The organism is Ktedonobacter sp. SOSP1-52, from assembly GCF_016587395.1.
In genome coordinates, this window is sequence record NZ_BNJH01000001.1 from 974,504 (window position 1) to 1,435,876 (window position 461,373).

A 461,373-nucleotide genomic window follows, 5' to 3' on the forward strand; every position below is an offset into this window, starting at 1 on the left:
AGGCTATGCAGTCCGGCACCTGGACACAGCAGGAGAGACAGCCTCTCCCGCCACCACCAACATCAACACATATAAACCAGGACTACCGAGACCACAGCCAGGAAATGGGGTCATTGCTTACGTCCAGTCCAACCCCGCTTCAGTCTCCCCAACACAATCTCAAGCTCGCCAATCCTTTTGAGGAAGAAGAGGAGACACAGGTTCCCTCATTCACGCCAGAAGCGAGGTCCGAACAGGCTTCCACTACTGGAGAGGCTGAAGAAGAAGCTCCGCTTCCGCCTCCTGGCACGAGTATAATTGAGAATCCCTTTGAAGAAGAGGAAGATACAGCTAAACATCAACGGATTGCCAGGTCCACTCGCAGAAAGCGGGAGCCCCAGCCAGCCAACGAGCAAGAACAAGCAGCAGTCTTACAAGACCTCGGGTTTTTCCAATCCGAAGCAGGCACGGAGAAATCAGGCAGCGAAGACACAACAGAGCAAACAGCAGTGAAGCACGACCTGGCAGAAATCGAAACCATCGCGCCAACACGGGCACAACCAAGCGCGGTCGCCAATCCCTTTGATGTGCAGAGCGATTTAATAGACCTCTTTCAAGAGAGTAGCGCAATAGAAGAACAGGGCGAAAACCCGGCCATAGAGGAGATGTCCGACCCTGAGCAACTCTATGTGTTTGGGAATCCCTTTGAAGGACCACTCCCCGACGTCTTTCACCATGATAAGGATTTACAGCGCGTAGTACGCGAACTCCAATCGCCCGAAGAACAAAAGGGAGGCCAAAAGAAGAAAGAGAACTAATTAACCCATTACCATTGGGAAATGCCCAAAAATTGTGAAGTAGTTCAAAGCGCAAAGAGCAAGCTATCAGGTACTATAGTATCTGTGAACTTGCTCTTTTATTTTTTAGAGATTCTTGCACATATGCAAACCCATATCGATCAGGAAGGAAGCACTCTACACATGACAATCTCTAATCGCTACTTTAATTCAATGGAAACCTATAAGCAAAAAGGGGGACGAGTGAAAGATATGGCATGGGATATAGAAAAGCGGGCGGTAACAATTGGCGATACTACGATTGTGCTGACATCGACTGAGTACCGTTTACTCTTCTCATTACGACATGGCAACCCGGTCACCTACGCCAACCTGGCTTCAATGGCCTATAACTGTAAAATGGATGCCAAGGTCCGTATGATGATGGACAAACACATAGATCGTATTCGAAGCAAGCTCAGAGGTACAGGCATTTATGTGTATTGCGTCAACACCTATGGCTATTTATTACTTCCAGAGGCCTCTTAAATGGCCTGTCTGTAGGGTCCAAGCTAGCTTGGACTCCGAGGTCCGCAGGCCGATTCCCTGACGCAGGAAGGTGCTTCGCTCGGCAGTCCATGCCAGCATGGACCCTACAGGCTCTCTGGCCCCTTACCTGGTATCAGTGCTGCCTGCTTACAAGGTAATGCAGGTATCCATCCCCTTCATCAGTGCTCAGCAGGGAGAAGCCAGCCACGGTAAACCAGTTGCAGACCTGCTCATCGCTGGGGTAATAGTGGTAATAGCCTTCGTGCCCATGCTCGCCGTAGACGAGTGGTAGTTGCAACTTCTTCCCCTCTTCAAAGGCATGACGCAGGTTCTCCTCGCTCTCCAGTTCTACTGTGAAATAGAGAAAGCCATAGGGATGGAGCGCCCGGGCGAAATTAGCCAGAATTCGTGGCCAATCCTCGGGGAAGACATTCTCCATCGCATCCAGGCAGATAATCCCATCAAACTCATCCACGAAATCCAGTTCCTGCATACCTACATGCCTTACCATAACCTCCGGATGCTTCCCTTGTGCCTGCTGTAACATCCCCTGAGACTGGTCAACGCCCACAACGGTAAAGCCACGCTCCAGCAAAACTGGCCAGTATTTTCCCGTGCCACAGGCCGCATCCAGCACACTCCCACCCACCGGAGAGGCATCCAGCAGCCGGTTAAGCATATGCAGGTGTGTCCCGTTGATATAGCCACCCCAGTTCTCATCATAGATAGGAGAAATAACCGTGTCCATCCGCGTTTCATTGCGCTGGCGGCACGCCTTAAGCCACTCCGCTCGCTCCATCAGTACAAACTCCTCTACATTCGCATAAACAAATCTAACAGCCGAACAAATGCCTCTCCTCAATAGTTGCAATTTCTGATTCCCACGAATCTAGTATAAGCGTATTAGCATCAGGAAACAAGCTTTTTATCATATTTTACTACTTTTCGTGGGAATGGGTCGTACGCTACTTACGTACGTGCCTACGCAGTTCATGCATAGTTAACGTCACCCCAACGAACAGCCTGCCTCTCCTTTACCATCTTAAGGCGTGTAGGCGCGTACGTAAGTAGAGCTCTTCCGCCAGGATCGGTTATACTAGTGAAAAAAGAGGAGGCTTGACAATGGAGACAATGCAGCGTTGTCCTGAATGTGGGGCGGAGGTACAGGAGGGGCAGACGTGCCAGGAGAATTTCTACCAGATGTTGGGTTGGGAAAGCGAACAACCAGCCAACTGGGCGGTACACCATCTTACGGTGCTCTGCTATCACCTGCAACACCCGAGCCTCTATTCGCCAGAAGGGCTGCGCGCAGGCTTCACTCTGCTCACCGATTTTTTGGAGCGTGGCACGACCCCCACAGAGGTGCGCAAACAGCGAGGCGCGCAAGTCGACTCAGGCGCGCGCACCTGGAAGATCAAGGGGACACCCGAGTCTCATGGCACCTACGATCCTCCAGTAGTATGGAGCATGACCACCAACCAGGTCATCGCCGCAGGCATCAACAACTACTGCGATAGCGTACGCGCCTGGGCCAGCTCAATGCTCATATCCCTCAAAAACTCTGGCTATATCCCACTCCAGTAGCCATATACGCCAGGGCGTAGCCCCAAGCCGCGTACACCAGTAGCGGGCTATTTGCGCCACGCCTGGATCTCGTGGGTATGTTCTTCAAAGTGACCGTAGGTGCAGACCTGTGTCCAGCCACGCACGAAAGTGTCCCATTGCTCTGGTTGTAAGCGATTAAGCAGGCCGAAGAGGCGATAGTGGGCGGCTTCAAACAGGGTTACGACCTCGGAGAGCGAGAGTGTGCGCAGCTCAGACTCCCAACTATCATTAAAGGCCAGGAATTCCTGACTGTAATTCTCTGTCGGCTCAATTCCCTTCAGATGATTCTGAATCACCTGGTAACAGACCTCTTCCCAGCGCCCAATATGGCCCATAATCTCTTTACACGACCAGGTACCAAAGGCGCTGGTATCCGTCAAGCGCTCCTCGCTCAAGCCATACAAGGCGGAAGTGAGCGCGACGCGCGCCTCGATGATATGTTCAAGAATCTCATGTGGGGCGCGTGTGTCTCTCGCCATGATCTCCTCCTGTCACAGTCGTCTCATTTAGAAGCGTCCGCATAAACGCTTGCTAATATCACAATAGCAGAGTTAGGCGGGAAATACAAGCTGTTTGGAAGGCCCGCTCCTGGCGTACGCGCACCTGGGACCAGCGGCGAGCGCCTGGGTTGGCGATCCATGTTGAAAACACCAGAGAGGCATCTGGGCCGTATGTAGAATGGAGGTAGAGGCATGATGAGAAGTTAGTATGTGGAGGGCTTTACCTATGTCAGATATGGCGAATCAGGAGTATCTACTTAAAGATCAGTATCGCGACGCTACAAACTTCACGCTGCGCGTGGAAACCTTGCAGCGGATGGGCGTTATGCAAGGTTCATGGTATCGCTGGATCTTTGACCATATTCAGATCCCGGAGCAAAGTCATGTGCTGGAACTGGGCTGTGGACCCGGCTTTCTCTGGCGCGAGAATCTGGATCGTGTACCCCAAACGTGGGAGGTGACGCTTTCGGACTTCTCGCCGGGTATGCTAGAGGCGGCCCGCCACAATCTGGAAAAAGGTGGTGAGCACTTCGCATACCAGGTCATCGACGCCCAGGCCATTCCTTATGAAGCAGACCATTTCGATGCCGTGATCGCTAATGCTATGCTCTATCACGTTCCTAACCTGGCCCAGGCGCTCTCCGAGGTGCGGCGCGTGCTGAAGCCTGGTGGAAAATTCTACGCCACAACGATCGGAGATAGGGCCATCGCGGAGTTGGGGACGATCATGCAACAGGTCGGCTATGGCACCTGGCTGGGCAGCCCTTTTGGCTTTAGCATCGAGAATGGGGGCCAGCAACTTGAGAGCTGGTTCACGCACGTCACGCTGGATCGCCTGGAGAAACAGCTACTGATCAATGAACGCGAGTCGCTCCTGGGTCTGGTTCGCTCTGGCATGAGCAAGCAGGAGCAACAGGACGCCGCAAAGCTACGCGCCGCTCAGGAGGCTGTAGAGCGCCTACTACAACAAGACCAGGAGCTCACCATTACCATGGACTTCGGCATCTTTGCGGCTTCAAACTAGGCCCCCTACTGGCGTACGCGGCTACTCTCCATTTTCTACGGCTGTGTTATGCGAGATACGCAGGAGCAGGCCAATGATAATAAAGTTGGCCAGGATCGAGCTACCACCATAGCTCAGGAAGGGCAGGGGAATACCCGTCAGTGGCATGAGCTTGAGATTGCCCGCCATGATGACCAACGTCTGCACCGCCAGGATAGGTGAAAAGCAAATTAAAACTTGCTTTTCACCCTCGTTTTTCCTATTTTTTCTTTGAATTTTTGATGGGACCTTGATATTATGCCATAATCGCGAGCTTCTCAGAGTGAATCTCGTAGAGCAGTGGCTCGCCCGCCAGGAAGCGCAATATCTCGTCAACCATCATCTCGCCCTGCTTCAGGAGCGTCTCGCAGGTCATGGCGGCTATATGCGGCGAGATCAATACGTTGGGCAGAGTACGGAAAGGATGCTCATCGGGGAGCGGCTCCTGTACAAAGACGTCTAGAGCGGCGTTGATGCGGCCCGAGACCAGTTCGCGCACCAGTGCGTCCTCGTCAACCAGTCCAGCCCGCGCCGTATTGACCAGGACACCGTCATCACGCAATAACGCGAGGTGCCTGGATGTAATCATGCCTCGTGTGGTGGGCAAGAGGGGCGCGTGCAAGGAGACAATGTCGGAGGAGGCAAAGAGGTTATCCAGTTCACACAGCTCCACGCCTATTTCCCTTGCTTCTTCTGGCGTGAGATAGGGATCAAACATCAGCAGGCGGCAACCAAAGGGGTGCAGGAGTCCGATAACATCACGCCCAATACGGCTGGCACCTACCAGGCCCACAGTCTGGGTGCTCAATAGATGACCCGGCGTATGCGAGAGCACATGCCACGGCTCGCCAGCGCGCAGTCGCCGCTCAAACTGGTCCAGGCGACGCAGGCTTTGTAGGATCTGTAAGACAGTGAACTCCGCGACCCCTTCGGCCAGGGCGGCAGCGGCATGAGTCACGCGCACGCCGCGCTCAAAGATGGTCTCAGGGACCAGGTGATGAACGCTTCCCGCCGTGTGTGCCACGAGGCGCAGAGAGGGTGCTTGCTCCAAGGTTGCATCTGTCAGCGTGGGCGTCCCCCAGCCCGTCAGGCAGGCTACAGCTCCGTTGAGCAGTTCGAGCAGGCGCTCCTCAGAGAGCGCGACCTCTGTGTCTGGAATCAGGCGTGCGACCGTGGAGAGTTGCTCCAGGCTCGCGGGTGAGAAGATGCGCTGCCGCCATTTCGGGTCTACCAGCATAGCGACAGCTGGACGTGTATCAACAGAAATCACAATCAGGTTCTCCATCTAGGAATATGTAGCTACCCAACGATGCTGCCAAGCGAGAGACCACTCCGCCAGTAGCGCTGGAGGAACACAAAGCTCAGCACGATTGGCAGGGCAGCAAGCAACGAGCCAGTAATCATCAGGTTTGTGAGCGAGTAGGTAGCGTCCGTGCCGACTTGATTCCAAAGGTACAAGCCTACAGACAAGGGATACAAATGTTCATTGCTCAGCATCATCAGCGGCAGGAAGAAGCTGTTCCAGACGCCTACAAAGTGGAACAGAAAGACGGTCGCCAGCGCTGGCGACATCAGACGCAGACCTACGGTAAAAAAGATGCGCAACTCGCCCGCGCCATCCATACGCGCCGCCTCTAATAGCTCCTTGGGAATCGAGGCGTCCGCATAGATATACGAGAACCAGATGCCAAAGGCGCTAAACAGCGATGGCAGCAGGACCGACCAGTAGGTATTTACCAGGTGCACGCTGCTCATAAGCAGGTAGAGCGGGAGCACCAGCACCGTGCCGGGCACCAGGACCGCGCAGACGATCACATTAAAGATCAGCTTCTTGCCGGGAAAGGTGAACTTGGCCAGGGCGTACCCGGCCAGGGCCGAGATCAGAATACTGAGGCTCGCGCTCCCAAAGGCATATAGAAAGGTATTGCCCATCCACTGGAGATAGATACCGTTATCGTAGGTCAGCAATTGTTGGAGATTGGCAACGAGATTGAAGTGCGCAAACCAGAAGGCGGACGATGTGTATAGATCTGAGTTATTCTTGGTCGAGGCCATCAGAAGCCAGATCAGCGGGAAGAGAAAGTAGAGGGTCGCCGCGCCCGCGATGAGATATAGCGCAACGCGCGTGATCTGTAAACCCGAGCGCCGCTGCCGCGTGGTGGCCTGATTAGAGAGGGCATTTGAAGCCATAGTGCTTATACTCCTGCCTTCCGGCGGACGAGCCGCAAAACGCTGAACGAGAAGATACCAGTCACCAGAGCCAGAGCCACTGAAAGGGCCGCAGCATAGTAATAGTTTCCGCCACCCGTCGCTATCTGATACATATACATGTTCGGCGTAAAGTTCGACGTAATGCCATTCAAAACAGTCTGCAGGAGCAGTGGCTCCATCAGCAGTTGCAGGGCACCAATAATGGCGAGCACACCAGTCAGCACCAACGCCGGGAAGATCAGCGGTACCTTAATAAACCAGGCAGTCTGCCATTCAGAGCAGCCATCCAGGCTCGATGCCTCGTACAGGCTGGTAGGAACGGCTTGCAGGCTAGAGAAAATAATCAGCACCTGGTAGCCAGTGCCCGCCCAGACGGCAATATTCCCAATTAACAACAGCACCAGGTTCGGGTTCTGGAAATTGACCACACCCAGGTGCAGAGCCGCCAGGGCCTGTGGCACCGGGCTGAACTGGGGGTTATAGAGGAAGGCCCAGAGCAGCGCGCCAACCACGCCCGGGATGATATGGGGCAGAAAAAACGCGATGCGGAAGAAGGCACGCAGGCGGATAATCGCACTATCCAGCAACAAGGCCAGGAGCAGGGCCAGGCCCAGCATAATCGGCACCTGCAGTACGCCATACAACAGCACACGCCCGAGTCCCTGGTAGACCACCGGGTCGCTCAAGACATGCTGATAATTGCTCAAGCCAGTAAAGACCTGCTTGGGAGCGCCCAGGCCCAGGCCATCACGCTGGAGCCGAAAGAGGCTCTGCCAGACGGCATAGCCCAGGGGGAGCACAAAAAACAAGAGAAAAAGCACGATGGCTGGTGAGAGAAAGAGATAGGGGATGAGAGAGCGCAGTCGCGATGCGCGCCGCACACGCTGCGGGCGGCGCAACGTCGCCGTCGCAGGCGCGACAACGGCGTCAGTGACCTGGGCTTCCATAGCACAACTCCCTTCGTTCTAGGGGTAAAGATGGTGGAAAGAAAGGGAAACAGATCAGGTAGTGCTCTGAAGGACGCACCTACCCTCACTACTCTTTGAAAGACCCTGCCCCGGCAGGAGGGCTAGGTAGTGCTTCTGAACCCCCATTCGGGGGCACAGGGGCACTACCTACCTAGCCCTCCTGCATGGGCGGGGAGCATCCAAGCAAATTAGTGACTACTTCTGGACGCTAAACCCTTGCTGCTGCAAAGAGCTTACCGTTTTTGTCTGCAAGCTATTCAGCAGGGAGGCAAGCGTCTCTTTGCCCGAGATCACATCCTTGGTCATGTCTCCATAGTCAGAGTTCGTCTGGAGCATGGACGGTCCCCAAGTAAAGGAGGTATCAATATGTTCCGACGCGGTCTTGAAAACGTCTACGATATTCTGTTTATAGTAGGTATCCAGCGAATGCAGCGGATTGAGAGCAAGGCCCGCATTGGTTGAGGGGAAGATCTTTTGCGTGTTTACCTGCTCGGTCAGAGCCTGGCTATTCGTGCTGATCCATTTGACGAACTCAGCCGCCTGCTCAGGATACTTGGAACTGGTCGTCACGGCATTGGTCGAGCCACCCATATTGGCGGAAACCTGCTGACCCGCGACCCACTGGGGCAGAGGCGCCAGTCCCCACTTGCCGCTATTCTGGGGCGCACCACTCGCGATATACTTGGTATTCCAGGCAGGCGTCAAAACAGTCGCCAGCTTTCCATTGATCTGGTTCTGGGAGAAAACCGGGCTGGCATCCGAGTCGGTCGCCACTATATGGCTATCGATCAGCTTCTGCCAATAATTCGCAACCTTCAATGTACCAGCGTCATTAATAGAGACCTTCCAGGCATCGCTCGCGGGGCTGAACCAGCGCCCGCCAGCCTGCCAGGCCAGGGCCTCCATCCAGGCTGCGTTATTGCTTGGAAAGTCAGTGATATAGAGGCTAGGATCGGCGGCATGCAGGGTCGCGGCATCCTGCGCAAACTCATCCCAGGTCTTGGGGGCTGAAAGATGATATTTCTGGAAAATATCTGTGCGATAGGCCAGCGCCATGGGGCCAGTATCCATAGGCAGGGCATAGATGGCATTGCCACGCGTCACCTGGTTCCAGGTCCAGGGAACGAATTGATCCTTCAGGCTCCCCACGCCAAACTGGGAGATATCGACCAGGCCACCAGTCGCCTCAATTGTGGGCAGCATCTGGTATTCAACGCGTGTGATATCCGGTGCATTGCCAGCTTTGATAGCTGCCTCTAGCTTGGGATAGAGCTGAGCGGCGGGAATAACATTCATTGTCACGTGGATAAGTGGATGACTTTTATTGAAGGCATCGACCGTTGATTGCTGGAGATTGTTAAAGTTCCAGAAGGTCAAGTTGACTGGTTTGTCCGGGGTAGCCGACGAAGCTGAGGAGTCAGAGCCACCACAACCAGCCAGCATGAGACCAATTAAGAGCAACAATGCAAGGCCCACATGGGACGAGCGCAAACGGCGTAAGGACATCGAAATAACCCTCCTTTGGGTGGGATGTTCACGCAAATATTTTTGCAAGAGCCAATCTATGCTGTCAAGTATACGCAAATCATTGCGCATTTTTCAACGATTTTTTTGCAATATTTTTGCGAAATTTTTACAGCATTTTCCGTAAATTGCCTTTTAGGCCATAAGTAACTGGCTCAACAAAACTAATTGAGCCTGACAAGCTGAATAATTTCGAAAAACACTTGCAATTCAAGCAAACCCAATGTAGAATAAATCGCAAATAATCATTGCAATCGATAGAAATAAAAAAAACTGATTCATGGTGTAGTGGAGGGCGCCGCAGGCGCGAGAAGCAAAGACAAGGAACGAAAATGAAACTACGAACTTTCTCTCAAAGCCTGCCCCTACAGCGCATCAACCAGCGCGATATCGCTGAGCGGGCTGGCGTTTCGATCAGTACAGTCTCCCGTGTACTCAACAATGTACCAGGCATTAGCCCTGAGTTGCGGCACCACGTCATGGGTATCGCCACGGAACTGGGATACTACGATTCCGCGTCCACGGCGAGGTTAGAACACATTGGTCTCTTCACGACTACCTTTAACCCGGGCTCAGACCTGGACACCTTCAACACCGATATCCTCCAGGGCGTGGAGGGAGAGTGCCGCCAACACGACATTCAGCTTAGCTACTCTATTCTTGAGGAGAACGAAGCTGGTACGGCCTTCATGCTCAAGAAAATTCGCGAGCGCCAGGTAGAGGGCGCCCTGCTGATCAGCGTCAATGAGCGCGAAATCGTTGAGCAGTTGCTCAATCTCAACATCCCAACGGCCTTGATCAACGTGGATCAGAGCGACCTTCCGGTCGATACATTTCTACCAGACAACTTTGGCGGAGGTCTCCAGGCCACCCGGCACCTTATCGCTCAAGGACACCGCCATATTCTCCATATCACCAAACCCGCCACAGTCAACCGGCGCACGCTTTACCGCCGCAATGAAGGCTATCGTTCGGCTTTGCAAGAGGCCAATATCCCTTTTGATCCCCGCCTTGTCATCGAATGTCCCCTCGGCGTTGAGCATGTGCAGAACACCTTGCGCGATCTCCTGGCGAGCGGCAAGCTCCTATTTACCGCTATTTTCTGCGCCAACGATGCCAGCGCGATTGGCGCCATGCGCGCTCTGCAAGAGGCGGGGTTGCGCATTCCCGAAGATGTCTCGGTTATTGGCTTCGATGATATTCCCACCGCCTCCCTCCTGACTCCCTCCTTGACAACCATGCGGGTAGACTGTAAAGAGATGGGCCTGCTCGCCACTCGTCGGCTGATTGACCGCTACCATCGACCCGAAGCCACGCCTACACGTGTCGAGATCGCCACCCAGTTGATCAGTCGTCAATCCGTTGGAGCCGCCCCCACAGCCGAGAGGAGCTAACATCGATCAATCCAGGTCGATTTGCGACTTTTTTGCGAATTTGCGAACGCGGTCAGTTACGGCCGATAGCCATAAAGGGTATACTCCACTTCTTGGTAAACAAAATGTCTCTATGTTATACAATTCAATATAGCTATTTGCTTTTAATTTTATAACTATCAGCTATAAATATTGATGAAATTTAGTGGATAACAGTTGTATAAAGAAGCAAGGAGGCATAAAATGCAGAAGCGCTGGTGTACCTCGGGCTCATCAGTTCAGGGAGGCCTGGTATTTTTTTTACTCTGTCTCTATCTGTTGCTGGCAAACCCACAGCCTGTACATGCCGCGACAAGTGATGATCTAACAGGCTGGATTCAGCAGCACGCTGTCCCCTTTTCACGAGCGGAGCCGGGAGGATCGGACGCCGATTTACAGCCCTTGCGGCAGATGATTGGGTCAGCTCAGGTTGTGGGTCTGGGGGAAGAGACACATGGTACACACGAGTTTTTCGCGATGAAGGCCCGCGTCATTGAATATCTAGTGACGCATATGGGCTTTACGGCCTTCGCCATGGAGAACGATTGGGGAACAAGCAAGGAAGTCGATGCCTACATTAATGGTGGATCACGCGATATCTGGAGCATTCTCCATAATGATCTCTTTATTACCTGGCGCACGCAGGAGGTCAAGGATCTGCTTGAATGGTTGCGTAACTACAACGCCAATCCAGCACATGCTCATAAGGTTCACTTCTATGGTATTGATGTTCAGGGCATCGAACGCCCAACGGTTGACGAGGTGTTCAACTATTTGCACCAGGTTGACCCAGCCCAGGTAGAAAAGGCCCACACAATCTACCAGGAGTTTATCGCTGATAATCAGTTTTCTGGCGGTTGGCGACAATACGCGAATTTGGATGAGGCAGGCAAACAGCTCTATAAAGACGATGCGCAAGAAGTCTATAACTTGCTTCTTAGCCACCAGGCAGAGTATATACAGCACTCCTCAGCACAGGCCTTTGCCCAGGCTTTGCAAGATGCCCGTATCGTTGTTCAGTACGCGGTGATCGAGCCTAATCGTGCCTCACCGCCTATTGGCGCATCGGATTTCTGGTATGTGCAACGCGATCCCTATATGGCCGAGAACGCCTACTGGCTTCAGCAGCACGGCGTAGGGCGCATAGTGCTCTGGGCGCATGATTATCACATAGCGAATGATGTCTGGCAATATACACTGTATGACGCCGATATTGAAGGGACAATGGGGGCATATTTGCGGCACTGGCTCGGACCTGCCTACCTCTCTGTTGGCATGACCTTCTCCAGCGGATCCTTTAACGATGGCTTCTTCACCCACCTGAGCACCAACACGATTACGGCTTTTGCTCCGACCAGCCTCAATGGCGTTCTGGGTAGTGTAAATACGCCACGCTACATGCTCGATCTGCGCCAGGCTCCTACGAGCGGCCCCGTTTATGGCTGGCTCACCACAGGGCAAACGTTGCGCTTCATTGGCACGGATGAAGGGGTGGGAGAGGACCGAACATATCGCCCTGGCGAGGCGTTTGATATCCTTATCAATTTCCACAATGTTCATGCCTCACAGATGTTAAACACTCAGGCCTCGGTTGCCACCCATCAGCCCTCTACCATCACCAAAGGGAATAACTACTGGACATATATAATTCTGGGTGTTCTTCTGTTGATCATCTTGCCTGGCGGACTCATCCTTCTTCTAAACAGACGCAGCAGGCCCGGCAAAGCAGAATCTGTATAAGCTCGCTTCTGCCGTTGACAGGCAAGAATGCACATGATATTGTTTCTTCAAGAAACCTGCTTGTGCATGCTTACTTCACGGAATTACGCAGCTTCCCCCTTTATATAGAAAGCGTATAGAAAGCGACTTTAGATGTTACTCGAACTCGCCATCGGCGATGCCTATGGAGCTGGCTTTGAATATGCAGATATAGGGATGATCCGCCAACACAATAACCTGGCCTGCTATGTACAGCATCCCCGCCACAATATTCACCCCGGCGCCTATACCGACGATACCCAGATGACCCTGGCTATCGCCGAAGCAATGGTCTCAAACATCCCCTGGGAGCCACTCGCGCTGGCACAGAAATTCGTCGAGGTCTTCAAGCGCGATCCACGCCCAGGGTATGCCACGGGCTTCTACCACTTCTTACAGCAAGTACGTGATGGCGAGCAGTTTCTTAAGGAGATCAAGCCGGTCAGCGATAAGAGTGGAGCCGCCATGCGTGCCGCGCCCCTTGGCATCTATCCGTCCATTGACCAGGTAATCGAGCGTTGCACTCTTCAGGCCACCATCACGCATAACACACCTGGCGGCATTAACGCGGCAGTGGCAGCCTCGCTTATGACGCATTATTTCCTCTATGACCTCGGCCCCAAACAGAATCTCGGGGCATTCCTGGAAAAACATGTACCCGGCCGCTGGGGAGCGCCCTGGCGAGGTTCTGTAAAGTCCCAGGGATGGATGAGTGTCCAGGCCGCCGTTACGGCCCTTACCCATAGCACATCTATGAGCACCCTACTGCGAACCTGCATTCAGTTCTCTGGCGATGTGGATACGGTGGCAACTATTGCCCTGGCCGCTGGCTCCTGTAGCCACGAGATCGCCCAGGACCTTCCACCTCACCTGCTGGACACTCTAGAGAATGGCCCCTACGGCAGAGACTACCTACGCCAATTGGACGCCAAGTTGCTGGCCCTGAAGGGCGACAAATTCTCATAGGTTGTCTCTTGAACAACATCAGAGGATAATGAGGCAGGATGGGTTGCTAGCAACCCATCCTGCCTCATTATCCTCTTTATTCATAATGCCCAGGTGATTTCTTGAGTGTGCGCCATTGTTCGCCGTCGTGGCCGAAGATGGTGAGCGTGACATGCTCGCGCTCGACGATATCCAGCAGTTTACGTGTGCTGGCGCAAAGCTGCTCCTGATCTTCATCGGTGGGCCAGGCTGTGCGCTCAGGTGTGAAGAGACGTTGCATGACCACGGCGTCTACGGCCAGCAGCACGGGGCCAGTCTGGGGCAGGCGCAGCAGAACCGATTGATGCCCGGTCGTGTGTCCGCTGGTTTCAATGAGCGTGATCCCCGCCAGTAGTTCTGTATCCCCGTCCAGCAGGCGATAGCGCAGGGCGGGATGATCCCAGTGAGAGCGAGCCTGGGCGAAGCGCGGATGCCCGCTCCGTGCCAGTTCGTAGTGAGTGCGCTGCACGATAAACTCGGCCTGGGGAAAGGCATCGTGATAGCCCGCGTGGTCTACGTCGAAATGGGTGGCAATGACAATTGAGATATCCTCCGGACGCAGGCCAAGCGCGTCCAGGTGCTCCAACACGTTCTTTGCGTCCTCGGCTGACGGCATCCCTGAAGACACAGGTGCATCAGCCGGCATACCACTATCAATCAGGATATGGCGCCCGTCGCTTAGCTCCACGAGGTAGCAGCCCGAGACCATGGAGAGCGTTCGTCCCGCCCCTACAGGCACTGTTGAGGTCGATAGCTGGAAGAGATATAGTCGGCGCGGTGTCACACTACCTGTTGTCATGCTGTCAGTACTCCTTATTACCTAACCCAATGTACCAGTTTCTTAACCTGGCTTCTCGCGCCTGCGGCGCTAGCTTGGTCTAGTGGTGTGATGCAGGGTGGCAACCTGCGGTGGCACCCTGCATCACACCACTAGACCAAGTATACCCGAGCGCCACCGGCATAAACTGTAAGCAGCATTACTGACAAAGGACGCGAAGTGTGCTACTGTATGGTCAAAGCACCCGCTTCCTCACTAACCCTATCCCTGCAAATGCTGATTTAAAAAGCTAATGGTGCGCTCCCAGGCCAACTGGGCCGCCTGCTCGTCATACTCAGGGCGATCCTCCTCAAAGAACCAGTGACGCGTTCCCGGGTAGAGATGGAATAATATCTCCTTACCTCTCTCGCGTAGACTCTCTTCGAAGAACTTCATGTATTCGGCAGACTCATACTCATCATGTTCGGCAAAGTGGCCGAGAAAGGCTGCATTGCCTGTGACCTTCTCCGCGTACGAAAGCCCATAAAAGGTCACGATTGCCGTGGCCGGGTCTTCCAGCAAGAGCCCCCAGCCACTCCCCAGGGAGAAGCCGATGACACCAATGTTCTCCCCACGCGTCTTTTCTTGTGCCTGGAGATAGCTAATGGCTCCCAGAATCTCCTGATATGTCTTGCCCTCATCCAGTGAGTCGCGCAGTTGCTCGGCTTCAGCAATAGTCTTTGCCACACGGCCATCTTGATAGAGATCGGGTGCGAAAGCCACAAAGCCAGCCTGCGCTAACCGCTCACAGACCCCCTTAAAGATATCATTGAGTCCCCACCAGGCATGCAACACAAGCACACCTGGGCCAGCCCCCTGCTCGGGCACCGCCAAATACCCCGGCACTTGGCGATCATCCACCTTGAAAGTAACCATCCCTGTCATAAATACAATCTCCTTATTTACCAACTGCTTATAAAGCACCAGCTAGAACATAACTACTACTAATTCTACAAGATAAAGCGGAGAAGATTGTTCCTCATTAGTTGTAGGGTCCATGCTGAGTAAGCTTATGACCCGCGAGGACATGCCAGCACATCCTCCTTTTCGCCAACGCTTGTCTATTACCGCCCGCCGTGCATATAATTTAAAGAACATATTCATGAAAAGAGATCTTTTACATGACGACAAACACGCTACCTATCTTAGACGGACACAATGATACCTTGCTGCATCTCTACTCGCCGGAACGGGGAAGTGGGCGGAGTTTTTTTGAGCAGAGTGAGTTGGGGCATATCGATCTGCCACGAGCGCGGCAAGGAAACTTCGCGGGCGGCTTCTTCGCCATCTTTTGTCCCGCACCAGGGAAGACGCAGACGATGAAAGAGCGCATGATCGTGACGGAAACAGGATATGAGGTGCGTCCCTTCCCGGCGATTGAGCATGCCTACGCTCAACGAATGACTGACGAGGTCATAGAACTCCTCTACCACTTGGAGGCGGAGTCCGCGGGACAGATTCAAGTTGTGTGCACGGTTGATGAGCTACAGGACTGCATGCAGAAAGGCATCCTGGCCATTATTCTACACTTTGAGGGGGCTGAGGCCATCGCGCCTGATCTCGATAATTTAGAGAGCTTCTACCAGAGGGGTCTGCGCTCCCTTGGCCTCGTCTGGAGCCGCCCCAATGACTTCGCGCATGGCGTCCCCTTTGGCTTTCCTCGTTCGCCTGATACGGGTCCAGGACTGACAGCGGCTGGACGTGAGCTCGTACATGCCTGCAATCGCCTGGGTATCCTGGTGGACCTCGCGCATCTCAACGAGCAGGGCTTCTGGGATGTGGCGCAGATCTCTGATGCTCCGCTGGTCGTGACACACACTGCTGTTCATGCCCTCTGTCCCTCCACGCGCAACCTCACTGATCGTCAGCTAGACGCCGTCAAAGCATCAGACGGCATCGTCGGCCTCAATTTTGGTGTTTCCGACATGCGAACAGACACCAATTCCGATCCCAACCTGCCGCTGACAGTCATGGTGCGCCATATCGATTATCTCGTTGAGCATCTTGGCATCGACCGCGTCGGCTTCGGCTCAGACTTTGATGGCACCACGGTTTCGCGAGAAATTGGAGATGTACGTGGACTTCCTAAACTCGTCAGCGCCTTACGCGAACATGGCTATGATGAAGCCGCCCTGCGCAAACTAACCCATGAGAACTGGCTTCGCGTCCTACGCCTGACCTGGCCATAGGCACTATGCCAGTAGCGTTCTATCATAAATGATGATAGTCATTGTAGCGCTCAAGAATCCACTTGGGTGCGCTCGTGGGTTGATACCAGTGGGTAATAGAAGCGTTCTTCGTACCCAGGCCAACCCGCGAGAGCAGTGCGGCACTCAGACCAAAGAAATAACTAAATGCCGTGCCGATAACACCCCCGTGGGTGACCAGCACGAGCGTTTTCCCCTGATGTTCCTTAAGTAGCGCCCTTTGAATCATCCCTTTACGCTGCCAGCGGTCAGGCCGCCGATCAGATATTTCTGAAACACCAGGTACAAGATGACCACGGGCAGCCCGCTCATCAGGGCAGCGCTCATTAACTGACCATAGAGTGGCAGCGCCCCGCCTTCCTGAGCGGCACTAAAAGCCTGCAACTGTACGCCGACCGTCTGCGTCTCTTGCGAGGTTAGTACGCTAGCAAAGAGCACGTCGTTCCAGCCCGTCAAGAAGGAAAAGACCAGGGCGACTACCAGGCCGGGCAGCGCCAGGGGTACAATAATGCGCCAGAGGGTTTGCAGCCGCGTGGCCCCATCGATCATAGCCGCCTCCTCGACATCAAGGGGAATATTGGCGAGATACGTCACCAGCAGCCAGGTTGCGAAAGGCAGTGAGAAGGTCAGGTAGGTAATAATTACCCCGGTATAGCTCCCAACCAGTTTCACTTGCAAGAAGCTTTGCAGGGAGACGAAAAGCACAAAGAGGGGCAGCAGGAGCATGATGCTTGGAATGGCCTGCAAACCAATAAGGGAATACAGGTAGGCGATGCGACCACGAAAATGAAAGCGCGTAATCACATACGCAGCCCCAACGGCCAGAACCACCGCAATCGTGCTCGCGACCAGCGAGATAAGCACACTATTGAAGAGGCCCTGAGCAAGATTGATCGTGGACCACATTTGCACATAGTTTTCAAAGGCCCAGTGGGATGGCAAGAGGTGCTCACCATTCACCTCGATATCCGGTGTCACGGAGAGCAGGAGCATATATCCAACGGGGATCAGGACAAAAATCGCCAGCACCACGATCAGTAGCCAGCGCACCCATGGCGGTAAAACTTCCTGCGCATTGTAATTGTTGCGGTGCCTCATGATGCCTTCACCTCACTCAAGCGCAACGAGCGGATATAGAGGAATCCGGGGATTAATACAAGGATCAGCGTAACCACCGACATGGCGGCGCCACCACCGAAATTAAAGAGCTGGAATGAAGAGACATAGATGTTGAGGGGAAGCACATCAGCCTGGATGGGAGGAGGCGTCCCAAACATGACGAAGGGCAGGGTAAAGTTATTGAAGTGGTTAAGCGTGGAGAGCAACACGGCCAGCGCCAGCGTATGGCGCAAGTGGGGTAGAACAATGTATAGCATCTTCTGCCGGAAATTTGCTCCATCCACCGCGGCTGAGTCGTAGACCTCGGAGGGGAGGGATTGTAATCCAGCCAGGGTCAGCATATAAATAAACGGCCACGAAGCCCAGGTATCAGCGATCACCATCGCCCAGAAGCTATTCGCGCCGAGCAGCCAGTAGGTATTGACGTTAGCAACATGAATAGCCGCCAGAAAACGATCAACCAGGCCCGTCCCATTTAAGAACATCATACGCCAGATCAGCGCCGTGACAAAGGTAGGGATGACATAAGGGATTAGATAGAGGATGCGCACAAAGGCTCGCCCGCGATACGGCGTGTTCACCGTCAGCGCCGCCAGGATGCCAATAGGCACAATGAACAGCGTAGTAAGCAGCGAGAAACCCAGGCTGACGCCTAGCGAGACAAGCAGGGATGCCCCAACCACGTTCCCATTAGTAAAGGCGGCAAGGTAGTTGCTCAAGCCGACCCATGGAGCCCCTAGCCAGCTACGCAGGCTATATTGATCGAGGTTGAGAAAGCTGATATAGAAAGCGATCAGAAAAGGAATGCCAACGATAACCAGCAGCAGCACGAGCCCCGGCCAGAGCAGCCACAAAGGGCGATGGCTGCCAATGCCCTTGCGAAGCAAACGCTTATTTAACGCGCCGGTCGTGCGAATTGGGGGTGGCATCTTTTCTGGTGTAGAACTAATAGACATAGCTACCACCTTTTCGGTCGCGGGATTCGCCTGCACAATACAGGTGAATCCCGCATGGAAGAAGAAATTTCTCTAGTGCAGTGAGCCTTGAATCTGCTGATTCGCCTGGTCGAGCAAGGGCTTGATCGAAGAAGGCGAATATTGATTCGTAGCAACCAGGTTGGCTACTTTGGAACAGACGCCAGCCATGGAAACCTGGATAGAGGCCCAGGAGCCAGAGAAAGGTGTCGGCGTAGCTCCAGCCTCAGCCTGGATAAACGCGGCAGTTAGAGCGTCCTGGCTGGCTAACTGATTGGCAGCTGCGGCATTAGCCGGGAGGTCGCCAAACGTCTTATGCCAGTCTAGCTGGTGCTGATTATCGGTGAGCAAGTTGATAAGTTTCAAGGCCAGATCTTTTTGATTCGAGTACTTAGCGATAGCCAGCATCTGGCCCGAAACAATCGAGGTCGCGGCAATACCGTTGGCGGGCCGCTGCTGCATGCCATACGGGACGGTAGGCATGGGGGCAAAGGCATAGTGACCAGCCAGGCCAGACTTGTTGAGGGTCGGAATGATCGATGTGGAGACCATGAGCTGCATGCCCACTTTGCCACTACCAAAGGCCCTCGTGGCATCTCCCGATTTCCAGGACATGGCATTTGGATCGGTGATCTTGTATTTTGTCGCCCAATCAAACCAGAACTGGAGAGCAGTCTGGGCCTCAGGACTATTTAACTGAGCGGTCTTGAGATCTGGCGAAAGGAAATCCTTACCCAACTGTTTGCTGAGGGTCCAGATAACCTTCCACGTATCGAACGAGTCAGAGGGGTCGATCTCGGTGCCATACACTCCCGCCGACGGCTGGTTTATCTTCTGGGCATCCTGAATAAACTCGGTCCAGGTAGTAGGGGGAGTGGTAATACCCGCCTTCTGGAAGAGGTCCTTATTGTAGACCATCGCAAAGGGCGCCATGATCCAGGGAATTCCAATCGTCTGGTCGGGGGTCTTGCCTGCCATGGTTAGCTGCTGGGGGAAGAATTTGCTCTTCCCGCCGACCTGCTGCCAATCAGCATCGCTCAACGTCACAAAACCGTTGGTAGCTTGCGCGGTTGGGACAAAGGTTGTCCCCAGGCTAAATATATCGGGACCGTTGCCGCTAACAACCGCGGTTTGCAGCTTGGTCTGCTCCTCGCTTGAGCTACTGTAGGTATCCCAGGCAATCGTAGACCCGGTGAGTTTGTGAAATTCCGTCCCAATTTGTTGCATCCATTGTTTCTGCTGGGTGGGATACGTGGTATTGGCGCCCACCAGCACATGGAGCGTCTGGCCAGAGGTATTTCCGGAAGAAGTGCCGCCGCACGCGGTCAGCATGAGTAACAAGACCACGATCAACGATGAATACAGGGGGGTGCGTCGCAAATAAGCTTTCACAACTTTGTCTCCTTTGCTTTTTCCTTGCACATTGCTCACTTAGAAGAGCTTCTTTACTCTTCCTGATAAGTTCTCTGTCTTGCAAGCTCCTTTCCTTTGTTTCTTAAAACATCAAATCTTAGAAAAATAGTTCGGAAGGTTCCGGGTTAGAGCCGCAGGACTCACGTATCCGCATAGCAAAGCTGAGCATCACTTTTTGTGCTGGCAGCAGTTCTTTGACGGCAAATTGCTTCAAGAGAATTTGGGCCGCAATTTGGCCCGCCTCAGCGACTGGATGAGCAAGTGTCGTCAATGCTGGGGTCATATGGGCTGTAAAGGAGGTATCACCAACATTAACCAGGGCGATATCCTGTGGAACACGAACACCAGCATAATGAAGCGCCCTTAAGACGCCGATGGACATCTCCTCATTGGCAACAAAGAGCGCGGTTGGCAACTTACTCTTTGATCCAGCCTGCTTAAGAAGCTGTGTAGCGGCTACATAGCCTCCCTGACAGGTATAGTTACCATCAAATATCCAGTCGGGTGAGACCGTGATTCCCTGCTCCGCCAGGGCCTTCTGCCAACCCTCATGGCGATCAAAGGCACTCTGCCAATGAGGCTCTCCCTGGCGAGGCCCACTGATTGTGGCAATAAATGTATGGCCCAGGTTGAGCAAGTGCCTGGTCGCGAGGTAGCCTGCCTCCCAATCGTTCCACTGAATTTGATTGAAGTCATAGGCCTGTACGCGCGGACGATTGATGACAACAAAGGGTACCTCTTCTTCTTTGAGGCGCTGGAGATGGGCTGAATCCGCCACGGAGGTCATCGAGACAAAAATAAACCCATCGACCTGGCGATCTTGCAAAGCCGCAATCGCCTGGATCTCACTCTCGATATCGGGAGTATCGGCCAGGAAAATAGTGTAGCCCTCCGGTCTCAATACGGCCTGCGCACTCTTAATGGTATGTATAAACAGGTGATCAACCACCGAGGTGAAGATCATTCCCACGGTCCCCGTCCGCTGCTTCACCATGCTCCTGGCAATCGCGTTCGGACGATACTGTAGCTCTTCAGCCGCCTGTAAGACACGCTCACGCTTATCTGCGCTGACATAGCTATGATTCCCATTTAAGACCTGTGAAACAGTACTGACCGAAACCTGGGCACGCTGGGCTACATCGCGTATGGTTACCGTTTTGCGGCGCATCAGGCCGACCTCCATTTTACCAGGCAAAGAACACAAAAACGTTTTTGAAAAACGTTTTTGAAAGTATACCCGGCAATGAAGAGAAAAGTCAAGGCCGATATTTAGCCCTCTAACACTTTAGCACTTCAGCTCCTGTTGAGGGCAAACTAATGCAAAATGTGAACTAGCTCACATTCCTCATCATATGGGTCATATGACCCATATGATGTAGCTTGCTCGTATGGTATCTTTTGTTCAAGTCGGTGAACACAGTGGAGAGGATAAAGCTTCTCTCGTGGCTGCTTCAGCCCATCCATAAGTTTTGGAATGCCTATGTGCCCAATGAAAAACTATGTCAAAAAACCATTTATGAACACAGGAGAAAAAAACTATGCGTTTGAAAAACCTCGCTTTTAGCCTGGGCCTCGCCCTACTACTGGTCGGAATTCTGGCGGCCTGCGGTCCTGCTACTTCAACAACTAGCACCGATTCGCTCGCTACGTCGCTCAAAGGAACTACCACGCAATCGACACTCACAAACGACGCAAAGCACAAATCTTCTTCGCTCGTAGTGTCCGTGGGCCAGGTTCCATCCCATCAAGCGGTGGGGAGCACATTAACCGTTTTGACAACCCTCAAAGGCATAACATTGTATGTCCATGAGTGGCAAGGAGCAAGCGGCTTTAGCTGTGATGGGGAATGCGCCAAGACCTGGAGCCCTCTGCTTTATCAAGGTACCGGTACCCCTACCTCTACTACACCGCTACCCGGAACACTGAACGTGGGTACCGATTATATGGGGCGTCAGGTGGTCTTCTACCAGGGCTATCCCCTCTACACCTACGTTGGTGACAAGAAGCCTGGCGACTTCAATGCGCCCATTGCCGATAACGGCCCCTGGCAACCTGCCACCCCCAGCATCCCTACAGGCCTGTAAACAGCCGTCTACGGCAATAATAAGCAAAGTCCCTGGCGGGATATCCCGCCAGGGGCTTTGTGTATTGGTCTACAAAAGACTTCTCTCTGGCTCTGTAACGCCCGCCTGTTATATATATGGAAAGGTGAGCAGAGAGGGAGATACAAAAGCAGTCATGGAAATATCCTTTTCAGAGAAGGAGAGACAGCGATATACACTCATGGAAGCGATCTTCCGTGAGCACTATGTCGAGGTCCACGCCTTTATCCTTCATAAGGTGCGGCGACCCGAGATAGCGGATGATTTGACCAGCGTGGTCTTTCTTAAGGCGCTGCGCTGGCTCCTTGAAGACAGAGGCATGCGGCAAGTTCGAAGCTGGCTTTATGCCGCCGCTCGTACCACGCTTGCCGATTACTGGCAGGAGCAAGCGCAGGGTGCGGCTCTTCCTCTTGAGGCCCTGGAGGAACACGCCATCGTTCCCCAGGAGTTAGAGCAGGGAGAGGCACAGGTACGCGTCCAGCGCCTGCTCTCGCTGCTCCCCGAACGTGAGCGCCAGGTATTACTCCTGCGCTATATGCAGGGTTATACGGCGGCAGAGGTTGGGCGAGAATTAGGCCTGACCCCTGGACATGTGCGCGTACTACAAATGCGTGCCTTGCGCCAGGCAGCTCTTTTTGAAACGGAAGAAAGGAAGCTTTCACCAATGCATGAAATTGCGCTTCCCTACACTAAGCAGGGACAACATGTGCTTGAGCTGGCCAGAGAAGAGGCATTGGCTTTACAGCACTATTATATCGGACCCGAGCACCTCCTGCTGGGTATCCTGGCCGAGGGGAGTGCCGCGGCCCCCCTGGCCGAACAGGGCATAACGCTTGAGCATGTTCGCTCTGGCTTGCTTTTCCTTGTGGGCAGAGACCAGGGCGGGACCAAAGACGAGACTGCCTTCACGCCGCAGGCGCGCCACATTCTGGCCGGAGCGGAACAACAAGCCCAGGCGGGCGGAGAGAAGGCCATCAGCCCACACTACATCTTGAGCGCCCTACAAAGCGCAGAGAGCGAGTATGGGATCACGTATGGGTTGCTTCAATCCCTGGGGGTTGAGCGCAGAGCAGCAGTAAGACCATCCATTGATGAACAGGCCAACGAGAGCGCCCTGGCCCTGGCGGATTATCTACGCGACCTCACTCCCACGCTCAGCCCGGAGCAAGAGCGGCAACTGGCGCATACAGTGACCCGGTCTGAGAGGGAAAAGAAGCGCGCCGAATACCGTAGCGTACAGCCAGATAGCCAGGTCATTGAGGAGGGCAAGCTCGCCTATTATCAACTCTTCATGGCGTGCCAGGAGCAGGTATTCACCATCATCAAGGAGTACCTGGCTCCCGGCAGAGACGTAGGTAAGCTGCTAGACGCAGCCAACAGGGGTCTCACCTATGCCATCTATAAATTCGGCCTGAAGCAGCAGGTGCCATTCCGCGCCTACGCCTCTCACTGGATCCACCTGGAGATCATGGAACTGGTGCTGGAGTAATAGCACATTCATTTTTCATTTTCACAACTCACGCCTGCGGTGCTCGCTCTGATTGATGGTGTGGTGCTGATTGGCAGCCGCAGATTGCCAACCAGCACCACACCATCAATCAGAAATTTAACTACATGCGCCATATTGCTGAGTATGCAAGTTGCGGCAGACCTATCATGCAGAAGAGGCAGTCAGGAGGGGAGACCGGCTGCATAGAGGATTCCACCCCAGAGGTGGGCGCGGAACAGAGGCTCAGCGAAACTCGCGGACGTGTGACCCATGGCAGTGTACCAGGCACGTCCCCCATCAAAGGTGTGATACCAGGAAATGGGATGATCACCGTTCATCTCGCCACCTTGATAAGAAGTCTCGTCAATGGTAAGCAATACATGCACATGACTGCGAGGATTCGATCTGAAGTTATACCATTCATCGACACGTGTCCAGGATCGGGGGAGCTTCGCAGTCGAGGAATGATGTCTCTCTTCAACCATGAGGCGCGCCTGTTGAAGGTGCGAGGGATGATTTTTGAAATACGCACCAACCAGTTGTCCATACCAGGGCCAATTATACTCAGTATCACTGGCCGAATGGATACCAACATAGCCGCCCCCCGCTCGTATGTAGCCCTCAAAAGCCGCTTTCTGCGCCGCATCAAGGATGTTTCCGCTCGTGCTTAAAAAGATGATAGCTCGATAGCGCATCAGGTTGGCAGGTGTAAATGTCGAGGCATCCTCTGTTGCATCGACAGCCACCTGCTGCGCCGCTGCCATTTGCTTGATACTGGCAATGCCATCGGGAATGGAGGCATGGCGGAAGCCCGTCGTGCGCGAGAAGATGAGGAGGCGGACCTGCGAGCTGGCTGGAGTGCTCTCGCTGGGACGATTCTGTTGCAAGGATGTCCCGCAACTTGTCAATACAATAAGACTCAGCAGAATACAACAGAGACTTCTCATGCACACATACCTCTCGCCTGACTACCAGGACATTGCCTTTCAATCGGAATGGCACCTTTGTTATAACGCACATTGACGCTTGTCGCAAGAGAGAATATTTTATAGGTACAGAAGCATATTTATCCATAGAAAAGGCAGATATGAATGAGCCAATGGACACCAAGAACACTTGAGCTTGACATGCAGACATAGAAAAGATTTCCCTGGGAATACATAAGTATATCTTGCTTGTTCCTTGTATATATTCCACATATATATTCCACCATTTTTACTGACCTCGGCATAGATGACGAAACTCGTACTCCCTAAAACGAGCAGGGAATGGCGAGCAGATCTGCGATTTTTACGCTGAGAGTCGTAGTTGACTTCTTGATGTCAGTGTTAGGGAAATCTTCCTCGCCAGGGATGGGGCCATGGGAAAGGGAGAGTATTGCTATATGTCAAATTCTTGGCAAAACGATCGAGACGTGCTTCCGTCTCATGAAACACTTATCACCATGCTTAGAGCGCTTCCAGGTGCCTTTTTTTTCATTGATGACACTGAGACCATTGTGTATGCAAATGCGAGCGCGCAGGCTATCACTGGAGCCACGCTAGAGGAATTGCGTGGAACTCCCTTCTGGCGTGGAGCGCCACAACTCGTGAGCAGCGTACTCTATCATGCAATGCTTCAGGCCAGGCAGATCCAAACATTGACTGAAGTGGAGTATTGTTCTCCCGTGACCCAGACCTGGCTGCATGTGTATCTCTCTCCGACCGTTGGGGGACTCACGTTGCAGTTTCACGAGGTGAAAGCACCAGCCCAACGCAAGCGCGAAGACGAGTTTCGCACGCTGGTTGACGCCATCCCCCAGTTCGTCTGGATTGCAGGTCCCGATGGATATATGACCTACAACAATCAGCGCTTAATCGATTATCTGGCAATGACCCTCGAACAAGTCGAAGGTGATGGTTGGATGGTGAGGGTGCATCCTGATGACCACCAACGTGTAAGGCAGGCCTGGCAGACAGCCATCCAAACCGGCACGCCCTATGAAGTAGAACATCGCTTGCAAGACGGCACCAGCGGAGCGTATCACTGGTTTCTAGTACGAGGCATGCCGCAGCGAAATGCAGAGGGCATGATCCTGCACTGGGTTGGCACCTGCACTAACATCGATAAGCAGAAACGAACCGAGCAGCAGTTCAAAGAAAGCCGAGAGAACTTTCGCGTGCTGGCCGAAACGGTGCCGCAACTGGTGTGGACCATGTGGCCCAATGGTCGTCTTGACTACACCAATCAGCGTTATCGTGACGTGACGCAGGCCAATCTTCACCTCGAAGGAGATGATCTCTGGCGTCAGTTCATACATCCAGAGGATATTGAGCGGACACTGATGCTCCGACACCAGGTGCTCAAAAACGGTGACATCTACGAGAACAAATATCGTATCAGGGATGGACGGACGGGAGAGTATCGCTGGTATTTAGCCCGTGCGCTCCCAGTCCGCGATGAAGTTGGTCAGATCGCCAAATGGTTTGGCACTGGCACTGATATTGATGACCAGAAGCGCATCGAGGAGGCCTTACGCCAGAGTCAGGAGCAAGCAAGCATCCTGATGAACTCCAGCATTATCGGGATCAATATCATCGAAGGTGAACAAATTGTGGACGCAAACGACACCTTTCTGCGCATGACCGGCTATACTCGTGAAGATCTACATGCCGGGAACATAAATTTGATACGCATGACACCTCCAGAGTATCGGGCGCTTACGCAACAGGTCCATCAGCAACTTACCGTCCAGCACTATATAACGCCCTACGAGAAAGAATATGTGTGTAAAGATGGCAGCCGCCTTCCTGTGCTCGTGGGTGCTGTCCTCTTACAGCATCCCCCACATCAGGCAATCGCCTTTGTGTTGGATAACTCGGCCCGCAAGGAACTCGAACAGCGCAAGGATGCCTTTATCAGTATGGCGAGCCATGAGCTCAAGACACCGCTCACCGCGTTAAAGATGCAGGCTCAACTGGCGAGAAAACGCCTGGAACGGCAGTCTCCTCACGAGGCTGCCACAGCACTTTCCAGGGTCGAGGGATCAATCCAGCAACTGGAACGCCTCATCGGCGAGTTACTGGATGTATCTAAGATCCAGGCAGGCAGATTGGAGTACCTACAAGAGGCGGTCGATCTTGATATGTTGCTTCACGAGGTAGCAGATACCATGCAGCAGATCTCCACCACCCATACCATTGTCGTGCGTGGCGCGACTCTTTGCTCTCTGGAAGGGGATAAAGACCGACTCGGACAGGTCTTCATCAACCTGATCAGTAATGCCATCAAGTATTCTCCTGATGCAAAAACGGTTGAGATTGACCTGAGCGCCTCCCCTGAGATGGCTACTATCAGGATACGCGATCATGGCCAAGGCATTCCCCAGGAACTGCACGACAAAATCTTTGAGCGCTTCTATCGCGTCTCTGGGGCGAACCAGAAGGCCATTCCCGGTCTGGGAATGGGCCTCTACATTGTCGCGGAAATCGTCAGGCATCACGGGGGGAATATAACGGTAGAGAGCGAAGTCGGAAAAGGCTCCACCTTTTCTGTGACGCTTCCTCTGGAAAGATCGCTCAAACCAGGAAGTACTTCAGTACCAGAAACGTTAGGCTAACATGAACGCATTTATGACCGGGAAGACCATCGGACAATAAGCTATATAATGCGGAATTTGGGCCAATTGCTGTCAAATAAGCTGTCATATGGGATATTAGGGAGTGCTCAGAGTGCTCTACGGGCGGTATGTGTTAGACTAATTGTGCAAGAATGCATCTTGCACAATTAGTCCACATGTACATGTATTGCTCCTGGGAGGTGTTTATGATTACGATTGTCCCGTATGATGCGCGTTGGCCGGAAGAGTTTCTTGCGCTGGCGCGTCCGCTACGAGCCGCCCTGAGCGAGCTGGCGCTACGCATTGATCACATTGGCTCGACCTCCGTGCCGGGTCTGGCGGCAAAAGATATCATCGATATCCAGGTTACCGTCAGAGATTTTACTTGTACACCTGAGCTGGTAGAGAAGCTTGGCTCACTCGGCTATACCCTGGCGCCCGAAATTACGCAGGACCATCTGCCACCGCTCTACCAGGGGCCAGAAGCCGATTGGGAGAAGCGCTATTTTAGACCCCCAGCCAGTCTGCGCCCCATGCACCTGCATATCCGCGCCCTGGGACTACCCAATCAGCGCTACCCCATCCTCTTTCGCGATTACCTGCGCGCTCATCCTATGGCCAGCGCGGCCTATGCTCAAATCAAGATGGCCCTCTCTCGGCGCCAGCCCGACGATGTGGAGTTCTATTATGATATCAAAGATCCGCTTTGCGATATCGTCATCGAAGCCGCCGAAGAGTGGGCGCAAGCGACCGATTGGCAGATATAATCTTATCAAGAATTGTTTCTTGCCAAAAGCGCGTCCCCTAAGGTAGGATAACTCTGGCGACCCTTATCGGGAGAGCATACAATAGAACAGATATTGCCTCAAGGTTAAGTTCTAGAAGGCAATCTTATAAAAAAGGAAATAGTAATGCAGAAAATTCGTAAAGCGGTAATCCCTGCGGCAGGGTTTGGAACACGCTTTTTGCCACAAACGAAGGCCATGCCCAAGGAAATGCTTCCCATCGTCGATAAGCCCGTCATCCAGTATGTGGTTGAAGAAGCCGTCGCTGCTGGCATTGAAGACATTGTGATCGTGACCGGCGCGCTCAAGCGTGCCATCGAGGATCACTTCGATGTTCCTAACGCGGAACTTCTTAAAAACCTTGAAGCAGGGGGGAAAACCGATCTCCTTGAGAAAATCCACGCTATATCCGAGTTAGCAAACTTCGTCTATATTCGCCAAAAAGGCTTATATGGGAACGGTACACCTGTGCTCTCAGCTGAACCCGTGATCGAGAACGAAATGTTTGCCGTCATGTGGGGAGATGAGTTCATTTATAGTAATCCCCCCAGGCTCTCCCAAATGATCAAAGTCTACGAGAAATTTGGCGGAGCCGTTATTTCAGCGGTCAGAATCCAGAACAAAGGCGATCTTAAACGCTATGGTATCGCGGATGTAGAGCCAGTTGAGCGCAACGTCTACAAAATCAAAAACATCGTTGAAAAACCTCATCCCGATAAAGCGCCCTCCAACCTGGCAACACATGGAGCCTATATCTTACCACCAGAAATCTTTAATATTCTCCGCCAACAGCAACCCGGCACAGGCGGCGAAATCTACCTACCGGAGGCTATCGCCGAATTAATCAAAACCGGCTATCCCGTCTACGCCTGCGAGATCGAGAACGGAAGATACTACGACACTGGCGACAAACTTGAATATATGAAAACCGTTGTCGAACTGGCCCTGCAACACCCCGACATCAACGGCGACTTCCGGAAATTCCTCAAAGAACTCAATCTAGACTAATTTTTGTAAATGAGCAAGAGGGCTAAGCAGCCGTGCATACACGGCTGCTTAGCCCTCTTGCTCATTTATAATACTCTTCACAACTTGACAAGTTCTGTCCTTGCGCTTTATTATATCCGTAACAGATATATCAATAATAGATGTATGTCCTCGATATGTTAAAAAATGAAAGGGTTATGGATGAAGCTTTCGTTGAGCCACTATATATCCCTCTTGCGTATGTATCTCCGTCCTCAATGGCTTAAGGTTTGCCTGTTAATGCTGCTCCTCTTCGGTAGTATCGGGCTTGATCTGTATAATCCCCAGTTGCTAGAGTACTTCATTGATTCGATTCATGAAGGCCTGGATAGCCTGCTATGGATCGCTCTCCTCTTCATTGGCTTGGTCTGTGTCGACCAGGTTTTGACAACGCTCGCTAGCTACTTGAGCGAGGCCATTGGCTGGCAAGCCACAAATGAGCTGCGCTTCGACCTGGCATTGCACTGCCTCAATCTGGATATGTCTTTCCACAAAGAGCATACGCCAGGCGAGCTGCTGGAGCGCGTGGATGGGGACGTGGCCCAGCTCTCCGATTTCTTCTCGCAGTTCATCTTCTATATGCTTGGTCGGGGCCTGCTGCTAGTAGGCATTCTGGCGGTGACGTTCTGGACGGATTGGCGCATTGGACTCCTGCTACTCGCCTTCACGGCTTTGATGCTGACCGCCATCCGCTCGCTTCAGGGCATCGCGGTCCCTTACTTTCGCGCCTCGCGCCAGGCTAGCGCGGAACTGTCTAGCTTCTTTGAGGAGCGCCTGGTGAGCATTGAGGATATCAGCGGCAATGGCGCCGGGCCCTATGTGCTGGCCCGGCTGAACCAGCTCTCGCGACGCCTGTTGCGCTTCAAGCTCTTGAGTAGTGTTTCAGGGCGCTTCTTCTCCAGTGCCGTCGAGATCAGCGTGGCCCTGACGATGGCGGCAGTGCTGACGCTGGGAGCATACCTGCTACGCAATGGACAGATGAGTCTGGGAGCAGTCTACGCAACCTATGCCTATACCTCCTTGCTCTCAGGAAGCCTAAACATCATCACCTTCCAGATCAATAAGATGCAGGTCGCTACGGCCAGCCTTCAGCGCATCACCGAGCTGCATCACACGCCCAACGCCATCCTTGATGGCCCCGGCGCGGACCTGCCAGAGGGCGCGCTGGCGATCAAGTTCACACTGGTTGGCTTTGGCTATACCCCTGAGCAGGGTGTACTACGAGATATCTCGCTGGAACTGACACCAGGGCGCACACTTGGGCTGCTGGGGCGCACGGGAAGTGGTAAGACAACCCTTACACGCCTGCTCTACCGGGCCTATGACGCCTGCGAGGGTTCGGTCCTGTTGGGCAATATCGATGTGAAGCAATACAAGCTTGCCGAGCTGCGCTCACGCATTGGCGTCGTCACGCAGGATGTACAGCTCTTTCAGGCCAGTATCCGCGATAACCTGACCTTTTTTGATGCGAGCATCTCTGATGAGCGCATTCTTGAGGTGCTGGACCATCTCAGGCTCGCTCCGTGGTATGACTCCCTGCCAGAGGGACTCGACACCATGCTCGCGGCGGGCGGCAAGACGCTCTCATCGGGCGAGGCACAGCTTCTGGCCTTCGCGCGCGTCTTCCTGCAAGATCCCGCGCTCGTTATCCTCGACGAAGCCTCTTCACGCCTCGATCCCGTAACAGAGAAGTTGATTGAGGGAGCCATTCAGCGCTTACTGGAGGGTCGCACGGGAATTATCATCGCGCACCACCTCGAAACCGTGCGCCACGTCGACGACATTCTGATTCTTGACGAGGGCCAGGTACAGGAGTATGGCGCACGCCAGCAGCTCGCGGCCGATCCCACATCTCACTTCGCGCACCTGCTACAAACTGGCCTGGTGGAGGTACTCGCATGAAGACCTATCAAGCTCTTTGGCGGCTCATCCGCTTCACGCCGGGACTATATGCTATTGATCTCTTCTTTCAGCTCTTCCGCAGCCTGATCCTGCTCCTGCCCGGCGTGCTTGTCTATAACATGTTCAATATCATCACAGCCAATCGCCCCATCGGCTGGGACCTCTGGACGCTGGGCGCACTCCTGGTGGGGGCCGCCATCGCACGCGTCGTCTCGATGCTCAGCAGTACGGGCATGGACGCCATCTGTGGCGAGCACGGCAATGCCCTGGTCCGCCGCAATATCTTTGGTCAATTGATCTCTCGCGTTGGAGCGCAGGAGCTGCCCGCCTCGCCTGGCGAGATGGTAAGCCGCTTCGACGCGGATACCGAATCGCTGACCAACACTATCGCTTATACCTTCATGAATATCGGCTCGCTGCTCCAGGCCCTTGGCGCGCTTGTAATCATGCTGGTAATGCAGCCTTTGACCACGCTTGTGGTCTTTATCCCACTTATCGGTTCAAGCCTGCTCATGACCAGGCTCAGCAGGCGCATTCAAGAGTATCATCGCGAGAGCCGTAAGGCCGCAGGCGCGGTCAGCTCCTTTATGGGCGAGATGTTTAGCTCACCCCAGGCCATCCAGCTCGCCAACGCCCAGCCGCGTGTGCTGGCTCACCTACGCGAACTCAATAACACACGACGGCGAACCACGCTGCGCAGCCTCTTCTTTACCAGCGTGGTGCTGAGCAACGTTGCCAGTAATACCGCGAACATGGGTACCGGCCTGCTTCTCCTGATGTCGGCCCAGGCCATCCAGTACGGCACCTTTACCGTGGGTGGGCTGGCGCTCTTCGTCTCCTACCAGGCCTGGGTCACCAGCATTGTCGCGACGCTGATCCAAAACCTGACATTTTACAAGCAGGCAGGAATCTCCCTGCAACGCCTACAAGAGGCCCTGCCGACTGGATATCCAGCTGAAACTGTGGTCACGCACCAGCCCGTGTACCTGCGCGGGACCTATCCAGAAATACGCTTGCCCGAGCGCGAGATGCCAAAGCTGGAGCACCTTGAGGTCAACGGGCTAACTTACCTCTATCCCAGGTCCAGCAATGGAGTAGCGGGTATTAATCTTCAGCTCCGGCGCGGCACCACGACCGTGATTACGGGCCGTATTGGCTCGGGGAAGAGCACGCTGCTACGTACGATCATGGGACTGCTTCCCCGACAGGCAGGCGAGATCCGCTGGAATAGCAAGCCTGTATCACGTCCTGAATATGTCTTTGTGCCACCACAAAGCGCCTATACGCCCCAGGTGCCGCGCCTTGCCAGCGAGACACTCAGGCAGAACATTCTCATGGGCTATCCCGAAGAACCTGTACATCTGGAGGCAGCGATACACGCCGCCGTCATGGAGGCGGATATCACCGCACTTGAACGGGGCCTGGACACCATCGTTGGTCCCAAGGGCACCAAACTCTCGGGAGGACAGATGCAGCGTGTAGCAGCTGCGCGTATGTTTGTTCGCCAGCCCGACCTGCTCATCTTCGACGACCTCTCCAGCGCCCTCGACGTCGAGACGGAGCAGCAGCTCTGGCAACGCCTCTTTACGCGTGGCGACTGCACTTGTCTGCTCGTCTCGCATCGGCGCTATGCCCTCCAGCACGCCGACCAGGTCATCGTGCTCAAAGATGGGCGCATCGAAGCCCAGGGCAAACTCGAAGACCTCCTCGAAAACTGCGTCGAGATGCGCGCCCTCTGGAACGGGGAATAATGAGGTATGTGGTGCTGGCAGAGCTATCCCAGCCACACCCCATACCTTACCTCTTTATTGCGTGGGCGCGGGAACCTGGATACCGCGTTTGCGTATGAGATAGAAGAGCCAGGCGAAGGTTGCCAGCAGGATCAGCACGGCGAGAACCTGGAACTCGATACCCAGGAAGGGCAGCGTCTGCGCGGTAAAGATCAGGCCCAGTGTTCCGGCTATAGGAAGAATACAGCTGGGGCAGCCAAAGGTCGCGACGCCAAGGAAGGCCGTGGCCGCCATCGAGCAGGCCGTGGTCGAGAAGAGGTCGCTACTCATACGGTAGTGGTCGATGCTAAAAGCGATGAGAAGCGCAGTGAGGAAGGCGCTTACCAGACTCAGGCCCAGTGCGCTATAAATGTAGAGCGCGCCAAAGTGCGTGCCCAGGTACTGCGGCGTGACGGTGTGAGTGTTAAGCATATTGTTGCGTGTCCCGCCCTGGCGCAGGTCGAGAAAGGTATAGAGCGAGGCAAAAGCCAGCGTCAATACAAGTGTGAGTAAAAGATAATTCCTCTTTTTGAGCGTCGCCAATAGAAACTGCATGGGTCTCCTCCCCAATAAGTGAGCGATTTACTCCATATACACGACTGAATTAGGTAACCTTTACGAGTCAAATCAACGGGTTTTAATAGCGCTACTTACGTGTCTACGTGAGTGAGCCTGGACGCGTAGGTACGTAAGTAGCGCAACTAGCATATTACTGGCCATTCATGCTATTATTGGGCTATACACGCGGCTAGAACTTATAATTAAATTATTAGACAGTTGTAGCTTAAATTGCACTTATTATTTTTCTTTCCTCCATAAATTACGCGCGCGTAAAAGGAGATTCAACGTGAACGATGACGCACCTACTGAAAAATTACCAAATCTCCCCTCATTGCCTCAAGAAATGGAAATGGGCTTTAATGGAAGCGAGCCTGTTACCCCTACATCACCAACACTACCAGGCCATTGGCCTCTTCCAGGCTCGATCATACGCAACGCGCTGAATACGCAAACGAATAATGTAGAGGTATCTGACGCCCAATTTGAGCATAAAACACCGGTTTCTCCTGACAATTTAGTAGCGACAACTGATATCTTTATTCCGATGCCGCCACCACCACCCATACACGTGCCTGGAGATAAGCGAACGGGTAAAAAGGCCTTATATTCTCTCTTTATCCTGGGCCTGGTAACTGGCCTCCTACTTGGAAGCATAGGCATGGCCTTCTTTATTCAGAGAGTTCAGAACACACCTCCATATGCCAATCAACCAACTTCTGGGCCAACAAAGGGCGTTACGCCAGTGGTAACGAGTACTCCAACGCCAGTAATTCATTACAATTATTCCTTCGAGGATGGGCAAAATGACGGCTGGGAACCACAAGTGAGTCCAGGCTTGAAGATAGAAAATAGCACGAAGATGGCTAAAAATGGGGCTCATTCCCTGCTTATCACCTTTAATAATAAAGCTAAATCGACCTATCCCCATCTCTCGGCAGCTATTAGCACCAACGCGCCACACGCGTACCAGACAGTTTATGCCTATGTATATGTGGCATCCGGAAAGAATGTCCAGGGAAAAATATATATGCTTGATCATAACTTTAAAGGCTATTATCCTGGCATCTACCTATCGTACCTGACGACGGGCACATGGCATCGCTTGAGCTATATTCTCCCCTCTGGCTTTCAGGGTACGGCCACGCGCATTGGCCTTGAGTTTACTGGCACGAATGCAATCGTTTACATCGATGCAATCTATTGGAAATAGGGGACGAGCCGTCATGCGTCGCAGACGCATGACGGCTCGTCCCCTATTTCCTTACTCTTCGGTGCCCAGGAAGACCTGGAGCCAGTAGGGGAAGGCGTCGGCATGCTCTCCTCGCTGTTGGGGCGTGAGATGTCTGAGGATATGTTGCCAGGAGAGAGCGCGGCAGAGCTTAGCCAACCGCAAGGCCAGCACGAGCGCCTCCCGCAAACGCTCCATAGGCTCATACTCTGTCCAGCAAGAGAGGTAGGCGGCTGTGATGCGCTCAAGCGTTTCCTCACCGCACTCAAAGACCGCCTCCGCGTAGCGCAAGACAATCATTAGCGTGAAGAAAGGGTGCGCGACCGCGCTATCAGACCAATCGAAGAAGAGGCAGCGTTTGCCATCGACCAGGATGTTGCCCGCCCCCAGGTCATCATGATGGAGCGTTTCAGGAATGTGATAGGCTGCCAGCGCCTCGCACATCTCTCGCACCTGGGGCGCGAATGCGTGAAGCTGTTCCAGCTCTCCCTCGCGCAGGCCTCCCTCGCCAATCAACAGCAGTGGTGTATTCTCCAGCGCCTCAGTATAGAGCTGTGGTAGCACGTGTAGGCGTCGATCAAAGATGCCTGTTGCCAGCAAGCGCTCTTTCTGAGCAATCATCTGGATTTGCAGACGCGCGAGATGGCGAACCATCTCCTCCCAACGCGTCATGTCTCCATCGGCCCTCGTAACGCTCTTCAACGTTTGGCCGCCATCTCCGAGCAGCAGCCAGTTGCGCTGTGTATCCGCCACAATCACTTCGGGTACAAACGTGGGCGCGATCTCGGCCAGAAGCGCCGTGAGCGGAACCTCATGACTGAGAGAAGCTGTAACGGCCTTAAAGTAGTAATATCCGGTGCTGGTTGGAACCTTCGATACATAAGACCAGATTGTATTTTGAACCTCCTCGATTGGCCCCATCAGGACATTTCCTCTGTGTGTAAGCTCTTTAGTAATCCACTCGTTTGCCTGATCCTTCCAACTAGCTTCAGACCATGGATTATTCTCAATAGAAAGTTCCGCCATAAGTTCATGCTCCTTATTGATTGCGCCCACTAGTGCTCTGTCAATCTTCATCCGAAAGGTTTCACGCCGCCTGCGGCGGCAAGGGGTAGACGCAGAGGGGCTGACGCCCCTCTGCACTCCCCACCTTTCCAATCAACTTTGACAAAGGACTAGATTATGCAGGCAAAATGGACAACAAAAAGGCCGTGGGTGCTGCTCTTCTAAGCACCCACGGCCTGCCGCTACAAGCGAAACGCTTATGCGTTCATCCTAAAAAATGGCATAGTACGGCCCTGGGCGACGGTGCATACTTCACACAGTCGCCGAAATGCCTCATTCTCAGTCTGTCGGGTTACTATGCCAATCATAATATAGCAATCTTTCTCAGCTCTTCTGTAGAAGATTACAGAGTAGCACATGCATATGTATGGCGTCAATCAGCAGTTGTCCCTTCACGCCTGCCACTCAGCCCATCCCTCCTAACCCTGGGAAGCTTGTGAGTCAGAATGGAGGGCAAAATGGTCTCTCTATTTTATAGGTAATTGGATCTTTAAGAGGGGCCATTATTATGCTATACTTACTGCTAACAAGAAGAAACAATATTGACTACAGATAGTATGAAAGGTTGCGAAGTATGAGCGATATCATCTCAAGAGAAGAGTTCCGCATCAATGAGACCGCCTTCCGCTTTCAAGGGGGCGATTACGGTGATGTGCCAACTTCATTCTTCTGGGTATTAACCCCTCCAGGACGTGGCCCTGGCCTGCACGTGCATCCATACCAGGAAGTTTTTATCTTACAGGAGGGACAGGCAACCTTCACCATTGGCGATAAAACACTTGAACTTCATGCAGGCGAGATTACTATCGCGCCTGCCAATACACCGCATAAGTTTGTAAACTCCGGTGTCGCGCCACTTCAAATGGTCTCGATCCATCCCAGTAAACAGGTCATTCAAGAGTTTCTTGAGGATTAAGGCTTCGCAAAAATTTTGCTTCAAGCTGAGCCTTTCGCGCCTGCGGCGCTTAGGAGTACAAAGGGTGGGCGTGGGACACGGGCTTAAAGCCCGTGTCCCACGCCCACCCTTTGTACTCCTCCGGCGAGCTTGCGAGCCGGAATAGAAAGAGCGGCAGGCTCTTGACGTATATCGAAGAGTATGGTATTTTCCTATCATGAATAACGCAGCGGAAATCATCATCCTCATGGAAGACATGGCCGTATAAGCGCGATAACGCCAGGCTTATGCGGCGGAAACATAGGCGTGCCATCATATGTAGACGCGTGCTTTAGCAGCGTCTGGCATGCATTTCCATCTATTGTCTACCTCTTTGTTTTCCTCACGCTTCTCTGGCGGTGTCGCACTATGGACACCGCTCGTCTCATGAACCCTCTTCTACTCCAATAAGCAGAGATATCCCACGCGACAAACGGTGTCCCTTCTTTCAGTTTTTCACCTTCTTTACAGAAACTCTTATTCCGAAATCTCCCCATTCGGGGACACGGCAACGTCACTCTCGTGACTAGCGCTTCCCCATTCGGGGACACGCGCGCTGGTTTTCGGAGAAGTAGTAAATGGAGCACCGTTTGTATGGAAACAATACAACAACACGTTGATAAGCCGGGAACACGCCCCAGGCCGCTCTGGCGCAATATGCATTATCTTTTGCTCGCGGGCGGGCAGGGCATCTCTTCACTTGGCACCTATACCTCTAACTTCGCCATTCCGCTCCTGGCACTAGCGGTCACGGGATCAGCGGCACAGGCGGGTTTGCTCATCGGAATTCGCAGCCTGGTCATGAACCTGCTAAGCCTGCTGGCTGGCGCACTCGCGGACCGCTGGAACCGCAAGCGCCTGATGATCATCTGTGAATGGGGCAACGCCATTGTCACGGGAAGCATTCCCGTGACCTGGTGGCTTGGACACCTGACGCTCATTCATCTCTACATAGCGGCGACGCTTCAGGGCGCGCTCTTTGTCTTCTATCAGATGGCCGAGAGCGCGGCCTTGCGCCGGGTCGTGCCGCGCGAGCAGCTCGCCAGCGCCAGCGGGCAGAACGAGGTCATCAACTCACTGGGGATCATGGTAGGGCCGCTCATCGGTGGCCTGCTCTACAGTCTCAGCCCGATGCTGCCCTTCGTACTCGACACAGCCTCGTTCGTTATCTCAGCCATCTCTCTGCTATGTATCCGCATCAACTTCCATGAAGAGGCTATCGATGTGCCTGCGCAAAATATTGTGCAGGATATTAAAGAGGGCCTGAACTGGCTCTGGCATGAACCGCTGGTCCGCTTCCTGGGCATTCTTACAGCGGGTCTAATGGTTCCCTGCGCTGGCTATTCGCTCCTGATGGTTGTGTTTGCACAAAGCTTACATGCCAACACAGTAGAGACAGGGTATGTCTTCGCCGCTGGCGGTCTGGGAAGCGTCCTCGGCGCGCTGCTGGCCGCTCCCTTACAGAAGTGGCTGGGCTTTAAGCGCCTGATCATCTGGTCGGCGTGGATCTGGGCTGGCTTCTGGCTGATCTACATCATCGCGCCCAACCCATTGATTCTGGCCGCGATGAACTGCGTGGGATACGCCATCGTGCCTATCTATATGGTGGCGCAATATAGCTATCGCGTGGCTAGAGTACCCGACCGGCTCCAGGGGCGTGTCAACAGCGTTTTTCGCCTGGTCGCCTTTGGCGGTCAGCCCCTTGGTATTGCCATGACCGGAGTCTTGCTGCAATATCTGGGACCAATCACGACCATCTGGATTACCTTCGTGCCACAATTCGTCGTGGCGCTGGCCGCGACATTTAATCGCGCCCTAAGCCAGGCGCGCCCCATTGAAAAAGAGTAACACAAAAAGTTCCTCGCCAGGGTGTATTTCTCTGGCGAGGAACCGATGCGTTTGGAGGCACACAACCGTAAGTGACGGGATCTTGCGGCTGTCAGGAATTTTTCTTAGGCGGCCTGCGTCTGCGCGGCAGGCTGACGGCTGGTGGCGAGACCAATGAGGTCGACGACTACCGCCAGGACAACCAGGATCCAGTAGTAGAGCGCGGGCAGCGAGAAGCCAATCAGGGCATCGATGGAGTAGTTACCACCACCAACACTCCCACCAACCAGGGCGACCAGGGCCAGCACCAGGGGATACTCATAGCCGCCATTCTGCGACCAGAGACCAGCCTTCCAGTGTATTTTAATCACCGCCATGAGCATGCTAGCGAAGATGGCAACCGCGCCCAGGGGCGTCAGGAGGCCCAGCACGAAGAGCACTCCACCTCCGAACTCGCTCAGTGAGCCAAGCAGTGTCCAGAACGCGGCAGGCTTGAAGCCCAATGACTTCAGAAAACCTACGGTTCCGGCGAAACCATGACCACCAAACCAGCCAAACAATTTCTGCGAACTATGCCCAATCAAGAGCAAGCCAACAACGATACGAATGATGAGAAGTGCAAGTGAGATTTCCATGTATGTGACCTTCTGTAAAAATTTTGTTTTCAACAAAATGGGAGTTGAAATAAGGGTAATTAAAGTACCCTTATACTTTTCTTTTCGTTAATACTAACTTATTGTTAGTATTTTTTATTCCGAGATGGATAATACCATATTGGCTTCCTATTGTCAAGCTACTATTTTTATGTTAGTTTATAATTGTTAGTAATTCGAGACGCTGGAAATAGAGGAGCGAAGAATTATGTCTGCCTATCACAACGTATGCTCGCGGCAGTATCAGCAGGCCGCCAAACTGATTGGAAAGCGCTGGGTACCTTTGATCCTGAAAGTGCTCTTGTCGGGATCCAAGCATTTTACGCAGATTGAAGAACAGATCGAGGGTCTCAGCTCACGTGTACTTTCAGAACGCCTCAAAGGACTCGAACAGGAACGCATTATTGAGCGCCGGGTCTTCGCCGATATTCCTGTACGCATTGAATATTGCCTCACAGAGAAAGGCTATGCTTTAGAGGAAGTCATCACAGCCATCGAGCATTGGAGCACAAACTGGCTCTCCAATTAATGGGTGTGATGGCGGTCTGGCGGGGCCAGACCGCCATCACACCCATTAACCTATACGATACTCTTCTTCTTTTTTTCGCGCGATTTTATCGCTATAAACGACTTTTAGCAATTCGGATTCTGGAAGAGGCACTTACGTTGTAATGGGCAAAATCACCTTGACACTCACTCTTACCACAACCTATACTCGAAGAGGTTGACCTTAAAGTCACCGACAATATTGGCTTTGTGGGACAAAGAAAACCCTGGTATACGCTTACCTCTTAACGGGCACTTACCAGTAGGGGGGAATACAGAGACATGCCAAGCTCTACCCTTATCTTTGAAGCCATCCTTACTTCCTCTTGCGATAATACCTACCATTATCTCGCCGAGTATATTGAGCGTTGCGTAAAAGTACCCACTTTGCTCGTCCGAGGAGAAGACATCGAGGACTTCTCTACCTCACCAGCGGATATAGGTATTATCGGCGCACCCTACTATTTAGGCTTACTTCGTCAGTCTCCTCGTCCAGTAGAGGCTATCGCAGCCCCGCTAGCGCTAGATGCACAGGAGCTTAACCTTCCCTTTTTTGACATTGTTGTCCGCCAGGACAGTCCCTATCAGCAAGTTGATGATCTCTATCGTTGCATATGGGCCTGCCACAACCAGCCTGTCACACTCTCAGAAGATGAACTTGAGAAATTGGATCTGCCTGAGATCAGCGCACGCCAGGTCAAAGAGGCCCCATCTCAAGCGCAGGCCTTGCGCATGGTAATCAATCGCGAGGCGGATGCGACCTCCATTGATTCATTTCTGCTCAATCTCGTCATTCATAATAGTCCCGACATGACTGCGAAGATCCGCAGCCTTGGCTCCTATAGTCTGTCGACAACACCCATTGTGGTCATAGGGAGACATGTTCCCAGGCACTTGAAGCAGTGCATTCAGGACGCGCTTCTGAGCGCTCACAGGCATCCTTTTCTCGCACCACACCTGCGGGACGCTCAAATCGCGCGCTTCCTTCCTCTCACCCATATTTACAACCGGAGCGAGCACTGCTGGGAGCGCGAGGTCGTCTATGCTCAACCATCACAAGACTACAAACAACCTGAGACCAGGGCGCGCCTTGTACGTTAAAGAGAATGACTCCTCGCCACTGCGTGGCTCGCATGGGTAAGGGCGTGTGGTGGCAGGCTGGCTGAGCCAGCCTGCCACCACACGCCCTTACCCGGAGAAGTACCGAAGGTGCTGAGAATACCTTGCGAAAAGGAGTAACATCGATGTACCAGCATTATTGACGCTGACACATACTCACAGCACTTTATATCTACAGTCAACGCCTGAATGATTTCAGGTGGCAATTCTTGTTGCCTCCGATCCGCGCCCCTCCTTACGTTTCTCCTGCTCGATTGCCAGATCAAAAAATAACCTGTTAAAATGATGTTCATCAGGAGAAACAAGTTAGATGATTACAATTCCACCCGCGTTTCAGCGTTTTATGTTCGAACTTCACAAGGATGAGGGGCAGGCATGGTTAGAGCGACTTCCACGTATCCTTGCCACATGCGCAGAGCTATGGGGTCTTGTCGTTGAGGAACCCTTTAGCAACCTCTCCTTTCACTATGTCACGCGCGCTCGCCGCAGGGCAGATAACACGCCAGTTGTACTCAAAGCGTGCTCGCCCACGGGCGAGTTTCGCATGGAGGCCGCGACTATCGCGCATTACGAGGGGCACGGCATGGTACGCCTGCTTGACACCTTTCCCGAAGGCGAGGTCATGCTGCTCGAATCTCTCACGCCCGGCAAGACCTTGAACACCCTGACGGATGATGAGCAGGCCACGCGCTATGCAGCCCGCGTCATGCGCCAACTCTGGCGGCCCGCCCCTGAGCAGCACAACTTTCCCAGCGTGGCGGACTGGGGGCGCGGCGTCCAGCGCCTGCACCAGCAGTATGACGGGGGATATGGTCCCTTTCCGCCACACCTGCTCGACGAGGCCGAGCACCTCTATGCCGAGCTAACCGCCTCGATGGCAACGCCCATGCTGCTGCACGGCGACCTGCACCACGATAACATCCTCCAGGCCGAACGCGAGCCCTGGCTGGCGATTGACCCCAAGGGCCTGATTGGCGAACCAGCCTACGAGACGGGCGCGCTCCTGCGCAACCCGCTTCCCGATCTCTTACACAGGCCCAATCCTGGGCGCATCCAGAAGCGCCGCGTAGCCATCCTCAGCGAAGAGCTAGGTATTGACCGCGCCCGCATTCGCGACTGGGGCCTCGCCCAATGCGTTCTCTCCGCCTGGTGGACCATAGAGGATACGGGCCAGTATCCAGCGGATACCATCGCCTGCGCCCAGCTTTTGGCTGATATTAAGGTCTGATCACCAACCGGGTATAAGGGTGTGGTTGTGTGCTGGATCCACCAGCACACAACCACACCCTTATACCATCAATGCGCTTCGGCAGGGCGGACGACCAGGAGGGGCATGGTCGAACCCTTGATGATGCGATCCGTGGTGCTGCCAACGGCCCAGTGCTGAATGCCTCCACGGCCATGAGTGGCCAGCGCGAGGACGCCATAGCCGCCGCGCTCTTTATGCTCCAGACCTGTCCCTTGCTGGGCGGCACGGATGAGCGCATCGGCGACATCACGTTCCTGGAGGATCGACCAGGTAATAACAATATCTGGCAGGGCTTTGTTGCGTTCCTGTTGCTGCCCAAGCTTATCTGTAAGCGCGCTGAGGTACTTCTCTGCCGTGGACACACGCTGGTGCTGGGCCTCTTGTTCCTCAGAGCTACCACCCTCATCAATTGGGCGAACGACCTGTACCAGGTGCAAACGCGCGGGACCGCTCAGTGAGAAAGCCTGAGCCAGGGCAATGGCGGGCGCAAGGGACGCTTCGGCAAAGGTCGAGCCATCTAAGCCAACCAGGATCGGAGCCGTATTGGCGACACTTGAGGTCTGGAGCGAGACCAGGCGCGTATGCTCCTCACGCAGCACAAGCACAGGACAGGTACTATGGCGTACAACCTTCATTGCCACGCTTCCCATCGTACCATGGCGAAACTCCCCCGAACCGCGACCACTCATGACCACAAGATCAGCCTGCTGGTCGCGCGCGGCATCGAGGATAGTGGGAGCCTCGGCCCCATTAAGCACGAGATTCTCGACCTGGAGATCCGCAAGATCCTGCATCTGGTGCAGAATATCCAGGTAGTTGCGCGCCTTGTCGGTTTCTTCTCGTAAGACCTCATCGATAAAGATTGGCGACTGCGCGATATAGGACTCAAAGAGATAGAGTCCATACTCGCGTGGCACATTGGCGACGCGTAAGAGTACCAGCGTTGCGTCGCTGGCCCGAGCGATCAGGGCCGCGACCGGTATAGCCTGCTCGGATCGCGTAGACCCGTCCAGGGGAACGAGAATGCGCTGAAACATAGCCAGACTCCTCCCTATTGCTCGCGTGTGGCGGATTGGCGCACTACCCCTATGGGGCGAGGCTCAGATACAATAAAGATGCGATCAAGGTAGTACCAGAGCCGCTCTAGCTCTATTGGACGACATAAAAAGCCAATATAGCCATCGGGTCGCACAAGCACCAGTCCATCCTCGGCGATACCATATGCGGTATACATAGCCTCGCTGGCATCGTAGATGGTTCGCGTTCTACCGCTCTCGCTTGCATCCTGAGAACGCGGCAGCACCAGGTAGGCATCGACCAGGTCGCTAAACTCACGCCTGACCAGGCCATCTATCTCCTCCCAGAGCTTTATGCTGCGCTCTGGATAGTGGCGACGCACGAACACAAAGAGCACATGATGTGTCCCCAGACAGAGTGTATGCACGCGCATAGGCGTAATGCCCAGATGGGTATTCGCATCCGGCGCGCGCTCACCGGCATGGAGTTCACCTGGCAGCAAACGCTGCTCGCTAAGAGCCTCATACAGGCGACCTGGCTGGTGCTCGCAGATCACAGGGCTACGGCGATAAGACACGCCAAGCTGCGAGATCGTCGTGGCCAGGAGATTGCGCACCTGCTTACTGTTGGTAACCAGGTGGGCCGCGCCATCACGCAAGCGCGATGAAAGCGAGTTGTGCAGAAGTGCCAGGCGCGTGATCAGGTCGGTCACACGCAGGAGCTGCCGCCCTACGCGCTCGCGCTCCTCCTCATAACTATCGAGTAACGCTGGATGCGCCTTCTGCTTACTCACCAGCGCGAGCTTCCAGGCCAGGTTAAAGGCATCTTGAATGCCTGTATTCATCCCCTGCCCCCCAACAGGTGAGTGAATATGACAGGCATCCCCCGCCAGAAAGACTGCACCCTGGCGATAGTGTTGCACCTTGCGCTGATTGATTTGGAAGCGGGACGACCAGGACATATCATGTATGCGTGCATCCTTCAGCCCGCACTTCTCAAGCGCCTGCTGCACCTCCTCCAGCGTAACATCCCCCTCTGGGGCCACCTTAGGCCTGTATGCTATTATGATACGATGCAGGCTATCCGGTAAGGGGAAGCAGGCAACGATATCCCCCTCCTGCAAGAAGAAGGCCGCCTGCTGATGAGGCAGATACCAGTCCATAAAGACATCGGCCAGGGCGAAGGACTGCGCGAAGGTCCGACCCTCGAAGTTCATCTTCAGCAGATGGCGCACTGTGCTATGTGGGCCATCGCAGCCAGCCAGCCAGCGCGCACGTACCCGCTCTTGCTGGCCATCAGCGTGCTCAAGCAGGGTCTCAACGCCGCTATCATCCTGGCGCAATGCCACCAGCGCCACCTCATGCTCGATCCCGACCTGTTGCCGCGCCAGGTGATCGCTCAAGATGCGCTCCGTCTGCCATTGAGGAATAGAGAGGATAAAGGGATAGTGACTGGGAATGCTCCTGATATCGAGCTGGGCAATGCGCTGGTGATGGCTATAAACGCTCATCCCTTTGATCTGCACGCCATACTCCAGCATTGCCCTGGCAAGGCCCATCTTCTCAAACAACTCCAGTGTACGCGCCTGAACTCCCAGCGCCTTCGACTCCTGGGAGCCATGCGGCAAGCGGTCAATAATGCGACATCGTACTCCATGCCGCGTCAACTCGCTCGCCAGCACCATACCAGTTGGGCCTGCGCCCACGACCAGCACCTCAGTATCATAGTGGTCTGCTACATTCTGCGCCATATTAACAGACTCTCTTTCTCGCCATGGCTCATTGAGCCACCCGCCAAAGTATAGAGTCCAAGCTAGCCTGGACTCTACAACTCTTTAGATACATAGAAATACTCTCTATACGCCACTATACACACTCGCACATACACATCTCATCCCTCACATGATGACGCCTTTCCTTCAGCAGATCCCGAAAAAATACGCATTTATAACTATTTTTCTACTTGACTTTTATTGATAAGTTCAACTATAATAACATTCGCAAAAGGTAGCATAGGCTATCTTTAAGCTCCTCAAGCATTATTTGGAGGTCTATTATTATGGACTATCAGGCACAGGAGTCAGCCCAGGCGGCCCCAGCGCAACAGTACGCTGGCGTAGGCAGCCGCTTCCTCGCCCTCTTGATTGATGGCATCATTGTTGGTATTGTAATTGGTATTCTTGACGCAGTCTTTGGTTTGGCCATTAAAAACACCGGACCTGCAATTGGTAGTGGGATTGGCGGTATCATTGCCCTGGTCTACTACTTCTACATGGAAGCCACGCAGGGTGGCACCTTTGGCAAGAAGATCCTTGGCCTGCGCATCATAAAGGAAGATGGCTCTCCCATCGGCTGGAGCGAGTCCATCATCCGCAACCTGCTGCGCATCATTGATGGCCTATTCGTCTACCTCATTGGAGCAATCCTGATCTGGACCTCTCCCCGCAAGCAGCGCCTGGGTGACCGCGCCGCGCACACGGTCGTCATCAAGACCCGCTAATCATCCCGCTATTTTCTTTCGCATCTCTAAAGAAGAGCGCCGCTGTAGATATATTACAGCGGCGCTCTTCTTTATCTTTCCTATCATCTCAATGAATAGCACAGAGCAGGTCTTACATTTATTTGACGCATTTGTTTATGGTAGGGACCAGCCTGGGAAGCCATCTCGCGTCAACAGGACGTTTAAGAAGGGAGAAGGCGCTAGCTAGGGGTAAAAAAGGTGCCGACGGCGAGGATGAGGTAGAAGGCGCAGAGGAGCAGACCCTCAAGCCAGGTGGATTCGCCATCGAGGCTGATCAGGGCGTAGAGGAAGGCCACAAGGGCAAAGAGCGAGACTTCCAGCATGGAAAAGTTCAGGTCGAGAGGCGACCCCATCAGCGTACCCGCGAGAACCAGGATGGGAGCCGCCAGCAGCGCGATCTGGATCGAGGAGCCAGCCGTAATCGCCAGGGAGATTTCCATATGATCGTGCATGGCCGAGGTGATGGCGGAAAAGTGCTCGGCGGCATTGCCTACGATAGGGATAATGATCAGGCCGACGAAGAAAGGATTCAAGCCCACCTGGTGCGTCAGTGGCTCAATGGTGCCAACCAGGATCTCGCTTACAAAGGCCGTCACAGCCGTCACGCCCGCCAGCACCAGCAGGGGCAGCCAGAGCGAGTGATACCAGAGAGTATTTATACTGCCGAAGAAGCCACGCCCCTGCGTCCTTTGTGGTACCACTAGATCATCCTCGCCGATAGGCACCTGGGCATAGGCCAGTTCATGCGCCGCTACAGCCATCCCGGCCTTCCCTTTAGCGGTCTCAGTTCCCGCGACGGGCTCCTCGCGCATGGCACGCACGCCGAAGACGGAGTAGGCGATATAGGCCACATAACACACCAGCAGGACAAGCGCGACCCCGATGCTCAATAGATGTAGCTGGCTGCCACGCACAACCGCACTTCCAGGTTGAGTGCTCTCGCCAACTGTAGCCAGTAGGGAGGGAATGCCCATGCCGATAACTGCCAGGGCCAGCATCGAGGCGTATTCGCCCGCCACACGCGCACTAAAGAGTTGGCGGCGATAGCGCCATCCACCCAGGAGCATAGCGGTCCCCAACACGAGCAGGGCGTTACCAATAATGGAACCTGCCAGCGAGGCGCGCACGACCTCGGGCAGGCCAACCCTCAACGCGGCCAGGCCAATAATGATCTCCGCAGCATTGCCAAAGGTCGCGTTGAGCAGGCCACCAATGCCATGCCCCAGGCGTTCAGCCAGGACCTCCGTGGCCAGGCCAATCAAGCCAGCCAGCGGGACTAATCCCAGGGCGGCCAGCACAAAAAGCAGCAAAGCCGAGGCATGCTGCGTCTCGGCGATAAAGACAGCGGGAACCGCCAGTAAGAGCAAATAGAGCCAGCGCGTCATGGTCATTTACCTCCCAATGCAAGCCATTTCTCTTTCCAGTCTGACCGTACGCAAAAAACTGAGGTATAACTAAAAATAAGAGATGCGGTATGAGAGTCTCGGCTCTCATACCGCATCTCTTATTTTTAGTTATACGCTGGCAGAGCCTCGCATCACGCTGGCATCTTTCAGAAAGTCCTGAATTCTGGGCATGACCTGGCGCGCACGTGTGTAGAAGGCCAGATGCTTGCCACCCGGTAAAGCAAGCAGACGTGCGCCGGGAACCTGGCTTGCGACCGCGTGTGCATGCTCAAAGGGTACCTCGTCGTCACTTGTGCCATGGACGACCAGCGTTGGCGCCTGGATCTCGGCGAGAGGATAGGTGGTGATACGCGCGAATTGCTGCATATCATTAGTGCATCCAATTGCACGAATATCAAAGAAGAGGCAGGAGCTTAGCAGGTTGCGCAGTGTGCCCCCATTGGGGATGAGGCGCAGCAATCTGAGCAAACTATAGTACATGGGATCATAGATGACCAGGCGCTCATACAGGCCGCGATACCAGCGCCCAAAGGGACTCATCTCTTGCTTTAACTCGTCTTCGTCATAGTGTTGCGCGACCCCACTCAGCATAATCAGACCCTGGCAACGCTGAGGATGGCGCAAGGCAAACTGGATGGCGCTGGGTCCACCGCCAGATATGCCGATAATGGCAGCCTTCTCCTCACCCAGTTCATCGAGAAGTGCGGCGAAGAGATCGGCCTGCTCCTCCGGCGTGCGTCCACTCTCGATGGGGGTGCGCAAATAGCCGGGCCTGGAGGGCGCGATATATGTATAATTTGCATTGGAGTCATGGTCCATGTTCGCCATGATGCGTGCGCAAGCCAGGGCCTGGTCATACCCGCCAGGTGTGCCATGCGCGATGAGTACGACATTGCCCTTGCCAAAGCGCTGGTACTCAATGGAACCCAGTTTCGTCTGCACTACGTGGCTCTCTGTCAATAGACGTGCGCGCTCCTTCTCCCACCACCTCTTATAGGTGGCCCGCCCCCGCACCGCCATGACTCCCCCAGCCAACAGTGCCAGGGGCCAGAACAGATGCCGTATCCTCATGTCATGCTCCTTAGAAAATGAGACAGAGAACAATATTTAAAATGAATACGTTTTATCTCTTGATAAGTTCAAGAATAGAGCCACTGGCGTGAGACGTCACGCCAAGTAGAACGAATCATCTATATGAAGGGATACGCCAATGCGTCGGGCAGCAACCTGTATACTAAGAATGTGCAATAATAAGCATGTACTATACGTGCTGCTCTACTGAGCACACAAAGCGATCTGGAGGAGATTTTAAAAACATGGCTACTACTGGTACAAGCCGTACGCCCCTCACCCAGCTTTCAAGCTGGAAGGCGCTTGAGGAGCACTACCAGAAGATTAAAGATGTACATCTACGCAACCTCTTTGCCGAAGATCCTAAGCGCGGCGAGCGCTTGAGCACTGAGGCTGCTGGCATTTACCTCGATTACTCAAAGAACCGCATCACATCGGAGACGCTGGACCTCTTGCTGAAACTGGCGGACGAGGTCGGCCTGCGCGAGCGCATCAACGCGATGTTCAGCGGCGAGAAAATCAATGTCACCGAGCAGCGCGCCGTGCTGCACGTGGCTCTGCGCGCCCCCAAAGACCAGGTCATTAAAGTGGATGGTCATAACGTGATCCCTGAGGTTCACGAAGTCCTTGATAAGATGACCGATTTCTCCAACAAGGTCCGCAGCGGCGAATGGAAGGGCTACACGGGCAAGCGCATCCGCAATATCGTCAACATCGGTATCGGCGGCTCGGACCTCGGTCCCGATATGGCCTACCAGGCCCTGCGCCACTACAGCGACCGCGACCTGACCGTGCGCTTCGTCTCCAATGTCGATGGCACACACTTCGCCGAGGCTACCCGCGCCCTCAATCCCGAGGAGACGCTCTTCATCGTCTCCTCAAAGACCTTCACGACCATTGAGACCATGACCAATGCGCGCACCGCTCGCGATTGGGCACTGCGCACTCTCAAGGACGATGCCGCCGTCGCCAAGCACTTTGTGGCCGTCTCCACCAATGCTGAGGAGGTCAAGAAGTTCGGTATCGATACGGCGAATATGTTTGGCTTCTGGGACTGGGTCGGCGGTCGCTACTCCTATGACTCAGCCATTGGTCTCTCGCTCATGATCGCCATCGGACCCGAGAACTTCCGTAAGATGCTCGCGGGCTTCCACGAGATGGACGAGCACTTCCGTACCGCGCCCTTTGAGAAGAACTTGCCAGCCCTGCTGGGCCTGATCGGTATCTGGTACAACAATTTCTTTGGTGCGCAGACCGTCGCGGTCCTCCCCTACGACCAGTACCTGGAGAAGTTGAGCGCATATCTACAGCAGCTCGATATGGAGAGCAATGGCAAGCATGTCACCCAGGAGGGTCAGCCAGTAAACTACCAGACGGGTCCCATCATCTGGGGTCAGCCGGGTACGAACGGGCAGCATGCCTTCTACCAGCTCATCCACCAGGGGACAAAGCTCATTCCCTGCGACTTCCTCGGCTTCTACCAGACGCTCAACCCACTGCCACCACACCACGACCTGCTGATCGCCAATATGATCGCGCAGGCCGAGGCCCTGGCCTTCGGCAAGACCGCCGAAGAGCTCAAGGCCGAGGGCAGCCCCGACTACCAGACGCCTCACCGCGTCTGCGAGGGCAACCGTCCCTCGAACACGCTGTTCCTGGAACGCCTGACCCCCGAGACGCTGGGCAAGATTATCGCCCTCTACGAGCACAAGGTCTTCGTCCAGGGCACGGTCTGGAACATCGACTCCTTCGACCAGTGGGGCGTCGAGCTGGGCAAGGTCCTGGCCAAGCGCATCATTCCCGAACTTGAAGCGGAGAAAGAGCCTGAACTCAAGCACGACAGCTCAACTAACCGCCTCATCGAGCGCTATCGCCAGTTCAAGCGCAAAGCTTAAAATATAGAGGGATAAAAACTGTGGTGCAACCGTTAGTTGCACCACAGTTTTTATCCCTCTATATTGTCTAAAGCGAAGGCGACATTGCTGGTTGGCTGGATGATAAGCTCGCGGTAGATAATGCCCATGCGTTCAGGAGGATAGGGACGACCCTGCTGAAGCCACCATTGAATCAGGGAGATGGACGAGGTGACGATATGGTAGGCAGCAATTTCAAGAGGAACGGGGCTTTCGGGGCGAGCCGTTCTCTGCCGCAATATATTCTGCACGCTCTGTGCAATCGCCTCTTGCACTAGCGAGGAAGAACTCTGGCGTAAAAGCACGCGTATAACCTCCTCGTGCTCCTCCACATAATGAAAGAGAAGTGTGCCCACAATGGCGGCATCGCTGTGCGTGGAGAGATCGGGAAGCCTGGTCATCAATTCGTTTAGCACGACATCCAGCACATCACGCAAGAGCGCATCTTTATCTGGATAATGGCGAAAGAAAGTCGCATAACCAACCTCCGCGCGTTCGGTAATGTCGCGAATAGTAATCTTATCGTATCCGCGTTCCAACGTTAGCGCGATCAGAGCCTTCACTAATAATTGTTGTGTGCGCTTCACACGCCTATCCTGGGTAGTCATGCACACCCCTTACACCTGAGCGCCGCAGGCGTGAAGAATGACGCTTCTCTCATTTCCTTGACCTTTTACCGCTTTATGAGTTATCGTATATATTATGATTCACAGTATATCATAAGTATGGCTGAGACAAGGTAGTTTTTTTCACGCGTATAGAAGGAAAGAAGAGAAGGAGATAGGCACAGAGATGCAGGCACAACAAAATACTGACACGACAGCAGTATGTCCATTTCCGCATCATTTGCTGAACCAGCAGAAGACCGCCAAAGAGCCCGACTACGGTGCGCCCGCTATAGAGCGCGATGCCGAGGGCACATGGCATATCCGTAATTTCGAGGGTATGCGTTCTATTCTGCGCAGCGGTGATACACGCCAGGCAGGCTTCAATGCCGAGCTGATTACACGCATCCCTAATATGACGAATACGCCTATTCTCTACCTGGAGGGGCAGGCGCACCATCAGCAGCGCAGGCAGACAGCCCGCTTCTTCGCGCCCAAGGTCGTCAGCGATAAATATTACCAGGTCATGGAGAAGCTAGTAGACGAGATCATTGCCGAGCTGCAGCAGAAGCGGAGCGCGGACCTCAGCCAGCTCAGCATGAAGCTGGCGGTCCGCGTGGCAGCCGAGGTGGTTGGCCTGACCAATAGTCGCCTGCCAGGGATGGCGAAACGCCTGGAGGCCTTCTTTGGCAGCGAACCGCTCACCTTTAACTGGACACCACGCGTCCTGCTGAGCTTCTTACGCAACCAGACGCGCATGGCGGCCTTCTACTACCTGGATGTTCAACCAGCCATTAAAGCACGCAAACGCAAGGCGCAGGAAGATGTCATCTCACACCTGGTCGCACAGAACTATAGCCAGGTTGAGATCCTGACCGAATGCGTCACCTATGCCGCTGCTGGTATGGCGACCACTCGCGAATTCATCTCGGTTGCAACCTGGCATCTTCTGGAGCAGCCCGCGTTGCGCCAGCGTTATATGGAAGCTTCGGAAAAAGAGCGCCATGCCATTCTAGAGGAGATTCTACGCGTAGAGCCAGTTGTTGGCCATCTCTATCGCCGCGCCACTGCCGAGATCACTCTTGAGCATGAAGGCACCAGCTATACCATCCCCCAGGACGCCCTGATCGACCTGCACATCTATAACGCCAATACCGATGAAGCCATGGTCGGCGATCATCCCCTGGCGATCTGCCCTGTACGCGAGCTGCATGGAGAGCGTCTCTCGCCCGCCATGATGAGCTTCGGCGATGGCGGACACCGCTGCCCCGGCTCCTATATCGCCATCCAGGAGACAGATGTACTGCTCCAGCGCCTATTCTCCCTCGATACCCTACATATCGTGCACGCCCCCAATGTCAGCTGGCACGCTATGATCAAAGGCTATGAGCTTCGCCAATTCACCATCGCCCTCTAAATAGGTAGTATAAAGGGGTGTGGGGGTGATCGGCTAGCCGATCACCCCCACACCCCTTTATACTACCTATTTCACAAATAATGGAAAAGCAAAAGCAGTATCTCAAGCAAAAGACCTTTTTTCTCATTTTAATTGTAGCATAGTTGTCAAGTCAGCGGCAACGGGCTTTTGGCCGATGTTTTTGGGTTAGGCTCCCTGTATACTCAACGTCTCATTTTATTTACCCATAGAAACATACATAAGGGAGGGAGACAGGGCCAATGATGACTGAAAATACAGCGCCGCCAGTAGAGGCAGGACCAAAGGGCTTGTGGCGCGCCTTTGCCTCGCTGAGGCATCGCAATTATCGCCTGTACTGGTCGGGACAGGTGACCTCACTGCTGGGTAGCTCGATGCAGACCATCGGCCTGGCCTGGCTGGTACTGGAGATTACTCATAGCGCCTGGCAACTTGGACTGGTGGGAGCCTTACAGGCCGTACCCATCCTACTCTTCTCGCTCTTCGGAGGCTTAGTAGCTGATCGCTGGCCCAAGCGGCACGTTCTCTTTGTGACCCAGGCTGTGGCTATGCTCCAGGCGCTGCTCCTCTGGGTGCTCACAATCAGCGGAGTCATCCAGGTCTGGCATCTGTATCTGCTGGCGCTCCTGCTGGGATGCATGAACTGTTTGTACAGGCCTGCCAGCAGCGCCTTTGTCGTTGAGTTGGTTGGGCGCGAGGACCTGCCCAACGCTGTGGCCTTAAACTCATCTCTCTCCACGCTGGCTCGCATCGTGGGTCCCGGGTTAGCTGGGATTATTCTTGCTGGAAGCGCTGTCAGCGTGCTCTTTATCATCAATGCTCTTAGCTTCCTCGCGGTGCTTATAGGTCTGGCATTCATCGACAACGATAAGCTGTACGCCCAGGCGCGCCAGGTTGCTGAAGCAGGCGCGCGACAGTCAATGTGGCAGAGCCTGCGCGAAGGTTTCGCCTATATCAGGGAGACGCCTGTAGTATTGCTGTTACTCCTGGTGGTGGGACTGGTATTGCTCTTCGGCTCAAACTTCAATGTTGTGCTTCCCCTCTTCGCTACAGATATTCTGCATATGGGGACAACAGGCTTTGGCTTTCTCTCCGCTGCCTCCAGCATTGGGGCGCTGCTCGCGACGCTCTGGCTTGCCTGGAGTAACCAGAAACCAACCATGCGCCGCATGCTGCTCGGTACGCTGATCTTCGCGATCCTGGAGCTAGCTTTTGCGCTCTCACGACTCTATCCCCTGTCCATAGTACTTATCGCCAGTGTAGGCTTCGCAGAGAGCACATTTGCCGCTCAGGCCATCACCACCCTACAAACAGTGGTCCCGGACCATCTGCGTGGCCGCGTCATGAGCGTACAGGTGCTCATATTCGATGGCAGCCTCCCGCTGGGTTATCTGCTGATGGGCTGGCTCTCCGCACTCTATGGCCCTATAGATGCCCTGCTCACTGGCGCGCTACTCAGCCTGCTAGCCGTGGTTGGAGGGTGGTTATGGCATATGATCATGCTATCGCATACATAAATCGCCTTGCGCTCCATTTGCACGAGAAAGCTTTCCAGGCCGGTAGGGAGTAGTCTAGAAAGCCTTCTCACGTGAATGAGGCCCGCCTCCTCAGGCAGACTTGAAGGCGGGCAGGACGCGTTGCGCAACGCGTTCCAAGTGCGCCATGATCGCGTCGTGAGGTATCCCTGGCGGATGCGACCAGAAACAGAGTTCGGTGAGGGGCGTATGTGTCTGCATCTCACGAATGCGTTTGACTACATTCTCAGGGGTGTCGACCAGAAGGCCCTGGCGCGACAACTTCTTAGGGTCTGTGGCGGGTGGTCGGGGCTGCTCGGCATCGGTGCCATAACGGGCATAGACATCCGCCTGATAGGCTAAAGCGGGCGCGAGCAGGGTCTCCCAATCGCGCTCGGGATCATCGCTCACCCACATATGCATACTGGCCACAACAGGAAAATTATGTATATCGCGACCATGCTGCTCCAGGTGCTTTTGCAATAGCTCACACTGGCTCTTCAACTCGTCAAGGGGATTATAGTTAACCGCCGCAAGGAAGCCATCCGCTAAGCGAGCAACACGCTCCAGGGCTGGCTCAGATGCTCCCCCCATGTATATAGGAAAATGCTCGCCCTGGGCTGGCCGAGGCGTCACGGGCAACGACTGGCCCTGATAGCCATCAGGCACTGGCTCCCCCTTGAAGGCGGCTCGCAGGTAATGCACGCCATCCTCCATGCGGTTGCGACGCTTCCGCCGATCAACGCCAAAGGTTGCAAACTCATGCTGGACATATCCCAGCCCAACGCCAAGCGTAAAACGCCCCTCACTTAAGACATCCAGCACCGCGGCCTCCTCGGCTAGCAGGCGGATAGGCCAGAGAGGTAGCAACACGATATTAGTGCCCAGGCTCATCTTCTGCACATGAGCCGCGAGATACGCCAGAAAGGTAAAGGGCGCTGGCAGGTAGCCATCGTCGAAGCCATGATGTTCAGTATCCCACACGCCAGCGAAGCCCAGGCGCTCGGCCAGGGTAATTTCTTCTATCAGCTCCCGATAGGTTGTCGTCGTCACTGGTTGCCCCCGCGTCGTTCGCCCATCTACCCAGAGCGAAAAGCGCAACGGACTCTGCCTGTTCTGCATCTCCATCTCTCCCTTTTAAATGTCAGCAGCAACATACCATGCATCTCCTTTCACACGCCTCGTCACACCTGGCAGTAACATAAAGAGTAAGGGAGTGTGGTAGTGGGATGGTTCAGCCATCCCACTACCACACTCCCTTCTTGGCGAGTCACTATGTGGCTCGCCAAGAAGTCATTTCTTTTTTTGCTCATGCGGGAGGCGCGCGAGCATCTGGCGGATGGTAACAAAATGATAGCCGCGATCACGGAGGGTTTGAATAATTGTCGGTAGAGCCTCAAGCGTTTGGGAACGGTCACCACCACCATCATGCATAAGAATAATGGATCCATTCTGCACATGGTCGAGCACATTATGCAGAATCGTCTTCACCCCCGGTCGCGACCAATCAAGCGAGTCGACATTCCAGGTTACGGTAACTAGTTTCAGGCTGGTAGCTACCTGAATAGAGGTCTGGTTGTATTCGCCATAGGGGGGACGCATCACAAAGGGGCGCTGATGTGTCACCCGTTGAATGGCGTCATTGGTATTCTGTAACTGCCAGTACTGGCTCTCCATGCTCAGACCAGTCAGGACGGGGTGATTCCAGGTATGATTCTCGATCTCATAACCCGCTTTATAGGCGCGCAGGGTGAGATCGGGAAAGGCTGTGACCTGGCGTCCAACACTGAAGAAGGTGGCTTTGATATGATACTTTTCGAGGACATCCAGCACCTTCGCCGTGAAGTTGGGGAAGGGACCATCATCAAAGGTCAGGGCCACTTCGCGCAGTTTCTCGTTCCCATGCGCAATCAGAGGGATATGCGTATCAGGAATTTCGACGACCTGTCCCGAACCCGCAAGCAGAGGACTCGCCGTGGCGAAAGCCACAGACGAAAAAGGTTGCACCGCTGGAACCGGAGAAATACTCGCATGTACCAATGTTTGCAATGAGTTTTTTTGCACTACAGAAGGTTGAGTAAAATAAAAGACGAATAATCCAGTCAATAAGAGGAAAAGGCTCACCAGCACCCCCAATTTGAGCAACAAGCCTGGGCGTTTGGCACGATATAGTAGTGAAGGGGATCGAATCTCCATATGATCCGCTCTTTTCTTGCATTTCCATGCAACGATCTTGGATGTCACAGTAATCGCTGCAAGCCATTGGATGAGCTTGCATACTCTACTCTAAATAACGCAACCTTCATTGCACAAGTTGCTAGGAGTTTTTTCCCTCAAAACCATTCTTTTCGCCGTTTTTATATCCATACTAATCCTCTCTGCTGTTTGTGGTGTGGAACGTAATCTGTAAGGCACCGCGCTCTAATGCTTCAATCATTTGTTGTACGTCCCGTTCGGTTGTCGACTAGTTGACAAATGCTGCACGTATCGCCGGTTTGCCAGCAAAAAGGGTGGGCGTGAGCACCACCTCACCATCACATTTCAGTGCTTCTAAGAATCGATCACGCTGATCTGCATCTGTTTTACGTAAAGCAAAGCACACAATATTGAGGGATACCGGGGCTAAGAGCTCAAAGTGTGTGGATTGCTCGATGCTTTGTCCCAGTTTCTGGGCGAAAAGACAAGATTGTGCGACCAGCGCTTGATAGCCGGAACGACCATAGGCCATCTCCTGCCTGTCTTGCGCCGCCCAGCGCGATTTGCAGAGCCAGGGTAGCGGTAGAACCGGTACGTGGACTCCCTCCCTGGCCAAGAATAGTGACGGTCATGTGTCCTTCAGAAAGAAGAATGCGGGTAAACTCATCCTGAAGAGAACCGCTGCGCTCTTGACAAGCTCTCTTGCTATCCAATATAAAAGAGAATAGATCGAAAAAATAGATCCAATTCAAATATGATTGGTATGACCTAAGTTTTGGCCAAATAAATGGCGACATGCGCAGGAGCGACGAAGGTTTGGAAAGGGCTGAGTAAGACAGGAGCCAGCGGAGCATCCTGATTGAGTCCGATCTGACGGACGCGCCCCCACGCATCAAGGAGGAGAAAGCCACTGATATGAAAAACATCGCGTACCAAACGCAAAGGTCCGTAGTGCTGCACCGCAGAGGTCGTTACGACCAACCACTCTTGTGCCCAGACGAGCACATTGTGGACCAGGCTGCCCAAGAGCATAACCATCTGTTGCGCTTCAAACCGCTTTTTGCTGCGCTTGCCGAGGGCACCCCCCTGTTTGTCGCCTTTGAACGAGGTTTCGACCCCACCTCCACGCTGATCGTAGAGACGCAGGTGGGCAAGCAGCAGATCCTTGACAGGATCAAGACTGTGGACAAGCAGGCCATCACTCAGTTCTTCAACCTCATCGGGCAGCAGGCTGCAGATCAGGACCGCGATGCCCCACTGTCCATTAGGTTTGCGCTTACGAACTGCGATGCGCCTCACAGGCCGCACATACTCCGGCGCTTCCACTTCGACCCATCCCACTTGCCGCCCCGGCTCATCGGGATCGTCAACCCAACGGGTCACGGAAGCTGCCAGGCGAGTCGCACGTTGGCCGGAGTAATCCTTGCACAGGATCTGGTAGCCTTGGGTGAGCGACCAGTTCACATCGTTCATGCTGCCACCCCCAGCATCCACCCGCAACAGGGTGCGCGCGCGTTTCGCGCCATTAAGGTCCAGGATCTCCTCGGCAGCTTGAACCAGAGGCACAAACGCCTCGGACAGTTTGGTCCGGCCCTCAAAGAGTTGATCGACGACGACTTCCCCGTAGCGGGTCGCCAGGACACGGCCCAATTGCCGTCCACGGCGGTTGCGCGCCCCAGCAAAGTAGCCTTTGGTAGCCAGAGCAGCCTTTTTGCCACACGGCAGACCCGTGAGATCAACATCCAGGATTTGAAATTGCCGATGGTAGTCATGCCGATAGCCTTGGCTGTGTTGGCGATACATCAGCTTCATCGCGTGCTCCATTTGCTTCACCGTCTCGGCGGTACAGGCAGAGAGCGTTTCCTGGACGACCGATTGCTCGGCGCAGCGCGTCCGTCCAAACGCGTGTTGCAGCGCACGATCGCTCCTCAAGCGGCTGTTGATCTCCACCAGCCCTGTGGCTCCCGCCAGGATACTGATGAAGGCATCGGACAGTTTCTCAAAGGGCGTGTCTTTCACGGTCTTCTGCGGGATCTGAACGAGCTTTCGGATCGGTGCCAGCAGATCCAGGGTGCGTAGTTTGATGCCCAGTGCGGCTAGGCTCGCACATCCGGTAAAACGTTGGGTCAGTTTCATCGTAGATTCTGTCATGATGATGAATCTCCTCTTGTTTGGTTGACTTTCTGCAAGAGCTATAGATCATCATCTTTTTCTTTGCAAGCTCTTCTTTTGCCAAGCTTGCTGCCACTATTTTGGCCAAAATTTACGTATGAAAAATGGATAGTCAGCAGTTTGTACATCTTCTTGGTCCCTGGACGACGAGACAGGGGCCATTGTATCGTCGTCTGACCTCCGCTCTCCACATGCTCATTCTGCGCGGGGATATTGCACCAGGAGCACGACTGCCTGCCGAACGTGTACTGGCTGAAGCGCTGGCGGTCAGCCGAAGCACGGTGGTTGCGGCCTATCGACTTCTGGAGCAAGAGCACTGGATTGAGCTCAGGCAGGGGAGCGGCGCCTTTGTCTGTTCACTGCCATTCGGTCGAACCTATGCCTCACCTGTTCCTCCTGCTTCGTTCAAGGCTCCCTGGCATCTTTCCCAAACACAAGAAGAGCAACTCATCGATTTTTCTGTGGGAACTCCTGGCCCTCTCCCAGAAATGCCAGCTTCTCTGTTTCACCTTTCTGGCCCCGACATCGAGCAAATGATGACCCAACGAGGGTACACCCCTCAAGGTTGGCGGCCTTTGCGCCAGGCTCTTGCCTCTTACTATCACCACTGGAATCTACCAACGTCGGCAGAACAGATTCTGGTGACAACTGGAGCCCAACAAGCGATCTCGCTGATTGCCACGCTCTATCTGCAACGAGGAGAGCGCGTCTTGCTCGAAAATCCCACCTACTTTGGGACGATTGATGTGCTACGGGCGCTGAGAGCGCAACTCCTCCCGCTTGCGATGGACGTGACCGGTATCGATCGATTTACGCTCCGCAAGCAGGTGAGAGAAACCTCCCCACGCTTACTGGTCGTCTCTCCTACCTTTCAGAATCCAACTGGCATGTTGATGCCTTTCAGCGTTCGGCAGGACATCGCTCAACTGTCAAAGGAGACGAAATTACCCGTGCTGGAGGATCTGACCTTTGCTGATGTCTTGCTGGAACAAGAAAGCCCTCCTCCCATTGCCGCCTATGAACAGAAGGCAACGATCCTCTCCGTCGGGTCCCTCAACAAGCTCTTTTGGGCGGGATTACGAATTGGATGGGTACGTGGGCCTGAGCCAATCATCGAACGGCTCGCCCATCTCAAAGAGACCAGTGATTTAGGCACTGGTTTGATCTCTCAAGCACTGGCGTTACAGGTTCTCCAGCACCTTGATTCTCTTCGGCGAGCTCGTCAAAATGAATTGCAACAGAAGCTCAAACTCATCACGGAGCTCGTTTCCACATCATTCCCCACATGGACCTGGCGGCCACCTGAAGGAGGATATTTTCTCTGGCTTCGATTGCCAGACGGCAACGCGCTTGAGTTTGCTCAAGTCGCGCTTCGCCATGGAGTCGTGATCAGCCCAGGAACACTGTTCTCAGTCGATAATTCCCACCAAGCATATATCCGTTTGCCCTTTCTTTTCGATGAAGAGACGCTCCGGGAGGGAATGAGAAAGTTGGCTCAGGCATGGGAAACCTATACAATGTTTTAATCCAAAGGAGTGTATGGAGGATTTCTTTATCGGGATTGCAAAATTTGGGACAATGTGGCACAGCAGATTCTGCTTGAGGAAGCAGGAGTTCTCTATACTGATTTTTTTGGCCAGCCCATCGATTACAGACATCCTTTGACGAAAGCGACAGAAATGTTTAGTTTTTGCGCGGCTCCCCCAGCTTTACATGGTCAACTCCAGCAAATTATTTCCACCTGGAAGATGAAGTGCGCTTTTTCATGAGAGGCATGAAGTTTCATGCCTGACACTCCGTCCTCTCGTGTGCCTTTCATCTAGTACGGACCCAACTGGGAGGACCAGCTAGACAGATAGCTGCCATAGGCTGAGGCGGTCTCGCTGGCATTATCCTGGACCATGCCGGTATAGCAGGAGGTCTGACCCGGCGCAACATACTTGTTGCCGCCAGTATCACAGGTAAAGGCCTTGCCATCATTTATGCGCACAATTTTGGCATTCCCATATTTACCTGAGGGGAGAGCCTTATCGAAGACGATCTTGGCCCAGGCAGCATGACATGTGACGCTAAAGCGGAAATAGATTGTAGCGCCCACGCCTCCTAACGTGACATGCCTTGAATGTGAGTTTGAGAGTGTCTGATCACACGTTTGCCCATTAACGGTGTACGTGGTCGGATTCTTGCCATCAACTGCCGCGATTATAGGTTTGGGCGTAGGTGTAGGTGTGGGGGCTGGTGGAGAAGCACTTTTTGTTGTAGAGGTTGGTGTGGGCGAAGGCTGTGTCGTAGAAGTTGAGGTAAGCGAGGGCCGCGGCGTAGAGGTCGAGGTAGGTGTAGTCTGCGAATGATTGTTGGTGTTAGAGTTATTCTTCGAAGCTGGCGTAAGGGAATTGCTGGGCGTGGCTGTGCTATCAGGAGCACCCTGACGATCACTGACAAGAGATGCTCCTCCTGTTGCAAGTTGATTCTGTAATAAACCTATGGGCACAGCGAGAGCCTGTATGCCAACAACAGAACCCGCCACTAGAACGCTGCCCAGCAATATCAGCATCACCAGCCCGATACTGGCAAGCGCGAAGTAGTGCTTCTTACTACTCTTACCAGTGCGCCCCGCAATGGATGTTTCTGGGTATATTGCGAGCTTCAGGGTATTGGAAGCAAGCTCGGTAGGTATAAGTGTTCTGCTCTCCTGGGAGACATCTTCCGTTTGTGTCGGCTCCTGGAGAGAAATGCTCTCATCGGCAGAAGCGTCGTTCTCCTGGTTAGCGGTTACTGACATAGATTCATAGGGATCGATGTCTTTAGTTGTTATGATCGTCGCCCCAGTAGATACAACAGGCTCAAGCGTGTGTTCATCCTGGCTGGCTAATTGTAGCGCGGCGGCGAACTCCTGCACGCTCGCGAAACGCTTTTGCGGGTCACTGGCAAGTGCTCGCTGCACGACCTGCTCTACCTCCACGGAGAGGCGAGGGGCCAGCGCACGCAGAGACGGAGGCACGCCCTCATCTAACGCGCCCTGGAAGGGCGACTTGCCACAAAGCCATTCATAGACCATGACACCGAGCGCGAATTGATCGCTGGCGGGGCCAATCACACCAGTACGCTGTTCGGGGGCTATATACACAGAGTAGGAGATAGTATCCTGTTTGGCATCCAGCACATTAAGATATGTAGCATTATCGATCAAAGTAGCAAGTTTAAAATCACTGAGCAAGACCTTATCATCGGCATCAAGCAGTATGTTTCCTGGTTTGATATTGCCATGTACCATACATTGGTCATGCGCGTACTGTAAAGCCGAGGCAAGAGGTGTGATATAACGCAAAACCTCTTCAAGCGATAGCTGCAAACCTCTGGTGTGCCGATTACGCAAGGTACCATGTGGCGCATACTCCATTACCAGAAACGGCAACGACACAGGATCTCTACCAATACCACAATCTAATAGCGGCATGAGATGGGGATGTTCCAATTTTAGCGCCTGTACCTCGTCGAGAAAAGCCTTCTGATCTTCCTCTTTCGCGAGATTGACATTAAATACTTTCAGCGCGACCTCGGGCTGGTCCTTAACGTGCTGCCCAAGATAGACATCGCTGGTCTGCCCTCCGCCAAGCCAGCGAGACAGGCGGTAATCACCAAGTTGCTGACCAGATAGATCGATATACTTTGTCATTGCAAGCCTTCTCCAACACCTTGACACAAGATGAGACAGATCAAAATAAGTTATCTAAGAGCAATAGATGCGTCTATTGTATAGACAATTAATGCAATGCGTCAAGCAAGTACGACTTCTTTCTAGGAGTGTTCCCTTCTCAGAAGACTCTTCGCGCCTGCGGCGCTCAGCACGAGTCACCGAATCTTTTAGCACAACGTGGAAAATCAATTGCCCTTTAGCACGAAAGCTCAAGGAAAAGTGGCAGCCGTGACTATACGAATTGAGATTTATAGTAAGAAGCAGAGGAAAAACGCTGAAGTGGCTTAAACCGCTTCAGCGTTTTTCCTCTGCTTCTTAGGAGTGCCAGGCCATTAGACCGAATCATACATACATTAGTAAGTAATCTTTACCGTAGTGCCGATTGGTGCCCAGTTGTAGAGCCATGCCGCCGCGGGGACAGGCATATTGACGCAACCATGTGTACCATAATTGGCACTGGAATTACCACTGGAGTCGTGGTGGGGATACTGAGTACCGGGGCCATAGTTATAGCGCCACCAGGAATCGTGCAGGAAGTAGCCGCCATACTGGAACTCCAGGGCGTAGTTGATGTAGGTTGGCGCATAGTAATACGGCGATCCTACAGGGTAAGGCGAGTAGAACGTAGTTGGATGCAACTTTACAAAGATGTGGAAGGTGCCGGTAGGCGTTGGCAGTTCGGGTCGGCCCGTCGTCACCAGCGTCGTGTAGACCTGTCTGCCATTCTCATAAGCATACAGGCGCTCCTGAGAGAGATTGACCACGATAGATTTTCCCTGCCCAGAGGGAGCGCTACTACCAATCGAGATCAAGCCGCCATAAATGTAGCGGGGAGCGCTATTCGTGCTTGAGATGCGATACCAGGTACGAATACCACCCCAGACAATCTGGCCATTGACTGCCTGGTAAATGGTGACCCTGGTATTGGGAGCATACGTGGTAACCACGCTTGTGCCAGTTGACGTGCCGGTACGTACGTTTGCCCAGCCAGTTGTCAAGCCAACCTGTGTACTTTGCACTACTGCATTGTGATGTGTCTGAGCATACGCGGTCAGCGGAGCAGCAGCTAGAAGCCACGTCCCTACCAGGACAAGCGCACTAAGAACAAAAAATTTTTTCATGAGGGTTTGCATAGAATTTCTCCCTTTTAATGCAATACTGGATTCTCCCTCTAAAGATGAGTATATACATATTTCTCTCTAAATGGAAGTGTTTGATGCTCTTTTAAAAAGAACTAGGAAATCAGTGAGCATGCTCTGAGATCTCTATAAGCACGACCATGGGTGCCTATTTTCTATAATGACAGAACGCCAGCAAAAATCGCACAGAAGTGGGGAGAGAGAAAAAATACGCGGGGATCATTATGAATAGGCAGGCCTGGATGGGACTACAGCAGTTGTAGTCCCGCGCCAAGCACCGCCGCCAGCAGGACAACAATCCAGGGCGGGAGTTTCCAGAATGCCAGCAGGCCAAAGGCCAGTAGCCCCAGTGCAAAATCTGTAGGAGCGTGAATAGCGCTTGTCCAGATAGGCTGATAGAGGGCTGCCAGAAGGATAATCACTGCTGCATTAACGCCACGTAAGGCGGCCTGAAAGGGTTCAAAGGCCCGCAGACGATTCCAGAAAGGGAGAATACCAATCACAAACAGGAAGATATCAACTCTCCTCACATCTGTGATCTTAGCGTAGGTAAGGATATGTGGTAGTGAAGTGGCAGAGCCAATCCACTATCACATACCCTTACGGCGAGCCATGCAGTGACAAGAGTAGCTATACAATCTGGCTGATGGTCGAGGAAGACAAGGCAGTGGGAGTAGCCTTCTTCTGGCTTATGTGGCGTAAAAATTGGGTAATCATGGGCATGACAATGCGAGACTGCGTATAAAATGAGGCATGATCTCCACCTTCGATAGCAAAAAGCGTTGCTTGCTTGATTTTACGCGCCAGAAGTTCGGCATCCTCAATGGGAACATCAGGATCATCGGATCCATGAATAATAAGTACTGGAGCCGTGAGATCCTCTAAAGGGCTATCTTTGATGGCGGCAAAGGCGGTGTAGTCGGCATCGTAGCCAACTTTGCGCTGTGGAAAGACCGTGCCAGAACAAAGCATTCCCTCAACGGCATCGCCAAATGGTAGCAAGCGTGCGATAGGTGCAACGAGAAATAAGAATGGCTCAGATACCAGGAGGTATTCAATAAGGCGCGCCTGGGCCTTTGCCCAGAGCGAGGCTTGCGCTAACTTCTCTTGTGGGGCATAGCGACGCACAATGGCGCCAATCATAATCAGTCCCTGACAACGCTCAGGATGGCGCAGTGCAAATTGAAGTGCCGAAGGGCCGCCACCTGAGAAACCTATCACACTGGCCTGTTCAATACCTAATGCATCTAAGAGGGCAGCATAGAGATCAGCCTGGGCCTCGGGCGTAGCCCCGGAAGCCAGGGGGGTACGTAGATAACCCGGGCGTGAAGGGGAGATAAGCGTGCAGGAGTTCTCGCCCAGAAAACGCGCGAAATATAAACCTTGATCATAGCCACCCGGCGTACCGTGAGCGTAGATGACAACGGGACCTGAACCTGTAATCTGGTACTCCACAGGACCCAATGTTGTATTGACCACGAGGCCACCTTCTGACACACGCCTGGCCTCTTTATATTGCCAGGAACGATATGCCTTATGAATGCCCCATACAGAAACAGCGGCCATTGCGCCTAAGCTTAACCACAGGCTACTTCTACTCTTCTTCTGAAGAAACTCACCTTCACGTACCTGCTGAGAGCTTTTCTTTCTCTTAGAAGGATATTTCTGTTTGGAGAGTCCAAGCATAATTCCACATTCCTTCCACGCACTACAGGCTGGTTTACTCTATCCTAACGTCTCTGCGCAAGAGGCAGCCTTTATCTGACCGCTTGTGCACATTACAAATGCTACTCTACCAGACTTATCCCTAGCAGACAATTCACCGGGACTTCATGGCAAAGTAAAAAGGACAATCAAAGGCCTTTACATGAGAAGAGATATTCTGGTATGCTTGAGGAACTTTTTTTACACAAAACGCTAGAAAAAATCTGAGCGGATTTTATTTGTGTTGCGTCACTTTTCAGAATAAAAAGGAAGCCATGCGGTCTTTTAATCCTCCACGGCCATGCCGTGTCATAAAAGCCTATCAATCCACTAACGCCGAACCAATTTCATTTGAGGCTGGCGAAAACGTCTACATTAGCGAGAAGGTTGACAGGTGGAATAATAATCCAGAGTGGATCTGGATCTGGTGTACAGACCAGCGCGAGAAGAGTGGCTGGGTTCCCCAGAATTTCCTTCACAAGCATATTGATACATCTATGGGAGTAACTCTGGAGAAATATATAGCCGTAGAATTGACCGCCAATGAAGGCGAAGAATTGCTCGCAAAACAAGAGATAAATGGCTGGCTTTGGTGCGTCAAACGCCTGGGCGAGGCTGGTTGGATACCACTGGAGAATATCGCCTGGTTGTAATAACAGGCAAGGATTATACTGAAAAGATGACACCTTTCCTCTCTTTGCTTGAGAATATCTGCCTGGCTGGAGGATCACTGCTACTCTATGTGCTCCTCGTGGCCTGGGCATGGCGCTCTTCGCGTCCAGAGGCATGGGCTATGTTCATTGTCTCTACGTGCATTGGCATACTTATCACGCTCGATGCAACACTTGTCGCCAACCCGTCATGGGTGTTCTCATTACCCGTACTCATCCTGACCTTGCTCTTTGGCGGCTCGGTCTTCTCTTTCCCCTCGTCCGCCACTATGACTGGTTTACTACGCATTATGGCTGGCTGGGAAGGCTTGTCTATGCCGTTGTCATTAGCCTGCTTATTCCTGGCATTCTCGACAGCAACAACAATGGTTCATCAACCTATACCATCTTTGGACAGGCAGGAGAGAGCATAGGGAGCGCAATCATCCTTATCGAAGGCGTCTTCTGGCTCCCTATGCTCCTCTATGAAGGGCTACGCTGGTACTCCAACCGGAGAGCGAGTACGCGCGCGGACCTCATCAAAAACAAACTGCTCTGATCACTGCGCTATACGCTTACGCATCAGGGCAGCCACTCCCTTGCTAACATCATCCTGAGTCTCAAGCTGGTCAATAACCTGCCCCTGATCTGTGAGTGAGCGATTCTGATTGAGCTTATACTTCCCCTGCAAACGCGTAATTGACATAGTGAATCCAACCACGCCACGGGCCATTTTACATATAGCTTCGTTCTCCGGTTGGAGGAACCAAGCAGGCTTATCTGTACCCTCAAACACATGTACCTGGTCCCCTAATAGGGCCATAAGATCATCAGGATCTTCAACTAGCCTGGGAACACCATAGGCATGCACGACAGCGTAGTTCCAGGTAGGAACGCTTATTGCCGGCTCACTATACCACGAAGGCGAGATATAGGCATGAGGCCCCTGAAAAATAATCAAAACCTCCTGCGAACCATCAAACGTTTTCCACTGTGAGTTGCCCAGGGCGAAATGTCCAAGGAGTTGACCATATGGGCCTGGCTCTGCCTGAAGAATTACAGGTATATGGCTAGCGACCGGAACGCCCTCCTGGTTTGAAATGGCCAGAGCGAAAGGATTACCGCTCATAAAGGCGTGTAGCTTCACCAAATCTTCTTCGCGAAAATGTTTGGGAACGTACATGCTACCTCCTTTTCTCTTTTACAGGCAATTAAGAATCCCTTGGTGTCGCACTTCATATTACAATCCGTCGAATAAAAAGCCTTTTGCTATAGAGCTTGATTTGATCCCTCAGGAACAAATAGCGGCTGTGCTGCAACCTGTAGACTCTCAATATTTTCTGGTAGAAGATAGGTTTGAGAGGTATACACGCAAAACTCCAGCGCGGGACCCATTGTCATTTGTCGCTGCCAGAAGATATCCTGCTGCTCGATGTTAGCAGCCTGGAGCAGGCTATACAATTGAGCATAACTCATACCAGCAGGCTTACCAAACCAGGTAACGCAGCGAATACCAGCAAAAGTCGCGGGAGTAGTCGCCCCATCTTTCAGGCGATACAGGCCACCTGTTCCATAATCAGCCAGCCGCGCAACCTGATTATGAGGCTCCCGACAAATTCCCGAGACAGCCGCTTCATCCACCAGATCAAGCGCGGCCGAGTTCTCAACGAGATACCAGTCTTCATAGACCTCACTTCCCTCACGCATCCATGACAGTTGGGGTATTTCTAGAACGATTGACCCTTTGAAGCCCTGTATCCGTCGCTCTTGCAATATCTGATGAAAAGCGACGAGGCGCTCCTGATACTCCACCTTCTCTACATTGCTTGCTCGCTGATGCCAGAACACATAAGCTAACATAAAATATCCCCCAAGTACTATAAGAAATGCTAATATTTTAGTAAATACAAACCCAGCATTATCTTACACCTCATTTGGACATAAGAAAATGACCAATTTATGTCAAACAGACATACCACCTCTCGCTTACTGAACAGAAGGACTAAATATATATCTCCTCAACTCATAGCGAAGAAGCAGGCACGCCCTTTCTACGAAAAGAATGTGCCTGCTTCTTCTTTGCTTATGCTGATTTGCCGTGTGGCTTAGAACCAGCGCCGGCGACGGCGAGGAGCACGTGCATAGGTACCACGACGGTAGTAATAAGGACGCACGCGATGATAAGCAAAGCCGCTCCAGATGAAGACCAGAATCGCGGCCACAAGAATCGAGCTAACCAGGGGTACACCCGCCAGAAGTGGTTCACCAGCTATACTGAAGTTTAGGAGACCAACCACAATAAAAATCGCCAGGAAGCCCAACAAAACGGCTCCAATGATGCCATCAGGAGCACGACGGCGCGCGATAAGTTCGCCAACAACGCCCACAAGCAGTGCCACCAGGAACCAGACAAGCAGCTTAGTAAAGGTAATAACGAAAGCGGCTAATATCATAATCCTTTATTCCTCCTGCAACTTAATAAGTCGTAGATGCGATTGTGCTTATATTACGTTAAGCAGGAGTATTTGGGTTCAAACTTGCGTCGCGATGCGCTTGCATAGGATGTTGTGATTACACTATAAGCTGGCAAAACTTTTGCTAGCTCTTATTTTTGAAAAAGGTATAAACCAAAACCTAATGTATCGCGCCCCCAACGCACATACGTATCACGCCAGGCACGAATGCGTTTGAGTAGTTCAGGTACATCTGGATCTTCTGAATGCTTTCTGGCATAGAGCTCTATATTGCGCAAATGTAGCCATTCATAACGATCCCACTCATCGTCATTACAGATACAGGCATAGAGGGGAACCAAACCTTCTGTGGAACCAGCGGTAACATTTTGAGTATGGGTCATACATTCATCGCGACTCCCCCCAAAAGCAGCAAGATATTCGGGCTGCGGTTCCTGCTTCCAATATCCATCGCCTAAGAGGATATACCCGCCAGGCTTCACCCAGCTTTTAACCTGCTGGAGTGTAGGCTGAAAACCACCTAAGATGTGGCATCCACCCAAACAGCTCACCAGATCCAGAGATTCCGGCTCAACCTGAAGTGTTGTAACATCCTGTTCTAGAAAAGTAACTTTCTTATGAGGAATCCTTGTGCTCGCTTGAGCTTGAGCTTCAGCGATGAAAGGAGAAGCAAGATCGACACCCTGCGCCTCAGCGCCATAACGCTCGACCAGGCGAAGCAATAATTCGCCCTTTCCAGAAGCAAGATCTAACACCCGCGCCGTATTTACGAAATCCAACAGATCCAACACAGCCTCAATTTTCGCTGAGCTCAAAGGATTACAATAGCGCATTCCCTCATGAGAGATAACAGTATACTTGAAGTGATCCAAAGGTAATTTTCCTTTCTCTTGTTCTCCAGGATTAAACTATAAGAAAAAAGCAGCATGTATAGGTAAGAAAGTCTGGTGTAAAGATGCAACAAGGCGCTCACGATATACGCTGGGGTCTAGTGTGCTGGCTCTTTATGCTAAGCTTGCTGCCTGGTACAATGCAGGCTCAAGCCATTGCCCTTCAAGCGCATGTTGCTCATAGCAATATAAATTACCCTCGCTTTTTACTTTCTTCACTATTAGCTCCTCAAACTATAGCACGCGGGGATGTTTCTAGCTCAATTGCGTTAACATTCGATGATGGGCCAGATCCAACCTATACTCCCCTCGTGCTCAATGTACTCGCGCATTATGGAGTACATGCCACATTTTTCTGTGTTGGAGAGCAAGTCCAAGCTTACCCAGATTTAGCACTACAGGAGAACCAGCAAGGCAACGCCGTAGAGAATCACTCCTGGAGCCATGTAAACCTCACAGTGCTTCCTCTTGATATTATTCGCAAACAAATACAATCCACCTCTACAGAGATAGAGCAAGCTACAGGAATTACGCCAGAGCTTTTTCGGCCTCCCTACGGCTCGACAAACGAAAATGTCAATAATATTGCGAGAGAGTTTGGCCTTACTCAGATATTCTGGTCTATTGATACACAGGACTGGCAACAACCAGGTGTAGATCAGATTGTAAAAACAGTTCTCACTAAGATAAAAGGGGGCGATATTATCTTGATGCACGATGGAGGAGGGGATCGTGCAGAAACGGTACAAGCACTTGCACTCATCATCAGTGAACTACAACAACGAGGCTTCACCTTTATTGTACTATAATCAGCACATCCTTTACAGGGCGACCCAGCGTTAACAACTTCGGTTTTCGCGACGAAATTCACTTTAATAGCAAAGTCGTGGGCGCCACCCCCTGGCAAATGCAGGCTGAGAAATCACGCTCGAAAATGGTGAAAAGGCACGTTATCGTGCGCTCCTAGTTGTGAACGGACATCACTGGGATCCACATTGGCCAGAGCCACCCTTCCCTATTTTGCCCAAATACATTCTCGGCAAACTGCTCGACCAGCTCACACCTCCAAGCTGGTACCTTTCCCATGGCAGATACAACTGCTACGCTTCGCCATACGCCTGTAAGTTGGCAAACTAACCGAGTATGGATTGCCCCAACCAGATCATAAAGCGTTACACATGCATCCAACTGTAAGCTCGGATTTCACAGCCTCTGATGGTTTCAAGAAACCATCATGAGGTAAGCAATTTCACGGGAGAATTCTCTAAGAAACCCTGTAAAATGGCTTAATGTGTAAGCCCCAAGGAAATGCAGTAGCATTTCCTGCATGCTTTCGCGCTGAGAGGCTTACTACGGCGTTTTTTTCTTTAGTAGGTCGCGTAGAACGGCAAAGCGATTTTGTGACCTTTGTAGCACCTCTGAAGACTCAAAGAGGCTGAGGCAGGTACGCATGTTCTGGCTACGTTCATACCACTCTTGCTGGGAATAGAGAAATGTCTGGCGTACTTTGTTAGAGACAGTGACATCAAGCAAGAGAACATAGCGTGTTTTCTCAACATCCACTGGCAGAATAAACTTCTTACAGAGAACCATACGTGGATCATTACAAAGTTGCTTATAGAGTTCTGTGGCATCCTGCAAAGACATATGAGCCTGATCAGGTTGTAGTTGAATGTATAGTGGTGGCGCTTTTAGCACCTGAAGCGCTGAAGACTTAATCTCCCTTGCCTGATAGTTACCCTGACTATGACCTTCTTTTAAAGATGAGGCTGGCTGTTTGAGTGCCTCAATCAACTGACCGTATGACAGGGATGCATACAGATCTACGAGCTGGTGCACATCAGCTGGAATAGCAACGTGATACTCTTTGCTACGTGCCAGGAAGAAAGCTGGCGGATTGTGTAGCGAGCCATCACGGAACTTACAACTTAAAGTCTTCATCAAGGCTGCTATGATGGCTTCCGGTTGTGAATGCTGTTTGAGGTGAACAACATAAATTCCCCACTTGGAGCGATCCTCGCCCAGAATAGTTCCCAGAAACGCTGCTAAGGTTTGTAGACTTTTAACGTTAACGTTATTTAAGTTATTAGTAATTATTTTATTAACGTTAACGTTATTTAAGTCGTTTAAGTCTACCTGATTTTCGGTAATGGAGGCGACTTTTCGCGAAAAGTCGTCCCTTGTCGGATGAAAGTCGACTCTAACAGGCGACTTTTCGCAGCATGAGTCGCCCTTCTCATCAAGAGGGTTGACTTTTTGTGTGCTATGCAGAGAGGAAAAGTCACCTCTCTCAGCTAAAAAGTCGCCCTCTTTTTCCTGAATATGTGAAAAGTCTACACCAAAAGGGAGGCTTTTTGGCATGACTTCCTCTTGCTCCTCCAAGGAGTCTACCTCTAGTAAAGAAAAGTCTGCTTTCTCAGATACAGGTATGGAGAAAGAGTCTACCCTCTGTTGCTTAGAGTCTACTACATTTTGAGTGGATGAAGGAAAAGAGTCTACCCTCTGTTGCTTGGAGTCGATCATTAGATTCTCTGTTGTAGAGGGCCGACTTTTTTTCTGTGGCAATGCAGGTTTCGCTGAGAGCGGAATCTTATAAGAAGGGTCTACCTTTTCTGACTTAGAGGGTCGATTTTTTAGTGTGCTTGCATTGCTCTTAAGTGACAATCGCTTGGAGGACTGGTCCTCTGCTTGCCTGGACGACAGAATTGAATGTGCTGAGGTCGGAAGACTTTTTTGTGCTGTGTCTACCGTTTCGAATTGTTTACTCGGCAGCACACGTTGAACGACGTGTGCAATTTGTACAAGGAGATTCTGTTGCTTTTTAGAGTCTACCCCTTCATGTTGGAAAAGTTGACGAATTTCTTGCAGCATGGGCTGTAGCTCGCTGGGAACTCCCATCTTATCGAAGAAGGTTTGTGGCGAGCTAAAATACAATAGAAAACGCGTCTTCACTTGCTGGGCACTCTGGCGCACCTTAGGGCGATACTCAGCAATAAGGTTGTCTAGCGCTGCAAGTGATTCTGGTGGAATATAGCTGTCTAGTGGGAAGTAGAGCTCTACCTGGCGTTGTCTTCTTCCCTTTACGAAGAAGCCAAGCGCACAAAAGAGTGCCACATATTTATGTGTTGTATCGTAGCTCCAGCCAATGAGCTTACTCAACACACGAATATTTTTGACGGTAATGACGGCGAAGCTCTGTTCCTGCGCTAAGGAAGGTAAAGTGAGCTGCTTAATTGTTGCATAGCGCAGAACTAATCCAAGGAACTCTATACCATTCATTGGAGATGGAAATAGTTTCTCGATTGCCTCTAATGTCGCAGGTTGAACACATTCTCTTGTGACACCTACATCCTTACTTGTATCTTCTATTGTTGGCATTTCCCGGCTATATCGTTTTCGTCCATTCGACGCTATATACATACATCCCCTCACCTGGCAATTTTTTGCAGCGAATATTCCGAGGGATGAGCCTGATATGCGCTTTCATCGACCTTGCCCTGGTCTCCCTATGAGTCCCGTTCACTTGACAAAGGGCAGGCTGTGGCATATTCTAAGCATGTAACTGATACTTTCGTATTGGTTATATGTTTAGGGTGTTGGCCAGTTTTCCAGTGGTTGGCAAAAGGATCTGGATAACTGGCACTTTTTTTGCCTCGGAAAATTCCTCCAGTTGTACAACATTAAGATCTTCCATCCACTTCGCTTCATAACAAAGTATCCTCCCCTACTCCGCTTTTGTGTGACAACTGTACTCTTAGTATCAATGGTTCTAGAGCAGAATTCAATACACCTTTTTATTGCTGCACCTATATTTTTTTTGGTGAGTTGGCTTCTAGAGCCAACTCATCTCTCTGTATTACGCACAATAACGTAGCGGTTTGCGCATGATAACGTAGCCCCCTCTCTCCAGACCTTTAGCCATTTTGGTTAAAAGCCCCTTCAAGGAACTCAAATAGCGGTTTGCGCCTAATAGCGTAGCTCCAAAACGCTAAAAATATCCCGCTGAATAACGTAGCGGGTAGAAAAACTAACAGTGCATGTGCTTATTTGATAGAAGAAAAGATGCACACATACGAGAGCGCGCCTAATAACGTAGCCTATTCACACAATCTTTTTGCAATAATAAGACCCTTACAAGATAAGTAAGAGTAAATTTTGTATAAATTGATGCTTCATCTCTATAGCGAAGGAATGTAAAATCTCTATTTGCTCTGGTAAACTGCCGATTTGGGCAATAAGTGAAGGTTTTAACGAGTAAAATCGAGCTCTATAGGTATGAGTGGTCTGTGTAATTTGCTAGTTATTGGCTGATTTTGCTGCTCTTCAGCCAAGCGCGTCCGGTATTTTGCCTGTTGATTTTTGCCATCAGGATAGGAGTGGAATTAGCTACGCGCGTGATAACGTAGCGGTATGCGCAAATGTGGATGACGAAGTTTTTGAAATTAAAGATGTGGTGATGAGGATGATGGACTACTTTTGTGTCAGATTATTGTGTTAGTAAGGAAACTTCTTTACTCAAAAGTTTGAGAGTATAGTCGCACTCCCTGACAATAAACCGAATTGTGCAGAGAGTGCGACATCCAGGGGATCAATTTGCCTCAGGCAAATAGTGGTTTTGGAGTGCCGAGGTCGCGGCTATCCTAATACGATATTGTAGCCATGTTGGTAACCACTTGCGTTTAGGCAGAGGAGGATTATCCGATACATAAATCCATTCTGATACTAATAAATCAGCTTGTAAGCGATCCATGGCTTTTTCGAAGCGTTTACGCGTTCGATCTGGATCACGTTGATTTACTGGAAGGCTTAATTCCTCTATAATTTTTCCCACCTCACGTTCAATGATGACTCCTCCCTTGGTCGAATTGATACGCATGTGGAAAGTGAAGTAGCGTGCCAGGCGTTTCTCCCACGTTTCGTGATAAGGATCATAGCTGAGCACCTGTTGTAAAAGCCAGGCAACCTGTCGGTTCGCCCCTTGCAGAAATGGTTCCACCCAGCTACCTACTTGGTAGCGCCAGGCAATCGCTATGCTATTTTGTGGTTGTTCCATGGGAGATTTGCCGTTGATCTGCTGTAATTCATGTTGACGAATAATGTCAGTTACATTAATTAATCGGCTTTCACGGGTATAAAGATATGTTTTTGGCTCTTTCTTTGAACGCGATTTGCGCCCTGAATGCTCGCGATCATCTTCAATCCACTGTTCGACACGTATCCAGGTATTGCTCATACGACTCATGCAAGCTGCAACATCTGCAAGATCCTCCTGACGATGACCTGCACGCCGTAGCTTCCCGTTTTCACGCTTCATAATGGGTGAAATCCCCCGATAATCGAGGATAAGTTTTCCCGTAATCCATACACCGTCTTTTTCATCGTGAGGTGCCGCAATAGCCTGGGCCAACATCGCAATTAGCACATCCCCATCTATGTCAGAGAGCTGGCGCACCTGAGACCAGAGTGACTGAATAGTCGCATTATCGAGTTGCGTACTGGGATCGCTAGGACGGAACTCAACATGTGTAGTTCCATTTTCTTTGTTGTAGACAAATGTAGGGACACTTTTAATAGTATCCCAATCTTCTGCTCCAGCCTGGGCGTTACTATAAGCTGCGAGAACAGCCTGTACTGGCTGAGGAGCAGGAATGATCGTGCCCTTGCCGACCACATATGGGGTCTCCGGCAATGTTCGAATAAGAGATGTAGTTGAAGTGCGAGGTGAGAGGCCTTGATAGCTTTTCCAGTAAAGCTCTGCAAGTTTTTGCGCCAACTGGTGTAATTTCAAATAGCGTTCCTGGCGGACGGCCACCTGATAAGATTTGAGCAGGCGTGTCTTAAAGCGCTTGTGGCTACGACTAGTACGAGCATCTACCTCAAGCTGCGTAATTTCTCGAAGCATTTGCTGCTGAATAGCTAGCCCCTCCTCGCCAAGAAACTGGAGGCGATATGGATGCCAGCCACCAGCGCTTGGATCGGCGACCAGGGCAACCTCTCCAAATTGGACGGAAGCAAGGGTGTCGCCTACCAGTAGCGGCATTGAAGGGGCGTCTGCGATATCTGCCACAGAAGGCGAAATAGAGGAGGAAGCAGTTGCGCCTCGTAGATGCTCAGGCAGATAAAAGGCCAGAACAACCGGGGTAGTACTGGCATAGACCATATCTTCTTGCTGGACCCAGGCTTCAACAGTATCATCTGCATCTTTTTTGAGATAGCGGATTTCGGCTAACTGGCCAAGGAGTGTTAAAAAGAGGGTGTGTTGTTGTTCTGGATCAACAGGAACCCATTTATCAGTGCGTAGTTGTTCAGCATCCTCTTCGACCGGGACGATAGGAGGATGCCAGTACCAGATTTCCTGATGTGTATCGGGATCGGTGCCCCATATCGTCCACATACCTGTTATCACATTAAAGCTCCTTCGCTAGTAGGGAGAATCTTCTATCTATTTGGTCCTTTACCTATCTTACGAGAGATCTAGTTGCCACTCCCCTTAGTGCTCAAAAAATAAAAAGGATCAAGCTCCTTTTTATTCTGCACATGGAAACAGTTATATTTACTCTTAAGATTACCGGATTATTTTCTTTTTCTGGATAATCCTTTAGCTTTTAAATTGGAGTACTATCTAGGCAACGTTAGGGAGAGCTATCAGCAACTGAGATTATACCGTTCTGATATGTAATAGAAACAAGCATAACTTATTTTGATAGTGTTAAGTCGACTCAATCTACTGGTCGCATAGGTTGCGCAAAACAGAAAAATGATGTTATTGTTTTGTCTCTCTATATCATATAATACCATTTTTCCTGAGGAAAATCTTCTCTTTAAGATTGTTTACTATATACGTGAAAAGTATTGACTGACTGACTGAACCACTATTTCTTGGCAGTATGTCAAGTCCTGTGTAAAAAGGCAAGATCTGGCTGAGCTTGCGATGCAGGTGGCATCGTGAGCTTGTGAAAGGTCAGACTGCGAATGACGGCATAGAAAAGCAGGAGACAGCTGCCCTCATTGCGAAAGGCAGCAGCCATCTTGTGCGAACGCCGCTTAACTTCGCCAAAGAGTCGCTCACTCACATTGTTGGTCCGAATGCACTTCCAGTGCTCCCTGGGGAAGGCATAGAAGGTGAGGCAGGACTCCAAATCTCGCTGGAGGCACTCCACAGCCGTTGGATAGGCCTTCTGGTACTTCTCAATGAAAGCTGCTACGGCTTGATCAGCCTGTTGTCGGCCTGGCTGAGAGAACAGGGCTTTGAGTTCAGGTTCTACCTGCTCTCGCTGTTTGCTGGGAACATAGCCCAGCACGTTTTCCATTTTGTGCATGACGCACCTTTGCCTCTGCGAAGTGGCAAAGTGGCTGGTCATCGCCTTGATCATGGCCTGATGGCCATCACTGATCCACAAATCCACCTGCTCGATGCCTCGCTGCTTGAGATCCTCAAAGAGGTCTTCCCAGGCGTGCTGATTCTCCCGATCTCCAATGCGAAACGCGAGCACTTCGCGTTCTCCGCTTGTTCGAATGCCGACTGCCGCTAAGATGGGCATCTTGCAGCCTTGCCCATTGTAGATGACGGTGAAGTAGGTTCCATCGACAAAGCCATAAGCATAGTGCTGGGCTAATGGACGGGCTTTCCACTGCTCATACTCCTCCTCAAGCGTATGGAAGACTCGAGAAACGGTTGAGGCGCTGGGATGCGAACCCGTGAGAGTCTCGATAACCTCTCCCACTTTGGCCATACTCACCCCCTTGATAAACATCTCTTCGATGGCTCCATCCAGTTCGTCTCGACGCCTGTGGTAGAGCTCAAACAACTGCGTGTGATAGCCTCCACGCGTGCGAGGAACCGGTAAATCGGGGATCTCTCCCACGGTCGTGTCCAGATGACGCGTGTACTGCCCATTGCGCTGATCACGACGGCTCTGGCTGCGCTCATAGGGTTTGGCCCCAATGAAGGCCGTCACTTCTTCTTCTAACACCTCGATGAGGGCAATGCGAACCGCGTACTGGAGTCGCTCTTTCACCAGGCGCTCAAAGGCATCTTGACTGCTGATGATTTCTTGGATACTGTTGTCTCGAGTGGTCATGGTTCTCCTCCTGGTTGTGTTTTCGACTTGTTACCAGGTTTAGGATACCAGACCTTCTTTTTTACACACTACTCAGGATACTGCCTATTTCTTGTTCCAATTTGCTTCTTAATTATTAAGATCTTGTAATTTGGCTATGTAGTGAGGAAAATCCTCCTAAAAAGTTGTTACACAATGGTTTCGCGAAACCATTGTGTAACAACTTTTTAGGATTGGCTTTAAAAAAGTGGTTTAAGCATTGCAAGTCAAAATGGCTAATGGTATGATGGGACTGACAAAATTGGAGGTGGTGGAGATGACGAGGAAGAAGAGAAAAAAGGTCGGTAAGGCTTTTGGTTTTGAGATTGGCTTACGCAGTGGGAAGGATGCACGTATGAATGATCAGAGGCAGACGGAAGCAATTGTTTTAGCTGCTGTAAACGAAAAAGGAGGAGTTACTAAGACTACCTCAACGGCAAATCTAGCTGTGATGCTTTCCCGACTTGGTTTTCGTGTTCTGGCAATAGATAGTGATCCTCAGGGACATTTAACGTTTACTTTTGGCTATGAGCGTAACACACTAGAACATACTTTATATGATGTACTTCTAGGTAAGGTTGCGTTAAAAGATATTATTCTCCCTACGTGTATTGATTCGGAGTCACTTGCATTTTTTGATCCCGGGACAAATCAAGCGCGTGGCGAGGTTGTGCATGGCCCAGATTTGATTCCCATCAATATGCGTGCAAGTGCCGCTGATGGAGAACTACGAGGCAAGCTCACCTGGCCAGTACTTCTGCGACGAGCTTTAGCTCCTGTAGCCAATCAATATGACTACATCTTGATTGACACTAATCCTTCGCTTGGAGTTTTGACGGTTAATGCACTGTGTGCGTCACAGGTCCTTTTCATACCCCTGATTCCAGAGGTGTTATCTGTCCAGGGATTGGGAGACTTGCTCCAGGTGGTTCACCAGGTGAAGGATGATTCGCTTAATCCTAACCTGGTTATTGCAGGTGTCGTTTTCACAAAGGTACAAAAATACAAAGGTCACCAGGAAATCATAGATACCCTACGAGGGGACCTTTCAAAGGAATTGGGTATTTCTTGTTTTGATTCATACTTGCGCCAGAGCGCTGTTTTTACTAACGCGGCGAACAGGCGCTCTGTTGTTGTAATCAGTGATCCATATAGTGAACATGCTAAGGATTATTGGCGTCTGCTGGAAGAACTCCTCCGGTCTGTAGGTGGACCAGCTCGCGAACCCGTTGAGCGGGTCGTACAGGCCATTCATGCAGACACATTGTAATTACACTGTTCAATCGAGCTTTCTCTGCTATTAAAACCGTTAAACGCTAGGAGGAACGTGTGCCAGGGAGATCTAAAAAATCAGCCTTAGATGTAGGTTACCTCAGGACAGCAACCGCCAATGGCCTTGCTTCAAGCATTTTTACTTCCAAGGTTCAGGAAGAAGAGCAGCGCTTGCTTCACGAAAAGCAGCCCCAACAAATCGATATCGATTTGTTGTTTGATAATCCTTTTCAGCCGCGCGTAGCCATGGAGGAAGAGAGCCTGCAGCAGCTTTCAGAGACTATTGCTAGCCACGGCTTCCAGGGCGTGTTGGTTGCGCGCCCTCACCCTCAACGTCCTGGCACTTATCAATTAACTGCTGGCCATCGACGGCGCGAAGCCGCTAAGCGAGCGGGCCTCAAGAAACTGCCGGTTATTGTTCATTCATGGTCTGATCAAGATATGGCTACTCTGGCCGCGACAGAGAATATTCAGCGCGAAGATCTCTCACCTTTGGAAGAAGGCAAGCTTTTCTTGATTATGATTGACCAAATGGGACTGACTCAGGTAGAGGTTGCAAGCGCGATTAAGAAAGATCGTGGCTATGTACGCAACCGTCTGCGCTTGGCAAAAGCACCGGCAGATATCCAGGCTTTTGTCGAGATGAAGACAGATAGTATGCGTGCTGTCATCTACCTGCTTGATATTGAAGATGTCACAGAGCGTGCTCAGATTATTGCGCAGCTGCTTAATAGAAAGCTTACGACTGAAGACCTTCCCGGATATATTGAAGAACTCAAGCGTCGAAAACGTGAAGGTCTGCTGGCTGAGGATGAGAGTGCTACAAATGCCAATGTAAATGCTGTACTGGCAAGTGAAATAAGCGTCTCTGCTGAACAGAGTTCAGTATCGGCTTCTGCCAGAGAGCGCCTCACAGAAAGTGATCAGGGTGAGTCTTCTAAGGTTACTAACATGTCTCAAGAGCGTGTGCGTAAGACAAAGCTTAAGACGATTCTGCGCTACCTGAGCGACTACCAGAGGTTAGTGTCCGCCAGAAGTGATGATGAAGAAATCTTTGAAGAAGAGCACGATCTCTTGCTACAAATTCAGGATATGGTGCAGCAAATAGTCAGCTCTGTGAAGTAACTTTTCTTGAAGCAACTTAAAAAGGAGCAGACATAGGCGAAATGCGTATGTCTGCTCCTTTTTAAGCTGCTTTAAGCAAGCATTTCTGATGCTGAGTAGTGGAGAGGAGAGAAGACGTTGGGGACCTCCATATCATGGGTGAAACTAATGCCGCCAGAATGCTCAGTGAAGTCATCTGGAAAATGTATAACGCAATGTGCTAGTTGCTGACAAAAAAAGAGAACTGTAGTACGCTTCCGTTTGAAAAGCAAACACAAACAAGGAGCGTACCCGAATGCGAGACAAAGCGACAGTTCTCACCACACTTTTTACCATAATTGACGACACAATGAAAGGGTCAGAGGTGATCGAGCAAGCCTTAGAGCGACCCGGACCCGCCCCACAGCTTTCCGATAGCGAAGTCGTAACCATTGCCTTGTATCAGGAACTCATTGGGGAACCACGAGAAGATCACTTCTTGCGGTTACACCGTGAGCAGTTACGGCCCTTCTTTCCTGGACTCAATGAACGCAGCCGCTACAATCGCCGAAAACGGGCGTTGTGGGCGGTCATCTTGGCCGTTCGAGCCAGCTTGCATCTGGTGCAAGAGGCCCTGCACGTGGAAGAGACGACTGCCATTGACTCGGCCCCTGTTCCCTGCGTGAGCTACAAACGCAGCAAGAAAGCGAGCGATTTTGCGGGTCATGCGGACTATGGCGTCTGCAGCAGTAAAGCGATGAAGTACTTCGGATGCAAGCTCCATAACCTGGTGAGTCTCTCAGGCATGGTTCTGGGCTTCTTGTTCACTCCAGCCAGTCATTACGACAATCAAGCAGTCGTGGAACTGCTTGACTCGGTTGAGCATCACCTCAAGCACCTGCTTGGGGATGGAGCCTACAATGATCAAGCCCTCCAGGAGTACCTGGAACACGCTCGCTCGTTGCGCTTATTAGCTCCCGTCAAAGCAAACCAGCCTGCCAAACGCTCTCCGGAGGCTCAAAAGGCGCTCAATCGCTTGCGCTTGATCTGTGAAACGGTCAATGCCCAGTTGCAAGAGCAGTTTCACCTCTCCAAGCACTACGCAAGGTATTTATGATGTGATATTCACCCTCATTGACTATCCATAGTGGTTGCCCCTGGTAATCCAGCAGTTGCATACTACCATAGTAGCTATGAATCGCATGGGCTAGTACTAGTTTCCGGTGCAAAACACACAAATTGGCTTGAAAAGCTGCTTAGTAGCAACCTATCGGTTTTTGAAGTGATAGGTTGCTTTTGTGTCTCATTGAGAGATCAGCTCTCCTTGAAGCCGCCTGCTTCTTCGCAGCTTTGGTGGCTTGCGCTTGGGCGATATGGCGCAGGTTACTGGCAATGATTCCGAAGCCAATCCACCATTGCATCCCTTCCTGCCCGTGATAGGCACATTTACGCAATCCATAATCGCGTCGCAAGCTGGCAATTCTGCCCTCGATGCCTGCACGCCATCGATAGGCCCGCTTCCATCGTCACGTCCGTTCTACCGCTTGCCGCAGAGGTGAAACCTTCCCTACTGCTGGGATTGCCACCACCTCGACTCCTGCCGTGAGAGCTTGTATCTCGGTGTTCGCGGAATGAACCCCACGATCTCCAGTGAGCATCCTTGGGGGATGATCAAAGAGACGATGATGATGATCCAACGCCTGGAGCCCTTGTCCATGCTCATGCGGTGACTCCAGGATCTGGAACCGGGTCACGATTCCTCCCTCCACCTCGTCGAGCACGACCTGTCGGCCAAACTCGACAGGTGCAGCGCCTTTGTGGCGCGGAATGAGACGCGTGTGAGGTTCGAACAGGCTGAGCTCTTTGTCGCTAGCCGCCACCTGCTTGCCTTCCAAGACCCTGGTGCGTGCCTGGATGATGACACGTTCGACCAGAGGGAGAAGAGGCTGAACCTCAGCCAGCAGGTGCTCTGCCTGCTTCTCAGCCTGGTGGATCAAGTGCGTTCTCACCTGCTTGGCTTGCCGCACCATCTGCTCCGTTGTGGTGATCAACTGCTGATAGAGGGTTCTCAGTTGGTCAGCTTGCCGTTCCTGCTGCTGTTCCCCCCTCTGCTCTTCGCACGAGTCGATGGGGCTTTTGAGCCACCTGACGCGCACTTCGTACTAGCGAGCGGCAGGCCTCTGCCGTTTTCGCGAGTGAGCCTTCCACCAGGGGTTTAGCTCGCGCGACGAAGCGGGAACGCACCCGGACGCTATCGACCAGGAGGCCGCTATCAGTTGGATGATGGATGGTGGTCTGCACACAGGTGCCATCCAGACGTAGTTTCCTCCCTTTGATCACCTTTGCTTGAGCGGCAAGCTCAGCCACTCGATCGTTGAGCGCATGCATGGTGTCAGGACGGATGAAGTGTGCCCAACGAATCGGACAAACAACCTCAGGATCACTTCCACAGGCGTGGAGTGACGTCCGTGCTGGCTGGTCAACCAATAGCGTCGTGCCAGGTCCGCTCGGACGTGTTCCAGCAGGTCCTCATCGTCGAGCAACGCATCCAATCGTTTGAACAGAACGTCGCTCCTCGTGACCTCCTCAGGTGCCTGAGCGAGCTCCTCATCGAAGGGAGCACGTGTAATGAGCATACCTTTTCCCTCCTCTAGAGCTTGTTTTTCACCTCATTTATGTATTTTACCACCAATTTCACTTCACATTCCTGATCCTGAGTCGTCTCAACAGCCTGTTTTGCACCGGAAACTAGTACTAGTATCCATTGCGAAATGCAGCCTGTAGAGCCGCTTCTTGGGCTAATCAGCCTTCTCGAAACGTGACTGAGCGATGGATAGGCTCCTCTGGCCGGAAAGAGAGGAACCAGCCCGGAAGGAGGGAGAAGCCAGAGTAAGTCACTCATGCCTGCGTTGAAATGGGATATTTCCCTGCTCAGTGGTAGAATTGGAGAGGAGGAAAGAGCCATGAAAAGAAAACTATCCCGAATGGAACGGATATTTGCCAAGATAGCGGCTCAGGCAGTCGAGACCGACCCGGTGCTCAGCGAACTGGATGCGGTTTTGGACGCATATCCGCTTGCTCGCCAGGTGTGCGCAAGATTGGATGGGCTAGGGGAGGATGCTATATCGGGAGAAGTGCTGCTGCGTCTGTTGCTCGTCAAGTATCTGTATACCTGGAGTGAGCAGGAAACAGTCGAGCAAGTGGCAGACAGCTTGGTGCTGCGTTGGTTTTGTCGGCTGGAAATGCGGCCAGCGCCCCTCGAGAGCCTCGTGAGCCGGGCAGCGAGTCAGGTGTCTCCTGCTGTGCTGGAAGAACTCGCAAACCGAGTGGAACGGGCGAGTGAGAGGGCGAAAAGCAGCGAGGGACAACTGCGGCCAGAGTTTCGCCAGCGCCAGAGGTAAACGCTCATGTTAATGGACTGCTACGCGCGAGAAGATGTATTTGCGCAGGTGCCCGAGTTGGCAGCAGAGATCGATCCTGTGCTCTCTCGCCTGAACGTGCTGCTTGATGATGACGAGTTGTATCACCAGGTGCGGGCTGACTTCGGCCAACGGTATCAATCTACGTTGGTTCACGGGCGACACTCGACGCCGGTGGAAGTGCTCTTGCGGATGTTCATCCTCAAGCACCTGTATCAGTGGAGCTATAAAGAACTGGAAGGGCGCGTCAAAGATAGCCTGGTCCTGCGCTGGTTCTGTCGGGTCGCCTTCCATGCCGTTCCCGATGCCAGTACGGTGTGGCGCTGGGAACAGACGCTGCGACCGGAAACGATCCATGCCCTGAACGATCGTGTGGTGGAGCTGGCGGCGCAGGCCAGGGTGACCAAAGGGCGCAAGCTGCGGCTGGATGCGACGTGCGTGCAGACCACCATTCATCACCCCACAGACAGCGGGTTGTTGGTGGACAGTGTGCGCGTGCTCTCTCGAATGGTGCAGCGGGCTAGACCGCTGATCCAAGCGCCAGTCAAGAATATCCAACAACTCTGCCGTTCCCGAATGCGCACCGCCCGAAGCACCGCTCAGACGTTGCATCGGCAACTGCGGCGCAAAGGGGAAGACAAGGAAGCCGAGCAGAAGAAACTGTATCAGAAGCTGGTAGAAACCACTGAGCAGATGGTGCAGCAGGCCAGAAAGGTCGTATGCGTGCTGAGCAAGGAGACCCAGCAATCTGCACAACTGCTGGCACGCCAGGCTAAACAGGTCCTGCCTCTGGTGGAGCGGGTCATCACCCAAACCCGCAAGCGCGTGCTGGAGAACAAAAAGGTGCCCGCGGGCGAGAAGGTGCTGAGCCTGTTTGAGCCGCACACCTGTGCCATTCCGCGGCACAAGGGCGGAGCCCTGGTCGAGTTCGGACGACAGGTCATGCTCGATGAGGTCGAGGGAGGCATCGTGACGCGCTACGAGATCCTGGAACACCCGGAAGAGCATGGACAGGCTATCGACGCTGTGGTCCACCATCGGGAGGTGTTTGCCCGACCCCCCCATCTCGTCACTGGCGACCGTGGGGTCCACTCGGCAGACACAGAGGAACGTCTGCGGGCGGCGGGCGTCAAGCGGATCGCTATTCCGGCAATGGGCAAGGTGTCGGAGGAACGGCAGGCGTTAGAACGCACGCGCGGTTTCCGGCGCGGCTATCGCTTCCGCGCGGGTATCGAGGGGCGGATTGCAAGCCTGAGACGCGACTACGGATGGAGTAAATGCCGCCATCACGGGCAGGACGGGATGGAGCGGTGGCTGGGTCTCGGGGTTCTCGCCAGTAATCTCAGGCATATCGCCCAGAAGCAGAGTGCATAACCCCCTCCCTCAGAGGGAAGATCACTCTACCACATAAAACTCAGCAATACATAATCACTGTTGAATTTTCATCGTCTCTATAGGCCACTGGAGCTATTTCGCAATGGATACTAGTACTAGTTAGCGGTGCAAAACGCAGCCTCTGAAGCGGCTTGAGAGCAGAAAGCGTGCAGAAGAGAGATGGTGGAAGAAGAAAGATGTGCTCAAGTGGAAGAGAAAGGATCGCTGATGCTCATCGATAGGTATCAACCCGAAGATGTGTTCGCACGGGTGCCAGAACTAGCTGCTCAAATCGATCCAGTGCTCCAACAACTGGATGGGTTGCTCGACGACGATGAGATGTTCATGCAGGTGAAAACGGATTTGAGCAGACGACACCGCTGGACACTGGTGCATGGTCGGCATTCGACGCCTGTGGAAGTCATCCTGCGCATGCTCATCTGTAAACACCTGTATCAGTGGAGCTTTCAAGAGACAGAGGAACGAGTGAAAGATAGCCTGGTGCTGCGCTGGTTCTGCCGGGTTTCCTTTGAGCGCGTCCCCGATGATACGACCCTGATCCGTTGGGCAGGGACGATCCACCCACAAACGCTTCATCTGCTCAATGACCGAGTACTGTATCTGGCTTGCCAAGCCAAGGTGATACGTGGGCGGAAGCTACGCGTGGATGCGACGTGTGTCCAAACCACCATTCATCATCCCACAGACAGCGGCTTGCTCATAGAGAGTGTGCGAACCCTTTCGCGATTCGTGCGACAAGCCAAGCCATACGTCGAGGGGGAAATCAAACAGGTCAAGCAAGCGTGCCGCAGTCGACTCCGTTCAGCATGGCGAGTAGCTCAATCGCTCCATCGGCTCTTACGTCGCAAAGGAGAAGAGAAGTTGATACAGCAGAAAGAGCTCTACCATCGCCTCATTACCACGACAGAGCACATGATTTGGCAAGCTGAACACGTCGAGCATGCCTCGCCACGCGGACGCAAAGGGCGAATCGGGAAAAGGTGCAGCGGCTGCTCGCCCACGTGGAACAGGTCGTCCCTCTCATCGGTCAAGTGATTGCGCAAAGCCGGGCGCGAGTGCTTGAGGGAGGAAGGTCGCGTCCCAGGAAAACGTGCCCAGTTTGCATGAGCCTCACACGCGCTTGATTCCCCGCTACAAAGGAGGAGCCCTCGTGGAGTTCGGCCGACAAGTGGTGCTCGATGAGGTGGAAGGAGGGCTCGTCACGCGGTATCAGGTGCTTGCCAACGGAGAATCCGATCGCGGACAGGGAATATGCGCTGTGGCTCACCATCAGCAGCTTTTTGGGCATCATCCTCCCCGCATCCTTGCGGGTGATCGCGATATTCACACCAAAACGACGGTGGAGCAAGCCTGTGCAGCCGGGGGAAAGACGGTTGCGATTCCTTCCTTGGGAACCGCCTCAGCCGATCGGCGAGCCGAAGAGCAGTCACGCCCATGGAAGCGAGCCTATCGCTGGCGTGCGGGTATCGAGGGGCGGATTCATAGCCTTCGCCGTGATTATGGGTTGGACAAATGTGCCTATCACGGGCAGGTAGGGATGGAGCGGTGGGTTGGCTTGGGCGTGCTTGCCAGTAACCTCCGTCGAATTGCCCAGGCAACCGTCGCCTAAAACCCAGCAACAGAAAATAGAATGACTCAACCAGGAAATGATCAACACCAAACCGCTTTCTTGCCTAGTTTTCCAAACCGCACCGCCGTACTCAAGGCCAATCCGTTTCTGTCCCAAATATATTTAGAAGAGACACAGCAATGCAAGCAAAAGCGTAGAGCCAGTCTGTTCGACGATTCATGTCAAGTTGTTCGAAGATTGGTGTTTACCACCAAGTAATAAAGATTCCAGCCGGGTTGTCAATTTTGCCCGCAATGGTTTCACGAAACCATTGCGGGCAAAATTGACAACCCGGCTGGCTTATCTCCGGCGAAAATGTATGTTTAAAGTGTGTTTATCCTGCCTGGCGCTTCATGATGTAGTTGTATTTGAAGTAACCTATGGGAGATAATATAAATATCATCTCCCAGTTATCAGGCTGGCCTATACAGTCGGGGTAACACAAGAGACGTTACTTTTTTCATTTACTTATACGTGAGGAAAAAGTCGAGATGCTATTTTTTCTAGCAGAAAAACATCTCTTGATTGTGTCTTAGTTAAGAAGGAGAATCTATAAATGTGTTATGACGATAATGCGCGTCCACCTATTCCTGATGGCGAACGTGGGGCTGCTCATGGTGATGATGTAGTTTTAAACTCTGCTGATGGCGCCCGTTTTATGGCCTACTTTGCGTGTCCCGAGAAGCCAGGCAAGGGCCAGGTTATCATCTATCCTGATGTGCGAGGCCTGCATCAGTTTTACAAAGAGCTGGCGCTACGTTTCGCGGAGGTTGGCATTTCGGCCATAGCTATCGACTATTTCGGTCGTACTGCTGGCATATCTTCACGCGACGAGTCGTTCGAGTTTATGCCTCATGTGCAGCAGGTAAAATTGAATACCTTTTTCCAGGATGTGCAGGCTGGACTAAACTACCTGCGCGAGAATGTTGATGCGCAGGGCGCAACCTTCCCAGTTGGCTTTTGCATGGGTGGCGCGCTCTCGCTGCAGTCTGCCACTCGTTCAGAATTCGGTTTTAAGGGCGTTATCGCCTTTTACGCAGGCCTTAAAAGAGCCTTTGGCGGTGGTGCTACTGCTTTGGAGCAGGCCGATAAAATCGTGTATCCAGTGCTAGGTCTCTTTGGTGGGGCTGATCAGGGGATTCCCGTTAGCGATGTGCGCGAGCTGGAGGCGAAGCTACAGCAGAAGGGTATCGAGGAGAAGATTCTGGTGTACGAGGGCGCTCCCCATAGCTTCTTTGATCGCCGTGCCAGCGATTACGCCGAGGCTTCATCAGATGCCTGGAGACAGATGTTAAGTTTTATCGCCAGCCATAGCTAAATTGCGTTATAGCTAACCTACAAAGCAAAAGGAGTGTCCAACTCAAATAAGGTGAATTGGACACTCCTTTTGCTTTAGCGTTATGAATAATTAGGCTGCAAGTGAGATACGCACCACAACTGCGGTGATATTATCAGGTCCGCCCTGCTCATTTGCTCGCGCGATCAGACGTTGTGTGCTCTCCTCCGGGCCATACTGTTGCGCAATACTACGCAACTCATCTTCCCCAATAAGAGTGTGTAGTCCGTCGGTACAGAGAATCAGGATATCACCATCCTGGGTGTGCTCGGATGTTGTGTAAACCTCTACATCGGCTTGAGTACCCAGGCAACGCGTAATGACATTGCGCTTATCATGATTTTTTGCCTCTTGGGGCGTTAAATTTCCCAGGAGTACCTGTTCCGCGACCCAGGAATGATCTTGCGCAAGTTGGAGCAATCTATTACCACGAACAATGTAAGCCAGGCTGTCGCCAACGTTAGCAATGTAGATGAAGTTGTCTTTAAGGATCGCCGCCACGCAGGTCGTTCCCATTCCGTTCTTCCGAGCTTCTTGATCTTCATTACCCAACTGCTCATCGTTGTGACGATATATCTCACTATTGGCGACTTCAATTGCATGACACAACGCTACCTGTAGATCCTCACTGGTATCCTGATAATATGCCTCATGTATATACTTCACTGCGAGATTGCTGGCAACCTCTCCCTTCATATGTCCACCCATACCATCGGCGACAACGAAAAGCGCACCTTTCTGAGCCATAGTATTCGGATCTTCTGGCACAATAGAGATCATCGTATCTTCATTTACTGCACGTTTGCGTCCAATATCGGTAAGTGAGCCAACATTGAGGCTGATGGATGCGGATGCTAGCGCGTGGCGTCGTTCCAGACCAAGCAGACGTTTGCAATGCACTATCAGTGAATGCATATGTTCTGATCCAGCACTCGCTATAGTGTCGTAAAAAATGGAACTCCAGAAGCGCGCCAGGCTACCCTTGTAGCGTAGCTCATCCCTATAACAGTCGAGAAAGACCTGGCGCATATGCCGACCATACTCTTGTCTGAACTGGCGTGGATAGAGGTAAAGGAGCACACTGTAGAAGCTCTCTCCGACGCGAGAAGGGTGTCTGGCTGGCGTTATGCTCATAAGATTCCTCCTGCTATACCTGGATTAGGAAGTAGCTGTTTGATGTGTGCCACACGAACAAGCCGCTCAAGTCGATATGCCTCAGCCTGGGCAGCACGACGCCCCATATCCGTTAGCCGATAATAACGTCGACGCTCATCATCCATATCTGGATCGGGCCGCTCTCCCGACTCTGCAATCAGCCCGTCTGCGAGCATGCGCTTGATCGAGCCATAAAGGGTACCAGGACCCATACGCATTTGCCCATCGGTTCGTGTCGCGACCTCTTGCATGATACTATAGCCGTGGCGTTCTTTGTCCGCCAGCGCCAGCAGAATGTGAAAGACGGCTGGCGTGAGAGGTAACATTTCCTCTGGACTTTTTTGCGAGTGTTTCATGAAACCATCCATCCGCTTCTATCTGACCGCTTATAAACCCACTACTAATATGCCTACTTTTACTATATCATCCTTTGATGTATCTGTAATGGATATATAACATGGTTGTATCGGCATTGTCAAGGGGTATTTACTTCTCTACCAGGGTTTCTCAAAAGTCCGGTGAGAGGTGAAAAGGAAGAGTCAATCCAGTAGAATGCAGGGACTCAAAAACCCAAAGCATTCAAGGAGCGACTCATGATGGACTATACAGCATTGTTGAAAGAAAGCCAAACGGAAGGGGTCTTCTCATCGAGGCAAGTCCCATCCTTGTATCTGGTCTGCCAACAGCTCACAGATGGAAGAAAAGCACGAGGGAAGCGCTATGACCTTGCAGGAATACTGCTGGTGCTGGTCTGGGCAAAACTGGCGGGAATGAGCAGTATCCTGGCGGTCAGTGAATGGGCAAAAGATCAGGAGGCAGCGATCTGCAGCAGTGTGGGGCTGGGGTGGAAGCACATGCCCTGTGCTAACACCTACAGCTATGCCCTGGAACGTTTAGACAGTCAACAGGTCAATGCCCATCTGGCCGCCTGGTTTGTACGCCAGATGGCCCAACGACCGGGAGAAGAACGAGACGACCGGCACGCCCACCTGGCCATTGATGGCAAAACACTGAAAAGTACGGGAGAGCAGGCCTATGGAGGAGAGCATCCGCAACAACACCTCTTGCATATTTATGAAGCAGAAACTGGTGTCGTCCTCCAACAAATTCCGATTGGCACCAAGACCAATGAGGTCGGAGCTCTCAAACCGTTTCTGACCGAAGTGTTGTGCAAAGGGCGAGTGATCACTGCTGATGCAGCGCAAAGCTATCATGAATTTCCACGCCTCATCAAGCGGGCTGGTGGCGAGGTCATTCTTATCATCAAGGACAATACGCCCAATGCTTTCGCCGATCTCGAACTGTTTTTTGAAGATCCATACGCAGATCGACGGACGTGGCAATCGTTTAGCCAACTTGAAAAGGGCCACGGTCGTCTCGAACGTCGCTCAATCCTCACTAGCCCTGATCTCAATGGCTTGTTCTTTCCAGATTGGGGGGAGATTGGGCAAGTGTTTCGTTTGCAACGCGAGCGAACGATCAAGGGAAAGCACTGTTGTGAAGTCTGGTATGGATTGACGACGCTTTCTCCGCGCCACTGTCTGCCAGAACGTCTTCTCCGCTACATTCGGGCACACTGGAGAGTGGAAAATCATCTTCACTGGCGGCGGGATGCGCTCTTAGGAGAAGATCGGTGCCGAGTTCGTTGTGTCCCCGTGATGGAAATGCTAGCTGTGCTTAATACGGTGGTTCTGTCCTTCATGCAGCTCCATCGGGTTTCTACGGTTGCCAAGCAATTGCGTCGTTTCTCTTTTCATCCTGAGGAGGCCCTTTCCTGGTTGTTTCAGGACTTTTGAGAAACCCTGACTTCTCTACTGAAGATAATTTTTTAAGCAGCAGAGAAACATCAGTGGGTCACATGCGATTTTACTAGTGCGTTTTCTCAATTACATAACAAAATAACGTGAGTATTCAAACACTCACGTTATCAGCTCGAAAAGGTCCGGCAATATGTATTACATAAGGAGATCGATGGTTCAAACAGGTTTGATGCGATCAGTCTCAAATTCCTCTTCGATCTGAAAGCCGAGTTTCTGGTAAATATGCTGGGCTGCATCATTGCCAACGGTTACAAAGAGCACGAGTTCTTTCTCACTTTGAGTTAATAGCGCGTTGATACTCTTTTTGAGCAGAAAGGTTGCTATCCCTTTCCCTTTGGCATCGGGTTGAGTCATGAGAAAAGATAGTAGCGGCCGTTTCTTTCCTGTCCGGTCATTTGTCCAATCAGCACTGACGCAGCCAGTATATGTTCCTGCTCCTCAATGAGAAAAGAGCATGTTGTCAATACAGGGCCATATTTCCCTGCAAATGTCCCCTCTATTTCTTTCTGGGCTTCGCCCGATGCCTCGCCTTCATCATCGATAGTGTTGCGATAGGCTTCATACAATAACTTCCCAAGAAGTGGAGCATTGTGCTGTGAAATAGGACGAGCGCTCAGATTGAAGCTTCTTGTTGCTCTGTGAGTGCCAGGCGCATCATCTAACGTTTCAGCCTTTGCGACATACTTTCTTTGTTTCTCCGTTTCTCGATAGATACATGAAATTATCAATGGCTCTTAAGTATATCTTGGAATAGGATGTCTTTCCAATGAGATGGAAAATAGGCAGGAGTTGCGATGCGCGTCAAATGGGCGAAAGGATGATAATCTAGGCTATACGGGGCGGACCCTGTTGGATGCGTGTGCGTATCTCTTCAATGTTTGAAGCTGACCAGCGCGATTCTAGCCACCAGGTCGCGCCAGCCTCGGCCCAGGGACGCACAATAGTTGCCGCCTGCTCTATGTCATCTCCAGGTGTCTCTCCTTCCCAGATAATATCAAAAGGGGTTGTCTGCTTTCGCTGACTGGCAATATACTCACGCATAGTACGTATATCTTCTGGCGTTACTGGACCATCTTGCTCCATTTTCGTTGGGAGCAGGCCGTCATAACGCATGGCGCGATTTATTGATTTTGCGCGCGGCCATGCCCCCACAACCCAGATGGGAATGCGCGGCTGCTGAACTGGTCCTGGACGAAAAGCCATCTCTTCGAGGTGATAATGTTCACCTTGGTAGCTGAAAGGCTGAGCACTCCATAGGCCAGTGATAATATCCAGACTTTCGTCAAGCAGTTCTGCGCGCCCCTTGCGATCCGTTACTTCCCCAACCTTGCCGAATCCTTTGTCGTCGATTGCTCCCAAGCCGACTGGTAAAACAAGACGTCCCTGTGAGAGTTGATCAAGGGTAACCGTTTCGCGGGCGACTTTCCAGGGGCGACGACGTGAGAGGGGCGTAATGATGGCTCCCAGGCGCACATGCTTTGTACGCATGGCCATTGCTGCCATCACAATCCAGGGATCATACATCTCGGCCATTGACTCGATACAGATACCATCCCAGTAAAACATGCCGTCCCAACCAGCCTCTTCTCCTAACTGGGCCAGTTCCGCGATGGTTTGCACATCTCCAATAGGAATGATGAAGCCGTAACGCATAATGCTACTCCTTTGCTGGTCTTCTTCTTAATCTGCAAAGAGTATACTGGGCTATTAATGTCATCCTCTGTCATATTCACAAAAGATACTGGCCTTCTGATCCATTTTTACCTTGTTTCCTATAGACGTGCTTTGGGCTATATGCTTGGAGATACGGTGTCTCTAAGGGCCGTAGCTTTGAGCTATTATAGCCCAATATAACGTCTAGATTTTAGACGTGCTTTGCAGGAGAAGAGGCTAATCCCAGTCTGGCGAGAGAACAATCTTGCCGGAGAGCGATTGTGTTTCATATATCCTGTGCGCGGCGGCTGCCTGTGAGAGCGGGAGTTTGAGCGCGGTTCTGCCCTTGAGTACGCCCCTACCTAGCCAATAGTCAATCTGCGAGGCACAGGTGTGCAGCTCATCAATTGTGGCGTCTGTCACGGTAAAACCATAGAGCGTACAGTTTTTCATATAGAACGGACCCACCATAAGGGTGGTCTGATGCAGGGGGCCAGACATAAAGATGATGCGCCCACGCTGCGCAATAGCGTTGAGTGCGCATTCTATATCTGGTTGGGGCGTGGCATCCCAGTATACATTGACGCCTTGAGGCGCGAAACGTTTGAGCGCCAGGTTCACATTTTGCGTCTTGTAGTTGATAACCAGGTCAGCTCCCAACTCTTCGCACCAGCGCGCCTTCTGTTCATTGCCTGATGTGACAATTATCTGCGCTCCCATGGCACGGGCCAGTTGAATAATCGCGGTTCCTACCGAGCCATCCCCTCCATTGACGAAGATGCACTCTTTATCACGTATCTGGGCTTTGTTAAAGAGGCCGATGATGGCGGTAAGTCCTGAGTGTAGTACTGTAACGGATTCATGGAGGTCAACATTAGGTGGTAGGTGATAGAGCAGGCATTCATGGATACTGACGTACTCGGCAAAGGTTCCCTGGCGACCATCATAGCCCTGGTTATTGGCCCAGACGCGCTCGCCAGGATGAAAGAGCGAGACCTCTTCTCCCACTTCCACAACGATGCCTGTCACGTCACGCCCGATAATAAAGGGCTGTGGGAGTGGTGTCTGAAAAACTCCTCCTCGAATATAAATATCAACTGTGTTGACCGTTACGGCTGCGACTTTGACAAGAATGTCGCGCGGCCCTGGTGTAGGGATAGGGAGATCACCATAAATGATCTTATCAGCACCTCCAGGTCGATCAATATATGCCGCTTTCATTGTCTTCTGGCTTGCCATACGTTATTCCTCTCCATTCGCTCTATTAGTTGCTGTACAGATACCCACTCTCTTTTTTTATTGTACCTGGATCGATTTTACTTTATTTCTTGTTGCATCGAACCTGCCTCATCCATATGCTCTTCGGTTGATATGATTTGTGGCCCTTCTATCTCTGTCTGTGAAGAGGCTTCTATCTTGATGATGTCCAATACCTGTGAATCTCCTGGCTGTATCTGTGTGTATGCACCTCGCTTACGGAAGTCTTCCATTTGTTCACTGGTGATGCCTCGCACGTCGATGAACTGCGTTTTCACAAGGATTGCTTCGCTGAGGTTTGCATTCTCCAGATTAGCACCTTTAAGATTGGCGCCTGTGAGGTCTGCGCCTAGAAGGGTGGCCCCTGACATATTGGCCTCTATCAGGTTGGCCCAGCGTAATCTTGCATAGTCAAGGCGCGCCTTGTTGAGCTGTGCGCGCCATAGGTTCGCTCCCGTTAAATCGGCTTCAAGGAGGCTTGCGCGGTAGAGGTTGGCCTCGACGAGATTGACCCAGTGGAGGTTGGCTTCGTCCAGGCGGGCCCGGCTCAGGTCTGCACGCCATAGGTTAGTATCTTCCAGATTAGCCTTGCCCAGGTTTGCCGACCTCATCCAGGCTTTCTCCAGATTGGCTTCAGACAAATCGGCACGCTTAAGGTTGGCCTCGATGAGGTTTACCAGGATCAGCATGACCTGCTTTAAATGTGCCGAAGAGAGATCAGTACCACTGAGGTCGAGACCACGCATATCGCGATTCAATATTCGGCTCACAAGATTTATATCTCCCAGAAAACGTAAGACGCTCGCTCTCCGCGCCGGATCAAGCATGCGTAACACTGTGACTGTACGTGCATGGGCAATGGCCATGGCCTGGGAATTCATTTCTAACTGTTTATCTAGCAATAGCTCTGACATGCGATCAAAGTAGGTCTGTAGCGCCGCTTCACGCTGATTGTCCAATGCGAGTTCGTGCTCCTGAGCCTCTTTCTGGCGCGCCTCCTCACGCTCACTCTGATTGTGTACGTGAGTGTATATTGTCCCGGCCAGCGCGACCACGAAAGGAACAATTAAGATACTAAGCCAGTCCCAGAGCTTCTTATCCGCTACGCCAATCCAATCCCAGCGATAGATATATCCCATGATTATGCAGAGGGTGGTTGTTAGCAATACCAGAATAAACACAGCTCCATACCACGCGCTCTGGTGACTAAACATTGCTTTTATCCGGTTACTAAGTTCTTCAACCCATAAACGCATTATTGGAGTAAGCCCCCGTATTTGTTATTTTGCAAGTCTTATCTTTGCTCTCTATTAGAAAAGACGCTATTTGCATAAAGCTCCTAAAAATGGATATAATTGCCGAGATAATAGTCATGTTAAGCACTCTTGAGGGAAATGGCATGACCGACTTCTCTTCTCGATTCTGGAAGATGAATGGCAGCAGATACAGGTTGTAAAAGAAGATGAGCTATAAGGCTAAATCAATTTGTAGTTACGACATTTTCCAGTGCTCAGAGGAAAATACCGTAATTCTTCCTGTTGTTAGAAGTGACAAATTGAGAAGATAGGAAGAAATCTTATTTTTGCTCCAGCTCTGCTTGTAAGCGTAGCTCATCAGGTACTAGTATCTGGCCGAGAACAGGACTGACAAACTCTGTGGACAGGCATTCCATATAAACTATGTCCCAGAACTTGCCGTTCATGAACTTGGCTTGATGGCGACGGCCGATTTCTTGGAAGCCAGCCTTTTTATAAGCTCCCTGCCCGGCGCGATTATATTCCCAGGTTTCAAGCATAATATTGTGTAGACCCAGGCCAGTGAAAGCGTAATCAAGCATCAAGCGAACGGTCTCAGTACCATAGCCACGCCCGCGATACGCGGCCTCACCAATCTCGACGCCGAAATCGGCAGTGCGGTCGCGATAATTGATGTTACATAAGTCTGTTCTACCGATAGGTTGCAATGTGTCACGGTCATAAATGGTGAAGTAGACGACTTTGCGCTGGCGTTCCGCCGCGACGTCAGCCTCATAGCTGGCCTGAATCTCTTCAAATGTGGAGGGGCGCGGAATGTGCAGCGTGCGCAACACCTCGAAATCGTTGATCCAGCGCTGGTAAAGCGGGATGAGCTCACGACGGATGGGTCCGAGCGCAACTTTTTCTCCGACAATGCTGAAAATTGGCTTCTCCTGCATGTGAGTCTGGTATTCCTTCGTATTTTCCATGCTATTGTTCTTAAAGACCTCACTTTCATAGCTGTATGCAGAGGTGATTAAATAGAGGTGTAACACTACATTAGTAGCACATGTAAGCAAACAGACGCAAATATAAGAGCGCTGAACCTGAGTGTAACAGGTCAAGTACAAGACTAAAGAATAAAAAGTATCAAGGTCCCTTTTATGATGCCGTTGTCTTTCTTATAGTACTGGTAAGTGAATTTTTACCTACAGGCGTGTAATATTATGGCTGAGAGGATGGATAAGGAGAATGTCGCGGACAGCGCGGAGAACTTCTATTTACCTTACGGCTTTATGAAGCGGCCTACAAAGGGCTATGGACCAAGTATGATACGCTACTTCTAGCACGATATCTATTTGCCCGATGGGATGAGAAGCGTTATACTGCTCTAGCGAGATAGAAGCGTGGATAGCAAGTATATGCGTATCCAGGTTGCCTGATCGTATATGGGTTACCTATGAGGAATTATGCCAGTTGTATAGAAGTGGAGATCGTTTGTGGAGCTTACATTTTTAGGTGGTGCCTCGGAGGTTGGCGCGTCCTGCACGCTTCTTCAGGTAGCGGGCCGTACGCTGTTGATTGATGGAGGGATGCGCCCCGCGGCTCGCGAAGGACAATCTCGCCTTCCTGATCTCTCCCTGTTAGATAAGCAGCCGCCTGAAGCGCTTATTATCACACATGCTCACATCGATCACACTGGTGCTCTGCCTCTCATTGCCTCGCTCTTGCCGCATATCCCAATTTATGCCACTGAAAGTACATGTGTCCTGACCGAGGTGCTGCTTCGCGACTCTGTGCGTATTATGGAGCAGGAACATCTACGCCCAGATGGCGAGACCCCGCTCTACAATGCCGAGCAGGTTGATGCCTTTCTGGGGCGTATTCAGGTAATGGGTTTTCGCCAACCTTTCGCGCCTCTTGCAGATTCTCCTGGTATCACAGTACAGTTTATTCCAGCCGGCCATATTCTGGGCGCAGCCATGCTTTTCTTTGAGACCCCTGAGGGCACCCTCTTTCATACCGGTGATATCTCGTTGACCGATCAGCGTACCATCAAGGGCCTGGATATCAATGCGCTGCCCAGGGCCGATGTGATGATTACCGAGGGGACCTATGGTAACCGTTCTCACTCCAGCCGCAAGGAGGAGGAGCAGAAGTTGGCGGCAACTGTGCAGGCTGTGCTGGCGCGAGGAGGCCGCATTCTCTGTCCTGCCTTCGCCGTGGGGCGCGCGCAAGAGATCATTTTGATTCTGAAGGCCTATCGTGCCAGTGGCAAGATCTCGCCTGTTCCCATTTATCTGGATGGCATGGTGCGCTCGGTCTGTGACGTGTACCAGCAGCAGTCTCATGACCTGCAACCAACCCTCCAGCGCCACCTGATCAATGGTCGGCGCCCGCTTTTCGCGGATCCTCAACTGCATGTATTTTCTGTGCGTTCATTTGAGCGCCGGGACCTCGTACAGCATACTAAACCCAAGATGGTTATCAGTAGTTCGGGTATGCTTTCTGGCGGTGCCTCTCCTCTATATGCGCTGGATATTGCCGCGCGCGAGCAAGATTGCCTGCTCTTTACCGGTTACCAGGATGAGGAGAGTCCTGGCTACGCGCTACTCAACGCGAAGCAGGGCGACCGCATCCGTATTGGTGAGCAGTTTGTGACGCTTAATTGCCAGGTCGCGCGCTACAATCTCTCCGGTCACGCGGACGCCAACCAGATTCAGGCTGTCGTCAGTAAAGTACAGCCTGCGCGTCTCATACTAGTCCACGGCGACAGCGAGGCCCTAGAGGCCCTTTCACAGCGTTTCAAGCATCTCTCAGTCGCTATTCCTCATGTTGGCACTACCCTCTCCATCACACCCACTACGAAGGTGCCGACATCTTCTACCATCTCGCAAAAAGCCATGTATGCAGACGCCTTATTACCAGATGCCACACCTCTTCTCGCGGAAGGTGATCCTGTCCAGGACATACCTTCCCCAACGCTACAGGCGCTCTGGGAGAAGGCTCATATTCATGGACCGCTCCGCCCCTGGACCTCTGTAGAACTGGGTCAGCACTATTATGGCCCAGACTATCGCCCAGCGCTCCGCCCTCTCATTGAGCAGGTGTTACGTGATGCCACCACACATTTCAAACTGGGCCGCCTGGGCGCACAGACAACCTATCAACCCCGCGCCTCTGAAGCCATACAGCGCCTCACGCCTCTTGTCGATCTTGTTCCAGGTGAAGTTGTACTTGTCCAGGGACAGAACGCCAGCCCACAAATCGCGCTTGTGTTGAGCGCGCCCCAGGACGGCACGCTCTCGCTCGTGGCGGACCAGTGGAAGCAAGCCCAGAGACCCCTCAACGTTATCCAATTGCTACCAGGCGTAAGGCGCCCAGAATGGCTCACCTTAGCGCCGGGAGAGATAAAGCAGCAGCTTCAGGCCTGGCGTAAGCAGCTCGACACCTGCTGGGTCGATCTGTTCACTTGCTGGGAGCGTGCCCAGGGCCAGCCCTTTACCTATGCTCAGCTCTGTACCCAGGTCGCAGATGAAGACGAGCGGCTAGCCTGGGGACTGGAGCTACTGGCGCATGGTCGCGAACTATTCAACCGTGAAGGAGAGAGCTGGCTTCCTCTGGAGAGCGAACAAATAGAGAAGAATCCCGGCTTTTCTCAGCATCTCGCGCTCATTCGCGCCGGTGTGGGCGCTGCAGTCACGGTCAACGATCAGCCAGCTAGCTTGACTGGCAAAAGCTCATGGCGCCTCTTCGAGATCCAGTGGCAGGCCGGACCCACAGCGGGCCAACACCATAAAGTACGTTCAGCAAATATCCGATTCAAATAATAATTGCATAAATAGAGTAGATGAGTACGTAAAGTAGCGCTTTCTCTAAAGCACCTTTACCATCGTATAGTAATTTGTGCCTGGAGGATAATCCTCTACTAAGCCAACGACTTTGTAGCCATGACGCTCATAGAAGGTGCGGCCCTGGAACTCAAAGGTAGTTAATAAGACTTTGCTCGCCCCATGTTCTTTTCCTATATTCTCAACTTGCGCCAGGATTGAACTGCCGAGGCCCTGGTCGCGAAGCGTATCCGGCAGCCAGAAATCGCTAAGTTCCAGCCAGTTCCAGTAGATTTCGGCTGTAATGCCGCCTTGCCATTGACCATCTTTATCTACAATCATGATGTGCACTGGTTTTACTGCTCCTTCAGCCCTGGCCTGTTTATGCGCCGGCGATTGCTGGTTATTAAATTCTCTGATCTGCTCATGTAGATAGGCTGCAAATGCTGGATTTGGCTCAGACAAGACCTTAATCTGATGGTCCATTGGGTACTTCCCTTCGAAATTGATGCACATCTCTTTGAAAGAGAGGAGAGCTGAGTTGTATTATATTTGCAGCGTCAAGCATTAAGGTGAAGTGGAAATTGTGTATGGTGGAAGGGATTGGAATGTGGGAAGACACACCAGGATGCAGCCGAATGAGCTACTGCTGCGTGAGCGTCAGCGCAGAGGATGGACGCGTGAATATGTGGCCGGCCAGATCGGTATCGCTGATGCCAAGACAATTGGGCGCTGGGAGCGCGGAGTCGCCTTCCCCAGCGCCTTTTTCTTACAAAAGTTATGCGAGCTATATGCCAGACTCCCCCAGGAGCTAGGACTTTTTCGTGACGACCCGCCTTTATATCCGTATCCGGCCTGTACGCATAGCTGCATGCATGCGTTCCCACAGATAATCTATGATCCAGCGCTCCCTATACCGCAGAAGAATGTACTTGAGCGCCGGGCCCTATTACGCTCTCTAAAAACCTGTCTCTGTGACCAGGAGTTGCCCGCCTGCGCGGCACTGTATGGCCTTCCAGGCATAGGCAAGACCTCGCTGGCGGTAACCCTGGCTCGCGACCAGGAGATAACGGCCCACTTCTGTGATGGAACGCTGTGGGCATCTTTAGGACCTTCACCCGATCTCGTGGCCTTGCTACGCCATTGGGGGCGTGTCCTGGGGATCAATGAGATTTTTCTAGAGCGCGCGGAAAGCTCGGAGGCCCTGGCCATGCTGCTGCGCGCCACCATTGGCCCGCGACGCCTCCTCCTTCTCCTTGATGATGCCTGGACGTTAGAAGATGCACAAACGTTACAGGTTGGTGGCCCCCATTGCGCCTACCTGCTCACGACGCGTATACCTGCACTGGCTTATCACTTCGCCAATACTGCTTCCCTCCAGATACCAGAGCTATCCCTGGAGGAGAGCCTGGACCTGTTGGCAAGCTTTATTCCCGATATCCGTGAGGAGCGCTATCAACCGTTGCGCTCGCTTGTCTCTGCGACAGGTGGTTTACCCTTAGCGCTGTGCCTGCTTGGTAGATACCTGCAAGCCCAGGCTAATGGCCGCCAGCCTCGCCGCCTCCAGCATGCTCTGGAATACCTGAGTCATGCCTCTGCGCGCCTGCAATTGCGTATGCCTTCGGCCTTTGGTGAACCAGGCGCGACCTGCTCTTTGCGCGAATGTATTGAGCGGACGACGTCGCGCCTGGATGTTTGTGCATTGCGCACCCTGGCTATGCTTGCCACCCTACCCACGAAGCCATTGAGCTTCTCTGAGGGGGTGGCCCTGGCAGCCTGTGCTGGCGTCGGCGATGGAGCGACTCTCGATCTACTGGTAGATACCGGACTGCTTGAGGTAAATGACCAGGGGCGCTACCTGCTCCATCCGGTGATCGCGGATTATGCCAGAACCTATCACAAATCTTACGGTGGGTGATGTGGTGTGCTGTGGCGGCTGCCACAGCACACCACATCACCCACCCAAAAAACATCAGGCAGATTTGTCGTCCTTCCTGCGTTGCTCTGCCCGGTGCAGGGTGGTGGCGCTATTGATGAGTGCGATATGCGTAAGGGCCTGAGGGTAGTTCCCGAGTGAGAGTTTATTCACAGGGGATACCTCTTCGGAGAAGAGTCCCAGGGGACCCGCACATGCCAGGACGCGTTCGAAGAGTTGGCGGGCTTCTTCGACACGTCCCTGGAGCGCGAGATTCTCAATCAACCAGAAGGTACACATGGTGAAGGTTCCCTCGTCTCCGTTCAGACCGTCTTCGTTGCGATAGCGATAGGCAAAGCCCTGCTGGTCGGTAAGGCGTTCAAGTGTACGCTCGACAGTGCTGACCATGTGTGGATCATCAGGGGCGATAAAGCCTACCAGGGGCATGATCAGGTTTGAGGCATCCAGGGCGGTATCGCTGTAGCGCTGGGTGAAGCTCTGGAGGACCGGGTTATAGCCATGCACCATGATATCTTCGTAGATGCTCTGGCGTATCTTCTTCCAGCGTTCCAGGTCGGATGCCAGGTGGTATCGCTGGGCCATGCGTATGCCCCGGTCAAGCGCGACCCAGCACATCACCTTAGAATGAACGAAGTGCGTGGGTTCGCCACGTACCTCCCAGATGCCATTATCCGTATCTTGCCAGTGCTGGCAGACATGCTCAACCAGGATGCTCAAGAGCTGCCAGAGAGGGCCATTGGGCTGCTCGCTATAACGCTCATAGTTACCCATGCTCCAGTAGAGGTGGATGCAGTCCAGGACCTCGCCAAAGACATCGAGCTGTTTTTGTTTGACCGCCGCATTCCCAACACGTACCGGTTGTGAGCCGCGATAACCACTGAGGTGCGTGAGGAGCTTTTCTGGTAGTTCGCGCTCACCACGAATGCCGTACATGATCTGGAGGTCCTCACCGTCTGTATAGGAGAGATGGAGCAGCCAGCGTGTGAAGGCGCGTGTCTCTTCGGTAAAGCCAAGCATGTTGAGGGCATAGAGCGTGAAAGAGGAGTCGCGTAGCCAGGTGTAGCGGTAATCCCAGTTGCGCACACCGCCTATCTCTTCTGGTAAGGAGGTCGTGGGCGAGGCTACAAGCGCGCCTGTAGGTGCATAGCAGAGCATCTTTAGCGTGAGGGCGCTGCGCTTCACCCATTCGGCATAGGGGCCGTCATACTCGCACGCCGCGATCCATTTGCGCCAGCACGAGAGGGTGTGTGATAGCTCCCAATCGAAGTTGCGCTGGAGAAGATCCCAGGACACGAGACGGTGTACCGCGCGCTGGCTACGCCCTACACCAAGCGCGAAGGTTAGGCGCTCACCTTCATAGAGTGTGAAGTGCGCGATAATGGTCGCATGCCGTGCTTGTGGTCCATGCTCCATATGAATACTAAACGTATGGATGTCATGTATCCCGAGGATGGCCAGGCCGACATGTTGCTCGTGGCTGGTGCAGATGACACCGCTTTTCTCCTCAATGAGCTGGACGGTCGCTGGCGATATAGCATAGTTAGGCGTCACTTTGAAGTGCATTGTGAGCTCCATATGCCCATCCTGGCAGCTAATAATACGTACCAGGGAGTGACAGGAGCCGTTTTCGTGCGACCAGGTATTGTTATTGAGGGTCCGATATGACCAGGCGCTCAGGTCCTCAACAGGCATAAAATCCGTAAGCGTGGCGCGTCCCTGTTCGCCAGTAAAGGTCGTCTGCAAGACATTACTGTTAGGCAGGTAACGCTGTTTTCCTCCTGGCGTCTTGTCCGTAGGTGCAATCTGGAAGTACCCTCCCTGCTCAGCATCAAGCAGGCGACAGAAGACAGCGGGACTATCGAAATCTGGGAAGCAGCCCCAATCAATTGAGCCATCGGGGGCGACCAATGCCGCTGAGTGGCAGTCGCCGATGACGCCATAGGAATTGATCGGGTGATACTGGTGGTCTGGTTGTGTCATATAACCCACATCCCCTCTATGCAATGGCCCTCGTCTGCACAGCCATGATAGCAATGACGCTGCAACTTCGCAGCGCATCTTCATGAGATAAAAAAAGTATGGAATATTGTCAGACAAGACGAAAGGGCTTTTAGGGGGCTAATTGTAGGCTAATGAGCGTTGTAAATAACCTCCTTTCATCGATATCTTGTACATTATCTCGCGCTAAAGCTGGACGAGGATGACTGCAAAACCTCTTCGCTCATCCTAGTTCCCTGACCTGGAACACCTGAAGCGCAAAATTGAGGAATTCGACGTGGATGCCCACATGCCCAAAGTCTAGGGGATTGTAGGTCGCGAGGAAGCGGCTAGCGGGGGACCAGATCAACTGGCTCGGAGCTCTCGGCACCTGGTAAGAGAAAAGCGTTTTTCCGCTTTGAGCATCCCAGAACTGGATGGTCGAGCTTTCTCCCAGAGTTTCGTCTCGAGAAGAGCCGCCAGCAATAATCCCCGATGCCAGATAGCGCCCATCAGGCGACCAGGAGCAGCCTGTCAGCTGTCCCTCGACGTGTTGGCAGGTGAAGAGACGCTGACCCGTGTGAGTATCACAGACCTGCGCAACAGATGTGCCGTTCTCGTAGACCAGCATGGCCAAGCGTGTGCCATCTCTAGACCAGCACAGAGACGAACTCTCCTGAAGAGAGTTCCCAAGCATCGTCATCCCATTCCCATCATCGCGGGAAAAATTTAGCACAGAGGTTTGGAAAATGTGTTTTGTGCCGCCAGGTGTTGCAATACTTCGAGGAAGAAGCCTGGCTCCCGCTCTCTGACGCGTTGACTCAGGCTCTCCACGGTGTCTCCTGACAGGACGGGCACCTTACATTGAGCAAGGATCTCGCCGTGGTCATAGTGCTCGTCTATAAGGTGGATAGTAATACCGGTCTCGCGCTCGCCTGTCGCCAGCACGGCTTGATGAACATGATCTCCATACATGCCCTGACCTCCATATCTGGGCAGGAGGGCGGGATGAATATTGAAGATCCGCTGGTGGTAAGTCGCGAGCGTCTGTGGCCCTAGCTTTTTCATATATCCGCTGAGGACCACAAACTGGACCCCGTGCGCCTGGAGGGTGCGCTTGATCTCCTCATCCAGCAGTTCGGGAGTAGATTCCGTCTGGAGGCTGAGGTGATAAGCTGGCACGCCAGCCGTCCTGGCAAAGGCCAGTGCCGCAGACTTGCTATTATTGCTTATAACAACGCAAGCCTCGGCGTCCAGGTGGCCAGCCCGTATGGCCCGGTAAATGGTTTGAAAGCTACTTCCGCCATGAGATGCGAGAAAACCCAATTTTAGCTTCATGCCTTGATCCCGACCACTTTGTGTACCTCAATCCAGGCATCGTAGGTGGCCTGGCCGCCAGGAATGCCGGCGACCGCATCGTTGGCCTGCAGGGGGATAACTGGCGCGCCGCTGGTAAGCCGGTTCACGCCTGCCCAGCCATCTCGCATCCAGACTACGCCCGGCAGGACATCCTCGGTTATGTGCGCCCTGGCCTGGAAGCTGCCACGCTCATTGTTCATAACAATCAGGCTACCAGTCTCGATCTCTCGCGCCTGAGCATCCTGGGGGTGGATCCATAGCTCTGGTCCTGGATTGACCCTGGCCAGGGTTGGCAAGGCCTGTCCCTCATCGAAGAAGGCGTGGAAGGCGGTCAGCGTGCGGCCCTGGCAGAAGCGCAGGGGATAGGCCTCTCTCTGGGGCATTGTATAAGTTGGCAGTGGCGGAAGGCCCGCTTCCTGTGCGCGCTCGCTCCAGAACTCGACTTTCTTCGATGGCGTATGGTACTGGTGATCCAGGTAGGCGATATGCTCAAGCCCACTTTTCTGCCAGTAACCGCTGCTCGTTCGCAGATCGTCTACTGTGAGCTTCTTGCCAGATGATGTTTGCTGCTTAGCCAGGAGGGCATTGATATACTCTTCTTCGTTGGCCCAGGGAAAGAAGTTTTCTAGCTCTAGCCTGTCTGCGAGCTGGCGCAAGACAGTGATCAGGGAGCGGCACTCACCCTCTGGCTCCAGAGCGCGTTCCATCAGGTACATATGTGTCGCCGTCTGCTTGAGGCCTATATCCTCCAGCCAGGCCGTGCCGGGGAGAATCAGGTCGGCATAGCGCCGTGCCGTCTCGTTCATAAAGAGGTCAAACGAGACGATAAACTTGATCTGCTCTAGCCCACGTGCTAATGCATTATTGTCTGCGAAGGTGGAGAGCATATTGCTGCCAAGTACGAGCAGAACGTCGATCTTGCCATACTGGAACGCCGTGCTAATCGTTGGCATATGACTGGGAATGGGTGCGGGGTTTGGTCTGGCAACGATATCTTGTATGACATTCGCATTGCCATCGCTACGAGGAGAGGCGCCGTGGCGAGGTCCCAAACCGCCGCCCGCGAGACCCAGTTGACCTGTGAGGGCGGGGAGACAGGCAATGGCCCGGCTGGCCTCCCAGCCATGCTGATGCTTGTACATGGAACTGCCACCCAGCACGATCATCGCTGGCGTCGCCGTGGCATAGCGCCGGGCTAACTGGCGAATGCGCTCTGGCTCAATTCCGGTCATCTGCGCCGCCCATTCTGGTGTGTATTGCTGGACGTGCGCGGCGAATTCCGCGAAGCCTAGGGTATGCTGATCGATAAAGGCCTGGTCGCTCAGGCCCTCTTGCAGAATGACATGGGCCATGGCGAGCGCCAGCGCGGCATCACTGCCCGGTTGTAGCAGAATAACTTCATCGGCGTGGCGCGAGATCTCTGTGCGTCGTGTATCGATATGGACGACATACGCGCCGCGCTTGCGTGCCTCGATCAGGTGCGGCGCCGTGCCTGGCTGACTGGAGAGGGTCGAACCCCAGAAGAGAATAGTGCGCGAGTTCGCCGCCATATCCTCTTTTGTATGGGTCTCCAGCGTGCCGGTTAGGCCCAGGCCATAGCCGCCCATGTTCCAGCAGACGATTCCCGTGTTCCAGTTCTGGTAACCAGCAAGGATTCCCAGGCGACTGATCAGTGACGAGGCCACCCCGGTTGTGCCCACGCCATGCCCGCGCCAGAGGCCAACGCGCTCAGGCTGAGTCTGTTGTATGTTCTCAACGACCAGGTTGTATGCCTCGTCCCACGAGCACTCTTCCCACCTGTTCTCGCCTCGTGCTCCCACGCGCCGCAGCGGGCGTAACAGGCGTTTGGGATTGTCAAAAATCTCGCCCGCCGCTCTGCCACGAATGCAGAGGAAGCCCCGGCTATCCGGATTATGGACATCGCCCTTGAGCGACACGAGTTTATTCTCTTCAACCTCGACGGTCATACCGCACTGCGTAGGTAGACAGTTCATTGGGCACATAGTTGTGACCTGGCGCCTGGCTGGCATTGGTTTCCCTCCATCTCGTATAGCTTATTATTACTCTTCCATATTATCAGATGCGTTGACGAATTGCCAGGCTTCTTGCATGTGGGAGGTCGTGCTGCTAACCCCCATTTGGGGGTAGCGCACGCGCTGAAACATCGCCAGGCGCTTACATATCATGAGATGCGGCCTGCTCCGTCCCATGATATGTAGACGCGTGCTTTAGCAGCGTAGTCCCCTTAGTAGATGATAAAGTTGGTGCCGGTTCTGGCCTGTTGATAGACCCAGGCCATTGCGTTTGTTGGCAGATTGACGCAGCCATGGCTGCCTACGCTGGCGTCTTTGTTCTTGCCTGAATCCTGGTGGGGAAACTGTGTTCCCGGACCGTAATCCTTACGCCACCAGGAATCATGGAAGAAATAGCCATCCGCGCGAAACTGGACCGCGTAATTTACCATGATGGGATCATAGTAGTCGGGCGATCCTGGAACTTCGTAGGAGATAAAAGGCACATGCATCAGGTGGTTTCCCGCGCTCCAGAGTCCAGGAGGCGAGGGCCTATCATAGCGCCCGGTGGTTATCAGGAAGGAGCGTATCAATTGCCCATTCTGGTAGACACGCATGGCTTGCTCGGTCATAGAGACCACAAATACCAGGTTGTCCTGCAGATGATAGTACGTCAGCAGGTACTTATCTGTAGCGTGAACCTGATTATAGGGAGTAGAATCAGCGAAGTTTGCCTCCAGCATTGCGAGGTGTAAGAGGGTATCTTTGACTTCTGGATAAGCTGCAGAGCCGACGCTGGCCAATCTTCTATAGAGATATGGCACAGCCCCATAGCCGCGTTCCAGGCTCAGATAGCCGCTATCAAGCTGGTAGTCTTTCTGATCATATGCATCATGCCATTTATGCGCGTCACCCCAGTCCTGGGCCTCTTGTTGGAGAGTTGCCACGAGTGTATAGCTATTTCCTTGGGCGGCCTCACTCTCGATCTCAGTGATATTTGTATTAATCTGGATCAGGACCTGGATATAATCCTGGCTCGAACTGACTCGGTATAGGGCATCCTGTTCTGCCCGGTAATGCTGGAGATAGATGTCTTTCTGCTTGCCTGGGGCTTTGAGTTGATCAATCTTGCTCTTCAGGATGGTAAGCTTTGTCTGCGCTGCCTGTAGCATTGTGGGCGTGATTGGCGAGAGTACTTGTGGCTCGATAGCGTCATGTCTGCTGGCATATTGCTTATGCAGGTTATTTGGCGACCTGGAAGCCGTGCTCTGGCTGCTTGCTGCGCATGCCTGTAATAAGAGTGCAATTATCAACAGCGCCAGCGCGGAGCATGGCAATCTCTTTTTATGAAGAACGTTGCTGCTCACCTCTGGTCGCGTGAGTTTGCGTCTATGCATATCTATTAGCCTATCTAGTAGCGACTGGTGTATCCAAATTCCATGTGCAAGTAGCCTCCCTGCTGCTTGCTGGGTCTTCCATATAGTTCGTCGGAGTAATCGCTATATCGTTACATGTGTATGCTTTTTGTCACAAAAATTCTATGTGGTGCAGTCTTAAACAGTAGCGGAAGGTGGTATAGTCATTGGTAACTGTGGAAGCTATTTGCAAGGAGGGTCTTTATGAAGAAGGTGACTATTGCGTTGATTGGCGCGGGTTCGCGAGGAATGGAGAGCTATGGTAGCTATGCCTTACAGAACCCCTATGAGCTTGAATTTGTCGCCGTGGCCGAGATCAATTCTGGCCGTAGAGCGAAGTTTCAGCAACTGCATAATCTCCCCGCTGAGCGTGTCTTCGCCGATTGGCGTGAGCTGTTGAGCCAGCCAAAGCTTGCCGATGCCGTCTTGATCTGCACGCAGGACCGTATGCACTTTGAGCCAGCCATGGCGGCTCTCCAGGCGGGCTACCATGTCCTGTTGGAGAAACCCATGTCGCCGGACCCGGCGGAGTGCGTGAAGATGGGAGCATACGCGGCTGAGGTCGGACGTGTCTTTTCCATCTGCCATGTGTTGCGCTTCACAAGCTTCTTCAGTACCCTCAAGCGCCTGCTGGATGAAGGAGCGATTGGTCGCTTGATATCGATTGAGCATAGCGAGAATGTTGCCTACTGGCACTATGCCCATAGCTATGTGCGCGGCAACTGGCGCAATACCGCGCTCTCCAGCCCCATGATCCTCGCCAAGTCCTGTCACGACATGGATATCCTGCTCTGGCTCGCGGACGCCAACTGTACGCGGCTCTCCTCCTTCGGCACCCTGACCCACTTTAAGTCGGAGAACGCACCTCCAGGAGCGCCCATGCGCTGTACCGATGGCTGCCCGGCGGCACATACCTGCGCCTATTATGCGCCAAAGTTCTATCTGACAGGCAAGGACGGCTGGCCTGCCTCGGTCGTCAGTGTCGATACCAGCCGCAAGTCCCTGATGAAAGCCCTGGAGGAGGGACCATATGGCCGCTGTGTCTATCACTGTGATAACGATGTCGTAGATCACCAGGTCGTGAACCTCCAATTTGACAACGATGTCACCGCCGCTTTCACCATGTGCGCCTTCACCGATGACGTGACACGCAAGATCAAGCTCATGGGCACAAAGGGCGAGATGTGGGGAACCATGGCGCGCGACACCAACCAGATAGAGGTCAACGAGTTCGGCACGGGCACACATAAGGTCTATACCCTCTCTAATGAGGGAGGTCCGCAGGGGCATGGTGGCGGCGACTTTGGTATCATACGCGACTTCCTGCGCCTGGTTCGTAGCGAGGGGCGAGAGACTGGCCTGACGGCTGCCGCGACCTCCGTCCAGAGCCACTTGCTGGCCTTCGCTGCCGAGGAGGCCCGTCTCAAGCACAGCGTCATCGAGATGGACGAGTACGGCCGCCGTTGGGGCTTCGAGCGCCTGGTAGCAAATGAAATTTAGCGTTCAGTGGCTAGTGGTTCACAAAATGAATGGAGCGTCCTGGAATGCCTGTGGTTTGGGTGCGCTTCCGGGGCGCTGGCGCGTGGTAGGCAGATATAACATGGCTGCTGAAGATGGCGCATAGCAAGCGGGTATTGATACATGCAGGCGTATAATGAAACAAGGTTCTCAGTTGCTTTGTCTTGTTGGCATAAGAAAGGGGAACAGGTTTTATGCGTCTTCCTGCCTTTATCGATGACTTGAGTATCGAGCCTAGAGTCTATCATGAGCAGTTGCGTGAATGGTGCCGCTCGATGCGCGCATCTCACCCGGTCGTGTTTGATGACGAGAGCAAGAGTTGGCTCGTCTTCCGCTATGAGGACGTGGTGCGTGTGCAGAGCGACTATGCTACCTTCTCCTCTGAACGTAGCCTCAATCGCGATCGTAGGTCGGGACCCAGAAGAGACCAGCCCAGCATCATCGAACTGGACCCGCCGCGCCATCGCCAGATGCGTTCCCTACTGACGGCAAGCTTCTCAGCCCGTACCATTGCCGAGATGGCGCCCCAGATCGAGCATATAGTCGATGAACTGCTCGACGAGGCGCTTGCCCGTAAGCGCGTGGACTGGATGGATAGCTTCGCCAATCCGCTCCCCGTGATGGTCATTTCCGATATGCTGGGCATGCCACGCGAGAAGTGGCGCCAGTTTAAGGCCTGGAATGACGCGCTCACCAGCGACGATGAAGAGGCCGAGCAGGCCAACAAGCTCTTCACTGAATACTTTGAGCGCTCGATTGAGGAGCGGAGACGCGAGCCACGCCAGGATATTCTCAGCCTCTTGATCAACTCGGAGGTCGATGGCGAGCGCCTCAGCCATGACGAGTTAATCGGCTTCTGTTTTACTCTCTTTATCGCGGGCAATATTACGACGACGAATATCCTGGGCAATGCCTTTCTCTGTTTCGACGCGCATCCCGAGACTTTCCAGCGTCTGCGCGGACAACCTGAGCTGATTCCCAGTGCCGTAGAAGAGATTCTACGCTATATGCCGCCATTTCGCGCTGGCCCCAATGACCTTGTGCTTGGGCGCGTGGCAAAGCGAGATGTCGAGATCGGCGGTGAGCAGATCCACGCAGGCGAGTATGTGCAGATCAACCGCCTCTCGGCCAACTTCGATGAACAGGTCTTTCCTGATCCCGAGCGCTTCGACATCGAGCGCAACCCCAATCGCCATCAATCCTTCGGCCATGGCATTCACTTCTGTATTGGAGCGCCCCTGGCCCGCCTGGAGACCAAAATCGCTCTTACAAAGCTTGCCCAGCGCATCAAAGCTATCCACATCGCCGAAGACAAACTCCCTGAGCAGGTGCGTAACAGCCTCCTTTTCGGCATGAAGCGCCTGTTCGTGGAGTTGAGTTAGCGCAAATTGCGAGCGCCGGGCAAATCAAGGGAGGTGTACATGATGCTAAATGTTGAGCATGCACTGGTAGACTTTTTTGTCACCTATGCCTACCACATCTACCTCTTACTGATCCTGCTTGGTGCGCTGATCTGGGTGATGCGTAGCTGGCGACACCATGCCTGAATTCAGTAGGTGTAGGGTCCATGCTAGCATGGACTCTCTTGCCCCCTGACCAATCACCTGGCGAGGAACGGTCGCTCCGCTCGCAGTCCATGCCAGCATGGACCCTACACCTACTGAATTCACCAGTCAATATCGTTTCCTCTCATAATTTGATTTCTAAAAATGGAGTGACCCTGTATACATGAAGTAGAGGAGCAAGGCAACAAGCACGACAACCAGGAGAAAAATGAAGCTCCCATCATTAGCTGACCCTACTGATCTTTGAGGCCGCTTCGCAAAGTAAAAACTTTCAATTCCAGTTGATTCTTTATTTGCTTCATCATATCTCATATTTGCTAGTGATTGATAATATTCATCATCGATATGTTTTTTTTCTTCCATATAGAGCTCTTCTTGCTTATGTTGCTCCTCCTCCTGAAGCAGCTCTTCTTGCTTGCGCAGCTCTTCCCAATGTAGTTCCTCCTGCTTTTGCCATGCCTCCTGTCGGCGCCAATATTCCCGTTGTTGCCACTCCTCCTCCTGCCTATAAAAATCATCATCATAACTATACGGACTCATGAGCAATAACCTTTCTGAGAGATCTCTGGCGTCTTTTTCCTCTCTATCTAGTAAGCAAACCGTGAAGCTTGATATCTCTTAATTATGAAGTAAAACGGGCGATAAATAAAGGGCCCATTTGGTGTCTTGCTGGATACCTTCGTCGTGCGTCCCCTGCTGGTTCCAGCCATCGTCTTAGCATCGTGGCCCAATCAGTCTAACTTTGTAGGGTCTGGCCGAATGGGCATACTCCCGGGGGAAGAGGTGCGTATAGGCCTCGCGGTTATAGAGCCAGGAGGAGCCTTGGACCAACCGGGCCTCGGGGTGAAAGCGCTTGATATGCGAGAACATGGACCAGAGATCGGCCAGACGGGCCTCTCTGCGTTGATGCGTCAGGGGACCATAGCCTGAGAAGTCCAGGTTGCTGAAGTGGATATGGTGAAAGCATACCATAAGCATCGTCTGGAGGCGATCCTCTGTGTGTATTTTGAGGCGAACTCAGGTGTTGTGATAGGAGCGTCAAAGTACCGATTTCCACGCCAATGCTATCTAAGCGTCTTCACGGCTGTACCGAACATCTAATACCTGAAGGAGGCATTTTTTAGGAATAAGGATGACTTTTGTGGATCAGGCTTGTCTGGATAGTGAGTGTGGTGCGTGCCAGCACGCACCACACTCACTATCCCCTGGCATTGCGGTGAGGGCAGGAACGTTGTAAGCTGTGAGGTGCGTATTGTCCCGATAGGTTTGACGAAGGAGATTCTGTTGTGAGTGGCGAGGCGCTTTCATTGCCGCCAGTGCAGGCCCCTAAACTCCGTTTGCCGCGTTTGCGTCCGTCGATAGTGTGGCGCGAGGAGCTTATAGCACGCCTGGACACTGCCTCTGAGCACCGGCTGACGGTTGTCTCCGCGCCTGCCGGGTATGGGAAGACGACGCTGGCAAGTGCGTGGGCGGCCAGTCGTAATGAAGGCCAGCCCTCAGCCGTCGTGTCCTGGTTAGCCCTGGATCAAGGCGATAACGATCCCATCCGTTTCTGGCGCTACTTTATTACTGCCTGCCAGGTGTGTCATCCAGGCGTGGGGCGGGACGCCCTGGCGTTTCTCCAGTCGTCGCTACAGCTTCAACCTGAGCGCTTGTTAGATATGATGCTTTCCTCCTTTCTCAATGACCTGGGCGACTCTACCCAGGTTGGGATAGTGGTGCTGGAAGACTATCATTTGATCATGGCACCTCAGATCCATGAAAGACTGGCGACCTTGTTGCAGTTCCCTTCGCCTGGCCTGCGCTTGATCCTTTTGACCAGGAGCGATCCCCCCTTACCTCTGGCACGCCTGCGTGCCCTTGATGATCTCTATGAATTGCGTACCGCGGACCTCCGCTTTACACTTGATGAGACGCGCCTCTTTCTCAGGCGCTCGCCTGGTCTGTCCCTGCCCGAGGAGAGTGTGGCGTACCTCCATGCGCGCACCGAGGGTTGGCCGGTTGGTGTCCAGCTAGCGTCGCTGGCTCTGCGTGGGCAGGGAAGCATGTCTGAAGCCAAACACGCCCTCTCAAATCTCTCTGGTCACCATCGCCACATCCAGGAATACGTGGTTGATGAGATTCTACGTGAACAGTCGGAGCCTCTTCAAGCGTTCTTGCTCCAGACAAGTGGGCTGGATAGCCTTACGGCCTCTCTCTGCGACGCGGTAACTGGCCGGAGCGATAGCGCCGCTATCCTTGAGTATATGGAGCGGGCCAACCTGTTTTTACAGCCCCTCGATGGCGCGCAAATCTGGTATCGTTATCATGCCCTCTTTGCTGAAGCGATGCAGCATGAGGCGCAGAGAAGGTATGGTGAGGAAGAGATGCGCAAGTATTTAAAGCGGGCCAGCGCCTGGTATGCGCGTGAGGATATGTTGCCGGAGGCGATTGAAGTTGCGATCCGTGCCCGTGACTTTTCCTGTGCGGCCAGCCTGATCGTGCGTCTTGTCGAGCCTATGGGGAGTTATTTTGAGCGTCAGACGCTCTGGCGCTGGTTGAAAATGTTGCCAGATGAGGTTTTAGAGGCTCAGCCTGGCCTGGGCTTTCTGTATGCCGCGGCGCTGCTCTTTACCCATGATCGCCACGCGCCATTGACAAAGACGCGTATCGAGATTCCTCTACGCCTGGCGGAGCGCTATTGGCGTGATGAGGGCAATTTGGAGCGCCTGGCTCAAATCCAGGCCTTCCGCGCGCTTGTTGCGCTCTGGCAGGAGGAGTACGCCGAGTCGTTCCGCCTGGCACGCGAATCCCTGGAGCATCTTGCCGAGCACGAAGTACAATGGCGGGGGATGAGCCTGTTGAATGCGAGCCTGGAGGACCTGTGGGCGGGACGCTTCGACAAGGCCTGGAATGCCTGTACCCAGGCTCACCTGTTTCTGGCTTCCTGTGGTTCAAACGCCCCCATGTTTGCCTCAATAGCGGCCCAGGCCGAAATATGCCTATGGCGGGGTGCACTCCATCAAGCGAGCACGCTCTATCAGCAGATCCTGGCTGAGATAGAGCGCCAGGACATTGGAGCGCATTGGCCAGATGATCAAGGGGGGGCGTTGCTAGGGATGGCGCGCCTCTCCTATGAGTGGAATATGTTTGAGCGGGCGCAAGAGCAGGCAGAGGAGGTCCTTGTTCTCGGCCAGCGTGGACACAAGGAAGAGCTGCAAATTCGCGCTCTGTTCCTGCTGGCTCGTGTGACGGGGCAGCCAGAATATGCCCAGAGGGCCGCGACCCTGCTGACAGGTATCCAGAGAACGCGCTTGCGTCGCGAACTTCTGCTGGAGCAGGCTAGCGTAGCGCTTGCACATGGCGACCTCTCGACCGTGCTGCGCTGGTCTACGCATCTCCCTCAGCAAGAGGAGCCCTTCACTACTCTGCTGCATGAACAGGAGATGCTGCTCCTGGCGCGCCTTTTTCTGGTACAGGAACGTGTAGCAGAGGCTATCGCTCTGCTCTCATCCCTGCTCCCCCGGGCGCGCGAGCAAGGTCGTGTGCAGAGCGAATTGGAGGGCCTTACCCTGCTGGCTCTGGCCCATGCCGCTGGACGCGAGGACGAGCGCTCCTTACCTGACGCGCGACGCTTGCTCCTCCTCGTGCTTGAGAAGGCGCATACCGAGGGCTATCAGCGCCTCTTTCTGGATAAAGGTGAGCCAATGTGTCTGCTCTTGCGCGCGACCATGCGCGATATCTCTTCCGATGCTCTCCTCTCCTATACTCGCGAACTCATCCAACATTTCCCGAGTTCCGACAGCAAGCCTGGAGCGGAGTTGCTCAGTCCCCAGGAACTACGCGTCCTGCGCCTGCTCGCGGCTGGACGTTCTCGCCCAGAGATCGCCAATGAGCTTATCGTCTCAGTGAATACTATCAAGACGCAGATCCGGAGTATCTACAACAAACTCAATGTCTCCAGCCGCAAAGACGCCTATGACGCGGCCAAACGTCTGCATTTACTCTGACCTGCCCTGCCCTCTTCTTCAATCACCCCCTCAATCACCCTTGCAGGGTGATAGCAACCTGGTGGCTCCATCCGTAAAATTGATAACGCGGATATGCCGTGTGGCAAAAAGAAAGATTGAAGGAGTACCCTCCATGTTGCGTAAATTTATGATTGTCTCGTCCATATGTTGCTTTGTCTTGTTGAGCGTCCTGGCCTGTGGAGGCAGTCCGGCGAGCGATGGACCCAATACTGTGCATATGAGTAACACCTCCTTTGAGACATCATCGGTCACGATCAAGAAGGGAGAGCGTATTACTCTCGTGGCTGACACTATGACGCCCCACACGATCTCAAATGGTACCTGGGAGAACGGTGTCGCGAAGCCCTCTACCGAAGCGGGCGCGCCTACCGCCAACACAATCTACAGACAAGTGGGAATAGCTCGACCGTTATTGGCCCCTTTACGAGTGCCGGAACCTTTCACCTCTACTGTACCATCCATGCAGGCATGCAACTGGAGGTCATCGTCAAATGATCCAGAATCCTGAGAATGTGTTTGCTAAAGGGAATCTAGCCAGTCAATTTGGAGAGCCGAGCCAGCATGAGTCGACTGAGAGCCACATGGATGAATGCCTCGCTCGTATCGCAGCGACCCTCAAAGTCGCGTGAGAGGCGTCGACAGCGAGAGATCCAGGAGAACGTTCGCTCCACGACCCAGTCATACTACCCCCAAAAGCTGTTTTCTGTTTCTGAGAGCTTGCCATTGTGCAATCCTTTCTTCATTTGCTGGTATGATATCCTCGTCAAGGTTGTTCAGCAAGTGGTGCATCTGTCCAGCGGTGGCGGAAATCATCTCCAATCGCACGCTGATGGTACGCTCGAAGCCGTTCCTGTTCCGCTTCATCAGCCCACACGACCCAGCGATGCAAGGGCTCATCAAGTTGGCGTGCTCGGATCACTCCCTGACGAATCCAGTGCAAGAGCGTCCCCCGTGGAATGTGGAGGTGGCGAGCCAGTTCAGCGGGCCACCATTCGTCGGGCAGGAACCACTCATGGTGTCGAACCCGCGGGCGTGGCGCTTTCACGCCTAATTGGCGTTGCAGTTGCGAGATCATCTCTGTGCGAAAGCCGGTGGTGGAACGAGGAGGGCGAAAGCCTGCATCATTCAACGCCTGAGCAATTGCCACCGCCGCCCAGCCCGCCTCGGTGAACACCTGGACCTGGTGACAGATCTGCGGATACGTACTCAGCTCGCTTAGCTTGCCAATGGGTCGAATCACAACGCCTTCGGTGTGACTACCACCGATCCACTCGATCCGTACTTTCACCTGCTCGCTGGTGCCCTGCACATCGACAATGACTCGCTCGATGACCTGCCGCAGGATCTCTTTGCGATCGGCATCCATGGTCGTTGGAGCCGCCCAGATCGCGGGAATATCGGTCGCCAGGCGACGAATGGCCTCCCGTTCGGAATCCGAAAGCACACGAGGCTTCTGTTGGACAAATCGATGATATTCCTCCTCCAGCTGTTGCTGATCTGCCAGTTTCTCTTCCCATGCATGTTCCAGGGTTCGGGCGACGAGCCGGTGCTCAGGTTCGACCGCATGATACTGACGAGCTGCCCGCTCGGCTTCGTAGGCCGCCCGTTCTCGCCGTTGCTGCCAAAGCCGATCCAACTCAGCGCGCTCCTGCTCCACTCGTTCGGTGACTGTGAGCGATAACTCTAAGGCGGCTGGCTCCAAGGCGGCAAGAACCTGCTGGCTCACGAAGGTATCGAGGCATGGTCCCGCGAGATGTTGACATTTTGGTTCCCCGTAGTGCGTCCAGCGCTCGATACATTCATAGGTGTGAAGATGGTCCCCACCATTATCGTAATGGACATTCAAGCGACAGCCACAGCGGGCACACACGACCAAACCAGCTAAGAGAGCTGGCCCACCCCGTGCAACTCCCATGGCATCAGCACGGGCGCGGTTTGCCTGCAGTCGCGCTTGGTTGTGCTCGTATTGCTCAGGAGAAATGTAGGCCGGACAGCGGTTGGGCAGCAGAACTAGCCACTCGTCGGTGGTCATCACCACACGGCCTGTGCGTGGTCGCTCTGGCTGTTTGCGACGTGGATCTTCCTGTCGGCGTCCATAAACGTAGGAACCAGCATAGAGAGGATGTCTGAGCATCATCTGGATCGTGGCCCGATTGGGGCGGCGCCAGACGAGTTCCCCTTTGCCTGGTCCCTCTCGAACGCGAATACCCAACTGGATCTGGTGATGAGCCAGGTAGCGGACGAGTCCGCCGAGTGTGCCTAGCTCTTCAAATTTCCGGAAGAGGAACCGTACGACCTGTTGCACTTGTTCATCGGGATCGAACTGGATCTCTCCTGTAGGGCTCCAGACATAGCCAACTGGCAGCGCAAACTGCAGTTCTCCGCGCTGAGCTTTGCTCAAACGTCCCTGATGCATACGTTGCTTCAAAACATGGAGTTCAGCTTCTGACATCGTTCCTTTCAACCCAAGGAGCAGGCGATCATTGTACTGCGTCGGGTCATAAATTCCATCCAGGTCAGCAATCAAGGTATGAAAGAGCGCGCAGAGCTCTAAGAGTTGATGCCAGTCAGGGTACGGAGCGCGCCAGACGCGACATCTCGACCCCGAAGATAATCCCAACGTGGTCCAGGCTCACTTCCGAGACCAGCCGTTGGAACCCGGTTCGCCCTTGCGCACTGGCTCCCGACTTGCCCAAGTCATCATCGATCACCAGGACGCGGTCAACGCCCCACCCCAGTGTCTGAGCCCAACCAACCAACCCATATTGGAGTCGTGTGGACTCCTGATGGTCAAGGACTTGTTGAACGGTAGATTGACGCACATAGACAACCGCTAAACGCTCACGGTGCCAAGCATGGAGTTTCTCTGTGCGCAGGTCCTCGAGCGCGGTAAGGCCGGATTTATTCAGCACTGTCGTCGAGCTCATCGTCGTCCCCCTTGCTTGGTACGAGGCTTGGCTCCAGTTGGCGTTCGAGGAGGTGGCTCAACAGCCAGAGGAGTCGCTGACGACTGGTCTGAGGCAGATCCGCCCACAGGTTGATTACTTGCCTGGAATTGGGCGGGGGGGAGCTGTGTTGGGTAAGAGACTGGACATGGAACACCACCTTCCTCATGCTGTGAGGCTTGGGCCACCCGTCTCTGCTCAACCCAGGTAAGCAACTGCAGCAGCCCACTGATACCAAGCATAGGACGTGGCGTGGGTTCTGTCAACCAAAGTGTTTCAGGGGCATTGTGATTGGGTGTTCTCCACCACCCATCGACGGGGTTGGACCTGGAAGCGATGGGGCGTGCGCAGTTTGATGACCTGCACGCTCCAGCCAAACTGCTCTTGGATCCAATCGGCAAACGTGCCAGCGTATGCGCTATCGACCCACACATGTTTCATGCGAGGATATCGGTCAGGCCCATCGGCAAGCAAGAGCCTGCCGCCATCACGATCCTGGATGTCGGCAGCATGCACGCGCACTGTCTGCGCGAAGCCTTCGGTATCAACGAGCAGATGGCGTTTTCTGCCGAACCTTTTGTTAACCTAAGCAGAGGAGTCGCCTCCTTTACTCGGCTTCAAAACTGGACATGATACTTTCGCATCATCCAGCTCCTCAATGATATAGCCTTTGTCAGAGGTACCCACGACCTTCCGAGCGTGTCGTTGGTCATGGCAATGTCGATGGAGCGCAAATCGGTTGCTGATCTCATTTCCTCCGCCTTCGCTTTTGGGAGTGATGTGATCCACCTCAAGGAGATCCCCATTTTGGAACAAGAGTCCACACCATCGGCACTTGCCCTGTTGTTTCTGAAGGAGTTTTGCTAACATCCCGTTGAACATCGAATGGGTTCGTAGCCGCTTACTCCAATAGAGCAAATCACCGTCGTATGGGCTGGCTGTTCCCCGTACTTTCACATGTCGTTGGATAGGCGTTTGCGGGTGTTCTCGCAAGGTCGTTCCCTGCTGGTCAGTAAATATCCAGCCATTGCCGTCATCTACGTGCCAGTATTTCTGTGCTATCCAATGCTTGTTTTTGTTGGGGTGTCTGGAATTCGCCCATGACCTGAGTTGCAGATAGAGAACATGTCCACAATGGCTGAACGTCCGCTTTGCAGCCACAGCCCGGTAGTAGTTGGTCCATCCGCGTATCACTGGATTGAGCTCTCTGATGAGCTTATCCTGAGATGCGCTTCTGTTCTTTTTAATGATCGTCCTCATCTCGGCAACGTGTCGTTGAACGGCTTCTTTGCTCGGTGTGATGATGGTTTTAAAGCCAAGTGGAGGCCCATATTGGTTCGCTTTTCCCGAGTGGGTTTTTCCTACCGGGAATTGGCGGACGGTGAAGCCGAGAAAGTCGAAGCCAATCCGGCCCTGGTATTCTCGGAGCGTATGAGCAATCCTGGTTTTACTTGGCTTGAGTTCCAGTCCCATGTCGGCTAACCATGTCGCTAATACTTCTTGAGCTTTCTTTACACCTTCTTCTGTGGGATGGAACACCACCAGGTCATCCGCATATCGAACCAGTTGGGGTCGATCCGTTTTGGTTCGATAGGCGTTCATGAGGGCGGTCTCCATGCCATAAAGGGCTATATTCATCAATAACGGTGAGGCGACTCCTCCTTGTGGAGTTCCTCGGGTTGTCTCTTCAAAGACTCCGTGATCGACAACCCCAGCTTTGAGCCATGTCTTGATGACACGGCGCATGGTTGGGAAGGTATTCAGTTTCTCAAGGAGTGCTTCGTGGCGGATGTTGTCGAATGCGCCTTTCAGATCAGCGTCTAAGACATATTTGGCCTTATGCGCAATGATCACGAAGATCGCAGCCATCGCATCCTGACAGGAGCGTCCAGGGCGAAATCCATAACTGTTCGGCTCGAATTTGCTTTCCCATTCCGGTTCCAATGCGAATTTTACCAGAGCTTGCTGGGATCTCGTCTCCATGACGGGAATGCCCAATGGGCGCATTTCGAGTTTTCCTGGCTTCGGAATATACACGCGTCGGACCGGGAGGCTCTTCGCGCGTTTCCAGTGCTTGGGGTGAATGCGTTCGGCCAGTTCAAAGCGTTGGGCTGGGGGAACCGATTTGACTCCATCCACCCCAGCAGTTTTCTTTCCCTGGTTATCCTGCGTGACCCGTCGTACCGCCAGCAGTCGGGCTGCCCTCGACTTCATCAACAATTTTTGGAGTGAGTGGACTGCCTGTGTGTTGCCACGTTGTTGGGCTTGGAAGATGCGCTTTTGTAGCCTGTACACGTGCTGCTCGAACTTGCGCCAGGGCAGTGCGCGCCAACGCTCACTCTCAGGATCAAGAGGCGTTTGCCGCTTCATCCTGGGTGCCTTTGTCTTTGGCATACGACTGGTGCCTCTTCCTTCCATATCATCGTGCCTACGTCAGCGTATCCAGGAGCTTTCCTCCTGGCTTTTGCTTCTTAGGCAATCCCACTCTCAAGGGCATTGGTTGGAACCGGCTTGGCGTATCGACCATCGCCAAGAGCCACTTGAGAGTTATCCCGTTCCGAATATCCGTTTGTCGTTGCCGTAGGTGTGTGCTATCCACCAGATATGGGGATGAGTGAACAGAGGCGGGGAAAAAGACGCGTCTGCATCGCGATCATATCACTACCTTTTGGTCAAGTCTCTCAGCCTGTTTGACTTGTTGACGCTCATGATGGTTGGTCACGCACATTCGATTTACTCATCTTGTTAGACGAGCTTCTCACCATAGCAACCTGGCAAAGATTTCGACTCTCGTCAGGCTCAGAGTCTACTTTCACATGCCTGCTTTACGGATTGAGGTCCAGTCGCTACCGTAAGGCATGGCCATTTCCGCCTTCACCGGGCGGGAGAGGGATTGCACCTCACGTCGGATATTCAGTTATCAAGATTCATTCCTTGCTCGCCATCCCTCAGCAGCATATGCTGATTTCGGCGAAACGGGCCGCACTTTTCCCCGCATCGTAGCCGCGCTCTCCACCGCGCACCGCGCTGGTCTGGATGGTTTGGCTATCGATGCTTCCAGCAGAAGGGTCTTCCTCACGCCCCAACTCTTGGCGCAGACGTTTGCGCAAGTGACTGTGGATGCGTTCCCAGGTGCCATCGAGCTTCCAGTCACGGAAGTACTGATACACCGTCTGCCAGTTGGGCAAATCGTGGGGCATCATGCGCCACGGCTCTCCGCTGCGCAGAATATACAGGATGCCATTGATGATCTCCCGCCGCTCAATTTCGGCTGGCCGGCCTTCGGTCGAAGGCTTGGGCACCAAGGGCTCAAGAATGGCCCATTGGGCGTCAGTAACATCACTTGGGTACGCCGGTCGATTCCGGTGGGGAAGCATCACTCTGACTCCTTCTTCTAGTTCAGTTGGTCGCAACGATCTCCTTTCTTTTCTTTCTCGACAACTTTTCCATTAGCAAACAGTTTCTGAGAGAAGTACAACAATACCACCGGTCACACGGATTTATAGTAGAGTCACCCGTGTTTTTCAGGTAATATATTGTGCCTTCGCGTGGCTCTTCGCGCTTGCTGTGGTTATCCAGGCATACCTGGCAGGCATGGGCATCTTCGCCAATGCAAGCTGGTTAAAGGATCACTCAGGGCTGGGGTGGGAACTGGCACAACTCTCCATCCTGATGCTGATCCTATTATTCCTGAGCCGCTTCCCGCGCCGGATTATCCTGCTGCATCTCTTGCTCATAGTCGACGTGATTTTTCAAGTGGGGCTGGTCTCCTTCTTGCGCCCCTTCAAGAACGCGGCACTGACCGCGCTGCACCCGGCCAACGCGCTCCTGCTCTTTGGCATTGCTACGTTCCTGGCCTATAGCGTGCTCAAATGGATGCGCTCAACCCGCCAGGCGAGGAGCGGTTGAGTATGTGGCAAACCATCTTTATCAGCTTTCCCTGAATAGTGCATCCAGCGATTTGTAAGGCTCATACAAGCATGAGCCTTACAACTTGTCACAGGTTACTTTTTTCGCTGAGGGAGACAACTGATGACAGAAGGCGCGGCGCAAGTTGTCAGTCCAACCGCTAAATGGTTCCTCTACCAGGCCCTTCCTGTGGTTTTGCTTTCTATAGATAATCATAAGATACGCTTTGGGGTGAAGCTATAATTTGAGGAAGAAAACATACCATAAGCATCACCTGGAGGCGACCCTCCGTGTGTATTTTGAGGAGCACTCAAGTGCTGTGATAGGAACTATCCACCAGGAGGAATATTATCAAGATCGCCTCTGCTGCTTTGACAGTCAAATCGAAGGGGTCTAGTTCTCCCTGGCTGGGGCTGCCGAGGAAAAACCATAGGATAAAGGTGAGCAGGGTGTATCCTAGCAGGGTCCAGCGAACAACGGCATGAATGGTTGCCAGTTGGGGAAGAAAGAAGAGCACAAGCAGGACCAGGTAGCCCAGGCCATTGAGCAGGAACCAGGCCCACAATTCTTCATCGGGCTGCATTCCCAGGTACAGATGTGCAAGAGCAGTTAAGAGCGTCAGAGCGCCAATTCCCACGCCAATACTATCCAGGTGGCTTCGTGGCTGTACCGAACGTCTCATAGTCGTAGCCTTCTTTGATGGTCCACTAATCTGATCAGTGGACCATCAAACTTTATAGTCGGCCAATGTTGTCCAGTAATTGGCCAGAGCAAGTTATCTAATACTGATTACACGCCCTCCTCGTACTTGAAGGAGAGTTCCATCTTGACCCGGTAGGTTAGAGATTTTCCGGGTTCGATATGGATATCCTGCTCAACAATGCGCGCGACGCGTAAATCTCGTAAGGTTTGAGAGGCTTGTTCAATAGTGGCTGCGGCAGCTTTCTCCCATGATTCGTTGCTGGTGCCTACCAGTTGAATCACCTTATATACACTTTCTGCCATTACTGTCTCCTTTCTTTGAGAGGGTCAATTACTCTTACCCAATCACGTTACAAAAAACAGGAAGGAAACAACCATTCTCTAGAGCGAGCATAGTTGGAAATAGCCAAAGGGCCTGACGCGAATCATGATTGAGCACTCTTTGAAGATGGAATTTTTATCTTTTGCTACTCATATTTTGCTACAAGGTAGAGGTTTTCTCATTTTTATGCACCAAAAAAAAGTTGAGCTTGCGTTGATATATCGAATAGGAAACGCTATTGAATGAAAAGAGTTTTTGCTGCTAGGGAGACGGAAAAATCCCTATGTATGATGCAATTATCATTGGTGCCCGTTGTGCTGGAGCACCAGTTGCTATGTTGCTGGCTCGTCAAGGCTACCGCGTATTACTCGTTGATAAAGCTCGTTTTCCGGCTGACATCATGTCCGGTCTATTCATCCATCCACGAGGCACGGCTTTGTTGAAGCGTTGGGGTGTGTTAGATGACGTATTGACAACCGGTTGTCCGCAATTACATTCAGTGACGTTCGATCTGGGTCCAATAGAACTGAAGGCCGGCTTTCATCCGGTTGATGGAGTCGATTTTACATGTGCCCCACGGCGGTATTTGCTGGACCCTATTCTAGTAGCCGCAGCGGTGGAGGCTGGGGCAGAGTTCCGTGATAACACCACAGTTCAAGAATTGCTCATGGACGAAGATGGTTGTATTACTGGCATTCGCGCCCGTACAGCACAGGGAACAACCGTGACTGAGAAGGCGCGTATCGTGATTGGTGCCGATGGTGTGCACTCATTTGTTGCCCGCACTGTCAAGCCAGAAGCATATCATGTGAATCCAATCCTGACTTGCAGCTACTATGGTTTCTTCAGTGACGTCACTGTTCCAGGACCGAAAGTCTATAGCCGTCCCTGTCGTTTCGTTGTATGCATTCCCACGAATGATAATCTGATGCTGGTTGGCGCTCAGTGGCCGATTGAAGAATTTGCACGTATCCGCACTGATGTGCCCACCCATTTCTACGAACTCATGGGCCAGATACCGGAACTAGCTACACAGGTGCGTCAAGAAAAGCAAGTGGGTCGTTTCATCGGTACCGGGCAGGCTCCCAATTTTTTCTATAAGCCATATGGTCCTGGGTGGGCACTGGTGGGTGACGCTGGCTATCACAAAGATCCCATTCTGGGTCAGGGCATTGCAGATGCTTTTGAAGATGCTGCGATGTTGGCAAAAGCACTTACGCGTGGCCTGTCCGGAGAGACAATAATGGAGGAGGCACTGGCAGAGTATGAGCAGGAGCGCAATGAAATTTGCCTGCCACAGTATCAGATTGCAATACAGTTTGCTACTCTGGTACCACCACCACCTGATATGCAAACTCTATTGAGCGTTATTGCCGCTGACCCGGAAGAGTCAACTCGCTATCTCGGTGTCCTACAGCGCACAGTACCAGTTGCTGAATTCTTCGCCCCCGAGCATATTGCCACTTTGATGGCGCGAGCTACGGTATCGCTAACTGCGTAAGCTTTTCCCTTAATCTGAAGACCGAAGTTCTGCTCCTGGCTGCCTTGTTCCAGGAGGAGAACTTTTCGTTGTTTTTATCCACCTTCCAAAGGAACGGCGCTTTCATCTCTTCCCCTAAAGCGGGGAAGGATGAAAGCGCCGGACGTTAAAGAGAGCGGTAGAGACTACCTCCCTAAGAATTTAGGACCAGTTGGTCAGGCGGTTGGTGGTGGGAGTCGTCCAATTCTCAGGATACATAACATACACGGTGCCATAGGAGTACTTGAGCCAGACAGCCTGTAGTGAAGAGCGGCTGTAGGTGATCTGCACTCCGGCATCGGTAGAGGCGGCGGGATCATTGGTGATGACGTCTCCGGTCGAGGAAAAGCCGCGGACTACCAGCAGGTGACCACTGGAACTGGGTATGGGCGTGCCGGGCAGCTCGCCTTTTTTGTAGGCGATACTGATCGCGATAGGCACACCGGCCTTGATCCATTGCTCGATCTGACTCATGGAGTACATGCGTGTGACATAGGCATGCAGGCCATGCGAGCCGGCATAGGCGGTATTAAAGGGCCAGTTGCCCGTGCCCTGGTAGGTGTAGTCATAGGTATCGCGAGCGGTGTCCGGTACAGTCTGATTGAGGTCCGGCTGATTGAGGACAGTGGACCAGTAGGCCAGAATCATGCTGGTTGAGGTCGGGCTACACCAGACCTCACCACCGCCCCCATATCCCAGGCCCTGGTACTCGGGTAGCATCTGTGAGCGCTGAGGCACATTCAGGTTGGTTCCCCACACGCTCTGGTCGGGGTTGACAGTGGGCGCAGTCGTGGAGTTATAGGAGACCATAGCGGTGACACGGCGCAAGCTCAAGGTCGTCGATGGTGAGGTCGTAAAGAGTGTGAGGGAGAGCTGGTAAGCGCTGGCGGGCTGCGAACCGGTTTGGAAGGTATCGGTTGCCACATTCCCGGTAGTGTCGGATTGCCCGTTGATGCTGTGGCGTTTAATGGTGCTGAAGTCGCTGGCCCAGATGGGGAGTTTGTACCAGTGCGTCCAGGTGCCGTTCTCGAGGACGCGCACATGGGTTTCAATCCAGGTTCCTGTGGGCGTTGTGGCGTTCCAGGAGGCGACGAGATCGGTAAAGGTTTGCGCGGTTGTGTGTGTTGGCGAGGTAATAGTGCCATAGTAAAACGAACCACCATTGTAGTAGTTGTTGCCGTTGTAGGCTCCAGCTGCATATGGGTCCTGGCCCTGGCAGAGCTGAGATGTTGCATCAAAGCTGGTGCTGCCCCCATCTGTCGCGTCTGTAGTGCAGCTTAAGCCTGCGTGCGGCGAGAGGGTGACTGTCCCACTGGAGGAGACGGCGACGCCATTGAGGGTCCAGGTCGAGAAGTCACTGGAACTGCTCTGCTGCCAGAACTCATCGTACTGGCTTTGCCCTTTACTTGATTTGGCTGTGGCTGCATGGGTGCTTTGCCCCAGGGTGAGCGTCAGACAAAAGAGCGCGAGCAACGTCGCGATACCCAGACGACGCAAATAGGAGGATAGGCGATGGGGTGTCTGAGATAGAGGCATAGAAATCCCTTTCTGTGAAATAGAGGACGCACAACCTGGTCAAGCTTAGGTCATACCTAAGCTGTTTGCCAGGCTACAAGTGTGAGAGCGGTAAATAGATGGGTATGGATAAAGTGTAGGAAGAAAAGGGGGTAAAGTCAAGATGACGCGCGCTTATGCTCTTTTAAAAATGAACTGAGAAAGGCTCTGCTTACCATCTATAGGCGCCCGATTTATCGGGCGCCTATGATATTGCAAAATATGTCGTTTCGTATTCCCAGACTATTTTCTTAAAGAGCATTAGCAGCGCAGCTTCCCACGGACATTCTCGGGTTATTTCTTAAAAGAGCATTAGCAGCGCGGACCATAAACACTCCCAGCCTTCGCAAATATTGTAATTTGCGGTACATTGTGGTAATTAAATATATAAGGCTGCTTTACTATTTATTTGGAGGAGGTGTTATCTATTCCCTAAAACTCGCTACCGACAAATCCCAAAGGATATCTCCCGCACATACGTTTTGAGCATTATTTCTCTGCTTGAGGCAATCCTTGCGTGCTTTATTTAGGAAGCGCACAAGGATAAGTGAAAGGATTCTGCCTTGAACAAACGTATTTTATGGGCTTCACTGAAGACGCTCATGGGCCTCTCCCTTCTTCTTACCCTCACCAGTCTGAGTTTCTCCCACTCTTATGCAGCCAGCGGTTCTTCAATTAACCAGGCTTTTCTGCAAGCTTCTCATGAAAAGGATGTCCCTGTCCCGCTTTTACAGGCCCTCTGTTATATGGAAGGGCGTTTAAGCATGCACGGAGGTACACCCAGCATTGATCAGGGCTATGGATGCATGCACCTTGTAAAAAGCAAGAAGCAGGATACCCTGGACCAAGCCGCGCAAGACCTGCATGTCAGCAGCGCGCAGCTACGAAGTGACCTGGTCACAAACATTCGCGGTGGCGCTGATATTCTGCGGCAGGATGCCTTAAAGCTGTCAGCGACGCATACGCTCCCCGGGACGCTGTCTGGCTGGGCCGATGCCATCGCCCTTTATAGTAACGCGACGACCCACTCGACTGCGCAGATGTACGTTGATGAGACCTATCGCATTTTACGCCAGGGCTTTCAGGCACGGGCCGACAACCAAGAACTGGTAACGCTCGCGCCCCAAAACGTAACGTTTACGCACCTGGGGACAAACTCCCTTGCGACCGCCACGATTCCCGCTGGCTGTAGCAGCGACACTAATGTCGAATATCCCGGTGCCATCGATTGTATCGTCAGTCCCACGACCTTTGATTGTAACGTGGTCTCTAATGGCAGCCCCTGTACCTATGAATCCGCCAGTCGCCCTAGCTCCTATAGCATCTCCGATATCGTGATTCACGACATTGAGGGGACTGCGCAGGACGGATTGAATGTCTTCCAGGACCCCAATAGCGGCGTCAGCATTCACTATGTGGTGGGAGGCGATGGCACCGTCTATCAATTACTGCACGAGAAGGATATTGCCTATCAAGCTGGCAACTACTGGTATAACCAGCATACAATCGGTATTGAACACGCGGGCTTTGATGCCACAGGTTATCAGTGGTATAACGCGACCGAGTACCTGGCCTCGGCCAAGCTGGTCGCCTACTTGCTGAATAAGTATCATATTCCTCTGGAGCACGATCATATTGTTTCGCATGGGACCATTCCCGCGCCAACTCTGGGGACGACCCCTAACCATGAAGATCCAGGTCCCTACTGGCTCTGGCCCTATTACTTTAACTTGATTCAGCAGCAAGGCATTGCCGCCGCACCCACTAGCAACAAGGCGAACGTTGTCACTGTCGATCCCGCGACCGGTCAGGCGCCATATGGCACAAATGGGACCGAGACAAGCGCCAACTTTAACTTCTTCACGCTCTACACAAGTGGCAGTACCGCCTCAAGCATCATTCCCAATCCCGATAATGGCTCTGCCACAGGCGTGACCAGCAATGTTGAGGCCAGGATCAGCTATGTCTATACCAGCAAGGTAACGGACCCCGCGGGCACAGGTGATACACTGTACCAGATCTGGTATGGCGAGCAAGACCCAGGCTTCACGCCAGCTCACACCGCGCACGCCAAACAGGTCTGGCTCGCTGTGCCAGCCGGGTCTGCGGTTGAGAGCACGATCTCCGGTGCCAACGCGCATGTCATCAAGCTGACGGGCAAAGGCGGCAAAGCGATCCAGGTCTCTGGTCGACCAACCACCAGCAACTCCTACTATATCGGGGATGCGCCAATTGGCGCGACCTTTGTCTCCGCGTATAGCATCGTTGAGGATGGTACCAGTAAGCTCTGGTATGAAATTAACTATAACCATCGCCAGGCCTTTGTGCCTGCCAGTGCCGTCACTATCGTCAGTTAGCGCGAGGCGCCGCTCTGCTAAAGCACGCGCTTACATATAGCTTATGTGTAAGCGCGTGCTTCACTATGTTTGTCTCATGTTCCAGGCCTGGGCATAAATGCTCACCTTGCCCGTGTTCTTATGCATATGCCAGTGCGTGTGTATATAATGGAAACAGGTTTTTAAGGCTCATCTATACGCGGCAAAACGGTTGACAGAGGCAAAATAAATATCGTCTACTGCCAGTAAGCACTTGCTTGCTAGAAGGAGAAATATATCGATGAGTACTTCTCGTTTGAAGTTTGGCTATAAAGCATCCGCGGAGCAGTTTGGCCCACGCGAACTGCTCGATTTTACGGTTGAGGCGGAGGACCTGGGATTTGATAGCGTCTGGACCAGTGATCACTTCCAGCCCTGGCGCCATACCAATGGGCACGCGCCCTTCGCGCTCTCCTGGCTTGGCTCGGCGGCTGAGCGTACTAAAAAGATCGTCCTGGGCACCAGTGTCCTGACGCCTACCTTCCGCTATCAGCCCGCGGTTGTCGCCCAGGCCTTTGGTACACTGGGCCTGATGTATCCTGGACGCTTCATTCTGGGTGTTGGTTCCGGTGAGTCGCTAAATGAGGTCGCGGTTACAGGTATGCAGTGGCCCGAGGCCAAGGAGCGCCTGGCACGCCTGCGTGAGTCGGTACGCTTGATCAAGCAGCTCTGGCAGGAAGATATGGTAACCTTTAACGGAGAATATTACCATACGCTGAACGCGACTATCTATGATAAGCCCAAGCAGCCTGTTCCCATCTATATCGGCGCGGGTGGCCCGGTGGCTGCCAAGTTCGCGGGCCGTGAGGGTGACGGCTTTATCTGCACCTCCGGCAAGGGCGATGAGCTCTATCGCGACAAGTTATTGCCAGCCATGGAGGAGGGCGCGCGGGCCGCGGGCAAAGATCCGCAGAGTGTTGAGCGCACCATCGAGGTCAAGGTCTCCTTTGATACCGACAAGGATCGCGCCCTCAAGGATACGCGTATCTGGGCTGCCCTGGCGCTTCCTGCCGAGGATAAGGTCAGCATCCACGATGCCCGTGAGATGGAGGAGAAGGCTAAAGGCGTTGAGGACCAGGCCCATCGCCGCTGGCTCGTCTCCAGCGATCCCGATGAGCACATTGAGCAGATTCGCCCCTACATCGAACTGGGCTTCACGCACCTGATCTTCCACGCCCCCGGCGACGATCAGTCGCGCTTCCTACAGCTCTACGCCAAAGAGATTCTTCCCCGCCTGCGCCAGCGCTGGGGATAAAGGATGAAAAAAGCAGCGATTGGCAAGCAACTGGCTTGCCAATCGCTGCTTTTTTATGACCTGGTGGAAAGGTAGGCCTGGGCGGGTCCGCCGGAGCCATAGTCTGCATAGTCGTCGTACTCGCTGGAGAGGTCGAGCAGGATCGTGTCCGCATCCTGGCGGCACAGGCGTTTGATGGTCTCCATCTCAAGATGTGTGTGGTTAATGTGCTCTACATCATATGCATATGCAGGCGTGCTGCCATACTCAGAATGGTTATAGTTGTTTGTGTAGTGAGTCATGGCGTTGTTCCTCCCTATAATGTTTTATTTCGCCGTGTCCATTTCGGTTACATATGCAATATAGCGAGCTTTTATGAGAATATGATGAAGCCGCTTTAGAGGTGAATCCAAGATTACTTTTAATCTATAAATTCTGCCTTAAAGGGGAAAGTGATTATTCATCAAGTAAACGTTGCGCTGTCTCAAAAAACGGCTGTCCCAGTTCTCTTGATCCATAGGCAGAAATATAAAGGCCAGTCGAGACGCGCTCGATAAAGCCCCACTCCCAAATGCTGGCTTCATCGAAACCCGATTCGTCAGCCAATAACCGGCAATACTTGCGCGCGAGTACAACTGTATCGGGTGCCGCGAGCAACTCTGAACACCAATCACGTAGTACCACACCAAGATCGTATTCTGGCTCACAAAGAAAACCATTAGGATCTACAAATACAAATCCTGACTCAGCCCCAACACGTGGAGTGCTGACCTGGAGAGCATTTGCCGGGTGGGGATCCCCATGCGCAACGACGCACCGGCCAGGATCAAAGGCGGCCATACGTCGACGCGCAAATTTGAGCGCTTGAGAGATCAGTCCCTCGAAGCATGGTCGCTCAAGCTTTTCCCACAGATCGGTTATAAGCTGCGCCAGAGTTTGCGCCTTATAATCAGGTGCTGCAATTGTCTGGCCTGCAGCTAGCGGCATTAGCCAGGCTTGCTTGAGCATTGTACAGAGCAGTATGATGGTACGCTCTGGCGGTAGCTTCAGGTCCACCATGGATGGTCCTAGCTGTTCCAGAAGGATGGCTCGTCGATCATAATCAAACTGCAGTATCCGGACGTAGCCTTGGCCCCTCGCTCGGACTAGTGTATCTATTTCTTCCGCAAAATCACCGTTAGGCATACCTAACTTTACCACTGCGTCATTCCCATCAGCAGTCTTTGCCCGAGCAACATACGCAGATGACCCGCCAGAGAGCGGTCGGCCAATGCGAAGCTCCCAATGTCGCTCAAGGTCGACAATAAGTTGAGGCAGTTCTCTCAGCCACCGCTCGGCTTGCGGGCCCGATTGGTTGGCCCTTTGTCGAACCCGATTGGGTACCACTATATTCTTCCCATTCTCAGTTGTATCCATGCCGCACATTATATAACACAGAAAGGTTTATTGGCTGCGTATCTATCATTCTAAGCCTCAGGATCTCATAAGGGAGAACAGGCCAGTTTAGCACTTGTTCTTACTTGCTTTTTAGGGTAATTTGCGGCGTTCTCTCCCTTAAGTGTCTCTGTTTGCCTGGCGAGGGGGAGGCTGATGCTGAAGAGCGAGCCTTGTTCGGGCTGGCTCTGGACGTCGATGGTGCCTCCGTGCATGTGGATGATCCATTCGACGATGGAGAGGCCCAGCCCGGTCCCACCGGCGGCGCGGGAGCGGGCTTTGTCGGTGCGGTAGAAGCGTTCGAAGACGTGGGGGAGGTGCTCGGGCGCGATGCCGATGCCCGTGTCGCGCACGCGGAGTATGGCTCGCTCCTGCTCTATGCCTGTCTCGACTGTGACGTTGCCGCCCGGGTTGGTGTAGACAAGGGCGTTCTCGACCAGGTTGAGAACGACCTGGATCAGGCGTGCCTCGTCGCCCATGACCTGTACCTGCTCTCTTGCCTGGATACTGAGATGCACGGCCCGCTCCTGTGCCAGGTGCTCCATGGTCGCGACCGCGCCCTGCGCCAGGAGATCCAGGCGTACAGGCTCGTGCTCGAAGCTTGCCTGACCTTCGTCGGCTCGCGCCAGGACCAGCAGGTCGCGAATCAGTTCGCCCAGGCGCTCGGATTCGCTGGTGATGTTTTGCAGGACATACATGTACATTTCGGGTTCACTGCGCTCAGAGAGGGCGACCTCCGCCAGGCTGCGGATGGCGGCGACGGGGGTACGCAACTCATGCGCGGCATCTGCCGTGAAGCGGCGCTGGCGCGCGAACATGGCATCAAGCGAGGCCAGCATCTCGTTGAAGGTCAGTGCCAGGCGCTGCACCTCGTCCTGGGCGCGTGGGACGGGCACGCGTTGCGTGAGGTCGCCCACGGCGATGGTACGCGCGGCACTGGTCAGACGTCCAATAGGCTGGAAAGCTTTGCAGGCTAGCAGGTAACTGCCGAATCCCCCCAGGAGCAGCACTAGAGGACCAAGCAGTACGAGTTCGTATATGACATTATTGAGGGTGGCGTCCAGCGCGGCCAGCGAGGTACCCACCTGTACCAGGCCATAGACGCTGCCATGGTCAATTAGCGGCAGGCTATAGAGGCGTACCTCCTGTCCATCGCGTGCGGTCACCGTCCCAATCCAGGCCTTGCCTTTACTGGTGTTTTGCTCAATGGCTTCCGGCAATTTTAGCACCTGGAAGGTCGGCGAGCTGTAGATCTCGGTGTTGTCTGGCCCAATGATGCGCACGGGTCCCTCCATGTCCACGGCGAGGTTGGGCTGAAGGCGCATCATCTCGATAGCCTCGTTCTTGTGTTCCTGCCATTGCTCATAGATCGGGCTCTGCCCATTGGCCTGCTGTTCCATCTTTTTCTTATAGTTTAGCCCACTGGTAATATGTTGTGCGCGCACGAGCAGGGAGGTGTCTATGTTGTGATTCAGGGTTGCACGTAATTGCATGTAGAAGAGCGTGCCAAAGAGCAGCAGGAGGAGCACAAAGACCATACTCGTCCAGAGAGCTACCTGGGCGCGTATGCCTAGTGGCCATGCATGCTTGCGCTTGCTATGGCTCTTTAAGCTGGTAACCGAAGCCTCTGATGGTGTGAATAACATCGGATTCTCCTTGTTCACATAATTTGCGCCGCACGTAGCGTACGTAGACATCGATAACGTTGGAGAGGTTTTCCGCGTCGCTCTCCCAAATATGTTCCGCGATCATGGTCCGGCTAATGACCTGTCTGGGATTGTGCATCAAGAACTCTAGCAGGAGATACTCCTTGCGTGTCAGATTGACCTTGCGCTCTCCCCTCCACACTTGATGGTTGATAGTATCAAGGGTGATGTCCAGAAATTTGAGTTGTGACGTCTTGTTGGGTCCCTCGCGCCGTAGCAGCGCCCGCACACGCGCCTCCAACTCGCGAAAGGCAAAGGGCTTGGTCAGATAGTCATCCCCGCCGATATCCAGGCCATTCACGCGATAGTCGACACCGTCGAGCGCTGTGAGAAAGAGGATGGGCATGGTCTGCCCCTGCTCGCGCAAGGTCCGGCAAATGTCAAAACCGTCCATGTCGGGGAGTAAGACATCCAGAATGACCAGGTCATAAGGCTCTAAGCCTCCCAGCGCCAGGGCCTGTTTGCCGTTGTCCACCAGGTCGATAACATAGCGCTGGCGCTCCAGCCCCGTCTTCATACTTTCTCCGACGAAGAGATCATCCTCGGCGATCAGAATCCGCATCTTGCATCTCCTTCCTTTTTCTCCTATTTCAGGTATAACTGAGTCATTAATAGGAATATAAAAATTGTGTGTTTATGGCGGCATGGGCGTTGCCCATGCCGCCATAAACACACAATTTTTATATTCTACATACCAATCTTACAGCCATATACTCCTATTTGTGGATGCAAAGCTTGACCCACGAATAGCATCTTCTGTAGAGTTATCTCTAAAGAGAAAAATCTAGCATTAACGGCTATACACATATTTGCTTTTCAAGAGCCTTTGAAGGATGTATTTGCATGTCTGCGATGGATCGAGAATCGACGGATCTAAAACCTATTTATGGTCCGGGCCCTTACGGAGGAACCAGTGTGTTTACTGGTGATCAGCAAGCCTTTTATAATGCCCCTAATGCCTACAATGCAGGGAACGGCGTGCCTACTTCTATAGCGCCTACTCCAGAGTATGGGCAGACGGGACCACTCGGGTCGCCCAACACGACCAGGGCATTACTGATGCCCAATCCTACCACGCCGCTTCCGTATCATGCCCAAAATAAAGCCCAAACCGGGATGCTGGGCAAGAGCAAGACAACCGCTCTACGCGAGCCCCTGCTTATCAAGGGCGAAGGGAAACGCGAAACAAGTATTCGCCCCCCACAGGGGAGGCGTGTAGTTATCCAGATCTCGGTCGCGGTCCTGATGCTCTTTATTATGGTTGGAAGCCTGCTCGCGGTAAATACACTGGGAGGTCCCGCCAGCGGTAGTGTCGCCACAAATCCCGCCAACCTGGGTCTCAACAATTCCAATAACCTCTCTGATTCGCAAGATCCCAATCAGAGTTCGATTCTCTCGCAGGCAGCGACGGCAACGGCAGTCTCGATTTACGGTAATAATGATGTTAGCTACTCAGATAACGGTTCGGGTGGTTCGGTGGCCGGTGGTTCCTCTAATCATGGAGCTTATGGGCAATGTACCTACTGGGCTGCAATGCGTTTTCATGCTGTGACTGGCGTCTGGGTGCCCTGGTATGGCAATGCCTGGGAATGGGCCTCTGGAGCGCTCCAGTATGGCTGGCATGTCTCCTCTAAACCGAGTGTGGGCGCAATCATTGTTCTCCAGCCGGGAGTGCAGGGAGCGGGCGGTGTTGGACACGTGGCGTATGTCGAGAGTATCAATGCCGACGGCTCCGTTTATACCAGTAACTACAACTGGTATAACAATGGCGGTGGCTTCGCCACGCTCTCCTACTGGACCTTCTATCCCGGCTCAGGTGTCTCCTTCATCACCCTGCCGTAAACTATTTGCATATCATCTTGTAGGGTCTATGCTGGCATGGACTCCGAGCGAAGCGACCTGCCTGCGGCAGAGTATCGGCTTGCGGGCCTCGGAGTCCATGCCAGCATAGACCCTACATTTTGGATGGCTATTGTCTTGTGGTTATGGCGGACATGTGGCGGATGTCGTCATATGCGCAGTCGGCGACCGGGATGAAGCGCTCTATGCGACCAGCTTGCAGGTGTTGGGCCGCCTCGGGGTCCAGGTGCATTGAGAGCAATGCCGCGCGTATCTCTTGCCTGAGTTGTGGTTCCAGGCGGGTTGAGATAACGAGCGGCGGTACGCCTGAGGGACCAAACGCGTCGATGATGCGGAACTGTGCCACATAGTCTGGCCGTTGCAGGCGCAGAACGTCGAGCACATGCGAATCGATGGCCGTAACGTCGGCGCGTCCATCGTGCACCGCCTGGAGCGATTGCAAGTGTGAGCCAGTCGCGAGGGCGCTGCGAAAGAAACTGGGGTCCAGTCCGCGCTGGTAGAGGTTATAGCGTACCAGGTTGTAGCCCGAGTGGGATGAAAACTCGTTATAGGCCCAGTTCGACCCATAGAGATCGGTGAACGTGGTGTAGGGACTCTCCTGGCGAACCACGATATCGGAGAAATAAATGGTCCTACCCTGGTAACGCTCGCCGTGGAGCGTGGGCGCGGTCAGTAACTCGACCTCCGAGGACGGTTCGTCCCTAAGACGTACGTAGAGGAGACCACAGAGGAAGGCGATATTGTGCTCGCCTGTTATCAACTCTTCCAGGGTCTCGCCGGTACGCAGCATGGCGACCAGGCCCAGGCGCTCGCCGAGATAGCGCGTAATATAGGCGTAAGTCTCATAGAGCAGCGGCGAAAGATAGGTCGCGACTCGTAGCTCTTGATGGTCAGTCATCTCCCTCACTGCTCCTTCCTGCTCAGTGTCGCCAGTTCCACCACCGATTTTTGCATGTCTTCGAAGAGATAATAGCGGCTGGTGTGTAGTTGTAAGGCATCTTGTGAAGCAGGCGTGAGCGTGCCTTGATGCAGGCGAATCCAGTCATAGTAAGCGGGCGCCAGCTCATATGCCGCATAGGTATGCCCGGTCATCCCTTTGAGGTGTGTACCCAGGCCCGAACCTTGAAAGAGCACCAGGTTATACCAGAGGCGAGGACGTAGCGCGAACGAGGAGTAGCTCACCAGGCTCGGTACATTAGCCACGTTTACCAGTAGCTCCTGATCTATGCGGCTGATCTCGTCAACCAGGCAGGGCGGAAGTTGTGAACGCCGCTGGCTCACAAAGCCAACGAAGGAGAGCTGAGGGGCGCTTTTCAAGACATCTGGTCGATAGATAGCGATCCGGTGCGCGCGGTTATTTGGCTCTACAAGTGTGTGCAGCCAGGGTTGTCTCTCATCTTCCTCGGGTATGGGTTGCTCTAGCAGGCAGCGTAAACGCGTGTGCATAAAGTTGAGGACGAAGAGGTCGGTCCGGTTCTTCTTAATAATGTTCTTTGACTTAGAGAGTGCTGGTTGTACATAGTTGAGGGTAGTGCTCATTGCTTTACCTCCTCTTAAAAAAAGGCATATGCCTCTAGCCCATCATGCCATCAGCATGATAGTACAAATGTACGCCAAATGTTTTCTCGTCTACATGTTTCTTTCAGGCAAGATCAAAGGGAGTATTAGCGAGGACAACAACAGAGGCGGCGCATAGATGAGCAGCAGAAGAGCGGCAGTGGGTTTGAGGCACGTGGGCTAGTAATTGCGTTTTGTCTTATCCACATACAAAATTCCATCCTCGCAAAGAATAAATAGGGCAGCACTCTCAGATAAAGTGGAGCTATTCGTATTGTAAAAGGCTGACCTTCCTTTTGTCAAGATAATATTGAGTTAATTTATCAACATAGTCATAAATAAGTGTAGCTTAGCTTGATTGATAGCGAGATAATAATGTAGAAGGATACTTTTGCCAAATCGAGCGCCTTCAACGAAGCTCTGTCAGGCTAGCAAATATATAAAGAGTATGCTATGAAGGAGCGGGAACTACGAGAGTCAGAGACCAGCGACTCTCCGATATCCCAGGTCAAACCACCGCATGAGGAGAAGCAAGCTGAGAAAGCGACCTCGAACATAGCCAGTGAAAATAAGGCAAGGCTAGAGGAAGTAGTGCTTGTCGAAGTCAATCACGCACTCCTGGAGTTTGTCGCGACGCTTCCTACCCTGCCTGTTTGCAATACGCTGTCTTTACCACAGGAAGCGTGGATCTCGCTCACGCAAATGGCAGATATTGGTCAACACCTGGTAGAACTTGTAAAGCAGCAGATGAAATGCGACCAGGTGTTGTTATATACTCATACTTTTCCCGAGGGTTATGCCTTTTTACTTAGTGCGTCTGGCCTCTCAGAGGAACAACTTCACAAGCGCTGCGCAGTCTCTGGTACATACAGGCTGAGTGATTACTTTAACCAGGATGTTATTGAGCGTCTCCATAACCAGGAAGCTATCATCCTATCGCGCTCCCAAATTCACTTACCTCCCGAGTACGCTAACGACTTTAGCGAGCAAGCCATGCTTATTGCTCCCCTCTGCGCCAAAGAGTATCTGGTTGGTAACCTGGTCGTTGGCCGGACAGATCAAGAAAAGCCTTTTTCTGAGCGAGATATTGAGCTGGTGAAGGCTATCGCAACCCTAATTGTGCTGGTTCTCGAACGTCTGTTAGCAATCCAAAAATGGATGGAGTCCAGTGCTAGCGAAAAGGTGCTGGCAGAAACCAACCAGCGTATGAATAACTTCATCAACCTGGCCAGCCATGAACTTAATACGCCCCTTACTACCTTGATTGGAAGTATTCAACTGGCGCAGCATCGCTTACAGCGCTTACGGAAAAGTCAGCAGAATCAGCCCGGAGTCCAGAGGCAGTTAGAGCGCGTTGAAAGTGCTCTCCATAGTGCCTTGGAGAGTGCGCATCAACAGAAGCACATAATCAATTATATAATTGATGACTCGCTGTTACAGAGCAATAGTCTTACTCTTAATAAACATCTCTATAACCTGGCTGATATCGTGCATGATGTGGTAGAAACGATGCAACCCGCCTATCCTCAGCGTCTTATCCGCGTCTTTTTTGCTGATCCGGAGGCCGACTACCCGGTCTGCGTGGATACGGACCGCATCAAAGAGGTGCTGCATTGTTTTCTTGAGAATGCCCTGGCCTATTCCTCGCGGGAGAGCGCGGTTGATGTATGTGTGAGCAAGAGGGGGAGTGAGGTGCAGGTACAGGTTCAGGATCGAGGCCCTGGCTTATCATCCAGGGACCAGAAGCATATATGGGAGCGCTTCTACCGCTCCCAGGGCCTCAGTGTACAGCATCGGCTCGATCTGAGCATGGGCCTGGCCCTCTACCTTTGCAAATGCCTGGTCGAACTTCATGGTGGCGAGGTTGGCCTGGAGAGCACCCCTGGCATCGGTTCCACCTTCTGGTTCTCTCTCCCGCTCTCCAAATAGGCGCCCCACCAACTAGGTCAAAAATAGTGAGAGGTGGTATGGCTGGCATCCCCAGCCATACCACCTCTCACTATTTTTTCTAGCCCATCTTTGTGATGCGCTCAGGCTCGATCACGATGATGACGCGCTCGTCACTGAGATAAGGCTACCCTCAAGGAAACGTCAGAGCGGGCATTTGATCTGATATACTAAGAAGGCCAAAAGGTCCCTCTTTTCTCCCAAGCCTGGCATAACTTCGTGTTGAAAGAGGTATCATTGTTGTTGTGATGGTGGTATGTGCCTGCTCGCGGTATTTACCACGAGCAGGCACATACCACCATCACAACGAGCAATTGCGGATAATGAGAAGCTCTGTCACTGATTATAACTATTGATATACTAGCGGGAAGATATTTTTAATGCAAAATTTTACTGATTTCGCGCATCTGCATGTCCATACCGAGTACTCCCTGCTCGATGGTTTTAGCCGCATCAAGACGCTGGTGAAACAGGCCAAAGAGTTGGGTATGAAGCACCTGGCGATCACCGATCATGGTGCGATGTATGGCGCTCTGGAGTTCTACAAGGCGTGCAAGGCTAATGATATCCGTCCTGTGCTGGGCGTCGAGGCGTATCTGACCGAGGATATGAACGTCAAGGCCAAGAAGCGTGGTCAGCGTGACTATACTCATCTGCTCCTACTGGCGAAGAATAACACTGGCTACCGCAATCTGATGAAGATGATGACCATTGCCAATACCGAAGGCATGTACGCCAACCACGCCAGGATCGATAAGAACATCTTCTCTCAATATGCCGAGGGCATCATTGCTACCTCCTCGTGCCTGGGCGGCGAGGTTCCCCAACTGTTGCTAGAGGGGAAGGAAGACGAGGCCAAGAACATTATTCGCTGGTACCAGGATGTGCTGGGGCGAGGGAACTACTATCTAGAGATTCAGGAACACCATGGCCACGAGAAGGACGGCACGCCCTCTCCCCAGGACAAGCTAAATAAGATGCTCTATGGCTTGCACAAAGAGCTGGACGTGCCTATGATCGTCACCAATGACCTGCACTACGTCCAGGATACGGACGCGCACGCGCACGAGGTCCTGCTCTGTGTGCAGACGGGTAGCACCCTCAGCGACCCCAACCGCTTCGCCTTCGATAGCGATGAATACTTCCTGCGTAGCCCGCAGCAGATGCTCGATCTCTTCCCAGAGCTACATGATGGTCTGCTCAACACGGTGCGCCTGGCGGAGCAGTGCGAGGTCGATCCCCTAGCCTACAAGGCGCAACTGCCCAAAGTCGATATTCCACCCCAGTACAGCACGCCCGACGAGTTCCTCTATGCTCAGTGCCTTGAAGGCATTCGCTATCGCTTTGGCGAGCTGACCGAGCCGTTGAAGCGTCAGCTTGACTATGAGTTGAGCATCATAGTGCAAAAAGGCTTTGTACCCTACTTCCTGGTCGTGGCGGACTATGTGCGCTGGGCGCGTGAGCAGGGCATTCGCTGCCTGGCTAGAGGTTCGGCGGCTGGTAGCCTGGTCGCCTTTACACTGGGCATCACCAACGTTGATCCTCTGCGTTACCAGCTGCTCTTCGAGCGCTTCCTCAATCCTGAGCGCGACGACATGCCCGATATCGATATGGACTTCCCCGATGACCGGCGTGAAGAGGTTATCCGCTACCTGGGCGAGAAGTATGGGCACGAGTGCGTGGCGCAGATGGTAACGTTCAACAGTATGGCCGCCAAGCAGTCGGTAAAGGACGTGGCGCGCTCGATGGGACGCCAGGACCTCGGCGATAAGATCTCGCGCCTGATTCCCACAGGCCCCAAGATTACGCTGCAAGGCTCCCTCAACGATGTGCGCGATCTGAACGACCTCTACCAGCGCGATGGCGAGGCCAAGGATCTGCTGGATATGGCGCTCAAGTTGGAGGGCTCGGTGCGCTCGACGGGCGTGCATGCCGCGGGCGTGCTGGTCGCCAATGAGCCGTTGGTCAATTTTGTGCCGCTCCAGAAGCGTGAGGGCCGTATCTCGACCCAGTACGAGCACGCCCACCTGGAAGAGATCGGCCTGATCAAATATGATATCCTGGGCCTCTCCAACCTGACCATCCTCGATAATGCCGTGAAGTTTATTAAAGAGTCACGAGGCGAGGACATTAACCTGGAGAAGTTGCCGCTGGACCCCACCGGCGATCCAGAACTTGACCGCAAGCGCCAGAAGGCTTATGAACTCCTGGCGGCAGGCGAGACCACCGGCGTCTTCCAGTTGGAAAGCGCGAAGATGCGCGAGTATATCAAGATGCTCAAACCAACCTGCATCGAGGATATCACCGCCATGGTCGCGCTCTATCGTCCAGGTCCGATGGATAGTATTCCCGAGTTCGTTGACGCCAAACATGGACGCAAGAAGGTAACCTATCTCGATCCGCGCCTCTCGCAGTGGCTGGAGGAGTCGTATGGTGTCATCGTATACCAGGACCAGGTGCTTCTCATTGCCGTCAACCTGGCGGGCTTCTCCTGGGGCAAGGTTAACAAGTTCCGTAAGGCGCTCAGTAAGAAGATCATGCATGAGGTGGAGGGCTACAAGGGCGACTTCTTGAAGGGCTGTGTCAAGAATGGTGTGAAGCAAGAGGTCGCGGAGACGCTCTTCGAGCAGATCCTCCCCTTTGGTGGTTACGGCTTTAACAAGGCCCACGCCGCGAGCTACGCCGTTGTGGCCTTCTACACCGCCTACCTCAAGGCTAACTATACCGCCGAGTTCATGGCCGCGACCATGACCGCTGAGGCCGCGGACGCCAAGAAGATCGCCAACGCCATCGCCGAGTGTAAGCGCATGGGCGTCGAGGTGCTTGGTCCCGACGTGAATAAGAGCCAGAAGGGTTTCGCCATCGAGAACGGTGGCATTCGCTTTGGCCTGCTCGCTATCAAGGGCATCGGCGATGGCCCAATCGACGGCATCATCCGGGCGCGTGCGGAGGGCGGCCCCTTCAAATCCCTGGGCGATTTCTGTACCCGCGTCGACGCTCACGCGGTTGGTAAAGGTGCCATCGAGACGCTGATCAAGGTGGGCGCGATGGACTCGCTCATGCCAGGTGAGAACCAGCGCCATATCCTGTTGGCCTCGGTTGAGCGCGCGGTCCAGTATGGCAAGAGCGAGCGTTCAGCCAAGGAGCGTGGCCTGGTAAGCCTCTTTGGCGATCTGGAGGAGGTCGGCGGCTCGCTGGAGTTTAGTCTCTCGACCAATGCCCAGGAGATTCCGCGCAAGCAACTGCTGGAGTGGGAGCGCGAGCTGATCGGGGTCTATATCGCCAAGCATCCCCTGGCCTACCTGAGCGATATCTTTGTGGAGCGTGGAGCGACGCACACCATCGACCAGGTGACCGAGGAACTGGACACCAAGAAGGTCACCGTGGGTGGCATGATCAAGGAGGCGCGGCGCATCACGACCAAGAAGGGCGATGATATGTGTGTTGTGCAGCTTGAGGACATGTATGGCACCCTGGGCATCACCATCTTTCCCCGCACCTATGAGCAGACTAAAGAGCTGTGGCAGGAGGGAAGCATCGTGCTCGTTAAGGGAACCGTCCAGGTGCGCCGCGACGAGCCCGGCATCCTCTGCGACAGCGTGGAGCCGCTCAAGAAGGCCGAGGAGGAGATGAACCGCAAGCGCTACCAGGTCTGGTTCACTGTCAATATCAGTGGCGATGACGACATCTCCGTCTCCAACGACATCATGAAGGTGCAGGACCTCCATCGCTGTCTGAGCGAGAAGCCGGGTCGCGACTACTACGAGATCTGCGTCTGTAATGGCGAATGGATGGTGCGCCTGACGCCGCACAACAACACCATGAACTATAACGATGTTCTGCATAGCCAGGTCGCTCGTATGCTCGGCAGCGACTCCATCCAGGTCACCGTCATGGATTAGATATAAGAGAAAACAACAGTACACCCGGTCGCAGAACGCGACCGGGTGTACTGTTGTTTTCTCTTATGTCTATCTACAAGCACTTACTGAGAGTTGCCACGAGGACGGCCTTGGTGGTGTGCAGGCGGTTCTCGGCCTGGTTGAAGACAATGGATGCTTTGGACTCGAAGACCTCGTCGACGACCTCGGCCCCATCCAGCCCATATTCTTTGTAGAGCTTCTGACCCAGCACTGTTTCCTTGTTGGCGATGGCGGGGAGGCAGTGCATAAATTTGGCGTCGGGATTGCCAGTCAGGGCCATGGCGCGGCTATTGACCTGGTAGGGGAGGAGTTGCTGGATGCGCTCGCCCCACTGGCTGGTGTCCTCGCCCATGGAGAGCCAGACATCAGTGTGGATAAAGTCGCAGCCCTTGACCGCGCTCTCCAGGTCTTCGGTTACCGTGATGCGCGCACCTGTCTCCAGAGCCAGAGTCCGCACATAATCCAGGCTCCTTTCATCCGGCCAATAGGCCTTGGGGCCGCCCAGGCGGATATCCATGCCCAGTTTGGCCGCGCCCAGCAGGAGCGAGCGTCCCATGTTGAAACCAACGTGCCCCAGGAAGGCAAAGGCGACCTCGCTGAGCGGTTTTGATGTATGCTCGCGCATCGTAAGCAGGTCGGCCAGGATCTGGAGGGGATGTTCCTCATCGGTCATGCCATTCCAGACCGGGACGCCAGCGTAGCGGGCCAGGGCCTCAATATTCTGCTGGCTGGCGCCACGATACTCGATGCCGCTATACATGCGTCCAAGCACACGTGCGGTATCCTGGATTGTCTCTTTATAGCCGATGTGTGAGCCGCTGGGACCGATATAGGTAACCTGCGCGCCCTGCTCAAAAGCCGCGACCTCGAATGAGGTGCGTGTACGTGTGGAATCTCTCTCGAATATCAGTACGATATTCTTGCCGCGCAAACGTTGCGTCTCGCGTCCCTCCGCCCTGGCGGCCTTCAACTCGGCTGACAGGTCGAGCAAGTAGTGAATTTCCTCTGCCGAGAAATCCTTCAGCGTGAGTAGGCTCTTGTTAAACAAGTTAAAAGGCATACGGTCTCTTCCTTCTGCTGTGGTGTGGCCAGTGGATATCAGGCCAGTGTTACCGGATCGATCCAATGGTCGCCAGTGCTTGTGTCTACGCCATTGTAAGAGGTACAGGTGATATGGAACGTTCGCACAGTCGGGAGAGAAAAGATAAAGGCTCTCATTTCCTGCTTAGTTCTTATGCGGAAACCAACGTCACTCACGTGACTAGTGCTTCGTCCCCATTTGGGGCCACGCACTCAGGTTTCCGAAAGGCAGTCGCCTTTTTGCCTGATGCACCACATGGCCGCCCTGCTCGTAGAGGACGGCCCTTAACTAGAGCACTGGATTAAACACAATTATATCTCATGATTTTCTCAAGATGCCAGGGGAATTTATGTTCTAGCCCATAAGCACCCTTTGCTCTTTTGACAAGCATATTTGCATATTGATATGTTATACTTACAAGTAATTGAGCAGTTTATAAAGATTCTTCGGGGGAACAGTATCTTATAAATGCTCATGCACCCTCAGGCCGATAGAGAGATAGATCGGCTTCTTTCCTTCCTTCTAATGTTCTACTGAAAACATGATTGGGGGTATGTTGTACTATGCGACGCCAAAAATCTCTCGTGTCCTTCGCCCTCCCTATGCTTATGGCACTTTTGAGTGCCCTGATCCTGACTGGTTTTAGTGGGGGAGCAGCCAGAGCCAATGTCTCTACTACCACTAGTCTGAACACGGCTTTTACGCAAGCTTCTCAGGAGAGTGGAGTTCCCGTCTCGATTCTTAAGGCGCTCTGTTATATGGAGGGGCGTCTAAGTAATCATGGAGGCCATCCTAGTCTTGATGGAGGCTATGGATGCATGCACTTGATTCAAAACGAGCGCGGCGATACGCTTACCCAGGCAGCTAAAGCGCTACATGTAGATCCACAGCAGTTGAAAAGCGATATCGCGACCAATATTCGTGGTGGCGCTGCTGTGCTGCACGATGAGGCCATTCAGCTCTCGCCCAGCCACACGCTACCAGGGAACCTGGGTGACTGGTATGGCACGCTTGTGGCATACAGCCATGCCACAACTCACTCCACTGCATTGATGTATGCAGATGCGCTATTTAAAATTGTGCAGAACGGCTTTAGTGCTCCTAATGAAACTGGAGAGGTCGTCACACTTGCTCCTGAGAGTGTGAAGGTCAACAAGGCAACCGCGATGAATGTCAAGGCTGCGACTACGATACCTTCGGGTTGCCAGGTCGATGCCAATGTCGACTATCCAGGCGCTGTCGATTGTATTTTGGACCCTAACGCCTATGATTGTACTCCCCCACCGGCGGTTTATCCCTATTGTACATATGAGAGCGCGAATCGTCCTACCGATCTAAGCGTGAACTACGTGGTTATTCACGATACCGAAACAAGTCTGCAGGGGGCACTCAACGTCTTCCAATCTCATACATCGGGCGTCAGTATCAATTATATTGTAGATACTGATGGAACGGTATATGAACTTTTGCATGACAAGGATTTCGCGTATCATGTAGGTAACTACTGGTATAACCAGCATTCCGTTGGTATCGAGCATATTGGTTATGATTCGACAGGCTTCCTCTGGTATAACGCCGCGCAGTATCTCGCTTCGGCCAAGCTGACTGCCTACCTGGTTAATAAGTACAATATTCCTTTGGACCATGATCACATCGTTTCGCATGGAACGGTCCCATCTCCAGGCCTCTCCACCAACCATGTCGATCCGGGTCCCTACTGGCTCTGGACCTACTACCTCAACCTTGTACAACAGCAATCGGGCGCCCCGTTTACGGCCAAGAGTAAGGATACACATATCATTACGCTCAAGCCTTCAACGGATAAGAAGCCCCTTGGTAAGAATGGGACAGAGACGCCCGCCAACTTTAACTTTTTCTATCTCTACACCGGGCCGAGTACTCAATCGGCGCGCATCCCCCAGCTGGGCGACCCAACTGATGTAACGGATGAGACCAACAACGTCGAGACGAACATCAGTTACTACTACCTGGCGAAAGTTAAAGACCCGGCGGGAACAGGGGATACACTCTATGAGATCTGGTATGGAGAATCCGACCAGGCGCATAGCACGCCCTCCAGCCTCGTGCAGTCGGCGCACCTGGCCTGGCTCGCCGTACCTCCTGGTGCTGCGGTAGAGGGACAGGGGACAGCGATGACGCTGAACGATCCCAGTGGCACAGTTCCCATCTATGGCAAGCCCCAGACAGGAGCCACGGTCATTGCGACGGCTCCTAGCAATGCTGTCTTTGTCTCAGGTTATACCTATGTTGAAGATGGCACTACCAACCTCTGGTACGAGATTAACTATAATCATCGCCAGGCCTGGGTGCCAGCCAGCGCTATTACCCCGGTCCAATCAATCAAGACTGGAAAATAGAGCCCGCTACTAGCAGCCCTAAAGGGCATATGGTACGTGGTTACTGAGGCACATCTTATATTCCTAAGCTGATGGAGTAGCAGTGAGCAGGCTGATGCCCGCTCACTGCTACTCCATCAGCTTTTTAAGCTACGCAGGCGCAAAATAGAGCAATATAGAAAAAACGTATTCAGTCACGTTATTTGTAAAGAGACGCGATGCACACTAATTATTTAATCGATCAGTTTGTGTTACACAAATTTCTATGATATATTCAACATGAAAGTAACTGTGCCTTTTTTACGCGGAGACAGGAGTTAGTAGGGATGCTTACTCATCGTCTACTATGGAGGAGTATATATATATGTTCCCGCGCCCAAAGCTGCAAAAACAAGCTGTGATGACGCAAACGCAAGAAGATTATCTGCATACCATTTTGCGCCATGTACGAGGTTATCTTGTTGTTTTAGACCTTGAAGGTGTGATTATAGATGTAATCGAGACCTGGTCGCCTATTACATCTATCCCCAAAGAGAAGCAGATCGGAGTACCCTTATGGCAGGTGGGCTGGTGGAATGGACTTCTCCATGAACAGGAGCAAATAAAGGGCGAAATTGCCAGAGCCGCGAAAGGGCATCCCATACGAGGAAGCGCGTGCTATCACACAGTGGAAGGCGAGGAGCGTTATAGTAGCTATATCTTGAATCCTATTATTGATGAACAGGGAATGGTGACACAGATTGCTTACCAGGCCTTTGATATTACAGAGCAGAAGCGTAAAGAAGAAGAGCTATGCCACATCTTTGAGATGTCACTGGATATCATCAGTGTGATTGATATGGAGGGTCACTATATCCAGGTGAACCCTGCCTTTGAGAAACTGCTTGGCTATAAACCAGAGGACGTTATTGGGCGCGATTCGCTAGATTATGTGCATCCTGATGATATAAAGATCAAACGTACTGAGATAAAACGCTTGCAGTGTGGAGAAGTCATACAAGCATCAGAGAATCGTTACCGTACGAAAGACGGAACCTATCGCTGGATCGCCTGGTCGGCGCGCCCCAATCTGGATGAAGGCGTGATTTATATCGTGGCGCACGATATTGATGAGCAGAAGGCCCAGGAGCAGCTTCGCGATACCTTTCTGAGCATGGCCAGTCACGAACTGCGCACCCCGCTGACCGGCATCAGTACAAGCTTGCAGATGATGCGTAAGCGCTTAAAATTGCTGACACCCGAAGAACCAGAGAAGTTTATTGAGATCACAGACCGCTTGCAAAAAAATCTGGAGCGCGCCGAACAGCAGGTGACCGCTGAATGTCGTATTATCAACGATATCGTAGATGCCAACCGTATCGCCAGGGGGCAACTGGCCATTAATCCCTTGCCTCTCGATCTCATCTGTATTGTGCGCCAGGTCATAGGGGATGCACAGATCACCAATCCTGAACGCTGTTTCGAGCTGACGTTTCCCGCAGAGCCATATATCCCGGTTATTGTGGATGCTATGCGTATCAGCCAGGTTCTCGATAACATCCTGGCAAACGCCATCAAATATTCGCCCGATGATCAACCTGTTAAAATCAATGTCGAAGTGAATGCCAAACACGTCAAGGTTGCTGTACATGACGAAGGCCCCGGCCTTACTCCGGAGGAGCAGAAACGCATCTGGGAGCGCTTCTACCAGGTGCCCGGCAGGCGTATCCAGGGTGGGCCCGGCGGCTCTATGGGCCTGGGCCTGGGGCTCTATATCTGCCAGACAATCATCTCACTTCACGGTGGCGAGATCGGCGTTAAAAGCGAACTTGGCCAGGGTTCCACCTTCTACTTCATTCTCCCCCTAAATCAACTCGCCAACCCATAGGCGCATGATGTTCATACATCGGGCGCCTAGGGTGGAGGACTCTATGCGCCTTACCCTGTCAGGTAACCTTTCTCTCGACCCCTTGCGTAAGCAACTAAACCTACGTATAATTAATTTGAATATCAAAACGTTTGATACTCAAATGCGGAAGGATACAGTACACACGTATATGGAGACAGAGCACCTCGCGGAAGAGCTGTTGACCCTGACACGTATAATCAGACCACTGCGTACCGCCGAAATGACGCCGCAGCAGTACTGGTTGATGCGCTACCTGGACAAGCACGGACCCGCAAGTCTGGGCGAACTGGCACATGGACTGGGTATCAGTCCAGGTTCTGCGACTACAGCGTGTAAGCGCCTGGAGAAGGCTGAGCTTATCACGCGCCAGCGCCGCACAGACGATGAGCGGGTAGTGCATATCGCGCTTACGGAGCAGGGGGAGGCCCTTATTGAAGCGGGGCGCAAACGTAGGCGTTCGGTGCTAATGAGCCTGCTAGGCGAGCTTAGCGCTGAAGAACAGGAGCAGCTCCAGCACCTGATAGATCGGTTGCTGGAGGTCGCGGAAGCCCAGGGATTTGGAGAATAGGATACGCATGACAGCAATCATTCAGGTCCGACAACTGGTGAAGCGCTTTGGCGATCACGAGGCGGTCAAGGGCATTAGCTTTGAGGTTGAACAAGGCGAGGTCTTTGGTCTGCTTGGACCCAACGGCGCGGGTAAGAGCACGACCATTAAGATGCTGACCACCTTGCTCTCGCCCACAGCGGGAGGCGCGACAGTCAACGGCTTCGATATTATTCACCAGACTAACGCGGTACGCAGTAGTATCGGCTATGTTCCCCAGGCCCTCTCAGCCGATGGTAACCTGACAGGTTTTGAGAACCTGCTCATCTTCGCGAAGTTGTATAGCCTTCCTCGCGCTCGGCGTAAGGAGCGTATTGAAGAGGTGCTCTCCTTCGTGGGCCTTACTGATGCCAGTGGCCAGCTGGTGCGCAACTACTCTGGTGGTATGATTCGCCGGCTGGAGGTGGCACAATCTCTGCTGCACCAGCCACGCGTGCTCTTCCTGGATGAGCCAACAGTGGGCCTCGATCCCGTGGCGCGCCAGGCCATCTGGGACCATCTGATGCAACTTCGGCAGGAAAATGATATGACCATCTTCCTGACCACGCATTCGATGGAAGAGGCCGATAGCCTCTGCTCGCGCATCGGCATCATGCACCGGGGCGAGATCACCGCTATCGGCACGCCAGACGAGCTCAAGGCGACGGTGGATGGCGAGAATCCTGACCTTAACGATGTGTTTGTCTACTACGCGGGCGATGCCCTGGAATCAGGAGGGAGTTACCGTGAAACTTCACGAGCAAGACGCACGGCCCGAAGACTTGGCTAGTGAACAGCTATCGTTGGCGCAACAACCCGCGACCACCATCGCGCTTCAACATTCACCTGTAGCGGTCACGTCCAACTTCTTCCGCAAGACCTTTACCATCGCCGAGTGGGAAGTGCGCAAGATCCGCCACGATTTCACTGACCTGATAACGCGCGCGGTCCAGCCAGCCCTCTGGCTGCTCGTCTTTGGTGAAGTCTTTACGCGCATTCGCGCTATCCCAACGGGCAAGATTAGTTACCTGGAGTTTATGTCTCCCGGTATTCTCTCACAGAGCGTGCTCTTCATCTCGATCTTTGCTGGCATCGCCATCATCTGGGAGCGCGACCTGGGTGTGATCCATAAGTTTCTCGCTAGTCCGACGCCACGTGGCGCGCTTGTACTGGGCAAAGCCCTCTCTACTGGCATTCGCTCGCTTCCTCAGGCCGTAGTCATCTACCTGCTGGCACTGTTGCTAGGCGTGCATATGTATATTAATCCGCTGGCGATCCTGGGCGTCCTGGTCCTGGTCATGATGGGCGCGGCCTGCTTCTCAACTCTCTCGCTGATTATCGCCTGTCTGCTGAAGACGCGTGATCGTGTCATGGGCATTGGCCAGGTAATTACCATGCCCATGTTCTTCGCCAGTAATGCCATTTATCCTATCGCTATTATGCCCTCGTGGCTTCAGGTTATCGCGCGCATCAATCCGCTGACCTATCTCGTCGATGGTGTCCGCATGCTCATGATTGGCGACGGCATTAGTGCTCCTGCCCTGCTAGCCGATTTCGGCATCCTCTTTGTGGTCACAACCATCCTGATCATTATCGGCGCGCAGCTCTATCCTCGCATCGTCCAGTAGCACGCTTGCGTGCACTCAAGCAGTATACGTATGGGCGGGTGGCGCGGGCAGAATGCCCGCGCCACCCGCCCATACGTATACTGCTTGCTTCCATGCTTCGTCTTTGCTATACTCAGCTTGTGTTGGGGGAGTTGGGGATGAAATATGCTTTGTGAAAGGAATTCATGCCAAAATCACCCACTCATGCCCTTACCTGGTCCTCCGAGAGCAACACCTATATCCTTCATACGCCTGATAATCCACCACAGCTATTAGTGCCAGGCGAGGAAAAGCGCTGGCTTGATTGGCTTTCAACGCATACTTCTTTCACCTTTCAAGGTCAGTATGGCCACCTGAGCATGCTGAAAGAGGGCCGGTCACGAGGGTCAGGGTACTGGTATGCCTATCACACTGTTGCTAATCATACACGTAAGCGCTATATCGGACGAAGAGCCAACCTGACGTTCGCGCGCCTGGAAGAGGTAGCCAGAGCTCTCAATAGCGAGCAGGTGCCTGCCACCCCTACGCCAATCCCGCCACCGCCTGATACGGGGCAAATGCTGCAACTGGTAGAGACCAGGCTCTCTCATCCACGCTTGCCAGCTCTACTGGTAACACGCGAACGCCTGCTGGACCAACTTGATACTGCTCTCTCCTATCCTCTGACGCTGATCTCCGCCTCGGCTGGCTGGGGCAAGACGACACTCCTCTCCGCGTGGGCGGCACGCTCTACCTGCTCTATTGCCTGGTTGTCGCTCGATGAACTGGACAATGATCCAGCGCGCTTCTGGATCTCCATACTCGCGGCGTTGCGTACCAGTCTGCCCAGGTTGGGCAAGACGGTCCTGGCGATGCTGCGTGCAGCGCAACCTCCTCCACTTACCACCATTCTGATGACACTGCTCAATGAGTTGAGTGCCCTGGCCGAACCAATAGTGCTTGTGCTGGATGACTATCATGTGATCGGTGAGCAATCCGTGCAAGATACATTCCTCTACCTGCTTGAGCACCTGCCAGCAGATGTACATCTTGTGATTGCCAGCCGAGTCGACCCACCATTCCCGCTCGCGCGCCTGCGTGTTCGCAATCAGCTCTTAGAATTGAGGGACGTGGATCTGCGCTTTCAGACTGAAGAGGCGGCGGACTTCTTGACGCACACAATGGCACTCTCGCTGGAGGAGGCAGCGATAGCGACGCTGGCGAGTCGCACTGAGGGCTGGGTCGCGGGCTTACAGTTGGCGGCGCTTTCTATGCGTCACCATGCGGCCCCTTCTACCTTTGTGCAGACCTTTTCCGGCGGCCATCGCCACCTGTTGCATTATATACAGGAGGAAATCCTGGCTGGCCAGCCACAGGCTTTGCAGGAGTTTTTGCTCTATACCTCCATCCTCAATCAGATGACGGCCCCTCTCTGCCAGGCTGTTACCGCTCAGGCCAATAGCCGGGAGCTTCTAGAGGCAGGTGTGCGCGCTAATCTCTTCCTGGTGCCTCTAGATGAGGAGCTGCGCTGGTATCGTGTGCATGCTCTCTTTCGTGAGGCGTTGCTAGCTCGTTTACGGGTCACACAACCAGAGATGGTACCGCTGCTCCAGCAACGCGCGGCTCGCTGGCATGAGCAGCATGGGGATGTGCGTGAGGCCATTGCCTATGCCTTGCAGGCAGAAGACTACACATATGCCGCGTCTCTCATGGAGCGCGTCGCTGACCAGATGTGGCTGCGAGGAGAAGCACAAACCTTACATACCTGGATCATGGACCTACCCGAGGCGGTGCTACAGGGGCATGCCGCGCTCGCGCTCTCCTCCGCTCTGCATCTCCTGCGCAATACGCTCTATATGGCAGATAACCACCGCGCGAAAATGCGCCTCCAGGTAGAGCAGACAATTTCCGCTGTAGAGCAGATGCTCCAGGGCAACCAGCAAGACCTGCTCCCAGAGAGAGAACGAATTCGGCTCTCCAATCGCATTCGCCTGTTGCGCGGGTGGCAAGCCATGAGAGATGTGTATCAAGAAGGCGATGGCGAGCGATTGCACGCGCTCAGCCAGGAGATGCAAGAACTGGTGAAAGATGACGAAGTGGCCTGGAAACTACCACCAACAGTCAGCATGGTCCTGAGTCACCATTTGCTTGGCGACTTCGCGCCGCTTGTGCCCTCTCTGCACAAAACGAAGGCATTGGCACAGCAGGCTCAGGACAGCTATATGCTGATTAAGATGATGCAGTGGCTGGCGAATGCCTACATGGTGACAGGTCATATGCATCTGTCTCACCAGGAGTGTTCGAATGCCCTTGAGTTGCTGGATCAGATGGAGGGGCAGATGACGACACGCGGCTACCTGCACCTCACTCTGATTGAATTGCACCTGGTGTGGAATAACCCGGCGGAGGCAAAAGCACATCTACACCACTTGTTGCAGAACGCCCGCTCCTGGCAGAATCTAGACCTCTTCATGTTGGGATATTACTCTCAGGTTATGGTTTCTATCGCGATGGGAGACCTGGCGGAGGCGGAACAGGCGCTTCAGGAGTCCGAGGCATTGTTGGGGCGCAATAAGCTTGAAATCCATCGCGTCAAAGTAACGGCTGCGCGCGTGGATCTCTGGTTGGCGCAGGGGAATCTTACGGCCACCAGGGCCTGGACCTCCGCGTATGTCTTTGAACCAGGAGCGCTAGAAAACAACGATGAATGGGAGCACATGGCGCTGGTTCGAGCCTATATTGCCCAGAAACAATACGCAGAGGCACAACATGTCCTGGCGCACCTCCTGGCAAACGCGGAACAGGGCCAGCGAGCATGGGATATTATCCCCCTGCTGGCACTCCAGGTCGCGGCGCTCCATGGCTTTGGCGACTTCACTCAGGCCAGGCAGATCGCGGCCCGCTTGCTAATGCTAACAGAGTCAGAGGGGTATATTCGCCCATATCTCGATGCCGGAGAAGCCATGGAGCAGGTGCTTCAGAGCTTCCTCGACGATACGCCTCGTATGGAAGATATAGCCAACGCATTTCCCACTCTCTCTATCTCACATATCTCGCTATTGCTCCAGTCCTTCAAAGAAGAGAAGGCCCGGAGAGCGCGCAAGAAGATGGAGCAAGCGTCTCAGGTAGAGCCAACACATATGCTCACACCAGGTGACAAGCCGCTCTCCCAGGTCCTTCTTGAACCGCTCACAACCCAGGAGCAACGAGTGTTACGTCTGCTGATGGCCGGGCAGACCTACGCGGAAATGGCAGAGACGCTGATCGTCTCGCGCAACACAATTAAAACACACGTTACGAGTATCTATCGCAAGCTGGGTGTCAATCGACGCCTGGATGCCATCGCCCTGGCCCAGCGCCTTCCTTTACTCTAGGGTGGGACGACGCTGGGGACGAAGCTGCTAACCCCCATTCGGGGGTAAGCGCACGCGTTTACATATGATGGGCACGGTTGGGTTCCGCGTTCTGCTGAAATTTTCGCAATTGTGAAATGAATCACCAACAAGGGTGATGTTTTCTGTTATATTCTCAACTATACTACTTTTCGTCTATGTACTCTTATCTGCTTAGTAGCGAATTTACCAAGTTTGTAGGGTCCATGCTTGCATGGACTCCCCCGGGTGAGCAGAGGCCATGCAACAAGCATGAACCCTACACCCACTTTCTTTGTGAACAAACCAATAGACACTTAAGGGCTACATATGACTGCGGGTAGAGAATGTAATGGTGTGTAAAGTGTGGAAGTCCCCCCATACTTTGCACTCCAGTGCACTCTTATCCTCGGGTCCAGGGGACTTCTGTCCTCTTGCCGCGGATTCATAAGCATCTGTGACACTTTATATATACTATGAAATTAAGGAGCAAATGAACCTATGCAAGGATGTTATAGTGGCGCGAGGAAACGTTTCTCTACCACGATTTCGGTCTTGAGTATGCTGGCTGTCTTGCTCATAGCATGTAGTTCCGGCGACAAGACGACAGCGAACCCTACCCCAACCCCAACCGATGTGCAATATGTAGACTATGATTTGCATATTCCGTCCGACGGGCTTAACTCTCCAACCATTGGCCCGTTGCCACCCGATACAAAGCTGCACGTTATAATCACCTTCAAGGCCAATCAAGATGAATTGAAGAAGTTGAAAGCACTCAAGGACAAGGCTGACTCGGGTGTTGATCTTAAGCAGGAAGCGAATAAAATTGGTATTACTGATGAGCAGTATGCAAAGATTAAGCAGTATCTTGGCGTCGATGGCGTGAGCCTGAGCCTGGATACACTGCATACTAACCTCACCATCGATGCCAAGGCCAGCCTCCTCGAGCGTCTCTTGCAGACCCGCTTTGTGCAGCATAAGCTCAAAAATGGCCGCGTCTTCTACGCGCCGGAGACGGCCCCCAAGATTCCTGATTTTATGAAGGATCGCATCGTTGGAATCAATGGCCTGGATAACTACAGCCAGGCGCCAACCGGGCACGCGAGCCTCCAGAAGGCCAGTCCCTTAACCAGCGCTAGCAAGCAGGCGGCGCATGCCGACAATTGTTTCCTTGATAACCAGACCCTGGATAACCAGCAGGTCGCGCACGCCTATGGCTATGATAGCTTCTGGAAAGAGGGCTTCTCGGGCAAAGGCATGACTGTCAACCTGGTGGAACTAGAGAGCTTTGATCAGGGCGACGCGCAGGGCTATTTCGATTGCGTCGGCTATAAAGGCAACTTTAATGTTGTCAATGTCGGTCAGGAGCCACCAGCCGGTAAGGGCATAGGCGAGTCGACCCTCGATATCGACATGGTGGCGGGTCTGGCCCCCTACGCAAACATCAATGTTTACCAGGGCGTTGACGAGCAGGGAGTTGGCTCCTGGAACGTCTTCAATGACATCCTGGCCAAAATCGCGAACGACAATGCAAATTCAAAGAAGTCGAGCGTGGTAAGCATCAGTTGGGGTGGGGCGGAGGCAAATATGACTCCAGAAGTCTATAATGCCATGAGCACCAACCTGCAATTGTTGACCGATGCCGAGCATATGACTGTCTTTGCTGCTAGCATGGATTGTGGCGCCTTCGCGGAGGGCGATTGGAACCAGCTAGGTGTGGGTTATCCCTCCTCCGATCCCTACGCGACAGCGGTAGGTGGAACGCAATTAAGCGTGGATGGGCAGGGCAATCGCAGCAGCGAGGTCGTCTGGCAGGATGGCTCAGATAAAAGCAAGTGTGAAAACCAGTGGGGCAGCGGTGGTGGCCTGAGCAGTGAATTCGATCAACCAAAGTATGCCGATGCCACAGGTCTGAAGAACAGCTACTCCAATGGTCATCGCCAGGTGCCCGATATTGCTGCCGTTGCCAAGAACCTGGCCGTATTCTACAAAGGCGAGTGGTACAACTTTATGGGTACTAGCGCGGCCACGCCGATCTGGGCCGCGGGCATGGCACTGCTGAACCAGAAGCTGATCGTCAAACACAAGATGTATGTCTTTAGTACCGATCTCTTCTATGAAGTAGCGCACACGAATCAGAGCAAGGGGCACCCCTTCTACGACATCACAAAGGGGGATAACCTGCATTATCCCGCGACCAAAGGTTGGGACTACGCCACTGGCCTGGGCACACCCAACCTGACAGACTTCTACGCAACCGTAGAGGGCCTGTTGTAAGACATCCTCCGGCAAGGCAGGAGAGCCAACCCTTCTGCCCCCCATTTGTAGGGTCCATGCTGGCATGGACTCCGAGGCTCGCAGGCCGACACCCCGACGTCGGGATGGTCGCTGCGCTCGGAGTCCATGCCAGCATGGACCCTACGATATTTCATCATGAACAAACAGCTCAACCATCCCTCAATAGCTTATATGGGGTATGATGTATGTGGCGGGCAGGCGCAGCCTGCCCGCCACATACATCATACCCCATATTGAGCCACATAGTGGCGAGAAGTCAACGACAAGAGAGAAAGAAAAGATGAACAAATTCACGCTGTCACCGGAGACCCACACCGGCCTGGTGACCATCGCGGTCTCGTCACTAGACCGTTCCCTGGAGTACTATCAGCAGAGCCTGGGCTTCCAGATTCTTGAACAGAGCGCGCAGTCGGCGCTATTGGGCGCGGGCGATACTGCTCTGCTGGCACTTGTAGAGCAAGAGCAGGCTCAGCCACAACCACCCCATACCACCGGCCTCTATCACTTCGCGATCCTGGTGCCCTCACGCGAAGACCTGGCCTATGTCGTGCTGCACCTGGCCCAGTCTCGTACCCCCGTTGACGGCATGGCCGATCACCTTGTCAGCGAGGCCTTCTATCTCTCTGATCCCGATGGCAACAGCATTGAGATCTACCGTGACCGCCCACGCTCAGAATGGCCGATGAAGGAGAACGAGGTCCAGATGGCCAACGCTCCCATCAATGTCGACGTGCTCCTGGCCGAGGCTCAGAGCCAGAACCGTCCCTGGAATGGCCTGCCCGCTGGCACGCGCCTGGGCCATATGCACCTGCGTGTCGCCGATATCCAGAAGGCCGAGGAGTTTTATCACGACCTGCTAGGCTTCGATATCATGCAGAGCTGGCGTGGAGCGCTCTTCGTCTCCGCTGGCGGCTATCACCACCATATCGGCCTCAACACCTGGGAGAGCCAGGGCGCGCCACCCCCTCCTTCCAACGCCGTCGGCCTGCGCTTCTACACGCTGCAACTTCCCAATGACACAGAGCTTGAGCGTATCTACGAGCGCCTCCAGACCACCAGCTACCTCGTAGAGCGCAGCGACGCCCACACGCTCGCCCTGCGTGACCCCTTCGGCAATGGTCTGCTCGTCACCAGCGTGCCCATCACCACCCTGGCAACCATCCAGGCTGGCCTGAAATAATAAGATAGAGGGTATGGTGATGAACTGGCTATGCCAGTTCATCACCATACCCTCTATCTGCGAGCCACGTAGTGGCGAGAAGTCGCTTTCTTAGCAGGACTGAGGCTTTCTCGCCAGGGCTAAGGAGCCTGTTGGCTGGCAATCAGGCTGGCGCTGGAAACGCGCAAACAATTTTCTAAACACCTGGCGCCGTTCTGGCTTTGGTGCTGCACTCTCAGCGTCAAGGCGACGGCGCTCCTGAGCTTCTTGAATCTGCTGATCATGAACAATTTTGAGGCTGCTATAAGGCTGAAACTGCATATGTTAAACTCTTTTCTGTTTTGCTGAATGATATGAACTGGCCTATCAGGTGTCCGCTTTATTTGTGAGCACTACTTTGTTGATTGATGATGTTTGAAGTATAGGCGATGAGCGGTGGTAGTGAGATCTACCAAAAGTGGTAATTGGTTGCGTCAGTGGTGGTATTTATGGCGGAAGTTCTGGTGGGGCCCGACGCTACTGAAGCACGCGTCGGGCCACTTTTAGAGGAGGTTGAGCCGGGTGGCCTGGGCGAGGGCCTGGGTGCGGCTGCCTACGCCCAGCTTGCCGTAGATGTTGCGGGTATGGACTTTGACGGTGCCTACCGAGAGCACCAGTCGGCGGGCAATCTCGTTATTGGAAAAGCCTTCGGCAATCAAGCCCAGGACCTCTATTTCACGCCCGCTCAGCGGTTCGAGGAGCGCCTGTTTGGCGGTCTCGCGGGGTGCATCATCTTCTTCGCCCAGGATCGACTGGATCGTCGTTTCCAGGTCGTAGGAGCGACCGTGTTCACAGGCGGCTTGATACGCCTCCTCGCCCAGTTGTTGCCTCAGGTCGACACGCAGGCGTTTGAGTAGAGGCCAGCGATGAAGCCAGCCGTTCGCCCAGGCGGGCTGATGAAAAGCCAGGCCCAGCAGTTCAACCGCTTTTTCTGGCATGCTCTCATTGGCGACTGCGACGGCTTCGAGCGCCAGGCAGATGGTTGCGGGACCGGGATCGTCATGGCGTCCCCAGAATAAAGAGGCATAGCGTTGCCTGGCGGATGTGTATTGGCCCCGCGCGCAGTCCACTATCGTTTGCCCCCAGCATATATCCAGATCGCCGTGACTGTTGAAAGATGGCTCCTGCGATGTCGTCTGACTTGCAGGAACTAGCGCCGAGGTTTCTGTATATGTTTCATTCATTACACAGTACAGAAAGGCCAGGATATCCGCCGCCGAGATTGAACCATCCTGGCTGTTGGTTTTCTCAGCCAGATCGCGCATATCCTCTGCGAGTGTTAAGGCTTCTTCCAGGTCACCCTTCAAGAGGTTTACCAGGGCTAGTTTGAACATCGCTTGCAGGATGCCTTTGACGCTGCCGATCTCACGCATCAACGCGAGGGCCTCACGCGCATAATGCTCATAGGCGATGTAATCTAGTTTTGCAAGCGCATCCTCGGTCAGGTTGAGGGAAATCCAGGCTATGCCATTGGAATCCCCGATCTCGCGCCTCAGCTTGAGGCTTTGCTTGAGGAGTTCCTGGCTCGAAATTTGCTCTTTATTAAAGATCTCTAGAGTATTACATGCTAACCAGGCCAGTGCCTCTGCCCGGTAAAAAGTATTGCCAAGTGCCTCAAATACAGTGGCAGATTCCCGAAAGAGCGCCACAGCTCTGGGATAGGCATAGGTTTCTTCATTCTCTACTTCATAAACGATATGAATACCTGAGACCAGTAAGCAGAAGCCAATTTCCGCCTGGTCCTGTCGCGCACGTGCCGTTGCCAGGCAGTTGTCGATCTGGGCGCGTAAACCTTCATCTATGCGCAGGTGACTCAGCAAGATCAGGCGTGCCAGTCGCGCCTGGATGCGGCAGCGCATGGCTAGCTGCTCTTGAGAGGGGGAGGATGGGAACTGCTCGACTGCTGTCCGTAGCAGTGCCATAATTTCGTGATATCGCCCGCGCATATCGGCGAACAAATGAAGGCTTTCGACGGCTTGAGAAAGGGCCACAAACTGCCTCTGCTGTATGGCCAGGTGCCAGGCGTGACGCATATTCTCAAAGTCTGCTGCGATGGTGTCGAGCGCGGCGATTTGCTGTTGGGCTTTAATGTCGCGCTCAAGCCTGTGAAGTTGTCCGAGATAATAATCGATGTGCGCTTGCTGTATAGCCTCTGTCTGGCCTGCGGCCTCCAGTTGTTCCGCGCCGTACTGTCGCAGCAATTCATGGATATTATAGCGTCCCGCTGCATTCAAACGAATCATTGATTGATCAATCAGACCGGCCAGCGTATCAAGGGAGGCTCCGGCCACAATCTGTGCTGCCTCGCGTGTGAAGCCGCCGCGAAAGATGGATATCCTCTGGAAGACATCACGCTCGTGTTCCGTCATGAGTTGCCAGGAATGATCAAAGACAATGCGGATACTCCTGTGTCGCTCCGGTAGATTGCGTGAACGGGTCGCGAGCAAATTTAGGTTGTGTTGGATTTCCTGGGCGATATCGGCAGGTTGGAGCGTCTTCAGCCAACCGGCAGCTAGCTCGATAGCCAGCGGCATCCCTTCGACGAGGCGGCAGATGTCCACCACGCTCTTGCGGTCTTCAGTCAGGTCGAAGTCACCGCGTATGCGCCGCGCCCGGTCTAGAAACAACTGTATCGCGCTATACTCCTCAAGTGGTTCGCTCTCTGCTTGCCTGGGATAGGTCAGGCCGCCAATCTGCCGGACCCATTCTTCCTGCAAGTTAAGCGTCTCGCGAGAGGTAACGAGAATTTGCAAGTTGGTCGTAGCTGCCAGGATGTCGGAAATGAGGTCCACGCCGTCCAGGAGCTGCTCAAAATTATCCAGTACCAGAAGGAGACGCTGCGCCTGCTTCTCGCGCAAATAGGCAAAAAACTGCTCGCGCGGGCTGCGCTGGTCCTGCTGAAAACGAAACGGCATAGCTTCGGCGATAGCCGTGAGCAGTTCATCGGCCTGGTTCAGTGCAGCGAGCGGCACAAAATAGACGCCATCGGAGAACAAAGCGCGTTTGTGGGTGGCAACTTCCATTGCCAGGCGCGTCTTACCGATCCCACCCGGGCCGACGAGTGTCAATAAACGGCAGGATGGATTGTCCAACAGCGCGCTAATCTCGGCGATTTCCTGCTCGCGTCCGAGAAAAAGGGTGGGGGGAATTGCGAATGTGTACATGCTTGTTCTCCTGGTCTGGTCACAGATTGTCTTCCCCCTATTCTACTCTGCTTTCTTACTAAGCTCAAGCGATGAAAACTTGACAGGAGAGGCTTCTTTTCCCTATACTAATTGATAGGGAACCGGTTCCACATCTGAAGATGAAGGGAAAGTATGGCAACGATTCGGGATATCGCGAAGGAGACTGGCCTGGGAGTCGGAACCATCTCGCGTGTTTTGAACAATACAGGATATGTAAGTCAGGAGACGCGCGAAAAAGTCATGGACGCGATCAAGAAGCTGCAATACGCTCCGAATGGGGTGGCGCGTGCCTTAGCCAAAAAGCGTACCATGATCATTGGTGTCGTCGTGCATGACCTGACAAACCCGTTTGTGCCTGGTATCGCGAGTGGTATCTCAGATGAAGCGCGTCGGCAGGGGTATACCATGATGTTGTTGGATACCCTGTGGCAGATGGAACATGAACTCAACATGGTTGTGATGCTGCGCCAGCAACTGGTTGATGGCGTGATCCTGCTCTCTCCAGCGAATGCCAATGTATTGAAGAGTAAACTCTCTGAGGTGGGCCTGCCCCTGGTCGTGATTGACCATGGCGAGGCAATAGGTACTTCTGACATCACAGTCGATCACTATGGGGGAGCGATGGAGGCGCTGCAATGGGCCTTTGAGCGTGGGCATAGACGTATTGGCTTTTTGGCGGGACCACCAGGGCTACGCTTCTCAGATTTACGTTTGCGCGCCTATCTGGATGCGATGAACTGGCAGCATATCGAGATTGATACCATCGATAGGCATCCACAATTGCCGATTGCCCAGGCCGACTTCCGCTTTGATAAGGGTATTAGTGCAACTGAAGCGCTCCTACAGCGCCATCCCAAGTTAACCTGCATCTTCGCGGCGAATGACCTCTCGGCTTTAGGTGCTTTGCACTACCTGGCCGAGCACAAAATCGCTGTCCCAGAGGAGGTCGCGGTTATCGGCTTTGATGATATTCCCACAGCCTCGCTCGTTCATCCACCTCTCACCACGATTCATCAGCCTATCTACGAGATGGGTGCTGCCAGTGCCCGCCTCCTGCTCGAACGCATTCAGGGAGTGAAGCCGCTTGAGCTGCCAGAACCACAGATCTTTGAACTGACACTTATAAAACGCAAATCCTGTTAATAACGAAAGGTTGTGACATGACACAGAGCGTTGTACCGGCAAGGGTGCGGGTCCCAAATTTTGTTGGGCAGGGCAAGATTGATTTCGTTGAAAAAGGTGTGCCGACACCAGGGGAGGGAGAGCTCCTGATCCAGGTTAAGGCCAATGCTATCTGCGGTACGGACCGTGGGCAGTTTTACGCCGGGTCCACTGTGACGCCGGGCCATGAAGCAAGCGGTGTTGTCGTTGCGGTGGGACCAGGCACGCATACTCTTCTTGGGACCCCAGGCGTTATTTTCCTGATGGATTACTGTGGCTCCTGCCGCTCCTGTCATAAGAGCTTTACTAACCAGTGTTTACATAAACGCGGCGATATGGGTTTTAACAGAGATGGCGGTTACGGCTCCTATGAACTTACCCACGAAAACATCTTCTTCCCCATCGACCCTGACCTTTCCTTTGCCGATGCTACCTTACTACTCGACATCATGGGGACCGGTGGTCATGCCATTAAGCGTGCGCGGCTTGTCCATCCTGATATCGAGTCATTAGTGGTCACTGGAGCTGGCCCTATCGGCCTGGCGGTGCTGGCGATGGCGAAAGTCTTGCTGGGAGAGGATTTCCCCGTCTTGATCTCGGATGTAAGCGAATATCGCCTGGCCCTGGCGGAGCAGTTAGGTGGGAAGCCGATTCAGCTTAAAGAGACGACGCTAGCGGAAGGGGTCCGCAAGCATGGTGTCGCAAGCGTTGACCTGGCCGTCGATAGCAGTGGCAAACGGGTTGCGCGTCAAGATGCCCTGGGAGTATTGGCACAGCGAGGCGTCCTGGTCTGTGTCGGTCATGGTGAGGACCTGCAACTGCATGTCTCCTCCGATCTTATTGCCACCGAGCGAGCTGTCATGGGTAGCGAATATTTTGCCTACCAGGAGCTTACGCACAACCTTGCGTTACTCCAGCAACATCGCTCCTACCTACGCCAGATTATTACGCATACCTTTCCTGTCAGCGAGATTCAGCAGGCCTTTGAACTCTTCTTTAGTGGGAAAACCGGAAAGGTTGTTATCGAGCAATGAGCACAGAGAAACGGATAAAAGTCGCTCTGGTAGGCGCGGGTTCCTGGGGACTTCAGCATGCGCGTGTCTTCTCCGAGAGGCCCGACGTCGATTTCCGCGCCATCTTTGGGCGCTCCGAGGAGAAAACCCGTGCCCGCGCCGCAGCCTATGGCGTGCGTGCTTATAATGACCTGGATAAGCTGCTGAAGCAAGAACAGCCTGACCTGGTAAGCGTTTGCCTCCCCAATCAGGAGCATTTCGCCACGACCCTGCGCATCATCCAGGCTGGCTTTCCGCTGCTAGTAGAAAAACCGCTCGTCTTTGACCTGGGCGAAGCGGACATCTTGCTAAACGAAGCCGCTAAACGCTCGCTCTTCTTCGCGATCAACTTTAACCATCGCTATGCGCGCCCGGTGCAGATGGCTCACCAGGCCATTGCTGATAGGCGCCTGGGCGATATTTCCTTCGCTACCTGGCGCTTTGGGGGCGAGGGGAGCAGCGACCACCCACATGCCAACCTTATAGAGACCCAGTGTCACGGTTTTGACATGCTGGAATTTCTGTGTGGCCCGATAGCCTCGGTAGCGGCCCAGATGACCGACAAAACGGGTGGTGGGTATCGTACGCTTGTGCTGGCTCTGCGCTTCGCCAATGGCGCTGTGGGTAGTCTCGTAGGATCATATGACACATCGTATGCCTATCCCGGCACGCATCTCGTCGAAGTTAATGGTGACAAAGGGCGCATCTTGATCGAGGATACAGTGCGCCGCTATACCTTCCAGCCCGCCGGTAACGAGATAGGGGAAGTCTGGCAGGCGGGCTATTTTAACGATAGGGACCGCGAGTTTCACCGTACCTTCGACAAACACCTGGAGGCCGTGCTGCCAGCCTTTAAACAGGGCCAGAGACCCCCTGTCCCGGCCGAAGCAGGCCGCCGCGCGTTGGAACTGGCCCACGCGGCCATTCGCTCCTTCGAAACCGGCCAGCGCGTCTCAACCCTGTAAAAGTCTCCACTCAACCTCTGGTCGATATAAATACGAAGTGTGATGTGAGGTGCCAGGTTGTCGCAGGCAACCTGGCACCTCACATCACACTTCGTATTCTAAAAAAAGAGATGGCCGGTATACGGGTTTGCACGTATACAGACCATCCCTCAAGCGGAGGAGGAAGAGACCCATCGACATCGTTGGCGATTGAAACGCTCTCCGCTTCTCACAGAAAAGATAAGTGTTTGCCAGGTGAGTCGAGAAATATGCCTCTGATACCTCTATAAAAGTTAGCCAGGAAAGCAAGCAACCCATCTTGTCTCTACAGTATAAGAGCTCTTCCAACAAGAAGACACAGGCGAAAGATAAGAAATTTACGACACATATTTGTACACAATGCCCAATAAATACACATATTGGTAAGTTTCGGTTGCTTATAAAAAGCAGAGGAGGACCGAAACGAGCGAAGCTCGTTTCGGTCCTCCTCTGCTTTTTATAAGCAACTTATTGTTTAGAGCGCTCTTCGTCCTGTTACGGCGTGCAAGATCGCGACAAGGATACAGGCACCAATCAGAGCAACGAGCAGGCTCCCCCAGAAACCAAAGGTTGCATCGGGTGCCAGCAGGCCAACAATGAAGCCACCGAGCAAAGCGCCTACTAGACCCAGGACGAGGTCACCGATAAGGCCATAGCCTTTGCCTGGCATGACCACGCCAGCCAGCCAGCCAGCAACCAGACCAATAACGATCCACGCAATAATACCGCCAGGGTTGAGTGCTGCAGCAAGAATCAAGTGCATACTTTTCACCTCTCGATATGGAAAATCTTAACAATATCTGATAGATGTATGTAAATGTTCATCTATCAATTAGTACACGATCCAGAAATAAAATCAGATGAGGACAATAGGGAGAGATGAACGCCTTGATTGATATACTTAAAAGAGTGCGCTTAATTATGATCCATTGAGAGTAAAAAGCCTTGACTGAGCATGCTGAGGTTGGAAACGCTTCTCTTTTTGGTTCTCAAACTCAACACTTCCTCTATACAGCCTATGATAGACTAGATAGAGGAAGATAAGACTCCGAAAGAATTGAACGACGGCATGTCCATTGCAACTGCGTATGGTTTTCTCTAGAGAAAGAAGGGAAGTCCTTTTCATGGCAAACAAAGAACAGAAGAAAGTGCAGAAAGCTGCACCCAAATCAAATAAGCAAAAAAAAGAAGCCCAGCGCGAGAAGAAAGCTGCTAGCCGTACTCAAGCCTAGATGCTTCAAGAAAGAAGGTTCGAAAGCGGGAGTCAACCCCGCTTTCGAACCTTCTTTTTTTCGCTTCACTTCTTTTCTAAAGTAAGTCAAGCATAAATTGCCATCTACCTATGCAAGATGCAAGCGTAACACGGTCAACGAATGCGCTGGAAAGGTATAGCTCAGCGTTCGCACGGACCCAGGAGCCTCCAGTACACGCTCCTGCGCGGCAACCACCGTCTGTTCCGTGAACGAGTTCAGGCTACCGACCTCAGGACCGTTCACCTCATATGCTGTGAACTCAGTGATGGTGGTCTCTTCGGCTAGTTTGATTGTTGTCTCATGTGCCCGCTCGCTATCGCGATTGACTACAGCCAGGGTGAGCACTTTGCCAGCTTCATCACGTGTCGCGGTCACATCCAGTAGTTGAAAAGGCCCTATATCGGCAAAGTGCTGCCCCCAGGGCGATTGCTGCTGCTCAGCGGCCAAGGCCATCTGCTCACTATCGACATACACATCCAGTGCAATCTCCTGCGTCTGTTCGGCATACAGGCGTAGAGGATGATAAATTGTTTGCAAGAAGAGGCCTTCAGGGCTGGTAAAAATAGGTGCAATCACGTTCACAAGCTGGGCGAGGTTCGCCATCTTGACCACATCGCTATGTCGAATGAAGGTATTGAGATAGACGCCAATAGCCAGGGCATCGGAGAGTGTGTATCGCTCCTCCAGCCGACTATCGGCTGTCTGCTGGCGATACCAGACATTCCATTCATCGTATGCGATATAAATAGGATGCTCAATCTTCTGAGTGAAACGTGCAGTTTCGATGAGAGCCTGGCTGCTCTTAATCGCCAAATCGGCGAGTGCAGGCGCAAATACATTGCTATAGTGGTTAGCGCTGCCGGTATACAGATGAATGCTATAGTAATCTATCCAGGGAGCCAATCCCTCGATCACAACGCGATCCCACGCGTTCCATCCCTGTTCGCCACAACCCACCAGTTGAATACTCGGGTCGGTCCATTTCATGACCTTGGCAAACTCAATGGCCTTTTTGACATAATCCTCTGGGCTGAGATGACCTATCTGCCAGGCGCCATACATCTCGTTCCCCAGGCCCCAGTATTTAACGTTGTATGGCTCCTCATGTCCATTTTGTCGCCGCAGGTTCGCCCAATAGGTATCACCGGTACCGTTACAGTACTCGACCCAGGCCCGCGCCTCGTCCATCGTCCCCGAGCCCATATTGACGCACAGATAGGGTTCAACCCCCAGTACCCGGCAGTACTCCATAAATTCATCGGTACCGAAGCGATTAGACTCCACCGAATGCCAGGCTAGCTCCAACTGGCGCGGCCGCTTCTCAACGGGACCAATACCATCAGTCCAATGATATCCGCTCACAAAGTTGCCACCGGGCCAGCGTAAGACGGGAGTCTGGAGACCACGTACCGCCGCCATGACATCTTTGCGGAAACCCTGCTCATCACTCAATGGAGAGCCTTCCTCATAGATGCCCCCATATATACAGCGCCCTAAATGCTCAACGAAACCTCCAAAGATCTTACGATCGACAGTACCAAGGCTGCGAGCCATATCAACATGTATCTTTGCCAAGAACTAGCTCCTTCTAGCGCTATACGGTCACTACTGCTTTGCAATCATCTTTGCAACGTTGCAAATAACGTACTCTATCCATTTGCCTTTTGTCAATAGCTGTGCGATAGTAGGGTGAGCGTCAATTTTTTGCATATTCATATGACCAGGCGCAAAAGAAGAAGATCGCCTGACCAAAGGCATGGATCTCCTCATTATAGGCGCCCGGTTTATCGCGCGCAAGGAGACTTATCGCATAAATACGACAGGGCATGTATTTCGCTATGATGGGGCAATATCCCATGGCATGCCACATCTTGATGGTGTGGTTCGTTCCCACCCTGTATCACTGCGATAAATCGCCTTGCGCGCGATAAATCGGGCGCCTATGTCACGTGGGGAGGGTGCCTATGTCACGTGGGGAGGGTGCCTATGAAGGTGATGGGGTCTTTGCAAAAAGATTACGGATACCCGCCATCGTAAGATGTATTTCTGTTGACAATTGCACAGTTAAGGTGCTACTATTTGCGGCATGGTTCCTCACTGAAATTCGCTGAAATTAAAGAATGGGATGCTCCTTGGTTGCCACATTAAAGGATGTTGCCCTCAAAGCTGGGGTTTCAATCCGCACTGTCTCAAATGTCGTCAATGATTACCCCTACGTCACTGCTGAAGTGCGTGAACGCGTCAAGGCAGCCATCGAAGAACTGCAATATCAGCCAAACCTCTCCGCCCGCTACTTACGTAAAGGCCATTCACAACTTCTGGCCTTTGCTATTCCTGACATCAGTAATGTCTATTTCTCCGAGATCGCCAATGCGATTATTAGCGCAGCCGCGACACGCTCTTATACCGTGCTTATCGATCATACACAGGGGAAACGCGACAACGAGCGAGCCGTGCTCAAGGGCTTAACTCCTCATTTGATTGATGGGGTTATCCTGAGTCCTCTGGCCCTGGAACTAGAAGATCTCCAGCCGCGCGTAGGCTCGATCCCCGTGGTGCTGCTGGGTGATCGCATCTATGATGTGCCTTACGATCATGTCACTTACGATAATGTCTCTGCTGCTCGTACGGCAACCCAGCATCTCATTGCCACAGGTAGGCGACGCATTGCCGCTCTTGGGATGCAGGAGACAAACGCACATGAGACCGAAACCTCTCGCCTACGCCTGCGTGGCTATACTGAAGCACTCACACAGGCAGGCTTGCCCATCGATCCTCACCTGATTATTCGTGGTCTGCCTGTGTATAGCCGCAGCACTGGCGCGCGCGCCATGCGTTATTTGCTGTCGCTGGATGAGCCCCCTGACGCAATTTTCTGCTTTAACGATCACCTGGCACTAGGCGTTTTGCGCGTGGTGTATGAGGCAGGCTATCGCGTGCCTGAAGATATCGCCGTTGTTGGCTTTGATGATATCGAAGATAGTCGCTATGCCGTCCCTGCGCTTACGACTATCGCGCCTGACAAAGAAAGGATTGGTGACCTAGCGGTTGCCTTCCTACTTGGTCGTATCCATGGCACACGCAATGGGCCGCCTGAGCGCGTTGAAGTGCCCTGCCACCTGGTCATCCGCGAGAGTACCATGAAAGGCTAAACCTTTAGGTACTTCCTCCAACTTTTAGCTTGCCATCCATCATTTTCCCTCATCACTGTAAATGTGCGCGCAAACTATTGACAAGCATAAATTTTATATGTTATGTTTGCAACGTTGCAAATAAATTAACAAAGGTGTTGATCCTGATGCATCTCTTCCTAGTTTTCATTCACTGGCTTGATATATAACCAGAAATTGCAGACGATAAAACTAGAAAGGACACACTGTTGTGAAATCACCCTTTCCTCACCATCCTTTCTATGGATATGTATCTGCTTTTTCCCATCACCAGCCTGATGCGCACGCACATTCTAGCTCTCTTGCATGGGTTACATATATTGCTCGGCTAACATTAACGCCTATCCTCCTGGTGCTCTAGCGCCGTGTAAGCATTTTGCACGGCGTATGGAAGCCAGGGCTTTTTTTATATTCCATCAGTATCGTTTTATCATCGTCTGATGTAGGATCACATGTACGTCGTTGTGCAAGACCTCAGGAGGGAAATAGTTATGTTCTCAGAGCAGGATGGGCGGTTGCCGAGTGCGACAATGCCTACACCCGCGCAAGGCATGACTCGTCGCCACTTTTTGGAGCGCGCGGTCGCGCTAGGTATCGGAGGGAGTGCCGCGCTTGCGGCGCTTAATGCCTGCGCGACTCCAGGCAGCGCAGGCGCCAGTCTCACCTTTTGGAACCTGTTCGGCGGTGGTGATGGTGTGCGTATGGAGCAGATGGAAGATAACTTCCGCAAGTCCCGTCCAGATGTCCAGTTGGAGGCGGTCACGCTCTCATGGGGCGCGCCATACTATACCAAACTGGCGATGGCTGCGGCGGGGGGGCGTCCTCCCGATGTGGGCGTCTCGCATATGACGCGGGTACCACTCTATGCCGCAAATAATCTGCTCGATCCTTTTGATCTGGACGAGTTAGCAAAGGTCGGCATTACCGAAGATCGTTTCCTCCCCGATATCTGGAAGCGGGCGCAGTATAACGGCAAGCTGTACGCGATTCCACTGGATACCCATCCCTTTGTGATGTATTACAACGTGGATATTTGTGCAAAAGCTGGCTTGCTGAACGCTGATGGTACGCTCAAGCCGCTGGAAGGGGCGGAGGCCGTCATGGATGCCTTTAAGCGTACCAGGCAAATCACCAATTATTTAGGCCTGGCGGTTGATACGCAGGATGTTACTCCCTGGCGTGTCTTCTATTCGCTCTATTCACAGCTCGGAGGCGAGGTACTATCAGCGGATGGACGTCAATTAACGATAGACAATGCCAAGGCTATCCAGGCGCTCCAATTCATGTCCGATCTCACGCAAAAAGAGAAGGTGGCATCCTCCACGCTAGATTATGCTGGCGCGGTTGCGGCCTTTAGTAGCGGGAAGGCTGCTTTTCACTGGAATGGCGAGTGGGAGGTCTCCACGTTCTTACCCCAGAAAAATCTGAAGTTTAACATGGTACCTCTCCCTAAAGTCTTTGATCTGAATCGCGCCCAGGCTGACTCACACGCGTTCATCCTTCCACACCAGATACAGGTTGATCCGGCGCAGCGCAAGGCTGCGTTAGAATTTATCGCCTTTATGCTGAAAGACAGCCTGACCTGGGCTCAGGGAGGCCATATCCCCGCCTACCTGCCCATCACCGATAGCACAGAGTATAAACAGCTCCAACCACAGTCGAACTATGCCGACGCAGCCGCTCACGCGGTCGTTGATCCCATTGCCTGGTTCAGCGGCTCAGCCTCTGAATTGGAGACTCAGGCCGGATCGGCCTTCCAGTCTCTTCTGGCTGGACAATTCACACCACAACAAGCTCTGGACCAGTTTACGGGCGCAATCAATAAGCTACTGAAAATTACGCCGCCATTTTAACCGTACGCGCACAGCTATCTCACGCGGAAGGAATCCCGCTGACACTGTAGTCAATGAGAGGAGAAACGATGTCGGACGTATCAATACAAAGAGACGTGAGCGTAGGAACGCCGAGCCAGCAGCAGATTGAGAGCAAAAAGGCTCAGCGCCGCCGTATCGACCTGGTGGGTTTCGGCTTTGTGCTTCCATTTCTACTCATCTATGTCGTTTTCTTAGTCTGGCCGGTCATTCTCGGCTTTCGGATGAGCTTCTTTAACTGGACCATCGGCGGTAAGGGGGTCTCCGATTTTCTGGGCCTGGCAAACTACCAGGAACTCATAGGCGATCCGGCCTTCTGGTCCTCGCTGTGGACAACCATTGTTTTTACCGTCATCAGCACACCGATCCTGGTGATTATCGCCTTGCTCCTGGCGTTACTGGTGAATCGCGCTATTCCGGCCCAATCGTTGTTCCGTACCATCTTCTTCGCGCCCTTCATTCTGCCGGTTTCGGTGGTCACCCTGATCTGGGGCTGGCTCTACCAACCCGGCTTCGGCCTGATCAATGGAACCCTGACCTCCCTTGGACTAAAAGAGGTTCCATGGCTGACAGATACCCACGTAGCGATGATCGCTGTCGTGCTTCTCACCACCTGGTGGACCGTCGGCTTTAACTTTGTGCTCTATCTCGCGGGCATGCAACAGATTCCCCAGGAGCTCCTGGAGGCCGCTAATATCGATGGAGCAGGCTCCTGGTCACGTATTCGCTGGATCACTATTCCGCTCCTCAATAGGTCGACCGTCTTGATCATTATCTTGCAGGTGATCGCCTCGTTACAGCTCTTTACGCAGACCTATCTGCTGACGGGCGGTGGTCCCAACTTTGCCACCCGCTCGATCATTCAATACATTTATGAAAACGGCTTCACCTCGTTTCGCATGGGCCTCGCCTCCGCGATGTCCTATGTCTTCTTTATTCTGGTGTTACTGGTCTCGTTGGGACAGTTTGCTCTACTCAACCGTCAAAGGAGGGATGCCTGATGGCCATACAGAGTGTACAACCAGCGGTTAGCAAGGAAAATAGCACGACGAGGCAGCCCTATGATTATCGCCGCGCTAATAAGCTTGCCTACTGGGCCTCTTTTGGACTCCTCGTTCTCTTAGCGCTTCTCTGGATTCTACCTCTGCTCTGGGCCATTGATACCTCCCTGAAACCAGAGACCGAAACGACAACGATTCCAATTACCTGGCTCTCTTCACATTTCACACTGGATGCCTTTACCAGTACGCTGGCAAATAGCCAGATGTGGCGCTGGTATTTCAATAGCACCTTGACCTCTGGCTTGATCAGTCTGCTGACGATCTTCCTGGCGAGCCTGGCGGCCTTTGCCTTCTCGCGCATCCCCTTCCGTGGGAATCGCATCGTGTTCTGGGTGATCCTGGCGGGTATTATGGTCCCGGGTCAGATCTTGATTGTGCCGCTATTTACCGAAATGCAGTCATTCGGACTGGTCGATACCTATTGGGGAATTATCCTGCCCCAGATCGCTTCGCCCGTGGCGGTCTTCATCCTTAAACAATACTTCGATGGCATTCCTGCTGAGTTCGAGGAGGCGGCTCTCCTCGATGGCGCCAGCCGCCTGAGCATCTACTGGCGCATCTGGATGCCGCTCGCCAGGCCTGCCCTCGCTGCCGTTGCCATCTTTACCTTTGTGATCTCGTGGAATAACTTCCTCTGGCCGTTCATCATTATCTCCAACAACAATATGATGACCCTACCGGTGGGGTTAGCGACCGTTCAGACCTCGTTTGGCATTCGCTACGCGCAGATTATGGCTACTGCTCTCCTGGGCGGTATTCCGGTCTTGATCGTTTTCCTCTGTTTCCAGAAACAGATTGTACAGGGCATTGCCGGCACCACTGGCTTGAAGGGCTAGCACTCTCATCCTCTTAGCGAAGCCAGTAAAAAGGCGATACAGGAGAATTTCTTCCTGTATCGCCTTTTTATTAGCTTCGCTACTATTGCCCATTCGTCCAAAGGCTCTTGACTTTTTGTGGGAAGCATAGCTATGATGAGCTTGGAATGTTTTGTGTCCAGAGGATGCATGCAGGCATTCTCTTGCCAATGGAAACAAATAGCGCGTGCCTCGGGCGCGCCAGTATGAAGAGGAGAAAAAAGTCCGTATGGACAGTGACCCTAGCAAACCTCCGCAAGCAATGGAGGTTATCATCTGTTCCATGGCAGACGCCTATCTGACCTGGTAGCCACGATCTATCACCCTCCCGATATTTCCCCGCTATCACCTCACTATCGCGCTTGCCGTGGCCAATAATCCGGTAAGAAGCGTGAGGTGGTACAGTCCTCAAGGAATGTGCCTCTACCCCTCCGCAAGTAAGCGAGCGCTACTTACGTGCTGCCTACGCGTTGCCCTATGCTTATGTGTTCTATAGGTACTTATGCGTTGCTCCGACGCATAGGTGCTTGTATGTTGCCCAAACGTGTAGGCGCGTACGCAAGTAGCGCAGGAGGTGAAGACAATGGATATCCAGAAAGATTTGGTGGTGGCAGTTTCTCCGCCAAAGGAAGCAGGTAGAAAGACACTGAGGCGAGGGCGGATGCGCAGGCCTTTCCGCTGGTTGCGCTACCTGGGCATGCTGGGGCCGGGGCTGGTCGCCGCGAGCGCGGGCAATGACGCGGGCGGTATCTATACTTATAGCAGCATGGGTGCTCAGTTCGGCTATTCTATGATCTGGGTCATGGTGGTCCTGACCCTGGGCATGGCTGTCGTGCAGGAGATGTGCACACGCATGGGCGCGGTCACCGGCAAGGGCCTCTCGGACCTCATTCGCGAGAACTTTCCCCTGCGCCTGACGGCGTTGATTATGCTGGCCTTTCTGCTCGCCAACAGTGGCGTGATCGTCTCTGAATTTATTGGTATCGCCGCTGCGCTCAATCTCTTTCATATCCCGGCCTGGATAAGCGCGCCCTGCGCGGGCCTGCTCCTATGGCTGCTGGTCGTCAAGGGGTCATATGCCCGGGTAGAGAAGGTCTTTCTAGCCCTGACCCTGGTCTTTCTAGCCTACTTCGTGGCCGCGTTTATGGCGCATCCCAATTTGGGACAGGTGCTTCATGGGACGCTGGTCCCCACGGTGCAGTTGAATAGCGGCTATCTCTTGATGCTGGTGACCGCGGTGGGAACCACGATCAGCCCCTATATGCAAATCTACGTCCAGAGCGCGGTAGTGGAGCGCGAGGTCAGTATGCGTGAGTATAACCATGAGCGCGTCGATGTTTACAGTTCTGCCATCTTCTCCAATGTCGTTGCCTCCGTGATCATTATCGCCACTGCCGCGACCCTCTTTGTCAATAGCAAGGGTAAGGGCATCATTCTTATGGATGCCGCCCAGGCCGCCACCGCGCTGGCACCCTTTCTGGGCAACTTCGCGACCAATATCTTCGCCCTGGGTCTGCTGGGCGCCTCCTTCCTCGCGGCAGGCGTGATTCCGCTCTCCACCTGCTACTCTATTACGGAGGCGCTGGGCCTGGAAAATGGGGTCAGCAAGCGCTGGCGCGAGGCGCCTGTGTTCTGGGGACTCTTTACAGCTTTGATTTTCATCAGCGTCGTAATCGCGATGCTTCCCAATTTGCCCGTGGTGCAGATCCTGCTTAACCTCTACCTGCTCAACGGCATGCTGCTGCCGATCATCCTCTTCTCGATCTTGCGCCTGGTTAACGATAAGCGCCTGATGGGGAGGCACACTAATGGCTGGTTCTTCAATATCCTGGCCTATGGCCTGACGATTACCGTTAGCCTGCTGAGCATTGCCTATCTCATTGTCCAGGTGCTGGGCCTCTTTGGCATCAGCCTGTTTTAAACGTTATAAACCTGGGTAAGGTTGTGCTGGCCTCAGGCCAGCACAACCTTACCCAGGTTTAGTATTTATGCTTGTTCCAGGTGAGATTCTTGAGCAATCTCTTCTGAGGTGTGTTGAGAACAGCATTTCCCTCTTGACTTTCCAGTTAAGGGGAAAGTGTATGATTGTAACGAAGAGATCGGCACAGACATGGAGGGAGAAGCAGTGTTCAAGATTAGCGAGTTTTCCAGGCTCAGTCAGGTTTCGATGAAAACCCTGCGTTACTATGATCAGATTGGTCTGTTGAAACCAGCCTCTATTGATCCTTTTAACGGCTATCGCTACTACACGACCGAACAGTTATTCCGGCTCAATCGTATCCTTGCCTACAAGGATCTGGGGTTAACATTAGAGCAGATTGCGCAGGCACTTGATGTACAGATTCCACTCGCGGAGGTTCGTGGAATGCTCCGGCTCAAACAGGCTGAAATTCATGCCTTGATCGAGCAAGAATCCACACGCCTTGCTCGTATTGAGGCGCGCCTGCATCTGATTGAGCGCGAGGGAGAGACCCAGACTGGACACGATGTGGCGCTCAAAAGCATCAAAGCACTGCGAGTGGCTTCATTACCAACGTGTGCGAACCTGTCCTCTTCCCACTTGCCTTTCTTCTTTGAGGAATTGAATCGTTCCTTGTCACGTTCTGGTCTCTCCGAACCAGCGACGCTTCCCCATATGGTGTTGTGGCAGGATACCGGAGCATGTCGGGATGATCAGGACGACACCTTTGATGTGGAGGTCGCCTGTCCTCTTCCAGAGCAAGTATCGGCGGATGCGCATCTAACTATTCGCACGTTACCAGCTCTTCCACTGGTCGCAAGTCTCATGCATGAATGTCAGCCGCATGGGACGTGTACAGCGCTTCTTGATCTTGGAAGATGGATGGAGCAAAACGGCTATACCATCTCACTTTCGCAGCCGTGCCGTGAGGTGTATTTTGCCAAAGGCGAGAATCAGTTTTATGTTACCGAAGCACAGATCCCTGTTGAGAAAGGATAAATGCCAAATATGGTCTGGACACTCGATACTACTCACTCAGAAGTCACATTTTCGGTCAGGCACATGATGTTCAGCAAAGTTAGCGGAAGCTTCAATGTATTTCGAGCGACACTCGAAATCGATGAAATCCATCCAGAGAAGTCCTGGGTAGAGGCCGAGGCTGAAACTGCCAGCATCGACACACGTGACGAGAAGCGTGATGCACACCTACGTTCACCTGATTTCTTTGATACTGAGCAGTATCCACTCCTCACATTCAAGAGCAAACAAGTTGAGTCCAGGGGCGATCGCCGTTACTCTATCCTGGGAGATCTCACGCTGCATGGGGTGACGAAAGAAGTGGCGTTTGACGCCGAGTATGGCGGACAGATTCCCAAAGAACACAATCCCTTTGGGGACCGGCGTGCAGGCCTCACAGTCGTCACGACCATCAACCGTAAGGATTTTGGTCTCACCTGGAATTTAGCGTTGGAGACTGGCAGGATTATGGTTGGCGAAGATGTCAGGATCGAGATCAACTTGGAAGCAGTCGCAGAGGACTAAGCGGCTTCCGTCTTCTCACCTGGCGGCGACATGCCGATTGATATCAAAACCGTTTAGGTAGTATCCAAAGAAGGCCACCAATGGAAGGAGGTTCGACCCTGTATTGCTTCAGGATGAGCTTATAACCAACAACAGCGCTCGGCCTGGAGCTGTTCCTGCTCGTCAAGCGAAGTCAAGCCCCGATTGGCGAGCAGTTTATTTGAGAGGGGCAGCAAGCGTTCGGCTGGTTCCAGTTCTGGCGAATGAGATAGCAAGAATAGCAGGTTAGGACGGGAGCCGGGTGACAAATCGATCAAGTTGCTCCATATCGTAGAGTACAGGCCCATGACCGAAGCAGACGAGAGCTGGGCGTAATTGCGCCAGCTTACGAATGGAGCGGCGGTTCTCTTCACGATCCAGCGTAAAGACGGCTGGCGGCTCATACAGGCCAATTTTGCCCGTGATAGGATGGTTATTGCGCAACACATCTCCTACAATCGCTACCCGGTCGGACTCGCGAAAGTACATCACATGACCAGGGGTATGTCCGGGCGTATGGATAACGCGAAATCCAGCTATTTCGTCACCATCATGTAAGCTCCGTTGGACGGAATACGCTGGCCCGGCGAACCCCAGTTGCATTATTTTTATGGCGGCAGTCCTTGGGAGCATAGGGGTACGTCCCTCCATGCTCGCGATGTCCGCTTCAGGACAGGCAAGGGGGATGTCTCTGGTTGCGCAGATCTGCTTGACGGCTCCCTGATGATCGGGGTGGCAATGGGTCAGTGCCACCTGTGAAAGGGGGATGTTTGCCAGTTGTTTGAGCAGACTGGAAGCATCCCAGCGTGTGGCTGCGTCAATGAGCACATCCTCAACGAGATAGACATTGAAGAGGTTGGCTGGGAAACGGTTGCTCAACTGCCGGACATGATGAGCGATCATTTTCATCTCAAACTCTGTTGTGGAAGCGGTGACTGAATCCTTCTGTCGTAGTGAATAGTTGGATGGGTTCATGATGCTTTTGTATCTCCTTCGAAAAGAAGCCGAAGCTCTTCCACCGCCTGTTCTAAGGGGTGTGTGCTGCGCTCGGCTTGACAGAGTAAGAGCGCCCCTTCAATTACGGAGAGCACAAAGAGCGCTCTTGCAGAAGCCCGCGCTGGTTCGCAGCCCGAGGCAATCAGCAAGCGTTCGAGACGTACCTGCCAGTCATGGTAGACGGCACGACAAGCATGCTGCATAGGATCGCTGGTGGCCGCCATCTCTAATGTGACGGTAGCCAGTGGACAGCCTTTTTGAAAATTAGATGTCTGGAGGCGTTCGCGAAAGAAGGAGGTGAGAAGAGAGAGCGCCATACCCAAATCCGTGCCTTCCCCAATGATGGCATCGAGCTCGTGAGTAAGAGCTTGCCCGGCTGCCGAAACCGCTTCTGCCGCCAACTCTTCTTTTCCCCCAGGAAAGTGATGATAGAGCGAGCCTTTTGGCGTACCGCTCTGATGGAGGATTTGATTCAAGCCTGTCGCATGATAGCCCTGTGCCTCCATCAGTTCAACAGTAGTAGCAATGATGCGTGCCCGTGTTCCTTCTGTCTCCAAGAGATCCTCCTGTACCGACTGGTCTAGCTGCTCCTTTTATTGTACCGACCGGTCTAGCAGATGTCAAGCCCCGGATGGCAAAGCGAGCCAGCCCTGTTTTTCTTTACCCATCAATTTTTCTCTCGACTACCTGGCCGACGTTCTAGGCATGGTGGGAAAGCGACGAGAAGTCGTCCAGGTACCCACGAAGCAAGGAAATCAGATCTCCCTGCGCTTCTTGCTCCAGCCATTCCTCAAGAGCCACACGCAGCGCTGCCATGTAGATGGCTACCAGGAAGTGGATCTCCTGGCGGTTTGTAGCCGCTTCCAGCCGGGAGTACAGCGCTTCACAGAGGGCTGGCTCTGTTTTCAGCAGAGCATAGATATAGATGGACGCGAGCGAGGGGATCTGCATAACCACGTGATAGAGAGTCAGAAAACTGGCCCGCTGCTGCTGATGGAGGAGTGCCAGGTACTCAAAGGTCGCTCGCAGGGCTGCGTGGGGTGATTCCGTTGGCGCAGTGTGCTGCAGAAAGCGGAGGCCTTCGCTCTGAATCGCGCGCATGGGCTCCAAGAGCACGTCTTCTTTGGAGGCAAAATAGCGAAAAAAGGTGCGTGGTGACATCATCACCACATCAGCAATGTCCTGGATGGAGGTGCGCTCGTAGCCCTTTTGCTGAAAAAGTCGGAGCGCTGCCTCCTCAATGGTGGCTTGAGCCAGACGTTTCTTGCGTTCTCGCAAACTCATTGGCTGCGATTCGTCGCGTGGTGAAGATACCATGACATTCACCTCCTTTTTTTCTCCTATTGACTTTTGTCATTGAGTGACATTATAATTCAAAAGGACACAGGTGACAACTGGAGGCAGTATACATGTTGTGTCGGTGCCTTGAGATGACGATTTTTGAGGGATGTGCCTCAGCGGTTTTCTCACCCCTGAAGCTATGATCTTATTCCGAACCCCAACGTCACTGGCGTGACTAGCGCTCCCCCCATTCGGGGACAAGCGCGCTCAGGGTGTTCGGATAAGTAGTATGTTCAGATAAGGAGCAAGAAGGTATGCGTTTTGAGCAACAGGTCGCCCTGGTGACTGGTGCCGCTTCTGGCATTGGTCGCGCGCTTGTCCAGCGCCTGGTGACTGAGGGAGCAGCCGTGGTCGCGGTTGATATTGTGGAAGCACCATTGCAAGCCCTGGTCACGGAACTGCGGGACCAGGGAGCAACGATTACCGGATGTACCGCCAATGTGGCGTCAGAGAGTGACGTGGAAGCCATGCTGAACACCGCCACGTCCACCTTTGGGCGGCTCGATATCCTCTGCAATAATGCCGGGATCATGGATCTCATGACCCCTGCTGCCGAGGTCTCTCTGGACCTATGGGAGCGGGTTCTGGCCGTCAACCTGAATGGTCCCTTTCTGGCCTGCCGGCGAGCGATCCCTCTATTTCTCGAACAGGGTGGAGGTAGTATCGTCAATACCGCCTCGGAAGCAGGCTTACGTGGCGGAGCTGCTGGCACCTCCTACACCGTTGCCAAGCACGGAGTGGTGGGACTGACCAGGAGTATTGCTTTCCACTATGGAGAACGCGGTGTTCGCTGCAATGCAGTTTGTCCTGGTGCCGTGGCGACCGCCATCGGTATCGGAAATGGTGTCCCAAGTGAAGCCGGTCTTGGCAGAGTGATGCCGTTTCTCAAGGCCAGCTCTCCCTCGCGGGTTTCTACCCCTGAAGAGCTCGCCGCCGCTATTGCCTTTCTGGCATCCAAAGATGCCAGTTTTATCAATGGCGCAATTCTCCCCGTTGATGGCGGCTGGTTCGCCGCCTGACCTCCCCATTTCTTGATCGCAGCCCGTTTGCTGTTCTTTCCACTGAAGGAAATCTTTCTGTGAAAGAAGCGCAATAGCAAAGGAAACAGGAAATGAGGAATCTCAACAGGATCGTGATTATCGGTGCGGGCGCCGCCGGGCTCACCACCGCAGAAACGTTACGGCGGCTTGGATTTCAGGGAACGATCATGATGGTGCATGCCGAGCACACTCTTCCGTATGATCGTCCCCCTTTATCCAAACAGGTGCTTGCTGGCACCTGGGCACCTGAGAAGGTGCATTTACGTTCACCAGTCGCGCTGGAGAAACTGGCGCTTGATTGGTTTCATGGCGTTGAGGCAACCCATCTGGATGTCGCAGGGCACTGCGTTGCCCTCTCTGATGGTCAGCGCCTGGAGTTTGATGCAGCGGTCATCGCAACGGGTCTGACGCCACGTTTCCTCTCTTCAGGGCATGATCTGCAAGGAGTCTTTGTCCTGAGGACCCTGGAGCAGACGCTCGCCTTGCGCCAGGCGCTTGCAGCAGGGACGCGTCTCGTTGTTGTTGGTGGCGGCTTTCTGGGATTAGAAGCTGCGGCGACGGCACACCAATTGGGCCTGGTGGTCGATGTGGTCGAGCCATTGCCGGTCTGCCTGGAGGGACCTCTCGGGAGAGCAATTGGTGAGCGGGTGATGCACTTACAAACAGCCCATGGGGTGCGTTTGCATAATGGTATTGGGGTGCGTCGCCTGATCGGCGACCAGGTGCAAGGGCATGGAGGCGCAGTCAGAGAGGTTGTGTTGGAGGATGGTTCGACGCTGCCAGCGGACGTAGTGTTGGTCGCGGTCGGGGCACAGCCCAATGTGAGCTGGCTTGAGGGAAGCGGCCTGACGTTGCAGAACGGCATTGTGTGCGACGCCTTCTGTCAAGCTGCTCCAGACATTTATGCCGCCGGAGATGTGGCCAACTGGTATCATCCGCATGTCAAGCGGCAGGTGCGCCTGGAACATCGGATGAATGCCACTGAACAGGGCCAGGCCGTCGCGAGAAACATCCTTGGCGAGCGACAGCCTTTCGCGCCTGTGCCTTTCTTCTGGAGTGATCAATTTGACGTGAAGATCCAGATGTATGGAATCGCCTCCCGTGGGGCAGAACTGCGGATAGTTGAAGAGGCGCTACACGAGGATCGTTTTGTCGCGGCCTATTATGAAGAAGGTGAACGCCTCGTCGCGGTTCTGGGCTGGAATAGCCCGAAGCAACTCCTGTCCTATCGACAACGGTTGTTGGCAGCATATACGCCGTCCCAGGAAACCAAGGCTTCTGGCGTTCTCTAGTGTAAGGAAAAGTGGGGACACAGAGGGGCGTCAGCCCCTCTGTGTCCCATTCCCCTACCGCCGCAGGCGGTATGAATCCCTTTCAAACGAAATTGAACAGAGTACTAGCGTCTCAAGACAAACAACCATGTAAAAAGGAAATACAAAGATGAAAGTAACAGCATTGACCAATCGATGTATTGCCAGTGGAGCCTGTGTCCTGGCCGCGAGCCAGGTCTTTACCCAGCGCGATAGTGATGGTGTCGTAGAGCTGCTCCAGGAACATCCTTCCCTGGACCAACTGAAGAAGGTGCAGCAGGCGGTCGCGGCATGCCCTTCCCAGGTCTTTGTCGTGGAGGAGGAAGAGGACCTCTCCGAACTCACCCTGACCACAAACGATGAGGATATGTAGTGCCGGATGAGCGGAACACGCTTGTTCTCGCACGCTTTCTTTTCTTGTTGAGAACACCCGAAAACGTCAACCTGCGAGCTGTCTGCGGCTGCTAGTAAGTATAGATTGGAAGAACCAGATGAGCAAAGAGCAATTGACCCCCACCAGTGAAGCCAGTCAAGAAGAGCTTCCCACATATCCGTTTCCATTTGCCGATCATAGCCTACAACTTTCCGAGGAGTATGATCGGCAGCGGCAAAAGTGCCCAGTCGCCCGGGTTCATATGCCCTATGGGGGCGATGCGTTTATGCCCACCCGTTACGAGGAAATTGCGCAGGCCTTCGCCGATCCGAAATGTGGCGCGATCCGAGCTTCAGATGGAGATGTTCCCCGGCTGGAAGCAGGCCACGTCACCGGGGTGGAGGATTCAGCGGCAGCATCGATTTTTGCCGTCTCCGATGCGCGTCATAACAAGCTGCGCCGCGTGATCGGCCCGGCCTTTACGGTTCCGGCGGCCAACAAGCTGCGTTCACGGGTGGCCGAGGTCACTCATGCGCTGGTGGATGCTATGGAGCGTAAAGGCCCACCTGCGGATCTGTTTGAGGACTATGCGATCCAGGTTCCGATGACGGTGCTGTGTGAAATGCTGGGGATTCCTCGGGAAGAGGAACACCTCTACCGCGAATCCGCACGGATGCTGGTTTCGACGACGGCAAGCGCACAAGAAAAACAGGCGCAGGGCATGAAACTGATGCACTATCTCACGCCCATTATTCAAGAGGCGCAAACGAATCCGCGAGACAACATCCTTGGTCTGCTGGTCCGGGCCCGAGAGAAAGGGGACGAGGTGATGACGGAGACCGAAATGTATGGTTTTGCCATGGCAGTGATTGGGGCTGGCTTTGAAACGGTCAGCACGACCTTCACGAATTCGGCTTTCATTCTCCTGCAACAACCTGAACTGGTGGCACAGTTACGGGCCCACCTTGAGCAGCCCGATCAGTTGGCCAGGGCGATCGAAGAGATCTTGCGTATCACTCCGATCGGACATGGCAGGCCACGCATCACCCGCGAGCCCGTCCAACTGGGTGAGACCACGATCCCTGCCGGGGAAGTGGTCTTCCTTGCAACGCATGCGGCCAACTACGATTCATCCGTGTTTCCCGACGCCCGCGAGATTCGTTTTGATCGAGACCTGCAGCCCATTCTGAGCTTTGGGCGCGGCATTCACGCTTGCCTGGGACAGCAGATCGCCCGCATGGAATTGCAGATTCTCTGGCAAACGTTACTCACCCGGCTTCCAAGCGTCCGCCTGGCCGTTGCGCCCTCGGAGGTTCCCTGGCGTGCGGATGAGGCGCTGACATTTGGCCCTGAGCATCTGCCCGTAACCTGGTAAGTCTCACGGACCCTTCCCGCCATGCAGAAACACACATCTCTGTTCGTGTTGCTGCATGGCAGGAGGCGTTGAGAAAGAAGCGTACGAACGAAAGGAAGATCGTTATGAATATTCCGGATCAGACCACACCAGGGAAAGCGGCGTTCAATCCGTTTAGCGGTGATAGCACTGCACTGGTTGAGAACCCCTTTGCGTTGTTCGAGCTGCTGCGGTCAATGGGCGCCGTTGTACCTATACCACACCCCTTCGGGGGGACGGATAGCTCGGCATGGGCGATCACGCGCATGGAAGAGGTGGTACAGGTCCTCAAAGATCATGCGCACTTTACCGTGGACCCCAGCTCCATCGGGGTTAACAGTCCTTTTAGCCGCAGCGCCCCCGAGACCTCCGACACGCCTACCTTCTTCACCTCTAAAACGATGCTCTCGGTCGATGAGCCAGATCATCGACGCTTACGCCTGCTGGTGTCCAAAGCCTTCACGCCCAGATATATAGAAAGCTTACGTCCCCGCGTGCAGGAGATAGCCGACGAATTGCTCGATCGCGTGCAAGATCAGGGTCAGATGGATCTCATCAGGGACTACGCCTATCCCTTGCCTATCAATGTTATTTCTGAGATGCTCGGAGTTCCTCACGCCGACCGGGCCCAGATCCGTGTCTGGTCGGAGGCGCTGGCGCGAGGTTTGGGTTTTGGAAAGCGCGATCCGGAAGCTACGGCTCACATGCGCGCATTTGGGGAATACGTCACGCGCCTGGTGACCGACAAACGCCTGCAACCAGCAGATGACTTGATCAGCCATTTGATCGCCATCGAAGAGGAAGGGGATCGGCTCAGCGAAACGGAAATGATCTCGATGCTTACGCTGCTGATCTTTGCCGGCCATGAGACGACCTCGAACCTGATCGGCACAGGCACCTTGATGTTGCTAGATCATCCCGATCAGCTTGAGAAGCTCAAAACCGACCTCAGCCTGGTTCCTGCGGCGGTCGAAGAACTGCTGCGCTTCAGCGGGCCAGCTAACATCGCAGGACCGCGCTTTGCCACCGAAGATATTGAGCTAGGCGGGCAGCAGATCAAGAAAGGCGATCTCATCATTTCCTTCTTGGGTTCGGCGAATCACGATGAGAGCCAGTTTACGCAGCCAGACGAGCTGGACATTGCGCGCACGATCAGTCGGCATCTCGCCTTTGGACAGGGCATCCATACCTGTTTGGGGGCACCGCTGGCCCGTATAGAAGGAGATATTGCCTTTACCACCCTGCTCAAGCGCATGCCCAACCTGCGGTTCAGCGTCCCCCGTGAGAGCGTCACTTGGCACTACGCTCTGGTCTCACGGAGTGTGGCCTCCCTGCCCGTCGCTTTTTAGCTGAGAGAAAGACCTGCTACAGCGGCATGCAGAAAGGTTGATCTCGTGCTCTGACCAACGCAACTAAAGTACGCGTCTACATATCTAGATATGGGGCATCTTGCCCTAGATATGTAGACGCGTACTTTAGTTGCGTCGTGCCTCCGCAAAGCTCAATGCATCTGCACACTACTTTAGGAGAACTTGTGAGCATGCTTCTCCTCAAATTCCTCTACTGTTAGCCCATAACTGAGTACATCAAAGTATTGACCTTTGGTAAAACCAGCCCTGCGAATGCGTCCCTCCCATTGGAAACCAAGACGTTCATGCAGACCTATCGAATCTTGGTTGAAGCTGGCTACCTGAATAGTGACCTTCTGATAACGCAATTCTTGAAAGAAATAGCGCAACAGGAGCAAAACGGCCTCGCTGGCATACCCTTTCCGTCGATATTCTTTCGAGATGGCAAGCCCATACGCGAAATGCCCTGCATGTGGATCGCAATGATGAGAGCCAATTCTACCAACCACCTTGCCTTCGTTGTTCTCAATAAGAAAATTCCAGTTGTTGCCCTCTGGCTTCCTCACTGCTTCTTCTTGCGTCCAGTGTTTCATCCGTTCTTGCGACCGTGGAAAAGAAAGATTACCATCTTTTCTCTCTGACTCACTATCCTGATCCCAGATCCAGTAGTTTTCCCAATCGCCAGGCTCATGGCTACGCAATCGCACCCGCTTGCCCTGCCAGATTGACGATGATGTATCTAAATTCATTACAAGCCTTCCTTTCCTCGTTGAGCGTGCGGACGATGATAGCATACGAGAAGCGGGATTGCAAGGGACTCTGCCCGCAAGGGTGAGCGTCAAAAATTTTGCGGTGTCACTCCCATAGCCGCCACGTTCACGGCGCGGCGATTCATCATCTTGGAGCAACCAGCACCTCCGTGACGCATCAATGTCTGCTCATCAACGCGCTCTTTCTGCATTTTTTGCGGGATGAGAAGGAGGCATTGACGCGTTGAGGGAGCGTCTCGACCCCATGAGACAAATCAGCCCGCCATAAATGACTCTGCTGGGAAATTTTGTCCGGACACGTTTCCGAGCGCGGAGAGGTATCCAGAGGCTTTCAAGCTCGGTAGGGACCCGGTTTACCGCGTCCGAAGGCGATTTATCGCCCGAGTACAGGGCCGGGACCAAATATATGGTCTTGCATCGCTTCACTGACCCATGGGTTGCGCAACGAATTACGTCTCATCAATAGACCCCGAAAAGGATCTCTTGACATTCTTCCTTCTCTGCTCTATACTTACATTGTAAGCTTACAATGTAAGTATAGAGCAGAGAAGGAAGATCATGGCGAAATCTGGTGAGCCACTTACACGACAACGAGTGTTGGAAGCAGCCCTGCGCTTGATTGATCAAGAGGGCCTGGAAGGCTTTAGTATGCGCAAGCTTGGAGCATCGCTCGGGGTTGAGGCGATGTCACTCTACAATCATGTTGAGAGTAAGCGAGCCGTCTTTGATGGGGTGATCGAACTGCTCATTGTTCAGGCTCCATTACCTGTGCATCCTAATGCCACGCCACGTGAGGAATTATGGACAATTGCTCACGCCTTTCGGGACGTTCTTCGCGCTCATCCACGCGTGCTTCCGCTCGTCGCAACTAGTCCGCTGCGCACATCAGCCTCTCTCGTGATGTTAGACCGTCTTCTTGAAACATTTCATCAGGCACAGATCACCGGCGTTCAGTCTATCTATGCGCTCCAGTGCCTGGTTGGTTTTATTGTTGGACACACATTGATCGGCACAGGAACGCAAGCGGTCGAGGGTCTGGAGCCAGGGCCAAATGGTCCTATGGTCTGGCAACGCTTTCCGGCAGAACAATATCCCAGGCTCCACACGCTGTTGCCCGAGATTGTCCAGTGGAATGCTGATCAGGAGTTTGACTTTGGATTACAGGCGCTCTTCCAAGGTCTCTTTGGATAAGAGAAAGGTCCACACGATATCATGAGCATAAAGGAAAAACACTACAAGATATCAAACGGAGAGGTACAACTCGCGGTCAGCGAGACAGGACAGGGACAAACGCTTCTGTTCTTGAACGGAGGGGGAGCAACACAAGTGAGTTGGAAACGGCTCATCCACGAACTCTGTGAATCGTATCGGCTTGTCACCTTCGATTTTCGCAATCATGGCAAAACAACGCGCTCGTCTGATGTCTCTTTCAAGGGCTTCTTGAGCGATGCCGAGGTCATCATGGACCAGGTTGCTGGCGATCGACCGCTTGTGGTTGGCTGGTCCCTAGGGGCCGATCTGGCTGTCTGGTATGCGGCAGCTCATCCAGGAAGAGTAGCAGGGCTGTTTCTCATTGACGGTGCTGTCCCGGTCAATCTTGTGGCTGATCCTGAAGATATCAAGCGCCGCCTCGATACGCCCGCAATGAAGTTTGGGCCGCTCCTCCTGTCTCTGGTTGGCATGGGGTATCGACTCACGCCTTCCGAGTATGCAGCCTTGACCATTGAGGTGAATACGCACCGCGAACAGCTCCTTTCGGCCTACGACCAGCTTGATTGTCCTGTCGAACTGGTCCTGGCAACGAAATCTGCTGGGGAAAAGGGAGCACGTGCTGAGCGCAACAATGCTTTGTGGCGGGCTGGCGGTGAACAACTCGCGCGCCTGTACCCAGCATATTCTCTCCAGTGGGTGGACAACACCCACCTCCTTCCGTTCAAAGAACCAACAACGCTCGCACGATCCCTCGACTCGTTTGCCCAACGCATTTGACAAGACTGGAGTTGGAGGGATCATAAGCGGCTTGGAGAGCAGCTTGCAGTCGATGCGCCTTTTAGGGCTGGGTAGGGTTAGCGTCTATTCTAGTGTAGGTGGTTTATTGGCGGGTATATCTCTGAGGAGCTAGTAAGATGCTTTATGTTGTGCTTTTACTTTGTGTGCTCTGCCTGGGTGGCTGGCTCATTTCGCGCCGCGCCAGCAGTGGGCGGTCAGTTCAACGCGATACCGCACCCCGTAGCAATAGCCGAGACAGGCCGGTTTCTTATCCCGCGCGGCGCGTAACCTCTTCGTATGATAGGCCAAGAAACGCAGGCTCTCAGAGGGCGGCGCTTCCTGGGCTGGTGCGTGCCCTTGAGAAGCCGCACGCGCGTGTAGTTGCTCAGCTTACGCTGCCACCGCTCTGGCTGATCTCGCTGGTGCGCCAGCGCGCTATACAGCGCTATCAGGAGGAGATTGGCGTATCACCGGGAGAGGCCGAATGGGCAATACGAGAACTCGAAAGCAGTATTGAGCGTTATATGGAAAGCAATATGCGCGCCAGTAATTCTCAAGGCGCATTCAGCGATGATGTCGCGCTCTCCGAGGTCGACCCTGTGGTTACACTTCTGTTGCTCCAGGCGGGATCTATTGGCGACGCCGTTGCCTACTTTAGTGCTGGCAGCGGCGCGTCACATGTGGAGGCGCTGGAGGCCATTGCCCACCTGCGCAAAGAAGTAGCAGGCGAGCAGGTAGACTGGCTCTATCAGCCACGCACGCCCGATATGGCGGTGATGCGCTTCCTCTTGAGCCGTGGGCAAATGTTCGTCGCGGCGCGCTACTACAATGACTGCATTGGCGCCTGGTACCCCATCTCATAGTTGCTCTGTGGCTGCTCGTCCCAGGACGCGGTCTCCTTGGGATGAGGGAGGTCATCTCGCACAGATTTGCCTTTGCTGGTTCCACGCTGCTGTTCCAGTTGCAATTGCAGGCGCAGTTCCTCATTGCGCAACTCCTGCATGCGTTGGCGTGCTCGCAGGCTAACTTTGTATACTTCCAATAAAATACCGAACACAATACTCACCATTGTGATCATAAAAATCATGAGCGCAATCGTTAAAAACAGATTTTGCGCCATGATGGTCATAAAATTCATATGCATCCTCCCGAAGATGATGAGCTTCCACCAGAAAAAAACTTGCCAGCTCAGCTTTTACTACGCAAGAGGGGCGGCAAAGTTGCATCTTATTGGGCGAGAGGGAGCGTGAACCAGAAGGTGGAGCCCTTCCTCTTGAGCTTGCCAGAGGCTACGTTATCCTGCGTATAACTTACCAGTGAGAAATTTCCCTCTTGCATAAAGAGGCATTGAGTGGCAGTATGGTAGACATGATCGCGCCGCGCTGCCAGGTCTCGCGGATCTTGCCTGCTGCGTTTACCCTGCAGATCGCTTGAAAGGATGTGTATGACCACCTCGCATGTCTCTCATATTTTGGAATTGCCGCTCTTCCTCGACCATAACGCTAATGAACCTTTGCATCGCCAGCTGGTAACACAATTGCGCGAGGCCATCCTTCAAGGCAGCATCTCTGCGGGTACGCGCCTGCCCTCTACGCGTTCGCTGGCCCTGCTGTTACATGTCTCACGTACCGTTACTATCGCGGCCTATGATGAGTTGTTTGCCGAAGGGTATATCGAGGGACGGCATGGCTCGGGCACCTATGTCGTCGAAGATCTTTCGTTGCTTAAGCGCTCGCCTTTTCCCAGTCCTGCCGGGCCTCCGCGCTGGCTGCGTAGCGTGGAGCCGCTGCTTATACCGCGTCCCGTTGTGCCGCGAGAGGCGATAAATTTTCGTCCAGGTACGCCTGATATGCAGTTTTTTCCTGAGCGGACCTGGCGCGAGCTCTGGCGCCAGGTTGGATACACCGTGCCGCCCAATACCTATGGCGAGCCCGCGGGTCTCCTCGAACTACGGACAGAGGTTGCCGCTTATTTGGGGCGCGCCCGTGGCATTGCCTGCCAGGCCGAGGATATCATTATTACCTCAGGAGCCACACAGGCCGTGAACCTCATTGTTCAGGCGACCCTGGTGCCGGGCGATACCGTTGCCCTGGAGGAACCCGGCTATCCTCTGGCACGTTTTGCTTTTCGTGCTAGCGGTCTACATATTGTTCCTATACCCGTAGATGACGATGGCCTGGACGTCAGTCAGCTCGCCAATGGAGAGGCCGCGCCCTACCTGGTTTATGTCACGCCCTCGCATCAGTATCTGCTTGGTTCGCGCCTGTCTTCGGTGAGGCGGGTCGCGCTCTTGCAGTGGGCTGAGGCCAATGATAGCCTGGTGATTGAGGATGATTATGATGGCGAGTTCCGCTTTCACGCGTCTCCCCTGCCGGCGCTGGCGAGCATGGACCGCGCCGGAAGGGTGGTCTATATTGGCACCTTCTCCAAGGTTCTGATGCCCGGGCTGCGAGTGGGCTACCTGGTTGCGACGGCTCCACTACGCGAGCGAATCGCCCGTTTGAAGCGCATGTTCGATTATCATGTCACCTGGCCCACACAGTATATGCTGGCCGCGATGCTGCGCGATGGGCACCTGGAGCGCCATATTCGGCGTATGCGTCTGCATTACGCCGAGAAGCGCAGGCAGTTGGCGGAGATCTTTGCTCCCGTTGCATCCTGGGCGCACCTCTGCGGCCTGGAAGCTGGAATGCATGTCTCCCTGGAACTCCATCCCGCCCTGGATGCATACGAGATCGCCCGCGAAGCCTCGGCAAGAGATGTTTACGTCCCCACCCTCGATGAGTACTATACAGGAACGCCCGACCGCAACGGCCTGCTCCTGGGCTATGGCGGCCTCGACGCGCAGCAAATCTATACCGGCGCGCAAACCCTCATCGAGCTTATTAAAGATCGAACATAGACGCCCGATTTATCGCCTGAGTATAGGGCATGATCAGCTATATTGTCTGGCGCCGCTTGATATGGGGCAACGAAATGTTGTGTTTCATAAACACCACCCTGTTTTTGTGCGATAAATCGCCTTGTGCGCGATAAATCGGGCACCTATGAAGGTTGTTTATGCTCCTCTTATACAGGAGGGCAAGTACCTACCTTGTTTGCCCTCCTGCATAGGTGTTATTTTAAATCGGAGGTGACCGCGTACCAGCTGTAGATGCCGTTGCCAGTCACCTGGCCGGGATGGGTGTCGCTGATGTAGGTGTAGAGGAGATGCCCGTTGTAGGCAACCTGGTTGCCAGCTGAGATCTTCTGTATGCTAAACTGGCCTGGCAGGGTGGTCATGCTAATTTGTTTCTGCTGGCTATCTACCAGGAGGGGAGGCCACGCCTTCAGGCAACCACCTGTGCAGGCCGGTTTGCTGAGTGTGTCGGGTGTGTAATAGTAGAGCACGAAGCCGCGTGCATCGGTGAGGACTGTGCTGGGCTTGCCAGTCAGGGTGAGTTGGGTCGTTTTGATAGGTAAGAGTGGGTTGGCCGCAGGAAAGGATGTGTTATTGTTCGAAACGCTGCTTTTCGCGGTATGGGTATTGCTAGTGTTGGTCACATTCTCGCGCGTGCCTACTTTACACCCTGTGAACAGGAAGGGTAGCAGCAATAGTAGCGCCATAGTGAGTTGGAAGCCGAGACGATAAGCGCTTCTAGACATCAAAAAACCTCCTTTGCCATCCAATCGTATGAGCGAAGCTAGCCGCTGCGAAGTGGTGTTCACGATTGTTTTTTTATGGTATGCAGTCAGTTCCGATATCAATGCATGGGTATCTACCTCTAGCATACACAGGGCATATGATGTGTGAGGCAGAGAAGAGGCGAAAACTTTACTAACATATAGAAATTAGCATGCTCTTCCATATATACTTATGTGTAAATACGTGGACAATGGCGAGTTTGAATGTTAAACTGATGAGGAATTAGGATTTTTTGGTGGTACACCGTAAGCACTATTTGGCAAGCAGGCAAGTTTATTAAGCCGCTTCTGAAGCCATGGAAAATGCCTGATAGTCGTGCATTGTTGATTACGAAAAAGGTGTATCATTAGGTTTGAATAGCTTTCTATATATATGTACGTGTGTAGCAAATTGAATTTATTCTCATATATCCGCATGTAGGGAAACATATGGTTAATTGTGAAGCGGATGTTGAAAAGGACTACTTCGCTATGGGTGTCAGCCAGCCTTCTATAAGTACGCGAGATCACCGCAGGCATGCTCAAGGGCCGAGCAAAAGGGTGCGCTTCTCGCTTCTCTTCCTTCTCTGTATGGGTATGCTGTCGGGGCTGCTTACGGCATGTGGAGGTGACGCTCATCTGCAACAGGATGCGCAGCAGCAACAGAAGTCTTTTGAGCAGGCATTGAGTCATGCTCAGAGCGTGGGCGTGCCCAACACACTATTGCAGCCGATTGAGAAACAGCAGCAGGACCTCCAGTCTTCCTCTGCGCCCTGGAACTTTTTTGATGCCAGTATTGTCGATGACTACTATCGCAATCTCTCCCAGCGCTACGGTGCACTCTCGATTCAGACCGAGGGCTTGATAGACTCCTCGACCGATCGCTATCGCCAGCAGGCTGTAAGCGACCTCGATCATCTTCAGAGCAGCCTCGCCAACAAGCAAAAAGAGAACTTCCCTCTGGATACGCTGACGAAATTTTATCAGCAGAATATGAGCCAGGAGCAGAAGGCACAGTATCCCAAGGATTATCTCGCGATCAGCGCCAATGCGAAAGAGGCGCTGGCGACGCTGAACCAGATGCCTACCACGCTTCAGAAACTTCAGACGCTCAAGGATATCATTGATTTGATGAAGGAGAGTAAGCAGGACTCAAGTACTCTCCAGAAGCAATATGATGGCAATTACAGCGAGATCTCAAAAGCACTGAAGTCGCAGGAACTGACCCAGGTCGAGAAGAATATTGATAAGCAGACTGAGCAGGCGGCGGGAAGTTTCCAGAAATTGATCCCGCAACTGGTCAAAAACAAGGTCGACCAGTATGATACCCAGGTGCAGCAGCTTAAGACCTATGGCGTTGATAACACACAGTACCAGAAGGTCTCCGGTGATCTGCATACAAAAGGGGATAGCGTCAAAAATCTTCAGGACTACCTGGCCTTTGCCAAGGTCTATAACAGCGATCTACAGGGGATGCAGAAAGATCTGACGATGGGCAAGGCCTCCTACGAGATCAAGCAGTTCCACCAGGAGGTCGCGAACTGGGGTGGCGCGCATGTCTATCACAACCCATATGATGGCAAGGATTACTGGCCGGATATGGGGTATATGACCAAGGGCATCGGCGAGGACCTGGATCGCGAGTTGAGCTCCGCCTCAAAGCTAGCGGATTACCAGCAGGTCCTGACAGATGTCGAGAATGAGGCCTTCCACCTGCAAATGTACGAGACCGACTTCAACGACAAGACGCCCTATACCCAGTCGCATGCCACAGATATCCAGCTACTCCAGCACTATAAACTAATGGGAACACAGGTGATCGTCGTCTCGTTCGCTGAGCAGGCTCTGCGCCTGTATGAGAACGGTGTCGTGGTCAGGTCCTTCCAGATCACGGCAGGTCGCCCAGAATTGCCCGCGGTACCGGGACTCTGGTCGGTGATGTGGCGCAAGACCAAGACCGTCTTTAAGTCACCTTATCCCAAGGGATCGCCCTACTACTACGCGGATACGCCCATCAACTACGCGATCATGTATCACGAGGGTGGATACTTCCTGCATGACTCCTGGTGGCGCAATGACTATGGTCCAGGGACGCAGTACTTCCATCGTGACTCCAGCGGCAATACCAGCGCCAACTATGGCACACATGGTTGTGTCAATATGCCAACCGACCAGGCTGCCTGGCTCTATGATCACACCAGTTATAACACCTCAATTTTGATGTATTAGGCCATCTGAGAAAAATACTGGACCCGCCGCATTCGCGGCGGGTCCAGTATTTTTCTCAGATGATGTTATCAGGTCATATGGCTCAGGCGGGTATGAGGTGCTGGCTGGTCCATTTGGCGCGGGTGATTTCGTAGACATGCCGGGTCTCGCCATGTTCTCGCTGATGCATCCCTAGTTTTGTAAGTATTTGCGCCAGGGTCTGCTCCAGCGTCGGATTCTCCTCATGGGTGTGGGCGATGATACGTTCAATCCCCAGAACGCGGAAACCATAAGCCAGGCAGGCGGTCGTGGCCTCAGTGGCGAAGTCGTGCTCCCAATACTCTGAGGTGAGCGAATATGTCAGTTCTATCTCGTCCTTGGTACGAGTCAGACCACAGAGCCCCGCTGGTTGGTGTTTACCGCGCTCGAAGACGCTCCAGCAGCCGAAGCCGTACTGGTCCCAATGGCGTAGTACGTTAGTGATGCACTGATGCGTCTCCTCCTGTGTGAGCGCGTCTCCCGATGGCTGGTGAAGCTCATCCGCAAGCCAGCGTTGAAATAGCACCTCGCCATCCTGCTGCGTGGGGCGGCGCAGTACCAGGTGTTCGGTCTCAAGTTCAGTGGTCAGCGTGTACTGACTATGGTCTGAGGCCTGCTTTCCTTGCTTATGCACGTCTTCCTTCTGCCTTTCTGCTAATCGATACACTGCTTCTGCAAAACCAGTTTATAGCTTCCCTTGTGGTATATAACGAACGAATGAACGAAGATTATTGATGAATTGAACCTTTTGCGAGATTTGGAGACGAAAGAAAGGGGCTAAGCGGGCTTTTCAGGCTGATTAAGCAGGTAAGCAGGTACACAAAAGTACATGATGAGACATTTGGGTATATGCATGATGTAGACGCGTACTTTAGTAGCGTCGTCCCAATTCGCTTTCTCATATAGTGGTTATAATCAGACATTATATATCTGGATGCAATTTATCCAGATCTGTAAGCAGACTTTTCGCGCCTACGGCGCTCACAGGGTAGGGGTATTTGGGGCCATGGTTGGGCATTCGCCCAACCATGGCCCCAAATACCCCATTACCATCCCGCACTCCTTCCGTTTGAACCAAACTACGTTTCTCTGTAATCGCGCTCACCGGTTGCGGGGTTGTAGTACACTTCCATAAGTCGCTTGCTGGTTGGATCAATGAAACGCTCGCCAGTGGGCTGCCAATGCTCCTGTGTTCGATCCACCCGAGTGCGGTATCTTTGGCGCTCCAGGAGCATGGCGCAGATCAGAATGAAGCCATTCACTGCGAGATACAAAACCAGCCAGAGCGTTGCATGGACAATGAACAGCAATACAGCCGCACCAATCAAGTAGAGTAACCCGTATACAATGATCCCTCTCCGCAGCATGCTGCTCCCTACCTCTCTGGCTCGACCACCACTGCCGTGCCATAGGCCACGATTTCACTCATCGTGCTGCCAATCTCCGCGGAATCAAACTGCATCCGCACAACCGCGTTCGCACCCATAGCCGTGGCATTTTGGACCATGCGGTCAATCGCGTGCCGGCGCGCATCCTCCAGGAGGGCGGTGTATTCCTTTATCTCGCCGCCTCCAAGGGAGCGCAGGCCCGCCATGATGTTTCCCCCCAGGCCTCGGCTGCGCACCACCACGCCAAAAACCTGTCCTTTTGTTTCCACAATCCGATGCTGGGCGATTCCTTCTGTCGTGACAATGAGCATGACTTTCTCCTTTAGTTATAGATGTGTGCAGGTGTCCTGCACACATCTATAAAAACAGTGTGTAAAAAACCTTGAAACGAATTCGCGCATTCACCTGGGAATGTTCTTTTACACCTGAGCTTTGCTTCTTCGGTCCGTAACCTCTACTCAAGCGTGAGCAGTCAGCCACTCTTGAATGCTAGCCAGCGTCTGCGGGTCCAGGCGGGTATCGGGGCCATTATAGCTCTCCGTTATCTCGGCAGGTACCAACTCCGACCGAGGCCGCAGTTCTTGCTTGAGGACGTGATTGGCGTTCTCTGGGAAGAGAAAGGTCACTTCCTCCCGTCCCGCAGCAGCCTGCTCAAGCTTCTCACCATCAGCCTGCCAGTCGATCTGGAGGTCCTTCTTCCCAATGATGACCAGCACCGGAACATTCACCTGCCTGAGCAGGGGAGCCGCATCGGCCGTCCAGAGCTCACGGGCAAAGGGCAGGTTGGCTGGGGTTTCCAGGCCCTTCAGCAGCATTTGGACCCCCTCCGGTAGTGCTGGATCCGGGACGATGGGCTCTCCTGCCAGGAAGCGGGCGATGGCAGCATCGTAGAGCGCTAGCAACGCATCTCCATTTGGGACGCGAGCTGCCTGCGCGGCCAATTGGGCGTGCGCAACCGTGCCAACGGGCTGTCCAGGAGGGCCGGTGAGCACGAGTCCCGCGAACGGAGTCTCGGGGTTGTGCAGTTGGTAGTTCAGGGCGTGAAGAGTTCCTTCGCTGTTGGCGAGCGCGAAGATCCTGTTGTGACGCACGTACTCCTGGCCTGCCATGACGTGTACCGCTCCAGCGAGTTCGTCGACATGGCTCTGCATGCTCAATTTGCCGATCAGCAGTGGCACATTCTCGCGTGCATGGGGGCCGGAAGCACGCTTGTCGTAGCGCAGTGAGGCGATCCCTGTCCGTGCTAATGCCTCCGCAAGGAGACGCGCGCTGCCATTGGTTCCTGGCAGGAGTGGGGAATTCCAATCGCGGTCAGTCGGGCCGCTGCCCGCTACCATGACGACAGCAGGAAAAGGTCCGGGGCCAGATGGTCTGACCAAGGTGCCATACATGGTTGTCTCGCCCATCGGCCAGGTGACTTCCGAGCTCTCTCCATACAAATCCTGATCAGTCATTCTGTATATCCTTTCACGATCTCTTTTTTCTTTCCGGGGTTTGCCCACAGATGCACTATGATCCCCTCCCTGAGTGAATGACGCACAACCCTGCTAATACGCTCGCTTGCGAAACAGGGGAATCGCCAGTGCCACCGGCACAATAGCCGCAACGAGGCAGATAAGCAACGCTTTCAGCGGGAATATCGTCCCCTGATAGGCCGCAAAATTGGACCAGTAGAAAGTCAGGCTCCAGGCATTGAGCGTGGCATTTGGAATGAGACCCGGAATACTCAGCAGCAGCGTGAACAAGAGTGAAAAAATCAGGGGCCGGAGCACATCATGAAACAGCACCGAGAAAAGCAGTGCCAGGCCCAGGACAAAGAGCATCCCCAGCCAGAGCAGGACCGTCGAGATCAGCACTCCGCCCACATTTTGCGGATGGCCCACAATTGCCGCCGCGATGAGAATGGCGATGCCGCTCAGCAACATCACCCCTAGCAGAATGAGCGCGCTGACCAGGTACTTCGTCAGCAACACACGATCACGACTCACTGGCTTGCTCAACAGAAAGAAAATCGTTCCTTTGTTGACCTCACTGGCAATCAGGCTAGCCCCCAGCACGGCCGCCAGAATCGCCAGGATCTCTGGCCCATTCTTCGAGAACCACTGCGACCAGACATACCCATCATAGCTGCCTGTAAGCTGTTGAATCGGCCCCTGCAATTGTGAAGGAATCTGCTGGACTGCGTCGCCAGTCAACTGACCCGCCAGCACATTTTTGATCAGATCATACGTGCTTGCCAGTGCAGTAGCGGCAATGACTGCTACTACACCGCCGATGATGGCCTTCCAGCGCGCCTCAATGAACTCCTTAACGACCATTGCGTTCCTCTTTCATGTAGGTCAGGAAGAGATCTTCCAGATCGAGATCAACGATGTCCACATCGCGCAGCGCGTGGGGCCGCGCCTGAATCGTCTGCGAGAGGGACTCTACATTGCCATGTGTCAGCAACCTCACACTACGCCCCTCCTGCTCCAGGCTCATCACGCCCGGCAGGCCGCGCAGCGTGGTTACTTCCGCTGCCGGTGGGCGTTCAACGTAGGTCAGCTTCAAAACCTTCTGTGTTTGCTTCAAATGGTCTAATTCATCGCACACAATCAGCTTCCCATCGCGGATAATGCCCACCCAGTCGGCTACCGCTTCTACCTCGGAGAGAATGTGCGAAGAGAAAAAGATCGTCTTGCCCTGGGCAGCAATCTCGGCCACCAGCTGGTTCAAAACCTGGTGGCGTGCCACCGGGTCCAGTCCCGCTGTTGGCTCGTCCAGAATCAGCAGATCGGGATTGCTGCCCATCAGCAGGCTGAGCGCCAGCTGCGATTTCATCCCCTTGGAAAAGGTGCCAACTTTGCGCTTCGTTGGCAGCCCAAACAGGCTCACATAGTGGTCCACCATCTCTTGATCCCACTGTGTGCTGACTGAGCGGCAGAAGGCGCAGTGCTGCGGGATCGTCAGAAAATCGTACAGGCTGTTGACCTCGCTCATATAGCCCACGCGACCCCGCACCTCCAGGCTTTGTGAGACTGCGTCATAGCCCAACACGCGCACGCTGCCGCCATCTGGCTTGCGCAATCCCAGCATTGTTTTGATCGTCGTCGTCTTGCCTGCACCATTGGGACCGAGAAAGCCAAAGATGGCCCCTGCTGGCACGGTCAAGCTCAACCCATTCACTGCTGGGCGCTTGCCATATTTCACCTCCAGGTTCTGGAGTTCAATAGCTGCCGATGTCGTGCCTTTTGTTTCCAGCTGATTCATTGCTCCCACAGACGCGCTACTCCTTTTCAAAGAACTGCTGTTGACCAGGGATGGCTCCTGTCTGCTTGCCATCAATGTTCTCCTCTTGTCTGTCTTGCTGGCCGCGATAGAAGCGGGTCAGCTCTCTCTCAAAACAGTCGCGCACCTCTTGCTCACTGATTCCAAGATTTGCAGCATCACGCACCAGCGCACTTATCTGCTTAAAGAGCGCATCAAGCTGGTGCTGGCGCAGCGCGCCATTCAAGTTCGCGGTTACAAGCGTTCCTACTCCCTGGCGACTCTCAATTAACCCTAGCCTTGCCAACTCATCATAAGCCTTGACAATGGTATTTGGCGCAATGGTAAGCTCGCTTGCCAGTTGGCGCACCGTGGGCAATTGATCGCCGGTCTGCAGGATGCCGATCTCTAGCGCATGCGTGATTTGTTGCACCAGTTGCACATAGATCGGCACACCACTGCGAGGATTGACATCGAGCCAGTTTGGCATCCTTCATCTCCTCCGCTGAATTGTATCAGACATATAATACATTGAAACATTGGTACAGTCAAGGACAATGGTAGGTAGCCGCGTACGCAAGTAGCGGGATCAGTGGTGTATACTGTAGAGCAGGCTGGAGATAGAGAGGGTGCCGGGCCGCGATGGCTGGCGCATCTAAGGGAAGGATATTTTTATGGCGAGAACGATTCAGGAAGTGCTTGATCTGATCATTGCGGCGGTGCCGGGGGCGCCGCAGGCTGGTTCGGTCGATGTATTGAAGAGTGGCGATCCAGCGTGGGAGGTAACGGGAATCGTAACGACCTTTACGGCCTCGATGGATGTGTTGCGCCAGGCGGTCGAGCTGGGCGCGAACCTGGTGATTACACATGAACCTACCTACTACAATCACTATGATAGTGACTGGCTGGCTGGCGATCCCGTGGTGCAGGCTAAGCGTGCCTTTATTGAGGAACATAAGCTGGCGATCTTCCGCTTTCACGATTACTGGCATATGCATAAGCCTGATGGCATTGTTACCGGCATGGTCAAGGTCCTGGGCTGGGAGGCCTATAAACAGGAGGATGAATGGATGGTGGTGGTGATCCCTGGGATGACGGTCGGGAAACTGGCGGCCAGCCTGAAAGAGAAACTGGCGTTGCCAATTGCGCGCGTCGTGGGCGAGCCGGAACAGCCCTGTGAACGCATCGGACTGATTGTGGGCGCGATGGGAGGCGAGTTCCAGATCAAGGCCTTCGAGCGCTGGCAGCTGGACGCGATTATTTGTGGCGAGACCTCTGAGTGGCAGACGTGCGAGTATGTGCGTGACGCCAATGCGCTGGGCTTCAACAAGGCTCTGCTCATCGCCGGACACGCCAAAAGCGAGGAAGAGGGCATGCGCTATCTCGTTGAATGGCTCCAGCCCAAGGTTCCTGAGCTTTCGATCACCTATATTGCCGTAGGCGACCCGGTCTCTCTCCTCTGACCTCTCGCGCCTGTGGCGCTCGCCTTAATATTGGTGTGGTGGTCGAGCCATGACAGCCGAGGGCTGTCATGGCTCGACCACCACACGACAACCAGATGTAGTAGCCGCGTACGCAAGTAGCGGGAAAGTGAGCTGTATGAGAGTAACTGTCTGTGAGTTGCCCGATGAGCGGCAGGCCTTTGCTCCCGCCTGGGAAGCGCTTGTGGCCTATGTCAAAGAGCAGAAGAGCGAGCTGGTGCTGTTGCCGGAGTTGCCCTTCTCGGCCTGGTTCGCGCGGACACCTGAGTTCGAGGCTGGAGCCTGGCAGCGGGCCGAGACGGAGCATGAGGTGATGATGAAGCGCCTGCCAGAGTTGGCGCCTGCGACCGTCCTGGGAACGCATCTGCTGACCGAGGAGGGGCGACATCTCAATCGCGGTTTCTCCTGGTCGTCTGCTGATGGCTACAGGGGCATTCATGATAAATACTATTTTCCCAACGAAGAGGATTTCTATGAGCGGCGCTGGTTTGACCGCAGCCCGCGTGATTTCACGGTGGCGCATGTGCAGCAGGACCTGGCGCTTGGTTTCCTGATCTGTACCGAGGTCATGTTCAGTGAGTGGGCCAGGCACTATGGACGGCAGGGCGCGAATATCATCGCCGTGCCCCGCGCCGCGACCAGGCATGAGCGCTGGGTGATCGCGCCCCAGATGGCCGCGATTGCCTCCGGCGCCTTTGTGCTCTCATCCAACCGCGTGGATGAACATCTGTTTAGTGGGCGCGGCCTGGTAATCGATCCCGATGGCAAGCTGCTGGCCGAGACATCACGTGAAAAGCCATTTGTTACAGTCGACATCGACCTGGAGCAGAGCACGCAGGCGAAGCGAACCTACCCACGCGACGTCGTAGAGTAAGGGTGCGCTACTTACGTACGCACATGCTGCTCTTCTCCAACATTTTGTGGTAATATACTCCACAATATCGATACACGTCATTCCAGGTACGAGGCCTGCATGTCCCCGAATGGGGGGTTAAGGAGATGCTCATGCCCGAAGAGCGCAAACTGGTTACCATTCTTTTCGCCGATGTTACTGGCTCGACCGCCCTGGCCGACTCCCTTGATCCCGAGGATGTGCGCGCCCTGATGAGCCGCTACTATGATCATGCGCGCCGTGTGATTACCCCGCGTGGTGGCACGCTGGAGAAGTTTATTGGCGACGCGGTGATGGCGATCTTTGGGCTGTATCAGGCGCATGAGGATGATGCTGAACGGGCCCTGGCCTCTGCCCTGGCGTTACGCGAGGCCGTCGCCAGCGATGAAATTCTCAGCCCCGTCTTCCGCCTGCGTATTGGAGTGAATACTGGCGAGGTAATTGCCACCAATAATCCTGACCGCCTGGATTTCCTCGTCACGGGCGATGCCGTGAACGTCTCGGCGCGCTTGCAACAGGGTGCCAATCCAGGCGAGATTATTGTGAGCGAGCGTACGGCTAACGCGACACGCAAAGCCTTTCTCTTTGAAGAGCCGCGCCTGCTCCAGGCCAAAGGGAAGCCACAGCCATTGCAGATTTTTCCTCTGAAGTGCAAGCGGGCCACGCGCCTGGTGGAGCGCCATCCCTTTGTGGGGCGTGTCCAGGATCTACGCCAACTGGAGATTTTAAAGGAGCGCGTCCTGCAAGAGCGTAGCTCGCGGGTGGTTTCCATTGTTGGCCAGGCGGGCACGGGTAAGTCGCGCCTCCTGGAGGAATTTCTCACACAGATCAAGCCTGAAGAGGGTCTGCGCGTCGCCTCCGCGCAGTGCCTCCCCTATGGCGAGACACTGACCTACTGGCCTCTGCGGGGCCTGCTGACCCAGTTGCTAGGCAATCCTCCCGAGAAGGAGCAGGTGCAGGCCATCTATCAGCAAGGGGGCTATGAGAGCATAGACGCGGCCCGCCTGGCTGACTTGATCATGACCACCCTCGGTATGGAAGAGGATGGCGAGAAACGAGAGCGCAAGGCTCCTTCTGCGATTCCAGAAGGTTTACCTTCAATGCCAGAAGGCCTGAGGCTGAATTTGAGCGGCGCTGAGGCCAGAGATGTATTTGCGAGCTTTAATAAGAGGCTTATAGGCAACTTCAAGCAGTCTAACGCCTTGAAGCGCCTGGGCGACCTTAGAAACGGGACAAAATCTGGCAAACAGACTATAGGTGATTCCGCTAAAAAAATCTTTAACCTGGACTCCTTACTGGAATTAGATGGGCTGGATGAACTGGTCAGTTTGACTAGTTCTTCCCCTGGGCCAAAGGATGGCGAGCGCCTGGGAGCGCTTGGGGAGAAGCTGCGAGTGAGTGGCGAGGCCCTCAGGGACGCGATTAATGAGAGCGTCTATAGTACGCTACGCGAGGTTGTGCCCTCGCGCTTCCTGGCGACGGACCGTGAGAGTCTCTTTGCCGCCTGGCGCCTGCTTATTGAACTGCTGGCCCGCCAGGCTCCCCGCGTCGTTGTCTTTGAAGATCTGCACTGGGTTAGCGACGCCTTGCTTGACCTGGTGGAACATATAGTACAGCTCGGGACCGCCGCCCCCATCTTGTTTGTAATCTTAAGTCGTCCAGAGCTGCTTGAGCGCCGGGCAAGCTGGCGTGATAATCGCTGGCAGATGACCGTCCTGACGTTGGAGCCATTGGCAGAGGCGGAGACGCAAGAACTGCTTGAGCGGGTACAGGCTGATGTGCCGGATAGGATCAGGCGCCAGATTGCCGAGCGCTCAGGTGGCAATCCCTTCTTCACGCTTGAACTGTTGCGTGGGTATGCTGAGCGCGCGCAACGCGGCGAGGTGGACGCTAACCTGGATTTGCCCGATACCGTGCACGCGGCTATCCTGGCACGTATCGATCTCTTGTCCCGTCAGGAGCGCTCCTTGCTGCAAGCGGCCTCCGTCTCCAAGCGCGCCTTCAGTCGCCAGTTGCTCATGGCTCTTATGGATGAGTATGAATTGGATGCGGCCCTGGATGGCTTGAAGAGCCGCAATATGCTTATGGCCCTCGACGAGGAGCGGTATACCTTCCAGCATGTACTTATTCGCGACGTGGCCTATGGAACTCTGGCGCGTCCTGAACGCATTCGCCTGCACGGCAAGACCGCGCTCTGGCTCGAAGACCTTAGCGTCCAACAACCCGGCGGGCGCGACGACTACATTGAACTAAGCGCCTATCATTACCGGAAGGCCGTGGAACTGGCGCGCCAGTCGGCGGTGCCTCTGGCTCTGCCCTTCAAAACAGAGCGCGCGGCCCAGGCTTTTGAGCGTGCGGGCCTCTACGCGGGGCGCTCTGGCGTCTTCTCCGAGGCCAGTTGTTACCTGCAACTAGCCATCGATCTCGCGCCCCCTTCCCAACATGCGCGCCTGTACGAGATGCTAGGCGAGAGCGTCTCATATGGTGATATCTCATTTGAGGCCTATCAGAAAGCGCTCGCAAGCTGGCGTGCGGATACAGTGCGTCAGCCACAGGTGGGTGCGCGGCTCATACGCAAGTTGCTTATGGAGGGTACGCGTAACTCGCTGGTATCCAGGTTCTCCATAGAGGAGAGAGAGGCGTTACAGCGGGAGGCCCTGGCCCTGCTTGAAGGTACAAACGACGAGGACGAGCGCTGGCGTATTCGCCTGTCAGAATGCTTCAGCCCGCAAGTATGTTATAGCGAGAATGACCCCGGTGAGAATGACCCCGCCCGACTGAGCTTGATTAAGGAGAAGAGGAGCCTGGCTGAGCAGGCGGTGAACTATTTTGAGCGGCGTCACTACTGGGAGGCGCTCAGCGAGGCGCTGGACGCATATGGCGTACTCTCAATCTCCTCGCATGCCCTGCCGGAGGCCCTGGCTGCGATGGAGCGTCGGCTCACCATTCCAGATCTCCCAATTACCGAATGGGCGGACGCGGTCGGCTCTGTGGTCTGCTGTCTCTTCCTCATGGGCGACTATGCCTGCTGCATTACCAGCGTGCATGAGACATTCGCGAATCTGAAGCCGGGCCAGCCTGTCGCACGCCTGGGCAAAGTTGTGAGCTATGGTCTGCTGGCTGCCTATCTCTCTGGCCGCTGGGAGGAGATGGAGAAACTGCTGTCCAGGCTGGACGAGATTCATGAACTGGTGCTCTATGATCCCTCCGCCTCGGTTCAGCTCGCGCGTGGCTATCATGCCATGCTCCTGATGGCGCTCGCCCGCGAGGATCGTGCTCTAATCGACACGCTAATCTCGAAGTTACTCAAAGACACCCTGCCCCATGGAGAAGTCTTTCTGAGCGTGATCGATGCCATCGTGGAGGATGATGTGCATAAACTGCCCCAGGAGAGGCCCGCTCAAGTGAGCGATATGCTCAGCGTGGCCCTGCTGCTCTTCGTGAACGAGCATGGATTCCCGCTTTCGGAGGAGATGCTGGGGCATGTCAGGGACATTGGCGATGGAGATCGCCGCCTCCGCGAGATCGCCCTCGCTCTCACCTCGAATGACCTGTCCCGCCTGGCGCACGCGATTGACGAGGCCGAAGCCCACAAGTTAGTCCACCACGCGGCGCGCATGCGCATCATCATGGCCGAGCGCAGCCATGATCCTAAGCCCTTAGCCCTTGCCCGTCCCGTGCTAGAGCGCCTGGGCGACCGCCAATTCCTGCGCCGTCTCGAAGAGGTTATAAAATAGGATAGTAGATGTGGTGGTATGGGTTGGCAGCCTCAGACTGCCAACCCATACCACCACATCTACTATCCTATTAATTACTCTCCTACGGGGAAGGTGATGTAGAAGGTGGAACCCTGGCCCTCCTCGGAGTCGAAGCAGATGGAGCCGCCCATTAGTTCGATGAGTTCGTGGCAGAGGTAGAGTCCCAGGCCGATCCCTGGGATCTGGCGGGCGCGAACGTTATCGGCGCGCATAAAGCGCCCAAAGATACGTCCGTGCTGCTGTTTGGGGATGCCAATGCCTTGATCCTGTACTTTGCCGAGGATGCGTTGCCGCTCAGGTTCCTCTTTGAATGCGACCAGGATGGGGCCACCCTCGGGGCTGTATTTGATAGCGTTATCGATGATGTTGCGCATGATCTGCTCCAGGCGTGAGGGGTCGACGTGCGCAAGCATGGTTTCGCTGCTGGCCTGAAATTCGATCTGGTGCCTGCTGGTTGTAGCCTGGAGGTGTGCAGTCACCTGTTGGATGAGTGGCACAATATTGACTGACTGGACATTGAGAACGAGTCGCCCGGCTTGCAGACGGGTGACATCGAGCAAGTCTTCAGTCAGCGATGACAGACTGTTTGTTGTCTCTGTTATAGCAGCTATGGCCTTCTGTTGGTGTGGTGTGAAGGTAGGTATGTTCTCTGCTTTGGCGTCTCTTTGTAAGAGATCCGCATAGCTGGCAAGGGTGTTCAGAGGGGTTTGTAGTTCGTGGGCGACGATTTCCACAAACTCATCTTTGAGATATTCGGCCTCCTTGATAGCGGTAATGTCTTGATACATGAGTAGTACGGCACGCTCAGAGGCTGGTAACCCCATGTTGGCGGGAAGCTCGAATGGTTCCGCGTAGATCAGGATGGGAAGCCGTTTTCCGTCGTGGCGGCGCACAATTGATTGTAGACCACGCACATACTCTCCCTTCTTGAACGCCCGAAAAGTGGCCATCTCATCTGGCGCAAATGGTTGTCCCTGGGCATTTAGGATGGTGATATCGTGTGTGCGAAGAAACTCAAGCAATGGTTGGAGAAATGGCCACTGAGTACCCCATACCTGATGGGCGGAACGATTCGCAAAAAGGAGGCGCGCATCCGCTCCCGCCAGCAGGAAGACGCCGCAGGATAAGCTGTCAAGAATGCGGAGGAAGAAAGAATTACTGCCGGGTGTTCCTACCTGGGAAGGCTGCTCCTGGCGCCGGTGCTTGGTAATGTCACGGTTGACCTCCAGGATGGCCTGGGGCTTGCCCTGATCATCACGTATAAGCACCTGGCGGCTCTCCACTACTATGGTGCGCCCATCACGGCTGGTATGCGTCAATTCACCTTCCCACGCTCCCTTTTGCTCAAGGGCCTCGTCGGTCGCGGCCTGGCTCTGGGGAAAGTGTGTTTCCAGCAGGCTATGCGTGACTCGGCCCAGGGCTTCCTGTTCGCTCCAGCCATAGAGCTGCTCTGCTCCGCGATTCCAGAAGAGGATACGGCTGACTGGATCGCGTATGAGAATGGCGTCAGCAGCTAGATTGACGAGATTGGTTAAGAGGCTCAAGTGTAAGGCCTGCGTCGGATGTTTCCGTTCCTCGACCTTGTGGTCGGTCATATCATGAATGACGCCCAGGGCATGGAGCTTATCATCAAGCATAAGCTGATGCAGGTTGATTTCTACCGGAAACTCAGTACCATCCTTCTTTTGTCCATACAACTCCAGACCCTCTGCTTTGGGATAGTTTTGTGGAATGGCGAAGTACTGCTCTCGCTCATAAAGTGAGGCCTCGTGAAGGTAGGATGGAAAGAGAAACTCAAATGATGCTCCATACAGCTCTTTCTCTGCATATCCAAAAAGCTCCTCTGTATGTTTATTCGCCATAACAATCTTCCCTGCCTCGTCGAGTAACAGCAGGGCATCCAAAGAAATATCTAGAAGTATATGAAGATGGGCGCATGGAATCTGCCTGGGTGGAGATGAGGCAGAGAACTGCTGGTTAAAATCCTCTGTATCAGACATTGCAAAGCTTCTCTTTCTTAAGCCACATACTTCATATCCGAACACCCTGAGCGCGAAGCGCTAGTCACGCCAGTGACGTTGGGTTTCAGAATAAGATCATATTATGTATGGAATATCCTCTCTCTTCTATTTTAGTGGATAGACAATGCGTGAAGTAGAAAAGTGACACATGCATCTCAGGTGATTTGCACTTTTTATTATCCTATAGGTATATGGTTGATTTAATCATTTTATAGAGAGGAAACTGATATGAAGAGAGTCATCCTATTTGTGGCCCTTTGCATGTTCGCAGGCGTTCTAGCCTTTTCCCATATTTCTCATGCCTCTGCGCATGAGAATCGTTATGCCGTCAAAATGGGAGGTGGATTTGCTACTGGCAATGGGAACACCATTGATCCGCAACAGTATGGAATCAGCACTGACCCGCAAAATACCGATCAGCAGCAAGGCGCGACCACTACTGACCAGCAGCAGGGCGCGACCACTACTGATCAGCAGCAGGATGCGACCACTAGCGACCAGCAGCAAGGTGCGACCACTAGTGACCAGCAGCAGGACGTGACGAATACTGATCAGCAGCAAGGCGCGACCACTAGTGACCAGCAGCAAGGCGCGACCACTACTGACCAGCAGCAGGGTGCGACGAACACCGATCAGCAGCAAGGCGCGACCACTAGTGACCAGCAGCAGGGCGCGACGAACACCGATCAGCAGCAGGGCGCGACCACTAGTGACCAGCAGCAGGGCGCGACGAACACCGATCAGCAGCAGGGCGCGACGAACACCAATCAGCAGCAGGGCGCGACTAGCGACACGGATACCCAGAATCAGTAATTTGGGTAGATAGCCCTGGCGAAACAGCGTCGCAAGTAAGTCCATGCTTGCATGGGTCCTACAGGTAAATTGAGACCCAGGAAAAAAGAGCTTTCCGGCAAAACTTTGCCGGAAAGCTCTTTTTTCCTGGACAAATTGTATCTCATCATGGTATATTTAAGTTATGGAATATCCAGGATAAAAAATATCCAAGATGAACAGTGACATGAATTTGAAGGAGGATCATATGACTCAGCGAATTGAATATACTAAAGCCGCGCCCGGAGCAGTGAAAGCAATGTACCAGCTTGAGCATTATGTGCGCAATTGTGGTATAGAGCATTCTCTTCTGGAACTGGTCAAGTTCCGCGCCTCGCAGATCAATGGATGTGCCTATTGTATGGATATGCACACGAAGGATGCACGCGCGGCGGGGAGAGCGAGCAGCGTCTCTATTTGCTCTCGGTCTGGCGCGAGACTTCATTCTATAGCGAGCGTGAGCAGGCGGCCCTGGAGTGGACCGAGGCCCTGACACTGCTGCCGAGCAATGATGTCCCCGATGAGCTTTATGAGCGCGTACATGCGCAGTTTAATGATGAGGAGTTGACCAACCTGACGCTGGCCATCGTCGCCATCAATGGATGGAACCGCTTCGGAGTTGGCTTCCGCTCCGAGCCAGGAACTTACCAGCCCGCGCAGCAGCGCTAACGGGTTTTTGAAAAAAGAGAGTATCCAGGCTCGCGGGTGGAAGACCCGCGAGCCTGGATACTCTCTTTTTTTACAGTTTTTATGAGGAAGTGGCCTGGCTCTGGTCGTGTTCGGTGTCTTGCTTGATACCCAGGCGGCGGCGGACCTCGAGCGCGCGAAGGACGGCGTCGCGGCTCAAGATGCCCAGCAGGCGGCCATTTTCGACCACGGGGAGCTGGTTGATGTCGCGGTCATTGAGCAGGGTGATGACATCGCGCAGGTTTTGCCCTGGCGCGACAACGTGTAACTGGGAGACTGGCTTCATGACGAAGCCAACGGGGGTAGTGGCCCATTGTTCGCGTGGGATATGGCGAATATCGCTGAGCGTGATCAGGCCCGCGAACTGCTCGCCCTGTGTTATCAACGCCGAGCGCAGACCCTGCGGGAGGATATACTCATCGATGAGGCGCTGGAGCGAGATATTGGCGGGAATGAGGATTATATTATGGCTCATGACATCCTGAACGGTAATATTGTGGAAGGTATCCTCGAAGGTACTCTGGGCACGTGCCGCCTGGGAGGCGCTAAGCATAAACCAGCCGATAAAGGCGATCCAGATACCGCCAAAGCTGTTTCCGCTGAAGAAGAGGAAGATACCCCAGATGATAAAGCTGATCGCGACCACCTGCCCGATAGCGGCGGCGATATTCGTGGCGCGATTGATATTGCCCGTAAACTTCCAGACAATAGCGCGCAGGATGCGCCCGCCATCCAGTGGGTAGCCGGGAATCAGATTAAAGAGGCCAAGCAATAGGTTGGCTGCCCCCAGGTAGAGTAAGATGGCCGCGATAGGGTTATCCGCGCCCCTGGTCAAGAGGGCCCAGAGCGCGTAACAGATCCCGCTTATGAGCAGGCTGGCCAAAGGGCCAACGATTGCGACCTGGAAATCGGCCCCCGCGCTCCGTGGCTCGCGCTCGATGTTAGAGACACCGCCAAAGATGAAGAGCGTAATGTTTTTCACAGGCAGGCCACGCGCTCGCGCGACAAACGAATGCGCCAGCTCATGCAGGAGCACGGAGACAAAGAGGAGCAGCGCCGAGACCAGGCCGAGCAGAAAATAAGTACTACTCGTAAAGCCCGGAAAAGATCGAGGAAACAGCCCGGTCGAGAGCGAGATGGTCAGGAGCAAGAGGATAATAATCCAGCTAAGATTGATATGGATATCAATGCCCGCGATAGTAGCGATGCGAAATGAGCCAGGCATGACAGTACTCCTTGTGATATCACCAGGTACAGGTACTCTTACTCTGATCACGGAGAAAGCCAGAAGTTGGTTACCATTCCCTTGCTTTTGCAAGTAGCGGGCAATTGAAAGGGAGCTTGGAGAAAGCATACTGGGGGGCGTAAGGGGTAGTGTGGAGCGTCCTGGCCCAGGACGCTCTACACTACCATATCACCCTTAAGCTGTTTGCTGATCGCTACATTCGATGATGTGTGAGGGGGGAAAGTCCTTTCCCGGCCTGGCAACTGATTGCAGGCGCAATTGGAGCGCAGAGGTGCCATAGGTGCCGGGGAAATGCAAGAGGAACTCTTGCTCATCTTTATAGCCAGAGGGAACGAGCTTGAGGATATCATCGCGGGAGGAATCGGAGGAGGTTAGCAGGACTGTGGCGCCGAAATATTGCCATAAGCGGTAGGCAAGCACGCGTGCCTGGCGTTCGTTGGTGCCTTCGACATCCAGGATAATGAGCGATGGCGGATCCTGCATGTCCTTGATCTCTTCTACGAGCTGTTCACTGGCCACAAGATAGTTCTCTTCAGAGAGGGCCTCTAGCTCGAAGAAGGAGATCGGAGTGTGCTGGACGGGGAGATCGATGTCCGACTGGTAGGTTGTGTACCAGGCGCGTGCCCGTTGTCCAAGGTCCTGCAATTTCTCGGTGGAGCAGAAAGCTACCGAACCAGGATGAACCAGATGCCCAAACCAGGATTTGCCAGTGGCGGAGCAGAGCGCCCAATCGAGCAGGAGCAGCGATCTACCAACGTGGAGCGGGCCTTGCATAACGGTAAGTTCTCCCCGAGGGAGGATGTGCTCAATTAACCAGGTGAGACCAGGAGTCGCGTTTTTCATATGTGTCCTCGATCTTGCCAGGGGTGGAGACCACCCAATGAGTACGCCTTGTGCGGGATTGCCAGTGAGAGCGTTGGGAAGGTCGCCCTCTTGTCTCCTTATTATTCATTATTTATGTCTATAAGTCAAAGGTTTGAATAAAGAATTGACACAATGTATACAAAATATGTAAATCCTGCCTTTTGCCTTTAGGGACGTGCTTGAAATTGGGATGCCCTATTGTATAGTTCTGCTTGCAGGCAGGGAAGGCTGTTGAGGCATACGGGGAAAGAATATCTCATCTGGTATGTGGTATCTCAATAGGAAAAAGCGCCATTGCCAGCCCTTGGGCTGGCAATGGCGCTTTTTCCTATTGAGATACTATATTTTAGGTATTCTAATCGGTCCAGGTCCAGTCGCGGATCTCGGGCATGTCTTCGAGGTGGGCGCGGACGTAGGCATGGTGCTTGGCAAGCAGATCGTTACATTCGGCGATCAGGGCCGGAGTGAGTCCACGAACGCGCCGGGCGCGGCGCAGCACCTCAATGCAGAGGTGGTAGCGGCTCATGCCGTTGAGCACCACCATGTCGAAGGGAGTCGTGGTGGTGCCCTCTTCGTTGAAGCCGCGTACGTGGAAGCGTTCCTCGTTAGCGCGACCGTGCACGATTTCGTGAACGGCGCGTGGATAGCCGTGAAAGGCGAAGACGACCGGTTTGTCTTCGGTAAAATGCTCGACGAATTTGGCCTCCTCCATGCCGTGAGGATGGAGATAGGGGGGATAGAGCGTCATCAGGTCGACCACATTGACCACGCGTACTTTTAGCTCCGGGATGTGCTGGCGTAGCCACCAGGTCGCCGCGATGGTCTCCAGGGTGGGAATATCGCCCGCGCAGGCCATGACCACGTCCGGCTCAACACCCTGGTCGTTGCTGGCCCACTGCCAGGTCGAGAGGCCGCGTGTGCAGTGATCGATGGCATCTTGCATATTGAGCCATTGGAGTTGGGGCTGCTTATCGATCACAATCAGGTTGACATAGTTGCGGCTGCGCAGGCAGTGATCGGCCACCGAGAGGAGGCAGTTGGCATCGGGTGGCAGGTAGATACGCGCCACGGTTCCTTTCTTGGAGAGCACGGTATCGATCAGGCCGGGTCCCTGGTGGCTGAACCCGTTGTGATCGTTGCGCCAGCAGGTTGAGGTCAGCAGGATATTGAGTGAGGAGATATCCGCGCGCCAGGGCAGCTTGATGCCTTCCTCCATCCACTTGGAATGCTGGATGGTCATGGAGGCCGAGACCATGGAGAAGGCCTCATAGGTGGCGAAGATGCCATGGCGTCCGGTGAGGAGATAGCCCTCCAGCCAGCCCTGGCAGAGATGCTCGCTTAAGACCTCCATCACGCGCCCATCGGGCGAGAGATTGTCATCATCGCTGATAATTGGCTCGACGAAGCAGCGATTCTCGACCTCAAACACATTGCCCAGGCGGTTGGAGTTGGTCTCGTCGGGACAGAAGAGGCGGAAGTTCTGCTGCTCTCTATTGGCGGAGAAGATGTCGCGCATCCACATGCCGAGCTGGCGCGTGGACTCATGCCGCTCTGTAGCAGGCTTCTTGACACCCAGAGCGTAATCGGTAAAGAGTGGGAGATGCAGATCCTGGAGCAGGAGACCGCCATTGGCGTGAGGATTGGCGCCCATGCGGCGCGCGCCCTGTGGTGCTAACTCCGCCAGTTCGGAGATAAGCCTTCCATTCTCGTCAAAGATCTCGCCTGGCTGGTAGCTGCGCATCCACTCTTCGAGCATGTGCAGATGCTCTGGATTGTTTTTGACCTCGGCGATGGGAACCTGGTGTGCGCGGTAGGTCCCCTCGATGCGTTTGCCATCGACCTCCTTTGGCCCGGTCCAGCCTTTGGGAGTACGCAGGATGATCGCGGGCCAGGGGGGCACGTCCTGGACGCCGTGTGAGCGGGCATGCTCCTGGCAGGCGCGAATCTTCTCATAGCAGGTATCAAGTAGCTCGGCGAAGGCGCGGTGCATCTGCATGGGATCGTCGCCCTCCAGGAAATGCACATCGTAGCCATAGCCAGAGATTAATCTGCGAATGCGCTCATCAGAGGCACGCCCCAGCACCGTGGGACTGGAGATTTTATAGCCATTGAGGTGGAGGATGGGAAGGACCGCGCCATCGCGGATAGGATTGAGATAGCTCAGACTCTTCCAGGCGCCCTCAAGCGGCGCGGTCTCCGCCTCGCCGTCGCCGATCACCGCCGCCACAATTAGATCAGGATTGTCGAAGGCCGCGCCAAAGGCATGCGAGAGCACATAGCCCAGCTCACCGCCCTCGTGAATGGAGCCAGGGGTAGGAACGCTAACGTGGCTGGGAATGCCGCCTGGAGTCGAGAACTGGCGGAAGAGCCTATGCATCCCATCGTGATCCTGTGTGATATGGGGATAGACCTCGCTATAGGTGCCCTCCAGGTAGACATTGGCCACGATAGCGGGTCCGCCGTGGCCGGGTCCCGCCAAGTAGATCATATTAGCGTCGCGCTCCTTGATGAGGCGATTAAGGTGGACATAGATAAAGCTCAGACCGGGCGAGGTCCCCCAGTGGCCCAGCAGGCGGGGTTTGATATGTTCGGGGCAAAGCGGCTCTCGTAAGAGAGGATTAGCCTGCAAATAGATCTGGCCGACAGTCAGATAGTTGGCCGCATTCCAGTAACGATGCATGCGTTCAAGCTGAGGCTGGTCGAGTTGCGCCATGACACTCTCCTTGATACAGAGAATTATGCCTTTTACTTTTATGATAACTATATTCTTACAAAGGGCCATTCCCCAGTAGGGTCCATGCTGGCATGGACTCCGAGCGTAGCGATACTCTTGCACCTGGGTATTGGCCTGCGGGCCGGGCGAGTCCATGCCAGCATGGACCCTACGCCTCTTCGCGAGCCACTTCTAACACGTGTGGTTGCATGTATGCGTTACGCTTGGCATAAGCAAGTTATGTATATTCTATACATCATGCGCCCCCGCGGCGCCGGAGGGGGAGGCGAGGAGGTAGCCGATGCCGACCTTGGTGAGCAGGTAGCGTGGGTGCGAGGGATCGGGCTCCAGCTTGCGGCGCAGGCGGTTGATATTGACCTGGAGCATATGGCTCTCGCCTATGTACTCGCTCCCCCAGACGTGTTCGAGTAGCTGGTCATGAGTGACGATGCGCCCCATGTTCTGTGCCATGTAGGCAAGCAGGCGGTATTCGATAGGTGTGAGGGAGAGCTCTTTTGTGCCCTTGATGATAAGATGCTGTGAATAGTCAATGGTCAATTCGCCGATGCTGGCACGCGTGCGCGCAGCCTGGCCTGGCTCGCTGGCACTGAAGCGTGAGCGGCGTAGGACCGCGCGCACGCGTGCCAGGAGCTCTTCAATACTAAAAGGCTTTGTCAGGTAGTCATCGGCGCCCAGGTCCAGCCCCTTGACCTTATCGCGATCCTGTCCACGGGCCGTAATGATGATAATGGGCACCATTGAGAACTCGCGAATATGCTTGCAGACGGTAAAGCCATCCACCCTGGGCATCATGACATCAAGTAAAATAAGGTCGGGAAGCTGTTTCTCTACGATGGCCAGGGCCTGTTCCCCGTCGCTGGCTGTGAGTACCTCGTAGTCTTCTAGCTCCAGGTTGCGCGAGACGAGCCGTAAAAGCTGTGAGTCGTCGTCAGCGGTGAGAATGACGGTTTTTTTCGCGGGCATATGTTTATGCTTCCTCTTCTCGTGGAGATATGTAGTGGTAGCCAGACAGAACACACGCATCTCTATCATGTGTGTATCTGCATGTATTGTGCCGGAAATGCCTCTATTTGTAAAGTGTTTATCTCAACAAAAAAGTGGAGCGAGAATTCTTTCACGAGGTTTTAATACCTTTTATCTTGTTATCCACCTTAAATTCTATTATTATAGACTCATGAAAATAAGCGCTTATTTGAAAAACAATGTATGGTTACAACGCTTTGGGAAGCGGCGCCAGAGTACGGAACAGAGCGCCCGCAAGTTTGCCGCTCTCTATAAAGTAGGAACTGCGCTCTCTAGCGAGCTAGACGAGAAGAAGTTGCTGCACCTGATCGCTGAGACGGCCTGCCAGTTGACGGGAGCGGAGTTCGTGGCCTTTACCTTGCGCCCCCTGAATGAGTTCGGTCAGCCGATAACTCCTGTTGGCGGGAATGCGTTTTACCTGGCGGCGGTCGTGGGGGTTTCGTCTCAGCAAGAGCATTTTTTTCAGCATATGTCTTTCAAGGGCGAGGGGCTGCTCGCGCCCATTTTCTGGGAGGGGGTGTCAGTGCGCATCGCCGATGTTCTGGCGCATGGGCGTACGGCTGGTGTGCATCACCACGATATGTCGCCTGAGTGGATTAAAGCGGGACGCCAGGCTGCTGTGGACTACGCGCAAGGGCGCGCTTCGAAGGAGAAGCTACTCAGCGTGGGGGTGCCTAAGAACCATCCCATGGTGCGGAGCTTTCTGGGTGTGCCCTTGCTGGATCGCTCATCTGTCGCGCGCGGAGGCTTGCTGTTGGGTCATGGCATACGATATGCCCCGTACCATTATATATAGGCGCGTGCTTTAGCAGAGCAGTTCCTCCACCACGACGTTCTCCGTGCCATCATTACGTTGTAGTGGGATAGGTTGTTTGAAGTGCCTCTTCAATTGATCCCGTGCTCTGGTAAGCTTGAATGAGCGCGTGGGCGGGCGTCTTCTTCTCCCGCAGGAGGGTGTAGAGGGGGCGCAGGTAGGCGTGATCGGAATCATCACATAGCGCCTTGCTCGCGGCCTCAAGGATGTTCCACGCTCCCTCTTCAATGCGCGCATCCGCGAAGCCTTTGCGGGCCGCCACCTGGTGTAGAGCCGTATCTGGTACTAGCAGTCGTTCTGGCAACGTCTCGTCCAGTAGCAGGCCCTTGAGGAGCGCCAGCAAGGCGGCGTAAAGCGTGAAGTCCGCGCAGCTATCGCAGGCCTTGAACTCGATACGCCCCACCTCGGCCGGGAGGCGCGCTTGCTTGGTCAGCGAGGGCGAGCTGGCAATCAGGTCCTCAGGGCGTTCGAGAAAAATCATGGTGGCGGGCCGGATACCCGTACGAATGAAGGTGCGCACCGAAAGCCCTTCCCAGGCCTTTCCCTCGTAAAAAGGTGAGCTTGCGCTAAAAGGCACGATAAAGGGGCTATAGTAGGTTAGCTTCTTCCCCGCGTCGATGATCTCAGCATTACTCATCTCCTGTAATGACAGGTTGAGGTCAGGACCATAGGTCACCATGGGGAGAAAGGCTGTGCGTTTCTCAGGCGAGAGCACGCGGCGCTGCTGCTCGTAGGCATTCAGGGGTGGATTGGGAGTGAAGGCGCGCTGATAGGGGTGATAACTCACAAGCACCGGGGTAAAGCCCTCCGCGTGCGCGACCTGTCTTAGAAGGTCAAAGCTCTCCGTCAATTCCTGCACCGCGCCCGCGATGGATGAATGGATGGTCGTACGTATCTCGATGCCCTTGGGGGGACAGGCGGTGACCCCTCCCTCCAGGCTATAGCGCTCGAAGCCCTCGATATACCAGCGCTTGACCTTGATACCAGCATCCCCGATACGTAGCTGCGGATAATCGGCTTCATAACGTGGTAACTGCGCTACAATCCGATCAAACTCTTCAAAGGTGGTATTGGTATAATCGGCGAAAACTCCTTGCCGGTTGAGAAAGGCGACCTCATGCTCGATGCCAAATGCAAACATCTCTGCTCCTCAGGCTGAAGCTAGCATTACAAGATCCGCTTCTACAAGGACATTGACGGCTGGCAAAAGAAGCCACTGGCCTGGCTTCAGATGGGGCAATAGAACACAGCTTACTTGTGACATTTACAAATAAGCATTACTATGTATTATGCTCAAAAATAAACTTATCGGTAAAATAGTACACGGCACAGAGCAATCAGTCAAGGGCATTACCCTCTATCTCTCTATCCTACAGCCATATGACAAAGCTATCGGTTACTTAAATAGAGAAAGGCGGCATTTTGTTCGGGCATACGCCCGAACAAAATGCCGCCTTTCTTTTATCTTTTATTCTCCAGCGGGCGGCTCTAGTGGGGTTTTCACACTTACAGGTGTGCCGAAATTTGGTGTTCCGTCCGCGTTCCAGGTAAATTGTTGCGTGCGTGTCTCGCGTCCATCATAGGTGAAATCGGCAGTGGTTTTGGCATGATAGACCATCCAGGACTGGTTACCATCTGGCGAGGTCGTAAAGTGTGCTCTACCAGGGCCAAAGACGCCATTATCGCTACTATACTGGAAAACTGGCCCCTTCTTCTCCCAGGATTTTGCCTCTAAGGGATCCCCACCTTTATAGATCATAAGCCCCAGGCAATAGTTGTAGTTACCCGTATCGCTACCCGAGTAGACAATAAAGGTCTTGCCATCGTGATATAGAGCTTCGGGTCCCTCGGCGACTGGATAGTGCGAGGATGCCTGGTCGCCTTGCTCCCAGGGCTGGTCTGGATCAATGACTAAACGCGGCTCACCACTCACCGTCAGGGCGTCGCTCATTGGCGCGAGATAAACGGCGTTTGAGCCTTTTTCAAGCACATATATAAGGTAGAGTTTATTGTCTAGCTCTAGCAAGGAGGAGTCGATAGCGGTGGTGTCATCGGTCCCTGCCAGTTGTCCCTTGTATGTGTATGGTCCAAGTGGATCGCTGCCCTTGCTCTGTAAGACATAAATACGATGGTCCTCGTTTTTGTTCTGCATGGCTGCCGTAAAGTAGACAAACCAGTGCTTGCTTCCATGGTAGTCCAGCAGGAACATCGAGGGTGACCAGACCTGGAAAGCTGGCTCGCCCTGCTGGGGGATCCAGATTGTCTGCGAGGTCTTGCCCACATCCTCCAGGCGCGGCGCGTGCCATATCTCAAGCGAGGTCCCGGTTCGTGTGCCAGTGAGATAATAGCTGCCTGCGTGCCTGACAATAAAAGGGTCAGCGATAGGCGCTATTGGATTGCGCAGAGATACATCTGATTTTAGCATAGATGAATTGGACGACGTGCAACCCACTACCAGCAACCAGAGCGAGAGCAGTGTAGCTGCCCAGGGGAGAAGCTTACTTCGTGTAGAGGTCATGCCGTCTCTCTTCCTTTCGTAATTATCAATAACTATGTAAGGCTATACCAGCCTCTTGCGCCTGAGCAACATCCAGGAAGGCATAAGCACGCACGCGACCCTGCTCATCTAGCAGTTGTAGATGCAGCGTTCCACGCTTATTATCCAGGGGCATTGTCGCGTGCAAAACAAATGTTTCCGTTATGGTAAAGGGTTCGATACGTATAGCCTGGCTCTGCCTCTGTTCTGAAGCCTCTCCCCACCACCAGGTAAGCTGACCAGACACCGCCTGCGCGCCCAGGTGCGAGAGTTGTAGCCCAAACTCCAGTTCATCACCATCGGCAATGTAGTCTAGGCCCGGACGTTGGGGCAGGAAATCAAAGATAAAGGTGGTTTCTGCGTTTACCCACGCGGGATCACAACCGAGGGACTTGAGGTGTCTTTCGGCATCGTAGAGGCCACAGAGTTCGTGTTCTACATCGTAGAGCTCGGTGTAAATGTAGCCACTTATCGCGTCGTGGCGGCGCAACTCCTGCGTCTGCCAGCGGAAATACCAGCCCCGCTCCTCCGCGTTTCTTCCCGCTCCATACTCACCGTTCAGCAGTGGCAGGCCGTTGTGATCCTGGTCCGCTACGCTGAGCTGGGTCTCGTACCAGTGATCAACGCCTAGCTGGTGGCCGAACCAGGTCGTGTTGTCGCCTGCCAGGGCCGCTGTAATATCGCGCCAGCGCTGGTTGTCTTCGTCATAATAGTGCCAGTCCAGGACATCGGTCTTCACGTGATTCCAGCCTGAATCATCGATAATGGGCCGGCTATGGTCGTAAGCGGCCAACAGATCATAGGCGCGAATGACGGCCTCTTGCTTCTCGTGATCCTCGGCGCTCCGCCAGTCCAGGCCCCATTCTTCGTTATAAATACCCCAGAGAATGATGCTGGGATGATTGTAGTCGCGCTCAACCATGAGAGGGAGCTGGGCGTCAAAGGTTGCCGCAGCCTCCTCTGAGAAGCGCCCATAGCAGGGAGGCTCGGCCCAGACCAGCAAGCCCAGGCGGTCTGCCCAGTAGAGCCAGAGGGGATCTTCCAGCTTGATGTGCTTACGCATCAGGTTGAAGCCAGCTTTTAGCGCTATCTCAACATCGTGACATAAGGCCTGGTCGCTGGGCGCGGTATAGCCGCTCTCGGGCCAGTATCCTTGTTCGAGGGCGCCACGCAGGTAGAGGCGCTCGCCATTGAGAAAGAGGTATTTCCCTTGTACCTCAATTTTGCGTAGCCCGGTATAAGCTCGTACCCGGTCGCTTCCTGCGGGACTCTCAAGCCGGAAAGTGACGTAATAGAGGAAGGGATCCGCTGGTGTCCAGAGCCTTGGTTGCGTAATTGGCAAATTGAGGGTTTGCGAGGCGTTCCCTTCAACGGGAATACACTCTTCCTCTCTGTCCTCAAGCTGTATATACAGCAGGGTTTGCGCTGGCAATGCGCCATCTAGCTCAATATGGGCTTGAATGCTATCGAGCGAAGCGGATGCTGAGAGCTGAACGCGCTTGATATAGGTCGCGGGGCGCCCCTCCAGCCAGACCGTCTGCCAGATGCCGCTGCTGGCGGTAAACTGGCACTCATAGTAGTCATCATTGGGCTGGCTGCGCTGTTTGCCGTGAGGAATGGCCCGTTTATCCAGGGGGGCCTCAACGCGCACTATAAGCTCACCCTGACCATCCTGGAGCGCGTCGGTGATATCAAAGGCGAAGGGTGTGTAGCCTCCCGTATGCTCGCCAACGAACTGCCCATTCACCCATGCCTGGCAGTGATAGTGGACAGCCCCAAAATGCAGAATGGTACGCTCGCCTTCCCATGCCTGGGAACGAGCGATATGGCGATGATACCAGCCAAGCGAGAGCCATTCGCGTTCCACGCCGGAGGCTTTGCTCTCCCAGGCGAATGGGACCTGGATCTGTTGGAGCCATTGCTCCGCTCCTGGCTGCTCCCAATGCGCTTTATCTCCCTCTCCCTCGGGATCGGGCCGAAATTCCCAGCCTCCATTGAGACAGAGCCAGCTATGTGAACGATCAAAATCTGGGCGTGGATAAGCCTCACGCCTGCTATTAGTAACCATAGTGTTTTGTGACCTTTACCAGAAGAAAGTAAGTATCCAGTGCTCTGTCAATCTTCATCCGAAAGGTTTCACGCCGCCTGCGGCGGCAAGAGGAGAGACGCAGAGGGGCTGACGCCCCTCTGCACTCCCCACCTTTCCAATCAACTTTGACAAAGTACTAGCCTTTCACGCTGCCCGCCAGGATACCGCTGATAAACTGGCGCTGGAGTGCAATAAACAATACCAGTACAGGCACAGTTGCTATTGTGCTTGCGGCCATAATCATGCCCCAGGCGTCGTGTCCTGTCGTTCCAGGACTGGTGTTATTGATCTGGGTCGCCAGGTTTGAGAGCATAACCTGCAAGGTCTGCATGGTATCCGATTGGGTAATAATTACTGGCCAGACAAAGTCATTGTAGATGCCCAGGAAGGTCATGATTGCCAGAGCCGCGAGCGCGGGCCGCATCAAGGGGACCACAATCCGCCAGTACATACCAAAAGGTGTGCATCCATCGACTTTGGCTGCTTCCAGCAATTCATCTGGAATTTCCGCGATCTGTTGCCGCATCCAGAAGATCGCGAAGGCATTCACCAGGCCTGGGGCAATCAGGCCCTGATAGCTATCCACCCAGTTCAAGGCCCCCATTTCAAGTAAGAGCGGCAGAATCATGGCGATGACGGGGAGCATCATTGTGGAGAGCACAAAGTTAAAGAAGAAGCGTTTGCCGCGAAACTCAAACTTGGCAAAGGCAAAGCCAGCCAGGGGGCAGAGCAGCAAGGTCGCTCCACCCTGGATGAGCAAGACGATCAGTGTGTTCTGAAAACCCACCCATATCGGTACAGCCGCCAGCAGGGCCACATAATTGTTGAAGGACAGCGTGTGGATATCCAGCCCCAGGGGAGTCGCGGCTATTTCGTTGCCCGGCTTCAAAGATGAGATAAACATCCATGCCAGGGGGAAGATCGTTATCAGGGCCGCGAGGCACAAAACAAGATAGGCCAGAATGCTACTTACGCGGAAGGTCCCACGCCGCCTGGAGGCTGAATCTGTCCTCGCTAGCGAAATGTTTGATGCAAGTGTTGCCATAGCGTTTACCTCTCATCTCCAGCACGTAAAAAGCGCAGCATTACCAGGGACAATATCACTAGAATAATCATCAGCAGGAACGAGTTCGCGGCGCCCGTGCCAAAATCTGAGTTAGTTATGTAGGAGTTTAGAAAGAAGCCCGCCGTGGTAGTCGAGTTATACGGTCCGCCATTCGTCAATATTTTTGGCTCGGCAAACATCTGCACTACGCCTAAGGTACTGAACACCACCAGGAACCCGACCGTGCGGCGCAAGAGGGGCAGCGTAATCGTAAAGAACTGGTGGATGGGGCCTGCCCCGTCAATCGCGGCGGCCTCATAATATTCGGCGGGGATAGCCTGAATGGCAGCCAGCATCGACAAAACCGCGAAGGCGCTTCCACACCACAGCACTAGCATAGCCAGGGTCGGTTTTGACCACATGCTGGTAGTTAGCCAACCAATGGTGGGCAGATGCAGCCATACGAGCAAGGTATTGATGGCGCCGAAGTCCTGGTCAAAGAGCACCAGCCAGACCTGGACAATAGCCACCAGGGGTACCACGTAGGAGAGTAGCATCGAGGTACGAAAGAAACCACGGAAGCGCAATTTTGGCAGCGAGAGCAAGGCCGCGACCACGACCGCGCTCAGCACACGCACCGGGATGATGAGCAGCCACAGGAGCGCGGAGTTAGCCAGCGAACCCCAGAAGTCACTATCTGTGAGCAGAAACAGGTAATTCGCCAGGCCAATAAAGCGCGGGTCCGCGTCCCCATGCCAGTGGGTAAAGCTGAGGACAAACGCGTAGAGCAACGGGAACAACGAGAACGCGAAAAAGAAGATGAAGAACGGCGCAATAAACAGATATGGTGAGAAGCTACCCCCTAGCCAACGGCGAATGCGCTGAATAGGCGAGCGTGAAGGCACAGATTCGGGGATAACTGTACGTGGCGGGGGCGTGACGACAGCCATAGCAACGACTCCTCTCTGAGGATGGAGAGAGCGCATAACTCTATGTACCCTCCCCTGACAAGTAATACACGCGGAATGTGTCGGAACTACTGGCGGTCAACCAGCTTCGTCTGAATATCGGACGAAGACTTTTGGAGCACCTGTTGCGGGGTCATTTGCCCATCCAGCATACGCTGCACATTTGTGCCGAAGTAGGGTACCGCCTGGTTATACCAGGGAGCGATGTAGTAATTACCTGGGATATCTTTGACGGTTCCGGTGGCTACATCCCAGAGGTTCTGCCCACCCAGGCCATCCGAGTTCTTATACAACTGCGTCTGTAAGGCAGGCAGGTATGATGGCAGCGAGGTATTGATGCCGCCAGGATATATTTTGTTTGGCCCGTAAACCGCTGAGTAGCCTTCTTTGCTGAAGACCAGGTGTTCGTAGAATAGCCATGCCAGGTGCGGATTCTTGGCCTTCTTCGGAATAATGAAGGAGCTACCACCCATGACCGCTCCACGTGCGCCACCCTTTGTCCAGGCTGGCAGAGGCATCGCGCGCCACTTGCCTTTACTCTTCTTGAAGAGGAGGTCCGCGCCATAGACCGCCCAGACCGCCCAGGGATAAAAGGCTACCTGGTCGGCATCGATCGCGGCAAGATCGCCCGGGCTAAAATACGCAGCCCGTGTGCCGAGATTCTCCATACGCACGCGATTGAGGAAGTTCATGATATTGAGGTAGGCCTGAGAGTTGAGCTGCAACTTGCCGCTCGCGTCTACCATGCTGGCACCCTGTTGATTGGCAAACATCTCGACCAGAGCTGGGTAAGTCCCGGATCCTGCTCCAGGTGGATAGGTTTACATTTAGGCCCGAACTTATCCTGTACCTTGTGCGCGGCCTCCAGCAGATCATCATAGGTCTGGATAGAATCCGGGCTGATACCCGTTGCCTGCAGCATGTCCTCTCGATAATACAACAGGCCTGGATCGAGATCCCAGGGAATGCCCACCACGCGATCATTGTGCGTATTCACACGTAGTTTGAACGGCACGATATCTTTTGTATAGGGTTGAATCCAATCCGTGATGTCGTAGTAGTGCGAGGCCAACACGGGTAAATTGGTATCCTCATAGAACGAACCATCAGGCACATTCACCCCGGTATTCAGGGTTGTGGGCAACTTGGAATCGACATCGACCGATACGTGCTTGACCTTGATCTTGGGATACTTCTTGTTGAAGGTAGCGATGGTGGCGTCAAAGACCTGGAACAGATCGCCAGAGCGATCCCAGATAGTGATTGTGCCTTCGGTTGCAGTCGCGCTGCCAGTCGCGGTCCCACTGGCAGAGGGTGAATTACAGGCAGCCAGTCCGAAGCTTCCAGCAGCAGCCAGGGCTCCCATAGTCGCTGAGGTTTTGAGAAATGAGCGGCGAGAAATAGCTTGCATATCTGAGAGAGGGGCATCAGGGGTCAGAGAATCAAACTGTCTTGACATCCGTGTACTTTCCTTTCCTCTTCAAAAGAAGACCTGGAAAACGTTATGCAACGGCGCATAAACCAACAACCATGTGTGTAGCAGGGACAATAACACATACAATAGCATCTGTAGTCATCATGACGACGACAAAGAAAGCTGCCATGCATAAAATAGAGTATGCTCGGGACTGGCAACCGGTAAATCCCTTTAGTTCTGCTAGTTCAACGTTGAACGAAGTATAACATACAAAATTTTTCCCTGTCAAGGAGGAAAGGGTGTGATTTATACGTTGACACTGTTGAGAAAAGCGGGTACTATCTTCAATAGCCGACTATAAAAATAGTAAAGTGATTATTTTAAAGGATTTCTCTCTTCGTAATGACGGTACATTTAAAGGATATCGCGGCCTATACTGGTGTCTCGATTAAGACGGTCTCGAATGTCGTCAATGGTAATTTTGAACATGTTGGACCAGAGACACGAGCGCTCGTGCTTGAAGCGATTAAAAAACTGAATTATAAGCCCAACGTGGCCGCGCGGCGCCTGCGCAACGCCCAGGTAAGTGTTCTGGCCTATGCCTTCCCCGATCTCTCCAACCCATATTTCGCGGACGTGGCGCGCGCGATAACTGTGACCGCGTCCGAAATGAATTACACTGTCCTGCTTGACTACACATTTGCCCAGCGCGATAAAGAACTGGCGGTCCTTACCGGGATGAGTCCTCACATGCTTGACGGCGTCATTCTAGACTCGCACACGCTGGACGTGGAGAGTATCGCCCAGAATCAGTCTCAAGGCCCCATTGTATTGCTAGGTGAGAGATTATTTGGCGCGCCCTTCGACCACGTGCTTATCGACAATACGGAGGCCGCGTATGTTGCTACCAGGCACCTCATTGATCTAGGCAAGCGCCGCATCGCGGCAATCGGTGTCCAGCAGGCTCTTAACGAGGCGCCATCCCTGCGCTTACAGGGCTACAAAAAGGCGCTGGAAGAAGCCAGTATCCCCCTGGATACCTCTCTCCTGGTTACGGGAGGTTCCTGGCATCGCGCCGATGGCGCCCAGGCTATACGCGACCTGCTCAACCGGGAGCGAGCCAGTCTACCCGATGCCGTGTTCTGCTTTAATGACCTTATGGCCCTGGGCGCGATGTCTGCCATTCACGAGGCTGGTTATCGCATCCCCGAAGATATTGCGGTCATTGGCATTGACGACATAGAAGATGGGCGCTATGCGACGCCCGCCCTCAGCACTATCGAACCAGATAAGCAGGAGATAGCCCGCCTGGCCGTCACTCTGCTCATAGAGAGAATCAAGGGCCAGCGCACCCAACCACCAGAATCCATTATGGCCCCCTTCCGCCTCCATGCGCGCGCCAGTACTCTCGGACGCTAATGCAGTATCCGAGGCTCAGAGCGTAACCTCAGTCCGCGCAAAGAAGAAGTAGGGTCCAAGCTAGCTTGGACTCCGAGGCCCGCAGGCCGACACCCCAGGCGTGGGAGATCGCTGCGCTCGGAGTCCATGCCAGCATGGACCCTACAACTGGCCTGGACCTCGTGAATTCTCCACTAATGCTTATTCAGATACTTGTCTACGTTCTTTTGATGGTCCGCGTAAGTCTTTGCGCCGATCAGGTTGCCAGTAGCTGGATCGGTAAGGAAATAGTAGTAATCAGTCTTGGCTGGCGAGGCCGCGGCCTTCAATGCGTCGAGGTTGGGGCTGCTGATGGGTGTGGGTGTCCAGCCCTTGTGCATATAGGTGTTGAAGGGATTATCCAACTCCACCGTCTTGCCCGAGCCGTAGTTATTGAGGTCGTTCCAGTACTTCCCATTGGCCGGCGGATGATCTGTATCATAGGCGTACTCCACAGTTGGGTCAGAGCTTAAGAATCCTACAGTTTCATCGGTCGGATTCTTATCCAGGTTCCAGTAGATACCGGCGATGGTTGGCATTTGTTTCGCGTTACTGGCCTCGCGTTGCACAATCGAGGCCAGAATAATCATCTGGTACTCGCTCAACTGGTGTTGTTGCGCCTGGGCTACCAGGTTATTGTCCTTCTCAACTTTGATAAATTGATCCAGTATCATATCGATCATTTGCACCGTGTTATAGGTCACGGGCACGATATATGTCTCTGGAAAAAGCAGGCCTTCCATGCTGGAGAGATTATTCAAAATAGGATATTTCGCTTTGTCCGGGAACTTGTCCGGGTGTTTGGTGTAATTGAGAAAATCATCCTTGCTAAAATGTGGCAGTCCTACCGCCGCGGCGCTATTGGCTATTTGCTCCAGGCGATAGCTATCATGCACCAGGAAGCGCTTGCCGTCGGGTTGACCATTCAGCAGTTTAGCGATAATCTGGTCCGTGTTCATGCCGGGTGTGAGGGTATACGCTCCGGCCTGTAGCTTGACATCTAGGCCCTTGATACGCGCCAGGAGGCGAAAGGCCAGGGCATTGCGTACCAGTCCCCGCGCCTGCAACTCATCGGCGATCTGCTGCGTGCTCTCGCCATCATTGATCACCAGAGAAATTTTGTCAGTCTTTGTTGCCTCTGGAGGGGTGAGGAGCGTGTTAAGGACCGACCAACTCTCCCAAAGCGCCCCGAACATGATCAAGGTCACTAAAAATACGGCAATAAGAGGGCCATACCCGCGCTTTTTCATAAAATACAATCCTCATTTGTGGTTCATCTACATTCATGTTTTTGAATATAAATCATATTTAACACAACTGTTGTCAATACACAAGAGGAAAAGAAAAAAGCGCGCCCCCATCCTGTACAGGATGGGGGCGCGCTTTTTTCTTTTATTCTCTATTCGTCGCGGCGCTCCTCGCGGTCGAGGGTGTGGTCAACCTTCTGCTCGGCGTTGCCAGCGGTGGAACGAAGCGTGCCACCCGCCTCCTTGGCTTTGCCCTTGGCTTCCATCTCAGTGTTGCCAGTGGCCTCGCCGACCTTGCTCTGAATCTTACCTGCGGTCTTGTCAAGCTTGCCTTTCAAGGTATCTTCTTTCCCCTTGGTGCCAAGATCTTTATCCTTCTCTTCCATGGTGAAATTACTCCTTTTCAAGACTATCGTATACCGACCGGCGAGAAAATCCTGGGTCGGGCTAAAACGTGCAAGTAGCAAAAGCACTTACCAAAAGTACTTACAAAGTACTTACTATATATACTAAACACTCCTTAGCCTACCAAAAGGTTACACATCAATTCTTCATCCTGGCAGCATTACTTATCCACGCATCCGCTCTTAAAAGTCATCCGTGTCAGTAAATAGTAGGGATGTGTGGTGAGTGCCGCAGGCATGAGAATTAAAAAAGGCAGGATGTGTTATGGCCTATAGAGCAGTTCGCATTCAACAAGATCCATTGAACTTCTTTCTTGATGAGCGTAATGGCGGGCCCTTTCTTCGGGTCTCTGATGTTATTCTGCGCGAGAATAAGAATCCACGCGAGATCTTTGCCCACCTGATTCGGATGGCGACGGCCAGCAAGTGGAGTCACTCTTCTATCGTGTATCTCATCCGTGAGCCTGACATGGGCTATCACAATACCTTTTTGATCGAGGCCAAAACTAAGGGGGTGCATATCGCGAGCTGGCGCAACGAGGTTGTGCCGTACGACGAGTTCACCGTCGGTATCAAGCGTCCCAACCTGGATTGGTATATGGAGAACCCTTTGGAGCGGGCGTGGCACGATTCCCACAGCCCGGAAGGCGCCCACGGTATCGAGTATCTACGTCACGTGCGGGGCATCGCCTTCGACCAGATCAATGGTCTCTATGATAAGACAACCGTCTATGAGCTGAGCGCGCTCTACGCTGCCCGCGCCGCGCGCCGCCATCTCTCAGTCCTACCACAGGCCGCCGATGCCGCGCAGAAGGTCGCTGATTTCTTCAAGCATGAGGACGAGGATGAGACCTCTCGGACATCTGTGTTACGCTTTATCTGTAGCGGCCTGGTGCAATATAGCTTCTTCGAGGCCCTGCGCCTGCGTATCGCGCGCGATATAGACATTCCCGCGCACCGCGAGGCCGCCGAGCACAATCTGCGCAATCTGCACAGAGTGATCTTCCGCGAGGATCCCGAGGGCATTGTTCCAGATTATATCCACAAAGTCCAATCTGGGCAGCTTGATATTCACCAGACCGCGCCAGGAGATGTGCTGGACCTGTTAAAGACCGCCACTCCCGCAGACTTCAATAATAGCCCCAACCTGAATTGGCGCTTCGTGACTCTTAAAGGCGTGGTCTGGAAGATTGAGCCTGCCGCCGATGACTATCTTCCCACCAATAAAGATGAGCAGGAGGTTCTGGACATACTTAGCCCTGAGCACTTCTCCTCCTAAGAGTTGGTATGGCCTGTATCGCCTGCCTTCGCAGCGCATGGCGTTTCGTTCGGGTGACGTATGCCTGTTTCGATGCAGGCTGCGGGGGTTGGGTACGCCTGGAGCGGCGGGCAACGAAGAGCAGCCATATGAGGGCTGTCAGGAGGCCAATGAGCGAGAGGGTCGCGCCAATACGTAGGGAGAGTGGCTCATAGGTATAGCGCACGCGGTGAGTGCCGGGGCCTACTTTGAGCGCGGGCAGTATACCATCGATCTGCTGGATGGGCACGGGCTGACCATCCAGCGAGGCGACCCAACCGGGGTAGGCGGGGATGCCAATCACGAAGTAAGCAGGCTTATCCGTGGAGAAGGTAAAGGTGTCTGGCTCAGGTGTCGCGTTTACAATATGGACGGGCGTGCTGAGTGGCTGAAGTGAGTTCAGCGTTGGTAAACGACCTGCCGAGTCGGGGTTGACGAGATAGGCATAACCCGCGTCGGCAGTGTTTTTATAGAGGAAGGTATTATCAACCTTCCCGACCTGTACCAGGCGTGGATCGGAGAGCGGTCGGCGCGAGATCACAATGCTTACGTTCATCAAGCCAAGGAGCCTGGGGTCTGGTTTGACGCTGGGGGAATCGGCGGGTGGAAAGTGAAGCTGGTAGCCATCAGCATGGTAGTCACCTGCACGCTGCATATAGGAGACATAGGACTGGATCAGAAGCGGATTCCAGCCATCGGCAAAGCGGGTCTGGGTCTGGACTGCATTCACCTGCGGCAGATTCTCCTGGACACCGTATATGCGTCCACCTCCTGCAAGGTGCGCCGCGGTATATGCCAGAGTGGATGGAGTGGTTACTGTGCGTACATCGCCGAGCTGAGTAGAGGCGTTATCTATGAAAATAAGCGTCATCGAGATGGCGAGAACGATAAGAAGTCCAGCCGGAACAGCGCTATACACAGAGATACGGCGTAGGTAATGCAGGAGAGCGTCTGTCCCTAACCCGGCCAGGATGGCGAAGAGGAAAAGTCCCACAAACCAGATACGTGTCTGCCCACGGAAGCGATCAAAACTGGGCAATATGTGTGAGACAAGCAGATACAGGGACGAGGAATTACCCATTGCGAGTCCAGCTATGAGTATGATGCCCAGGAGTAGTGGCCAGGCTTTACGCAAGCGCGTTACCAGCGCGAGTAGGGTCAAGACGAGGACAATATATCCAGGTGTGATTAAGCCCTCCCATGGGAACTGGGGCCTGGGTTGCTGATTTAGTAGTTCATGGAGAAAGTCTTGCAGAGGATATGTATCACTGGAGCTTAGGGTGAGCTGGCGCGTTGAGTATGTTGTAAATTCCATTAGCGGCAAGAGGTGGATGGAGGCGATGAGTGCACCAATGATGCCAGCCACGGTTAAACCAGCCAGGGAGGCGAAGAATGCCTGGCGTCCCTCCAGGCGCCAACGCTTGACCAGGAGCCAGATGGCCTGGCCCGCCAGCATCAACATGCCATAGTAAGCCATCTGGGGATGGCCGGCCAGCAGAGTCATGGCGATGCAGATACCAAGCAGCGCGCCCCAGCGGCGTGGCTCGCGCACAGTCGCCCAGCAGGAGAGGGCCAGCCAGGGGAACCAGGTCACGGTCTGAAAGATCGTCAGGTGGCCCGCGCCCAGGTGACTGATCAGTCGTGGCGTCGCCATGTAGCCAATCGCGGCCACCAGCGCGGCGAGATGCGACAGGCCAAACGCGCGACGTGCAAGCAGTAGTGTACCCAGGCCAGCGAATAGCAGATGGCCCAGGATAAGCACAAGATAGTAGTCACGCAGGGGGAGAAAGTGGACCAGGTGGGTTGGGGGATAGAAGAGCGCCGCCAGAGGATCAGCGATCAGTGGCTGCCCGCCGCCAAAGTAGGGATTCCAGAGGGGAGCTGGTGATACTGCGCGAAGGTGCGCTGAATCAAGAGCGCCGTGGGCCAGTGGCTGATGACCAGATCGCTCTTCTCCCAGGCTGCGGGCAACTGATCAGAGGTAAAGGGAGCAGGCAAGAGGAGCGCGACCGCGACGATACCGAGTACCACTAGCTGACCGGCTATGCGCAGCCAGACCGTCAACTTTGCTTTGGAGTATTGGAGTCTTTTGAAATATTGGAGTCTTAAGGGTGGATTCTTAATCATCTATTCGCCTATCTCATCTAAAACAGTATAAGTTTTAGACGATTTTAACTACATGCGGTAACGATATGTATGCCCAGACCGCTTAAATCCTCGCGCCTGTGCGCCAACGCCCATACCTCCTATGCTCTTGACTTCTTTGGCCCGGCTTATTATACTTGACTTATTAGATCAAGTAAGTTTTATTTGCTTGCCAGTGTAAAAGTAGGGATTGTTGTTGGAAGGAAAGAAGTATGCCTACCCCATTGAAGTTGATGTGTGTGCTGGCGCACCCGGATGATGAGTCAATTGCCCTGGGGGCACGCTAGCGAAGTATGCCGCGGAGGGTGTAGAGATCTCCCTGGTGGTTGCCACGCGTGGTGAGCGTGGCTGGTTCAGAGATTGGAGCGAGTATCCGGGCCAGGAGGGCCTGGGGCGTATACGTGAGGAGGAACTGCGAGCCGCCTGCCGCGCACTAGGGATAGCGCGCCTGGACTTTCTAAACTATATCGACGGCGACCTGGACCAGGCAGGTGGGGATGAAGCCGTAGCGAAAATCACGGCGCTCATACGCCAGGTGCGACCCGACGTGGTTGTGACCTTTGGCCCGGATGGACTGTATGGGCATCCCGATCATATCGCCATCTCGCAGTTTACAACGGCCGCCGTGCTGTGCGCCGCCGACCAGGGCTATGGACAGAACTGGGACCTGGGTCCTCATCGTGTGGCGAAGCTCTACTATCGCGTTTCGACCCAGGATTGGTTCGCGCACTACACCCCTATATTTGGTGACATGATCATGCACATCGACGGGCAGGAGCGCACCTGCCTCTCCTGGATGAAGTGGGCCGTAACGACACGCCTGGATACCAGTGCCTACTGGCGCCAGGCCTGGAACGCCGTCCGCAGTCATGTCACGCAGATTCCGCCCCTGGAGAAACTGCCCAGACTTTCGCCCGAGGACCATAAGCGGCTATGGGGTCCGCAGGAGTTCTACCGCGCCTTCAGCCTGGTCAATAGCGGGCGGAGCGTGGAGCAGGATCTCTTTGAGGGGGTGCGGCGCGCATCCACGACCAGCCTGCCCACGGTAACGATTACCCCGATGAACTCCGCGCTAGTCCCTGAGTGGGGTTAGGTGATAAGCATATCTAGCCGAGAACTTCTTCTTTTTCGTTGTCGCTGTGGCGTACCTCGCGCAAGTCTTCGGGACTGTCGAGCAGGTCGATGAAGAGCACACCATTCAGGTGATCAATCTCATGTTGGAGCGCCCAGGCGTAGTAGCCTTCGGCCATGACCTTCATCGGCTTGCCATTCAGGTCCTGGCCTTTGACGATGACCTTATTGGCGCGGCGCACATTCACGCCGTAGTAGCCTGGAATGCTCAGACAGCCATCCAGACCGATTTGCTCGCCCTCGGTCTTGATAATCTCCGGGTTCGCCATGGCGACCTTGTAGTATTTCTCAGTCTTGGGATCTTCAAGTTCCACGACAAAGAGACGCAACGAGAGGCCAATCTGGGGCGCGGCGAGACCCGCGCCGTCATTGGCATGCATCGTCTCAAACATATCCTTAACGAGCTTGCGCAGCGAGGCATCGAAGCGGTGGATGCGTTTGGCCTTCTGGCGCAGAATAGGGTCGCCCAGCATAACAATATTGCGTAGTGGCATGATTTTATTTTTCCCTCAATTTAGAATATGTTTAACCAACGGCTATGTGTGCCTCTTCTTCGCTGGCGCTTTCCCAGGTAAGCAGGTCATTGATTGTGACCGGGAAGAAGCGGTTGAAGTAGGTAAGTAGGCGATCCAGCGTCGCGTAGTCCACCCTCTGGCTACGCCCGGTGTGAAGCGCCACCAGGACACTGAGCGAGACGCCGCTCTCTTCCGCCATGCGGCGCAGGCTGATTGGACTCACGTTCTGCATGGCGCGCTCAACGTTCAGGCGCGCGAGTAGGACTCGCAATTGACATGATATTGGCACGCGTCATTCTCCCTATTTTTCTATCGCTACCGTTTATACAGGCATAAGTATCAAACAGGGTTTGTATTGCTATCTCTACTATAGACCATGCGTGTTGACATGTCAATGCATTGCGGTGGCTTCTCGTTATATTCTCGCTCGATAGAAGGGCATCCCACGCCCATGCAGGAGAAAAAGGCAATGCTTGTAAACCCCCATTCGGGGCACAGGGGCACTAGCCGGTCTGAATTAGAACAAAAATTCTAAAATTGCCTGGAAATTAGAAAATTTGGTCTAAAAAAGTATAGACAGCCCATCTTTTTCTTGCTACAATCTCTACCAGGATTACGGTTTTATTGGCCTTCGCGTTAGACACACGTTTATTGGAGTAGCGCGCTTTTTTATCCCTGTTAATGTTGAAGCATAGAATAAGTTATGCTGTCAGGTAAGGGGCCACTCTGCGGTCGGATACCACGGCGTGGTTGCATGAAAGGAGCAGTTGATGTCGATGCCGATAACTGGCGCCGAGGAGCAGGAGGCGGAGATGCGCCATACCCCCAGGAGTCTGGTGCGGTATCGCTCGTCCGATAAACAGGGCGCCTCTCATGCGAACGTGAAGAATGGGGCGCGTAAGGGTACGCAAGCTCCGATCCAGCGGGCCTCGCGTGCGCGCACAACCGAAGATTATCCACCCCAGGTCACGGCTAAGCTGCCTGAGTCTGAGATAATGGATGCGCCGCGCGGGAGACGGGGGCAGGCCGCGCACCCTTTGGTCTATCTTGGCCTGGGTATGCTGGGTATGCTTGTGCTCTGGATATGTCTGAGTCTGCTTCTCGGCTGGAGCCAGGGCATGCTTGATGATATGCATTATGGGCGACCTCGCACCTTCCAGATGGATATGCGCGTGGGGCACAATGAGCAGGCGGGCCAGCCCAGCCACTTTATTGCTCTTAATCTGAATCGACGTATCCAGGTTATAGAAATTTCGGGTGGTGATCCCGCGCACACCCATGTTTATACCGGTCCGCAGTTATATGGCGCGCAAGATGACCTCGTGCCCGTAACGCTGCGCTTTGTAGACGTCAATGGAGATCATCGCCCAGATATGATCGTGTCTTTTCAGGGGACGCAAATCGCCTACATCAACGAGCAAGACCAGTTCCGCCCCGCGACCCCTGCCGAGCAGCCCCAGATAGAGCGCTTCTTGCAGAGCCATTGATAACGTGTTTGTTTTTTGGATGTACCTCAGAATCATTGACTTGTAAGCTTGCCTCTTCATTTCAGGTCAGATGGAGGCGGATGCGGTGCCAGGCATTGTTGGCGTAACCTTTGAAGTTCCAGAGCTGGCGGGCATCGGCAGGCTGGGTATGCCCGGTAGCGTCCCAGGCGCGGGCGAATAGCTGACATGGGCCGGATGGAAGGTCAAGTGTTGTTTCCCAGAAGCACCAGGCCCAGGGATCGTTTCGCTCCGTAATCGTGGCGATGGTCCAGGTCGTGCCCTTGTCAGCCGAGACCTCGACCCGTTGGATGGGCGACCCCTCGCCTGTAAAGGCATATCCCAGGATGCGTACTGATCCCGCCTCTAGCGTCTGCCTATCCTGGGGTATGCAGATGACCGCGTTCAGGGGAAGTGTCTCCAGCATCTTACCCTGGCTGGCGTCTGTCGGGGCCTGAGTGACGTTGGGTGGAAAGAGCTTATAGGCGCGGGCCTGGAAATAGTTATGCGAAGGCTCGTCTTGCAGGGTAATCGTCCCGAGCCATTTGACGCTACGCGCGCCGATATAGCCAGGAATGATGACGCGTACAGGGAAGCCATGCATAGGCGTGAGTGGCTCTCCATTCATCTCAAAGGCCAGGAGGACCTCGGGCGCCTGGGCCTTCTCAAGCGCGATAGAGCTGCCAAAGCCAACAGCCTTGCCCTCTTCCCACACCTCGTCGAGACCACTGAAGGAGACGTAACGCGCCTCGGGCGCTATTCCGGCCGCCTGAAGCACATCGCGGAGGGCGACACCACGCCAGCGGGCATTGCTGATAGGCTCAGCGCCCCAGGGAATCTCGTTGGGGATTGTATGCAAGGCCATAAGCTCGTCACGCCGGCTTCCCGTGCATTGTAGGGTGGCCATGATTATCTGAGAGGGAAAGCGGGATTGTAGCTCTTCAAGGCTTAGCTCCAGAGGAGACCGGACCATGCCCCCGACTCGGAGGCGATATGCTGCGGGATCGATAGCGGGTATAAACCCGTGATTGCGGGCGAAGAAGAGCGTCTGGGGCGTCACAAAGGAGCGGCGCAAAATGGGTAGGGGAGTGCCTGCATTCAAGGGCTGCTCCTGATAGACAATAGTAAGCGCGTGCGCGGAAGAATTACTCATACTACTACCTCCGATTATAAATGTTTTGTGCCAGAGATAGCAAGCGTAGCTCGCTTGCTATCTCTGGCACGTCTGATGGGTATGGTGAGGTGACGCAGTTGATTTTACTCTCTACTGGATAGATATTCTAGGCGTGGGCGCCCTGGATCATCTGGTTGCTGATCAGCTCGAAGGCCTGGCTCCAGGCTTCCTGCATCTCGGGGGTAAAGCTATTGCCAAGATATTCGTGAAAGGTTTCAAGCAGTACGCCGCCGACGAGAGGATAATGCTCAGGGGCAGCCCCATAGCTATCATGGCGCTTCCCAAGTCCATTCAGGACTGGCACTAAATTATCACCACGTTCCACGCCCGAAATAACAGTCGCAAGTGTGGCCATCAGTGAGCTTTCCTGGCGCCGCATATCGGTGTTAGCAAACAGGGTTTTGGTCTCAGGATAGTAAGTAAATAGACGGTTATAGAAGCTCTGTGCGAACTCTTCTTTGCGCGGAGCAACCATTTTAAAGCTTTCTTTCAGCAGCTCAACATTCATGACAAATACTTTCCCTTCAGTTTGTGTACTAAGATAGCCATTCACGGTAAGCTCTTCAACGATGCGAGCGACTTCCTCATCTGGCTTATGCAGGAGTAATGCTATACGCTCGGTTGTTCTCTGTCCATCTGACAACCAGAAAACCTGGCGATAGAGCCTTTCCCAGGAAGAGGCCCAGGGGGAGACATAAACTGTCGCACTGAGTGCGTATGATGTGCGTCGAGGTACAAATTTTACCTTACTCAGAAATACTTCACTCCCTTCAATGGACAATTTACACAAGGTAAATATAACATATCTTGCGTATATTTTGTTTTTTTATACCTAAAAGGGTTATTTATGTGGAAATAATAGAAATAGAAATATAATAATAAGATTAGTAGATTTGTTTGATAAAACATTATGCTTTTGCTAAGCAAATGTTAAAAAAGGGTAAAAAATGAGGCTAGATTTATATTTAGGCAGCAAGAGTTGAATTATGCGAGAATTAGAAATACTCTTGTAAGAGAAACGGTATCATTGTATTTTTTGTGCTTAATCATTCTCTGGCTGAATTAGATTTGATCATTTGTTTGAGGGGGAGCGAGACGGTGAAGGTTGAGCCTTTGCCTACGGTACTTTCGACCGAGATGCGGCCCTGGTGGGCGCGTATGATCCAATCGACGATGGCGAGGCCCAGGCCACTACCGCGCTTGTGAGCGGCGTCGCGACTGCGGGCGGCATCGGCGCGGTAGAAGCGCTCGAAGATATGAGGGAGGTGTTCAGGTGCGATGCCCCGGCCTGTATCGCGCACGACGAGTAGCCCTTGAGTGCCCTCTTGCTTGACGGTCACGCTAACGCAGCCGTGGGGTGACGTATAGGTGATGGCGTTATCGACCAGGTTCATGACAACCTGGATCAGGCGGGCCTCGTCGCCCTGGACTTCGACGGGCGCCAGGTCCTGAGCCTGGAGGATGATGTCGCGCTCCTGAGCTAATTCGGTGGCGGTGGAGATGACTGCGTCGACAACCTGATCCAGGTGGACGGACTCATAGATGAGATGAGCCTCTTCCTCGTCGGAACGTGCCAGGGCCAGGAGATTCCTAATCAGGTCGCCCAGGCGCAGGGCCTCTGTATTGACCTGCTGGATGACCTCCACATACTCCTGTGTGCTGAGTGGTTGGAGCAGGGCGACGTCGGTTTTGCTTTGAATGGCAGCGATAGGCGTGCGTAGCTCATGTGAGGCGTCGGCGACGAAGCGCTTCTGGCGCGTAAAGGCACCTTCCAGGCGAGCGATCATGGCGTTGAGGGTGGCCCCCAGGAAATAGACCTCGTCGCGCGCGCGCGGAAGAGGGACACGTTGACTAAGATCACCGGAATTGATGGCGCGGGCCGTCGAGGTCAATTGGTGGATAGGCGCGAAGGCGCGCGCAGCCAGCCAGTAGCTACCCAGGCCGCTGATAGCCAGCAAGAAGGGTGTGAGTAGTAGCAGGACATAGGCAGTGTTGCGCAGTACGCTATGCAACTGGTTCAGAGACTCGCCAACCTGGATAATGGCGTAGGGGCGGCCATGATCTGTGAGGACCTGGCTATACAGGCGCAGCTCAACCTTGTCGCCTTTCTGCTCTCTTAGCTTCAGCGTCTGCTGCATGATCTGCTGGGTACCAAATTGAGTGGGGGTGAGGGTGGGCAGAGCGTAGAGGCGAAAGCCCGGCGACTCACGTACAACGCGCCCATTACTATCAAGGATGCGGACCAGTAAGCCATTAGTGATGTCGGCGGGAATGCTGCGAGGATCGGAGTGTGTGGCCTCCAGGCTCGGGATATTGCCAGTGCGGTCACTAATGGTCAGGTGGTTATTCTGCTCGCTGATCTCGCTGGTGAGCAGGCCGACCTGGAGTGAGAGTGTGGTATCGAAGCTGCCCTCAAGCGAGCTTTCCAGGTATTTGTAGACGATAGCTCCCGCGCAGAGGATAATCAGGGCGAGCACGGCGGTATACCAGAAGGTGAGTTGGAGCCGCGTCCCCATGGGCCAGAGGTGGGAGCGCAGGCGCTGCAAGGTTTTCATATAGTTTTTCCTTTGAGCTGGTAGCCGACGCCACGAATGGCCTGAATGACATCGGGTTCGCCCGATGCGCAGAGCTTGTTGCGGAGATAGCGGATATACACGTCGATGATATTCGATTGATAGGGGGCCTCGCCATCCCAGACGTGGTCCGCGATGGTTTCCCGGCTGAGCACCTGGCGTGGGTGATGAAGGAGAAACTCTAGCAGGGCGTATTCGCGGCTGGAGAGGGTAAGCTGGCGTGAGCCACGCCAGGCCTCGCGCGTCTGGGTGTCCAGGGTTATGTCCTCGAACTGGAGCATTGCCGAGGTAGCGCTCTTTTCGCGGCGCAACAGCGCGCGTACACGGGCCTCCAACTCGCGGAAGACAAAGGGCTTGACGAGATAATCATCGCCGCCCAGGTCGAGTCCACGCACGCGGTCATCGATCTCGCCACGAGCGGTAAGAAAGAGAATGGGGAGGGTACGATGAGCGCTGCGCAGGCGACGGCACACCTCAAAGCCATCCAGCGATGGGAGCATCACATCGAGGATCAGCAGATCATAAGGCGTCGCCAGTGCGGACGCCAGCGCCTCCTCGCCATCAGTCGCCAGGTCTGTGACATAGTGAAAGCGCTCCAGGCCACGCCGAATGTCTGGCCCTAAGCTAGGATGATCTTCCGCGACAAGAATGCGCATACATCACACCTCCTACCTGAGATATTTTGCCCACTAGGCCGGTTAGTCTCTCTAAATATATCTATACATCCCTCGGTCCCAAAAGCGGAAAGAAAAAATAACAAGTATATTGCAGGCAGGTTGGCGGAGCCAACCTGCCTGCAATATACTTGTTATTTGATAATCAGGGTGAAGAGGACCAGGGAGACCGCGCCTACCGCGATACAGTAGTAGCCGAAGGGATCGAGGCGCCCGGTCTGGAAGTAGCGCATCAGGAATTTGGTGCTCAGGAAGGCCATAATACCGGAGAGGACCATGCCCAGGAGGATCATGCCCATTGTCGCGGCTGGCACATGGAAGAGCTGTGGCACTTCGAGCAGGGCGGCGGCACCGATGAGAGGCGTGCCCAGCAGGAAGGAGAAGTGCGCCGCATCCTCGTGGCTTAGTTTCGCGCCGAGGGCCGCAACCATGGTCGCGCCCGAGCGTGAGATGCCGGGGATCAGGGCCAGCGACTGAGCGAAGCCGATCAGGATGGCCTCCCACCATTTGAGTGATTTGAGCGGGCGGGAGAGAATTTCCTGCTCTTTGGCTGGCATGTCCTGGAGCTTCTTCAGATTACGACGACGCCACCACTCACCGACGAAGAGCAGGACGCCATTCACGATGAGGAAGGTTGCCGCGATGATAGGCGAGGCAAAGAGCGATTTGAGCGGTTTCTCTAGAAAAACGCCCAGTAGGGCAGCGGGGATACAGCCAATAATAATGAGCCAGCTTACCCAGCCTTCAGTCCCTACCTGTACGTTTGCCTCTTTAATACTGGTAAAGAGGGTTTTGCAGACCTGGAGCCAGTCGCGCCAGAAATAGATAACCAGCGCGATACTGGTCCCCAGGTGGAGCGCGGTGATAAAGGGAAGAAAACGCTCATCATGGACCAGGTCTCCCCAGTTGAGCAGGCCAGGGACAATCACGGTGTGACCCAGGCTACTAATGGGAAAGAGTTCTGTAAATCCTTGTAGAAGCGCCAGGAGAATGGCCTGCCAGAGCGTCAGGTTCATACCTTACAAATCCTTTCTTAAAAGACGTTAAAGCTGTTTCTATGCCTGCTCTGGATTTACGCCTTTTTTGGGACGCGAGACGAGGGCGACGAGCGCGCCGACAATAGCCAGGCCCAGGAAGGCCACAAAATGCGTGGGGTGCGAGGCGGTCGAGTCGTGAGTGACCAGGATGTGATCGTAACCAGGAATGATATAGTAGATACTGCACAGGAGCGCAACGATGGCAACGATGATGCCGCCGATGAAGAGGAGCTTGCGATTATTCATTGGGATCTGCCTTCTTTCTTTCTTGGTAGAGATTATATATAAATTGTATATGTTGCTGTGCTATCGCGCCTGCGGCGCTCGTTCTGGGTGTGGTGCAGTAGCCGCGCACGCCAGTAGCCGCTACTGCATCACACCATGTTACCTGAAATCTCTACTTATTGCGAGTGTACGAAGTAAAAATGAGAAAATGATGAGAAGGAAGAGGAGCTTCCTAAAAGTACCACTGCAAGTGCTGAGTGGGCGTGGTTGCTGAAACGCGGCTGGCTTGCCTGGCGTGTGAGAGAAGGCAGCTTGACTGTATTTACTTTTTTTGAAAATGAGGAGCATATTATAGTATGGAGAAACGATTATGAAGAAACGTAAATTGGGGCGTTCATCGCTTGAGGTTGTGCCGCTCTGCCTGGGTGGCAATGTCTTTGGCTGGACGGCAGATGAAGCCGTCTCTTACAAAGTACTGGATGCCTATGTCGCCGCGGGCGGCAATTTTATTGATAGCGCCGACGTCTACTCGCGCTGGGTGCCTGGTAATCAGGGTGGAGAGTCTGAAACCATTCTGGGCAAGTGGATGAAGCAGCGCGGTAACCGCGAGCAGGTGATCATCGCGACCAAGGTGGGCTCTGAAATGGGGCCGGAGCAGAAGGGACTCTCGCGCAAGTATATAATGCAGGCGGTTGAGGCCTCGCTCAAGCGTTTGCAGACAGACTATATTGATCTCTACCAGTCACACAGGGATGATCCTGAGACTGATCCTGAAGAGACGATGGCGGCCTATGCCGAACTGGTGCAGCAAGGAAAGGTTCGGGCGCTGGGGGCCTCAAACTTCACGGCTGAGCGCCTGCGGCTCTCGCTCCAGGCGAGTCAGAAGCATGGCTATCCACGTTATGAGAGCCTGCAACCGCTCTACAACCTCTATGACCGTGCCGATTTTGAGCGTGACCTGGAGCCTCTCTGCCTTCAGGAGCAGATTGGTGTCATTCCCTACTATGGCCTGGCGAGCGGCTTCCTGACGGGTAAATATCGCTCAGATAAGGATCTGCCTCAGAGTTCAAGGGCGCAAGGAGTCAAGCAGCGCTACATGAATGAGCGCGGCGAGCGCATCCTGGCGGCTCTCGACAAAGTTGCGGAGGCGCACCATGCCACACAGGCCCAGATCGCGCTAGCCTGGCTGATCGCTCGCCCCAGCATGACGGCCCCCATTGCCAGCGCCACCTCAGTGGAGCAGGTCAACGACCTCATGAAGGCGATTGATCTCAAACTCGACGAGGCCGCGATCAAGACCCTGGACCAGGCAAGCGCCTGGCAGTAATCACCTGACTTTCCCATCCATAGTGGAGGAGTCTATCCTCGTGATGCGGGAGGCCCACCTCTTCACTTGATGCGCATTGGACCAGCCTGGGGAGCTATCATAAGAGATGGCTCCCCAGATTTATTAGAGGAAGAAAGTGCATGCGTATTTTTGAGAAAGACTTTTCTGAGCAATGGACAAATCCGGTTCCCCTTGCGAAGGGGCCATATGTAATGCCATCCGAATTGCTAGAGAATATAAGCTATCGAGAAGCTCTGCCCCTGGATACGTTTCCTGTTATTGAAGATTTTGAAGTTGTCCTTCTCCCTAAATCACGTCTTCTAGAGGACTCCTGGCGCAAAGAATGGGGATACTACTTAGGATTTTTCAGTCAACAGAGAGGATTACTTGCAAGTTTTGGCTTGTGGGGACATGCTGTGATTGACTACTCTCAGGACTTCACCCCGCTAGACTTTTGGGATTTAGAGCAAGGGTGGGATCAAGTAATCTTTGAGCGCGGCGAATATGTTTATGTGTTAGAGGGCGATATTGACGATTATATAGATGGATACCACTGCTGGTTTAGAGTTAGAAAAGAGCGCTATATAGAAGAGTGGGAGGCCGCCCTTAAGGTTGCCCGCCAAATCATAAAACAGAAGGATGAGACTTAAGCTTTTATCTCCTGCTCCCGGCCGACGCTGCTAAAGCACTCGGAATAGTTAGCGCGATGAATCGACTCTCTAGGTCGTTGGTAAAAGTGTAAGCAAAATTTGCTACATAGTGGCGTTGATATATAAATACTTTGATATAGATGAGGATATAGCGCATTGACAATTTTTGAGCATATAGATGAAATGGATCGGCGCAAATTTCTCGCGCTAGGTGCGGGCGGTTTATCCGCGTTGCTGGCGGCCTGCCAGAGTGGAGGCTCGGGTATTGTGAGCGCCGCTACGGCAACGCCTAAGACGACGGCGAGCCCGACGAAGCCTCCGACGCTGACTGATGCCGATTGGGTGAACCTGGGGAAGCGCCTCAAGGGAGAGCTGGTGCGGCCTGGAGACGGCAAATATGATGTCGCGCACCAGTTGTTTAATCCGCGCTTCGATAATATCAAGCCAGTCGGTATCGCGTATTGTGCCTCGCCCGAGGACGTGAAGGCCTGCCTGAACTTTGCCAGACGCTTTAACCTGCCCTTCACGCCTCGCTCGGGCGGGCATTCCTACGCGGGCTACTCCACAACCACTGGTTTGGTTGTGGATATGACGAAACTGGGCGATGTCAATGTGGATACGGGCGCGGGGACCGCGACTATTGGCGGAGGCGCGCGTCTGATCGATGTCTATTCCGCGCTTACCGATCAGGGGGTGATCATTCCCGCAGGCTCCTGCCCCTCGGTGGGTATCGCGGGTTTAACTATGGGCGGGGGTATTGGTGTTCTGGGTCGGAAGTATGGTTTGACCTCTGATAACCTCCTGGAGGCGCAGGTAGTGCTGGCCAATGGGCGGGTCGTTACCTGCAATGAGAGCCAGGAGCCAGACCTCTTCTGGGCCTTGCGTGGCGGTGGCGGTGGCAACTTTGGTGTTGTGACCTCCTTTACCTTCAAAGTACACCAGCTCTCTTCTGTGACGCTCTTTACGCTGGGTTGGTCGTGGGGCAATGCCGGAGATGTCGTGAACGCCTGGCAGAACTGGGCTCCCCAGGCTCCTGACGAACTCTGGTCTAACTGTCTGCTGCTAGCGACTAAAGATGGTCCGCTGGTGCGCGTAAATGGCGTGTATGTGGGAGACCAGGGCGCGGCCAACGCTCAGCTCCAGCAACTGATTGATCGCCTGGGGATCGCGCCGACGAGCCGCTATGTATGGCAATCTGGCGTGCGCGATGCCATGCTCTACGAGGCTGGTTGCTATGGCAAGAGCGTGGAGCAGTGCCGCCTGCCCAGCATGGGGCCTCAGGGCCAGATACAGCGCGAGATCGATCTCTCCAAGGCCGACTACTTCACCAACGCCCTGCCGCGAGCGGGCATTGACGCCCTGGTCAACGCGATTAATACTCGCCAGGCCAATGGGAACTTCACGGGCGGTGGCATTGGCATTGATGCACATGGCGGAGCGATCAACCGCGTCGCCGGCGATGCCACGGCCTTCTCGCATCGCAATGCTCTCTTCTCGGCTCAATACACCGCGACCTGGGAGCCAGGCGACTCGGACAGCCTGGTCGCGGCCAACCGCTCCTGGCTTAGCTCGACCTGGCAGGCCATGCGCTCCTATGCCACCGGTACCTCGTACCAGAACTATATCGATCCCGACCTGCCCAACTGGCAGCAGGCCTACTATGGCTCCAACCTGGCGCGCCTCAAACGCGTCAAGGCTACCTATGATCCCGGCAACTTCTTCCACTTCGCCCAGAGCATTCCACTGGCGTAGAGAATTATTGTTATGGGTATGGTGGTGTGGCGATTGCCCGCCAATCACCACACCACCATACCCTGCTCACGTCAGTAGTAGTGCTGGTTTAGGCGCTTGTTACATGACTCGTTGATGAAGCGTGAAACGGCGAGAGGGTACGTGCATATAAACGCATCTATGCCACCTGGACAATGTGCTTTCATACATACATGCAGCCGGGAATACGACGCTTGATAGATAGTTTCATTTCAGGGAGATGGATATGAAACACGACGAGTTTATCCGCGAAGTACAGGAACGAGCACATTTGTTGTCGCGTGACGAGGCCGAGCGGGCCTCCCGCGCCACTTTACAAATGCTGGGGGAGCGGCTGGGAGGTGGCGAGGCGAAGGACCTGGCTTCGCAATTGCCTTCACAGGAGGCGCAGTATACACTTTCGGGACAAGCAGGCATGGGATATGATATGACCGCGGACGAGTTCTGCCAGCATGTGGGCGATATCGAAGGTGTCAATGCGGAACAGGCGGCGGGGGATGTCCAGGCCGTCTTTAGCGCCCTCCAGGATGCCCTCACCGAAGGGCAGGTGAAGCACATTCGCAACCAGCTTTCCAGGGATTATAATTCCCTCTGGGGCGAGCGGTAAGGTAAAAATGCAACAGAAAAGGGTCCAGGCGAGCCTAGACCCTTTTCTGTTGCATTTTTACCCTCCTCTCGTGTCATTCTATGTTATGATTAAAGGATTGAGGAAGGAGACGAGATGGAAACTACCTTGAAGGAGGCGAAGAGCATCCTGACGCCACAGCGCAAGGGCTTCCTGGCGGGCGGACCATACCCCTTCACGCATGCCCTCTCGGTCTATGTGGGGTGTGGCTTCGGCCGAACCACCTGTGGCATGTACTGCTATGCCCAATTCCTGCCCAGCTGGTCGTTTGGTAGTGGCGGAGCGGCATGGGGCGACGCGGTACAGGTAAAGGCGAACGCCGCCACCTTGCTGGAGCGAGAACTCAAGCGTATGTCGCCCGAGGCGCGCAGGCGCCTGCGCATCTTTATGAGCAGTACCACCGATCCCTACCAGCCACTTGAGCGGACATATGAGGTAACGCGCCAATGCCTGGAGGTCTTCGCGGACTTCCCCGACCTGGACCTGCTGGTAATTCAGACGCGTTCGCCCCTGGCGGAGCGCGACTTGCCCCTGCTAACGCGTATCCCCTATGCCTGGCTCTCCGTCACCATCGAGACAGACGACCAGGCGTATTTAAAGCAGCTAAGAGGAGGTCCCGCGCTGGAGAAGCGTTGGGAGCTTGTGCAGGAGGCGAGTCAGCATGGTGTGCCTACCCAGATCACCGTCAGCCCCTGCCTCCCCTATTCCAGTGTAGAACAGTTTGGTGAGCGCCTGCTCATCAGCGAAGCGCGGCGCGTCATTGTGGATACCGTCGTAGATGGAGATGGCTCTGGAGGCAGGCGTACCGCGCATAGCCCCTTTGCCCATGTGGAGTCCAGCTGGTCTGAGACGAGCGCGGCCCACCAGCTCTACGCATATCTAAGTGAGCGAGCAGCAGCGCATGAAATCGCTCTCGGCTGGAGCAACGCTGGCTTCTGCGGTATTGCGCCAACATATCTGAATCAGGCTTCAATAGGCCTGTAAAAATCAATGATCGCAGACACCACATTGCTAAAGAAGTACACATTTTGTGTACTTTTACCTTGACAGGGTGAATTGCAAACAGCTATAAAAATCATAGCAGATAGTTATTATTGGTTATGGACCCAGAAGCGAGTATTTTTGGAGGTACCCATCGATGGCGAATGATTCGCTGACCCCTTCCTTGAGTTCTACCCGGCAGTATGCTGCGTTGATCCGCGAGAACATTGCGCGTGTTATTGTTGGTAAATCAGAGATCGTTGATCTCTTGCTTGTCGCGTTGCTCAGCAATGGACATGTGCTCCTTGAAGATGTACCCGGCATGGGGAAAACGGTCCTGGCAAAATCGCTGGCGCGTTCGCTCAATGCGGCTTTCCAGCGTATCCAGGGAACACCTGATTTGCTCCCAACTGACATTATTGGTGTCAGCTATTTTGACCAGAAGCAGAACGAGTTTACTTTTCGCGCGGGACCACTCTTCTCACAAATCCTCCTGGTGGACGAAATTAACCGTACGACCCCACGCACCCAGGCGGCTCTCCTTGAGGCGATGGCCGAACGCCAGGTCACGGTTGAGCGCGAGAGCAGACGTCTCCCCCAGCCATTTTTGGTCATTGCGACGCAGAATCCGGTCGAGCTTGAGGGAACCTTTCCGCTGCCAGAAGCGCAGCTTGACCGCTTCTTCCTGTGGGTTCAGATGGGCTATCCCAGCGAGGAGGAAGAACAGGCCATCCTCCATCGCTTTAAGCAGGAGGAGCCACTGGACACGTTACAGGCCGTGGTGAGTGGGGAGGAGTTTCTGGCTTTGCAACAGGCCATTCGCCAGGTGCAGTGGCAACCCGTCGTTGAGCGCTATCTCCTGGCGCTGGTCCGTAGTACGCGCTCGCACAAGGACATCCAGTTGGGCGTGAGTCCACGCGGCACGCTAGCGCTCTATCGTGCCTGCGAAGCCTATGCCGCGATCCAGGGGCGCGATTTTGTCGTGCCGGACGATGTTAAGTACCTGGCCCCCTTTGTCCTGGGCCACCGTCTCATGACCACGCATCGCAACCGTATGCGTGGCAGGCGTAACGCGGAAATTATTGCCGAGATCATCCAGACGACACCTGTTCCCACCGAGGAAATCTCTTCGGTGCTTGCCCCGAGGTAGCCAGGCAATGAGTATACAGGAAGCCTACGAGGCTAATTTCTATCGGGAGATCCTTAAAAAGCGCCGCTCGTGGTATCTTGTGGCTTGCATTCTTTTTGTTGTGAGCGGGATCAGCCGTCAGCCGCTCCCACTGCAAGCGGGCGTTTTCACGCTCGTGATCGCGATTGTTCCAGACCTCTACTTTCGCTACGCGCTGAGGCACCTGCTTGTCCGCCAGTATGTAGACCGGAAGAAGCTTTTCCTGGGGGAACAAGTTACGCTGACGATGAGCATCGAGAATCGCAAGTGGTTGCCCCTCCCCTGGGTGCAGATGGATAATACTATCTCTCCCCCACTTGTGATCTTGAAGCAGGCAGAGACCAGATTACAGGCTGTCCCGCGCGAAACGTTCACCAGTTCATGGCTGCTGTGGTCTTACCAGCGTGTGACGCAGCGTTTTACGATGAGCGCTTATGTGCGCGGCTGCCATATTTTTGGGCCGCTCAAGTTGCGTTGCAGCGATCCCCTGGGTTGGCTGGAGCGCGAGCTTCTTCTGCCAGCCAGCGAAGAAGTAGTGGTCTATCCGCTGATCGCCCCGCTGGAGAGCCTGGGCCTCCCCTCAAAGTTCCTGATGGGTGATTATATCGGGCCACGCCAACTGCTTGAAGATCCGCTCTGGTTTGCTGGTATTCGCGCCTATCAGCCGGGCGACGATTTGCGTCGCATCGATTGGAAAGCGACCGCGCGCACAGGTGAGTTATGCAGTAGAATCTACGAGTCGACTACCCGGCGCCAGCTCTTACTCTTGCTGGATACCCGCGCCTATTCACCTCAACTCCAGGGACCCGATAGCGCTATTCAAGAGTTTTGTATCTCGGTGGCCGCCTCATTGGCGACGTGGGGACTTGAGGAGGGGTATATGGTGGGCCTGCTCGCCAACTGCGCGCTGGCAACGCCCAGCCATACACTCAGCTCTGTAGCCAACACTGACCAGGAAGGAGATGCAGGGACGACAGATATGTCCAACGCGGTAGACTACTCTGTGCCAGGGGTGAGCGTTCCCTTTGGCCTGAACTATGAGCAAGCTGAGGACCTCTTGACTATGCTTGCATGCCTGACCCCTGATCAGCACATGCCTATGGAGTATGTGCTTGAAAATGGGTATGAAATGTTTGCGCGGGGTACCACTATCCTGCTGATCAGCGCTACCCAAACGCTCAGTGAAGACACACTTGAACTGCTTCAGGAACAGCAGGAGCGAGAGTGCGCGGTCCATCTCGTGTTGGTCGGAGATCGAGAGGAACGACGAGAACTTCCAGGAATTGAGGATTTTTCCTGCTACTATCCTGGGGGAAAGGAGAAATGGCATGAAGTTACCCACGCGATCAACGATGCGCAGGGAACGCTCGTCGGTAGGAGCGCAGTTCACCTCCAATTGGATTGAGGTTCTTGCAATCCCTGTTGCTTCAGCCATCATGGAGGCGCTGCCCATCGCCCTGGCGCTCCAGGTCCTGGTCGAGAAGATTTTCTTTGCTTCCGACGCTCAACTTGAGCTTAATGTTGCCAGTGTGGCACTCGTATTGCTTGGCCTGCATTGGTGGATGTTGTGGCGACGTACAAAAGCTGTAGCAGCCAATGTGTCAAGAATACCTGTTCAACTCATGCATATATTGAGCGTTCTGGTCGCCTTTGCGTTCCTGCTGTGGACGAATCCCGCTTTTGCCGAGGACTCGGGCGGTTGGACGATTATGCTGTTCCTGACCGCCGTGGTCTGGTATCGCAGTTATTCCCGTACGCGGCCCGACGAGGAGACAAATCAGCTTGTGTGGGGCTTAAAGTTTGGCTTCCTGCTCCTGCTCGGCGTAATGGTTTTTGCGCTCACCGAACAGTCCATGGGCTCTCCGGCCCTGAACCGCACTTTGATGACCGATCTCCCCATTTTCTTCCTCTCAGGCCTGCTGGCCCTCTCATTTAAACGCCTCAGCATCCTTAAGCAAGAGCAAGCCCGGCGGAGCAAGGGTCCAGACAGTTTTAAGACAGGAAGGTGGATTACGGGTCTGGCGCTCACCTGGGTGGCCGTGATTATTGGCGGTATGGCCTTTGAAGCCCTTCCGCCCGAGGTGTTAGCCAGCGTGGTCAATGTAATTCTGGGCCTGCTTATCTCGCTTCTGAGCCTGCTGGCTTATCTCTTTAGCCTGCTCAATTTTGGGAACGCTTCACAGGGGCCATCTCTACCAGACCTATCCAAACGCCAACTTCAGCCGCCATCTTCCATCCCGGTATTGCATACCCCTCCGCCAACTACTCTTACCTTGCCTCTTACCCTGATCGGATTTGTCTGTGGCATCCTCCTGGTGGTCATACTTATGCTGGTCATACTCAAAAGGAGGGTGCACGAGACAAATGCAGGGGAAGGAAACGAGGTGCGCGAAAATCTCGATAAGGAGAAAATTCAAAAGGAGCGGCGGAAGGAGCGCAATCAGAGGACCAAGCTTGAGGCGCTAGATCCCTCATCCGCGCGTGCGCGCTACCGTGAACTCCTCACAGCCATGGCGACGCAAGGGCTGCCACGCCGTACTGACGAGACGCCCGCTGAATATCAGGCCCGCCTGTTGACTCTCACTCAGGTCTTGCCTGAAGCGGAGGAGCAGCAAACGCCAGCGGATCAGGAGATTCTTGCGGCCTTAACCCAGGACTATACCCGCGAGCGCTATGGCGCGAAGCCGCTAACCCCTGAACGCCAGGACTACCTACGCCAATGGCTGCCATCATTGCTGCGACGCCTGATAAAAAAGAAAGAAACATAGGCACCCGATTTATGACTCTGCTGGCAAATTTTGTCCGGACACGTTGCCGAGCTTAGAGAGCTGCACACCGTGTGAGGGAGCGCTCAAAATTCGGTAGGGACGCGCTAAAGCTGGTCCCTACCGATATTTCGTGCCTTTCGCAGATGCCTGTTCGGACAACCTCCTAAAATGTGTCAGCGGAATATTCTGAGGCCATGTATAACCTCATACGGAGTGGTGCGCCAATCGGCGCATGATGTTTCATTTATCGGGTGCCTTTGGGGCGTTAATGCCAGTAGCAAATGCGAGCAAGGGCGGCCAGATACCAATATGCGTATCTGGCCGCCCTTGCTCGTGCTTATCTCTTTAGTTCAAGAAGTCTTTGAGCTGACGGCTGCTGTAGGATTGGCGTAGCTTGCGGAGCGCTTTGGCTTCGATCTGGCGTACGCGTTCGCGGGAGAGATGCAGGTTCTCGCCGATCTCGGCCAGGGTGTGCTCTTTGCCATCCAGAAAGCCAAAGTGGTACTGGATGATGTGGCGCTCGCGCTCGTTCAGCTCGTCGAGCACATGCGCGATCTGCTCCCTGAGGATGTTGCGCGTAGTGATGTCGGCTGGCGAGGCTGTGACCTGGTCCTCGACGAAGTCGCCCAGGGAGCTATCGCCATCGTCACCAACAGGCGATTCCAGGCTGATGGGCTGCTTGCCTGCCTCCAGGATATCGTAGACGGTATCTACGCTGATATGCATGCGCTCCGCGATCTCCTCGGCACTTGGCTCGCGTCCCAGTTCCTGAAAGAGCTGAGAGCTGGTGCGGTGCAGGCGGTTGACTGCCTCGTGAAAGTGGACTGGCAGGCGGATGGTGCGGGCCTGGTTCGCGATGGCGCGATTGATGGCCTGGCGAATCCACCAGGTGGCGTAAGTGCTGAACTTAAAGCCTCTGCTATAATCAAACTTTTCGACGGCGAGCATCAGGCCCGCGTTCCCCTCTTGAATGAGATCTGCCAGGGCCATGCCACGTCCCATGTACTTACGTGCGATGCTTACGACCAGGCGCAAGTTGGCTTCAGTCAGGCGGTCGCGCGCATTCTGAGCCGAGTCCATGATCGCGCGCTCTGGTGGGACCTTGAGCAGGCGTGCGCGCTCCTGCTCCAGTTTGCCTCGCTCGATCTGCTGCGCCAGTTGCACCTCTTGTTCGCTGGTCAGCAGGGGAACGCGACCCATCTCGCGCAGGTAAGTCTCAAGAGTATCTCCAGGCTCGCCCGCGGCCTCTATAAGGGCGGCGGGATGACTGGACTTCGCTGTATATGTAGGAACAGGCTCTTCCTCTTGCAGAGGCTCCTCTGTTGTGTCTTCAGCCTCTTCCTGTTCTTCGTCCTCATCCAAAGCGTCCTCCTCGTGAAGGAGTTCGGCCTCGTCCAGGTCGAAATCGTGCTCCTCCTCACCTGGTTTCGTCCTAAAAGGAGACTCCTGAAGAGGGAGTAAACGTGTCATATTCTTCTCATGATCTTGAAGTAACATTGCCATAGGCGGGTCTCCATATTGATAAACGCACAATAAAATAAGGCAATGTGTGCGCGTGCATTTCGCTCAGTGTATTACGGTTTAGCTATTGCTGGTTTAGCTATTGATTATAGGTCGGTCTTCTTCTAAATATCGGCAGGAATAGCGGAGTCCTTAAGTACACATCGTTCGTAAGTGCGCCTCGTACCAGGAAGACAGGTCGGGCGCGATACAATCTCGATACAATTTCTAGATGTCTGTAGCATAAGCAGGTGGAAGGATAGGTGCTTTTAGCATTTACATAAGCATTTGCATAGTAGAAAACACCTGTGGGGTTAAATTTATTCCACCTCTAGACAACAATGACGCCCTCTCTCCGCCGATGGGTAAGTTTTCACCTATATATTATACTATGAACTTCAATTTTTATTCCTTTAGCGTTACCTTAGTACTTATTTTTCCATGTGTTTATGCTTTATTAGAGATAGATGTTTGCTTGGTTAGAGAATGGTAAGTGGGGGAATGTGTGGGGACACCCCACGCCCCGGCAGGAGGGAGAGCCTCCTGCACCTCCCCTGGATGTGGTGAACACACCTGTTTGAAAGAAGTGGAGGATTGATGATACAAGGTAAGCGCTGGCTTCCTTCAGAAAAGGCCCTGGGTGTGCTCTGCCTGGCCCTTTTGCTGGGGGCACTCTCCTTCGGTGGGTATGCGCCTCTTGCCAGGGCGGTAGCGCGTGTTGAGCCGACACTCGTGACCTACTTTTATCCCTCCTCAACGGCACAGGCCACCGCCTCGGGTTATTGTTGGACTGGCTCGTTGGCTGCCTCGCGCAGCGATGCCTGGCGGTGTGCTACCGGCAATATCATCTATGATCCATGCTTTGAACCAGTCGCGTCCAAGCCTGGAGGCCTGGTCATCTGCAATCCCAATCCCGCTACGGGGCAGAAAGGCATTCGGGTAAACCTGAATCAGCCTCTGCCCCGGGCGGAAGCTTTTAAAGGACCAGACACTCAGGCATGGCTGCTTGTGCTTGCCAATGGCTCATTCTGCTCCTTCCTCACAGGTGCCACCGGCCTGGTAAATAATCAGCGCATCGATTATGGCTGCTCCGATGGCTCAGTCGTGATTGGTCTTCCGCAAACAGGAAAGGTCTGGATGGCAAAAAATCAGGCTTCTGAGAGCAACACGCTAAAAGACATACCTGTAAAAGAGGTATGGCTATGAAAGGATGTGATCTATGTCAGGCACCTGGCAGACGCCTCGCCGTCCATCGCGTAGCTGGCTTCAGGTCTTTTTTCTCGGTTTTCTGCTATTCGTTTTAACCGTGGTAGTTATGGCCTTGACGAGTAACTCAAACCTTTATCCCACCGTGATCGTGATCGGTAACTTTCTCATTCCGGTCGTCTTCGTCGCTTTCCTGTACGATCATCAGCACATCACATCGCTTTCGCCAGAGCAAATTGCCAAAAGCTTCTGCCTCGGTGGTGTGCTTGGGGTGCTGGGCGCGTCGATACTTGAGGCGCTATTGCTTCCACCACAGACCAGCCCTGATCAGGAGCTCTCATTTCGCAGTGGCTTATTGATTGGCCTCATTGAAGAGGGATGTAAAATCCTGGCTGTGATCTTCCTCGCGCGTAAGATGCGCCACGACTCACCCATTGACGGCTTGCTGCTTGGCGCGGCTGTGGGTATGGGTTTCGCGGCCCTGGAGAGCACGGGCTATGCCTTCAATGCCTTTATCTACAGCCATGGACGCTTTAGCGCGTCTATCGTAGAGACGATCCTGCGTGGCCTGATTGCGCCCTTTGGACATGGCACATGGACCGCCATCCTGAGCGCCGTCCTCTTCCACGAGAGCGCGCCCTACCGTTTTCGTATCACAATTCCCGTCATTCTGGTCTTTGCCTTCGTCGTGGTGTTGCATGGAGCCTGGGATGGCCTGCCCCATTCGCTCTACTTCGTGGTTCCCCCCGGCTTCCCCATCTCGGTCGCGACCCTCATTATCAGCATCCTCGGCATCGGTGCGCTCGTAGTCGTCTACAAGCATGCCGAGAAAGAACGCCTGCCCGAGCAGAAATAAAGAAGATGATATGAGATGAGGATGTGATTTGCGGTCCGCAAACCACATCCTCATCTCATATCCCAATGGAAGAGCGGCGTTTGTTGCTAAGGTGTGTATAATAGGAAACTGTAGTGTAATGACTTGCTGGCCTGATCATTAACCAAATTTTGTAAGCGATAGGCCAGGTGGACTTTGTATATTTTATCTATTTTGGTGTTTAGATAAACAGGACCTATGAGAATGTGCTTCGCACATTCTGAAAAAAGGAAACCATGTTCACATTGACGACTCTCAAAAGACATTTAGCCCTTGGTTTTGGCCTTGTGCTTGCTTTTGAGGACCACGCCATGGCGTGGAGCAGGCTGCGGATGGAACCCAGAGGCTCGTCCTGGCGATTTTCCTCGCTTTTGGCACATCCGAGTCGGCGTTCCCAACTGCACCAAAAGCGAGGGCATTGTCCGACGAACTTGTCGGGGGGTCAGCGGACGTTGCTTGGGTTCCCAAGGCCGATACACGGCCTGTCCCAGCGGACGTGCCAACAGCAACTGGTTCAAAGCCAGCGCCACCAACAGACTCCAACGCTCGAATTGCTCGGGTGTGCGCACACGGGCCTGGGTCCAGAGCAAGTCTTGCTTCATGAAACGGTAGCCATGCTCATGAGAGAAGCGATGGGCGTAGGTGGGAGCGACCTCCTGCAAAGGCATGTCTGCCGAGAGCTGAACAAACCAGCTCTCACGCGGATCGCGCTTGCTGTTCTTGGCCCCCTCGCGCACCACACGCACCACACACACCTCGACATCACGACCTTGTTTGAAGTGCAACCCGCTCCAACGCGTGAGGTGGACAGGCCTGCCCTTCTCATCGTTTGCGCTTACGCTCTCATCGGCCCCTGTCAGCGTTTCTGCTCGTGTGCCTTGCAGCAAGGCTCCATCCAAAGGGATACGGCCTTTCTTGCTTTTGCGCACGGGCTTGCGATACAGCTTGCGGTTGCGCTTGAGACGAATGAGCACCTGGCAGCCCAACTCCTTGCAGGCACGCAAGAACGCAGCCGTCGCATACCAGCGATCTGCCAGGATGACCACGCGACGTTTGAGGTGAGGAACCACCTCGCGCAGCTGGATGAGAGCCACCTCGGTAGCCGTTTGGTCGGTGCGCACGCGTCGCTGATCCAGGATGCCAACCCAACTGCCAGGCTCGGTAGGCAAGAGCATCACCGTCGAGAACTGCCATCCCACACTCACTGGCTTGGTGGCACGAGGCAGATTGGGGACGTAGATGATGCCGCGATCTGGGCTGGTTTCGGCTTCTGGCCGAGGCACACTACTACAATCAATGCTGATGCAAATGAGTTCCTCGCCCCCTCGTTGCTGCAAGAGGGCGTGGATGCAGACGGCGCGCAAGGCGTCCTCATCAATCTTGCCATTGGTCAAGCCTTGATAGAGGCTGGACCAGCCACGCTCGAAAGCAGGCGCTTGCGACAATTCGATCAGCGAGCGAGCCTCGGACTCGCTCAGCAAGGCATCACACAGGTTGAACAGGGCATCGGCTCCGCGACCAAAGCACGCGTAGGCTTGCTGACGAAAATCGGTCAATGTGTTAAAGTACATCCACGTAATGCTCATTTCTTGTTGATTTTTCTTGTTGAAAGAACATTACGTGATGTGGCAGCTCTTGGCAATCAAGACTGCCTTTTTTCTTAGGTTTATCTAAACGTCAAATCTATTAAAAGCTATGAGAACGTGACTCTGCCGAAGCTGTGTGTGTGTGCTGGTCCCTACCGAGGGGTGCGTTTTCCCATTTTTCAGCGGAGTCATATATTGAAGGGATTCATTGCGTATGCAGCAAGCTATAGAGCAGAATTCGCAGCAGGAACAGCAGCAGGCATCTTCTAGCGTGGGTAAGAGCGGTTGGGCGAGGCGTAGAGAGGAACGCGAGGCGGCCAGACTTGCCAGGCAGCTAGCTAAGACAGCCAGGAAAGACCAGGCGGCGTCCCTCAACGCGTTTGATGTGACACGGACGGAGCCTGGAAGCTTCTATGAGCAGGCCATTGAATGGACGCATCGCGCCGATAAGATTATTAACCTGGTGCTCGGGTATCTGCTGGCAATCGCCTCGGTCCTGGGCTTTATGGATGTGCTCTCAAATGGTGAGGTCCTGGGCCATGTACCTTTCCTCTTCTATATCTGGCTTCTCATCATGGGCCTGGGCGTCGACTTCCAGATCCTGCTGGTGATCGGGCGTGTTCCCGACCTGGCGCGTATGGTTGGGCACCCGGTGGGCAAATGGGTGCTTGTGACTTTTAACATCGTCTTCCTGGCCTTCCTCGCTTATGTCTCAATCGTCATTGGGGCTGTCTTTACACAACATCGCGATGTACCGGGAACCATCGCGCAAGCCATGCAAATGTTGGGCATCAACTCAACCAGTTTTGTCTATGAACGCGCAGCCCTGGCGACCTGCCTGCTGATCCTGATGGCTATTGACCGTACAATGGAGCGCTGGCGGATGCAGATCGCGGTGGGAAATCGGCAGCAGCAGCTCGATAAGCAGCAGGTGCGGATCAGCGAGGTGGAGACACAGGTAGAGAGCGCCCAGCCAGCGCAAAATGTGCGGACTGGCGAGCTCGCACAGGTGGTCCAGGCCATGCAGGAGATGAACGCGCAGAACCTGGCGGCCATGCAGACCATGAACAACGAGATGCTCAATCGCTTCTCCCAGGTTACCGTTGAACTGGTGCGCGAGACAATTGAGCGGACCGTGGCTACGGTTGCTCTGCCATCCGCGGAGGCGCCTGCTCTGCCCGCTGGCAAGGCCGAAGACGAGGCCACAAGCGAGTCGCACCCCTCCTTGAACGAGCAGAACCTCTTTGAAGATGAGCCAGGGCGCACAACAGAGGCTTTGAGCGCGATTGATTTCAAGTTTCGTGGCGCTCAACCATTTACGCCGGATTACGGTAAGCTTATCGCGGACATGTACCAGGAGAACCCTGATCTGAAAGTGATGGATATCGTTGATGAGCTGAGGTGCGCCCGCAGCACTGCCACCAAATGGCTCAAACGCGTCAAGGAAGAGGCATAGGGTTCAAGGGCACGACGCTGCTGAAGCACGCGTCTACATATGATGGGACGGAGCCAGTTATACCTTTATATGTAGACGCGTGCTTCAGCAGCGTCGGTCGGAACTATACAATTTAAGGGAAGAGGCATAGATGATTACTAGCATGCGGCGCTACCTGAAGGTTGGAGGGGTACGCCTCTGTTGTGTGGACTTTGGCGGGGATGGTCCGCCGGTACTGCTTCTGCATGGTCTCGCGGGACGGGGGCTGGAATGGCGGGAGAGCGCGAGCTGGCTCAGAGAGCACTATCACGTCTATGCCCTGGATCAGCGTGGGCATGGTATGAGTGACAAGGGCTTAAGCGACTACTCACGGGATGCCTACGTTGATGATGTTATAAGCGTTATTGAACAGCTCCAGATTCAGCCAGTATTGCTCATCGGGCAATCTATGGGCGGGCAGAATGCCTATCTCGTGGCCTCTCGTCGGTCAGACCTTGTGCGTGGCCTGATTGTGGTTGAAGCTACGGTCAGTCCCAATCCTGATAATCCTGATGTGCAAGAGATGATCCGTAAGTGGCTGCATAGGTGGCCCCTCCCCTTCCCCTCACTTGCCGATGCCAAGGCATACTTTGGAGGTGACACTCTTTATGCTCAGACCTGGCTGGAGATCCTTGAGGAGCGCAGTGATGGCTTCTGGCCCCAGTTCCACTTCGAAGATATGATCATTTCAGTAGCCGACCAGGGGGTACACGATTATACGGATGAGTGGCTGCGCATACAATGTCCGACTCTGCTTGTGGGTGGTGAAAAGAGCTTTCTGCCGCAAGAGAAGCTATGTGCCATGGCTCAACAACTCTCTCATGCACGCTATGTCCAGATCGCGGGCGCGGACCATGATCTTCACCTGAGTCAACCTAAGATCTGGCGGCAGGAAGCCGAAGTGTTTCTGCGCAACCTGGACCATATCCGCTAGCTAATGCGTGTCAGTATAGAATGCCCTCTTAAGATAGAGATAGAAGCATTTATTTCATAGTGAAAATGAGGAGCGAAAGCGATGGCTGAGATACAAACCTATGACGCGATTGTGATTGGCGCAGGCCAGGGAGGTGGTCCGCTGGCCTCGGCTTTGGAGCAGAGCGGGAAGAAGGTCGCCATGGTCGAGCGTGAGCATGTGGGCGGCACATGCGTCAATGAAGGCTGTACGCCGACGAAAACCATGGTCGCCAGCGCCCGTGTGGCCTACCTGGCGCGTCGAGGCGCCGACTATGGCGTCTCAACGGGTCCCATAAGCATCGATATGGAGGTCGTGCGCAAGCGCAAGCGCGATATCGTAGATAGCTTTCGCTCAGGTAGCGAGAAGCGCCTGGTCTCCTCCGGCGTGGACCTGCTCATGGGCGAGGGCGAGTTCACTGGGCCGAAGCGCCTGCGCGTCACCCTCAACGATGGCGGTGTGCGCGAGATCGAGGCCGAGACCATTATCATCAATACCGGCCTGAGGCCAGCGACTCCGCCTCTGGAGGGCATAGAGACCATTCCCACACTCAATTCGACCAGCATCATGGAGCTGGATAGTGTGCCTGAGCATTTGCTGATCATTGGTGGTGGCTATATCGGCCTGGAGTTTGGGCAGATGTTCCGCCGCTTTGGCAGCCAGGTCACGCTGATACAGCGCGGCGCGCGGCTTCTCTCGCGAGAAGATAAGGATGTCGCCGAGGAGGTGGCAAAGATCTTGCGCGAGGACGGCGTCGAGATCCTCTTGCAGACAAAGCTCAAGCGCGTCGCGAAGGACGCCAGCGGCAAGATCCATCTCACAGTTGAGGCGCCCGAGGGTGAGCGCACCCTGGTAGGCTCGCACCTCCTGCTGGCCTCTGGTCGCGTTCCCAACACGGATAAGCTTAATCTCGCAGCCACGGACGTCGAGGTGAATGAGCATGGTCTGATTCAGGTCAATGATAAACTGGAGACTAATGTCTCGGGCATCTACGCCATTGGCGATGTCAAGGGCGGCCCGGCCTTTACCCACATCTCCTATGATGACTTCCGCATCCTGCGCACCAACCTGATCGAGAATGGTAACGCCAGCATCAAGGATCGCCTGCTGCCCAATACCGTCTTTATTGACCCACAATTGGGGCGCGTCGGCCTGAGCGAGGAGGAGGCACGCAAGCAGGGGCTTGATATCCGCGTGGCGAAGATGCCCATGAGCTACGTCGCCCGCGCGCTGGAGACCGACGAGTCACGTGGCTTTATGAAGGCCATCGTCGATCCCCAGACGAAGCAAATCCTGGGCGCAGCCGTCCTGGGTCTTGAGGGCGGCGAGGTTATGGCGATGCTGCAAATCGCCATGATGGGCAAACTGCCCTATACGGCCCTGCGCGATGGCGTCTTCTCCCACCCCAACCTCTCCGAGGCTCTCAACAACCTCTTCTCCATACTGGATCAATAGGGCGTCGGGTGGCTGGTAGGGACCAGCTTTAGCGCGTCCAAATGCCATTCATGGCAGTGCGGCGCAAGCTGGTTTTTCGCCTGAAACAGGTGACGTAACCTGCGAAATGACGCCAAGGAGCGTTTTGGGCTGCGCCTAGGGGCGATTAATCGCCTTTGGACGCGCTAAAGCGGGTCCCTACCGGCTTGCAGAGCCGTTTTGTGTGAGCCATTCGTGGACCAGGCTGATGATGGCGATGAGCAGGATGGAGCAGGAGCAGAGCGCGATTCCACTCGCTAGATACTGGTGGCTGGCGAAGAGGGGCGTGGCAAGCGCGGAGCCGAGCATCAGGCCAATCCCGGCGATGAGCCGGCGCAGGCTGTACATCTTCCCCACGTCTGTGGAGGGAAAGTCGGTCTGGATGATGCTTACCAGAATCAGGTCGCCCATTGGGCTGCCGAAGGCCGCGATGGCGGCGCCTAGCATGGCCAGAATGGGGGTCGTTGCTACGCCGATAAGCAGGAAGCCCAGTCCTAGAATGATCTGCCCAATGTACATCCAGCGCAGGTCGCGTGTGCGCGAGAGGTGGTTTGTGAGGAAGAGGCTCAGCACATTGCCGACGCCGTATGCCCCCACGACCAGGCCATAGGTGCCAGCATTGGCCCCCGGCATGCGCGCGATCAGCAGGGGTACCCCTATGAGAAAGATAGCCGCCCAGGAAATATTGCTCAGGCCAAGGCTACCAAGCGCCCAGGCCAGCGGGCGATGGGCGCGTAACTGGACTAGCCCGCTCCGCATATCGCTAAAGATATGTCCCCTGGCTTCTGGCTTCTGCTCGCTCGTTTTCGCTTTTCTGGCAGGGAAGTGCCTGGCAAGCAGAAGAATACTGAAGGCTGAGAGGGTAAAGCTGATGGCGTCCAGGGTGAAGAAATGGGCCAGCGGGATGAGCAGAAGTAGCAGGCCAGTGAGGCCCGGACCCAGGACGCGCGCCATCCTCTGCGTGCCATCCATCAGGGTATTGGCGGCATAGAGTTGTTTGCCATCACGCGTCAGGAGGGGCAGACTGGCGATAAGCGCGGGATCAAAGAGCGTGCCCAGCGCCTCAAGGCCAATACTTAGCAGGATGAGCTGCCAGATCTGAAGCATGCTGCTGACCGCCAGGAGCGCAAGCGCACCTGCTAGCAGTGCTCGGACCAGATCGGTATAGATCATGGTTTCTTGTCGTGGCCAACGGTCCGCCAGGGTCCCACTGGGCAGGCTAAACAGGAGGACCGTCAGCGATCCCAGCGCGCTCACGACTCCGGCTGTGCTGCCCAGGAGGCGGGTCGTAATCCAGATAAGCGCCACGCTAAAACATTGATCGCCAATCGCCGAAAGCATCTGCCCACCCCAGAGAATAGCCAGGTGCGGCGTACGTAAAACTTTCAAGAAGTCCATCGTATACGTTCTCTTTCCCTTAAAAAAATAATCTGAGGACATTTGTGGCTCAATACGTGGCTGGGTGCCTACTTTGGGCGCAAAAAACGCTTTTAGAAAACATGTCCAGATATGGTATACTAACTAAAGCATATCGAACAAAATTGACACTTTGAGACCATCAGGAAACGACCTCAAATATCCAAACACCCTTCCCCCCTTTCCCTCTGGTCGACTCCATAGAGATCGATCCGTTGAAGGATCCTGCAAGTGCTTTGTCTGGCGCACAATTTCGGTTCCCGTCGCGTCCATAGAGATCGATCCGTTAGAGGATCCTGCAAGTGTTGAAACACGATAGGAGATGAGCATGTTTACAATTCTTACTCCACCTGCTTTTGAGCGTGTGAAGCCACTCTTTGCCGATATGGCGTACCACCTCGCCATTGTGACTGTCCTGGCAGGGAAGACACCGGGGCAGGTGTATGTTGATGACTCCGAGGCACCCCAAACCGCGCTGCTTCTGCCTACTAATCCTCATCGTATCTATCTCGCGGGCCGAGCAGGGCATTCAGACCTGCAACAAACCATACAGGCTATTTTAGCGCAAAAATATCACGAATTATCCCCAGGTGCAGATGGCTATGGGGCTTTGCTGTACTATCCTCCTGGAGACGAGAACTGGCAGGCTCTTATTAATACTGTTTTCCAGGGGCAGGAGATCTTTAAGGGCCAGCGAGAGTTCCACTGCTTGAAGTTGCCACATACTATTGTAAGTTCTCCCCTTCCCGAGGGCTTTGTGCTGCGCCGCCTCGATGAGAAGCTTCTGCAAGAACTGGAGCCAACAAATAGAGCGCATGTCCTTGAAGAGATCTGTTCAGAAAGCCCTTCACTTGAACACTTTCTTACGTATAACTTTGGCCTCTGCGCACAGCGTGAACACACGCTCGCTGGCTGGTGCCTGGCCGAGTATCGTGACCAGGAGCGCTGCGAACTGGGCATTGAGACGCAGGAGGACTACCAGCGCCAGGGCATCGCGACGGCCCTGGCCCAGGCCGTCATTAAGCAAGCTTTTGTAGAGGGCGCGACCGAGATTGGCTGGCATTGTTGGGCCAGAAATACGGCCTCAGTCGCCACGGCCAAAAAACTAGGTTTCGAGAAGGCTTTCGATTACCCTGTGTACTATTGCCAGTACCGCCAGGAGGCATAGTGGAAGCAAATACCTGTAATTTCCGTTTTTGGGCGGTACAAAAAGAATAGTTTGAACATAGGTAGAATCTGTATGGGGTTGAAGAGGAGGATGGAAGAGGATGGCACGCACGCTCACCACCACACTTACCACAGCAGTAGGCGATACCACGCGCGTCCCTGTCATCTCAGCGACGTGCGAGGATCATATCGCGCGCTACAACCAGCTCGCAGCCGCCAACGCCTCGCAGGCGCAGAGCTTTTTTAACGCCTGCATCGCCAGCGATGGCTCGATCATTCGCGTGTGGGTGGTGGCTGGCAGCTCTCCAGCGACGTTCCAGTATCAGCGCATCACCAGCCCTACGATCGCCAGCCAGTGGACGACCTGGACAACCTTCGGCGGGGCTAGCGCGACCATTGCGCTCAACGGTGCCTGCTGCGTCTCCAACAATGGTGGCACGCTGCGCGCATTCGCCCAGCAAAGCGCTAGCCCGAATGCACTATGGACCTGGAGTTCGACCGATAACGGCGTGACGTGGAGCGCCAGCCCCAGTGTGGTCTATACACCTGCGTCAACTGGCGCTGATGAGGGGCCTGGGCAGTGGGGGCAATAATGACATCTTCATCCAGTACGACGTGGTTGGCGGCAAGTCAATGGGCATGTGTACCTTTAATGGCACGTCCTGGTCAACTATCGCGGTTTGGCCGGGCGGAATTGTATCAGGCCTGGCCGGGGTGGCTGTGTATTGGGACTCCTCGGCCACGCTCTATCGCCTGGTCTATTCGACGGCAACCGAGATCTACAGCTTCAATGTAAATAGCACAGGTACGACCTGGAGCGGACAAAACTACCTCGTTGCCGCGAGCGCTAACGGCCTCATCCATCAATCGCCCTTTCTGCTCAGGGAGCCAAATGGGACGCATACGGTGACCTATGTTGACTATGATCCGGGCACGATCACGGGCGCCAGCTTCTTCTATCCCCGTGTGCGCCAGAGCATAGACTTTGTGCATTGGAGCAATGGCTACATCCTCCAGGATGCCAACCTGGCGGCCAATCTGGGCATCGTTCCGCTCTATCGTCCCACGGATACCACCGTCTATATGGTGGCACAGAATCGAACCTATACGCGCAGCGATTATAGCCAGGCCAACACAGCGCGCTACCTCGACATCTCGGCGGCGATCCTCTCCTACAAGCGCACCGAGCATGAGAGCAAGCCTGCCACGATTGAGCTAGAGCTGGACAATACAGGCGGCGTGTTTAATTCCAAGGTTGGCAGCTTAACGACGTTTGCCCCCATCAATATCGGTTCTAGCCTGGTATTGAGCGAGGGGTATAAGACGGGAACCAACCATACGACGCCCGAGACGGTGAAGATCGCGACTTTTAGGATGAAGAAAGTCACATTTGAGCGTGGGCCGAGTGCGCACCGCATCAAGATTATGGGGGTCGATGCCTCCTACTTGCTCGATACGATCAATCATTTTCAGATCCAGTATGCAGCTCAGACCGTGGCCTATCTCATTACGGAGATCTGCGCGAGGGCCGGGCTGTTTACCGTTGCGGTGCCGGGTAGCTCGACGTTTACGCAGACGGTTCCCATCTTCATCTTGCAGGCCAACCGCACGCTACGTGCCACGCTGAACGAGGTGTGTCAGACCTATAACCTGCGCTACTTCATAGACCAGGACGAGAAGGTCCAACTCCGCGAGTTCAATGTGGGCGATGCCTCAGTATGGACATACCAGCCAGAGGTTGAGGTCCTGAGTTTGGGCACCGACGATGAGCCAGCAAACCACGTCATAGTAACCGGAGCCGCGACCACCAACACCACAACGGCCAAAGTGAGCACAGGCGAGGCCTACGATATGACAGCCGAGAAGCTGATCGGGTTCGAGCGTATCAAGCATGTCGTTGATTTGAAGCTAACCACGCCAACACAGTGCGCCCTACGCGCGTCGTCGATACTCTACCAGGAGCAACGCGCCACCGTCGCGCACCACATCAATGTGCCGCTCAACCCAGCACTACAGTTGCACGATCCTTTGACGCTCACAGACTACGCCGCGCCCAGAGGCACCGGCCAGAGCGGCAAGTTTCGCATCAACTCCATGCAGGCCGAGTTCAGCGCTCAGGCCGCGAAGTTTGAGCATGTCATTAGCCTGGAAGGCGCATAGAGAAGGTGTGATTATGGTGGCGGTGTGGCGCAGCCACACCGCCACCATAATCACACCTCATGAAAAGGAGGTAGCCCTATGCTATTAAGCGATGTTGAGAATGCCTGTCGCCTGGACCTCTTTGATCCGGCGGGTGCGAGTCAGCGCTGGAGCAATGCGGACCTGGACCGCGCCATTGATAAGGCTGTGGAGCGCTATACTCAGTATTATCCCAATATCGCCATGGTCGATATGCAGGCGCAGCCCTTTCAGCGTACCTATCCCTATCCGACCTCCTGGAATCCTGTCTATCCCGTGCTCTGGCTGGAGCGTATCCTCTACCCTTTGCAGGTCTATGGTAGCGCCTTCGCATCTCCTACGGCTGGCCCAGGCCTCTCCCTTACTTCGGGTACCAACCTGGGCCTGGGTGTCTACAAGTATGCTGTTAGCCTGCTCACTCAGGGGGGCGAGACGACGCCCGGTCCCCTGGTTCAGATTACGACTACGAGCAGCAACCAGGCCGTCAACCTGGCCAGTATTCCCCTGGGACCACTCGCCCAGGCCCTCCCCGGCGTGGGCACCAATACCGTCATTGGGCGCAACATCTACCGCACGCTCGTGGGCGGTTCTACACTCTACCTGCTCGCCACGCTTGCCGATAACACTACCACAAGCTACCTCGATACCGCCAGCGATGCCAGCCTGGCGAACATGCCTCAACCACCTCTCGTCAATACCTCGGGTATCATGCTCTGGCCGCCCATAGAGCGCGCCTTCGCCGAGTATAGCAATCTCTATGATAGCTCGACGGCCCTGGCGGCGGGCGGTAACCTGGGAAGCATGGGCGCGGTCGGCAGTGGCCAGGGCGCTACAGGTACCAGCACGCCTACCTTTACTCTCAAGCTCGATGATAGCGAGCTACCAAAGGATAACACCCTGACCATGCGCGTCTTCTATGCCACCCGCCACCAATTGGATAGCCAGGGGAGCACTATTCCCGAGATTCACCGCGACATCATCGTGCTAGGCGCCTGTGCCTATGCCCTGGAGGCCTACCAGACACCGACCAACGATAACTTCGCATTCCAGGATGGCAGCGTCCGCGATCACCTGGATGACACAGCTATTCCTGGCGCCTGGCTGCGGACCTCCCAGAACAAGATGACACAATTCCAGCAACGCCTGGAGGAGATCAAACGCCAGCGTGACTATGCCTCCTCCGCCATCGCTCAATGGGGCCAGGTCCAGCGCTACTGGTGGAGGATATAGTTAGTGTGATGTGTCTGTCATGCATGTGGGCAACCTCCGGTTGCCCACATGCATGACAGACACATCACACCTATAAGGAGAGAGATATATGACACAAATCGGCCTGGATTGCGAGATTATTCTCGATAATACCGGTTACTTTGTTAAGCCGGGGAGCTATATTATGCGCCAGCCGCGTAATCGCAAGATTACTGTGCGCGCCGATGGCGCCAATGCCTATGTCGATATCGGACCAGGCAAGCGCCTATGGGAGCTGACTATCCTCTGCCTCAATGAGCTCAAGCGCTATGATGGCGCGAATGTGTCGTTGACGGGGCAGCAGTACCGCGATGCTCTGCGCGCCAGCTTTCTCGCCAGCAGCGGCACGACTATTAATTTTGTCGAGCCAATTAGCTCCAGTAGCATCGCGGTCCACTTCGATGCCTATCAGGAGCGTATTCTCAATCTCCACAGTCAGGTCATCGCCCCGGCTACAGGCGGCTCTCCTGGCGCCTCCTACGAGGTCTCGATAACCCTGGTCGAGGCATAAACAAAAATGTGAGATAGCTCACAGACTTCCTGACAAGCGTTCGCTATTATGCTGATGTGGCAGGCAATCAAGCATAATGATGAGCCACCTTGATACGCCGAGTATATTGTAATTTAGAATAACATAGTAATACTTATAAATATGGAGAAAACTCTATTATGCGCCTAAAGAATTCTACCCTCATCATGTTCTTACTGCTTTTGCTGGCGGCAATGCTGACGGCGTGTGGCTCTACACCTGCGTCAGCATCAGCCGGGAACACTCCGACTGTGACCGCGACCAGTGCCAGCACTCCGACTGCGACCGCAACTAGCGCCACCCCGACTACCACGGCAGCGACCAGTGATAGCACACCTGCCGCGACCCCTACCAGTACATCTAGTACTTCTTCGCCTAATGTCGTTATCGCGGTGAGAGATATCCCCAGCACTCAGGCTGTCGGCTCTACCTTTACTGTGCTGACCACCACGCAGGGTATGACCGTCTATGCGCACCTGATGCAAGGGGCAAGTGGTTTTAGCTGTGATGGTACATGCGCGCAAACCTGGAAGCCGCTCCTCTTCAAGGGTACGGGGACGCCAACTAGCACTACCAAGCTTCCCGGCAAGCTGAGTGTAGGTACCGACGCTAATGGAAACCGTGTTGTACTCTACCAGGGATACTACCTCTTTACCAACGTGAACGATAAGGTTCCCGGTGATGCCAAAGGCATAGGTGCCGACAACTCTCCCTGGCAGCCCGCCATCCCCAACATGCCCACTGGCCTATAAGCAGCGGAAGGAGCCACCCAATATAGGCGCGCCGTAAACGGGGCGCCTATAGGGTTGGAAGAGACAATCACCCAGGCGCTTCTATGGTCGGGTTATACTGGAGGTATAGAAGAGTATGCGAGGAGTGTGCCTATGGATGTTATGGACTACCTGCGTCGTTTCGCCCCCAGAGAGCTGGCGGTCTCTGGCGGATGGCAGCCGACGTTGGAGACGTTGAAGGCGTTACACGAGGCGCATCTCATCGCGATCCCATTTGAGAATCTAGATATCCACTGCGGTCAATCCCTGTGCCTGGACGAGGCGGCGATCTTTAAGAAGATCGTACTCATGCGGCGCGGGGGCATCTGTTATGAGCTGAATGGCCTCTTTGCCGCCCTACTACGCAGGCTGGGCTTTCGCGTTTCGCTGATCTCCGCTGGCGTCGCGCGGGATCATGTACACTTTGGTCCCGAGTTCGATCACCTGGCTTTACTGGTGCATCTCGCGGATGGCGACTGGTTGGCGGATGTCGGCTTTAGCAGCTCTTTCAGGCATCCCTTAAAGTTTGAGGCTGAAGTTGTGCAGGCCTTTCACGATCATAGCTATCGCCTGCACCGCGAGGGCGCGTGCTGGATCGTGCAGCGAGCCAGGAACAGCGCCTGGGAGTCGCTCTACCGTTTCCAACTCCAGCCACACGAGATGCACCATTTTGCAGAGAGGTGCCGCTATCAAGAGACCTCGCCAGAGTCTTACTTCACGCAGAATCTCCTCTTCACGCGGGCGACAGAGACCGGGCGCATCACGCTCTGCGACCGCAAACTTGTCATTTCCTCAAGCGCTGAACGTTCGCTTTGCGAGATCCAGACGGAGGAGGAGTACCGGGCCGTGCTAACCCGCCATTTCGGCATCACACTTCTGCCAGAGACACGCCTCCGTTTTTACACCTCTGCCTGACCCTCCCTGGTGCGTTCGGCATAGCCCATGAGCGTGAGCGCGTACTGGCGCACCATCTCGCGTAATTCAGACGGGTGATGAATGACGAAGGGAAGGCCCATGCCAGCAAGCAAGCGCGCCATCCAGGGCAGATCTCCCACTTCGCTACGCACAAGAACCCCCTGGTTGACCTCTGTAAAATGCCCCTTTGAAAGCCGGCTTTGGCGTTGTGCCTCCTCCAATGTCGTCTCCAGCCAGACCTCAACCTGCCATACGCGAGGGACGGAGGCCAGGGCGCGCTGAACGGCGGGGAGCGTCTCAAAGTTCTCTGGGCGCCGAAACGGCTCACTCGTCATCTTAATCTTAACGATACGGTCCAGGCGGAAGAGGCGCTGGGCCTGGCGCAGGTGGCAGTAACCAATGGTATACCAGAAGCCTTCATGCGCGACCACGCCATAAGGATCAAATAGACGCTCAGTCACCTCAGAGCCTGGGGTGTGGTAGCTCAGACGAATGCTGCGCTCACTCTGGACAGCGGTACTCAGCATCATCACAGCCACAATTGAAGGCGCGGCATGTGCAGAACTGTTCTCGAAGACCACGGTCTCTCCAACCGCCTGGATGCGCTCACGTGTCGATATGGGCAGGACGCGCTCGATCTTTGCCAGCGTTCCTTCAAACGCGGGCGAGGTCTGCGCAAGGCCGTTCTCGCGAGCCATCATCAGGCTCAGTGTCAGGGCCAGGGCCTCATCCTCGGTGAAAATAAGTGGAGGGAGCTTGTAGCCGGGCCTGAGCCGGTAGGCTCCATAGCGACCCCGCTCAGCCTCCACAGGAATACCCAGGTCGCTTAGCGTCTCAATATAATCCCGAACCGTGCGGATATTGACCTCCAGCCTGTGCGCCAACTCGTTCCCGGTCATGCGCCCATGCGCTTGCAGCAATTCCAGGACCGTCAAGACCCGCGCCGTTGGACGATAGACCACTTTCTTCTCTCCTATCTAAAATCAGCTTTAATTAGGGTCAATATTACCACCTTTAAGCTCTATACTGCAAAAAAGTAGAGATCCAAAAGATCTGAGGCAAGCAATAGAGAACAGAAAGAGAGCATACACATGACACACGAGCATACCCAGGATTTTGGACACGATTTCGATGCGCTTATTGGCACGTGGAAAGTGGCGAACAGGCGCAAGGCGGGAAACTACCTTCTTGCGAATCAAGCTCTTGGAGAAGAGGCGGTATGGGAGGAATTCCAGGGCCGTGATCGCTTCGAGAAGCAGCTTGATGGGCGGGCGGTTGTTGAGCATTGGGAGGCGACACTTCCCTCGGGCGAACGTGCTCTAGGACTGAGCATCAAGGCCTTTGAACCTACAACCCAACAATGGTCAATTATCTGGATCGATAATCGTAATCCTCTCGACTGCAGGCCATTGTATGGCACATTTGAGAATGGGATCGGCACCTTCTTCCAGGTCATCGAGACCCCTGATGACCAGCCACTCCACGTACGCTACATCTGGGACGAATTCACGGCGACCACCGCGCGTTGGCAGCAAGCCTTCTCCTTCGATGGAGGCGAACACTGGGAAACAAACTGGATCATGAATTTCACCAGGGAGGCGTAGGTCCCTGTAAGTAAGAATCCGTAAGTTCCATAGGCGCCCGATTTATCGCGCGCAAGGCGATTTATCGCCCGAGTATAGAGGCGGATCAGCCATATGGTCTGGCGTAGAGTGTTATGAGACAATGAATTGTTGTGTGTAGTAACCATCATCCTGTATCACTGCGATAAATCGCCTTGCGCGCGATAAATCGGGCGCCTATGATGGGGAGATTCGCCTCGCTCGCTATTTCCTGCATTTATTCGTCAAAGAGCATAAGCAGAAGGGATTAAGAGGAATGTCAGATGTAAATATCCAGGCGGGCTTAGACCTGGCATCGAAGCAGGCCGGAGAGGCCTATAGCTGCATCATCGAGCTACGGCAATATACGCTCAAACCTGGCCGGCGCGATGAGCTGATTGCCTTGTTTGAGGAGCGTTTTATCGAGGGGCAGGAACAGGTTGGCGCGCACGTTCTGGGCCAGTTTCGCCGGCGCAACAGGCCAGATCAATTCGTCTGGCTGCGTGGCTTTACCGATATGGAGGCACGTCGCCAGGCTCTCCAGGGCTTCTATTACGGTCCGATCTGGCGAGAGCATCGAGATGCCGCCAACGATACAATGATCGACTCGGATAACGTTTTGTTGTTCAAACCAGCCAGCCGTGCAGGAGAATTCCGTCTTGATCTGAACAACCGCCCTGGAAAAGACGCGCCAGAGGTGGCGGGCGGAATTATTATTGCCACCCTATATACATTCACCACCCCGGTTGAAGCGAAATTCGTCGAGTTCTTCGAAAAAGAGGTGGTGCCTGTGTTGCGTGCGGCTGGAGCAGCTATTTCAGGGTATTTCGTTACTGAAGCAAGCGAGAATACCTTTCCGGCGCTGCCAGTACGCGAAGGTGAGCACATCTTTGCCTGGTTCGCCTCCTTTGTTGATGAAGCGGCATATGAGAGCTATCTCTCCGCGCTCTCCGAAAGCGATACCTGGACCGCGACCCTTACTCCCGCCCTGCAAGGATGGCTAGCAAGGCCGCAAGAAGTATTGGAACTATTACCAGCCCGGCGCTCCCTCATGTGTCATCACTTTGCATAGATGAGTATGATGTATACAAGAGCTATTCCTATTTAGTGATTTGCTGTGGATGTGTGGCATGGTCACTCGACTATGCCACACATCCACAGCAAATCACTGCTTTCTTGACAGCTTTGTTTCATATATTATACAATTGTCTCATACGAGAAACGAAAAGAGTAGGAGAAAGCAATCATGGGAAGCATGTTAGATACACAGCAACTGGCGGTCCTTTTGAAGGAGAGGCGTGGTGATCGGGGGCTACGCGATATCGCGCAGGAGATCGGCAATGTCAGCCCGGCGACCCTCTCGCGCATCGAGAACGGCAAGATGCTAGATGTAGAGACCTTCCTGCGGCTCTGTGACTGGCTTGAGGTTAATCCCCAGCACTTCATCAAAGAGGCCCAGCGGGACATGCTGAATAGCCAGGCGCTACGCTATCGCATCGAGGGTGGACAGAGGCTAGAGGGTTCCGTAGTGGTGCAGGGTGCGAAGAACGCCGCGCTTCCCATTATTGCTGCCTCGCTCCTGGTTTCCAAGGGCCAGACCATCCTGCGCAATGTACCCCTGATCCGCGATGTCTACGCTGCCATTGAGCTGGCGCGCTCCCTGGGCGTCAAAATGACCCTCCACGAGGAGGACCAGGTACTGGTAGTCGATGCCTCCAACTTGAATGTGAGCACCCTCGCCGAGCGCCTGACGAGTAGTTTCCGTGCCTCCGTGCTCTTCCTGGCGCCCGTGCTCCAGCGTGTGGGGAATGTTGCGATTGAGACCGTGGGTGGCTGTAGCCTGGGCAAGCGTAGCCTGGACTTCCACTATCGCGGCTTCGCGCGCCTGGGGGCCACTGTAAGCGAGCAAGGCGAGAATATCGACGTGAGCCGTGAGGGACCCTTGCAGGGTAACTATCTCTACCTGGATACTCCCAGCCACACTGGAACCGAGAACCTGATGGTCGCGGCCTGTATGGCGCAGGGAACCACCATCATCGAGAATGCCGCGCTCGAACCCGAGATCGCCGACGTCGCCAACTTCCTCAACCTGATGGGCGCGCGCATCTCCGGCATTGGCACGGGCGTGCTCCAGATCGAAGGTGTCTCCGAGCTCTCCGGCGTAGAATACACCATCATGCCGGACCGCATCGACGCTGGCACCTTCGCCATGCTGGCGGCGGCCACTCAGGGAGATATTGAGCTAATTGGTGCGCAACTGCGCCACTTCGGTGTGGCCCGCGCCAAGCTAGAGCAGATGGGCGTCGAGTTACAGCAGGAAGGCCCCGTTATTCGCGTGCGCCGCCCCTCCACCCTGCGCCCGATCAACATTACCACCTGGCCCTATCCCGGTTTTGCCACCGACCTGCAACCACAGATGATGGCCCTGGCCTGCTGCGCCTCGGGCACCTCCTACATTCGCGAGACCGTCTTCAACAAGCGTTTCGCCGCCGCCCAGGAGCTCAACCGCATGGGCGCGCAGATCGGCCTGGACGGCGAGGCGGCGGTCGTCAAGGGTCCCACCGCCTTCGTAGGCGCGACCGTTGAGGCCCTCGACCTGCGGGCAGGCATGGCCCTGGTCCTCGCTGGTGCCGTCGCCGAGGGCGAGACTATCATCGAGAACGCCAGCATGATCGAACGCGGCTGTAGCGCCGTCATCCGCCGCTTTACCCAGCTAGGCCTCACCATCTCCGAAGAGCGCGAAAAGACCGGCGTGCTCCTATAATCCCGATAATATAATAGGCGCGACACATACACCTGAAGGGTGTATGTGTCGCGCCTATTATATTATCGGGATTTAATAATTCTAATAATCCACCATATCGGATGCAAACTGGCGTAGAATGGCTCGATGTTCCTGGCGAGGAGCCTGATGTAATGCGGCAACCAGCTCGCGTAACCGTGGCGTCATAATGATGAGATACCGGGTTGGACCCGCAGCCTCATAATAGGTGTGAGGGACGCCCACTGGCACGAACACAGTTGTCCCAGCGGGAGCCTCAATGGTTTTGTCAGCGAAGCGGAATGTCAGGGTTCCCTCCAGGATATGCCAGGCCTCGTCGTCGGAATAATGAACGTGCAAATAGTCCGGACCACTTCCACTCCATTCATGAAGATCAAAGGATTGCCCCATGGCACTGATGGGAGATTGGCCCTCTGTTCGCGCTTGTTTTCCTGGAACGATAATGGGTTGAGCCATAGTATTCATGCTCCTCCTATTATTCTGTGTTTCCTCTTTTTATATCATGAAAAACTCATTTAATGGTACGAATAATGGTACGAAAATTTCCGTATCATCATATGTAGACGCGTGCGCTTGCCCCCGGATGGGGGTTAGCAGCGTTGGTCTACTAAATACTATGAGGAGGGAACCTGTATGCCCAGGCGCGCGTCTTACCATGTGCTCTGGTCGCCGGAGGAAGGGGCGTATATACTGCGCGATGCTGGGGGGCAGCAGGTGCCGCTGGCGGGTGAGGAATCCTGGTCAAAGGGATTGGCTGATCTCGCTTCGTTCGCCTTTACCAGTCGCCTGGGGCCGCACTGCACGGTGCGCAGGGAGAAGATACAGCGAGGCGATAGCTACTGGTACGCTTATCGCTCGCTTAATGGGCGCACAAGCAAGCGCTATATTGGTCGCCACGCGGAGTTAACGCCCGCCAGGCTGGAGCAGATCGCGGAGTTTTCTCCCCAGGTAGCGATGCCCAGGACAGGCATGGAGAATAGCCCTCAGGTTAATGTGCCTGTCAGCCAGGTGTCCTCGGGTTCGGTATCCACGGTCTCCTCGCTGCTGGATAGCAGGTTGCAGCCTCCGCGCCTCCCCACCTTTCCCGTTGAGCGCTCGCGTCTATTCGCGCTTCTCGACGCGGGTTGGGGAGAGAAGGTAACGCTGGTGTGTGCCCCGGCGGGCTTTGGCAAATCGATCCTGGTGCGACAATGGCTGAATGCGTGTCACGCGCAGACGCCCGTGGCCTGGCTTTCGCTAGAAGATGGTGATAACGACCCGGTGCGCTTCTGGCGCTATATGATTATGGCCTGCCAGCGCCTCGCGCCAGGTCTGGGAACAGAGTCCCTGGCGCTGCTCTCGGCTGTGCCTCCATCGCCCTTCGCGACGCCCTCTTTTGAGGCTATCATGACTACGCTGTTGAACGAGCTGGTTCAATTAACTGAAGAGAACTTGCTGGTACTCGATGACTATCATGTGGTCACGGAGGCGCGCGTCCATACGACGTTGACCTCTTTTATCGAACATCTTCCCCCTACGGTGCATATCCTGCTGCTGTCACGGAGTGCGCCACCTCTGCCGCTTACACGCTGGCGTGCCAGGGGTGAACTCTCTGACCTCTACACAAACGATCTGCGTTTCTCGCGGGAGGAGATGGCGGATTTTCTGCGCCAGGCTCTGCCCTATGCCTGCTCGGTTGAGGCCCTGCACCACCTGGAAAAGCACCTGGAGGGGTGGGTCGCCGGACTGCGCCTGCTCTCGCTGGCCGTGCGTGGCAAGCGGACGCCGCAGGAGGTCGAGCAATATATTCTACGCCTTACAGGCGAGCAGCGCTCTTTTCAAGACTACTTTGTGCAAGAAATTTTGGCTTCACAGCCAGAGCCGCTCCAGTCTCTACTCCTGCGCACGAGCATTCTGAGCCGCGTGAGCGGCTCGCTCTGCGCGGCGCTGACCGAGCGCGAGGAGAGCGCCGAACTGCTGGGCGTCCTGGCGCGTGCGGGCCTCTTTCTAGAAGAGCTTGAGGGAGGGGAGGACGAGCGCTGGTACCGCTATTATCCTCTCTTCGCCGAGGCGATGCAGGCCGAGGCGCGCACCCGCCTGGGCGAAGAGGTGCTACGAGACCTGGCGCGGAAGGCCAGTCTCTGGTTTGAGCAGCACCAGATGCCTATCGAGGCGGTCGAGGCCGCGCTCCGCGCACATGATATCACGCGCTCCGCTGATCTCATTGAGCAACTGGTCGAGAGTATCCATCCTCAGCGACCGGGAGAACATTTTATTATCAACGAGTTCCACACCCTTTGTCGCTGGTTGGCTCAGTTTCCTGAAGATATGCTGCGCAAGCATCCCATGCTCTGTTTTAGTTATGCCAATGCTCTGCTCTACACCTTTGTGCTGGATGAGATACCGTTGACGGAGGAGAAGGGCAGGCTCCTTATGAAGAGCCTAGACATGGCCCAAGAGGGTTGGCAGCGCGAAGAGAACATGCCGCGCCTGGGAGAGGTTCTGAGCTATCGCGCGATACTTGCCAGGCAGTATGGTGCGATCAACGAGGCTATAGAACTGGCGCAAGAGGCACTCACCTATCTTCCTGAAGATTCCTCTATGTGGCGCCCCATCAGCTTGAGCGTCATTGGCACACACCTGTACCTCTCGGGGCAGCTCAATGGCGCGCGAGACTTCTTCCTGCCCCGTCCTACGCAGAGCACGCCGCCGCCAAGGCGTTCCTTTACGCGGCCAGGCGTTATTATCTATAGCCGCATCTGCCGCGAGCAGGTCGCGCTGCACCAGGCGGGGGCGCACCTGCGGCCCCTCCTGGCACAGGCGCGTGAAGATGAGGATCGCGACGATATATCTGATGCCTTGCTGGAGCTAGCGCGCCTCTCCTACGCCTGGAACAGGCTCGACGAGGCGGAGCAACAGGCGCAGGAGGCCCTGGTCCTGGCAAAGCAGATCCAGGTGGAAGAGACAATTGTCTATGCCTCGCTCCTGCTAGTAGATATCCGGCAGGCACGTGGCGACAACGGGGGCGCGTTGCAGCTATTGAGCGAGCTTCAGGCCGGGATACAGCCTGGCCTTACGCCTCTGCACACCCAGCTCTATCGCCAGGTCCAGGTGGTCCAGGTCCATTTGCATCTCGTAGTTGGCGACCTGGTAGCGGTTGAGCGCTGGCTGAAGGATCGGGAACAGAACGAAGAGCCTTTCCCACCCCTCTTTGCAGAGAAAGAAGAGCTACTTATTACTCGCTATGGGCTTGCACAGGGCCAGTATGAGGAAGTTCTATCGCGCCTGGTTGCCCTCTCGCTGCAAGCCCAGGGTGCGGGCGTATCGACAGAGCATTAAAGATGAAGCTGCTTATGGCGCGGGCGCATGCAGGATTGCGCCAGGCGCGTGAAGCCAGGAGACTCATGCAGGAGGTCGTACTCCAGGCTGCCCCCGAAAACTACCTCCGCCTCTTCCTGGACGAGGGTGAAGAACTGGTCCCGCTCCTGCGCTCCTTGCTGCCAGAGCTTCAAGGCGAGACCCCACTCCGTTTCGCGCGCGAACTCCTGCAAATTCTGACCAGGGGCAGCTCTGCCGCAACCAGCCTGGAGCTAAGCGAGGCGTTAAGCTCACAGGAGGCGCGTGTGTTGCGCCTGCTCGTGGCTGGTCGCTCCAACCCGGAGATTGCTAACGAGCTTGTCGTCTCTATCAACACCGTCAAGACTCAGCTCCAGAGCATCTATCGCAAGCTCAATGTCAGCAATCGCGTCGAGGCCAGCGAGGCCGCCCGGCAATTGAAATTGGTTTAAATATGCGAAATAACAAGTAGCCGCGTACGCCAGTAGCGAGCTCGCTACTGGCGTACGCGGCTACTTGTTATTCCCTAACATCTAAACCTTCCCATTATAATCATCCTCTCGTTCACCCACCCGGGCGATGCTCCCTTGTTCCCTAACGACCTATACTTGCAACATCAACGGAGCGCAAACACAAAGCTCCTCATAGAAAGCGAGCAAAACCATGAATAACAATAATACAATCCTCCGGGTTCCAGTCTTGATCGTGGGTGGTGGCATCGTGGGGCTCTCCGCGTCGCTGTTCCTGTTGCAGCAGGATATTCCCTTCCTCCTGGTGGAGCGCCATAGCGGCACCTCGATTCATCCTCGCGCGCGTGGCGTCAATAACCGCACAATGATATTGTTGGCGAATTAATTTGAGGCGAAATGTGAGATACTGAAGAAGCAAGAAAAAACAAGCATTCAGGAGGGAGGGAACCCATGACACTACAGCCACAAGCGATACCGCCAGTCCCAGAAGAAACTGTAGAGATAGCACAAGCCATTTTGCCGAAAGGCAACATCTGTATTCATATGCGAGATGCATTAGGAACGTTTTTTCGCGATGAAGATTTCCTTGACTTATTTTCCAACAAAGGACAGCCTGCAATATCGGCCTGGCGTCTCGCACTGGTGATGGTAATGCAATATGCAGAAGGGTTAACGGATCGGCAGGCAGCAGACGCAGTGAAAACGCGCATTGATTGGAAATACGCCTTGAGCTTAGAAATCAAGGATCCAGGATTTGATTTTTCCGTGTTAAGTGAATTTCGTGGTCGCCTCCTTGCCAATCAAGCGGAACGCCGTTTGTTTGATCTGATGTTGTCTCAGTTCCGAGAACGAGGCTGGGTCAAAGCACGAGGCAAACAACGGACAGATTCAACGCATATTCTGGCGGCTATTCGAGCTGTCAACCGTCTGGAATGTGTTGGAGAAACCATGCGCCATGTCCTCAATATCCTGGCAGAAGTAGCTCCCGATTGGCTTCTTGAGCGTGTTCAACCTGAATGGGAAAAACGATATCGATCACGCTTTAGCGACTTTCGTTTACCAAAGGACGAGAAAGCGCGTCAAGAGCTCTCAGAGCAGATTGGAGCTGACGGCCGAAGGCTCCTGGAGAGCATCTGGGGCAGCACAACCCATGCCTGGTTACAAGAACTCCCAGCCGTAGAGATTCTGCGAAGGATTTGGATCCAGCAGTATCACGCATGTGAGCAGGGAACACCTTGGAGAAAAGATCAGGAGCTTCCCCCGGCAGCGCTCTTGATCCAATCGCCATATGATGTGGAGGCGCGATACAGCAAGAAGAAGCAGACAGGATGGGTTGGCTACAAAGTGCATTTTACCGAAGGATGTGACGCTGATCAGCCTCATTTTGTGCTCGAAGTTACCACGACAGCATCCACGCTCCCAGATGGAGACGTCATGGAAAATCTTCATGAACGCTTGGCTGGCAACCAACTTTTCCCCGGCCAGCACCTGGTCGATAAAGGCTATGTGGACGCCGAACTGCTTGCTACGAGTCAGCATCGCCATCAGGTTGATCTGGTTGGGCCGGTTCTTCCTGATACCAGTTGGGCCTCAAAAGAAGCTGGGCGCTTTGATCATAGCCACTTCCACATTGATTGGAAGGCCAAACAGGTCCTGTGTCCGGCTGGGCAGACAAGCCGAGATTGGGGACATATCCCTGATCGACATGGAAAGCCAAGTCTGCGTATCCGGTTTCCCCTTCCCCTTTGTCGGGTTTGCACACTTCATGAGAAGTGTTCGTCAACCGCAGCCAAAGTACTCATTTTGCGACCAGATGAAGCCAGCTATGTGGCACTTCAGCAGGCTCGAAAACGTCAGGAAACCGCTGAATTTCGAGCCCTGTATGCAGCGCGAGCAGGCATTGAAGGAACCGTTGCTCAAAGTGTACGGACCTGTGAGATACGCAGATCCCGATACATTGGCGTGAAAAAGCTCAATCTCCAGGCGTTTCTAACAGCGACCTCCATCAACATGCTTCGGGCTTGTCATTGGATTGCAGAAGCGAAGCTGGCAACCACGCCAACTTCTCGTTTTGCAGAGCTGCTCGCTTCTGTCAAGCAAGTAGCTGTTGCGTAGCTTCTGCTCATTCGCCAACAATATCACAATGGAGTTGTATCGAACCCTGGGCCTGGAGGAGGCGGTACGCGAGGCGGGCGCCTCACTGGCTCCCGCCATGGGAATATTGAATGGTTCAACCCTGGTTAAAGCCCTGGACGGCTTTCAGGCGCCTAAGGCTCGCGCTGCCTTTGGTGGCATGGTCGGCTCACTGGGCGAGGTCAGCCCTACCGCAGGAACACGAGTCACCCAGGATGAGCTTGAGCCGGTTCTGCTGGCGAGTGCTCGCCAGCGGGGAGGCGACCTGCGCTTCTTCACTGAGCTAACCTCCTTTACGCAGAATGAGGAGGGGGTCACGGCCACGATCCGCGACCGCTCGACCGGGCAGGAGAGCACCGTGCAGGCCGATTATATGATCGCTGCGGATGGGGCCAATAGCCCCATTCGTCAGAAGCTTGGTTGCTCAGTAAGTGGGAAAGGCTCGCTGGGACACCTGATCAACGTTCTATTCAAGGCAGACCTGCGTGAGCTGGTGCATGAGCGCGAGTTTAGTCTCTGCACCATCAATAATCCCCTGGTGCATGGCCTCTTCACCTCGATCAACCTGTCGGATACCTGGGTCTTCCACATTGGCTATGATCCAGGCCAGGGCATGCGTGCCGAACAGTTTACGCCTGCGCGCTGCAAGGAGCCGGTGCGTATCGCCCTGGGGCTTCCGGACGTCGAGATTGAGGTCAAGAGCATCATGCCCTGGGAATCGGCCATGCGCGTAATGGACAATTTTCAGCATGGGCGTGTCTTCTTCGCCGGGGATGCCGCGCACCAGATGCCTCCCTGGGGTGGGCAAGGCGCCAATAGCGGCATCGCCGATGTCAATAACCTGGTCTGGAAGCTGGGACTTGTTCTCAAAGGGGTGGCTGACCCCGACCTGCTCGTGAGCTATAACGCTGAGCGCCACCCGGTCGACTACCTCGCGGCGGCAGAGTCGGCCGCGGCGGCTGATGATTCCGGACTGATGTCCATGAATAAGCAGGGGGTGCCCGGTGACATCGCCAATCGCTTCACCCGTATCCTGGGCTACTACAGCTATGGCGAGCCTTCTCAAGCCATTATTACTGACCAGGCACCCATCAGCAGCGACCTGGATCTGGACGGGCGACCCGGCACGCGTGTCCCTCACCTCTGGGTAGAGCGCCAGGGCCAGGCCATCTCGACGCTTGACCTCTGTGGCACAGGCTTTGTACTCCTGGCTGGTCCCGAGGGTCACAAATGGCACGAGGCGGCTCAGGAGGTCGCGCAAGACCTGCACCTCGATATCCAGGCCTACCGTCTAGGCGCGGATGGCGATCTCCTCGATGCCGAGAATCGCTGGCCCGCCCGGGCAGGCATCTCGCCCAGCGGAGCGCTCCTGGTTCGCCCCGATGGCTACATCGCCTGGCGCGCCCAGGAGCAGAGCGGCGAACTTAAGCAGGTGTGCAGGGCGCTACTTGCCGGGCACGATGGCGAGGACGCGTAGAGGGCTGCCGGAGCCGTTGACGATCTTGAGTGGGGCGGCGAGCACGATGGCGCCCGTGGGTGGGAGCTGGTCCAGGTTGATGAGGCTGGTCAGGCCAAACCTGCCCGCGCCATGCAGGAAGGTGTGTGAGGGGAAGGGGGGATCGAAGCCTCCCGCCTGGCCCGCGTCGGTGCCGACTGTCTCCACGCCCAGGCCGAGGATGCCGCGCTCCTGAATGAGGAACTGGATACAGTCCTTGTGTACCCCAGGTGAGTGCGCGCCGTCCTCGCGCTCGTTGAGGAAGGCCTTACGCCCGTGGCGCTGGCTCCAGCCGGTGTGGTAGAGGAGCCAGGAGCCCGTGGGGATGCGCCCATGTTGCTCTTCCCAGTGCTGTACATCTTCAATGCTGAGCAAGAAATCGGGATTCTGGCTGACCTGCCTGGTAGCATCGATGACGCAGGCGGGCGCGACAAAGTTGCGTGGCTCAATGGTATCGGTCGTGTTATTGGGGAGGTCCTTGCCTGTGATCCAGTGGACCGGGGCATCGAAGTGCGTTCCAGTGTGCTCGCCCAGATTGAGGATGTTCCAGTACCAGGCGGGGCCGCGCTCGTCATAGCGCGAAATCTCGGCGAGAGTTAGCCCTGGCGAGGGTGCGAACTGGGGCGGAAGATCAATGACAGGGGTATCGGGTCCCAGTGGTGTGGTGAGATCAATGACGCGCAGGCGACCACTGGCCAGTTCCTGTACCAGTTGCAGCAAAATAGCGTTGTCGGGAGTTGCCATAATTATAACCTCCATCTGTGTGAATCTGTTCTGACGCTTGTTATGCGGGGGTCAGGAGCGCCCTGGCTGGCGCAGAGTCTCCAGGTAGCGCTTGAACTGGAAGCGGTTTTCCAGCAGGGGCAGGTCCATGGCGAAGGTCTTGGGGCCAATGGCCTCGACTTTAGAGACGCAGGTGGTAAGGGTGTGGCTAGCCAGGGCCTCGCGCACACAGGCATGAAGTTCCTCGGGCGTGTTGGCGCGTGCGACCCTGGGAATGCCAGATGCCTGCGCGATGCCTGCGAGGTCGGTATGGACCGCCGTAGCTGTGGGGAAGCCGCCGACCGATAGCAGGCTCTCGTTATCGAAGACGATATGAAGCAGGTTGCCTGGTTGATAGCGAGCCATCGTGCTCAGGGTCCCCAGGTTCATCAGGAGCGAGCCATCGCCATCCAGCACCACCACCGGGTGTTCTGGCAGGGAGAGCGCGATGCCCAGACCCATCGAGGAGGCCAGCCCCATAGCGTGCTCCAGGTAGAAGAAGTTATGGCGATGACCAAGCGAGTAGAGTTCGGCGGCGACGGCGCCCATGATCGTGACAACTATGCAGCGCTCCAACTCGGGATAGATCGCTCTAAGCGCGTCAATGCGTAGCATGGCTAATCCTCCCACATAAGCTCGCGTGAGAGCAGGACAGCGACCGGGTGCAGCGAGGCCAGGGCCAGAGTCTGGGCCTCTTTGATACAGCGCGAGACATCCTCGGGATGGCGCAATTGGGTAGTGGGGATATTCAGGGCGCGCAAGAGTGGCTCGGTAGCCAGCCCGCCCTGGGTCTGCCAGGGATCACGCTCACCGAAGGATCCTCTGTAACTGATAAGCATCAAAAGCGGGATCTTGTACAACTGAGCAAGGGAGACGATGGGATTGATGGCGGCGAAGAAGCCGTGATTCTGCATCAGGAGCGCCGAATTGACGCCCGCCAGGTGCGCTCCGGCGGAGATGCCAATCGCCTCCTCCTCCTTGGCGACGCGTACCAGCGTCACCTCGGGGTCATCGTCGGCCATCCGAATGAGGTGGACGAGCCAGGTTTCGGGCAACGCCGAAATAATTTTGACATCGCAGGCTTTAAGCGCGTCATAGATCAGCCTGGAATGAGTCACCGAGATAGGCATACCTTCCCTCCAGGATGAGGCACATAGCGAGAAATAACAACAGTTCCCTCAATTATACACGATCCTAAATCATATGAGCCTGGACGTGTAGGGGGACATGTACGCTCTCTCGCTGGTATTTTCCTAATAGTCCATAAGCGCACCGCAGGAGATATTCACGGTGGAGGCAGTCATAGTGCGAGCTTGATCTGAAGCTACGAAGGCTGCCACGTTGCCCACGTCTGCGAGTTGTGCCGTTCTCTTTAACAAGGTCGCCTGCTCTAGCCCGGAGATGATCTCGTCCCGTCCAGGGGCTGTGTTGGGGAGGGACTCGGGTACGCCTCCCGTTTTCAAAGTGACGACACGAATGCCATGCTGCCCCAGTTCACATGCCAGCTGACGACGCAACCCTTCGAGCGCGTCGAGCGCAATTTTGAAGCCTCCCAGCCCGGGGAGCGTGTGGGGACCTGATCCGCCGAATGCCAGGATCACTCCCGATCCACGCCTGATCATGTGTCGGGCGGCTGCCCTGCTCGTCAAGAAGTGTGCCCGCATCGCGGTTGTGATTGGTTGAAGAAAATCCTCAACCGTGATATCGAGCAGTGGCTGCTGAACATCTCCTACGGAGATGAGATTGAACGAAATATCGATAGAGCCAGCCTGTTCAACCACCGCATCGACATACCTGTTAACCATCTGCTCATCGAGGGCATCGACCACGGCAGTATATGCCACCCCGCCATTGGAACGGATCTCGTCGGCGACCATATCGAGCTTCGCCTGGGTGCGACCAGCGAGGAAAACTCTGGCGCCCTCGCGGGCAAAGGCTCGAGCCACGGCACCGCCGATAGGTCCGCCTGCACCATAGATCACAGCATTTTTGTTCTCCAGTAGCATATCTAGCCTCCTGTTTTTTTGCTTTGCATATATATCAAGCTTACTCACTCACATCGGGAAAAACTTCTCCTATCTTGCTCTTATTCGAGGAGGCGAGGTTGTGCCAGAGATAGTGGGTGGCGTAGGCGCGCCAGGGACGCCAGGCCTCGGCGTGGGCCGCGATATGCTTGGGGCTGGCGGGCAGGTTATGTTGCTCGAAGGCGCGGCGCAGGCCCAGGTCGGTGACGGGGAAGGCGTCGGGATCGCCCAGGGCGCGCATAGCGATATAGCTGGCGGTCCAGGGACCAACGCCGGGGAGGCCCTGGAGGTGGGTGACGGTCTCCGCGCGGTCGGCGCCACGATCGAGGACGACCGCGCCCGCATCTACGCTACGCGCCAACTCTTTGATGGCCTTGATGCGTGAGGTGGTGATGCCCAGGCCGTCTAGGCTGCCTTCTATAAGCTGGGCGGGCGTGGGGAAGTAGTGTGTGAGCGTGCCATCTGGCTGGGCGAGCGGCTCACCGGTGGCGCGGGCGACGCGGGCTGCAAGCGTGCGCGCACCCGCGACCGAGACCTGCTGACCAAGGATGGCGCGTACCGCCAGCTCAAAGCCATCGAAGGCGCCGGGAATTCTCAGGCCGGGCAGGGCGGCGACGAGCGGCGCGAGCAGGGGATCTGCTTCTAGCATGTGCATGATGGCGTTGGGATCAGCATCCAGATCGAAGAGGTTGCGACAACGCTGGACAATGGCGCTTACATCATTGAGGTTATCCAGCGAGAGGCGTACCGCGACCGCGTGTATGGCGGGCTGAGGCTCCAGTTCGAGGAGGCCCTGAGAGCGTGCAAGGCGGATAGTGCGGCGGTAGACACCATTGACGACTTCTTCGACACCTGGTAGGGCGCGCCTCTCCAGGTAGACCAGCAGCGGGCCAAAGGCGAAGGGTGGGCGATACTGTAGGCGGAGTGTTAGCTTGCCCGCGCCATTTCCCTCTGAGATCTGGCGGCGGCGAAACTCTGAAGGCGCGCAGCCAAAGAGCTGCTGCATAGTTTCATTGAATTGGCGGATACTGGCGAAGCCGGAGCTAAAGGCGATCTCGGTCAGGGGCAGGTCGGTCTGGTCTATGAGCAGGCGCGCGACCTGGGCGCGGCGACTGCGCGCCAGGGCCAGTGGACCCACGCCGACCTCGGCGGTAAGCTCGCGATGAATATGGCGCTCGCTAACAGCCAGGCGCTGCGCCAGCCCGGATACGCCCTCGCTATCCACCAGGCCAGCGGCGATCAGGCGCAATGCCCGCGCCACGAGATCGGCACGCACATTCCAGTCCGAGGATCCGGGACTGGACTCTGGATGGCAACGGCGGCAGGCACGAAAGCCCGCCGCCTCCGCTGCCGCTGCGGAGGAGAAGAACCGTATATTTCGAGCCTGAGGTGTACGCGCTGGGCAGATGGGACGGCAATAGATGCCCGTCGAGGTCACTGCCGTGTAGAAGCGCCCGTCGAAGCGGGGATCGCGGCTACAGACCGCGCGGTAACAGAGATCGAAGTCGGTATGCAGACTGGTGGAGGCTTCCATAGCATATTTTCCTTTGGCATGATGAGACTACGACACACGCGGAACACCCAGTCCTGGTTCCTTTGTGTGACTATCATACGCCACCAGGAAGGTTCTGACTAGCGGTTTTCGGACATGAACATACCGGATGTGCCAGATCTGCGCTCCTCATGCTTTTTTCTATAAAACGACAAAATAATAAATGCTCACCTTAATTGGCATCTTCAATATATCTCGAAGTGGCCCTTGTAAGCAGACCATCTTCTGACTAAGATAGCTGGACAAATTGTAAGGGCGTAACTGCTTGATGCCATTTACCATCAACTGTCAGTTCCGCAATTAGTATTGGAAAGGCCAGAGAGACAAGTTATGAATACGCGCAAATCTACCTTTGAGATTACCAGGGCAACGATAGAAAATGTAGCACTCATTGCACCACTCTTCGACGCATATCGCCAGTTCTATCAGCAAGCAACAGACTTAGTAGCCGCGCAAAACTTTCTCACCGCGCGACTGCAGGAAAACAGTTCAGTGATCTTCCTCGCTCTGTCCCTCAAAAGTGACGAAAATGGAGTACGGCAGGCGTATGGATTTACGCAACTGTACCCCTCCTTCTCCTCGGTCTCACTGAAACCTCTGTGGATATTAAACGATCTTTTTGTCATACCGGAAGCGAGACGTTCTGGCGTCGGCAAGGCCCTCTTAGACCGTGCAAGAGAATTTGCCGTAGAAACCCAGGCCAGAGGCTTAACCTTAACAACTGCCATCAATAATAGCAGTGCGCAAACTCTCTACGAGGTTGCAGGATGGCAGAGAGACGGAGAGTTCTATTCATATAATCTGTATTTATAGCGAATAAGTTGAGTTGGGGGTCAACAAGGCACATAATTCCCCAGAGAGCCGATACTGTAATCCGGTGGTGTCTCCATTAGTTCAGCGGGCCATTCGCGCTGATGGTGTAACCAGGCGGTATGCATCCTCACCCGTCGTGCGCCCCAGATATCTTTCTGTGGATGGTCGCCAATGAAGAGAATATCGTCTGGTTCATAGCCCAGGCAGGCTGCGGCAGCCAGAAAAATGGCAGAATCAGGCTTTTCGCATCCAAAACGTTCGGAGATAAAGATGCAGGAGGTCAATTTATCGAGACCTAGAACGCGTATCCTGTGGAGTTGACGGGATATCGCCCCATTAGTAATAATGCCAAAAGGCAAGCCAGTACCTTTCAGAGCAGTGAGAAGGTGCTGTGTCTCCTCCTCCAGGCGTATGTGGTCGAGAAACTGATGATTGTAGGTCTCAATCAACTGGTCTACGCTCTTTTGGAGTATCGGGTGGTGGGCCTCCTTTATTTTGCGGAAGAGCATTTCGCGAGGACTGTACCCGCATTCGTCCATGTCAATGATGTGCTCGATAGCCTCCTGGCAACGTTGGTCATCCTCCGCCAGCCCGAGGTCATTGTGTACAAACTCCTGCACCCACCTGCGGAAAGCTGCATTTCTGCTGTACAGGGTATCGTCGAGGTCGAAGAGAAGCGCACGTATGGTGTTCGGCATTCTGGCCCTTTCTGCTATAATTGTTGTGTTTTTTAAAAGTATAGCATAAGGCACCTTCAAAACCGCGTACTGGGAGAGTGGTTCAGTACCAACTACCTTTCTCTACCGTCCTTCCGCTGGAGGTTTACGTGCAAGTAATTGAACAGCTTGAGAGCGGTGTCCATTCATCGTTCCTACTTCTACTTCTTCCGTGGCAAGGTAAGGAAAGGATTTCGAAAAGAAACTTGCCGCACCCTCACGCACCTTACCCCGAGTGTGTGCTACACTGGGAAGAAAAAAGGAGCGATTTATGAGTAATATTGATGTTCAAGCGTTCCTGGAAGAACTGTATGCGCAGGGGCGGGCGAACGATGCCCACGTGCAAGAGCGTGGCCAGAAGATGCTCAATCTGGAGCCAGAGACGGCTCAGTTCCTCCATATCTTATTGCGTAGCACGCAGCGCAAGCATATTCTGGAAATTGGCACCTCGAATGGCTATAGTACGACCTGGCTGGCCTGGGCGGCCTCAGAGCATGGTGGGCGCGTAGTGAGCATTGACCGCGATCCGCATAAGCATGAGCTGGCCGCCACCAACCTGCGCCAGGCTGGCCTGCGCGAGCTTGTCGACCTCAAGTGTGGCGATGCCACAGAGATTATCGCCAACCTATCCGGACCCCTGGATTGTGTCTTCTTCGATGCCGACCGCTATAGCGCGCCCGCGCAGGTCGGGCTGCTTCTCCCCAAACTGGCTCCCGATGTCTTCCTCCTGGCCGATAATGTCATTTCGCATCCCGACGAGATTACTGGTTACTTGAAGACCCTCGATGAACTCCCACAGTTTGAGAAGCTGGTTATTCCCATTGGCAAGGGACTGAGCGTAGCATATCGCTCGGCCTGAGGATGCTGAGGCACGTTCATGTCCGAAAACCGCCAGCGAGGGTTCAGGGTATGCGCTATTATAGGCGTAGAGCTAGGGCCCGACGCTGCTAAAGCACGTGTCTACATATGATGGCGCGAGATGCCCGTATCTTTATATGTAGACGCGTGCTTTAGCAGCGTCGAGCAAGAAAGGATGGGAGCATAACCTATGAAGCGCTTACATGTGGATAGTTTGGAATCGCCGGTTGGTACGATTGTGCTGGTGGAGGATGAGGGGCGGCTCTGTTCGCTGGACTATGCGGACTATGAGCAACGCATGATGATGTTGTTGGAGCGGAGATATGGGCCGGTGAGCCTGGTGCCGCAGGCGGATCCCTGCGGCTTTAGCAGCCGGGTGCGCCGTTACCTGGAGGGCGATTATCATAGTCTGGACGAGATACCTGTAAATACGGGCGGGACACCTTTTCAGCAGGAGGTCTGGCAGGCACTGCGCTCTATCCCGCCAGGGCAGACGCTGAGCTATGGTGCACTGGCGAGCAAGCTAGGGAGGCCAACGGCGTCCCGGGCGGTGGGACGCACCAATGGGTTGAACCCGGTGGCAATCGTCTTGCCGTGTCACCGCGTCGTCGGGGCAGACGCCTCTCTCACCGGGTACGCAGGTGGGCTGGAACGGAAACGCTGGCTGTTAAGCCACGAGAATTTCAGCCTCTAAAACATTGCTTGTAGTTTGGTAAACGCATCAGGCTCCCTGGACATCTTGCTCGGATGGTTTCTGGACGAGGATGGGAAGTTGGTAGAAAGCGGCCCCGGCCAGGGAACGCTCGCTTATATCAAAGGTCTCAAAGCTGAGTTTATGCGCGTCATCAAAGGCGAACTCGCCCACAAAGTGGAAGCCGGCTTTGCTAATGCCGCGCCTGGAGGCTTCGTTACCAGGGGCATAGCCAATCCAGAAGCGTTCCACCTGGGCGGGTTCCTGGCGCATAATGCCCTGTAAGAGATGGGGATAGATGCCGCGTCCACGCCATTCGGGAAGTGTCCTGAAGTCCCACAGGTAGCGCTCATTGGCGTGAATAGGGAAGAAGAGTTGAAATTCGAGAATGTAGCCTTCACGTGTCGCGACCCAGCCATAGGAGGTGGGTGTCTCTTCCATGTAGGCGATGTAGAAGAGATTCTCCTCGCCGAGGCGCTTTTCAACCTCCTGCGTAGAAAGCTCAGCTATCTCAGTGATGAGAGAGGTATCTGTGCTGGTGCGCGCAGAAAAGGATGGTAAAGGGGGGAGTTGTGGAAGGTTATCTCCACGCCACCAGGTTCCCAAAGGCATAGTGAATCACTCCTTGAGAGCATAATCTCTACTTTATTTAGAATTGTAAAGATCACTGAACTATTAATTACATATACTATACATGTGTTAGGATACAACAAAAAGTTGTTCTGCGTAAAGAGAATAGAGAGAGTGTTGCTCGACGCGTGCTAAAGCACGCGTCGAGCAACACTCTCTCTATTCTCTTTACATTGAATTGGGGCGATATTTGCGCATGACGCGGGTGACCTCGTCGAGGGGGAGGCCATAGACAGTGCGGCCCTTATAGCCGACCATGGTGTCGGCGGCGGTGAGGGCGTTAAGGATGGATTCCTCGGTGGCCTCGGCGACGGCCTCGATAATGGGGTCCATGTGGTCATGGGGCAGCATCTGGAGGTCGATGGGAGTCTGTGAGCCGACCGGGAGGTGGTTGCCCGTGGCGAAGGCGATGAAGATATCGCCGCTGCCATTGCTACCCACTCCACCCACACGCGCCAGTCCCACAGTTGCGCGGCGTGCCAGGCGCTGGCACTGTACCGGGATGAGCGGGGCATCGGTGGCGACAACGACGATGATAGACCCTCCCTTGGGCGGCTCGATCCAGGGACTGGCGATCTGTGAGAAGTCGAGCTCGCGGCCCACGGGAACGCCGCCGATGGAGAGCAGGTTGCGACTGCCATAGTTGGCCTGCACCAGGACGCCCACGGTATAACTGGCATGAGCATATTTGATGATGCGCGAGGAGGTGCCAATGCCACCCTTGAACTCGTGGCAGATCATGCCCGTGCCGCCGCCGACGTTTCCCTCGGCGACCGCGCCTGTGCGGGCGGCCTTGAGGGCACGGAAGGTATGCTCACGCGTCACATGAAATGCCTCGATATCATTGAGCCAGCCATCCCAGGTCTCGCCTACCACGGGCAGGCTCCCTGACCAGGACGAGGCGATGGAGGGCGGAACCTCAAAACTAGAGGCTATCTCAAGCGGATAGGCGCAGAGGGCGTCGCGCACCACGCCGACCGAGTTGGTATTGGTGATCGCGATAGGAGTATGGATCAGCCCAGCCTCGGCGACCCAGGGCAGGCCCGTCATCTCACCGCAGCCATTGAAGCTGAAGTAGCCCGCGAAGGCGTGATCGCTCCAGATGGCCCCCTCGCGTGGCACAATTGTGGTCACACCCGTACGGGCGGTGCGGCCCTCGTCGGAAATAATGGTCTCATGCCCCACCAGGACGCCCGGTACATCGGTAATGGCGTTATAGGCGCCTGTGGGATAGTTGCCAATTGTAATGCCCAGGTCACGCAAACGCGCTCGTGTCATATATGTATACTCCTGTATTGGGATGGTAAGGGTATATGCTGGCAGAGCTGATGGAGCCTGCCCTGCTAGCACACAAAGGTACCCAAAGGATATCACACAAAGGTACCCAAAAGACATATAGGGTGTGAGAGCGGGCAGGCAGAGCCTGCCCGCTCTCACACCCTATATGTCTTTTAAATTTCCGTGGCGCCCGTGGCCTGAGGCGAAGCGTTGGACGCCACGCAGAGCCTCGCCCGAGTTGAGCACCTCCTGGCCCCGTCTAGCCTCGTTATGCAGGGCGGCAGGCATCTCCATGCCCCATTGTTCATAGACCGAGAGGCGGTCGGAGCGCAGGCAGTGTTGTGGCAAGCGGGCCAGTTCACGCGCGAGTTCGAGCGCGTGCGCAAGAGCATGCCCGTTGGGGACGAGGCGATTTACCAGGCCCATGGCGAAGGCTTCCTGCGCGGGGACGCTGCGCCCGGTCAGGATCAGGTCGAGTGCGCGGCCCTGGCCGATCAGGCGAGGCAGGCGAATGGTGCCGCCATCGATGAGTGGGATCCCCCAGCGGCGGTTATAGACACCAAAGGTCGCGTTCTCGGCGGCCACGCGCAGGTCGCACCAGAGGGCGATTTCCAGCCCACCCGCCACGGCATAGCCCTCAACGGCTGCGATCACTGGCTTACTGATCTGCATATGCGTCACACCCAGGGGCGCGTCGCCGCCTTGTAGCAGATCCGGCATGTCACTCTGCTGTGAGACGCTGGCCAGGTCGAAGCCAGAGCAGAAGGTGTCCTGCGCGCCCGTCAGGACCGCGACGGACAGCGTATCATCCTCGTCAAACGCGCGAAAAATTTCGGCCAGGCGGCGTGCCGTAGCGGGGTTGATGGCGTTGCGGATCTGGGGACGGTTCAGTGTCACGACCAGGACATCCCCCTGGCGCTCGCTGAGCACAAGCTCTGACGGCGGTGTCGATGACATAATGTACTCCTTCGAGATAGAAAAATATGGTGGCCCTACTCATTCATGGTCTAAGAGTATCTTAAAGGTAGAGGGTAATGCAAAGATAAGTGGTTTGTTTATGAGGGGGAATGGTTATGATCGAGCGCATGCTTGTCCCGCTTGATGGGTCGGCTAGATCAGAAGAGGCACTGGCTATTGCCGGGCGCCTGGCACGAGCTACGGGTGCCTCGCTACTCCTGATGCGCGTCATCACGCCGGAGCAGTTCCATATGCATCTGCATACGGACGTCTCGGAGTATGTGCTGGAGGAGGCGCGCAAGATGTATCTTGAGGAGGCCGAGACATATCTGAAGCAGGTCATGGCGTCCTCGCGCCTCCAGGGCGTAAGGGCGAGCAGCAAAGTCATAGTTGGGCTGCCAGGCGATTGTATTTTACGCCAGACTCAGGAGTATGATGCTCAGTTGATTATCATGTGTAGCCATGGGGAGAGAGCGGAGGGCGTGCGCTGGCTTATGGGCAGCGTGGCGCAGTATGTCGAGCGGCAGAGTCCAGTCCCCGTGCTGCTTGTGCGCGATGAGCGATTTTTCACGAGCCTGAGGCAGGGAGAGGCACCAGGAATTCTGTGTGCCCTCGATGGCTCGCCCTATGCAGAGACCGTGCTTCAGCCCGCCGCTGAACTTGCGCAGGCCCTTGCCCAGCCTGAGTCTGGACGTATACATCTCATGTACGCGGTCAAGGTTTCCTCAGCTACAGAAGAGCCTGGAGAGGCACAAGAGGAGGCGGCGACCTACCTGAAAGACTGTCAGGAGCGCTTCCAGACTGGCGATCTCAAGCAATATGGGTTGAAGATCGTCTCCTCCATTGTCACCTACAGGCCCGGCAAGCCGCTCTGGCAGAAGATTCTCGCCGCCTCCTGTTATGACACTCAACGTGAGATTATCGCCATGGCGACGCATGGACGCGAGGGCCTGCCCCGCCTACGCCAGGGGAGCGTCACCGAGGATGTACTGCAAGCCTCAAGCCAACCCCTACTGATTGTGCATCCCCAGCCCGCCGACATGGAGCATGTCACGCAGGCAAGCAAAGCAAAGCACCAGCAGGAGGCACCATAAAAACTGGAGTCTATGCCCGAGGCTGGGGACGACGCCGCTAAAGCACGCGTCTACATATGCGCGTCATATGTAGACGCGTGCTTTAGCAGCGTCGGACTATCTACGTGGCCGAGCTACGCAAGCGGCGAACAGCGCCTTCTAGCCAGCTGTGCTCGGCCTCTAACAAGGTATATGTGTGATCTTGAATGAGCAGGTTTAGTAATTCTCCATCATCATTCCGCTTGTGCATACTTAGCCACTCCTGAGAGCGCTCAATAAGATTCTGGCGCTCCTGAAGTACCGTCAGAGCCTCGGCGGGCGTGAGATGCGAGAGAAACGCCAGCCCCAGGTCTACCTCGTTAAACTCCTGGTGTGGGTGGACAAATTGTCCGTAGAGGTTTAGAAAACGTAGTCGCTCACTCTCAGGCATTGTAGGGGGGCAAAGGCAGATGGTTTGCCACATGCAGCTATCCTTTCTCGGAAGAGAGAGACGCCTTCAGGGTCGGGTTGCTGGAATTGCGCTTAAGGGCTTGATAGCGTGCGCCAATAAGGCCGATGAGCACGAGAGCGCCGATGCCAACGAGCATATGCGCGACGCGAATAAGCCAGTGAAGGTCGCCGATAAGCAGTGTGTCCTGAGTCATGCCAAAGACTGGCAGGATCGGCGCATAGATGATACTGATTATGCCTAGCAGGCGTAGACCTCGGGAGAAGAGCATGGCGATGCCCAGACCCAGCAGCGAGAGTGTCACGATAAATCCAAACAGCATGTGTACATTAAGCAGATCGATATGGAAGAGCCAGAAGGCCAGGCCCAGTAAGAGCGCCCCCAGGCCAATGATACTGGCTACCCAGCGTGTAATTTGTACCGCAATCATTTAAGAAGACTCCTTTCATATACCGTCTTTAGTGGTAGCCATAGTGTACTCAGCCTGAATGACAGCAGCGTGAACTTTCGCACCTTTTTTTGTCATCGTTTTGTCATCTATCCATGCGATAATTAGGGGTAAGATATGTTGGCGTGGCAGATGCTGAAAACACCTCTTGAAGAGAGGAGTGAAATTTTCCGATGCGTATTCTTGTGATAGAAGATAATTACCGCCTCAGCGAATCATTGAAGACGAATCTCGTCAATGAGAGATATAGTGTGGATGCAGCCTATGATGGCCAGGAGGGGCAGGACCTGGCCGAGCTAGCTCCCTATGATCTGATCATCCTGGATATCCTTTTGCCCAAGAAGGATGGCCTGGAGGTATGTCGTGAGCTGCGCCGGCGCCGCGTGCAAACGCCCATTTTGCTCCTGACTGCGCGTGATAGCATCGATGACCGCGTGCGGGGTTTGGATTGTGGCGCCGATGATTACCTGGTCAAGCCCTTCGCCATGAATGAATTGCTGGCGCGTTTGCGAGCTTTGTTGAGACGCCAGCAGCCCTACAAAAGCGCGCGCCTGGAGATAGGAAGCCTTGTTGTTGATCCGGCTACGCATACCGTGGAACGCGAAGGGCAGGCCATTGAACTTACACCCAGGGAGTACGCATTACTGGAATACTTCATGTATCATCCCGGCCAGGTGGTGACGCGAGATATGATTGAACAGCATATCTGGAACTATGATTTTGAGTGCAGCTCGAATGTCATTGATGTCTATGTGCGTAGGCTGCGCCGCAAGATCGATGCCCCCTTTACTACGAAGCTCCTGACAACTATTCGCGGCGTGGGCTACTGCCTCTCGTCGCCGGGCGACAAGCAGGAGGCGCAATGAGAAAACGTCAACCTGCTTTTGTGCCCTTTCTCTCCAGTGTGCGTGTGCGCCTGACGCTGTGGTATCTGGCCATCATTGCCTTCATCCTTTTCCTTTTTGGTGGCAGCTTGTATGCGACCCAGACATTTCTGAGTCCTGACGCGGCTGAAAGCAAGCTGGAGACGCAGCTATACCAGGACACGCAGCACCTGCGCGATACCTATAAACAGGCCCTCTTGCAGAAAGCCGCTCCTTCTTCACAGAGATTCTCTCTCTCCCAAAACGAGGTCGTGCTCCTGCTACGACCGGATCATACGGTTCTGGACGTACGAGGAACACTTCCGGCTGACAGTATACAGCAGCTCGAGGAACGTGCTGATAGCAACCAGGCATTATTTGATATAACCATCTCTCAGTCGCAGCATTCAGCAAACTGGCGAGGAGCAAACAGTACTTATCGCTTCCTGGTCACGCCTCTTCTGGAGCATGATGCGCGGGTCGCGACGCTCATGGTGGGCCAGGCAAAAGCATATCCTGTGCAGTTATTGTCCATCTGGCTCTTCCATGCCGCCATGGGGCTGCTGGTCGCGGCCATAGGAGGATACTGGCTGGCTGGCAAGGCTCTCCAGCCAGTCAAGATGATCACGCGTACCGCCAACGAGATCAACGCGACCGACCTGCGCCGACGCCTGCATCTCCGACGCAAAGATGAATTTGGTGAGCTGGCCGCGACCTTTGACCAAATGTTAGCGCGCCTGGAGGCTGCGTTCAAACGCCAGAACCAGTTTGCCGCCGACGCCAGCCATGAGCTGCGCACGCCGCTCACCATTATCAACCTGGAGATCAACCAGGCATTAACGCAATCGACGCACTTACAAAATCCCGAGAACTACCGTGAGACGCTGGAGCGTATCCAGGCCGAGAATGAGCAGATGACAACCATCGTCAACAGCCTGCTCCTCCTGGCGCGGGCGGATACGGGCCAGTTTACTCTGCACAAGGAAGAGGTCGATTTGAGTGATATTGCCCTTGCCAGCGTTGAGCGCCTGGTGCCCCTGGCGCAGCAGCATCAGATAAGCCTGGCTACGGGTGAATTACCCGAACTTCTGATCGAAGGGGACGCCCAGCATTTGAGCCGGATGCTCATGAACCTGGTGGAGAACGCTATCAAGTATACCAGTGGCGTGGGAAAACATGTCTGCGTAGAGCTAACGGCTGAAAAATCCTGGGGTATTATTCGCATCCAGGACGATGGTCCTGGCATAGCGGACAACCACCTCCCCTATCTGTTTGATCGCTTTTACCGAGTGGATAAAGCGCGTACACGTAGGCAGGGAGAGGCCCAACCCGAGGATATCCAACCCGGTGGCACAGGCCTTGGCCTCTCTATTGCCCAGTGGATCGCCCACAGCCATGGAGGGGAGATACGCGTCCAGAGCACGATTGGGGCAGGCTCACTCTTTGAGGTTCGCCTGCCGTTAAAAAAAGAGGAAAATGCCGAGGTGCCATGTTGAGGGCTAGCTTTCAACATGGCACCTCGGCATTTTCCTCTTTTTCTTATGCGCGGTGCTGGGCGGCGAGTTCGTATTTATTGGCGAACATGCGGTTGCCGCAGTAGATGTTGCGGCGGGTGAACTCAGCGGGAGTGCGTTGGCGCAGGCGTTCACGCACGCTCTCCTTGTGCGCGCCAGGGGCGTAGTACCAGGGCTCATCAAGGGTATAGGCGGGATTGAGCGCCCAGGAGGGACAGGCGAGCGCGTACTGCTGGCAGAGGTATTCGACCGAGGCGGCGCAGAAGACCGCCCAGCGCCATTGCTCAGGGGTTGCATTCGCAGGGAGCTGAATGGGATCTTGCACGAGCTCTGAGCGCTGCTCGGTGAAATTGCCAAAGAAGTCATTCATGAAGTTCCCCAACGCGATCCAGGGACCTTCACCCGCGCAGATTTCTTGATAGGATACGCTCATCGTCTGCAATTCGTGCAGCAGTTTCACTCACTCACCTCATATGGAATATCGCAATATTTCGCCCTCGCAAACATTGTAACATATTACAAATTTGGGTAGCGAGTCAGGCCCAAAAGAGCGCCCCCACTATCAAAATAGCGCCTCTAGCGTCTCCTCGATGAGGTATTCTTCCTGCCAGCGGGGATCGGGGATGAAGCGGTCAACGATGGCCTGAGCTTGTTCGCGGGTCGTGACCTTGAGTTCTGTGAGCAGGGCCTGGACATCGTTCATATCTTTCTGGCGGAAGACCATTAGCTTGAGGGCCAGGATGTATTCCCTGGGTGGCAGATAGACATGCAGCATATTGTATTTGCGCCAGAGTGTGGGCTGGGGATCGGGCGCCATATCCTTGATAAAATAGGCCACGTCGTCGTTCATCCATTTGCGCTTGAGATGGTGCTTGCTCGCCACAGCGCGGACAGCCGTCTGAAAGGCCTTTGCCTGGGGCGTGACATTGGTTGTATCGGGCACATCGAGCAGCACGACATCCACATCGTCGGTGGCCTTCCGGTTCTTGACCGTCAGCAGCATAAACGCGCCCCCGACGAGGAAGATGCGCAGTGGCTCCTTGAAGCGGCGCCGCTCCAACTCATCGCCCAGGTCCTGCAAATACAGCTCGATCTCCTGACTCTCCATGTCCGATCCTTTCCGCTGGTTTCGTTTGGTTCATTGTAAGATAGGGACGCATGAGGCGTCAGCCGTGCTGACGCCTCATGCGTCCCTATCTTACAATAGATTATAGCGGACTGAGAAGCAGGCGCCCAACGGCCAGGAAGATGGTGAGAGCGAAAAGGACGACATTGACGGGGATATTGGAGAATTCCTTACGCGTAAAGTGAAAGATACCAGCGTAGATCATCACAAGCGCCAGGCCGAAGGCCGCGACAATCGTCAGGTCAGATATGGAATGGATAAAGGCGGGCAGGATCAGCCCCAGGCCCCCGAGAAGTTCGCATGTGCCTATGTAGCGCACCGTAATCGAGGTCACGTCGCCTACCCAGGGCAGACTCTTTTGCAGACCCGTGATTGGCATAAAAAGTTTCATGGTGCCAACCATAATAAATAGTAGCGCGAGAATAACCTGTATAATCCAGAGCGCGATGTTCATCTTCTTTTCCTTAATAATACTAACTAAGCGAGTGTTGTATAAACAACAGGTGTCGTCTATAATAGTACCATGCTTGATCAAGGGACAAATAAAAGAATGTGTTGTCTAAGCAACATATATGAAAATGTGTTGTGATGTTGTAGCTCAGTGCATGGAAAAATGGGTTCTGGCTTGAAAGGATAGGCGCATGAGTAATCTAACCAAAGGTCTTGATCCGCGTGTAAGGCGTACGCGTACTCTCTTACAGCAGGCATTTCTTGATCTCATGCGCGAAAAGAGCTTCTCCACGATCACGGTGCAGGATATTACCGAGCGCGCCACGGTGAACCGGGCGACCTTCTATGCCCACTTCGAGGATAAATACGCCTTGCTCAATGCCCTGGTACATAGCCGCTTTCAGCAGATGTTAAGTGAAAGGTTGCCGGGAGGCTTCAAATGGGAGCGGCACTCGCTCCAGGTCCTTATCCATATTATCTTTGAGTTCCTGGGAGAGGTACAACAGCGCTGGGAGGAGGGGAACCGTCCCTTTGAACCCCTGGTCGCGCGCGCGGTCCAGCAAGAATTATATGAACTGCTGCTGCGAGGTATCAAGCAGCGCAAGGCCAGTAGCGATTCGCATAATGATCCCGAGACGGCGGCCACCGTGACGAGCTGGTCCATCTTCGGCGCCGCCGTCGAGTGGAGTCGTGGCGAGCGTCATCTACCAATTGAGCAGGTATGCGAGCATGTCCTGACCGTTATCACCCGGGGCATTGCGTTGTAGGGTCCATGCTGGCATGGACTGGAGGCCCGCAGGCCGATACCCAGGCGTGGGGACATTGCGGGGGCTGCGCTGCTAAAAGCACGCGCTTATATAATGGGACGCCAAAGAGCCATATATTGGTATTGTATACTGTCTGCACCAACCTGGGGAGCGTGACCTCAAGTGGACCTGAGAAAAAGAGATGGATATAACAAGCACGAAAGGGTTACGGCATGTTTGACTTTCGCCCAGCGGATCAGGTGTGCGCCACGGTCTTGCAAATGTTTCGGGACTTCTGCAATCGCTCTAATGCAGACTCAGGCCCTCCAAATTTTCATGATGATAGGGCTGAGTGGCTCTATGAGACATCCTTTATGCAGATTTATGGCTTTCAGCAGACAGAGCCCTCACCGCAGACCAGCAGTATTGCGATGATTGACGGGTTCTTTGCGCACCTTACCACTGACACAGATCTTCATGGAGAGATCAGATCGTATTTCCTGTCAGAGGCAAAGCGCAACCAGTATGCTCGGCCCGGCGCTCTCCCTCTGTGGCGCGAAGTCGAGATGTCTGAGGCTCGCAACGCTGTAGCGACCTTCCTTACAGGGCATGTCTTACTTGAGCCATGGGATAGAGAGAGGACCAGACCATACATCATTCGTAAGGATGTCCTTCACCTGGCCGAGGCATTCATAGACCTCTTTGAGCCTGGTGGAAAATACTATATAAGCCAGACCCCTCTTAAAAAGGGCGTCTGGTCTTCTCTCCCTGTTACTCACGCAGACTTGCACGCCTGCATCATAAGCGTACAGAGAAAGCATCAACGCATGGGTCTTGTACTCGCGCAAGACTGGAGTGGTTGAGGTCACTCCTGGTTTGATACGTGTGATGATGGTTTGCTCTGCTTCTAAAGGATAAACGCTTGACATGGGCCCCCTTCACCCTGGTAAAATAGAAGAGCAAATGTATTGCTTCTAGAGTCGTCATAGACAAGGACGTATTTAAAGTGATTGATCGTACCGTCTCTTATTCCCATCCTTTTTGCTCCCCTCCTCCCTTCTCCACCCGTTAGGGCAGGGAGAACGCTTTTATCCACCTCTTTAACACATTCTCTGAAAAGTTTGTGCCTTTTCCTTGTGATCTCACCCTGCCCTCTATGCATTCTTGTTTTTTGATTCTCCGTGTGCATCAAGAGGAAGGGATACTTCATGTTCTCGCAACCTTCATCTCGTCGTGATTTCTTGCTCGTCGTCTGCGCCTCGATTTCCTGGGGGACGGTTGGCATCGCGAACCAGGCTATGTATACTTATGGCGCGACCAATGCTCTCTCATTGACTTTTTTGCGCCTGGCGATTGCCGCTCCTCTGTTTTTTCTCGTAGGCTGGATACGCCTTGGTCGCCGCCTCTTTCACATCAAGCCTCGTGACCTGTGTGTAATGATGCTTATGGGAAGCTTGATCGCTCTCTCCCAGGCCTGTTATATTGCGGCCATTGCTTCTGCGGGCGTAGGTGTCTCAACACTGATTGCCATTTGTGCGGCTCCCGTGATTATCGCTGTCTGCTCTACCCTTATAACACGAGAGCGCCTGACCCTGATGACCCTTATTGCCCTGGTAGCTGCTTTAAGCGGAACTATTCTTCTCATCGGGACACGTTCTCACGCGGGCAAAGAAGCGGTCTCACCCGTGGGAATAGGGCTGGCGTTTCTCTCGGCTTGCGGCTATGCTGGCTTCATTCTGTGTGGACGCTTGCTGACCAACAAGTATCACCCGGTCCAGATCAGTGCTGTGGCGTTTGGGACTGGTGCGCTCATGTTGCTCGTCTGTGCTTCGGCAACGGATTTGGTGCTCGTATATCCAGCGTGGGGATGGTTAATATTGCTCTACCTGGGGAGTATTCCAACCGCACTTGGCTATGGACTCTTTCAAATGGGCATCCGGTCCCTGTCGGCAACGGTGGCAAGTATTGTGACAATGTGCGAACCGCTAACCGCTGCGCTCCTCGCATGGCTCCTTTTTCGGGAGGAGCTAGGGTCTCTCGGCCTCCTTGGCGCAGGTTTCTTATTGGGAGCAATGGCGCTGATTTTGCTTGTTCCAACAAAATCTTTCACGAAGGAAGGATAAGGACTTGCAGGCTCCCTTGGACTTTGCACGAAAAATGAACGCGTGCTGTATCAGTTATGCAAAGTCCGGGGAAGTTACCTTCGTATTACAAAAGAGAAATGAGAGTAGCCTGATACATAGGCTGCGCTGCTAAAGCACGCGCCTACATATCATGGTACGAAGCGCGCCGGTCCATGATATGTAGGCGCGTGCTTATGGACTTTCAAAAAATCATCTGGGAACGTTTGTGGACGACGCGTACATGGGTATCGTCGCGTGGGCCGTGCTGGGGGCTGCGCAGCAGCAAACATTCTTGGGTTATTTCTTAAAATCTATTAGCAGCCTTGTCCCTAGCGTCGGGTCAAGACAGTGCGCAGGCGTTCGCAGAGGGCGGCGATCTCAGCTTTGCCGCCGTGTGGGGCCTGGGGCCAGTCTTCGACTGTCTTCTCACCTGTCACGCCCCAGTATTCGCGTGGCGTTCCAGGATAGCGGGGGATGAGGTGTATATGCAGATGAGGAACGCCATGACCGATGACCAGCGCATAGATATGCTCGGCCTGCTCACTCTGTTTGAGGGCGCGACTCAATCGTGCTACCAGCAGCCCGAGCGCCTGGGCCTCCTCATCGGTCTGCTCTGCCAGGTCGGGAGTGTGCCGCTTGAGTTCCGCTATGATGTAGCCCAGGTAGACTGGCTAATCTGGACTGTAGCTGTGCCCGGCATAGACGAGGTTATCCTCATAAATCGCGCCGCCTGCGACGGCAATTTCTCTCCGGTGTTTGCGACAGATAAAGCAGTCGCGCTCTTCCTCACTTAACATCTGCATAGGTCTCCCTTCGTGGTAGCGCTTCTTATGCGCGTCCGGCATGGATGACGTGTTTGTTGACAGACGTCAGGATTGCCAGGAGCAAGGCGCAGGCTGATAGAAACAGAATTGCTGGAACTACTTGAAACCATTGGATCAACAGACCAGTCAAGGCAAAGCCGAACGGCTGGAAGCCAAAGGCCAGCAGGCGAAAGACACTGTTAACGCGTCCCTGGAGTTCGTCGGGAATCAGCGAGATCCGATAGCTAAACTGGACCACGTTATAGATGGGGCCTGCCACAAAGAGGCACGCGGAGATTACTCCTAGCAGGAGCGGATTAGGAGCTATCGCGTAGAGCGGAAAGCACAAAGCCTCAAACCAGATGAGGCAAATAATGACCGGACCAAAGCGGTAGCGCTTCTGAATTGGTGCGCCCAGCAAGAGCCTATAATCGCCCCGACTCCACCAATAGTCAAGATCGTTCCATAGGCCAGCGAAGAGCCGTGCTGCTGTTTGACCAGAACCAGGAGAACTGGAAGTAAACCCGCGCCGATAAAGTTGCAGCCGCCTGTGAGAAAGGCTATATAGCGAATGAGTGGCTGATGCCAGAGCCAGGCGAGGCCCTCACGAATTTCGGCCAGCAGTTTGCGCTGCTGACCCTCCTGGCGTTTCCCCTGAAAAGGCACTTTGATAAAGCTCAGTGTGATTACAGAGATCACGTAGGAGATCGCGTCAGCCAGAAATGGCACAGATTGGCTCAGTGTGTAGAGGGCGCCGCCGAGCGCCGGACCGACGAGTACTGTGGTACCTGTTGTCGCCTCATTCTGCGACGTGGCCAATGGAATCTGTTCTTTACTGACAACCTGGGGCAGACAGGAGACTTCAGCCAGGTTAAAGAAGACGTAGAATGTCCCTTCAATCAGCGTATTGGCGCAGATCTGGGCGACGGTCAGGCGTCCCAGCCACATCACGACAAGCACACTTACCAGGTTGATGGCCCGACCAGTATCACAGACGATCATCAGGCGTTTGCGATCCCAACGATCAATCAACGCGCCAACGATCAGGCTGAGAAAGATATAGGGCAGTGTCCCGAGGCCACCCACCAGGCCAACTAACGCCGCTGAATGCGATAGGTCCCAGACCAGGAGCGGGTAGGCGGTCTGGGTAACCGTCGTGCCAAGAGACGAGAACGCCTGGCCACTCCACAGCAGCATAAAATCACGGTTGCGCCAGAGGGCCATGCGGCCTCCCCTGTTCGTCCCTTCCCTGGTGACAGTTGACTTCATGAATCCTCTCCAACAAGCGGTGGCACCCAGACGGCGGGCCATCTGCGACCCAATACTTCCTGCATATTGAATTAGAACAGGAGTTTGATGATGAGTATATAGAAGCACTTCACGCCTGTCAAGTCACTCTGTTTTAAGTCTGCTGTGCGAAGGGGAGGTAAACGGTAAAGGTGGAGCCCTTGCCCTCCTCGCTCTCGACGGTAATCGAGCCGTGGTAATGTGTGATGATCTCGTAGGTGATGTAGAGACCCATGCCCAGGCCGGGGAAGGCCTTCTCGCTTGTTCCATACGAGCCACGGTTGAAGCGCTCAAAGATCTTCTCGCGTTGGGAAGCCGGTATACCCACGCCATGATCGCATACTTTAATACAAACCCATCGCTCGCTTTCTGACAGAAAGATATCCACCTCACGGGCCTCGGGGGAGTATTTTACCGCATTCGTTACCAGGTTGGTCACGATTTGAGTGAAGCGTTGGTGGTCGCACACCAGGACGTGGTGTAGGTGTCCATGCAGGATGAGCACATGGTCGGAAAGCGTAGGTTGAAGTATCTCAATGGTTTCGTGAAGCACTTTGTCTGGATCGAGAATTTCGTCTTCATAACTGAACAAGCCCATCTGGATTTTTGAGACGTTCAGCAGGTCGTCAATGAGACGCTTTAAGGCATCAACCTGCAATTCCATGCGCATAAGATCATAGTTTGTGCGTTTATCGCCCTCTTTTTGTACTCTGCGGCGCAGAAATTGGATCAGCATTTTGAGCGATGTAATGGGTGTCTTTAACTCGTGACTGGCGAGGCTGATAAACTCATCTTTGCGTTTCTCAAGTTCCTTCCGTGCGGTGATATCCACAAAAAAGCTGATGGCTTTCCCACTCTCTTTATCAAGCAACGCTGTCCCTACTACCACAGGGACACGCTTCCCATCGGGACGTTGATACTCCTTTTCATAGGGATGGCAGGTACCACTCTCCCGCAATTCCTGGATCGCTTTCTCATCTCGCTCAAGATACTCTGGCGGCGTCAATTGGTCCCACTGCACCTCGCCTCTATTCATATCCTCACGTGTCCTCCCCAACATCTGTAAATACGCGTCATTCGCCTCCCACACACACCCATAAATATCGGTGATACCGATGCCAATGATGTTGGCATCAAAGAGGGTGCGAAATTGCAGTTCTCTCACACGTAGCGCGACCTCGGTCATCTTTTTGTCATGGTTATCTGTGCTAGTGCCACACCAGCCCACAATATTGTCCTCTGCATCACGTATGGGCATAGTGTGAGCCAGGAACCAGCGATATTCACCGGTAGTTCCATTCAGTAAGCGATACTCGATTTCGCCGGATTCTCCCGTATGAACCATATTATACCAATTTGCCAGTGCCTTCTGGCGATCATCGGGATGCATACACTCGCTCCAGCCGTCCCCACGCGATTGTTCAATAGATGCCAGGGTATAATTACTCCACTGTTTATTCATGTAATCGACATAACCATCGGGTCGAGCGGTCCAGATGATGGTTGGAATGGCGTCAATCAAAAAATGCTTTTCATCCTCTAAGCGTTTGCGCTCGGTCACGTCAAACCCGGTCCAGATAAGATACTCACCCTGCCTTGTGCTATCAAGAAATGGCATGATCGTTACATCGACATCGCGGTAAAAATCGGGACGAGGGAACACGCGTATATCAAAACGTACTGTCTCGCCTCCCATAGCCCGCTCCATGACCTCGCGGATCTGGCGTTGCGTTTCGAGGGAGTGCGACCACCAGGGCATTTCCACAACATACTTACCTACAAGATCATTCAGGCTCATGCCGGTGTCTTCTAAAATGGCGTGATTCACTTCCAGGAAGCGGCCATCGCGTGTCATGACAATAAGGCCAAACCGGGTGCCGTAATTGACAACTTCGCGATATTTTACAATATGTTTCACTCTCGCCGAGATATTATCAATCTGTGGCTCCTGACCCATAATGCCTGCCCCTTTTAACCTGCAAAGCCAGGGCTCTCCTTTCCCTACAGCAAGAGCAAAGATCCTTTTTGTTCGTTCCTGGTCACATTTCTACTTTTACTCTTCAATCAATTAGTTCTGCTTTAAATAGCTCAACACTTATTATGCTCTCTACAATACTACACATATATCATAGACAAAAACACAAGGCAAGCAATTTGTCGCAGTAGGGGGCGCCTTGCTGGGGGAAGGTCACGTTGGGCGCGATACCCGAATAATAAGCCTTGCCGGATATGGCCAGGACAGAAAGAATAGATGAGTAGAAATGCATAATTGGGTAGGCCTGGGTACTTCTTAATTGGTGCTGTAACATTAGAGAGATGAGGAGCAGAGGCTTGAGCATTGTTTGAGTTATCATATACATGTTCTTACGCAACGATAATTACAGCTAGAGGAATATGAAAGGAAATAGATATGGGAAAGGTCTCCACAGGCTTCTCAATGTCACTGGATGGTTTTGTTGCTGGACCAAACGAAGACTTCCAACACCTCTTTGCCTGGATGATGGGCGGCGACACCGATTACACGGTCAAAATTGGCGATAGAGAGCAAATGCTCAAGCTCTCGGCGGCAAGCATCGAGATGTATGATAATGCCATTAACACCGCAGGGGCTCTAGTAGCTGGGCGCAGATTGTACGAGCTTACTCATGGATGGGGAGGACACCATCCCATAACAGCCCCGGTCGTCGTCGTGACGCATCGGCCCGCACCAGAATGGGTTCAGGAGGAATGGCCGGTAACCTTCATCACAGATGGCATCGAGAGCGCCATTGAGCAGGCCCAGAAGATCGCAGGCAACAAAAAGGTGGTCATCGCCTCCACAACCATCGTGCAGCAGTGCCTCAACGCTGGCCTGCTCGACGAAATTCACATAGACCTGGTTCCTGTCCTGTTGGGCGAGGGCGTGCGTCTCTTTGAGAGCCTCAAGGTTGCCCCGGTCCAACTCGATGGCCCTCACGTAAGCATCGGCAAAGGGGTCACCCACCTCACATATAGCGTCAAGAAGTAAGTGGGCCGACGCCGCTAAAGCACGCGTCTACATATGATGCGCATATGTAGACGCGTGCTTTAGCGGCGTCGTTTGTGTAGCGCTCGTTTACTTGACGATGCGGAACCAGAGATCGGTTCTCGTGGGAGACTCGAATACTCTTATTTTCTCCAGTTGTAGCTGCTCATTGACGAGAGGGTCGAAAAATCGCAGACCTTCACCAAAGAGAACAGGAACGATGCCCATATGGATCTCATCGGCCAGCCCGGCTCGTAGGCATTGTTGAGCGGTATTCGCGCCTCCTACCACCGTGACTTGCTTCTCGCCCGCGGCGTTCTTAGCCTGCTCAAAAGCACTTTCAAGGCCATCGGTGACAAATGTCACTGTCAACTTATCATTTTGCCCCTTAATTTCCCCTTCTGGAACGGCATGAGTCAGGACGAAGATTGGCACTTGATATTCGTAACCCGTCAAATCCCCCTCTCCCATGTCGTAGGAACGCCGGCCCATGACCACCGCGCCTGTTGCCTGTATTTCTTCCTGTAACATCTCTGTGCTTCGCAACGCTTCAAAATCAGGATACAGGCGGCTGATATCACCATGACGGTCATTCATAAACCCATCCAGTGAGATGGTCGCGCCGATAATAACTTTTCCCATAACACCTCCAGAGTATGAATAAAATGTTTCTTCACTACTACCTTACGCGCTACCAGCGAAAAAAACTTCTCCAATCTTGCTGAAAATCTAGCGTGGAATACAGTAGAAGCTGTTTAAAATCCTGGAAATGTCCTCGAACTCTATCTGAAAATGTTACTTCATATTCTCATGAGACGTCTCAAATGAGAGAGCAATAGGTATAGATGTCTATACCTATGAGCGCAACTAAGCTTTATGGAGGTCAGAAGGTATGCATATAGTGACTCAGAAAAAACCAGAGGTTGTGATCGCAGAAAGCGACAGGGCTATTGCACGTATGGGAGCGGCAGAAATTGCCAACTTGATTCAGATGCGCAATGCCGCAGATTTACCTACCGTGCTTGGGTTAGCCACGGGAAAGACGCCGATCTTACTCTATCGTGAGTTTATTCGCATCGCTCACGAGAAAGCATTGGATTTTTCACGGGTCATTACCTTCAATCTTGATGAATACTATCCTATGAACACTCATTCTCTCCAGAGTTATCATCACTTTATGCGCGCAAATCTCTTCGATCACATTGACATACATCCTGCTCATATCCACATTCCCGATGGCACACTCTCCCGAAAGGACATAGCAAACTATTGCGCTGAATATGAGGAAAAAATTCAGCAGGCTGGAGGGATAAACTTGCAACTTCTGGGGATAGGTGAGAATGGCCACATTGGGTTTAACGAGCCTGGATCAGACGTGGATACGCGCACGCGATTGGTAACGCTCGATCCGATCACTCGGCAGAACGCTGCTGCCGAATTTGGTGGTGAAACGAACACTCCAAGTGAAGCTATTACGATGGGAGTTGCGACCATTTTGGAGGCCCAGAGAATTATCTTAATCGCTTCGGGGAGCAAGAAGGCGCATGCTGTCCAACAAACGATTGATGGCCCCGTCAGTACGAACGTTCCCGCAACATATCTCCGCTCGCATAACAATGTAACGATATATCTGGACCCTGCTGCGGCAAAACATATCAAATCTGCGTAAGGTTTTCAGTCTTCCGCCCTGGCCCCTGTTCGCTCTCCTAACGTCCGACAGCGTTCGAGAGTGAGCAGGAGCCAAGCCTGAAGAAGGCGGTGTAGTCATTGACCATGCCAGGTACGCATGGGAGCCGCCTGCAGGCACGCGGAGCAATACTTTACTGTCTCAGTATACCCCCGGTGCTCATAGCGGAAAACTCGGTGACTTTTTCTGGTAGGAAATGCAGAGCCACAGGATCTCGCTGGAGTAAGGTTGTCACTACTTGCGGTCGTATGCCTGCCTCTTTCACATAGCGTTCTATCAGGCGTTCGATATCCTGCCGGACGAGTGCCTGATCTTCTATGATGGAAACGCGTCCATAGAGGCTGACAGAGCGACCCGCACCTCCCACACAAAGCGCGATGCGAGGATCACGACGCAGATTCTTGCTTTTTTGGCTGCGGCTCGGGGTAGTTATGACCAGTGTCCCATCATCTGCCAGCAGATACCAGATTGTGGTGACGTGGGAACTCCCATCTTTGTTTAACGTACTGACCACTGCCACATGGTCTTCATGGAGAAACTCCCTGGCCTCATTGGAAAGCATGTTTGTCATAGATCTATCTCTCTCCTTTTCCTCTTTCAACAGTGCTTATTAAATACGCAACATTGTTATATAAGCAACAGTTTAGTGTATACTACACTGTTGTACTGTTGGAAGTGTAAGAGAAATCACGGTTTTCGGCAACCAGCAAACAGACCAGATTGTTGTGTAGACAACATCAAAGGGAAAATGTTGGTTTCTACGACGTGTGAATGAGAACGCGCAGATTGCGAGGAGAAAAGATGCCTGGAGCAGTGAATAGAAACGACCCACGAGTGCAGCGCACCCGTCAGTTGCTGTTGCAAGCGTTCATGGCGTTACTGGAAGAAAGGCACAACATTCACTCCATCTCTGTGCAAGAGATTACGAAGCTGGCCACGGTGAATCGGGCCACGTTTTATGCCCATTTTGAAGACAAATATGCCCTTTTGGAGAGCTGGATGCGCGAGAAGTTTCACCGGGCGCTTTTGAGTGAGCTCCCTGCTTCATCCACTTTGCAGATCGACACGCTCCGCTTGCTTATTTTGGCCGTGTTTCATTTTCTTGCTCGCTTTCGTGATCAGCTCAAGCCTGCCGATAGGCAGTTTGAGCCGCTTTTCGAGATTGCTTTGCAACAAGAACTCTATCAAGTTCTCCTGACCTGGCTCACGCCTGTTGTCTCAAGAGATCCTAACCAAAGGGAAATCGTAGAAACAACAGCATTGGTCATCAGTTGGGCGATCTTTGGTCCAGCCGCTCAATGGAGCCGGGGAGAACGCATCATCCTGGCAGAGGAGATGGTCCATCACGTCTTGACAGTCGTGGTCGCTGGCTTGTCCCCCCTCATCACTGTTATGTGACCGATGTTCTAGATGCGCGTCATGAGCGATATGCTTAGCCTTTTGAGGAACTCGGTTCCCTTGAGGGGATTGCTGTGACCTTCAACAAAGATCTCAAAGCCTGGTTCCTTGATGAAGGATGCGAGCATGGACCAGTTGGTCTTCTGCTTGTCGCTCTGCTGATAAGCGGGCGGGGGATAATAGCAATCGCCCAGGAACATCACGCCACGCTCTTTGATACGTACGACAATTGAGTCCGCGGCGTGCGCGCCCCCAACATGTTCCAGCTCTAAGGTCAGTCCATCCAGCGGCAAAGTCATAGTCCGTGCAAAGGTGGTAGTGGGGAGGATATAGCGGAATGTGCTCTCTCGCTCGATGGCCTGGGCCAGAGGGTTATGCTGCGCCGACTCTTGCTGCTTGCTCAATTGTTCTGCTGAGCGTGTGAGCAGTTCCTGGCAGAGATCGTGTGCGATAACCGGCGCGCCAAAGACGCAGGCGCCAAAGGTGTGATCCCAATGATGATGTGTGTAGATGATATGGCTGACCGGGGGCGCCTGAATCTTCTCCAGCGCGGCCTGGATACGTCGCGCGTGCGAGGGACTATTGCCGCTATCTATTAATACTGTCTGCGTCGCTGTGCAGATGACGCCAACGTTTGGCTGCACCTTGTTGGCATCTCGATCCCGAGGAAAGATCCAGATATTCTCGGCTAGTTGTTGTAAGCTTTCAGACATCACCATTTCCCTTGCTTTCTATTCCCATGTGGATGCCTCTGATTGTATCATCATCACAAAAATTGGTACAGCTAGTTTCCCCTCCAAAGCTTTAAATCCACCTTGACATATGGATTTGTCGGGGTTAATATATCCACGTAAGATATATCTGTAACAGATATAGATAATGGATAGAGATTGCTACTAAAAAGGAATGAACAAATGGCTATTCGTACTGTAGTTTTTGATATTGGGGGTGTGCTGGAACTGGATGTGATTGAACTGGTGGATATTGGCCTCGATGCTCGATGGGAGCAACGCCTGGGCCTGCAATCTGGGGAGTTGGATCAACGCATGCAACCGATATGGTTGGCTGGCTCTCTAGGTAAGTGCACTGAGGAGCATGTGCATCAGGAGATGGTTAAACGCCTGGGCATGAATCAGGAGCAGGTAGAGGAGTATATGCGTGAGATGTGGGACTGGTACTGTGGCCGGTTGAATGTGCCCATGGCTGACTTCTTTCGCAGCCTGCGCCCACGCTATCAGACGGCCATCCTGAGCAATAGCTTTGTAGGTGCTCGGCGCGAAGAGCAGCAACGCTACCATTTTGAGGAGATGTGCGATCTAATCATCTATACTCACGAGGAGGGCATTGCCAAGCCCGACCCACGCATCTATGAATTGACATGCAAGCGTATAGGCGTGCGACCCGAGGAGATGCTGTTTCTGGATGATAACCAGAAGAATATTGCAGCGGCGCAGGCGCTGGGCATCCACGCCATCCACTGTGGGGAGACTGAGCAGGCCATCGCCGATGTGCAGGCATGCCTGCAGGCAAATATGTGAACCTGGCACGACGCTACTGAAGCACGCGTCTACATATAGAGGTACGGGGCGTATCGTGCCATGATATGTAGGTGCGTGCTTCAGTAGCGCGGCTCTCTCTCCCTTGATCGTTTGACAGGTGCCTGGAATTCTTATAAAATCGATCTGCTTCTATTTCATTTAAAGAGTGCAGAGAGGTTGCCGCCCTATGCCGCTTTTAGAGATACTGATGCTTGACGTTGGAGGCGCGATTGCCAAGGGACTGCTGACACGCTGGCTCAGTAGCAATGCCCTGGTCTCAGATGTCGCTTCGAGCCTGACGGATGTGTTGAAGACACAGATCAGTGATCGTCTGGCGCAGCAGCGTGCGCGCCAGCAGTTCGAGACCATTGGGGAGAAGGTGGGCGAGAGCCTGGCCCCCATCTTCGAGATAGAGGGAGCCGCCCTGGATGAGAGCTCACGCGCAGCCATCGCCAACGCCGTAGCCGATACACTGAACACGGCTAATAGCACCCTCCTGGCACGGCATAACCTGGAGCCGGTCGAGATCGCGCGCGAGTTGCTGAAGGAGCATCCCGCAAGCTCCTATCACTTCTCGCAGAACGAGGGATACCTCTATGAGCGGATCGTCAATGAGTCCTGCCAATATATCGTCGATATCGCCTCGCAACTTCCCCAATTTACTGAACGCACGCTCTCGGAGGTGCTTCTACGTGAGCGCCAGTTGGTGAAGACCGCTGAGCGTATTGTGGACGAGGTCACGCGTCTGCGCCAGCAACTCAATCCCCAGGTAGAGGCGAAGCGCTTTGAGCTGGACTATTGCCGGACGGTGATTCGCAAGCTGGACGAGCTAGAACTCTTTGGTTCTGGCATGTCGGTCACGGCCCGCAAATACTCCTTGAGCCTATCCTATGTCGCGCCCTCGCTTGAGTACGAGGTATTCAGACCACCCCAGGAACATGAAACGTTTCGTCACCGTGATCCCAACCTGGCGGCCAAATCGCAACTGGTGCGTACAGTGGTGGAGGCTCCTATGCTGCTAGCGGAGTCTTCCTACCTCTTGCTGCGTGGGGATGCCGGATCGGGGAAAACTACCTTGATGCGCTGGGTTGCTGTGCAGGCGGCCTCGCAATGCTTCCCGCCAGAACTGGCCTCCTGGAATGGGCTGGTCCCATTTTTCATTCGCTTGCGCCGTCATGTGCGCCTTGAAGATGGGGGTGTGCCATACTGGCCCGCGCCTGAAGACTTTCCAGGCCTGGTCGCGCCGGCCATCGCGGGCGCGATGCCCCAGGGATGGGTCCACAGGCAATTGCAGGATGGTCGCGCCATTGTGCTGATTGATGGTATCGACGAGGTGCCAGGGGCCACGCGTGAAAGTGTCTACACCTGGCTGGCGGATCTGCTTGAAAGCTATCCTGCGTCTCGCTTTATCGTCACCTCGCGTCCATATGCGGCGAGCAAGGATGATCTCCCGCCATCGGAGCGCCTCAAAGAAGCTCAGGTGCTTCCTAGGAGTCCGGCGGCCATCGAGGACTTTATTACCCACTGGCACGATGCTATTGCGGCCAATCTTCAGGATGCGCAGGAGAAGCAAGACCTGCGTGCATCCGCGACGCGCCTCATTGCTGAGATCCGAGGTAACCACGCCCTTCAGCAGCTAGCCAACAGTCCCATACTCTGCGCCATGCTCTGCGCGCTCAATCGCGAGTGGCGCCAGCAACTCCCCTCCAACCGGGTCACGCTCTACGAGGCTTGCTGTGAGCTGCTCATCGAGCGACGCGACCGGGTCAGGCATATCTCGCTGGTGGACTATCCCGCCGCCGTGCTCTCCTACGAGCAAAAGAGCCTGCTGCTCTCCGACCTGGCCTATTGGCTCGTGCGCAATGGGCAGACCGAAGTCTCCATCGAGACTGTAGATGAGAGACTGACGCGCCGCCTTGGCCATATGCTCGGTGTGCCGGGCAATCTGCAAGGGGCAGATGCGCGTCAGCTCTTTATAGAGCGCTCAGGCATCCTGCGCGAGCCAGTCAAGGACGCGCTCGACTTTACGCACCGTACCTTCCAGGAGTATCTCGCCGCCAAAGCTGTGGTCGATGAGAACGACATCCCCTTGCTTGTAGAGCACGCCCACGACGACCAGTGGCGCGAGGTCGTCCTGCTTACCGTCGGTCTTGCCCCGCGCACCGTCCGCGAAAACCTCGTTGAGCGTCTCCTGAAGCGAGCCGAAACCAGAAAACGCGTCCGCGAGAAGCTCTATCTCCTGGCCGCAGCCTGCACGCAGGTTGCGCACGAAGAGATGAAGCCAGAGATCCAGGCACGGATCTCGCGGGGTCTCGCCACCCTCCTCCCCTTCCAGAGCGTCGAAGAGGTTGAGGCCATGAGCGCCGCCGGAGCGCTTGCCATCCCCCACCTGGCCCCCCGCTTTGAGTATAGCTCATATATAGTCGCAGCCTGCGTTCGCGCCCTTCTCCAGATAGGGACTGAAGCGGCATATGAGGCGCTCATGGCCTACACTAAAGACGATACTAATAGGGTGATAGAAGCGCTGGTCCTGGGACTTAAAGACGCTATCGATAAGCCTGCCTACGCCCAACGCTTCCTTGCTCATGTCAAGAGTGTTGCCGCCTCATCAGAAACATTTGAACTCTTGCCCTGGCTTCCTCATCTTACCTCTTTGGAGTTGTTATGGGACTTAACCGTACTGGAGAGATTGCCGGGATTGAGCTCCCTGGAGTTGTTTGACCTGGACGAGGTAAGGGACCTGATAGCGCTGGAGAGATTGCCAGGACTGACCTCCCTGAAGTTGTCATCCTTGCCTGGATTAAGGGACCTGACCATGCTGGAGAGATTGCCAGGACTGACCTCCCTGGAGTTGTTTGATCTGCGTGAGGTAAGCGACCTAACCGTGTTGGAGAGGTTACCAGGACTGACCTCTCTGAAGTTGTCAGTCTTGCACGAGGTAAGAGATATAACCGTGTTGGAGAGGCTACCAGGCCTGACTTCCCTGGAGTTGTCAGGTCTGCCCCAGGTAAGGGACCTAACCGTGCTGGAGAGGCTGCCAGGACTGACCTTTCTGGAACTGTCAGCCCTGCGCGAGGTAAGGGACCTAACCATATTAGAGAAGTTTTCGGGATTGACATCCTTGAAGTTGTCATATCTGGACGAGGTAGGGGACTTAACCGTGCTGGAGAGGTTACCGGGACTGACCTCTCTGGAATTGTCATATCTGGACAAGGTAAGGGACCTGACAATTCCAGAGAGGTTACCGGGACTGACCTCTCTGGAATTGTCAGGTCTGGGAGAGATAAGAGATCTGACAATGCTGGAGAAGTTGCCGCGTCTGACTTCACTCTCATTATCTGATTTTCCTGAGCTGGCAGATCTTTCTGGGTTAGAGAGGTTGCCCAGACTCACATCCCTAGATTTGTACAACCTACCCAAGGTGAACGATTTTACAGTGCTGGAGCGGCTTGAAAAGCTGGAGTCTATTACTATTGGCTTGCTGGATAGTAGGAGCGTTTTTCCGCAAGGGGTGTTGAAGCGGGTACGCATTAAAAGATGGAGATAGCCCGCTACTTGCGTACGCAGCTACTGTTGGAGGAACGTGTAGGCGCGTACGTCAGTAGCGCACGTCTATCAGCAATAATAGAAAGATAATGTTATGAGCGATCTCTTGCTGACGGCCGGAAGGAGGGCCGAGAGCATTCTCTCAGAGAGATTTGGTAGGCGGGTAAAGTTGGGTGAGGGGGAGGAATTGCAGGGGAATGCGCGCTCGCGCGTGTTGCGCTTCCCGGTGCAGGAGGGGCCAGGATCGGTGCCTGAGAGCGTGATTGTGAAGCATACCAATAGCGAGACGTTCGCTCCAGAGGCGGGGAATGGCGCGGCCTGGCGTCTGTTTAATGATTGGGCTAGCTTACAATTTCTAAGCCAGGTGGAGGCACCAGAGCCGTTTGCTCCTGCCTTCTATGGTGGAGATCCACAGGTGGGGCTGTATGTGATGGAGGATCTCAAGGCGGGGATGCGCCTGGATCACCTGCTGCTGGGAAGCGATCAGGAGGCCGCTGAGGCCGGGCTGATGGCCTATGCCAGTCTACATGGACGCCTGCATGCTTTGACTGCTGGGCGCGAGGCGGAGTATGTGAGCATACGCGAGCGCCTGGGGCCAGTCGAGAGCAGTGATAGCTACTATCACTACGAATGGCTTTCGGCGGCACTGTGTGAGATCACTGGCTTGCTGGACGTGCCGGTCAAGCCGGGTGCGGATGAGGAACTACAAGACCTGCGCGCTAGCCTGCTTGCTCCTGGTCCCTTCAATGTCTTTGTGCAGTCAGATGCCGCGCCGGATAACTTCCTCTTCGATGGCACGCACTGGCGCTTGCTGGACTTTGAGGGCGCTCGCTATACGCACGCGCTCCTCGAAGCCTCTTATTGCCGCATGCCCTTCCCAACGTGCTGGTGCGTCTATCGCATGCCGGAGCCGCTGATAGAGGGTATGGAGACTGTCTACCGGGCCGAACTGGTAAAGGGCTGTTCTGCCGCTGGAGATGACGCGCTCTTCTACCGTGGGCTGGTTGGAGCCTGCATCACCTGGGTACTGAGCTTCCACGCCATAATACGCCCCCTGCAAAAGATGCTGGAGCAGGATCGCCTGCTGATCGCGCTCACCGACCGCCAGCGCTTCCTGCTTTATCTCAACTCCGCTGCCCAGGCCTGTGCCTCCTTTGGCTACCTCCAGGCTGTGGGCGATACCCTGCACGCTTGCGCCAAACAGCTCACCCAACGCTGGCCCGAGGCCGCCAACCCGCCCTACTATCCCGCCTTCAGTAGCCGCGTACGCCTGTAGCGGGCGCCCGCTACAGGCGTACGCGGCTACTTGCGAGGAGCCTCTAGCTTATTTGCTTCTCGTATAGGATAACTTCCAGGCCCTGGTAGTTATCGCGGCCAACTTCGCGGAAGCCGTTCTTCTCGTAGAGCCTCTGGGCGGGAAGCTGGAGGATGGAGGTGTCGAGGTGCAGGGTTCGATAGCCGAGGGCGTGGGCACGGGCTTCGAGTTCGGTCAGGATGAGCTGGCCGTAGCCGTGCCCCTGGTAATCGGGATGGACACGCATGCGTTTGATCTCGGCGCGTTCCGGACCTGTGCGCTTGAAGGCGCCCATCGCCACGAACTGGCCATCGCATTCACCAATCAGAAACTCTCCTTGATTCTGGAGATACACCTCCTCGATGGCATAGACATCATCATCCCAGGGACCACGCCCCAGGTAGGCCCCAGTCTGCTGAATGGCATGCACATGTAAGTGCTCGACTGCTTCTCGATCAGCAGGCTTATAACGGCGCAAGGTGAACATGGAATGTATCCTCACAATTACTCGCAGATAGCGCCACAGGCCAGCGGCGCTATCGGTTGCTTGTTACTGTTAAAGATCATATGCGCTGGGACAAACCACTGTCAAGCCAATTATCATCTCTCGCCAATCAAGGCCACGTTGTTGTATTGGCGGGAGAAAGGGCCGCGCTCCAGGCGCGCCACTTTGAAGCCGTTGCGCAGCATGTCTGGCACGACCTGTTCCTCAAGGGTGACCTGGAGGGGCCATAATTCTTCCACTCCCTGGGCGTTGAGCATACCCGTCGCCAGTGTGACAATCATTTTGCCACCGGGTCTGAGAACACGCCATAGTTCCTGGACTATCTGTGAAGGTTCGGGCCAGAAATAAAAGGTGTGGATGGTCATGATCTTGTCGAATTGCTGATCCTCGAAGGGGAGGGCTGCGATATCTCCCTGCTTTAAGACGACGCGTCCGGCCCGGATGGCCTGTGCGTTTCGCTTTGTCGCTACCTGCACCATAGTTTCGGAGAGGTCAATACCCATGACGCGCCCTGCCGAGGCCTTCGCTGCAGCTAGCATGATGCCCCGGCCCGCACCAAAGCCTACCTCTAAAACTGTATCCGTTGGCTGAATGTCCAGCAATTCAAGCGTCCAGTCAGTTTCTGGCTGGTGCTGTTGTATCATCCTCTCGCCAACCACTCGCCCAAGTTGGCCCCTTGGCCGCTGGTGCTGCTCATGCCACTTGCCCGCGAGGCGTTGCTTTACCTTCATCAGGTCCCTCCATGAAAATATGTTCTATTTAGCGTATTATACCATCATAGCGTTCTAGAAGCCATGCCCACCGCTGCCTTGGCTCGCAAGCTCTCCTCGGGATAAGGGTTGTGGATGGAAAAACGGCTTTGCCGTTTTTCCATCCACAACCCTTATCCTTGAGCGCCGCAGACGCGATGATTCTCTTGAGAAGGGGAAATATGGACTAGCAACTTAAGGAGGAACTTTTCATGTATATAAACATACTATTTTGGCTGTGAGGTATTACCACAAATTCGTGCTTAGAACATTTGGATAAAGGCTGTACAATAGATGGGTTTATGTGATATGATTGGAAGTAAGAACAAATGCACCAATATACAAGATATGCGAGAGGGTAGCTTCATCTTCTTTGCATGTGTATGCGGCGGTTGATAGGTGGAAGGGACAACAACACTATGACCACGAGTCAAACACGCAGAATATGCCCATGACGCTTATCCGCGCTTCCCACTGTTACGCAGGTGTATACCATAATTCTATAGAAAGGAAAACGGAACCACCTTTTGTGTGAGAAGTACCGATTAGCCGTCAGTAGCTTTCTCAGGTGATTCCGCCCATATGTGTATGGGTATACTACAACCATTTCTTGGGCTTGTCAACGAATTAAATATCAATATAAGTGCCTCTTGTAGCGTAGTACCACAGTCTGGAAAGGTCTCTATGCCGCACCAAAAGCCGGTGCAGGGAAGCCACCAGGGCGAGGATACGCCAGCAGTAGCATCAATAACCTCTAAAAATGTCTCTAAAAGTGAATCTCCTGAAAGTACTAACTTCCAATATGGCTATCGCGAGTTTGAGGGTTTTAAGGGCAAACGCCTCCTGAAACGCCTGATGAAATATATCCTACCGGGAGCGCTCTGTTCCCTCTGGGAAGCGATCATCGAGTTTCAAAAGCAATCTCAAGAGGCCTATATCGGGGTCGATGCGCTGGCAGAGTATATGAACCGCTGTGAACGTACGATACGTAATGGCTTGAGGGCGTTGCAAGACCTGGGGTTGCTGGTACTGCAAAAAGAGCGCATCCTCCTCAGGCAAAGCGATGGAAGCTTTCAAGCGCGTAAGGTAACGTGCAAAAAATTTGATCCACTCCATGATCTGGCCTTTCGCTATATGCATTGGGAGAAGTCCCCGGAATATGTGCCACCCACCTGGGATCATGCTGAGTTTATTCTCAACCACGAGGAAATTCTCTTTCAGGTGCGCGATTTCGCAAACTATCGGCGCCTCTTCAAAAAGAAGCCGGGACCCAAGAAACGCCACCAGGGGGAGGAACAAGAACATCTACCCGCTATCCGTTGCTCCAATACTCAGTGCAGTTATTGCTATAATCAAGCGGATGCACTCAAATCTGAGCTTCACATGCGCTTTATGGCGCTCCATAATGTGGAAGATATGCTAGAGTGTGATAAAAGCAGAATAAGCACACTTTGGAATAAATATCTCCAAGGATATTCCCCGTATACCACGAGCACATTTATACGCTTAGCTCTAATCCTGCCTTAAGTTGATATGGGAGGTTTTTGACACCTGAACTTGACACCTTATTGTGTTTGTCAGCTTAGAATGTGACAGCCTTATTGTTTTGGCATATGTTCTTTAAGGCGTGGCAACAGAGGTGTAAGTAACTCAAGCTTTTTTGAATACGGTAAAGATTTGCTAAGGAGAAGAGACTGGTTGCGGTCTGAGGATGCTTAGGTCCCAAGACCTGTTCGCAGATGGCGAGGGCACGCTGGAAGAGAGGCTCGGCCTGCTCATACTTGCCCTGCCTTGCATAGAGAGCAGCTAGATTGTTGAGATTGGTTGCGGTCTGAGGATGCTTAGGCCCCAGAACCTGTTCGCAGATGGTGAGGGCACGCTGGAAGAGAGGCTCGGCCTGCTCATACTTGCCCTGGTTCACATAGAGACTAGCCAGATTGATGAGACTGGTTGCGGTGTCGGGGTGCTCAGGTCCGTGGACCTGTTCGCGGATGGCGAGGGCACGCTGGAAGAGAGGCTCGGCCTGCTCATACTTGCCCTGCCTTGCATAGAGGAGGGCCAGGTTGTTGAGACTAATTGCGATGTCGGGATGCTCAGGCCCCAGGACCTGTTCGCGGATGGCGAGGGCACGCTGGAAGAGAGGCTTGGCCTGCTCATACTTGCCCTGGTTCATATAGAGGAGGGCCAGGTTGTTGACACTAGTTGCTGTGGTAGGATGCTCAGGCCCCAGGACTTGTTCGCGGATGGCGAGGGCATGCTGATAGAGAGGCTCGGCCTGCTCATACTTGCCCTGTCTTGAATAGAGATGAGCCAGACTATTGAGACTGTTTGTGGTGTCAGGGTGCTCAGGTCCGTGGACCTGTTCGCGGATGGCGAGGGCACGCTGGAAGAGAGGTTCGGTCTGCTCATACTTGCCCTGGCTCACATAGAGATTGGCCAGGTTGTTGAGACTGGTTGCAGTGTCAGGGTGTTCAGGTCCCAGGACCTGTTCGCAGATGGTGAGGGCACGCTGGAAGAGAGGCTCGGCCTGCTCATACTTGCCCTGCTTCGTATAGAGACTGGCCAGGCTGTTGAGATTAGTTGCGGTGCTGGGGTGCTCAGGCCCCAGGACCTGTTCGCGGGTGGCGAGAACACGCTGGAAAAGAGGCTCGGCCTGCTCATACTTGCCCTGCTTCTCATAGAGATCAGCCAGGTTGTTGAGACTGGTTGCGGTGTCAGGGTGCTCAGGCCCTAGAACCTGTTCGCAGATGGTGAGGGCACGCTGATAGAGAGGCTCGGCCTGCTCATACTTGCCCTGGCTTGCATAGAGAGTAGCCAGGTTGTTGACACTAGTTGCTGTGGTAGGATGCTCAGGCCCCAGGACCTGTTCGCAGATGGCGAGGGCACGCTGATAGAGAAGCGTGGCCTGCTCATACTTGCCCTGGCTTGCATAGAGAGCAGCCAGGTTGTTGAGACCGGTTGCGGTCTGAGGATGCTCAGGCCCCAGGACCTGTTCGCAGATGGCGAGGGCACGCTGGAAGAGAGGCTTGGCCTGCTCATACTTGCCCTGGCTTGCATAGAGACCAGCCAGGTTGTTGAGACCGGTTGCGGTCTGAGGATGCTCAGGCCCCAGGACCTGTTCCCAGATGGTGAGGGCACGCTGGTAGAGAGGCTCGGCCTGCTCATACTTGCCCTGGTGCTCATAGAGACTAGCCAGGTTGTTGAGACTGGTTGCGGTGTCAGGGTGCTCAGGACCCAGCACTCGCGTACTAATCGTGAGGGCTTGCTTCAAGTAAGATACTGCTTCAGTATATGCGCCGATCTTATCAAGATGAGTGCCCAATGTGTCGCAAAGTGCTGCTACCATTGCATCCTCACGCGGGTAAGCTTCGTTCGTGATGAAACGCAGGTGTGGCAGGAAGGTCTGTAAGAGAACAGGATGGCCTGTGCTATACAGTAAGCTTGCCTTTGTTTCCACTACTTTCTCGACTGTGGTTTGTACCTCTGGTGTGTTAGTCGCAGGTTGGAGTCGGATGAAGCTCGCTAATAGTTGGTGCAAGCGATAGCTTACCTCCCCGGCTCCATAGAAGGTTTCGAGCAGGCCCAGCCCAGCGAGGCGCTTTAAGGCACGGACGCAGCGATCTTCTAGGACATCGTCCTCTTCTGGCCCCATGGTTGCACGTAATAGTTCACGCGGAATGGCTACACCTGGTGCGAAATAAGCTGCATGGGCCAGGAGGCTAATGGCGAGGGCATCGACAGGGTCCTTCTCATCCAGGCGCTCGTAGCTAAGAGCAAAAGTACGCGCGACATCACGAATGTGCCGGGTCGTATAGGTGCTGCCCTCCGCTTGCAGTGAGGGATGCTGGAGCGGTGGCATGTTACTCAATGCCTTCAAGTAGGCACTGGCACGCCCCAATCGGCTCTCCCGATATTCTTCGAGATAGTTTCCGGCCAGATGCAGAGCCAATGGCAAGTCTCCGACTACTTCGGCAATGTTGTTGCGCTCCTCAGTTGTCAAGTCAGGCCGATACTTCCCAAGCAACTCGATGCTTTCTGGACGCTTCAAGTCGCTGAGGGCATGATGGTGGACGTGTAGATCGCTGTCCCAGGTGGCGCGACGGCTGGTGACCAGGATACGACAACCTCCCAGTGGTGGTCGCCAGGTGGCCAGTAGCGCCTCTTCCTCACAGTTATCGAAGATCAGCAGACGTGGTAGGTCACTCTGCCAGGCAGCAAGGATCTGTATGACCTGTTCTTCTAGAGGTAGCGTATGCAGATCCAGACGCAGTTCCTCCTGTAAGGCGGTGCGGCAGGCCGCAATCTCGCTCGGGATGCCAGTGATATCAGCAAAATTGAGCCAGAAGACCCCACCAGCAAAGTAGCCCCCATAGCGAAAGATCACTTCGCTGACCAGCTGAGTTTTGCCCATGCCACCCATGCCACTGATTACGACCGTCACAGGCTCCTCCGCCTTCAAAGCCTGGGCAATAGCCTGTAGATCAGCCTGACGGCCCACAAAGAGGGGATTACGCTCGAAGACTGGCAACCGGGAATGGACAGCAACAGGTTGTGCAGCGGGCATAGGAAACGACTTGAGCGGCAACTGGGCCAACCGCTCGTGAGCCGCAGTAATCACCGCATGTTCAACCGGGCGAGGCCGCACGTCTTCATAGACGTTGACCGAGGCAGTGCTGTTATTAGTCGCCTGAGCGATATAGCTCCCCAGCGCTGTCTGTTCCCTAACAGGCGGCTCATCTCGTGGTTCTATCATTGCATGCTCTCTACTTTTCTTTCCTTCGCGGATCATGGATAGTCACGGAGGCTGTGCTTCCCCGATCGGCCTGAGCAATATAGCTGCCGATGGCTTGCTGAATGTGCTGCTCCCCACCAGGCAGCGTCTTTAGTTGATCTAGCACGGCCTGAGCAGCCCGTCGAATCTCGGAGTCCTCATCGGCTTTCACCTCAGCAAGCACCTCTTTGATCTCCTCTTTCCTGGCGTCCGAGTCAGGCTTCTTTTCTAGTCGCTCCACTGCCTCAGCCACCTCACCTTTTTCGCCAAACTTTTTCTTAAGCAGGGTCGTCAGGGCTGTGTAGCTGTCGACCACTGTCTTCTTTCCAAGCTCAGTGATACCTCCACTAATAGCTCCAATGGCCCCAGAGGCAACTGCCGCCAGAATCGCCGTTGTGGTTATGGGCTCCATGCCTGTTCCATCCTTCCTCGTCTCGATAAGTCGTTCAAAGCCGCTCTCGTCTTCTCCGCTTCCTCAATCTCCCCAGCTTTGAGGGCTCAGAACTGGCACATCCTCTGATGATTCTGCACCCTAAGCCTTCTAGAAAGATCTGGAGGAGAAAACAAACGAGCACTTCTGGGGATTAGCTCATTTCACTCTATAATACCTTATAAACTTTTTGAATTCATTTTTTCATGGAAAGACTTCTCAAGCGAAGAGGAGATCAGCCCAAGCTATATGTAAAACCTATCACTGTGAGCGATTTTTTCACGTATCCTGGGCCTATCTCTTTTTATGTTAAAAGAGTGGAAATAGAGGGAGAGTTGAAGCCCACGACGCGAGAAACTAGGCGTTCTTCTGATACAGTCCCAAGTAATAGAGTCTTATGAGTATTAATTAGGCGACCCGAGCCAGTTCCGGGTAGCGAAGTGGAACGGAACTGGCCGGCTCGCCTTTATAGAATTAAGAAAGCCCCTGATAGTAGTGACTACCAGGGGCTTTCTTACTCTTTTGTGCTCTCGTTTAATGCTTCTCGATAAGCGCGTATTATTGGTGCTCCAGACTCTTCTATGTCGATAGTAAAAAGCCTTGTGTCTGGCCGGGGGAACATTACTTCACTAAAGCCGAAGTGTTGTAGAAGTCTTACACCGCTTTTTGTTGCTCCTACTGCAATCATTTTTTCCACTATCACCCCTCTGCGGCCTAAGTCCACCACTGTGTCCATGAATCTAGAGATGAGCCTAGCTCCATACTTGCGTCTTAGGTCTTTGTTTAAGCTTGGCTTGATGCCTATCTCTGCTATATAGAGCTGGACATGGTTGCCTGTCTCGTACTCTTCTATATCCTCTGTGGCGATTTTTACATCACCCAGGAGAAAAGAGATATCACCTCTTAGAGCCTCCTCGAATCTAGTTGAGTTGGGTTTGAATGGCAGTACTGTTGTGATACCTATGACCTCTCCGTCTCTCTTCAGCACATAGACGATTTCAGGGTTTTTTGTTAGCCAGATCGTCCATTTTTTTGTGAGAGTGGCATCGTCTTCGGTGTTTTTGATATCAAAAAGTTCTCTATTCAGAGCAATGCATGCTGGTATATCTGCTGCTGCTGCTACTGTAAACTCGGTCTTTTCGGTTTCTTCTTCAAGGTCGAAAAATGCTTGGAGTTCGCTGGCAAGTTTCTCCACGTCCTTTTCCAGGTAGTAACCATGCTTTCTCCCAGGTGGGACTACATGCTTTATTTTTCCTTGCTTCACATAGTTGAGTACCATAGCCCCACTAATATTCAATTTTTCTTTAACTTCCTTTGAGGTTATGTAGCCTTTAGGTGGCTGATATCTTGGCATCGGCGTATCCCTCCCTTTTTTAGAATTGTAACTTTTTTTATATTTGTTTGCAATGAGGTGGTGCAGGTATTGACAAGTCCAATCTCATATTGCATAATCTAATTGTTAGTAACATTACTAACAATTAGTAATGTTACTAACAAATATCAAAGGAGGGTATCTAGTGAAGTTTGATCGGGAGAACGTTTTTGTGATGGTGGCCGGGGCTGCATTGATGGGCCTTGTTCTTGCGTTCTGGAGTCCCTTGATTGTCGCCGGGCATTGGTTCTTTCAGTTTGCGTTGCGGTTTCTGTAAGGAGGTGCTATGGCAGAGAAGACTAACAGGGATGTACAGGTGATGCGTCGGGTTACTTGTAGCAAGTGTGGGCAGACTGCGCTTGAGGTTGGAAAATCACCTTTAGGTCGGATACTGTATCGCTGTTCTCGGGGGCATGTCTCTGTAAGGTAGTGCGGTGTTGAGCTAAGGTGGCCGCCTTAGCCCAACGGTTTGAGCGTTCGCGGGTTAAGCTAGGCTCGATTTCATTTAGACATATCGGGCCTGGCCTGTCAACTTGTGCATCAAGGAGGGTGCGATATGTCGTCTCGATTCATGAGCCTGGTTGGGCTGGCTCTTATCATTGGCGCTCTGACGCTTGGCCTGGCCTGGTATACCTCTTCTCCTCTGGTCAAGCGCGTTGAGGCAAGTGTGAATGCCTCGTCTGATAGCGTTGTTCGTACGTCGTCCGATACGGCTAGTATCCTTGGTACTCCTACCATCTCAGCAGCTTTCATTGATGAGGTGCTTGCTCACTATGGCTCTCCTGCGGCTGGCACTGGTAAGGCGCTCTATGAAGATGGCGGCATGTACGGGATTGATCCGGCCTTTGCCCTGGCCTTCTTCTGGCATGAAAGCCAGTTCGGTCTGAAGGGTGCCGCTCACGATACAAAGTCTCTTGGAAATATTATCTGCACACCTGGCTATCCCTCTTGCATTGGTCGGTTCCGTGCTTATTCCTCCTGGGAAGCGGGCTACCTGGATTGGTTCCGCTTGCTTAAGTCGGAGTACATCCCTCGCGGTCTGACCACGGTTGACACGATTATTCCCGTCTATGCTCCTGGCTCGGAGAACAACGTCCCTGCATATGTCTCTTCTGTTCGCTCGATGGTGGCCGCGCTGCGCTCCGGTCGGATGGGGGTGTAACGATGGGACCATGCGTTCATTCCTGGGTCAACTATATGCGGGGTTGGTTCTGGTGTTCATCCTGTCGGCTGTGTGCTGCCTGTCCGGTGTGTGCTGGCCGTGCTGATGGTAAAGCGCCTGGCGGTGCTCTGGTTCACTACTGTGAACAACACAAGTCATATGCCAGGATTGGTGGAAAGCGGGTGACACGATGACGGTCCATTCTCGGCGTGCAGGTGTGGGAGCTGGTGCCCATCGTCACCAGTGGATCAAGGTTGTCGGTTCTGTAGGATGGTTTCAATGTGGTTCTTGTCTCTGTAGTGCGGTTTGCCCTGGGTGCTTGGGTGGAATGCCTGCTGGTCGGGTTCCGGTCATCTGGTGCGTTCGTCATCAAAAACAGGTTCATTAGTTGCGAAAAGGAGAAAACACTATGGCTGCGATTTTAACCGGTATTGTTCTGAACAAACGTCCTCTCTCTGGTGTGATTGAGGAAGGCTCTCATAAAGGTGAAGAATGGCGCTTTCTCGCTATGGAAATCAATGATATGCGCTTTGGTCGTGTCTGGTCCTGTCAGGTGCGTGGCGATGATCCCCAGTACGATGACCTCGAAGATGCCGACCTGGTCGGGCATAAGGTCAAGGTTACCGTTTCCGCACAGACGGCGGGTGAGCGTACGCTCAAGGATGGACGCAAAATCATGCAGATTCGCTCTCAGATTACTAACCTTAAGGACCTGGGTGTCCCTGCTGACGATGACGAGTAGCGCGTGTATGGTGGGCCTGGCTTCGGTCGGCTCACCTTTCTTTCGTTGCGTGATGGTGTGTGCGGACAGAGGTATGACACCTCTGCCGCTTTCGCGGGATACTCGACTGCCTGAGAAACACGCGAGTACCCTACAAGGAGATTATACCGCATGATGCAGGATGATGACCAGATAGCTGATGTACATACGCCTGACAATCCCTACTGTGATGATTCTTGGTGTTGGTGTCATTCGGACGCTGACTATCATGAGGGTGTCGTGCATCCAACCTCGACAAAAGAGGATGAGGAACGTGCTTTTTCGTTCTTTGGCATTTTTCGGATAGGGGCATGAAGGAGGGTATTGTATGTTTGATGCTCGGCTCTACCCTGCTGAATGGCGGGCACTGCGTCGTCAGAAGCTTGAGGCTGCCGGGTATCGCTGTGAAGCATGCGGCGTGCTGGATCGCTCGGTGATGAAGAGTGCGCGAACGGGTGAGGATTACATGGTGTATCTCTCCATCGCGCATAAGAAGCAATATCAAACGTGGTTACGTGAGGCTGAGACGATGGTGCTGTGTCAACGGTGCCACCGTCGCTATGATCGCCAATTTCGGCGCAAGGGAGGTGCTCGGACGTATACCCCGATTAGTAGGATTGATGTGTATGTGCAAGAGGGTGGGCGCTCGGTCCTGGCTGGTGAAGCTCGCACCTATGATGACCTGCGGGACCTGGTGGCAGCTATGCCAGAACACACAAGCTTTGAGGTGCATATGGTGATGCACATGGCAATTGTAGGCAATGGTTTGTATGTCAAGGAAGAACAGGGTGGGATCGTCAAGGTGCTGGCTGAATACGGCGCATGTGTGGGCCTGGCTCCCCAGCTCCCGCCACTCGCAACGTTTAAGATCAAACATGCTCGCAAGGAGGGCAAACATGAGTGAACAGCAACAGTCTCAAGGTTTCATGGGCAAGCTTGGGAAGGCCTTCGGCTTTGGGCGCTCTGATGATGAAGACGGTATGACCGGTGTACCTACTCAGCGTGGACCTTCTGGCCCTCGCTCTCCTGCCCGCTTCGTCAATGGGGAAGCATTTGAGGATGACCCGGACGCCTTCCAGGGCGAAAAGCTTTCGTATGAAGACATGATGAAACGGCGGCGTATAGAGCGCGTTGAAAAGGCTCGCGTGGGGCGTCCGTTTCATGAGCGCGTGATGCTCTTCTTCCTCAAGATCTGGCTCCTGGCCGGGCCGATTGCCTTTGTACTGCTGACGGCTGCGGAAGTGGCCTACATTCTCACGCACCTGGTTGCGCCTGGGGATCGCAACGGGCAACTCATCATTTGGGGCGGCGCGCTCTTCATTGAATTTGCCATGATGTTCACCACGTTCGGCGTGGGCATTAAACGGCATGAGGTGGCTGAACAGCGTGAGATTTATGGCCGTGTCGATGGGGCGCAAGAACGGGCGGTCTGGATCGGGACTGGCCTCTGGTTGGTCTTCGCAGCCATTAACATCATTGGTCAGACGGCGTTTCTCCTGAGTATTGTTCAGTCCAGCCATGACCCCAACATGAACATCATGTACCTCTTCGTGGCCTCACGTGTGATTGGCTTCATCCTGGGTGATGCTGGGACGGCCTTTTTCCTCGGCCAGGTCGATAGCAATGATGTACGCCTGATGGCTCGCGCTGAACATGAGCGGGGCAAGCTCTATACCGAACTGGCTGAGGCTGAGGGCAAGCGCAAGCTGTTGGAGGCTGAGGCGGATAGCAAGGTCAAGCTCCTGGGGATCAAGGTTGAGCAAGAACAGGCGGATGCTGAGTTCCTCGCCCGACTCAAGGAACAGACGTTCATGCGCCTGTTGCAAATGCCGACCGGTGCGCCTGGTGGGTCGTTGCCGTCGCCCAGCGCCGATCTGCCGATTACGGGTGAGTTTCAGACGATGAACGCCGAAGGGCAAGCGCCTGAACAGGAACGGGTGAGGATTCGTCGGTTGGACAAGTAACGGTTTCTCTTTGAGCGCCACGCGCCACGCGCTTTGCTTGGTGGGCGGCGCTCATCTCTCTTCTGATGCGCCTTATAGTAGAGCTTTTCATACATAACGAAAAGGTTATTACTGATGTCTCTCTCTCAAGGGTTAATAGTAAATAACGTGGCTTGTGGTGCGGTGGGAACACGTGTCGCTGAGACGGGCAAGAGAGTTCGCAAACGAAATGAGCAAGGTGATTTCTACGTCTGTATGGCCGGGCGTCCGTATGAACGTCTCAGCGCCAATAAAGGGCATATTTACAGCTCAAAAAGGGTGTTCTAAGGCATTTTTATCTATTTCATCATCTATAACCTATTACTTTTGCTTATGGTTGATTCTGCCTAAGAAAGGAGGTGAGCCGGTGTCATTCTCGCGTGAAGAACTGGGCGTCCTGGTCAATACCTGCATCGGGCGGCGCAATGACTACGCTATCCAGCGCGATGACGGCGGATATCTACGGGCGGATCGCGTGTTGACGTATGATCTGGTGCGTGCACACCTGGCCGGGCAAGTGACCCTCGGGACCTATGTCATTGATGAGCAAGGGGGTTGTCGGTTCGCGGTGTTTGACTGCGATACACGGGGCGGCCTGGTTGACTTGGTTGAGGTGCAAGAACGGCTTGCTGTGGATGGGATCGTCTCTCACCTGGAGGCGTCCCGGCGTGGTGGTCACCTGTGGGTGTTCCTGGCCTCGCTCGTCTCTCCTGCCCAGCTCCGGCGCTGGCTCTTGCCGTACTGCCCTGAAGGGATGGAGTTCTTCCCCAAACAGGATAGCACGCTGGCCGGGCCTGGCTCTCTGGTGCGGGTGCCTCTGGGTGTGCATCGCCTGTCAGGTGAGCGTTACCCCTTTGTCCATTTAGATCGCTCGGAGTGGTTCCGTCGCCTGGTGCCGGTGGCCTCTGAGGTTGGGGCGTCCCTCGCCTGGCTCTCGACGGTCCAACGGGTAACGCCGCCCGCGGCGATACCCTCGCCGGAACGTGAACACGCTCAAGAAGCACCCAAGAAAAATACTCTTCAAAAAAACATTGCGGTGCTGACCCGTCCCACGGCACGCATGACGATTCAAGAGTGGTGCGCTCAACAGGATGCGCTAGGTGTGATTGGGCGCTATGTGACTCTGGATCGGAGCGGGTTGGGATGTTGCCCGTTTGGCTGGCATCACTCGGACGGAAAAGACACACATCCGTCTCTGTGGGTGCATGAGCCAAGGAGGCCGGGTGGTGCCTGCTGGTATTGCCACACCTGGAAACAGGGCGGCTCCGTGTTTGATTTTCTGCGCCTGTACTACGGTCTAGAGGCGCGTGAATTGTGGCAACGCATACAGAAAGGAGGGCACCTATGAGCAAGCAAGGAACGCTTTACACGCTTGGGTATGCACACCCTGAGACAGAGCGCCAGGTGCATCAGGTGATGCGTGATGAGCGGGCGGTGCTGGTCGATATTCGTCTGTCTCCCTATTCAAAGTGGGCGGCGACCTGGAATAAGGAGGCGCTATGCTCGGCGTATGGCTCGCGCTATGTGTGGGATCGGCGGCTTGGCAATGTGAACTATGCACACAAGGAACAGGGTATCCAACTCGCGCCAGGTCATGAAGATGCGGTGCGTGAGGTGGCGTCCTGGCTGCGTGAAGGTCGCCCGGTGGTGTTGCTCTGTGCCTGTCGGGATGCTCGCACCTGTCATCGTAGCTTGGTCGCCAAGTTGGTGCAGGTGGCTCTCCTTGAGAGGGAAGATCATTACCCTGGCCTCTTAGCTCGCTATCGAGGGGATGAGGTGCCGCCTGTGATTCTGCCTGAGGCACTGCCAGGGATGCAGTGGTTCTCGGTGGTATTGTGGACCCGGTGGCCTGATCTGCTGGCAGAGCATCATGGCTATATTCTTGGGAAGTCTGCCTTCAATGCGATTGAAAATATGATGCGCTACTATCGCCTGTCATCGGTGGCGCGTGCGGCTGCGCATACCCTGGATTTCTCGTTGTTCTATCGCTGTGCTCGGCCCTGGGTGCTGTTGGATCGCAGTGAGGAGGAGGGTGAAGCGTGATGAAAAGCGGCGGGCGCGGTACCGTAAGTAAACCGTACCGCGCAAAATACATGGTTATTGGTTGGTTGGTTTCTTTGCTTGCTTCTCTTTTTTGGCCCTTGCGACAAGTTTTTGTACCCCCAATTGAACGAGGAGGTAGGCATGAAAATAGATCTCGAATTCGATCACTTTGTTCACCATTTGCTGTGAAGACAACTTGTAGAAGACGATTACAACGCCACTGAGAAAGGCAAGCATAACAATCTCTATGGCAATGAAGAGTACAGTCCACACAACTTTGGGATTGATCTGCATGTTTCTTCATTCTCCAATTGTATTGGGACATGGTTATCAGTCTGGTTGAACGCTTTTGTTTTTTCGCTTTGATTTCAATTTTTGTACGACTAACGAGAGAAGGATACCGGCATGAAAAAGGATATCAACAGAGATGATTGTGTATGTTCGATATGAAGGAGCTGGTATCCCAATGGTGCAAACACCAATGATAAAGATCAAAATAAGGGCTTCTAAAAAAATGATGCCAAGTATGGATGTAAGTATGGGTGGCAATTGCATTTTCATTTCTCGCTTTAGCTCTGAAAGGAGGCCGTTATGAATAGTGCCGTAAGAGTACTTGGGGCGTTTGTGGATACGCTTGTGCTTAATATATACCAAACCAGGGCAGATTTCCAGGTGATCAAGGGAAGGCTGGATAGCGAGCTTCTTGAGGAACTCAAGGCCCTGAAAGAAAAGGCACAAGATGATGAGGAGCCAGTTGAGACACGCTTTTCATTTTGTAAGGTGCCTTTGCTGATGACGGCCAAGGGTGGGGATGGCTTTCAGTGGATCTTGAAAAATAAGCTGCTCACGCTGGCGGTCAATCGGAGTTCCAAGATGCAGTTGATCGCGCAGGTGCGGTGCTCTTCGGAGTACCTATGGAGTATGCGTGACCTGGGCAAGGTTGTGCATGAGGTGTTTGGCTTCCTGGTCACCATCTTTGGACAACGTATCAAGCTGCAAGTCTCGGCCTGTGACCTGGCGGCTGATGTGGTGGGCCTGCACCTGGGGACGATCTCGGACGTGAAACGCAACTTTGTGACCCGTGCCCAACTCACGGAAGAGCGGCCACTCTCTGAGGATGGCATGATTGATGGGCCTGATGGCATTAAGCAACGGTGGGGGCGCATTACGGGCCTGCCATTTGGCGCTCGTAACGGGCATGTCTCGGCGCTGCTCTACAACAAACAGCATGAGATTAAGTACAAGTCCAAGGAGAAGGAATGGTTCTACGACCTCTGGCGTGTGGCGAAAGATGCGGAAACAGGTGAGCCCTTGTGGGATGGGGAAGAGGAGGTCTGGCGCGTCGAAATGCGGTTTAAGCGGCCTGCACTCAATGAAATGAAGGGTGAGAACTTCCACGGGATCGATGATGCCTTTGACCTGGAAGAGCACCTGCCAGGCCTGTGGGCGTATGCCGTTGGTCACGTCGATGGTGGTGAAGATGGCCTTCCTGATGGTTGGCTGCGCTATGTCATAGCGACTGAGGATACCAACCGCTCGCGCTGGCCGGTGCATCCTGATTGGGAAGTCATCCAGGGCGCATTTCAACAGAAAGAGGAGCTGGAAGAGACAGACTATGAGCGTGAGGAACGGGAACGGGAAGAGCTGCTCCAGCTAGTTGATGAGGAACTGGAGGCTCGGCCTTTCCCCACCGACGAGAAAAAAGAGCCTCGGCCTGGTCGTCGCGTTGTGGCGGCTGCTCATCCGGTGGTGCCTGAGTCCTTCACGCTCAAGCCCTACATTCGCAAACGGAAGCGGGAGAAGAACATGTTGCGCCTGATCGCGCAAATAGCGGGCCTGCTTATCACGTTGGAAGCCTGGCGGCAACCATCGCATGAGGAGCGGGATGTGTTCTCTGATCTCTCGGATACGGTGTCTTTTGCCTTCAACCATGTGGAGGAATACTACGACGAAAAAGAGCGCGACTTTGAGAGAGAAGTCAAGAAACGGCGTGTACTGCTCAGTATTCCTGACAAGTCTTCTCAAGCTGCATAAGGAGGTGTGCTATGGCAAGGCCTAAAAAGGTTCAGGCTGAACAACCATTAATGCCTACACCTACGGGGTTACTTGATGTTGATGGTGCTGCGGCCTGGTTCGGGGTAAGTCGAGCGAAGCTCTTTGAATTGATGCATGAAGAGGGCTTTCCTGTGATTATCATTCCGAAAAATAATATTCGTTTTGACCCAAACAGCCTTTATAGGTGGGCTTTAGAGAAACAGGTAAACGGTCGTTATGTTGCCTAGCCATCAGTAAAAGGAAGGTGAAATTATGCCAAGATCTAAGAAAGAAGATGATGGAAAGTCAAAGCGTCGTGCTCGTGGAGAAGGGACAGTAGTACAGCATGCTGATGGTCGTTGGGTTGCTCGTATTCCGCTTGGAAAGGGCAAGCGAAAGGAGGAATACTATAAGACCAAGCAGGAGGCTGAACGAGCTAAACGACGTATGTTAAATGAGCGTGATGCTGGCAAGCTGGTGACGGAGCGTGAACAGACCTTGAAAGAGTACTTAGAATATTGGCTCAATGCACATCGCACAACGATACGTAAGACGACTTATGCAATGTACCATATGTACTTGCGATCTCGTGTTATTCCGGTTCTTGGACATGTCGGATTGCAGAAACTAAAACTTGAGATGTTTCAGTCATTGTATCAGCAGTGGGAGGAAGAGCCCCTCTCGCCGAATACTATTCGCCTGATTCATAGGATTGTTAGCGAGGCCTTAGATGATGCGGTGAAGTGGAAAAGGCTTGCATACAATCCTGTACAGAATGTGAAGTTGCCTAAGCCTCGAAAAACAAAGGTGTATGTGTTGCATGATGAGGAGATAGAAAGGTTACTACAGTGTGCACAGAATATGAAGTTGTATGCTTTGTTTCGGATGGCGTTACTATTAGGCATGCGGAGGGGTGAATTATTCGGTTTAAAGTGGTCTGATATCGATTTTGACAAGGCGATGCTGTCAATACAACGCACACTATCTTATGTGTGTGATCCTGCAACCGGACACTATGTTTTTCATGTTGGGCCACCAAAGACGGAAGCTGGTGAACGTACTATCCATTTGCCATCTGATATCGTAAATGTGCTGCGCGAGCACCAGGAGAAGCAGAATCAGATACGTGCTTCAGCTCCTCATTGGAAAAATCTTGATTTGGTGTTTTGCACTCGTACTGGTGGTTATATTGTCCCCAATTATGTTTGTAGTTTGTTTAATAGATTGCTTGAGGTTGCGGGATTGGAACACATGAAATTTCATGCGTTGCGTCATAATGCTTCTCGCATCTTGAGAAAGTTGAAGATTGACCCGGTAGTGAGGATGGAGATGTTAGGCCATACAAGTCTCGAAATGACGGATATTACATATGGTCATGCAACACAGGAGCAACATAAGGAAGCTGCTGAAGATATAGACCGTCTCTTTGGAGAGAACTTGTAGCGCTCTGCACTAATACATGTAAATAAGTCTCTTCTTACACGCGGTACGTTGGTGAAAGCGAGACTCTTAACGGAGAGTAGAAGCCTTCTATCAACTTTTGTTCAGAAGAGTGAGACAGGAGAACACGATGATGCTTTCTTCCCCCAGAAAGGCTTTATGCCTCATTGTAATAGGCTTGACCATCGCAATAGTACTTCTGACAGGTCTATCTGCAACTGCATTTGCCTCTTCGACGCGCACTACTCCCTGGTACCTACAGAATAATCAATACAGCAGCGGAAATGGCGGCGGTATTAATACTAATAACAAATACTATTATGGAACCTTCCAGGGAAATGATGGCAACTCGGGCTACAACTGGGGCAGCAACCAGGATAACTCTGACAATTATGGCAACCAGGTGATCTATCAGGGTCACTAACAGAAAAGCCCCTCAAAATCCGCTCAGGGATTGGTAGGCAGGTATGGTGGAGAGCCAATGCCCCGACAAGTAAGTCATTTACCATTAAATTGACACCTTAACCGATATCTGGCTCGTCCGATGTCGGTTATTTTTATGTGATTTAGCCTGGCAATATATGGCCTTCGAATGGCTTGCTATGCAATGTTACAGGCTTTTTATAAGAGAGTGATTTTGACACCTGATTTTGACACCTTATGCAAAATATTTTGCTGGTCTTGATTGGACTTTTATGGATGAGAGACGCTAGACATTGAAGAGGATTTAAGCTTGTAGAGCCTGTTTAGAGGTTGGATTGGACCGACCATTTGGTGAATACTATATTCCCCGTATAGTGTAGATACTAAAGTTAATACTGAGAGTTCGAATTCGAATTCGAAGCTAGATTTTTTGCAAAAATGGTTAGAGATTTTTCTTCGAGAAGAAAAGGATCTTCGCCAGAAGTATAGCTGCGAGCATTGTGGGCACATGGCCCTCACTCAGGGTCGCCTGTGTGGGCAACATTCTCGGGATGAGCAGCATCTCAGCTTGCCTGCTTTTGGAGAAATTGGCCCGGAGCAGGCGCACGAGCGCGAAGCAAGTGTGCAGGCTGAAGAGCCAGTGACAGAGGCGAGCGAGCAGGCGAAACAGGCGTTAGTTGCCCAGGTCGCTGTGCTGACTGGCGGAGGAGATGAATGGCAGGAGCGCTATCAGCCCCTGGCGCAGGGACCGCTCACGCACGAGGAGCTAGCCCGGCGCAAGGCCGGAGGCGGGAAAACCAGGCCAACAGGCAAGAAAGACGTGGCGAAACAGTATCGCCCGCAGCGCTTGCCTAGCATCAAGGAGCAGCAGCGTATGCAGCCTCGCCAGCCTCTGACACGCCGCCTGATGCTGTTGGGCTACAGCGTCTCGGAGAAGTTCCGTGATGCCAATCCCTACTCGACGCAGAGCAACCTGGTGAACCACATGCAGCGCCTCCTGCACTTCGCCTCTGAAGCGGGGTTGGAGGACCATGCTAGCATCATCGAAGACTGGTTCTACCGGACCATAGAGTATTACCGGGATGCTGCTTATGCTCTGCCTGGCGTGCGCAGCCACACCGACCAGGGGCATATCAAGCGCATGCCCTGGTTTATTACAGCCCTGAAAAACGCCGTCGTCGATGCCTGCAAGGTACTCTCACGCGGCGAGCCTCTGCCAGAACCTGCCAATCAGGCGAGGAATGAAGAAATGGATAAAGAGGCTATCACACCAATGTTGGAGTCTTGTGAGGAGGATTCTATGCAGCCAGTCAAGCCAGCCGAAATTGATGCGCAAACATCCGATGAGCAGTCAAGCGTATGGCATGAAGTCACTATGCCATCATACGAAGAGCACCATATATCCATGCAGCCAGGTAAGCCAGTCGAGGCCTGGTCCGCTAGTAAGGCACAATGTGTGGTCCAGCAACTAACCGATACACCAACTGGTATACCGACTGACACCAATTTCGACTCTCAGAGATATTCTTATAGTCAAGAATTAAACAGTGATAGCTCACCAGGAGAAGGGCAGCCTGGGTCCTCGGTAGAGCAGGGGGAGGTAACCCCTGTGGCCGGGCAGCCGGAGATGGATCCTTTCCCTTATCCGGCGCGCATGAAGGTGAAGCGAAGGCTGGAGCGTCTTGGAGTCCGAGAGCCGCTTGAACTGAAAGCTACCTGCCCAAGATGCAATTGCCGCTTTGTGTATACTGAGCTGCGAAGTGATGGTGGAATGGATTACTACTGCTGTCGTTGCGAGCCCTCGCTGGCCTGGTCCGATGAGCTCTTTGAGCGCATCTTAGAGGTGTTAAGCCTTCCTGTTGAAGAGGTCAAGAAATGGGGCTGGGCTTGAGCAGGCGCCAGGCGAAAGAGTTTCCTGCTCGCTTGTTATAGTAGAGTTGGGATGGTAAGATAAGCGAAAATCTTAAGCAACAAGGATTTGTAACGCGTGTCGACAATTTTTGTGATTATACTCGCAATTCTCGGTATTGTTCTGCTGGTGTTGCTGACCACAACGCTGTACTTCTATCGGCTGGGGATCGTGCGGCAAGCGAGCAAAGAGATGCTGGCGACGAGTCCCGACCTGCCTAATTACCAGGAGGGGGATGTTCCGGTCGAGGAGACGCCTTGGATCGAGCGGCAGCCCTTTGAGGACATCGACATGATGTCTATGGATGGGCTGAAATTGCGCGGCTATTACCTGCCCGCTCCGTCTCCCACGGCGAAGACTGCCATTCTGGCGCATGGCTATGCCGGTCACGCCAAGAAAGATATGGCCTTGCTGGCTCAGCTCTATCATGAAGAGTTTGGCTATAATGTGCTTATGCCCGATGATCGTGGACATGGCGCCAGCGAAGGTGGCTATATTGGCTTTGGCTGGCCCGACCGCCTGGACTACATCAAGTGGATCCACTCTATTATCCAGCGCGTTTGCCCAGAGAGCGAAATCGTCCTGCATGGCATCTCGATGGGGGGCGCGACGGTCCTAATGACGGGCGGAGAGCGCTTGCCGGAGCAGGTAAAGTGCGTGATTGCCGATTGCGCCTATACCTCAGTGAAGGACATTCTCTCTTACCAACTGGGGCGCATGTTTAAGCTACCACCCTTCCCCCTGGTCTACCTGACGAGCTTGGCCTGCAAGCTGCACGCGGGTTACTTCTTTGGCGAGGCCTCGGCCCTCAAGCAGGTGCGCAAGACCCGGCTCCCGACCCTCTTTATCCACGGCGCGGACGACACCTTCGTCCCCACTTCGATGGTCTACCCTCTCTACGAGGCTTGCCCCGTCGATAAAGAACTCCTGATCATTCCTGAGGCGACCCATGGCATGGCCTACTCGACCGACCCTCAAGTGTATGCCGCCAAAACGCGAGCCTTTTTGAAGCGCTACATGAAGTAATTTTAAATAAAGGACCTGGCCAGGCGTTTGACGATCTTTCTCAAAAGCTGATACTATAAAAAAAACGCATAGAAACATGCAAATGCTGTGTTCACCCATGGAAGGAGATTTCTGTCATGGAATTGACACCTACACAGAAGCAAGCGCTTTACGAACAAGGGTATGTGGCACTGCCTGGTATTGTGCCGCAGGAGCTGGTTGAGAAGGCCTTGCATGCGATAAACGCCTCATTGGGTTCTGAGGGGATGGATCCCCAGCGCTTACCTATCTTGCGGGCGCAAACATATTGCCCAGAAATTACGGCATCGCCAGAAATTACTGGTTTACTCACTGAGTCGCCGCTCTGGAGCTTGAGCGAGTCGGTTATTGGACAGGGGAGTATCCGTCCTGTAAAAAGTGGCCAGATTGCTCTGCGCTTTCCCGCGCCCGGTCCTGCCCGCCCGCCTCGTCCCCACCTGGATGGAATGTATTCGCCAAACAATGGGGTCAAAGAGGGAGTGATAGACAATTTTACGGCACTTATCGGCGTCTTCCTGAGCGCTATTCCTCATGATTTTATGGGGAACCTGGCGGTCTGGCCCGGAACGCATCGATTATATGAGGACTATTTTCGCAAGCACACGCCACAGTCCCTCCTCAAGGGTCTGCCCGAGGTAAATTTGCCTGAGCCACAGCAGATTACCGCCCAGCCCGGCGATGCCGTCCTCTGCCATTATCAATTGGGGCATGGAATCACCATAAATACTTCGCCCTATATCCGCTACGCTATCTTCTTCCGCCTGCGCCACGTCAACCACGAACAGTGGCAATGGGAATGCATGACCAATATCTGGCGCGAATGGGCAGGCATGCACGATTTTGCGAATAGCAGGGTGGGCTAAGAGGTCCGATTCTGTCCTGTAAATGTGCTACAGTAGCCGTGTGAGCGCAAATAGTGCTCTGTGCGCATGAGAAAGGATAGGGTGAGTACGTATGGACTCAAGAATTGTCCACTTGTTTGTGTGTGATGGCCTCTCCGATTGGGAGATAGGCTATGTGCTGCCCATGCTGAATAATCCAGCTATAGGCTATAGCGTGCGAACTGTTGGGGTGAGCCGGGAGCCAGTCAGGACGGCTGGTGGCCTGGCCATCCTGCCTGACCTCCAGCTTGCTGAACTAGAACCAGTGCAGAGCGCGATGTTGATTTTACCTGGCAGTGGTGCCTGGGAGCAGAGCGGCTATCCTGAAGCGATCGATAAAGCCAGGAAGTTTTTAGCGGCAGATGTGCCTGTAGCGGCTATCTGCGGCGCGACCGCAGGCCTGGCGCTGGCAGGCCTGCTGGATGATAGACCCCATACGAGCAATGCTCGCGAGTACCTACAAGCGCTGGACTATCGTGGCGAGGCTTTCTATCAAGAGCAGCCAGTGGTGACCGATGACAACCTGATTACGGCGACCGCGACCGCCTCTCTTGCCTTCGCATACCATATTTTGCAGAAGTTACAGGCCTATAGTCCACGTGTGCTTGAAGCCTGGTATGGTCTCTTTACCACTGGAGACAAGGCATATTTCTACGCCTGGCAACAGGCAGCCGCTGAGGAGAGCGCAAGCGTGTAGTTTGCGTCATAGAGCGTTCCATCTTTTCGCCCTTCGCTTGTATGCTGGCTGATAGTGACGTGTGAGCCAGGTCAGTTACTCAATGTCGCGCCGGGAGCCACTGTCGGGGTCGGTGGAATCAAAGTAGATGATGCGTGATGGTTTTAGACGTATGATCTCGGAGCTAAACTGAGGCATTACCGCCTGCCCACCTTCTCCGAGCGCCTCGGCGCGTCCGCGAATCTCCAGGCAGCGAGGTTTCCAGGGTGGCAGAACATCATCAATGACGAAGGAGGCCCGGCCATTGCGCGCGATATTGCGGAACTTCTGCGACTGCCCCATATTATGGCCACCAATATCGATGGTATCAAGCTCTGGATTGTAGCGGAAGGATACAGGAGCCACCTGCGGCTCCCCTTTAGCGTTCACCGTCGCCAGCCTGCCCAGACGCTGAGACTGCATGTATTTCAACTCTGCTTCCGTAAAGACGCTCATGTTCATCACTCCTTACAATTAGCTTCGAACTTTCTTGTCAATAGATACTTACATTTTGTTTGCTGAAAAAAATAATAGCATTCTCCTTATGGAAGCGCATTGTCCTTTAGGGTAGCTCCTACCTGTTCCAAAGGGCAGGAAGATGGTCTTGTCCCACACATCTCTAGAAGGTTTTGCTGGCGGAGATGATGATGTAGCCGGGAACATGCCAATACCTCTCCGCGTTGTGCTGGCGGGCGATGGCCTCATCGAGCTGAGGCTCGATGACGTTCCGGATGGTACAGCCCTCTTGAAGGACGCTATTGAGATATGTGCTCAGGGGACGGTGGATAAAGTGGCCCAGGCTTTGCTTGATGGCTCGCTCCTGGAAGTAGTCGCGAATCTCAACATAGCCCTTTTCTCTCCAGGCCGCGCCCGTTTCCTCAAAGCAGGGATGGAGCAGGGAGAAAATCAGCTCACCTCGATGTTTGAGGGCCTGCACGCAGTTGTGGAGTGCAGGCTGGAAGTCTGGAATGTCCATAAAGACCATGTTAGCGATCACATAGTCAAATGTCTCGTTGGAGCCGGTCCAGCTTGAGAGGTCGGCTTGCTGATAGGTAATACCCAGTTGCTCCGTCTCCTCCCGGCGCTGGGCATAGCGATACCAGGCATCGGCTGGTTCGACGCCGGTCACCAGTGCTCCTCTTTTGGTGAGCAGGCGCGAGAGATAGCCTTGCCCACAGCCTGCATCCAGGATACATTTGCCCTTTACGTCTCCCAAGAGAGAGAAGATGACGGCATTAAGTATGTATTTGCGTGTAAAGTCGCCCTCGTCGCCAAAACTCTCGATACTCTCCTGAGAGGCCTTCTCCCACGTGCTTATGGCATCCGCGTTGCTTACTTGCTCCATTACCTTCTCCTTTTATGTTCTTTATCTGCATGTACAAACAGCGCTTAGTATATCATAACCCGACCTGGTCAAACCTTTGCATCACGCTCGCGGAAGCGATGCGTCCTTGTGTCGGAAAAGCTGAGCAGAAAGTGTCAGAAAAGGGTCGATTTTGCAACCCATCAAAAGGAATATGGGCCTCTCGGTCTCTCTCTGTTGATGAAGACGAGCATGGGCTTGATCGCCGAACAAGGACGCGGCGTTTGACGGGCGACGGCTCGTCAGTCAGGAAGCACCGCCAGATGCAACTGGTGCAGGTGTGCAGGATCGACGACCGCATCCATGGCGATGATCTTGCCACCCCTGATGGTGAGACGCAACAGGAGCCATCCACGCGGGGCCATAACGATTCCCACCGCTCCGTCCACGAGCAACGGTTGTGCGAACGGGATGCGTCCCAGGAGACGGCTGGCTCCCCTGGCGACGGCCTGCGCACCACGGACCTCCCTTACCGCGCCTCGGGAAACGGCTGCGTGGTCGGCTCGGAACACGATATCTGGGTCGAGCACTGCCAGCAGCGCGTCGAAGGAACCTTCGCGCGAGGCGGCGAGGAAGGCATCAACGACATCTCGGCTTGCGGCCAGATCGGCGTCTTTCACCATTGCCGACCCGCGCACGCGACGGCGGGCGCGGCTGGCAAGCTGCCTTGTTGCCATCGGAGAACGCTCCACAATAGGAGCAATCTCATCGAAGGGCACGGCGAAGATGTCGTGCAGGACGAAGGCGAGACGCTCGGCGGGAGCAAGCGTGTCGAGCACTACCAGCAGCGCCAGACCCACGGAATCGGCAAGCTCCGCTTCTTCCTCGGGGTCCATCCCGCCCTCGCGGCTTGTGATGGGCGCGGACGCGGACGCTTCCAGAGACTCCTCACGCCGTGATGCACGCGCATGGAGCATGTTGAGGCAGACTCGCGCCACCACCGTCGTCAGCCACCCGCCCAGGTTCGAGACGTTACTCGTATCGGAACGGCTCAGATGCAGCCAGGCCTCCTGGACGGCATCCTCCGCCTCGGCGAGTGAGCCGAGCATGCGGTAGGCCATCGCTCGCAGGCGAGGACGCTCTGCCTCGAATTGCTCCGCCAGCCAGTTGTGTGTCTCTATCATCGGTCACATTTCCTCGTTTCGTTTTGTCATAGGAATAACGAAGGAAATCTGTCCGATGTAATCGGAATGGCTCAGATGCAGCCAGCCAGTTGTGTGTCTCTGTCATCGGTCACATTTCCTCGTTTCGTTTTGTCATAGTAATGACAAAGGAAACCTGGCCGATGTGACAGGGAGACGCACTCCCGCTTCTCGCGTCGACTGGGCGATCCGTCAAGATCAACCCGAAATGTCAAACAACGGATGAGATCCATCAACATATGTCGCCATACCTGCGACCAGAATGATCGCAGAAAACCAAATAGAAGTACAAGAGAGGTCCGATAGTATGCAGGATGAAACAACAGGAACGCAAGAAAAACAACGGCAGGCAGTGGTGATTGGTGCGGGCATCGCTGGCTTGCTGGCGACACGGGTGCTTGCGGAGCATTATGAGCAGGTGCTGGTGGTAGAGCGAGACGCATTGCCCGTAGAGCCCCAACCACGTGCAGGCACGCCTCAGGCACATCATCTCCATCGGTTGTTGCCACGTGGCAAGATGATCCTGGAACGCCTGTTTCCTGGTTTTCTTGATGGCTTGCTCGCGCACGGAGCCTTCTCTCTGGAGCAGACCAAAAGTCTTCTGATTGCCAAGGATGGACGTACCACACTCAGCACTCCAAACCTGGCGGGCAAGGATGCATCGTGTAGCCGGGCCCTGCTGGAGTGGGAAATACGGAAGCGCGTGCAGGCGCGTGCAGGCGTGCGTTTTCTGACCCATCAGGACGTGATTGGCCTCATCGCGTCATCTGACCGCAAACGCATCACGGGTATCTGCGTGCGTGAGCACGGACAACTCGCTGAACGGACAACCATAGCAGCGAATCTGGTCGTTGACGCCAGTGGGCGTTCCTCCAAACTCACCCACTGGCTCCAGGAACTGGGCTACCATCTGCCTGAGGATGAGCAGGTCCATTCCGCCATTGGCTATAGCACACGCTATTACCAGTTCCCGACAGACGCACATCACGAGTGGAGTAACGCGCTCAAACCGTTCTCTCAGAGCGATGGGGTCGCGTTCTCGCTCCTTGAGAACCACACCTGCGCCGTGATCATCGGCAATATCGGAGGCCAGTATCCTCCTACCGATGCAGCGGCGTTTGAGCAACGACTCGCCGCCGTCATTGGGGCACACCTCCCCTCACTGTTGCAAGACGCTCGGCCACTGGACGATCCGCGCGGCTACCGCATCCCGGTATGTGTGCGCCATCACTTTGAGCAGATGGAGGAGTGGCCCACTGGTCTGCTGGTCATGGGAGACGCCTTCTGCAATTTTGACCCCATTTACGGACAAGGCATGAGCGTGGCCGCGATTGAGGCGGAGACCCTGGCGCGTTGTTTGCACGAGCAACAGAGCCATCCCCAACCCATATTTGAACGGCATGCGCTCCAGCGCATGCAGGAGGCCATCGCCCCGGCCTGGTGGCTCAGTAGTGTCTCTGATCTCAGCGTGCCAGGCGTCACCTATACGGGTCCTTCGCCATTGCGCGGCGTCAGGTTGATCCAATTGTATCTCGACCTGTATCTCAAATATGCTCCGGTGCTTGATCGGGAATTGCTGCAAAAAGGAATGCTGGGACAAACGTACATGCTCAAAAACTTCTTGATGAATGGACTGCTCATCTCACCGCGTGCAGTGATCAATGCCCCTGCGTTTGCCACCTTACTCGCTGTGGGAGAAGCTTCAGAAGCTTCAGAGGAACAGCAACTGCTGGCAGAGCTTCTCCAGGGCTATCCTCAACGCTTCGAGGCGATCCTCGATGAGATCATTCCTGACTTCTCCTTGTCGTTTGAGGATCTGCAAGCGTTCGCACCAGGGAAAGAAGTTCTGATGCCTCAGGAGTCTCATCCTGTGTGAAATGAGACTCCCTGCAGGGGGCTTCTCAGAAGCATATACGGTCAATGATTATTGAGAGAGTTTCCAAGATTGGAGGGACATCTATCATGGCAGCAATAAACATGCAAGGAAAAGTGTGTCTGGTGACAGGCAGCAGTTCGGGGATTGGGAAGGCGACGGCCAGAGAACTGGCCAGGATGGGTGCGACGGTGGTGATGGTCTGCCGCAATCGCGCAAAAGGTGAAGCCACACAGGCAGAGATCAAAGAGGCGAGCGCAAACGCGCAGGTGGACCTGATTGTCGCCGACCTCTCTGAGCTTTCCCAGGTGCGCCGCGCCGCCAGTGAGTTTACGCAAAAATACCCGCAGCTTCACGTGTTGATCAATAACGCAGGGGGGTTGAAGAGTGAACGGGAAGTGACACCTGACGGCCTGGAGTACGCCTTTGCCACCAATTACCTGGCTCCCTTCCTGCTCACCCAACTACTGCTGGATACGCTCAAGGCCAGCGTCCCAGCGCGTATCATCAATGTCAGTTCCGCTGGGCATACCCTTGGGAGAATCGATTTTGCAAATTTGCAAGGCGAACGACGGTATAGCCCCTCAAGAGCCTATGCTGATTCCAAGCTAGCGCAACTCTATTACACCTACGAACTGGCCGAACAGCTCAAAGGGACGGGCATCACCGTGAATGCGCTTCATCCAGGGGCGGTCGCTACCAACTTCAATGACAACCTGAGAGGCTTGGTGCGTTTCATTGGAACGTTCAACAATTTGGTGGGAACAAGTGCAGAAAAAGGAGCGCAGACGACGCTCTACCTGGCAACCTCGCCTGAGGTAGAGGGAGTAAGTGGGAAGTACTTCTCCAAGTGCAAGCAGACACCTTCCTCCAAGCGTTCCTATGACGTGGCAGTGCGCAAACGTCTCTGGCAAGTGTCAGAGGATTTGCTTCGGCCATATGCTCAATCAGCAGCGAATGAAGTACGACCTCGTGGAGAGAGAAGGAATGTGTAAGGAGATGAGCATTTCTCTAAACAACCTCATCCTTCACCGAAAGTGAGCCAGAACCGGTTCGGAACTGCCTCAATTTTGGTGAAAGCATGGCAAGAAACACGAGAATCGTGCTTCTTCTGCGCTCGCAGAAAAGATCAGAAGCAGCAGATAAGCTCATCAATCACCAAGATTGAGATAGAGCGTGCGAATCGTTTCCTCGAAACAGGTAAAATCACCTGAGGATGAGGAGGAAGGAAAACATCCTTTACAACTTGAGAATCGAAGTTGGGCGCAATTCCCAACCTCGTGTGAACCGAGAAATGCATTCTCCCCAGGGTAGCGACTGACCATCAATCCTTGAAGCGGGAGAAAAACCGAGGACGTTCAGAACCCACCTGAGCCACCTTTGGAAGCAGGTCGTCATGGCTAGCGCAAGCGAAGGTCTTGTGAGGCATCGTTAACAATAACAAGCTTACGTGGGTTATCAGCTTGCCCAAAATGGGAAAGGATAAGGGCCTGGCACGCGTTCTTGTGACCAGGGTTCACCCCACAAACCCCCGGTGTAGAGGACCAGCCTACCGCGACGCAAAACGATTCTCAGGAACGAGATAACTAGCCATCTCTTCTCAGCAAAGCTGAGCAGGTGTCAACCACATAGCATGGCTAGAAGGATTCCACAAGAAGCAAAAGCTGAGGGTAATGCCTCAGATACGCTGACGTGTGGACGATGGTTTGGACGATAGAGGTTCAAGTAGGAGTCCAGATGTTATGAACACGGAACAAAAGCCGATGTATGAATGGAATACCTTACCGTGGCGTGTCATCGAACGGTCGGTATTTAAGCTCCAAAAGCGCATCTATCAAGCCTCACAGGCAGGTGACACTGATCGCGTCCACAAACTGCAACGACTTTTACTGTCTTCCTGGTCCGCGAAATGTTTAACAGTCCGTCGGGTAACCCAGGACAATCAGGGCAAGAAAACGGCTGGAGTAGATGGGATAAAATCCCTCACGCCTCAACAGCGTATACATTTGATTCAGAGACTGCGTGTTGACCTGAAAACCGATCCGGTGCGACGGGTCTGGATTCCCAAACCCAATAACCCGGCGGAAAAACGGGGACTAGGCATTCCCACGCTGTTCAATCGAGCAGCACAAATGCTTGCGAAACTCGCCCTGGAACCTGAATGGGAAGCCAAATTCGAGTCAAATAGCTATGGGTTTCGACCGGGACGTTCCTGTCATGACGCGATCCAAGCGATCTATGGCAGTATCAACCAGAAGCCCAAGTATGTGCTCGATGCGGACATTGCGCACTGTTTTGACCAGGGGCGTCCGTTCGGGTGCCAGATGACCAGGCTGTGAACAGCCTACGGACAGGATGAAGCTGCCCGTTCCTAACCTCTCCCGCCCTGTCGATCTCACTCGGCAGGGGGCGCAGATGACGAAGCAGATAAGCGCTGTGCGTACCGGTTAGCCCGGAGAGGGACATGCGGCGCATGTGCGGGAAGTCGTCGTACCAAGAGGCATGTGCTGCGAGGAGAACTGACTACGGTAAGCAGGTCGAATCTGCGAAGGATAGAGCCACTAAAATAGCACACCCGGCTCAGGACGACTGAAGGGCCGATGAGATCAGACGAACAGGCTACTTGTTGGTCGTAGCTGTTCCCTCGCTCTGCGAGTGCTGTAGAGGCTTCATCATCACCAAAGCAGGAATGATCTCAGCGTAGCAAAGGCTACGCATGTGGTTGTCCTACCTACAGTCAGTGGGTAAAGTGATCTGGCGCTACCGGAGAACCATATGCCGCTCACTCCTTCAAAGGTTTTTTTTTTGAAGGATAGGTGGTGAGGACACCGAAGAGGACATATGGGGCGGAACCGCCGTAGTACTCTGAGCGCGGGAGAGCCGCGAACACGGGGAAGGGCGGTAGCGTTGACAGTGTTTTAGTACCAAAAGACGAGGGAACTAGACCCTTGAACAACGTCAAACAGGAACAAACACACCTTGCGAAACTTGCTGCAAGCGATCCAGACAAACGCTTTCGCAGACTCTATCGACTCATCTGTCAACCGGAATGGCTCATGAAAGCTCTCGATGCCATCCGTGCCAACAAAGGCTTTAACACCCCAGGCCCGGACGGAATACGAGGGGAAGATCTCGACCGGAACCAGATTGAGCAACTCGCTGAGAAATTACGCAATGGAACGTATCAACCGACTCCAGTGAGGCGAATATACATCCCCAAGCGTACCGGGAAGTTGCGTCCTCTCGGACTCCCCTCGGCTGAAGATAAAGTCGTGCAGAGCGCTATTAAGCTCGTTCTCGAACCCATTTACGAATGTGTCTTCCGAGACTGTTCTCATGGGTTCCGACCAGAGCGAAGTTGCCAGACGGCTCTTCGTGCCTACCTGCGAAGTGGGACCCCGACCTGGACGATCGAAGGGGATCTGAAAAGCTACTTCGACACGATGGATCATGGAGTCCTCCTGACCTTCCTTCGCAAGAAGATCGCCGACGAACGTCTTCTCGATCTCATCCACAAATTTTTGAAAGCAGGATACCTGGAAAACTGGCATTGGCACGAAACGTGGAGTGGAGCCCCTCAAGGTTCAGTGCTCTCACCATTGCTGTCCAATGTGATGCTCCACGAATTCGACCAGTATATGGAAGAAACGTGGGGAGCCAATCGACCCTCAGAGCGAGGACATGCCGCCAAAAATCCTGCCTACAACCGGGTGAATCTGAAGATTAACCGCCTCAGTCATCGCATCGCACGAGAGACCGATCAAGAAAAACGAGCAACGATGCTTCGACAACTTCACTGCCTGCAAGAGGAGCGGAAACGAACCCCTAGCAGGAAGCCAGCCAAGCGGCTGACGTTCATTCGGTATGCCGATGACTGGGTAATTTTGCTGTATGAGCACTCCAAAGACGAAGCCAGAGCCGTGAAAGCACAGATTGCCGAGTGGCTCAAGACCACGCTCAAGCTCACGTTAAGCCCAGAGAAAACGCTGATTACTCACTGGACGGACAGGGTGAGCTTTCTGGGTTTTGAACTGCGAGGGATCAAATCTCATGACAATGGAGCCAGACGTGCCCCCAGACTCATCATTCCTCATGACACTGAGGAACGAGTCAAGCACACAGTCGCGAAACTGACCCGTCAAAACTTCATCGACCCAGGGGATATGATCGACTCCGTCAACCTTGTCTTGAAGGGGTGGATGAACTACTATTGCTACGCCACCAATCCCCATCGTGTCATTGCCAGAGTTCTGCACCACGCCTTCTGGTGCCTCGTTCGCTATCTGAACAAGCGAAAGAAGCAACGAGGAGCAAAGAAAGTGATGCGGCACTACTACGGGACGGTCAAAGGCAAGAAAACGCTGGTCTACACCTCGCCGCTCACAGGACGACAAATCTCGCTGGTTCGCTCAACCGGTCGGAAATCGCTCTACAAGCTCAAATGCGATCAGGTTGATGTGGACACACGAAAGCATCCTTGGATGAACTACTCAGCCTCGGTTGGTCGAAGTCCCTGGCAACGAGCGGAAATCAAAGCGGACCAACAAGGACGGTGTGCTCAATGCAGAGCAACCATCACAGAAGTTCACCATCGAAGTGCCCTCAGCAAGAAAGTCAATGCGAGTCAGTCTGGATATGCAGCAACCAAAGTGGGATTGTGCCACACCTGTCATCTGGCACGAACTCATCAACAGCAACAAAGTAAGAGTCAACAGGGAAAGCTGAGTACTCCGAAAGGGGTCCGCTCAGTTTGAGGGAGCACGGTGGAGAAACCTACTCATGAAAGTGGGCCAGGCGCTCCACCTTGACTCCACATTGATCAATCAGCTCTCCTTGCCAAACTCCACACCTTTCCACTCCTGCGGCGCGTCATCAAAACATGGCTCAAAGCCGGAGTCATGGAAAATGGAGCCTGGTTCCCAACAGAGAAAGGAACCCCACAAGGAGGCGTGTGTTCCCCGCTGCTGGCAAACATTGCCCTCCACGGGTTAGAAGAAGCACTCACAGCCGCATTTCCCTCGACCCATCACGGAGAACGCTGGAAACCGACTGTGGTTCGCTACGCTGACGACTTTGTGGTACTCCATCCTGAGAAAACAGCGATAGAGCAGATACAACAGCTTGCTCAAAACTGGCTCACAGGGATGGGATTGACCTTGAAGGCGAGCAAAACACATATCACGCATACGTTGTCTCCCGATGAAGGTCAAGTGGGTTTCGACTTCCTTGGCTTTCATATTCAACAATTTCCTGTAAGCAAAATGCATGTAGGAAAAACGCATGATGGAAAGCTCCTCGGCTTCAAGACCATCATTACCCCCAGCGCCACCGCCGTAAAACGACATCAACAGGCCATCAAAGAGCGGATCAAACGGGATCAAGCCCTGCCACAAGCAGTGCTGATTACCCATCTCAATCTCCTCATTAGAGGATGGGCAAGATATTACGCTCCGGTCTGTGCCAAACGCTGTTACGGGCAGATGGATACCTATCTGTTCCAACAACTGTGGCATTGGAGTAAACGGCGTCATCCCAACAAATCAGGGAAGTGGAGGGCCAAGGCATACTGGCATCCCGAGAAGGGAAGATGGCAATTTGCGACGGAACAGGGAGCATTGACACTGCACCGCATGACGCCGATCAAACGACATGTAAAGGTCCAAGCCAAGAAAAGTCCATTCGATGGCGATTGGATCTATTGGACGAAACGGCAAGGCACGCATCCCGAAACGCCCCCAAAGATGGCTTACCTTCTGAAGAGGCAGCAAGGGAAGTGCGCCTGGTGCAACCTCTACTTGAAAGACGGAGATCAGTTGGAAATTGATCATCGCCTCCCTCGCGTTCATGGAGGGACAGATGGGTATGCGAATCTCCAACTCATGCATCGCCACTGTCACGATCAGAAAACAGCCACCGACGGTTTTTCGACGAAAGGTACTTTTGACAAAAGCCAAATCATTGAGGAGCCGGATGACGCTAACGGGTCACGTCCGGTTCTGAAGCCGAGCGGCGGGGGCAACCCCGTCGCTTAGGTTAACCAAAATGGGTCTTGGTCACTTTCGGTGGAAAAGCACAGCAAAAGATCACTGATGTTGACGGCAGCTGAAGCTGGTCCCTATCAGTGCCATGTGCTCACCTCCTTGAAGAGTGCAGACACCAACAGGGTACAGCGCGTGGCGATCTCCCTGGGAGTGGATGGTCTTCCCTGTTCAAGCCACCAGGTAATAGCCTCCACAAGCATCGTGGACACCAGGTCTGGCACCAATCCATCGGAGAATGAGAGGATGGGCTGGTCTGCTGTGGCTGACCTGGCTAGCCTATGTCCCTGCCCATGCTCCTCGACCAGGTCAGCTAGAGCCACACGCATCTTTCTTACAAACCAGGGGCTTCCCTTGCTGCCCAGCAGCGCTCGATAGAGTCGCTCGTATTTTGCGATATGCTCGAAGAATGTTACCCAGACCTCTGGGGGATGCTGCCCTGGACCCATCTCTCCGACCGCGTTGAGCAAGGCGCTCATGGCTTCCTCAAAGATCTGCTCCACCAGGTCATATTTATCTTGATAATTGCGATAGAATGCGGCTCGGCTCACCATCGCCCGCTCAGTCAATTCGCCAATGGTGAGTGCTTCGAAGCCCCGCTCCTCGATCAACTCAACTAACGCCTCCCGCAACAGTTTCTGCGTCCGTCTCACGCGTAGATTGCTTGCCGATTGAGTCATTTTACGCTCCTTGTCTCATCTGAGACATATTTCCCTGATTGAGCCTTGTCTCTTAGCTCTCGCCCAACTACACTGAGAAAAAGACCACAAAGATTCATCTGAAACAGTATGTCTCAAAAGTGTCTGCCTGTCAACAGACACTTTTTCAAAAGAGAAGTTTTCCCTTAAAGGAGCAAGATCTATGCATTCGTTTTCACAGCATCGCCACCACGCTGCGGGCGAGGGATCGGACAAAGAGACAAAAGGACTGATTGGGAGCGGAGGTTGGCGCTACGATCTGCACGAATGGCTCACCGACATCTTCATGTTTCGGGGCAAAGTGCGGGAACTGAGGCAAAAAACCGTCGACCTGGCCCGCATTCAACCCGGAGAGACGGTGCTGGATGTGGGCTGCGGCACGGGAACGCTGGTAATGGAAGTGGCCCGCCGCGTGGACCGTGTAGGCCGCATTATGGGTATTGACCCCGGACGTCAACAGATTGTCCGGGCCCGAGCGAAAGCGGCTCGGCGCAACATACCCATCGAGTTCCAGATCGGGGTGATCGAGCAACTCGCCTTCCCCGATCAAACATTTGATGTGGTGTTCTCTACCTTGATGATGCACCATTTGCCTGCCCCCCTCAAACGCCAGGGACTCGCGGAAATCGCCCGGGTACTCAAACCTGGGGGGCGGCTGGTCATGGCCGATTTCACTCACAAGAAGGAACGCCAGGGCCAGCCTGCGCGCTTTCACGCCGGGGGGAGCCGCACGCACGATTTGACCGTCCTCGTCTCGGAGTCCGGTTTCTCGCAGATAGAAACTGAGGAGATGCAGCCTTCACGCTTCTCGGCTTTCCCAGGCGCAGGCTTTGTCCTGGCCCACAAAAGCTCAGACTGAGTGCGTACAGGCGCGGGAGTCGCTACCCTGACAGGATCTTACGCGAAGATTTACATGTTGAGAATGAGAGCACCTGAAGATCAGGCGGTAGAGCGCTTCAAAGGTCTGCAACGCGTGCAATGATTTCCCTCAGGACCGTCATGCCCTGAAGAATCTCAGGGATCTCCAGGCTTGCATAGCCCAAAAGCAGACCAGAACGGTCAGGGGGACCAAGATAGTAGGGGTCAAGAGGGGTGACGATGACATTGCGCTGCCGAGCCAGATGCGCGACGCGCGTGGCCGAAATTGAGGCTTCCAGTTCAAGATAAACATGCAGGCCAGCTTCCAGCCCACGTAAGCGCGCGAGATGCGCGATGGGTGCAAGAGTTTGCGCGACGATGCGTCGCTTTTGCGCATACTGATACCGCATGTGTCGAATATGTCGATCCAGATGCCCCCGAGCGATGAAGTCAGCGAGCATCTGTTGCAGCGGCCAGGAAACCTGCTCATCCGTCAGATACGTGAGTTGCCTGATCCGTTCACACAGTTGGGGAGGAGCTACCAGATAGCCAACGCGCAAGGCAGGGGTCAGCACTTTGGAGAATGTTCCGATGTAGGCGACGCGCCCGACCTCATCAAGGCTGGCCAGGGCCGGGAGCGGGAGGGCATCGAAACGGAACTCGCTATCGTAATCATCCTCGATAATCAGGCTATCGTTGGCTTGAGCCCAGGCCAGCAACGCCAGGCGTCGGTCAACGGCGAGCCGGGTTCCAAGTGGATACTGGTGCGATGGGGTGGTATAGACCAGCAGTGGAGCGGCAGGTCCATGTGGGAGCCGTTCGACTTGCATCCCATTCTCGTCAACCGGCACCAGCAAGAGGCGTCCTCCCCGGGCCAACACGGTCTGCTGGGCAGAAGGATAGCCCGGCTCCTCCATTCCGACGCAATCACCGACGGAGAGCGTTGCGCGCACGACGAGGTCAAGCGCGTGCGTGGCTCCCGCTGTGATAAGAATGTTCTCTGGGGTACAGGCCAGGCCGCGAGATCGCCCAAGGTAGGTGGCAAGCTCTGCTCGCAGCGTCGGGTCCCCATCGGTGGGACCGTGGCTGTTCGGTGGCAAGCGAGCAGTGACCGTTCCCCAGGTCTCGCGCCAGACACGGAGAGGGAGAGATGAGAGGGAAGGTATCCCCAGGCGAAACGCGATAGCCTGCGGGGGAATGGATGCTTCGTACACCAGCGGGGGAGCTTTCTCAAGCCAGCGCGGAAGAGTATTCGGCAGCGAAGGAGTCTGACGTGGCAGCGGAGGAAGATCCGTTCTGACATAGGTCCCCGATCCGTGCCGCCCTTCCAGATACCCTTCGGCAAAAAGCTCATCATAGGCGGAGCTCGTGACCGTCCGTGAGACGCCAAGAGCCTGTGCTAAGGTGCGTGTCGAGGGGAGTCGCGTCCCTCCTGAGACGCGCCCATCGAGAATAGCTCGCCGTAATTGCTCACAGAGTTGTCGATAGATCGATGTTGGTGCGGTACGATCAAGCATAATGGGCAGATCGAGGCTGGGTGCGAATTTTTTTCCAGGCATCATTGCTCCTTCAAGTGGCATCTGCCATGCTGCAAAATGTGGCCCTTTTGGGAATGCCATCCTCAGGCTATAGTATTGTACGTGAGGCACGCAAAGAGAAGCAAGCAGCAACTCACTACCAAAACAAGGAAAGAGCATGAACAACACTTTCGTTCTCCTTTGGATACCTGGGTCGGCCTGGATGAAGGGCAAAACGGTGCGTGAACAGCCATATTGGGCGCAACATGCCGACTTCATGGACCAGCTTTTTGAAAGCGGGATGGTGGTTCTTGGTGGCCCCTTCGCCGATGCCACAGGATCACTGGTCGTCGTTGAGGCTGAAAGCGAGCAAATAGTCGTTGACTTGTTTGCGCGCGATCCGTTTGTGGTGCATGACATTTTTGCCCTGAGCCTGCTTAAACAATGGCAGCTTTTTCTGGATGCGCGAAGCACTGCATAAAGGTATGTTTGAACAGAGCACTACTCGCATGCAGGAGAGCGCGCTCGCGTTGCGTCGCGAGCCATTTCAGTTTTACAAGGGAGACTGTCGTGTATGGATTACACGACCCAACGTGAAAATGGTCGTTTGACAGAGGAGAAATACAATGACCGCGTCACATGGAGCGTCCCAGGATGGACGAACTGATTTTGATTTTATCATTGGACGGTGGAATATCCACCATCGACGGCTACGGGAGTGGCTCAAGGGTTCCGTATCCTGGGAAGATTTTGAGGGAACAGCGGTGGATCACAAGATCCTGGCGGGGTGGGGCAGTGTCAGCGAGGTCAACATGTATCGAGCAACGGGTACGGTGGAAGCTTTTTCGACGCGCCTCTTTGACCCCGAGTCAGGGGAGTGGAGCATCTATTATGCAGGAGGAACGGCAGAAGGAGCCCAGGGGACCTATACTCTCCCGATGATTGGCGGATTTCACCAAGGGCGTGGAGCATTCTATGCGCACGAAACCTTTGAGAGCAAGCACATCTTGTGTCGGTGGCTCTGGTCGGACATTACCCCTACGTCGTGCCATTGGGAGCAGGCGTTTTCCGTGGATGGAGGAAACACCTGGGAGACAAACTGGGTAATGGATCTCAGCAGGCAGGAGAAGTAGGGAGTTGGCAAAGACACCTTTCCCATTTTAAGCAAGAGGTGCTTTTGAATTGTTCTGTCCCATCCACATGAAGCAAACAGACATGCTTTCCTGACATATCGTCAGGAAAGCATGTCTGTTTGCTTCTCATAAAACGTTCAGCAGGCCCATAAGGGTCTCTCCGATTTTCAGACAATACAAAGACAGGAGCATAGTAGGGTGGATTCTCTCCCCACCAGCCCTTCCAGTCGGTGCTCCCTCGCTTTTCTTTTGGGCCAAACATGTTGCTCCCCATAATGAATGCACCCGCATCTTGCGATGTATCCAATTCAGCCTGGTGTTTTTCTGGCTCATCGAACATCCAGCGGTGGAGTAAATTTTCGAGGCCCAGAGACGTGAAAAAACCACTTCTCGTGAGAGGTTTTTCCACGTCTCCTGGGCTCCCTCAACCATTCTGAGCTTAATCCAGGCTTCCTGCACATTTTCGCTAACATCTTAGGCCGCCCTCTTCTTGTTACGCGACGTCCTTTTGAAAAAAGAAGCTGCCCTGCTGTCACAATCCGGGCACCTGTTCTGTCTTCTGTTTGAAGGATCTAGAAAGAGAGGTTCGCGTTAGCCCTCCTGGTGGAATCCTGCGAGAATGATATGTATCTCAGGAGTATCGCCAAAAACAGATCGTTTTGAGCGTGAGAATTGAGTCCTGGAAGAGACGCCTGTTTCTCGTTCTCATCTGAACTGTCAACGTCTTGTGGTTTCAACCTCGTCCAGACACTGGATTCGAGGGCCAATCACCACGAGAACTTGCGGTTCATATCAGGCGTCTTCTCAGGAGGAAACTATGGCAGTCGAAGAAAACAAGAAAAACGAGGAAACTATGGCAGTCGAAGAAAACAAGAAAAACGAGGAAGCAGCAATCCAAGGACTCCTAGACGATTGCATCAGATCGCTTCATGACAAGAACATCGAAGGCGTCATGTCTATCTACGCGCAGGAGGTCGTGTCGTTCGACATCGTGCCACCGCTGCAATACATAGGAGCAGATGCATTCAGGAAAGTTTGGGAAGAGGTATTCTCGTCGTTCCAGGGGCCGATAGACTATGAATTTCACGACCTCAACATCACTGTGGGCGATGACGTTGCATTCACCTACAGCCTCAACCGGATAAGCGGAACCAGGACCAATGGGCAGAAGACCGCTCTCTGGCTGCGTTGGACCGCCTGCTTCCGTAAGATCAACGGCAAGTGGCTGATCGTGCATCATCAGAACTCGGTGCCTGTCGATTTGGAGCATGGCAAAGCGGTGCTCTCCCTCAAGCCATAGCCATGCGAATGGGATGTTTCGGCAACAGCCTGGTACGAGAGTACAACAGCTTGTAACGGGGAGAGACGTGACGCCGCTTGTTTTGCCAGGAGGCTGAGCAGTTTCCGAGGGATTCAACACGCATGAGCTAAAATCGGTAGACAAGTATATGGTCCATCCTGCGCGGCGCAGGGCTGACCTCCATCGTTCGATAAAGCACACGCATCCAGAATGGAAAGCGGGAAAACCCGACCAGTTCACGCGTTCTGAATTCCTTGACCACCTCAAGCTGCGGCTCAAGCAGCTTGAGGTCCTGGGGGGTAATATGAACATACTCTCTTCTATTGAATTGTAGCCTTAGTAAGGAAAAAACATGCAGCCGAAATATATCCTGTCTCCATTGGGGAAAACTTCTTTCTTCTATGCGCAACGAGGTCATGGAAATGAAAATAGCCAGGACACGGAAGGAGGCAATATCTCTCCCCGCTCAACGAGCGCTAGGAAGCTGTGATAGTTGCTCTTGCAGCCAGGTCAATGCCGTTTGAACAAACAACTTTGCTCCTGGAGAGGCTGCTTCTTGTGACTGTACCCCTAGTCCAATCTGAAACTGTTGTGGTGGGTCGAGTGGAAGGGCCGCAACTCCTTCACGCTTTTCAGGGAGCATGGTACGTGGTAAGAGTGTGATTCCAAGCCCCTCACGAACCATCGCGAAAATGGTTGTGGCATCGCTGGCATGATAGCGAATATGCGGATCGGTCCTGCCAGGCGGAAAGCCGATCATCTGCAGAAACGCGCATCCTGTTTTCGACATGATAAACGATTCTTCCCATAATTCGCCAGGCTTGATCGCACACTGGTTGTGCAGGCGATGTCCTGGTGGCACAAGCACGCACAACTCATCAGTTGTGATGAGGCTACTTTCAATGCCTGGTGTGGGGTGGAGAAGAAATCCGACATCAACGACCATCTGCTTGCAAAAGGGCGGAAAGTCAGGGCGCTTGTCCGCGATCCCCATGCCGCTGCTGCGCAAATCCTACTTCCGGCAGGTGTGGAGATTGTCCAGGGTGATATCAATGACCCTGCCTCATTAGAGGCAACCATGCAGAACGTCTATGGCGTTTTTAGTGTCCAGCCCCATAGCGATGACGAGGCCCATCAAGGCAAAGGCGTCGCCGATGTGGCACAGGCTGTCGGCATTCAGCATTTTGTGTATACATCTATTGGCAGTGCGGAGGAACTTTTCCGCCGCCGCGTCAATGTTGGCAAGTGGGAGATCGAGCAACATATTCGCAAGCTTGGCTTGCCAGCGACCATTTTGCGGCCTGCCGGATTTATGGACTCTTTTACCCATCCACTCTACGGCGTCTCGGGCGACACGCTTGCCATCCCGATCAAGCCGGACACAGCTTATCCATTGATTGCAGTAGATGATATTGGGGCGTTTGCCGCGTTCGCGTTCGATTCCCCCGACGACTATCTTGGCAGAGTCATTGAACTGGTAGGCGATACTCCGACCCCACCGCAAATCGCGACTGCCATCACTCGTGCGACGGGGCGCCACATCTCCTATGTTCACATTTCCATTGAGACCGTTCGCCAGCAAAACGCGGAGCTCGCCCGCGCTTGTGACTTTATCAATGAGAGTGGCTTCAAAGCGGATATCGCTGCTCTGCGCAAACTGCATCCTGGCTTAATGAATTTTGAGACCTGGCTAGAGAAGAAGGGCAAGGCACAATTCGAGGCGATCAACCGGAGCAAGCACGGATGAGCTGATGTCATGCCCCGACTTTGGCGGCCCGAGATAGCTGCCTCTTTTGCGTTGAGTTGAAGTTGGTGAAAAAGAGCTGTACGTGTCAAGAGCAGACTGAGCCACGCTTGAGGCATTGCGCACGCTGTTTCTCGAAGACTTGCTCGCCCGACCTCTGGAGAAGGAGATCACTTTTGGGAATAAAAGGGGAACTGCACAGCTTTCGGCGTTCTACGACAGGGTGACATTTCTTTTCTCTCTGATAAGTGCCGCTCTCTGGGGCTTCATTCTTTTGGCGCTCTTCCGCCGGCGTAAAGCTTAACCAGTCCGCTCAGAAAGTATATTGTTATTTTCTATAATAAGGTGACAAGCAGTGGAAGACCCTGGCGTGACGCCAGGGTCTTCCACTGCTTATTTATCTCCTTCGTCTTCATGGCCTAGCGCAAATTCATCTACACTGAAGTGCAATCCTTGCAGCCTTAATACGGTTGGAAACTTCTTGAATATCTTGCTCTGAGTAGCCGTGTAGATTCAGTACATTATTACTGGGTAGCTGTAACGCCTGACGACAGTCTGTACATACATGAGAACAAAGACCACAGGAGAAGACACTGATTTGATACCACCACGTATGCAATTCCTTTAGCTTGACGTAGTGGATCAATTCATCCGAGGGCATGAGACACCTCTCTTGCTCTTGTATTGGGGAGATATACGAGCAACGGCACACGAGAGAAGTCTAAGAAGGAGAATACATTATACAAGATATAGTATATTAAGATGCAAAAGTAATTACCAGTGACAAACGTTCAAAACATGTGTCCAAGCAAGAGCTACAAAACGGCATGAATGGTTAAAGCTCAAATTTGCTTCTTGTTTGCCCATGGGTCCTCATGGCTTGTTGTTTGCCCAGGTGTTGGAGGATCTTTCAGGAAGCAGGCCGCCAGCAGAGCGATAGCGCAGAAGACCAGTACAGCTAGGAAGCCATGCTGGAGAGCAATCATGAATGTCGCAGTTGTTTGCTTGCCAGAACTTATGAGAGATTGGTTGACTACAGCGCCTATTAGAGCTACTCCTAGCGTTGAACCAACTTGACCGAGATAGCGTATGACCGCGCTGCCCACGCCCAGTTGTGTCAATGGCAACACGTTCTGGGCCGCGAGATAGAGTACGGAGAAAATCGAGCCAATGCCAAGTCCCGCCAAAACCATACAGATGATCATCGCCAGGAGATTAGTTGGAGGCGCTGTACGTGTCAGAAAAAAGACCCCACAGGCCATAATGCTTATGCCCACAATAAGTATTGCCTGGTAACGTTTGCGTATGGCAATCAACCAGCCAGCGAGGGTTGCTCCCCCGGTGATGGAGAGGAGAAAGGGCGTGATGCTTATTCCCGCGCTAGTGGCTGATAGACCCCATATTACTTGCAGGGAGAGTGGTAGATAGATCGCCAGGCCAAGAAGGATCATATATACCAGCAGAGCCAGGGCTGCGTCTGCTGCAAAGACCTGGTTGCGGAAAAGATGCAGAGGCAGAATTGGTTCTGAAGCGCGATGTTCAGCGTATAGGAAGAGCAATAAAAGCATGGCAGCGGCAACTAGCATGCCATCCACTTGCAGTGAAGCCCAGGCCGAGGGCTGGCTGCTTCCCCAGGTAAGTCCCAGCAGCAGGCATGTGGTGGCGCTCATACATAGGAGTGAGCCAGTAATATCGATGCGCTTGAATGTTGAGCGCCCATCGGGATTGGGGCTGCGTTCCGAGATGTCTGAGGGCAATAACAGGAGCAAGGTAGTCAGGGCAATAATGCCGAGTGGGAGATTTAAGTAGAAGATCCAGCGCCACCGTGTCATATTTGTAACGAACGGGGTAAGCAGGGGGCCGTGATCGGTAAACCAGCCACCCAGCCCTGGTCCGACCAGGTTGGCAAGCGCATAGACGATATTGACGCTCATCTGCCACTTAGCCCGTTCTTCAGGTGGAAAGATGTCGCCGATGAGTGTCGCCACCAGGGTAATCCCCATACCAGCCCCCAGGCCCTGCAAGGCGCGAAAAGCAATGAGTTGATCCATCGTTTGCGAAATTCCGCAGAGGAGCGACCCCAGGAGAAAGAGACAGGCCCCACCAAGCAAAAGCCACTTGCGTCCAAACTGATCCGAGAATTTGCCAACAACAGGAATTACGATAGTAGAGGAGAGGAGATAGGCCGTTGCAACCCAGCTATATCGATCAGCACCGTGAAACTGATGAATGATCTGTGGTAGCGCGGGGCCAACCATTGTGTTATCGAGTGCTTCAAGAAAGAGAGTTGAGAGTAGAGTCGCGAGTATGCTAAATAGCATCAAGCCCTGCAAGCGACGCTTAGGTAGTGTAGATGGAGTGCTATCCATGAAAGATATTCCCTCTTGCTTAAATGTGTGTCGAAATCCATTGCGATAATTTTATGTTTTTTAGAGCATAGCATGGAGAAAATCGGCTGTCAAGGAGAGTATTCTGTTTACCAGAACATTCCAGTTCTTGCCTCGGCTCGCTCCGCTCGCCTCGGGGGAAGGGGATGTGGGTGGGAAACGGCTTTGCCGTTTCCCACCCACATCCCCTTCCCCTTGAGCGCCGCAGGCGCGAAAGCAAAAAGAACTTTTGAGAAGCCTTGAAGAGGAAGAAAGATTGTTTGACAGTATTGGAGGTAGTGCGCTACACTGTCAAATATACTGTCGAAATGGTTATCGAAAAGGTGTGAGATGGCGAAATCTCCAGAAGAGCCGCCGCTGACAATGGCACAGATTGCTGCTGTGGCTGGCGTTTCGGTTGCGACGGTCTCGAAAGTGATTAATCAGCGCACGGATGTGGCCCCAACTACCCGTGAACGCGTGGAGCGGGTGATGGCGGAACGAGGCTACATGCTTAATAAAGCAGCCCGCTCGCTAAGAAAAGGAAACAGCGGGCAGATCGATTTTCTCGTTGGGCAAGAACTGAACAGTTACTATGCGTTCGAGATCTTGCGCGGCGTCGAAGAGGCCCTCTTGCCTACAGAGGTACGCATGGTGCTTGCCTCAACCCATGCCCTTAGAGAACGAGAGCAGCAGTGGCGGCAGAGACTATCCGAAGGGGCGATCGATGGAGCAGTCCTGGTTCTCGCTGACAAGCGGTCTCTCTACCTACAAGAACTAACCCGTCGTGGTATTCCCTTCGTTGTCGTGGATCCCTTTGGAGAATTGGGACCAGAAGATCTTTCGGTGAGCGCGACGAACTGGTCTGGTGGAAAACTAGCGACCGAGTATTTGTTATCTCTGGGCCATCGTCGTATCGTGGCCCTGATGGGTCTGCCTGACCATCCTTGCACACAAGATCGGATTGCTGGATATCGTCACGCCCTACAAGAGGCAGGCGTCCCTGTTGATCCAGCGCTGATCCATTTTGCTGATTTTCATGCCGAGCAGGCATATCAAGAGATGATGCAGATTCTTGCGTTGCCAGAAATGCCTACAGCCATCTTTGTAGGGAGTGATGAGCAGTGTCTCGGCGTGTATAGAGCATTATTTGAGCGTGGCATAGCGGTCCCAGGAGCGATGAGCGTGATTGGATTTGACAATATGCCTTACGCGGAATGGGTGACGCCTGCTTTGACGACTATCCACCAGCCCCTATTAGAGATGGGGCGTGTCGCGACCAAGTTGTTGTTGCGTTTGATAGCTGGTGAGCCGGTCGAGAGCGTTCGTATTGAACTTGCCACCCCCCTCATCAAACGCGCGTCCTGTGCGCCACCGCGGGGAAACCTCATCTCCAATCCAGCGAGCATTCCTTGATTGGAGGTGAGTAGATCTGTCCCCCTCTTAATAATCTTTGTTTACCTCTGCTTTGTTCACGTATCAACCTTGCTGCATGCGCTTTAGCCGATCTTCGAGTGCTTGCATATCGGGCAGAAACCATACGTCGTTGCCACGATTCGTTTCGTAGACATAATCGTTGAATGCGCGGCTCTGAGCTGCGTATTTAGCTATATCGCCCAGGATTACAAGGTGGCGCCTGTATGTGACGAATTTCTGAATGAAGTGACCTGCAAGTCGGGTCTTGAGCTGGAAGAAATCATCTTCAGGGCGCTCTACTGGTACAATGATCCACTCTACCCCTTGCTGAAAGGTCTCACCAATCAGTTCCACAGCATCCTGTTCGCTTCGTAGTTTTTCTCCCTCTGGCGCGCAGACGAGAACCTGAACGTCGTGAATTGTCGTAAGTGTATCGGACATCATACCTCCAATGCCTGTTTGTAGCATCCGTTAAGTTGTAGGGTTTATGCTAGCATGAACTCTACACATTTGTCATCCATTTGCCCTGATGGTAGACAATGTGGCCCTGGGAGAAGCCAACCGACTCGTAGGCCTTGCGGGCGGCGGTGCGCTCAAGGTTTGTCTCAACGAGGCCCTTTTCTGCTCCATGCGCCTGGAAACGGTGCAGCATCTCCAGCAGGAGGACGCGCCCGAGGCCCAGGTGCTGATAGCGTGGATGGACGCCCAGTGGCTCGATCTGGGCCACGCCGCGCTCAGGCGCCAGCCAGCCAACACAGAAGCCCGCCAGCTCGCCACCGGGGGCGCTCACGACTATGTCGAGTTCGGGCCGGTACTGGGGCATCTGGAGCGTGCGTGCTCGCCATTCTGGCGTCATGGAGGTGCTCTCGAAGGCCGCCCGGTGAAGCTCGGCATAGGCCGCGACCTCCTGCTCGCCCGCGAGTGGGCGCAGGGTAAAGCCCTCGGGTAGGGCTGGAACTAGTGGGAGATCTGTCAGCGGATGCTCAAGCGCCACATAGTGATCCCCTTCGTCCAGCAGATAGCCACGGGCCTCGACTAGCTCGCGCCGTGCCAGGTCGTCATCGCGAAACTCGACCCAGTAGGGGAGAGGTCGTCCGCGCTCCGCGTCCAATTCTTGAAAGCGCTCCTCAGCCCAGGCGAAGATATCTTGCTCAACCTGCTGTGCCGTGGGTCCCGGCAAGATAAAGAAGTCGAGCGCGGCCCAGTAATACTGCCAGGCCGCGAAGCCTACAATTTGTCCCAGGGTGTCCTCCCACAGAACAGCGTCGCGTCCCTCTTGCATACGCGGTGTACTCAAGCGCCAGGGCAAGTCAACCACGTGGCGAGAGGAGAGCGGCATAGCGGCGACCAGGGGTAGGATGCGCGGCACATCAACCATGCCGCGGAAGGGAGAGCGTGTAATAGACACGAAATTACTCCTTATTAGTGGCAAGAAATACGAACTAAACCTTATTATAATATCCTTACGCGTGATAAAGTTAGCAACATATGGTACTATCATATACAGGACTTTGTATTTTGTAACGGCAGATCGATATCCCTTTAACGGCTGTGAAGGAGCAACTTATGAATTCTACTCCTCCAATGCTTCCTGGTTCGCCTGTGGTTGGCAACTTGCTTGAGTTTATGAAAGATCGTCACGGTCTCTTGCAGAGAGGATTTGATAGCCTGGGTCCTGTGTTTGGCATTCGCCTGCTCGGTCAGCCGGTGGCCTTTCTGATAGGTCCAGAGTATCAGCAGATTTTCTTTACTGAGACGGACAAAAAACTGAGTATGCATAAATCTTATGCCTATCTCAAGGCGGCCCTGGGCGAGGTCGGGTTTACTGCACCGCCAGAGGTATATTTCGCGCAGCGCCCCATTCTGCTCAAACCTTTTAAGAGCGAAAGAATGATCAAGTATCTCGGTATTATGCAATTGGAGGTCCAGCAGTGGCTTGATACCCTTGGGGAGCAGGGAGAGCTGGAATTGAGGGCCGCCGTGACGCAGGTTGTGCAGAATGTGGCCGCGCATGCTTTGATGGGTAAAGACTTTCGCGATAGTCTGGGGCCAGAGTTCTGGAAGTTGTATCTGATACTGGGCAAAGCCATTGACCCTGCTCTCCCACCTTACTTGCCCTTGCCAAAATTCATTCGCCGTGATCGGGCCAAGAAGAAGCTACGCGAAATGATCTGGCCCTTTGTCGTCGAGCGGCGTGCCCATCCCGAGCAGTATGATGATTTCCTGCTGGACTTCGCTACAGCCACGTATAAAGATGGCACACCAATGGAGGATGACGCGGTTATCGCAACCATTATGGGACTGATGTTTGCTGGGCATGAAACAACCGCTGGCCAGGCTGCCTGGACTATTATTCAGCTCTTACAGACGCCCTCGTATTTGCAACTGCTCCAACAAGAGATTGCCGACCGCTTTCCTCCAGGTGAAGCCCTCACGGCCAAAAACCTCAGTTCCATGAAACATACCTTCTGGGCCGTTCAGGAGACAACCAGGATGCATCCCTCTGCCGATGTGCTTGCGCGTAGAGCCGAAGAAGACATTCAGGTTGGCGAGTATCGGATTCCCAAGGGATGGAATTTGATGGTCGCGGCGGACATTGCCCAGCGGCTGCCAGATCTCTTCCAGGACCCTGCTACCTATGATCCACTGCGTTACGCTCCCGGCCGGGAAGAGGATCGCCAGCATCGCTTCTCTCTAATTGGCTTTGGCGGTGGAACGCATAAATGCGCAGGCATGAACTTTGCCAACAACGAGATGATGATTATTACCGCGCTTTTGTTCCAGCAGTTTGATCTTGAGCTAATCACAAAAGATCCTCGCGTGGATTACGGCCTGGGCGCCGCCCGGCCTGAAAAAACCTATATTCGCTATAAGCGCAAAAGCACCAACCATGCTTCGCCAGCGTCGACGACAGAAGCAACAGCAGAGCAGAAGTGTCCTTACGCGACATCAAAGACCGAGGATTAGCGCTAGAGCCTTGTAGGATACCTAAAGCACGCGCCTACATATCATGGTACGGCATACTTCGTACCATGATATGTAGGCGCGTGCTTTAGCAGCGCCGTGCCAGCAGCGCAGTAGCCATCGTATTATCATACCATATGTTATACTTGATGCAGTATTGTGTATGAGGAGGAGGATAGTATGGCGATAAACCCTGAGAGGTGGTAGAAGTCCATTCTCCATCAACTGAGTACAAGGATAAGAACCAGAAGCTCCAGGACTATATGGCCAGCAGCAGCATCGAAGAGATAGTGTTCGTAAACCAGTTTGCTCAAGAGGTACGCGTTTACTTTCGATCAGGGCAAAGGTGGAATTATCAGGGACTATACGCGCGGGCAGGTTGTAAGATTGACAAGCCTGGACCTGGAGCTGAGCATGGATGAAGTCTACTACGACATTGAATTTGAGGAGCCGCTAGAAGAATCGTAAACTGCCTCTCGGTGGGCTGGTGCGCGTCCCGCCGGTTGCCTGGGTGGTGCCCCAGCCTTGATGGGTGGGATGGGACGGGTTGTGGCTTCTTTGGTTGAGAGCGTTATCTTCTGGCCGTGATGCCAGGTTTGCAGGGGGTCTCCGTCCAGCAGGCGGTAACTGGCCTCGCCCGGCTTGATTTCGACGAGCAGGCAGCGGCCCTTGAAGCAGATGCGGAAGACCAGGCGTGTAATCCCCTTAGACAGGTGGGGCGCGAAGGTGAGCGAGCCATCCTGACAGCGCAGGCCGCCCAGGCCCGCGACGAGGGCGGTCCAGCTTCCAGCCAGTGAAGCCATGTGCAGCCCGTCCTGGGTGTTATGCTCCAGGTTATACAGGTCCATAAGCGCGGCCTCGCCCAGGTAGTCATAGGCGAGCTGGAGATGGCCAACCTCGGCGGCGAGCACGGCCTGGGTGCTTGCTGAGAGCGAGGAATCGCGCACGGTGAGCGGCTCATAGTAGGCGAAGTTGCGTGCCTTGAGTTCGGCAGAAAAGGCACTGCTGAAGAGCTGCATGGCGAGCACGAGATCGGCCTGCTTCACGACCTGCTTACGGTAGAGATGGACATAGTGGTAGTGGAGAAAGAGAGGATAGTCATCTTTTTTCGTCTGTGAGAAGTCCCATACCTCGTGTTTCGTAAAGTTCTCGTCCTGTGGCGTCACCTTGAGGCGCTTATCGTATGGCAAGAGCATGTTTTCAGCGGCACTAAGCCAGCTCTTGACCTCCTCATCCTTGACGTTGAGCTTATGCGCGGCCTTCGGGTGGCGTTCGACCGCCTCGGCGGCGGCGCGCAAGTTGAGCTGTGCCATGAGATTCGTATAGACATTATTGTCGGCCAGGGCGCTATACTCGTCTGGTCCGGTCACGCCATCTATGCGAAACTTGCCTTCAGCATCTTCGCAGCCAAGCGAGCGCCAGAGCCGGGCGGTCTCCACGAGCAGGGGCAGGCCAACCTCTTGCTCAAATTTGAGGTCATTGGTGGCCCCTACATAGTGCACGACCGCATAGGCGATATCGGCGTTGATATGGAAGGCGGCGACGCTCGCGGGCCAGTAGCCAGAGCACTCTTCGCCCGCGATGGTGCGCCAGGGGAAGGTCGCACCCTTCAGACCAAGGAGTCGCGCGCGCTCACGGGCCTGGTCCAGAATAGAGTAGCGCCAGTAGAGGGCATCGGCCACCACGGAGGGCTGGGTGAACGTCAGGACTGGCAGGACGAAGATCTCGGTATCCCAGAAGGTATGCCCGTCGTAGCCGGGACCGGTCAGACCCTTGGCCGGAATGGGTCGGTGCTCGCCTCTGGCACCGGCTTGCAGGACGTGGAAGAGCGCGAAGCGTACCGCCTGCTGAATCTGGGGATCGCCCTCGATCTCGACATCGGACCGCCCCCAGAAGGCATTCAGGTAGGCGCGCTGTTCCGCCAGCAAGCCCTCCCAACCCGTCAAGCGTGCCGCCGAGAGCGCGGCAATGACCTGGTCGTGGATGGCAGGCCGAGAGCGCAGGCTCGACCAGCCGTAGGCGATAAATTTGACGATGCGGATCTTCTCGCCTGGCTTCACCTGTGCCGTTACAGTTAAACGCGCGATATCGTGCGAACTATCGGCATCAACGGCCATTTCCTCTGGCCCCTCGATCACATGATCCATCGCTGCCCCGATGCGCAGGCCACTCTCCTGGGTGTGGTGTATCAGTAGCCCAAGCATCCCTTTGGCGTGGTTCTCCTCGCTCACCAACTGCTTGGTAATCGTGCTTGCCGCGCGTGGGTCATCCTGTTTTGTGGATATTTCTTCGTTGGCGACTAGTTCGGACTGGAGCACGATGCGCATGGGCGTATCTACTGGCTCGACTTCGTAGTTGATCGCCGCTATGGCGCGTTGGGTAAAGGATACCAGCCGGGTGGAGGTTACCTTTACCGTTTGCCCAGCGGGCGAGGTCCAGCATACGCTACGGCGCAGGACGCCATTTCTTAAGTCTAGTTCGCGCTCATGACTATGGATGGTACCATAGCGGATGTCGAATGGCTCATCCTCTACATTCAAGCGGATAAGTTTACCATTGGTAACATTGATGATCGTCTGCCCGGACTCAGGGTTGCCGTAAGCGCTCTCCGCGTAGGGGAGGGGATGCAGCTCGTAGACAGAGTTTAGATAGCTGCCGGGCAGCCCGTGAGGCTCGCCCTCATCCAGGTTGCCGCGTAGCCCGATATGTCCATTTGAGAGCGCGAAAATAGACTCCGTCTGTGCCAGGACATCCAAATGCAGCTTTGTCTCGCGTACGCTCCACTCCTCCACTTTGAAGGCAGGGTGCTGAATCATCTCCTCTTCCTCTCTTGCTCCATAGTCCATGCAAGCATGGACCCAACAATGTTATGTGCAAACACTCAAGTACATCACGAGTGAGGAGTAGAAAACGATGAGGCCTGGAGATGTGCTACACGATAGCAAGCCACCTGAGTTGCAGAAAATCTATGTTCTTCATTATATACAAGCAAACAGATATATGACATAATTATGTGGATGAGTTTCCATTATGCATGTATTTATTTGTGAAGGAACAGAACATCTATGCAATGCCAGAATTGCCATAGTGAATTGCCTGAGGGAGCCAGGTTTTGCTCGGAGTGTGGAATCTCGATTGCACCCGCTCCCCAGGCGGCGCCTACGCCATCTGCGATATTTCAAAGTTCTCCTTTCGACCAGGAGCAGGGAGCATCCCATGCGGCATCCGCGCCGACAGAGGTTTTCCAGGCTCCTCCATCTTATCAAGAGTACGGAGAGCCCGCTATGTATCAGGAGTACGCTGGTTCACTTCAGAATGCCCAGGCTCCGCTCGCCGCGACGGCTTACGCGCCCACGCCGGGAACGCCTGCCCCTGGTACTCCCTATGCTGGCTACCCCGCGCCGGGCTTCCCACCCAATGCCAACAATCCATATGCCACGCAGAGCGCCTACACTCCATATTTCGCCGGGGCAGCGCCAACTCAGCCTCGCCGTCGTAACAAGACTGTTCTCATCGTCACGCTGGTGACAGTGATCGCGCTGATTGTGCTTGCAGGTGGTGGCATAACTTATTTTGTCACCCAGAGCAATCAGAGAAACCAGGCCGTTCAAGCCCTTCAATGGGATGATCCCAACTCCCTTTACTCAGGAGTACAGTCCTTATCTCCGACAACGACCTCGGCGTTAGATAGCACAACTAGCCCCTGGAAGGCGAGCGCACCAGTTTCTGATGGCCATCCCTATGCCTGTGAGTTTAAGGGGGGCTCATATCATGTAACAACGGTAAAACTGAAGTACATATACACATGTATGGAGAAGACGAGCTATAGCGATTTTGCTATGCAAGTCGATATTTCGATCCTACAAGGTGAAGGGGCTGGCATCGCCTTCCGCCACCCAGGCACAGGCGATTACTATACCTTTCTCTACAATACGCAAGGAATCTATCGCGTTGAGATCTACAGTGGTGGTAAGTATAAGCGTTCGCTGGCGTCAGGCTTTCGCTCGCAAGAGCTTAAACCCGGGCTAGAGCAAACGAATACAGTCATGATCATTGCGCATAAATCAGCCATTGATATATACGCTAATGGAAAATTTGTAGATACTCTTTATGACAGCACCTATGCTGAAGGTACGCTTGGTCTGACCGCCTATACCAAAAGCAGCCCCACCGAGGTAAGCTTCTCCAACCTCAAAATCTGGCGTTTGTAGGGAAAAATAGTACAGGTTGTTTCCCAAATGCATTGTTGGGTCCAGGCTGGCCTGGACCCAACAATGCATTTGGGAAACAACTTATTTAATACGTGTGCAGGATGTGCAGCATGTAATCCTTGCGGTTTAAGGGGTTGAAGTCGGCACGTTTCCTGGTGGGGAAGGCGTCCTCTATTTTGCGAAACCCGGAAGGCCTCGTCAGGAAAATGCCTTCGCCCTCGGTGAACGAGTGCAGGCTTCTTTTAAACTCCTCCGTCGTTGCCATAGGCAGCGTACCCGTCAAGAGGAAGGTGTCGCCGCGCAGGATTGGTCTCTCCACGCTTGCCTTGAGCGCTGATAACCTGAACAGCGCCTGGCTGATAGCATGGGCGGGGGCGCTCAACTCAAACTGGTTCAGGGGCTCATAGACCCCGGTACCCGCCTGGGAAAGTGCCTCCATCACCACAAGTGGCACCAGATTACGGAAGTCGGCCGCCGTTGAGACAGGGCTGCTGTAGCCAGTATGCGTCACGACTACGACAATATCGGTAACCTCCCAGCCGTAGAGTCCTTGCTGCAAGGTCTCGTAGACTGTCTCTTCAATCGCCCGGTGAAAGGCGAGGGGGAGCGCACCCAGCTTGACCTCTAGCCTATAGCTGATGCCGCTGCCAGGGGGCGCTGGTTCGATCCTGAAGCCAACGGTTGCATAGAAGGGATTTCCTCCTTTTCCCATCTCCTCCAGGCTCTGCCCGGTCCCGGCAGGTTTTTCGATGCAGACAACCCTTGTCTCTGAGAACTGCACATCCAGGCCATATTTTTCCTGAAGCATCGTTTCGATGACCTCTTTCTGTACCTCGCCAAAGAGTCGCAGGTAGATCTCATGATGAAAGGTATCTTGCAGTACCTTGACCAGCGGATCTTCTTCCGATAGCTCCAGCAGGGCTTGATAGAGCTGGTGACTCTGCTCCTGGTGCCTGGCTTCGATACGCGCCTCCATTTGCGGGGCCACAAAATGCAGGTCTTTGATGCTGTCGGACCGCTCCCCCACGACATCACCAATTTTGATGTCCTTCAGCCCCCAGACCTTGCAGAACTCGCCCGCCTCGACGCTGGAGGACTGAAGCGTTTTCCCTTCCCAGAAGACATGCAGCTTTTTCACCTTGTCGGTGTGAGTTTCAACCTCGCTCTCGCTGATTTTTCGGCTCACAGGCACATACTCTCTGACATGCATATTGCCCGAGAATACCCTCACATAGGCGATCTTCTCGCCCGATGCCTCCTTCTCAATCTTGAAGACGACCCCGGATAAAGGGCCATCCTCTGACCTGGGATTTTCTGAGAAGAAGGTTGCGATGCCCGTAAGCAGTTCCGAGACGCCGATCCCGGTCATAGCTGAGCCAAAGAAGATGGGGTATAGTCTGGCATCTCTAACCTGGCGCTGCAGTGCCTCTTTGACCTGCTCTTCCGCCACTTGCTCTTCGTTGACGTAAGCCTCAAGGAAGGCCTCGTCGTTGAGCGCGAGCAGCCCGATGCACTCCTCCATGAAGGCTGGATTTTTGGCGTGGCTAAAGCTATTTTCGACAATAAAGGCCTGCTTTGTGCCGAGATTTTCGGGGGTATAGAGGGGAAGCACCGATTCCGCGAGCTTCTCCTTGATATGCTTGACGAGGGTATGGGACTGCGCTCCGCTTCGATCAATCTTGTTGATAAAGATGATCGTGGGAATACCAAGCCTGGTGAGGAGGGACATGAGGAACTTGGTTTGCGCTTGAATCCCCTCCACGGCGGATATCACCAGAATCGCCGCGTCTAGCACGCTGAAGGAACGCTCAACCTCTGCAATAAAGTCTGCGTGCCCGGGGGTATCAATCAGGTTGATTTTAAGGGTTTTATCTAGCGTTTTATCTTGTATAGAGAAGGAAACGACCGAGGCTTTAATCGTGATGCCTCGTCTCTTCTCCAGGTCTAGTGAATCGGTCTGGGTATTGCCCTGGTCAACGCGACCAATGGCGTCGATGACATGGGTTTCAAACAGTATGCGCTCCGTCAGGCTGGTCTTTCCCGCGTCCACGTGCGCGACGATCCCAATGTTCACTGTTGTCATTCAGTAGAATCCTCTGTATGTGCTCTTTTCTCATTTTCATCTCCTTGTTTATATTGTTGAATTGGCGCATGTGATTCTCCATTCTTTTGTGGTAATGCTACATACTACTTATCCGAAAACCCTGAGCGCGAAGCGCTAGACACGCTAGTGGCGTTGGGTTTCGGAATAAGATCATAGTAGCGATATTTAATAGCTGTACCATATACGACGAGAGGCTCTTTTGTCAAGATAGTTTAGGGCGTTAATTTATCGCTTTGCATAAGCTTTCGCGCCTGCGGCGCTCAAGGGTAAGGGTGTGTGGGTGGACAACGGCTTTGCCGTTGTCCACCCACACACCCTTAATAATCTGCTCTATTGTACAAGCCTTTTTCTCTTTTTTACAGAGATAATCCTTCTCGAAGAATCGAAGCCTATGCTTCAAGTTCTGCTTTCAAAGGTTTAATGATCTCTTTATCGAGGCGGTGGACGATCCCTTCTGGATAAGGCGCGCGCAAACTCAGAATGAGATGTGTCGCGCCAGCCTGGGCATAGCTGCGTACCTGGTTGCGAGTTTCCTCCAGGTCTTCGGGATAGACCAGTACCCCTATTGAGCGCTGAATTGTTTGTGGGTCTCGTCCAATGGCGGCACAATGGTTATCGAGGACAGCGCTCCTCTGCTGAAACATTGCAGCGTCGCCGCCGACAAAGTTCCAGATAGAGGCGTACTGAGCAACGATGCGTAACGTCAATTTCTCACCCGCTCCGCCAATAACAAAGGGTGGATGAGGCTTCTGTATGGGCTTGGGTTCACAGTAAGCGTCTTTAATTTGATAGTATTTGCCTTCATAGCTTGGCGCGGTTTCGGTCCACATCCGTTTAATGATCTCACACGCCTCGCCAAGGCGCCGTATACGTTCTCCAGTAGAGTAAAGGGGGATACCATAGGAGCTGTGCTCACGCTCATTCCAGCCCGCGCCAATACCGAAATCCAGGCGACCCCCTGAAATAATATCCACTGTGGCAGCCATATTGGCCAGCACAGCCGGATGCCGATAGGTATTACCCGTCACCATCAGGCCCAGGCGTACGCGTTTGGTTACAGTCGCGTAGGCTGCCAGCAGCGTCCAACCCTCCAGGCAGGGTCCTGTGAAATCCTTCCCCAGGGGCATAAAGTGGTCGAAAAGCCAGGCGTGTTCAATGGATGGGATACTATCGGCCTCCTGCCAGACGCGGAGCATATCCTCATATGTCGTATGCTGTGGTACCGTTTTGATGCCAAAGCTCAGCCTTTTACCTGCCGTCATTATGACTCCTCTTGCTCATAAATAGCGTATGTATATAATTTGCTCGCGAAGCGTTTTAATCTGGAGAGGACAACGGGTCCCCATCGTTTCCTCAGCCTCAACTAGAGTATACGGCGAGAAGCAGCAGAAAAAATCGGCCAAAGGAACGATGTGCATAGGGAGAACAGTATGGTAATATAAGGATGCAAAGAATGCAAATGTTATTTGTCAAATTTCGGGCTTCATAATTTAGGACTATGCTTGCACGGAGTTGTGCAAGGCTGGTTCTGTTTTGCGTGGGAGGCCGTAGAAGGCGGGCTCCAGGCGGGAGGGGTGGATTTTGCCGCTGAGACCGAAGAACTCGCAGAAGTTCATGATGAGGGGGCTCCATTTCTCGGGATCGATATAGTTATCCGTGCCGGGGACGAGGAGGTCTTCCGCGATGTGGACGCGGAGAATGCGCATCTCGATAGCCTTGATGCTTCCATTCTGCTCGTCAAAGGCATGTACCTGCTCGACCTGCGCCTCCAGTTGGACCGGGCATTCGGCTACGAGTGGCGCGTTGACGAGGTCCGCAGGGATGGGGGTTAGGCCTGAGAGGCCGAACTTGTCCGGCTCATAGCGATAACCGATCTCAGCCTTGGATTCAGGCACGGGATTGCGTCCCGTGGTGAGGGCCAGCTGGTCGACAGCGCCGACAAGCTCGGTCGAGGGGAGATTGAGCACGCCCTGACCCTCACGCAGCAGATTCTCCACCGTTTTTGATCTCCCACTCATTCCCAACATGCATGATTGGTTCAGCCACCAGGCTGAGGACATCGGGGCGAGATTGAACGATCCATCTGGATTGCGTGTGCTGATGAGGACGACGGGCGTGCCAAAGTAGAGAATTTTCGGTTCGATGACTCTATGCATTAGGATAGCTCCATTCTTTGTGCTTATGCGAGGAGAGGCCATGCCAGCATGGCCCCTACATGTTTCAGGTGTGGTATAAGGCCATGCCAGCATGGCCTCTACATGTGCCAAGCATACGGCAGAAATGAATGGGAGACTATCTGATTCTTGCGCTTCAAACTTCCAGGCGCAGAATAAACTCCTCGGTCTCCGCGCCACGGGCGTTGGCATAGCCCTTGCCCTCGCCGCAGATGGTGTAGCCGCACTTCTCCAAAACGCGGCGTGAGGCGAGGTTATCCTTCGCCACGCGGGCAAAGATGGGGCGTACTTGCATAATCTTCAGAAAGGCCGCCAGGGCCTGGGTGGCGATGCCCTGGCCCCAGTAGGACTTGCCAAGCCAGTAGGTGACCTCTGGCCCCTCCATCTCTTCATCTCGATAGCTCGAGACGCTTCCTGCCACCTGTTCCCCAGAAATAATAGTCTTAATCGTGTTGCTCTCATCCTTGAGAATCTTCTGCCAATGGTGCATAAAGGCTTCGCGGTCAGTTGGGTCTTTGGCTGTAAAGGCCGCCATATAGTTGGCCTCGGGGTCTAACTGCTGCTCGTAAAAAATAGGGAGGTCGTCCGCGACCACGTCGCGCAGGAGAATCTGATCGGTCGTGGAATCTGGTGTGGGTTGGCTCATTTTGTCCCTGCCTTCCTGGCTGCTATTCTATCCTGATGAACATTTTTTCTATGTTCGCTTCATTCTATCACATACAGGAGAGGCTTTGCTCATTCTTGTAGCATAGCATAAGCGTCAATCTGGGCGCATCGGGCGAAATGCCGGTGTTTTCCTCTGGCATTTGACATATACTTTCTCTACCTATGTCCCTCGATGATATAGTGCGTCGAGGAAGGTTGAAAAGAGGTTGATCCAGGTCTTGAAGTTGATACTTTTTTAAGAGAAAGGTGAAGAAATTGTATGGGTAAGCCACTGCTGGTAATTGTAAATGGTCTCCCTGGAACTGGAAAGACGACCCTGGCGAGGCGCCTGGGAGCGGATACGCACCTTCCAGTCTTCTCCAGAGATGGGATATTTGAAACCCTTCATGATGGCCTTGGAGGCGCCAACAATGAGCTACCCTCACAGCTTGGCTCCGCCTCTTTCGCCCTGCTCTATTACATTGCCGGTCGCTTGTTAGCAGCAGGGCAATCCCTTTTGATCGAAGGCTTCTTTGGGCGCCCAGAATTGAGGGGCGCCGAGTTCCTGCAACTGCAAAGCACTTATGACTTTGAGCCATTGCAGATTCTCTGTAAGGCCGATGGCCAGGTCCTGCTGGAGCGCTTCCTGGCACGTGTGGAGAGCGTGGAACGCCACGCAGGCCACAGCGACCTGGAATGGCTTGAAGACAACAAAGAACGGCTCTTGCGAGGGGAGCTTACGCCCATGGCGCTTGGTGGCCAGGTAATTGCAATCGACACCACAACACCGCAAAGCATTGAGTATGCCGAGCTCCTCCAGCAAGTTCGGGCCGCCCTCGCAAACGACCGCGTACAGCAAGTCCGCAGCATATGATAAGATGGAGCAAACGGCGTAGGAAAACAATCATAGACGCCCGATTTATTGCCTCACGCGCGATAAATCGGGCGTCTATGAGGGTGGAGTGCCCATTGCAAAAAGTTGTCGCACACCCAATCTCACGGATAATCTAGTCCAACAAAGTTCAGATGTGCTAAGATAGTTTTGCCGGAAATAAAGCGATTTTCTCTTTCTAAGGAGGATAGATGGCCTACGCTTTTACGCACACTGATCGTGCCAGACAGCGACTAGAAGTGCTCGCGGAAGTATATTCTGCGTCAACAAGCCTCTTTTTGCGCGAGTGCCTTGAGGAGACGCCCTCTCTTGTGATAGATCTGGGATGTGGACCAGGCTGCACAACACACCTGCTTGCAGACACGCTTCAAGCAAAACAAGTGATTGGCCTGGATCTCTCTCCAAGCTTTATCGCCTCTGCACAAAAGACTGCAACGCCTCATATCTCGTTTGCCTGTCATGATATTACTGTTGTACCCTTTCCCTACAGTCCAGCGGACCTGCTCTACTGCCGCTTCCTGCTGACTCACCTCCAACAGCCCCAATTTATCATTGAGCGTTGGGCTACACAACTGCAACCAGGCGGTTTCTTGTTGATAGAAGAGACGGAATGGATTCATACACAGCATAAATTGCTTGCCCAGTATCTAGAGATCGTTGAGACCATGCTAGCTCATCAAGCAAACAATCTGTACATAGGACCATCCTTAGAGGCGCTAACACAAAGCGAATCCCTTCAAATACATAGAAATCGGGTGCAGGCCGTCAAAGTGACGACGGCACAAGCCGCGATGATGTTTTGGATGAATATTCAATCCTGGAAACACCAGCCATTTATCCAACAACACTACTCCCCTGACCTGATCAATAGCATAGAGGAGGATTTACGAGTCCTCACACAAGTTGCCGAGAGAGACGACGAAATTGAATGGGGGATACGACAACTAGCACTTGTGCATATATAACTGGTCGGTTGGTGCTTTTTTTCGTGTTATACTTGAGTATACAGATTGAAAGGCTGGAACTTTACGGTGCTGCTTTAGTCATTGTATGCCTCTTGAGAGGTTATAGTGGAATAATTCCTCGCGGACCGTTTGGGAGAGGAGTCCATGCCAGCATGGACCCTACAGATGAGGCGTGTCCGCGAGCTATTACTTTTCCTTCTGGCAGGAGGGCTGCTTGGTTGTGCCCTCTTCCTGTGTTAAGCAATGACTGGAGTTTGATGCATGTTTGATTTTGATGCCGAGTTGGCCGAGCGCTATGGCGCCTTTACTAGCTACACTTCCTCTGTCTCCCCCGCTCTCGTCGAGTATTATGGCGAGAATCCCACTGCTGAAGTTGATCGCTTGCTGGACCTGTATGCCACGCTGGAGAGTACGGTGCTGGATCTGGGATGTGGCGCGGGCCAGACCCTCTGCCGCCTGGCGCCAAAGGTGAAGCATATCTGGGGCCTGGACCAAAATCAAGAGCTGCTGGCGGCCACACACCTGCGCGCTGAGCGCCTGGGTCTGGAGAACATAACTACTGTGTATGGCAGTAGTTACGATGCTGAAGCCATTGCCAGTCTGCCGGACGCTACCTTTGACCTGGCCTTTAGCCGCCGGGGGCCGAATTTCACCGAGCAACTTGTGCCTAAGTTGCGCCAGGAGGCCATGGTGGTGCAGGAGTTTGTCAGCGGCTTCGATGGCTATCCGCTGGGCGAGATCTTTGGCCGCAGGCACTATACGCCCTACCACTACACCGATCACGAATTGATTATAAGCACATACGCGGGTCTGGGACTCTTCCCAGTAAGCTCCAAGGTGTACTTCTACGAGGAGTACTTCCGCGATGGAGAGCACTTTGAGGCCTACCTGAAGCAGATGTGGGCCATGCTCAGCAACTGGCGCCTGCCGCCATGCCCATATGAGGCCGCTCGCGACCGGGCGGCGCTCGACCTCTATGTGCGCTATAACACGACACCAAAGGGCGTGCGCCTCCTGCGCCAGCGCAAGGTTTACGTCCTGCGTCGCGCCCCCGTGGCCTTCTATCCCTGCCAATAATTTGTAGCAAAAAGTAGCGTTCGCTCGTCTCTACATGAAGCAGGCAGAATTGCCTGTACTTCTTGCCTCCTTTGCATGGTGCCCAGGAGAGCATGACGCGTTGAATGTTGCATCGTGCTCTATGGGATAAATCGGCGCGCCATAAATGTGGCGCCTATGTAGGGGAATGCGCTACTTACGTACGCACCTACGCGGGTTGCCCGGTAAAGGCAAAGGTTGCATATTGCTTAGCAACCGGGGAGATGCCCGCCAGCGTAGGCGCGTACATAATTAGCGCTTGCTTGCTTACTGTGTCATCACAGGCATGGTCACGCTTTGCTGGCCTGTTGTGGTCTGTAAGGTTTGTACGTGCTGTAGGACGTTGTCATAGGTGGTAAGGGTTAAGGGACCCAGTGGCCGGGTGACAGGCACGCTGGTATTGGTCTGTACCTGGAAGGTCAGTGCGGTTGGTATAGGATCTGTTGTAGAAATGGCTTGCTGCGTGAAGATCTGATCCCCCTGGTTGAGAGCGGTGAGCTGACAGGTGGGATTGTCTTTGGCCGAGCCAGCGGGATCAAAGAGAAACTGGGTATTGTAGAAGGTGCGCGCCGCCGCTGGCTGGGTCTGCTGAACCTGCCAGCGGGTTGAGAGCCACTGGAGATGGTTATCAGGCGTGTGCAGGACCTGTGCGGAGGAGCTTAACGCCTTGAGATTGCTGCTGAACGTGCCCGCTACGGGCGCAGGCTCGTTCTGGGCGGTCAGCTGATACATATTGTAGGGTTGCTGGCCCAGGCGGGGCGGGCGGGCGACAAGCGTCGCGTGGGTATATTGCTGGATAAGCTGGTTCTGAATAGCATTCCTCGGGTCAGCGATATAGAGGACTGAGCCAGCCTGTGAGCCGGGCAGGACGGTACACATGGTCGAGTCATAGAGCGTGGTCGGAGTGTGCAGTTGCTCTGCCAGGTAGATTAGCGGTTGCCCATCGGCGTAGGTGGTCGAGATATAGATGCGCTGAATGTGGTGGGCCTGGGCAAACTGATCTGCTTCATTTAAGGCTGACTGCATAGATGAGAGATTCTGGAAGGCCGGGTAGGTGGCATGAGCATCGAAGCGGCCCTGAGCCGTATCAATCATCATTATGGATATACCCAGGGTTTGCGCGAAGAGGATGAGTGCAACGAGTCCTAGCAGGCTAAAGCGTGCGATAGTCGTATATGGGGAGCGATACTGTTGCAGGAACTTCACAACCCTGGCCACAAAGATGGCAATTAGAATAAACTGACCTGGCAGGTATATGATGTAGTAATGTGGATAGAGAGGAATAGAACGCCTTAGTAGCGTCAAGGGCAGAACAATCTGCCAGATGAGAAGGAGCAAAAGACCCTGGCGATCAGGTGATGCCCAGAAATCCTTCAGCCAGCTCCAGACCTGTCCCTTGATGCCCTGGTGTACCTGGGGTGCCTGCTCACGTCTTGAGGGCCAGATGACAGTAAGCAACGCGCTTATGGCGCTGACCACGAAGAGCAGTGGCATCACTACCTCAGTCTCAAAGCGGAGGGGACGCTGCAAATAGTGCAGTGGTGTGCTGACAAGTACCGAGGTTGGATAGTTTGGTAGATGGTTTATGTAAAGTGTCGGACTCATAAAATAGGCAGAGAGTAAGTATTTGTAATAGTCGATGGTTTGTGTATCGAATAGAACGGTTCTCTGTGAAGCGTTGAGCAGGATCTGAACATCTCTGAAATTGTTCTGAGATTCCCAGTAGATCAAGGGTAAGACGGGTAGCAAGATGACCGGCACCGCCAGCACAATTTCGTACCAGCGAATGGTTTTATAAGCCAGGACGCAGGCCACCAGCAAGGGGAGGGCGAGGAGTAATGAACTGGCATGGAGTTGATAGAGCAGACCTAGCAGGACGAGGGCTGGAAAGAGCCAGTTGCCTCGCCTGGTCACGACGCCACGAAACAGGCAGAAGAAGAAGAGCATCACCAGGGGTGGCATCAAATTGGGGTTCCAAATGTTTTGACTAAATGTCCGGGCCATAACGGAGGTGACATAGAGCAACGCGACAATGATCGCGGCGAGCCGTCCATAATACTTCCGAGTGAAGAAATAGGAAAGGAAGATCGCCGCGACATTGAAGAGCGCGACCAGGATTTCACCACTTATAGGGTCTGCGCTAAAGGCGGCAGGTAGCATAAAGATATATTCAACGAGAGGGAAATTGTAATTTCCTATCGAGGCTCGGCTACTAGTAATAGGGATGAGTCCATGTGCGAAGGCGTCATGAGCCAGGCGAAAGAAAATCGCCTCGTCATACATAAATACGGTTGTGTTAAGCAAATAAAAGCGAAAGAGAATCGCTAATAGGAGAATAACATAGAGCTCCCAGCTTTTCAGCCAGGTTAATAGGAAACGAGCCCCTTTGGCCGGGGGAGCTTGTTCATCGCTCACCTGGGGCTTTAGGGATGTCAGGGACATGAAATAACCTCCGGTTACTATGAAAAAATTGAGAAAGGTCTGGTTTCTGTGGCAATAAGCGGCGTTCTGTAGCCTTATAGTGGTATTTATCTATTCAGTTCGTAGAACGGTTGAGGATATTTTGTAGTAACCAGTCTCATACCTTTGGAACGTAACCAGAGCATCTCCATGAAAAGAGGTTTTCATGGAGATTTGAAGCTCAAAACACACTAGCGCTTGAGCACCAGGGACTGAAAGCGCCAATCTGAATCTGGGATGGTGAAAGACTTGAAGGAGACAATCTCAAAAAAGGGTGAGACGGCCTCGCGCATGAACTCGTCGGTGTGATGGGCGAAGAAACGGGATGGTTTATGCGAGTCTTCCTCATGCATACCCTCCTGCTCATTGCCGCCGTAGACGCCAAGGAAGAAGAGTCCGCCTGGGCGGAGGAGGTCACGTAACTTCTCCAGCACACTGGGGAGATCCTTTGTTGGCACGTGGAGCAGGCAGTTGAGCGCGTAGATCGCGTCGAAGGAGGCGGGGGAGAAATCCAGGCTCAGAAAATCCATAACGTGAGCCTCCAGGCCCTTCTCGCGGCATAGCTCGACCATAGCGGGCGAGAGATCAGTGCAGACAACGCGCAGACCCTGTTGCTGAAAGAAGAGGCCATCCGTGCCGGTTCCTGCTCCCACCTCCAGCAGTGTTTGCTTCCCCTCTTGCTGTAAGAGGTCGAGAAAATCCTGCCGCTCGGCAACCTTCCAATCCTCTTTCTTCGTCTGGTTGCGCTTGCTGGCATTCTCGCGATTGTAGGCTTCTTGCAAAAGGGTCGTGACCTGTTGATAGTCCATAGATACTTGCGCTCATCCTTTCTCACTACTTATCATTGGCTTCTTGCGCTTTACAGCTCAGTTATTGTAACACATACCCACTGATAAGCCTGATGCGATTGAATATGATTTTGTCGCGCATTTTTAGGCTATAGGCTATGCGCTTTCCAAACTTATTGGAAGAGGCAAGGCGACAAAGAAGGTCGTGCCCTTTTCTGGCGAAGACTCTACCCAGATGCGCCCATTGTGCGATACAACAATTTCTTTACAAATGGCAAGTCCCAGCCCCCATCCGGGTGTCGCGGAGGATTGGGCTTCAGGACTCCGATAGAACGGCTCAAAAAGGGTTTTCTGTTGTTCTTTGGTAAGCACAGGGCTTTCATTGTGAACTGCAAGGATGGCCTGTCCTGGTTTCTGGCTCACCTCCACGAGTATGAGCGTAGAAGAGGAGGTTATGAAACAGTTTTGATATAAGCACTAAATTGTGTTAAAATGTGTTTATGAAGAACATATACGATATCCAAGCATTCGGAAAACTTATTGGCAAGTCCACCAAAACGCTCCAAAAATGGGACCGTGAAGGCAAATTAGTTGCTCACCGTTCTCCACAATCAAACAGGCGTTACTATACGCACGATCAATACCTTGAGTATCGCGGGTTGAAAGCGCCAGAACAGAGCCTCACCATCGCTTACTCACGTGTCTCTGGGATTGCTCACAAGCCTGATTTGCTTCATCAAACACAAGCGTTAGAAGCCTATTGTCACCAGCATTCGCTCAAGGTCGATGAATGGATGTCAGATATTGGTAGTGGACTCAACTATAAACGCAAACAATTCAATCGTCTCATGGAGATGGTGGAGCTTGGTCAGGTACGGCGCATTGTTCTTGCCCATCGGGATCGGCTAGTTCGCTTTGGTTATGAATACTTTGAAGTGTTTTGCGAGCGACACCATACCGAACTCGTGGTCATCAATGGCGAAAACCTTTCTCCTGAACAAGAGCTTGTGCGAGATTTGATTGCTATCGTGACCGTCTTTTCGGCCCGGCTTCACGGATTGCGCTCCTACAAGAAAGCAATACAAGATGCTGCTTTGCAAAAAGATCAAGATTGACGTGAGCGAGCAGGATGCCGCTACGCTTGAGTTCATGCAAAGCAAGTGTAGAGGGCTGTACAACTGGTGGGTGATGCGGCTCAGAGAGGGCGAGAAGTGGGATCTCTACGAAGCTAAACGAAGCTTGCAAGAGAGCAAACAGCATGATCCTGAGCTCGTTCAGGTCTATGGGAAACTGCTGCAAGAGGTCTACTACCGCCTTCATGGTGCGATGAAAGCCTTCTATCGCAGAGTCAAAGCAGGAGAGACGCCAGGATTCCCGCGAGTACGCCCACGTCACTGCTTTTTCACGCTCTGCTATCCTGCAATGTATCTCAAGATTGAAGGCGATACGCTCATTCTGCCTACTGGTGGTGGAGGCAAACATGGTGCAAAGGTGTATCCCAACATTGTTGCACGCCTCACAGAAGCGCCCCCAGAGGGCTTTCGAGAAGTGGCGATCAGTCGCGATGGCAGAGGCAACTACTCTGCCTCATTTGTCAGAGAGCGCAACGAGAAACGACACGAAACAGAAGGAACGGTTGCTTTTGATCTCGGCATCAAGACCCTGGCAACAGGCGTCAATGAGCAAGGCAGAGTCTATACCATTGGCGGCTTCAAGGGGGCACGTTGGCACAACAAACAACTGGATAAGATTCGTTCCAAGCGTGACAAGTGCAAAAAGAAATCACGTCGATATCTTCACTTAAGCAAGATCTACAAGCGCGTTTCCCAGAAAAAACGCAATAAACAACAGGATAGTCTTCATAAAGCGTCACACTTGATAGCCCACAAACTGGTTGAGAGAACCGTTGTGGTTGGGGACCTTTCCCAAAGACAAATGGTCACGAAAGAGCATCGAGAGCGCAACAAACACCTCAATCGTGCAGTATTCAATGAGTGGGGCTTGTACACTTTCATTCAAATGCTCACCTACAAAAGCCAATTGTACGGGAAGGACCTTCACTTTTTAGATGAGCGCAATACCTCCAAGCAGTGTAGTGGCTGTGGGAATCTGCAAGCCATGCCACTGTGGAAGAGAACGTATTGTTGCGTCGAATGTGGACTCGTTATGGATCGCGATGAGAATAGTGCGCACAATATCCTGACGAGGTTTTTTGCTCGGCAAGAGCCACACACTCAGGCTCGTCCTGAGTGCGGTGTGCTGCATGCGACCCAAAGCGGCGTAGAAGTCAAAGTGGCTTCCTGTAAGGGGCAAGTGCAGCAATTGAATCTATTTGAGGGTGTGTAAGCACTTTTGAGTAGATTTAGAAAGGCAGAATGCCACCACGAGTGACGGTGGTCAGCTTGTCGATGCTTTCGTTGCTTCTCATTGACTTTCATTGCCTACCTCAAAAATGGAGGCCTCATGCCAGTTGCTGATGACGGTATGCGAGACCTTGTACTCACGACTGAGTTGGCCCAGGTACTTTTTGCCGCTTACCAGGTGTCGAACAATATGTAGTTTTTCTTCTGGGTTTAATGGTCGTTGAGTCATGATGTTTGCTCCTAGCTTGCTCACAGTATATCTCTCAAGGGAGGAATTTGAAATCTGAGCCGGAGTGGCGGGGTGTCCGTCATTTTTTTGCACAATGTATTCCATAGGCGCCCCGTTTACCGCGCGCAAGGCGATTTATCGCAGAAATACAGCATAGGGGGCACCATTCCAGAACGCTCTGACCACTTTGGGTAAGCCGCGCTACATCCTCTCATCGGTCGCGACTTTGTACTCGTGCGATAAATCGCCTTGCGCGCGGTAAACGGGGCGCCTATGGGATTGGAAACGCCCTTGCAAATCATTGACGGACACCCCGGAGTGGCTTTGGGGAGCAGCCCACCCTGTCGCGTCACCAGCGAAGGTGGCGTGTGAGCGCGTGCGCTACTTACGTATTTTCGGGCATGATGTCTTCCCCCTCAGTTTTTGTTGTCGTAATTGATTGCTTCCCGCGAAGGGTTCGAGCGTAGAGGTAGAGGGCGGGAAGCAGTAGCAGCCCGGAGAACAGGAGAGCGGGCCGGGTTGTCAGGGCTGTAGCCAGCGCGCCAATGAGCAGCCCACCTGCTATCGCCGCCAGCGCGCCCACCAGGGAGTTAAACGAGAGAATGGTGGCGCGAACGCTGGAGGGCGTATGCTGATTAATCCAGGCTTGCCGGAGAGGAATGCGAGGTCCATTGGCGGTCGTGAGGAGCCAGAGACCCGCCAGGGCCAGGACAAATTGTCCGGAGAGGGCAAAGAGCACAATACCCAGTAGGGTGGCGCCCTCAATGAGCAAGAGGCCCCAGGCCACAGCTCGCTGGTTGTTGCTATCAAGGCGGCGTTTAGCGATCTCTATCCCGACGATATTTGTCAGGGCAATGACGATCTCGATAACACCAAACCAGGTGATTGAGGGCAGATTGCTTATAGTTGGAAAGGCAAAATTGTGTAGCAGGTGATACTGCCATAGGCGCCCAAAGGCCTCTCCCACAACCCCCGAGAAAACACCTGTTCCCAGGATAACCAGCAGTGTGGGGTGGAAGCGGACCAGGCGGAAGCCCTTCACCAGCGTCTGCTGCATCTGGCGCCAGGATGAGCCGGATTCCCTGGTGGCGGGCTTGAAGCGACGCTCCGGCATGATCACGGCCAGTAGCAGGCCGAGGGCCAGGTAGCCGCCTCCACCTACAAGCATAGGTAGATTCAGGTGGATGCTGCCCAGAGCTGCGCCAAGCGCTATGCCCGGCAAGGTACAGAGCCAGCCAACCTGGGTCGCGCGCAGATAGAGCGAGCCTATCTGCTCGCTTCCCAGTTCATCGGCGATCCAGGCTGCGTCAGCGCCATCCATCAGCGAGGACCCCAGGCCCCAGAACGCCTGGGCGGCGAGCACAGCCGCGAACGACGGAATCCCGCCCTCGATCAAGAAGCCTAGTCCAATGATAAGCAGTCCACTCACCACCGCCCAACGGCGGCTATACATATCTGCCAACACGCCCGTTGGGGCCTGGCACACAAAGACCACCAGCTGATTAACCATACCAGCCAGGACGAGTTGGAAGGGATTAAGCCCAATACTTTGAGCCTGGTAGATCAACTCAACCGTATAGACAACGGCCACAAATAGCGAGGAGATACCCCTCAAGAGCAGGTATATAGTGGCAACACTATGGCGTGTTTGCATCTCAAAGCCTCTGATTCTTATAGTCATGAAATCCCAAAAACATCTTTAAAAGGCAAGAGGAGAGAGGTTAAAGGGATACAATGAGGCCAGGTGAGCAAACACGAGTGTAGGATGCTGGGCCGAAATGTCATACGCTGCTAATGCAGCGCACCACTCCGCATGAAACGCGAATACTAGAGCTTTCCGGAGGCGTTTCAGAATACGCTACTAACTACTTCTCCGAAAACCCTGAGCGCGAAGCGCTAGACACGCACGTGGCGTTGGGTTTCGGAATAAGATCTAAATACCCATAAAGGACACAGGGCACACATCTACATATAATGGTTCGTATTGGGAGGTGCCTTGGTATGTGATCTCTACCGTGTTTGTTTGACCTCAAAGTAGCCCAAAGCGAAAAACAACAACATGCAGAGATACCTACCTTTCTTGCGAGCAGCCACCCAGGCCGCTTCTGTCTAAGCGATACTATAATGCTTTGATTGTACCCAACTTCGCGCCTTTTTGCAAGGCAAAATAGATGCTCATGGATAAAGAAAGATTCCCTCTCCATTTTTGCCTCAGTCCACGACCAAAATTTCTCCAATCTTGCTCTTTACATTCAACCGTAAATGTGTTTTTTGAGATATACTATCCTTACGCAATCGGATAGTTGCATGTTAAAAGGAATGGAAAAGTGGAGTAATTCACAGGAGGAAACACCTTGACGATTCCTGATTGTATTGAACGAATTGAAATGCTGCCCGTCTCGCGCGAACGCGTCTGGGATGCCATCACGAAGCCGGAACAATTTTCGCAATGGTTCGACATGGTAAGAGATATCGACTTTCGCGTGGGTGGCAAGATCAATTTCACCTGGGAGAACGAGCTTTCTCCGTATCCCGGCGTGATTGAAACAATTGAGCCGCCCCATTGTTTTGCCTTTCGTTGAGCTTCGCACGCCCTTGGTCATCCCGAACTCAAGCTCCCCTCAACTGCCACTACGCTGGTGACGTTTACACTCGAAGAGGTTGCGGAGGGAACGCGCTTGACGCTCGTCGAGTCTGGCTTTGCCTCTCTTCCAGGCGCCTTTCAGACGCAATCTCACCAGGATAATCAGGGAGGGTGGCAGAGCGAACTGCCCAAGCTGCGTGTTTACCCTGAGAGCACCATTTCAGCAACATAGCACAAGCAGCATCCACCGTTTGCGTTTTCTCCTGTGTGTGGTGTTTTCAGGGGCGCAAACAGGAGAGGGGAATATGTGATGACAGATTCACAGACGCACCTGGTCTTTGTGGCTCTCGCAGATCCAACGCGCCGTTTGTTGTTCGAACAGCTCTGCCAAGAGGGGTCTGGGACAGCAACGAGCTTTGCTGCACGTTTACCAATCACACGCCAGGCTGTTACCAAGCACCTGACGATTCTGGCGGAGGCCCGCCTCGTAGTAGTCCACGAGGCGGGTCGAGAACGGCGGTATATGCCACATCCAGAGGCTTTGCAGTCCGTCACGACCTGGATTGCGACCATCGAAGCACGCTGGGATCATCGTCTGGCTGCTTTGAGGAGCTATCTGCTTGATGAGCCGTGCACGCCATCCACTCCGGAAGAAGAGGACTGATTCTATGGAAAAAGGAGGTATTGGTATGAAGTCTAAGCCTGGTCATCTCGGCCTGAAGTATGCCGAACAATTTAAAGATAGCAGCATTGCTGAGGCATATCACCACCGGACTCCTTATGCTAATGAGGCTATTAGCAAGCTTGTTGAACTTATTACTGATGAGTCACGGACGGTCCTGGACGTGGGCTGCGGCATAGGCGACCTGGCGCGTCGGCTTGTATGCCTGGTGGAGCGCGTCGATGCCGTCGACTTTTCGCAGGCCATGCTAAACGAGGGGCGAGCGCTTCCGAGTGGCGATCATCCTCACTTACGCTGGATCTATGGGCGTGTGGAGGAGGTTGAGTTGCAGCCTCCCTATGCGCTCATCACGGCTGGCGAGAGCCTGCATTGGATGGAATGGGATGTGGCCATGCCCCTGTTTCACCGCATCTTGACCCCGCATGGTCTCCTGGCGATTGTTGAGCGCGGACACGAACCTGCATCCTGGAACGAGGGCCTCGGGGCGCTTATTCAGCGCTTCTCCACGAATAAAGAGTACCGCCCGTACAACCTCGTTGAGGAACTGGAAGAGCGTCACCTCTTCCAGAAGCAGGGCAGCTTTCGTACACGTTCGAGCGTCTTTGTACAATCTATAGAAGATTACACTCACTCCCTCCACTCGCGCAACGGCCTCTCACGAGAACGCATGGACAAGGCTGCGGCGCAGACCTTTGATGCAGAGGTCAGAAAACTGCTCACCCCCTTCCTCCAGGATGACAATCTGACACTGTCTGTATTCGACGAAGTTGTATGGGGAATCCCTCTGGCGAATGCATGATAGGCAATGAGCCTATGCTGTCCAAAGGGAGGTATGCGACGTCTACAAACTCTAGGGGCCACGCGCGTCGGCGTCAATACCGGCTATGGTAATGCCGCTGCCAGCTGTCTCTATGAATCTGTCGGCTTCCAGCACGTCGCGCTCGACTGTAGCTATGTAAAGAAGGTTTGGGGCTACTACTGACGTATGCGGCTACTTGAGGCTGGCCCCAAGTAGCCGCGTACGATCTGTAACGAGCTACAGATCGGGCGCCTGCAATCCGTGCATGCCTAGGGTCAGTGAGACCTCGCCGCCGTGGTGGATATCGTGCTCGATGAGGTGCCAGATGATCCACTGGCGAGTGAAGGTCTCTGGCTCGTCGCCAGGATCGTTCTGGTAGGTAATATGCCAGTCCTCCTCCGTCCAGCTGGAGATTGCTTCGGACATGACACTCCAGGTTTTCTCCAGTCCGTGGACCAGTTCGGCGGCGCTGCGTTCTGGCGCATCCTGCCTATCCCAACCTCCCATGCTGATAAACTCTTCGTCTCCTATCCCCATCATCTGGTGGAACCAGCGCGCACGTGCGCCAATGACGTGACGCAGGATGATATCGATTGAGCGCAGGCGTGGATCGGCGCGCTGGGTCAGTTGCTCAGAGGTCAGGGGCGCGATAGCTTTAATGATTAGGTTCTGATAGTTCTGCCAGTTTTCGTAGAAGACCGCGAGGGTCGAGCCATTTTCGGGCATGGATTCGAATCCTTTCAATGAGGCTTATGGTATTGTTCCTACATCTTTCCCTTATTATACCAGGGAAAGCGGACACCATCGCTCCTGTTAGCGCTTAACCTGATTATGATTGTGAAGGACTGGCTGCCTGGCACCTGCCAGGCAGCCAGTCCTTCACAATTTTATCTTCCCTTGACAGAAACCGGTTTCTAACTTATACTTTTCACAACAACACAGTTGTTTACAGAAGTGTATCGCGAAGAAGCGGGAGCGTGGGCATGCAGAAAAAGCTGACCATTCAGGACATTGCGCGCCTGGCAGGCGTATCGAAGGCCACGGCTTCGCGTGTGCTGAACGGCAATTCATCCGTGAATGGCGAGTTGCGCGCGCGCGTTATGCGCGTGGTTGAGGAACATGGTTTTGTGCCTAATGCTACCGCGGTTAGCCTGGCGGGCGGAAATACGCACCTGATAGGGGTGCTGGCTCCTCCCCTGGTCTGGCCCGCTCTACCCGAGATTATACGTGGCGTCGCCGAATATATCGAAGATAGCGCGTATGAAATCGTTCTCTACAGCATTAATTTCGCCAATGCCGAGTGCAATCACTCTGAAGTAGTCAAGCGTATTTTAAATCTGCACCTGGTCTCCGGCCTGCTCGCGATCTTCACAGATGAACTCCTGCCTCAGATTACCCGCCTTGCGCAAGATGGTTTGCCCATCGTGCTGATCGATGACCAGGAGGAGCCTGGACACATCCCCTGGGTGGGTATTGATAACAGGGAGAGTGTTCGCACTGCGATCCGCTATCTATTGGAACTTGGCCACACACGCATTGCGCATATCAGGGGTCCACAGCATTACTACTGGGCGAATGAGCGCTATAGGGGCTACTGCCAGGCATTACAGGAGGCAGGGATCGCGCCTGAGCCTGAACTGCTCCTTCAGGGCGGTTTTGAGCCGCTGCATGGTCGCCAGTGTGCCGAGCAATTGTTCGCGCGTGAGCGGGCGAACTGGCCCAGCGCCATTTTTGTCGCCAACGACCAGATGGCCTATGGCGTGCTGGAGTACGCGGAGCAGCAGGGAATCCGCGTCCCAGAAGATGTGACGATTGTGGGCTTCGATGATAACCTGCTCTCTGCCTATACGCGCCCTCCTTTAACCACTGTGCACCAGCCCTTCTCTGAAATGGGTCGCAGAGCCACCGAGCTGCTCTTGAACATGATCGACCCCCAATACCTCGCTGGCCCAAAAGCATCGCAGCAAGTCCAGGCGCCAACAGAATTTCCCCAGCTCTCCGAGCGGGACCAATCTGTGCATCTGCAACTACCAACCAGCATGGTGATTAGAGCATCCAGCACCCAGGCATCCCTGTCTGTCAAGACTTAGACGCCCTACAGGTGTGCCCATCTACCATAGGCACGCGATAAATCGGGCGCCTATGTAGTGTGTAGCCTGTATGAATGTCGCGTAGTCATCATGTTGTCGTGTTTTTTCGTTGTAATGTTTTACCCGGAAAGGGGGTGGTTGCAACCACAAACAAGCTGTATCTAGCAGCGATCTCGCGTATGACCCATCTCCGCGATAGCAGAGCTAAAGGCACAGGAGCTGTGCCAGTAGCTCAAATACAAGGATGTTGATTTGCTATAGCCGATAATGTCATCGGAGAAGGAGCAATCCATGCAAAGCAATTTTGTTTCCTCGCGACCGCCAGGACGGCGGCGCACCTTCCACATCGCGGCCCTCCTGCTTATTGCCGCTCTGGTTTTCGCCGCTCTAAGCTTTTTCCCCTATGGTAAGACGTCAAGCGCCCAGGCTGCTACCTGGAACCAGGTCTTCAACGAGGATTTCAATGGGGCCTCTGGTAGCGGTGTAAATACAAGTACCTGGAAGTATGATACTGGCACGGGCTGGGGTACGGGCGAGATTGAGAACATGACCAACAGTACGTCTAACGTCTCCCTGGATGGAAATGGACATCTCGCGATCACCCCAAGGCGCGACGCGAGCGGAAACTGGACCTCCGGGCGCATCGAAACGGTACAGGATAACTTTGCCGCGCCCGCTGGCGGTCAGTTGAAGATCACCGCCTCGCTACAACAGCCCAATGTCTCTGGCTCGGCGGCTCTGGGCTACTGGCCTGCCTTCTGGACCCTGGGAACTCCCTATCGCACAGACCAGAACTGGCCTCATGATGGCGAGGTTGACATTATGGAGGATGTCAACGGCCTGAGTTCGGTGTATGGCACGCTACACTGCGGCGTCTCGCCCGGCGGCCCCTGCAATGAAACCTCGGGTATTGGCAGTGGTCAGCGGGCGTGCTCAGGCTGTCAGACCGGCTATCATACCTATACTGAGATCATTGATCGCAGTGTCTCCCCAGAGCAGATTCGCTGGTACCTGGATGGTGTCAACTACTTTACGGTAAACGCCTCGCAGGTGGACGCGGCGACCTGGTCCAGTGCCGTCGATCATGGTTTCTTTATCATTTTCGATCTCGCCATCGGCGGTGGCTTCCCCAACGGTGTCTCCGGCACCAATACGCCCACCTCCTCGACCCAGCCTAATGTGCCGATGCTCGTTGACAATGTTCAGGTCTATACCTCGAATGGGACGGCTCCCACGCCGACGCCGACGCCTGTTGGCTCTACACCCACACCGACGCCCACACCCAGTGGCGGCTGTACGGGAAGCACCTTCACGCAGGGTGCACAGAACGTCAACTCCAGCACGGGCCTCCTCTGGTTCCAGCCTTGTGGCTGGACGGCGGGCTATGTGATCGTGCACTATATCGTAGGCAGCAACACACAGCAGAACGTCTACATGAGCTATAACAGCGGCACCGGACACTGGGAGTATAGCGTTGGCGGCTTTAGCGCAGGTCAAACTGTCAAATACTCCTTCACCTACCAGAAGAGTGGTCTCCAGTACGATACTGGCTGGTACACCTGGACGCATCCATAGCCAGGTTGCCGAAGGTTCTTAACAAAAAGGGAGCCGGGAGAAGTCCCGGCTTCCTTGGTTCCTGTAGTTTGGGGCACAACTTACTTTTGATGAAGGATGGGCTTGCTCACCAGGTATAGAAACTTGCCAGACCATGTGTTCCCAATGCCAGGGAAAGCTCGCCTCCATGATGGATCTCATGTTCAAGGACATGCCAGACAATCCACTGTCGGGTGTGCGCAGGCTCTTCTTCTAGCCCTTGATCTCGTAGCCATGCCTGATGAGAGGCCGGGGGTGAAATAAGCTGTTCCAAATCAGCGGAAGTCCAGCGGGTCATGGCGGAAGACATGACGTGCCAGGTCTTCTCGAATATGGCGACCAGTTCTGCGACCTCATCCACAGCTTGCTCGTCCCTGTTCCGCACCTCATTCAAGTGAGCCATAGCGGCATTTTCCTCCCCCATCCACCTGGAGAACCAGGAGACGCGTGCATCGATCATATGGGAAAGAAGTTCTCCGATTGACAAGTAATGTGGTGCAACAGGGAGGGCAAGCTGTTCGGCTGAAAGCGATGCGATGGTTGCGACGAGGGCTTGCTGGTAGTTTTCCCAACCTTGTAGGTAAAATGTGACGAGGGGAGATGCCTGTTCTGTCATGGATGTCTGCTCCTTGCTTCCGATGATGTGCTCCCATGAGCGGGAGGGTGAGTATCGTAACATAGAGGAGAGGCCAAAACTTCTTCGATCTTGCTCTTGACCGAACCTATAGTCCCTTTGCCTAAATGGATATATAATATTTTTTCACTCTCGGCTTAAGCCAAGCTGGCGGGCTTTGATGATGGCCTGGGAGCGGTTACGGGCGCCCAGCTTGGAGAAGATATGGTTGATGTGGGTCTTGACGGTAGCATCGCTGACGAAGAGCGTGGCGGCGATCTCAGTGTTGCTCTGCCCTAGCGTGACCAGGCGCACGACCTCCAGTTCGCGCGTGGTCAGCCCCAGTTGCTCCGCCACGCTTAAGGGAGTGGCTTCCAGGGGCGCTGGTCGAGTTTGCAGGCTGGCGAGGAGCTGTGCGGCGCTCGATGCCTGTAGGAGTATCTGCCCACGCGCCACGGCCCGGATGGCGGTACACAGCTCCTCCGCACTGCAATCCTTGAGCACGTAGCCCGAGGCGCCAGCTCGCATGCCCTCGATTACCAGCTCAGGTGTATCGAAGGTGGTCAGGAGCAGGATGCGTGGCCTCTTGAGCGCCTGTTGGAGAACGCGCTCGGTTGCGGCAATGCCATCGAGCACGGGCATGCGAATATCCATCAGGATGACATCAGGTTCCTGGCTCTCGGCGATCTGGAGCGCGCTCAGCCCGTTCTCGGCCTCGCCAACAAGCTCGATATCGGGCGCTCCCTCCAGGATGATGCGCAGCCCCTCGCGCATCAAGCGCTGATCATCAACGATGAGAATGCGAATTTTCTCCCCGCTCACGCTGTTCTCTCTTTCTGCATAGCGCTTGCAACAGGCGGTTGTAGTGGTAGGTGGAGCGTGACCGTGAAGCCACCTTCGACTGCGGGTCCGGCTACGACCTCGCCATCCAGGGCCTTGGCCCGCTCGCGCATACCTTCGAGTCCATGATGCTCACTTACGTTAATACTCTCCGTCCCTGGCGCTGGTTGGGAACTCCCTCGCCCATTATCGTGTACCGCCAGGCTGAGACTGGTATCTTGCCAGGAAAGGGTGATCTCGGCTGCCTCGGCTGCGCCATGACGGTGGGTGTTGGTCAGCATCTCGCGTAGGGCCTGGTGCAGCGCCTCCCACTGCTGGGTGCTTACCTGCTGGGGCGTCCCGCTTTCGCTGAAGTGGCAGTGGATGCCGGTGCGCTCGTTAAAGGTGCTGGCGCGCAGGGCGAGGCTTTCGCCCAGGTTCTCGCTCCTGGCGTGTGTCGCTGGCTGTACTCTGAGCAGGCCAACTACCTGGCGACTCTCGGTGATGCTCTCGCGTAGGAGCGTCGCCATATCGTCTAGCTTGCTCGCCAGGCGCTCGGGATTATGCGTGAGCAGGTGCCGAGCCGCCTGGAGCTGGATTGAGAGCACCGCCAGAGAGTGCGAGAGGACATCGTGAATATCGCGTGCGATCCGCGTCCGCTCATGCTCGGCCGCCAGCTCCGAATTGCGCGCCATTTGCTCCTGTAGCTGCATCTGAACCTCATGCAGGCGTACGACAAGCCGATATTGCGCACGCAGGTTTAAACCGAACCAGCACAGCGCGCCTGTGAGGATAAGATTGAAGATAGATGTTCCCGGATATGCAGGTTGTGGCAAGGGGAGAAAGCTCAATATCCCATTGGTGTAGGCGAATGCCATAATACCCAGGCTGACCAGGGGCAGGGACCAGCGACGCGGCAGGCGGAAGCAGGTGATCACGCAGAGCGAGTAGAAGCCTACATTTCCCCAGGCGCCTGGAAAGGCGAGATTCAAGATACTACCCAGACCAAGCACAGCCAGGTAGGCACAGACGACCAGCATAATATGTTTGAGCCATCTTGTAATGAGCATCAGCGCCAGGATGCTCCCGAAGAGCAGCTCCATCAGCGTGATTGTTACGGCAGGTGTGTGCGTACTGAGGCCGATAACTCCTAAAACGCTTATAAGGATCATATCCGAGGTTATCGCGATCCCTCGCCCAAAGGCAAAAGGGACGCCTGGTCCCAGCCGGACATCGCGCCACCAACTCCAGCGCCAGGCTTGCCGCTCTTCTCCGGATGCCACCTCAAATATTGTACTCTCCGGTAACAGGTTCATCAGACCTCCGCCTTCTCCTATTGAAGCGATAGAAACGCCTTTCTCTATTGTATCGCATTGTAGCCTACCTCATCCGCGTTAGCATCCACCCCAGGGTTGAGATTATCCACGCGCAAATCTCAACCCTAAGTCATCCCTGGCGCGGATGGAGATGCTCCCATTTTCTTCTACACTTACCAGCAGAAACAACAAACCTGAGTAATGGGTTTACAAAATAATTTAAGAACAATAAAGAAAGGATTCTAACAATGGAAGAGGCATTCGAGTATGGAGAAGAGCAAGCGAGCCATTCTGATACAACATCTCAGCTTAACAGGCCAGTTCCTACGCCTTTACTGGTGTGGCTTACCTGCGGAACGCTGGGATCATTGCTTTTCGCGACCACCTACCTGATTGAGGGAGCCACACGTCCCGATTACAACGCCTTACAGCAGTCGATCAGCTCGCTAAGCCTGGGTCCTGGCGGCTGGGTCCAGCAAGTCAATTTTATCGTTTTCGGCTTGAGCGCCATCCTGACCGCTATCGGCTGGCGCGTATTCCTCAAAGGCGGTGTAGGATCGACCTGGTATCCGATTTTTCGCGCCCTGCAGGGCGTGGCCCTGATCGCCGATGGCATCTTCTCACAGGACCCGGCGTTTGGCTATCCCAAGGGCGCGGTCCTCGTGCCTCCCACGCTTCACGGGACGCTACATGTCGTCTTTGCCTTCATCTCTCTTATATGTATCGCTTCAGGTTTCTTCGTCCTTGCCCGGCGCTTTACCCGGGAACCCGAATGGCGTGGCTGGGCCACATGGTCGATAATCACAGGAATCTTAACGATTGTCTTTATCACCACATTCGGGATACTCAATGGGCAGCATAGTGAGATCGCTGGCCTCTTTGAACGCCTGTCTACAGCCGCCGCCACCATCTGGGGTATCATCTTCTTCATTCGCCTCTGGACTGGCACTGGCTTTGGAGCGTTCCGCCGAGATTAGATTCTCTTCTATGGCACGACACTGCTAATGCAGTTTTAATAATTAATCCGCTAACGTTGAGCGTGTCCATTGGCGGATTAATTATTAAAAGAGCATTATTAGCGCAACCTGTGACTCGTTCTCTACACTTTGACCTCACCTGGCGCGTAACATGCCAGGAGCCATCCCCTCCGTGATGATGAGCAAGACATCCTGGGCCGTTTGCTCTGAGGTCTTTGTGGTCGTTCCCCGGCTCCACTGGACCGCCGCGCCGAAGATAGCCCAGCTCGCGACCTGCGCGGTCGTTTCCAGCGATACTTGCCTGTGCGTCGTCCCTTGCCTCGCCTGTTTCAACCACGCCAGGAGGAGGGCTGCCAGTTCCTCCTGTATAACCCTTTCGAGCAAGGCGTCCCTGACTGGCGATGGATAGCAAGCGTGAAGCAGCTTCTCGAATCCCTCCAGCACAATCTGAATGAGCAAGCACAACGTGTCCTTGTCCCAGCGCGACACGGGGGGAAGTCCGTCTAGTATGAGATGCTGAACCTCCTCGCGGAGCAGCGCCTCCAGCAAGTCGTACTTGTCCGCGAAGTGCGCGTAAAAGGTTCCTCGATTGACGTTGGCACGCTCGGCAATGTCCCGAATGCTCGTGGCACTGAAGCCCTTCTCTTTCATCACATCAATGGATGCCTGCCGCAACAACTGGCGCGTTCGCTGGATGCTCCGGTCCATGCGCTTCGTAGGGGTCGTCATGACGCTTGCTCCTGTTCCTTTGCTGCCGGGTAGCGACCCGACAGATTGACTCTTTTGTTCACTTTCCAACACACATCCGCGATTGCTTATTGATCGCGCGCTCTCTTCCCCCTAGTATGAAAGGCAGCAGTTGAGAAGTCAAGCAGCCGCGATTGGACAAAAGATAATCTTAACAAGCATACAAGGAGGAGATATGAACGCTGAAACTATGAAGGCCATACGCATATATAAGGAAGGAGGGCCTGAAGTCTTAGTGTATGAGGACGTGCCACGTCCCACGGCGGGACCGGGCGAGGTCCTGCTGCGCATTCATGCCGCGAGCATTAATCCCGCTGACTGGCGCGGGCGGAGGGGCTTTCCCGACATTCCGGAGAAGTTCCGGCCTCGCGTCGCCCGTCCGAGTATTCCGGGTTTCGATGCCTCTGGCATTGTCGAGGCGGTGGGACTGGGCGTGAGCGAGTTCCGCGAGGGCGACGCCGTCTTCGGCATGATCCGCTTCCCCGAACGGGCCTCGACCTACGCCGAATATACCACGGCCCCCGTGACGCAACTGGCCCGCAAGCCAGCGACCATCGACCATCTCCAGGCGGCGGCAATCCCGATGGCTGGATTGACAGCCTGGCAGGAACTCTTTGACCAGGCAAATCTACAAGCCGGGCAAACGGTCCTGATCAACGGCGCGGCGGGCGGCGTCGGTCACTTCGCGGTCCAACTGGCAAAGGTCAGGGGAGCGCGGGTCATCGGAGTAGCGTCAGGCCGTCACGCCGACTTCCTGCGCGACCTGGACGTCGATCAATTCATCGACTACACAACTACACCTGTGGAACAGGCGGCGCGCGATGTCGACCTGCTCATCGATATGGTGGGAGGCGCGAACAGCGACAGGCTGCTCGCTACGCTCAGGTGCGGTGGCACGCTGATCCCGGTGAACTTCAACTACTACACGCCCGAACGGGTCGCCGAGGCTGGCGTGCTCGTCAAGGGCAAGCGAGTACAGGTCGATGTGGGCCAACTAGCCGAAATCGCCAGGCTGGTTGGTGAGGGACGCGTGTGTGTTGCCTTCGAGACGATTCTGCCGCTCGCGGAGGCGCGCAAGGCACACGAGATCGCCGAGGCTGGCCATGTGCGCGGCAAAATAGTCCTCCGCGTCATCGAGTAAGCTATGTATGAGGAAGCGTGCGGCAGAGGATGTTCACGCTCCCTCATATGATCGGTACAAAACACCGGTGGAGAGCTGTTGTAATACGCGCTGGTTGGGAATATCCCCATAGGATATGCTGGCCCAATTAAAGATCTTCCCCTGCTTTTTCACCACTATGACCGTCCTCCCGAATTGTATCTCCTCGACCTCGTTCCAGGGCAGAAACTTCGTGTTGTAGGTAAGGCCAGATAGATCGAGGGTCAATGGCCCAAAGTAAAGTGGTTGCCCCTGCTGATAGGAGGCCCGCGCTTGCGGAAAGAGCAGGCGCGCGGCCTCCTCCTCGATCATGCTTCCCAGTTTTTGATTTATACGGAAGAAGAAACCAAGCTTAAACTCGCTGCCATCTTTCCGCTGAAGAGTGTAGGAGTGCGTAATACCATTTTTGTTCCGCGTCACCTTATGCCAGACAATGGCCATCTCCTCCCAACGAACGGCCTCAACGCCATTGGTACGCACCGCAAGCAGCCCGTGCTCATAGACATATATGCGCCTGTTGCGCCCTCTATAGAGGACAATTATGACCGTAAGGCAGCCCAGGATGACCAGGCCACAGATAGGAAGCCATATGGTGGCGAATGAAGCATCGTTGATAGGATGGAGATAAAAGTTTATAAACAGCATTACAATAGGAAACGAGCTCCAAATGAATATATACACCCAGATATTGGGCGCGAATTCTTTACGCAGTTCCCCTAGCTGATAGGTCCCTGCCAGCCCTTGAGACTCATAGAAGCGTGAATCTAATGGTGTAGGTTTCATTCTTTCCTCATCTGCACAGAAAAGGCAGGATAGGTATATGCTTGCACGCCTTTTCTTTCTATTACTTTCTAATAGACGCAGATCCTATGCGAAACTCAAACAGTGTAGGACAAGCCTCGGCGCTAATAAATTACGCGCCTACATATGCCGTTACCGTTCCAGGGTCGCGTGTCATACCATTTACACGCGACCCTGGAACGGTAACGGCATATGTAGGCGCGTAATTTAGCAGCGTCGGTCGAGAGCACGCTACTTCTCCTTAAAGCGTCGCCCACCCGGAGCGCATCTCCCAGTGCTTGCCAGCCTGTAGATGCTCGACGACGGCCCGTTCCAGCGTTGTGCGCGTCGGTAATTGATCGACAGACGACGTCCCATCTTGTCTGAAGACGAACCAGATCACGTCCTCATCGCCGATTTCGCCGCCGGGAACAAGGTGGAAGTGTCGCTGGAAGCGCACGATGTTGGCTGTGGGTGGGAGATAATCTGCAAGTTGGGGATCAAGTAGCCATGAGTTACAGCGCGCAAAGAGATATTGTTTCTCGGGGAAGTGGCGGGCGAAGAACTCGCGGGCCCAGGTGAGCGAGGCATCGCAGGCTGCCGGGTCTATTGATCCTCCCGATTCGGGAATATGGATGGAGAGCGCGGGCGCCTCAGGAAAGGGCTTTGGTTCGGGCAGACTATCGCCGTTCGCCTCATCATAGATTGGCCATTTGGGAGAGAAGCGCCACAGCTCAAACTGGAGGCGACCCAGCCGGTAGATGATCCCGCGAAAGTGTAGCGTCAGCCATAGGTGGCTGTATAGGCCCGCGTTACCATACACACGTCGGTGGATGGCGATATGTTCACCTAGATCGGCAAGAGTCGCCCAGGAGACCGCGTCCTCAATGCCTCGCTCCTGGTGCCATTGACGCACAGCAGGCACAGTTGCCAGGTAGACATAGATAAAGAAGAGCCTGCTCAAGGCTCCCAGGTGAGATGGGAGGCGGTGCCACTGACCATAAAGGGAGATATCCGATCTTCCCATGAGCGTCACCAGCTGCCTATGACAGTGTTGCAGCAGCCACCACAGCTCTGGATTGCGCTCAGGTGAGGGCCAGTTGGCGCGTAGCTCCTCCCCAGCCTCCGGCGCGATGCCCAGGTGCGCAAATAGCTCATCAATCTCATGCTCATCAGGTAAGCTTGCGGGCGGCGTAGGCGCCCCAATACGCTCCAACTCCGCTAGCCAGGGCACAAACTCCTCGCCCAGCCCCAGGCCGGTGCTTACAGCCTCCGCGTTAAGATCCAACCAGTTCATAACAACTCCTTCTGCTCATCATTTTCCTCTGCATATGATACTATTAAGGAGCACATAGAAGAAAGAGGCAGAAAAGATGCTCGATCACATGACGAAGCTGATTGCTGAACGCATCGCCCCGTGGGGCAAGGTCCCACTCCTGCAAGAGATCTTTCAGAGCGAAGAGCCAGCGACGGTAGCACGCCATATTTATGAGTTCTGTGAAGCGGAGTTGGGCCAGCAGCCAGCCGAGGCGCTCTTCTTCTTCTGTAGTATCGGCGTCGTCTTTGGGCTAGAGATGCCTGATGGGCAGTGTATCGTCATCAAGGCCCATAAGCCTGAGCGCCCCCTTACGTTCTTGACCCAGATGGGAAACGTACAACGCTATTTAGTTGAGCGAGGCTATCCCTGTCCACGGCCTATCTTAGGATCGCGTCCACTGGGGAGAGGGCTGGCAACCATTGATGAACTGATCGATGAGGGCGTATTCAGGGACGCGCACGAACCGGTGATTCGTAAGACCATTGCCACAGCTCTTCATGAACTGATCCAGCTCCTGCGCTATGTAGAGCAGGCTGGCATTGATCCAACGCCCTTTGACCTGCGCCTCCCATCCGATGTTCTCTGGCCCAAACCCCATAATGCCATCTTTGACTTTGAGGCCACGCGCGAGGGTGCGGAGTGGATTGACGAGCTGGCCTGGAAGGTCAAAAGAATCATCGAATCCGACGAGCAAGCACCTGTCCTGGCCCACGGCGACTTCTCGGCTAACCAGATGCGCTTCATGGGCGATCACCTGCGCATGGTCTACGACTGGGATAGCCTCACACTGCGCTCAGAGCTGGCCAGCGTTGGCGCTACCGCCTCCACATTCACCTATAGCGAACAGCCAGGCATAACCAACGTCGAGACTACCCACGTGGACGCCGCAGCCTTTATCTCCGACTACGAGGCGGCGCGCCAGCAGCCATTCACCTCGGAGGAGCAGCGCATCATTCAAGCGGCCACGCTCTTGGGACAGCTCTACAGCGCCCGCTGCCAGCACGCCCTGCACCCCCACGAGCACAAATACTCTCGCACCTGGTACGAACAGATGTGTGCCGAGTATGGGACCATCCTTTAATTGCCAACTTGAACTTTAATACTTTGGGTACATAATTCGATGTATATGTTGTACGGGCGTGGGCATCCGCCCACGCCCGTACAACATATACATCGAATTATATTTTTACATTACAGAGGGCATATGCTTGCTTGAGGGAGGTCAATGGGTCGCCGAGGGGGACGAATTCTTGACCGAGGTAGCCCTCGTAGCCGGTGGCTAGAATTGTGCGTACAATGGGTGGATAGTTGAGTTCCTGGGTTTCGTCAAGCTCATGGCGGCCAGGATTGCCCGCCGTATGGTAGTGAGCGAAATAGGCGTGGTGGTCCTGAATGGTGCGTATAATGTCGCCTTCCATGATCTGCATGTGGTAAATATCGTAGAGCAGTTTGACACGCGGCGAATTGACCATGCGGCAGACCTCGATTCCCCAGGCCGACTTATCACACTGGTAATCGGGGTGGTCGACCTTGCTATTTAGCAGCTCCATTACCAGCGTGACTCCGGCGTCCTCGGCGGTCCTGGCGACACGGCTCAGGCCCTCTGCTGTAATTTCGGCCCCGGTTCTGTCATCAAGCCCCTGGCGGTTCCCGCTGAAGACGATCACATTGGGGATGCCCCATTTTTCCGCCTGCTCGATGGTGGCGCGGATATCCCGCTCCAACTGTGCATGATGTTCGCGCCGGTTGAGCCCCTGCTCAATGGAGAGACCGCCATTGGTCGAGGCAATGGTTAGGCCGAACTCCTTGACCAGGGGCCAGTATTCTGGCTCGATCAGCTCAACAGCTTGATAGCCAATGTCGGCGCTGGCCTGTAGTAACTCGCGGGGCGCCAAGCCCTTGTTGGCGAAACACCACCAGGAAACCGCTTGTTTGATGCTGCCCATATGAGATTCCTTCTCCTTCTCTTGCTGATTATGTGTAGGGTCCATGCTGGCCTGGACTCCGAGCGAAGCGATATGCTCCAGCGTTGGGGGTCGGCCTGCTAGCCGGGCCAGTCCAGGCCAGCATGGACCCTACAATTTAGCGCCCGGTGACGGGGATTTTTTCCACGGCCGGGAGTAACTCAGTAGCGAGGAGATCAAAGGTCGCGGGATCGGCGGGAGCACCAATCATGACTTCATCGATCCCAAGCGTGGCCAGGGCCCTGAATGTGTCGAGCACTGCCGGATCCAGGTGCCCATTATGCGCTGTAGGCGCCAGCATGAGCGTGGTCTTCTGGATCTGCTCGTAGGGGCGATTCAAGTCCTCGCAATGCTTATGCAGAGTCTCCAGCTTGGCGCGCATGTCGTCAAGATTTTGTGCAAAGCCAATACTGACCACGTCAGCGTACCTGGCCATCAGGCGCAGCATCCTGTTGCCCTGGCCCGCGATCAAGATGGGGGGATGGGGCCGCTGGATATAGAAGGGGTCGCCCAGGGTGCTTGCGAGCTGATAATATTTCCCCTCAAAGGGCTTATCCTCGCCTGACCAGAGTTGCAAAGCCATCTGGAGCACCTCTTCTAAACGCGTCACGCGCTCGCCTGCCGGGGGAAAGGGCAGACCCATGCGCTGGTGCTCATCGGCGCCAAAACCAGGACTCGCGCCCAGGCCCAGGTATGCCCGGCCATTTGAGAGCGCGTCCAGCGTGTCCGCCGTCTTCACCAGGACTGCCGGGTAGCGCATGGTGATGCCAGAGACCATGGTGCTAAGTTTAATGCGGCTGGTGCGAGCCGCGATAAAGGCCAGCACGCTCCAGGCCTCATAAAAATCGGTCACGGCTGGTACCGAGCTACTCTCATCTGTTCTGAGCCAGGGAGTACTCTCTGGCCGCAGCGAGAAGTGGTCCGGCACTGTCAGCGTTGAGAAGCCTGCCTGGTCTGCCTGTTCGGCCAGGCCAATAAGATAATCGCTCAGGGAGCGATTTTGAGTTTTCGTTATGCCTACTTGTAATCCTAAGCGCATAGTTTCCTCCTGACGAAAAGCAGGCGTGCACGCATACGCATGTGCCTGCTACATTTCTTGCATTATCGCACAAACATGGGTGTCATCTGGAGTACTGGTGAAGAGTGCCAAAAGGATTGAGCTTTCGTTTAGCTGAGGCCTAGTCATACATCATCGGACTGCTTTGGGGAAGACGGTGAATGTTCAGATTCGCAGGCGCGTTGGCGCAGCAGCGGCTCGCGAATCGCCGTTGCATCCAGCTTGCTCGCGCCGAGAAACTTAACGAATCGAGCAAACCCACAAGCCAATGCCTCCGCAAAGGCCTCATCGTTGCCGAGAGCCTCATCCTCCAGCCACAAGCCGAGGATGACAAACGTGTTGGTCTTCCGGTCGAGTTTGCTGTCGAACCGCGCGACGAGCCGGTCGCCCCACAAAATCGGTAACGTGTAGTAGCCGAACTTGCGCAGGTGCTCAGGCTTATAGACCTCCCACACGTAGTCGAAGCCGAACAACACTTTGGCTCGCCCTCGCGCGCTGACATGATCGAGCGGTGCGAGGAAGACGACCTCTTGAGTCGTGGTTGTGTCCAGCGGCGTCCAGGCCTTGGGTACGCGCCCAGCGCTCACATCGCCCAGTACCTCGGCGTCGCTCCCGAGCGCGTAGTGCACCCTTTTCCAGCCTTCAACCTGCACCTCGATGAGGTCGCCGTCTGCCAACATCGCTCCGAGCAGCTTCTTCGCTGCACGATCCGACTCGCCGTGCCCGCGAAACGACTCGGCCACACGGCTCGGTTGCGACAGGCCGGAGAAGCTGACATCCTTCTTGATCAAGAAGCGGTCAGCCTCGGCCTCGCCGCTTTCGCGCATGAGATGTGCAGGCGCGACCGTTTCCGTGAGGGCGTACACGCGCTCGAAGTTCTTGCGGTGGTGCGTCATCACTTCGCCGGTGCGCCAGAGATAATACAAGGCCAGCGCGCTGTCCTTGCTACCGCGATAATTCTGTGTTCGCGTTCGCGTTGCCATCTTGAAGTCGCGGTTGCTCACGGTGCCGCGCTCGCGCAGGATGGCCCGCATTTCGTCGATGGCATCGGCGTGTTCGCGCGCCATGCGGCAAATTCGCGAGTTGCCAGAGTGGCCATCGCGCTCGCGGCGCATGACAACGCGCCAGTGCGGCAGCTCGTCCATCGGCCGGACGGCCAGCCAGCCACCCCAGTCAAAGAACTTGCGCTGCTGATAGGCCAGGTCTTCCCACATGCCAGGCGTGTAATCGAGGACGCGGCTGTGCAGCTTAATGTCCTGGCTGCGAGCGATGATGTGCAGCGGGTCGAGTTGCAGGTACTCCATTGCGTGCATGGCCTGCTCGGTGCCCTCGATGCCTCGCCAGCGCCGCCCGGGCCACAAGCCCTGTTTGCCGAGGATGAAGCGACGGGCTGTCTCGATGTTGATGATTAGCATAATGACCTCTTTTTGAGGGATGCCCAAGAAATATGGCCTGTCGCTTACCTGGCACCCTCAAAATGTTTGAGATATGAAGAGTAGAATAAAAGCATATTCCTCTGCAGGAATGTAGCAGAACTCTTGAAGAATGTAAAGCGTTTAGAGAAGTATGTAGGGAGGCTATCCCTGACTAAGGCAATCGAATCGTACTTTGCCAAAAACGGCAGGAAATCAAAATCATTGAGTGGAGATATATATGCAGCAAGAAAGAAAGAGGCAGGAGTCTATTTCATCACATAAGCCTGGGCGACAAATGGTATGGCTCATGGTCCTGGGCTTTGGGGTATTGCTGATTCCAGTTGAATACTTTCTGGGAACGAACTCAGGATGGGCGCAACGACCTGGGGTAATATCTCGTGAAGCGCGAGTGTCACCCGGTGCGCCCAGGTCAGGCGTTCAGGCGAGCGCCAGGGCGGGCTTACGCGCACAATCACGTCACCCTCGTTGGTCATGACTCGCCAGATCAGGCACTCATCTCCACCCTGCAGCCGTTCGGCTTCTTCCAGCGTGATCCCATAAATCTGAGCAATCAGTGTCCGAAGCTTGCCTGGCAGCGAAAATTGTTGCATAGCTTTAACTCCCTCTTCAAGCTTGATATATAAAATGCATCCAATGCATTGCTTGGCTCACGTCAAAGTGCTGCTTTAACGCGTTAATAATGTTTGTATAAAGAATATACGTTATACTTATGCAGAGAACCATAAAAATTCTCTCTTCTATTTTGCCTCTGGTGTCATTCCTCTCTTAACCAAAGAGGGTACGCTTTTCATTCAGAAAGGGAGTTTTGTATGAAAAGATTGTTCCTACTCATCCGAGATTTTGGCGTCAAAAGGCGCTTCTTGCTCGCCCTCGCCCTTGTATTTCTGCTTGTGGTTGTAGGCGTGGGGTATTCGTACAACTCGCTTGTCAGCGCGAAGCTCGCACAGCCACAGGACCTGCAAGATGCTGAAGCAGACCATGAGAGCCTTAGATCTCAACCATTGAGCAGCACGGGAAGCTGTGGTGTGGAGCGCTGGGCGGTCAAAACAGGTACAGATGCCGATATTGGCCTGGTCAATCTCCAGTCAATCACCCCAACCACGATTGCCACCTTAACTGCTTTGTCCGCGCCAGGCACTCTGCCAGCCAATAACCGTATCCAGCCAACCGAAACCACCGTCTACCAGGTCCAGGGAACACTGACACAATACAAGTTGGAGAGCGACTCCGACTATCACCTGATCCTCAGCGATACATCGGGCAAGACCATGATTGTCGAGATTCCAGATCCAGCCTGCGTCGGCTCCTCCAGCCCGTTGATGTCGGATATTCAGAAGGCCCGCACGGCCTTTGATGCCCGCTATAATGTTACGAGTAGCTTCCAGACTGCCAATGTCCCTGTGACCGTTACTGGTGTCGGCTTCTTTGACTTCCTGCATGGTCAGACGGGCGTTGCCCCCAACGGCATTGAACTGCATGCCATCCTTGATATTCAGTTTGGCAGCGGTAGCGGCGGAACGCCAACCCCCACTCCAACGCATACGCCATCTACTACACCTACGCCCTCTCCAACTGGGACGCCGACGGGCAGCAACCTGATTCAAAATGGTGGTTTTGAAGCGAGCGGCAACTGGACCTACTCGGGTTCGCCTAATCCGGTACGCTCGACCACTCAGAAACACAGTGGAAGCTACTCGTTGCGTGTCGGTGCCACCAGTGGTCAGCAAGGGGATTCAATCGCCTACCAGATAGTGACTATTCCCAGTACCTCTACCAGCGCGTCGCTCAGCTTCTACTACTGGCCAACTACCAATGACTCTAGCACGTATGCCTGGCAGGAGGTAGATGTCATTAACAGCAGCGGACAGGTCGTGCAGCAGCTCTTTAAGAAGACTGCTAACGACCGCGCCTGGGTGCAGGCAACCTTCAATCTCTCCAGCTATGCGGGCCAGACGATTGGCATCCGCTTCCTGGACCACGAGAACTCTAACAGCCAGTCCTACTATGGATATATGTATGTCGATGACGTGTTTCTGACCGCGAACTAAAATCACGCCGGGCGTCAAAGCAGTCGAAGCACAACAAAGAGAGAGGCATTCTTAACTTATCGAGAATGCTTCTCTACTTTTCTTCATCGAGCAAGAGTTAACTTTACACGTTCTGCCAGTTCTTGAGGCCAGGCATAGCTATGCTGTGTGGCCAGGTTGCTACATACTTCATAGGCCAGGTTGGCAGCATTTTTAAGGGCATCGGCCATGCCATTGAGAGAAGCGCTGGCTGGAAGGCAGGCATTGAGCTGACTCAAGCGCTTGGGAGAGAGGGCGCGTTCAATGCCCTGAGGTGCTGGGTATCCATGCCAGTGCGAGGTAGCGCCAGCTTCCAGCCTGAGAAGCCTGATGAGTGGAGGCACAACGGTGACATGAAAGAGCTGACGTGTCCCCCATTGATCACCACGCCGTAGCTTGCAGACGCTATCGAGCAGGTAGTACCAGAAGCTCTGAGCTTGTCTGCTCAAAGGCCTCTCGCAGATCAGTAGGGAGCAGCTCATCAGTATTTTTGTCATTGTGACCCTGGTGTTGGTTGCCGTCCTGGGCATCGGTGTGGTCGTTGGAAGAAACCTGGCTCTCCCCATTCTCCGAGCAGTGATGTTGCTACGGGAAAGCAATCTTGCCCTCAAGACCCTGGCCGATGAAGAGAGCGCAGTGGTAGCAGAACAATCCTGGATGGTAGAAGCCTCCCAGGTGGCGTTCAAATCGGTCCAATACTATACCAACTCTACATCTGTCGCCGCCCAACGTATCAACGCATTAAGCCAAGATCTTGTCCGAGATATTCGTTTCCTCAACAGAGAAAAGTTGCAAAAGGCGCTCAATGACATTGCAGAAGCGGCATCTTACATCGAACGCTCAATCAAGCACCAGGAAAAGATGAACGACAAGCTGGAAACAAGCCTGCGTGTCACGACTCAGGTGACAGAGCAGTTGACGCGAGGCGCTACTTCGACAAATGAGGCAGCCAGTCAAATGGAATACATTGTGAAACAGCTCACCTCGGTTGTAGGAGAAAAGTGAATCCCATCCAGTCGAGGTGCCTATACAGAAGAAGAGAGCATCGCAAATAAGGGAAAAGGAAAAAGCTATACACTATGAACAAGATGTATCATCGTAGACACGTGATCAAGCGCGGGGTGAGTGGCCTCGCTGGCCTTGCTGTGTTTGGGCTTGTCGGTTGCGAGAGTTCGAACACAACAAGCACCGCATCCGCTACATCGGGCGCACTGAATATGCTTTTTTGGGGTTCCACAACACGAGACCAGCTCACGAAAACAACTTTCGATCTGTTCCACAAGCAAAACCCAGCATTCACTATCACCTCAGAGTATTATGGTTTTGATGTCTACTGGAACAAGCTGAATGAACTCATCGCCCGTGGGAATACACCTGACCTGATTCAGATGGATATGCGCTATATCGCGCAATATGTCAGGCAAAAGCGGCTCCTGGATCTGACCGAGATCATCTATAACCAGTCTATCGACCTATCGGACTTCGATCCACTCTTGCTTAGCAGCAGTAAAGTCAATAACACGGTGTATGGCATCCCTTTAGGTGGAAACTATCCGAGTCTTTTCTATGATACAGAAGCCGTCAACAAATCTGGAATAGGCCAGCCACCAGAAAATATGAACTGGGATGACTTTTCGGCCTATACGACTGAGCTGACGAAGGGATTGGGAGGTTCGGTGTATGGAACATTGGATGGCAGTGGAGAACTCACCAACTTTGAATTGTGGGTGCGCCAACGAGGCAAAGAGCTCTATACTCGCGAAGGGCATATCAATTTTCGTCAGGAGGATGTGGGCGATTGGTATAACTACTGGAGTAAACTACGTGATGCTCGTGGCTGCCTCCCCTATAGCATTCAGAAAGGATTTGATTCCTCCGGCACACCGAGTGATTCCAGTATGATTAAAGGGAAAACGGTATTTCTCATTACCCACTCGAATTTGTTCGAGGCCTACCAGAATGGAGCACACGCTGTTTCGCCGACGCGGAAATTGGGGATGATTGAGCCGCCAACAGGAGGAAATGGGGCAAGCCCGGGCCTATACCTCAAGCCCTCTCTCTTATTAAGCATATCTGCGACGACGAAGTATTCACAAGCGGCGATCAAATATACGAACTTCATTCTCAATGATGTGAGTGCTGTAAAGGCCCTTGGTATAGAGCGTGGTATTCCGGGGTCTACTAAAGCCACCAATTTGCTCAAACCTCAACTCTCAACTGTTCAGCAGACAATCGCAGAGTATGTCTTCCGTTTGTCTAACAGTGAGAATAAAACTAGCGTGAAAGCTGTGCTTGACCCGCCAGGTGGGGGTCAGGTTGCAGACCTCTTGAAGAGCATTGCCCACGATATTGCTGGGGGGAAACGTTCAGTCTCTGATGGAACCCAGACCTTCTATACACAGGCAAAGAAGATCGTTGGCGGCTAAGTGAAGCGGCAAAGAGCCTGCTCCCTCTATATGTATGATAGTACTTATGGGGTTTTAGAAAAGAGTCAGGCAATCTGCCACTCGAACGAAACGTCATGCGCTGCTAAAGCACGCGCGGCCCTCTGGATACTAGTCGGTCCTACGCCCGTCGGGAGTGAGGTCCAAAAGATTCCAGAATGGGTCCACCGTATCCAGGTGACGGGGAGCCTGTCCCGGATCGGGCGGTGCGTAGAGGAAAAAACTTCTCCGACCTTGCTTTCTTGCCTCATTGGCTATGCTCGTGGAAACTAACCTTCCTGGCGGGCATAATGAGCCATGAGATCGAGCATGCCTTGAGGCGCATCAGAGCGGAAGCTGAGGATGAGATTGCTGGCGGATGCAGCGGCGGCGGCTTCGCTGCGAGGAAATGACGCTTCTTCATAGAGTGCGAGCGCTGTTTCTATGTCGTCTGGATGAGCAAGAATGGCTTCTGCCAACTCTGCACCGTCAAGCATGGCGAGATTGGCACCCTCGCCAGCGAACGGTCCCGGTCTTGTCAAGAATACGCATGTCATCGCCACTTTGAATGACAATCTCTCTAAAAGCCTCAAAAAGCCCAGCCTTCCGTAAGGCAAGCTGACCCGATTCTTCGTGCATGTCCAGGACGCTCCCCTGATGACGGGCCGTCGCCGACGCTTCAAGCTCGTAAATCGTGGCGTCAATATCGTGCCTATGCAGCACGCTAGCGAGGGTGAGACCACCAAGGCCCGCACCGATAATGGTTATGTCTTTTTCCAATAGAGTGTTTTCCTTTCCGTTATTAACGATATATCCTTTGAGGCCGCATTCTCAAAGGTCAATGAACGGTCAGCTTGAGTGCCGTGGCCGTTAAGAAGAGCGCAAATGCCATGATCGCTACCCATGTACGAGCCCTATCGAATCGCTGCCACCGACTGACCAGCGTCCGCCAATTCTTCGGCGGCGCAGCAGGCTGCCAGGTGAGCACGGCTGCGTTGATGGGGGCCGTGCCGATGAGCGCGAGCAAGAAGCTGACGAGCACAACAAGCAGTCCTGCTAAGCGGAAAGTAAAGCCCTGATCGAACCCATCTAGAACTGTTATGGCAACTCCCAGGAGGATCGTCAGAATAAATATGGCAGGCATCAATATACGCAGGCTTCGTATCAGGGTTTGGCGTACCTGGATCTGCGACTGTTCGTCCAGAATGGCGGCGACTGCGTGCCCTACACCGTAGTCAATGATGAAAAGTGCGCCAGCTAAGATACCGGCGAAGAACAAGCTCACGAAGTCGAGGACGGTAGCAGGATTCATGCCTCTTCCCCCCTTTCATTTTTACCGCTATCATACAATGCGATATATCGTTATCTTTATTCGAAGCATAAACGATATATCGCTAACTGTCAAGGGTGTATGGGAGCAGTTTTTTAAGCAATATGTTCATGGAAGCGCTGGTTGCCTAGCTTCGGACCTCATCTTCCTCTTCTGCCAGGACGGGTGCGCGAGCATAGATGGCCTGTGGTACGAGATGGGCTTCGAGTTGGTGGATGACCACGGCCACGATCAACAAGGGGCCGACGAGAAGCACCCACGGCCAGGCGGGACCGAGGGCGTAGAGCGCGGTGAACGCGATAGGCCCGATGGCTCCGGCCAGATTCCACGAAAGCTCCATAAGCGCCATATAGCGTCCCTGTACCTGTGGCCGACTGCTAGCCGCCGCGATAGCACCCACAATAGGGCCTGAGATCAGCCCGGCCACGGTATAGACGATCACTGCTCCGAAGAGATAGGGGATGAGCAGGGAGCCGGAGATACGCAAGGCCAGTGCAAGCAGGAGGCAGCCTGCCACCGCGATCAGGCAGGCCACGATCAGCGAACGGGTGCGGCGATAGGCTCCCAGAATCTGCATTATCAAGGTCTGGGTGCAGATCACCAGCAGGCTGCCGCAGGTGAACAAGGCTCCCACAATCGCGGACGAGACGTGCAGCGCCTCTGTCGCGTAGATGGGAAGGCCGATGGACAGGAGAATAGCGCAGAGCGCGAAGACGACGTTGCACGCCACAAACACGATGTACGGGCGATCCGCGAGCACAGCCCGGTAGCCGACCAGGTTGGCCTCGTCCGCGTTCGCTAGCTGTTCGGTTGGCTGTGCGCGTGTGCCGGACCTGTGCCAGCGCAGCAGCAGGGCCATCAGCAGGAAACTGAGCGCATTCGCCAGGATGACCGCCCGATAGCCATTATCTCCTCCGAACGAGATAATGAAGCCAGCCAGCAGCCCGCCCATCATCTGGCCCAGGCTACGAATCGCACCTATGAAAGCGAACCAGCGATCTCGCTCGTCGGCCTCCGCGACCTCGACCTGTAGCGCGGAGGCTGAGGCAAAGAAGATCCGGTTGCCAATCGTTTCCAGAAAGGCCGTGACGAAGAGCAGCGGGATATCGTGGACGAAGAGATAGCCCAGGATGCCGACCGCTTGAAGCAACTGGCTGATCACGAGCACTCGCTTCGCCCCCCAGCGATCCGCCAGGGTGCCCGTGACCGGCGTTATCGGCATGGTCAGGAAGGTCGCGATGGTCAGCGTCACGCCAATGGCTGGCAGGGGAAGTCCCGCGATCTTTTGAAAGTAAAGGAGTGAGAAGGGTAGGTAAAGCCCGGTTCCGAGCGAGTCAATGAGGAAGGCGATGACGAGAGCCTCGCGCCCTCGTAATGTAGGAAGACCTGTGCGTTTTGTCAACGACATACAGCAACCCCCTGAATTTTTTTAATCGCAGCACACGGAACAAAGTCAAGGGGTGCTGGCCCATTACATTATTGTGAAAAATTACCGGCGAACATCAGCTATTGCCGAAACGCAGTATGCTGTTCAAACTTCAATCGCGCCCCTTTTACGACCGTAAAAAACTGCCGCATCGCTTCGATGTCTGACACCAGGGGAGGCAATCAAGTTCCTACGTCCCAACCCATCCGATAAATTTCCCTATTGTATTTACCGAAGATAGATAATCTTCAGTAAGCGCAATGCTACCATAGCAAGCGGGGGTCTGTAAAGGCTTTCTCCATCGTCGCATCGTAAGCCAGAAGGAAGGCTTCACAGCCTTCCCAGAAAATCCAGAATGAGGGCGTTGAACTCCTCTGGCTTCTCCTTGTTGGGCATATGATGCGTCTCGGCTATCGTCGCGCGGCTGGCACTCACGATATCTCATGCGAGCTTGTCCGCTTTTAGTCAAATAGGGCAGGGTGAAACTGTCCACACCATCATGAGTCTCTCCAAATTAGATTTAAGTCACGGATGTTTGTCTGATTGTTTGCCGCTGATATAGCTGATGAGCAGGGCGATGACTGTGACGAGGTAGAGCTGGCCGGAGAGGGCCTCGATGACGACCAGGGAGCGGGCGAAGCCGCCCTCGGGAGCGAGGTCTCCATAGCCCAGCGTGGTAAGGGTGACAAAGCTGAAATAGAGGTAGTCGCTGATAGTCGGTTTCACGATTGTGGTAAAGACCGATACGGGAATGAGGAAATCAAAGACTGTATAGAGACAGCCGAAGAACAGCCCGATTAGGAGATAGATGCAGAGTGCCCCCAGCAGCGTTTGCATGTTGATAATGTGGCGCAAAAAGAGGTGGCGCGCGATCACGATAGGCGTAATCATGATCAAGAGCATATCTATTGTCTCCGGCAGCCAGAGATACTGCTCCCCGCGAATGATAGCCTGTACAAAGACTGTGGCAACGCTGATAGTTAGCGCGCCCAGACCAAAATACATCGTGCGTTGGCCCGAGCCAGAGGCCCACAGCGCCAGCAGGAGCGTTATTGACGTCAGAAGGACGCTGAGCGCGATCACCCAGAAATGATTGGCGCTCCCAGCGATAATGCTAATTGAGAGCACGATGAAGACCAGCACCAGGCCATAGTTCCCCACCAGAGTAATATGTGGATGGCGAATTTTCATCCATATTGAGGACTCGGACAATGCCCCTTCGGGTGGATCTCCAGGCTTCATACGCGTTCTCCTGGTAATTGTATAGCTGTAGAGTTAATAGATGCCTTGCATGAGCAATCCTATAACACCACTATATATGCGTTGTGAAAGCGGTCAAATTTCAGACTTAATTGTGGATATGCGGTGCATAACGACCTGGGAGGGGAAGGCACGAAACCCTTGTAATTCATAAAAAGGGAGAAGCTTCTCCTGACAAAAGAGCGTGATGGTCTTGATATCGGGGAGTGCCTCTAGCAAGCGGGATACCAAGAGCTGGCCGATGCCTCGCCGCTGGTAGGTGGGGTGGATCATTACATCCTCGATATAGACATGGAAGGTATGATCAGAAATGACGCGCGCGAAGCCAACCAGGCGCTCGCCATCCCAGGCGCCGACCGCGACATCGTTGGCAAGGACCTGGGCGATCTGCTCTTCGGTCCGTTCAGGCCACCACTCGACGCTAGTGTAAAGCTCGCGCACTGCGTGAGGATCAATTGGTTGCTCCTCATGGAGAAATATCTCAATCGTGGGCATGTTGCTCTTCCTTCTCTATTTATACTGCTTAACGCCTGCCTATTATACCTCCACTCCTGGCATGTTGAATCATCTCGACGCAGAGCCGTGCCAGGGGAATCTTCCCCGGCAACCTTTCCCACTCGTTGCCAATTTGCAATGAGATCCGCTGTCCCTCGAAGCGCGCATTGGCGATCTCGTGCCAGGCATTGGTATAGCCATTGCGTTTTATGCCACGGGTATCGAGAAGGAGGTCGCCGAAATTAAGCGTCTCGCCGCGCTCATAGCGCTCAAGCATGCGCGGACGCAAGCGCTCTTCTAACTTATCCTCTATAACCCTCCAGAGCTCACCGTTAATAAGCCCTTTTTCGATAGGAAATGCGCTCTCATCGCTCCGTTTGAGGGTGTAACTTGTGGTATCATTGGCCACCTCTTGAACTTCATCCCAGCTCTTATACTCGGCGAGCCACGCAGTGGCGAGTCTCCCCCAAATATCCCCCTTGTGGATTGCCTGAAAAGCTGTTGTAACAAAAATTGCACCTAAACGATGTGTTCTGCGAGATCTCAAAAATACATAAAGTACTTCTTATCCGAAACCCTGAGCGCGAAGCGCTAGTCACGACAGTGACGTTGGATTTCGGAATAAGAATGCAGGGGAATATATGCGGCAAGAGCACACTCCCTCGCTAAATGATAAGGCCTATTTGACCGCGGTCTATCGGCAATACTCGCCAGCGCTCCTGGCTTATCTGTACCGGCATCTGCGCTCGCTGGAGGATGCGGAGGACCTGCTCCTCGACGTTTTTCTGGCGGCTCTGGAGCGCTCAGGCTTTGAAGGCCTGGGCACGAAGGAACAGGAGGCCTGGCTCTGGTGCGTGGCGCGCAACAAGGTGACGGATCATCATCGCAAGCTCAAGCGCCGGCAGGGCGTCTCCCTGGAATTCGTGCCAGAGGAGGAATATGAGCAGGACTATGTGACGCCTGAAGTCGTGCTGCTTCGTAAAGAGGAGGCGACACGCCTTCAGGAGCATATTAAGCGTTTGCCCGCTCTGCAACAGGAACTGGTACGCCTACGTTTTGCTCATGGCCTGCGCAGCGCTGAAATCGCGACTATTGTGCAGAAGAGTGAGGGTTCGGTCCGTGTCATGCTCTCACGCGCAGTCAAATTATTACGCAAAGTCTACGAAAATGAGTAGGAGGAACACATAGCATGAATGAACACAATGAGCCTTTCTCCCCTCAGCGCGTAGATGAGTCAATTGAAGAGATATTGACCATGGGTCAAGAATATCTGCCTGGACAGCAGTCTGAGGACGTGGATGTACGCCTGGTGCAGGATCTACAGCGTGTATATGATCCAGAGTTTACACGCTATCAGCAGGTGTTGCAGCGGGTGGAAGAGCGCCTGGTGGAGCAGCGCGGATTGATAGAAAAGATCGGCGTCGCGTCGCGTCCGCCTCTCAGGCCTCTGCCAGCTCCGCAGGAGCAAGCGCTGTTTCAGGCACAACGCATACAGCGAGGAAATAGAAAAAACATCATGGACGATAAAAAAACTGGTCTTAGGCGCTACGAGCGCTCTCTGAGCCTCCTGGTCGCCGTCATTATCCTGGCCGTCCTGGTCGGCGGCTTCTTTGTCGCGCAGAGCCGTTTCGCCCAACTGGGTGCCTCTGGCTCAAACAATCCTAAAGCGGTAGCTAGCCCAACGCCAAAGCCGTCGCCTACACCGCAGCCTACTGGCAACAATGCTGTAACCATTCCAGGTGACCAGATGGGTTTCCAGAGTGTGGCCTGGTCAAACGATAGCCAGAGGATTGCCTCCACCACTGATGATGGTGTAAAGATTTGGTCAGCGACAACTGGTAAGACGCTCCAGGCAATCAAGCTTCCTGGGGAGGGTGAGTGGGCTTATGGCGTGTCCTGGTCGCCAGATAGCCAGTCGCTCGCGATTGCGACGAATCAGGCCTTGCGTATCGCCAACAGTCAATCGGGTACGGTGGTGCGCTCGTATACGACATCGTTGGCACGCACGACAACTCCAGGGGCTATGAGCTCACTAGTTGGCGGCTCGCATTACTCGACTCTGTTCCCCACCAGCGGTGGCCTGGGCTTTAGGGCTGCTGCCTGGTCGCCTGATGGTAAATCCATCGCGTTAAACGTGAGCGCGGGACCCTACGGCTACATTCAGGTTGTGAATGCACAGACCGCTACGCTTGACTACACGCTGAAGTGGGATAGTGGCTACAATGGAGAGGGCCTGGCCTGGTCCTCAGATAGTCAGTACCTGGCCACGACTGTTTTCAATACGCAAGGTGGCGATCCCACAAGCTCAAATTTTATCTGGGCCTGGAAGCTCTCTAGCCGTGCGCTTGTCTTCAAACAGAATGGCGGTGGTAACCCTGGCTCGCTTGCCTTCCAGCCCAAAACGCATAATCTGGCCTTCAACAAATATGCGATGAATGCTCCTGCGCTCATTCAAGTGTGGAATGTGGAGGCCAATAAAATGGTCACCAGTTATTCTGGCGCCTACCTAGTAACGTGGTCACCTGATGGTCAGCAAGTAGCCTATAATGGCTCTACGCAACTGGGTAAGAATAGCTATGAAAGCAATGTCACGGTTGTAGCTGCTAATAGCGGCAAGGTCGTGCATGTCTACAAAGAGGGTGCAGTGCAAATTTCTCAGCTGTTCTGGTCGCCCAATGGAAAGTATATGCTCGCCATTGAGATGAAGATCATAACGAGCAAAGGCCAGGCCACACCTTCAACAACGCCCGATACTCAGCCCACAATAATGCCCGATCCCCAGACCGTTGCTCGGGTGTTTCCGGTAGCCTGATTTACCTGAGCACTTTGCCATAAAGCAAGAGGGCGTGGGAGGCGGGGCTATCAGCCCCGCCTCCCACTTGTTATAAAATGACCTGGCGATGTGATATGACACGACGAGATAGACTGCCTGACGCTCTACGATAAAAAGTGGAATATATCATACTCGCTCCTGTAAAAGGTGCTATACTGGCTTGTGTAAGCCGCTCATGACCATGATACAGGAGGTTTTCCCGCCCCCGGTTTGTAAGAGATAAGGAGTAATATCGTGCAACAACCACCATCCCCCGGCCCAGCGAATTATCCCGGATCATTCCCACCAGCCCCCCAGCAGCCGGGGCAGCCCCAGGCGTATCCGCCAGCGCCTGGGCAGCCCAATTATGCAGGCTATCCCAGTCAGCCTGGTACGCCACTTGTTGGCTATCCTTCTCCTGGCTATCCGCCTCAGCCCGCGCGACCACAAACCACAAGGGCCGCCGTTTTGAAATATGGGCTGATCTTCGGCGCGATACTGGTGGTTGCTAATCTTATCGATGCCGGTGTGGGCCGTATGTTCATTCAGGTTTTGATGGGTGCTGAATATTCCCAAAGCTCCATTGAAGCCCTTTCCTATATACCGACTATTATCTTCACCCTGGTTTACTGGGTGATCTATTTCCTTGCAGGTCTATTCGCCGCTCGCCAGGCGCGAAATGTGACAGCCGCCACCCTGGCAGGTTTGCTGGCGAGCCTCTGTTTCTTTGTGGTCTATTTTATAGTGTTAATTATCAGTGTAGCCTCTATCTGGGGAGTGATTACGCGCATTGGTGAGGTAGGAAACTACCTATCTAGTTTAGGTGTGGGTATAGCGATCACTCTCATCGTGCAAATAGGCCTGGGTATCGGTCTGGCCGCGCTCGGTGGTCTGCTTGGAAAGGGCAAGTCAGCGTAGCTCGTGTTGGCGAAAAGCAAAGAGGGAAGGTGCGGAGGATCTTCATTCGCACCTTCCCTCTTTTCGCTATGCCGTAAAAGTTTGCCCAATCCATAAAAACCGGGTAAGATACGGAAAAAGTATCCACCTGCATCTGGTGGATAATCTGGGATAGAGGGATAGTAGACGTGAAGAGACCGAACATAGTCAAGATTTATTCAGAGAATAACCAATTTCAATACATCGAAACACTCCGTAGGAAACGGGAGAAACGGCTCCGCCACAAAGAGTTCTTTATTGAGGGCGTGCGACCTATCAACCAGGCGCTTGCGCACCATTGGACAATCAATGCCTTCGTGTATTCGCGCGAAAAGCAGCTCTCGGACTGGGCGAAGGGTATTTTAGCGCGCTCACAGGCGCAGACGCATTTTGAAGTTCCCCTGCACTTGCTAGAGAAATTGAGCAATAAAGCCGAGAGTTCAGAGCTGCTGGCGCTGGTTGCCATGCCCGAGGACGACCTGGCACGCATTCCCCTGACTCAGAATCTACTTGTAGTGGTCTTTGACCGACCAGCCAGCCCTGGCAATCTGGGAACGATCATTCGCTCATGTGACGCGCTTGAGGCCCATGGCTTGATTCTCACCGGTCATGCCGTCGACCTTTACGATCCTGAAACGATTAGTGCGAGCACCGGTTCCTTCTTTGCCTTGCCAACGGTCAGGCTGCCCTCGCAGAGAGATATTGAACCCTGGCTGCAAAGCGCGAAAAAGAAGCTTGGCGCCTTACAGATTATTGGCACCGACGAGAAAGCCGAGTTGGAAATCTCGCAGCATGATTTTACTGTGCCAACGGTCCTCGTCGTCGGAAATGAAACCTGGGGCATGAGCGTGGCCTATAAGGAATTGTGCGACGCGGTTGTGCAAATCCCCCTTGTAGGCTCTGCCTCCTCACTGAACGTGGCCTGCGCCACCTCCATCTGCCTCTACGAAGTGAGCCGCCAGAGGCGCCTGGCCTCACGAGCCAGCAAAATATAGGTGCCAGCCGCGCCCCCGAATGGGGGATTTATCGCAGGAATACGGCGTAACAGGTATGTATACCATACGCTTATGCCTTGCCCTCGGATGAAGAGAAGCCCTATAGGATGCGCCACCGGATGATATGGTTCGTTGCAACCCGGTATTCAGGCGATAAATCGCCTTGCGCGCCGTAAACGTGGCGCCTATGAAAGACAGAATCTCTTCATTCCCAGTATTGATAGTTATATATGTTCTAATGTGTTTCGGATTATAAATTTTTATATGGTCAAGAGGTGCCGGGTGGGTGGGATAGCGAGCCGGGTGTCTCTGGCAATCAGGCTTGTAGGGCCTGGGCCTGGCTGTGGTGCAGAAATTTGAGAAAGCGGTGCAGCGTGAAGGGGAGCAGCAGACAGGAGATGTCGTGCTCGCTGCACCAGTCGGCCACCTCATCGTAGGCGGTGGTAACAATGGTTGGGATGGGGCTGCCCAGGAGCATCTCCAGGGGCAGCCCCACTTTTATAATACTATCGCTACTTACTACAAGCATCTCGTAGCCTTGTGAACGCTGAAGGTTAAAATGAAGCATGCTAGGGAAACTGGTGGCGTCTATGTGCTCCATTTCGAGAAACTTTTCGAGCACATAGGCCAGGTCGTTATTGTCTTGTACGAGGGCAATCATTGCTACGCTCCTACTCCGAATACCACACTACCAAAAACCTTTGAAGCATGCCTCATGTTAACATGCATCAGGATATGCGTAAATCAATGAGTACTATAGTAATAGGCTTTTTTATTCCTCCTGTTCATCTTCGAACGTTTTGTCACGATGTGAGGGTGGTGTGCGCATCCATTCCGCCAAATCGATGATCTTCTGCTGGACATAGGTCTCGTCGTCTGAGTTCTGGGCCTGCTCTTGCCCCTGCTCGATGAGGTAGTAGCGCTGGAGTAGGCCAATGTACTTGATCGCCAGCTCCAGGCGTTGTTTGCCGTTAAGCTCGTCCAGGTCGACGCCATCAAGCAGAGCGTTGACCTGTTGCTCTATCCGCTCGATCCAGTAGCGCAGGGTGAATTGCGGGGTATTTTTCTTGGGGTTGCGGCCCGGTTTCTGCTCTGGCATGGTGTTGTGTCCTTTCTTTTTATTTTTGCTGTACATCCAACACATTGTAGGGTCCATGCTGGCATGGACTCCGAGGCCCGCAGGCCGATACCCATCCGCGGCAAGGTCGCTTCGCTCGCAGTCCATGCCAGCATGGACCCTACGGGCGCACTACATGATGTAGCCATAGATGTAGACTGTGGCGTAACTGGCGATGCTGGCGTTCAACACGAACTGTCCGCCGCTGAGGGGCACGGTACAGCTCATGTCGATCTCCTTATTTGTCGCCTGGACGTTCATAGTACAGGTGGGCGCGCCCGTGGGGCCAATGCTCAGGGTCGCGCTTGCGCTACTGGAACAGATGTAGGCAATATTACAGAGCACGGCGTTGGCCGCGCCGGGAATGTTGCTGACGCCCGCCGCCGTGACGGTTGTCGCGCCGATGGGAAGGCTGGCGTCGTAGATTTTGTATTTAGGAATGAAGGCGACGCGTCCCGGTTTATAGGCCGGGACGCTGCCACTGGTGGGACTGGCATAGGCCGCGATGACGACGGCGTCATTGAGATTATGCTCATCGAAGAAGAGGATGGCGCAGTAAGCCCCGGTCAGCATACTTGTATTGTCCACGTGGAGCGCGACCGGTACGTTATCAAGCGTGACGGTTTGCGCCTCCATGAGGTAGACCGAGCAAGTATAGGTTGCTGGGTTAAAGCTGGCGATGAAGCCACGCTTGATGATCTGCACCATGCTGTCCTCCTCCTATCTGTCTTTAAACCCATATCTGTCTTTAAACTCATAGGCACCCGATTTATCGCGTGCAAGGCGATTTATCGCCCGAGTACCGAGTGGTAATCCGCTCTATGCCCTGTCGTTGCTTGCTATGGGATATCGTAATATGGGAAACGCTTGCTATTCTGTATCACTGCGATAAATCGCCTTGCGCGCGATAAATCTGGCGCCTATGCTTGAGGTTGCCCCGCCCGGTAGGAGGCCCTACGCGTCGTTGCAGGCCTGGCCGAGCTGGCTGGCGGGGAGGGCATCGCTGCCTGCACTGTAGCTATGGAAGTTGCCAGCGGTATAGGTTGTTCCCAGAACAGTGTTGATGGTGCTGGCGATGACCGTGGCGGTCAGGGTAGCATTTGTGCTGACCAGGTGCCACGTGCCCGCCAGGGGAAGCGTCCCATCGCTAGCCTGCTGGTAATAGGCGAAGGTACGCATGTTGACATAGGTGCCAATGGGGCAGGTCTGCGTGCCGCTATAGCGACCAAAGTTGATTTCCATAATGTTCATCATGATGCTTGCTCCTTCTTATGTTCTTTAACACATTAACTTTGCATCATTACGTGGCTCACGGATCAGGTGTATTGGCGGACGGGCGCAGCCCGTCCGCCAATACACTTATATTTCAAGCCATTTATAGGTGATTTTCCAGTCTCCGGCGGCGGCGAGGTCGAGGTAGAGCGTGAGGCTGTTGCTGGTGCTGGCTGGCAGCAGGAGCAAGGAGCCGTTGCCCAGGACCTCGATGAGCTGGCCTGCCGGAGCACTGAAGGCGTCGAGCGCCGTGCCACTGATCGTCTGGTTACTATTGGCATAGGTCAAGTTGCCAGCGGGCAGGAGCGAGCTGTTCCCGCCCAGGCTGGCATTGCTGACGAGTGCGTTACTGCCCAGGGAGAGGTTGCTACTGCCGCGTGTGAGCTGGTGCGTTCGTGTGCTGCCCGAGAGGCAGGCAATCGAGTAGAGCAGGACGTTGGCACTGGTATTGTTGTAGAGTGAGCAGGCCACGACCGCTGCGCTGCTGGCCGTTTGCTTGCCCGTGGTGGCACTAAAACTCTTGCCGTTGAGTAGGGCGTTCTGGAGTGTTCCGCCCGTGACAAGAAGGTTCCCGCCTGCGTCGACGCGCAGAGCCTGCCCGATCCCCTGCGGATTGAGCGCGCCAACCAGACCAGAGCCGTCGTTATTAGTAAATCCACTCATGTCTAAGGCTCCTTTAGGAGAGCTTGTAGGGTTCAAGCTAGCTTGGACTCCGAGCGAAGCGACTTTCCCCGCACCCGGGAGTCGTCCTGCGGGCCGGGCGAGTCCATGCAAGCATGGACCCTACAAGAAGGCTCTAGACGCCCCTGTAGAGACCACGGAAATCCACGGTCGCTGCTCCGTATTCGTGACGCACTTTAAACGTCAGGACATCCTGTGTAAAGTTGAGGCCGAGCATGGGCTGGTCCTGGATGAAGAGGGCGGGGTTGACCTGCCCACCAACGAAGCCGACCTCGATGGTGTCGATCTCGCGTGGGTCGGCTGCCAGGAACCACTGCGTAGAACTGGTCAGCTGGGGCGAGACGATAGGCTGGACGTAGCCGAGCATGGGGTTGATGTCGTTATTGGGTGAGCCGGGGATTCCGGCTGACTTGGTCACGACCATCGAGGTCCACTCTAGCTCGGGTGGCACGATCAGGTAGCGTGGGCGCAGGCCGATGCGCTTGCCCGCGAAGTTGGTCTGCTCGCGCATAGCGGTGACGCCAAGCTGTAACGCGGCCGTTGAGAGGGCCTGCGCTCCCAGGTTGTTGTGGGGCGCGCCCGTGGTAAAGAGGGGTTGCCCATCGTAGATGCTGGGATTGTTGGCGAGGAAGCCATAGACGAACTCGGCCAGGGTATAGGCGGCGGCCACGGCCAGCTTGCCAGGAATCTGCTTAATGGCGTGCAGATCGTCGTTGATGATGGCCTCACGCGAGATGGGCACGAGATTGCCGCGCTTCTGTGCTACGTAGGTGGCGGCGCTATCGCCCAGCGTGATGCTCTGGTAGGGGCTATCCTCGGGCACGATGGCGAGGCTACCAAAGGCACCCATGCGCACGCGACTCTGCTGCTTAAAGTCGCGAATGGGGGCAATGGAGACGAACTTCATCCACTCGGCGGGCCAGGCCTGGTAGTCTTTGAGCAGGCGCTTGTTCATGCTTGATCCCAGCAGGTAGGAGAAGCTGGCCGTGGTGACATCGGCCTCGCTAATGAAGCCCGTGGGACCGAAAGGAGACATAGGAAGCTGCCCAAGCTGGCTGGAGCCACTGATGCCGCCCTGGAGACTGGAATCGCCCGTCACGCGGGTATAGGCCTCGCGGATACTGGTGAAGCCGCGCACATTGCCCAGGCGGCCCGTGTCGATCTCCAGGTCAAACATGGCGTCGAAGGAGGCCTGAACCTTTTCGGCCTCGCTTACCATGCCCTTAATGCTAGCCTTCTCATAGCCGTGACCGCGCACGAGACCGTCGCGCGTCAACTGGGCCATCATGGTGAGCGCGGCGGAGAGTTCGTGCTCCAGCTCTTGCTCCTCGAAGAGGCGTTGCTGGAAGCGACCTCGCACCTGGGACTTGACTGGCTCGGGCAGGATGCTCTCGCTCAGGCGGCGCTCCAACAGCAGCTCGCAACGCTGGCGTTGCAGTTCCTCCCGCAGGCGGTCGATCTCCTGGGTGGCGATAGCAGGGATGCTGGTAATGGGCGCATCTATCGGAGTAATAGAAGGTGAGGAGGTGATTTCGGAGGTCTGCGTGTTGTGCTGCTCTGCCATAGGATGTTCTCCTTCTGGTAGTGACGATAGTGACGACTCGGCGTGGAGAATGCGGCGGAAGGCGCCGCCCGCGCTGGGTCGAGTAACGACATCGCAGGAGTTGAGGGTGTGAATGGCGCTGATCTCTTTCGCGCCCGTGGCTTCGTTGACCTGCCAGGCACCGAAGAGGTCGACCGAGAGACCGATCAGCTCGGGGCGGCCCAGGGTACAGGCCTCGTTGATCAGTGTCCAGAGCCAGTTGGCGGCCTCGAAGATGTGCAGGGTGGCTTCGACATGTCCTGGCTGTCCTGTCGGGTCCGCGATATACTCCGCATCGTGGTAGAAGCCCACGACATCGCGGACACTGCGCGTCTGGAGATCGGCCTCCGAGCGCGAGTGATCGGCGTAGGCGTGCGTGTCTTCCAGCAGCGCCGCGATCTGTCGCAGCGCTGCCTGGTCATAGACGAAGCCGTTTTTTGGAGCGCCCGCCCTGGATGACGGTCACGCGCACGGCATGCCCGGCACCTACGCTGGCGTCTGCCAGGCGTTCAATGATACGCGCCTCTGTGATAGTGATCGGTTGTTGAGAGGCAGCGGTGCTTGTAAACCGCGCACCTAGCTGATGTGGGTGCTGGTTCATGCGTTTGGCTCCTGCTCGCCGTCCTCCCATTGTTCTTCTTGCCAGAGTTGGTCGTCTGCGAGTCCCTGGGCCTGGAGGGTCAGGTCACGACTGCGATGGCTATTGATGTTGGATTGATCCATGAATACCTCGGGATATATCTTCTCCCCAATATCCTCATTGCGTAGCTGCTCATCTAGCATCTCCTCGGCCTGAGGGGCCAGGTCGCCTGGGCGCTCATCCTTCGCTAGCGGGGGAGGCGTCGCTGGCAGTGATGGGGTTATCTCCAGGCCCAGCCAGAGCTCCATTTCTAGCTGGTCGGCAAAGCCCAGGTCCTGGTGCGTGGGAAGCTCGCTGTCGAACTGAGGTTGAATGGGGTCATGGGCCAGAGAGGACATATTGCGGACGCTATAGGGATTGCCGGGGTAGGCATCAGGCTCCAGTGTGGGGCGCGTACTTGTGGGCGGGATCGCGTCCGCCTCGTGAAAGGAGTTGTGCATATGTATATCAAGCTGTTGTTTATTTTTCATAGCATTGATCCTTTCTTTATATACATTCAGGTCGCGTAGACTTCTCGTCACTGCGTGGTTCACCGGGGTTATAGGTGTGTTGGAGGTGTCATTTGTTTGCCCACAGAATGGCTCGCCGTTTGTACTCTTTATCGGGTGCCCTACCGGGTCAAGGTGCGTTGGAGGCGAGGCGCCTCCAACACACCCACAACTCTATCTGAAGCGGCGCAGGTAGACACGTAGATGCGTGCCGCCTGGGATGATGCCGGCGGGAACGCTGGTGATAATCTCGTACTTGGGCGCAGCCTGCACGGCTGCTGTGGTCGCGGTCGGCGATGAAGACGACACCGGTCAGATTGGTGCCCAGGGGCGCGATCAGCACGAGTTCCGCTTGCGCATGTGGTGGCATCCCGCTTTGATTGGGTATTTGTGGATCGACGGCCAGGTCGGGTCGGAAGACGACCGCCATCGCGCTATAGCTGTAGTTGCCAGCAGTATTGGTGACCAGCACAATATTACGCTGGCGCCCGGTGAAGCTTTTATTTACCATCTGCTGGATGTGAGCCGCCTTCCGGTTATCGAGCGGCATGGACTGCACCCACGAGGAAGATTGGGCTGCTTAGTAGTAGTGATTGTGGCAAACGTAGTAGTTGTCTCATTGTGGAAACCCCTCTCCATCCCATCCTTACCAACCTTCTCCCGTCCCACGTGCCCTGCTAGTGAACATGCAAACCCTCTAGCATGTGGATAGGAGAATATGTTATACGACTATGGAAGCACCAGGACCTTTCCTGGTATATATAGGAGCCAACTACGAGCAAAACATTATATTACAGTAACCTTTGCAACTATAACATAAGTTTATAAAAAATGCAAATAGAAGAGCAGCAATATTAGTATAAAGAGAAATACTGAAAGGTCTTGACCTCAAGCGCTTGAGGTTTTTTATACTACGGACATGAAGAGGGCATCATCTCTTGAGCATCAAGAGTACGAGAGCATTGTGAAGAATTTACTGACCTCGTCATAAACAACTAAACTTCACCAAGTGCATAAGAAAAACAACGTTGAAGGATATCGCGTCGATGACGCAGGCGCTCTTTGGCACGCACAAGCTCTTGGTTGAGGTGAGTGAGATCCTGGCAACACAGGTTTTTGAGTTCGCGGCGTTTGAGGAGATTCCACACGTATTCCTGAGGATTGAGGTCAGGAGCATAGCCAGGCAACCGCTCGAGATGCACCCGTTTCCCTATTGGACTGGAGAGAAAGGTTTTGATCACATTCGCGCGATGGATTGGCGAGCCATCCCAAATAATGAGCAACTTGCCTGAGATCTTGCGGAGTAAGGCTCGTAAAAATCGTACGACGTCTTCGGCTCTATAGGCGTGCTCTTGTGTTTGCATGAAGATTCGCCCTTCTTGGGTGATGCCTCCAATTGCCGAGAGATGATCGCGGGTCAACTTGACACGCACTATCGGGGTCTGTCCTCTCGGGGAGTAGGTTCTCACCATCATCGGCAGAAGATAAAAGCCTGATTCGTCTACAAAAACGATCGTTCGCCTTTCTTGTGCGGCTTTTTTTTTAGAGCGGGCCACTCATGTTCTTTCCAGTCTTCAATTGCCTCCTCATTACGTTGTGTCGCTCGTTCCACCGGTTTTTGGATACTGTACCCCATCTCGCGGACAAGGCGACCACAATGGTCGGGATGATAGCTCACCTTGAACTCTCGTTTGATCACTTGGGCTAGTCTTCGACTATTCCAGACCTCCCCGACAAACCCATAGGCTGATGCTCCTTTCGCCAACAACGTCGGAATGTGCGCCTTCTGTTCAGCCGTCAAGCGAGGTGTCGCTCCTTTTGCAGGATGCGCTTTGAGGGCTTTTTCTCCCCCTTCTCTTCCTTGTTTGATCCATTGGCTCACGGCTCCTTCGCTCACTCCCAATGCCACGGCAATATCTTTTTGTTTCCATCCCTCATGTTTGAGGACCCAGGCGCGTTTGCGTCTTTCTTCTCGCCAATCGGCTTTTCTTGGTGCTCCCATTCCTCCTTCTATCGGCTTTCCCTCCTCATTCTTTACCTCTCTCTGTCGAGGTCAGTAAGATAACTAATAAAGGTGGGAAGCAAATGACAGAATTAATCACAACACCGTTCGGTGCGAGAACAACCGCGATGGAAGTTATTGAAGGTATAGATCTCCGTGGGAAACGAGCGCTTGTCACAGGTGGCTCAAGCGGTATCGGAGTGGAAACGGCTCGTGCTCTAGCACAAGCTGGTGCTGAAGTGATGCTCGCCGTCCGTAATACTGATGCAGGTGAACAGGCAGCCAAAGACATCAGGCAGACGACAGGCAACCAGTATATTCGTGTCGGGCAGCTCGATTTGTCAGACCTGATTTCGGTCCGTGCGTTTGTGAGAGGCTGGGAGGGTTCACTTGATATCCTCGTTAACAACGCCGGAGTCATGGCCATTCCACAGCGGGAGGTCAGTGCACAGGGGCACGAGATGCAATTCGCCACGAACCATCTCGGCCACTTTGCGCTGGCGCTTGGTTTGCATGACGCGATGGCAGCGACGGGACACGCTCGTATTGTGTCGGTCAGTTCGGTGGGTCATATCAATGGCGAGGTGGATTTTGATGACATCGACTTTCATGCTCGCCCCTATGATACGTGGGTTGCTTATGGACAATCCAAGACGGCCAACATTCTGTTTGCAGTAGAAGCGGCCAGGCGCTGGGCAAGTGATGGTATCGTTGCCAATGCGCTGAACCCTGGTCGAATCGCCAGTACCAATCTTGGACGCCACATGAAAGATGCGCCAGTGAACCCCGCACAGTCAGGCCCAGCAAGCACAGGGGTATCGATTAAAAATATTGAGCAAGGCGCGGCGACCTCTATTTTGCTGGCCGCCTCACCGCTCGTGGAGGGTGTCAGCGGTCGCTACTTTGAAGATTGTAACGAAGCTGGGCCACATCAGCCTGGCATTCGTAGGGGGGTAGCGGCACATGCCATCGACCCTGAGAACGCTGTAAGATTGTGGAACGCCTCACAGGATATGCTCAACGAAGCATAATGACACAGATTGCCTCCCTCCTGCGATAGGGAATCCAGGAGGGGTGGCGTCGATTGTATCAGGATCTGCCGGACCACGCTTCTACCGCTTTATGCAGTTTGTTGGGGTCGAGCAATTAGATGGCACTTCCCTGGCTCCCACCTTGTTACGCGTAAAGGTTGGGTACTTGCTCTAGCTCCAGCGGTGTTCTGATTAAGGGGAAACTATCCTGACCCATATGCTTTCGGGGCGAGATCTGAACTCACTCCAGATAGCACCTTGCTGGGCTGAGGGACTCCAGGCAAAATACATGTTGCTTTCATGGGGATAATCGGGGTCAGGTCCATAAGTTTGGAGGGCTATTAGAGCTTCTGTAACCTTGAGAGGGTATGGCCATGTCGTGACAAGGGCTCCACATTGCTCGATAAGGTACTTCGCGGCCCACATTCGCTTGCTCTTATGCTTTTCTGGGATAAGTAAAATGCATTCCTGCGGTAGTGCCTCCAAAACCTGTTCAGGGTTTCCTCTTCCTTCTTCAATATGCTCACAATGGCAGAGGGGTTTCTGTCGTGAAAATTGGAGAGAATTGCTTTCGACTGGTAGACGTTGGAGCGTTTTTTCTGTCTTAGGTACGAGTGTGCTCTCCTGGCTCTGCCAGGTGCGTATGGCAGAAACTTGATATATGCCCTGGCATGCCAGGCACTGTTGTATAACGGGCCAGGTCGCGCTGTACTCTTCACTTGGTTCAAATGGGTCTGGTATCAGGCGCTCATGAATATCTACCTCGCGCTGATCAAGTGTCGATAAGGGCCAGTCATCGAAGAGGCTTATGCGTGTGTAGAGTCCACAATAAGGGCACTGGTACCAGGACCAGTGCTCATTAGCATGGCTCCATATCTTCCGGCCACTCGTTTGCTCACTGCCATGACCTATGAGGACGAGTGGGGTGCCGCAATCAGAGCACTTCTCTGTGCTTGCCCTGGCGTGCTTTTCTCCTCGCTTCACTTATTCCTCTTTCTTTTTAGGTCAGCCAGCTCATATTTATATCGTTGATGGTAACCCCTGATAAATTGCTGTGCCTTCGATAGCTACCTGGATACCTCTTGTGGAGCGCTCTACTTCGACAATGACCTGCCCAACACGCCCGATCTCATGCCCCTGCTCGATGATCAGGCGCAAATGATGAAGGGGCTTGATATACTGATGTAGTAAGCTCCTAGTGCCCCTGAGGCAGTGCCTGTTACTGGATCTTCACGCGTTCCGGAAAAGGGCTACTTACACACCTCCAAGTAGTTCTGGTGGTGGCGCGGGCGGTCATTTCTAGAGAGTCGGTCAAAAAATTACGCGGATATGCGTAACCTATCTTTGACGCCGTCGTCAAGAGGATCGACTCCTAGCCGAGAGGTGACACACAACCTTTCAGTCCCGACTCGGCTTTGTTCTGATTCCGGCGATGACGAGATCGAGCATGCGGTTGGCCCCATCAGGGTCGGACGCATATTCGTTCACCAGGGCGATTCCGTAGACGAGTCGTATCACGTCGAGCATATGGACATCCGTTCGGATTTGTTCTGCAGCCTGGGCGCGGAGCAAGAGGACTTCTCCCGCCTCGTGCATCGCTTTGTTCGCAGCATAGCTTCTCGTTCCCGGAACATGCTTGGCAGCCATGATGGCTGCTCCCATGCTCCGCCCTCGAGCCGCGAAGTCCATCTGGAGACGAAGCCAGCTCATCAAGGCATCGAAAGGAACAGGAGCGCTTGCAAGTTCTTCAGCGTGCGCCCTCAATTCGTTGGTCTCATCCAGGAACACAGCTTCAAGGAGATCCTGACGCGTGGGGAAGTGACGGTACAGCGTTCCGATGGCGACCCCAGCCGATTTGGCAATGTCCTCCAGGACGATGTCAGCGCCGCGCTCGGAAACTGCGGCTCGCGCCGTGTTCAGCAGGCTGGCGTAGTTGCGCTGGGCATCAGCTCGCATTGGGCGGTTGGCTGGCGTTGGCTCGTTCATTTTATGCCCCTCCTTTCTCCCAGGGAGATTGGTACTTGACAAAGTGAGGGTTCCTCCGTTATTATAGAGAGGTAAACCTGAGGGTTCCTCCGTTTTGTAGGTGGAGGTACCCTCATTTTATCACATTCATGCTTGATCTTACCAGTAGAAGGAGAACTTTCTTATGCGTGTTTTCGTCACAGGAGCAGCAGGCTTCATCGGTTCCGCCGTCGTCCGCGAACTCATCGGTGTTGGTCATACGGTCGTCGGTCTTACCCGCTCAGACAAGGGTGCCGCGACATTGAAGGAAGCTGGAGCCGAGGTGCATCGTGGTACCCTTGACGACCTCGACAGTCTTCGCGCCGCTGCGGCGGCAGTGGATGGCGTCATTCACCTGGCGTTTCAACACGACCTCTCGGACTTCGCGGCCGCGCTCACTACCGATCTGCGCGCCGTCGAGACGATGGGGGCGGCGCTTGAGGGCACAGGCAAGCCGTTCGTGACCACCGCTCACCTAAACGGGGAGGCATCGGATAACGCGGTGCTCGCACTGGCTGGAGTGCGATCGTCGGTCGTCACTCTCTGCCCATCCGTGCACGGCGAGGGCGACAAGGGCTTCGTGCCGATGCTGATCAACATCGCCCGCGCGAAGGGCGTCTCTGCCTACATCGGCGACGGGTCCAACCGCTGGCCTGCCGTCCATCGCCTCGATGCGGCGCGCCTGTACCGCCTGGCATTGGAAAGCGCCCCGGCGGGGTCACGGCTTGACGGGGTCGGCGATGAGGGTGTGCCATTCCGCGACATTGCCAGTGTCATCGGTCGTCACCTGAACCTGCCAGTGGTCAGCATTTCCCGTGAAGAGGCTGACGCCCACTTCGGCTCTTTTCTCGGCACTGTGGCGGCGGTCGACCGCCCGAGGTCGAGTGCACAGACCCAGGAACTCTTGGGATGGCGGCCTATGCACCCGCAACTTCTCCCGGACCTCGAACAGCACTACTTCAACAACTGATGTGAGGCTGAGGGTCACTCTTCATGACAACAGCCCTTAAGGATGAGCGGACCGGAAGACAAAGTGAAGCGCTTCGCGTTGTCTTCCGGTCCGTTCATCCTTAAGGGCCTCATACTCTTCTCCTTGAGAGGTGGGGAATTTCTCGATCATGAAGAACTCTCTCTGGCTGGTCTTTGAGGAAGGAGAGAGCCAGCTATAAAATTCTCTCTTCCTAAACGATCAAGGTAGGCGATTTTGCGTCTCTCGTAAAAATCCTCTCCCTCCCAGCGCTCGAAATACCAGATTGCATCAAAGAGGATACTCAATTTATACACATCAAAAAGATGCCACTTTTCGTCCTTGCTCAAAGCTCGATGCCTGGTGTATTCCTGCAAGATAGTCCTTGTCTCGTTGAAATCGAATACATTCTCTTCCTCCTGAAAACGAGGCCAGGTGTTCCAGTCGAAAGACACGTGGAAAGGATTGATCAAGGCCGCGAGATCATAGAGAAGGAACGTGTAGTTGGCATCATCAAAGTCAATTAAAGCGCTAAACTTCCCGTCTGTGAAGAGCAGGTTGGAGAAATGGAAATCACAGTGACAGACTCCCCTGGGGAGGGATGGCGGTAGATGGAGCCCTGCGAGCGTATGCTCAAACCACTGTAGTTTTTCTCTGGCTTGAGCAGTGTTGATCCTTTGAGTGGCCTCTTGAGCTAGTTCCCAGCAAGTCTCTACATTATAGTTCAACCTATATGGTGTATGCAGTGGTTTATAGTCCCTGGTGATGGTGTTTAGCTCGGCAACCTGCTGGACAAGTTGCCTCTTCTGTGCCTCGTTAGGATGCTCTAGATGCTGGCCTGTGGCAAATTCAAAGATGGCATACGGTTTTTCGTTATAGATGCCAGCATGTTCCCCGTTTCTATCTTGTAATATAGCCGGGCAGGGATAATTGTTGCGCTTCAGGTAGCGAATGAGCTCGCTTTCAAACAAGACGGACTCCAGGGAGCGATTCTGATAGTAGCGGAAAACAAATCTACCCTGTGTCGTCTGAAGAAAGTAATTCGTCTGTACCGTTCCTGTGGTAACTGGCTCAAACGCGAGAAGCTCCCCCAATGTGTAACGGGAGAGAATATCTTTCAAAGTATCTTCTGAGAAATGTGTTTTTGCAACCATACAGGCTATTGTAGCAAACGCTAACCGAAGTTACCACGTTTTGTCTATCTATATCCATGTCCGTTTTACAAACAAGGTTGTCCCTGCGCTTGATTGTTCTCAGTCAGGCTGGAGGTTAGACTATGGCTATAGTTTGATCGTTGTAATGAGTGCCATGCGGCAAGGAGATTTGGCATGCTTACACAGGAACAACTGGCGTTCTACCATGAAAACGGCTATATTTTGGTAAAGGGATTGCTCTCCAGAGAGGAAGCGGCAGCATATCGTCAAGAGTGTCATGAACTGGCGGATCGGCTGGCAGCCCAGCGTAATATCGATGCGACCTGGGGCAGTGCGCGCGACGCGATCATGGCGACCGATACAAAAATCCTGCATTGTCATGATGTGCAGTTTTACGCGGCCTCGTTTGGTCGTCTGATCCTCGATGAACGGATTACAGGTGTTGCGGCTGATGTTATTGGCAGCCAGAATGTGCAGTTGCATCATACAAAGATGTTTATCAAGCCGCCCGAGAAGGGATCGCCCTTCCCGCTGCACCAGGATCATCCCTTTTTCCCGCATGCCAACCATAGCATGATCGCGGCGATTGTGCATTTCGATGACGCGCCGCTGGAGAAGGGCTGTGTCCGCGTGGTGCCGGGCAGCCATAAGCTGGGTCCGGTTCCGCATAATCCCGAGGGGAGCTGGCACCTCTCGTTTGATGAGTATCCCCTTGAGGCGTCGCAGCCCTGTCCCGCCGAGGCTGGGGATGTGCTCTTCTTTAGCTACCTGACCATTCATGGCTCGGGCGTGAATGTAAGCAGTGAGGCGCGCACAACCGTCCTGATTCAGATGCGTGATCCCGCCGATCCGCCTACCGTCGATACACATAAGTCACGTGGGCAGGGGATGATCCTGCGGGGTATTGATCCGCTGACTCTTCAGCAATAGCAGCCCGCAACCCAAACACCATAGGCGCCCGGTTTACCGCGCGCAAGGCGATTTATCGCAATAATACCGGGTGACGACCAATCCCACCATCTGGTGGTGCATGCCATGAAGCGTCTCTTGTTATGGGAAGAGGCTTGTAGTTCGGTATTCCTGCGATAAATCGCCTTGTGCGCGATAAATCGAGCACCTATGATGGGTAGATATCTCTCATTGTGGTTCACATGTTATCTCTAAAGAGAGGAGGCCTACTCTGGATAGTCTCGCGCCGCGCCATCGTTTTACTGATCTCAGCCATCTCACGCTCTCGTTATGCCTGGGCAGCTTCCAGAGTGAGATTGTGGGGTGGGGATTTATCGGGCCGCGCTGGTGGCGGAATTACCTGCATACTCATTCCTTCTTTGAGGTTTGCTATGCCTTCCAGGGCCAGGGTCTCTTCCGCTTCGCTGGAGTGGACTATGCTGTCCAGGCAGGCGATGTCTTTATCGCGAAACCCGGTGTGGCGCATGAGATTATCTCATCCGAGGAGGACCCGCTGGGTATCTATTTCTGGTCGTATACGCTCTATGAGCGAGCTGATGCATACAATGCGCCTGCTTCGGGCGTGGACGAGCTCCTCCGGGCCTATCTCGCCTCACCATCCGTGGTTAGTGCGCGTACCACGGCGATGCTGCGCACGCTCGAACTCTTGACTGAGGAGGGCACGCGTCGTGAGCCGGGCTATCTCCAGGTTGTTGAAGGCCTGGTCATCAAGCTCCTGTTGGATACTGCGCGCTCCGTCGTGGATACGAGTGACTTGTGTGAGCCGCTTCCCACGCCGGTTCGTAGTCCAGAGGAGGCCGTGACGCAGACAATCAAGCGCTACCTGTATGATAACTATGCCCGTCCGATTACTATGCGTGACCTGGCGGCCCAGGTGCATCTCAGTGAGCGCCACACTGCGCGTCTCTTTCGCAAGGTCACGGGCGACTCGATTATGGACTATCTCACCAGGTTGCGGCTGGAGATGGCGGCGCAGCTTCTCCTGGACCGGCAGGCCCGCATGCCGATCAAAGAGATCGCCCAGGCCTGCGGCTACCCCGACGTCCGCTACTTTACCACGCTCTTTCGCCAGCGCACTGGCCTGACCCCAGCCCTCTTTCGCCAGCAGGGTGGCACACGTTTCTTTGCTTCTTCCCCCTCTTTGTCTTGAAACGAAAGAGGCCTCAAGGATAAAGAACTCTTCCAATTGACAAAGTCAGCGGTGGGTGTTTTTAATTGATAGATAGGCACTCATGATTATTTGCATGGAAGGGAAAACCGCTCTCTATGAACGACCTCAAAGACCTTTATTTCCTGCCCGCGCCGCGCTCAGTGCGCCGAGACGAGGATCTTTGCATCCTCCCAGCCCGCACCTCTATTATTTTGCACGCCAGCGAGGCCGGGGCTATCTTCCCCATCGCGCAACGCTTGCAGCATGCCCTGCTCGACCAGGCGGCTGTAACGGCTGAGATCCGTGCCTCTGGAGCAGGCCTGGCGAGTGATGAATTTGGCATACAGCTCGTCCTTGATCCGCAGCAGGAGGGCCACGAGCAGGGCTACCAGCTCCAGGTGACATCTAAGGCCATCACGCTTACGGCGCGGACGCCCGTGGGCCTCTTCTACGCCGTTTGTACGCTGATCCAATTGCTCCAGCAGTGTGGGCGTGTCCTGCCCTGCCTGGAGATCCTCGATTGGCCCGATGTGCTGGCACGTGGCGTGATGCTTGATATCAGCCGCGATAAAGTGCCGACCATGGAGACGCTGTTCCAGCTCATCGATCTCCTGGCCTCCTGGAAGATCAACCAGTTTCAACTCTACACTGAGCATACCTTTGCCTATCGCGCGCATCAGGAGGTGTGGGGCAAGTCCTCACCCATGACAGGCGAAGAGATTCTGGAGCTGGATGCCTATTGCCGCGAGCGCTTTGTAGAGCTGGTGCCCAACCAGAACACCTTTGGACATATGAAGCGCTGGCTAATTCATCCAACCTACGCGCACCTGGCCGAAACGAGCGGGAGCTTCCCCGTTCCCTGGGGAACGCTAGAGGGACCCTTCAGCCTCGCCCCCGTTCAGCCTGGCAGCCTGGCCCTGGTGGAAGAACTCCTTAGTGAGCTGCTTCCGCACTTTGCGAGCCGCGTGGTCAACATCGGTTGTGACGAGACCTTTGATGTGGGACACGGCCAGAGCCAGGAGGCCTGCCAGGAGCGCGGACTGGACCAGGTCTACCTGGAGTATGTGCTCAAGATTCGCGATATCGCGCAACGTCAGGGGCGCACTGTGCAGTTCTGGAGCGATATCCTGAATGATTACCCCGAGCTCTTTAAAGAGTTACCACGTGATATGATTGCTCTCGAATGGGGCTATGAGGATAACCATCCCTTCGCCGAGCGCAGCGAGCACCTGGCGGCGTCTGGTATGTCCTTCTATGTCTGCCCAGGCACCTCCTCGTGGAACTCGCTGGCGGGGCGCATCGATAACGCCCTGGGGAACCTGCGTAGCGCGGCTGAGGCGGCCCGAACCTATGGTGCCAGCGGCTATCTCAACACCGATTGGGGTGATAACGGACACTGGCAGCCCTTGCCGATAAGCTATCCTGGCTACGCAGCGGGTGCCGCCTACTCCTGGTGCCTGGCGAGCAATTCCGACAGCGATATCCCAGCTCTGACGGGTCGCTATGCCTTTCAGGATGAGCAGGGGGAGATGGGCCAGCTTATCGCGCGCCTGGGTAATGTCTACCAGCTCTTTGAGATCATTCATAATAGCACGCCTCACTTCTGGGCTCTGCACCGCCCGCTCGCGCAGGTGAAAGAAGACCCGCTCTTCCCGCTCCAGACCTTCATCCAGGCCGACGAGCAACTTCTGGAGATCGAGCGTGAGCTCGTGAGCATCCGCCTGCAAAGCCCTGAAGCCGCGCTGATTGTGCAGGAGTACGAACTGGTGTGCCGCTTGATGCACCATGCCAGCCTGCGCGTTCAACTGGCGCATGACTCCACCAATGCCGATCTATTAGAGCGCGCGCGCAAGGATGTCCAGAGCCTTCTCGGCGACTTCCGCCAGGTCTGGCTGGCCCGTAACCGCGAAGGTGGCCTGGCCGACAGCATCGCGCCCCTGGAGAAGATGCTCACCGAAGAGTATCGCTAACTTGTAGGCAGTTCGGGTAGTGCTTCTAAAGGGCGCACCTACCCTCACTTGACTACGCGAATGTCCCCACGCCCGGCAGGGTGGAGAAGGTAGGTAGTGCCTCTGTGCCCCCGAATGGGGGGTTTAGAAGCACTATCTTCTCCACTCTGCATGGGCGTGGGATGCCCGCTACTAGCATACACGGTTATTGTGGACAACCCTGCATGGGCATGGGACAACGGAAAGTATAGAAAGGAAGAAGAACCATGATGGACCCGATTGTTGCAACTGCCTCGGGCCAGGTCCGAGGCGCCACGAGAAATTCCATTTATGTCTTCAAAGGTATTCCTTATGGAGCCTCGACCGCCGGGCGTAGACGCTTTCTTCCTCCACAGAAGCCCGAACCCTGGAGCGGCGTGCGCGATGCCTTGCGCTATGGCGCTAGCAGTCCCCAGCCAGAGGGCGGCCTGGGAGTGATGCTCTCATTGAGTGGCGGCGCGGAGCCAGAGCCTCTAAGCGAGGACTGCCTCTATTTGAACGTGTGGACCCCCGCGCTCAATGACGGTGGCAAACGACCAGTAATGTTCTGGTGCCATGGTGGCGGCTTTACCATGGGCTCGGGCTCGGCGGGCTTCTACGAAGGGACCAATCTGGCACGCCGGGGCGATGCCGTGATCGTGACGGTCAACCATCGCCTTGGTCCGCTGGGTTACTGCTACCTGGGCGAACTGGCGGGCGAGGAGTACGCAGCCTCCGGCAATGTCGGCATGCTCGACCTCGTGGCGGCCCTGGAGTGGGTGCGCGACAATATCGCGGCCTTCGGTGGCGATCCCAGTAATGTCACGATCTTTGGTGAATCGGGTGGCGGAGCCAAGGTCAGCATCCTCATGGCCATGCCTGCCGCGCAAGGCCTCTTCCATCGCGCCATCATCCAGAGCGGTCCCGCCCTGCGTGTGAGTCCACGTGCGAAGGCGACTCACCGCGCCGAGAAGCTCCTGCGTGAGCTTGAGATCGCCCCCGGCGAGATTGAGCGCCTGCGTGATATCCCCGTCGGGCGGCTATTGGAGGCCAACGCCAGGATTAACCCGAACGCGCTGGCAGGCTGGGGACCAGTCATGGATGGCGTGGTCATCCCACAGCAGCCCTTTGATCCCGTCGCCCCCGCCATCTCCGCTAATGTGCCGTTACTGATCGGTACAAACAAAGACGAGATCACCCTCTTTACGCTGGCCGATACCGGACTGGCGACGCTCGACGAGGCGAGTCTGCGCGCTCGCGTGAGCCAATTCGCGGGGGACAAAACGGATGAACTGATCGCAGCCTATCGTGACGCGCAGCCCCAGGGCAGTCCCGCAGACATCTACACGGCCATCGGTAGTGACCGCATGATGCGTATCAACTCCATCACCCTGGCCGAGCACAAATACGCCCAGGGCACGGCCCCGGTCTATATGTACCTCTTTACCTGGGAGACCCCGATCCTGAATGGGCGCCTGAAGTCGACGCACGCCCTGGAGATTCCCTTCGTCTTCGATAACCTGGCCAATGCCGTAGGCTTTACCGGTGGTGGCGGCCCCGAACTCCAGGGCATTGCCGACGCCATGAGCTCGGCCTGGCTCGCCTTCGCCCGCACAGGCGTCCCCGGCCCCAACTGGCCCGCCTATACCCTGAAGAGCGCGCGACCATGGTCTTCGACCGCGAGAGTCACGTCGAGCACGACCCCGCCGGGCCCCAGCGCCAGGCCTGGGGCGACATGCTGATCAACGGTTTCAGCGAGTAGTCACGTCCAGTAGCCGCATATGCCAGTGCGCAGCCCCAGTAGCCGCGTACGCCAGTAGCGGGCCCGCTACTGGCGTACGCGGCTACTGGGGCGCGCTATTCGCAGTCCACTCCCACACCTCCACCGCCAGCGCCAGTTCCTCTACCCAGTCCTCATCTATGTATGTGTAAAATCCCTCTTCCAGCATCTGCCCGGTTGCATCCTCGCGTAGCCAGGCCTGGACCTGGCTGCTTTTGGCTAATCGGCTGTCCCAGGTATGATTGTTGATCATCTCGGCGAGCTGGCGCAGCGACGAAGGCATGCGCATATCTCGCCAGGCGTTCAGAAAAGGCGCCAAATCATCGATACCATAGAGCATCGCCTCCAGATATTCACTGGCGAGCAGGCTATCCTCCTCGCGCCCCGGATGGCCCGCCAGTATCCAGCGCCAGAGTGCTAGCAGATAGTTGGTGACCGCTTCACGCTCTCGCTCTGTCCACTCTTTGCAGTAGCCCAGCTTCCCAAAGATGACGAAGAGATACGGTAGGTCTCTCCGCTCCTGGGCGTCACTCACCAATTCCAGGATACGCGGCAGAAAATGTTTGAAGTCGTCCTCATCTCCCCAGGTGCTCATAGCCTTCCATGTAAACCGCTCCAGGTCGTAGCCATCCAACTGGCGCAGAACTTTAGAGGCAATCCGCTCCTGATCTGCCCTGGAAACGCAGCAAGGACAGCCTATAACGGGGTGACGCAATGGATAATTGGCGAAAGTCCCGTACAATGTCTCGATTGCTTCGTGCAAATCTGCTAGTTCATTCATGAGCTGATCGTATAATGATGGCGCTCTGCCCAGTTACCCTCGAAGTCCTGGTCAAAGAACGTTCCTACAAAAGTCATACCACATTTCTGCATTACCCGCGCGGAGGCGATATTACGCGTTTCGCACTCAGCAACAATACGAGATGTTGCTAGAACGTTAAACTCATAGTCAAGTACGGTCTGCAATGCTTTTGTCATATAGCCATGATTCCAGGAGCGTGAACCGAGAGCGTAGCCAAAGGAGCGCGCGCCCTCCTCATGGCTGGAACCGCCGATACCCAACCATCCAATCAGTGTCGCGTTACTTTTAAGCGTAAGCGCCCAATTATACGCGTCACGTTGAGGATTGGAGGCATACGCAACCATCCAGTCCAGCCATTCGCGGCGCCTGGTCTCATCCCAGTTAGAGAAGTGCATATAGCGTGTGACCTCTGGATCTGAAACAATGGCATTGATGGCCTCCCAATCCTCCAGGGTAAAGTCGCGCAGGAGGAGGCGTTCAGTCTCAAGGGTAAACATCTTTCCTCGCTTGTTCTTGCTTGTATTCTTCTATGAGAGTATATCATGTTATACTTTGTTTATTGCCTGCCTGCGATCTCTTATTTGACACAACTTCGAATCGGGATCAAAAAATTGTAAGGCGACGTAGTTAAAGTGGCTAGTAAATAAAATGAGTATTGCATTCAATGATCTGGTAGCGCGTTTTGATGTGCCAGAGGTGCGCGCGCTTGTCTTGATGGGGAGCCATGCGCGAGGTGAGGCTGGACCCTATAGCGATATCGACCTGGTACGCTTTACATATAAAGCAGAGCCCTCTGAGCCAGAGAGCTTTCTCTATCAGGAGCACTTGCTGGTTGTGAGTACGGTTGGACCGGATGAAGTCGAGCGCTGGTTTCATGAGCCACAGGCGGCGACTGATACAATTGCTGGTGTGCGCTGTGCTCGGGCGTTGCTGGATCGCGAGGGCTATTTTGCTCAGATCCAGGCCCGGGCCAAAGTCTTTGTATGGGATGATGCTATGCAGCAGCAGGCCAACCGCTGGGCGAGCGAGATGCTGGTAGGCAACGCCGAGGAGGCTCGCAAGGGACTGGAGGGTCTGCGCCGCAATGACGTCGGACGCCTGTTGAATGCTCGTTTTGGCATGTCCTGGAGCATGAGTCGTGTAATGAAAGTGCAGCGTGGTATCCTGCTCTCTGGTGATAATGCTATCTATGACGAGGTGGCGCACGCTATGGATGATCAGCCAGAATGGGTGCGCCTGCGCCGCGCCGCCTTTGGTATTGAGGACGAACGCGGACAGGCCCTCACTCTGCACGAACAGGTGCAGGCTGGTCTCCAGCTCTATGCTCTAACAGCAAGGTTGCTCTCCCCCATCTTGCTGCCAGTGCATAAGCTACTCATCGAACATACTGTCTCATTGATCCAGCAAGCCCTTCCGACCGCGTCTGAACTCAGGAGCGAAAGATAATACAGAGCCCAGGTCCTCTCATTTGTGTTCGTGGGGCAGGCGCGAGAGTAGCTGGCGTATGGTCACAAAGCGATAGCCACGCTCAAAGAGGGTTTCTATTATGGTGGGTAGGGCGGCAAGCGTCTGGGAGCGGTCGCCTCCCCCATCGTGCATCAGGATGATTGAGCCATTCTTCACATGGTCGAGCACATTATGCAGAATTGTATCCGTGCCGGGGCGCGACCAGTCGTGTGCATCAACATCCCAGGCCACAGTGACCAGTCGGAGGCTGGTTGCGAGCTGAAGTGAAGATGCGTTATACGCTCCATAGGGGGGACGTATCACAAGGGGTCGCTGGTGGGTCACTCGTTCGATCGTGTTGTTGGTATGTTGCAACTGCCAGTACTGGCCCTCCAGGCTTAAACCGGTCATGACGGGATGACTCCAGCTATGATTTTCAATCTCATACCCGGCCTTATAGGCGCGCAACGTCAGATCAGGAAAGGCCTGAACCTGGCGTCCGATGCAGAAGAAGGTGGCTTTAATTCGATACGCTTCAAGAACGTCCAGTACCTTCGCTGTAAAATTGGGGGAGGGCCCATCATCAAAGGTCAGGGCGACTTCGCGTAGATTCTTGTTTCCATGGGTAATCAAATGATTCGTTCAGTTCTTGTATTTTTATACAACAATGCAAAAGTGCCATGAAACCGCTCTAATCTTTCAGCCAAAGCTGAGCTTGCATTTCCCACTATAAATAACATTTTACTACTGCATAAGATCCTAAGTGCTCTAGATAGCGAAAGAAGCTTTTAATGTAATTATACCATCTACACAAAATAATGTATCTTTCTGAACTGGTGTATGCGATTACTCCTCTGGTGCAGGAGTAACCGCATACACCAGTAACGGGTTCCCCAGTAGCCGTTTCCTTGACGAGCTATCCCCAGGGATTATACACTGAAACTGTTCAGGTAATGATGTATCTCTGTATGCTCTATACATGGAAGGATCTTCTTTTGCTATCGCCTCTAAATCGATTCAAAACCTTTTTTACAAATCTCCAATTCTCGCGCCCCTTCTGGTTCCTTATCACAGGCTCTTTTATTAATCGTGCTGGAAACTTTGTCATGCCCTTTTTCGCGCTCTATCTTACCTCTTTCCGGCACCTCCCTATTAGCGAGGCCGCGCTGGTCGTCTCGCTCATGGGATTAGGTTCGCTGGCGGCGGGTGCATGTGGTGGAATGCTGGCCGATATGCTTGGTCGCCGGGTCACGATCCTGATCAGTTTGTTGGCTGCGGCGGTGATGATGCTGGCCTTGAGCTTTGCGGGGAACGTCTGGCTGATTGTGGTCCTGGCGATCATCTATATGCTGTTTAATGATCTCGCGCGTCCCGCGACCTCGGCGGCGATTGCCGATATGACGCCGCGTGATAAGCTGGCGCAGGCGTATAGTCTGCGTTACTGGGCGAACAATATTGGTTCAGCCGTTGGCCCGATCATCGCGGGCCTGCTGGCTCCCGTCTCGTATCTGCTACTCTTCTTGGGCGACGCGCTCACCACATTCTGCTTTGGCGTCCTGATCTGGTTTGGCGTTCCTGAGACACGCCTGCCTCGCACAGTCAAGAGTGAGGAGAGTGCCGAGCGACCTGGGTTGCTGCGCGTAGCCCTGGCCGATCCCTGGCTCTGGAGTTACGCACTATTAGCGCTGCTCTTCGATATAGTATATTTCCAGCATGTGACCGCTATGCCGCTTGATATGCAGGCGCACGGTCTGAGTCCACTTATCTATGGCTCGGTCATGGCCATCAACGCCGTCCAGGTGGTCCTCATCAGCCTGCCGCTCACCGCGTTCTTCAATCGACGCTCGCCGAACACCTCGCTGGCGATTGCCGCTCTCTTCCTGGGAGCTGGCATGAGCGTGTTTAGCTGGTGGCATTCCTATCCTGGCTATCTCGTGGGAGTCATGATCTGGACGGTAGGTGAGATCCTGAACTATCCCATTTCGACAGCCATCATTGTCGATATCTCGCCAAAGCACCTGCGTGGTACCTATCAAGGTGTCTTTCAGACTATACGCGCCCTGTCAACCGTTATCGCGCCCGCGCTGGGTGGCTTTGCCCTGCAATACCTGGGCGCGACGTTCTTCTGGCAATGCTGTCTCGTCACGGGCTTGCTGATCGCGCTTGGTTACTTTATCCTGGGCAATGCGCGCCGCGTTCGCCAGGCCCGTCTTGCCCCACACGTCGCCGAGCCGCTTCCCGCCGCTTCCCCTGTGGGGAGTGAAATCTCGGTTAGTGAGTGAGCCCGCTACTGGCGTACGCGGCTACAAAGGAGAAAAATGCAAGTACTCTGTTCAACTGGTGCCTTCACCCGCAGTTCTGACCCTCACTGCCACGAGGTCATCTTGAAGTATAGCCAGGAGTTTGTGGCGGATGGCCTGGAAATTATGTTTTATCCTCGCTGGTATCAAGAGCCGGAGCCTGTTGTTCGAGCCTTACGCACCTGCAAGCTGCCTTTTCCAGTAATGCATACGGAGAAAAGCATCGGCGAATGCTTCGGCAGCGGCGATGCAAGCGAGCGAGAGCAGGGAGTCCTGCGCTTTGAGCAGAATTGCATCTTCGCCCAACAGCTAGGGGTAGAGATCGCAGTGCTGCATTTGTGGGGGATGCCATCGTCTGACTTCCATCTGGAGTATAACTTGCAACCCTTAGCGCGTTGCCTGGATCTCGCCGAGCAGTATGGGCTCACGCTGGCTATCGAGACCATTCCCTGTAATCGTGCTGACCCCCTCTCCAACGTCAAGCAAGCCTTTGAGCATGATCCTCGTGCGCGCGTGGCCCTGGATACAGAGTTCCTGGCGTGGCATGACCAGCTTGAAGCCGTCTTCACAGCCTCCTGGCTTTGGCAGGCAAAGCTGGTACGCCATGTGCATCTGAAAGATCACCATGGCCTGCTCGCCTCAAGCGAGGGGAGGTACTACCTGCATCCGGGTGAGGGTCATATCGATTTTCATCGCTTTGTGCGGCAACTGAAAGCAGCCGAGTTCGAGGGAGCTCTGAGCCTGGAGGCGCGAGCTGTCGACTCCGAGGGTGAGATCGATGTTGCACGCATCCAGACGAGCCTGCAATTCATGAGGGACTTGATCGCCGAGGGCGAGCCGGGGCGCGAACTTTAGTAGCGTCGTTTACGGCAACCATTTCCACACCTGATGTAAAACCGTGGCCGCAGCTCGACCTCGTTGTCGCTACCACATGTGAACCTGTACCAGGTTCGTCAGTCAGGCGCCTATTGGAAGACTTTATCGTGCCAGCTTGTAAGCCTGAAGCAGTGTAAAGGTGTGGAAGCTACCATACCCAGGAGGGTTTGGCGTAAATATTACATATGTTTCAATAAGATACAGCGCCGCCTCCGCTCAGGAGGCGGCGCTGTATCTTATTGAGCTAATCTACGTTGCGCACACCAGGACGCAGTAGCCCCAGGCCGACGATAAGCAGGCTGAGGAGGCCGCCAAACAGGAAGGTCATCGAGGGTCCGATGTGGTCGGCGGCTATGCCCGCCAGGGCGTAGCCGATGGGCAGAAGCGAGTAGGAACCAAGCGCGTCTATGCTGGAGACGCGCCCCAGGAGTTCGTCCGGCACCAGCTCTTGCAGACTATTAGCCCAGACCAGGTTGAGCGTGCTCGTACCCGCTCCCAATACGAACATCGCGAGGCACATCACCACAAGCACCAGGGGCAAGCCCATGACAAAGAGCATCAGTGACGCGACCATCCAGGGAAGATAGACCAGGTAGCCCCGGTGGCGCAGGCGTTTCATGCGTCCCAGCCAGATCGCCGCCAGAATCGAGCCCGTGGCCTCGAAGGCCAGGATAAAGCCGTAGAGCTGGGCGTTCGCGCCAAAGCGCAGCTTGATGAGCAGGGGCATCGCCGCGTCCAGGGGGCCGCTCAGAGTCAGGTTGCTGAGGCCCGCGACGGCGATGGTTACCCATAGCCAGGGCGAGGCGAGCACCGTTGCGATCCCCTCGCGTAGGTCCTTCAGCACGCTCGATTCAGCTTCCATCGTGCGTACCAGGGCACCCTTGCGCGGCATGGAGAGCAGACAGATAGCCGAGACGATAAAAGACAGGGCATCCAGGCTGAAGGCCAGCGCTGTGCCTCCCTGGGCGATTACCAGGCCCGCCAGGAGGGGACCGATGATACCCGCCAGGCGCCCGCTAATGCTGCGCAGCGAGTTAGCGCTGGGCAAAGCCTCGGACGGCACCACCTCTGGCACAATGGCGGTATAGGCGGGATAGAAAAAGGCATCTACCACACCAAAGAGCGCGCTTATGATCAGCACATGCCAGACCTCTAACAACTGCATGGCGGCTAGCACTGCCGCCACGCCCACAATAACCGCCCGCGCAAAGTCTGAGCCCAGCATCATATGCAGGCGCGAGAAGCGATCCACAACTACGCCTCCCAGCAGGAGCAACAGGAGCGTCGGCGCATTAGCGAATATCAGCACCAGGCCCATCGTGGTTGCCGAACCCGTTTTCTCCAGCACCCACCAGGCCAGCGCCACCGTATAGAAACTATCACCCAGGCGCGAGATAGTCTGTCCGCTCCACAGCAGGGCAAATGCGCGATGACTAAGTGATTTCAAGAAATCCATAAAGCTGGTATTTCCTTCTGTCGAAACAACCTCAAAGCCTTGCCCGTCTGAAGAAGGGGAGGAGCAGGAGGGTCTCCCTCCTGCCGGGGCGTGGGTGTCCCCACCATTTCCCCTTTTATCTTTTATCACTTTGGCATGGGAAAATGAACACATTGGGGTTAAGCAGGGAGAAGGAGTTTCCAGAAGGAGAACGTCTCAGAGGACGAAAAGAGACGAACAAGCAGAAGGCTTTTTGCCACGAGACAACGCCTGCCAAAAGCAAACCAGGAACATGCAAAAGAGAGGCACACAGTGCCTCACAAAGAAAGCAGCGGGAAAAGTCAGCTTCGGGCAAACCTCATCAGGAAACTCGCGTACCTGACGTTGCTCGTTTACTCACTAATCGTTCCTCCAAAAATAATCTTATGCCATCAATATACGCTAATTGCTCAGTAAAAGCAAGAGGAATTTTACAATCCGTCCAATGGTCATGTGTGGAGAGGCTCGCAGGCACAGCCTGGGCGCCTCTCCACACATTTACACTTTTTTTGAGAGCCAGTGGTAGCCGTAGAGCCTGTGGAAGCCTGCGGCGGCGCCCAGGCCTAGCATGGCGGCATTATCGCTGCTGGTCGTGAAGGAGGCTGTGTCGACACCCCGCGCTTTGAGATAGCGCAGGCCGCTCAGGAGTACAGCCTTGCCCAGTCCTCGGCGCTGGTAGTCAGGGTGGACACCTATGGGATCGGTATAGCCCCAGTTGCGCCCACTCTGCGCGTTCTCCTCGGAATGCACCTGGCAGATACAATAGGCGACAAGCATCCCACCTGGAGCCTCGATCACCAGATCCCCACGAGGATCATAATCTGGCTCGCACATGATTGAGAGGCGCTGCTCGATGGTCATATTCTGTGTGCCGAAGACGGCGCGATGCAGTGCAACACATGCCTCGGTCTCCGCTTCTCCCGCCACATGTCGCGGCCTGTAGCCCGCTGGCAGCTTCGGTTCAGGAATCTCATCGGCAAGTGTCCGCACCATCACGGGTACCTCACCCTCTTCAAGCACAAATCCTGCCTGGAGAAGGTAGCGTAGCCGCTGCTCATCGCTATCGCGGCAATTGGTTCCTAAATCCCGCTCTTCTTCGCCCGCTCCACTGGCGGTGCGCACCTCCGTCGCATAGACGATAATCTCTGCGGGAATGCTCGTCTCCCATGCCATCGGATGTATCAAGAATGAGAAGAAGCCAGACGGAAGCGCCACATTCGCATAAGCCAGGAGCTGGCCCTCGCCATCCTCCCACAGCCGAATATGCGTATGCTGTCCCTCCCGCACCGGATTAAGAAACTCATGCAGATCCGTCAGCGAGGGATAATCGGCTACGTTCTCAGGTATCGTACATGCTCGGCGCAGCGCCAGCACCGCTGGCTTATCCACCTCCTCAACATAAGCCCGTGTCGTAAATGTCATTTGGCCTCCTGCCTTTCCATTAAAAGCAAACAAACAATTACAGACCGAGTAGTGCTTCTAAACAGCATACCTACTTTTACTTCCCTAAGAATGCCCCACGCCCAACCGGAGAAAAAAGGTAGGTTGTGCGGCTGCATCCCCGAATGGGGGTTTACAAGCACCTACCTTTTTCTCCTGCCGGGCGTGGGAGGTTGCGGAAGATGCTTCACACCCCATACCGCTCCAGCAGCGGTCTGGCATACTGCTCAAAGAACGACGGATTATCCTCCCGCAGCCAGTAGAGTGGCCTCAATAACACCGGCGGTAAGCCATTCGCCAGCGCCTGCTCGATCGCCTCGATAGCCAGGTGCGGCCTTCCTCGATAGTAGTATGCACACAGCATTCCCTTCCAGAAAAGCTCCTCTTCCGCTTCAGGGTCTTCTCGAAGCATCTCTTCTAATTTCTTTAGCCCTTCTTTGAGCTTTCCCCGCAGCCCAAGCGCGACTCCTAGACAAAGTTGAGCCGTAGATTCTTGTGGGTTAATTGCTGCAATCTGCTCCAAACGTTCCGCCAAATCCAGTCCAGGTCTTGTATTGGTTAAAGATGCGAAAGTGTGCATCCATTTAGTCATCACATATTCGGGGCCTTTTCCTGTTGCGATTGCGAAGTCTTGTTGTGCCTTTTCCATATCTTTAACATGTAAGTACGAATATCCTCGACCTAAGTAGGCAATAGCGTAGCTGGGATCGAGGCGGATAGCAGTGTTAAAGCTGTTAATGGCCTTGTCAAACTGGTGTAGTTCGGCATAGGTAATGCCTTGTACAATGAATGCATGTATATGCTTCGGTTCTAACTCAATGGCCTGATTTAAAAAGTGGATGCCCTCATTGTATCTTTTTTCACCGTGAAGTTTGTAGCTAAGGTCATAATAAGCTTCAGCTAATGCTTTTTTCAGCTCTTCTTCTTGAGGTAGTTGTTCAAACGCTTTCTCATACCATTCCACTGCCTTTGCTTCATTCTGTCCGCGATTTGCCTTTCCAAGGTGCCAGTAGAGGGCGGCCTCAAGTTCTTGAGGGTAATTCAATAGCGCTGGAAGCCTTCCTGGTGACTGAGAATAGAGCCTGTGGAGTTCTTCAAGTGCCAATGCTTCTGAGGATGACTCCTGCCTATAGAAATAAATAAGCCCATTGGTTGCCCAATTCCACCTGCTTTTTTCTCGCATAGGAAGTGAATTAGCGAAGAAGGCTCCTATTTGCCTTGTCTCACGATTGATCCTACGGTTATAGATGGTTGCCACGATCATAAATGGCAGCAGGTGGCGCAGGCCCTCGGTGGGGTCGAGCCAGTAGAGTTGCTCGCAGAGGTCGAGGTAGAGGGCGGTCCAGTCTTCGTCTTGCAGGCGCTCTTTGAGGGTGCTATATGCTCGCCGCTGCTCTAGCGCTTGCAGGGCGGTCTCTATGCTCTCTTTCAGCGAACTGTTGATGGCCTGGATCTCTGGCTCTTTGCGGCGCTCCAGGAGGAAGAGGCGCAGGAAGTGGCGTACCTCCTGGTGGAGCGAGGGCTCGCCCTTCTCGGTGAAGATGAAGCTGTAGCGGCGGTGCAGGTGGTTGAGCGTCTCTTTGTAGCGTGTCTTTGCCTCTTCGGGCGTCAGGCCGAGCGCCTGCGCCAGGATCATGGGCTCATCGGAGCGTCGGAGCAGGGCCAGGGCGTAGAGCTTGCCGCGCTCGCTCTCGTCGATGCGCGTATGCTGGAGGTAGCGGTAGACCATCTTGTCAATGATCTCTTTGCGCCCCTCAACCTCTTCGGTGACCTGATTGATATCCACGGTCTCGCTGTAGAGCGCTGCGGCAATATTGACGGCCAGGGGAATGCCCTTCGTGACATCCCAGACGCGCGTGATCTCGTCCTGTGCTAGCATTGGCAGAGGTGGCTCACAGGGGAAGCGCTGGCAGAGCAGCTCGAAGTACTCGCGGACGTTGTCGGGCGTGAAGGCGCCGACGTCTTCGGAGTTGAAGTTGATCGAGAGGCCGCGCTCGAAAGGGACAAGGTCTTTGTAGCCATACTCGGGCGTGGTGCTGCGCTCACGCTGGCCCACTCCCGACCAGAGGTTGTCGCGCCCGGCGATAATCCAGCCCACGCGGGGTCCCGCCGCGGCCATGACCAGGCGCAGGAGCTGATCGCCCTCGTCGACCTCCTCGTAGGTATCGAAGAAGATCAGGAGGGGATAGTTCGCGGCGCAACGGGCCAGGTCCCGCCCCAGCGCGAAACCCAGCCGCCGCGCCGGGTCCAGATACTCCTCCAATCGCTCGCCCAGGCGACGCTGAAAGCGCTGATAGAGGTAGGCTATCTGCTCGCCCGTCAGCTGGAGTAGCGCGTCCGCCCCCTTTTTGACCTTCTCGTTCTGGACAATCCCCTTGCTTCCCGGTACATAGGTGCTGAGGGCGCTGGCCACGATATCGATGGTTGCCCCGCGCAGGGCCGAGCCGAGATCATCCTGCTCGCGCCTGACCTCCTCCAGAATCTTACCGCTCTCGCGTCTGACCTTCTCCACTTCGCCGACCGCCTGCTGATAGGTGCGAAAATCTCCAGATTGTCTGTCGAGCCTGGAGGCGAGCTGGGCGCACAGATCCTTGTAGTATGCCAGCGGGTCGAGGGCCTGCCCCTGGGAGGGCTGAGAGGGATTATAGATCGTGCGCCGCCCCTCGACGGCGAACTCCCAATCCACAGGACCGCAGAGCGTGACCCGCCCACCCAATCCCTGCTCGTTCGCCTGAGCCGCAATGCCATAGTAGCGGTTGAGCAGTGTGCTCTTGCCAAAGCCGCCGCGGCCATAGAGCATCACGACCAGCCCCAGCAGCTTGTTGCGTGGCGAGGGCAGCTCTGGCGCGCCGGGCGCGTTGAACTCCTCCTGGGCCAGCATATACTTCCACTCACGCAGCAAGCGGCAAAACTCGGCCATCTGCTGCTCGCGCCCAATAAAGATCTGGTTAAAGTCGAACGGTTCCTGCGCACCCTGCGCGCCTGGCTGAAGCGAGTGTGCCATCTACCCACATCCTTGCGCAATCTACAATTTTTCTTCTTCTATAGAAGAACTCCTTTCCAGCCTTTATTATATCCCTGGAATAATTATGTGCTGGGGGCTGGCTACGCCAGCCCCCAGCACATAATTATTCCAGCTCCTCCAGCTCCTGGCGCCAGAGGGCGCTGCTGGCGTCGCTGGGCATGCGCCAGTCGCCACGGGGCGAGAGGGCCACGGAGCCTACTTTGGGGCCATCAGGCATGGCTGAACGTTTGAACTGGGCGGCGAAGAAGCGCTGGTAGAAGGTCTTCAGCCACTCCAGGACCTCGGCGGGCTGGTGGTGTTTGGCGAAGACCTGGCAGGCCAGCCAGTAGACCTTGCGCGGCGTGAAGCCGTGGCGCACCACCTGGAAGAGGAAGAAGTCGTGCAGCAGGTAGGGGCCAATAGTAGCCTCCGTCTCCTGTACAAGCGCGTCGTTCTCGCCCAGGGGCAGCAGCTCGGGACTGATGGGTGTGGCGTTGATGTCGTGCAACACCTCGGAGGTGACGCCGCTATAGACGCTCTCGGCGCACCATTCGATCAGGTAGCGCACAAGCGTCTTAGGCACTCCGGCGTTGACGTGGTACATCGACATGTGGTCGGCATTGTAGGTGCACCAGCCCAGGGCCAACTCGGAGAGGTCGCCAGTACCCACCGCCAGGCCGCCAACCTGATTGCCGATATCCATCAAGATCTGTGTGCGCTCGCGAGCCTGGGCATTCTCATAAGTTACATTGTGCAGGTTGGGATCGTGTCCGATATCTTTGAAGTGCTGGAGAACCGCGTCGCGAATGGGGATCTGGCGCAGGGAGATGCCCAGAGATTCCGCTAGCCGCTCCGCATTGGAACGTGTGCGGTTCGTGGTGCCAAAGCCAGGCATGGTGATTGCTACAATCCCTTCGCGTGGCAATCCCAGCATCTCGAAGGCCTGCTGGACGACCAGCAGGGCTAGCGTCGAGTCCAGGCCACCAGAGAGGGCAATCGTAATATTTTTGATGCCTGTATGCTTGAGGCGCTTGGCCAGACCCACCGATTGGAGGTGGAAGATCTCCTGACAGTGTTTGGCCCGCTGCGAGGGATCGGCGGGGACAAAAGGCGTTGGCGTGAGATCATTGCGCAGGAGTTCTGCCTGTTCTCTTGATCCAACTCCCTCGGGCAGGTTGAAAGCCAGCGTGCGATAGGCCCTATCGGGAAGGGCCGAGGCGAAACTGCTATTGCGCAGGCGCTCATGGTTCATGCTCTGCACATCCACGTCGGCCACGGCCATCTGAGTGGAGAAGTGGAAGCGCTCCGTCTCGGCCAGCATACGCCCGTTCTCGTTAATGTAGGCGCCCCCGGAGAAGACCACGTCGGTCGTGGACTCGCCCGGTCCCGCCCCCGCGTAGAGGTAGATCGCCAGGCAGCGTGCCGCCTGCTGCTGGATCAGCGCGCGTCGATACTCGGCCTTGCCCAGGATCTCATCGCTGGCCGAGGGATTCAGGATCACGGTCGCCCCCGCCAGGGCCATGCTGCCGCTGGGCGGCTGGACCGCCCACAGATCCTCGCAGATCTCAATACCAAACATACAGCCAGGGAAATTGTTGGCGGAGAAGAGCAGGTCGGTCCCAAAGGGAATGCTTTCGCCCGCGAGTTGAATCTCGCTCAGTGGGGCATCCTTGGCGGAGCTAAACCAGCGCTCCTCATAATACTCGTTTGTGCTTGGCAGATAGGTTTTGGGGACGATGCCCAGGACTTTGCCATTGCTGACGAAGGCGGCGCAGTTGTAGAGCTTTCCTCCCAGGTGCATGGGCAGGCCCACAACGGCGGCTATCTGTGCCTCTGCCGCTGCCTGGGCGATTGCGAGCAGGGCCTTGCTCGCCTGATCGAGCAACACGGATTGATAGAAAAGATCGGCGCAGGTATAGCCGGTGATGCATAGCTCAGGAAAGAGGGCCAGGCGGGACCCGCGTGCCGCCGCCTCCCGTAGCGCATCAATAATAATCTGTGTATTATAGCGAATATCCGCCACGCGCAATTCTGGTACCACGACCGCGACACGCAGAAAACCTAGCGAGGTCGGTGAGAATAGATCTTGCTTCACGTTATTCCCTCTTCTCTCCTCTGATGAAGTACCTTTGAGTATAGCACATCTGAGGTTACCTGGCTGGCGTCTTCTCATTGACAAAACACTCTTTTCTCGCGTACTCTTATCTTCGAGGAGGGAGATTCAGAACATGAAACGCTATGGACAGATTATCGGGGTAAAACCAGGGCAGATCGAGGCCTATGAGCGCATCCATGAGGAGGTCTGGCCGGAGGTTCTGGCCACAATCGAGACCTGCAATATCCGTAACTATACTATTTTTCGCCACGGCACCCTGCTCTTTGCCTATTTTGAATATATTGGAGACGACTTCGCCGCCGATATGGCGCGCATGGCCGCCGATCCCAAGACGCAGGAATGGTGGCAGCACACCGATCCCATGCAAGAACCGCTCGCCGACCGGGCCGAGGGCGAGTGGTGGTCCGTCATGCGTGAGGTCTTTCACACCGATTAAGAAGAGTGCCTCTATATTGATATTTGGAATTAATTGTGTGATACCGGGTTGCCACAGGCAACCCGGTATCACACAATTAATCCTCACCTTACCTTGGGGCGTAGCTCCTGCCAGCTCCGGCGCATGGCTGCTATTTCGTCTTCGCCTGGTTGGGTGCCGCTGTAGCGCGTCATAGTGTACACATTGGTTAGCTGGGTTAGTTCTCCTTCTCCAGCGGGCATGGATTCAAGCAGGCGCTGGCGAAACTCGGCCGGAGTCTCGTCAATACGGCGCGCATAACCTGCCTTGAAGGCGTGGCGGAGAAATGCACGATAGATCTCGCGTACCGTGCGTGTGGCAGGCTCGCCTGTAAGCTCTTCACTCCAGGCTATGTCTTGCTGCTTACGCATACGTAGATGCAGCGTGCTCAGGCCCCTGAAGATGCCTTGCCAGAGGCTCTTGAAGAAGGCCTTGAGTTGCTCTTTAAAAAGTTCCCAGGACCACGCGCTGGCGTATATCTCTACAATGATTTGCTGTGTATGACGCCTCCTCGCGGCCCGCGCTATCATCCACCTTGTGCTTAAGATGAGCACTAGTACGACTGCCAGAATGCCAGCTGCCAGGCGCAGCAAAATGCTCCACTCTGGATCGGCCTGTCCTGGTCCAGGTTGTTTAGCTACTTTATGCTTGCCACCAACGTTTCCGTGAGGAGGAACCTGATCTGTATGCAAAGACTTTAACCAGTGGAAGAAGGGATCAGTCAACTGAGCCAGCCAGTTGGGCGAGAGTATAAAGGTAATCAGCAGAGCCACCAGGAGTAGCACGAGGCTAAAGAGGAGGAGGTTGAGTAAGAGCTTTCCCTCCTGTGCCCGGACACTCCCCAACAATCCTTGAGCGTGATAATGCTCATTGCGCTTCTCTGCCGCCTTCGCCAGGGTATGGGCTAGCAGACCCAGAAAGAGGAAGCCCGGAATGACCAGCAAGAGCGCGCTGTCCGTGGTGTTTACTCCCCCAATCGTACGCACCAGCAGTACGCCCAGGAGAAGGCCAATCCCACTCTTGAATACCTGTACGATGTCTTGTGTCTCGATCTCCTTCCTCGACAGGATGAGACCCCGGACGCCGAAAAAGCCTATAAGCATGGCAATGAAGAGCGCCTGGACGATATAGAGGGGATTGTTGGTAATATCATCGAACGCGAGGGCCAGCCAGCGCGGATCAAGCAGGAAGGCTTGCTGAGTATACCACTGGACCCAGATCACGACCAGGAGCAGCACCAGAAGCGACCCCGAGTACCAGCGTGTGGTAAGCTGCCTCAGTCTTTTTAACGTAACGCCCCCGCTTTGTGAACGCCGCGCCAGCCAGAAACCAAGCAGCCGCTGCATAGTTTGTGCCAGCCAGAGCAAGCCACAGGCCATAAGAAAGAGCCACCAGACTGGAGCAACCTGGTCAACTTCTCTAAAAGGTGGAAAGTTCGCCATGCCCTTTAACACTACCAGGACGATACAGGCATCGATAGACGCCAATAAATAGGGTAGGAGGCGTTCACCCATGCTGCCAGACGTATTTGCGTGACGATATTGTTTATGTTTCAGAGCCGTATGGCTATCCTGTGACGTGGCGGCTAACGGCGAGGATAGTGGCATGTGGCATCTCTTTCTTAGAAAGGGCAATTCAGACAGAATGCTTTAAAGCTTGCTAGCATGATATAAGAGTAATTGCATATATGTGGTTAATACGCATTTTTATAACTAGATATCACAAAAGGGGATAAATTTATAAAAGCACGGCCCTCGCTTTTAAAGCAACGGATGACGCTACTAATGCTCTTTGAAAAAATAAGGTGGGAATAGCAGGCGAAACATCATCATCCACCATAGGCGCCCGCTTTAGCGCGCGCAAGGCGATTTATCGCAGGAATACAGGAAAACGAGTATCTCCCTCTACCGGAACGATGTTCCAGAGGATGCGTCAGCAGGCCATGTACGTCCTTGCAACCCGGTGCCACTGCGATAAATCGCCTTGCGCGCGCTAAAGCGGGCGCCTATGATATTGCAAAATAGGTCGTTTCGTATTCCCAGACTATTTTCTTAAAGAGCATAAGTACGCGTCTACATATAAAGGTACGACGCGCCCGTACCTTTATATGTAGACGCGTACTTTAGTAGCGTCGTGCCATTCTAGACGCAAGAATTGGCGCTATTCGACCATTCCTTCTGGATGGTATAGTTCCCCTCCTGACGGGTCTGCCAGGCGCAGATGTCGCCAATCTCGCCATTGGCCTGATCGTACCAGCCCTGCCCGGGGAGCGGGTCCGTGATCGCCTCGCACAGTTCATGCGAACTGGTCGATGTGAGCGAATCGAACGCACTGAGATTATTGGTGCAGCCTGCGCAGTCGGGGTAGGGCATGACGGCATAATAGACCTTGTTGTTGATGGCATTGTGATAGCCGCAGAACGAAGAGCAGGAGCTATCACCACTCATCGTGACCGTTGTCCCACTCGGCAGGTATACAAAGTAGAGCGTATTGGCCGTGGGTTGTGGTAGCGTAGAGTTAGCAATCGCATCGGTTATAAATTGCTGGATCTGGTCGTCTGTGACATTAGAGCCGGGCTCTGAAGTGGTAAGGGTCGTCGTGCCAGAGCGACTCCCGCGCCCAATCTTCTGCTCGACGGTGCTATACTCCGCCATCTGGTCCAGCAGAGGACTGGTCAGGATATAGTCAAAGAAGGAGTTCAGCTTCTGCGCGAGGTCGCTCTCGGGTGCCTGCTGCCACTGCGAGCCCCAGAAGACGGTGTAGACCTCCACAGTGGTAAGCAGGGGACCATTGTTATAGACAAGCTGCGCCGTAGGAGCAGCTGTTTCTAGAGAGGGCGAATGTACAGGAACAATGCGAATGGGTTCGTCGTATGAGGGGAGGCCGGTTTCGGATGAGGTGAAGTTGCTCGCCATAAAATCCATTCTCCTTGCGTTAAAGACGACGGTGTGCGCGTTTTGCACTCTCCCATTCTATCTCACGAGGTCAAACTCAACCAGAGCTCCTCTGCCGTTAAAACAACTATTGGCTTCCCCGAGGGATTTCTGGCAAATTGAAGAGCCCATGCTTGCATGGGCTCTTCTCACCATGTGATATGCCTACCTCTCCGCACCGTTGCCAGTCATTATTAGCTGATCGCGAGAAGCGTAATCCCCGCCAGGATAAGCGCGGCCGAGACTATGCGCCGCGCGCCCTGCTTCTCCGCCAGGAGACGTGTCCCCATCAGGGTGCCGATCAAAACACTGCTCTCGCGTAGTGGCGCGACCTGGCTGACTGGATTCGAGATCAGAACAAATAGAATGATCAGGTAGGCCAGGGGAGAGAGAATAGCAACCCCCAGTACCCCCAGGCGCTGCGATCTCCAGGTTTCCTTGACCTGCCCCCAATGCTTTAGCGAAGCTGGCAGCAGCAAAACAGCCATCACAATGCTTGGAAACTCCATCATCAGTAGCGGCGAGGTATGCAGCGTACTCACGGCCTCTTTATCCCACAGCGTATAGATAGCGATAAACACACCTGTGAGGAGGGCATACAGGATAGCGCGGCGCTTCCCCTCAGCAAAGATGCGCAGGGGATTCCCAACCAGGAAGACGATCCCCACGATAAGCAGCGCGATGCCCACTAGCGCGCCCACCGCTGGCCTCTCGTTAAAAATCGCGATGGCGAAGAGCGTTGAGAGCAGCGGACCCGTGCCGCGCGCCAGAGGATAGGAGAGCGAGAGGTCCCCAGTCTCATACCCTCGCTGCAAGAAGAGAAAGTAGGCCAGGTGCAGGCAGGAGCTCCCTAGCGCAAAACCCACCTGGACCCAACTGAACGACGTATGCCCGGCGAAGAGCACATACGATAACACTGGCACATAGATAATGCTCGACAGCACATTAAATAACCAGACAAAACCCTTGCTATTCCCCGCCCTCTTCGCCAGAAAATTCCAGCTCGCATGCAAAAACGCTGCCACAAGCACTAGCAGAAACACAAAAGGACTCATAACGTCACCTAGCCTCCTGCTCTGAAAAGAAATATTGTTTCCTAAAATAAAGATAAAATAAAGTTTCATTTCTGTCAAGGAAAATAAACGATAATATGTGTATGATGCGGATTGCCCGGCACTGCCGGGCAATCCGCATCATACACATATTATCGTTGAGCGCCGCAGGCGGGAAAGCTTAACCCCCCTTGACAGAAACTTTATTTCTCTATACACTAAAAGAAATAAAATTTCATTCGTTAATGAGGTAAGGAGAAAAAAGGCATGGCTTTCTCTTTTGTGCAGATTACCGACCACCACCTGGGGGAGACCGAGTCTCAATTGATGAAGGGGTACTCGACCGCACATGCTGTACGCAAGGTGCTGCGCCATATCGCGGAAAATGTCGGCGAGCGTATCGATTTCTTGATCACGACCGGCGACTTGGTCAATGATGCGTCGGAGGTATCTTATAGCAATTTCTGCCAGATGTTTCAGTTGCAGGCTGTCTCCGCTGCGCCGGGACCAGCGTTAGTCACACTAGAGGGCTTGCAGGCCTTCCCTATGTATTTTCTGCCTGGCAATCACGATGACCGCGAGCTGTTTTTCCGCTATCTCTTTGCCGATACGCCTTCCATGCCTCTGATGAATGTTAGCTTCCAGCACAAAGGCGTGCAATTTATCTGCCTGGATTTTGGCGCGGGCGATGATGCTGTGGTTTATCCTGAGACCCTGGCCTTTCTCGAACGTTCATTGCAGACCGGCCTGCCATCTGTGATTGTGACACATCATCACATGGTTCCCATTGGCATGTGCTGGCTCGACACCTTCTTTCAGGATGAAGAGAAGAGTGAAGTGTTCTGGAATATCGCGACCAAATACCAGGCGCAGATCCTGGGTGTGCTCAGCGGCCATGTGCATACAACATATGAGAAAATTGCGCATGGCATCCCCGTCTTTGGCCTGCGTTCAACGGCGCCCCAGCCCGTGTTCCAGAATGAGCCGCTCTTTTGTCTTCAACCGTTGCACTATCGCCTGGTGACGGTTCAAGATGGCATCCTCACTACGCGGATTTTTGAGGTCCCGCTATAACAGTTGTGAAGTCCCGTTGTAACAGGTAGTGGGTGTGGTGCGTGCTGGTGGTCGGCGACCACCAGCACGCACCACACCCACTAACCCGGCGAGCGCCGCAGGCGCGAGAAGTCACGCAAACAAAAGGAAGGTCATACTCATGTCGCAATCACAGGAGCGCCCCCTCATTTCAGAAGGCGTCCAGGCGCGTTTACGTGCCGCCTCGCAGACCTTGACCGAGGCCGAGGGACGCGTAGCACAGTTCTTTGAACAGCACCCCGAGGAGGCGATTCATCTCTCGGTCCAGGCCCTGGCACAGCGCATTCAGGTCAGCGAGGCAACCATCGTACGTTGTTGCCGCTCGCTCGGTTACCAGGGATTACGCGACCTCAAACTCGCCCTGGCGGCGGAGAGTATGACCCCGCTCCATCAGATTCACGAAGACATTTTACCGGATGACAGTGTGGGCGTGGTGGCGCGTAAAGTGCTCCAATCGGATATCCAGGCTATCGCCGACACCCTGGCCGTGCTTGATGAACAGCTCTTAGAGCGCGCGGTCGAAGCCCTGGCAGGAGCCACGCGCATTGAGTTCTATGGCATTGGTCCCTCCCTGCCTGTCGCCTTGGACGCCTATTATCGCTTCCTGCGTATCGGCCTAACCGTGACCGTAACCCATGACGCCGTGATGCAGGCGGTCTCGGCCGCGAATCTGCCCCCAGGCTCCGTCGCCTTCGCCATCTCACACTCTGGTCGCACGCGCGAGACACTGAACGCGCTCCGCTCAGCCCGCGCCGCTGGCGCGTTCTGCATTCTCCTGAGCAGCCATGTACACACGCCGCTCAGTGAGTACGCCGATATCGCCCTGATCACCGCCTCGCGCGAGACCGCCTTCCGTACCGAGGCCCTTACCAGCCGCATTGCCCATCTCAGCGTGATCGACGCCCTCTACGTCGCCGTCGCCTCGCGCCGCTCCGAGTCATCCCTCATCGCCCTCGAACGCTTCTCCGAAGCCATTGACGAACACCTCTTGTAAGAGATCTCTGCGATTGTGTTGTAGGGTCCATGCTCGCATGGACTAACAACGCTCAACCTTCTCAAATAATGTAATCCAGAGTCCCGGTATGACCTCTCTCTCCCCTATCTCGCTAAAGCCCAGACCTTCGTATAGCCTTTTAGCAGGTAAGTTCCTGGCTCCCGTTGAAACGATAATCCTCTCTCTCCCTTCCTCAACCCCCTCCACAAAGCTTACAAGCGCCTTGCCGATGCCACGCCGGAAATAACTGGGATGAACCACCAGGCGGTAAATATCCAGGAGGCCCCCCTCTTTCTTATACGAGATTGCGCCCGCCAATCTGTCATCTATCCAGTAGCCATAGAAGATCTCGTCACTGTTTTGAAGCGTCTCCAGGTCCTCCTGCAAGGCTGGAATGGCGAACGAGCCGATCAGTTCCGCTTCAATCAGGTAGGCCGCTCGCTGCATCTCCAGCAGCTCTTGTGCTTGTGTCATGTCTTGTAGGTGTATTTTTCCTATAGACAAAAGATCCCTCTTTCTGTGGAACATATGTGCCAGTAGCTGTGTACGCGAGTAGCGGACCCGCCAGAGTAGCCGCGTACGCCAGTAGCGGGCTAAGCAAGCTTGCGATACCGGGCTGGAGGAATGCCTACTTCGCGCTTAAAGGCTTTGCGAAAGGCTACTTCCGACTCATAGCCCAGTCTCTGCGCGATTTTCTCTACCTCTACTCCCTGTTTAAGCAGGTGAGTTGCCATGTGCATACGCCAATGTGTGAGGTATTTCATGGGCGGCTCTCCCACAAGTTGCGTAAAGCGCGAGGAGAACGCGGAGCGAGAGAGGGCGACCGCCTCAGCCAACTCCTCAACCTTCCAGCCGCGTTCGGGTGATTTGTGGATCAGGCCCAGGGCGGTGCTGATAGGTTGGTCGCGTAGAGCTGCTAACCATCCTTCAGTGCCCGTCGCTTGTTGCGCGATCCAGACTCGGATAACCTGGATAAAGAGCATCTCGGTCAAGCGCCGCAACATGACCTCTGTGCCAGCTTGCTGCAAGGTCGATTCATAGGCCAGCAAACTCACAATATTGGCAAATCCCTGCACCATGCGCCCCTGTTCTCCAGGGATATGGATGACTTTAGGGAGATTTTGCAGCAAGGGGTAGTTGCTCGGATTCTCAAAATGGAACGCCCCACAGAGTAGAACTGTCTGTGTTCCTTCACCCTCAAAGGGATAAATTTCGTACTCACCATGTGCATCATAGTCCAGGTGGACCGCTGCCTGGGTTAGGGGCGAAGTTGGTTCATCGCAGATAGTGTGGGCCTGTCCATGGGGGAAGACCACAACATCTCCATCTTCGACTCGCAGAGGTGTGGCATCTCCCTCAATATGTAGATAGCCACCGCCAAAATTGAAAATGTGAAATATGCTGTCTTGACTGGCCAGAAAATCAAAACGCCAGGGAGGGGAAACCTCGGTACGTGAACCAAGCCAGCCTTTCAACTCTAGTGTGTTGAGCACATTTGTCAGGATATCCATGATAGTCTCCAAAATTTGGACGTTCAGACATATATTGTGGACAGTATGGCATAGATTATCTCATCCTTCAAGGATATACTATGCCCATCAAACACGGTAAGGTTACAAAGAAGGGAGGGAGGCTGCAATCGCCTCTCACCACTTCCTTTGTGTAGCCTAACTTGAGTAGTCATGAAAAAAACAAGGAGAATGATAATACGATGGCTACCATGAAAACTGTTCAGATATATACACCAGGCGACGTTAATGTCTTGACATACGAAGATATTGAGCGGCCAGAGTCGCAAAAGGGTGAAGTCCTGGTGCGGGTACGAGCCGCTGGCATCAATCCAGTGGATTATGTCTCACGCGCGCATGGCTTAATCTTGAGCACAGGCACGTCGGTTTTGCCGTATGTCGTAGGGTGGGACATCTCCGGCGAGGTCGTCGGGCTGGGCGAGGGCGTGACACAGTTCGCAGTTGGCGACAAGGTCTATGGGATGCCGCGCTTTCCTCATGAAGCGAAGGCTTATAGCGAGTATATTACCTCGCCAGTGGCGGATCTCGCGCTTAAGCCACGTAGCTTGAGCCACGCGGAGGCCGCTGGTATTCCCCTGGCTGCGTTGACGGCCTGGCAATCGCTGTTCGAGGTAGCCCACTTGCAAGCCGGACAGACTATTCTTATCACTGGTGGAGCTGGTGGTGTTGGCCATTATGCTATCCAGCTCGCGAAATGGAAGGGCGCGCGGGTTATTACGACCACGTCCACGCGCAACGTGGATTTTGTGCGCTCGCTGGGTGCCGATGTCGCCATCGATTATACGCGGGAATCCCTTACAGAGACCGTAAAAGACGTCGATGTTGTGCTGGATACGATTGGCGAAGATGTTCTCAGAGGCTCGTTCAAGGTGGTCAAACGGGGTGGGATTGTAGTGTCTCTCCCAGGCCACAAAGGCGTCAAAGCTGTTGGCGAGGAGCTGGCTCCCCAGTATGGCGTGACCTTTGTGCTGGCCTTTGTGCATACCTCGGGGAAGCAGCTAACCCAGATGGCCGAGCTGGCGGATGCAGGTCAGTTCAGAACACATCTCGATGCTACCTTCCTACTCAAAGACGCGGGCCAGGCCCATACCCTGAGCGAAGGCGGACATGTGCGTGGCAAGCTTGCGCTCACTGTTGAGTAACATCCTCACGCAGGCGGTCTAGCAGCACTTTGAGGTTAAGGGGGACGCCGTGCTGCATCTCCCACCTGGCCTTCATCTGTGGGATGACAAGCGTGGCGTAGAGTATAGCCAGGTGCAGGGGCGCCAGTCGTTGCGCCAGCTCGAAGGCTTCTACCAGTTGCTCACGCGTAGCATAGCGCTCCCAGGGCTGAAGGTAAGCTTCGCGCAGGCGAGTCCGGGCCTCGGGCCAGCGGGCCTCAATGTCGAGCAGGAAAGGGTACAGGCTAAAGAAGGGGTGGGCGATACAACTATCAGTCCAATCGTAATACAGGTAGTCGCCCTCGCTCAGAACGATATTCTGCGCGTGCAGGTCGCCATGCTCAAGGGTCTCTGGGAGCGCATAGCCAGCCAATTCCTGGCAGAGCGAGCGTATAAGCGGCAGTGCGTCATGCAGTCGCCGTACCTGCTCCAGCGAGAGGGCCGTAGGAGTGTCAAATAACAACGACTGCTCACTTGTGAGCAAGCGCCCAAGCTGCTCTGGCAGGGACGCCAGTGGGAGGCGTGGGCACCCCAGCTCCTCCAGTTGCTCCACTTGTGCGCTGTGATCAATCTGTAATATGGCATAGCGGCGCAGCGCCTCCTGCCAATCCGCTAGGTCCAGGCTCTTACTACCGAAGTCATGCATCAAGAGCCAGCGTTCACGCTCATCCACGGCGACAAGCGCTGGCACACACCCTACCCGGTATTGTGCCAGGTGTTGTAGCAGCGTAAGCTCATGTCGGAAGAACGCAGGCAGGGCCTTAAAATAAAAAGTGTTTCCTGTGGTCTGCACTCGCAGCAGGCAGCCGCGCTCCGCCACGCCTATCTGTTCTATTGAGACTATGGGCTGGACCTCCAGCTTCACCAATGCTTGCTCAATCCAGGCCTCAGCCCTCGACAACCAGCCAGGATGATACCAGGGAGTGCGCTCCTCTTCGTCCCGCTTCACCAACCATTCTTCCAGCCATACAAGATGCTCCGGCGGCGTGATCATAATCTCTTTCAAGGCTTCAACATCCATCCAGCACGCATCAGCTGGAAGATTATCATGGGACGAGTGTAGCTCCATAACATAGACCCGGCTGAAGCGCATCGTCGCGTGCTCAAAGTCCTCGCCCAGGCAGCGCACCGTCGACAAAGCCACAGCAAGCAAGCCCTGCATCTCACGATTAAAGCGAGCCACCTCTTTCCACGAACTATACTCGCCTGCCTGCCACTCCACCTGGGGCAGCATCCAGCCACCCTGCACAGCCCGCAAGAGAACCCGCTTCTCTCCAGGATGCATGATAATACTCGCCATATTGAACGTATAACGTGCTGCTTCTGGCATATACCAGTCTATACCTCCAATCTACAAGAAAACTATACGGCCCCTTCCACAAAATGGCTCCCCAGGTCGAAACCGTATAACCCCCTTCCTCGAGATGGCTCCCCAGATTGGTAGGGACCCGCTTTAGCGCGTCCACAGGCGATTAATCGCCTGTGGGCGCAGCCCCCGTTGATACCATGACTTTATCAAACTCCTTTATCCTTCATATAAGCTACAAGTGTCAGGTTCATGCCAATACATGCCACGGTAAGTGTAATTAGAAAAGACATAGAGTAGTTGTAATTGAGTAAGGTCTGAATGCCAAGAAGGATCATACCTATTATCATAAGCGAAAAACCAAGGGCTAAAGTGAAGAGATTTTGCCGCTTACTATTATTCTTCTATCTAACTTTGCACATTCTGTTGAATCCATGAACACCTCAAGATATGTATGCCGCAAAAGATTTGCTAAATATGTTTCCAATCATACAGGCAAGCTGGGTTACATACAAGTGTGTAGAGCGCGTTCCTGTCGCTACCTTCTTTTCCTCTTGACATCTCCCTGCATTTCCGTGTACTATTGTCACTAGTTAGTGACGTCACTAATTGGTGACATTTTGCGAGGAGAGATCTGGTATGACTGAAGCTGGAAAGAGACGGGGAGAGGCCAGCCGCGAGGCTATTCTGGCGGCGGCGGAGAGCGTCTTCGCGGAACATGGCTTTGATGGTGCGCGCGTCGACGTAATTGCCCATGCCTCGGGCTATGATAAGAAGCTGATCTTTCGCTACTTTGGCGATAAGCTTGGTCTCTATACCGAGGTGCTTAAGCGGGCCGACCAGGAATCGAATACCCTCCTGGCTCGCATCTTCGCGCCCCTGCTGGCGGAAGAACCCCTCATCCTCCAGGCTCAGCAGTTCAAATCTTTCCTTACATCCATGCTCTATGCTCTTTTCGATTACCTGCTTGAGCATCCACGCTTTGTGCGTATCATGACCTGGGAGATGGCTGAGGGCTGGCAGATTTATACCCAGATTGCCTCACAATTCCCTCATGAAGATCTTGACCAGTTTGAGCGCCTCTTTCATAAGGCGCGTAGCGCAGGACTGCTCAGGTCAGACTACCTGCCCGCGATCCAATTGTCGACGATCACGCAGTTATGCCTGACCTATCTCTCCTCCCTACCTTTATATAAGACGTTATTACCAGGAGAGGATCTCTCATCTCGCGCGGGCCTGGAACGCGCTCGCGAGTATATTGTGGCTTTTGTGATCGCCGGTATGATGGCTGATCCCACAGAGTCGCGGCCCGAGAAAGGAATGGAATCAAGATGACAGAAATCACATTACAGGACGTTTTCGCGCAAAAACATAATCCCTATCCAGCCTATGCGCGCCTGCGCGAGCAGGGACCCCTCGCCCGCTGGAATTGGATGGGGCAGGATATGTGGCTGGCGACTACCTATGAGGACATCATCGTGCTTTTGAAAGATCCGCGCCTGACCATAGACATGCAGAAGCTTCTACCCCCAGGGCATGAGCAGAGTCCCGGTGGAGGAAGCGCTGAGCGCTATGTGCCTCTCGCTGGCATGCGGCACCTGCTCAACACGGATCTTCCAGACCATAGCCGCCTGCGCACTCTGGTCTCCAAAGCCTTTACCCCGCGCATGATCGAGCAGTTGCGCCCACGTATTCAGCAGATCGCGGATGACCTGCTCGATGCCGTTCAGGAGCAGGGAGAGATGGATCTGGTCGCCAACTTTGCCTTTCCGCTGCCCATTATCGTTATCTCGGAAATGCTGGGCGTCCCATCGGAAGACCGCCAGCAATTTCGTACCTGGACCCAGACCATCGTGCAGAGCCAGGGTGCCGCGCTTTCGTCCGAGAAACAGGCCGCAGGCCGGGCAGCCGAGGCAGAATTTATCAACTATGTCAAAACACTGATAGCTACAAAGCGAAAACATCCAGACAACAGTTTGACAAGCGACCTGGTGCGCGTCGAAGAGCAGGGCGATAAGCTGAGCGAGAATGAGCTTATCTCCATGATCTTTCTGCTGCTTACAGCTGGACACGAGACAACGGTGAACCTGCTTGGCAACGGTACGCTGGCCCTCTTAGAGCATACGGACCAGCTAGAGCTTCTGCGAAGCGATCCTGGCTTGCTTCCCTCGGCCATTGAGGAGCTTTTACGCTATACCACTCCCGTAAGCCTTACCGCTCCGCGCTGGGCCTTGGAAGACATCGTGTTGCATGACCAGGTAATCCGCCGAGGCGAGATGGTGCGCTGTGCCCTGCTAGGGGCCAATACCGATCCCCAGGAATTCGCGGACCCCGAAGCCTTGAATATCCTGCGCCAGGAGAACCAGCACCTGGCCTTTAGCAAAGGCATTCACTTCTGCCTGGGTGCGCCCCTCGCCCGCCTGGAGGGCCAGGTCGCCCTCGGCACCCTGCTCCGTCGCCTGCCCAATCTACGCCTGGCAGTGTCGCCAGAGCAAGTCGCCTACAAGGATGCTGGTTCCCTGCGCGCCATCGCGGCCCTGCCGGTAAAGTTCTAGGGTTGAGCCCGCTACTGGCGTACGCGGCTACTCTGTCTGACAGAGTAGCCGCGTACGCCAGTAGCGGGCCACACACAACTCTACTCAACCCGCAGTGGCCCACGTAATACGCCCTCGCGCATCGTCTCCAGGTCGCCAGCGGGTATGTACTCTACCCACCAGGTGACTCCCGCCTCAGCCAGCGACTTCATCAGGGTGCGATCATGCTCCCAGTCTGCTGAACGACTGAGTCCTCCAAGTTTGATCTCGTAGGGCTTGCCTCTCTGCTCTTCGCTGCGATGGCTCTCGATAAACTCCTTGAGTGTATGCACCTCATCTGGCGTCCAGTCACTGTCATCTCCCGGCTCATGTTGTTTGTAGAGGCAGCATCCCTCATAGCGTGCCGCCCGAAGCGATGGCCCCTTTAGTGGCCAGCCTCCTCCGACCAGGATAGGGATGCGTGGTTTCTGCACCGAAGTTGGCAGGAAGGTCATTTCCCGTACCTGGTAATACTGCCCCTCATAACTGAAGGGCTCGCCGCTCCACAACCCCACTATGACATCCAGCGCCTCGTCCAGCATCTTCGCGCGCTCTTTAGCATCGCTCACCTCATTGACCCGAGTAAAACCGGCCTCCCCCGCGTCACCTGATCCCACACCCAGAATAAAGCGTCCATTTGACAGTTGATCCAGTGCCAGCGCCTCGCGTGCCACCTTCCATGGCCGCCTCCTGCTTAATGGCGTCACTGACGTTCCCAGGCGCATATGTTTCGTGCCGATGGCCATCGCTGCCAGCGCGATCCAGGGATCACAAGTTGGCACCGCTCCATCGCTCTGATGCACAATATAATCCTCGACGAACACTCCATCCCAGCCTGACTCTTCCGCCAGACATCCCAACTCTGCCAGCACCCGTGCATCCCCGCATACGCCACCATTTGGGAGCGAAAGACCATACCGCATAAACCAACTCCTTTCAGACTAATCCGTTACGAGGTCGTAATAAGCAGTATAGCCCGCCAAAATGACACCTTCTGTCTTATTTGCATAAAAGAGGGAGAAATTGCCTCTGACCAAATTTTGGTGAACGATGAGCTTATCTGAGGGTTGCCCTCCTTTTTCTAAATATGTAAACATGAGCGTACACCTTGCGAGATTGGTGGACGATTGAACATGCATGGGTACGCATGCATTGTTTGAGCCTGGCGGGCAACGATCACTTTCGCCTCTGCTGGCTTGGCAATCCCCAGACGGACGAGCAATTTCACCGGGAAGACTGGAGCAGTATTGCAGTACAGTACTGCTTGCTTGTTTTTCGCATCTATCGCATAATTTCACTGGGTTTTTTGAGGTGAGAGCAGGGACACATCTTCACTACTAGGGATTGGGGCGTGCAAAAGGGATAGGGGACCACTATATGTCGAATTCCAAGCAGACCGAGCGTGCCACTCCTGGGTCGTGTGAGACGCTCCTCCACATTCTTGAGGCGCTTCCTGGTGCCTTATTTGTCATCGATGGCACCGAGAAAATCGTGTATGCCAATGCGAGTGCGCAGGCCATGCCAGGCGCCACACCAGAGGCACTTGTCGGGAACAGCTTCTGGCGTGGCGCTCCCCACCTGGTGAACACCACGCTCTATCAAGCAGTGCGCAAGGCCAGACAGACCCAGGAACCAACCGAAGTGGAGTATATTTCTCCCGTCACCCAGAACTGGTTGCATGTGCAACTCGTTCCGACCGCTGGGGGGCTGGTGTTGCATTTCCACGAGAAAAGAGCACCAACACGACGCCAAGAGACGTCTTCCCCAGACGAACACCTCGCCTCTGATGTCCTGGAGAACATGTATGTCGGAGTCGGATTTCTCACGCCCGAGGGGATCTTGTTGGACATCAATGAGGCTCCGTTAGCAGATGCGCAGATCCGACGCGAGGAGGTGATTGGCCAGCCGTTTGCTGACACCCTCTGGTGGACCTTTTATCCCGCGAGTCAAGACCAATTACGCGCAGCCATCACACGCGCCAGCAGGGGAGAAACGGTGTGCTTCGAGACGATGGTTCACCCCAGGGAAGGGATGGACCTTCACCTTGAGGCAACGATCACGCCCCATAGGGACGTGGATCACCATGTCGAGTACCTCGTCTATGTCGGGAGCGATATCACCGCGCGCAAGCGAGCCGAAGGAGAAATCCGCGCCCTCATCGATGCCATTCCCCAGTTGGTCTGGACTGGGCGACCAGACGGCTCTGTCGATTTTTATAATCAACGCTGGCGCGACTATACCGGCCTGAGCACCGAGGAGGCCGAGGGGGATGGATGGATGCAGTGTATGTATCCTGAGGACCGGCAACGCGTCCTGGAGACATGGCAGCGTGCCGTCCAGACCGGCAGGCCCTATGAAGCGGAACAGCGCCTGCGCCATGGCACGACTGGGGAGTATCGCTGGTTCCTGATGCAAGCCACACCCTACACCGATGCCCAGGGCACGATCCTCAAATATGTTGGAACCTGCACTGATATACATGACAAAAAGCAGGCCGAAGACGAAATCCGTGTTCTGGCCGATGCCATCCCCCAAATCGTCTGGATGATGCGCCCCGATGGCTCGTGTGAATACACTAACCAACGCTGGTGTGACTATACCAATATGACTTCTGAACAATCTCAAGGGGATGGCTGGCTCCAGGCCATCCACCCCGATGACCAACAGCGCGTCCTGGCGGGGTGGCAGCGTGCCGTCCAGACCAGCAGGCCCTATGAAGCAGAACAGCGCCTGCGCCATGGCACGACCGGGGAGTATCGCTGGTTTCTTGTCAGAGGAGTGGCACACAGGGATGATCAGGGGACGATCCTGAAATGGTTTGGGACTGCTACCGACATCGAGGAGCAGAAACTGACGGAGGAAGCCCTACGCCAGAGTCAGGAGCGCGCGAGCGTCCTGATGAACTCCAACATTATCGGGATCTTTGTCGACGAAGGCGATCGGATTGTGGCCGCTAATGACACCTTTCTGCGCATGACCGGCTATACCCAGGAAGACCTACGGGAAGGGCGCATGAACTGGTTGCACATGACCCCTCCAGACTATCTAGCTCGGACCTTAGAGGCCCATCAGGAGCTTGCCGCGCAGCAGTCGATAACGCCCTATGAGAAAGAGTACGTGTGTAAAGATGGTAGTCGCCTTCCGGTGCTTGTGGGTGGGGTGATCTTACAGCATCATCCAAGCCAAGCGATCGGCTTTGTGCTGGATAACACCGCGCGCAAGGAACTCGAGCAACGCAAGGATGACTTTATCAGCATGGCCAGCCATGAACTGAGGAATCCCCTGGCCACTTTGAAACTACAGACCATCTTGCTGCACAGGCAACTGGCCAGGCAAGGCACCTTGGCTTCTGCTCCGGCTCTTTCCAGCATGCAGACCCAGATCAACACACTCACTAGGCTCGTAGAAGAGTTGCTGGATGTCTCCAAGATCCAGGCAGGCAGACTGGAGTATGTCCAGGAAACGGTGGATCTCGACGCGTTGCTGCGAGAAATTGTCGATACCATGCAGCAAACCCATCCCAGTCATCGCATCCTGATGCGTGGCGTGGTGCAGACCAACCTGCTTGGGGATCGAGACCGGCTGGAACAAGTCTTCACCAACCTGATTAGCAATGCCATCAAGTATTCTCCCGATGCCCAGACCGTCGAGATAGATCTCTCCACCTCCCCTGAGTCAGCGACCATTCGGGTCCGCGATCATGGCCTGGGTATCCCGCGAGAACAACGCGACAAGATTTTTGACCGCTTCTATCGGGTCACTGATCCGAAGCAGAAGGCGATCCACGGCCTGGGAATGGGGTTGTACATTGTCTCGGAGATCGTCAAGGGCCATGGGGGAACCATCACGGTGGACAGCAACGTCGGGAAAGGCTCGACCTTTACGGTGACCCTTCCCCTCAAGAGAGATGCCTGAGCGTGGAAAGCATGCCACGCAAGTGCATCACATACGTTATCTCTCGCCTTGATGGTGGCGGAAGGTGCTTGTTTAAATAGCGAGAAAAGAGTAAAAATAGATAACACCTTCTGTCTTATTTGGGAAAGCTGGCATATTTGAAGGAGATTACATTTGACCTTCATGCAGACAGGTAAGCACTCGTTGTACCTCAGGGCTATCAGAGACGGCCTCAACTGGGAACCATGCCACATCCTCTAGCATTTTGTGCTCCGCCTCTGCATCTTCTGGATCATATCCCAACGTAACTTCTGCCTGAGCATCAATTTCAACGAGAAAGACCTCCGACATGCCTAAATCGTAGGGGAGCGTGAAGAGGAAGTGAAGTATCTTTCCTTTCAGGCCTGTTTCCTCTTCCAACTCACGTAACGCAGCCTCTTCAGGCTTCTCTTCAGGCAAGAGTCCACCCCCTGGTAAGATCCATGAAGAGCTTCCGTCACGCCACCGATGCTTTACTAGCAGAATTTCCTGGTTTTGATTACGGAGAACCGCGGCAGCAGCCCGCGGTCTGGTAGATGTCGATGTCATATCGATGCCTTTCAACTTTTGTGTCTCCTATTGTATCATGAGGAAGTTGCTTGTATATCACAAGTTGCTCTCTCACCTCCGCTATTTTTTAACAAGAAAGCGAGAGCCATGCGTACTGAATATGAGGCCACATTTCCTGATATTGATCTGGAGGAGATACGCCAGCGCCTCAAACAATGTCAAGCCCGGCTGGAGCGCGAAGAATTTCTCCAGAAGCGTTACGTGTTTGACCTGCCAGAGGGACAGGATATTCCTGGCGCATGGTTGCGTCTGCGGCACGAGGGCGATCGGATTACCCTGACGCTGAAAGCGATCACAGGCCAGGCCATCGAACTACAGCAAGAGCTCGAAATCGAAGTCAACGATTTTGAGCAAACCTCGGTGTTACTGAGTAAGTTGGGATGTCGCAGACGCGCCTACCAGGAGAGCAAGCGTGAGCTGTGGGACCTGGATGGCGTACAAATCACTCTTGATACCTGGCCGTTCTTAGAGCCATTCGTCGAGGTCGAGGGACCATCTGAACAGGCCGTACGAGATGCCTGCACCTACCTTCAGCTACCCTACGAGGAGGCCATCTTTGGTTCCATCGACCAGCTCTATGCTCGGCGATATAATATCTCGCGAGAGGTCATAACCCAACAAATCTCTAACCTGGCCTTCACCGAAGACTCACGCCATGAATTCAACCACTACATAAACCAGTAGCCGCGTACGCAAGTAGCGGGATGGAGTATCCGATGACAGAAGCAGACGAGCTGCGCGAGCGCGCCTACCAGAATCGTATGAGCCTGCAAGAGGCGCTTGAACTATGCGATGCCCTGCCAGGTGTCGAGATCGAGACCATGCTGGGTAGGTGGCGTGGCAGCGAGGTCTCCACCCATCACCCGATGGATGGGATGCTGGAGGCCTTTGGCTGGTACGGCAAAGAGTTTATTGATCGCGACCATGTTCACCCTCTCTTATTTTCTGATAACCATAACCAGATCTTCGCCATCGATCCCAAGCGCCTGCCCCTTTCTCTCGTGCTCAAATTGCCTATTCCACGCAACAAACTAATGCGCCGGTTGGTAATTATGGCGCGCTTCCTCTTGCAGACCCGCCAGGCGAAAGCGCGAGTACGCATGGTGGAGTATCGCGGCAAAGTCAGTGCCTCCATGCTCTATGACAATCTGCCGATCTGCGACACCTTCCGTCTTATTGATCAAGACACACTCCTGGGCATCATGGACTTCAAAGGCATGGAGCAGCCCTTCTTTTTTAAGCTGCATCGCGATAAATAGCTGTTTTCAGTTTCTTAATAGTGTGTTGAACAAAAAGAGGCGCAGAAAGGGAATCCTTCTGCGCCTCTTTTTGTTCAACACACCTTAAATTCTACCCCTCAAATAGTACTACGCTCCCTTGTTTTATATACAAATATATAGCAAAATAGGTGGGGTATAGAAAAAACGCTTTTTCTATAAATTAATAGGCATAGACATAGCCTTGTGGCGTAGGAGCTTCGCTCGCATGGATAGCAAAAATTTGTCTCCTTTTGAAGACAAGAACAACGATGTATGGAAAACTGTTTCTTCTCAACCGGCCCAGCCGACCGGCTCTATGAAACCATTAAACTGGTGGTACCAGGTTGCCACTCCCTCTGACCCAGAGGCCAAAACCTCTTTTGCCGTGCAGGATAAGCTTCGCCGATCTCGTCTCGCCAGCCTTATCCTTCTCCTTATGCTGGTTGTCCTTGTCTCCTTTATCCGACTCGCACTCCTCGCTAAAAATCCCCTGTTATTTCCCATTATTCTGATCGCTATTGGGATTTGCTTACTGGTTCTCTTCCTCAATCGCCAGGGACATGTGACCCTGGTAGGAATACTAAGCGTCATTACAGTGAATGCGGCTATTATGCTCAACTTGATTACCTCGCCAAGTGGCATGTTGGACATGAATGGCTTTCTTACGTTTGATCTGCTCGTCTTCTCAGAACTGGTGGCCGTCTCGCTGCTCCCGCCGAGCAGCGTCTTTTTTGTGGCGGCCCTCAATATTGGCTGTATTTGGGGAGATATCCTCCTGCAAGCGCATGCACCCGATCTCGAACATTTCTGGCTTACGATGTCATATACCTTGCTTGTGCGCCCCATCGCTTTGCAGATTGTCGTTGCGGTCGTGACCTACTTATGGGTGCGCGGCGCCCTGCGAGCCTTTAAGCGCGTTGACCGTATCGAGGAGGTTGAGCGTTTGCAGCTCGCGCTAGCCGAGCAGAAGCGTGACCTGGAGGTTGGCATTCAGCAGATTCAGCGGGCACTGGTGGAGGCGGCAAACGGCAATTTTGCCATGCGTGCACCGCTTGCCCAGGAGAATGTGCTCTGGACGGTTGCCGTCTCGCTGAATACGCTGCTCTCACGCTTACAACGCTCCAGCCAGTCAGAGCAAGAGTTACAGCGCATCCGTGGCGAGGTGTTGCGCCTGGTGAATATCGTCAGTGAGTCGGAGGCGAGACGCGTCCCGCTGCGCCTTGCCCCCACTGGCACGCTGCTCGATCCACTTTTGAAGAACCTGGCTGGTCGCTATCTTCTGCAACCCGCCTCGGGCGACCGCCCCTCGCGCCCTTAAGTCCATGTCAGCATGGACCCTACAAAGATAGGATAAGGAGTGTAGAAAGCGACGCCTGGCGCCACTTTCCACACTCTTTTACCCTTCTTGGCCCGTGTAACGAACCAAACATATATATATCTGCTTGCCTCTGTCATATCTGTATCTCTTTTTTCTCTGTAGTTAGAATGTACATGCTTAGTGTTAAGTACTTTTTAAGAAAGATGTATATCTGGTAATTTTATTGTGAACAATATATTAAGGAATTTATTATGGATAAAATGTATGTATGTTGTAGGAAAAATGTAGACAAATAGCTATTGTATTCTTGAAAGCTCAACACTACACTGTCTTTTAGGTATCAAAGAAGATCTTTTCTCTGCCTTCGATGATATCGAGTTTCTCTGCCCTGCCAATCTGTATCTACCAGATAACTCTCTGTTTGCTGTCTTGTATACCTTACCCGCAACTGCGCAAAAGTCAGAATGTCTTGGACGCCTGACTGAACGCCTGGCTGCTTAAGTATGCATTACAATTTTTCAGACCAGGAGCTATGCATTATGGTAGATATGAACGAGCGTTATGCTCGCCGTTTATTTTTCAAACAGGCGGGTGCATTAGGCCTCTCCGCCGCCTCTCTCTCCGCCTTTTTAGCTGCTTGTGGTAGCGCCACCACCACCACTGCTTCCTCCGTTGACCTTGCCGGGCCAATCGCTATCGAGACGCTTCTTGAGAAGGCGAAAAAAGAGGGGAAGCTTGAAGCGATTGGTATTCCACCCGAATGGGCCAACTATAAAGACATCCTGGATACCTATACCTCGAAGTATGTAAAGGTGCAGTACCAGGCCGAGGCTGAGTTCTCATCCGCCCAGGAGCTGGAGGTCTTTAAAAAATCCAAGCTTCACGCCCATGGCGATATCGGCGATGTCGGCTTTAAATTCGGTCCACAGGCTGTTCAGCAGGGACTGGTGACTCCATATAAACATTCCAAATGGGATGATATCCCCGCTGAGTTGAAGGATCCTAAGGGCAACTGGTGTACCGAGTATTGGGGCGCCCAGGCCTTCATCATTAATACAGACCTGGTAAAAAATGAGCCGACCTCTTTCAAGGATCTGCTCAATGGCGATTACAAGAATATGGTTGGTATCGATGGCGATCCACGTGAAGCCAACGATGCCTTCATCTCTGTCTACAGCGCCGCGTTGGCGACGAGCGGTAGCCTTGATAGCATTCAGCCAGGCATTGATTTCTTCGCTCAGCTCAAGAAAAAAGGTAATTTTACCGTTGCTCGTTCGAGCCTGGCTAATGTCACAAAGGGCGAGGTCGCTATCGCGATCATGTGGGACTACCTGGGCTTAGGCTTCCGCGATCAACTCAAGGGTAAGCCCAATCTAAAGGTTATTATCCCCTCGGATGGCTCTATTGCCGGTCCCTATGTCTCCATTATCAACAAAACGGCCCCAGATCCCTACGCAGCACGCTTGTGGATGGAGTATATCTTCTCAGACGAGGGCCAGTTGAACTACCTGAAGGGCTATGCGCACCCTGCTCGCTACCAGGCCCTGGTTAAGGCTGGCAAGGTTCCAACTGAACTGGCGGACAAACTTCCACCAGCCGAGCAGTATGCTAATGTGAAGTTCGTGACAGACCTCAGCAAGCTTGATGCTGCCGCGACCGCGCTCTCCAATAACTGGCAGTCCCAGGTGCTTGGGCAGTAATTGCTTTTCGTACTTCTCTTCGATTGAGAAGCATTCATACTCGTGTGAGGGCGCAGGATGTATGCTTGCCCCCTCACACCTTCTTGTAGAAGGTGGTGTGATGGACGTTCCTGTTATTCGAGGCACAGATACAACTCAGGCCACGCTTAGCCGCTCTGTCAAGCGCCGCTCAGGCATACGTTGGGGATATTCGATGGTAAGCTGGTTAGGCCTGGCTCCGTTCCTTGTGTTTTGCCTACTGTTTGAAATTCTACCGACCCTTGTCATTCTCCAGAGCAGTTTTACGGATGATCAGGGAGTCGCTACGCTGGACAATTATCAGCGAATTCTCACGCAACCTAGCACTCTACGTGCCTTCCAGACAAGCATCTCGCTCTCGCTGGTCTCCGCGCTAATTAGCGTTGTTATCGGCTTTATTGCGGCTTATGGTGTCTATACCATGCGTACCAGCTGGTTGCGCAATCTGCTTATAGGCTTCTCCAGCCTGGCCGCTAACTTCTCAGGCGTTCCCCTGGCCTTTGCCTTTGTTTCGACGTTGGGGGTTACGGGCTTTGTGACGGTGCTTTTTAAGACGTGGTTCCATGTCAATCTCTATGATCTAGGCTTCAATCTGTATAACTTCTGGGGCCTGGCTCTCACCTACGTCTATTTTGAATTGCCGCTCATGTTGCTGATCACTGTTCCCGCGTTAAGCGCTTTACGGAATGTGTGGCACGAGGCGGCGACTAATCTGGGTGCATCGACTTTTACCTATTGGCGTAAGGTGGCATTCCCAATCCTCCTCCCATCGCTTATCGCGGCACTGATGCTGCTCTTCGCTAACGCCTTTGGTGCCTTTGCCACGGCTTATGCACTGGCGCAAGGCAATATTAACCTGGTTACGATCCTGATTAGTTTCGCGGTTGCAGGCAATGTGAGTGTCGATGTAGGCCTGGGAAATGCCCTGGCCGTAGGGATGATTCTTGTCCTTGTGATCTCTGTCTCTCTCTATGTGTTTATGTTGCGTCGCGCCAGCACCTGGCAGGGAAGGTAGGGGAAGTGATATGAAACAGCAACAGGCGAAACGTTTCTCCCTGGCATTGGATAAAATTATCCTGTTTCTAGTGATGCTCTACCTTATTATTCCGCTTGGGGCGACCCTGGTTTTTGGCCTTAACGATGGTTCCCGTTTTAACCTCGGTGTCCTGACGCAGGTGTTCAGTGATGGCGACTTTGCGAAAACGCTGCTCCTTTCGTTGGGATTAGCCATTGCATCGACGCTTATCGCGGTTGTATTGATTACGCCTACTGTTTACTGGATGCAACTCCGCCTACCCCAGGCTCGTCCCCTGCTGGAGTTTCTCTCCCTCCTGCCTTTTGCGGTGCCTCCAATCGTTCTTTCGCTGGGCTACCTGGAAGTTTTTGGCGATTCCCATACCTGGATTGATGTGCTTTCACTTGGGCTGGTTCCCTTGCTGAGTAATGAGCCATTTACTATCGTCAATACGCCACAGCTATTGATCTTCGCTTACGTGGTGATTGCTCTCCCCTTTATCTATCGTCCTATCGATAACAGTCTGCGCGCGCTCAATACACGGGTGCTCTCTGAAGCGGCCTCAAACCTGGGATGTGGCTGGTGGCGCACTTTTCTCACTATCATCTTGCCAAATATCTGGCCGGGTGTTATTAGCGCAGCCCTGCTGACCTTTTCGACCGCTATGGGTGAGTTCACTATCGCCGTGCTCTCGGGCATCTATACCTTCCCTGTGTATCTGAATCAGATTGGACAGGGTAACGCTCACCAGGCTGCCTTACTCACCATTATGAGCTTTCTCATCACGCTGCTCTGTGTTCTCGGCATCCTTGTACTGGTGCGCAGCAGGGCTCAAGGCAAAGGACAGACCGTTGAAATTGGCGGGGGGAGATAAACGAGGATTGTGTCTTTTGGATTTATGGATTTGCAGATAAGGAATAAGATATGGCTTTTCTCGAACTACTAGATATATCCAAGCATTTTGGACATACCGCTGCTGTCGATAACATCGACCTGTCGATTAAGCAGGGTGAGTTCTTGACCCTGCTTGGGCCGAGTGGTTGTGGTAAAACCACGCTCCTGCGTATGATCGCGGGCTTTGAAATGCCTACAACTGGTAGCATCTTGCTTGATGGCGAAGATATCACCAACCGCCCGGCCAATAAACGCCTGATGGGAATGGTCTTTCAATCCTATGCTCTCTTCCCGCATATGAGCGCTCAGGATAATATCGGTTTTGGTATGACTATTAAACGCCAGCCTAAGCATGCTATCCAGAAACGCGCAGCCGAATTACTTGAACTCGTTGGACTGGCCGAGATGGGGCAGCGCTACCCTCATCAACTCTCGGGTGGGCAGCAACAACGTATCGCACTCGCGCGTGCCCTGGCTGTCGAGCCGAAAGTCTTGTTGCTTGATGAGCCGCTCTCGGCGCTTGACGCCAAGGTCAGAATCTCGCTGCGTAACGAGATTCGTCGTATCCAGCAAGAGCTGAAGATAACGGCTATTTATGTCACCCATGATCAGGAAGAGGCCCTCTCGCTCTCCGACCGCATTGCGGTGATGGCAAAAGGCAAAATTGAGCAATTGGATGCTCCCGAAAACATCTATAATCAACCACAGACAGCCTTTGCGGCAACCTTTGTCGGCAACAGTAACCAGTTCAACGGGATCATCGAGTCGGCGGCCAAGGGTCTATGCCAGGTTGGCACACGGACCTTGAAGGTCTCTTCCCTCTCTCAATTCCACGATGGCGAGAGCGTATTGATCATGGTTCGCCCCGAAGATATTGCTATACAGGTTGATGAGGACACTCATGATGGCCTGAACGTTCTGGCGGGAAGAATTGACCTTCGTACCTTTCTAGGGCCGTTTACGCGCCTGCATGTAAGCATCGATGAAACCACAACGCTCCTGGTTGATATTCCCACGCGCCAGGCTGCGAGCTATACACCAGGCAGCCAGGTGCGTCTTGTCTTCCCTCCCCAGGCCTGCAAAGTCTTAGCCCTCGATGCCAAGGATGCAGAGTTAGTGCATCTCGTGGCCGCAGAGGCCGTTTAGGGTTCGTGGGAGGACGACGCTGCTGATGACGCGTACTTTAGTAGCGTCGTCCCACTTGCACCTTGCGAGCGATGGCATTCGCGAAGTGCTCGCATGAAAAATAACTCGTATCTAGGTTACTGTCTCTGATGGTCCATAATCCAGTTTGTATCCCAGGTTTGACCACCATCAAAGGAGAAGGCTTGCTGCCAGCGAGCACTCTCCTCGGTGACCTGGTCCCAGGTAAAGCGGATATGTACTGGCTTTCTATCGAGCGGAGATTCGATGACTTGATAAAAAAGCCCCACGCCCTGCTCGAAATGTCCCAATAGCGGCCTGAAATCTGGCGAATTGCGATTATCGAGCCAGACAATCGACCATTGCTGTGTCTCCTGGTCGAAGGCGCGAATGGTCATTCCTTGCACAAGTTCTCCATTGGGCAGGGTTGCCTCATACTGCTCGACTCGTACTCGACCATCAAGCTGTTTGGCACTTGTGGCAAAAGCTGGGAACTCTTCCCATACGCCTTCTTTCTCAGGTGCGAAGGGATTTGTCCGCCGCAGGTTGCGAATATTCCAGGA

At 54.0% G+C, this 461,373-nt stretch carries 409 protein-coding genes and 16 pseudogenes (2 of these 425 only partly in view); 210 read left to right on the forward strand and 215 right to left on the reverse strand.

What is annotated here, in order from left to right; genetic code table 11:
- Positions 1–797: the 3' portion of a hypothetical protein gene (locus JMJ16_RS04440; RefSeq protein ID WP_201378737.1), read on the forward strand. It extends 475 nt beyond the left edge of the window; the window shows 797 of its 1,272 coding nt (coding positions 476–1,272); its start codon lies off the left edge, out of view; it ends in the stop codon at positions 795–797.
- A gap of 162 nt (positions 798–959) precedes the next feature.
- Positions 960–1,304 (forward strand): response regulator transcription factor, encoded by a 345-nt coding sequence (locus tag JMJ16_RS04445; protein WP_201378738.1) that lies wholly within the window; start codon positions 960–962, stop codon positions 1,302–1,304.
- Between the two features lie 133 nt (positions 1,305–1,437).
- Here JMJ16_RS04445 and JMJ16_RS04450 read toward each other — a convergent pair whose 3' ends face one another.
- On the reverse strand, positions 1,438–2,103 hold the full coding sequence (locus tag JMJ16_RS04450; protein WP_201378739.1) for a class I SAM-dependent methyltransferase: 666 nt from the start codon (positions 2,101–2,103) through the stop codon (positions 1,438–1,440).
- Between the two features lie 323 nt (positions 2,104–2,426).
- On the opposite strand from JMJ16_RS04450, the gene JMJ16_RS04455 reads away from it, so the two are divergent.
- Positions 2,427–2,888 (forward strand): DUF5946 family protein, encoded by a 462-nt coding sequence (locus JMJ16_RS04455; RefSeq protein ID WP_201378740.1) that lies wholly within the window; start codon positions 2,427–2,429, stop codon positions 2,886–2,888.
- A 47-nt stretch (positions 2,889–2,935) separates the two neighbouring features.
- On the opposite strand, the gene JMJ16_RS04460 is transcribed toward JMJ16_RS04455, so the two are convergent.
- A complete protein-coding gene (locus JMJ16_RS04460) occupies positions 2,936–3,388 on the reverse strand; it encodes a DinB family protein (RefSeq protein WP_201378741.1) in 453 nt (150 codons plus the stop codon).
- A 247-nt stretch (positions 3,389–3,635) separates the two neighbouring features.
- Here JMJ16_RS04460 and JMJ16_RS04465 point away from each other — a divergent pair, with 247 nt between their 5' ends.
- Positions 3,636–4,433 carry a class I SAM-dependent methyltransferase gene (locus JMJ16_RS04465; RefSeq protein ID WP_201378742.1) on the forward strand — a complete coding sequence of 266 codons (798 nt, stop codon included), beginning with the start codon at positions 3,636–3,638 and terminating at the stop codon, positions 4,431–4,433.
- A gap of 21 nt (positions 4,434–4,454) precedes the next feature.
- Here the strand turns inward: JMJ16_RS04465 and JMJ16_RS55865 are convergent, their stop codons facing one another.
- The 5 genes from JMJ16_RS55865 to JMJ16_RS04490 form a co-directional block, all read right to left on the reverse strand.
- Positions 4,455–4,787: an FtsW/RodA/SpoVE family cell cycle protein gene (locus JMJ16_RS55865; RefSeq protein ID WP_255553161.1), complete on the reverse strand. Its 333-nt coding sequence runs from the start codon at positions 4,785–4,787 to the stop codon at positions 4,455–4,457.
- Complete coding sequence (locus JMJ16_RS04475; RefSeq protein WP_201378744.1) at positions 4,708–5,721, reverse strand: hydroxyacid dehydrogenase; 1,014 nt, start codon at positions 5,719–5,721, stop codon at positions 4,708–4,710. The genes JMJ16_RS55865 and JMJ16_RS04475 overlap by 80 nt, the downstream gene beginning before the upstream one ends.
- 29 nt (positions 5,722–5,750) lie before the next feature.
- Entirely contained in the window at positions 5,751–6,641 is an 891-nt protein-coding gene (locus JMJ16_RS04480) for a carbohydrate ABC transporter permease (protein ID WP_201378746.1), read from the reverse strand.
- A 5-nt stretch (positions 6,642–6,646) separates the two neighbouring features.
- Positions 6,647–7,609: a carbohydrate ABC transporter permease gene (locus JMJ16_RS04485; RefSeq protein ID WP_201378748.1), complete on the reverse strand. Its 963-nt coding sequence runs from the start codon at positions 7,607–7,609 to the stop codon at positions 6,647–6,649.
- 216 nt (positions 7,610–7,825) lie between these two features.
- Positions 7,826–9,136 carry an ABC transporter substrate-binding protein gene (locus JMJ16_RS04490; protein WP_201378750.1) on the reverse strand — a complete coding sequence of 437 codons (1,311 nt, stop codon included), beginning with the start codon at positions 9,134–9,136 and terminating at the stop codon, positions 7,826–7,828.
- Positions 9,137–9,486: 350 nt separating this feature from the next.
- On the opposite strand from JMJ16_RS04490, the gene JMJ16_RS04495 reads away from it, so the two are divergent.
- From JMJ16_RS04495 to JMJ16_RS04505, 3 genes are all read left to right on the forward strand, one after another.
- A complete protein-coding gene (locus JMJ16_RS04495; protein ID WP_201378752.1) occupies positions 9,487–10,548 on the forward strand; it encodes a LacI family DNA-binding transcriptional regulator in 1,062 nt (353 codons plus the stop codon).
- Between the two features lie 222 nt (positions 10,549–10,770).
- The gene (locus JMJ16_RS04500) at positions 10,771–12,306 is read left to right on the forward strand and encodes an erythromycin esterase family protein (RefSeq protein ID WP_201378753.1); all 1,536 of its coding nucleotides are present in this window, start codon (positions 10,771–10,773) and stop codon (positions 12,304–12,306) included.
- A 132-nt stretch (positions 12,307–12,438) separates the two neighbouring features.
- Positions 12,439–13,290 (forward strand): ADP-ribosylglycohydrolase family protein, encoded by an 852-nt coding sequence (locus JMJ16_RS04505; protein ID WP_201378755.1) that lies wholly within the window; start codon positions 12,439–12,441, stop codon positions 13,288–13,290.
- Between the two features lie 76 nt (positions 13,291–13,366).
- Here the strand turns inward: JMJ16_RS04505 and JMJ16_RS04510 are convergent, their stop codons facing one another.
- Both JMJ16_RS04510 and JMJ16_RS04515 read right to left on the reverse strand, forming a co-directional pair.
- Entirely contained in the window at positions 13,367–14,107 is a 741-nt protein-coding gene (locus JMJ16_RS04510; protein WP_201378757.1) for an N-acyl homoserine lactonase family protein, read from the reverse strand.
- A 240-nt stretch (positions 14,108–14,347) separates the two neighbouring features.
- Entirely contained in the window at positions 14,348–15,010 is a 663-nt protein-coding gene (locus JMJ16_RS04515) for a dienelactone hydrolase family protein (RefSeq protein ID WP_236601188.1), read from the reverse strand.
- A gap of 236 nt (positions 15,011–15,246) precedes the next feature.
- Between JMJ16_RS04515 and JMJ16_RS04520 the strand changes: the two genes are divergently transcribed.
- The gene (locus tag JMJ16_RS04520; protein WP_201378759.1) at positions 15,247–16,314 is read left to right on the forward strand and encodes a dipeptidase; all 1,068 of its coding nucleotides are present in this window, start codon (positions 15,247–15,249) and stop codon (positions 16,312–16,314) included.
- Between the two features lie 22 nt (positions 16,315–16,336).
- On the opposite strand, the gene JMJ16_RS04525 is transcribed toward JMJ16_RS04520, so the two are convergent.
- The 5 genes from JMJ16_RS04525 to JMJ16_RS04545 form a co-directional block, all read right to left on the reverse strand.
- Positions 16,337–16,561, reverse strand: a complete 225-nt coding sequence (locus tag JMJ16_RS04525; RefSeq protein WP_201378761.1) for a histidine phosphatase family protein — start codon at positions 16,559–16,561, stop codon at positions 16,337–16,339.
- Complete coding sequence (locus JMJ16_RS04530) at positions 16,558–17,430, reverse strand: carbohydrate ABC transporter permease (RefSeq protein ID WP_201373621.1); 873 nt, start codon at positions 17,428–17,430, stop codon at positions 16,558–16,560. The genes JMJ16_RS04525 and JMJ16_RS04530 overlap by 4 nt, the downstream gene beginning before the upstream one ends.
- A complete protein-coding gene (locus JMJ16_RS04535) occupies positions 17,427–18,407 on the reverse strand; it encodes a carbohydrate ABC transporter permease (RefSeq protein ID WP_201378763.1) in 981 nt (326 codons plus the stop codon). Before JMJ16_RS04535 ends, JMJ16_RS04530 begins: the two co-directional genes overlap by 4 nt.
- 72 nt (positions 18,408–18,479) lie before the next feature.
- The gene (locus JMJ16_RS04540) at positions 18,480–19,817 is read right to left on the reverse strand and encodes an ABC transporter substrate-binding protein (RefSeq protein WP_201378772.1); all 1,338 of its coding nucleotides are present in this window, start codon (positions 19,815–19,817) and stop codon (positions 18,480–18,482) included.
- A 118-nt stretch (positions 19,818–19,935) separates the two neighbouring features.
- Positions 19,936–21,006 carry a LacI family DNA-binding transcriptional regulator gene (locus tag JMJ16_RS04545; RefSeq protein WP_201378774.1) on the reverse strand — a complete coding sequence of 357 codons (1,071 nt, stop codon included), beginning with the start codon at positions 21,004–21,006 and terminating at the stop codon, positions 19,936–19,938.
- Between the two features lie 370 nt (positions 21,007–21,376).
- Between JMJ16_RS04545 and JMJ16_RS04550 the strand changes: the two genes are divergently transcribed.
- Complete coding sequence (locus JMJ16_RS04550; RefSeq protein WP_201378776.1) at positions 21,377–21,922, forward strand: hypothetical protein; 546 nt, start codon at positions 21,377–21,379, stop codon at positions 21,920–21,922.
- A 154-nt stretch (positions 21,923–22,076) separates the two neighbouring features.
- On the forward strand, positions 22,077–23,429 hold the full coding sequence (locus tag JMJ16_RS04555; protein WP_201378778.1) for an RNA polymerase sigma factor: 1,353 nt from the start codon (positions 22,077–22,079) through the stop codon (positions 23,427–23,429).
- A gap of 182 nt (positions 23,430–23,611) precedes the next feature.
- On the opposite strand, the gene JMJ16_RS04560 is transcribed toward JMJ16_RS04555, so the two are convergent.
- A complete protein-coding gene (locus tag JMJ16_RS04560; protein ID WP_236601189.1) occupies positions 23,612–24,316 on the reverse strand; it encodes a ThuA domain-containing protein in 705 nt (234 codons plus the stop codon).
- 497 nt (positions 24,317–24,813) lie between these two features.
- On the opposite strand from JMJ16_RS04560, the gene JMJ16_RS04565 reads away from it, so the two are divergent.
- The 5 genes from JMJ16_RS04565 to JMJ16_RS04585 all read left to right on the forward strand — a co-directional run bounded on the left by JMJ16_RS04565 (position 24,814) and on the right by JMJ16_RS04585 (position 32,491).
- The gene (locus JMJ16_RS04565) at positions 24,814–27,027 is read left to right on the forward strand and encodes a PAS domain S-box protein (RefSeq protein WP_201378782.1); all 2,214 of its coding nucleotides are present in this window, start codon (positions 24,814–24,816) and stop codon (positions 27,025–27,027) included.
- A 206-nt stretch (positions 27,028–27,233) separates the two neighbouring features.
- On the forward strand, positions 27,234–27,794 hold the full coding sequence (locus JMJ16_RS04570) for a GrpB family protein (RefSeq protein WP_201378784.1): 561 nt from the start codon (positions 27,234–27,236) through the stop codon (positions 27,792–27,794).
- Positions 27,795–27,938: 144 nt separating this feature from the next.
- Complete coding sequence (locus JMJ16_RS04575) at positions 27,939–28,820, forward strand: UTP--glucose-1-phosphate uridylyltransferase (protein WP_201378786.1); 882 nt, start codon at positions 27,939–27,941, stop codon at positions 28,818–28,820.
- Between the two features lie 180 nt (positions 28,821–29,000).
- Positions 29,001–30,740, forward strand: a complete 1,740-nt coding sequence (locus JMJ16_RS04580; protein WP_201378788.1) for an ABC transporter ATP-binding protein — start codon at positions 29,001–29,003, stop codon at positions 30,738–30,740.
- Entirely contained in the window at positions 30,737–32,491 is a 1,755-nt protein-coding gene (locus JMJ16_RS04585) for an ABC transporter ATP-binding protein (RefSeq protein WP_201378790.1), read from the forward strand. Before JMJ16_RS04580 ends, JMJ16_RS04585 begins: the two co-directional genes overlap by 4 nt.
- Before the next feature lie 54 nt (positions 32,492–32,545).
- Here the strand turns inward: JMJ16_RS04585 and JMJ16_RS04590 are convergent, their stop codons facing one another.
- Positions 32,546–33,064: a hypothetical protein gene (locus JMJ16_RS04590; protein ID WP_201378792.1), complete on the reverse strand. Its 519-nt coding sequence runs from the start codon at positions 33,062–33,064 to the stop codon at positions 32,546–32,548.
- 292 nt (positions 33,065–33,356) lie between these two features.
- On the opposite strand from JMJ16_RS04590, the gene JMJ16_RS04595 reads away from it, so the two are divergent.
- The gene (locus JMJ16_RS04595) at positions 33,357–34,280 is read left to right on the forward strand and encodes a hypothetical protein (protein ID WP_201378794.1); all 924 of its coding nucleotides are present in this window, start codon (positions 33,357–33,359) and stop codon (positions 34,278–34,280) included.
- A 51-nt stretch (positions 34,281–34,331) separates the two neighbouring features.
- Here the strand turns inward: JMJ16_RS04595 and JMJ16_RS04600 are convergent, their stop codons facing one another.
- Positions 34,332–35,324: a phosphotransferase gene (locus JMJ16_RS04600; RefSeq protein ID WP_201378796.1), complete on the reverse strand. Its 993-nt coding sequence runs from the start codon at positions 35,322–35,324 to the stop codon at positions 34,332–34,334.
- A gap of 613 nt (positions 35,325–35,937) precedes the next feature.
- Between JMJ16_RS04600 and JMJ16_RS04605 the strand changes: the two genes are divergently transcribed.
- Both JMJ16_RS04605 and JMJ16_RS04610 read left to right on the forward strand, forming a co-directional pair.
- Positions 35,938–36,279: a cupin domain-containing protein gene (locus JMJ16_RS04605; RefSeq protein ID WP_201378798.1), complete on the forward strand. Its 342-nt coding sequence runs from the start codon at positions 35,938–35,940 to the stop codon at positions 36,277–36,279.
- 612 nt (positions 36,280–36,891) lie between these two features.
- Complete coding sequence (locus JMJ16_RS04610) at positions 36,892–38,145, forward strand: MFS transporter (RefSeq protein ID WP_201378799.1); 1,254 nt, start codon at positions 36,892–36,894, stop codon at positions 38,143–38,145.
- Positions 38,146–38,249: 104 nt separating this feature from the next.
- Here JMJ16_RS04610 and JMJ16_RS04615 read toward each other — a convergent pair whose 3' ends face one another.
- On the reverse strand, positions 38,250–38,759 hold the full coding sequence (locus tag JMJ16_RS04615; protein ID WP_201378801.1) for a DoxX family protein: 510 nt from the start codon (positions 38,757–38,759) through the stop codon (positions 38,250–38,252).
- Between the two features lie 226 nt (positions 38,760–38,985).
- On the opposite strand from JMJ16_RS04615, the gene JMJ16_RS04620 reads away from it, so the two are divergent.
- The 3 genes from JMJ16_RS04620 to JMJ16_RS04630 all read left to right on the forward strand — a co-directional run bounded on the left by JMJ16_RS04620 (position 38,986) and on the right by JMJ16_RS04630 (position 41,670).
- Positions 38,986–39,306: a helix-turn-helix domain-containing protein gene (locus JMJ16_RS04620; RefSeq protein WP_201378803.1), complete on the forward strand. Its 321-nt coding sequence runs from the start codon at positions 38,986–38,988 to the stop codon at positions 39,304–39,306.
- Between the two features lie 299 nt (positions 39,307–39,605).
- Positions 39,606–40,424, forward strand: a complete 819-nt coding sequence (locus JMJ16_RS04625; protein ID WP_201378805.1) for a PhnD/SsuA/transferrin family substrate-binding protein — start codon at positions 39,606–39,608, stop codon at positions 40,422–40,424.
- Positions 40,425–40,752: 328 nt separating this feature from the next.
- Positions 40,753–41,670 carry an aminoglycoside phosphotransferase family protein gene (locus JMJ16_RS04630; RefSeq protein ID WP_201378807.1) on the forward strand — a complete coding sequence of 306 codons (918 nt, stop codon included), beginning with the start codon at positions 40,753–40,755 and terminating at the stop codon, positions 41,668–41,670.
- Between the two features lie 68 nt (positions 41,671–41,738).
- On the opposite strand, the gene JMJ16_RS04635 is transcribed toward JMJ16_RS04630, so the two are convergent.
- Entirely contained in the window at positions 41,739–42,728 is a 990-nt protein-coding gene (locus JMJ16_RS04635; protein WP_201378809.1) for a universal stress protein, read from the reverse strand.
- 14 nt (positions 42,729–42,742) lie between these two features.
- Positions 42,743–44,458 carry an FAD-dependent monooxygenase gene (locus JMJ16_RS04640; RefSeq protein ID WP_201378811.1) on the reverse strand — a complete coding sequence of 572 codons (1,716 nt, stop codon included), beginning with the start codon at positions 44,456–44,458 and terminating at the stop codon, positions 42,743–42,745.
- A 308-nt stretch (positions 44,459–44,766) separates the two neighbouring features.
- Here JMJ16_RS04640 and JMJ16_RS04645 point away from each other — a divergent pair, with 308 nt between their 5' ends.
- Complete coding sequence (locus JMJ16_RS04645) at positions 44,767–45,207, forward strand: RDD family protein (RefSeq protein ID WP_201378813.1); 441 nt, start codon at positions 44,767–44,769, stop codon at positions 45,205–45,207.
- A gap of 200 nt (positions 45,208–45,407) precedes the next feature.
- On the opposite strand, the gene cax is transcribed toward JMJ16_RS04645, so the two are convergent.
- The gene (cax, locus tag JMJ16_RS04650) at positions 45,408–46,613 is read right to left on the reverse strand and encodes a calcium/proton exchanger (RefSeq protein ID WP_201378815.1); all 1,206 of its coding nucleotides are present in this window, start codon (positions 46,611–46,613) and stop codon (positions 45,408–45,410) included.
- Positions 46,614–46,742: 129 nt separating this feature from the next.
- Positions 46,743–47,705, reverse strand: coding sequence for an alpha/beta fold hydrolase (locus tag JMJ16_RS04655; protein WP_201378817.1), 963 nt, complete (start codon positions 47,703–47,705; stop codon positions 46,743–46,745).
- A 245-nt stretch (positions 47,706–47,950) separates the two neighbouring features.
- Between JMJ16_RS04655 and pgi the strand changes: the two genes are divergently transcribed.
- Positions 47,951–49,600 carry a glucose-6-phosphate isomerase gene (pgi, locus tag JMJ16_RS04660; protein WP_201378819.1) on the forward strand — a complete coding sequence of 550 codons (1,650 nt, stop codon included), beginning with the start codon at positions 47,951–47,953 and terminating at the stop codon, positions 49,598–49,600.
- Between the two features lie 50 nt (positions 49,601–49,650).
- Here pgi and JMJ16_RS04665 read toward each other — a convergent pair whose 3' ends face one another.
- Complete coding sequence (locus JMJ16_RS04665; protein WP_201378821.1) at positions 49,651–50,226, reverse strand: TetR/AcrR family transcriptional regulator; 576 nt, start codon at positions 50,224–50,226, stop codon at positions 49,651–49,653.
- A gap of 184 nt (positions 50,227–50,410) precedes the next feature.
- Between JMJ16_RS04665 and JMJ16_RS04670 the strand changes: the two genes are divergently transcribed.
- Positions 50,411–51,640 (forward strand): cytochrome P450, encoded by a 1,230-nt coding sequence (locus tag JMJ16_RS04670; RefSeq protein WP_201378823.1) that lies wholly within the window; start codon positions 50,411–50,413, stop codon positions 51,638–51,640.
- Between the two features lie 260 nt (positions 51,641–51,900).
- Complete coding sequence (locus JMJ16_RS04675) at positions 51,901–53,175, forward strand: MFS transporter (RefSeq protein WP_236601190.1); 1,275 nt, start codon at positions 51,901–51,903, stop codon at positions 53,173–53,175.
- A 90-nt stretch (positions 53,176–53,265) separates the two neighbouring features.
- On the opposite strand, the gene JMJ16_RS04680 is transcribed toward JMJ16_RS04675, so the two are convergent.
- The 4 genes from JMJ16_RS04680 to JMJ16_RS04695 form a co-directional block, all read right to left on the reverse strand.
- A complete protein-coding gene (locus tag JMJ16_RS04680) occupies positions 53,266–54,294 on the reverse strand; it encodes an LLM class flavin-dependent oxidoreductase (RefSeq protein ID WP_201378825.1) in 1,029 nt (342 codons plus the stop codon).
- Between the two features lie 171 nt (positions 54,295–54,465).
- Positions 54,466–55,368: a polysaccharide deacetylase family protein gene (locus JMJ16_RS04685; protein ID WP_201378827.1), complete on the reverse strand. Its 903-nt coding sequence runs from the start codon at positions 55,366–55,368 to the stop codon at positions 54,466–54,468.
- A 268-nt stretch (positions 55,369–55,636) separates the two neighbouring features.
- Positions 55,637–55,900, reverse strand: coding sequence for a pyridoxal-dependent decarboxylase (locus tag JMJ16_RS04690; RefSeq protein WP_201378829.1), 264 nt, complete (start codon positions 55,898–55,900; stop codon positions 55,637–55,639).
- Between the two features lie 236 nt (positions 55,901–56,136).
- On the reverse strand, positions 56,137–57,519 hold the full coding sequence (locus JMJ16_RS04695) for a transposase (RefSeq protein ID WP_201377970.1): 1,383 nt from the start codon (positions 57,517–57,519) through the stop codon (positions 56,137–56,139).
- A gap of 125 nt (positions 57,520–57,644) precedes the next feature.
- On the opposite strand from JMJ16_RS04695, the gene JMJ16_RS04700 reads away from it, so the two are divergent.
- Entirely contained in the window at positions 57,645–59,066 is a 1,422-nt protein-coding gene (locus JMJ16_RS04700; RefSeq protein WP_201378831.1) for a PLP-dependent aminotransferase family protein, read from the forward strand.
- Positions 59,067–59,359: 293 nt separating this feature from the next.
- Here JMJ16_RS04700 and JMJ16_RS04710 read toward each other — a convergent pair whose 3' ends face one another.
- The 4 genes and pseudogenes from JMJ16_RS04710 to JMJ16_RS04725 form a co-directional block, all read right to left on the reverse strand.
- Positions 59,360–61,216 (reverse strand): protein kinase, encoded by a 1,857-nt coding sequence (locus JMJ16_RS04710; protein WP_201378833.1) that lies wholly within the window; start codon positions 61,214–61,216, stop codon positions 59,360–59,362.
- A gap of 374 nt (positions 61,217–61,590) precedes the next feature.
- Positions 61,591–62,370 carry a L,D-transpeptidase gene (locus JMJ16_RS04715; protein WP_201378836.1) on the reverse strand — a complete coding sequence of 260 codons (780 nt, stop codon included), beginning with the start codon at positions 62,368–62,370 and terminating at the stop codon, positions 61,591–61,593.
- A gap of 254 nt (positions 62,371–62,624) precedes the next feature.
- A pseudogene (locus JMJ16_RS04720) lies at positions 62,625–62,888 on the reverse strand (chromate transporter); the annotation flags it as partial.
- 118 nt (positions 62,889–63,006) lie between these two features.
- Positions 63,007–63,873, reverse strand: a complete 867-nt coding sequence (locus tag JMJ16_RS04725; RefSeq protein WP_201378838.1) for an alpha/beta fold hydrolase — start codon at positions 63,871–63,873, stop codon at positions 63,007–63,009.
- A 482-nt stretch (positions 63,874–64,355) separates the two neighbouring features.
- Between JMJ16_RS04725 and JMJ16_RS04730 the strand changes: the two genes are divergently transcribed.
- Together JMJ16_RS04730 and JMJ16_RS04735 are read left to right on the forward strand one after the other, a co-directional pair.
- Positions 64,356–64,733, forward strand: a complete 378-nt coding sequence (locus JMJ16_RS04730; RefSeq protein WP_201378840.1) for an SH3 domain-containing protein — start codon at positions 64,356–64,358, stop codon at positions 64,731–64,733.
- Between the two features lie 208 nt (positions 64,734–64,941).
- Positions 64,942–65,289, forward strand: coding sequence for a hypothetical protein (locus JMJ16_RS04735; RefSeq protein ID WP_201378842.1), 348 nt, complete (start codon positions 64,942–64,944; stop codon positions 65,287–65,289).
- Here JMJ16_RS04735 and JMJ16_RS04740 read toward each other — a convergent pair whose 3' ends face one another.
- The 4 genes from JMJ16_RS04740 to JMJ16_RS04755 form a co-directional block, all read right to left on the reverse strand.
- Entirely contained in the window at positions 65,290–65,913 is a 624-nt protein-coding gene (locus JMJ16_RS04740; RefSeq protein ID WP_201378844.1) for an FMN-binding negative transcriptional regulator, read from the reverse strand.
- Between the two features lie 86 nt (positions 65,914–65,999).
- Positions 66,000–66,590: a hypothetical protein gene (locus JMJ16_RS04745; RefSeq protein ID WP_201378846.1), complete on the reverse strand. Its 591-nt coding sequence runs from the start codon at positions 66,588–66,590 to the stop codon at positions 66,000–66,002.
- Positions 66,591–66,835: 245 nt separating this feature from the next.
- The gene (locus tag JMJ16_RS04750; RefSeq protein ID WP_201378848.1) at positions 66,836–67,183 is read right to left on the reverse strand and encodes a transglycosylase; all 348 of its coding nucleotides are present in this window, start codon (positions 67,181–67,183) and stop codon (positions 66,836–66,838) included.
- A 152-nt stretch (positions 67,184–67,335) separates the two neighbouring features.
- On the reverse strand, positions 67,336–68,076 hold the full coding sequence (locus JMJ16_RS04755; RefSeq protein WP_201378849.1) for a cyclopropane-fatty-acyl-phospholipid synthase family protein: 741 nt from the start codon (positions 68,074–68,076) through the stop codon (positions 67,336–67,338).
- An 83-nt stretch (positions 68,077–68,159) separates the two neighbouring features.
- Between JMJ16_RS04755 and JMJ16_RS04760 the strand changes: the two genes are divergently transcribed.
- Positions 68,160–68,903, forward strand: a complete 744-nt coding sequence (locus JMJ16_RS04760; RefSeq protein ID WP_201378850.1) for a polysaccharide deacetylase family protein — start codon at positions 68,160–68,162, stop codon at positions 68,901–68,903.
- A 541-nt stretch (positions 68,904–69,444) separates the two neighbouring features.
- Here JMJ16_RS04760 and JMJ16_RS04765 read toward each other — a convergent pair.
- The 3 genes from JMJ16_RS04765 to JMJ16_RS04775 all read right to left on the reverse strand — a co-directional run bounded on the left by JMJ16_RS04765 (position 69,445) and on the right by JMJ16_RS04775 (position 76,175).
- A complete protein-coding gene (locus tag JMJ16_RS04765) occupies positions 69,445–71,514 on the reverse strand; it encodes a hypothetical protein (RefSeq protein ID WP_201378851.1) in 2,070 nt (689 codons plus the stop codon).
- A gap of 1,168 nt (positions 71,515–72,682) precedes the next feature.
- Entirely contained in the window at positions 72,683–74,500 is a 1,818-nt protein-coding gene (locus tag JMJ16_RS04770; protein WP_201378853.1) for a hypothetical protein, read from the reverse strand.
- Between the two features lie 484 nt (positions 74,501–74,984).
- Positions 74,985–76,175, reverse strand: a complete 1,191-nt coding sequence (locus JMJ16_RS04775; RefSeq protein ID WP_201378855.1) for an IS256 family transposase — start codon at positions 76,173–76,175, stop codon at positions 74,985–74,987.
- Positions 76,176–76,425: 250 nt separating this feature from the next.
- On the opposite strand from JMJ16_RS04775, the gene JMJ16_RS04780 reads away from it, so the two are divergent.
- Together JMJ16_RS04780 and JMJ16_RS04785 are read left to right on the forward strand one after the other, a co-directional pair.
- Entirely contained in the window at positions 76,426–77,463 is a 1,038-nt protein-coding gene (locus JMJ16_RS04780) for a ParA family protein (RefSeq protein WP_201378857.1), read from the forward strand.
- Between the two features lie 59 nt (positions 77,464–77,522).
- Positions 77,523–78,590 carry a ParB/RepB/Spo0J family partition protein gene (locus tag JMJ16_RS04785; protein ID WP_201378858.1) on the forward strand — a complete coding sequence of 356 codons (1,068 nt, stop codon included), beginning with the start codon at positions 77,523–77,525 and terminating at the stop codon, positions 78,588–78,590.
- Positions 78,591–78,661: 71 nt separating this feature from the next.
- Here the strand turns inward: JMJ16_RS04785 and JMJ16_RS56720 are convergent, their stop codons facing one another.
- Complete coding sequence (locus tag JMJ16_RS56720) at positions 78,662–78,847, reverse strand: glycoside hydrolase family 52 protein (RefSeq protein ID WP_201378860.1); 186 nt, start codon at positions 78,845–78,847, stop codon at positions 78,662–78,664.
- Positions 78,848–78,918: 71 nt separating this feature from the next.
- Here JMJ16_RS56720 and JMJ16_RS04795 point away from each other — a divergent pair, with 71 nt between their 5' ends.
- Positions 78,919–79,665, forward strand: coding sequence for an IS982 family transposase (locus tag JMJ16_RS04795; RefSeq protein ID WP_374228984.1), 747 nt, complete (start codon positions 78,919–78,921; stop codon positions 79,663–79,665).
- Here JMJ16_RS04795 and JMJ16_RS56725 read toward each other — a convergent pair.
- A pseudogene (locus JMJ16_RS56725) lies at positions 79,652–79,759 on the reverse strand (glycoside hydrolase family 52 protein); the annotation flags it as partial. The gene JMJ16_RS04795 and the pseudogene JMJ16_RS56725 overlap by 14 nt on opposite strands.
- A gap of 141 nt (positions 79,760–79,900) precedes the next feature.
- Positions 79,901–81,184: pseudogene (locus JMJ16_RS04805) on the reverse strand (ISNCY family transposase); the annotation flags it as partial.
- Positions 81,185–81,511: 327 nt separating this feature from the next.
- On the opposite strand from JMJ16_RS04805, the gene JMJ16_RS04810 reads away from it, so the two are divergent.
- The 4 genes and pseudogenes from JMJ16_RS04810 (at position 81,512) to JMJ16_RS04830 (ending at position 86,289) form a co-directional block, all read left to right on the forward strand.
- Complete coding sequence (locus JMJ16_RS04810; RefSeq protein WP_201378866.1) at positions 81,512–81,949, forward strand: transposase; 438 nt, start codon at positions 81,512–81,514, stop codon at positions 81,947–81,949.
- Positions 81,950–81,955: 6 nt separating this feature from the next.
- Positions 81,956–83,341: an ISNCY family transposase gene (locus JMJ16_RS04815; RefSeq protein WP_201378868.1), complete on the forward strand. Its 1,386-nt coding sequence runs from the start codon at positions 81,956–81,958 to the stop codon at positions 83,339–83,341.
- A gap of 228 nt (positions 83,342–83,569) precedes the next feature.
- Positions 83,570–84,971: pseudogene (locus JMJ16_RS56730) on the forward strand (ISNCY family transposase).
- A 556-nt stretch (positions 84,972–85,527) separates the two neighbouring features.
- Positions 85,528–86,289, forward strand: coding sequence for a dienelactone hydrolase family protein (locus JMJ16_RS04830; protein WP_201378872.1), 762 nt, complete (start codon positions 85,528–85,530; stop codon positions 86,287–86,289).
- 90 nt (positions 86,290–86,379) lie between these two features.
- Here JMJ16_RS04830 and JMJ16_RS04835 read toward each other — a convergent pair whose 3' ends face one another.
- Positions 86,380–87,441, reverse strand: coding sequence for a Stp1/IreP family PP2C-type Ser/Thr phosphatase (locus tag JMJ16_RS04835; protein ID WP_201378874.1), 1,062 nt, complete (start codon positions 87,439–87,441; stop codon positions 86,380–86,382).
- Complete coding sequence (locus JMJ16_RS04840) at positions 87,438–87,818, reverse strand: PadR family transcriptional regulator (protein WP_201378876.1); 381 nt, start codon at positions 87,816–87,818, stop codon at positions 87,438–87,440. Before JMJ16_RS04840 ends, JMJ16_RS04835 begins: the two co-directional genes overlap by 4 nt.
- A gap of 237 nt (positions 87,819–88,055) precedes the next feature.
- On the opposite strand from JMJ16_RS04840, the gene JMJ16_RS04845 reads away from it, so the two are divergent.
- The gene (locus JMJ16_RS04845) at positions 88,056–89,258 is read left to right on the forward strand and encodes an ISAs1 family transposase (protein WP_236601193.1); all 1,203 of its coding nucleotides are present in this window, start codon (positions 88,056–88,058) and stop codon (positions 89,256–89,258) included.
- Between the two features lie 180 nt (positions 89,259–89,438).
- Here the strand turns inward: JMJ16_RS04845 and JMJ16_RS04850 are convergent.
- The 5 genes and pseudogenes from JMJ16_RS04850 to JMJ16_RS04870 form a co-directional block, all read right to left on the reverse strand.
- Positions 89,439–89,702: pseudogene (locus tag JMJ16_RS04850) on the reverse strand (GNAT family N-acetyltransferase); the annotation flags it as partial.
- 405 nt (positions 89,703–90,107) lie between these two features.
- Positions 90,108–90,935 (reverse strand): LLM class flavin-dependent oxidoreductase, encoded by an 828-nt coding sequence (locus tag JMJ16_RS04855; protein WP_201378878.1) that lies wholly within the window; start codon positions 90,933–90,935, stop codon positions 90,108–90,110.
- Positions 90,936–91,172: 237 nt separating this feature from the next.
- Entirely contained in the window at positions 91,173–92,174 is a 1,002-nt protein-coding gene (locus tag JMJ16_RS04860; protein ID WP_201373533.1) for an NADPH:quinone reductase, read from the reverse strand.
- 77 nt (positions 92,175–92,251) lie between these two features.
- Positions 92,252–93,406, reverse strand: coding sequence for a pentapeptide repeat-containing protein (locus JMJ16_RS04865; protein WP_201378880.1), 1,155 nt, complete (start codon positions 93,404–93,406; stop codon positions 92,252–92,254).
- A 362-nt stretch (positions 93,407–93,768) separates the two neighbouring features.
- Positions 93,769–94,386 carry a GNAT family N-acetyltransferase gene (locus JMJ16_RS04870; protein ID WP_236601194.1) on the reverse strand — a complete coding sequence of 206 codons (618 nt, stop codon included), beginning with the start codon at positions 94,384–94,386 and terminating at the stop codon, positions 93,769–93,771.
- A 540-nt stretch (positions 94,387–94,926) separates the two neighbouring features.
- Here JMJ16_RS04870 and JMJ16_RS04875 point away from each other — a divergent pair.
- The gene (locus tag JMJ16_RS04875) at positions 94,927–97,257 is read left to right on the forward strand and encodes an MBL fold metallo-hydrolase (RefSeq protein WP_201378884.1); all 2,331 of its coding nucleotides are present in this window, start codon (positions 94,927–94,929) and stop codon (positions 97,255–97,257) included.
- Positions 97,258–97,302: 45 nt separating this feature from the next.
- Here the strand turns inward: JMJ16_RS04875 and JMJ16_RS04880 are convergent, their stop codons facing one another.
- Positions 97,303–97,743, reverse strand: a complete 441-nt coding sequence (locus JMJ16_RS04880; protein WP_201378886.1) for an N-acetyltransferase — start codon at positions 97,741–97,743, stop codon at positions 97,303–97,305.
- A 124-nt stretch (positions 97,744–97,867) separates the two neighbouring features.
- Here JMJ16_RS04880 and JMJ16_RS04885 point away from each other — a divergent pair, with 124 nt between their 5' ends.
- On the forward strand, positions 97,868–99,175 hold the full coding sequence (locus tag JMJ16_RS04885; RefSeq protein ID WP_201378888.1) for a helix-turn-helix transcriptional regulator: 1,308 nt from the start codon (positions 97,868–97,870) through the stop codon (positions 99,173–99,175).
- Positions 99,176–99,229: 54 nt separating this feature from the next.
- Here JMJ16_RS04885 and JMJ16_RS04890 read toward each other — a convergent pair whose 3' ends face one another.
- From JMJ16_RS04890 to JMJ16_RS04910, 5 genes are all read right to left on the reverse strand, one after another.
- Positions 99,230–101,173, reverse strand: a complete 1,944-nt coding sequence (locus JMJ16_RS04890; RefSeq protein WP_201378890.1) for a glycoside hydrolase family 15 protein — start codon at positions 101,171–101,173, stop codon at positions 99,230–99,232.
- Positions 101,174–101,414: 241 nt separating this feature from the next.
- Positions 101,415–101,867: a WD40 repeat domain-containing protein gene (locus JMJ16_RS04895; protein ID WP_201378892.1), complete on the reverse strand. Its 453-nt coding sequence runs from the start codon at positions 101,865–101,867 to the stop codon at positions 101,415–101,417.
- Between the two features lie 32 nt (positions 101,868–101,899).
- Positions 101,900–102,508: a phosphoribosylglycinamide formyltransferase gene (gene purN, locus JMJ16_RS04900; RefSeq protein WP_201378894.1), complete on the reverse strand. Its 609-nt coding sequence runs from the start codon at positions 102,506–102,508 to the stop codon at positions 101,900–101,902.
- The gene (locus tag JMJ16_RS04905; protein WP_201378896.1) at positions 102,505–104,559 is read right to left on the reverse strand and encodes a molybdopterin-dependent oxidoreductase; all 2,055 of its coding nucleotides are present in this window, start codon (positions 104,557–104,559) and stop codon (positions 102,505–102,507) included. Before JMJ16_RS04905 ends, purN begins: the two co-directional genes overlap by 4 nt.
- A 215-nt stretch (positions 104,560–104,774) precedes the next feature.
- Positions 104,775–105,938, reverse strand: coding sequence for a L,D-transpeptidase (locus JMJ16_RS04910; protein WP_201378898.1), 1,164 nt, complete (start codon positions 105,936–105,938; stop codon positions 104,775–104,777).
- Positions 105,939–106,160: 222 nt separating this feature from the next.
- On the opposite strand from JMJ16_RS04910, the gene JMJ16_RS04915 reads away from it, so the two are divergent.
- From JMJ16_RS04915 to JMJ16_RS55870, 3 genes are all read left to right on the forward strand, one after another.
- A complete protein-coding gene (locus JMJ16_RS04915; protein WP_201378900.1) occupies positions 106,161–107,456 on the forward strand; it encodes a Gfo/Idh/MocA family protein in 1,296 nt (431 codons plus the stop codon).
- A gap of 212 nt (positions 107,457–107,668) precedes the next feature.
- Entirely contained in the window at positions 107,669–108,856 is a 1,188-nt protein-coding gene (locus JMJ16_RS04920) for a cytochrome P450 (RefSeq protein ID WP_201378901.1), read from the forward strand.
- Between the two features lie 39 nt (positions 108,857–108,895).
- Entirely contained in the window at positions 108,896–109,021 is a 126-nt protein-coding gene (locus JMJ16_RS55870) for a hypothetical protein (protein WP_255553163.1), read from the forward strand.
- A gap of 156 nt (positions 109,022–109,177) precedes the next feature.
- Here JMJ16_RS55870 and JMJ16_RS04925 read toward each other — a convergent pair whose 3' ends face one another.
- Entirely contained in the window at positions 109,178–109,579 is a 402-nt protein-coding gene (locus tag JMJ16_RS04925; protein ID WP_201378902.1) for a hypothetical protein, read from the reverse strand.
- 174 nt (positions 109,580–109,753) lie between these two features.
- Positions 109,754–110,017 (reverse strand): hypothetical protein, encoded by a 264-nt coding sequence (locus tag JMJ16_RS04930; RefSeq protein ID WP_201378903.1) that lies wholly within the window; start codon positions 110,015–110,017, stop codon positions 109,754–109,756.
- A gap of 308 nt (positions 110,018–110,325) precedes the next feature.
- Here JMJ16_RS04930 and JMJ16_RS04935 point away from each other — a divergent pair, with 308 nt between their 5' ends.
- Positions 110,326–113,028 carry a LuxR C-terminal-related transcriptional regulator gene (locus tag JMJ16_RS04935; protein WP_201378904.1) on the forward strand — a complete coding sequence of 901 codons (2,703 nt, stop codon included), beginning with the start codon at positions 110,326–110,328 and terminating at the stop codon, positions 113,026–113,028.
- Between the two features lie 133 nt (positions 113,029–113,161).
- Positions 113,162–113,557 (forward strand): hypothetical protein, encoded by a 396-nt coding sequence (locus JMJ16_RS04940; RefSeq protein ID WP_236601196.1) that lies wholly within the window; start codon positions 113,162–113,164, stop codon positions 113,555–113,557.
- Between the two features lie 22 nt (positions 113,558–113,579).
- Here JMJ16_RS04940 and JMJ16_RS04945 read toward each other — a convergent pair.
- The 3 genes and pseudogenes from JMJ16_RS04945 to JMJ16_RS04955 all read right to left on the reverse strand — a co-directional run.
- Positions 113,580–113,726: pseudogene (locus JMJ16_RS04945) on the reverse strand (IS5/IS1182 family transposase); the annotation flags it as partial.
- A gap of 86 nt (positions 113,727–113,812) precedes the next feature.
- On the reverse strand, positions 113,813–115,669 hold the full coding sequence (locus tag JMJ16_RS04950; RefSeq protein WP_201378906.1) for a recombinase family protein: 1,857 nt from the start codon (positions 115,667–115,669) through the stop codon (positions 113,813–113,815).
- Positions 115,617–115,976 (reverse strand): recombinase family protein, encoded by a 360-nt coding sequence (locus JMJ16_RS04955; RefSeq protein WP_201378908.1) that lies wholly within the window; start codon positions 115,974–115,976, stop codon positions 115,617–115,619. Before JMJ16_RS04955 ends, JMJ16_RS04950 begins: the two co-directional genes overlap by 53 nt.
- 52 nt (positions 115,977–116,028) lie before the next feature.
- Here JMJ16_RS04955 and JMJ16_RS53640 point away from each other — a divergent pair, with 52 nt between their 5' ends.
- Positions 116,029–116,205: a hypothetical protein gene (locus tag JMJ16_RS53640; protein ID WP_236601198.1), complete on the forward strand. Its 177-nt coding sequence runs from the start codon at positions 116,029–116,031 to the stop codon at positions 116,203–116,205.
- A gap of 65 nt (positions 116,206–116,270) precedes the next feature.
- Here the strand turns inward: JMJ16_RS53640 and JMJ16_RS04965 are convergent.
- From JMJ16_RS04965 to JMJ16_RS04975, 3 genes and pseudogenes are all read right to left on the reverse strand, one after another.
- A pseudogene (locus JMJ16_RS04965) lies at positions 116,271–116,561 on the reverse strand (transposase); the annotation flags it as partial.
- Between the two features lie 18 nt (positions 116,562–116,579).
- The gene (gene ltrA, locus JMJ16_RS04970; protein ID WP_201378913.1) at positions 116,580–118,388 is read right to left on the reverse strand and encodes a group II intron reverse transcriptase/maturase; all 1,809 of its coding nucleotides are present in this window, start codon (positions 118,386–118,388) and stop codon (positions 116,580–116,582) included.
- A gap of 554 nt (positions 118,389–118,942) precedes the next feature.
- The gene (locus JMJ16_RS04975) at positions 118,943–119,371 is read right to left on the reverse strand and encodes an IS5 family transposase (protein WP_201378915.1); all 429 of its coding nucleotides are present in this window, start codon (positions 119,369–119,371) and stop codon (positions 118,943–118,945) included.
- 190 nt (positions 119,372–119,561) lie between these two features.
- On the opposite strand from JMJ16_RS04975, the gene JMJ16_RS04980 reads away from it, so the two are divergent.
- The gene (locus tag JMJ16_RS04980; RefSeq protein WP_201378916.1) at positions 119,562–119,903 is read left to right on the forward strand and encodes a DUF6220 domain-containing protein; all 342 of its coding nucleotides are present in this window, start codon (positions 119,562–119,564) and stop codon (positions 119,901–119,903) included.
- 310 nt (positions 119,904–120,213) lie between these two features.
- On the opposite strand, the gene JMJ16_RS04985 is transcribed toward JMJ16_RS04980, so the two are convergent.
- Complete coding sequence (locus tag JMJ16_RS04985) at positions 120,214–120,585, reverse strand: hypothetical protein (protein WP_201378918.1); 372 nt, start codon at positions 120,583–120,585, stop codon at positions 120,214–120,216.
- Between the two features lie 107 nt (positions 120,586–120,692).
- Entirely contained in the window at positions 120,693–120,908 is a 216-nt protein-coding gene (locus tag JMJ16_RS04990) for a dodecin family protein (RefSeq protein WP_201378920.1), read from the reverse strand.
- 302 nt (positions 120,909–121,210) lie between these two features.
- Here JMJ16_RS04990 and JMJ16_RS04995 point away from each other — a divergent pair, with 302 nt between their 5' ends.
- Positions 121,211–122,428, forward strand: a complete 1,218-nt coding sequence (locus tag JMJ16_RS04995; protein WP_201378922.1) for an NAD(P)/FAD-dependent oxidoreductase — start codon at positions 121,211–121,213, stop codon at positions 122,426–122,428.
- A gap of 180 nt (positions 122,429–122,608) precedes the next feature.
- On the opposite strand, the gene JMJ16_RS05000 is transcribed toward JMJ16_RS04995, so the two are convergent.
- Positions 122,609–123,982, reverse strand: a complete 1,374-nt coding sequence (locus JMJ16_RS05000; RefSeq protein ID WP_201378924.1) for a C39 family peptidase — start codon at positions 123,980–123,982, stop codon at positions 122,609–122,611.
- 581 nt (positions 123,983–124,563) lie between these two features.
- Between JMJ16_RS05000 and JMJ16_RS05005 the strand changes: the two genes are divergently transcribed.
- Positions 124,564–126,357, forward strand: a complete 1,794-nt coding sequence (locus JMJ16_RS05005; RefSeq protein WP_201378925.1) for an N-acetylmuramoyl-L-alanine amidase — start codon at positions 124,564–124,566, stop codon at positions 126,355–126,357.
- 259 nt (positions 126,358–126,616) lie between these two features.
- On the forward strand, positions 126,617–127,630 hold the full coding sequence (gene fgd / locus JMJ16_RS05010) for a glucose-6-phosphate dehydrogenase (coenzyme-F420) (protein ID WP_201378927.1): 1,014 nt from the start codon (positions 126,617–126,619) through the stop codon (positions 127,628–127,630).
- A 53-nt stretch (positions 127,631–127,683) separates the two neighbouring features.
- On the opposite strand, the gene JMJ16_RS05015 is transcribed toward fgd, so the two are convergent.
- The 4 genes from JMJ16_RS05015 to JMJ16_RS05030 all read right to left on the reverse strand — a co-directional run bounded on the left by JMJ16_RS05015 (position 127,684) and on the right by JMJ16_RS05030 (position 131,311).
- A complete protein-coding gene (locus JMJ16_RS05015; RefSeq protein WP_201378929.1) occupies positions 127,684–127,911 on the reverse strand; it encodes a hypothetical protein in 228 nt (75 codons plus the stop codon).
- Between the two features lie 154 nt (positions 127,912–128,065).
- Complete coding sequence (locus JMJ16_RS05020) at positions 128,066–129,025, reverse strand: aminoglycoside phosphotransferase family protein (protein WP_201378931.1); 960 nt, start codon at positions 129,023–129,025, stop codon at positions 128,066–128,068.
- Positions 129,026–129,090: 65 nt separating this feature from the next.
- Positions 129,091–130,689 (reverse strand): HAMP domain-containing sensor histidine kinase, encoded by a 1,599-nt coding sequence (locus tag JMJ16_RS05025; protein ID WP_201378933.1) that lies wholly within the window; start codon positions 130,687–130,689, stop codon positions 129,091–129,093.
- On the reverse strand, positions 130,640–131,311 hold the full coding sequence (locus tag JMJ16_RS05030; RefSeq protein WP_201378935.1) for a response regulator transcription factor: 672 nt from the start codon (positions 131,309–131,311) through the stop codon (positions 130,640–130,642). Before JMJ16_RS05030 ends, JMJ16_RS05025 begins: the two co-directional genes overlap by 50 nt.
- A 281-nt stretch (positions 131,312–131,592) precedes the next feature.
- Here JMJ16_RS05030 and JMJ16_RS05035 point away from each other — a divergent pair, with 281 nt between their 5' ends.
- Positions 131,593–132,591, forward strand: coding sequence for a CHAP domain-containing protein (locus tag JMJ16_RS05035; RefSeq protein WP_201378937.1), 999 nt, complete (start codon positions 131,593–131,595; stop codon positions 132,589–132,591).
- 127 nt (positions 132,592–132,718) lie between these two features.
- Here JMJ16_RS05035 and JMJ16_RS05040 read toward each other — a convergent pair whose 3' ends face one another.
- Entirely contained in the window at positions 132,719–133,507 is a 789-nt protein-coding gene (locus JMJ16_RS05040; RefSeq protein WP_201378939.1) for a PhnD/SsuA/transferrin family substrate-binding protein, read from the reverse strand.
- A 5-nt stretch (positions 133,508–133,512) separates the two neighbouring features.
- Positions 133,513–134,148: a hypothetical protein gene (locus JMJ16_RS05045; RefSeq protein WP_201378941.1), complete on the reverse strand. Its 636-nt coding sequence runs from the start codon at positions 134,146–134,148 to the stop codon at positions 133,513–133,515.
- Between the two features lie 471 nt (positions 134,149–134,619).
- Here JMJ16_RS05045 and JMJ16_RS05050 point away from each other — a divergent pair, with 471 nt between their 5' ends.
- Positions 134,620–136,095 carry a HAMP domain-containing sensor histidine kinase gene (locus tag JMJ16_RS05050; RefSeq protein ID WP_201378943.1) on the forward strand — a complete coding sequence of 492 codons (1,476 nt, stop codon included), beginning with the start codon at positions 134,620–134,622 and terminating at the stop codon, positions 136,093–136,095.
- 398 nt (positions 136,096–136,493) lie between these two features.
- Positions 136,494–140,015 (forward strand): DNA polymerase III subunit alpha, encoded by a 3,522-nt coding sequence (gene dnaE, locus JMJ16_RS05055; protein WP_201378945.1) that lies wholly within the window; start codon positions 136,494–136,496, stop codon positions 140,013–140,015.
- 73 nt (positions 140,016–140,088) lie between these two features.
- On the opposite strand, the gene argF is transcribed toward dnaE, so the two are convergent.
- Entirely contained in the window at positions 140,089–141,096 is a 1,008-nt protein-coding gene (argF, locus tag JMJ16_RS05060; RefSeq protein WP_201378947.1) for an ornithine carbamoyltransferase, read from the reverse strand.
- A 584-nt stretch (positions 141,097–141,680) separates the two neighbouring features.
- Between argF and JMJ16_RS05065 the strand changes: the two genes are divergently transcribed.
- The 8 genes from JMJ16_RS05065 to JMJ16_RS05100 all read left to right on the forward strand — a co-directional run bounded on the left by JMJ16_RS05065 (position 141,681) and on the right by JMJ16_RS05100 (position 154,386).
- Entirely contained in the window at positions 141,681–143,495 is a 1,815-nt protein-coding gene (locus JMJ16_RS05065) for a peptidoglycan recognition family protein (RefSeq protein ID WP_201378949.1), read from the forward strand.
- 343 nt (positions 143,496–143,838) lie between these two features.
- Entirely contained in the window at positions 143,839–145,341 is a 1,503-nt protein-coding gene (locus JMJ16_RS05070; protein ID WP_201378951.1) for a PAS domain S-box protein, read from the forward strand.
- A gap of 169 nt (positions 145,342–145,510) precedes the next feature.
- Positions 145,511–145,930 carry a MarR family winged helix-turn-helix transcriptional regulator gene (locus JMJ16_RS05075; RefSeq protein ID WP_201378953.1) on the forward strand — a complete coding sequence of 140 codons (420 nt, stop codon included), beginning with the start codon at positions 145,511–145,513 and terminating at the stop codon, positions 145,928–145,930.
- Positions 145,931–145,937: 7 nt separating this feature from the next.
- A complete protein-coding gene (locus JMJ16_RS05080) occupies positions 145,938–146,738 on the forward strand; it encodes an ATP-binding cassette domain-containing protein (protein ID WP_201378959.1) in 801 nt (266 codons plus the stop codon).
- A 37-nt stretch (positions 146,739–146,775) separates the two neighbouring features.
- Complete coding sequence (locus JMJ16_RS05085) at positions 146,776–147,576, forward strand: ABC transporter permease (RefSeq protein WP_374228985.1); 801 nt, start codon at positions 146,776–146,778, stop codon at positions 147,574–147,576.
- 164 nt (positions 147,577–147,740) lie between these two features.
- Positions 147,741–150,908 (forward strand): LuxR C-terminal-related transcriptional regulator, encoded by a 3,168-nt coding sequence (locus JMJ16_RS05090; protein ID WP_201378960.1) that lies wholly within the window; start codon positions 147,741–147,743, stop codon positions 150,906–150,908.
- Between the two features lie 498 nt (positions 150,909–151,406).
- A complete protein-coding gene (locus JMJ16_RS05095) occupies positions 151,407–153,185 on the forward strand; it encodes a protease pro-enzyme activation domain-containing protein (protein WP_201378961.1) in 1,779 nt (592 codons plus the stop codon).
- A gap of 301 nt (positions 153,186–153,486) precedes the next feature.
- On the forward strand, positions 153,487–154,386 hold the full coding sequence (locus tag JMJ16_RS05100; RefSeq protein WP_201378962.1) for a VOC family protein: 900 nt from the start codon (positions 153,487–153,489) through the stop codon (positions 154,384–154,386).
- A gap of 90 nt (positions 154,387–154,476) precedes the next feature.
- Here the strand turns inward: JMJ16_RS05100 and JMJ16_RS05105 are convergent, their stop codons facing one another.
- Complete coding sequence (locus tag JMJ16_RS05105; RefSeq protein ID WP_201378963.1) at positions 154,477–154,686, reverse strand: hypothetical protein; 210 nt, start codon at positions 154,684–154,686, stop codon at positions 154,477–154,479.
- A 221-nt stretch (positions 154,687–154,907) separates the two neighbouring features.
- The gene (locus JMJ16_RS56400; RefSeq protein ID WP_201378965.1) at positions 154,908–157,568 is read right to left on the reverse strand and encodes a LuxR C-terminal-related transcriptional regulator; all 2,661 of its coding nucleotides are present in this window, start codon (positions 157,566–157,568) and stop codon (positions 154,908–154,910) included.
- 153 nt (positions 157,569–157,721) lie between these two features.
- Here JMJ16_RS56400 and JMJ16_RS05115 point away from each other — a divergent pair, with 153 nt between their 5' ends.
- Genes JMJ16_RS05115 through JMJ16_RS05125 form a run of 3 tightly spaced genes read left to right on the forward strand, consistent with a single transcriptional unit; the run spans position 157,722 to position 160,767 of the window.
- Positions 157,722–158,732 carry a LacI family DNA-binding transcriptional regulator gene (locus JMJ16_RS05115; RefSeq protein ID WP_201378967.1) on the forward strand — a complete coding sequence of 337 codons (1,011 nt, stop codon included), beginning with the start codon at positions 157,722–157,724 and terminating at the stop codon, positions 158,730–158,732.
- Between the two features lie 17 nt (positions 158,733–158,749).
- Positions 158,750–159,784 carry an alcohol dehydrogenase catalytic domain-containing protein gene (locus JMJ16_RS05120; protein WP_201378969.1) on the forward strand — a complete coding sequence of 345 codons (1,035 nt, stop codon included), beginning with the start codon at positions 158,750–158,752 and terminating at the stop codon, positions 159,782–159,784.
- Positions 159,781–160,767 (forward strand): Gfo/Idh/MocA family protein, encoded by a 987-nt coding sequence (locus JMJ16_RS05125; protein ID WP_201378971.1) that lies wholly within the window; start codon positions 159,781–159,783, stop codon positions 160,765–160,767. The genes JMJ16_RS05120 and JMJ16_RS05125 overlap by 4 nt, the downstream gene beginning before the upstream one ends.
- 493 nt (positions 160,768–161,260) lie before the next feature.
- Here the strand turns inward: JMJ16_RS05125 and JMJ16_RS05130 are convergent, their stop codons facing one another.
- Together JMJ16_RS05130 and JMJ16_RS05135 are read right to left on the reverse strand one after the other, a co-directional pair.
- Complete coding sequence (locus JMJ16_RS05130) at positions 161,261–161,548, reverse strand: GlsB/YeaQ/YmgE family stress response membrane protein (protein ID WP_201373497.1); 288 nt, start codon at positions 161,546–161,548, stop codon at positions 161,261–161,263.
- Between the two features lie 577 nt (positions 161,549–162,125).
- Entirely contained in the window at positions 162,126–163,613 is a 1,488-nt protein-coding gene (locus JMJ16_RS05135) for an alpha-N-arabinofuranosidase (RefSeq protein ID WP_201378972.1), read from the reverse strand.
- Positions 163,614–164,158: 545 nt separating this feature from the next.
- Between JMJ16_RS05135 and JMJ16_RS05140 the strand changes: the two genes are divergently transcribed.
- The 7 genes from JMJ16_RS05140 to JMJ16_RS05170 all read left to right on the forward strand — a co-directional run bounded on the left by JMJ16_RS05140 (position 164,159) and on the right by JMJ16_RS05170 (position 172,496).
- The gene (locus JMJ16_RS05140; RefSeq protein WP_201378973.1) at positions 164,159–165,190 is read left to right on the forward strand and encodes a LacI family DNA-binding transcriptional regulator; all 1,032 of its coding nucleotides are present in this window, start codon (positions 164,159–164,161) and stop codon (positions 165,188–165,190) included.
- 509 nt (positions 165,191–165,699) lie between these two features.
- Positions 165,700–167,061 (forward strand): ABC transporter substrate-binding protein, encoded by a 1,362-nt coding sequence (locus JMJ16_RS05145; protein WP_201378974.1) that lies wholly within the window; start codon positions 165,700–165,702, stop codon positions 167,059–167,061.
- Positions 167,062–167,129: 68 nt separating this feature from the next.
- Entirely contained in the window at positions 167,130–168,080 is a 951-nt protein-coding gene (locus JMJ16_RS05150; protein ID WP_201378975.1) for a carbohydrate ABC transporter permease, read from the forward strand.
- Positions 168,080–168,976: a carbohydrate ABC transporter permease gene (locus JMJ16_RS05155; protein ID WP_201373490.1), complete on the forward strand. Its 897-nt coding sequence runs from the start codon at positions 168,080–168,082 to the stop codon at positions 168,974–168,976. Before JMJ16_RS05150 ends, JMJ16_RS05155 begins: the two co-directional genes overlap by 1 nt.
- A gap of 601 nt (positions 168,977–169,577) precedes the next feature.
- A complete protein-coding gene (locus tag JMJ16_RS05160; protein ID WP_201378976.1) occupies positions 169,578–170,915 on the forward strand; it encodes an Nramp family divalent metal transporter in 1,338 nt (445 codons plus the stop codon).
- A gap of 189 nt (positions 170,916–171,104) precedes the next feature.
- Entirely contained in the window at positions 171,105–171,953 is an 849-nt protein-coding gene (locus tag JMJ16_RS05165) for a MerR family transcriptional regulator (RefSeq protein WP_201378977.1), read from the forward strand.
- 9 nt (positions 171,954–171,962) lie between these two features.
- Positions 171,963–172,496 carry a YceI family protein gene (locus tag JMJ16_RS05170; protein ID WP_201378979.1) on the forward strand — a complete coding sequence of 178 codons (534 nt, stop codon included), beginning with the start codon at positions 171,963–171,965 and terminating at the stop codon, positions 172,494–172,496.
- Positions 172,497–172,615: 119 nt separating this feature from the next.
- Here the strand turns inward: JMJ16_RS05170 and JMJ16_RS05175 are convergent, their stop codons facing one another.
- The 4 genes from JMJ16_RS05175 to JMJ16_RS05190 all read right to left on the reverse strand — a co-directional run bounded on the left by JMJ16_RS05175 (position 172,616) and on the right by JMJ16_RS05190 (position 174,827).
- Positions 172,616–172,783 carry a hypothetical protein gene (locus JMJ16_RS05175; RefSeq protein ID WP_201378980.1) on the reverse strand — a complete coding sequence of 56 codons (168 nt, stop codon included), beginning with the start codon at positions 172,781–172,783 and terminating at the stop codon, positions 172,616–172,618.
- The gene (locus JMJ16_RS05180; RefSeq protein ID WP_201378981.1) at positions 172,761–173,489 is read right to left on the reverse strand and encodes an MBL fold metallo-hydrolase; all 729 of its coding nucleotides are present in this window, start codon (positions 173,487–173,489) and stop codon (positions 172,761–172,763) included. The genes JMJ16_RS05175 and JMJ16_RS05180 overlap by 23 nt, the downstream gene beginning before the upstream one ends.
- On the reverse strand, positions 173,486–174,067 hold the full coding sequence (locus JMJ16_RS05185; protein ID WP_201378982.1) for a TetR/AcrR family transcriptional regulator: 582 nt from the start codon (positions 174,065–174,067) through the stop codon (positions 173,486–173,488). The genes JMJ16_RS05180 and JMJ16_RS05185 overlap by 4 nt, the downstream gene beginning before the upstream one ends.
- A 142-nt stretch (positions 174,068–174,209) precedes the next feature.
- A complete protein-coding gene (locus tag JMJ16_RS05190) occupies positions 174,210–174,827 on the reverse strand; it encodes a TetR/AcrR family transcriptional regulator (RefSeq protein WP_201378983.1) in 618 nt (205 codons plus the stop codon).
- A gap of 278 nt (positions 174,828–175,105) precedes the next feature.
- On the opposite strand from JMJ16_RS05190, the gene JMJ16_RS05195 reads away from it, so the two are divergent.
- From JMJ16_RS05195 to JMJ16_RS05215, 5 genes are all read left to right on the forward strand, one after another.
- Positions 175,106–175,870 (forward strand): SDR family NAD(P)-dependent oxidoreductase, encoded by a 765-nt coding sequence (locus JMJ16_RS05195; protein ID WP_201378984.1) that lies wholly within the window; start codon positions 175,106–175,108, stop codon positions 175,868–175,870.
- A 92-nt stretch (positions 175,871–175,962) separates the two neighbouring features.
- The gene (locus tag JMJ16_RS05200; RefSeq protein WP_201378985.1) at positions 175,963–177,183 is read left to right on the forward strand and encodes an NAD(P)/FAD-dependent oxidoreductase; all 1,221 of its coding nucleotides are present in this window, start codon (positions 175,963–175,965) and stop codon (positions 177,181–177,183) included.
- 148 nt (positions 177,184–177,331) lie between these two features.
- The gene (locus JMJ16_RS05205; RefSeq protein ID WP_201378986.1) at positions 177,332–177,574 is read left to right on the forward strand and encodes a ferredoxin; all 243 of its coding nucleotides are present in this window, start codon (positions 177,332–177,334) and stop codon (positions 177,572–177,574) included.
- A 118-nt stretch (positions 177,575–177,692) separates the two neighbouring features.
- Entirely contained in the window at positions 177,693–178,949 is a 1,257-nt protein-coding gene (locus JMJ16_RS05210; RefSeq protein ID WP_201378987.1) for a cytochrome P450, read from the forward strand.
- 104 nt (positions 178,950–179,053) lie between these two features.
- On the forward strand, positions 179,054–180,316 hold the full coding sequence (locus tag JMJ16_RS05215) for a cytochrome P450 (RefSeq protein ID WP_201378989.1): 1,263 nt from the start codon (positions 179,054–179,056) through the stop codon (positions 180,314–180,316).
- Between the two features lie 173 nt (positions 180,317–180,489).
- On the opposite strand, the gene JMJ16_RS05220 is transcribed toward JMJ16_RS05215, so the two are convergent.
- Entirely contained in the window at positions 180,490–181,065 is a 576-nt protein-coding gene (locus JMJ16_RS05220) for a GNAT family N-acetyltransferase (protein ID WP_201378991.1), read from the reverse strand.
- A 579-nt stretch (positions 181,066–181,644) separates the two neighbouring features.
- On the opposite strand from JMJ16_RS05220, the gene JMJ16_RS05225 reads away from it, so the two are divergent.
- From JMJ16_RS05225 to JMJ16_RS05235, 3 genes are all read left to right on the forward strand, one after another.
- A complete protein-coding gene (locus JMJ16_RS05225) occupies positions 181,645–182,277 on the forward strand; it encodes a TetR/AcrR family transcriptional regulator (RefSeq protein WP_201378993.1) in 633 nt (210 codons plus the stop codon).
- 21 nt (positions 182,278–182,298) lie between these two features.
- Entirely contained in the window at positions 182,299–183,075 is a 777-nt protein-coding gene (locus tag JMJ16_RS05230; protein WP_201378995.1) for an alpha/beta fold hydrolase, read from the forward strand.
- Positions 183,076–183,212: 137 nt separating this feature from the next.
- Positions 183,213–183,938, forward strand: coding sequence for a hypothetical protein (locus JMJ16_RS05235; protein WP_201378997.1), 726 nt, complete (start codon positions 183,213–183,215; stop codon positions 183,936–183,938).
- Here JMJ16_RS05235 and JMJ16_RS05240 read toward each other — a convergent pair.
- The gene (locus JMJ16_RS05240; protein WP_201378998.1) at positions 183,899–184,213 is read right to left on the reverse strand and encodes a hypothetical protein; all 315 of its coding nucleotides are present in this window, start codon (positions 184,211–184,213) and stop codon (positions 183,899–183,901) included. The genes JMJ16_RS05235 and JMJ16_RS05240 overlap by 40 nt on opposite strands.
- Positions 184,214–184,519: 306 nt before the next feature.
- On the opposite strand from JMJ16_RS05240, the gene JMJ16_RS05245 reads away from it, so the two are divergent.
- Positions 184,520–185,977 (forward strand): PLP-dependent aminotransferase family protein, encoded by a 1,458-nt coding sequence (locus JMJ16_RS05245; RefSeq protein ID WP_201378999.1) that lies wholly within the window; start codon positions 184,520–184,522, stop codon positions 185,975–185,977.
- A gap of 215 nt (positions 185,978–186,192) precedes the next feature.
- On the opposite strand, the gene JMJ16_RS05250 is transcribed toward JMJ16_RS05245, so the two are convergent.
- Complete coding sequence (locus JMJ16_RS05250) at positions 186,193–186,720, reverse strand: hypothetical protein (protein WP_201379000.1); 528 nt, start codon at positions 186,718–186,720, stop codon at positions 186,193–186,195.
- Positions 186,721–187,188: 468 nt separating this feature from the next.
- Here JMJ16_RS05250 and JMJ16_RS05255 point away from each other — a divergent pair, with 468 nt between their 5' ends.
- Positions 187,189–188,967 (forward strand): L,D-transpeptidase family protein, encoded by a 1,779-nt coding sequence (locus JMJ16_RS05255; RefSeq protein ID WP_201379004.1) that lies wholly within the window; start codon positions 187,189–187,191, stop codon positions 188,965–188,967.
- A gap of 82 nt (positions 188,968–189,049) precedes the next feature.
- Here the strand turns inward: JMJ16_RS05255 and JMJ16_RS05260 are convergent, their stop codons facing one another.
- From JMJ16_RS05260 to JMJ16_RS05290, 7 genes are all read right to left on the reverse strand, one after another.
- Positions 189,050–189,619: a GNAT family N-acetyltransferase gene (locus JMJ16_RS05260; protein WP_201379006.1), complete on the reverse strand. Its 570-nt coding sequence runs from the start codon at positions 189,617–189,619 to the stop codon at positions 189,050–189,052.
- 445 nt (positions 189,620–190,064) lie between these two features.
- Entirely contained in the window at positions 190,065–190,352 is a 288-nt protein-coding gene (locus JMJ16_RS05265) for a hypothetical protein (protein WP_201379008.1), read from the reverse strand.
- Between the two features lie 8 nt (positions 190,353–190,360).
- Positions 190,361–190,684: a heavy metal-binding domain-containing protein gene (locus tag JMJ16_RS05270; protein ID WP_007915116.1), complete on the reverse strand. Its 324-nt coding sequence runs from the start codon at positions 190,682–190,684 to the stop codon at positions 190,361–190,363.
- Between the two features lie 147 nt (positions 190,685–190,831).
- Positions 190,832–191,827 (reverse strand): S9 family peptidase, encoded by a 996-nt coding sequence (locus JMJ16_RS05275; protein ID WP_201379010.1) that lies wholly within the window; start codon positions 191,825–191,827, stop codon positions 190,832–190,834.
- A gap of 93 nt (positions 191,828–191,920) precedes the next feature.
- Positions 191,921–192,691: an ABC transporter permease gene (locus tag JMJ16_RS05280; RefSeq protein WP_201379012.1), complete on the reverse strand. Its 771-nt coding sequence runs from the start codon at positions 192,689–192,691 to the stop codon at positions 191,921–191,923.
- Positions 192,681–193,622, reverse strand: coding sequence for an ABC transporter ATP-binding protein (locus JMJ16_RS05285; RefSeq protein ID WP_236601536.1), 942 nt, complete (start codon positions 193,620–193,622; stop codon positions 192,681–192,683). Before JMJ16_RS05285 ends, JMJ16_RS05280 begins: the two co-directional genes overlap by 11 nt.
- Before the next feature lie 16 nt (positions 193,623–193,638).
- On the reverse strand, positions 193,639–194,109 hold the full coding sequence (locus JMJ16_RS05290; protein ID WP_201379015.1) for a GntR family transcriptional regulator: 471 nt from the start codon (positions 194,107–194,109) through the stop codon (positions 193,639–193,641).
- A gap of 184 nt (positions 194,110–194,293) precedes the next feature.
- Here JMJ16_RS05290 and JMJ16_RS05295 point away from each other — a divergent pair, with 184 nt between their 5' ends.
- The 3 genes from JMJ16_RS05295 (at position 194,294) to JMJ16_RS05305 (ending at position 199,729) form a co-directional block, all read left to right on the forward strand.
- Positions 194,294–195,082: a Nif3-like dinuclear metal center hexameric protein gene (locus JMJ16_RS05295; RefSeq protein WP_201379016.1), complete on the forward strand. Its 789-nt coding sequence runs from the start codon at positions 194,294–194,296 to the stop codon at positions 195,080–195,082.
- Between the two features lie 136 nt (positions 195,083–195,218).
- On the forward strand, positions 195,219–195,974 hold the full coding sequence (locus JMJ16_RS05300) for a carbon-nitrogen hydrolase family protein (protein ID WP_201379017.1): 756 nt from the start codon (positions 195,219–195,221) through the stop codon (positions 195,972–195,974).
- A 131-nt stretch (positions 195,975–196,105) separates the two neighbouring features.
- A complete protein-coding gene (locus tag JMJ16_RS05305) occupies positions 196,106–199,729 on the forward strand; it encodes an adenylate/guanylate cyclase domain-containing protein (RefSeq protein WP_201379018.1) in 3,624 nt (1,207 codons plus the stop codon).
- Positions 199,730–199,803: 74 nt separating this feature from the next.
- On the opposite strand, the gene JMJ16_RS05310 is transcribed toward JMJ16_RS05305, so the two are convergent.
- Entirely contained in the window at positions 199,804–201,750 is a 1,947-nt protein-coding gene (locus JMJ16_RS05310) for a PAS domain-containing sensor histidine kinase (protein ID WP_201379019.1), read from the reverse strand.
- Between the two features lie 297 nt (positions 201,751–202,047).
- Positions 202,048–202,629 (reverse strand): hypothetical protein, encoded by a 582-nt coding sequence (locus JMJ16_RS05315; protein WP_201379020.1) that lies wholly within the window; start codon positions 202,627–202,629, stop codon positions 202,048–202,050.
- A 181-nt stretch (positions 202,630–202,810) separates the two neighbouring features.
- Between JMJ16_RS05315 and JMJ16_RS05320 the strand changes: the two are divergent.
- Positions 202,811–203,271: pseudogene (locus tag JMJ16_RS05320) on the forward strand (carboxymuconolactone decarboxylase family protein).
- 79 nt (positions 203,272–203,350) lie between these two features.
- Here the strand turns inward: JMJ16_RS05320 and JMJ16_RS05325 are convergent.
- The 4 genes from JMJ16_RS05325 to JMJ16_RS05340 form a co-directional block, all read right to left on the reverse strand.
- Complete coding sequence (locus tag JMJ16_RS05325) at positions 203,351–204,514, reverse strand: site-2 protease family protein (protein ID WP_201379021.1); 1,164 nt, start codon at positions 204,512–204,514, stop codon at positions 203,351–203,353.
- Positions 204,515–204,709: 195 nt separating this feature from the next.
- The gene (locus JMJ16_RS05330) at positions 204,710–205,378 is read right to left on the reverse strand and encodes an AAA family ATPase (protein WP_201379023.1); all 669 of its coding nucleotides are present in this window, start codon (positions 205,376–205,378) and stop codon (positions 204,710–204,712) included.
- A gap of 376 nt (positions 205,379–205,754) precedes the next feature.
- The gene (locus JMJ16_RS05335) at positions 205,755–208,112 is read right to left on the reverse strand and encodes a phosphoketolase (RefSeq protein ID WP_201379025.1); all 2,358 of its coding nucleotides are present in this window, start codon (positions 208,110–208,112) and stop codon (positions 205,755–205,757) included.
- 249 nt (positions 208,113–208,361) lie between these two features.
- Complete coding sequence (locus tag JMJ16_RS05340) at positions 208,362–209,096, reverse strand: response regulator transcription factor (RefSeq protein ID WP_201379027.1); 735 nt, start codon at positions 209,094–209,096, stop codon at positions 208,362–208,364.
- Positions 209,097–209,325: 229 nt separating this feature from the next.
- Between JMJ16_RS05340 and JMJ16_RS05345 the strand changes: the two genes are divergently transcribed.
- Entirely contained in the window at positions 209,326–209,952 is a 627-nt protein-coding gene (locus JMJ16_RS05345; RefSeq protein ID WP_201379029.1) for a hypothetical protein, read from the forward strand.
- Between the two features lie 52 nt (positions 209,953–210,004).
- On the opposite strand, the gene JMJ16_RS05350 is transcribed toward JMJ16_RS05345, so the two are convergent.
- The 7 genes from JMJ16_RS05350 to JMJ16_RS55880 all read right to left on the reverse strand — a co-directional run bounded on the left by JMJ16_RS05350 (position 210,005) and on the right by JMJ16_RS55880 (position 218,067).
- A complete protein-coding gene (locus tag JMJ16_RS05350; protein ID WP_201379031.1) occupies positions 210,005–211,111 on the reverse strand; it encodes a glutamate-cysteine ligase family protein in 1,107 nt (368 codons plus the stop codon).
- Positions 211,112–211,438: 327 nt separating this feature from the next.
- A complete protein-coding gene (locus JMJ16_RS05355; RefSeq protein WP_201379033.1) occupies positions 211,439–212,488 on the reverse strand; it encodes a family 43 glycosylhydrolase in 1,050 nt (349 codons plus the stop codon).
- A gap of 25 nt (positions 212,489–212,513) precedes the next feature.
- Positions 212,514–214,574, reverse strand: a complete 2,061-nt coding sequence (locus tag JMJ16_RS05360; RefSeq protein WP_201379035.1) for a glycoside hydrolase family 2 protein — start codon at positions 214,572–214,574, stop codon at positions 212,514–212,516.
- Between the two features lie 157 nt (positions 214,575–214,731).
- On the reverse strand, positions 214,732–215,640 hold the full coding sequence (locus tag JMJ16_RS05365; RefSeq protein ID WP_201379037.1) for a carbohydrate ABC transporter permease: 909 nt from the start codon (positions 215,638–215,640) through the stop codon (positions 214,732–214,734).
- Between the two features lie 5 nt (positions 215,641–215,645).
- Positions 215,646–216,590 (reverse strand): carbohydrate ABC transporter permease, encoded by a 945-nt coding sequence (locus JMJ16_RS05370; RefSeq protein WP_201379039.1) that lies wholly within the window; start codon positions 216,588–216,590, stop codon positions 215,646–215,648.
- An 86-nt stretch (positions 216,591–216,676) separates the two neighbouring features.
- Positions 216,677–217,381, reverse strand: coding sequence for an extracellular solute-binding protein (locus JMJ16_RS55875; protein WP_201379045.1), 705 nt, complete (start codon positions 217,379–217,381; stop codon positions 216,677–216,679).
- Positions 217,348–218,067 carry an ABC transporter substrate-binding protein gene (locus JMJ16_RS55880; protein WP_201379046.1) on the reverse strand — a complete coding sequence of 240 codons (720 nt, stop codon included), beginning with the start codon at positions 218,065–218,067 and terminating at the stop codon, positions 217,348–217,350. Before JMJ16_RS55880 ends, JMJ16_RS55875 begins: the two co-directional genes overlap by 34 nt.
- 360 nt (positions 218,068–218,427) lie before the next feature.
- Between JMJ16_RS55880 and JMJ16_RS05385 the strand changes: the two genes are divergently transcribed.
- Entirely contained in the window at positions 218,428–219,444 is a 1,017-nt protein-coding gene (locus tag JMJ16_RS05385) for a LacI family DNA-binding transcriptional regulator (RefSeq protein WP_201379047.1), read from the forward strand.
- A 173-nt stretch (positions 219,445–219,617) separates the two neighbouring features.
- On the opposite strand, the gene mltG is transcribed toward JMJ16_RS05385, so the two are convergent.
- Positions 219,618–220,712: an endolytic transglycosylase MltG gene (mltG, locus tag JMJ16_RS05390; protein ID WP_201379048.1), complete on the reverse strand. Its 1,095-nt coding sequence runs from the start codon at positions 220,710–220,712 to the stop codon at positions 219,618–219,620.
- A gap of 149 nt (positions 220,713–220,861) precedes the next feature.
- The gene (locus JMJ16_RS05395; protein WP_201379049.1) at positions 220,862–221,095 is read right to left on the reverse strand and encodes a CsbD family protein; all 234 of its coding nucleotides are present in this window, start codon (positions 221,093–221,095) and stop codon (positions 220,862–220,864) included.
- A gap of 283 nt (positions 221,096–221,378) precedes the next feature.
- On the opposite strand from JMJ16_RS05395, the gene JMJ16_RS05400 reads away from it, so the two are divergent.
- A complete protein-coding gene (locus tag JMJ16_RS05400) occupies positions 221,379–222,392 on the forward strand; it encodes a hypothetical protein (RefSeq protein WP_201379050.1) in 1,014 nt (337 codons plus the stop codon).
- Here JMJ16_RS05400 and JMJ16_RS05405 read toward each other — a convergent pair.
- Together JMJ16_RS05405 and JMJ16_RS05410 are read right to left on the reverse strand one after the other, a co-directional pair.
- Entirely contained in the window at positions 222,367–224,172 is a 1,806-nt protein-coding gene (locus JMJ16_RS05405; RefSeq protein WP_201379052.1) for a YfhO family protein, read from the reverse strand. The two genes, JMJ16_RS05400 and JMJ16_RS05405, sit on opposite strands and share 26 nt — an antisense overlap.
- Positions 224,173–224,249: 77 nt before the next feature.
- A complete protein-coding gene (locus JMJ16_RS05410) occupies positions 224,250–224,537 on the reverse strand; it encodes a hypothetical protein (RefSeq protein ID WP_201379054.1) in 288 nt (95 codons plus the stop codon).
- A 304-nt stretch (positions 224,538–224,841) separates the two neighbouring features.
- Between JMJ16_RS05410 and JMJ16_RS05415 the strand changes: the two are divergent.
- A pseudogene (locus JMJ16_RS05415) lies at positions 224,842–225,648 on the forward strand (PIG-L deacetylase family protein); the annotation flags it as partial.
- Between the two features lie 13 nt (positions 225,649–225,661).
- On the opposite strand, the gene def reads toward JMJ16_RS05415, so the two are convergent.
- Both def and JMJ16_RS05425 read right to left on the reverse strand, forming a co-directional pair.
- A complete protein-coding gene (def, locus tag JMJ16_RS05420; RefSeq protein ID WP_201379056.1) occupies positions 225,662–226,180 on the reverse strand; it encodes a peptide deformylase in 519 nt (172 codons plus the stop codon).
- A 31-nt stretch (positions 226,181–226,211) separates the two neighbouring features.
- Positions 226,212–226,490: a helix-turn-helix transcriptional regulator gene (locus JMJ16_RS05425; RefSeq protein WP_201379058.1), complete on the reverse strand. Its 279-nt coding sequence runs from the start codon at positions 226,488–226,490 to the stop codon at positions 226,212–226,214.
- Between the two features lie 481 nt (positions 226,491–226,971).
- On the opposite strand from JMJ16_RS05425, the gene JMJ16_RS05430 reads away from it, so the two are divergent.
- A complete protein-coding gene (locus tag JMJ16_RS05430; protein WP_201379060.1) occupies positions 226,972–227,688 on the forward strand; it encodes a hypothetical protein in 717 nt (238 codons plus the stop codon).
- 61 nt (positions 227,689–227,749) lie between these two features.
- On the opposite strand, the gene JMJ16_RS05435 is transcribed toward JMJ16_RS05430, so the two are convergent.
- From JMJ16_RS05435 to JMJ16_RS05460, 6 genes are all read right to left on the reverse strand, one after another.
- Positions 227,750–228,838 (reverse strand): sulfite oxidase, encoded by a 1,089-nt coding sequence (locus tag JMJ16_RS05435; protein WP_201379061.1) that lies wholly within the window; start codon positions 228,836–228,838, stop codon positions 227,750–227,752.
- 127 nt (positions 228,839–228,965) lie between these two features.
- Positions 228,966–229,502: a globin family protein gene (locus JMJ16_RS05440; RefSeq protein ID WP_201379062.1), complete on the reverse strand. Its 537-nt coding sequence runs from the start codon at positions 229,500–229,502 to the stop codon at positions 228,966–228,968.
- 403 nt (positions 229,503–229,905) lie between these two features.
- Positions 229,906–231,414 (reverse strand): cell wall metabolism sensor histidine kinase WalK, encoded by a 1,509-nt coding sequence (locus tag JMJ16_RS05445; protein ID WP_201379063.1) that lies wholly within the window; start codon positions 231,412–231,414, stop codon positions 229,906–229,908.
- Positions 231,411–232,088, reverse strand: a complete 678-nt coding sequence (locus JMJ16_RS05450; protein WP_201379064.1) for a response regulator transcription factor — start codon at positions 232,086–232,088, stop codon at positions 231,411–231,413. The genes JMJ16_RS05445 and JMJ16_RS05450 overlap by 4 nt, the downstream gene beginning before the upstream one ends.
- A gap of 152 nt (positions 232,089–232,240) precedes the next feature.
- Entirely contained in the window at positions 232,241–233,122 is an 882-nt protein-coding gene (locus JMJ16_RS05455; RefSeq protein ID WP_201379065.1) for an undecaprenyl-diphosphate phosphatase, read from the reverse strand.
- A gap of 39 nt (positions 233,123–233,161) precedes the next feature.
- A complete protein-coding gene (locus JMJ16_RS05460) occupies positions 233,162–233,389 on the reverse strand; it encodes a hypothetical protein (RefSeq protein WP_201379066.1) in 228 nt (75 codons plus the stop codon).
- A gap of 349 nt (positions 233,390–233,738) precedes the next feature.
- Between JMJ16_RS05460 and JMJ16_RS05465 the strand changes: the two genes are divergently transcribed.
- From JMJ16_RS05465 to JMJ16_RS05500, 8 genes are all read left to right on the forward strand, one after another.
- On the forward strand, positions 233,739–234,695 hold the full coding sequence (locus JMJ16_RS05465) for an aldo/keto reductase (protein ID WP_201379067.1): 957 nt from the start codon (positions 233,739–233,741) through the stop codon (positions 234,693–234,695).
- A 140-nt stretch (positions 234,696–234,835) separates the two neighbouring features.
- Positions 234,836–235,345, forward strand: coding sequence for a hypothetical protein (locus JMJ16_RS05470; protein WP_201379068.1), 510 nt, complete (start codon positions 234,836–234,838; stop codon positions 235,343–235,345).
- A gap of 156 nt (positions 235,346–235,501) precedes the next feature.
- Positions 235,502–237,097: an FAD-binding oxidoreductase gene (locus JMJ16_RS05475; protein ID WP_201379070.1), complete on the forward strand. Its 1,596-nt coding sequence runs from the start codon at positions 235,502–235,504 to the stop codon at positions 237,095–237,097.
- Positions 237,098–237,341: 244 nt separating this feature from the next.
- Complete coding sequence (locus tag JMJ16_RS05480; protein ID WP_201379072.1) at positions 237,342–237,722, forward strand: DUF2267 domain-containing protein; 381 nt, start codon at positions 237,342–237,344, stop codon at positions 237,720–237,722.
- Positions 237,723–237,836: 114 nt separating this feature from the next.
- Positions 237,837–238,724, forward strand: a complete 888-nt coding sequence (locus JMJ16_RS05485) for a radical SAM protein (RefSeq protein WP_201379074.1) — start codon at positions 237,837–237,839, stop codon at positions 238,722–238,724.
- A gap of 154 nt (positions 238,725–238,878) precedes the next feature.
- Entirely contained in the window at positions 238,879–239,871 is a 993-nt protein-coding gene (locus JMJ16_RS05490; RefSeq protein ID WP_201379076.1) for a MoxR family ATPase, read from the forward strand.
- A gap of 7 nt (positions 239,872–239,878) precedes the next feature.
- Complete coding sequence (locus JMJ16_RS05495; RefSeq protein WP_201379078.1) at positions 239,879–241,294, forward strand: DUF58 domain-containing protein; 1,416 nt, start codon at positions 239,879–239,881, stop codon at positions 241,292–241,294.
- Positions 241,218–242,657 (forward strand): DUF4129 domain-containing protein, encoded by a 1,440-nt coding sequence (locus tag JMJ16_RS05500; protein WP_201379080.1) that lies wholly within the window; start codon positions 241,218–241,220, stop codon positions 242,655–242,657. The genes JMJ16_RS05495 and JMJ16_RS05500 overlap by 77 nt, the downstream gene beginning before the upstream one ends.
- Before the next feature lie 345 nt (positions 242,658–243,002).
- Here JMJ16_RS05500 and JMJ16_RS05505 read toward each other — a convergent pair whose 3' ends face one another.
- The gene (locus JMJ16_RS05505) at positions 243,003–244,160 is read right to left on the reverse strand and encodes an RNA polymerase sigma factor RpoD/SigA (RefSeq protein ID WP_201379082.1); all 1,158 of its coding nucleotides are present in this window, start codon (positions 244,158–244,160) and stop codon (positions 243,003–243,005) included.
- 594 nt (positions 244,161–244,754) lie between these two features.
- On the opposite strand from JMJ16_RS05505, the gene JMJ16_RS05510 reads away from it, so the two are divergent.
- Together JMJ16_RS05510 and JMJ16_RS05515 are read left to right on the forward strand one after the other, a co-directional pair.
- Entirely contained in the window at positions 244,755–245,363 is a 609-nt protein-coding gene (locus JMJ16_RS05510) for a hypothetical protein (protein ID WP_201379083.1), read from the forward strand.
- Between the two features lie 13 nt (positions 245,364–245,376).
- Positions 245,377–246,219 carry a PrsW family intramembrane metalloprotease gene (locus tag JMJ16_RS05515; RefSeq protein WP_201379084.1) on the forward strand — a complete coding sequence of 281 codons (843 nt, stop codon included), beginning with the start codon at positions 245,377–245,379 and terminating at the stop codon, positions 246,217–246,219.
- A 284-nt stretch (positions 246,220–246,503) separates the two neighbouring features.
- On the opposite strand, the gene JMJ16_RS05520 is transcribed toward JMJ16_RS05515, so the two are convergent.
- On the reverse strand, positions 246,504–247,808 hold the full coding sequence (locus JMJ16_RS05520) for an NF041680 family putative transposase (RefSeq protein WP_201382681.1): 1,305 nt from the start codon (positions 247,806–247,808) through the stop codon (positions 246,504–246,506).
- A gap of 229 nt (positions 247,809–248,037) precedes the next feature.
- Here JMJ16_RS05520 and JMJ16_RS05525 point away from each other — a divergent pair, with 229 nt between their 5' ends.
- From JMJ16_RS05525 to JMJ16_RS05535, 3 genes are all read left to right on the forward strand, one after another.
- A complete protein-coding gene (locus JMJ16_RS05525) occupies positions 248,038–249,279 on the forward strand; it encodes a hypothetical protein (RefSeq protein ID WP_201379085.1) in 1,242 nt (413 codons plus the stop codon).
- A gap of 130 nt (positions 249,280–249,409) precedes the next feature.
- Complete coding sequence (locus tag JMJ16_RS05530) at positions 249,410–250,231, forward strand: alpha/beta fold hydrolase (RefSeq protein ID WP_201379086.1); 822 nt, start codon at positions 249,410–249,412, stop codon at positions 250,229–250,231.
- 81 nt (positions 250,232–250,312) lie between these two features.
- Positions 250,313–251,704: a mercuric reductase gene (locus JMJ16_RS05535; RefSeq protein ID WP_201379087.1), complete on the forward strand. Its 1,392-nt coding sequence runs from the start codon at positions 250,313–250,315 to the stop codon at positions 251,702–251,704.
- 177 nt (positions 251,705–251,881) lie between these two features.
- Here the strand turns inward: JMJ16_RS05535 and JMJ16_RS05540 are convergent, their stop codons facing one another.
- Positions 251,882–253,120 (reverse strand): MFS transporter, encoded by a 1,239-nt coding sequence (locus JMJ16_RS05540; protein ID WP_201379088.1) that lies wholly within the window; start codon positions 253,118–253,120, stop codon positions 251,882–251,884.
- 346 nt (positions 253,121–253,466) lie between these two features.
- Between JMJ16_RS05540 and JMJ16_RS05545 the strand changes: the two genes are divergently transcribed.
- The 7 genes from JMJ16_RS05545 (at position 253,467) to JMJ16_RS05575 (ending at position 259,945) form a co-directional block, all read left to right on the forward strand.
- Positions 253,467–254,306, forward strand: coding sequence for a GNAT family N-acetyltransferase (locus tag JMJ16_RS05545; protein ID WP_201379090.1), 840 nt, complete (start codon positions 253,467–253,469; stop codon positions 254,304–254,306).
- A 100-nt stretch (positions 254,307–254,406) separates the two neighbouring features.
- Positions 254,407–254,898, forward strand: a complete 492-nt coding sequence (locus JMJ16_RS05550) for a hypothetical protein (RefSeq protein WP_201379092.1) — start codon at positions 254,407–254,409, stop codon at positions 254,896–254,898.
- On the forward strand, positions 254,837–256,465 hold the full coding sequence (locus JMJ16_RS05555; RefSeq protein ID WP_201379093.1) for a hypothetical protein: 1,629 nt from the start codon (positions 254,837–254,839) through the stop codon (positions 256,463–256,465). The genes JMJ16_RS05550 and JMJ16_RS05555 overlap by 62 nt, the downstream gene beginning before the upstream one ends.
- Positions 256,466–256,543: 78 nt before the next feature.
- Positions 256,544–257,713: a hypothetical protein gene (locus JMJ16_RS05560; protein WP_201379095.1), complete on the forward strand. Its 1,170-nt coding sequence runs from the start codon at positions 256,544–256,546 to the stop codon at positions 257,711–257,713.
- A gap of 88 nt (positions 257,714–257,801) precedes the next feature.
- Complete coding sequence (locus JMJ16_RS05565; protein ID WP_201379098.1) at positions 257,802–258,242, forward strand: hypothetical protein; 441 nt, start codon at positions 257,802–257,804, stop codon at positions 258,240–258,242.
- Between the two features lie 158 nt (positions 258,243–258,400).
- Entirely contained in the window at positions 258,401–259,012 is a 612-nt protein-coding gene (locus JMJ16_RS05570; protein ID WP_201379100.1) for a hypothetical protein, read from the forward strand.
- Between the two features lie 132 nt (positions 259,013–259,144).
- On the forward strand, positions 259,145–259,945 hold the full coding sequence (locus tag JMJ16_RS05575; RefSeq protein WP_201379101.1) for an arylamine N-acetyltransferase: 801 nt from the start codon (positions 259,145–259,147) through the stop codon (positions 259,943–259,945).
- On the opposite strand, the gene JMJ16_RS05580 is transcribed toward JMJ16_RS05575, so the two are convergent.
- Positions 259,930–260,907 carry a YafY family protein gene (locus JMJ16_RS05580; RefSeq protein WP_201379102.1) on the reverse strand — a complete coding sequence of 326 codons (978 nt, stop codon included), beginning with the start codon at positions 260,905–260,907 and terminating at the stop codon, positions 259,930–259,932. The genes JMJ16_RS05575 and JMJ16_RS05580 overlap by 16 nt on opposite strands.
- A 129-nt stretch (positions 260,908–261,036) precedes the next feature.
- Between JMJ16_RS05580 and JMJ16_RS05585 the strand changes: the two genes are divergently transcribed.
- The 3 genes from JMJ16_RS05585 to murA all read left to right on the forward strand — a co-directional run bounded on the left by JMJ16_RS05585 (position 261,037) and on the right by murA (position 264,310).
- Entirely contained in the window at positions 261,037–261,549 is a 513-nt protein-coding gene (locus JMJ16_RS05585; RefSeq protein WP_201379103.1) for a DUF1579 domain-containing protein, read from the forward strand.
- 274 nt (positions 261,550–261,823) lie between these two features.
- The gene (locus JMJ16_RS05590; RefSeq protein ID WP_201379104.1) at positions 261,824–262,618 is read left to right on the forward strand and encodes an NIPSNAP family protein; all 795 of its coding nucleotides are present in this window, start codon (positions 261,824–261,826) and stop codon (positions 262,616–262,618) included.
- Positions 262,619–262,792: 174 nt separating this feature from the next.
- On the forward strand, positions 262,793–264,310 hold the full coding sequence (murA, locus tag JMJ16_RS05595) for a UDP-N-acetylglucosamine 1-carboxyvinyltransferase (RefSeq protein WP_201379110.1): 1,518 nt from the start codon (positions 262,793–262,795) through the stop codon (positions 264,308–264,310).
- 81 nt (positions 264,311–264,391) lie between these two features.
- Here the strand turns inward: murA and JMJ16_RS05600 are convergent, their stop codons facing one another.
- Positions 264,392–264,784: a cupin domain-containing protein gene (locus JMJ16_RS05600; protein WP_201379112.1), complete on the reverse strand. Its 393-nt coding sequence runs from the start codon at positions 264,782–264,784 to the stop codon at positions 264,392–264,394.
- Positions 264,785–266,788: 2,004 nt separating this feature from the next.
- Here JMJ16_RS05600 and JMJ16_RS53665 point away from each other — a divergent pair.
- From JMJ16_RS53665 to JMJ16_RS05625, 5 genes and pseudogenes are all read left to right on the forward strand, one after another.
- Positions 266,789–267,747: pseudogene (locus JMJ16_RS53665) on the forward strand (hypothetical protein); the annotation flags it as partial.
- A 54-nt stretch (positions 267,748–267,801) separates the two neighbouring features.
- Entirely contained in the window at positions 267,802–268,095 is a 294-nt protein-coding gene (locus JMJ16_RS55885; RefSeq protein ID WP_255553198.1) for a response regulator transcription factor, read from the forward strand.
- Positions 268,096–268,306: 211 nt separating this feature from the next.
- A pseudogene (locus JMJ16_RS05615) lies at positions 268,307–268,486 on the forward strand (FAD-dependent monooxygenase); the annotation flags it as partial.
- A 77-nt stretch (positions 268,487–268,563) separates the two neighbouring features.
- Entirely contained in the window at positions 268,564–270,228 is a 1,665-nt protein-coding gene (locus tag JMJ16_RS05620; protein WP_201379118.1) for an IS1182 family transposase, read from the forward strand.
- Positions 270,221–271,723 (forward strand): FAD-dependent monooxygenase, encoded by a 1,503-nt coding sequence (locus JMJ16_RS05625; RefSeq protein WP_201379120.1) that lies wholly within the window; start codon positions 270,221–270,223, stop codon positions 271,721–271,723. Before JMJ16_RS05620 ends, JMJ16_RS05625 begins: the two co-directional genes overlap by 8 nt.
- Here the strand turns inward: JMJ16_RS05625 and JMJ16_RS05630 are convergent.
- From JMJ16_RS05630 to JMJ16_RS05650, 5 genes are all read right to left on the reverse strand, one after another.
- Positions 271,691–272,485, reverse strand: coding sequence for a cyclase family protein (locus JMJ16_RS05630; protein ID WP_201379122.1), 795 nt, complete (start codon positions 272,483–272,485; stop codon positions 271,691–271,693). The two genes, JMJ16_RS05625 and JMJ16_RS05630, sit on opposite strands and share 33 nt — an antisense overlap.
- Positions 272,486–272,536: 51 nt before the next feature.
- Positions 272,537–273,118: a thiamine pyrophosphate-dependent enzyme gene (locus JMJ16_RS05635; RefSeq protein ID WP_201379124.1), complete on the reverse strand. Its 582-nt coding sequence runs from the start codon at positions 273,116–273,118 to the stop codon at positions 272,537–272,539.
- Between the two features lie 2 nt (positions 273,119–273,120).
- Positions 273,121–273,633 (reverse strand): thiamine pyrophosphate-binding protein, encoded by a 513-nt coding sequence (locus JMJ16_RS05640; RefSeq protein ID WP_201379126.1) that lies wholly within the window; start codon positions 273,631–273,633, stop codon positions 273,121–273,123.
- A gap of 123 nt (positions 273,634–273,756) precedes the next feature.
- Complete coding sequence (locus tag JMJ16_RS05645) at positions 273,757–274,509, reverse strand: SDR family NAD(P)-dependent oxidoreductase (protein WP_201379128.1); 753 nt, start codon at positions 274,507–274,509, stop codon at positions 273,757–273,759.
- Between the two features lie 40 nt (positions 274,510–274,549).
- A complete protein-coding gene (locus JMJ16_RS05650; RefSeq protein ID WP_201379130.1) occupies positions 274,550–276,061 on the reverse strand; it encodes a DNA-3-methyladenine glycosylase 2 in 1,512 nt (503 codons plus the stop codon).
- 348 nt (positions 276,062–276,409) lie between these two features.
- Here JMJ16_RS05650 and JMJ16_RS05655 point away from each other — a divergent pair, with 348 nt between their 5' ends.
- On the forward strand, positions 276,410–276,892 hold the full coding sequence (locus JMJ16_RS05655) for an N-acetyltransferase (protein ID WP_201379132.1): 483 nt from the start codon (positions 276,410–276,412) through the stop codon (positions 276,890–276,892).
- A 20-nt stretch (positions 276,893–276,912) separates the two neighbouring features.
- On the opposite strand, the gene JMJ16_RS05660 is transcribed toward JMJ16_RS05655, so the two are convergent.
- Entirely contained in the window at positions 276,913–277,590 is a 678-nt protein-coding gene (locus JMJ16_RS05660; protein WP_201379134.1) for an HAD family hydrolase, read from the reverse strand.
- 289 nt (positions 277,591–277,879) lie between these two features.
- On the opposite strand from JMJ16_RS05660, the gene JMJ16_RS05665 reads away from it, so the two are divergent.
- Together JMJ16_RS05665 and JMJ16_RS05670 are read left to right on the forward strand one after the other, a co-directional pair.
- Entirely contained in the window at positions 277,880–278,467 is a 588-nt protein-coding gene (locus tag JMJ16_RS05665) for an O-methyltransferase (RefSeq protein WP_201379136.1), read from the forward strand.
- 189 nt (positions 278,468–278,656) lie between these two features.
- Positions 278,657–279,160: a methylated-DNA--[protein]-cysteine S-methyltransferase gene (locus tag JMJ16_RS05670; protein ID WP_201379137.1), complete on the forward strand. Its 504-nt coding sequence runs from the start codon at positions 278,657–278,659 to the stop codon at positions 279,158–279,160.
- A 27-nt stretch (positions 279,161–279,187) separates the two neighbouring features.
- Here the strand turns inward: JMJ16_RS05670 and JMJ16_RS05675 are convergent, their stop codons facing one another.
- From JMJ16_RS05675 to JMJ16_RS05685, 3 genes are all read right to left on the reverse strand, one after another.
- Positions 279,188–279,769, reverse strand: coding sequence for a GNAT family N-acetyltransferase (locus tag JMJ16_RS05675; RefSeq protein WP_201379138.1), 582 nt, complete (start codon positions 279,767–279,769; stop codon positions 279,188–279,190).
- Between the two features lie 186 nt (positions 279,770–279,955).
- On the reverse strand, positions 279,956–281,065 hold the full coding sequence (locus JMJ16_RS05680; protein ID WP_201379139.1) for a P1 family peptidase: 1,110 nt from the start codon (positions 281,063–281,065) through the stop codon (positions 279,956–279,958).
- Between the two features lie 162 nt (positions 281,066–281,227).
- Positions 281,228–282,022, reverse strand: coding sequence for a crotonase/enoyl-CoA hydratase family protein (locus JMJ16_RS05685; RefSeq protein ID WP_201379140.1), 795 nt, complete (start codon positions 282,020–282,022; stop codon positions 281,228–281,230).
- Positions 282,023–282,138: 116 nt separating this feature from the next.
- On the opposite strand from JMJ16_RS05685, the gene JMJ16_RS05690 reads away from it, so the two are divergent.
- Complete coding sequence (locus JMJ16_RS05690) at positions 282,139–283,116, forward strand: universal stress protein (protein ID WP_201379141.1); 978 nt, start codon at positions 282,139–282,141, stop codon at positions 283,114–283,116.
- A 100-nt stretch (positions 283,117–283,216) separates the two neighbouring features.
- Here JMJ16_RS05690 and JMJ16_RS05695 read toward each other — a convergent pair whose 3' ends face one another.
- Entirely contained in the window at positions 283,217–283,558 is a 342-nt protein-coding gene (locus JMJ16_RS05695) for a hypothetical protein (RefSeq protein ID WP_201379142.1), read from the reverse strand.
- Between the two features lie 4 nt (positions 283,559–283,562).
- Positions 283,563–283,973, reverse strand: coding sequence for a hypothetical protein (locus JMJ16_RS05700; protein WP_201379144.1), 411 nt, complete (start codon positions 283,971–283,973; stop codon positions 283,563–283,565).
- Between the two features lie 191 nt (positions 283,974–284,164).
- On the opposite strand from JMJ16_RS05700, the gene JMJ16_RS05705 reads away from it, so the two are divergent.
- On the forward strand, positions 284,165–284,857 hold the full coding sequence (locus JMJ16_RS05705; RefSeq protein ID WP_201379145.1) for a response regulator transcription factor: 693 nt from the start codon (positions 284,165–284,167) through the stop codon (positions 284,855–284,857).
- The gene (locus JMJ16_RS05710) at positions 284,854–286,350 is read left to right on the forward strand and encodes a cell wall metabolism sensor histidine kinase WalK (protein ID WP_201379146.1); all 1,497 of its coding nucleotides are present in this window, start codon (positions 284,854–284,856) and stop codon (positions 286,348–286,350) included. Before JMJ16_RS05705 ends, JMJ16_RS05710 begins: the two co-directional genes overlap by 4 nt.
- Positions 286,351–286,393: 43 nt before the next feature.
- Here JMJ16_RS05710 and JMJ16_RS05715 read toward each other — a convergent pair whose 3' ends face one another.
- From JMJ16_RS05715 to JMJ16_RS05725, 3 genes are all read right to left on the reverse strand, one after another.
- Positions 286,394–286,828, reverse strand: a complete 435-nt coding sequence (locus JMJ16_RS05715) for a hypothetical protein (RefSeq protein WP_201379147.1) — start codon at positions 286,826–286,828, stop codon at positions 286,394–286,396.
- Positions 286,829–286,930: 102 nt separating this feature from the next.
- Positions 286,931–287,476, reverse strand: coding sequence for a DUF6036 family nucleotidyltransferase (locus JMJ16_RS05720; RefSeq protein WP_201379148.1), 546 nt, complete (start codon positions 287,474–287,476; stop codon positions 286,931–286,933).
- Between the two features lie 100 nt (positions 287,477–287,576).
- Positions 287,577–287,948 (reverse strand): DoxX family protein, encoded by a 372-nt coding sequence (locus tag JMJ16_RS05725; protein ID WP_201379149.1) that lies wholly within the window; start codon positions 287,946–287,948, stop codon positions 287,577–287,579.
- A gap of 187 nt (positions 287,949–288,135) precedes the next feature.
- On the opposite strand from JMJ16_RS05725, the gene JMJ16_RS05730 reads away from it, so the two are divergent.
- From JMJ16_RS05730 to JMJ16_RS05740, 3 genes are all read left to right on the forward strand, one after another.
- Entirely contained in the window at positions 288,136–288,711 is a 576-nt protein-coding gene (locus JMJ16_RS05730) for a TetR/AcrR family transcriptional regulator (RefSeq protein ID WP_201379150.1), read from the forward strand.
- A gap of 212 nt (positions 288,712–288,923) precedes the next feature.
- Complete coding sequence (locus tag JMJ16_RS05735; RefSeq protein WP_201379151.1) at positions 288,924–289,553, forward strand: hypothetical protein; 630 nt, start codon at positions 288,924–288,926, stop codon at positions 289,551–289,553.
- A gap of 345 nt (positions 289,554–289,898) precedes the next feature.
- Entirely contained in the window at positions 289,899–290,813 is a 915-nt protein-coding gene (locus tag JMJ16_RS05740) for a DMT family transporter (protein ID WP_201379153.1), read from the forward strand.
- 329 nt (positions 290,814–291,142) lie between these two features.
- On the opposite strand, the pseudogene JMJ16_RS56735 reads toward JMJ16_RS05740, so the two are convergent.
- From JMJ16_RS56735 to JMJ16_RS05760, 4 genes and pseudogenes are all read right to left on the reverse strand, one after another.
- Positions 291,143–291,616: pseudogene (locus JMJ16_RS56735) on the reverse strand (HIT family protein).
- Positions 291,617–291,641: 25 nt separating this feature from the next.
- Positions 291,642–292,037, reverse strand: a complete 396-nt coding sequence (locus tag JMJ16_RS05750) for a hypothetical protein (protein WP_201382901.1) — start codon at positions 292,035–292,037, stop codon at positions 291,642–291,644.
- Positions 291,941–292,885 (reverse strand): MFS transporter, encoded by a 945-nt coding sequence (locus JMJ16_RS05755; protein WP_201379155.1) that lies wholly within the window; start codon positions 292,883–292,885, stop codon positions 291,941–291,943. Before JMJ16_RS05755 ends, JMJ16_RS05750 begins: the two co-directional genes overlap by 97 nt.
- 133 nt (positions 292,886–293,018) lie before the next feature.
- Positions 293,019–294,860, reverse strand: a complete 1,842-nt coding sequence (locus JMJ16_RS05760; protein ID WP_201379157.1) for a PAS domain S-box protein — start codon at positions 294,858–294,860, stop codon at positions 293,019–293,021.
- Between the two features lie 453 nt (positions 294,861–295,313).
- On the opposite strand from JMJ16_RS05760, the gene JMJ16_RS05765 reads away from it, so the two are divergent.
- A complete protein-coding gene (locus JMJ16_RS05765; protein WP_236601210.1) occupies positions 295,314–295,910 on the forward strand; it encodes a dihydrofolate reductase family protein in 597 nt (198 codons plus the stop codon).
- 87 nt (positions 295,911–295,997) lie between these two features.
- On the opposite strand, the gene JMJ16_RS05770 is transcribed toward JMJ16_RS05765, so the two are convergent.
- The gene (locus JMJ16_RS05770; RefSeq protein WP_201379159.1) at positions 295,998–296,549 is read right to left on the reverse strand and encodes a dihydrofolate reductase family protein; all 552 of its coding nucleotides are present in this window, start codon (positions 296,547–296,549) and stop codon (positions 295,998–296,000) included.
- Positions 296,550–296,799: 250 nt separating this feature from the next.
- On the opposite strand from JMJ16_RS05770, the gene nagB reads away from it, so the two are divergent.
- The gene (gene nagB / locus JMJ16_RS05775) at positions 296,800–297,576 is read left to right on the forward strand and encodes a glucosamine-6-phosphate deaminase (RefSeq protein WP_236601212.1); all 777 of its coding nucleotides are present in this window, start codon (positions 296,800–296,802) and stop codon (positions 297,574–297,576) included.
- A gap of 151 nt (positions 297,577–297,727) precedes the next feature.
- Here the strand turns inward: nagB and JMJ16_RS05780 are convergent, their stop codons facing one another.
- Positions 297,728–298,165, reverse strand: coding sequence for a pyridoxamine 5'-phosphate oxidase family protein (locus tag JMJ16_RS05780; RefSeq protein ID WP_201379161.1), 438 nt, complete (start codon positions 298,163–298,165; stop codon positions 297,728–297,730).
- 230 nt (positions 298,166–298,395) lie between these two features.
- Here JMJ16_RS05780 and JMJ16_RS05785 point away from each other — a divergent pair, with 230 nt between their 5' ends.
- On the forward strand, positions 298,396–298,992 hold the full coding sequence (locus JMJ16_RS05785) for a TetR/AcrR family transcriptional regulator (protein ID WP_201379163.1): 597 nt from the start codon (positions 298,396–298,398) through the stop codon (positions 298,990–298,992).
- An 8-nt stretch (positions 298,993–299,000) separates the two neighbouring features.
- Here the strand turns inward: JMJ16_RS05785 and JMJ16_RS05790 are convergent, their stop codons facing one another.
- Complete coding sequence (locus JMJ16_RS05790) at positions 299,001–299,705, reverse strand: MBL fold metallo-hydrolase (protein WP_201379165.1); 705 nt, start codon at positions 299,703–299,705, stop codon at positions 299,001–299,003.
- A gap of 201 nt (positions 299,706–299,906) precedes the next feature.
- On the opposite strand from JMJ16_RS05790, the gene JMJ16_RS05795 reads away from it, so the two are divergent.
- The 3 genes from JMJ16_RS05795 to JMJ16_RS05805 all read left to right on the forward strand — a co-directional run bounded on the left by JMJ16_RS05795 (position 299,907) and on the right by JMJ16_RS05805 (position 305,352).
- Positions 299,907–300,530, forward strand: a complete 624-nt coding sequence (locus JMJ16_RS05795) for an HAD family phosphatase (protein ID WP_201379167.1) — start codon at positions 299,907–299,909, stop codon at positions 300,528–300,530.
- 187 nt (positions 300,531–300,717) lie between these two features.
- Entirely contained in the window at positions 300,718–304,077 is a 3,360-nt protein-coding gene (locus JMJ16_RS05800) for an NACHT domain-containing NTPase (RefSeq protein WP_201379169.1), read from the forward strand.
- 93 nt (positions 304,078–304,170) lie between these two features.
- Positions 304,171–305,352 carry a phosphotransferase family protein gene (locus JMJ16_RS05805; protein WP_201379178.1) on the forward strand — a complete coding sequence of 394 codons (1,182 nt, stop codon included), beginning with the start codon at positions 304,171–304,173 and terminating at the stop codon, positions 305,350–305,352.
- Between the two features lie 43 nt (positions 305,353–305,395).
- Here JMJ16_RS05805 and JMJ16_RS05810 read toward each other — a convergent pair whose 3' ends face one another.
- Both JMJ16_RS05810 and JMJ16_RS05815 read right to left on the reverse strand, forming a co-directional pair.
- Positions 305,396–305,857 carry a GNAT family N-acetyltransferase gene (locus tag JMJ16_RS05810; RefSeq protein WP_201379180.1) on the reverse strand — a complete coding sequence of 154 codons (462 nt, stop codon included), beginning with the start codon at positions 305,855–305,857 and terminating at the stop codon, positions 305,396–305,398.
- A gap of 113 nt (positions 305,858–305,970) precedes the next feature.
- On the reverse strand, positions 305,971–306,606 hold the full coding sequence (locus JMJ16_RS05815) for a class I SAM-dependent methyltransferase (protein ID WP_201379182.1): 636 nt from the start codon (positions 306,604–306,606) through the stop codon (positions 305,971–305,973).
- Between the two features lie 702 nt (positions 306,607–307,308).
- Here JMJ16_RS05815 and JMJ16_RS05820 point away from each other — a divergent pair.
- Positions 307,309–308,151: a hypothetical protein gene (locus tag JMJ16_RS05820; RefSeq protein ID WP_201379184.1), complete on the forward strand. Its 843-nt coding sequence runs from the start codon at positions 307,309–307,311 to the stop codon at positions 308,149–308,151.
- 55 nt (positions 308,152–308,206) lie between these two features.
- Here the strand turns inward: JMJ16_RS05820 and JMJ16_RS05825 are convergent, their stop codons facing one another.
- The 3 genes from JMJ16_RS05825 to JMJ16_RS05835 form a co-directional block, all read right to left on the reverse strand.
- Positions 308,207–311,377, reverse strand: coding sequence for a tetratricopeptide repeat protein (locus tag JMJ16_RS05825; RefSeq protein WP_201379186.1), 3,171 nt, complete (start codon positions 311,375–311,377; stop codon positions 308,207–308,209).
- A gap of 10 nt (positions 311,378–311,387) precedes the next feature.
- On the reverse strand, positions 311,388–311,807 hold the full coding sequence (locus JMJ16_RS05830; RefSeq protein WP_201379188.1) for a hypothetical protein: 420 nt from the start codon (positions 311,805–311,807) through the stop codon (positions 311,388–311,390).
- A 532-nt stretch (positions 311,808–312,339) separates the two neighbouring features.
- On the reverse strand, positions 312,340–313,179 hold the full coding sequence (locus tag JMJ16_RS05835; protein ID WP_201379190.1) for a hypothetical protein: 840 nt from the start codon (positions 313,177–313,179) through the stop codon (positions 312,340–312,342).
- 163 nt (positions 313,180–313,342) lie between these two features.
- On the opposite strand from JMJ16_RS05835, the gene JMJ16_RS55890 reads away from it, so the two are divergent.
- The 8 genes from JMJ16_RS55890 (at position 313,343) to JMJ16_RS05870 (ending at position 319,144) form a co-directional block, all read left to right on the forward strand.
- Positions 313,343–313,474 (forward strand): hypothetical protein, encoded by a 132-nt coding sequence (locus tag JMJ16_RS55890; protein ID WP_255553164.1) that lies wholly within the window; start codon positions 313,343–313,345, stop codon positions 313,472–313,474.
- A gap of 279 nt (positions 313,475–313,753) precedes the next feature.
- Entirely contained in the window at positions 313,754–314,359 is a 606-nt protein-coding gene (locus tag JMJ16_RS05840; protein WP_201379192.1) for a glucosaminidase domain-containing protein, read from the forward strand.
- A gap of 409 nt (positions 314,360–314,768) precedes the next feature.
- A complete protein-coding gene (locus JMJ16_RS05845; protein WP_201379194.1) occupies positions 314,769–315,101 on the forward strand; it encodes a hypothetical protein in 333 nt (110 codons plus the stop codon).
- Positions 315,102–315,251: 150 nt separating this feature from the next.
- Positions 315,252–315,434, forward strand: a complete 183-nt coding sequence (locus JMJ16_RS05850; RefSeq protein WP_201379196.1) for a hypothetical protein — start codon at positions 315,252–315,254, stop codon at positions 315,432–315,434.
- A 13-nt stretch (positions 315,435–315,447) separates the two neighbouring features.
- On the forward strand, positions 315,448–316,023 hold the full coding sequence (locus JMJ16_RS05855) for a hypothetical protein (protein WP_201379198.1): 576 nt from the start codon (positions 315,448–315,450) through the stop codon (positions 316,021–316,023).
- On the forward strand, positions 316,016–317,083 hold the full coding sequence (locus JMJ16_RS05860) for a hypothetical protein (RefSeq protein WP_201379200.1): 1,068 nt from the start codon (positions 316,016–316,018) through the stop codon (positions 317,081–317,083). The genes JMJ16_RS05855 and JMJ16_RS05860 overlap by 8 nt, the downstream gene beginning before the upstream one ends.
- Positions 317,084–317,468: 385 nt before the next feature.
- A complete protein-coding gene (locus tag JMJ16_RS05865; protein ID WP_236601214.1) occupies positions 317,469–318,449 on the forward strand; it encodes a hypothetical protein in 981 nt (326 codons plus the stop codon).
- Complete coding sequence (locus tag JMJ16_RS05870) at positions 318,446–319,144, forward strand: DUF488 domain-containing protein (RefSeq protein WP_201379203.1); 699 nt, start codon at positions 318,446–318,448, stop codon at positions 319,142–319,144. The genes JMJ16_RS05865 and JMJ16_RS05870 overlap by 4 nt, the downstream gene beginning before the upstream one ends.
- Before the next feature lie 54 nt (positions 319,145–319,198).
- Here the strand turns inward: JMJ16_RS05870 and JMJ16_RS05875 are convergent, their stop codons facing one another.
- Complete coding sequence (locus JMJ16_RS05875) at positions 319,199–319,438, reverse strand: hypothetical protein (protein ID WP_201379205.1); 240 nt, start codon at positions 319,436–319,438, stop codon at positions 319,199–319,201.
- A gap of 297 nt (positions 319,439–319,735) precedes the next feature.
- On the opposite strand from JMJ16_RS05875, the gene JMJ16_RS05880 reads away from it, so the two are divergent.
- The 8 genes from JMJ16_RS05880 (at position 319,736) to JMJ16_RS05915 (ending at position 327,572) form a co-directional block, all read left to right on the forward strand.
- Positions 319,736–321,178 (forward strand): hypothetical protein, encoded by a 1,443-nt coding sequence (locus JMJ16_RS05880; protein WP_201379207.1) that lies wholly within the window; start codon positions 319,736–319,738, stop codon positions 321,176–321,178.
- 11 nt (positions 321,179–321,189) lie between these two features.
- On the forward strand, positions 321,190–321,426 hold the full coding sequence (locus JMJ16_RS05885; protein WP_201379209.1) for a hypothetical protein: 237 nt from the start codon (positions 321,190–321,192) through the stop codon (positions 321,424–321,426).
- A gap of 25 nt (positions 321,427–321,451) precedes the next feature.
- Positions 321,452–322,621, forward strand: coding sequence for a tyrosine-type recombinase/integrase (locus JMJ16_RS05890; protein ID WP_201379212.1), 1,170 nt, complete (start codon positions 321,452–321,454; stop codon positions 322,619–322,621).
- A 127-nt stretch (positions 322,622–322,748) separates the two neighbouring features.
- Positions 322,749–323,042, forward strand: a complete 294-nt coding sequence (locus JMJ16_RS05895) for a hypothetical protein (protein ID WP_201379214.1) — start codon at positions 322,749–322,751, stop codon at positions 323,040–323,042.
- Between the two features lie 507 nt (positions 323,043–323,549).
- The gene (locus tag JMJ16_RS05900) at positions 323,550–324,932 is read left to right on the forward strand and encodes a hypothetical protein (protein ID WP_201379216.1); all 1,383 of its coding nucleotides are present in this window, start codon (positions 323,550–323,552) and stop codon (positions 324,930–324,932) included.
- Positions 324,933–325,028: 96 nt separating this feature from the next.
- Positions 325,029–325,976, forward strand: coding sequence for an alpha/beta hydrolase (locus JMJ16_RS05905; RefSeq protein WP_201379218.1), 948 nt, complete (start codon positions 325,029–325,031; stop codon positions 325,974–325,976).
- Between the two features lie 116 nt (positions 325,977–326,092).
- Positions 326,093–326,857 carry a hypothetical protein gene (locus JMJ16_RS05910; RefSeq protein WP_201379220.1) on the forward strand — a complete coding sequence of 255 codons (765 nt, stop codon included), beginning with the start codon at positions 326,093–326,095 and terminating at the stop codon, positions 326,855–326,857.
- 91 nt (positions 326,858–326,948) lie between these two features.
- On the forward strand, positions 326,949–327,572 hold the full coding sequence (locus tag JMJ16_RS05915; protein ID WP_201379227.1) for a DJ-1/PfpI family protein: 624 nt from the start codon (positions 326,949–326,951) through the stop codon (positions 327,570–327,572).
- Between the two features lie 75 nt (positions 327,573–327,647).
- On the opposite strand, the gene JMJ16_RS05920 is transcribed toward JMJ16_RS05915, so the two are convergent.
- The 4 genes from JMJ16_RS05920 to JMJ16_RS53680 all read right to left on the reverse strand — a co-directional run bounded on the left by JMJ16_RS05920 (position 327,648) and on the right by JMJ16_RS53680 (position 330,183).
- Positions 327,648–328,046 (reverse strand): PPOX class F420-dependent oxidoreductase, encoded by a 399-nt coding sequence (locus JMJ16_RS05920; RefSeq protein WP_201379233.1) that lies wholly within the window; start codon positions 328,044–328,046, stop codon positions 327,648–327,650.
- Positions 328,047–328,209: 163 nt separating this feature from the next.
- The gene (locus tag JMJ16_RS05925; protein WP_201379234.1) at positions 328,210–328,935 is read right to left on the reverse strand and encodes a bifunctional 2-polyprenyl-6-hydroxyphenol methylase/3-demethylubiquinol 3-O-methyltransferase UbiG; all 726 of its coding nucleotides are present in this window, start codon (positions 328,933–328,935) and stop codon (positions 328,210–328,212) included.
- Positions 328,936–329,195: 260 nt separating this feature from the next.
- The gene (locus JMJ16_RS05930) at positions 329,196–330,014 is read right to left on the reverse strand and encodes a sigma-70 family RNA polymerase sigma factor (RefSeq protein ID WP_307813090.1); all 819 of its coding nucleotides are present in this window, start codon (positions 330,012–330,014) and stop codon (positions 329,196–329,198) included.
- The gene (locus JMJ16_RS53680) at positions 329,926–330,183 is read right to left on the reverse strand and encodes a hypothetical protein (RefSeq protein ID WP_236601583.1); all 258 of its coding nucleotides are present in this window, start codon (positions 330,181–330,183) and stop codon (positions 329,926–329,928) included. The genes JMJ16_RS05930 and JMJ16_RS53680 overlap by 89 nt, the downstream gene beginning before the upstream one ends.
- 219 nt (positions 330,184–330,402) lie before the next feature.
- Here JMJ16_RS53680 and JMJ16_RS05935 point away from each other — a divergent pair, with 219 nt between their 5' ends.
- From JMJ16_RS05935 to JMJ16_RS05955, 5 genes and pseudogenes are all read left to right on the forward strand, one after another.
- A complete protein-coding gene (locus JMJ16_RS05935) occupies positions 330,403–331,971 on the forward strand; it encodes an NAD(P)/FAD-dependent oxidoreductase (protein WP_201379236.1) in 1,569 nt (522 codons plus the stop codon).
- An 86-nt stretch (positions 331,972–332,057) separates the two neighbouring features.
- On the forward strand, positions 332,058–332,963 hold the full coding sequence (locus JMJ16_RS05940) for an SDR family oxidoreductase (RefSeq protein ID WP_201379237.1): 906 nt from the start codon (positions 332,058–332,060) through the stop codon (positions 332,961–332,963).
- A gap of 747 nt (positions 332,964–333,710) precedes the next feature.
- Positions 333,711–334,271: pseudogene (locus JMJ16_RS05945) on the forward strand (reverse transcriptase N-terminal domain-containing protein); the annotation flags it as partial.
- 645 nt (positions 334,272–334,916) lie between these two features.
- Entirely contained in the window at positions 334,917–336,722 is a 1,806-nt protein-coding gene (gene ltrA / locus JMJ16_RS05950; RefSeq protein WP_201377350.1) for a group II intron reverse transcriptase/maturase, read from the forward strand.
- A 60-nt stretch (positions 336,723–336,782) separates the two neighbouring features.
- Positions 336,783–338,000: a reverse transcriptase domain-containing protein gene (locus tag JMJ16_RS05955; protein WP_255553199.1), complete on the forward strand. Its 1,218-nt coding sequence runs from the start codon at positions 336,783–336,785 to the stop codon at positions 337,998–338,000.
- A gap of 86 nt (positions 338,001–338,086) precedes the next feature.
- On the opposite strand, the gene JMJ16_RS05960 is transcribed toward JMJ16_RS05955, so the two are convergent.
- Entirely contained in the window at positions 338,087–338,686 is a 600-nt protein-coding gene (locus JMJ16_RS05960; protein ID WP_201379246.1) for a TetR/AcrR family transcriptional regulator, read from the reverse strand.
- Positions 338,687–338,867: 181 nt separating this feature from the next.
- Here JMJ16_RS05960 and JMJ16_RS05965 point away from each other — a divergent pair, with 181 nt between their 5' ends.
- Complete coding sequence (locus JMJ16_RS05965; protein WP_201379248.1) at positions 338,868–339,563, forward strand: class I SAM-dependent methyltransferase; 696 nt, start codon at positions 338,868–338,870, stop codon at positions 339,561–339,563.
- A 97-nt stretch (positions 339,564–339,660) separates the two neighbouring features.
- Here JMJ16_RS05965 and JMJ16_RS05970 read toward each other — a convergent pair whose 3' ends face one another.
- On the reverse strand, positions 339,661–341,124 hold the full coding sequence (locus JMJ16_RS05970) for a PLP-dependent aminotransferase family protein (protein ID WP_201379250.1): 1,464 nt from the start codon (positions 341,122–341,124) through the stop codon (positions 339,661–339,663).
- Between the two features lie 133 nt (positions 341,125–341,257).
- Here JMJ16_RS05970 and JMJ16_RS05975 point away from each other — a divergent pair, with 133 nt between their 5' ends.
- The 3 genes from JMJ16_RS05975 (at position 341,258) to JMJ16_RS05985 (ending at position 343,512) form a co-directional block, all read left to right on the forward strand.
- Complete coding sequence (locus JMJ16_RS05975; protein WP_201379252.1) at positions 341,258–341,560, forward strand: YciI family protein; 303 nt, start codon at positions 341,258–341,260, stop codon at positions 341,558–341,560.
- A gap of 145 nt (positions 341,561–341,705) precedes the next feature.
- Entirely contained in the window at positions 341,706–342,212 is a 507-nt protein-coding gene (locus JMJ16_RS05980; RefSeq protein ID WP_201379254.1) for a hypothetical protein, read from the forward strand.
- A gap of 817 nt (positions 342,213–343,029) precedes the next feature.
- On the forward strand, positions 343,030–343,512 hold the full coding sequence (locus tag JMJ16_RS05985) for a nuclear transport factor 2 family protein (protein WP_236601216.1): 483 nt from the start codon (positions 343,030–343,032) through the stop codon (positions 343,510–343,512).
- Between the two features lie 466 nt (positions 343,513–343,978).
- Here JMJ16_RS05985 and JMJ16_RS05990 read toward each other — a convergent pair whose 3' ends face one another.
- A complete protein-coding gene (locus JMJ16_RS05990) occupies positions 343,979–344,458 on the reverse strand; it encodes a LysR family transcriptional regulator substrate-binding protein (protein ID WP_201379256.1) in 480 nt (159 codons plus the stop codon).
- Between JMJ16_RS05990 and JMJ16_RS05995 the strand changes: the two genes are divergently transcribed.
- On the forward strand, positions 344,360–345,259 hold the full coding sequence (locus tag JMJ16_RS05995; protein WP_236601217.1) for an NmrA/HSCARG family protein: 900 nt from the start codon (positions 344,360–344,362) through the stop codon (positions 345,257–345,259). The genes JMJ16_RS05990 and JMJ16_RS05995 overlap by 99 nt on opposite strands.
- Positions 345,260–346,098: 839 nt before the next feature.
- Here the strand turns inward: JMJ16_RS05995 and JMJ16_RS06000 are convergent.
- Entirely contained in the window at positions 346,099–347,625 is a 1,527-nt protein-coding gene (locus tag JMJ16_RS06000; protein ID WP_201379260.1) for an MDR family MFS transporter, read from the reverse strand.
- Between the two features lie 348 nt (positions 347,626–347,973).
- Here JMJ16_RS06000 and JMJ16_RS06005 point away from each other — a divergent pair, with 348 nt between their 5' ends.
- Positions 347,974–349,038: a LacI family DNA-binding transcriptional regulator gene (locus tag JMJ16_RS06005; RefSeq protein WP_201379262.1), complete on the forward strand. Its 1,065-nt coding sequence runs from the start codon at positions 347,974–347,976 to the stop codon at positions 349,036–349,038.
- 63 nt (positions 349,039–349,101) lie between these two features.
- Here the strand turns inward: JMJ16_RS06005 and JMJ16_RS06010 are convergent, their stop codons facing one another.
- The gene (locus JMJ16_RS06010; RefSeq protein ID WP_236601218.1) at positions 349,102–349,482 is read right to left on the reverse strand and encodes a DUF4180 domain-containing protein; all 381 of its coding nucleotides are present in this window, start codon (positions 349,480–349,482) and stop codon (positions 349,102–349,104) included.
- A 58-nt stretch (positions 349,483–349,540) separates the two neighbouring features.
- Positions 349,541–350,446 (reverse strand): GNAT family N-acetyltransferase, encoded by a 906-nt coding sequence (locus JMJ16_RS06015; protein ID WP_236601219.1) that lies wholly within the window; start codon positions 350,444–350,446, stop codon positions 349,541–349,543.
- A gap of 158 nt (positions 350,447–350,604) precedes the next feature.
- Here JMJ16_RS06015 and JMJ16_RS06020 point away from each other — a divergent pair, with 158 nt between their 5' ends.
- Complete coding sequence (locus JMJ16_RS06020) at positions 350,605–352,005, forward strand: cytochrome P450 (protein ID WP_201379264.1); 1,401 nt, start codon at positions 350,605–350,607, stop codon at positions 352,003–352,005.
- A gap of 197 nt (positions 352,006–352,202) precedes the next feature.
- Positions 352,203–352,424: a Uma2 family endonuclease gene (locus JMJ16_RS56740; protein ID WP_201379266.1), complete on the forward strand. Its 222-nt coding sequence runs from the start codon at positions 352,203–352,205 to the stop codon at positions 352,422–352,424.
- 6 nt (positions 352,425–352,430) lie between these two features.
- Here JMJ16_RS56740 and JMJ16_RS06030 read toward each other — a convergent pair whose 3' ends face one another.
- Positions 352,431–354,818 carry a glycoside hydrolase family 65 protein gene (locus JMJ16_RS06030; protein ID WP_201379268.1) on the reverse strand — a complete coding sequence of 796 codons (2,388 nt, stop codon included), beginning with the start codon at positions 354,816–354,818 and terminating at the stop codon, positions 352,431–352,433.
- A 249-nt stretch (positions 354,819–355,067) separates the two neighbouring features.
- Between JMJ16_RS06030 and JMJ16_RS06035 the strand changes: the two genes are divergently transcribed.
- Complete coding sequence (locus tag JMJ16_RS06035) at positions 355,068–356,213, forward strand: zinc-ribbon domain-containing protein (protein ID WP_201379270.1); 1,146 nt, start codon at positions 355,068–355,070, stop codon at positions 356,211–356,213.
- Positions 356,214–356,298: 85 nt separating this feature from the next.
- On the opposite strand, the gene JMJ16_RS06040 is transcribed toward JMJ16_RS06035, so the two are convergent.
- From JMJ16_RS06040 to JMJ16_RS06055, 4 genes are all read right to left on the reverse strand, one after another.
- Positions 356,299–358,296: a translation factor GTPase family protein gene (locus JMJ16_RS06040; protein WP_201379272.1), complete on the reverse strand. Its 1,998-nt coding sequence runs from the start codon at positions 358,294–358,296 to the stop codon at positions 356,299–356,301.
- A gap of 410 nt (positions 358,297–358,706) precedes the next feature.
- The gene (locus JMJ16_RS06045; RefSeq protein ID WP_201379273.1) at positions 358,707–359,579 is read right to left on the reverse strand and encodes an LLM class F420-dependent oxidoreductase; all 873 of its coding nucleotides are present in this window, start codon (positions 359,577–359,579) and stop codon (positions 358,707–358,709) included.
- Between the two features lie 234 nt (positions 359,580–359,813).
- Positions 359,814–360,473: a flavin reductase family protein gene (locus JMJ16_RS06050; protein ID WP_201379275.1), complete on the reverse strand. Its 660-nt coding sequence runs from the start codon at positions 360,471–360,473 to the stop codon at positions 359,814–359,816.
- Between the two features lie 154 nt (positions 360,474–360,627).
- A complete protein-coding gene (locus tag JMJ16_RS06055) occupies positions 360,628–361,137 on the reverse strand; it encodes a GNAT family N-acetyltransferase (RefSeq protein WP_201379277.1) in 510 nt (169 codons plus the stop codon).
- A gap of 279 nt (positions 361,138–361,416) precedes the next feature.
- Between JMJ16_RS06055 and JMJ16_RS06060 the strand changes: the two genes are divergently transcribed.
- The 3 genes from JMJ16_RS06060 to JMJ16_RS06070 all read left to right on the forward strand — a co-directional run bounded on the left by JMJ16_RS06060 (position 361,417) and on the right by JMJ16_RS06070 (position 364,070).
- Positions 361,417–362,010: an AAA family ATPase gene (locus JMJ16_RS06060; protein ID WP_201379279.1), complete on the forward strand. Its 594-nt coding sequence runs from the start codon at positions 361,417–361,419 to the stop codon at positions 362,008–362,010.
- Between the two features lie 209 nt (positions 362,011–362,219).
- Positions 362,220–362,993: a trans-aconitate 2-methyltransferase gene (locus JMJ16_RS06065; RefSeq protein ID WP_201379281.1), complete on the forward strand. Its 774-nt coding sequence runs from the start codon at positions 362,220–362,222 to the stop codon at positions 362,991–362,993.
- 261 nt (positions 362,994–363,254) lie between these two features.
- Positions 363,255–364,070: a class I SAM-dependent methyltransferase gene (locus JMJ16_RS06070; RefSeq protein WP_201379283.1), complete on the forward strand. Its 816-nt coding sequence runs from the start codon at positions 363,255–363,257 to the stop codon at positions 364,068–364,070.
- A 285-nt stretch (positions 364,071–364,355) separates the two neighbouring features.
- Here the strand turns inward: JMJ16_RS06070 and JMJ16_RS06075 are convergent, their stop codons facing one another.
- From JMJ16_RS06075 to JMJ16_RS06085, 3 genes are all read right to left on the reverse strand, one after another.
- Entirely contained in the window at positions 364,356–366,530 is a 2,175-nt protein-coding gene (locus tag JMJ16_RS06075; RefSeq protein ID WP_201379285.1) for a glycosyltransferase family 39 protein, read from the reverse strand.
- Between the two features lie 209 nt (positions 366,531–366,739).
- Positions 366,740–367,357, reverse strand: a complete 618-nt coding sequence (locus JMJ16_RS06080) for a bifunctional 2-polyprenyl-6-hydroxyphenol methylase/3-demethylubiquinol 3-O-methyltransferase UbiG (RefSeq protein WP_201379287.1) — start codon at positions 367,355–367,357, stop codon at positions 366,740–366,742.
- A gap of 135 nt (positions 367,358–367,492) precedes the next feature.
- Positions 367,493–367,792, reverse strand: coding sequence for an ATP-binding protein (locus JMJ16_RS06085; protein WP_374228986.1), 300 nt, complete (start codon positions 367,790–367,792; stop codon positions 367,493–367,495).
- A 44-nt stretch (positions 367,793–367,836) separates the two neighbouring features.
- On the opposite strand from JMJ16_RS06085, the gene JMJ16_RS06090 reads away from it, so the two are divergent.
- Positions 367,837–368,451: an IS607 family transposase gene (locus JMJ16_RS06090; protein ID WP_201379289.1), complete on the forward strand. Its 615-nt coding sequence runs from the start codon at positions 367,837–367,839 to the stop codon at positions 368,449–368,451.
- On the forward strand, positions 368,423–369,682 hold the full coding sequence (locus JMJ16_RS06095; protein ID WP_201378188.1) for an RNA-guided endonuclease TnpB family protein: 1,260 nt from the start codon (positions 368,423–368,425) through the stop codon (positions 369,680–369,682). Before JMJ16_RS06090 ends, JMJ16_RS06095 begins: the two co-directional genes overlap by 29 nt.
- A 78-nt stretch (positions 369,683–369,760) precedes the next feature.
- Here the strand turns inward: JMJ16_RS06095 and JMJ16_RS06100 are convergent, their stop codons facing one another.
- Entirely contained in the window at positions 369,761–369,928 is a 168-nt protein-coding gene (locus tag JMJ16_RS06100) for a hypothetical protein (protein ID WP_201379291.1), read from the reverse strand.
- Between the two features lie 385 nt (positions 369,929–370,313).
- The gene (locus JMJ16_RS06105) at positions 370,314–371,582 is read right to left on the reverse strand and encodes an MFS transporter (protein WP_201379293.1); all 1,269 of its coding nucleotides are present in this window, start codon (positions 371,580–371,582) and stop codon (positions 370,314–370,316) included.
- Between the two features lie 733 nt (positions 371,583–372,315).
- Between JMJ16_RS06105 and JMJ16_RS06110 the strand changes: the two are divergent.
- The 4 genes and pseudogenes from JMJ16_RS06110 (at position 372,316) to JMJ16_RS06125 (ending at position 374,176) form a co-directional block, all read left to right on the forward strand.
- Positions 372,316–372,744, forward strand: a pseudogene (locus JMJ16_RS06110) (SRPBCC domain-containing protein).
- 78 nt (positions 372,745–372,822) lie between these two features.
- Positions 372,823–373,176: a helix-turn-helix transcriptional regulator gene (locus JMJ16_RS06115; protein ID WP_201379295.1), complete on the forward strand. Its 354-nt coding sequence runs from the start codon at positions 372,823–372,825 to the stop codon at positions 373,174–373,176.
- Between the two features lie 25 nt (positions 373,177–373,201).
- Entirely contained in the window at positions 373,202–373,993 is a 792-nt protein-coding gene (locus JMJ16_RS06120; RefSeq protein WP_201379297.1) for a trans-aconitate 2-methyltransferase, read from the forward strand.
- 33 nt (positions 373,994–374,026) lie between these two features.
- The gene (locus tag JMJ16_RS06125; RefSeq protein WP_201379299.1) at positions 374,027–374,176 is read left to right on the forward strand and encodes a hypothetical protein; all 150 of its coding nucleotides are present in this window, start codon (positions 374,027–374,029) and stop codon (positions 374,174–374,176) included.
- Between the two features lie 54 nt (positions 374,177–374,230).
- Here JMJ16_RS06125 and JMJ16_RS06130 read toward each other — a convergent pair whose 3' ends face one another.
- The gene (locus tag JMJ16_RS06130) at positions 374,231–374,719 is read right to left on the reverse strand and encodes a DinB family protein (protein ID WP_201379301.1); all 489 of its coding nucleotides are present in this window, start codon (positions 374,717–374,719) and stop codon (positions 374,231–374,233) included.
- A 257-nt stretch (positions 374,720–374,976) separates the two neighbouring features.
- Between JMJ16_RS06130 and JMJ16_RS06135 the strand changes: the two genes are divergently transcribed.
- Together JMJ16_RS06135 and JMJ16_RS06140 are read left to right on the forward strand one after the other, a co-directional pair.
- Complete coding sequence (locus JMJ16_RS06135; RefSeq protein ID WP_201379303.1) at positions 374,977–376,083, forward strand: LacI family DNA-binding transcriptional regulator; 1,107 nt, start codon at positions 374,977–374,979, stop codon at positions 376,081–376,083.
- A 291-nt stretch (positions 376,084–376,374) separates the two neighbouring features.
- Positions 376,375–377,658: a glycoside hydrolase family 16 protein gene (locus JMJ16_RS06140; protein ID WP_201379304.1), complete on the forward strand. Its 1,284-nt coding sequence runs from the start codon at positions 376,375–376,377 to the stop codon at positions 377,656–377,658.
- A 106-nt stretch (positions 377,659–377,764) separates the two neighbouring features.
- On the opposite strand, the gene JMJ16_RS06145 is transcribed toward JMJ16_RS06140, so the two are convergent.
- From JMJ16_RS06145 to JMJ16_RS06155, 3 genes are all read right to left on the reverse strand, one after another.
- Positions 377,765–378,292, reverse strand: a complete 528-nt coding sequence (locus JMJ16_RS06145) for a DinB family protein (protein WP_201379305.1) — start codon at positions 378,290–378,292, stop codon at positions 377,765–377,767.
- 144 nt (positions 378,293–378,436) lie between these two features.
- Positions 378,437–379,111, reverse strand: a complete 675-nt coding sequence (locus JMJ16_RS06150; protein WP_236601221.1) for a response regulator transcription factor — start codon at positions 379,109–379,111, stop codon at positions 378,437–378,439.
- Positions 379,108–380,424: a sensor histidine kinase gene (locus tag JMJ16_RS06155; RefSeq protein ID WP_201379306.1), complete on the reverse strand. Its 1,317-nt coding sequence runs from the start codon at positions 380,422–380,424 to the stop codon at positions 379,108–379,110. The genes JMJ16_RS06150 and JMJ16_RS06155 overlap by 4 nt, the downstream gene beginning before the upstream one ends.
- Positions 380,425–380,672: 248 nt before the next feature.
- Between JMJ16_RS06155 and JMJ16_RS06160 the strand changes: the two genes are divergently transcribed.
- A complete protein-coding gene (locus JMJ16_RS06160) occupies positions 380,673–381,401 on the forward strand; it encodes a DUF998 domain-containing protein (RefSeq protein WP_201379307.1) in 729 nt (242 codons plus the stop codon).
- A 135-nt stretch (positions 381,402–381,536) separates the two neighbouring features.
- Here JMJ16_RS06160 and JMJ16_RS06165 read toward each other — a convergent pair whose 3' ends face one another.
- A complete protein-coding gene (locus tag JMJ16_RS06165) occupies positions 381,537–382,130 on the reverse strand; it encodes a TetR/AcrR family transcriptional regulator (protein ID WP_201379308.1) in 594 nt (197 codons plus the stop codon).
- 193 nt (positions 382,131–382,323) lie between these two features.
- Between JMJ16_RS06165 and JMJ16_RS06170 the strand changes: the two genes are divergently transcribed.
- Positions 382,324–383,289, forward strand: a complete 966-nt coding sequence (locus JMJ16_RS06170; RefSeq protein ID WP_201379309.1) for an NADP-dependent oxidoreductase — start codon at positions 382,324–382,326, stop codon at positions 383,287–383,289.
- A 33-nt stretch (positions 383,290–383,322) separates the two neighbouring features.
- Here the strand turns inward: JMJ16_RS06170 and JMJ16_RS06175 are convergent, their stop codons facing one another.
- Together JMJ16_RS06175 and JMJ16_RS06180 are read right to left on the reverse strand one after the other, a co-directional pair.
- A complete protein-coding gene (locus JMJ16_RS06175; RefSeq protein WP_201379310.1) occupies positions 383,323–384,090 on the reverse strand; it encodes a DUF6585 family protein in 768 nt (255 codons plus the stop codon).
- 259 nt (positions 384,091–384,349) lie between these two features.
- Positions 384,350–385,384, reverse strand: a complete 1,035-nt coding sequence (locus JMJ16_RS06180) for an acyltransferase domain-containing protein (protein ID WP_201379311.1) — start codon at positions 385,382–385,384, stop codon at positions 384,350–384,352.
- A 76-nt stretch (positions 385,385–385,460) separates the two neighbouring features.
- On the opposite strand from JMJ16_RS06180, the gene JMJ16_RS06185 reads away from it, so the two are divergent.
- Entirely contained in the window at positions 385,461–386,486 is a 1,026-nt protein-coding gene (locus tag JMJ16_RS06185) for a phosphotransferase (RefSeq protein WP_201379313.1), read from the forward strand.
- Positions 386,487–386,583: 97 nt separating this feature from the next.
- Here the strand turns inward: JMJ16_RS06185 and JMJ16_RS06190 are convergent, their stop codons facing one another.
- The 4 genes from JMJ16_RS06190 to JMJ16_RS06205 form a co-directional block, all read right to left on the reverse strand.
- Positions 386,584–387,351, reverse strand: a complete 768-nt coding sequence (locus JMJ16_RS06190; protein ID WP_201379314.1) for a hydroxypyruvate isomerase family protein — start codon at positions 387,349–387,351, stop codon at positions 386,584–386,586.
- 136 nt (positions 387,352–387,487) lie between these two features.
- Positions 387,488–388,408: an LLM class flavin-dependent oxidoreductase gene (locus tag JMJ16_RS06195; protein ID WP_201379315.1), complete on the reverse strand. Its 921-nt coding sequence runs from the start codon at positions 388,406–388,408 to the stop codon at positions 387,488–387,490.
- A gap of 143 nt (positions 388,409–388,551) precedes the next feature.
- Positions 388,552–389,841, reverse strand: coding sequence for a winged helix-turn-helix domain-containing protein (locus JMJ16_RS06200; RefSeq protein WP_201379316.1), 1,290 nt, complete (start codon positions 389,839–389,841; stop codon positions 388,552–388,554).
- Positions 389,842–390,146: 305 nt separating this feature from the next.
- Positions 390,147–390,452, reverse strand: a complete 306-nt coding sequence (locus JMJ16_RS06205) for a hypothetical protein (RefSeq protein ID WP_201379317.1) — start codon at positions 390,450–390,452, stop codon at positions 390,147–390,149.
- A 219-nt stretch (positions 390,453–390,671) separates the two neighbouring features.
- On the opposite strand from JMJ16_RS06205, the gene JMJ16_RS06210 reads away from it, so the two are divergent.
- Positions 390,672–391,910 carry a hypothetical protein gene (locus JMJ16_RS06210; RefSeq protein WP_201379318.1) on the forward strand — a complete coding sequence of 413 codons (1,239 nt, stop codon included), beginning with the start codon at positions 390,672–390,674 and terminating at the stop codon, positions 391,908–391,910.
- An 83-nt stretch (positions 391,911–391,993) separates the two neighbouring features.
- Here JMJ16_RS06210 and JMJ16_RS06215 read toward each other — a convergent pair whose 3' ends face one another.
- Complete coding sequence (locus tag JMJ16_RS06215) at positions 391,994–392,377, reverse strand: aminoglycoside 6-adenylyltransferase (protein ID WP_201379319.1); 384 nt, start codon at positions 392,375–392,377, stop codon at positions 391,994–391,996.
- A gap of 49 nt (positions 392,378–392,426) precedes the next feature.
- On the opposite strand from JMJ16_RS06215, the gene JMJ16_RS06220 reads away from it, so the two are divergent.
- Both JMJ16_RS06220 and JMJ16_RS06225 read left to right on the forward strand, forming a co-directional pair.
- Positions 392,427–392,933, forward strand: a complete 507-nt coding sequence (locus JMJ16_RS06220) for a hypothetical protein (RefSeq protein WP_201379320.1) — start codon at positions 392,427–392,429, stop codon at positions 392,931–392,933.
- A 74-nt stretch (positions 392,934–393,007) separates the two neighbouring features.
- The gene (locus JMJ16_RS06225) at positions 393,008–394,354 is read left to right on the forward strand and encodes an ABC transporter substrate-binding protein (protein ID WP_201379321.1); all 1,347 of its coding nucleotides are present in this window, start codon (positions 393,008–393,010) and stop codon (positions 394,352–394,354) included.
- Between the two features lie 287 nt (positions 394,355–394,641).
- On the opposite strand, the pseudogene JMJ16_RS53685 reads toward JMJ16_RS06225, so the two are convergent.
- The 7 genes and pseudogenes from JMJ16_RS53685 to JMJ16_RS06255 form a co-directional block, all read right to left on the reverse strand.
- Positions 394,642–394,878 (reverse strand): annotated as a pseudogene (locus JMJ16_RS53685) (FAD-dependent monooxygenase); the annotation flags it as partial.
- Positions 394,874–395,131, reverse strand: a pseudogene (locus JMJ16_RS53690) (FAD-dependent oxidoreductase); the annotation flags it as partial. The pseudogenes JMJ16_RS53685 and JMJ16_RS53690, both read right to left, overlap by 5 nt.
- 58 nt (positions 395,132–395,189) lie before the next feature.
- A complete protein-coding gene (locus tag JMJ16_RS06235; RefSeq protein ID WP_201379322.1) occupies positions 395,190–395,663 on the reverse strand; it encodes a DUF1772 domain-containing protein in 474 nt (157 codons plus the stop codon).
- A 145-nt stretch (positions 395,664–395,808) separates the two neighbouring features.
- Positions 395,809–397,089 carry an MFS transporter gene (locus JMJ16_RS06240; protein WP_201379324.1) on the reverse strand — a complete coding sequence of 427 codons (1,281 nt, stop codon included), beginning with the start codon at positions 397,087–397,089 and terminating at the stop codon, positions 395,809–395,811.
- 543 nt (positions 397,090–397,632) lie between these two features.
- Positions 397,633–398,349: a potassium channel family protein gene (locus JMJ16_RS06245; RefSeq protein ID WP_201379325.1), complete on the reverse strand. Its 717-nt coding sequence runs from the start codon at positions 398,347–398,349 to the stop codon at positions 397,633–397,635.
- A 93-nt stretch (positions 398,350–398,442) separates the two neighbouring features.
- Positions 398,443–398,862 carry a GNAT family N-acetyltransferase gene (locus JMJ16_RS06250; protein ID WP_201379327.1) on the reverse strand — a complete coding sequence of 140 codons (420 nt, stop codon included), beginning with the start codon at positions 398,860–398,862 and terminating at the stop codon, positions 398,443–398,445.
- Positions 398,863–398,890: 28 nt separating this feature from the next.
- A complete protein-coding gene (locus tag JMJ16_RS06255) occupies positions 398,891–399,271 on the reverse strand; it encodes a DUF6585 family protein (protein WP_201379329.1) in 381 nt (126 codons plus the stop codon).
- Between the two features lie 232 nt (positions 399,272–399,503).
- Here JMJ16_RS06255 and JMJ16_RS06260 point away from each other — a divergent pair, with 232 nt between their 5' ends.
- The 4 genes from JMJ16_RS06260 (at position 399,504) to JMJ16_RS06275 (ending at position 403,605) form a co-directional block, all read left to right on the forward strand.
- Entirely contained in the window at positions 399,504–400,037 is a 534-nt protein-coding gene (locus tag JMJ16_RS06260; RefSeq protein WP_201379331.1) for an RNA polymerase sigma factor, read from the forward strand.
- A gap of 14 nt (positions 400,038–400,051) precedes the next feature.
- Positions 400,052–401,674, forward strand: a complete 1,623-nt coding sequence (locus JMJ16_RS06265; protein ID WP_201379333.1) for a WD40 repeat domain-containing protein — start codon at positions 400,052–400,054, stop codon at positions 401,672–401,674.
- 255 nt (positions 401,675–401,929) lie between these two features.
- Complete coding sequence (locus tag JMJ16_RS06270) at positions 401,930–402,592, forward strand: hypothetical protein (RefSeq protein WP_201379335.1); 663 nt, start codon at positions 401,930–401,932, stop codon at positions 402,590–402,592.
- Between the two features lie 167 nt (positions 402,593–402,759).
- Positions 402,760–403,605 carry an RNA methyltransferase gene (locus tag JMJ16_RS06275; RefSeq protein ID WP_201379337.1) on the forward strand — a complete coding sequence of 282 codons (846 nt, stop codon included), beginning with the start codon at positions 402,760–402,762 and terminating at the stop codon, positions 403,603–403,605.
- 316 nt (positions 403,606–403,921) lie between these two features.
- Here the strand turns inward: JMJ16_RS06275 and JMJ16_RS06280 are convergent, their stop codons facing one another.
- The 6 genes from JMJ16_RS06280 to JMJ16_RS06305 all read right to left on the reverse strand — a co-directional run bounded on the left by JMJ16_RS06280 (position 403,922) and on the right by JMJ16_RS06305 (position 408,239).
- Positions 403,922–404,266, reverse strand: coding sequence for a hypothetical protein (locus JMJ16_RS06280; RefSeq protein ID WP_201379339.1), 345 nt, complete (start codon positions 404,264–404,266; stop codon positions 403,922–403,924).
- Positions 404,267–404,377: 111 nt separating this feature from the next.
- The gene (locus JMJ16_RS06285) at positions 404,378–404,704 is read right to left on the reverse strand and encodes a hypothetical protein (RefSeq protein ID WP_201379341.1); all 327 of its coding nucleotides are present in this window, start codon (positions 404,702–404,704) and stop codon (positions 404,378–404,380) included.
- 150 nt (positions 404,705–404,854) lie between these two features.
- Positions 404,855–405,430, reverse strand: coding sequence for a hypothetical protein (locus tag JMJ16_RS06290; RefSeq protein WP_201379343.1), 576 nt, complete (start codon positions 405,428–405,430; stop codon positions 404,855–404,857).
- 246 nt (positions 405,431–405,676) lie between these two features.
- Positions 405,677–405,976, reverse strand: coding sequence for a hypothetical protein (locus tag JMJ16_RS06295; RefSeq protein ID WP_201379345.1), 300 nt, complete (start codon positions 405,974–405,976; stop codon positions 405,677–405,679).
- Positions 405,977–406,081: 105 nt separating this feature from the next.
- Complete coding sequence (locus tag JMJ16_RS06300; protein ID WP_201379347.1) at positions 406,082–406,657, reverse strand: hypothetical protein; 576 nt, start codon at positions 406,655–406,657, stop codon at positions 406,082–406,084.
- Between the two features lie 133 nt (positions 406,658–406,790).
- The gene (locus JMJ16_RS06305) at positions 406,791–408,239 is read right to left on the reverse strand and encodes a hypothetical protein (protein WP_201379349.1); all 1,449 of its coding nucleotides are present in this window, start codon (positions 408,237–408,239) and stop codon (positions 406,791–406,793) included.
- A gap of 108 nt (positions 408,240–408,347) precedes the next feature.
- Here JMJ16_RS06305 and JMJ16_RS06310 point away from each other — a divergent pair, with 108 nt between their 5' ends.
- The gene (locus JMJ16_RS06310; protein ID WP_201379351.1) at positions 408,348–408,716 is read left to right on the forward strand and encodes a hypothetical protein; all 369 of its coding nucleotides are present in this window, start codon (positions 408,348–408,350) and stop codon (positions 408,714–408,716) included.
- Here the strand turns inward: JMJ16_RS06310 and JMJ16_RS06315 are convergent.
- From JMJ16_RS06315 to JMJ16_RS53700, 5 genes are all read right to left on the reverse strand, one after another.
- Complete coding sequence (locus tag JMJ16_RS06315) at positions 408,676–408,858, reverse strand: hypothetical protein (RefSeq protein WP_201379353.1); 183 nt, start codon at positions 408,856–408,858, stop codon at positions 408,676–408,678. The genes JMJ16_RS06310 and JMJ16_RS06315 overlap by 41 nt on opposite strands.
- A complete protein-coding gene (locus JMJ16_RS06320; RefSeq protein WP_201379355.1) occupies positions 408,855–409,367 on the reverse strand; it encodes a hypothetical protein in 513 nt (170 codons plus the stop codon). Before JMJ16_RS06320 ends, JMJ16_RS06315 begins: the two co-directional genes overlap by 4 nt.
- A 148-nt stretch (positions 409,368–409,515) precedes the next feature.
- Positions 409,516–409,935 carry a hypothetical protein gene (locus JMJ16_RS06325; protein WP_201379357.1) on the reverse strand — a complete coding sequence of 140 codons (420 nt, stop codon included), beginning with the start codon at positions 409,933–409,935 and terminating at the stop codon, positions 409,516–409,518.
- Between the two features lie 445 nt (positions 409,936–410,380).
- The gene (locus JMJ16_RS53695; protein ID WP_236601089.1) at positions 410,381–410,941 is read right to left on the reverse strand and encodes an IS630 family transposase; all 561 of its coding nucleotides are present in this window, start codon (positions 410,939–410,941) and stop codon (positions 410,381–410,383) included.
- Positions 410,887–411,387 (reverse strand): winged helix-turn-helix domain-containing protein, encoded by a 501-nt coding sequence (locus JMJ16_RS53700; RefSeq protein ID WP_236601227.1) that lies wholly within the window; start codon positions 411,385–411,387, stop codon positions 410,887–410,889. Before JMJ16_RS53700 ends, JMJ16_RS53695 begins: the two co-directional genes overlap by 55 nt.
- A gap of 83 nt (positions 411,388–411,470) precedes the next feature.
- Here JMJ16_RS53700 and JMJ16_RS06335 point away from each other — a divergent pair, with 83 nt between their 5' ends.
- Positions 411,471–412,418: an SDR family NAD(P)-dependent oxidoreductase gene (locus tag JMJ16_RS06335; RefSeq protein ID WP_201379365.1), complete on the forward strand. Its 948-nt coding sequence runs from the start codon at positions 411,471–411,473 to the stop codon at positions 412,416–412,418.
- 43 nt (positions 412,419–412,461) lie between these two features.
- Positions 412,462–412,593 carry a hypothetical protein gene (locus JMJ16_RS55895; RefSeq protein ID WP_255553166.1) on the forward strand — a complete coding sequence of 44 codons (132 nt, stop codon included), beginning with the start codon at positions 412,462–412,464 and terminating at the stop codon, positions 412,591–412,593.
- A 1,223-nt stretch (positions 412,594–413,816) separates the two neighbouring features.
- On the opposite strand, the gene JMJ16_RS06345 is transcribed toward JMJ16_RS55895, so the two are convergent.
- Positions 413,817–414,404: a TetR/AcrR family transcriptional regulator gene (locus JMJ16_RS06345; RefSeq protein WP_201379367.1), complete on the reverse strand. Its 588-nt coding sequence runs from the start codon at positions 414,402–414,404 to the stop codon at positions 413,817–413,819.
- 163 nt (positions 414,405–414,567) lie between these two features.
- Between JMJ16_RS06345 and JMJ16_RS06350 the strand changes: the two genes are divergently transcribed.
- Positions 414,568–415,392, forward strand: coding sequence for an SDR family oxidoreductase (locus tag JMJ16_RS06350; protein ID WP_201379369.1), 825 nt, complete (start codon positions 414,568–414,570; stop codon positions 415,390–415,392).
- A gap of 146 nt (positions 415,393–415,538) precedes the next feature.
- On the opposite strand, the gene JMJ16_RS06355 is transcribed toward JMJ16_RS06350, so the two are convergent.
- Entirely contained in the window at positions 415,539–416,510 is a 972-nt protein-coding gene (locus JMJ16_RS06355; RefSeq protein ID WP_236601228.1) for a homoserine kinase, read from the reverse strand.
- Between the two features lie 207 nt (positions 416,511–416,717).
- Between JMJ16_RS06355 and JMJ16_RS06360 the strand changes: the two genes are divergently transcribed.
- From JMJ16_RS06360 to JMJ16_RS06375, 4 genes are all read left to right on the forward strand, one after another.
- Entirely contained in the window at positions 416,718–417,473 is a 756-nt protein-coding gene (locus tag JMJ16_RS06360; protein WP_201379373.1) for a phytanoyl-CoA dioxygenase family protein, read from the forward strand.
- 337 nt (positions 417,474–417,810) lie between these two features.
- Positions 417,811–418,662, forward strand: coding sequence for an AraC family transcriptional regulator (locus JMJ16_RS06365; RefSeq protein WP_201379375.1), 852 nt, complete (start codon positions 417,811–417,813; stop codon positions 418,660–418,662).
- 116 nt (positions 418,663–418,778) lie between these two features.
- A complete protein-coding gene (locus JMJ16_RS06370) occupies positions 418,779–420,632 on the forward strand; it encodes a family 20 glycosylhydrolase (protein WP_201379377.1) in 1,854 nt (617 codons plus the stop codon).
- Positions 420,633–420,877: 245 nt separating this feature from the next.
- Positions 420,878–422,371 (forward strand): carboxylesterase/lipase family protein, encoded by a 1,494-nt coding sequence (locus tag JMJ16_RS06375; protein WP_201379379.1) that lies wholly within the window; start codon positions 420,878–420,880, stop codon positions 422,369–422,371.
- 102 nt (positions 422,372–422,473) lie between these two features.
- On the opposite strand, the gene JMJ16_RS06380 is transcribed toward JMJ16_RS06375, so the two are convergent.
- Together JMJ16_RS06380 and JMJ16_RS06385 are read right to left on the reverse strand one after the other, a co-directional pair.
- On the reverse strand, positions 422,474–423,190 hold the full coding sequence (locus JMJ16_RS06380) for a hypothetical protein (protein ID WP_201379380.1): 717 nt from the start codon (positions 423,188–423,190) through the stop codon (positions 422,474–422,476).
- Entirely contained in the window at positions 423,187–423,708 is a 522-nt protein-coding gene (locus JMJ16_RS06385) for a GNAT family N-acetyltransferase (protein ID WP_201379382.1), read from the reverse strand. The genes JMJ16_RS06380 and JMJ16_RS06385 overlap by 4 nt, the downstream gene beginning before the upstream one ends.
- A 151-nt stretch (positions 423,709–423,859) precedes the next feature.
- Here JMJ16_RS06385 and JMJ16_RS06390 point away from each other — a divergent pair, with 151 nt between their 5' ends.
- Positions 423,860–424,657 carry a nucleotidyltransferase domain-containing protein gene (locus tag JMJ16_RS06390; RefSeq protein WP_201379385.1) on the forward strand — a complete coding sequence of 266 codons (798 nt, stop codon included), beginning with the start codon at positions 423,860–423,862 and terminating at the stop codon, positions 424,655–424,657.
- A gap of 18 nt (positions 424,658–424,675) precedes the next feature.
- Here JMJ16_RS06390 and JMJ16_RS06395 read toward each other — a convergent pair whose 3' ends face one another.
- Positions 424,676–425,290 carry a polysaccharide deacetylase family protein gene (locus tag JMJ16_RS06395; RefSeq protein ID WP_201379387.1) on the reverse strand — a complete coding sequence of 205 codons (615 nt, stop codon included), beginning with the start codon at positions 425,288–425,290 and terminating at the stop codon, positions 424,676–424,678.
- A 335-nt stretch (positions 425,291–425,625) separates the two neighbouring features.
- Here JMJ16_RS06395 and JMJ16_RS06400 point away from each other — a divergent pair, with 335 nt between their 5' ends.
- Positions 425,626–426,939: an MFS transporter gene (locus JMJ16_RS06400; protein ID WP_255553167.1), complete on the forward strand. Its 1,314-nt coding sequence runs from the start codon at positions 425,626–425,628 to the stop codon at positions 426,937–426,939.
- 36 nt (positions 426,940–426,975) lie between these two features.
- The gene (locus JMJ16_RS06405; protein WP_201379390.1) at positions 426,976–427,812 is read left to right on the forward strand and encodes a sugar phosphate isomerase/epimerase; all 837 of its coding nucleotides are present in this window, start codon (positions 426,976–426,978) and stop codon (positions 427,810–427,812) included.
- A 265-nt stretch (positions 427,813–428,077) separates the two neighbouring features.
- On the opposite strand, the gene JMJ16_RS06410 is transcribed toward JMJ16_RS06405, so the two are convergent.
- The 4 genes from JMJ16_RS06410 to JMJ16_RS06425 all read right to left on the reverse strand — a co-directional run bounded on the left by JMJ16_RS06410 (position 428,078) and on the right by JMJ16_RS06425 (position 435,846).
- Complete coding sequence (locus JMJ16_RS06410; RefSeq protein WP_201379392.1) at positions 428,078–429,289, reverse strand: MFS transporter; 1,212 nt, start codon at positions 429,287–429,289, stop codon at positions 428,078–428,080.
- Positions 429,290–429,805: 516 nt separating this feature from the next.
- Positions 429,806–430,729, reverse strand: coding sequence for a GNAT family N-acetyltransferase (locus JMJ16_RS06415; RefSeq protein WP_201379394.1), 924 nt, complete (start codon positions 430,727–430,729; stop codon positions 429,806–429,808).
- Between the two features lie 205 nt (positions 430,730–430,934).
- A complete protein-coding gene (locus JMJ16_RS06420; RefSeq protein ID WP_201379396.1) occupies positions 430,935–433,751 on the reverse strand; it encodes a tetratricopeptide repeat protein in 2,817 nt (938 codons plus the stop codon).
- 124 nt (positions 433,752–433,875) lie between these two features.
- The gene (locus JMJ16_RS06425) at positions 433,876–435,846 is read right to left on the reverse strand and encodes an NAD(+) synthase (protein ID WP_201379403.1); all 1,971 of its coding nucleotides are present in this window, start codon (positions 435,844–435,846) and stop codon (positions 433,876–433,878) included.
- Positions 435,847–435,979: 133 nt separating this feature from the next.
- Here JMJ16_RS06425 and JMJ16_RS06430 point away from each other — a divergent pair, with 133 nt between their 5' ends.
- The gene (locus JMJ16_RS06430; RefSeq protein ID WP_201379405.1) at positions 435,980–436,303 is read left to right on the forward strand and encodes an L-rhamnose mutarotase; all 324 of its coding nucleotides are present in this window, start codon (positions 435,980–435,982) and stop codon (positions 436,301–436,303) included.
- A gap of 83 nt (positions 436,304–436,386) precedes the next feature.
- On the opposite strand, the gene JMJ16_RS06435 is transcribed toward JMJ16_RS06430, so the two are convergent.
- From JMJ16_RS06435 to JMJ16_RS06445, 3 genes are all read right to left on the reverse strand, one after another.
- The gene (locus tag JMJ16_RS06435; RefSeq protein ID WP_201379407.1) at positions 436,387–437,928 is read right to left on the reverse strand and encodes a DUF4129 domain-containing protein; all 1,542 of its coding nucleotides are present in this window, start codon (positions 437,926–437,928) and stop codon (positions 436,387–436,389) included.
- 534 nt (positions 437,929–438,462) lie between these two features.
- Positions 438,463–439,236 (reverse strand): hypothetical protein, encoded by a 774-nt coding sequence (locus JMJ16_RS06440; RefSeq protein WP_201379409.1) that lies wholly within the window; start codon positions 439,234–439,236, stop codon positions 438,463–438,465.
- Positions 439,237–439,448: 212 nt separating this feature from the next.
- A complete protein-coding gene (locus JMJ16_RS06445) occupies positions 439,449–440,309 on the reverse strand; it encodes a DMT family transporter (RefSeq protein WP_201379411.1) in 861 nt (286 codons plus the stop codon).
- 264 nt (positions 440,310–440,573) lie between these two features.
- On the opposite strand from JMJ16_RS06445, the gene JMJ16_RS06450 reads away from it, so the two are divergent.
- On the forward strand, positions 440,574–441,380 hold the full coding sequence (locus JMJ16_RS06450) for a metallophosphoesterase (RefSeq protein WP_201379413.1): 807 nt from the start codon (positions 440,574–440,576) through the stop codon (positions 441,378–441,380).
- Positions 441,381–441,519: 139 nt separating this feature from the next.
- Positions 441,520–442,392, forward strand: coding sequence for a MurR/RpiR family transcriptional regulator (locus JMJ16_RS06455; protein WP_201379415.1), 873 nt, complete (start codon positions 441,520–441,522; stop codon positions 442,390–442,392).
- Between the two features lie 42 nt (positions 442,393–442,434).
- Here the strand turns inward: JMJ16_RS06455 and JMJ16_RS06460 are convergent, their stop codons facing one another.
- Together JMJ16_RS06460 and JMJ16_RS06465 are read right to left on the reverse strand one after the other, a co-directional pair.
- Positions 442,435–442,866 carry an N-acetyltransferase gene (locus JMJ16_RS06460; protein ID WP_201379417.1) on the reverse strand — a complete coding sequence of 144 codons (432 nt, stop codon included), beginning with the start codon at positions 442,864–442,866 and terminating at the stop codon, positions 442,435–442,437.
- 119 nt (positions 442,867–442,985) lie between these two features.
- Entirely contained in the window at positions 442,986–443,903 is a 918-nt protein-coding gene (locus JMJ16_RS06465; protein ID WP_201379419.1) for an AraC family transcriptional regulator, read from the reverse strand.
- Between the two features lie 200 nt (positions 443,904–444,103).
- Between JMJ16_RS06465 and JMJ16_RS06470 the strand changes: the two genes are divergently transcribed.
- Positions 444,104–445,063, forward strand: a complete 960-nt coding sequence (locus JMJ16_RS06470) for an NADP-dependent oxidoreductase (protein ID WP_201379421.1) — start codon at positions 444,104–444,106, stop codon at positions 445,061–445,063.
- On the opposite strand, the gene JMJ16_RS06475 is transcribed toward JMJ16_RS06470, so the two are convergent.
- Positions 445,050–446,411 carry an aminoglycoside phosphotransferase family protein gene (locus JMJ16_RS06475; protein ID WP_201379423.1) on the reverse strand — a complete coding sequence of 454 codons (1,362 nt, stop codon included), beginning with the start codon at positions 446,409–446,411 and terminating at the stop codon, positions 445,050–445,052. The genes JMJ16_RS06470 and JMJ16_RS06475 overlap by 14 nt on opposite strands.
- A 615-nt stretch (positions 446,412–447,026) precedes the next feature.
- Between JMJ16_RS06475 and JMJ16_RS06480 the strand changes: the two genes are divergently transcribed.
- Positions 447,027–447,722, forward strand: coding sequence for a TetR/AcrR family transcriptional regulator (locus tag JMJ16_RS06480; RefSeq protein ID WP_201379425.1), 696 nt, complete (start codon positions 447,027–447,029; stop codon positions 447,720–447,722).
- Positions 447,719–448,942 carry a cytochrome P450 gene (locus JMJ16_RS06485; protein WP_201379427.1) on the forward strand — a complete coding sequence of 408 codons (1,224 nt, stop codon included), beginning with the start codon at positions 447,719–447,721 and terminating at the stop codon, positions 448,940–448,942. Before JMJ16_RS06480 ends, JMJ16_RS06485 begins: the two co-directional genes overlap by 4 nt.
- Positions 448,943–449,022: 80 nt before the next feature.
- Here JMJ16_RS06485 and JMJ16_RS06490 read toward each other — a convergent pair whose 3' ends face one another.
- On the reverse strand, positions 449,023–449,883 hold the full coding sequence (locus tag JMJ16_RS06490; protein ID WP_201379429.1) for an LLM class flavin-dependent oxidoreductase: 861 nt from the start codon (positions 449,881–449,883) through the stop codon (positions 449,023–449,025).
- Positions 449,884–450,068: 185 nt separating this feature from the next.
- Here JMJ16_RS06490 and JMJ16_RS06495 point away from each other — a divergent pair, with 185 nt between their 5' ends.
- Together JMJ16_RS06495 and JMJ16_RS06500 are read left to right on the forward strand one after the other, a co-directional pair.
- Positions 450,069–450,275: a hypothetical protein gene (locus JMJ16_RS06495; RefSeq protein ID WP_201379430.1), complete on the forward strand. Its 207-nt coding sequence runs from the start codon at positions 450,069–450,071 to the stop codon at positions 450,273–450,275.
- A gap of 62 nt (positions 450,276–450,337) precedes the next feature.
- On the forward strand, positions 450,338–452,875 hold the full coding sequence (locus JMJ16_RS06500; protein WP_201379432.1) for a PAS domain S-box protein: 2,538 nt from the start codon (positions 450,338–450,340) through the stop codon (positions 452,873–452,875).
- A 147-nt stretch (positions 452,876–453,022) separates the two neighbouring features.
- On the opposite strand, the gene JMJ16_RS06505 is transcribed toward JMJ16_RS06500, so the two are convergent.
- Positions 453,023–453,442, reverse strand: coding sequence for an NUDIX hydrolase (locus JMJ16_RS06505; protein ID WP_201379434.1), 420 nt, complete (start codon positions 453,440–453,442; stop codon positions 453,023–453,025).
- A 108-nt stretch (positions 453,443–453,550) separates the two neighbouring features.
- Between JMJ16_RS06505 and JMJ16_RS06510 the strand changes: the two genes are divergently transcribed.
- The 7 genes from JMJ16_RS06510 to JMJ16_RS06540 all read left to right on the forward strand — a co-directional run bounded on the left by JMJ16_RS06510 (position 453,551) and on the right by JMJ16_RS06540 (position 460,813).
- Entirely contained in the window at positions 453,551–454,147 is a 597-nt protein-coding gene (locus tag JMJ16_RS06510) for a class IV adenylate cyclase (RefSeq protein ID WP_201379438.1), read from the forward strand.
- 32 nt (positions 454,148–454,179) lie between these two features.
- On the forward strand, positions 454,180–454,722 hold the full coding sequence (locus JMJ16_RS06515) for a DUF4334 domain-containing protein (RefSeq protein WP_201379439.1): 543 nt from the start codon (positions 454,180–454,182) through the stop codon (positions 454,720–454,722).
- A 226-nt stretch (positions 454,723–454,948) separates the two neighbouring features.
- Positions 454,949–456,040, forward strand: a complete 1,092-nt coding sequence (locus JMJ16_RS06520; RefSeq protein ID WP_201379441.1) for a hypothetical protein — start codon at positions 454,949–454,951, stop codon at positions 456,038–456,040.
- Positions 456,041–456,579: 539 nt separating this feature from the next.
- Complete coding sequence (locus JMJ16_RS06525) at positions 456,580–457,740, forward strand: extracellular solute-binding protein (protein WP_201379443.1); 1,161 nt, start codon at positions 456,580–456,582, stop codon at positions 457,738–457,740.
- A 100-nt stretch (positions 457,741–457,840) separates the two neighbouring features.
- Positions 457,841–458,773: an ABC transporter permease subunit gene (locus JMJ16_RS06530; RefSeq protein WP_236601229.1), complete on the forward strand. Its 933-nt coding sequence runs from the start codon at positions 457,841–457,843 to the stop codon at positions 458,771–458,773.
- A 10-nt stretch (positions 458,774–458,783) separates the two neighbouring features.
- On the forward strand, positions 458,784–459,647 hold the full coding sequence (locus JMJ16_RS06535) for an ABC transporter permease (protein ID WP_201379447.1): 864 nt from the start codon (positions 458,784–458,786) through the stop codon (positions 459,645–459,647).
- 50 nt (positions 459,648–459,697) lie between these two features.
- The gene (locus tag JMJ16_RS06540; protein WP_201379448.1) at positions 459,698–460,813 is read left to right on the forward strand and encodes an ABC transporter ATP-binding protein; all 1,116 of its coding nucleotides are present in this window, start codon (positions 459,698–459,700) and stop codon (positions 460,811–460,813) included.
- 116 nt (positions 460,814–460,929) lie between these two features.
- Here JMJ16_RS06540 and JMJ16_RS06545 read toward each other — a convergent pair whose 3' ends face one another.
- Positions 460,930–461,373, reverse strand: partial view of a DUF1579 domain-containing protein gene (locus JMJ16_RS06545; protein WP_201379449.1) — the 3' portion only. The gene runs 36 nt beyond the window's last position; only the last 444 of its 480 coding nucleotides appear in the window; its start codon lies off the right edge, out of view; the stop codon is at positions 460,930–460,932.

Coding starts and splice junctions, on each gene's coding strand:
- JMJ16_RS05305 (WP_201379018.1), top strand. CDS start 196,106: ATGCCCGAAGAGCGCAAACTGGTTACCATTCTTTTCGCCGATGTTACT.
- JMJ16_RS06300 (WP_201379347.1), bottom strand. CDS start 406,657: ATGAGTGGATTTACTAATAACGACGGCTCTGGTCTGGTTGGCGCGCTC.
- JMJ16_RS04520 (WP_201378759.1), top strand. CDS start 15,247: ATGACGACAAACACGCTACCTATCTTAGACGGACACAATGATACCTTG.
- JMJ16_RS05695 (WP_201379142.1), bottom strand. CDS start 283,558: ATGTGGCAAACCATCTGCCTTTGCCCCCCTACAATGCCTGAGAGTGAG.
- JMJ16_RS06010 (WP_236601218.1), bottom strand. CDS start 349,482: ATGATGTCCGATACACTTACGACAATTCACGACGTTCAGGTTCTCGTC.
- JMJ16_RS05685 (WP_201379140.1), bottom strand. CDS start 282,022: ATGTCATCGACACCGCCGTCAGAGCTTGTGCTCAGCGAGCGCCAGGGG.
- JMJ16_RS05270 (WP_007915116.1), bottom strand. CDS start 190,684: ATGCTCATTGTCACGACAGAAGGAATCGCCCAGCATCGGATTGTGGAA.
- JMJ16_RS06185 (WP_201379313.1), top strand. CDS start 385,461: ATGCTCGATCACATGACGAAGCTGATTGCTGAACGCATCGCCCCGTGG.
- JMJ16_RS06130 (WP_201379301.1), bottom strand. CDS start 374,719: ATGCCCGAAAATGGCTCGACCCTCGCGGTCTTCTACGAAAACTGGCAG.
- JMJ16_RS05645 (WP_201379128.1), bottom strand. CDS start 274,509: ATGCTACTGGAGAACAAAAATGCTGTGATCTATGGTGCAGGCGGACCT.
- JMJ16_RS05755 (WP_201379155.1), bottom strand. CDS start 292,885: ATGAAGTCAACTGTCACCAGGGAAGGGACGAACAGGGGAGGCCGCATG.
- JMJ16_RS05045 (WP_201378941.1), bottom strand. CDS start 134,148: ATGAGCACTACCCTCAACTATGTACAACCAGCACTCTCTAAGTCAAAG.
- JMJ16_RS05690 (WP_201379141.1), top strand. CDS start 282,139: ATGATCGAGCGCATGCTTGTCCCGCTTGATGGGTCGGCTAGATCAGAA.
- JMJ16_RS06455 (WP_201379415.1), top strand. CDS start 441,520: ATGTCGCAATCACAGGAGCGCCCCCTCATTTCAGAAGGCGTCCAGGCG.
- JMJ16_RS05505 (WP_201379082.1), bottom strand. CDS start 244,160: ATGGCAATGTTACTTCAAGATCATGAGAAGAATATGACACGTTTACTC.
- JMJ16_RS04890 (WP_201378890.1), bottom strand. CDS start 101,173: ATGACACAACCAGACCACCAGTATCACCCGATCAATTCCTATGGCGTC.
- JMJ16_RS05735 (WP_201379151.1), top strand. CDS start 288,924: ATGTTTGACTTTCGCCCAGCGGATCAGGTGTGCGCCACGGTCTTGCAA.
- JMJ16_RS04635 (WP_201378809.1), bottom strand. CDS start 42,728: ATGTTTCAGCGCATTCTCGTTCCCCTGGACGGGTCTACGCGATCCGAG.
- JMJ16_RS53700 (WP_236601227.1), bottom strand. CDS start 411,387: ATGGGAGCACCAAGAAAAGCCGATTGGCGAGAAGAAAGACGCAAACGC.
- JMJ16_RS04995 (WP_201378922.1), top strand. CDS start 121,211: ATGTATGATGCAATTATCATTGGTGCCCGTTGTGCTGGAGCACCAGTT.
- JMJ16_RS06420 (WP_201379396.1), bottom strand. CDS start 433,751: ATGGCACACTCGCTTCAGCCAGGCGCGCAGGGTGCGCAGGAACCGTTC.
- JMJ16_RS05285 (WP_236601536.1), bottom strand. CDS start 193,622: ATGAATCAGCTGGAAACAAAAGGCACGACATCGGCAGCTATTGAACTC.
- JMJ16_RS05105 (WP_201378963.1), bottom strand. CDS start 154,686: ATGCAGTTTCAGCCTTATAGCAGCCTCAAAATTGTTCATGATCAGCAG.
- mltG (WP_201379048.1), bottom strand. CDS start 220,712: ATGAAAAAGCGCGGGTATGGCCCTCTTATTGCCGTATTTTTAGTGACC.
- JMJ16_RS04620 (WP_201378803.1), top strand. CDS start 38,986: ATGTCTGCCTATCACAACGTATGCTCGCGGCAGTATCAGCAGGCCGCC.
- JMJ16_RS05650 (WP_201379130.1), bottom strand. CDS start 276,061: ATGGAAGCCTCCACCAGTCTGCATACCGACTTCGATCTCTGTTACCGC.
- JMJ16_RS05395 (WP_201379049.1), bottom strand. CDS start 221,095: ATGGAAGAGAAGGATAAAGATCTTGGCACCAAGGGGAAAGAAGATACC.
- JMJ16_RS06075 (WP_201379285.1), bottom strand. CDS start 366,530: ATGTCCCTGACATCCCTAAAGCCCCAGGTGAGCGATGAACAAGCTCCC.
- JMJ16_RS06155 (WP_201379306.1), bottom strand. CDS start 380,424: ATGAACCTGTTACCGGAGAGTACAATATTTGAGGTGGCATCCGGAGAA.
- JMJ16_RS05115 (WP_201378967.1), top strand. CDS start 157,722: ATGGCAACGATTCGGGATATCGCGAAGGAGACTGGCCTGGGAGTCGGA.
- JMJ16_RS05550 (WP_201379092.1), top strand. CDS start 254,407: ATGGCACGCACGCTCACCACCACACTTACCACAGCAGTAGGCGATACC.
- JMJ16_RS06460 (WP_201379417.1), bottom strand. CDS start 442,866: ATGACACAAGCACAAGAGCTGCTGGAGATGCAGCGAGCGGCCTACCTG.
- JMJ16_RS05095 (WP_201378961.1), top strand. CDS start 151,407: ATGCAAGGATGTTATAGTGGCGCGAGGAAACGTTTCTCTACCACGATT.
- JMJ16_RS06290 (WP_201379343.1), bottom strand. CDS start 405,430: ATGGTGCAGATCATCAAGCGTGGCTTCATCGCCAGCTTTAACCCAGCA.
- JMJ16_RS06530 (WP_236601229.1), top strand. CDS start 457,841: ATGGACGTTCCTGTTATTCGAGGCACAGATACAACTCAGGCCACGCTT.
- JMJ16_RS06525 (WP_201379443.1), top strand. CDS start 456,580: ATGGTAGATATGAACGAGCGTTATGCTCGCCGTTTATTTTTCAAACAG.
- JMJ16_RS05450 (WP_201379064.1), bottom strand. CDS start 232,088: ATGCGCATTCTTGTCGCGGAAGATCATCCTAGCTTAGGGCCAGACATT.
- JMJ16_RS06500 (WP_201379432.1), top strand. CDS start 450,338: ATGTCGAATTCCAAGCAGACCGAGCGTGCCACTCCTGGGTCGTGTGAG.
- JMJ16_RS06325 (WP_201379357.1), bottom strand. CDS start 409,935: ATGCCGCTCGATAACCGGAAGGCGGCTCACATCCAGCAGATGGTAAAT.
- JMJ16_RS05035 (WP_201378937.1), top strand. CDS start 131,593: ATGTCTGCGATGGATCGAGAATCGACGGATCTAAAACCTATTTATGGT.
- JMJ16_RS06135 (WP_201379303.1), top strand. CDS start 374,977: ATGCAGAAAAAGCTGACCATTCAGGACATTGCGCGCCTGGCAGGCGTA.
- JMJ16_RS06465 (WP_201379419.1), bottom strand. CDS start 443,903: ATGGATATCCTGACAAATGTGCTCAACACACTAGAGTTGAAAGGCTGG.
- JMJ16_RS05500 (WP_201379080.1), top strand. CDS start 241,218: ATGAAGTTACCCACGCGATCAACGATGCGCAGGGAACGCTCGTCGGTA.
- JMJ16_RS05635 (WP_201379124.1), bottom strand. CDS start 273,118: ATGCTACGCATTGACGCGCTTAGAGCGATCTATCCCGAGTTGGAGCGC.
- JMJ16_RS05785 (WP_201379163.1), top strand. CDS start 298,396: ATGCCTGGAGCAGTGAATAGAAACGACCCACGAGTGCAGCGCACCCGT.
- JMJ16_RS04480 (WP_201378746.1), bottom strand. CDS start 6,641: ATGGCTTCAAATGCCCTCTCTAATCAGGCCACCACGCGGCAGCGGCGC.
- JMJ16_RS04870 (WP_236601194.1), bottom strand. CDS start 94,386: ATGCAGGAGAAGCCAATTTTCAGCATTGTCGGAGAAAAAGTTGCGCTC.
- JMJ16_RS06045 (WP_201379273.1), bottom strand. CDS start 359,579: ATGACGGCAGGTAAAAGGCTGAGCTTTGGCATCAAAACGGTACCACAG.
- JMJ16_RS05920 (WP_201379233.1), bottom strand. CDS start 328,046: ATGAGCGTCTTTACGGAAGCAGAGTTGAAATACATGCAGTCTCAGCGT.
- JMJ16_RS05915 (WP_201379227.1), top strand. CDS start 326,949: ATGGACTCAAGAATTGTCCACTTGTTTGTGTGTGATGGCCTCTCCGAT.
- JMJ16_RS05985 (WP_236601216.1), top strand. CDS start 343,030: ATGGCAGTCGAAGAAAACAAGAAAAACGAGGAAACTATGGCAGTCGAA.
- JMJ16_RS06140 (WP_201379304.1), top strand. CDS start 376,375: ATGCAAAGCAATTTTGTTTCCTCGCGACCGCCAGGACGGCGGCGCACC.
- JMJ16_RS55875 (WP_201379045.1), bottom strand. CDS start 217,381: ATGTTTGCCAATCAACAGGGTGCCAGCATGGTAGACGCGAGCGGCAAG.
- JMJ16_RS05725 (WP_201379149.1), bottom strand. CDS start 287,948: ATGAACATCGCGCTCTGGATTATACAGGTTATTCTCGCGCTACTATTT.
- JMJ16_RS04530 (WP_201373621.1), bottom strand. CDS start 17,430: ATGAGGCACCGCAACAATTACAATGCGCAGGAAGTTTTACCGCCATGG.
- JMJ16_RS04500 (WP_201378753.1), top strand. CDS start 10,771: ATGCAGAAGCGCTGGTGTACCTCGGGCTCATCAGTTCAGGGAGGCCTG.
- JMJ16_RS05670 (WP_201379137.1), top strand. CDS start 278,657: ATGAAGCGCTTACATGTGGATAGTTTGGAATCGCCGGTTGGTACGATT.
- JMJ16_RS05765 (WP_236601210.1), top strand. CDS start 295,314: ATGGGAAAGGTCTCCACAGGCTTCTCAATGTCACTGGATGGTTTTGTT.
- JMJ16_RS06335 (WP_201379365.1), top strand. CDS start 411,471: ATGACAGAATTAATCACAACACCGTTCGGTGCGAGAACAACCGCGATG.
- JMJ16_RS04985 (WP_201378918.1), bottom strand. CDS start 120,585: ATGAGACGTTCGGTACAGCCACGAAGCCACCTGGATAGTATTGGCGTG.
- JMJ16_RS04590 (WP_201378792.1), bottom strand. CDS start 33,064: ATGCAGTTTCTATTGGCGACGCTCAAAAAGAGGAATTATCTTTTACTC.
- JMJ16_RS05160 (WP_201378976.1), top strand. CDS start 169,578: ATGGATATCCAGAAAGATTTGGTGGTGGCAGTTTCTCCGCCAAAGGAA.
- JMJ16_RS05570 (WP_201379100.1), top strand. CDS start 258,401: ATGCGCCTAAAGAATTCTACCCTCATCATGTTCTTACTGCTTTTGCTG.
- JMJ16_RS05705 (WP_201379145.1), top strand. CDS start 284,165: ATGCGTATTCTTGTGATAGAAGATAATTACCGCCTCAGCGAATCATTG.
- JMJ16_RS05545 (WP_201379090.1), top strand. CDS start 253,467: ATGTTTACAATTCTTACTCCACCTGCTTTTGAGCGTGTGAAGCCACTC.
- JMJ16_RS06245 (WP_201379325.1), bottom strand. CDS start 398,349: ATGAAGCCTGGAGATCCACCCGAAGGGGCATTGTCCGAGTCCTCAATA.
- JMJ16_RS05855 (WP_201379198.1), top strand. CDS start 315,448: ATGTTTGATGCTCGGCTCTACCCTGCTGAATGGCGGGCACTGCGTCGT.
- JMJ16_RS04955 (WP_201378908.1), bottom strand. CDS start 115,976: ATGAGCTCGACGACAGTGCTGAATAAATCCGGCCTTACCGCGCTCGAG.
- JMJ16_RS06100 (WP_201379291.1), bottom strand. CDS start 369,928: ATGACTCAACGACCATTAAACCCAGAAGAAAAACTACATATTGTTCGA.
- JMJ16_RS06180 (WP_201379311.1), bottom strand. CDS start 385,384: ATGAACTGGTTGGATCTTAACGCGGAGGCTGTAAGCACCGGCCTGGGG.
- JMJ16_RS06250 (WP_201379327.1), bottom strand. CDS start 398,862: ATGCCCACGATTGAGATATTTCTCCATGAGGAGCAACCAATTGATCCT.
- JMJ16_RS04680 (WP_201378825.1), bottom strand. CDS start 54,294: ATGCAGAACAGGCAGAGTCCGTTGCGCTTTTCGCTCTGGGTAGATGGG.
- JMJ16_RS05930 (WP_307813090.1), bottom strand. CDS start 330,014: ATGGCCTACCGCATGCTCGGCTCACTCGCCGAGGCGGAGGATGCCGTC.
- JMJ16_RS06410 (WP_201379392.1), bottom strand. CDS start 429,289: ATGGATTTCTTGAAATCACTTAGTCATCGCGCATTTGCCCTGCTGTGG.
- JMJ16_RS06145 (WP_201379305.1), bottom strand. CDS start 378,292: ATGACAGAACAGGCATCTCCCCTCGTCACATTTTACCTACAAGGTTGG.
- JMJ16_RS05875 (WP_201379205.1), bottom strand. CDS start 319,438: ATGCAGATCAATCCCAAAGTTGTGTGGACTGTACTCTTCATTGCCATA.
- JMJ16_RS05455 (WP_201379065.1), bottom strand. CDS start 233,122: ATGAACCTGACGCTCTGGCAGGCCATTCTCCTGGCGCTTCTACAAGGA.
- JMJ16_RS05015 (WP_201378929.1), bottom strand. CDS start 127,911: ATGACTCACTACACAAACAACTATAACCATTCTGAGTATGGCAGCACG.
- JMJ16_RS04545 (WP_201378774.1), bottom strand. CDS start 21,006: ATGCGCCGCAAAACGGTAACCATACGCGATGTAGCCCAGCGTGCCCAG.
- JMJ16_RS06225 (WP_201379321.1), top strand. CDS start 393,008: ATGAACAAGATGTATCATCGTAGACACGTGATCAAGCGCGGGGTGAGT.
- JMJ16_RS04795 (WP_374228984.1), top strand. CDS start 78,919: ATGAAAGGGTCAGAGGTGATCGAGCAAGCCTTAGAGCGACCCGGACCC.
- JMJ16_RS05330 (WP_201379023.1), bottom strand. CDS start 205,378: ATGAAAAACGCGACTCCTGGTCTCACCTGGTTAATTGAGCACATCCTC.
- JMJ16_RS05090 (WP_201378960.1), top strand. CDS start 147,741: ATGCCAAAATCACCCACTCATGCCCTTACCTGGTCCTCCGAGAGCAAC.
- JMJ16_RS05805 (WP_201379178.1), top strand. CDS start 304,171: ATGAGCGATCTCTTGCTGACGGCCGGAAGGAGGGCCGAGAGCATTCTC.
- JMJ16_RS04905 (WP_201378896.1), bottom strand. CDS start 104,559: ATGCCAGCCAGGCGCCAGGTCACAACTATGTGCCCAATGAACTGTCTA.
- JMJ16_RS06200 (WP_201379316.1), bottom strand. CDS start 389,841: ATGCTAATCATCAACATCGAGACAGCCCGTCGCTTCATCCTCGGCAAA.
- JMJ16_RS05680 (WP_201379139.1), bottom strand. CDS start 281,065: ATGACACGAGCGCGTTTGCGTGACCTGGGCATTACAATTGGCAACTAT.
- JMJ16_RS04600 (WP_201378796.1), bottom strand. CDS start 35,324: ATGGCGGAACTTTCTATTGAGAATAATCCATGGTCTGAAGCTAGTTGG.
- JMJ16_RS05810 (WP_201379180.1), bottom strand. CDS start 305,857: ATGTTCACCTTGCGCCGTTATAAGCCTGCTGATCGAGAAGCAGTCGAG.
- JMJ16_RS05520 (WP_201382681.1), bottom strand. CDS start 247,808: ATGTACTTTAACACATTGACCGATTTTCGTCAGCAAGCCTACGCGTGC.
- JMJ16_RS04880 (WP_201378886.1), bottom strand. CDS start 97,743: ATGGACCATCAGATTAAGGTCTTGTCTGAGCCAAATCCAGCATTTGCA.
- JMJ16_RS06120 (WP_201379297.1), top strand. CDS start 373,202: ATGAAGTCTAAGCCTGGTCATCTCGGCCTGAAGTATGCCGAACAATTT.
- JMJ16_RS06345 (WP_201379367.1), bottom strand. CDS start 414,404: ATGAACGAGCCAACGCCAGCCAACCGCCCAATGCGAGCTGATGCCCAG.
- JMJ16_RS05900 (WP_201379216.1), top strand. CDS start 323,550: ATGGCCCTCACTCAGGGTCGCCTGTGTGGGCAACATTCTCGGGATGAG.
- JMJ16_RS05655 (WP_201379132.1), top strand. CDS start 276,410: ATGAATACGCGCAAATCTACCTTTGAGATTACCAGGGCAACGATAGAA.
- JMJ16_RS05325 (WP_201379021.1), bottom strand. CDS start 204,514: ATGCCTGGCTCATTTCGCATCGCTACTATCGCGGGCATTGATATCCAT.
- JMJ16_RS06065 (WP_201379281.1), top strand. CDS start 362,220: ATGGCCTACGCTTTTACGCACACTGATCGTGCCAGACAGCGACTAGAA.
- JMJ16_RS05295 (WP_201379016.1), top strand. CDS start 194,294: ATGGCGAGAACGATTCAGGAAGTGCTTGATCTGATCATTGCGGCGGTG.
- JMJ16_RS05410 (WP_201379054.1), bottom strand. CDS start 224,537: ATGATTAAGAATCCACCCTTAAGACTCCAATATTTCAAAAGACTCCAA.
- JMJ16_RS05675 (WP_201379138.1), bottom strand. CDS start 279,769: ATGCCTTTGGGAACCTGGTGGCGTGGAGATAACCTTCCACAACTCCCC.
- JMJ16_RS05485 (WP_201379074.1), top strand. CDS start 237,837: ATGGAAACTACCTTGAAGGAGGCGAAGAGCATCCTGACGCCACAGCGC.
- JMJ16_RS04810 (WP_201378866.1), top strand. CDS start 81,512: ATGAAAAGAAAACTATCCCGAATGGAACGGATATTTGCCAAGATAGCG.
- JMJ16_RS04665 (WP_201378821.1), bottom strand. CDS start 50,226: ATGACTACCCAGGATAGGCGTGTGAAGCGCACACAACAATTATTAGTG.
- JMJ16_RS05740 (WP_201379153.1), top strand. CDS start 289,899: ATGTTCTCGCAACCTTCATCTCGTCGTGATTTCTTGCTCGTCGTCTGC.
- JMJ16_RS04940 (WP_236601196.1), top strand. CDS start 113,162: ATGTTGCGTAAATTTATGATTGTCTCGTCCATATGTTGCTTTGTCTTG.
- JMJ16_RS06515 (WP_201379439.1), top strand. CDS start 454,180: ATGACAGAAGCAGACGAGCTGCGCGAGCGCGCCTACCAGAATCGTATG.
- JMJ16_RS04840 (WP_201378876.1), bottom strand. CDS start 87,818: ATGAAACACTCGCAAAAAAGTCCAGAGGAAATGTTACCTCTCACGCCA.
- JMJ16_RS04585 (WP_201378790.1), top strand. CDS start 30,737: ATGAAGACCTATCAAGCTCTTTGGCGGCTCATCCGCTTCACGCCGGGA.
- JMJ16_RS05365 (WP_201379037.1), bottom strand. CDS start 215,640: ATGGCAACACTTGCATCAAACATTTCGCTAGCGAGGACAGATTCAGCC.
- JMJ16_RS05780 (WP_201379161.1), bottom strand. CDS start 298,165: ATGACAAACATGCTTTCCAATGAGGCCAGGGAGTTTCTCCATGAAGAC.
- JMJ16_RS04455 (WP_201378740.1), top strand. CDS start 2,427: ATGGAGACAATGCAGCGTTGTCCTGAATGTGGGGCGGAGGTACAGGAG.
- JMJ16_RS05840 (WP_201379192.1), top strand. CDS start 313,754: ATGTCGTCTCGATTCATGAGCCTGGTTGGGCTGGCTCTTATCATTGGC.
- JMJ16_RS06375 (WP_201379379.1), top strand. CDS start 420,878: ATGATGGACCCGATTGTTGCAACTGCCTCGGGCCAGGTCCGAGGCGCC.
- JMJ16_RS04690 (WP_201378829.1), bottom strand. CDS start 55,900: ATGGCCTATGGTCGTTCCGGCTATCAAGCGCTGGTCGCACAATCTTGT.
- argF (WP_201378947.1), bottom strand. CDS start 141,096: ATGCCTTTTAACTTGTTTAACAAGAGCCTACTCACGCTGAAGGATTTC.
- JMJ16_RS06435 (WP_201379407.1), bottom strand. CDS start 437,928: ATGCCACTATCCTCGCCGTTAGCCGCCACGTCACAGGATAGCCATACG.
- JMJ16_RS04630 (WP_201378807.1), top strand. CDS start 40,753: ATGATTACAATTCCACCCGCGTTTCAGCGTTTTATGTTCGAACTTCAC.
- JMJ16_RS06020 (WP_201379264.1), top strand. CDS start 350,605: ATGAATTCTACTCCTCCAATGCTTCCTGGTTCGCCTGTGGTTGGCAAC.
- JMJ16_RS04655 (WP_201378817.1), bottom strand. CDS start 47,705: ATGAGGATACGGCATCTGTTCTGGCCCCTGGCACTGTTGGCTGGGGGA.
- JMJ16_RS04930 (WP_201378903.1), bottom strand. CDS start 110,017: ATGCTTATGGTATGCTTTCACCATATCCACTTCAGCAACCTGGACTTC.
- JMJ16_RS05025 (WP_201378933.1), bottom strand. CDS start 130,689: ATGTTATTCACACCATCAGAGGCTTCGGTTACCAGCTTAAAGAGCCAT.
- JMJ16_RS06445 (WP_201379411.1), bottom strand. CDS start 440,309: ATGAGTCCTTTTGTGTTTCTGCTAGTGCTTGTGGCAGCGTTTTTGCAT.
- JMJ16_RS04575 (WP_201378786.1), top strand. CDS start 27,939: ATGCAGAAAATTCGTAAAGCGGTAATCCCTGCGGCAGGGTTTGGAACA.
- JMJ16_RS56400 (WP_201378965.1), bottom strand. CDS start 157,568: ATGTACACATTCGCAATTCCCCCCACCCTTTTTCTCGGACGCGAGCAG.
- JMJ16_RS05445 (WP_201379063.1), bottom strand. CDS start 231,414: ATGAAAACCTTGCAGCGCCTGCGCTCCCACCTCTGGCCCATGGGGACG.
- JMJ16_RS05835 (WP_201379190.1), bottom strand. CDS start 313,179: ATGCCAAGATATCAGCCACCTAAAGGCTACATAACCTCAAAGGAAGTT.
- JMJ16_RS05660 (WP_201379134.1), bottom strand. CDS start 277,590: ATGCCGAACACCATACGTGCGCTTCTCTTCGACCTCGACGATACCCTG.
- JMJ16_RS06380 (WP_201379380.1), bottom strand. CDS start 423,190: ATGAATGAACTAGCAGATTTGCACGAAGCAATCGAGACATTGTACGGG.
- JMJ16_RS05960 (WP_201379246.1), bottom strand. CDS start 338,686: ATGACTCAATCGGCAAGCAATCTACGCGTGAGACGGACGCAGAAACTG.
- JMJ16_RS05265 (WP_201379008.1), bottom strand. CDS start 190,352: ATGCTGCGGAGAGGGATCATTGTATACGGGTTACTCTACTTGATTGGT.
- def (WP_201379056.1), bottom strand. CDS start 226,180: ATGCCACTACGCAATATTGTTATGCTGGGCGACCCTATTCTGCGCCAG.
- JMJ16_RS06480 (WP_201379425.1), top strand. CDS start 447,027: ATGACTGAAGCTGGAAAGAGACGGGGAGAGGCCAGCCGCGAGGCTATT.
- JMJ16_RS05990 (WP_201379256.1), bottom strand. CDS start 344,458: ATGGTCGTTGATGTCGGATTTCTTCTCCACCCCACACCAGGCATTGAA.
- JMJ16_RS05830 (WP_201379188.1), bottom strand. CDS start 311,807: ATGGAGCCCATAACCACAACGGCGATTCTGGCGGCAGTTGCCTCTGGG.
- JMJ16_RS05435 (WP_201379061.1), bottom strand. CDS start 228,838: ATGAGTAATTCTTCCGCGCACGCGCTTACTATTGTCTATCAGGAGCAG.
- JMJ16_RS05120 (WP_201378969.1), top strand. CDS start 158,750: ATGACACAGAGCGTTGTACCGGCAAGGGTGCGGGTCCCAAATTTTGTT.
- JMJ16_RS05280 (WP_201379012.1), bottom strand. CDS start 192,691: ATGGTCGTTAAGGAGTTCATTGAGGCGCGCTGGAAGGCCATCATCGGC.
- JMJ16_RS04645 (WP_201378813.1), top strand. CDS start 44,767: ATGGACTATCAGGCACAGGAGTCAGCCCAGGCGGCCCCAGCGCAACAG.
- JMJ16_RS06040 (WP_201379272.1), bottom strand. CDS start 358,296: ATGACAACAGTGAACATTGGGATCGTCGCGCACGTGGACGCGGGAAAG.
- JMJ16_RS55870 (WP_255553163.1), top strand. CDS start 108,896: ATGATGCTAAATGTTGAGCATGCACTGGTAGACTTTTTTGTCACCTAT.
- JMJ16_RS06260 (WP_201379331.1), top strand. CDS start 399,504: ATGCGGCAAGAGCACACTCCCTCGCTAAATGATAAGGCCTATTTGACC.
- JMJ16_RS04740 (WP_201378844.1), bottom strand. CDS start 65,913: ATGTACGTTCCCAAACATTTTCGCGAAGAAGATTTGGTGAAGCTACAC.
- JMJ16_RS06405 (WP_201379390.1), top strand. CDS start 426,976: ATGCAAGTACTCTGTTCAACTGGTGCCTTCACCCGCAGTTCTGACCCT.
- JMJ16_RS05335 (WP_201379025.1), bottom strand. CDS start 208,112: ATGGCGCAACTCGACCAGCCTCAGCTTGAACGCATGCATCGTTACTGG.
- JMJ16_RS05860 (WP_201379200.1), top strand. CDS start 316,016: ATGAGTGAACAGCAACAGTCTCAAGGTTTCATGGGCAAGCTTGGGAAG.
- JMJ16_RS04915 (WP_201378900.1), top strand. CDS start 106,161: ATGAAGAAGGTGACTATTGCGTTGATTGGCGCGGGTTCGCGAGGAATG.
- JMJ16_RS05220 (WP_201378991.1), bottom strand. CDS start 181,065: ATGAATTTAGATACATCATCGTCAATCTGGCAGGGCAAGCGGGTGCGA.
- JMJ16_RS06005 (WP_201379262.1), top strand. CDS start 347,974: ATGGCGAAATCTCCAGAAGAGCCGCCGCTGACAATGGCACAGATTGCT.
- JMJ16_RS04855 (WP_201378878.1), bottom strand. CDS start 90,935: ATGCGTTACGGCTTCATCATTCCTATTGGAGATGTGCAAACCATCGCG.
- JMJ16_RS05710 (WP_201379146.1), top strand. CDS start 284,854: ATGAGAAAACGTCAACCTGCTTTTGTGCCCTTTCTCTCCAGTGTGCGT.
- JMJ16_RS04505 (WP_201378755.1), top strand. CDS start 12,439: ATGTTACTCGAACTCGCCATCGGCGATGCCTATGGAGCTGGCTTTGAA.
- JMJ16_RS06090 (WP_201379289.1), top strand. CDS start 367,837: ATGAAGAACATATACGATATCCAAGCATTCGGAAAACTTATTGGCAAG.
- JMJ16_RS05760 (WP_201379157.1), bottom strand. CDS start 294,860: ATGGGTCAGGAGCCACAGATTGATAATATCTCGGCGAGAGTGAAACAT.
- JMJ16_RS05530 (WP_201379086.1), top strand. CDS start 249,410: ATGATTACTAGCATGCGGCGCTACCTGAAGGTTGGAGGGGTACGCCTC.
- JMJ16_RS06535 (WP_201379447.1), top strand. CDS start 458,784: ATGAAACAGCAACAGGCGAAACGTTTCTCCCTGGCATTGGATAAAATT.
- JMJ16_RS05130 (WP_201373497.1), bottom strand. CDS start 161,548: ATGCACTTGATTCTTGCTGCAGCACTCAACCCTGGCGGTATTATTGCG.
- JMJ16_RS06370 (WP_201379377.1), top strand. CDS start 418,779: ATGAACGACCTCAAAGACCTTTATTTCCTGCCCGCGCCGCGCTCAGTG.
- JMJ16_RS04845 (WP_236601193.1), top strand. CDS start 88,056: ATGATGGACTATACAGCATTGTTGAAAGAAAGCCAAACGGAAGGGGTC.
- JMJ16_RS06175 (WP_201379310.1), bottom strand. CDS start 384,090: ATGAAACCTACACCATTAGATTCACGCTTCTATGAGTCTCAAGGGCTG.
- JMJ16_RS06205 (WP_201379317.1), bottom strand. CDS start 390,452: ATGCAACAATTTTCGCTGCCAGGCAAGCTTCGGACACTGATTGCTCAG.
- JMJ16_RS04865 (WP_201378880.1), bottom strand. CDS start 93,406: ATGTTTAGTCACCAGAGCGCGTGGTATGGAGCTGTGTTTATTCTGGTA.
- JMJ16_RS06350 (WP_201379369.1), top strand. CDS start 414,568: ATGCGTGTTTTCGTCACAGGAGCAGCAGGCTTCATCGGTTCCGCCGTC.
- JMJ16_RS53680 (WP_236601583.1), bottom strand. CDS start 330,183: ATGACAGAGACACACAACTGGCTGGCTGCATCTGAGCCATTCCGATTA.
- JMJ16_RS05795 (WP_201379167.1), top strand. CDS start 299,907: ATGGCTATTCGTACTGTAGTTTTTGATATTGGGGGTGTGCTGGAACTG.
- JMJ16_RS06195 (WP_201379315.1), bottom strand. CDS start 388,408: ATGCGCTTAGGATTACAAGTAGGCATAACGAAAACTCAAAATCGCTCC.
- JMJ16_RS05460 (WP_201379066.1), bottom strand. CDS start 233,389: ATGAATAATCGCAAGCTCCTCTTCATCGGCGGCATCATCGTTGCCATC.
- JMJ16_RS06125 (WP_201379299.1), top strand. CDS start 374,027: ATGCGACGTCTACAAACTCTAGGGGCCACGCGCGTCGGCGTCAATACC.
- JMJ16_RS06475 (WP_201379423.1), bottom strand. CDS start 446,411: ATGCCAGAAGCAGCACGTTATACGTTCAATATGGCGAGTATTATCATG.
- JMJ16_RS05385 (WP_201379047.1), top strand. CDS start 218,428: ATGACGGTACATTTAAAGGATATCGCGGCCTATACTGGTGTCTCGATT.
- JMJ16_RS05620 (WP_201379118.1), top strand. CDS start 268,564: ATGACACTACAGCCACAAGCGATACCGCCAGTCCCAGAAGAAACTGTA.
- JMJ16_RS04895 (WP_201378892.1), bottom strand. CDS start 101,867: ATGCTTGGGAACTCTCTTCAGGAGAGTTCGTCTCTGTGCTGGTCTAGA.
- JMJ16_RS06505 (WP_201379434.1), bottom strand. CDS start 453,442: ATGACATCGACATCTACCAGACCGCGGGCTGCTGCCGCGGTTCTCCGT.
- JMJ16_RS06280 (WP_201379339.1), bottom strand. CDS start 404,266: ATGATTGCCCTCGTACAAGACAATAACGACCTGGCCTATGTGCTCGAA.
- JMJ16_RS05065 (WP_201378949.1), top strand. CDS start 141,681: ATGCGACGCCAAAAATCTCTCGTGTCCTTCGCCCTCCCTATGCTTATG.
- JMJ16_RS04580 (WP_201378788.1), top strand. CDS start 29,001: ATGAAGCTTTCGTTGAGCCACTATATATCCCTCTTGCGTATGTATCTC.
- JMJ16_RS04485 (WP_201378748.1), bottom strand. CDS start 7,609: ATGGAAGCCCAGGTCACTGACGCCGTTGTCGCGCCTGCGACGGCGACG.
- JMJ16_RS05790 (WP_201379165.1), bottom strand. CDS start 299,705: ATGTCTGAAAGCTTACAACAACTAGCCGAGAATATCTGGATCTTTCCT.
- JMJ16_RS05980 (WP_201379254.1), top strand. CDS start 341,706: ATGACCGCGTCACATGGAGCGTCCCAGGATGGACGAACTGATTTTGAT.
- JMJ16_RS06510 (WP_201379438.1), top strand. CDS start 453,551: ATGCGTACTGAATATGAGGCCACATTTCCTGATATTGATCTGGAGGAG.
- JMJ16_RS05925 (WP_201379234.1), bottom strand. CDS start 328,935: ATGGAGCAAGTAAGCAACGCGGATGCCATAAGCACGTGGGAGAAGGCC.
- JMJ16_RS05145 (WP_201378974.1), top strand. CDS start 165,700: ATGTTCTCAGAGCAGGATGGGCGGTTGCCGAGTGCGACAATGCCTACA.
- JMJ16_RS06070 (WP_201379283.1), top strand. CDS start 363,255: ATGTTTGATTTTGATGCCGAGTTGGCCGAGCGCTATGGCGCCTTTACT.
- JMJ16_RS06385 (WP_201379382.1), bottom strand. CDS start 423,708: ATGTTTACCCTTGAGACTGAACGCCTCCTCCTGCGCGACTTTACCCTG.
- JMJ16_RS04555 (WP_201378778.1), top strand. CDS start 22,077: ATGGAAATATCCTTTTCAGAGAAGGAGAGACAGCGATATACACTCATG.
- JMJ16_RS04490 (WP_201378750.1), bottom strand. CDS start 9,136: ATGTCCTTACGCCGTTTGCGCTCGTCCCATGTGGGCCTTGCATTGTTG.
- JMJ16_RS06050 (WP_201379275.1), bottom strand. CDS start 360,473: ATGCATAGAGTCATCGAACCGAAAATTCTCTACTTTGGCACGCCCGTC.
- JMJ16_RS06060 (WP_201379279.1), top strand. CDS start 361,417: ATGGGTAAGCCACTGCTGGTAATTGTAAATGGTCTCCCTGGAACTGGA.
- JMJ16_RS05845 (WP_201379194.1), top strand. CDS start 314,769: ATGGCTGCGATTTTAACCGGTATTGTTCTGAACAAACGTCCTCTCTCT.
- JMJ16_RS05600 (WP_201379112.1), bottom strand. CDS start 264,784: ATGGCTCAACCCATTATCGTTCCAGGAAAACAAGCGCGAACAGAGGGC.
- JMJ16_RS06440 (WP_201379409.1), bottom strand. CDS start 439,236: ATGGCGAGCAACTTCACCTCATCCGAAACCGGCCTCCCCTCATACGAC.
- JMJ16_RS05880 (WP_201379207.1), top strand. CDS start 319,736: ATGAATAGTGCCGTAAGAGTACTTGGGGCGTTTGTGGATACGCTTGTG.
- JMJ16_RS05575 (WP_201379101.1), top strand. CDS start 259,145: ATGGATGTTATGGACTACCTGCGTCGTTTCGCCCCCAGAGAGCTGGCG.
- JMJ16_RS04685 (WP_201378827.1), bottom strand. CDS start 55,368: ATGGAGATTCGATCCCCTTCACTACTATATCGTGCCAAACGCCCAGGC.
- JMJ16_RS05565 (WP_201379098.1), top strand. CDS start 257,802: ATGACACAAATCGGCCTGGATTGCGAGATTATTCTCGATAATACCGGT.
- JMJ16_RS04990 (WP_201378920.1), bottom strand. CDS start 120,908: ATGGCAGAAAGTGTATATAAGGTGATTCAACTGGTAGGCACCAGCAAC.
- JMJ16_RS06160 (WP_201379307.1), top strand. CDS start 380,673: ATGGAAGAGGCATTCGAGTATGGAGAAGAGCAAGCGAGCCATTCTGAT.
- dnaE (WP_201378945.1), top strand. CDS start 136,494: ATGCAAAATTTTACTGATTTCGCGCATCTGCATGTCCATACCGAGTAC.
- JMJ16_RS05190 (WP_201378983.1), bottom strand. CDS start 174,827: ATGGTATCTTCACCACGCGACGAATCGCAGCCAATGAGTTTGCGAGAA.
- JMJ16_RS06035 (WP_201379270.1), top strand. CDS start 355,068: ATGCAATGCCAGAATTGCCATAGTGAATTGCCTGAGGGAGCCAGGTTT.
- JMJ16_RS06320 (WP_201379355.1), bottom strand. CDS start 409,367: ATGAAAAATAAACAACAGCTTGATATACATATGCACAACTCCTTTCAC.
- JMJ16_RS06450 (WP_201379413.1), top strand. CDS start 440,574: ATGGCTTTCTCTTTTGTGCAGATTACCGACCACCACCTGGGGGAGACC.
- JMJ16_RS05165 (WP_201378977.1), top strand. CDS start 171,105: ATGGAGGGAGAAGCAGTGTTCAAGATTAGCGAGTTTTCCAGGCTCAGT.
- JMJ16_RS04535 (WP_201378763.1), bottom strand. CDS start 18,407: ATGTCTATTAGTTCTACACCAGAAAAGATGCCACCCCCAATTCGCACG.
- JMJ16_RS06390 (WP_201379385.1), top strand. CDS start 423,860: ATGAGTATTGCATTCAATGATCTGGTAGCGCGTTTTGATGTGCCAGAG.
- JMJ16_RS05255 (WP_201379004.1), top strand. CDS start 187,189: ATGGTTAATTGTGAAGCGGATGTTGAAAAGGACTACTTCGCTATGGGT.
- JMJ16_RS05155 (WP_201373490.1), top strand. CDS start 168,080: ATGGCCATACAGAGTGTACAACCAGCGGTTAGCAAGGAAAATAGCACG.
- JMJ16_RS05210 (WP_201378987.1), top strand. CDS start 177,693: ATGAGCAAAGAGCAATTGACCCCCACCAGTGAAGCCAGTCAAGAAGAG.
- JMJ16_RS04610 (WP_201378799.1), top strand. CDS start 36,892: ATGGAAACAATACAACAACACGTTGATAAGCCGGGAACACGCCCCAGG.
- JMJ16_RS05195 (WP_201378984.1), top strand. CDS start 175,106: ATGCGTTTTGAGCAACAGGTCGCCCTGGTGACTGGTGCCGCTTCTGGC.
- JMJ16_RS05355 (WP_201379033.1), bottom strand. CDS start 212,488: ATGACCTCTACACGAAGTAAGCTTCTCCCCTGGGCAGCTACACTGCTC.
- JMJ16_RS05275 (WP_201379010.1), bottom strand. CDS start 191,827: ATGACTGATCAGGATTTGTATGGAGAGAGCTCGGAAGTCACCTGGCCG.
- JMJ16_RS04750 (WP_201378848.1), bottom strand. CDS start 67,183: ATGATATTAGCCGCTTTCGTTATTACCTTTACTAAGCTGCTTGTCTGG.
- JMJ16_RS05340 (WP_201379027.1), bottom strand. CDS start 209,096: ATGCCCGCGAAAAAAACCGTCATTCTCACCGCTGACGACGACTCACAG.
- JMJ16_RS04710 (WP_201378833.1), bottom strand. CDS start 61,216: ATGACAAAGTATATCGATCTATCTGGTCAGCAACTTGGTGATTACCGC.
- JMJ16_RS05100 (WP_201378962.1), top strand. CDS start 153,487: ATGAACAAATTCACGCTGTCACCGGAGACCCACACCGGCCTGGTGACC.
- JMJ16_RS04860 (WP_201373533.1), bottom strand. CDS start 92,174: ATGGCAAGCCAGAAGACAATGAAAGCGGCATATATTGATCGACCTGGA.
- JMJ16_RS04640 (WP_201378811.1), bottom strand. CDS start 44,458: ATGGCGCAGAATGTAGCAGACCACTATGATACTGAGGTGCTGGTCGTG.
- JMJ16_RS05400 (WP_201379050.1), top strand. CDS start 221,379: ATGGCCTATAGAGCAGTTCGCATTCAACAAGATCCATTGAACTTCTTT.
- JMJ16_RS05720 (WP_201379148.1), bottom strand. CDS start 287,476: ATGGAGAGTCAGGAGATCGAGCTGTATTTGCAGGACCTGGGCGATGAG.
- JMJ16_RS04730 (WP_201378840.1), top strand. CDS start 64,356: ATGCGGTCTTTTAATCCTCCACGGCCATGCCGTGTCATAAAAGCCTAT.
- JMJ16_RS06170 (WP_201379309.1), top strand. CDS start 382,324: ATGAACGCTGAAACTATGAAGGCCATACGCATATATAAGGAAGGAGGG.
- JMJ16_RS05495 (WP_201379078.1), top strand. CDS start 239,879: ATGAGTATACAGGAAGCCTACGAGGCTAATTTCTATCGGGAGATCCTT.
- JMJ16_RS06540 (WP_201379448.1), top strand. CDS start 459,698: ATGGCTTTTCTCGAACTACTAGATATATCCAAGCATTTTGGACATACC.
- cax (WP_201378815.1), bottom strand. CDS start 46,613: ATGACGCGCTGGCTCTATTTGCTCTTACTGGCGGTTCCCGCTGTCTTT.
- JMJ16_RS05080 (WP_201378959.1), top strand. CDS start 145,938: ATGACAGCAATCATTCAGGTCCGACAACTGGTGAAGCGCTTTGGCGAT.
- JMJ16_RS06165 (WP_201379308.1), bottom strand. CDS start 382,130: ATGACGACCCCTACGAAGCGCATGGACCGGAGCATCCAGCGAACGCGC.
- JMJ16_RS05150 (WP_201378975.1), top strand. CDS start 167,130: ATGTCGGACGTATCAATACAAAGAGACGTGAGCGTAGGAACGCCGAGC.
- JMJ16_RS05935 (WP_201379236.1), top strand. CDS start 330,403: ATGCAGGATGAAACAACAGGAACGCAAGAAAAACAACGGCAGGCAGTG.
- JMJ16_RS05800 (WP_201379169.1), top strand. CDS start 300,718: ATGCCGCTTTTAGAGATACTGATGCTTGACGTTGGAGGCGCGATTGCC.
- JMJ16_RS05825 (WP_201379186.1), bottom strand. CDS start 311,377: ATGATAGAACCACGAGATGAGCCGCCTGTTAGGGAACAGACAGCGCTG.
- JMJ16_RS04830 (WP_201378872.1), top strand. CDS start 85,528: ATGTGTTATGACGATAATGCGCGTCCACCTATTCCTGATGGCGAACGT.
- JMJ16_RS05040 (WP_201378939.1), bottom strand. CDS start 133,507: ATGACTGACCATCAAGAGCTACGAGTCGCGACCTATCTTTCGCCGCTG.
- JMJ16_RS05640 (WP_201379126.1), bottom strand. CDS start 273,633: ATGCCTATCTCGGTGACTCATTCCAGGCTGATCTATGACGCGCTTAAA.
- JMJ16_RS05585 (WP_201379103.1), top strand. CDS start 261,037: ATGACACACGAGCATACCCAGGATTTTGGACACGATTTCGATGCGCTT.
- JMJ16_RS04760 (WP_201378850.1), top strand. CDS start 68,160: ATGCAACAAGGCGCTCACGATATACGCTGGGGTCTAGTGTGCTGGCTC.
- JMJ16_RS05730 (WP_201379150.1), top strand. CDS start 288,136: ATGAGTAATCTAACCAAAGGTCTTGATCCGCGTGTAAGGCGTACGCGT.
- JMJ16_RS04920 (WP_201378901.1), top strand. CDS start 107,669: ATGCGTCTTCCTGCCTTTATCGATGACTTGAGTATCGAGCCTAGAGTC.
- JMJ16_RS05200 (WP_201378985.1), top strand. CDS start 175,963: ATGAGGAATCTCAACAGGATCGTGATTATCGGTGCGGGCGCCGCCGGG.
- JMJ16_RS06265 (WP_201379333.1), top strand. CDS start 400,052: ATGAATGAACACAATGAGCCTTTCTCCCCTCAGCGCGTAGATGAGTCA.
- JMJ16_RS05170 (WP_201378979.1), top strand. CDS start 171,963: ATGGTCTGGACACTCGATACTACTCACTCAGAAGTCACATTTTCGGTC.
- JMJ16_RS06400 (WP_255553167.1), top strand. CDS start 425,626: ATGCTCTATACATGGAAGGATCTTCTTTTGCTATCGCCTCTAAATCGA.
- JMJ16_RS05300 (WP_201379017.1), top strand. CDS start 195,219: ATGAGAGTAACTGTCTGTGAGTTGCCCGATGAGCGGCAGGCCTTTGCT.
- JMJ16_RS04835 (WP_201378874.1), bottom strand. CDS start 87,441: ATGAGCATAACGCCAGCCAGACACCCTTCTCGCGTCGGAGAGAGCTTC.
- JMJ16_RS04675 (WP_236601190.1), top strand. CDS start 51,901: ATGATGACTGAAAATACAGCGCCGCCAGTAGAGGCAGGACCAAAGGGC.
- JMJ16_RS06305 (WP_201379349.1), bottom strand. CDS start 408,239: ATGGCAGAGCAGCACAACACGCAGACCTCCGAAATCACCTCCTCACCT.
- JMJ16_RS05525 (WP_201379085.1), top strand. CDS start 248,038: ATGCAGCAAGCTATAGAGCAGAATTCGCAGCAGGAACAGCAGCAGGCA.
- JMJ16_RS05245 (WP_201378999.1), top strand. CDS start 184,520: ATGACCACCTCGCATGTCTCTCATATTTTGGAATTGCCGCTCTTCCTC.
- JMJ16_RS04925 (WP_201378902.1), bottom strand. CDS start 109,579: ATGAGTCCGTATAGTTATGATGATGATTTTTATAGGCAGGAGGAGGAG.
- JMJ16_RS05075 (WP_201378953.1), top strand. CDS start 145,511: ATGGAGACAGAGCACCTCGCGGAAGAGCTGTTGACCCTGACACGTATA.
- JMJ16_RS05350 (WP_201379031.1), bottom strand. CDS start 211,111: ATGTTTGCATTTGGCATCGAGCATGAGGTCGCCTTTCTCAACCGGCAA.
- JMJ16_RS05895 (WP_201379214.1), top strand. CDS start 322,749: ATGATGCTTTCTTCCCCCAGAAAGGCTTTATGCCTCATTGTAATAGGC.
- JMJ16_RS05995 (WP_236601217.1), top strand. CDS start 344,360: ATGTCCTGGTGGCACAAGCACGCACAACTCATCAGTTGTGATGAGGCT.
- JMJ16_RS06105 (WP_201379293.1), bottom strand. CDS start 371,582: ATGCAAACACGCCATAGTGTTGCCACTATATACCTGCTCTTGAGGGGT.
- JMJ16_RS04515 (WP_236601188.1), bottom strand. CDS start 15,010: ATGACAGGGATGGTTACTTTCAAGGTGGATGATCGCCAAGTGCCGGGG.
- JMJ16_RS05480 (WP_201379072.1), top strand. CDS start 237,342: ATGAAACACGACGAGTTTATCCGCGAAGTACAGGAACGAGCACATTTG.
- JMJ16_RS06360 (WP_201379373.1), top strand. CDS start 416,718: ATGCTTACACAGGAACAACTGGCGTTCTACCATGAAAACGGCTATATT.
- JMJ16_RS04510 (WP_201378757.1), bottom strand. CDS start 14,107: ATGACAACAGGTAGTGTGACACCGCGCCGACTATATCTCTTCCAGCTA.
- JMJ16_RS04550 (WP_201378776.1), top strand. CDS start 21,377: ATGCGTTTGAAAAACCTCGCTTTTAGCCTGGGCCTCGCCCTACTACTG.
- JMJ16_RS05250 (WP_201379000.1), bottom strand. CDS start 186,720: ATGTCTAGAAGCGCTTATCGTCTCGGCTTCCAACTCACTATGGCGCTA.
- JMJ16_RS05000 (WP_201378924.1), bottom strand. CDS start 123,982: ATGCCTCTATCTCAGACACCCCATCGCCTATCCTCCTATTTGCGTCGT.
- JMJ16_RS04975 (WP_201378915.1), bottom strand. CDS start 119,371: ATGCTTCCCCACCGGAATCGACCGGCGTACCCAAGTGATGTTACTGAC.
- JMJ16_RS55880 (WP_201379046.1), bottom strand. CDS start 218,067: ATGTCAAGACAGTTTGATTCTCTGACCCCTGATGCCCCTCTCTCAGAT.
- JMJ16_RS04775 (WP_201378855.1), bottom strand. CDS start 76,175: ATGACCACTCGAGACAACAGTATCCAAGAAATCATCAGCAGTCAAGAT.
- JMJ16_RS04450 (WP_201378739.1), bottom strand. CDS start 2,103: ATGGAGCGAGCGGAGTGGCTTAAGGCGTGCCGCCAGCGCAATGAAACG.
- JMJ16_RS04815 (WP_201378868.1), top strand. CDS start 81,956: ATGTTAATGGACTGCTACGCGCGAGAAGATGTATTTGCGCAGGTGCCC.
- JMJ16_RS06485 (WP_201379427.1), top strand. CDS start 447,719: ATGACAGAAATCACATTACAGGACGTTTTCGCGCAAAAACATAATCCC.
- JMJ16_RS06210 (WP_201379318.1), top strand. CDS start 390,672: ATGAAAAGATTGTTCCTACTCATCCGAGATTTTGGCGTCAAAAGGCGC.
- JMJ16_RS05850 (WP_201379196.1), top strand. CDS start 315,252: ATGATGCAGGATGATGACCAGATAGCTGATGTACATACGCCTGACAAT.
- JMJ16_RS05230 (WP_201378995.1), top strand. CDS start 182,299: ATGAGCATAAAGGAAAAACACTACAAGATATCAAACGGAGAGGTACAA.
- JMJ16_RS05870 (WP_201379203.1), top strand. CDS start 318,446: ATGAGCAAGCAAGGAACGCTTTACACGCTTGGGTATGCACACCCTGAG.
- JMJ16_RS04605 (WP_201378798.1), top strand. CDS start 35,938: ATGAGCGATATCATCTCAAGAGAAGAGTTCCGCATCAATGAGACCGCC.
- JMJ16_RS05205 (WP_201378986.1), top strand. CDS start 177,332: ATGAAAGTAACAGCATTGACCAATCGATGTATTGCCAGTGGAGCCTGT.
- JMJ16_RS04765 (WP_201378851.1), bottom strand. CDS start 71,514: ATGTATATAGCGTCGAATGGACGAAAACGATATAGCCGGGAAATGCCA.
- JMJ16_RS05940 (WP_201379237.1), top strand. CDS start 332,058: ATGGCAGCAATAAACATGCAAGGAAAAGTGTGTCTGGTGACAGGCAGC.
- JMJ16_RS06115 (WP_201379295.1), top strand. CDS start 372,823: ATGACAGATTCACAGACGCACCTGGTCTTTGTGGCTCTCGCAGATCCA.
- JMJ16_RS04700 (WP_201378831.1), top strand. CDS start 57,645: ATGGATAGTCAGCAGTTTGTACATCTTCTTGGTCCCTGGACGACGAGA.
- JMJ16_RS05665 (WP_201379136.1), top strand. CDS start 277,880: ATGAGTAATATTGATGTTCAAGCGTTCCTGGAAGAACTGTATGCGCAG.
- JMJ16_RS05140 (WP_201378973.1), top strand. CDS start 164,159: ATGGGATGCTCCTTGGTTGCCACATTAAAGGATGTTGCCCTCAAAGCT.
- JMJ16_RS06415 (WP_201379394.1), bottom strand. CDS start 430,729: ATGACATTTACGACACGGGCTTATGTTGAGGAGGTGGATAAGCCAGCG.
- JMJ16_RS05700 (WP_201379144.1), bottom strand. CDS start 283,973: ATGATTGCGGTACAAATTACACGCTGGGTAGCCAGTATCATTGGCCTG.
- JMJ16_RS04695 (WP_201377970.1), bottom strand. CDS start 57,519: ATGACAGAATCTACGATGAAACTGACCCAACGTTTTACCGGATGTGCG.
- JMJ16_RS05180 (WP_201378981.1), bottom strand. CDS start 173,489: ATGAACCCATCCAACTATTCACTACGACAGAAGGATTCAGTCACCGCT.
- JMJ16_RS06080 (WP_201379287.1), bottom strand. CDS start 367,357: ATGGACTATCAACAGGTCACGACCCTTTTGCAAGAAGCCTACAATCGC.
- JMJ16_RS06490 (WP_201379429.1), bottom strand. CDS start 449,883: ATGCGGTATGGTCTTTCGCTCCCAAATGGTGGCGTATGCGGGGATGCA.
- JMJ16_RS05590 (WP_201379104.1), top strand. CDS start 261,824: ATGTCAGATGTAAATATCCAGGCGGGCTTAGACCTGGCATCGAAGCAG.
- JMJ16_RS05225 (WP_201378993.1), top strand. CDS start 181,645: ATGGCGAAATCTGGTGAGCCACTTACACGACAACGAGTGTTGGAAGCA.
- JMJ16_RS05540 (WP_201379088.1), bottom strand. CDS start 253,120: ATGGACTTCTTGAAAGTTTTACGTACGCCGCACCTGGCTATTCTCTGG.
- JMJ16_RS04745 (WP_201378846.1), bottom strand. CDS start 66,590: ATGTTAGCTTATGTGTTCTGGCATCAGCGAGCAAGCAATGTAGAGAAG.
- JMJ16_RS05430 (WP_201379060.1), top strand. CDS start 226,972: ATGTCGATGCCGATAACTGGCGCCGAGGAGCAGGAGGCGGAGATGCGC.
- JMJ16_RS06315 (WP_201379353.1), bottom strand. CDS start 408,858: ATGAACCAGCACCCACATCAGCTAGGTGCGCGGTTTACAAGCACCGCT.
- JMJ16_RS05535 (WP_201379087.1), top strand. CDS start 250,313: ATGGCTGAGATACAAACCTATGACGCGATTGTGATTGGCGCAGGCCAG.
- JMJ16_RS06095 (WP_201378188.1), top strand. CDS start 368,423: ATGCTGCTTTGCAAAAAGATCAAGATTGACGTGAGCGAGCAGGATGCC.
- JMJ16_RS05370 (WP_201379039.1), bottom strand. CDS start 216,590: ATGGCTGTCGTCACGCCCCCGCCACGTACAGTTATCCCCGAATCTGTG.
- JMJ16_RS05315 (WP_201379020.1), bottom strand. CDS start 202,629: ATGGACTTACTTGCGACGCTGTTTCGCCAGGGCTATCTACCCAAATTA.
- JMJ16_RS05215 (WP_201378989.1), top strand. CDS start 179,054: ATGAATATTCCGGATCAGACCACACCAGGGAAAGCGGCGTTCAATCCG.
- JMJ16_RS05510 (WP_201379083.1), top strand. CDS start 244,755: ATGATACAAGGTAAGCGCTGGCTTCCTTCAGAAAAGGCCCTGGGTGTG.
- JMJ16_RS05975 (WP_201379252.1), top strand. CDS start 341,258: ATGAACAACACTTTCGTTCTCCTTTGGATACCTGGGTCGGCCTGGATG.
- JMJ16_RS05490 (WP_201379076.1), top strand. CDS start 238,879: ATGGCGAATGATTCGCTGACCCCTTCCTTGAGTTCTACCCGGCAGTAT.
- JMJ16_RS06000 (WP_201379260.1), bottom strand. CDS start 347,625: ATGGATAGCACTCCATCTACACTACCTAAGCGTCGCTTGCAGGGCTTG.
- JMJ16_RS04715 (WP_201378836.1), bottom strand. CDS start 62,370: ATGCAAACCCTCATGAAAAAATTTTTTGTTCTTAGTGCGCTTGTCCTG.
- JMJ16_RS06030 (WP_201379268.1), bottom strand. CDS start 354,818: ATGATTCAGCACCCTGCCTTCAAAGTGGAGGAGTGGAGCGTACGCGAG.
- JMJ16_RS04670 (WP_201378823.1), top strand. CDS start 50,411: ATGCAGGCACAACAAAATACTGACACGACAGCAGTATGTCCATTTCCG.
- pgi (WP_201378819.1), top strand. CDS start 47,951: ATGGCTACTACTGGTACAAGCCGTACGCCCCTCACCCAGCTTTCAAGC.
- JMJ16_RS05910 (WP_201379220.1), top strand. CDS start 326,093: ATGGAATTGACACCTACACAGAAGCAAGCGCTTTACGAACAAGGGTAT.
- JMJ16_RS05030 (WP_201378935.1), bottom strand. CDS start 131,311: ATGCGGATTCTGATCGCCGAGGATGATCTCTTCGTCGGAGAAAGTATG.
- JMJ16_RS04780 (WP_201378857.1), top strand. CDS start 76,426: ATGGCTAATGGTATGATGGGACTGACAAAATTGGAGGTGGTGGAGATG.
- JMJ16_RS05360 (WP_201379035.1), bottom strand. CDS start 214,574: ATGGTTACTAATAGCAGGCGTGAGGCTTATCCACGCCCAGATTTTGAT.
- JMJ16_RS06055 (WP_201379277.1), bottom strand. CDS start 361,137: ATGAGCCAACCCACACCAGATTCCACGACCGATCAGATTCTCCTGCGC.
- JMJ16_RS04525 (WP_201378761.1), bottom strand. CDS start 16,561: ATGATTCAAAGGGCGCTACTTAAGGAACATCAGGGGAAAACGCTCGTG.
- JMJ16_RS04495 (WP_201378752.1), top strand. CDS start 9,487: ATGAAACTACGAACTTTCTCTCAAAGCCTGCCCCTACAGCGCATCAAC.
- JMJ16_RS05125 (WP_201378971.1), top strand. CDS start 159,781: ATGAGCACAGAGAAACGGATAAAAGTCGCTCTGGTAGGCGCGGGTTCC.
- JMJ16_RS05470 (WP_201379068.1), top strand. CDS start 234,836: ATGCGTATTTTTGAGAAAGACTTTTCTGAGCAATGGACAAATCCGGTT.
- JMJ16_RS05465 (WP_201379067.1), top strand. CDS start 233,739: ATGAAGAAACGTAAATTGGGGCGTTCATCGCTTGAGGTTGTGCCGCTC.
- JMJ16_RS05070 (WP_201378951.1), top strand. CDS start 143,839: ATGTTCCCGCGCCCAAAGCTGCAAAAACAAGCTGTGATGACGCAAACG.
- purN (WP_201378894.1), bottom strand. CDS start 102,508: ATGAAGCTAAAATTGGGTTTTCTCGCATCTCATGGCGGAAGTAGCTTT.
- JMJ16_RS05020 (WP_201378931.1), bottom strand. CDS start 129,025: ATGGATACAACTGAGAATGGGAAGAATATAGTGGTACCCAATCGGGTT.
- JMJ16_RS04570 (WP_201378784.1), top strand. CDS start 27,234: ATGATTACGATTGTCCCGTATGATGCGCGTTGGCCGGAAGAGTTTCTT.
- JMJ16_RS04465 (WP_201378742.1), top strand. CDS start 3,636: ATGTCAGATATGGCGAATCAGGAGTATCTACTTAAAGATCAGTATCGC.
- JMJ16_RS05310 (WP_201379019.1), bottom strand. CDS start 201,750: ATGTCTGATACAGAGGATTTTAACCAGCAGTTCTCTGCCTCATCTCCA.
- JMJ16_RS06430 (WP_201379405.1), top strand. CDS start 435,980: ATGAAACGCTATGGACAGATTATCGGGGTAAAACCAGGGCAGATCGAG.
- JMJ16_RS04460 (WP_201378741.1), bottom strand. CDS start 3,388: ATGGCGAGAGACACACGCGCCCCACATGAGATTCTTGAACATATCATC.
- JMJ16_RS05970 (WP_201379250.1), bottom strand. CDS start 341,124: ATGATGCCTGGAAAAAAATTCGCACCCAGCCTCGATCTGCCCATTATG.
- JMJ16_RS06240 (WP_201379324.1), bottom strand. CDS start 397,089: ATGTCGTTGACAAAACGCACAGGTCTTCCTACATTACGAGGGCGCGAG.
- JMJ16_RS06235 (WP_201379322.1), bottom strand. CDS start 395,663: ATGAATCCTGCTACCGTCCTCGACTTCGTGAGCTTGTTCTTCGCCGGT.
- JMJ16_RS04910 (WP_201378898.1), bottom strand. CDS start 105,938: ATGCATAGACGCAAACTCACGCGACCAGAGGTGAGCAGCAACGTTCTT.
- JMJ16_RS04565 (WP_201378782.1), top strand. CDS start 24,814: ATGTCAAATTCTTGGCAAAACGATCGAGACGTGCTTCCGTCTCATGAA.
- JMJ16_RS06285 (WP_201379341.1), bottom strand. CDS start 404,704: ATGCCAGAGCAGAAACCGGGCCGCAACCCCAAGAAAAATACCCCGCAA.
- nagB (WP_236601212.1), top strand. CDS start 296,800: ATGCATATAGTGACTCAGAAAAAACCAGAGGTTGTGATCGCAGAAAGC.
- JMJ16_RS04625 (WP_201378805.1), top strand. CDS start 39,606: ATGCCAAGCTCTACCCTTATCTTTGAAGCCATCCTTACTTCCTCTTGC.
- JMJ16_RS05240 (WP_201378998.1), bottom strand. CDS start 184,213: ATGAATTTTATGACCATCATGGCGCAAAATCTGTTTTTAACGATTGCG.
- murA (WP_201379110.1), top strand. CDS start 262,793: ATGGGAAGCATGTTAGATACACAGCAACTGGCGGTCCTTTTGAAGGAG.
- JMJ16_RS05515 (WP_201379084.1), top strand. CDS start 245,377: ATGTCAGGCACCTGGCAGACGCCTCGCCGTCCATCGCGTAGCTGGCTT.
- JMJ16_RS05235 (WP_201378997.1), top strand. CDS start 183,213: ATGCTTTATGTTGTGCTTTTACTTTGTGTGCTCTGCCTGGGTGGCTGG.
- JMJ16_RS05820 (WP_201379184.1), top strand. CDS start 307,309: ATGCCGCACCAAAAGCCGGTGCAGGGAAGCCACCAGGGCGAGGATACG.
- JMJ16_RS05050 (WP_201378943.1), top strand. CDS start 134,620: ATGAAGGAGCGGGAACTACGAGAGTCAGAGACCAGCGACTCTCCGATA.
- JMJ16_RS05890 (WP_201379212.1), top strand. CDS start 321,452: ATGCCAAGATCTAAGAAAGAAGATGATGGAAAGTCAAAGCGTCGTGCT.
- JMJ16_RS04615 (WP_201378801.1), bottom strand. CDS start 38,759: ATGGAAATCTCACTTGCACTTCTCATCATTCGTATCGTTGTTGGCTTG.
- JMJ16_RS05290 (WP_201379015.1), bottom strand. CDS start 194,109: ATGCCAAACTGGCTCGATGTCAATCCTCGCAGTGGTGTGCCGATCTAT.
- JMJ16_RS04735 (WP_201378842.1), top strand. CDS start 64,942: ATGGGTGTTCTCATTACCCGTACTCATCCTGACCTTGCTCTTTGGCGG.
- JMJ16_RS06520 (WP_201379441.1), top strand. CDS start 454,949: ATGGATAGCAAAAATTTGTCTCCTTTTGAAGACAAGAACAACGATGTA.
- JMJ16_RS06190 (WP_201379314.1), bottom strand. CDS start 387,351: ATGGGCAGCATCAAACAAGCGGTTTCCTGGTGGTGTTTCGCCAACAAG.
- JMJ16_RS05630 (WP_201379122.1), bottom strand. CDS start 272,485: ATGGCAACTCCCGACAACGCTATTTTGCTGCAACTGGTACAGGAACTG.
- JMJ16_RS04445 (WP_201378738.1), top strand. CDS start 960: ATGACAATCTCTAATCGCTACTTTAATTCAATGGAAACCTATAAGCAA.
- JMJ16_RS05560 (WP_201379095.1), top strand. CDS start 256,544: ATGCTATTAAGCGATGTTGAGAATGCCTGTCGCCTGGACCTCTTTGAT.
- fgd (WP_201378927.1), top strand. CDS start 126,617: ATGAGTACTTCTCGTTTGAAGTTTGGCTATAAAGCATCCGCGGAGCAG.
- JMJ16_RS05770 (WP_201379159.1), bottom strand. CDS start 296,549: ATGGGAAAAGTTATTATCGGCGCGACCATCTCACTGGATGGGTTTATG.
- JMJ16_RS06295 (WP_201379345.1), bottom strand. CDS start 405,976: ATGATGAACATTATGGAAATCAACTTTGGTCGCTATAGCGGCACGCAG.
- JMJ16_RS05885 (WP_201379209.1), top strand. CDS start 321,190: ATGGCAAGGCCTAAAAAGGTTCAGGCTGAACAACCATTAATGCCTACA.
- JMJ16_RS06470 (WP_201379421.1), top strand. CDS start 444,104: ATGGCTACCATGAAAACTGTTCAGATATATACACCAGGCGACGTTAAT.
- JMJ16_RS05815 (WP_201379182.1), bottom strand. CDS start 306,606: ATGAAGGTAAAGCAACGCCTCGCGGGCAAGTGGCATGAGCAGCACCAG.
- ltrA (WP_201378913.1), bottom strand. CDS start 118,388: ATGCCAAAGACAAAGGCACCCAGGATGAAGCGGCAAACGCCTCTTGAT.
- JMJ16_RS05965 (WP_201379248.1), top strand. CDS start 338,868: ATGCATTCGTTTTCACAGCATCGCCACCACGCTGCGGGCGAGGGATCG.